The sequence below is a fragment of the Rhizobium tropici CIAT 899 genome, from assembly GCF_000330885.1.
GTDB classification, from domain to species: Bacteria; Pseudomonadota; Alphaproteobacteria; order Rhizobiales; family Rhizobiaceae; genus Rhizobium; species Rhizobium tropici.
Window position 1 is genome coordinate 561,996 of the sequence record NC_020059.1, and the last position, 447,414, is coordinate 1,009,409.

Annotated in this window: 428 protein-coding genes, 5 tRNA genes, 2 pseudogenes and 2 riboswitches (2 of these 437 running past the window's edge); of the genes and pseudogenes, 270 read left to right on the plus strand and 165 right to left on the minus strand. The window is 60.4% G+C overall.

All coding sequences use genetic code 11. From position 1 onward, the window contains the following. On the plus strand, window positions 1–276 hold the 3' portion of the coding sequence (locus tag RTCIAT899_RS02755; RefSeq protein WP_015338699.1) for a YciI family protein. The gene continues 108 nt to the left of window position 1, outside the view; only the last 276 of its 384 coding nucleotides appear in the window; its start codon lies beyond the left edge, outside the window; it ends in the stop codon at window positions 274–276. Window positions 277–295: 19 nt separating this feature from the next. Here the strand turns inward: RTCIAT899_RS02755 and RTCIAT899_RS02760 are convergent, their stop codons facing one another. The 4 genes and pseudogenes from RTCIAT899_RS02760 to osmF all read right to left on the minus strand — a co-directional run. After that, on the minus strand, window positions 296–1,051 hold the full coding sequence (locus RTCIAT899_RS02760) for an ABC transporter permease (protein ID WP_015338700.1): 756 nt from the start codon (window positions 1,049–1,051) through the stop codon (window positions 296–298). Then, window positions 1,048–1,986 (minus strand): ABC transporter ATP-binding protein, encoded by a 939-nt coding sequence (locus RTCIAT899_RS02765; protein WP_244441455.1) that lies wholly within the window; start codon window positions 1,984–1,986, stop codon window positions 1,048–1,050. The genes RTCIAT899_RS02760 and RTCIAT899_RS02765 overlap by 4 nt, the downstream gene beginning before the upstream one ends. 5 nt (window positions 1,987–1,991) lie before the next feature. Further along, on the minus strand, window positions 1,992–3,158 hold the full coding sequence (locus tag RTCIAT899_RS02770; protein WP_041677201.1) for an ABC transporter permease: 1,167 nt from the start codon (window positions 3,156–3,158) through the stop codon (window positions 1,992–1,994). Window positions 3,159–3,391: 233 nt separating this feature from the next. Next, window positions 3,392–4,237, minus strand: a pseudogene (gene osmF, locus RTCIAT899_RS02775) (glycine betaine ABC transporter substrate-binding protein OsmF); the annotation flags it as partial. Window positions 4,238–4,744: 507 nt separating this feature from the next. Between osmF and RTCIAT899_RS02780 the strand changes: the two are divergent. The 3 genes from RTCIAT899_RS02780 to RTCIAT899_RS32960 all read left to right on the plus strand — a co-directional run bounded on the left by RTCIAT899_RS02780 (window position 4,745) and on the right by RTCIAT899_RS32960 (window position 6,954). Continuing rightward, entirely contained in the window at window positions 4,745–5,971 is a 1,227-nt protein-coding gene (locus tag RTCIAT899_RS02780; protein ID WP_015338704.1) for a LysR family transcriptional regulator, read from the plus strand. Window positions 5,972–6,066: 95 nt separating this feature from the next. Next, window positions 6,067–6,279: a hypothetical protein gene (locus RTCIAT899_RS32955; RefSeq protein ID WP_135488137.1), complete on the plus strand. Its 213-nt coding sequence runs from the start codon at window positions 6,067–6,069 to the stop codon at window positions 6,277–6,279. A 276-nt stretch (window positions 6,280–6,555) separates the two neighbouring features. Further along, the gene (locus RTCIAT899_RS32960) at window positions 6,556–6,954 is read left to right on the plus strand and encodes a hypothetical protein (RefSeq protein WP_015338707.1); all 399 of its coding nucleotides are present in this window, start codon (window positions 6,556–6,558) and stop codon (window positions 6,952–6,954) included. Between the two features lie 76 nt (window positions 6,955–7,030). Here RTCIAT899_RS32960 and RTCIAT899_RS02790 read toward each other — a convergent pair whose 3' ends face one another. The 5 genes from RTCIAT899_RS02790 to RTCIAT899_RS02810 form a co-directional block, all read right to left on the minus strand. Continuing rightward, window positions 7,031–7,330, minus strand: a complete 300-nt coding sequence (locus RTCIAT899_RS02790) for a putative quinol monooxygenase (RefSeq protein ID WP_015338708.1) — start codon at window positions 7,328–7,330, stop codon at window positions 7,031–7,033. Window positions 7,331–7,482: 152 nt separating this feature from the next. Continuing rightward, window positions 7,483–8,361, minus strand: a complete 879-nt coding sequence (locus tag RTCIAT899_RS02795) for a glycosyltransferase family 2 protein (RefSeq protein WP_015338709.1) — start codon at window positions 8,359–8,361, stop codon at window positions 7,483–7,485. Between the two features lie 234 nt (window positions 8,362–8,595). Beyond that, on the minus strand, window positions 8,596–9,078 hold the full coding sequence (locus RTCIAT899_RS31625; protein WP_015338710.1) for a hypothetical protein: 483 nt from the start codon (window positions 9,076–9,078) through the stop codon (window positions 8,596–8,598). A gap of 187 nt (window positions 9,079–9,265) precedes the next feature. Beyond that, window positions 9,266–9,341 (minus strand) — tRNA-Thr (locus RTCIAT899_RS02805). A 139-nt stretch (window positions 9,342–9,480) separates the two neighbouring features. Next, complete coding sequence (locus tag RTCIAT899_RS02810) at window positions 9,481–10,440, minus strand: NAD(P)H-dependent flavin oxidoreductase (protein WP_041677799.1); 960 nt, start codon at window positions 10,438–10,440, stop codon at window positions 9,481–9,483. A gap of 361 nt (window positions 10,441–10,801) precedes the next feature. Between RTCIAT899_RS02810 and RTCIAT899_RS02815 the strand changes: the two genes are divergently transcribed. Next, window positions 10,802–12,049, plus strand: a complete 1,248-nt coding sequence (locus RTCIAT899_RS02815; RefSeq protein WP_041677203.1) for a hypothetical protein — start codon at window positions 10,802–10,804, stop codon at window positions 12,047–12,049. 184 nt (window positions 12,050–12,233) lie between these two features. On the opposite strand, the gene ppk2 is transcribed toward RTCIAT899_RS02815, so the two are convergent. Continuing rightward, on the minus strand, window positions 12,234–13,115 hold the full coding sequence (gene ppk2 / locus RTCIAT899_RS02820; protein ID WP_015338713.1) for a polyphosphate kinase 2: 882 nt from the start codon (window positions 13,113–13,115) through the stop codon (window positions 12,234–12,236). Between the two features lie 273 nt (window positions 13,116–13,388). Between ppk2 and phoR the strand changes: the two genes are divergently transcribed. The 7 genes from phoR (at window position 13,389) to phoB (ending at window position 21,019) form a co-directional block, all read left to right on the plus strand. Continuing rightward, window positions 13,389–14,615 carry a phosphate regulon sensor histidine kinase PhoR gene (gene phoR / locus RTCIAT899_RS02825; RefSeq protein ID WP_015338714.1) on the plus strand — a complete coding sequence of 409 codons (1,227 nt, stop codon included), beginning with the start codon at window positions 13,389–13,391 and terminating at the stop codon, window positions 14,613–14,615. 198 nt (window positions 14,616–14,813) lie between these two features. After that, entirely contained in the window at window positions 14,814–15,833 is a 1,020-nt protein-coding gene (locus RTCIAT899_RS02830) for a substrate-binding domain-containing protein (protein WP_376766851.1), read from the plus strand. Between the two features lie 62 nt (window positions 15,834–15,895). Continuing rightward, complete coding sequence (pstC, locus tag RTCIAT899_RS02835) at window positions 15,896–17,377, plus strand: phosphate ABC transporter permease subunit PstC (RefSeq protein ID WP_015338716.1); 1,482 nt, start codon at window positions 15,896–15,898, stop codon at window positions 17,375–17,377. Continuing rightward, window positions 17,374–18,708: a phosphate ABC transporter permease PstA gene (gene pstA, locus RTCIAT899_RS02840; protein ID WP_015338717.1), complete on the plus strand. Its 1,335-nt coding sequence runs from the start codon at window positions 17,374–17,376 to the stop codon at window positions 18,706–18,708. Before pstC ends, pstA begins: the two co-directional genes overlap by 4 nt. A gap of 15 nt (window positions 18,709–18,723) precedes the next feature. Then, window positions 18,724–19,539, plus strand: a complete 816-nt coding sequence (pstB, locus tag RTCIAT899_RS02845; RefSeq protein ID WP_015338718.1) for a phosphate ABC transporter ATP-binding protein PstB — start codon at window positions 18,724–18,726, stop codon at window positions 19,537–19,539. Window positions 19,540–19,590: 51 nt separating this feature from the next. Then, window positions 19,591–20,304 carry a phosphate signaling complex protein PhoU gene (gene phoU, locus RTCIAT899_RS02850; protein ID WP_015338719.1) on the plus strand — a complete coding sequence of 238 codons (714 nt, stop codon included), beginning with the start codon at window positions 19,591–19,593 and terminating at the stop codon, window positions 20,302–20,304. Window positions 20,305–20,335: 31 nt separating this feature from the next. Beyond that, window positions 20,336–21,019, plus strand: coding sequence for a phosphate regulon transcriptional regulator PhoB (gene phoB / locus RTCIAT899_RS02855; protein ID WP_004128368.1), 684 nt, complete (start codon window positions 20,336–20,338; stop codon window positions 21,017–21,019). Window positions 21,020–21,108: 89 nt separating this feature from the next. On the opposite strand, the gene RTCIAT899_RS02860 is transcribed toward phoB, so the two are convergent. Then, window positions 21,109–21,645 (minus strand): GcrA family cell cycle regulator, encoded by a 537-nt coding sequence (locus tag RTCIAT899_RS02860; RefSeq protein WP_015338720.1) that lies wholly within the window; start codon window positions 21,643–21,645, stop codon window positions 21,109–21,111. A 424-nt stretch (window positions 21,646–22,069) separates the two neighbouring features. Between RTCIAT899_RS02860 and RTCIAT899_RS02865 the strand changes: the two genes are divergently transcribed. The 3 genes from RTCIAT899_RS02865 (at window position 22,070) to RTCIAT899_RS02875 (ending at window position 25,409) form a co-directional block, all read left to right on the plus strand. Then, window positions 22,070–23,269 (plus strand): aspartate aminotransferase family protein, encoded by a 1,200-nt coding sequence (locus tag RTCIAT899_RS02865; RefSeq protein WP_015338721.1) that lies wholly within the window; start codon window positions 22,070–22,072, stop codon window positions 23,267–23,269. A gap of 73 nt (window positions 23,270–23,342) precedes the next feature. Continuing rightward, window positions 23,343–24,260, plus strand: a complete 918-nt coding sequence (gene argF / locus RTCIAT899_RS02870) for an ornithine carbamoyltransferase (protein ID WP_015338722.1) — start codon at window positions 23,343–23,345, stop codon at window positions 24,258–24,260. 159 nt (window positions 24,261–24,419) lie between these two features. Next, on the plus strand, window positions 24,420–25,409 hold the full coding sequence (locus RTCIAT899_RS02875; protein WP_015338723.1) for an Hsp33 family molecular chaperone: 990 nt from the start codon (window positions 24,420–24,422) through the stop codon (window positions 25,407–25,409). 6 nt (window positions 25,410–25,415) lie between these two features. Here RTCIAT899_RS02875 and apaG read toward each other — a convergent pair whose 3' ends face one another. Then, window positions 25,416–25,808, minus strand: a complete 393-nt coding sequence (gene apaG / locus RTCIAT899_RS02880; protein WP_015338724.1) for a Co2+/Mg2+ efflux protein ApaG — start codon at window positions 25,806–25,808, stop codon at window positions 25,416–25,418. A gap of 611 nt (window positions 25,809–26,419) precedes the next feature. Here apaG and RTCIAT899_RS02885 point away from each other — a divergent pair. Then, a complete protein-coding gene (locus RTCIAT899_RS02885; RefSeq protein WP_015338725.1) occupies window positions 26,420–27,133 on the plus strand; it encodes a DNA helicase in 714 nt (237 codons plus the stop codon). 64 nt (window positions 27,134–27,197) lie between these two features. Here RTCIAT899_RS02885 and RTCIAT899_RS02890 read toward each other — a convergent pair whose 3' ends face one another. Next, window positions 27,198–28,385: an O-succinylhomoserine sulfhydrylase gene (locus RTCIAT899_RS02890; RefSeq protein WP_015338726.1), complete on the minus strand. Its 1,188-nt coding sequence runs from the start codon at window positions 28,383–28,385 to the stop codon at window positions 27,198–27,200. 43 nt (window positions 28,386–28,428) lie between these two features. Then, window positions 28,429–28,507, minus strand: a riboswitch (SAM riboswitch). Window positions 28,508–28,579: 72 nt separating this feature from the next. On the opposite strand from RTCIAT899_RS02890, the gene RTCIAT899_RS02895 reads away from it, so the two are divergent. Together RTCIAT899_RS02895 and RTCIAT899_RS02900 are read left to right on the plus strand one after the other, a co-directional pair. Next, complete coding sequence (locus tag RTCIAT899_RS02895) at window positions 28,580–29,674, plus strand: 2'-deoxycytidine 5'-triphosphate deaminase (RefSeq protein WP_015338727.1); 1,095 nt, start codon at window positions 28,580–28,582, stop codon at window positions 29,672–29,674. 58 nt (window positions 29,675–29,732) lie between these two features. After that, a tRNA-Gly gene (locus tag RTCIAT899_RS02900) sits at window positions 29,733–29,806 on the plus strand. A gap of 6 nt (window positions 29,807–29,812) precedes the next feature. On the opposite strand, the gene RTCIAT899_RS02905 is transcribed toward RTCIAT899_RS02900, so the two are convergent. Then, on the minus strand, window positions 29,813–30,721 hold the full coding sequence (locus RTCIAT899_RS02905; RefSeq protein WP_015338728.1) for a LysR family transcriptional regulator: 909 nt from the start codon (window positions 30,719–30,721) through the stop codon (window positions 29,813–29,815). 101 nt (window positions 30,722–30,822) lie between these two features. On the opposite strand from RTCIAT899_RS02905, the gene RTCIAT899_RS02910 reads away from it, so the two are divergent. From RTCIAT899_RS02910 to RTCIAT899_RS02920, 3 genes are all read left to right on the plus strand, one after another. Continuing rightward, a complete protein-coding gene (locus RTCIAT899_RS02910) occupies window positions 30,823–32,049 on the plus strand; it encodes an MFS transporter (protein ID WP_015338729.1) in 1,227 nt (408 codons plus the stop codon). 118 nt (window positions 32,050–32,167) lie between these two features. Then, entirely contained in the window at window positions 32,168–32,743 is a 576-nt protein-coding gene (locus tag RTCIAT899_RS02915) for an acyltransferase (protein WP_015338730.1), read from the plus strand. 135 nt (window positions 32,744–32,878) lie between these two features. Then, window positions 32,879–33,754: a transporter substrate-binding domain-containing protein gene (locus RTCIAT899_RS02920; RefSeq protein ID WP_015338731.1), complete on the plus strand. Its 876-nt coding sequence runs from the start codon at window positions 32,879–32,881 to the stop codon at window positions 33,752–33,754. Between the two features lie 54 nt (window positions 33,755–33,808). Here RTCIAT899_RS02920 and RTCIAT899_RS02925 read toward each other — a convergent pair whose 3' ends face one another. The 4 genes from RTCIAT899_RS02925 to RTCIAT899_RS02940 form a co-directional block, all read right to left on the minus strand. Further along, the gene (locus tag RTCIAT899_RS02925; protein ID WP_015338732.1) at window positions 33,809–34,222 is read right to left on the minus strand and encodes a tellurite resistance TerB family protein; all 414 of its coding nucleotides are present in this window, start codon (window positions 34,220–34,222) and stop codon (window positions 33,809–33,811) included. 179 nt (window positions 34,223–34,401) lie between these two features. After that, complete coding sequence (locus tag RTCIAT899_RS02930; protein WP_015338733.1) at window positions 34,402–35,610, minus strand: hypothetical protein; 1,209 nt, start codon at window positions 35,608–35,610, stop codon at window positions 34,402–34,404. A 15-nt stretch (window positions 35,611–35,625) separates the two neighbouring features. After that, window positions 35,626–36,291, minus strand: a complete 666-nt coding sequence (locus RTCIAT899_RS02935) for a LexA family transcriptional regulator (protein WP_015338734.1) — start codon at window positions 36,289–36,291, stop codon at window positions 35,626–35,628. A gap of 137 nt (window positions 36,292–36,428) precedes the next feature. Then, window positions 36,429–36,857 carry a hypothetical protein gene (locus RTCIAT899_RS02940; protein WP_041677205.1) on the minus strand — a complete coding sequence of 143 codons (429 nt, stop codon included), beginning with the start codon at window positions 36,855–36,857 and terminating at the stop codon, window positions 36,429–36,431. 105 nt (window positions 36,858–36,962) lie between these two features. Here RTCIAT899_RS02940 and RTCIAT899_RS02945 point away from each other — a divergent pair, with 105 nt between their 5' ends. Both RTCIAT899_RS02945 and RTCIAT899_RS02950 read left to right on the plus strand, forming a co-directional pair. Further along, window positions 36,963–37,319: a DUF952 domain-containing protein gene (locus RTCIAT899_RS02945; protein WP_015338736.1), complete on the plus strand. Its 357-nt coding sequence runs from the start codon at window positions 36,963–36,965 to the stop codon at window positions 37,317–37,319. Beyond that, on the plus strand, window positions 37,316–38,404 hold the full coding sequence (locus tag RTCIAT899_RS02950; RefSeq protein WP_015338737.1) for a quinone-dependent dihydroorotate dehydrogenase: 1,089 nt from the start codon (window positions 37,316–37,318) through the stop codon (window positions 38,402–38,404). The genes RTCIAT899_RS02945 and RTCIAT899_RS02950 overlap by 4 nt, the downstream gene beginning before the upstream one ends. Here RTCIAT899_RS02950 and RTCIAT899_RS02955 read toward each other — a convergent pair. Genes RTCIAT899_RS02955 through RTCIAT899_RS02965 form a run of 3 tightly spaced genes read right to left on the minus strand, consistent with a single transcriptional unit; the run spans window position 38,380 to window position 40,517 of the window. Further along, window positions 38,380–39,729 (minus strand): MATE family efflux transporter, encoded by a 1,350-nt coding sequence (locus RTCIAT899_RS02955; RefSeq protein WP_015338738.1) that lies wholly within the window; start codon window positions 39,727–39,729, stop codon window positions 38,380–38,382. The genes RTCIAT899_RS02950 and RTCIAT899_RS02955 overlap by 25 nt on opposite strands. A 16-nt stretch (window positions 39,730–39,745) precedes the next feature. Then, window positions 39,746–40,249 carry a CAP domain-containing protein gene (locus RTCIAT899_RS02960; RefSeq protein WP_015338739.1) on the minus strand — a complete coding sequence of 168 codons (504 nt, stop codon included), beginning with the start codon at window positions 40,247–40,249 and terminating at the stop codon, window positions 39,746–39,748. Between the two features lies 1 nt (window position 40,250). After that, entirely contained in the window at window positions 40,251–40,517 is a 267-nt protein-coding gene (locus RTCIAT899_RS02965) for a DUF6460 domain-containing protein (protein ID WP_015338740.1), read from the minus strand. 167 nt (window positions 40,518–40,684) lie between these two features. Here RTCIAT899_RS02965 and RTCIAT899_RS02970 point away from each other — a divergent pair, with 167 nt between their 5' ends. Further along, the gene (locus RTCIAT899_RS02970) at window positions 40,685–41,632 is read left to right on the plus strand and encodes a class I SAM-dependent methyltransferase (RefSeq protein ID WP_015338741.1); all 948 of its coding nucleotides are present in this window, start codon (window positions 40,685–40,687) and stop codon (window positions 41,630–41,632) included. Between the two features lie 104 nt (window positions 41,633–41,736). Continuing rightward, window positions 41,737–42,372 (plus strand): YitT family protein, encoded by a 636-nt coding sequence (locus tag RTCIAT899_RS02975; protein WP_015338742.1) that lies wholly within the window; start codon window positions 41,737–41,739, stop codon window positions 42,370–42,372. Between the two features lie 9 nt (window positions 42,373–42,381). Here RTCIAT899_RS02975 and RTCIAT899_RS02980 read toward each other — a convergent pair whose 3' ends face one another. Continuing rightward, window positions 42,382–42,573, minus strand: a complete 192-nt coding sequence (locus RTCIAT899_RS02980) for a DUF2735 domain-containing protein (RefSeq protein ID WP_015338743.1) — start codon at window positions 42,571–42,573, stop codon at window positions 42,382–42,384. Between the two features lie 444 nt (window positions 42,574–43,017). Here RTCIAT899_RS02980 and RTCIAT899_RS02985 point away from each other — a divergent pair, with 444 nt between their 5' ends. Then, window positions 43,018–44,058, plus strand: a complete 1,041-nt coding sequence (locus tag RTCIAT899_RS02985) for a glutamine synthetase beta-grasp domain-containing protein (protein WP_015338744.1) — start codon at window positions 43,018–43,020, stop codon at window positions 44,056–44,058. A gap of 349 nt (window positions 44,059–44,407) precedes the next feature. On the opposite strand, the gene RTCIAT899_RS02990 is transcribed toward RTCIAT899_RS02985, so the two are convergent. Both RTCIAT899_RS02990 and RTCIAT899_RS02995 read right to left on the minus strand, forming a co-directional pair. Beyond that, window positions 44,408–44,869 carry a carboxymuconolactone decarboxylase family protein gene (locus tag RTCIAT899_RS02990; protein WP_015338745.1) on the minus strand — a complete coding sequence of 154 codons (462 nt, stop codon included), beginning with the start codon at window positions 44,867–44,869 and terminating at the stop codon, window positions 44,408–44,410. 30 nt (window positions 44,870–44,899) lie between these two features. Beyond that, window positions 44,900–45,403: an RrF2 family transcriptional regulator gene (locus tag RTCIAT899_RS02995; protein WP_041677800.1), complete on the minus strand. Its 504-nt coding sequence runs from the start codon at window positions 45,401–45,403 to the stop codon at window positions 44,900–44,902. A gap of 280 nt (window positions 45,404–45,683) precedes the next feature. Here RTCIAT899_RS02995 and RTCIAT899_RS03000 point away from each other — a divergent pair, with 280 nt between their 5' ends. Together RTCIAT899_RS03000 and pdeM are read left to right on the plus strand one after the other, a co-directional pair. Beyond that, complete coding sequence (locus RTCIAT899_RS03000) at window positions 45,684–48,194, plus strand: ligase-associated DNA damage response DEXH box helicase (RefSeq protein ID WP_015338747.1); 2,511 nt, start codon at window positions 45,684–45,686, stop codon at window positions 48,192–48,194. Window positions 48,195–48,235: 41 nt separating this feature from the next. Continuing rightward, on the plus strand, window positions 48,236–48,973 hold the full coding sequence (gene pdeM / locus RTCIAT899_RS03005) for a ligase-associated DNA damage response endonuclease PdeM (protein ID WP_041677207.1): 738 nt from the start codon (window positions 48,236–48,238) through the stop codon (window positions 48,971–48,973). On the opposite strand, the gene RTCIAT899_RS03010 is transcribed toward pdeM, so the two are convergent. Further along, entirely contained in the window at window positions 48,970–49,530 is a 561-nt protein-coding gene (locus tag RTCIAT899_RS03010; RefSeq protein WP_015338749.1) for a dihydrofolate reductase family protein, read from the minus strand. The genes pdeM and RTCIAT899_RS03010 overlap by 4 nt on opposite strands. A 113-nt stretch (window positions 49,531–49,643) precedes the next feature. Here RTCIAT899_RS03010 and RTCIAT899_RS03015 point away from each other — a divergent pair, with 113 nt between their 5' ends. Beyond that, a complete protein-coding gene (locus RTCIAT899_RS03015; protein ID WP_015338750.1) occupies window positions 49,644–50,147 on the plus strand; it encodes a winged helix-turn-helix transcriptional regulator in 504 nt (167 codons plus the stop codon). Here the strand turns inward: RTCIAT899_RS03015 and RTCIAT899_RS03020 are convergent, their stop codons facing one another. From RTCIAT899_RS03020 to RTCIAT899_RS03030, 3 genes are all read right to left on the minus strand, one after another. Then, window positions 50,148–50,957: a TIGR02186 family protein gene (locus RTCIAT899_RS03020; protein ID WP_015338751.1), complete on the minus strand. Its 810-nt coding sequence runs from the start codon at window positions 50,955–50,957 to the stop codon at window positions 50,148–50,150. It abuts the gene before it with no gap. Then, complete coding sequence (locus RTCIAT899_RS03025) at window positions 50,954–51,877, minus strand: sulfite exporter TauE/SafE family protein (protein ID WP_015338752.1); 924 nt, start codon at window positions 51,875–51,877, stop codon at window positions 50,954–50,956. Before RTCIAT899_RS03025 ends, RTCIAT899_RS03020 begins: the two co-directional genes overlap by 4 nt. Window positions 51,878–52,163: 286 nt before the next feature. Then, window positions 52,164–55,850, minus strand: a complete 3,687-nt coding sequence (locus RTCIAT899_RS03030) for a peptidoglycan-binding protein (protein WP_015338753.1) — start codon at window positions 55,848–55,850, stop codon at window positions 52,164–52,166. Between the two features lie 482 nt (window positions 55,851–56,332). Here RTCIAT899_RS03030 and RTCIAT899_RS03035 point away from each other — a divergent pair, with 482 nt between their 5' ends. The 4 genes from RTCIAT899_RS03035 to RTCIAT899_RS03050 all read left to right on the plus strand — a co-directional run bounded on the left by RTCIAT899_RS03035 (window position 56,333) and on the right by RTCIAT899_RS03050 (window position 63,141). After that, on the plus strand, window positions 56,333–58,129 hold the full coding sequence (locus RTCIAT899_RS03035) for an acyl-CoA dehydrogenase C-terminal domain-containing protein (RefSeq protein ID WP_015338754.1): 1,797 nt from the start codon (window positions 56,333–56,335) through the stop codon (window positions 58,127–58,129). Window positions 58,130–58,164: 35 nt separating this feature from the next. Continuing rightward, the gene (locus RTCIAT899_RS03040; protein ID WP_015338755.1) at window positions 58,165–59,373 is read left to right on the plus strand and encodes an acetyl-CoA C-acetyltransferase; all 1,209 of its coding nucleotides are present in this window, start codon (window positions 58,165–58,167) and stop codon (window positions 59,371–59,373) included. A gap of 13 nt (window positions 59,374–59,386) precedes the next feature. Next, a complete protein-coding gene (locus tag RTCIAT899_RS03045) occupies window positions 59,387–61,597 on the plus strand; it encodes a 3-hydroxyacyl-CoA dehydrogenase NAD-binding domain-containing protein (protein WP_015338756.1) in 2,211 nt (736 codons plus the stop codon). A 272-nt stretch (window positions 61,598–61,869) separates the two neighbouring features. After that, window positions 61,870–63,141, plus strand: coding sequence for a hypothetical protein (locus RTCIAT899_RS03050; protein WP_015338757.1), 1,272 nt, complete (start codon window positions 61,870–61,872; stop codon window positions 63,139–63,141). On the opposite strand, the gene RTCIAT899_RS03055 is transcribed toward RTCIAT899_RS03050, so the two are convergent. Further along, window positions 63,117–64,349, minus strand: a complete 1,233-nt coding sequence (locus RTCIAT899_RS03055) for an MFS transporter (protein WP_015338758.1) — start codon at window positions 64,347–64,349, stop codon at window positions 63,117–63,119. The two genes, RTCIAT899_RS03050 and RTCIAT899_RS03055, sit on opposite strands and share 25 nt — an antisense overlap. A 137-nt stretch (window positions 64,350–64,486) precedes the next feature. Here RTCIAT899_RS03055 and RTCIAT899_RS03060 point away from each other — a divergent pair, with 137 nt between their 5' ends. From RTCIAT899_RS03060 to galE, 4 genes are all read left to right on the plus strand, one after another. After that, the gene (locus RTCIAT899_RS03060) at window positions 64,487–65,053 is read left to right on the plus strand and encodes a TetR-like C-terminal domain-containing protein (RefSeq protein WP_041677208.1); all 567 of its coding nucleotides are present in this window, start codon (window positions 64,487–64,489) and stop codon (window positions 65,051–65,053) included. A gap of 251 nt (window positions 65,054–65,304) precedes the next feature. Further along, window positions 65,305–65,730 carry a large conductance mechanosensitive channel protein MscL gene (mscL, locus tag RTCIAT899_RS03065; RefSeq protein WP_015338760.1) on the plus strand — a complete coding sequence of 142 codons (426 nt, stop codon included), beginning with the start codon at window positions 65,305–65,307 and terminating at the stop codon, window positions 65,728–65,730. 145 nt (window positions 65,731–65,875) lie between these two features. Next, window positions 65,876–67,042 (plus strand): pyridoxal phosphate-dependent aminotransferase, encoded by a 1,167-nt coding sequence (locus tag RTCIAT899_RS03070; RefSeq protein WP_015338761.1) that lies wholly within the window; start codon window positions 65,876–65,878, stop codon window positions 67,040–67,042. Between the two features lie 404 nt (window positions 67,043–67,446). Beyond that, window positions 67,447–68,484: a UDP-glucose 4-epimerase GalE gene (galE, locus tag RTCIAT899_RS03075; protein ID WP_041677209.1), complete on the plus strand. Its 1,038-nt coding sequence runs from the start codon at window positions 67,447–67,449 to the stop codon at window positions 68,482–68,484. 14 nt (window positions 68,485–68,498) lie between these two features. On the opposite strand, the gene RTCIAT899_RS03080 is transcribed toward galE, so the two are convergent. Next, window positions 68,499–69,422 (minus strand): LysR family transcriptional regulator, encoded by a 924-nt coding sequence (locus RTCIAT899_RS03080; protein WP_015338763.1) that lies wholly within the window; start codon window positions 69,420–69,422, stop codon window positions 68,499–68,501. A 172-nt stretch (window positions 69,423–69,594) separates the two neighbouring features. On the opposite strand from RTCIAT899_RS03080, the gene RTCIAT899_RS03085 reads away from it, so the two are divergent. The 8 genes from RTCIAT899_RS03085 (at window position 69,595) to mmsB (ending at window position 77,940) form a co-directional block, all read left to right on the plus strand. Then, on the plus strand, window positions 69,595–70,803 hold the full coding sequence (locus tag RTCIAT899_RS03085; protein ID WP_015338764.1) for an ABC transporter substrate-binding protein: 1,209 nt from the start codon (window positions 69,595–69,597) through the stop codon (window positions 70,801–70,803). A 14-nt stretch (window positions 70,804–70,817) separates the two neighbouring features. Next, on the plus strand, window positions 70,818–71,600 hold the full coding sequence (locus tag RTCIAT899_RS03090; protein WP_041677210.1) for an ABC transporter ATP-binding protein: 783 nt from the start codon (window positions 70,818–70,820) through the stop codon (window positions 71,598–71,600). 2 nt (window positions 71,601–71,602) lie between these two features. Beyond that, on the plus strand, window positions 71,603–72,304 hold the full coding sequence (locus tag RTCIAT899_RS03095) for an ABC transporter ATP-binding protein (RefSeq protein WP_015338766.1): 702 nt from the start codon (window positions 71,603–71,605) through the stop codon (window positions 72,302–72,304). Between the two features lie 3 nt (window positions 72,305–72,307). Continuing rightward, on the plus strand, window positions 72,308–73,195 hold the full coding sequence (locus RTCIAT899_RS03100; RefSeq protein ID WP_015338767.1) for a branched-chain amino acid ABC transporter permease: 888 nt from the start codon (window positions 72,308–72,310) through the stop codon (window positions 73,193–73,195). 1 nt (window position 73,196) lies between these two features. Then, window positions 73,197–74,180: a branched-chain amino acid ABC transporter permease gene (locus tag RTCIAT899_RS03105; RefSeq protein WP_015338768.1), complete on the plus strand. Its 984-nt coding sequence runs from the start codon at window positions 73,197–73,199 to the stop codon at window positions 74,178–74,180. Between the two features lie 162 nt (window positions 74,181–74,342). Continuing rightward, a complete protein-coding gene (locus RTCIAT899_RS03110; protein WP_015338769.1) occupies window positions 74,343–75,938 on the plus strand; it encodes a GMC family oxidoreductase in 1,596 nt (531 codons plus the stop codon). Window positions 75,939–75,977: 39 nt separating this feature from the next. After that, window positions 75,978–77,036 carry an enoyl-CoA hydratase/isomerase family protein gene (locus tag RTCIAT899_RS03115; protein ID WP_015338770.1) on the plus strand — a complete coding sequence of 353 codons (1,059 nt, stop codon included), beginning with the start codon at window positions 75,978–75,980 and terminating at the stop codon, window positions 77,034–77,036. 22 nt (window positions 77,037–77,058) lie between these two features. After that, window positions 77,059–77,940 carry a 3-hydroxyisobutyrate dehydrogenase gene (gene mmsB, locus RTCIAT899_RS03120; RefSeq protein WP_015338771.1) on the plus strand — a complete coding sequence of 294 codons (882 nt, stop codon included), beginning with the start codon at window positions 77,059–77,061 and terminating at the stop codon, window positions 77,938–77,940. Between the two features lie 88 nt (window positions 77,941–78,028). Here the strand turns inward: mmsB and RTCIAT899_RS03125 are convergent, their stop codons facing one another. Then, window positions 78,029–80,098, minus strand: a complete 2,070-nt coding sequence (locus tag RTCIAT899_RS03125; protein ID WP_015338772.1) for an ATP-dependent helicase — start codon at window positions 80,096–80,098, stop codon at window positions 78,029–78,031. A 275-nt stretch (window positions 80,099–80,373) separates the two neighbouring features. Between RTCIAT899_RS03125 and RTCIAT899_RS03130 the strand changes: the two genes are divergently transcribed. After that, the gene (locus tag RTCIAT899_RS03130) at window positions 80,374–81,249 is read left to right on the plus strand and encodes an SMP-30/gluconolactonase/LRE family protein (RefSeq protein WP_015338773.1); all 876 of its coding nucleotides are present in this window, start codon (window positions 80,374–80,376) and stop codon (window positions 81,247–81,249) included. A gap of 48 nt (window positions 81,250–81,297) precedes the next feature. On the opposite strand, the gene secD is transcribed toward RTCIAT899_RS03130, so the two are convergent. The 3 genes from secD to RTCIAT899_RS03145 form a co-directional block, all read right to left on the minus strand. Beyond that, window positions 81,298–83,853 (minus strand): protein translocase subunit SecD, encoded by a 2,556-nt coding sequence (gene secD / locus RTCIAT899_RS03135; protein ID WP_015338774.1) that lies wholly within the window; start codon window positions 83,851–83,853, stop codon window positions 81,298–81,300. A gap of 93 nt (window positions 83,854–83,946) precedes the next feature. Further along, window positions 83,947–84,366 (minus strand): hypothetical protein, encoded by a 420-nt coding sequence (locus RTCIAT899_RS03140; RefSeq protein WP_015338775.1) that lies wholly within the window; start codon window positions 84,364–84,366, stop codon window positions 83,947–83,949. A gap of 138 nt (window positions 84,367–84,504) precedes the next feature. Then, window positions 84,505–86,025, minus strand: a complete 1,521-nt coding sequence (locus RTCIAT899_RS03145) for a glycosyltransferase family 39 protein (RefSeq protein WP_015338776.1) — start codon at window positions 86,023–86,025, stop codon at window positions 84,505–84,507. A gap of 680 nt (window positions 86,026–86,705) precedes the next feature. Between RTCIAT899_RS03145 and RTCIAT899_RS03150 the strand changes: the two genes are divergently transcribed. The 13 genes from RTCIAT899_RS03150 (at window position 86,706) to visR (ending at window position 99,045) form a co-directional block, all read left to right on the plus strand. Continuing rightward, the gene (locus tag RTCIAT899_RS03150; protein ID WP_244441436.1) at window positions 86,706–88,379 is read left to right on the plus strand and encodes a globin-coupled sensor protein; all 1,674 of its coding nucleotides are present in this window, start codon (window positions 86,706–86,708) and stop codon (window positions 88,377–88,379) included. Window positions 88,380–88,441: 62 nt separating this feature from the next. Next, a complete protein-coding gene (locus RTCIAT899_RS03155; protein WP_015338779.1) occupies window positions 88,442–88,738 on the plus strand; it encodes an STAS domain-containing protein in 297 nt (98 codons plus the stop codon). After that, window positions 88,735–89,100 (plus strand): chemotaxis response regulator CheY1, encoded by a 366-nt coding sequence (gene cheY1, locus RTCIAT899_RS03160; RefSeq protein WP_004128526.1) that lies wholly within the window; start codon window positions 88,735–88,737, stop codon window positions 89,098–89,100. The genes RTCIAT899_RS03155 and cheY1 overlap by 4 nt, the downstream gene beginning before the upstream one ends. 16 nt (window positions 89,101–89,116) lie before the next feature. Then, window positions 89,117–91,402: a chemotaxis protein CheA gene (locus RTCIAT899_RS03165; protein WP_015338780.1), complete on the plus strand. Its 2,286-nt coding sequence runs from the start codon at window positions 89,117–89,119 to the stop codon at window positions 91,400–91,402. A gap of 4 nt (window positions 91,403–91,406) precedes the next feature. Then, a complete protein-coding gene (locus RTCIAT899_RS03170; RefSeq protein ID WP_015338781.1) occupies window positions 91,407–91,874 on the plus strand; it encodes a chemotaxis protein CheW in 468 nt (155 codons plus the stop codon). Further along, window positions 91,871–92,779: a protein-glutamate O-methyltransferase gene (locus RTCIAT899_RS03175; protein WP_041677212.1), complete on the plus strand. Its 909-nt coding sequence runs from the start codon at window positions 91,871–91,873 to the stop codon at window positions 92,777–92,779. Before RTCIAT899_RS03170 ends, RTCIAT899_RS03175 begins: the two co-directional genes overlap by 4 nt. After that, the gene (gene cheB / locus RTCIAT899_RS03180; RefSeq protein WP_015338783.1) at window positions 92,776–93,819 is read left to right on the plus strand and encodes a protein-glutamate O-methylesterase CheB; all 1,044 of its coding nucleotides are present in this window, start codon (window positions 92,776–92,778) and stop codon (window positions 93,817–93,819) included. Before RTCIAT899_RS03175 ends, cheB begins: the two co-directional genes overlap by 4 nt. After that, window positions 93,819–94,208, plus strand: coding sequence for a response regulator (locus RTCIAT899_RS03185; protein ID WP_007695708.1), 390 nt, complete (start codon window positions 93,819–93,821; stop codon window positions 94,206–94,208). The genes cheB and RTCIAT899_RS03185 overlap by 1 nt, the downstream gene beginning before the upstream one ends. Beyond that, the gene (gene cheD, locus RTCIAT899_RS03190) at window positions 94,205–94,759 is read left to right on the plus strand and encodes a chemoreceptor glutamine deamidase CheD (RefSeq protein ID WP_015338784.1); all 555 of its coding nucleotides are present in this window, start codon (window positions 94,205–94,207) and stop codon (window positions 94,757–94,759) included. Before RTCIAT899_RS03185 ends, cheD begins: the two co-directional genes overlap by 4 nt. A gap of 16 nt (window positions 94,760–94,775) precedes the next feature. Next, window positions 94,776–95,189, plus strand: coding sequence for a hypothetical protein (locus RTCIAT899_RS03195; RefSeq protein ID WP_015338785.1), 414 nt, complete (start codon window positions 94,776–94,778; stop codon window positions 95,187–95,189). Window positions 95,190–95,352: 163 nt separating this feature from the next. After that, on the plus strand, window positions 95,353–97,029 hold the full coding sequence (gene fliF, locus RTCIAT899_RS03200) for a flagellar basal-body MS-ring/collar protein FliF (protein WP_015338786.1): 1,677 nt from the start codon (window positions 95,353–95,355) through the stop codon (window positions 97,027–97,029). A 520-nt stretch (window positions 97,030–97,549) separates the two neighbouring features. Then, window positions 97,550–98,287: a transcriptional regulator VisN gene (gene visN, locus RTCIAT899_RS03205; RefSeq protein ID WP_015338787.1), complete on the plus strand. Its 738-nt coding sequence runs from the start codon at window positions 97,550–97,552 to the stop codon at window positions 98,285–98,287. 11 nt (window positions 98,288–98,298) lie between these two features. Then, entirely contained in the window at window positions 98,299–99,045 is a 747-nt protein-coding gene (gene visR / locus RTCIAT899_RS03210) for a transcriptional regulator VisR (RefSeq protein ID WP_041677213.1), read from the plus strand. A 48-nt stretch (window positions 99,046–99,093) separates the two neighbouring features. Here visR and RTCIAT899_RS03215 read toward each other — a convergent pair whose 3' ends face one another. The 6 genes from RTCIAT899_RS03215 to motA form a co-directional block, all read right to left on the minus strand. Then, window positions 99,094–99,534 (minus strand): hypothetical protein, encoded by a 441-nt coding sequence (locus RTCIAT899_RS03215; protein ID WP_015338789.1) that lies wholly within the window; start codon window positions 99,532–99,534, stop codon window positions 99,094–99,096. A gap of 5 nt (window positions 99,535–99,539) precedes the next feature. After that, complete coding sequence (flhB, locus tag RTCIAT899_RS03220) at window positions 99,540–100,616, minus strand: flagellar biosynthesis protein FlhB (RefSeq protein ID WP_015338790.1); 1,077 nt, start codon at window positions 100,614–100,616, stop codon at window positions 99,540–99,542. Between the two features lie 93 nt (window positions 100,617–100,709). Beyond that, a complete protein-coding gene (gene fliG, locus RTCIAT899_RS03225; RefSeq protein WP_015338791.1) occupies window positions 100,710–101,753 on the minus strand; it encodes a flagellar motor switch protein FliG in 1,044 nt (347 codons plus the stop codon). Window positions 101,754–101,803: 50 nt separating this feature from the next. Next, on the minus strand, window positions 101,804–102,340 hold the full coding sequence (gene fliN / locus RTCIAT899_RS03230) for a flagellar motor switch protein FliN (RefSeq protein ID WP_015338792.1): 537 nt from the start codon (window positions 102,338–102,340) through the stop codon (window positions 101,804–101,806). A gap of 63 nt (window positions 102,341–102,403) precedes the next feature. After that, the gene (locus tag RTCIAT899_RS03235; protein WP_015338793.1) at window positions 102,404–103,351 is read right to left on the minus strand and encodes a FliM/FliN family flagellar motor switch protein; all 948 of its coding nucleotides are present in this window, start codon (window positions 103,349–103,351) and stop codon (window positions 102,404–102,406) included. A 5-nt stretch (window positions 103,352–103,356) separates the two neighbouring features. Next, window positions 103,357–104,229, minus strand: a complete 873-nt coding sequence (gene motA, locus RTCIAT899_RS03240) for a flagellar motor stator protein MotA (RefSeq protein WP_015338794.1) — start codon at window positions 104,227–104,229, stop codon at window positions 103,357–103,359. Window positions 104,230–104,452: 223 nt separating this feature from the next. Here motA and flgF point away from each other — a divergent pair, with 223 nt between their 5' ends. From flgF to fliP, 13 genes are all read left to right on the plus strand, one after another. Beyond that, window positions 104,453–105,187: a flagellar basal-body rod protein FlgF gene (gene flgF, locus RTCIAT899_RS03245; protein WP_015338795.1), complete on the plus strand. Its 735-nt coding sequence runs from the start codon at window positions 104,453–104,455 to the stop codon at window positions 105,185–105,187. A 12-nt stretch (window positions 105,188–105,199) separates the two neighbouring features. Beyond that, complete coding sequence (fliI, locus tag RTCIAT899_RS03250) at window positions 105,200–106,585, plus strand: flagellar protein export ATPase FliI (RefSeq protein ID WP_015338796.1); 1,386 nt, start codon at window positions 105,200–105,202, stop codon at window positions 106,583–106,585. Between the two features lie 64 nt (window positions 106,586–106,649). After that, window positions 106,650–107,216, plus strand: coding sequence for a flagellar protein (locus RTCIAT899_RS03255; protein WP_210304944.1), 567 nt, complete (start codon window positions 106,650–106,652; stop codon window positions 107,214–107,216). A 119-nt stretch (window positions 107,217–107,335) separates the two neighbouring features. After that, a complete protein-coding gene (gene flgB / locus RTCIAT899_RS03260; protein WP_041677214.1) occupies window positions 107,336–107,728 on the plus strand; it encodes a flagellar basal body rod protein FlgB in 393 nt (130 codons plus the stop codon). Between the two features lie 16 nt (window positions 107,729–107,744). Further along, a complete protein-coding gene (gene flgC, locus RTCIAT899_RS03265) occupies window positions 107,745–108,161 on the plus strand; it encodes a flagellar basal body rod protein FlgC (RefSeq protein ID WP_015338799.1) in 417 nt (138 codons plus the stop codon). Next, on the plus strand, window positions 108,158–108,508 hold the full coding sequence (fliE, locus tag RTCIAT899_RS03270) for a flagellar hook-basal body complex protein FliE (RefSeq protein WP_015338800.1): 351 nt from the start codon (window positions 108,158–108,160) through the stop codon (window positions 108,506–108,508). Before flgC ends, fliE begins: the two co-directional genes overlap by 4 nt. A 97-nt stretch (window positions 108,509–108,605) precedes the next feature. Next, window positions 108,606–109,394 carry a flagellar basal-body rod protein FlgG gene (gene flgG / locus RTCIAT899_RS03275; RefSeq protein ID WP_015338801.1) on the plus strand — a complete coding sequence of 263 codons (789 nt, stop codon included), beginning with the start codon at window positions 108,606–108,608 and terminating at the stop codon, window positions 109,392–109,394. Between the two features lie 34 nt (window positions 109,395–109,428). Continuing rightward, window positions 109,429–109,914: a flagellar basal body P-ring formation chaperone FlgA gene (flgA, locus tag RTCIAT899_RS03280; RefSeq protein WP_376766850.1), complete on the plus strand. Its 486-nt coding sequence runs from the start codon at window positions 109,429–109,431 to the stop codon at window positions 109,912–109,914. Beyond that, window positions 109,911–111,029, plus strand: coding sequence for a flagellar basal body P-ring protein FlgI (locus RTCIAT899_RS03285; protein ID WP_015338803.1), 1,119 nt, complete (start codon window positions 109,911–109,913; stop codon window positions 111,027–111,029). Before flgA ends, RTCIAT899_RS03285 begins: the two co-directional genes overlap by 4 nt. Continuing rightward, window positions 111,026–111,568, plus strand: coding sequence for a MotE family protein (locus RTCIAT899_RS03290; protein ID WP_015338804.1), 543 nt, complete (start codon window positions 111,026–111,028; stop codon window positions 111,566–111,568). The genes RTCIAT899_RS03285 and RTCIAT899_RS03290 overlap by 4 nt, the downstream gene beginning before the upstream one ends. Continuing rightward, window positions 111,565–112,278, plus strand: a complete 714-nt coding sequence (flgH, locus tag RTCIAT899_RS03295; RefSeq protein WP_015338805.1) for a flagellar basal body L-ring protein FlgH — start codon at window positions 111,565–111,567, stop codon at window positions 112,276–112,278. Before RTCIAT899_RS03290 ends, flgH begins: the two co-directional genes overlap by 4 nt. A gap of 23 nt (window positions 112,279–112,301) precedes the next feature. Continuing rightward, entirely contained in the window at window positions 112,302–112,796 is a 495-nt protein-coding gene (locus RTCIAT899_RS03300; protein ID WP_015338806.1) for a flagellar basal body-associated FliL family protein, read from the plus strand. Next, the gene (gene fliP / locus RTCIAT899_RS03305; protein WP_041677216.1) at window positions 112,793–113,551 is read left to right on the plus strand and encodes a flagellar type III secretion system pore protein FliP; all 759 of its coding nucleotides are present in this window, start codon (window positions 112,793–112,795) and stop codon (window positions 113,549–113,551) included. Before RTCIAT899_RS03300 ends, fliP begins: the two co-directional genes overlap by 4 nt. A gap of 53 nt (window positions 113,552–113,604) precedes the next feature. Here fliP and RTCIAT899_RS03310 read toward each other — a convergent pair whose 3' ends face one another. Continuing rightward, the gene (locus tag RTCIAT899_RS03310) at window positions 113,605–115,548 is read right to left on the minus strand and encodes an O-linked N-acetylglucosamine transferase, SPINDLY family protein (protein ID WP_015338808.1); all 1,944 of its coding nucleotides are present in this window, start codon (window positions 115,546–115,548) and stop codon (window positions 113,605–113,607) included. Window positions 115,549–115,880: 332 nt separating this feature from the next. Between RTCIAT899_RS03310 and RTCIAT899_RS03315 the strand changes: the two genes are divergently transcribed. Together RTCIAT899_RS03315 and RTCIAT899_RS03320 are read left to right on the plus strand one after the other, a co-directional pair. Further along, window positions 115,881–116,792, plus strand: a complete 912-nt coding sequence (locus RTCIAT899_RS03315; protein ID WP_015338809.1) for a flagellin N-terminal helical domain-containing protein — start codon at window positions 115,881–115,883, stop codon at window positions 116,790–116,792. A gap of 256 nt (window positions 116,793–117,048) precedes the next feature. Next, window positions 117,049–117,960: a flagellin N-terminal helical domain-containing protein gene (locus tag RTCIAT899_RS03320; RefSeq protein ID WP_015338810.1), complete on the plus strand. Its 912-nt coding sequence runs from the start codon at window positions 117,049–117,051 to the stop codon at window positions 117,958–117,960. A 111-nt stretch (window positions 117,961–118,071) separates the two neighbouring features. On the opposite strand, the gene RTCIAT899_RS03325 is transcribed toward RTCIAT899_RS03320, so the two are convergent. Together RTCIAT899_RS03325 and RTCIAT899_RS03330 are read right to left on the minus strand one after the other, a co-directional pair. Further along, window positions 118,072–119,334, minus strand: a complete 1,263-nt coding sequence (locus RTCIAT899_RS03325; RefSeq protein WP_015338811.1) for an ATP-grasp domain-containing protein — start codon at window positions 119,332–119,334, stop codon at window positions 118,072–118,074. After that, window positions 119,328–120,815, minus strand: a complete 1,488-nt coding sequence (locus tag RTCIAT899_RS03330; protein WP_015338812.1) for a pyridoxal phosphate-dependent decarboxylase family protein — start codon at window positions 120,813–120,815, stop codon at window positions 119,328–119,330. The genes RTCIAT899_RS03325 and RTCIAT899_RS03330 overlap by 7 nt, the downstream gene beginning before the upstream one ends. A 439-nt stretch (window positions 120,816–121,254) precedes the next feature. Between RTCIAT899_RS03330 and RTCIAT899_RS03340 the strand changes: the two genes are divergently transcribed. The 23 genes from RTCIAT899_RS03340 (at window position 121,255) to folD (ending at window position 144,106) form a co-directional block, all read left to right on the plus strand. Beyond that, the gene (locus RTCIAT899_RS03340; protein WP_015338813.1) at window positions 121,255–122,172 is read left to right on the plus strand and encodes a flagellin N-terminal helical domain-containing protein; all 918 of its coding nucleotides are present in this window, start codon (window positions 121,255–121,257) and stop codon (window positions 122,170–122,172) included. Window positions 122,173–122,427: 255 nt separating this feature from the next. Continuing rightward, on the plus strand, window positions 122,428–123,408 hold the full coding sequence (locus tag RTCIAT899_RS03345; protein ID WP_041677802.1) for a flagellin N-terminal helical domain-containing protein: 981 nt from the start codon (window positions 122,428–122,430) through the stop codon (window positions 123,406–123,408). Window positions 123,409–123,649: 241 nt separating this feature from the next. Then, entirely contained in the window at window positions 123,650–124,282 is a 633-nt protein-coding gene (locus tag RTCIAT899_RS03350; RefSeq protein WP_015338815.1) for a hypothetical protein, read from the plus strand. Beyond that, entirely contained in the window at window positions 124,279–125,706 is a 1,428-nt protein-coding gene (locus RTCIAT899_RS03355) for a MotB family protein (protein WP_015338816.1), read from the plus strand. The genes RTCIAT899_RS03350 and RTCIAT899_RS03355 overlap by 4 nt, the downstream gene beginning before the upstream one ends. Window positions 125,707–125,709: 3 nt before the next feature. After that, window positions 125,710–127,014, plus strand: coding sequence for a chemotaxis protein MotC (gene motC, locus RTCIAT899_RS03360; protein ID WP_015338817.1), 1,305 nt, complete (start codon window positions 125,710–125,712; stop codon window positions 127,012–127,014). A 1-nt stretch (window position 127,015) separates the two neighbouring features. After that, on the plus strand, window positions 127,016–128,620 hold the full coding sequence (gene fliK, locus RTCIAT899_RS03365; protein WP_015338818.1) for a flagellar hook-length control protein FliK: 1,605 nt from the start codon (window positions 127,016–127,018) through the stop codon (window positions 128,618–128,620). Continuing rightward, on the plus strand, window positions 128,568–129,155 hold the full coding sequence (locus RTCIAT899_RS03370) for a transglycosylase SLT domain-containing protein (protein ID WP_041677218.1): 588 nt from the start codon (window positions 128,568–128,570) through the stop codon (window positions 129,153–129,155). Before fliK ends, RTCIAT899_RS03370 begins: the two co-directional genes overlap by 53 nt. 279 nt (window positions 129,156–129,434) lie before the next feature. Continuing rightward, on the plus strand, window positions 129,435–130,106 hold the full coding sequence (gene rem, locus RTCIAT899_RS03375; protein ID WP_015338820.1) for a transcriptional activator Rem: 672 nt from the start codon (window positions 129,435–129,437) through the stop codon (window positions 130,104–130,106). A 509-nt stretch (window positions 130,107–130,615) separates the two neighbouring features. Then, window positions 130,616–132,106 carry a flagellar hook-associated protein FlgK gene (flgK, locus tag RTCIAT899_RS03380; protein ID WP_015338821.1) on the plus strand — a complete coding sequence of 497 codons (1,491 nt, stop codon included), beginning with the start codon at window positions 130,616–130,618 and terminating at the stop codon, window positions 132,104–132,106. Between the two features lie 3 nt (window positions 132,107–132,109). After that, on the plus strand, window positions 132,110–133,159 hold the full coding sequence (locus RTCIAT899_RS03385; protein WP_015338822.1) for a flagellar hook-associated family protein: 1,050 nt from the start codon (window positions 132,110–132,112) through the stop codon (window positions 133,157–133,159). A gap of 37 nt (window positions 133,160–133,196) precedes the next feature. Next, a complete protein-coding gene (gene flaF / locus RTCIAT899_RS03390) occupies window positions 133,197–133,544 on the plus strand; it encodes a flagellar biosynthesis regulator FlaF (RefSeq protein ID WP_015338823.1) in 348 nt (115 codons plus the stop codon). Further along, window positions 133,541–133,993, plus strand: coding sequence for a flagellar biosynthesis repressor FlbT (gene flbT / locus RTCIAT899_RS03395; RefSeq protein ID WP_015338824.1), 453 nt, complete (start codon window positions 133,541–133,543; stop codon window positions 133,991–133,993). The genes flaF and flbT overlap by 4 nt, the downstream gene beginning before the upstream one ends. Continuing rightward, window positions 133,981–134,487 carry a flagellar hook assembly protein FlgD gene (gene flgD / locus RTCIAT899_RS03400; RefSeq protein WP_015338825.1) on the plus strand — a complete coding sequence of 169 codons (507 nt, stop codon included), beginning with the start codon at window positions 133,981–133,983 and terminating at the stop codon, window positions 134,485–134,487. Before flbT ends, flgD begins: the two co-directional genes overlap by 13 nt. A gap of 29 nt (window positions 134,488–134,516) precedes the next feature. Next, the gene (fliQ, locus tag RTCIAT899_RS03405; protein WP_015338826.1) at window positions 134,517–134,783 is read left to right on the plus strand and encodes a flagellar biosynthesis protein FliQ; all 267 of its coding nucleotides are present in this window, start codon (window positions 134,517–134,519) and stop codon (window positions 134,781–134,783) included. Window positions 134,784–134,931: 148 nt separating this feature from the next. Then, complete coding sequence (gene flhA, locus RTCIAT899_RS03410; RefSeq protein WP_015338827.1) at window positions 134,932–137,019, plus strand: flagellar biosynthesis protein FlhA; 2,088 nt, start codon at window positions 134,932–134,934, stop codon at window positions 137,017–137,019. Next, window positions 137,016–137,768, plus strand: a complete 753-nt coding sequence (gene fliR, locus RTCIAT899_RS03415; protein ID WP_015338828.1) for a flagellar biosynthetic protein FliR — start codon at window positions 137,016–137,018, stop codon at window positions 137,766–137,768. Before flhA ends, fliR begins: the two co-directional genes overlap by 4 nt. 68 nt (window positions 137,769–137,836) lie before the next feature. Further along, on the plus strand, window positions 137,837–138,256 hold the full coding sequence (locus RTCIAT899_RS03420; protein ID WP_015338829.1) for a hypothetical protein: 420 nt from the start codon (window positions 137,837–137,839) through the stop codon (window positions 138,254–138,256). A gap of 131 nt (window positions 138,257–138,387) precedes the next feature. After that, on the plus strand, window positions 138,388–138,984 hold the full coding sequence (locus RTCIAT899_RS03425) for a rod-binding protein (RefSeq protein ID WP_015338830.1): 597 nt from the start codon (window positions 138,388–138,390) through the stop codon (window positions 138,982–138,984). 14 nt (window positions 138,985–138,998) lie between these two features. Then, entirely contained in the window at window positions 138,999–139,367 is a 369-nt protein-coding gene (locus tag RTCIAT899_RS03430) for a hypothetical protein (RefSeq protein WP_015338831.1), read from the plus strand. Further along, complete coding sequence (locus RTCIAT899_RS03435; protein WP_015338832.1) at window positions 139,364–139,891, plus strand: hypothetical protein; 528 nt, start codon at window positions 139,364–139,366, stop codon at window positions 139,889–139,891. Before RTCIAT899_RS03430 ends, RTCIAT899_RS03435 begins: the two co-directional genes overlap by 4 nt. Before the next feature lie 242 nt (window positions 139,892–140,133). Beyond that, on the plus strand, window positions 140,134–140,973 hold the full coding sequence (locus RTCIAT899_RS03440) for a WecB/TagA/CpsF family glycosyltransferase (RefSeq protein ID WP_041677803.1): 840 nt from the start codon (window positions 140,134–140,136) through the stop codon (window positions 140,971–140,973). Between the two features lie 202 nt (window positions 140,974–141,175). Then, entirely contained in the window at window positions 141,176–143,089 is a 1,914-nt protein-coding gene (locus RTCIAT899_RS03445; protein WP_015338834.1) for a GumC family protein, read from the plus strand. A gap of 117 nt (window positions 143,090–143,206) precedes the next feature. Beyond that, window positions 143,207–144,106: a bifunctional methylenetetrahydrofolate dehydrogenase/methenyltetrahydrofolate cyclohydrolase FolD gene (gene folD / locus RTCIAT899_RS03450; protein WP_015338835.1), complete on the plus strand. Its 900-nt coding sequence runs from the start codon at window positions 143,207–143,209 to the stop codon at window positions 144,104–144,106. On the opposite strand, the gene RTCIAT899_RS03455 is transcribed toward folD, so the two are convergent. Further along, on the minus strand, window positions 144,103–145,131 hold the full coding sequence (locus tag RTCIAT899_RS03455) for a substrate-binding domain-containing protein (RefSeq protein WP_015338836.1): 1,029 nt from the start codon (window positions 145,129–145,131) through the stop codon (window positions 144,103–144,105). The genes folD and RTCIAT899_RS03455 overlap by 4 nt on opposite strands. Before the next feature lie 310 nt (window positions 145,132–145,441). Here RTCIAT899_RS03455 and RTCIAT899_RS03460 point away from each other — a divergent pair, with 310 nt between their 5' ends. From RTCIAT899_RS03460 to RTCIAT899_RS03485, 6 genes are all read left to right on the plus strand, one after another. Continuing rightward, complete coding sequence (locus RTCIAT899_RS03460; RefSeq protein WP_015338837.1) at window positions 145,442–146,803, plus strand: ABC transporter substrate-binding protein; 1,362 nt, start codon at window positions 145,442–145,444, stop codon at window positions 146,801–146,803. A gap of 124 nt (window positions 146,804–146,927) precedes the next feature. Further along, complete coding sequence (locus tag RTCIAT899_RS03465; protein WP_015338838.1) at window positions 146,928–147,944, plus strand: carbohydrate ABC transporter permease; 1,017 nt, start codon at window positions 146,928–146,930, stop codon at window positions 147,942–147,944. A gap of 1 nt (window position 147,945) precedes the next feature. Beyond that, window positions 147,946–149,100, plus strand: coding sequence for a carbohydrate ABC transporter permease (locus tag RTCIAT899_RS03470; RefSeq protein WP_015338839.1), 1,155 nt, complete (start codon window positions 147,946–147,948; stop codon window positions 149,098–149,100). Window positions 149,101–149,136: 36 nt separating this feature from the next. Then, window positions 149,137–150,789 (plus strand): beta-galactosidase BglA, encoded by a 1,653-nt coding sequence (gene bglA, locus RTCIAT899_RS03475; RefSeq protein ID WP_015338840.1) that lies wholly within the window; start codon window positions 149,137–149,139, stop codon window positions 150,787–150,789. Window positions 150,790–150,810: 21 nt separating this feature from the next. Next, the gene (locus RTCIAT899_RS03480; protein ID WP_015338841.1) at window positions 150,811–151,899 is read left to right on the plus strand and encodes an ABC transporter ATP-binding protein; all 1,089 of its coding nucleotides are present in this window, start codon (window positions 150,811–150,813) and stop codon (window positions 151,897–151,899) included. Between the two features lie 190 nt (window positions 151,900–152,089). Then, the gene (locus RTCIAT899_RS03485) at window positions 152,090–152,443 is read left to right on the plus strand and encodes a hypothetical protein (RefSeq protein WP_015338842.1); all 354 of its coding nucleotides are present in this window, start codon (window positions 152,090–152,092) and stop codon (window positions 152,441–152,443) included. 46 nt (window positions 152,444–152,489) lie between these two features. Here the strand turns inward: RTCIAT899_RS03485 and RTCIAT899_RS03490 are convergent, their stop codons facing one another. Both RTCIAT899_RS03490 and RTCIAT899_RS33470 read right to left on the minus strand, forming a co-directional pair. Beyond that, complete coding sequence (locus tag RTCIAT899_RS03490; protein WP_244441438.1) at window positions 152,490–153,005, minus strand: TetR/AcrR family transcriptional regulator; 516 nt, start codon at window positions 153,003–153,005, stop codon at window positions 152,490–152,492. 112 nt (window positions 153,006–153,117) lie between these two features. Then, window positions 153,118–153,264, minus strand: a complete 147-nt coding sequence (locus RTCIAT899_RS33470) for a hypothetical protein (protein ID WP_154660793.1) — start codon at window positions 153,262–153,264, stop codon at window positions 153,118–153,120. Between the two features lie 107 nt (window positions 153,265–153,371). Between RTCIAT899_RS33470 and RTCIAT899_RS03495 the strand changes: the two genes are divergently transcribed. Beyond that, entirely contained in the window at window positions 153,372–154,211 is an 840-nt protein-coding gene (locus RTCIAT899_RS03495; RefSeq protein WP_015338844.1) for a DUF3313 domain-containing protein, read from the plus strand. 41 nt (window positions 154,212–154,252) lie between these two features. Here RTCIAT899_RS03495 and edd read toward each other — a convergent pair whose 3' ends face one another. The 5 genes from edd to RTCIAT899_RS03520 all read right to left on the minus strand — a co-directional run bounded on the left by edd (window position 154,253) and on the right by RTCIAT899_RS03520 (window position 161,314). Next, entirely contained in the window at window positions 154,253–156,076 is a 1,824-nt protein-coding gene (edd, locus tag RTCIAT899_RS03500; RefSeq protein WP_015338845.1) for a phosphogluconate dehydratase, read from the minus strand. 168 nt (window positions 156,077–156,244) lie between these two features. Further along, entirely contained in the window at window positions 156,245–156,943 is a 699-nt protein-coding gene (pgl, locus tag RTCIAT899_RS03505) for a 6-phosphogluconolactonase (RefSeq protein WP_015338846.1), read from the minus strand. Window positions 156,944–156,958: 15 nt separating this feature from the next. Further along, window positions 156,959–158,434: a glucose-6-phosphate dehydrogenase gene (gene zwf / locus RTCIAT899_RS03510; RefSeq protein ID WP_015338847.1), complete on the minus strand. Its 1,476-nt coding sequence runs from the start codon at window positions 158,432–158,434 to the stop codon at window positions 156,959–156,961. Window positions 158,435–158,566: 132 nt separating this feature from the next. Further along, window positions 158,567–159,865: an NAD(P)/FAD-dependent oxidoreductase gene (locus RTCIAT899_RS03515; RefSeq protein ID WP_015338848.1), complete on the minus strand. Its 1,299-nt coding sequence runs from the start codon at window positions 159,863–159,865 to the stop codon at window positions 158,567–158,569. Window positions 159,866–159,877: 12 nt separating this feature from the next. Then, a complete protein-coding gene (locus RTCIAT899_RS03520) occupies window positions 159,878–161,314 on the minus strand; it encodes a glutamine synthetase family protein (RefSeq protein ID WP_041677220.1) in 1,437 nt (478 codons plus the stop codon). Between the two features lie 184 nt (window positions 161,315–161,498). Between RTCIAT899_RS03520 and RTCIAT899_RS03525 the strand changes: the two genes are divergently transcribed. From RTCIAT899_RS03525 to RTCIAT899_RS03535, 4 genes are all read left to right on the plus strand, one after another. Then, window positions 161,499–162,632, plus strand: coding sequence for a BaiN/RdsA family NAD(P)/FAD-dependent oxidoreductase (locus RTCIAT899_RS03525; protein WP_051043249.1), 1,134 nt, complete (start codon window positions 161,499–161,501; stop codon window positions 162,630–162,632). A 72-nt stretch (window positions 162,633–162,704) separates the two neighbouring features. After that, window positions 162,705–163,217, plus strand: coding sequence for an ankyrin repeat domain-containing protein (locus RTCIAT899_RS03530; protein WP_015338851.1), 513 nt, complete (start codon window positions 162,705–162,707; stop codon window positions 163,215–163,217). A gap of 165 nt (window positions 163,218–163,382) precedes the next feature. Continuing rightward, window positions 163,383–163,526 (plus strand): hypothetical protein, encoded by a 144-nt coding sequence (locus tag RTCIAT899_RS33735; protein ID WP_015338852.1) that lies wholly within the window; start codon window positions 163,383–163,385, stop codon window positions 163,524–163,526. 319 nt (window positions 163,527–163,845) lie between these two features. Next, window positions 163,846–166,386, plus strand: a complete 2,541-nt coding sequence (locus RTCIAT899_RS03535) for a methyl-accepting chemotaxis protein (RefSeq protein WP_041677221.1) — start codon at window positions 163,846–163,848, stop codon at window positions 166,384–166,386. Here the strand turns inward: RTCIAT899_RS03535 and RTCIAT899_RS03540 are convergent. Next, complete coding sequence (locus tag RTCIAT899_RS03540; RefSeq protein ID WP_041677222.1) at window positions 166,359–166,619, minus strand: hypothetical protein; 261 nt, start codon at window positions 166,617–166,619, stop codon at window positions 166,359–166,361. The genes RTCIAT899_RS03535 and RTCIAT899_RS03540 overlap by 28 nt on opposite strands. 89 nt (window positions 166,620–166,708) lie before the next feature. Between RTCIAT899_RS03540 and RTCIAT899_RS03545 the strand changes: the two genes are divergently transcribed. The 5 genes from RTCIAT899_RS03545 (at window position 166,709) to RTCIAT899_RS03565 (ending at window position 171,979) form a co-directional block, all read left to right on the plus strand. Then, on the plus strand, window positions 166,709–167,581 hold the full coding sequence (locus RTCIAT899_RS03545) for a LysR family transcriptional regulator (protein ID WP_015338854.1): 873 nt from the start codon (window positions 166,709–166,711) through the stop codon (window positions 167,579–167,581). Between the two features lie 303 nt (window positions 167,582–167,884). After that, a complete protein-coding gene (locus RTCIAT899_RS03550) occupies window positions 167,885–168,973 on the plus strand; it encodes a polyamine ABC transporter substrate-binding protein (RefSeq protein ID WP_244441456.1) in 1,089 nt (362 codons plus the stop codon). A 130-nt stretch (window positions 168,974–169,103) separates the two neighbouring features. Then, the gene (locus RTCIAT899_RS03555; RefSeq protein ID WP_015338856.1) at window positions 169,104–170,246 is read left to right on the plus strand and encodes an ABC transporter ATP-binding protein; all 1,143 of its coding nucleotides are present in this window, start codon (window positions 169,104–169,106) and stop codon (window positions 170,244–170,246) included. Between the two features lie 2 nt (window positions 170,247–170,248). After that, window positions 170,249–171,160: an ABC transporter permease subunit gene (locus RTCIAT899_RS03560; RefSeq protein ID WP_015338857.1), complete on the plus strand. Its 912-nt coding sequence runs from the start codon at window positions 170,249–170,251 to the stop codon at window positions 171,158–171,160. Between the two features lie 3 nt (window positions 171,161–171,163). Further along, window positions 171,164–171,979: an ABC transporter permease subunit gene (locus tag RTCIAT899_RS03565; RefSeq protein ID WP_015338858.1), complete on the plus strand. Its 816-nt coding sequence runs from the start codon at window positions 171,164–171,166 to the stop codon at window positions 171,977–171,979. A 27-nt stretch (window positions 171,980–172,006) separates the two neighbouring features. Here the strand turns inward: RTCIAT899_RS03565 and RTCIAT899_RS03570 are convergent, their stop codons facing one another. Continuing rightward, on the minus strand, window positions 172,007–173,902 hold the full coding sequence (locus RTCIAT899_RS03570; protein ID WP_041677224.1) for an AsmA family protein: 1,896 nt from the start codon (window positions 173,900–173,902) through the stop codon (window positions 172,007–172,009). A 164-nt stretch (window positions 173,903–174,066) separates the two neighbouring features. Between RTCIAT899_RS03570 and RTCIAT899_RS03575 the strand changes: the two genes are divergently transcribed. Both RTCIAT899_RS03575 and RTCIAT899_RS03580 read left to right on the plus strand, forming a co-directional pair. Continuing rightward, window positions 174,067–176,019: an acetoacetate--CoA ligase gene (locus tag RTCIAT899_RS03575; protein ID WP_015338860.1), complete on the plus strand. Its 1,953-nt coding sequence runs from the start codon at window positions 174,067–174,069 to the stop codon at window positions 176,017–176,019. A gap of 356 nt (window positions 176,020–176,375) precedes the next feature. Continuing rightward, on the plus strand, window positions 176,376–178,292 hold the full coding sequence (locus RTCIAT899_RS03580) for a DEAD/DEAH box helicase (protein ID WP_041677804.1): 1,917 nt from the start codon (window positions 176,376–176,378) through the stop codon (window positions 178,290–178,292). A gap of 87 nt (window positions 178,293–178,379) precedes the next feature. Here the strand turns inward: RTCIAT899_RS03580 and RTCIAT899_RS03585 are convergent, their stop codons facing one another. After that, window positions 178,380–179,402 carry an SAM-dependent methyltransferase gene (locus RTCIAT899_RS03585; RefSeq protein WP_041677225.1) on the minus strand — a complete coding sequence of 341 codons (1,023 nt, stop codon included), beginning with the start codon at window positions 179,400–179,402 and terminating at the stop codon, window positions 178,380–178,382. A gap of 142 nt (window positions 179,403–179,544) precedes the next feature. On the opposite strand from RTCIAT899_RS03585, the gene RTCIAT899_RS34385 reads away from it, so the two are divergent. From RTCIAT899_RS34385 to RTCIAT899_RS03600, 4 genes are all read left to right on the plus strand, one after another. Then, the gene (locus tag RTCIAT899_RS34385) at window positions 179,545–179,670 is read left to right on the plus strand and encodes a hypothetical protein (RefSeq protein ID WP_280117188.1); all 126 of its coding nucleotides are present in this window, start codon (window positions 179,545–179,547) and stop codon (window positions 179,668–179,670) included. A gap of 106 nt (window positions 179,671–179,776) precedes the next feature. Further along, window positions 179,777–180,589 carry a chromate resistance protein ChrB domain-containing protein gene (locus RTCIAT899_RS03590; RefSeq protein ID WP_015338863.1) on the plus strand — a complete coding sequence of 271 codons (813 nt, stop codon included), beginning with the start codon at window positions 179,777–179,779 and terminating at the stop codon, window positions 180,587–180,589. 6 nt (window positions 180,590–180,595) lie between these two features. Continuing rightward, the gene (gene chrA, locus RTCIAT899_RS03595) at window positions 180,596–181,999 is read left to right on the plus strand and encodes a chromate efflux transporter (protein ID WP_015338864.1); all 1,404 of its coding nucleotides are present in this window, start codon (window positions 180,596–180,598) and stop codon (window positions 181,997–181,999) included. Window positions 182,000–182,123: 124 nt separating this feature from the next. Continuing rightward, complete coding sequence (locus RTCIAT899_RS03600) at window positions 182,124–182,525, plus strand: GFA family protein (protein ID WP_015338865.1); 402 nt, start codon at window positions 182,124–182,126, stop codon at window positions 182,523–182,525. Window positions 182,526–182,543: 18 nt separating this feature from the next. Here the strand turns inward: RTCIAT899_RS03600 and RTCIAT899_RS03605 are convergent, their stop codons facing one another. Beyond that, window positions 182,544–186,209, minus strand: a complete 3,666-nt coding sequence (locus RTCIAT899_RS03605) for an ATP-binding protein (protein ID WP_015338866.1) — start codon at window positions 186,207–186,209, stop codon at window positions 182,544–182,546. 221 nt (window positions 186,210–186,430) lie between these two features. Between RTCIAT899_RS03605 and RTCIAT899_RS03610 the strand changes: the two genes are divergently transcribed. After that, window positions 186,431–186,877 (plus strand): phasin, encoded by a 447-nt coding sequence (locus tag RTCIAT899_RS03610; protein WP_015338867.1) that lies wholly within the window; start codon window positions 186,431–186,433, stop codon window positions 186,875–186,877. A 217-nt stretch (window positions 186,878–187,094) separates the two neighbouring features. Next, window positions 187,095–187,171: transfer RNA gene (locus RTCIAT899_RS03615), tRNA-His, on the plus strand. Between the two features lie 52 nt (window positions 187,172–187,223). On the opposite strand, the gene RTCIAT899_RS33740 is transcribed toward RTCIAT899_RS03615, so the two are convergent. Then, window positions 187,224–187,370, minus strand: a complete 147-nt coding sequence (locus RTCIAT899_RS33740) for a hypothetical protein (protein ID WP_015338868.1) — start codon at window positions 187,368–187,370, stop codon at window positions 187,224–187,226. A 183-nt stretch (window positions 187,371–187,553) separates the two neighbouring features. Between RTCIAT899_RS33740 and RTCIAT899_RS31830 the strand changes: the two genes are divergently transcribed. Then, window positions 187,554–187,760 carry a hypothetical protein gene (locus tag RTCIAT899_RS31830; protein WP_015338869.1) on the plus strand — a complete coding sequence of 69 codons (207 nt, stop codon included), beginning with the start codon at window positions 187,554–187,556 and terminating at the stop codon, window positions 187,758–187,760. Between the two features lie 40 nt (window positions 187,761–187,800). Here the strand turns inward: RTCIAT899_RS31830 and RTCIAT899_RS03620 are convergent, their stop codons facing one another. Continuing rightward, complete coding sequence (locus RTCIAT899_RS03620) at window positions 187,801–188,682, minus strand: LysR family transcriptional regulator (RefSeq protein WP_015338870.1); 882 nt, start codon at window positions 188,680–188,682, stop codon at window positions 187,801–187,803. A gap of 190 nt (window positions 188,683–188,872) precedes the next feature. Here RTCIAT899_RS03620 and RTCIAT899_RS03625 point away from each other — a divergent pair, with 190 nt between their 5' ends. The 9 genes from RTCIAT899_RS03625 (at window position 188,873) to RTCIAT899_RS03665 (ending at window position 198,120) form a co-directional block, all read left to right on the plus strand. Next, complete coding sequence (locus RTCIAT899_RS03625) at window positions 188,873–190,369, plus strand: CoA-acylating methylmalonate-semialdehyde dehydrogenase (RefSeq protein WP_015338871.1); 1,497 nt, start codon at window positions 188,873–188,875, stop codon at window positions 190,367–190,369. 146 nt (window positions 190,370–190,515) lie between these two features. Beyond that, window positions 190,516–190,863 carry a VOC family protein gene (locus RTCIAT899_RS03630; RefSeq protein ID WP_015338872.1) on the plus strand — a complete coding sequence of 116 codons (348 nt, stop codon included), beginning with the start codon at window positions 190,516–190,518 and terminating at the stop codon, window positions 190,861–190,863. 155 nt (window positions 190,864–191,018) lie between these two features. Further along, complete coding sequence (gene rirA / locus RTCIAT899_RS03635; RefSeq protein ID WP_015338873.1) at window positions 191,019–191,507, plus strand: iron-responsive transcriptional regulator RirA; 489 nt, start codon at window positions 191,019–191,021, stop codon at window positions 191,505–191,507. A 341-nt stretch (window positions 191,508–191,848) separates the two neighbouring features. Then, a complete protein-coding gene (locus RTCIAT899_RS03640; protein WP_015338874.1) occupies window positions 191,849–193,444 on the plus strand; it encodes an ABC transporter substrate-binding protein in 1,596 nt (531 codons plus the stop codon). A gap of 89 nt (window positions 193,445–193,533) precedes the next feature. Further along, the gene (locus RTCIAT899_RS03645) at window positions 193,534–194,538 is read left to right on the plus strand and encodes an ABC transporter permease subunit (RefSeq protein ID WP_015338875.1); all 1,005 of its coding nucleotides are present in this window, start codon (window positions 193,534–193,536) and stop codon (window positions 194,536–194,538) included. A 9-nt stretch (window positions 194,539–194,547) separates the two neighbouring features. Further along, window positions 194,548–195,456: an ABC transporter permease subunit gene (locus RTCIAT899_RS03650; protein WP_015338876.1), complete on the plus strand. Its 909-nt coding sequence runs from the start codon at window positions 194,548–194,550 to the stop codon at window positions 195,454–195,456. Next, window positions 195,456–196,472: an ABC transporter ATP-binding protein gene (locus RTCIAT899_RS03655; protein ID WP_015338877.1), complete on the plus strand. Its 1,017-nt coding sequence runs from the start codon at window positions 195,456–195,458 to the stop codon at window positions 196,470–196,472. The genes RTCIAT899_RS03650 and RTCIAT899_RS03655 overlap by 1 nt, the downstream gene beginning before the upstream one ends. Further along, window positions 196,469–197,422 (plus strand): peptide ABC transporter ATP-binding protein, encoded by a 954-nt coding sequence (locus RTCIAT899_RS03660; RefSeq protein ID WP_015338878.1) that lies wholly within the window; start codon window positions 196,469–196,471, stop codon window positions 197,420–197,422. Before RTCIAT899_RS03655 ends, RTCIAT899_RS03660 begins: the two co-directional genes overlap by 4 nt. Before the next feature lie 170 nt (window positions 197,423–197,592). Beyond that, on the plus strand, window positions 197,593–198,120 hold the full coding sequence (locus RTCIAT899_RS03665; protein WP_015338879.1) for a gluconokinase: 528 nt from the start codon (window positions 197,593–197,595) through the stop codon (window positions 198,118–198,120). A gap of 60 nt (window positions 198,121–198,180) precedes the next feature. Here RTCIAT899_RS03665 and RTCIAT899_RS03670 read toward each other — a convergent pair whose 3' ends face one another. The 3 genes from RTCIAT899_RS03670 to RTCIAT899_RS03680 all read right to left on the minus strand — a co-directional run bounded on the left by RTCIAT899_RS03670 (window position 198,181) and on the right by RTCIAT899_RS03680 (window position 201,096). Further along, window positions 198,181–199,428, minus strand: coding sequence for an NAD(P)/FAD-dependent oxidoreductase (locus RTCIAT899_RS03670; RefSeq protein ID WP_015338880.1), 1,248 nt, complete (start codon window positions 199,426–199,428; stop codon window positions 198,181–198,183). A 118-nt stretch (window positions 199,429–199,546) separates the two neighbouring features. Then, window positions 199,547–200,044 (minus strand): isoprenylcysteine carboxyl methyltransferase family protein, encoded by a 498-nt coding sequence (locus RTCIAT899_RS03675; protein ID WP_015338881.1) that lies wholly within the window; start codon window positions 200,042–200,044, stop codon window positions 199,547–199,549. After that, the gene (locus RTCIAT899_RS03680) at window positions 200,044–201,096 is read right to left on the minus strand and encodes a type III polyketide synthase (protein WP_015338882.1); all 1,053 of its coding nucleotides are present in this window, start codon (window positions 201,094–201,096) and stop codon (window positions 200,044–200,046) included. Before RTCIAT899_RS03680 ends, RTCIAT899_RS03675 begins: the two co-directional genes overlap by 1 nt. Window positions 201,097–201,293: 197 nt before the next feature. On the opposite strand from RTCIAT899_RS03680, the gene RTCIAT899_RS03685 reads away from it, so the two are divergent. The 5 genes from RTCIAT899_RS03685 to RTCIAT899_RS03705 all read left to right on the plus strand — a co-directional run bounded on the left by RTCIAT899_RS03685 (window position 201,294) and on the right by RTCIAT899_RS03705 (window position 205,800). After that, the gene (locus RTCIAT899_RS03685) at window positions 201,294–201,836 is read left to right on the plus strand and encodes a tetratricopeptide repeat protein (RefSeq protein ID WP_015338883.1); all 543 of its coding nucleotides are present in this window, start codon (window positions 201,294–201,296) and stop codon (window positions 201,834–201,836) included. A gap of 62 nt (window positions 201,837–201,898) precedes the next feature. Then, entirely contained in the window at window positions 201,899–202,543 is a 645-nt protein-coding gene (locus RTCIAT899_RS03690; protein ID WP_041677226.1) for an RNA polymerase sigma factor, read from the plus strand. After that, window positions 202,536–203,339 carry an anti-sigma factor family protein gene (locus tag RTCIAT899_RS03695; protein WP_184461857.1) on the plus strand — a complete coding sequence of 268 codons (804 nt, stop codon included), beginning with the start codon at window positions 202,536–202,538 and terminating at the stop codon, window positions 203,337–203,339. The genes RTCIAT899_RS03690 and RTCIAT899_RS03695 overlap by 8 nt, the downstream gene beginning before the upstream one ends. A gap of 146 nt (window positions 203,340–203,485) precedes the next feature. Further along, on the plus strand, window positions 203,486–205,066 hold the full coding sequence (locus RTCIAT899_RS03700; protein WP_041677227.1) for a Ppx/GppA phosphatase family protein: 1,581 nt from the start codon (window positions 203,486–203,488) through the stop codon (window positions 205,064–205,066). Then, on the plus strand, window positions 205,063–205,800 hold the full coding sequence (locus tag RTCIAT899_RS03705) for an RlmE family RNA methyltransferase (protein WP_015338887.1): 738 nt from the start codon (window positions 205,063–205,065) through the stop codon (window positions 205,798–205,800). Before RTCIAT899_RS03700 ends, RTCIAT899_RS03705 begins: the two co-directional genes overlap by 4 nt. Window positions 205,801–205,880: 80 nt before the next feature. Here RTCIAT899_RS03705 and RTCIAT899_RS03710 read toward each other — a convergent pair whose 3' ends face one another. Continuing rightward, on the minus strand, window positions 205,881–207,311 hold the full coding sequence (locus RTCIAT899_RS03710; protein WP_015338888.1) for an MFS transporter: 1,431 nt from the start codon (window positions 207,309–207,311) through the stop codon (window positions 205,881–205,883). Window positions 207,312–207,755: 444 nt separating this feature from the next. Here RTCIAT899_RS03710 and RTCIAT899_RS03715 point away from each other — a divergent pair, with 444 nt between their 5' ends. From RTCIAT899_RS03715 to RTCIAT899_RS03740, 6 genes are all read left to right on the plus strand, one after another. After that, the gene (locus tag RTCIAT899_RS03715) at window positions 207,756–208,628 is read left to right on the plus strand and encodes an MBL fold metallo-hydrolase (protein WP_015338889.1); all 873 of its coding nucleotides are present in this window, start codon (window positions 207,756–207,758) and stop codon (window positions 208,626–208,628) included. A 180-nt stretch (window positions 208,629–208,808) separates the two neighbouring features. Further along, window positions 208,809–210,293, plus strand: a complete 1,485-nt coding sequence (gene guaB / locus RTCIAT899_RS03720) for an IMP dehydrogenase (protein WP_015338890.1) — start codon at window positions 208,809–208,811, stop codon at window positions 210,291–210,293. A 125-nt stretch (window positions 210,294–210,418) separates the two neighbouring features. Next, the gene (locus tag RTCIAT899_RS03725; protein ID WP_015338891.1) at window positions 210,419–210,991 is read left to right on the plus strand and encodes a hypothetical protein; all 573 of its coding nucleotides are present in this window, start codon (window positions 210,419–210,421) and stop codon (window positions 210,989–210,991) included. A gap of 42 nt (window positions 210,992–211,033) precedes the next feature. After that, complete coding sequence (locus tag RTCIAT899_RS03730) at window positions 211,034–211,456, plus strand: MAPEG family protein (RefSeq protein ID WP_041677229.1); 423 nt, start codon at window positions 211,034–211,036, stop codon at window positions 211,454–211,456. A gap of 147 nt (window positions 211,457–211,603) precedes the next feature. Beyond that, window positions 211,604–212,485 carry a dienelactone hydrolase family protein gene (locus RTCIAT899_RS03735; RefSeq protein ID WP_015338893.1) on the plus strand — a complete coding sequence of 294 codons (882 nt, stop codon included), beginning with the start codon at window positions 211,604–211,606 and terminating at the stop codon, window positions 212,483–212,485. A 197-nt stretch (window positions 212,486–212,682) separates the two neighbouring features. Beyond that, a complete protein-coding gene (locus RTCIAT899_RS03740; RefSeq protein ID WP_015338894.1) occupies window positions 212,683–213,315 on the plus strand; it encodes a TetR/AcrR family transcriptional regulator in 633 nt (210 codons plus the stop codon). A gap of 36 nt (window positions 213,316–213,351) precedes the next feature. On the opposite strand, the gene RTCIAT899_RS03745 is transcribed toward RTCIAT899_RS03740, so the two are convergent. Then, entirely contained in the window at window positions 213,352–214,305 is a 954-nt protein-coding gene (locus tag RTCIAT899_RS03745) for a LysR substrate-binding domain-containing protein (RefSeq protein ID WP_015338895.1), read from the minus strand. A 200-nt stretch (window positions 214,306–214,505) separates the two neighbouring features. Between RTCIAT899_RS03745 and RTCIAT899_RS03750 the strand changes: the two genes are divergently transcribed. The 3 genes from RTCIAT899_RS03750 to RTCIAT899_RS03760 all read left to right on the plus strand — a co-directional run bounded on the left by RTCIAT899_RS03750 (window position 214,506) and on the right by RTCIAT899_RS03760 (window position 217,327). Further along, the gene (locus RTCIAT899_RS03750; RefSeq protein WP_015338896.1) at window positions 214,506–214,805 is read left to right on the plus strand and encodes a DUF1127 domain-containing protein; all 300 of its coding nucleotides are present in this window, start codon (window positions 214,506–214,508) and stop codon (window positions 214,803–214,805) included. A 192-nt stretch (window positions 214,806–214,997) separates the two neighbouring features. Next, complete coding sequence (locus RTCIAT899_RS03755) at window positions 214,998–215,579, plus strand: dienelactone hydrolase family protein (RefSeq protein WP_015338897.1); 582 nt, start codon at window positions 214,998–215,000, stop codon at window positions 215,577–215,579. A gap of 149 nt (window positions 215,580–215,728) precedes the next feature. Continuing rightward, window positions 215,729–217,327 (plus strand): ABC-F family ATP-binding cassette domain-containing protein, encoded by a 1,599-nt coding sequence (locus RTCIAT899_RS03760; protein WP_015338898.1) that lies wholly within the window; start codon window positions 215,729–215,731, stop codon window positions 217,325–217,327. Between the two features lie 9 nt (window positions 217,328–217,336). Here the strand turns inward: RTCIAT899_RS03760 and RTCIAT899_RS03765 are convergent, their stop codons facing one another. From RTCIAT899_RS03765 to RTCIAT899_RS03775, 3 genes are all read right to left on the minus strand, one after another. Then, window positions 217,337–218,215, minus strand: coding sequence for an aldo/keto reductase family oxidoreductase (locus tag RTCIAT899_RS03765; RefSeq protein ID WP_015338899.1), 879 nt, complete (start codon window positions 218,213–218,215; stop codon window positions 217,337–217,339). Between the two features lie 122 nt (window positions 218,216–218,337). Next, window positions 218,338–219,207, minus strand: a complete 870-nt coding sequence (locus tag RTCIAT899_RS03770; RefSeq protein ID WP_015338900.1) for a DUF937 domain-containing protein — start codon at window positions 219,205–219,207, stop codon at window positions 218,338–218,340. Between the two features lie 248 nt (window positions 219,208–219,455). Continuing rightward, complete coding sequence (locus RTCIAT899_RS03775; RefSeq protein WP_015338901.1) at window positions 219,456–220,829, minus strand: glutamate--cysteine ligase; 1,374 nt, start codon at window positions 220,827–220,829, stop codon at window positions 219,456–219,458. 243 nt (window positions 220,830–221,072) lie between these two features. Between RTCIAT899_RS03775 and RTCIAT899_RS03780 the strand changes: the two genes are divergently transcribed. Further along, a complete protein-coding gene (locus tag RTCIAT899_RS03780) occupies window positions 221,073–221,687 on the plus strand; it encodes a LysE family translocator (RefSeq protein ID WP_015338902.1) in 615 nt (204 codons plus the stop codon). Between the two features lie 4 nt (window positions 221,688–221,691). Here RTCIAT899_RS03780 and RTCIAT899_RS03785 read toward each other — a convergent pair whose 3' ends face one another. From RTCIAT899_RS03785 to RTCIAT899_RS03795, 3 genes are all read right to left on the minus strand, one after another. Then, window positions 221,692–222,429, minus strand: a complete 738-nt coding sequence (locus RTCIAT899_RS03785; protein WP_015338903.1) for a 16S rRNA (uracil(1498)-N(3))-methyltransferase — start codon at window positions 222,427–222,429, stop codon at window positions 221,692–221,694. Between the two features lie 70 nt (window positions 222,430–222,499). Beyond that, window positions 222,500–224,035 carry an inorganic phosphate transporter gene (locus RTCIAT899_RS03790; protein WP_015338904.1) on the minus strand — a complete coding sequence of 512 codons (1,536 nt, stop codon included), beginning with the start codon at window positions 224,033–224,035 and terminating at the stop codon, window positions 222,500–222,502. Window positions 224,036–224,131: 96 nt separating this feature from the next. Next, the gene (locus tag RTCIAT899_RS03795) at window positions 224,132–224,629 is read right to left on the minus strand and encodes an NUDIX hydrolase (protein WP_167540203.1); all 498 of its coding nucleotides are present in this window, start codon (window positions 224,627–224,629) and stop codon (window positions 224,132–224,134) included. A gap of 263 nt (window positions 224,630–224,892) precedes the next feature. Here RTCIAT899_RS03795 and RTCIAT899_RS03800 point away from each other — a divergent pair, with 263 nt between their 5' ends. Then, on the plus strand, window positions 224,893–225,801 hold the full coding sequence (locus RTCIAT899_RS03800; RefSeq protein ID WP_015338906.1) for a LysR substrate-binding domain-containing protein: 909 nt from the start codon (window positions 224,893–224,895) through the stop codon (window positions 225,799–225,801). A gap of 127 nt (window positions 225,802–225,928) precedes the next feature. Next, window positions 225,929–227,092 carry an adenosylhomocysteinase gene (locus RTCIAT899_RS03805; protein WP_015338907.1) on the plus strand — a complete coding sequence of 388 codons (1,164 nt, stop codon included), beginning with the start codon at window positions 225,929–225,931 and terminating at the stop codon, window positions 227,090–227,092. Between the two features lie 3 nt (window positions 227,093–227,095). On the opposite strand, the gene RTCIAT899_RS03810 is transcribed toward RTCIAT899_RS03805, so the two are convergent. Further along, a complete protein-coding gene (locus tag RTCIAT899_RS03810) occupies window positions 227,096–227,659 on the minus strand; it encodes an O-acetyl-ADP-ribose deacetylase (protein ID WP_015338908.1) in 564 nt (187 codons plus the stop codon). 29 nt (window positions 227,660–227,688) lie between these two features. Beyond that, window positions 227,689–228,585: a LysR family transcriptional regulator gene (locus tag RTCIAT899_RS03815; RefSeq protein ID WP_015338909.1), complete on the minus strand. Its 897-nt coding sequence runs from the start codon at window positions 228,583–228,585 to the stop codon at window positions 227,689–227,691. 234 nt (window positions 228,586–228,819) lie between these two features. On the opposite strand from RTCIAT899_RS03815, the gene RTCIAT899_RS03820 reads away from it, so the two are divergent. From RTCIAT899_RS03820 to glcF, 3 genes are all read left to right on the plus strand, one after another. Further along, entirely contained in the window at window positions 228,820–230,259 is a 1,440-nt protein-coding gene (locus tag RTCIAT899_RS03820) for an FAD-linked oxidase C-terminal domain-containing protein (protein ID WP_041677807.1), read from the plus strand. After that, window positions 230,256–231,455, plus strand: coding sequence for an FAD-binding protein (locus tag RTCIAT899_RS03825; RefSeq protein ID WP_015338911.1), 1,200 nt, complete (start codon window positions 230,256–230,258; stop codon window positions 231,453–231,455). The genes RTCIAT899_RS03820 and RTCIAT899_RS03825 overlap by 4 nt, the downstream gene beginning before the upstream one ends. A 215-nt stretch (window positions 231,456–231,670) precedes the next feature. Then, entirely contained in the window at window positions 231,671–232,990 is a 1,320-nt protein-coding gene (gene glcF, locus RTCIAT899_RS03835; RefSeq protein WP_015338912.1) for a glycolate oxidase subunit GlcF, read from the plus strand. Window positions 232,991–233,038: 48 nt separating this feature from the next. Here the strand turns inward: glcF and RTCIAT899_RS03840 are convergent, their stop codons facing one another. From RTCIAT899_RS03840 to RTCIAT899_RS03855, 4 genes are all read right to left on the minus strand, one after another. Further along, entirely contained in the window at window positions 233,039–233,386 is a 348-nt protein-coding gene (locus RTCIAT899_RS03840) for a DUF6881 domain-containing protein (protein ID WP_015338913.1), read from the minus strand. A 76-nt stretch (window positions 233,387–233,462) separates the two neighbouring features. Continuing rightward, window positions 233,463–234,134: an outer membrane protein gene (locus RTCIAT899_RS03845; protein WP_015338914.1), complete on the minus strand. Its 672-nt coding sequence runs from the start codon at window positions 234,132–234,134 to the stop codon at window positions 233,463–233,465. Window positions 234,135–234,436: 302 nt separating this feature from the next. Further along, entirely contained in the window at window positions 234,437–235,135 is a 699-nt protein-coding gene (locus RTCIAT899_RS03850; protein ID WP_081598361.1) for a L,D-transpeptidase, read from the minus strand. A 219-nt stretch (window positions 235,136–235,354) separates the two neighbouring features. Next, window positions 235,355–236,137, minus strand: coding sequence for a L,D-transpeptidase (locus RTCIAT899_RS03855; protein ID WP_015338916.1), 783 nt, complete (start codon window positions 236,135–236,137; stop codon window positions 235,355–235,357). A 302-nt stretch (window positions 236,138–236,439) separates the two neighbouring features. Between RTCIAT899_RS03855 and RTCIAT899_RS03860 the strand changes: the two genes are divergently transcribed. Continuing rightward, on the plus strand, window positions 236,440–237,069 hold the full coding sequence (locus RTCIAT899_RS03860) for a DNA-3-methyladenine glycosylase I (protein WP_015338917.1): 630 nt from the start codon (window positions 236,440–236,442) through the stop codon (window positions 237,067–237,069). 29 nt (window positions 237,070–237,098) lie between these two features. Further along, window positions 237,099–237,593 carry a hypothetical protein gene (locus RTCIAT899_RS03865; protein WP_210304949.1) on the plus strand — a complete coding sequence of 165 codons (495 nt, stop codon included), beginning with the start codon at window positions 237,099–237,101 and terminating at the stop codon, window positions 237,591–237,593. A gap of 3 nt (window positions 237,594–237,596) precedes the next feature. Here RTCIAT899_RS03865 and RTCIAT899_RS03870 read toward each other — a convergent pair whose 3' ends face one another. Then, complete coding sequence (locus RTCIAT899_RS03870; protein WP_015338919.1) at window positions 237,597–238,301, minus strand: HAD family hydrolase; 705 nt, start codon at window positions 238,299–238,301, stop codon at window positions 237,597–237,599. Between the two features lie 304 nt (window positions 238,302–238,605). Between RTCIAT899_RS03870 and RTCIAT899_RS03875 the strand changes: the two genes are divergently transcribed. Next, window positions 238,606–239,655 carry an aldo/keto reductase gene (locus tag RTCIAT899_RS03875; RefSeq protein ID WP_015338920.1) on the plus strand — a complete coding sequence of 350 codons (1,050 nt, stop codon included), beginning with the start codon at window positions 238,606–238,608 and terminating at the stop codon, window positions 239,653–239,655. Between the two features lie 48 nt (window positions 239,656–239,703). Here the strand turns inward: RTCIAT899_RS03875 and RTCIAT899_RS03880 are convergent, their stop codons facing one another. After that, complete coding sequence (locus RTCIAT899_RS03880; RefSeq protein WP_015338921.1) at window positions 239,704–240,729, minus strand: zinc-dependent alcohol dehydrogenase family protein; 1,026 nt, start codon at window positions 240,727–240,729, stop codon at window positions 239,704–239,706. A gap of 110 nt (window positions 240,730–240,839) precedes the next feature. Here RTCIAT899_RS03880 and RTCIAT899_RS03885 point away from each other — a divergent pair, with 110 nt between their 5' ends. Next, window positions 240,840–241,739, plus strand: coding sequence for a LysR family transcriptional regulator (locus RTCIAT899_RS03885; protein WP_015338922.1), 900 nt, complete (start codon window positions 240,840–240,842; stop codon window positions 241,737–241,739). 52 nt (window positions 241,740–241,791) lie between these two features. Here the strand turns inward: RTCIAT899_RS03885 and copM are convergent, their stop codons facing one another. From copM to RTCIAT899_RS03900, 3 genes are all read right to left on the minus strand, one after another. Further along, window positions 241,792–242,160 carry a CopM family metallochaperone gene (gene copM / locus RTCIAT899_RS03890; RefSeq protein ID WP_015338923.1) on the minus strand — a complete coding sequence of 123 codons (369 nt, stop codon included), beginning with the start codon at window positions 242,158–242,160 and terminating at the stop codon, window positions 241,792–241,794. Between the two features lie 74 nt (window positions 242,161–242,234). Continuing rightward, window positions 242,235–242,672, minus strand: a complete 438-nt coding sequence (locus RTCIAT899_RS03895) for a hypothetical protein (protein ID WP_244441439.1) — start codon at window positions 242,670–242,672, stop codon at window positions 242,235–242,237. Window positions 242,673–242,683: 11 nt separating this feature from the next. Next, complete coding sequence (locus RTCIAT899_RS03900) at window positions 242,684–243,211, minus strand: 2'-5' RNA ligase family protein (protein ID WP_015338925.1); 528 nt, start codon at window positions 243,209–243,211, stop codon at window positions 242,684–242,686. A gap of 125 nt (window positions 243,212–243,336) precedes the next feature. Here RTCIAT899_RS03900 and hisS point away from each other — a divergent pair, with 125 nt between their 5' ends. The 3 genes from hisS to hisG all read left to right on the plus strand — a co-directional run bounded on the left by hisS (window position 243,337) and on the right by hisG (window position 246,866). Then, on the plus strand, window positions 243,337–244,860 hold the full coding sequence (hisS, locus tag RTCIAT899_RS03905) for a histidine--tRNA ligase (RefSeq protein ID WP_015338926.1): 1,524 nt from the start codon (window positions 243,337–243,339) through the stop codon (window positions 244,858–244,860). A gap of 192 nt (window positions 244,861–245,052) precedes the next feature. After that, window positions 245,053–246,171, plus strand: coding sequence for an ATP phosphoribosyltransferase regulatory subunit (locus RTCIAT899_RS03910; RefSeq protein WP_015338927.1), 1,119 nt, complete (start codon window positions 245,053–245,055; stop codon window positions 246,169–246,171). Beyond that, window positions 246,171–246,866 carry an ATP phosphoribosyltransferase gene (hisG, locus tag RTCIAT899_RS03915; protein WP_015338928.1) on the plus strand — a complete coding sequence of 232 codons (696 nt, stop codon included), beginning with the start codon at window positions 246,171–246,173 and terminating at the stop codon, window positions 246,864–246,866. The genes RTCIAT899_RS03910 and hisG overlap by 1 nt, the downstream gene beginning before the upstream one ends. A 73-nt stretch (window positions 246,867–246,939) precedes the next feature. Here hisG and RTCIAT899_RS03920 read toward each other — a convergent pair whose 3' ends face one another. Then, on the minus strand, window positions 246,940–247,383 hold the full coding sequence (locus RTCIAT899_RS03920) for a DoxX family protein (protein WP_015338929.1): 444 nt from the start codon (window positions 247,381–247,383) through the stop codon (window positions 246,940–246,942). 210 nt (window positions 247,384–247,593) lie between these two features. On the opposite strand from RTCIAT899_RS03920, the gene RTCIAT899_RS03925 reads away from it, so the two are divergent. Next, window positions 247,594–248,301 (plus strand): glutathione binding-like protein, encoded by a 708-nt coding sequence (locus tag RTCIAT899_RS03925; protein ID WP_015338930.1) that lies wholly within the window; start codon window positions 247,594–247,596, stop codon window positions 248,299–248,301. 57 nt (window positions 248,302–248,358) lie between these two features. Here the strand turns inward: RTCIAT899_RS03925 and RTCIAT899_RS03930 are convergent, their stop codons facing one another. The 3 genes from RTCIAT899_RS03930 to groES all read right to left on the minus strand — a co-directional run bounded on the left by RTCIAT899_RS03930 (window position 248,359) and on the right by groES (window position 251,400). Continuing rightward, window positions 248,359–248,817 (minus strand): hypothetical protein, encoded by a 459-nt coding sequence (locus tag RTCIAT899_RS03930; RefSeq protein ID WP_015338931.1) that lies wholly within the window; start codon window positions 248,815–248,817, stop codon window positions 248,359–248,361. Window positions 248,818–249,389: 572 nt separating this feature from the next. Beyond that, window positions 249,390–251,030: a chaperonin GroEL gene (groL, locus tag RTCIAT899_RS03935; protein ID WP_015338932.1), complete on the minus strand. Its 1,641-nt coding sequence runs from the start codon at window positions 251,028–251,030 to the stop codon at window positions 249,390–249,392. A 73-nt stretch (window positions 251,031–251,103) separates the two neighbouring features. Continuing rightward, entirely contained in the window at window positions 251,104–251,400 is a 297-nt protein-coding gene (gene groES, locus RTCIAT899_RS03940; protein WP_015338933.1) for a co-chaperone GroES, read from the minus strand. A gap of 425 nt (window positions 251,401–251,825) precedes the next feature. On the opposite strand from groES, the gene RTCIAT899_RS03945 reads away from it, so the two are divergent. From RTCIAT899_RS03945 to RTCIAT899_RS03980, 8 genes are all read left to right on the plus strand, one after another. Beyond that, window positions 251,826–252,674, plus strand: coding sequence for a TIGR01459 family HAD-type hydrolase (locus tag RTCIAT899_RS03945; RefSeq protein ID WP_015338935.1), 849 nt, complete (start codon window positions 251,826–251,828; stop codon window positions 252,672–252,674). Window positions 252,675–252,689: 15 nt separating this feature from the next. Beyond that, window positions 252,690–253,673, plus strand: a complete 984-nt coding sequence (locus tag RTCIAT899_RS03950) for a bifunctional riboflavin kinase/FAD synthetase (RefSeq protein ID WP_015338936.1) — start codon at window positions 252,690–252,692, stop codon at window positions 253,671–253,673. A gap of 151 nt (window positions 253,674–253,824) precedes the next feature. Continuing rightward, on the plus strand, window positions 253,825–255,195 hold the full coding sequence (gene mctS, locus RTCIAT899_RS03955) for a two-component system sensor histidine kinase MctS (protein ID WP_015338937.1): 1,371 nt from the start codon (window positions 253,825–253,827) through the stop codon (window positions 255,193–255,195). Further along, window positions 255,192–255,833: a two-component system response regulator MctR gene (mctR, locus tag RTCIAT899_RS03960; RefSeq protein ID WP_015338938.1), complete on the plus strand. Its 642-nt coding sequence runs from the start codon at window positions 255,192–255,194 to the stop codon at window positions 255,831–255,833. Before mctS ends, mctR begins: the two co-directional genes overlap by 4 nt. Window positions 255,834–256,098: 265 nt before the next feature. Beyond that, entirely contained in the window at window positions 256,099–256,296 is a 198-nt protein-coding gene (locus RTCIAT899_RS03965) for a DUF3311 domain-containing protein (protein ID WP_015338939.1), read from the plus strand. Continuing rightward, entirely contained in the window at window positions 256,286–257,761 is a 1,476-nt protein-coding gene (mctP, locus tag RTCIAT899_RS03970; RefSeq protein ID WP_015338940.1) for a monocarboxylate uptake permease MctP, read from the plus strand. Before RTCIAT899_RS03965 ends, mctP begins: the two co-directional genes overlap by 11 nt. A gap of 300 nt (window positions 257,762–258,061) precedes the next feature. After that, entirely contained in the window at window positions 258,062–260,944 is a 2,883-nt protein-coding gene (ileS, locus tag RTCIAT899_RS03975; RefSeq protein WP_015338941.1) for an isoleucine--tRNA ligase, read from the plus strand. Between the two features lie 134 nt (window positions 260,945–261,078). Further along, window positions 261,079–261,705, plus strand: a complete 627-nt coding sequence (locus RTCIAT899_RS03980; protein ID WP_041677235.1) for a hypothetical protein — start codon at window positions 261,079–261,081, stop codon at window positions 261,703–261,705. Window positions 261,706–261,741: 36 nt separating this feature from the next. On the opposite strand, the gene RTCIAT899_RS03985 is transcribed toward RTCIAT899_RS03980, so the two are convergent. Continuing rightward, window positions 261,742–262,200 carry a nucleoside deaminase gene (locus RTCIAT899_RS03985; RefSeq protein WP_015338943.1) on the minus strand — a complete coding sequence of 153 codons (459 nt, stop codon included), beginning with the start codon at window positions 262,198–262,200 and terminating at the stop codon, window positions 261,742–261,744. A gap of 72 nt (window positions 262,201–262,272) precedes the next feature. Here RTCIAT899_RS03985 and RTCIAT899_RS03990 point away from each other — a divergent pair, with 72 nt between their 5' ends. The 3 genes from RTCIAT899_RS03990 to RTCIAT899_RS04000 are packed head-to-tail and all read left to right on the plus strand — an operon-like array spanning window position 262,273 to window position 265,767. Further along, window positions 262,273–264,309 (plus strand): pseudouridine synthase, encoded by a 2,037-nt coding sequence (locus RTCIAT899_RS03990; protein WP_015338944.1) that lies wholly within the window; start codon window positions 262,273–262,275, stop codon window positions 264,307–264,309. Window positions 264,310–264,315: 6 nt separating this feature from the next. Further along, window positions 264,316–264,882: a 16S rRNA (guanine(966)-N(2))-methyltransferase RsmD gene (gene rsmD / locus RTCIAT899_RS03995; protein WP_015338945.1), complete on the plus strand. Its 567-nt coding sequence runs from the start codon at window positions 264,316–264,318 to the stop codon at window positions 264,880–264,882. Between the two features lie 18 nt (window positions 264,883–264,900). Next, a complete protein-coding gene (locus RTCIAT899_RS04000) occupies window positions 264,901–265,767 on the plus strand; it encodes a patatin-like phospholipase family protein (RefSeq protein ID WP_015338946.1) in 867 nt (288 codons plus the stop codon). 27 nt (window positions 265,768–265,794) lie between these two features. Here RTCIAT899_RS04000 and RTCIAT899_RS04005 read toward each other — a convergent pair whose 3' ends face one another. Continuing rightward, the gene (locus RTCIAT899_RS04005; protein WP_015338947.1) at window positions 265,795–267,615 is read right to left on the minus strand and encodes a monovalent cation:proton antiporter-2 (CPA2) family protein; all 1,821 of its coding nucleotides are present in this window, start codon (window positions 267,613–267,615) and stop codon (window positions 265,795–265,797) included. Window positions 267,616–267,765: 150 nt separating this feature from the next. Between RTCIAT899_RS04005 and RTCIAT899_RS04010 the strand changes: the two genes are divergently transcribed. From RTCIAT899_RS04010 to lpxK, 6 genes are all read left to right on the plus strand, one after another. Continuing rightward, a complete protein-coding gene (locus RTCIAT899_RS04010) occupies window positions 267,766–269,118 on the plus strand; it encodes a TldD/PmbA family protein (RefSeq protein WP_015338948.1) in 1,353 nt (450 codons plus the stop codon). A gap of 25 nt (window positions 269,119–269,143) precedes the next feature. Then, a complete protein-coding gene (locus RTCIAT899_RS04015) occupies window positions 269,144–269,950 on the plus strand; it encodes a 3'(2'),5'-bisphosphate nucleotidase CysQ (protein WP_015338949.1) in 807 nt (268 codons plus the stop codon). 61 nt (window positions 269,951–270,011) lie between these two features. Then, window positions 270,012–270,257, plus strand: coding sequence for a DUF4170 domain-containing protein (locus RTCIAT899_RS04020; RefSeq protein WP_015338950.1), 246 nt, complete (start codon window positions 270,012–270,014; stop codon window positions 270,255–270,257). A gap of 180 nt (window positions 270,258–270,437) precedes the next feature. Next, a complete protein-coding gene (gene waaA / locus RTCIAT899_RS04025) occupies window positions 270,438–271,757 on the plus strand; it encodes a lipid IV(A) 3-deoxy-D-manno-octulosonic acid transferase (RefSeq protein ID WP_015338951.1) in 1,320 nt (439 codons plus the stop codon). 12 nt (window positions 271,758–271,769) lie between these two features. Further along, complete coding sequence (locus RTCIAT899_RS04030) at window positions 271,770–272,501, plus strand: HAD family hydrolase (RefSeq protein WP_015338952.1); 732 nt, start codon at window positions 271,770–271,772, stop codon at window positions 272,499–272,501. 84 nt (window positions 272,502–272,585) lie between these two features. Then, entirely contained in the window at window positions 272,586–273,635 is a 1,050-nt protein-coding gene (lpxK, locus tag RTCIAT899_RS04035; protein ID WP_015338953.1) for a tetraacyldisaccharide 4'-kinase, read from the plus strand. A gap of 29 nt (window positions 273,636–273,664) precedes the next feature. Here the strand turns inward: lpxK and RTCIAT899_RS04040 are convergent, their stop codons facing one another. Then, the gene (locus RTCIAT899_RS04040; protein WP_015338954.1) at window positions 273,665–273,895 is read right to left on the minus strand and encodes a DUF2093 domain-containing protein; all 231 of its coding nucleotides are present in this window, start codon (window positions 273,893–273,895) and stop codon (window positions 273,665–273,667) included. Window positions 273,896–274,038: 143 nt separating this feature from the next. After that, complete coding sequence (mutL, locus tag RTCIAT899_RS04045) at window positions 274,039–275,871, minus strand: DNA mismatch repair endonuclease MutL (protein WP_041677236.1); 1,833 nt, start codon at window positions 275,869–275,871, stop codon at window positions 274,039–274,041. A gap of 344 nt (window positions 275,872–276,215) precedes the next feature. Here mutL and RTCIAT899_RS04050 point away from each other — a divergent pair, with 344 nt between their 5' ends. Then, complete coding sequence (locus tag RTCIAT899_RS04050; protein WP_015338956.1) at window positions 276,216–277,949, plus strand: response regulator; 1,734 nt, start codon at window positions 276,216–276,218, stop codon at window positions 277,947–277,949. Between the two features lie 127 nt (window positions 277,950–278,076). Further along, on the plus strand, window positions 278,077–279,432 hold the full coding sequence (locus RTCIAT899_RS04055; RefSeq protein WP_041677238.1) for a putative bifunctional diguanylate cyclase/phosphodiesterase: 1,356 nt from the start codon (window positions 278,077–278,079) through the stop codon (window positions 279,430–279,432). A 74-nt stretch (window positions 279,433–279,506) separates the two neighbouring features. Here RTCIAT899_RS04055 and RTCIAT899_RS04060 read toward each other — a convergent pair whose 3' ends face one another. After that, the gene (locus RTCIAT899_RS04060) at window positions 279,507–280,127 is read right to left on the minus strand and encodes a PRC-barrel domain-containing protein (protein ID WP_015338958.1); all 621 of its coding nucleotides are present in this window, start codon (window positions 280,125–280,127) and stop codon (window positions 279,507–279,509) included. Between RTCIAT899_RS04060 and RTCIAT899_RS33665 the strand changes: the two genes are divergently transcribed. Further along, window positions 280,057–280,470, plus strand: coding sequence for a hypothetical protein (locus RTCIAT899_RS33665; protein ID WP_162531104.1), 414 nt, complete (start codon window positions 280,057–280,059; stop codon window positions 280,468–280,470). The two genes, RTCIAT899_RS04060 and RTCIAT899_RS33665, sit on opposite strands and share 71 nt — an antisense overlap. A 13-nt stretch (window positions 280,471–280,483) precedes the next feature. Here the strand turns inward: RTCIAT899_RS33665 and RTCIAT899_RS04065 are convergent, their stop codons facing one another. Genes RTCIAT899_RS04065 through RTCIAT899_RS04080 form a run of 4 tightly spaced genes read right to left on the minus strand, consistent with a single transcriptional unit; the run spans window position 280,484 to window position 283,750 of the window. Further along, a complete protein-coding gene (locus RTCIAT899_RS04065; protein ID WP_015338959.1) occupies window positions 280,484–281,371 on the minus strand; it encodes an SMP-30/gluconolactonase/LRE family protein in 888 nt (295 codons plus the stop codon). 3 nt (window positions 281,372–281,374) lie between these two features. Further along, on the minus strand, window positions 281,375–282,010 hold the full coding sequence (locus tag RTCIAT899_RS04070; RefSeq protein WP_015338960.1) for a 2-dehydro-3-deoxy-6-phosphogalactonate aldolase: 636 nt from the start codon (window positions 282,008–282,010) through the stop codon (window positions 281,375–281,377). Then, window positions 282,010–282,942 (minus strand): 2-dehydro-3-deoxygalactonokinase, encoded by a 933-nt coding sequence (locus tag RTCIAT899_RS04075; protein WP_015338961.1) that lies wholly within the window; start codon window positions 282,940–282,942, stop codon window positions 282,010–282,012. Before RTCIAT899_RS04075 ends, RTCIAT899_RS04070 begins: the two co-directional genes overlap by 1 nt. A 37-nt stretch (window positions 282,943–282,979) precedes the next feature. Continuing rightward, window positions 282,980–283,750, minus strand: coding sequence for an SDR family NAD(P)-dependent oxidoreductase (locus tag RTCIAT899_RS04080; RefSeq protein WP_015338962.1), 771 nt, complete (start codon window positions 283,748–283,750; stop codon window positions 282,980–282,982). Window positions 283,751–283,877: 127 nt separating this feature from the next. Here RTCIAT899_RS04080 and RTCIAT899_RS04085 point away from each other — a divergent pair, with 127 nt between their 5' ends. The 13 genes from RTCIAT899_RS04085 to RTCIAT899_RS04145 all read left to right on the plus strand — a co-directional run bounded on the left by RTCIAT899_RS04085 (window position 283,878) and on the right by RTCIAT899_RS04145 (window position 296,913). Next, window positions 283,878–284,687, plus strand: coding sequence for an IclR family transcriptional regulator (locus RTCIAT899_RS04085; protein ID WP_015338963.1), 810 nt, complete (start codon window positions 283,878–283,880; stop codon window positions 284,685–284,687). 324 nt (window positions 284,688–285,011) lie between these two features. Next, window positions 285,012–285,752, plus strand: coding sequence for a helix-turn-helix transcriptional regulator (locus tag RTCIAT899_RS04090; protein WP_015338964.1), 741 nt, complete (start codon window positions 285,012–285,014; stop codon window positions 285,750–285,752). Between the two features lie 636 nt (window positions 285,753–286,388). Continuing rightward, window positions 286,389–287,543 carry an iron-sulfur cluster carrier protein ApbC gene (gene apbC / locus RTCIAT899_RS04095; RefSeq protein ID WP_041677239.1) on the plus strand — a complete coding sequence of 385 codons (1,155 nt, stop codon included), beginning with the start codon at window positions 286,389–286,391 and terminating at the stop codon, window positions 287,541–287,543. A 413-nt stretch (window positions 287,544–287,956) separates the two neighbouring features. After that, window positions 287,957–288,934 carry a magnesium transporter CorA family protein gene (locus RTCIAT899_RS04100; RefSeq protein ID WP_015338966.1) on the plus strand — a complete coding sequence of 326 codons (978 nt, stop codon included), beginning with the start codon at window positions 287,957–287,959 and terminating at the stop codon, window positions 288,932–288,934. Window positions 288,935–288,987: 53 nt separating this feature from the next. After that, a complete protein-coding gene (locus RTCIAT899_RS04105) occupies window positions 288,988–290,853 on the plus strand; it encodes a potassium transporter Kup (RefSeq protein ID WP_015338967.1) in 1,866 nt (621 codons plus the stop codon). 132 nt (window positions 290,854–290,985) lie between these two features. Further along, window positions 290,986–291,714: a hypothetical protein gene (locus RTCIAT899_RS04110; protein WP_015338968.1), complete on the plus strand. Its 729-nt coding sequence runs from the start codon at window positions 290,986–290,988 to the stop codon at window positions 291,712–291,714. A 184-nt stretch (window positions 291,715–291,898) separates the two neighbouring features. Further along, the gene (locus tag RTCIAT899_RS04115; RefSeq protein WP_015338969.1) at window positions 291,899–293,077 is read left to right on the plus strand and encodes a cell wall hydrolase; all 1,179 of its coding nucleotides are present in this window, start codon (window positions 291,899–291,901) and stop codon (window positions 293,075–293,077) included. Between the two features lie 313 nt (window positions 293,078–293,390). Continuing rightward, window positions 293,391–293,735, plus strand: a complete 345-nt coding sequence (locus RTCIAT899_RS04120) for an AtpZ/AtpI family protein (RefSeq protein WP_015338970.1) — start codon at window positions 293,391–293,393, stop codon at window positions 293,733–293,735. A 78-nt stretch (window positions 293,736–293,813) separates the two neighbouring features. After that, window positions 293,814–294,566 carry a F0F1 ATP synthase subunit A gene (locus RTCIAT899_RS04125; RefSeq protein WP_015338971.1) on the plus strand — a complete coding sequence of 251 codons (753 nt, stop codon included), beginning with the start codon at window positions 293,814–293,816 and terminating at the stop codon, window positions 294,564–294,566. 66 nt (window positions 294,567–294,632) lie between these two features. Then, complete coding sequence (locus tag RTCIAT899_RS04130) at window positions 294,633–294,860, plus strand: F0F1 ATP synthase subunit C (protein ID WP_015338972.1); 228 nt, start codon at window positions 294,633–294,635, stop codon at window positions 294,858–294,860. A 78-nt stretch (window positions 294,861–294,938) separates the two neighbouring features. After that, window positions 294,939–295,532: a F0F1 ATP synthase subunit B gene (locus RTCIAT899_RS04135; protein ID WP_015338973.1), complete on the plus strand. Its 594-nt coding sequence runs from the start codon at window positions 294,939–294,941 to the stop codon at window positions 295,530–295,532. Between the two features lie 3 nt (window positions 295,533–295,535). Then, the gene (locus tag RTCIAT899_RS04140) at window positions 295,536–296,027 is read left to right on the plus strand and encodes a F0F1 ATP synthase subunit B (RefSeq protein ID WP_015338974.1); all 492 of its coding nucleotides are present in this window, start codon (window positions 295,536–295,538) and stop codon (window positions 296,025–296,027) included. Window positions 296,028–296,148: 121 nt separating this feature from the next. Further along, on the plus strand, window positions 296,149–296,913 hold the full coding sequence (locus RTCIAT899_RS04145; RefSeq protein WP_015338975.1) for a phosphotransferase: 765 nt from the start codon (window positions 296,149–296,151) through the stop codon (window positions 296,911–296,913). 3 nt (window positions 296,914–296,916) lie between these two features. Here RTCIAT899_RS04145 and RTCIAT899_RS04150 read toward each other — a convergent pair whose 3' ends face one another. Together RTCIAT899_RS04150 and RTCIAT899_RS04155 are read right to left on the minus strand one after the other, a co-directional pair. Continuing rightward, window positions 296,917–297,576 (minus strand): ribonuclease HII, encoded by a 660-nt coding sequence (locus RTCIAT899_RS04150; protein ID WP_041677813.1) that lies wholly within the window; start codon window positions 297,574–297,576, stop codon window positions 296,917–296,919. A gap of 106 nt (window positions 297,577–297,682) precedes the next feature. After that, the gene (locus RTCIAT899_RS04155) at window positions 297,683–298,840 is read right to left on the minus strand and encodes a PA0069 family radical SAM protein (RefSeq protein WP_015338977.1); all 1,158 of its coding nucleotides are present in this window, start codon (window positions 298,838–298,840) and stop codon (window positions 297,683–297,685) included. Window positions 298,841–299,081: 241 nt separating this feature from the next. On the opposite strand from RTCIAT899_RS04155, the gene RTCIAT899_RS04160 reads away from it, so the two are divergent. Beyond that, window positions 299,082–299,600, plus strand: coding sequence for a glycosyltransferase family 2 protein (locus RTCIAT899_RS04160; RefSeq protein WP_041677244.1), 519 nt, complete (start codon window positions 299,082–299,084; stop codon window positions 299,598–299,600). Window positions 299,601–299,877: 277 nt separating this feature from the next. Continuing rightward, on the plus strand, window positions 299,878–300,186 hold the full coding sequence (locus RTCIAT899_RS04165) for a hypothetical protein (protein WP_015338979.1): 309 nt from the start codon (window positions 299,878–299,880) through the stop codon (window positions 300,184–300,186). 31 nt (window positions 300,187–300,217) lie between these two features. On the opposite strand, the gene moaB is transcribed toward RTCIAT899_RS04165, so the two are convergent. The 4 genes from moaB to RTCIAT899_RS04185 form a co-directional block, all read right to left on the minus strand. After that, a complete protein-coding gene (moaB, locus tag RTCIAT899_RS04170) occupies window positions 300,218–300,772 on the minus strand; it encodes a molybdenum cofactor biosynthesis protein B (protein WP_015338980.1) in 555 nt (184 codons plus the stop codon). After that, the gene (locus RTCIAT899_RS04175; protein ID WP_041677246.1) at window positions 300,772–301,686 is read right to left on the minus strand and encodes a 4-(cytidine 5'-diphospho)-2-C-methyl-D-erythritol kinase; all 915 of its coding nucleotides are present in this window, start codon (window positions 301,684–301,686) and stop codon (window positions 300,772–300,774) included. Before RTCIAT899_RS04175 ends, moaB begins: the two co-directional genes overlap by 1 nt. A gap of 7 nt (window positions 301,687–301,693) precedes the next feature. Continuing rightward, window positions 301,694–303,550, minus strand: coding sequence for a tetratricopeptide repeat protein (locus RTCIAT899_RS04180; protein ID WP_041677814.1), 1,857 nt, complete (start codon window positions 303,548–303,550; stop codon window positions 301,694–301,696). A gap of 124 nt (window positions 303,551–303,674) precedes the next feature. Next, window positions 303,675–304,691 carry a polyprenyl synthetase family protein gene (locus RTCIAT899_RS04185; RefSeq protein WP_015338983.1) on the minus strand — a complete coding sequence of 339 codons (1,017 nt, stop codon included), beginning with the start codon at window positions 304,689–304,691 and terminating at the stop codon, window positions 303,675–303,677. 108 nt (window positions 304,692–304,799) lie between these two features. On the opposite strand from RTCIAT899_RS04185, the gene RTCIAT899_RS04190 reads away from it, so the two are divergent. The 4 genes from RTCIAT899_RS04190 (at window position 304,800) to RTCIAT899_RS04205 (ending at window position 306,992) form a co-directional block, all read left to right on the plus strand. Further along, the gene (locus RTCIAT899_RS04190; RefSeq protein ID WP_015338984.1) at window positions 304,800–305,030 is read left to right on the plus strand and encodes a putative signal transducing protein; all 231 of its coding nucleotides are present in this window, start codon (window positions 304,800–304,802) and stop codon (window positions 305,028–305,030) included. Between the two features lie 8 nt (window positions 305,031–305,038). Next, on the plus strand, window positions 305,039–305,815 hold the full coding sequence (locus RTCIAT899_RS04195; RefSeq protein ID WP_015338985.1) for a tRNA1(Val) (adenine(37)-N6)-methyltransferase: 777 nt from the start codon (window positions 305,039–305,041) through the stop codon (window positions 305,813–305,815). A 108-nt stretch (window positions 305,816–305,923) separates the two neighbouring features. After that, window positions 305,924–306,784, plus strand: a complete 861-nt coding sequence (locus RTCIAT899_RS04200; protein ID WP_041677247.1) for a S49 family peptidase — start codon at window positions 305,924–305,926, stop codon at window positions 306,782–306,784. A 16-nt stretch (window positions 306,785–306,800) separates the two neighbouring features. After that, a complete protein-coding gene (locus tag RTCIAT899_RS04205; RefSeq protein ID WP_015338987.1) occupies window positions 306,801–306,992 on the plus strand; it encodes a hypothetical protein in 192 nt (63 codons plus the stop codon). Window positions 306,993–307,114: 122 nt separating this feature from the next. Here the strand turns inward: RTCIAT899_RS04205 and RTCIAT899_RS31835 are convergent, their stop codons facing one another. Together RTCIAT899_RS31835 and RTCIAT899_RS04210 are read right to left on the minus strand one after the other, a co-directional pair. After that, window positions 307,115–307,417: a type II toxin-antitoxin system RelE/ParE family toxin gene (locus RTCIAT899_RS31835; RefSeq protein ID WP_081598362.1), complete on the minus strand. Its 303-nt coding sequence runs from the start codon at window positions 307,415–307,417 to the stop codon at window positions 307,115–307,117. Window positions 307,418–307,432: 15 nt separating this feature from the next. Continuing rightward, complete coding sequence (locus RTCIAT899_RS04210) at window positions 307,433–307,717, minus strand: hypothetical protein (protein ID WP_015338988.1); 285 nt, start codon at window positions 307,715–307,717, stop codon at window positions 307,433–307,435. A gap of 119 nt (window positions 307,718–307,836) precedes the next feature. Here RTCIAT899_RS04210 and RTCIAT899_RS04215 point away from each other — a divergent pair, with 119 nt between their 5' ends. The 6 genes from RTCIAT899_RS04215 (at window position 307,837) to RTCIAT899_RS04240 (ending at window position 315,676) form a co-directional block, all read left to right on the plus strand. Then, window positions 307,837–308,796 (plus strand): glycine--tRNA ligase subunit alpha, encoded by a 960-nt coding sequence (locus RTCIAT899_RS04215; protein ID WP_015338989.1) that lies wholly within the window; start codon window positions 307,837–307,839, stop codon window positions 308,794–308,796. A gap of 128 nt (window positions 308,797–308,924) precedes the next feature. Further along, window positions 308,925–309,476: a LemA family protein gene (locus RTCIAT899_RS04220; protein WP_015338990.1), complete on the plus strand. Its 552-nt coding sequence runs from the start codon at window positions 308,925–308,927 to the stop codon at window positions 309,474–309,476. Between the two features lie 87 nt (window positions 309,477–309,563). Beyond that, window positions 309,564–310,820, plus strand: coding sequence for a 3-phosphoshikimate 1-carboxyvinyltransferase (locus tag RTCIAT899_RS04225; RefSeq protein WP_184461869.1), 1,257 nt, complete (start codon window positions 309,564–309,566; stop codon window positions 310,818–310,820). A gap of 92 nt (window positions 310,821–310,912) precedes the next feature. Continuing rightward, on the plus strand, window positions 310,913–312,853 hold the full coding sequence (locus RTCIAT899_RS04230) for a DUF2207 domain-containing protein (RefSeq protein WP_015338992.1): 1,941 nt from the start codon (window positions 310,913–310,915) through the stop codon (window positions 312,851–312,853). 85 nt (window positions 312,854–312,938) lie between these two features. After that, the gene (gene glyS, locus RTCIAT899_RS04235) at window positions 312,939–315,167 is read left to right on the plus strand and encodes a glycine--tRNA ligase subunit beta (RefSeq protein ID WP_015338993.1); all 2,229 of its coding nucleotides are present in this window, start codon (window positions 312,939–312,941) and stop codon (window positions 315,165–315,167) included. A gap of 14 nt (window positions 315,168–315,181) precedes the next feature. Next, window positions 315,182–315,676, plus strand: coding sequence for a 2-thiouracil desulfurase family protein (locus RTCIAT899_RS04240; RefSeq protein ID WP_015338994.1), 495 nt, complete (start codon window positions 315,182–315,184; stop codon window positions 315,674–315,676). A gap of 73 nt (window positions 315,677–315,749) precedes the next feature. Here RTCIAT899_RS04240 and RTCIAT899_RS04245 read toward each other — a convergent pair whose 3' ends face one another. The 3 genes from RTCIAT899_RS04245 to purD form a co-directional block, all read right to left on the minus strand. Further along, the gene (locus RTCIAT899_RS04245) at window positions 315,750–317,567 is read right to left on the minus strand and encodes a methyl-accepting chemotaxis protein (protein WP_015338995.1); all 1,818 of its coding nucleotides are present in this window, start codon (window positions 317,565–317,567) and stop codon (window positions 315,750–315,752) included. Window positions 317,568–317,929: 362 nt separating this feature from the next. After that, window positions 317,930–318,358, minus strand: a complete 429-nt coding sequence (locus tag RTCIAT899_RS04250; RefSeq protein WP_015338996.1) for a plant virulence effector HPE1-like domain-containing protein — start codon at window positions 318,356–318,358, stop codon at window positions 317,930–317,932. A gap of 112 nt (window positions 318,359–318,470) precedes the next feature. Continuing rightward, window positions 318,471–319,739: a phosphoribosylamine--glycine ligase gene (purD, locus tag RTCIAT899_RS04255; protein ID WP_015338997.1), complete on the minus strand. Its 1,269-nt coding sequence runs from the start codon at window positions 319,737–319,739 to the stop codon at window positions 318,471–318,473. A gap of 246 nt (window positions 319,740–319,985) precedes the next feature. Between purD and RTCIAT899_RS04260 the strand changes: the two genes are divergently transcribed. Next, a complete protein-coding gene (locus tag RTCIAT899_RS04260) occupies window positions 319,986–322,295 on the plus strand; it encodes a Tex family protein (protein ID WP_015338998.1) in 2,310 nt (769 codons plus the stop codon). 144 nt (window positions 322,296–322,439) lie between these two features. Continuing rightward, window positions 322,440–323,699, plus strand: coding sequence for a cyclopropane fatty acid synthase (locus tag RTCIAT899_RS04265; RefSeq protein ID WP_015338999.1), 1,260 nt, complete (start codon window positions 322,440–322,442; stop codon window positions 323,697–323,699). A gap of 84 nt (window positions 323,700–323,783) precedes the next feature. Here RTCIAT899_RS04265 and RTCIAT899_RS04270 read toward each other — a convergent pair whose 3' ends face one another. Further along, window positions 323,784–324,218 carry a hypothetical protein gene (locus RTCIAT899_RS04270; RefSeq protein WP_015339000.1) on the minus strand — a complete coding sequence of 145 codons (435 nt, stop codon included), beginning with the start codon at window positions 324,216–324,218 and terminating at the stop codon, window positions 323,784–323,786. 295 nt (window positions 324,219–324,513) lie between these two features. On the opposite strand from RTCIAT899_RS04270, the gene RTCIAT899_RS04275 reads away from it, so the two are divergent. Together RTCIAT899_RS04275 and ubiA are read left to right on the plus strand one after the other, a co-directional pair. Continuing rightward, entirely contained in the window at window positions 324,514–325,296 is a 783-nt protein-coding gene (locus RTCIAT899_RS04275; RefSeq protein ID WP_376766852.1) for a MipA/OmpV family protein, read from the plus strand. A gap of 74 nt (window positions 325,297–325,370) precedes the next feature. Further along, complete coding sequence (gene ubiA, locus RTCIAT899_RS04280; RefSeq protein ID WP_015339002.1) at window positions 325,371–326,333, plus strand: 4-hydroxybenzoate octaprenyltransferase; 963 nt, start codon at window positions 325,371–325,373, stop codon at window positions 326,331–326,333. A 74-nt stretch (window positions 326,334–326,407) separates the two neighbouring features. Here the strand turns inward: ubiA and RTCIAT899_RS04285 are convergent, their stop codons facing one another. Continuing rightward, a complete protein-coding gene (locus tag RTCIAT899_RS04285; protein ID WP_015339003.1) occupies window positions 326,408–326,974 on the minus strand; it encodes a DUF6101 family protein in 567 nt (188 codons plus the stop codon). 318 nt (window positions 326,975–327,292) lie between these two features. Here RTCIAT899_RS04285 and RTCIAT899_RS04290 point away from each other — a divergent pair, with 318 nt between their 5' ends. Both RTCIAT899_RS04290 and RTCIAT899_RS04295 read left to right on the plus strand, forming a co-directional pair. Then, window positions 327,293–329,809, plus strand: coding sequence for a DUF1217 domain-containing protein (locus RTCIAT899_RS04290; protein WP_015339004.1), 2,517 nt, complete (start codon window positions 327,293–327,295; stop codon window positions 329,807–329,809). A 219-nt stretch (window positions 329,810–330,028) separates the two neighbouring features. Next, complete coding sequence (locus tag RTCIAT899_RS04295) at window positions 330,029–332,986, plus strand: DNA translocase FtsK (protein WP_015339005.1); 2,958 nt, start codon at window positions 330,029–330,031, stop codon at window positions 332,984–332,986. 300 nt (window positions 332,987–333,286) lie between these two features. On the opposite strand, the gene RTCIAT899_RS04300 is transcribed toward RTCIAT899_RS04295, so the two are convergent. From RTCIAT899_RS04300 to RTCIAT899_RS04315, 4 genes are all read right to left on the minus strand, one after another. Continuing rightward, window positions 333,287–333,838, minus strand: a complete 552-nt coding sequence (locus tag RTCIAT899_RS04300; RefSeq protein WP_015339006.1) for an MOSC domain-containing protein — start codon at window positions 333,836–333,838, stop codon at window positions 333,287–333,289. A gap of 69 nt (window positions 333,839–333,907) precedes the next feature. Further along, on the minus strand, window positions 333,908–335,338 hold the full coding sequence (locus tag RTCIAT899_RS04305) for an FAD-binding oxidoreductase (protein ID WP_015339007.1): 1,431 nt from the start codon (window positions 335,336–335,338) through the stop codon (window positions 333,908–333,910). Window positions 335,339–335,368: 30 nt separating this feature from the next. Further along, window positions 335,369–336,343 (minus strand): L-threonylcarbamoyladenylate synthase, encoded by a 975-nt coding sequence (locus tag RTCIAT899_RS04310; protein ID WP_015339008.1) that lies wholly within the window; start codon window positions 336,341–336,343, stop codon window positions 335,369–335,371. 58 nt (window positions 336,344–336,401) lie between these two features. Then, window positions 336,402–337,019 (minus strand): DUF6656 family protein, encoded by a 618-nt coding sequence (locus RTCIAT899_RS04315; RefSeq protein WP_015339009.1) that lies wholly within the window; start codon window positions 337,017–337,019, stop codon window positions 336,402–336,404. Between the two features lie 349 nt (window positions 337,020–337,368). Further along, a riboswitch (cobalamin riboswitch) is annotated at window positions 337,369–337,572 on the plus strand. 97 nt (window positions 337,573–337,669) lie between these two features. On the opposite strand from RTCIAT899_RS04315, the gene RTCIAT899_RS04320 reads away from it, so the two are divergent. Both RTCIAT899_RS04320 and RTCIAT899_RS04325 read left to right on the plus strand, forming a co-directional pair. Beyond that, window positions 337,670–338,914 (plus strand): aromatic ring-hydroxylating oxygenase subunit alpha, encoded by a 1,245-nt coding sequence (locus RTCIAT899_RS04320; protein WP_015339010.1) that lies wholly within the window; start codon window positions 337,670–337,672, stop codon window positions 338,912–338,914. 2 nt (window positions 338,915–338,916) lie between these two features. Continuing rightward, window positions 338,917–340,005: an FAD-binding oxidoreductase gene (locus tag RTCIAT899_RS04325; RefSeq protein ID WP_015339011.1), complete on the plus strand. Its 1,089-nt coding sequence runs from the start codon at window positions 338,917–338,919 to the stop codon at window positions 340,003–340,005. Window positions 340,006–340,114: 109 nt separating this feature from the next. On the opposite strand, the gene RTCIAT899_RS04330 is transcribed toward RTCIAT899_RS04325, so the two are convergent. After that, a complete protein-coding gene (locus tag RTCIAT899_RS04330; RefSeq protein ID WP_041677251.1) occupies window positions 340,115–341,125 on the minus strand; it encodes a glycoside hydrolase family 25 protein in 1,011 nt (336 codons plus the stop codon). Between the two features lie 245 nt (window positions 341,126–341,370). Between RTCIAT899_RS04330 and RTCIAT899_RS04335 the strand changes: the two genes are divergently transcribed. Next, the gene (locus RTCIAT899_RS04335) at window positions 341,371–341,841 is read left to right on the plus strand and encodes a BA14K family protein (RefSeq protein ID WP_015339013.1); all 471 of its coding nucleotides are present in this window, start codon (window positions 341,371–341,373) and stop codon (window positions 341,839–341,841) included. Between the two features lie 168 nt (window positions 341,842–342,009). Here the strand turns inward: RTCIAT899_RS04335 and RTCIAT899_RS04340 are convergent, their stop codons facing one another. Next, window positions 342,010–343,011: a transporter gene (locus RTCIAT899_RS04340; protein ID WP_015339014.1), complete on the minus strand. Its 1,002-nt coding sequence runs from the start codon at window positions 343,009–343,011 to the stop codon at window positions 342,010–342,012. A gap of 289 nt (window positions 343,012–343,300) precedes the next feature. Here RTCIAT899_RS04340 and RTCIAT899_RS04345 point away from each other — a divergent pair, with 289 nt between their 5' ends. Continuing rightward, window positions 343,301–345,112, plus strand: coding sequence for an acyl-CoA dehydrogenase family protein (locus RTCIAT899_RS04345; RefSeq protein ID WP_015339015.1), 1,812 nt, complete (start codon window positions 343,301–343,303; stop codon window positions 345,110–345,112). 89 nt (window positions 345,113–345,201) lie between these two features. Beyond that, the gene (locus RTCIAT899_RS04350) at window positions 345,202–345,954 is read left to right on the plus strand and encodes a crotonase/enoyl-CoA hydratase family protein (protein WP_015339016.1); all 753 of its coding nucleotides are present in this window, start codon (window positions 345,202–345,204) and stop codon (window positions 345,952–345,954) included. A gap of 4 nt (window positions 345,955–345,958) precedes the next feature. Here the strand turns inward: RTCIAT899_RS04350 and RTCIAT899_RS04355 are convergent, their stop codons facing one another. After that, entirely contained in the window at window positions 345,959–347,209 is a 1,251-nt protein-coding gene (locus tag RTCIAT899_RS04355; RefSeq protein WP_015339017.1) for a class I SAM-dependent RNA methyltransferase, read from the minus strand. Beyond that, complete coding sequence (locus RTCIAT899_RS04360; RefSeq protein ID WP_015339018.1) at window positions 347,206–347,946, minus strand: TlyA family RNA methyltransferase; 741 nt, start codon at window positions 347,944–347,946, stop codon at window positions 347,206–347,208. Before RTCIAT899_RS04360 ends, RTCIAT899_RS04355 begins: the two co-directional genes overlap by 4 nt. Window positions 347,947–348,057: 111 nt before the next feature. Here RTCIAT899_RS04360 and RTCIAT899_RS04365 point away from each other — a divergent pair, with 111 nt between their 5' ends. The 3 genes from RTCIAT899_RS04365 (at window position 348,058) to RTCIAT899_RS04380 (ending at window position 352,603) form a co-directional block, all read left to right on the plus strand. Then, window positions 348,058–349,065: a DUF4424 domain-containing protein gene (locus RTCIAT899_RS04365; RefSeq protein WP_015339019.1), complete on the plus strand. Its 1,008-nt coding sequence runs from the start codon at window positions 348,058–348,060 to the stop codon at window positions 349,063–349,065. A 225-nt stretch (window positions 349,066–349,290) separates the two neighbouring features. After that, window positions 349,291–351,234 (plus strand): methyl-accepting chemotaxis protein, encoded by a 1,944-nt coding sequence (locus RTCIAT899_RS04370; RefSeq protein ID WP_015339020.1) that lies wholly within the window; start codon window positions 349,291–349,293, stop codon window positions 351,232–351,234. A gap of 331 nt (window positions 351,235–351,565) precedes the next feature. Beyond that, on the plus strand, window positions 351,566–352,603 hold the full coding sequence (locus RTCIAT899_RS04380; RefSeq protein WP_015339022.1) for a sensor domain-containing diguanylate cyclase: 1,038 nt from the start codon (window positions 351,566–351,568) through the stop codon (window positions 352,601–352,603). 157 nt (window positions 352,604–352,760) lie between these two features. On the opposite strand, the gene dxs is transcribed toward RTCIAT899_RS04380, so the two are convergent. The 4 genes from dxs to RTCIAT899_RS04400 form a co-directional block, all read right to left on the minus strand. Next, the gene (gene dxs, locus RTCIAT899_RS04385) at window positions 352,761–354,677 is read right to left on the minus strand and encodes a 1-deoxy-D-xylulose-5-phosphate synthase (RefSeq protein WP_015339023.1); all 1,917 of its coding nucleotides are present in this window, start codon (window positions 354,675–354,677) and stop codon (window positions 352,761–352,763) included. Window positions 354,678–354,802: 125 nt separating this feature from the next. Next, entirely contained in the window at window positions 354,803–355,726 is a 924-nt protein-coding gene (locus RTCIAT899_RS04390) for a pirin family protein (RefSeq protein ID WP_015339024.1), read from the minus strand. 84 nt (window positions 355,727–355,810) lie between these two features. Then, window positions 355,811–356,062: an exodeoxyribonuclease VII small subunit gene (locus RTCIAT899_RS04395; protein ID WP_015339025.1), complete on the minus strand. Its 252-nt coding sequence runs from the start codon at window positions 356,060–356,062 to the stop codon at window positions 355,811–355,813. Between the two features lie 2 nt (window positions 356,063–356,064). After that, window positions 356,065–357,006: a histone deacetylase family protein gene (locus RTCIAT899_RS04400; RefSeq protein ID WP_015339026.1), complete on the minus strand. Its 942-nt coding sequence runs from the start codon at window positions 357,004–357,006 to the stop codon at window positions 356,065–356,067. Between the two features lie 168 nt (window positions 357,007–357,174). On the opposite strand from RTCIAT899_RS04400, the gene RTCIAT899_RS04405 reads away from it, so the two are divergent. Next, the gene (locus tag RTCIAT899_RS04405) at window positions 357,175–357,576 is read left to right on the plus strand and encodes an acyl-CoA thioesterase (RefSeq protein ID WP_041677253.1); all 402 of its coding nucleotides are present in this window, start codon (window positions 357,175–357,177) and stop codon (window positions 357,574–357,576) included. A gap of 8 nt (window positions 357,577–357,584) precedes the next feature. Here RTCIAT899_RS04405 and RTCIAT899_RS04410 read toward each other — a convergent pair whose 3' ends face one another. The 3 genes from RTCIAT899_RS04410 to RTCIAT899_RS04420 are packed head-to-tail and all read right to left on the minus strand — an operon-like array spanning window position 357,585 to window position 359,450. Continuing rightward, a complete protein-coding gene (locus tag RTCIAT899_RS04410; RefSeq protein WP_015339028.1) occupies window positions 357,585–358,142 on the minus strand; it encodes a biotin transporter BioY in 558 nt (185 codons plus the stop codon). 28 nt (window positions 358,143–358,170) lie between these two features. Further along, a complete protein-coding gene (locus RTCIAT899_RS04415; protein ID WP_015339029.1) occupies window positions 358,171–358,773 on the minus strand; it encodes an energy-coupling factor transporter transmembrane component T family protein in 603 nt (200 codons plus the stop codon). Continuing rightward, the gene (locus RTCIAT899_RS04420) at window positions 358,773–359,450 is read right to left on the minus strand and encodes an energy-coupling factor ABC transporter ATP-binding protein (RefSeq protein WP_015339030.1); all 678 of its coding nucleotides are present in this window, start codon (window positions 359,448–359,450) and stop codon (window positions 358,773–358,775) included. The genes RTCIAT899_RS04415 and RTCIAT899_RS04420 overlap by 1 nt, the downstream gene beginning before the upstream one ends. A 107-nt stretch (window positions 359,451–359,557) precedes the next feature. Between RTCIAT899_RS04420 and RTCIAT899_RS04425 the strand changes: the two genes are divergently transcribed. The 3 genes from RTCIAT899_RS04425 (at window position 359,558) to RTCIAT899_RS04435 (ending at window position 362,503) form a co-directional block, all read left to right on the plus strand. Further along, the gene (locus RTCIAT899_RS04425) at window positions 359,558–360,748 is read left to right on the plus strand and encodes a winged helix-turn-helix domain-containing protein (RefSeq protein ID WP_041677817.1); all 1,191 of its coding nucleotides are present in this window, start codon (window positions 359,558–359,560) and stop codon (window positions 360,746–360,748) included. A 73-nt stretch (window positions 360,749–360,821) separates the two neighbouring features. Beyond that, window positions 360,822–361,880, plus strand: a complete 1,059-nt coding sequence (locus tag RTCIAT899_RS04430; RefSeq protein WP_015339032.1) for a dipeptidase — start codon at window positions 360,822–360,824, stop codon at window positions 361,878–361,880. Between the two features lie 77 nt (window positions 361,881–361,957). Next, window positions 361,958–362,503: a GNAT family N-acetyltransferase gene (locus tag RTCIAT899_RS04435; RefSeq protein WP_041677255.1), complete on the plus strand. Its 546-nt coding sequence runs from the start codon at window positions 361,958–361,960 to the stop codon at window positions 362,501–362,503. A 121-nt stretch (window positions 362,504–362,624) separates the two neighbouring features. Here the strand turns inward: RTCIAT899_RS04435 and ribB are convergent, their stop codons facing one another. Together ribB and aroC are read right to left on the minus strand one after the other, a co-directional pair. Further along, a complete protein-coding gene (gene ribB, locus RTCIAT899_RS04440) occupies window positions 362,625–363,728 on the minus strand; it encodes a 3,4-dihydroxy-2-butanone-4-phosphate synthase (protein ID WP_015339034.1) in 1,104 nt (367 codons plus the stop codon). 10 nt (window positions 363,729–363,738) lie between these two features. After that, window positions 363,739–364,836, minus strand: a complete 1,098-nt coding sequence (gene aroC, locus RTCIAT899_RS04445) for a chorismate synthase (protein ID WP_015339035.1) — start codon at window positions 364,834–364,836, stop codon at window positions 363,739–363,741. Between the two features lie 308 nt (window positions 364,837–365,144). Here aroC and RTCIAT899_RS04450 point away from each other — a divergent pair, with 308 nt between their 5' ends. Beyond that, on the plus strand, window positions 365,145–365,405 hold the full coding sequence (locus RTCIAT899_RS04450; RefSeq protein ID WP_015339036.1) for a DUF1344 domain-containing protein: 261 nt from the start codon (window positions 365,145–365,147) through the stop codon (window positions 365,403–365,405). A 135-nt stretch (window positions 365,406–365,540) separates the two neighbouring features. Here RTCIAT899_RS04450 and RTCIAT899_RS04455 read toward each other — a convergent pair whose 3' ends face one another. The 5 genes from RTCIAT899_RS04455 to RTCIAT899_RS04475 all read right to left on the minus strand — a co-directional run bounded on the left by RTCIAT899_RS04455 (window position 365,541) and on the right by RTCIAT899_RS04475 (window position 370,615). Continuing rightward, window positions 365,541–367,079, minus strand: a complete 1,539-nt coding sequence (locus RTCIAT899_RS04455; protein ID WP_015339037.1) for an IS3 family transposase — start codon at window positions 367,077–367,079, stop codon at window positions 365,541–365,543. A gap of 46 nt (window positions 367,080–367,125) precedes the next feature. Beyond that, a complete protein-coding gene (locus tag RTCIAT899_RS04460; RefSeq protein WP_015339038.1) occupies window positions 367,126–367,722 on the minus strand; it encodes a histidine phosphatase family protein in 597 nt (198 codons plus the stop codon). Window positions 367,723–367,739: 17 nt separating this feature from the next. Next, entirely contained in the window at window positions 367,740–368,558 is an 819-nt protein-coding gene (fabI, locus tag RTCIAT899_RS04465; RefSeq protein ID WP_015339039.1) for an enoyl-ACP reductase FabI, read from the minus strand. Window positions 368,559–368,679: 121 nt separating this feature from the next. Next, the gene (locus RTCIAT899_RS04470) at window positions 368,680–369,843 is read right to left on the minus strand and encodes a DnaJ domain-containing protein (protein WP_041677257.1); all 1,164 of its coding nucleotides are present in this window, start codon (window positions 369,841–369,843) and stop codon (window positions 368,680–368,682) included. A 313-nt stretch (window positions 369,844–370,156) separates the two neighbouring features. Further along, window positions 370,157–370,615: an RT0821/Lpp0805 family surface protein gene (locus RTCIAT899_RS04475; RefSeq protein WP_015339041.1), complete on the minus strand. Its 459-nt coding sequence runs from the start codon at window positions 370,613–370,615 to the stop codon at window positions 370,157–370,159. A gap of 64 nt (window positions 370,616–370,679) precedes the next feature. Here RTCIAT899_RS04475 and pdxH point away from each other — a divergent pair, with 64 nt between their 5' ends. Beyond that, window positions 370,680–371,300 carry a pyridoxamine 5'-phosphate oxidase gene (pdxH, locus tag RTCIAT899_RS04480; RefSeq protein WP_015339042.1) on the plus strand — a complete coding sequence of 207 codons (621 nt, stop codon included), beginning with the start codon at window positions 370,680–370,682 and terminating at the stop codon, window positions 371,298–371,300. Window positions 371,301–371,303: 3 nt separating this feature from the next. Here pdxH and RTCIAT899_RS04485 read toward each other — a convergent pair whose 3' ends face one another. Beyond that, complete coding sequence (locus RTCIAT899_RS04485) at window positions 371,304–372,362, minus strand: polysaccharide deacetylase family protein (protein ID WP_015339043.1); 1,059 nt, start codon at window positions 372,360–372,362, stop codon at window positions 371,304–371,306. A 227-nt stretch (window positions 372,363–372,589) separates the two neighbouring features. Here RTCIAT899_RS04485 and RTCIAT899_RS04490 point away from each other — a divergent pair, with 227 nt between their 5' ends. Both RTCIAT899_RS04490 and RTCIAT899_RS04495 read left to right on the plus strand, forming a co-directional pair. Next, window positions 372,590–373,897: a D-alanyl-D-alanine carboxypeptidase family protein gene (locus RTCIAT899_RS04490; RefSeq protein WP_041677258.1), complete on the plus strand. Its 1,308-nt coding sequence runs from the start codon at window positions 372,590–372,592 to the stop codon at window positions 373,895–373,897. A 108-nt stretch (window positions 373,898–374,005) separates the two neighbouring features. Then, complete coding sequence (locus RTCIAT899_RS04495) at window positions 374,006–374,311, plus strand: nucleoside triphosphate pyrophosphohydrolase family protein (RefSeq protein ID WP_015339045.1); 306 nt, start codon at window positions 374,006–374,008, stop codon at window positions 374,309–374,311. Window positions 374,312–374,329: 18 nt separating this feature from the next. Here RTCIAT899_RS04495 and tldD read toward each other — a convergent pair whose 3' ends face one another. Further along, window positions 374,330–375,745 (minus strand): metalloprotease TldD, encoded by a 1,416-nt coding sequence (tldD, locus tag RTCIAT899_RS04500; RefSeq protein WP_015339046.1) that lies wholly within the window; start codon window positions 375,743–375,745, stop codon window positions 374,330–374,332. Between the two features lie 63 nt (window positions 375,746–375,808). After that, a complete protein-coding gene (locus tag RTCIAT899_RS04505; RefSeq protein ID WP_041677818.1) occupies window positions 375,809–376,432 on the minus strand; it encodes an invasion associated locus B family protein in 624 nt (207 codons plus the stop codon). A gap of 340 nt (window positions 376,433–376,772) precedes the next feature. On the opposite strand from RTCIAT899_RS04505, the gene coxB reads away from it, so the two are divergent. The 6 genes from coxB to RTCIAT899_RS04535 all read left to right on the plus strand — a co-directional run bounded on the left by coxB (window position 376,773) and on the right by RTCIAT899_RS04535 (window position 382,086). Then, on the plus strand, window positions 376,773–377,660 hold the full coding sequence (gene coxB / locus RTCIAT899_RS04510; protein WP_041677259.1) for a cytochrome c oxidase subunit II: 888 nt from the start codon (window positions 376,773–376,775) through the stop codon (window positions 377,658–377,660). 13 nt (window positions 377,661–377,673) lie between these two features. Further along, complete coding sequence (ctaD, locus tag RTCIAT899_RS04515; RefSeq protein ID WP_015339049.1) at window positions 377,674–379,368, plus strand: cytochrome c oxidase subunit I; 1,695 nt, start codon at window positions 377,674–377,676, stop codon at window positions 379,366–379,368. A gap of 58 nt (window positions 379,369–379,426) precedes the next feature. After that, the gene (locus tag RTCIAT899_RS04520; RefSeq protein ID WP_015339050.1) at window positions 379,427–380,386 is read left to right on the plus strand and encodes a heme o synthase; all 960 of its coding nucleotides are present in this window, start codon (window positions 379,427–379,429) and stop codon (window positions 380,384–380,386) included. Further along, complete coding sequence (locus RTCIAT899_RS33745; protein ID WP_015339051.1) at window positions 380,383–380,523, plus strand: hypothetical protein; 141 nt, start codon at window positions 380,383–380,385, stop codon at window positions 380,521–380,523. The genes RTCIAT899_RS04520 and RTCIAT899_RS33745 overlap by 4 nt, the downstream gene beginning before the upstream one ends. A 9-nt stretch (window positions 380,524–380,532) precedes the next feature. Beyond that, window positions 380,533–381,144, plus strand: coding sequence for a cytochrome c oxidase assembly protein (locus RTCIAT899_RS04530; protein WP_041677261.1), 612 nt, complete (start codon window positions 380,533–380,535; stop codon window positions 381,142–381,144). 63 nt (window positions 381,145–381,207) lie between these two features. Further along, the gene (locus tag RTCIAT899_RS04535; protein WP_041677819.1) at window positions 381,208–382,086 is read left to right on the plus strand and encodes a cytochrome c oxidase subunit 3; all 879 of its coding nucleotides are present in this window, start codon (window positions 381,208–381,210) and stop codon (window positions 382,084–382,086) included. 171 nt (window positions 382,087–382,257) lie between these two features. On the opposite strand, the gene RTCIAT899_RS04540 is transcribed toward RTCIAT899_RS04535, so the two are convergent. The 3 genes from RTCIAT899_RS04540 to RTCIAT899_RS04550 form a co-directional block, all read right to left on the minus strand. Continuing rightward, window positions 382,258–382,875 carry a LysE family translocator gene (locus RTCIAT899_RS04540; RefSeq protein ID WP_015339054.1) on the minus strand — a complete coding sequence of 206 codons (618 nt, stop codon included), beginning with the start codon at window positions 382,873–382,875 and terminating at the stop codon, window positions 382,258–382,260. Between the two features lie 77 nt (window positions 382,876–382,952). Continuing rightward, window positions 382,953–383,312: a VOC family protein gene (locus RTCIAT899_RS31840; protein ID WP_015339055.1), complete on the minus strand. Its 360-nt coding sequence runs from the start codon at window positions 383,310–383,312 to the stop codon at window positions 382,953–382,955. 258 nt (window positions 383,313–383,570) lie between these two features. Then, the gene (locus RTCIAT899_RS04550; RefSeq protein ID WP_015339056.1) at window positions 383,571–384,221 is read right to left on the minus strand and encodes a chloramphenicol phosphotransferase CPT family protein; all 651 of its coding nucleotides are present in this window, start codon (window positions 384,219–384,221) and stop codon (window positions 383,571–383,573) included. 151 nt (window positions 384,222–384,372) lie between these two features. Between RTCIAT899_RS04550 and RTCIAT899_RS04555 the strand changes: the two genes are divergently transcribed. The 6 genes from RTCIAT899_RS04555 (at window position 384,373) to RTCIAT899_RS04580 (ending at window position 388,734) form a co-directional block, all read left to right on the plus strand. Beyond that, entirely contained in the window at window positions 384,373–384,792 is a 420-nt protein-coding gene (locus tag RTCIAT899_RS04555) for a DUF983 domain-containing protein (RefSeq protein WP_015339057.1), read from the plus strand. Beyond that, on the plus strand, window positions 384,761–385,546 hold the full coding sequence (locus RTCIAT899_RS04560) for an SURF1 family protein (protein WP_081598364.1): 786 nt from the start codon (window positions 384,761–384,763) through the stop codon (window positions 385,544–385,546). Before RTCIAT899_RS04555 ends, RTCIAT899_RS04560 begins: the two co-directional genes overlap by 32 nt. Before the next feature lie 162 nt (window positions 385,547–385,708). After that, entirely contained in the window at window positions 385,709–386,716 is a 1,008-nt protein-coding gene (ispH, locus tag RTCIAT899_RS04565) for a 4-hydroxy-3-methylbut-2-enyl diphosphate reductase (protein ID WP_015339059.1), read from the plus strand. A gap of 33 nt (window positions 386,717–386,749) precedes the next feature. Further along, window positions 386,750–387,715: a homoserine kinase gene (locus RTCIAT899_RS04570; RefSeq protein ID WP_015339060.1), complete on the plus strand. Its 966-nt coding sequence runs from the start codon at window positions 386,750–386,752 to the stop codon at window positions 387,713–387,715. Next, window positions 387,712–388,152: a ribonuclease HI gene (gene rnhA, locus RTCIAT899_RS04575; RefSeq protein ID WP_015339061.1), complete on the plus strand. Its 441-nt coding sequence runs from the start codon at window positions 387,712–387,714 to the stop codon at window positions 388,150–388,152. The genes RTCIAT899_RS04570 and rnhA overlap by 4 nt, the downstream gene beginning before the upstream one ends. A gap of 81 nt (window positions 388,153–388,233) precedes the next feature. Beyond that, entirely contained in the window at window positions 388,234–388,734 is a 501-nt protein-coding gene (locus RTCIAT899_RS04580) for a GNAT family N-acetyltransferase (protein ID WP_015339062.1), read from the plus strand. 50 nt (window positions 388,735–388,784) lie between these two features. Here the strand turns inward: RTCIAT899_RS04580 and RTCIAT899_RS04585 are convergent, their stop codons facing one another. From RTCIAT899_RS04585 to RTCIAT899_RS04595, 3 genes are all read right to left on the minus strand, one after another. Beyond that, window positions 388,785–389,450, minus strand: coding sequence for a YiiX/YebB-like N1pC/P60 family cysteine hydrolase (locus RTCIAT899_RS04585; protein WP_041677821.1), 666 nt, complete (start codon window positions 389,448–389,450; stop codon window positions 388,785–388,787). Window positions 389,451–389,590: 140 nt separating this feature from the next. After that, the gene (locus tag RTCIAT899_RS04590) at window positions 389,591–390,481 is read right to left on the minus strand and encodes a dihydrodipicolinate synthase family protein (RefSeq protein ID WP_015339064.1); all 891 of its coding nucleotides are present in this window, start codon (window positions 390,479–390,481) and stop codon (window positions 389,591–389,593) included. Between the two features lie 111 nt (window positions 390,482–390,592). Then, window positions 390,593–391,201, minus strand: coding sequence for a LysE/ArgO family amino acid transporter (locus RTCIAT899_RS04595; protein ID WP_015339065.1), 609 nt, complete (start codon window positions 391,199–391,201; stop codon window positions 390,593–390,595). A gap of 100 nt (window positions 391,202–391,301) precedes the next feature. On the opposite strand from RTCIAT899_RS04595, the gene RTCIAT899_RS04600 reads away from it, so the two are divergent. Further along, window positions 391,302–392,201, plus strand: a complete 900-nt coding sequence (locus RTCIAT899_RS04600; RefSeq protein ID WP_015339066.1) for a LysR family transcriptional regulator ArgP — start codon at window positions 391,302–391,304, stop codon at window positions 392,199–392,201. Between the two features lie 124 nt (window positions 392,202–392,325). Further along, window positions 392,326–392,634, plus strand: a complete 309-nt coding sequence (locus RTCIAT899_RS04605; protein WP_015339067.1) for a Dabb family protein — start codon at window positions 392,326–392,328, stop codon at window positions 392,632–392,634. A gap of 49 nt (window positions 392,635–392,683) precedes the next feature. Here the strand turns inward: RTCIAT899_RS04605 and RTCIAT899_RS04610 are convergent, their stop codons facing one another. From RTCIAT899_RS04610 to RTCIAT899_RS33670, 4 genes are read right to left on the minus strand one after another with little or no spacing between them, the layout of a single operon-like run. Continuing rightward, on the minus strand, window positions 392,684–393,586 hold the full coding sequence (locus RTCIAT899_RS04610; protein WP_015339068.1) for a metal ABC transporter solute-binding protein, Zn/Mn family: 903 nt from the start codon (window positions 393,584–393,586) through the stop codon (window positions 392,684–392,686). A gap of 19 nt (window positions 393,587–393,605) precedes the next feature. Further along, the gene (locus RTCIAT899_RS04615) at window positions 393,606–394,478 is read right to left on the minus strand and encodes a metal ABC transporter permease (RefSeq protein ID WP_015339069.1); all 873 of its coding nucleotides are present in this window, start codon (window positions 394,476–394,478) and stop codon (window positions 393,606–393,608) included. Next, window positions 394,475–395,257, minus strand: a complete 783-nt coding sequence (locus RTCIAT899_RS04620) for a metal ABC transporter ATP-binding protein (RefSeq protein ID WP_015339070.1) — start codon at window positions 395,255–395,257, stop codon at window positions 394,475–394,477. The genes RTCIAT899_RS04615 and RTCIAT899_RS04620 overlap by 4 nt, the downstream gene beginning before the upstream one ends. Beyond that, window positions 395,254–395,553, minus strand: a complete 300-nt coding sequence (locus RTCIAT899_RS33670; protein ID WP_135488290.1) for a hypothetical protein — start codon at window positions 395,551–395,553, stop codon at window positions 395,254–395,256. The genes RTCIAT899_RS04620 and RTCIAT899_RS33670 overlap by 4 nt, the downstream gene beginning before the upstream one ends. Window positions 395,554–395,599: 46 nt before the next feature. On the opposite strand from RTCIAT899_RS33670, the gene RTCIAT899_RS31845 reads away from it, so the two are divergent. Both RTCIAT899_RS31845 and RTCIAT899_RS32820 read left to right on the plus strand, forming a co-directional pair. Beyond that, window positions 395,600–396,088 carry a VOC family protein gene (locus RTCIAT899_RS31845; protein WP_015339071.1) on the plus strand — a complete coding sequence of 163 codons (489 nt, stop codon included), beginning with the start codon at window positions 395,600–395,602 and terminating at the stop codon, window positions 396,086–396,088. Further along, window positions 396,010–397,379, plus strand: a protein-coding gene (locus RTCIAT899_RS32820; RefSeq protein WP_376766910.1) for an IS3 family transposase whose coding sequence is annotated in 2 segments (ribosomal slippage) — window positions 396,010–396,487 and window positions 396,487–397,379 — 1,371 coding nt in all. Because the reading frame shifts where the segments join, the coding sequence is not laid out codon by codon here. Before RTCIAT899_RS31845 ends, RTCIAT899_RS32820 begins: the two co-directional genes overlap by 79 nt. Window positions 397,380–397,497: 118 nt before the next feature. Here the strand turns inward: RTCIAT899_RS32820 and RTCIAT899_RS04640 are convergent. Further along, window positions 397,498–397,983, minus strand: a complete 486-nt coding sequence (locus RTCIAT899_RS04640) for a peroxiredoxin (RefSeq protein WP_015339074.1) — start codon at window positions 397,981–397,983, stop codon at window positions 397,498–397,500. An 82-nt stretch (window positions 397,984–398,065) separates the two neighbouring features. Next, complete coding sequence (locus RTCIAT899_RS04645; protein WP_015339075.1) at window positions 398,066–398,893, minus strand: protein-disulfide reductase DsbD domain-containing protein; 828 nt, start codon at window positions 398,891–398,893, stop codon at window positions 398,066–398,068. Between the two features lie 140 nt (window positions 398,894–399,033). On the opposite strand from RTCIAT899_RS04645, the gene RTCIAT899_RS04650 reads away from it, so the two are divergent. The 3 genes from RTCIAT899_RS04650 (at window position 399,034) to RTCIAT899_RS04660 (ending at window position 401,116) form a co-directional block, all read left to right on the plus strand. Next, the gene (locus RTCIAT899_RS04650) at window positions 399,034–399,639 is read left to right on the plus strand and encodes a YqgE/AlgH family protein (protein WP_015339076.1); all 606 of its coding nucleotides are present in this window, start codon (window positions 399,034–399,036) and stop codon (window positions 399,637–399,639) included. A gap of 95 nt (window positions 399,640–399,734) precedes the next feature. Beyond that, window positions 399,735–399,926 carry a CsbD family protein gene (locus RTCIAT899_RS04655; protein ID WP_015339077.1) on the plus strand — a complete coding sequence of 64 codons (192 nt, stop codon included), beginning with the start codon at window positions 399,735–399,737 and terminating at the stop codon, window positions 399,924–399,926. Window positions 399,927–400,060: 134 nt separating this feature from the next. After that, on the plus strand, window positions 400,061–401,116 hold the full coding sequence (locus tag RTCIAT899_RS04660) for a zinc-binding metallopeptidase family protein (protein ID WP_041677266.1): 1,056 nt from the start codon (window positions 400,061–400,063) through the stop codon (window positions 401,114–401,116). 7 nt (window positions 401,117–401,123) lie between these two features. On the opposite strand, the gene RTCIAT899_RS04665 is transcribed toward RTCIAT899_RS04660, so the two are convergent. Genes RTCIAT899_RS04665 through thrC form a run of 4 tightly spaced genes read right to left on the minus strand, consistent with a single transcriptional unit; the run spans window position 401,124 to window position 407,414 of the window. Beyond that, complete coding sequence (locus RTCIAT899_RS04665) at window positions 401,124–404,036, minus strand: EAL domain-containing protein (RefSeq protein WP_015339079.1); 2,913 nt, start codon at window positions 404,034–404,036, stop codon at window positions 401,124–401,126. Next, on the minus strand, window positions 404,033–404,647 hold the full coding sequence (locus tag RTCIAT899_RS04670; protein WP_015339080.1) for a GNAT family N-acetyltransferase: 615 nt from the start codon (window positions 404,645–404,647) through the stop codon (window positions 404,033–404,035). Before RTCIAT899_RS04670 ends, RTCIAT899_RS04665 begins: the two co-directional genes overlap by 4 nt. Before the next feature lie 50 nt (window positions 404,648–404,697). Further along, window positions 404,698–405,996 (minus strand): M16 family metallopeptidase, encoded by a 1,299-nt coding sequence (locus RTCIAT899_RS04675; protein WP_015339081.1) that lies wholly within the window; start codon window positions 405,994–405,996, stop codon window positions 404,698–404,700. A gap of 20 nt (window positions 405,997–406,016) precedes the next feature. After that, a complete protein-coding gene (thrC, locus tag RTCIAT899_RS04680) occupies window positions 406,017–407,414 on the minus strand; it encodes a threonine synthase (protein ID WP_015339082.1) in 1,398 nt (465 codons plus the stop codon). A 313-nt stretch (window positions 407,415–407,727) separates the two neighbouring features. Between thrC and RTCIAT899_RS04685 the strand changes: the two genes are divergently transcribed. Continuing rightward, window positions 407,728–408,348: a hypothetical protein gene (locus RTCIAT899_RS04685; protein WP_015339083.1), complete on the plus strand. Its 621-nt coding sequence runs from the start codon at window positions 407,728–407,730 to the stop codon at window positions 408,346–408,348. Window positions 408,349–408,493: 145 nt separating this feature from the next. On the opposite strand, the gene RTCIAT899_RS04690 is transcribed toward RTCIAT899_RS04685, so the two are convergent. Beyond that, entirely contained in the window at window positions 408,494–409,186 is a 693-nt protein-coding gene (locus tag RTCIAT899_RS04690) for an HAD family hydrolase (RefSeq protein WP_015339084.1), read from the minus strand. A gap of 230 nt (window positions 409,187–409,416) precedes the next feature. Here RTCIAT899_RS04690 and RTCIAT899_RS04695 point away from each other — a divergent pair, with 230 nt between their 5' ends. The 3 genes from RTCIAT899_RS04695 (at window position 409,417) to RTCIAT899_RS04705 (ending at window position 411,362) form a co-directional block, all read left to right on the plus strand. After that, window positions 409,417–410,085, plus strand: a complete 669-nt coding sequence (locus tag RTCIAT899_RS04695) for a GntR family transcriptional regulator (protein WP_015339085.1) — start codon at window positions 409,417–409,419, stop codon at window positions 410,083–410,085. A gap of 264 nt (window positions 410,086–410,349) precedes the next feature. Then, a complete protein-coding gene (locus RTCIAT899_RS04700) occupies window positions 410,350–410,940 on the plus strand; it encodes a biotin transporter BioY (protein ID WP_015339086.1) in 591 nt (196 codons plus the stop codon). Next, window positions 410,937–411,362 (plus strand): DUF1284 domain-containing protein, encoded by a 426-nt coding sequence (locus RTCIAT899_RS04705; RefSeq protein WP_015339087.1) that lies wholly within the window; start codon window positions 410,937–410,939, stop codon window positions 411,360–411,362. The genes RTCIAT899_RS04700 and RTCIAT899_RS04705 overlap by 4 nt, the downstream gene beginning before the upstream one ends. Here the strand turns inward: RTCIAT899_RS04705 and RTCIAT899_RS04710 are convergent. Then, a complete protein-coding gene (locus tag RTCIAT899_RS04710) occupies window positions 411,359–412,084 on the minus strand; it encodes an ArsR/SmtB family transcription factor (RefSeq protein WP_015339088.1) in 726 nt (241 codons plus the stop codon). The two genes, RTCIAT899_RS04705 and RTCIAT899_RS04710, sit on opposite strands and share 4 nt — an antisense overlap. A 72-nt stretch (window positions 412,085–412,156) precedes the next feature. Here RTCIAT899_RS04710 and RTCIAT899_RS04715 point away from each other — a divergent pair, with 72 nt between their 5' ends. The 3 genes from RTCIAT899_RS04715 to RTCIAT899_RS04725 all read left to right on the plus strand — a co-directional run bounded on the left by RTCIAT899_RS04715 (window position 412,157) and on the right by RTCIAT899_RS04725 (window position 414,118). Continuing rightward, window positions 412,157–412,486 (plus strand): NIPSNAP family protein, encoded by a 330-nt coding sequence (locus tag RTCIAT899_RS04715; protein ID WP_015339089.1) that lies wholly within the window; start codon window positions 412,157–412,159, stop codon window positions 412,484–412,486. Beyond that, window positions 412,483–412,830, plus strand: a complete 348-nt coding sequence (locus RTCIAT899_RS04720) for an antibiotic biosynthesis monooxygenase family protein (RefSeq protein ID WP_015339090.1) — start codon at window positions 412,483–412,485, stop codon at window positions 412,828–412,830. The genes RTCIAT899_RS04715 and RTCIAT899_RS04720 overlap by 4 nt, the downstream gene beginning before the upstream one ends. A 157-nt stretch (window positions 412,831–412,987) precedes the next feature. Further along, window positions 412,988–414,118 carry a site-specific DNA-methyltransferase gene (locus tag RTCIAT899_RS04725; protein ID WP_015339091.1) on the plus strand — a complete coding sequence of 377 codons (1,131 nt, stop codon included), beginning with the start codon at window positions 412,988–412,990 and terminating at the stop codon, window positions 414,116–414,118. A gap of 174 nt (window positions 414,119–414,292) precedes the next feature. Here the strand turns inward: RTCIAT899_RS04725 and RTCIAT899_RS04730 are convergent, their stop codons facing one another. The 3 genes from RTCIAT899_RS04730 to mutY are packed head-to-tail and all read right to left on the minus strand — an operon-like array spanning window position 414,293 to window position 416,389. After that, window positions 414,293–414,658, minus strand: a complete 366-nt coding sequence (locus RTCIAT899_RS04730) for a nuclear transport factor 2 family protein (RefSeq protein ID WP_015339092.1) — start codon at window positions 414,656–414,658, stop codon at window positions 414,293–414,295. A gap of 4 nt (window positions 414,659–414,662) precedes the next feature. Then, entirely contained in the window at window positions 414,663–415,277 is a 615-nt protein-coding gene (locus RTCIAT899_RS04735) for an HAD family hydrolase (RefSeq protein ID WP_015339093.1), read from the minus strand. Further along, entirely contained in the window at window positions 415,274–416,389 is a 1,116-nt protein-coding gene (gene mutY / locus RTCIAT899_RS04740; RefSeq protein WP_184461974.1) for an A/G-specific adenine glycosylase, read from the minus strand. The genes RTCIAT899_RS04735 and mutY overlap by 4 nt, the downstream gene beginning before the upstream one ends. 95 nt (window positions 416,390–416,484) lie before the next feature. Between mutY and RTCIAT899_RS04745 the strand changes: the two genes are divergently transcribed. From RTCIAT899_RS04745 to ppdK, 7 genes are all read left to right on the plus strand, one after another. Next, window positions 416,485–416,985, plus strand: coding sequence for a DUF721 domain-containing protein (locus tag RTCIAT899_RS04745; protein ID WP_041677823.1), 501 nt, complete (start codon window positions 416,485–416,487; stop codon window positions 416,983–416,985). Window positions 416,986–417,049: 64 nt separating this feature from the next. Beyond that, window positions 417,050–417,325, plus strand: coding sequence for a type II toxin-antitoxin system ParD family antitoxin (locus RTCIAT899_RS04750; RefSeq protein ID WP_041677268.1), 276 nt, complete (start codon window positions 417,050–417,052; stop codon window positions 417,323–417,325). Then, window positions 417,315–417,620 (plus strand): type II toxin-antitoxin system RelE/ParE family toxin, encoded by a 306-nt coding sequence (locus RTCIAT899_RS04755; protein WP_041677270.1) that lies wholly within the window; start codon window positions 417,315–417,317, stop codon window positions 417,618–417,620. The genes RTCIAT899_RS04750 and RTCIAT899_RS04755 overlap by 11 nt, the downstream gene beginning before the upstream one ends. A gap of 161 nt (window positions 417,621–417,781) precedes the next feature. Then, window positions 417,782–418,471 carry a DsbA family protein gene (locus RTCIAT899_RS04760; RefSeq protein WP_015339097.1) on the plus strand — a complete coding sequence of 230 codons (690 nt, stop codon included), beginning with the start codon at window positions 417,782–417,784 and terminating at the stop codon, window positions 418,469–418,471. 186 nt (window positions 418,472–418,657) lie between these two features. Continuing rightward, window positions 418,658–422,119 carry a chromosome segregation SMC family protein gene (locus RTCIAT899_RS04765; RefSeq protein WP_015339098.1) on the plus strand — a complete coding sequence of 1,154 codons (3,462 nt, stop codon included), beginning with the start codon at window positions 418,658–418,660 and terminating at the stop codon, window positions 422,117–422,119. Window positions 422,120–422,258: 139 nt separating this feature from the next. Beyond that, window positions 422,259–423,584, plus strand: a complete 1,326-nt coding sequence (locus RTCIAT899_RS04770) for a hemolysin family protein (protein WP_015339099.1) — start codon at window positions 422,259–422,261, stop codon at window positions 423,582–423,584. Window positions 423,585–423,752: 168 nt separating this feature from the next. Then, window positions 423,753–426,419 carry a pyruvate, phosphate dikinase gene (ppdK, locus tag RTCIAT899_RS04775; protein WP_015339100.1) on the plus strand — a complete coding sequence of 889 codons (2,667 nt, stop codon included), beginning with the start codon at window positions 423,753–423,755 and terminating at the stop codon, window positions 426,417–426,419. 25 nt (window positions 426,420–426,444) lie between these two features. On the opposite strand, the gene RTCIAT899_RS04780 is transcribed toward ppdK, so the two are convergent. Next, a complete protein-coding gene (locus RTCIAT899_RS04780) occupies window positions 426,445–426,726 on the minus strand; it encodes a hypothetical protein (protein WP_015339101.1) in 282 nt (93 codons plus the stop codon). Window positions 426,727–426,817: 91 nt separating this feature from the next. After that, window positions 426,818–427,234, minus strand: coding sequence for a hypothetical protein (locus RTCIAT899_RS04785; RefSeq protein ID WP_015339102.1), 417 nt, complete (start codon window positions 427,232–427,234; stop codon window positions 426,818–426,820). A gap of 241 nt (window positions 427,235–427,475) precedes the next feature. Between RTCIAT899_RS04785 and RTCIAT899_RS04790 the strand changes: the two genes are divergently transcribed. Then, window positions 427,476–428,408: a DUF1499 domain-containing protein gene (locus RTCIAT899_RS04790; protein ID WP_015339103.1), complete on the plus strand. Its 933-nt coding sequence runs from the start codon at window positions 427,476–427,478 to the stop codon at window positions 428,406–428,408. 225 nt (window positions 428,409–428,633) lie between these two features. Here RTCIAT899_RS04790 and RTCIAT899_RS04795 read toward each other — a convergent pair whose 3' ends face one another. Next, complete coding sequence (locus tag RTCIAT899_RS04795; RefSeq protein ID WP_015339104.1) at window positions 428,634–429,542, minus strand: MBL fold metallo-hydrolase; 909 nt, start codon at window positions 429,540–429,542, stop codon at window positions 428,634–428,636. Beyond that, window positions 429,539–429,841: a cupin domain-containing protein gene (locus tag RTCIAT899_RS04800; protein WP_015339105.1), complete on the minus strand. Its 303-nt coding sequence runs from the start codon at window positions 429,839–429,841 to the stop codon at window positions 429,539–429,541. Before RTCIAT899_RS04800 ends, RTCIAT899_RS04795 begins: the two co-directional genes overlap by 4 nt. Before the next feature lie 158 nt (window positions 429,842–429,999). On the opposite strand from RTCIAT899_RS04800, the gene RTCIAT899_RS04805 reads away from it, so the two are divergent. Then, window positions 430,000–430,074: transfer RNA gene (locus RTCIAT899_RS04805), tRNA-Gln, on the plus strand. 25 nt (window positions 430,075–430,099) lie between these two features. Here the strand turns inward: RTCIAT899_RS04805 and RTCIAT899_RS04810 are convergent. Both RTCIAT899_RS04810 and RTCIAT899_RS04815 read right to left on the minus strand, forming a co-directional pair. Next, window positions 430,100–430,480, minus strand: a complete 381-nt coding sequence (locus tag RTCIAT899_RS04810) for a hypothetical protein (RefSeq protein ID WP_015339106.1) — start codon at window positions 430,478–430,480, stop codon at window positions 430,100–430,102. A 180-nt stretch (window positions 430,481–430,660) separates the two neighbouring features. Continuing rightward, window positions 430,661–431,086: a hypothetical protein gene (locus tag RTCIAT899_RS04815; protein WP_041677272.1), complete on the minus strand. Its 426-nt coding sequence runs from the start codon at window positions 431,084–431,086 to the stop codon at window positions 430,661–430,663. Between the two features lie 303 nt (window positions 431,087–431,389). On the opposite strand from RTCIAT899_RS04815, the gene RTCIAT899_RS04820 reads away from it, so the two are divergent. The 6 genes from RTCIAT899_RS04820 to RTCIAT899_RS04845 all read left to right on the plus strand — a co-directional run bounded on the left by RTCIAT899_RS04820 (window position 431,390) and on the right by RTCIAT899_RS04845 (window position 434,708). Beyond that, a tRNA-Pro gene (locus RTCIAT899_RS04820) sits at window positions 431,390–431,466 on the plus strand. A gap of 428 nt (window positions 431,467–431,894) precedes the next feature. Further along, window positions 431,895–432,605 carry a pentapeptide repeat-containing protein gene (locus RTCIAT899_RS04825; protein ID WP_015339108.1) on the plus strand — a complete coding sequence of 237 codons (711 nt, stop codon included), beginning with the start codon at window positions 431,895–431,897 and terminating at the stop codon, window positions 432,603–432,605. 37 nt (window positions 432,606–432,642) lie between these two features. After that, window positions 432,643–433,140 carry a GAF domain-containing protein gene (locus tag RTCIAT899_RS04830; RefSeq protein WP_015339109.1) on the plus strand — a complete coding sequence of 166 codons (498 nt, stop codon included), beginning with the start codon at window positions 432,643–432,645 and terminating at the stop codon, window positions 433,138–433,140. Between the two features lie 181 nt (window positions 433,141–433,321). Next, window positions 433,322–433,771, plus strand: a complete 450-nt coding sequence (gene msrB, locus RTCIAT899_RS04835) for a peptide-methionine (R)-S-oxide reductase MsrB (RefSeq protein ID WP_015339110.1) — start codon at window positions 433,322–433,324, stop codon at window positions 433,769–433,771. Next, window positions 433,768–434,295 carry a peptide-methionine (S)-S-oxide reductase MsrA gene (gene msrA, locus RTCIAT899_RS04840; protein ID WP_015339111.1) on the plus strand — a complete coding sequence of 176 codons (528 nt, stop codon included), beginning with the start codon at window positions 433,768–433,770 and terminating at the stop codon, window positions 434,293–434,295. Before msrB ends, msrA begins: the two co-directional genes overlap by 4 nt. Then, window positions 434,292–434,708, plus strand: a complete 417-nt coding sequence (locus tag RTCIAT899_RS04845) for a DUF6314 family protein (RefSeq protein WP_015339112.1) — start codon at window positions 434,292–434,294, stop codon at window positions 434,706–434,708. Before msrA ends, RTCIAT899_RS04845 begins: the two co-directional genes overlap by 4 nt. A gap of 29 nt (window positions 434,709–434,737) precedes the next feature. Here the strand turns inward: RTCIAT899_RS04845 and RTCIAT899_RS04850 are convergent, their stop codons facing one another. The 4 genes and pseudogenes from RTCIAT899_RS04850 to RTCIAT899_RS04865 all read right to left on the minus strand — a co-directional run bounded on the left by RTCIAT899_RS04850 (window position 434,738) and on the right by RTCIAT899_RS04865 (window position 439,838). Further along, window positions 434,738–435,796 (minus strand): 3-deoxy-7-phosphoheptulonate synthase, encoded by a 1,059-nt coding sequence (locus RTCIAT899_RS04850; protein WP_015339113.1) that lies wholly within the window; start codon window positions 435,794–435,796, stop codon window positions 434,738–434,740. Between the two features lie 441 nt (window positions 435,797–436,237). Next, window positions 436,238–437,299 (minus strand): porin, encoded by a 1,062-nt coding sequence (locus RTCIAT899_RS04855; protein WP_015339114.1) that lies wholly within the window; start codon window positions 437,297–437,299, stop codon window positions 436,238–436,240. A gap of 421 nt (window positions 437,300–437,720) precedes the next feature. Continuing rightward, window positions 437,721–438,062 (minus strand): hypothetical protein, encoded by a 342-nt coding sequence (locus RTCIAT899_RS04860; RefSeq protein ID WP_015339115.1) that lies wholly within the window; start codon window positions 438,060–438,062, stop codon window positions 437,721–437,723. A gap of 226 nt (window positions 438,063–438,288) precedes the next feature. Beyond that, window positions 438,289–439,838: pseudogene (locus RTCIAT899_RS04865) on the minus strand (MFS transporter). A 179-nt stretch (window positions 439,839–440,017) separates the two neighbouring features. Here RTCIAT899_RS04865 and RTCIAT899_RS04870 point away from each other — a divergent pair. Together RTCIAT899_RS04870 and hisC are read left to right on the plus strand one after the other, a co-directional pair. After that, window positions 440,018–440,941, plus strand: coding sequence for a LysR family transcriptional regulator (locus RTCIAT899_RS04870; protein WP_041677824.1), 924 nt, complete (start codon window positions 440,018–440,020; stop codon window positions 440,939–440,941). A gap of 165 nt (window positions 440,942–441,106) precedes the next feature. Next, window positions 441,107–442,165 carry a histidinol-phosphate transaminase gene (hisC, locus tag RTCIAT899_RS04875; RefSeq protein ID WP_015339117.1) on the plus strand — a complete coding sequence of 353 codons (1,059 nt, stop codon included), beginning with the start codon at window positions 441,107–441,109 and terminating at the stop codon, window positions 442,163–442,165. Between the two features lie 108 nt (window positions 442,166–442,273). On the opposite strand, the gene cysN is transcribed toward hisC, so the two are convergent. The 3 genes from cysN to RTCIAT899_RS04890 form a co-directional block, all read right to left on the minus strand. Continuing rightward, window positions 442,274–443,764 carry a sulfate adenylyltransferase subunit CysN gene (gene cysN, locus RTCIAT899_RS04880; RefSeq protein ID WP_015339118.1) on the minus strand — a complete coding sequence of 497 codons (1,491 nt, stop codon included), beginning with the start codon at window positions 443,762–443,764 and terminating at the stop codon, window positions 442,274–442,276. A gap of 1 nt (window position 443,765) precedes the next feature. Beyond that, window positions 443,766–444,719 (minus strand): sulfate adenylyltransferase subunit CysD, encoded by a 954-nt coding sequence (gene cysD, locus RTCIAT899_RS04885; RefSeq protein WP_015339119.1) that lies wholly within the window; start codon window positions 444,717–444,719, stop codon window positions 443,766–443,768. Window positions 444,720–444,845: 126 nt separating this feature from the next. Continuing rightward, window positions 444,846–445,586 carry a phosphoadenylyl-sulfate reductase gene (locus RTCIAT899_RS04890; RefSeq protein ID WP_041677825.1) on the minus strand — a complete coding sequence of 247 codons (741 nt, stop codon included), beginning with the start codon at window positions 445,584–445,586 and terminating at the stop codon, window positions 444,846–444,848. Between the two features lie 490 nt (window positions 445,587–446,076). Here RTCIAT899_RS04890 and RTCIAT899_RS04895 point away from each other — a divergent pair, with 490 nt between their 5' ends. Beyond that, window positions 446,077–446,523 carry an RrF2 family transcriptional regulator gene (locus tag RTCIAT899_RS04895; protein WP_015339121.1) on the plus strand — a complete coding sequence of 149 codons (447 nt, stop codon included), beginning with the start codon at window positions 446,077–446,079 and terminating at the stop codon, window positions 446,521–446,523. Between the two features lie 57 nt (window positions 446,524–446,580). Here the strand turns inward: RTCIAT899_RS04895 and RTCIAT899_RS04900 are convergent, their stop codons facing one another. Then, on the minus strand, window positions 446,581–447,414 hold the 3' portion of the coding sequence (locus tag RTCIAT899_RS04900) for a chloride channel protein (RefSeq protein ID WP_015339122.1). 528 nt of this gene lie beyond the right edge of the window; 834 of the gene's 1,362 nt are visible here — the last part of the coding sequence; its start codon lies off the right edge, out of view; its stop codon occupies window positions 446,581–446,583.

Below are 447,414 nucleotides of genomic sequence, written 5' to 3' on the forward strand. Positions count from 1 at the left end.
GTCGCGCGGAAATCGCTGGGGCCGGCGGCGCGTCTCGGATCGACCCAAAATGCCGTTACCTTGCGGGGCCCAGGCGCGGGAATGGTGACCGATGGACCGTTTGCGGAAACGAAGGAGCAGTTGCTCGGTTTCTACGTCGTCGATTTTCCAACGATAGAGGAGGCAATCGAGGCAGCGCGCGAATTGCGCCGCGTCAATCCGACCGCCGTTTATGAAGTCAGACCGATTTCGCTTTATCTGCCCGGCGCATCCCTGCCGTCAGGCGAAGGCAATTGACGGTAGGCTGTGATCGCCCTCAATCTCCGTGGGATTGGACGCCGATTTTGCTCGTGACCGACCGTTCGATCATCTCCATGCCGTCATAGATCAGCACCGCCATCAGGCCGACGATCAGGCCGCCCTGCAGGATGAAGGCGGTGTTGTCGTTGATGAGACCCGCGATGATAACCTCGCCCAGTCCCTTGGCGGCGACGGTCGAGCCGATCGTCGCCGTGCCGATATTGATGACGGTCGCGATCTTCAACCCCTCGATGATGAGGGGCAGGGCGAGCGGCAGCTCGACGCGGAAGAGGCGCTGCCAGCCGTTCATGCCCATGCCGTCGGCAGCATCGAGAACGGAGGCCGGCACCTGCTGCAGGCCCGCGACGGTGTTCTCGAAAATCGGCAGCAGCGCATAGAGAAACAGCGCGATGAATGTCGGGACGGCGCCGAAGCCGGTGGTCGAGATGGCAAGTGCCAGCACGGCAACGGGCGGGAAGGTCTGGCCGGCATTGGCGATCGCCCGCGACAGCGGCAGGAAATCGGCGCCGATCGGCCGCGTGACGAAGATACCGCCGAGCACCGCCAGAATGCCGCTCGCCGCGATCGAGACAAGGATCAGCTCGAGATGGCTGAGCGCCAGGCTCGGCAGGCTGTTCTGCGTATAGATCGGCGACGCTCCGAATTTGGTCAGCGGCGCAAGCACGGGCATCAGCCATTCCGGATAGAACAGCATGACTAGCAGCAAGGCCAGGGCCAGGACGCGAAAGAGATTGGCGGCGAGAAATCTCATGCTTTGCGGCCCAGCTCGATCAGATGCTGGATCGAGATCGAGCCGACGGGCACCTTGCGCTCGTCTTCGACCGTCGCCTCGTCTGCGCCCTGCCAGATCAATTCCGCCAAGGCATCGCGGAGATTGAGGGTTTGCGGCAGGCTGTAGCCGAGGCCTGCCCGTGGCGGCTGCATGCTTTCCTTCAGCGGCAGCAGCGACATCAGCTTCAAGGCACGGTCGGATGTGCCGGTCAACTGCTGCACGAAGGGATCGGCCGGCTCGGTCAGGATCTTCTCGGGCTCGGAGCATTGCAGCAGCTTGCCTTCGCTCATGACGGCGATCTGGTCACCGAGATGAAAGGCCTCGTCCATATCATGGGTGACAAGGACGACGGTCGTGCCGAACTGCTTCTGGATGGCGAGCAGGTCGTCCTGTGCCTTGCCGCGGATCACCGGGTCGAGCGCGCCGAAGGGCTCGTCCATCAGCAGCAATTCCGGTTCGGCCGCAAGCGCGCGGGCGACGCCGACGCGTTGCTGTTGGCCGCCGGAAAGCTGGCTCGGATATTTGCCTGCAAAGGTGCCGGGGTCGAGATGGAAGAGGTTGAGGAGCTCTTCGACGCGGCTGTCGATGCGCGTCTTCTCCCAGCCGAGCAGCTCGGGGACGGTGGCGATATTCTGCGCGACCGTGCGATGCGGAAAAAGCCCGTGCCCCTGAATGGCATAGCCGATGCGGCGGCGAAGCTCGGTCGCCGGCACATTCATGATATCCTCGCCAGCAACGGAGATGTGGCCGGCCGATATCGGCACCAGCCGGTTGATCATCCGCATCAGCGTCGATTTGCCGGAGCCGGACGTACCGACGATGACGGTGATCGTACCCTTTTCCATGCTCATGCTGACATCGTCGACCACGGTGGCATTGCCATAGCGCTTGGTGACGCCCTTGAGCTCGATCATGTTGGTCATGCGCGTTGTCCCCGGATGCTGTCGATGACCGCATCGAGGATGACGGCCGATGAGAAGGCGAGAAGGACCGTCGGCACGGCGCCGAGCAGAACGAGGTCGTTGGCCGTCTGGCCGATACCCTGGAAGATGAAGAGACCGAAGCCGCCGCCGCCGATGAGGGCTGCGACCGTCACCAGCCCGATCGCCTGCACCAGCACGATCCGGATGCCGGTGAGGATGACTGGAAAGGCAAGCGGCAGGTCGATGCCGGTCAGGATCTGCCGGCGCGTCAGCCCCATGCCGGCAGCGGAATCGCGCACCGAGGGATCGACGCCGGCAAGACCGACGACGGTATTGGCAACGATCGGCAGCAGCGAATAGATGATAAGCGCCACCAACGCCGGCGCCACGCCGATACCCTGAATGCCGATAGCGGCGGCGAAGGGCACGTGGGCGGCGATATAGCCGAGCGGCAGCATAAGAATGCCGAACAGCGCCAGGCTCGGAATGGTCTGCACCAGGCTCAACGCCCGCAGCACCACGGCGCGGAGGCGCGGTTGCCAGTAGCAAAAGATACCGAGCGGCAGCGCAAGCACGATGGCGATGGCGACGGAGCCGAGGGAAAGGAAGACGTGACGCAGCGCTTCATGCCAGAACTTGTCGGCGTTGTTGGCGTATTCCTTCATGATCGAAAGATTGTCGAGCAGGCCGGAACGCAGGACGATAGCGAGCAGAACGGCATAAACAGCGAGCGCCGCCACCCGCAGCCAAGGCGTCAGCCGCAGCTTGACCAGCGCGTCCGAAATCATCAACCCGACGACCCCAAGCAGCACCCAGAAGGACCCGCCGGGCGTAATGCGCGCCACGGTGCTGCCTGCCGGCGTTGCGGCCGTCGAGACTAGTCCGAGCGTGACGATCAGCGCAGTGATCGCAAGCGTGGCTATGCCGAGACGGATCACCTGATTGCGAAGGAAAAGCGCGGCAAGCGCTGCAGCAGCGAGTAGGGCGATCAGCATCAGCGCTGTCGGCTGGGCAATGAGTTGCGTCAGCAGTTGTGGCTTGCCGGCGGCGATGCGGTTTGCCTTGACGATGATGAACGGCATCCAGGCCATTGCCAGCCCACCACCGGCCACCAGTACCACTCCGAGGCGATCCACCCTGCGGACCGCTAGCGCATCTTCCATCAGGCAAGCTCCGTCAGCGCATGAGCCCAGAATTCAAGGCGGGTTCGGACAAGATCATGCCCAATTGAAACCCCGCGGCTCCACTTTATCAAAATGGAGCCGCCGGAGCGGATGATTTTAGGTCTGTCAGACCTAAAATCTGAATCCACTCCGGAACCAGAGGAGTAGAGCATGATGTCGTCCGAAAACCGTTTACACTTTTCGGCATCATGCTCGAGAGCAGCGTCAATGCCTTACTTCAGAAAGCCATTGTCCTTGAGGTAGGATTCGGCAACAGCCTTGGCCGGCTCACCATCGACCTGGATGCGGCCGTTGAGCTTGCGCAGCACGTCGGCAGTCAAGCCCTTGAAGATCGGTGCCAGTACTTCTTCGATCTTCGGATTGGCCTTCAGCACGGCCTCACGGATGATCGGTGTCGGCGCGTAGACCGGCTGCACGCTCTTGTCGTCCTCAAGGACAGTCAGTTCGGCGGCTTCGATGGCGCCGTCTGTACCGTAGACCATCGCGGTGTTGACGCCGTTGGTCTGGTCGGCCGCAGCTTTGATGGTCGCCGCCGTATCGCCGCCAGAAAGCACGACTTCCTGATCCGGCTTCAGCTTGAAGCTGTAGGTGGTTTCGAAGGCAGGCAGGGCCGCCGGCGAATTGACGAACTCCGAAGAGGCCGCGATCTTTATTGGGCCGCCGCCGGCGACCCACTTGCCGAAGTCCGACATGGTCTTCAGCTTGGCTGGGCCGGCGACATCGTTGCGCACGGCGATCGCCCAGGTGTTGTTGGCAGGCGACGGTGTCAACCAGACGACTTTGTTGGCGTCATAATCCAGCTTCTTGGCGAGATCATAGCCCTGCTGCAGGTTCTTCCAGGCGGCATCGTCGGCCTTGTTGAAGAAGAAGCCGGCATTGCCAGTATATTCGGCGTAGATGTCGATTTCGCCAGCTGTGAGCGCCTTGCGTACGACCGGCGTCGTGCCGAGCGCGATGCGATCTTGCGCCTTGATGCCATTGGCATTGAGCGCGGCGAGGATGATGTTGCCGAGCAGCGTACCTTCGGTGTCGATCTTCGAGGAGACGACAACGTCGGCGGCGCTGGCGCCACCGGCAAGGAGGGCCGTCAGCGTGGCGGCAAGTGCAAGCTTCTTGAACATGATGTTTCCCTTTGTACCCCGTTAAATCGTTTTTCTGCTTGCCCACGCCGCCTTGAAGGGCCGCAGTCCGGACGGGCAGGCTTGGCGCGGGCCGGCGGCCCACGAGCGAATTTGTGGCTGCTTCAGGCAGCTAGCGCTCATCGCGAAAAAGTCGATGCGCTTCGATACCCGTTGCAGTCGCGCGATTATGACGAGCGTACTCGACATTCGCGCGAAATTGGATTTCTTTTTTCGGGGGCAAGTGCGTTTGTTTTTGTTCCCCTTACCCGTTTGGCGCTGTTCCGATCTCATTTTGCGGCTGGATCAGTAGGGCGACAAAGAAACGATAGCTGTCGCTTTTCGGCTTAGGGATATCTTTTTTTGAGAACACGTCATATTGTCGGGATATCGTTGATATTGCTGTGGTCGAGCCAGGATGCGCGCCGCGGCTGAGGGGGATCTGATTTGTATCTCGGCGCATTGTTCGTAGCCGACATGGTGTTCTCCGTCGGCTCGGTGAGGGAGACCGCGCGGCGGCTGTCTTTTTCGGCATCGACCGTCTCCGGTGCCCTGCGTCGGCTCGAAACGGAGCTTGCCATGAAGCTTGTCGAGCGTGCCTCCGGTGAGCTTGCGACCCTTCTGGCGAGTTCCAAGGTTCAGAAGGGGCTGCAGCCCATTCTCAGTGGCATGCGCCAGCTTTCGACCCTGATGAAAGAACCGCCGGCTCCAAAGGACTACGACCAATGGGCCGCGCGCCTGCCACTGAAGATCGCCACCATCGAACGCTTCCTTGAGGTTGCCGATCAGGGCAGCATCAATCGCGCTGCCCGCCGCCTTAGACTGGGTCAGCCGCAACTCTCCTTGCAGATTGCCAATCTGGAGGAACTGTTCGGCTGCCGCCTGTTCGCCCGGCAGGCGCAGGGTTCCGTGCTGACGGAGGCCGGCCAGGAGGTTCATGCTATCCTCTCCGCCATAGCGCAGGCCTGGGACCAGATGAAAGCGGCAGCGGACGAGCGCTTCCAACGAACCGCCCGCGCCGTGCGCATCGGCTCGATCATTCCCACAGGCTCGGAAAGCTGGGTGGCGCGCTCGCTGGCGAGCCTGGTATCGCGCTGGAACATCGGCGGGAACAGCAACATGCTGTCGCTGCTGCTGATGACGGCGGATGATCTGCGCGAGGCGCTCCGATCCGGCCGCATCGATGTCGCCATTGTCGATTCCGTCTTCGGCCTCGACGCCTTCGAACATGTGGAACTGGTCGCCACGGACATGGTGGCGATCGCCCCGCCGGATAGCACGGAGCAGACCTTCGCCGCGCTCATGGAAAACCATCCGCTCTGCGTGCCGAGCCCGCGCACCGGCATCGGCAATGCCGCGACGGCCTTCGGTTACGACAGCCGCGACCGCCGCCGGTTTCGCGGCCGCGACATCACCTCGGCCGATTCCCTGCCCGTCATCGTCGATCTCGTCGCCAATCACGGCTACGTCTCGTTCCTCGGCCGGGTCAGCGCGCTTCCGATCGCCGACAAGGTCCGCATCGTCGATCCCGATGAGATCTTGCCGCTGTCCTATCACCTCGCCCATAATGGCCGTAAAGCCTCGGTTGAAGCGTGCCGGCTGATCCAGCAGGCGGTTCGCGAACTGGTTGGAGAGATGGGGACGACACGAAAGCGCTCGTCATCCCGCGGGTAGCGGAACAAATGCGGCATCTTTGCGTTTAGGTCGGTTAGGTTAGTCCGGGCGTACGCAGCCGGGGGGCGCGTTCGGCACCCAAGGAGAGACCATACATGAAAATTCTTGCAACGGCGCTTGTCGCACTAGGCATTATTGTTCTGCCCGCTACCTATGCCGAGGCGCGTGATCATCACCATCACCGCTGGCATCAGCACCATCATCGTGACTATCGCCCTCATCATCATGGCTGGCATCGCCATGAAGGCTGGCGGCATGGCCATGGCTATCACCGCTGGCACAGCAAGCCGCATTTCTCGCATGCCTGACGGCTGCGGACAGGCATGAAAATGGCGCCTTCGGGCGCCGTTTTTTTAGCCGCCGGTCAATTGCGTCCTCCTCCTTATGTCTTGGCGATACCGGTGGAAGCGCGCCGGCGGATGAGCCTGCGATCGTGATCAGGCGGGTCCGATGGCGAGGCCGCGAAAACGCCTGCTCCTCAAGGGATAGCGGAACTTTCGAAGGCGCTATTGCGTTTACTATATCGTCCGGAGGACGCAAGTAATCCGAGTAGCGTTTACGTCCGGCATTCAAGGAGGCTGGAAATGAAAATTCTGGCAACAGCGCTGATTGCGCTAGGTATGGTCGTGCTGCCGGCAACCTATGCCGAGGCGCGTCCTCATCACCATGGACACCACCATCGGGTGATCGTCCATCGGCATTATCATCACCACTATTATTACCGCCATCACTACTATAGGCCACATTACGGCTATTACGCGCCGTATTATGGCTATGACCGACCCTACTACAGCTATGACCAGCCCTACTATCCGTTGGGCGTATTTGGCGTATTTGGGGGCTATGGCGGCTATCGCCACCACCACGGTTGGTATGGTGGGCGCGGGTACCATCACGGCTGGTATGCCGGCGGTCATCGCGGATGGCACGGCGGCGGCGGCCATTGGCGCTATTACAGCGAGCCGCATTTCTCGCATAACTGAGGGCCTGTCCGATGGCAGAACGGCGCCTTTCGGCGCCGTGTCGGGATAAGTTTAGAAGCTGTCCGGCAGTGTTGGTTCATGCCGGATTAAGCACGTGAACGGCGCGACCGGCCATAAGATCCTTCACCTTCTCGCCATAGGCGGCCATATGGGCGGAGGCGGCATGCGCCTTCAGCGCCGCCAGGCTTTCCCATTTCTCGACCACGACGAAAGTGTCAGGCCCAAAGGCAGGATCGGCCCCTTCGACATCCACGACGGCGGTATATTCGATGCAACCGTCTTCGGCGTGAACGGCCGGAACGTTCGCCTGGAAAGCTTCAAGCACCTCGGCGCGTTTGCCAGGATGGGCGATGAGGATGGCGAGTACGTGAATCATGGAGATGTCCTAGAAACGATATTCAATACGGATGGGGAATGGCGGACGCCACCGGATGTGTGGCCGGTTTCAACCATTACCACGGAACACGTCCGTCCGAACGCCAAACTTCAATTTTTATCGCGCATGGGATTCTTGCTGGATCGCGGCGTTCACATCCGATTGATGTATTTCGGATCGAGCGATCCGCTCAGCAGATGGCTGACTGCAAGGAGATTGCCCTGCAGGCGACCGCGCCGGTCGATATAGGGCGGCGGATTGACGGAGCCGACGACATTCGAGGCAATATTGCCGCCCATCAGCTTCAGCGCCCATTTCAGCGATACCGAGCGCTTCTTGACGAGATAGAGCGGATTGGCGACCTGGGAGTACCCAAGGCGCAGGCCCGATGTGCGCCCGGCCTTGACGCCGAGATGGACGCCACGCAGGCGATTGAACCTGACGATCTTGCCGAAAGGACGCAGCCGCCGGCACAGATCGACATCTTCCTGCCAGGCGTAGAGCGGCAGATCCTCGTCGAAATAGATACCATTTGCCAGCATCGCTTTTCGGCGGAAGATCATGTTGCAGCCATAGGCGTTATGCGTGGCCTCGATCGTCGGTGCCGGAAAGGGAGTGGCATCGGCTGCGAGCGCCGCATCCGCTTCGTCCGCCGTCAGGCCTGGGCCAAGGATACCGTCACGAACGACTTCGCCGGTCGCCACGACGATATCTTCATCCGCCTCGAATAGGGCTTCCGTCTCGGCAAGATAGTTCGTTGCCGGGAAGAAATCGTCATCGAAGAAGACGACGACATCTATGCCGACAGCCGCATCGATGATGGCATTGCGCTGCGGGCAGCTTCCCTGCGGCGAGGAGAGGATCGTCACCGGAAACGGCGCTGAGTTCAAGCGCGCCATGTCGATATCGTCATCCTTGGTCGGACACAGGAAGAGGTGATCCGGCTTGCGCGCCTGTGCCGCGAGCCTGTCGATCATCGAGGCGAGGATCGCCTTGCGACCGCATGTCGCCACGCCAACGGCAATTTTCATGATGCACCCCCGACCCTTATCCCAAGGTGCACAAAACCATCGAAATCTGAATCTTTGGTTGTATTAATCGCCTGCATTCAACGCATCGCCATAAAGCTGCTCTATCCGCCGGCGGCGAGACGATCAGGCTTCGGTCGAAGGGGTGTTGTGACGGCCGCCGTCGGGCTGCAGGGCCGTCAATTGCGAAAAGCGCTTCTGGCCGATTGCGGCCGCCGGCGCCTGTTTTAAAACGGCTTACTTGAAATCGCTGGGTGCGTAAGGCTTGCATTTATAGGGTGTTGAGCCTTCCTTATCCCGAACGACGGCATTCCCTTCGGGATCAAGCTTCAAGGTCCAGGACGTTTGCAAGCCGTTCGACCCCATGAAACCGCCGATGAAGGTCACGTCGTCTCCTTGTCGATTGAACCCGGTGACACCGCCAAGGTGGCGTTGATATTCCTGCGGACGCATGACGACGCCGACGAGAGCCGCTGATCCGGTGGCCGCTGAAAGGCCGTATCCGCCGTTTGGCGCGCAAGGCGTCATGTCGGAGACGAATGGGCCGCTGACGCAACTGAGGATATGGCCGAACTGCTTTTTTGAATTCAGGTGCACGTATACATCAGCGTCGCCGTCACCTTTGCAGAGGAGATGCGTTGGCTTCTCTGGAGAAGCTGCCAACGCCATTCCAGCGGCGATCAGATAGGCGGCGACAGCGATTGCATTCGTGAGCTTCATGGAGGTCTCCGGTTCAGGCATCTTCAGCTCACACTTTCGAAACGTCGAGCGCAATCCATTTTGTTCTTGAGGACATCGATCCCCGAATAGGGAGCTTTGGATTGCGACATTGCAGTCATGACCGTAGAGCAAAAGGCGCCCAAGAACGGCAGTACGGACAATTCGATGCTAAGTGTTTGGAAACAAGTGGTGCCGCTTACGTGACTCGAACACGTGACCCCATCATTACGAATGATGTGCTCTACCGACTGAGCTAAAGCGGCATTCTGCGGAGCATTCGGTTCGGCCCCGCGATTTGCATGGCGCTGATACAGTCTATGCGGTCAGATTTCAAGCGCTCAAATTGCCATTTGGCAAAAAAGCGAGGGGACTTGTGAAAATAGCCCCGCTTTTCAGTGCCGGTCAAAGCGCCAGCCGGGCGCGTGCGTGTCGATATTCTCTCTCCAGCCGATCGACGAGAGCGGATACGGGCTGGATGGATTTGACGGCACCGATGCCCTGGCCGGAACCCCAGATGTCCTTCCAGGCCTTCACGCCAGTTGTGGCGGCCTCGAAATCCATTTTGGAAGGGTCGGCCTCCGGCAAGTTGTCGGGGTCGAGGCCGGCGGCGCGGATAGAGGGTTTCAGGTAATTCCCGAGGACACCGGTGAAATAGTTGGAATAGACGATATCGGCAGCTGTGCCCTCGACGATCGCTTGCTTGTAGGCGTCGGCCGCGCGGGCCTCCTCCGTGGCGATGAAGGGCGAGCCGATATAAGCAAGATCGGCGCCGGCCGCCTGGGCGGCCAGGATGGCACCGCCCGTAGCGATGGCGCCGGCCAGGAGCAGCGGCCCGTCGAACCACTCGCGGATTTCCTGCACCAGCGCGAAGGGGGAAAGCTGGCCGGCATGGCCGCCGGCGCCCGCAGCAACGGCAATCAACCCGTCCGCACCCTTGCGGATCGCCGAATTGGCATGGCGGTTGTTGATGATATCGTGCAGCACGATACCGCCATAGGAATGCACGGCCGCGTTCACTTCGGGCACGGCGCCGAGCGAGGAAATGACGATCGGCACCTTGTATTTCACGCAGAGCATCAGATCGTGCTCCAGGCGCTTGTTTGACGTATGGACGATCTGATTGACCGCAAATGGAGCTGCCGGACGGCCCGGATTTGCGGAATTGTGAGCGGCAAGATCCTCGGTGATCATCGCAAGCCATTCGTCGAGCTGGCTTTCCGGGCGCGCGTTCAGCGCCGGAAACGAGCCGACGACGCCGGCCTTGCATTGCGCCAGCGTCAGTGCCGGATGCGAGATGATGAAGAGGGGTGAGGCCACGACCGGCAGCCGCAGGTGCTCGGTGAGGATCGAGGGGAGGGTCATGAACATCATCCCTTTTGACGTTTACGAAAACGTCAAAAGGGATAGCAGATGTCTGCGGAGAGGGGAAGATGGAGGGAGAAACAGGCAGTAGGCAGTGGGCAGCAGGCAGTGGGGATCGGGAATGCGAATTGAGTGATAGCGATTGACCGTCTCCGCAATTGGCGCTTTTGCCTACTGCCTACTGCCACCCCATTTGTGTCGTCTTTGCCATTTATCCCCGCCCGAGTGCCGTTAACCCAAGGGGGAGGCTTGCGTATTGCAGAACGGGGCGTTACCGAATCCGGTTAACGATTGATGAAAATGCGGCTGCCTTGCCAGCGGGCTTTGCAAGTATGGTGCGAGTGAGCGTAAAGGATCGGATGTGAGCGGATTAGAAACGGCCATCAGAAGCGCGTTGGATCGGTCTGATCGCGCCAATCCGGAAATCCGGGCTCGCATCTATCAGTCGGCACGGCAGGCGTTGGAAGCCGGTCTTCGCAAGCAGGACATTACCGATGTCAATGTCGTAGCCGCCCAGCGCCAGCGCCTGGAGGCGACGATCCGCGAGATCGAGGCCGAGGAGCGTGCGCACGCCGCGCAGGCGATGCCGGTTTCGCCGGAGCTCAGTACTCCCAATGTTTCGCCGTCCGCACCCCGGCCCGAAGCCGGGCAGTCTCCGCAGCGGCCGGAGCCGGTCATGAGCGTGCGTGGGGAAACGCGCGACCCGCCGATGTCGGCAAATGCCGCTGCACCGGTCGAACCGATGTCGGTCGAGCCTGGGGGGAGGGGGGATGATTTCGGCGATATGCGCGCCGGTCCCGCCGATCATCTCGGTGCTGACAGCGATGTAAGACCAACCGCCGCCGCCGCGCCGGCCGCACGGTCGATGAATTTCAAGCCCGAGCGCGCCGCCGTGCGCCGCAAGCCCCGCAAGTTCTTTTCGCGCCTGCTGGTCTTCTGCATCCTGCTCGCCTTCCTCGGCGTCGGTGCCTGGTGGATCAAGACCTCGGGCGTGCTGATGTCCGCCTCCCAGAGGGATACGAGCGTGCCCAACCCGCCGGCACATGTCGATTCGCAGGATTTCAGCGGCAACAGCAATGATGAGGACACGTCGGATCAGGATGACAATAGCGGCCCGGTCAATCCGGGCCTTGCCACCATCGATCCGCAGAACAGCTTTTCCGCGGAATGGCTGGAGGTATTGAAGCCCACGGACGCGCCGAAGGTTACCACCAGCCCGCAATCGAAGGCCGAGAACGTATCGGAGAACGAAGGGCCGGCTGTGAGGCTGACCTCGCTCAGCAGCGGCCCGGACGGCAGCGGCTCGATCGAGGTGCCCGTCAATGTACTGCAGCAGATGGCCGGCAAGGCCTCGACGGTGGCGCTGACATTGCAGTCCACCTCGGATGCGCCGACGCAGATCACGGTGGAGTGCGATTTCGGTTCTCTCGGCCGTTGCGGCCGGCATCGTTTCACCGTCAGCCGACAAAAGACGGATTCGCTGTTCCAGGTTAAGTTCGATCGCGCTATGGCGCCGACCAGTTCAGGGCGCCTGATCATCAATAGCGATGTCGATGGCAAGGCCCGCGGCGTCAATATCTACGCCATCCGCGTCCTGCCCGGGCAATAGAGCAGTTCCAGCAAAAGTGCGAAGCGGTTTTGCGTCTGGAACTGCGTAAAAACAAGAAGATAGAGCGTTTCCACTTTTCTTTGAATCGCGAAAACGCTCTATGCTCTTATTTCCCAACGCATTCCTGACGGAAAACCGCTTCGCACTTTTCCTGGAAGTGCTTTAGGCCCGGGCGTCGAACTCGTCAGGCGAGGATATCCGATCCCATCCCGAGGATGTTCTCGTCGACCTTGCCGATGGCTTCCTTGTCCTTGCCGTCATAATCGAGCGTCAGCAGAATGTGACGGATAAGGTTCAGGCGCGCGCGCCGCTTGTCGTTGGCGCGGAGGACGGTCCAGGGAGCGTGGTCCGTATGCGTATCCTTCAGCATGCGGTCGCGCTTTTCGCTGTAATCCTTCCATTTCGGCAGGGCGGCGATATCCATTGAGGAGAGCTTCCAGACGGCGCGTGGATCGTGGCGCCGGTCGTGGAAACGCTTCAGCTGCATCTCCCGGCCGATATCGAGATAGAATTTGAAGAAATGGATACCGTCCTGGACGATGAGCTTTTCCATCCTGGGCGCCTGCTTCAGGAACTGCTCGTATTGCTGCGGCGTGCAGAAGCCCATGACCGGCTCGACGCCGGCGCGGTTGTACCAGGAGCGGTCGAAGAGCACGAATTCGCCCGCCGTCGGAAATTGGGCGACATAGCGCTGGAAATACCATTGGCCGCTTTCGCGGTCGGTCGGCTTCGTCAGCGCCACCACGCGCGCCAGACGAGGGTTCATATGGGCCGAGGTTGCGGCGATCGAGCCTCCCTTGCCGGCGGCATCGCGTCCCTCAAAGAGCGCCATCACCCGCTTGCCGGTCGCCTGCAGCCAGAACTGCACCTTGATGAGTTCGATCTGCAGCGTTTTCAGCTCATCGAGATACTCGTCTTCCTTCAGCTTCTTCTTGTAGGGATAACCGCCCGAGGTCAGCGCCTCGTCATCGATCCAGCTCGGAAGCACGGGGTCATCGACATCGAATATGCGCTTGATGCCGTGGATATCCAGCTCCACTGCCCGGCTCTCTGTCTTCTCCCCCATATGTCGGCTCCTCGGCTGTTTACATGGCGTTAACCCTGCCGCCGGAGGCGGCAAAAAAGCTTCGCAAGGAAACTGGCGCTTTTATTCAATAGTTTCAAGCCCTTTGCCTCAGCCATCTTTTGCCGGCTACATTTATTTTTGCCGGTTACTGGCTTCTGTGGATAGAGCCGAATACTTCTGTCATGAATCGCAGATAAGACGCGGAATCCAGCGTTCCATGATGGCAGGCGAAGGACGGCGCAGTTGGAAGACGAATGGTCATTTGTCAGGAGGTTGGCAGTTCGGCTGCGGCAGGAGAGTGCTATCCTGGTTCTGGCGACGCTGATTGCCGCGCTCGCCCTCGTCGAAGGCATCAACACCGGCGCCGTATTCTGGATCTGGGCGATCGTCATGATCGTCACGCTCATTCGTCCGCCGCTGGTCGAGCGAGTGGAGGTGCCGTCACAAGCCGAAGCTGCGCCTGCCGATGCGCAAATCCTGTTGCGCACCGCCTTCGCGGGAGTGGCGGCACTCGATATGCCGGTACTGATCATCGACCGCGAGGCGTCGGTGCTGGTGCAGAACATGGCCGTCGAAAAAGCCTTCGGTGCCTTTCCGATCGGCGCACATATTTCCTCCAAGCTGCGCTCGCCGGGTCTGCTCGACATGGTGCGCGAGACCATCGCCACCAATACGCCGAACCAGATCGAGCATTCCGAGCGCCTGCCATCGGAGCGGGTCTATGTCGTGCGCATCGCGCCGATCGATCTGCCTGAGATCGACAGGCAGGAAGATGCGCTCTTCCTGCTCTCGTTCCGCGACATATCGGAGTTGCGCCACATCGATCGCATGCGTTCGGACTTCGTCGCCAATGCCAGCCATGAATTGCGCACGCCCCTGGCATCGCTGCGCGGCTTCATCGAGACGATCCAAGGCCCCGCCAAAACCGATCCGAAAGCGCAGCAGCGTTTCCTCGGCATCATGTTCGATCAGACGACCCGCATGAGCAGGCTGGTGGACGATCTTCTGTCGCTGTCGCGCCTGGAGTTGAAGTCGCATATCGCGCCGGATCAGAAGGTGGATCTCGTCCCCTTGCTCGGCCATGTGCGTGACTCCCTCCTGCCGCTTGCGGGGGATCTCGACGTGACCATCAATCTGCATTTGCCGGTGGGCAAGGTGGAGGTATTGGGGGATAGAGACGAGCTGGTGCAGGTCTTCGAGAACCTGATCGAGAACGCCTGCAAATACGGCCAGGAAGGCAAGTCGGTGGAGGTTTCGCTACTCAGCGGTGCCGGCCAGGCCGTTGAAGTGGTCGTCTCGGACAAGGGGCCGGGCATACCCGCAGAACATGTGCCGCGCCTGACCGAGCGCTTCTATCGCGTTAACGTTGAGGACAGCCGGTCCAAGAAGGGGACCGGTCTCGGGCTTGCCATCGTCAAGCATATCCTGACCCGCCACCGTGCCAGGCTGATCGTAAAGTCGGAAGTCGGAAAAGGAACCGATTTTACGGTTCGCTTCTGACAAGTTCCTCGCATCCTCATTCGGATGGCGATTTACACAAACAATATCAGATACATAATCTGTCATAATTGTTTCACTCGCCTGACATAAAAGGGCGGTGTTTTCGCCAGTAAGAATGGACTGCTGAAAAAGTGGATGTGCCTCCACCTCGGCGCTCTTCAAAGCTCATCAGGGGGATTCGTTGTGAATGCTTTGAAAATGTCCGTTCTTGCGCTGGTTGCATCGGTTGCCCTTGGCGGCATTGCAACCGCCCGCGATCAAATTCAGATCGCCGGCTCATCGACCGTATTTCCATATGCCAAGATCGTTGCCGAAACCTTCGGCGAGACCTTTACCGATTTCAAGACTCCTGTGGTCGAGTCCGGCGGCTCCGGAGCTGGCCTGAAGGAATTCTGCAAGGGTGTCGGTACGGATTCCATCGACATCGCCAATTCGTCGCGCCCGATCAAGGACAGCGAAGTCCAAGCCTGCAAGGCCGCCGGCGTCACCGATATCCAGCAGATCAAGATCGGCTATGACGGCATCGTCTTTGCCTTCGACAAGAGCAATCCAGACATCAGGTTCGAGCCCGTCGATCTCTATAAGGCGATTGCCGCCGAAGTGGTCGTCGATGGCAAGCTCGTCACCAACCCCTACAAGAAGTGGTCTGAAATCAATCCATCGCTGCCGGATTTTGAAATCGCTACCTATATTCCGGGTGAGAAGCACGGCACGCGCGAAGTCTTCGAAGAGAAGGTGCTTACCGCCGGCTGCAAGGCTTCAGGCGCAGCGGATGTGATCAAGGCTGCAGTTTCGGATGCCGCTCAGCAGGCGAAAAAATGCGTTGCGGTGCGCAAGGATGGCGCCGCCGTCGATATAGACGGCGACTATCCCGAGACGCTGGCCCGCATCAATGCCAACAAGCACGGCATCGGTGTGTTCGGCTTGTATTTCTTCCAGAACAACGCCGACAAGCTGAAGGTTGCCACCGTCAGCGGCATCGTGCCCTCGGGTCAGACGATTGCCGATGGCACCTATCCGGTATCGCGGCCGCTGTTCTTCTACGTCAAGAAGGCCCATCTGGGTGTCATCCCGGGGCTCAAGGAATATGTCGATTTCTTCACGAGCGATCAGATGATCGGACCGGACGGCCCGCTGGCGGAATATGGCCTCGTGCCGGCGCCGGATGCTGAGCGCGACCAGATCCGTAAGGATGTCGCGGTCGGGAAGATCATGTGAATGCTGAAGGGTCAGGCACCGGTGCGGCTTTCCGCTGTACCGGCGTTCGCCGGGGAATGGGAATGAGTGTATCGCTGCTGCTGCTCTGCTTGTCGGTCTTCGGCGCCTCCGCTTTCGTGCTGGGGCGGGTGAGGGCGGCTGCGCTGTCGGGTGGCAGGTCCTCGTCCATGCATTCCCGGCTCGGCTATCACGGTGCCTATGCCGCTATCTGGGCGGTGCTTCCGCCCTTAGCGCTCGTCTGCGTCTGGCTGATTGCCGGCCCCATCGTCATCGACCGCCTGGTAACGAAATCTTTCCCGGAGGAGGTTCAGTCTCTTCCACCGGCCGAACTCAATCTCAGCTACGGCATGGTGCGCAGCATCGCCCGCGGCATGCGCATGCTCGATAGCCAGGAGCTCGCCGATGTCGATGGAGGCAAGACCGATCTTCAGTTGCTGCTGGCGCAGAAGGGCGTTCCGCTCGCCGTTCGCCCCACGGGCTACATGATCGACGCCGCCAACAAATATAATGGCATGCGCGAAGTGAGCCGCATGGTCATGTCGGCGGCGGCGATCGTCCTATCGCTGCTTTGCGCAGCCCATGGCCTTCGCGCCATCGCCCCACGTTTTCGCGCCCGCAATCGGGTCGAGCAGGTCATTCTCGGAGCGCTGATCGTCGCTTCCTCCATCGCGGTGCTGACGACGGTTGGCATCGTCGTTTCCATGCTTTCCGAAGCGGCGCGTTTCTTCAGCATGGTGCCGGCCGGCGAGTTCTTCTTCGGCACGGTCTGGGACCCGCGCTTCACCGGCGCCGGCACGCAGACTTCAGGCACCTTCGGCTTGATCCCGCTGCTGGCGGGCACGATCTATATCGGGCTCGTCGCCATGCTGTTTGCTGTGCCCATCGGCCTGTTCGCGGCGATCTACATGGCCGAATATGCCTCGGCCCGCGTCCGCTCCGTCGCCAAGCCGATGCTGGAGGTCCTGGCCGGCATTCCAACGATCGTCTACGGCTTCTTCGCGGTCATCACCGTCGGCCCCTTTCTGCGCGATATCTCAGCCGAGATCGATGGCTTGGTGACGGGCAACTATAAAAGCTTTATCGAAGCGCAGAGCGTTCTGACGGCCGGCTTCGTCATGGGCGTGATGCTCATCCCTTACGTTTCCTCGCTGTCGGACGATATCATCATGGCCGTGCCGCGCTCGCTGCGCGACGGCTCGCTTGGCCTCGGCGCCACGCGGTCGGAAACGGTCAAGCGTGTTCTGCTGCCGGCCGCCCTTCCGGGCATCGTCGGCGCGCTTTTGATGACCGCGTCGCGGGCGATCGGCGAAACCATGATCGTGGTGCTGGCCGCCGGCGTGGCCGCGCGCATGCAACTCGATCCGTTCGAGCCGATGACGACGGTCACAGTAAAGATCGTCAACCAGCTGACCGGCGATCTGGAATTCACTTCGCCGCAGACGCTCGTCGCTTTCGCTCTCGGGATCACGTTGTTCTTCCTGACGCTGTGCCTCAACGTCTATGCGCTCTACATCGTCCGTCGATATAGGGAGCAATACGAATGAGCGACGTCGTATCCTCCTCTCAGTTCAACATGCCGCGCGGGTTGACGCCGGGTGCATCCGTGCGCCGCGATATCGGCATCAGGCGACGCTACGCCGCCGAGCGCCGCTTCCGCGCCTATGGGATTACCGCCGTCATCTTCGGTCTCGTCTTCCTTATCATCCTGGTCTCGACCGTGGTCCGCACCGGCTATACCGCCTTCGTTCAGACCTCGATCACCCTGCCGATCGAATTCTCCGAGAAGGTGATCGACCCCGCAGCCAAGCGCGCCACCGATCCGAAGGTTCTGATCGCTGCCAACTACCCGGTACTGGTGCGCGACGCGCTGGTGAAAGCCTTGAGCATCGATCCCGCCAATCGCGCGCTCGTTCGTGCGGCGACGGCGATGGTGTCGGACAGTGCCAGGATCGCGCTGCGCGATAGGGTCATCGCCAATCCCTCGATCATAGGGACGACGCAGAACGTCACCTTCCTTGCCAGTTCCAATATCGATTCAGCCAACAAGGGCCAGATCGATCTGACTGTCGATGAGAAGGATCGTAAGATATCCGACCGCCAGGTCACCTGGATGAAGCAACTCAGCGAAAGCGGTGCGCTCTACAAGGCCTTCAACAGCGGTCTCTTCCTGTCGGGCAACTCGAGCCGGCCCGAAGCCGCCGGGCTCGGCGTCGCTCTGATCGGCTCGTTCTACCTGATGCTGACCGTTCTCGTCCTTGCCTTGCCGGTCGGCGTCGCCGCCTCGATCTATCTGGAGGAGTTCGCACCGAAGAACCGGCTGACGGATTTGATCGAGGTCAACATCAACAATCTCGCGGCTGTCCCATCGATCGTCTACGGCCTGCTGGGTCTCTCGGTCTTCATCAACATGATGGGACTGCCGCGCTCGGCCTCGCTGGTCGGCGGTCTCGTGCTGAGCCTGATGACGCTGCCGATGATCATTATCGCCACACGCTCGGCGCTGCGGGCCGTGCCGCCGTCGATCCGCAGCGCGGCGCTCGGTCTTGGTGCATCGCGCATGCAGATGGTCTTCCATCACGTCCTGCCGCTTGCGATGCCCGGCATTCTGACGGGCACGATCCTCGGGCTTGCGCACGCGCTTGGCGAGACTGCGCCGCTGCTTCTGATCGGCATGGTCGCCTTCGTCGCCAACTATCCGGCATCGCCGCTCGATCCTTCGACGGCGCTGCCGGTGCAGATCTACATGTGGGCGAGCGAAGCCGAGCGGGCCTTTGTCGAAAGGACGTCCGGCGCCATCATCGTGCTTCTCTTCTTCCTCGTCGCGATGAACATCGGCGCCATCCTGCTGCGGCGCCGCTTTGAGCGGCGCTGGTAAGGGAGGGCGCACGAAATGAACATGATGACGGAAGCCGCCAGCGAAAAAGCATTGTCCAGGAAGATGACGACGATCCCCTACAAGATGATCGGCCAGGACGTTTCTGTGTTCTACGGCGACAAGCGGGCGCTCTTCGGCGTCAATCTGAAGATCCGCACCAATACGGTCACGGCTTTGATCGGCCCTTCCGGTTGCGGCAAGTCCACCTTCCTGCGCTGCCTCAACCGCATGAACGATACGATCGAGACCTGCCGGGTCACCGGCAAGATCACGCTCGACGATCAGGATGTCTACGACGACAGCATCGACGTGGTGGAACTGCGCGCCCGCGTCGGCATGGTCTTTCAGAAGCCCAACCCATTTCCGAAGTCCATCTATGAGAACGTCGCCTACGGCCCGCGCATCCATGGCCTGCATCGCTCAAAGGCCGATCTCGAGCATATCGTCGAGACCAGCCTGCAGAAGGCCGGTCTCTGGGGCGAGGTCAAGGATCGGCTCCATGATGCCGGCACGAGCCTGTCCGGCGGCCAGCAGCAGCGTCTGTGCATCGCCCGCGCCGTCGCGGTCAGCCCGGAGGTCATCCTGATGGACGAGCCATGCTCGGCGCTTGATCCGATAGCGACCGCCAAGGTCGAGGATCTCATCCACGAGCTTCGGGAAAACTTCACCATCGTCATCGTGACGCATTCCATGCAGCAGGCAGCCCGCGTCTCGCAGCGTACCGCAATGTTCCATCTCGGCCACCTGGTCGAGGAGAACGACACCGATAAGATGTTCACCAATCCCGACGATTTCCGCACGCAGGATTACATCATGGGCCGTTTTGGTTGATGATGGCAGGCGCGCGGCTCATTTCACACAGTTCACCTTGAGGATAGAAAAATGGTCTCCACTCACATTCTCTCTGCCTACGACGAAGACCTGAAGTTCCTGACGCGCCGCATTGCTGAAATGGGCGGCCTGGCAGAGCAGATGGTTAGCGACAGCGTACGCGCCTTGGTCAACAGCGACGCTGCCCTGGCCCAGAAGGTCATCTCCGACGACGTCGTTCTCGACCATGCCGAGCGCGAAGTCGGAGACAAGGCGATCGTCACCATCGCCCGCCGTCAGCCGATGGCGGCGGACCTGCGTGAAATCATGGGCTCGATCCGCATCGCATCCGATCTCGAGCGCGTCGGCGATCTCGGCAAGAACACTGCAAAGCGCGTCATCGCCGTCCAGGGCACCGGTGTCCCGCGCCGCCTCGCCCGCGGCATCGAGCATCTCTCCGAACTGGCGCTGAGCCAGCTCAAGGAAGTTCTGGATGTCTACGCGACCCGCTCGCCGGACAAAGCCGTATCGATCCGCGAACGCGACGAGGAAATCGACGCCATGTACACCTCGCTCTTTCGCGAGATGCTGACCTACATGATGGAAGATCCGCGCAACATCACCACCTGCACGCATCTTCTTTTCTGCGCCAAGAACATCGAGCGCATCGGCGACCATGCCACCAACATCGCCGAGACGATCTATTACATGGCGACGGGCGCGCAGCCGGAAGGCGAGCGCCCGAAGGACGATACCGCCAATACCGTCGGCGCAGTGACGGAATAATCTGGAAGCGAAGAAAGGAGACCATAGGCGCATGGTTCCGAGAGTTGCTGTTGTAGAAGACGAGGAAGCGCTTAGCGTTCTGCTGCGCTACAATCTTGAGGCCGAAGGCTTCGAGGTGGACACGATCCTCAGAGGCGATGAGGCCGAGCTGCGTCTCCAGGAGCGCATCCCCGATCTCCTGATCCTCGACTGGATGCTCCCCGGCGTATCGGGCATCGAGCTCTGCCGCCGGCTGCGTATGCGGCCGGAGACGGAGCGCCTGCCGATCATCATGCTGACGGCCCGCGGCGAGGAAAGCGAGCGCGTGCGCGGGCTTTCGACCGGCGCGGACGATTATGTCGTCAAGCCGTTCTCGACGCCGGAGCTGATGGCTCGCGTCAAGGCGATGCTGCGGCGCGCCCGCCCGGAGGTTCTCTCCACGGTGCTGCGCTGCGGCGATATCGAGCTGGACCGCGAAACTCATCGCGTCCACCGCAAGAGCCGCGAAGTGCGGCTGGGGCCGACGGAATTCCGCCTGCTTGAGTTCCTGATGTCCTCGCCGGGCCGCGTCTTCTCGCGTTCGCAGCTGCTCGACGGCGTATGGGGTCACGATATCTACGTCGACGAACGCACGGTCGACGTCCATGTCGGCCGCCTGCGCAAGGCGCTCAATTTCTCCAATATGCAGGATGTCATCCGCACCGTTCGCGGCGCGGGCTACTCCATGGAAGCCTGAGCGGGGAGACCCGATCAGGCATCAACATAGCGGCGGAAACAGAAAACGGGCCTCAAGGGCCCGTTTCTTTATCTCAGTCATCAAGCCTCTCAGCCACGCGGCTGGGCCGGTCTACGCCGTTCATGCACCGGCTGGTAGGCCAGGCGCTGATGGTAGGTGCAGTAAGGCGATGAATCTGGGCTCTCGTTGCCGCAGAAATGGAAATCGTCCTTCAGCGGATCGCCGACCGGCCACTTGCAGGTGCGCTCCGTCAGTTCCGTCAGGCCGAGGCGGCGGGAGATCGGAACGACGACGTTCGATGCCGGGCGATATTGGATTTCGTTGACGGAATCGATCTCGATCTCTTCCTTCAGCATGGTTGCGCCCTGCTGGCGGGCAACCACCGTGCGGGTAGCAACGCGCGATCCGTAGGTCGCAGCGCGAGGTGCCGCTGCGCTGCGCTTCGGCGTGCGTGCTGCGGTTGCCGTGCCGCCCGCCTTCGCTCGGCCGGGGAGGTTCAGGCGATGCACCTTGCCGATGACGGCGTTACGGCTCACGCCACCGAGCTGCGCAGCAATCTGGCTGGCGCTCAATCCTTCGGACCATAGCTTTTTCAGCTTCTCGACGCGTTCGTCTGTCCAATTCATGCCCTGTCTCCGCTGTCGCGTTTCCGATGGCAGAATCCCTCACCATTGCCTCGCATGGTATCGAGGCGCGAAACGCTCTAAAATTGTGGTGACTAGTTCCGCCGCATGCAGTCTAGCAATTGGTTTTTAACCTAGTGTGAGGCTGACTCCGTGACAAGAGTCGCGGGAATCTTGAGGAATCGATTTCGAGGTTTTCCCCAACTTGCTGTCCGGGCGTGGCATTTCTGCCATAGGCGCCGCCCGGCGCATCTCTTTTGCCGGCAAGTGTTTTCTCGCACCTGCTAAAACGGCAGTTTTGTTGACATCGCGGTGCAAAACATCAATAGTGCCCGAGCCGCCGCAAGGCGGCATTTTTGATTTTTTCGGACCCGTTTCATCAAATGGAAGCGATCGGTCCTTAAAGTTGTGATCAGGAGATAGGGCCATGGCCGAGACCACGCCGCTTTACGACACCTACTTGCGCGCTCCGCTGCGGTTCGAGCGAGGCGAGGGCGTCTGGCTGGTCACTGAGAATGGCGAACGCTACCTCGATTTCGCAGCCGGCGTCGCGGTCAATTCGCTCGGTCATGCTCATCCCCATCTTGTCGCCGAACTGAAGGCGCAGGCCGACAAGGTCTGGCACCTGTCCAACCTCTATGAGGTGCCCGGTCAGGAGAAGCTGTCGAAGCGGCTGACGGAAGTGACCTTCGCCGACAAGGTGTTCTTCACCAATTCGGGCGCAGAAGCTCTGGAGTGCGCCATCAAGACTGCGCGGCGCTACCAGTTCGCCAAGGGGCATCCCGAGAAGTTCCATATCATCACCTTCGAAGGCGCCTTCCACGGCCGCACCATCGCAACGATTGCCGCCGGTGGCCAGGAAAAATATATCGAAGGCTTCGGTCCGAAGGCCCCGGGCTTCGACCAGGTGCAGTTCGGCGATCTTGACGCCGTGCGTGCCGCCATCACGGATGCGACGGCTGCGATCCTGATCGAGCCGGTTCAGGGCGAGGGCGGCATTCGCCCGGCGACCAACGAATTCCTGCGCGGGCTGCGGGAGATCTGCGATGAGCACGGCCTGCTTTTGATCCTCGACGAAGTACAGTGTGGTGTCGGCCGTACCGGCAAGCTCTTCGCCCATGAATGGTCCGGTATCAAGCCTGACATCATGGCGGTCGCCAAGGGTATCGGCGGCGGTTTCCCGCTCGGTGCGTGCCTTGCGACGGCAGAAGCCGCTTCCGGCATGAAGGCCGGCACGCATGGCTCGACCTATGGCGGCAATCCGCTCGCCATGGCAGTCGGCAATGCGGTTCTCGATATCGTGCTTGCCGAAGGCTTCCTGCAGCATGTGCGCGATGTCTCGCTGGTATTCCGCCAGGGGCTCGCCTCGCTCAAGGATCGTTTTCCTGACATCATCGAGGACGTTCGCGGTGAAGGCCTGATGCTCGGCATCAAGGCGGCCATTCCGCAGGCGGACCTGCTGCAGGCGATCCGCGCCGAGCGTCTGCTCGGTGTTCCGGCCGGCGACAACGTCATCCGTCTGCTGCCGCCGCTGGTCGTCACTGCCGAAGAAGCACGCGAAGGTTTCGCTCGCCTGGAGCGCGCCGCCGAGCGTGCGCGCGCTGCCCGCACCAAGAAATCGGCTTGAACTCAACGCCCGCAATTGGGGCGTTCCTGCCCCACGCGGGCGTTATTGTTTTTTCTGGAGTACAGGTAAGGACATGGCTTCTCCGAAACACTTTCTCGATCTCTCTGCCGTTCCGGCTGCCGATCTGCGCAATATCATCGATGACGCGATCGTCCGAAAGAGCGCGCAGAAGGCCGGCACGGCCGACAAGCCGCTCGCCGGCAAGATGCTGGCGATGATCTTCGAGAAGCCGTCCACCCGAACCCGCGTCTCCTTCGACGTCGGCATGCGGCAGCTGGGCGGCGAGACGCTGTTCCTCTCCGGCACCGAAATGCAGCTCGGCCGCGCCGAGACGATCGGCGACACGGCGAAGGTGCTGTCGCGCTATGTCGACGCGATCATGATCCGCACGACCGATCACTCGCGCCTGTTGGAACTCGCGCAACATGCGACCGTTCCGGTCATCAATGCGCTGACCGACGACACGCATCCCTGCCAGATCATGGCCGATATCATGACCTTCGAAGAGCATCGCGGCCCGATCAAGGGCAAGACGCTTGCCTGGACCGGAGACGGCAACAACGTGCTGCATTCGCTGATCGAAGGGGCCGCCCGTTTCGGTTATCGCATGAATATGGCGGTACCCCTTGGTTCCGAGCCGAAGGATCACTATCTGAACTGGGCCCGCAATGAGGGCGCCGAAATCATGCTCTCGCATGATGCAGACCGTGCGGTCGCCGGCGCCGATTGCGTGGTAACCGATACCTGGGTTTCCATGAATCAGGAACACCGGGCTCGCGGTCACAACGTCTTCCAGCCCTATCAGGTCAACAAGGCTTTGATGGCACAGGCCGGCAAAGACGCGTTGTTCATGCATTGCCTGCCCGCCCATCGCGGGGAGGAAGTGACGGACGAGGTGATCGATGGCCCGCAATCCGTTGTCTTCGATGAGGCGGAAAACCGCCTTCACGCGCAGAAGTCGATTCTTGCTTGGTGCCTGGGCGCGATCTGAAGATATTAAACCGCGTCTCAAAGGCGCAGGCCCTAGAGCCGGATGGTCTTAGGTCGAAGCGACCCAAGACCTGAATCCGGTCTAGAATCAAAGAAATAGAGCATGACGGCGCCCGAAAACCGCTCTCACTTTTCGGCGTCATGCTGCAGGAGTAAGCTAATGGCAGAAAATGCCGCCTCGCTGGGTCAGTTCGATTTCGCCGGTGACGATCACGTGGTTCCCTTCCAGGTGGAAGGTCTCGATGTGCGTGGCCGTGCCGTACAGCTCGGTCCCCTGCTGGACACGATCCTTGCCCGGCACGACTATCCGACGCCGGTCGCGCGGCTGCTTGCCGAAGCCATCGTCCTGACCGTCCTGCTTGGCACGTCGCTGAAATTCGAAGGCAAATTCACCGTGCAGACCAAGGGCGACGGTCCCGTCGACCTTCTGGTCGCCGATTTCTCGACACCGGAAAATGTTCGCGCCTATGCGCGTTTCAATGAAGAAGCGCTGGCAAAGGCAGTTAAGGAAGGCAGAACCGAGCCGGAGCAGCTGCTCGGCAAGGGCGTGCTCGCCTTCACCATCGATCAGGGCCGTTTCAGCCAACCTTATCAGGGTATCGTCGCGCTCGATGGTGCTTCGCTCGAAGAGATCGCCGGCACCTATTTCCGCCAGTCGGAACAGATCCCGACCCGCGTGCGTCTGGGCGCTGCAGAGCTCTTCGATCGTGATGAGAACGGCAAGCCGCGTCACCGCTGGCGTGCCGGTGGCCTGATCGCGCAGTTCTTGCCGGAAGCGCCCGAGCGCATGCGCCAGCCGGACCTGCATGGCGGCGATGGCGATAGCGGCGCGCGTGATCACGCCGAGGACGATGCCTGGGCGGAAGCGCGCAGCCTGGTGGAAACCATCGATGCCGACGAGCTGACGGATCCGCTTGTTGGTACCGAGCGGCTTCTCTACCGCCTCTTCCACGAGCGCGGCGTCCGCGTCTATGAGCCGAAGGCCGTCTATGACCGCTGTTCGTGCTCGCGCGACAAGCTGAAGGGCGTCTTGAAAGGTTTCACAGCCGAGGAGATCGAGGCCAGTCAGGAGAATGGCGAGATCGCCGTCACCTGCGAGTTCTGCTCGACGACCTATCGCTTCGAAGTGTCGGAAATAGAGGTGGCCTGAGGTCGCTCAGTTCAGCGTACGCAGCAGGTTAGGCGTATCCAGTGAAAAGGCGGGGATCTTGACATGGAATTGCTCCCCGCCGTCCGTTTCCATCTGGTAATGACCGAACATCATGCCTGACGGCGTATCCAGTGGGCAGCCCGAGGAATATTCGTAGGTATCGCCGGGCTTCAGGTGCGGCTGCTCGCCGACCACGCCGGGGCCTGTCACCTCATCCACGATGCCGTTCATGTCAGTGATGTGCCAATAGCGCGTTACCAGCTTCACGGCTTCCTTCGAGTGGTTGGAAATGACGATGCGGTATCCCCAGACATAACGGTCATCATCCGGATCGGATTGCTCCTCCAGATAAAACGGCTCTACAACCACCTCGATGTCGCGTGTTAGGGCGCGATACATGCCTGACACCTTGCCACTGCCCTGAAACGTCGAGCGCTCCTTGAAGCCGCATCGCCGTTTCAGCATTTTCAAGTTTGCGGCATATTATCCGCTTTCCACCATTCCCGCAAAGTGCAGGATGTTTAGCGGTATCCTATAACCGATGCTTTCCGTCAAGGAACGGCGTAATGAAATCTTGCGTGAGCGGCCGGGACGGTTTTGATTCCAGCTATTACGGTTCATGTTGAAGGTTAACGAAGTCGTCTCCAAGTATCATAGGTCACCGTGATTTGATCTTATCTGCCGGAGTAGAGGTAGGCGCATCCTCCGTACTCAGGAAACGCTTGCCACGATCGTCCGTGGACTTCTGTGATCGATGGTCAACCTGATCGCCCGGCATCAAAACCTCCGGACCACATAACCCCTGTTCCTTTTATATGTTCCTCTTGCAGGACTTGCATGAGATTCCCCTGCAGGAGGATTTCGGCTATCATCTGATTCTGGCATCGCCCATGCCTCCCCCCTCCATTCGGGAAAGTATATTTCATGCAGGGCCGTCGATATCCAAACCGACTGTTTGAGCGCCTGGCATAAGGAGGGGTTGCGGTCATTGCTCGCAATAGGAGGTTTATATGAGGCTTTCTGCCCCTGTTTATCATTTGAAACGTAAGGCGAGGCTCCTGTCCCGCCAGCAGAACATCCCCTTGCACGCCGCGCTGGATCGCGTCGCGGCCGTCGAGGGTTTCGCAGGCTGGAGTTTGCTTGCAAGCAAAACGAACTCAGCCGTGCCCGTCGGCGAGCTGTATTCGCGTTTAAGCCCGGGCGATCTGGTGCTGATCGGCGCACGGCGCGGTCACGGCAAGACCCTGATGAGCCTGAGGCTCGCCGTCGAAGCCATGAAGGCTGGCAATCGCGGTGTCTTCTTCACGTTGGAGGACACGGAAAAGGTCGTTCTGGACCGTTTTCCGGTCATCGGTGCCGATCATGCGGAATTTGCTGATCTATTCGAGTTCGACAATTCGGACGCCATCAGCGCCGAATATATCGTGGAGAGGCTGGCTCAGGCATCGCCTGGCACGCTGGCCGTGGTCGATTATCTGCAGCTGCTGGATCAGAAGCGGGAGAATCCGGAACTAATGATCCAGGTTCGGATATTGAAGACGTTTGCACGCGCCAGAGGCGTTATCGTCGTCTTCATCTCGCAGATCGACCGTTCCTACGACCCCGCGTTGAAGCCCGTGCCCGATCTTGCGGATGTTCGCCTGCCGAATCCGCTGGATCTCAAATTGTTCGACAAGATGGTCTTCCTGAACAACGGCCTGGTCGAATTCAAGGTCGCCAGCTGACGAGCTGCCAATTGTCTAAAGGCAATCGAGCCGTCCGGAGAAAATCCGGGCGGCTCGACCGATATCAGGCGGAAACCTGCTCGAGAGCGCGGGCGAAATCTTCGACCAGATCTGCGCTGTCCTCGATGCCGGCGGAGAAGCGCACGGTGCCCGGCGAAATGCCGAGTTCGGCGCGGGCTTCGTCGGTGAGGTTCTTGTGCGTCGTGGTGGCCGGATGCGTGATCAGGCTCTTCGAGTCGCCGAGATTGTTGGAGATCTTCACGATCTCAAGCGCGTTCTGCAGCTTGAAGGCCGCTTCCTTGCCACCCTTCAGCTCGAAGGCGACCAGCGTCGAGCCGCCGCTCATCTGCTTGGCGATGATCTCGGCCTGCGGATGGTCCTTGCGGCCGGGATAGATCACGCGGGCGACCTTGTTGGTCTGCTCGGCGAGGAAATCGGCAATCTTGGAGGCATTCGCCGTCTGCTGCGCAACGCGCAGCGGCAACGTCTCGATGCCCTTCAGCAGCGTCCATGCGGTAAACGGCGACATGGCCGGGCCGGTATGGCGGAAATAGTCCTGCAGGTTCTCGTCGATCCACTGCTTGTCGGAGAGGATGACGCCGCCGAGCGAACGGCCCTGGCCGTCGATATGCTTGGTGGCGGAATAGACGACGATGTGGGCGCCGAGTTCGAGCGGCTTCTGGAAGAGCGGCGTCGCAAAGACGTTATCGACCACGACCTTGGCGCCGATCTGGTTGGCGAGCTTGGCGACAGCTGATATATCGACCACTTCCAGCGTCGGATTGGTCGGGCTTTCGAGGAAGAAGACCTTGGTGTTCGGGCGGATGGCCTTTTCCCAGTTCTCGGTGAAACGACCATCGACCAGCGTGCATTCGATGCCGTATTTCGGCGCGAGCGTTTCGACCACCCAGCGGCAGGAGCCGAAGAGCGCACGGGCGGCAACGATATGATCGCCGGCCTTCAACTGGCAGAGGATGGCGGCAGAAACGGCGGCCATGCCCGAAGCTGTGGCGCGGGCGTCTTCAGCGCCTTCCAGAGCGCACATGCGCTTTTCGAACATGTCGTTGGTCGGGCTGCCGTAGCGGGCGTAGATGAAGCCATCCGTTTCGCCCTTGAAGCGGGCTTCCGCCGCTTCCGAGGTGTCATAGACGAAGCCCTGGGTCAGATAGATTGCTTCGGAGGTCTCGCCGAATTGCGAACGGAGTGTTCCGCCGTGAACGAGCTGGGTTGCGGGGCGCCAAGTCTTGCTCATGCCATCACCACTTTCAAAACAAAAAAACCGGTCGCAAAAGCAGACCGGTTCAACCCCGGTCTTTTTAGCCATTTGTTTAACGTGGCTGCAAGCCGACCGGCCAAATCACCACGGGATAAGTTGCAATACTGCCGTTGACGGCTTGCGTCAATTCCCTGAGTTTGGTTTTGTCTGCGGCAAATTATGAGAGAAGCATGATGGCTCGCAATACTGGAATTCTGGCCGACCGGGCCATTGCAGCGCTGTTTGAAGCAGGGCGGCTGACGAGCGAGAGAGAACTCGACGTCGATCAGATCCAGCCGGCAAGCCTTGATCTCAGGCTCGGCTCGCATGCTTTCCGTGTTCGCGCCAGCTTCATGCCCGGCCCCTCGCATCTGGTCGCCGACAAGCTCGACCGGCTAAAGCTGCATGTCGTCGATCTCTCCGAAGGCGCGGTGCTGGAAACCGGCTGCGTCTATATCGTGCCGTTGATGGAGCGCCTCGACCTGCCGGAAGATATGTCGGCATCGGCCAATCCGAAGAGCTCGACCGGACGTCTCGACATCTTCACCCGCGTCATCACCGACCGGGCGCAGGAGTTCGACAAGATCCCGGCCGGCTATTCCGGCCCGCTCTATCTGGAAATCAGCCCTCGCACCTTCCCGATCGTCGTGCGCCGTGGCTCGCGCCTGTCGCAGATCCGCTTCCGCGTCGGTCAGGCCCTGCTCACCGAGCCCGAGCTGCTGGCACTGCACGAGACCGAGACGCTGGTCGCCAGCAAGAAGCCGAACATCACCGGTGGCGGCATCGCCCTGTCGATCGATCTTGCCGGCGACAAGGAAGGCCTGATCGGCTATCGCGGCAAGCACCACACGGCCGTCGTGGACGTCGACAAGAAGGCCCAGCACGATATCTTCGATTTCTGGGAGCCGCTCTATAGCCGCGGCCGCACCGAGCTGATCCTCGATCCCGACGAATTCTACATCCTCGTTTCGCGCGAGGCGGTGCATGTTCCCCCGCATTTCGCCGCCGAGATGACGCCGTTCGATCCGCTGGTCGGCGAATTCCGCGTCCACTATGCCGGCTTCTTCGATCCTGGCTTCGGCCATGCACCGGCCGGCGGCCGCGGCAGCCGCGCCGTGCTCGAAGTGCGCAGCCACGAAGTGCCCTTCATCCTTGAGGACGGCCAGATCGTCGGCCGCCTGATCTACGAACACATGCTGGAGCAGCCGAGCAGCCTTTACGGCTCGGGCCTCGGCTCGAACTATCAGGCACAGGGCCTGAAGCTCTCGAAGCACTTCCGGCTGTGATCCACACTTTGGCGGCCTTGACAGAGGCCGCCAACTATTGGACATCTCAAGGGTACAGGCGGGTGTAGCTCAATGGTAGAGCAGCAGCTTCCCAAGCTGAATACGAGGGTTCGATTCCCTTCACCCGCTCCATAATCTTCACGCCAGAAGCGGTCTCTTCGACTTCAGCGTTTCCTTTAGCGCTTCTCCAAAGATTGCGATCGGCCGCGCCAGCCGCCCGGCCGGTGGTCGATGCACCAGCCAGTTGACGACTTTCGGGCTTAAATCCGGCGCTTCGACAATCTCGATGGCATTGCGCCAGCGGCTGTCCGCCAGTGCCGCCGGCGTCAGGACGCCGATACCGAGACCGCGTGCGACCAGCGACATGCGCAGATCGGCGCTCATCGCCTCGACCCCGACATCGAAGGGCAGGCGCTCGGCTTCGAAGCGATGCTGAATGAAGGCACGGAAGCCGCAGCCGCTCTGGTTCATAATCCAGGGAAAGCGGGAGAGATCTTCCAGTCTCGGTTGCCTGGGAACGCCGAGTGACGGCGCCGCGACGAGAATGACGGCATGGACTCCGAGCATCTCGCCGACGACATTATCCGGCGGCTGCAACCCTTCCGCCAGGCAGACGGTTGCCGCATCGAGCTGGCTATGAGCGACCTGCTCGATCAGTTGCGGCGACCAGCCGGTGGCGATGCGCAGCGTCAATTGCGGAAACTGACTGCGCAATTCATCAAGCGGAGCGGATAAGGCCGCCTCGGAGAGATAGGGCATGATCCCGAGACGGAATTCGCCGCTGATCGCGCCGCCGGGCGAAACACCGGCCTTGAGATCGTCGAGCGAGCGCAGCACCCGGCGGCCATGCTCATAGGCCTCGCGGCCTGCCGCGGTCGGCCGTAGGGGCTTTGACTGTCGGTCGAGCAAGGCGATGCCGAGACTGTCTTCCAGGTTCTGTATGCGCCGGGTGATGCCTGGCTGGGTCAGATTGATGCGCGCGGAGGCGGCAACGATCGAACCCGTCTCTACCACGGCGACGAAGGCTTCCAGATCATGTATGTTCATGCTGAACTCGCATAATCATTATTAGTTCATTTCAATTGCTGCATTATGCGACAAAGCGATAAACATGGCTATCTTTATTATCAAAGATTATTGGAGAGCTCATGTCGCAAGTTCCAGAATGCATGACGAGCGAGCCGGAGGGAGAGGTTTCCACTGCTGCGGCCGCTCCTTCGACCTTGTTGTTCGCCATCGCCACCGGCGTCATCATCCTCAATCTCTTCGCGCCCCAGACGCTGGTCGGCATCATCGGACCGTCGCTCGGCTTTTCCGAAAGCGGTGCCGGCCTGGTGGCCATGGCCTCGCTGCTCGGCTATGCCGCCGGCCTGTTTTTCCTGGTGCCGCTGGCGGATCTCATGGAAAACCGGCAGCTTGTGCTGCGCATGCTTCTCTCGGCTTTGGTCATGGCTATTGCCGCCGCCTTCGCACCGGCAGGCTGGAGCCTGCTGATCTTCCTCTTCCTGCTGGGAGCGGCCTGCTCTGCCATCCAGATCCTCGTGCCGATCGCGGCAGCGATGGCGCCGCCTGAACATCGTGGCCGGGTGATCGGCAATGTCATGAGCGGCGTCATGGTCGGCATTCTTGTCTCGCGCCCTCTGGCGAGCTTGATTGCCGACTTTTGGGGCTGGAGAAGTTTCTATGCCCTGAGCGCCGCAACGCTTGCACTGCTCGCCGCTGTGCTTGCCCTGCGTCTGCCGGAGCGGCGCCCTCTGATCAGCGCGAGTTACAGGGCCTTGATCAGTTCGCTCTTCGGGCTCCTGCGGGAGGAGCCGGTGCTGCGGCTGCGTGCCTTCACGGCAGCCTTGATGATGGCGAGCTTCAGCCTGTTCTGGACATCCGTCGCCCTACGTCTGGCGCAGCCGCCATTCTCGCTCGGCCAGTCCGGCATTGCGCTGTTTGCCCTCGTGGGCGCCGGCGGAGCTGCGGCGACCTCTGTCTTCGGCCGCATGGGCGACAGGGGCTGGACGCGGACGGCGACATTGGCCTCGCATCTGATCGTACTTGCCGCCATGGCGCTGGCTGCCTGGGTGGGCGGAATACGGTCTGGTGACTCTGTGGCGCTATTGATCCTTCTGGGCGTCAGCGCGGTCTTGCTCGATGTCGGCGTCACCGGCGATCAGACCCTGGGTCGTCGCGCCGTCAACCTCCTGAAGCGGGAAGCCCGCGGCCGCATCAACGGTCTCTTTGTCGGCATATTCTTTCTCGGCGGCGCGCTGGGATCGGCTCTTGCCGGAACCGCCTGGGATTTCGGCGGTTGGGTTGCCGTCTGTGCAGGGGCCGCGGGCTTCGGCGTGATTGCGTTGATCACAGGCCTTGCCGCGCGCATCTGAACAGTGCAGGCAACGGGACAGCACTTGTGAATGCACTGCCGCATCGCCATCTGTAGCGCATTCAGGCGGGCGTCAGACAAGCATGTAAGAACGGGCGCTCCTTGTCAGGAGCGTCGAAATGCGTGGCATTGCATGGTTTTACAGGTTGAGAGCACTCTTTCGAAGCGGTGCGCTGAAGATTGCCCGCAGCACCAAAGTACCTCTCGGCACCAAAATCATCTGGAAGCGGGGCGATGTCCGCATCGGGGAAAGAGTGCATTTCCGCAAGGGCGTCATCATCGATGCGCAAGAAGGTAGCATCGAAATCGGCAATCATGTCTCCTTCAACGACTACAGCATTCTGCTCGGCCGCGGCGGGATTGTGATCGGCAATGATGTGCGCATCGCCGCCCATGCAATGATCGTCTCCTTCGATCACAATTTCGATGACATCTCGCAGCCGATCCGCCTTCAGGGCGTGACGAAGAAGCCGATCGTCATTGAGGACGATGTCTGGATAGGGGCAGGCGCCAAGATCCTCGGCGGCTCCCATATCGCCAAGGGATGCGTTATCGGCGCCAACGCCGTCGTCAAGGGCCGGACCAAGCCTTACGGCATCTATGTCGGCGCTCCGGCGAGACTGTTGAAGCGGCGCGGAGAAGCTGAAGGCAGCCCGTCGGGAAAGATTGAACGGCTCGTTCTGCCGAAAAAGTAAAAGGCTCCAACGCCACCCATCCCGGCGCCACTTCGGTCATCATTAACAGCGCGATATTCCCCCCGCGGCCTGTCTCTGCTACATCGGATTCGTGAAGCAGAATGTGCATCCACGACCGGAGGCCGTATCCAGACCATGCGTGTTTGCCTTTCGTCGATCATGTCAGTCGCCCGGCACCTGGCGCTTGCGGCCTTGATCACTCTATCCTGCACCGTGCCGCTTGCCGCTCAGGAGACGAAGCCGCAGAGCCTGCCGATCCTGTTCGATGCGCGTGAGCGCCTGCCGAAGCCGGATCTGTCCTCACTGGTCAGACTGCGCTTCCTGACGTCGATCGACTTTCCGCCTTTCAATTTCCTCGATCAGAACGGCAAGCTCACCGGCTTCCATGTCGAGCTGGCGCGCAAGATCTGCGATGAGCTGGCAATATCGGACAAATGCCAGATCCAGGCTTTGCCCTTCGGTGAATTGCAGGGTGCACTTGCCGCTTCGCAAGGCGATGCCATCATAGCCGGCGTTGCGGTTACGCCCGACCTGCGCAAGACTTTCGCATTTTCACGGCCTTTCCTGATGCTGCCGGCCCGCTTCGTGCGCAATCTCAAGGCATCGATCAGCGGCACGACCGCCCCCTCGCTGTCGGGACATTCGGTCGGCGTCGTCAAGGGAACGGTGCACGCCGCGATGCTGGCGGCCTTCTTCCCGGCGATCAAGCCGGTGCCCTTCGATGACAAGGATGGGCTTCTGGCCGCCGTCAAGGACGGCAAGGTCGATGCGGCGTTTGCCGATGGCCTGCAGCTTTCCTTCTGGGTCTCGTCGCCGGCGGCGGAAAAATGCTGCGCTCTGTTTGACGGCCCCTACCTGTCGCAGCAATTTCTCGGCGAAGGCATGACCATCATGCTGCGCCAGCAGGATGCCGATCTGACGGCGGCGATCAATCATGCGCTTGCCACCCTCTCACGGGATGGCAGGCTCCAGGAAATCTATCTGCGCTATTTTCCTTACGGGCTTTACTGATTCAGCAATTTCAGGAAACCGCGCAGCGGTTTTCCGTCCGGAATGCGTAATGCCTCAGGCCTTGCGATAGCGGGCGATGGCGCTGCGCTCGATGGCCGCACAGGTCAGTTTGTCGAGGCCCAGGCGGTCGCGGAGCAGGCTGAGCAGGCGCAGTTCTTCGGCCTTGACTGACAGGTCGGCGGAAGCGACTTCGACGGCGAGCGCATAGGCCGTGTCGTACAGACGTGCGGGAAGCGTATCGCGCACGGTTTCGAGCACGATGTCCAATCCCTCATTGTTCGAAAGCAGCTTGGCGCAATCGCGGGACACGGAAATCAGCTTCTCGTCGTCGAACCCCTTGAAAACCGGCAGGGCGTGAATGAGCTCTCCGATGCGGCTGAGTTCCCGGTCGTTCATCGTGCGGTCGACGGCCGAGGCCAGTACCATGACGTAGATCAGGGCCTCGTGAGCAGAAAGCGGCTTGTTCATGACAGGCGAAGTCCTTTGAATTTGGCAGACTGAAAAGTCGCGCATCTCATTGCAAAAGCTACTGCATAATTCCTTAAATCGGTACCGATTTAAGGCCAAAATTACACAGCCGATTAAAAGTGCTGCAGCGCCTGCGCGTCATAAATGACGCACAGCACTGTAGTGGCGGAAGCAAGGCGTCAGATAGGGTTCAGCGGGTCTTCCTTGGCCGGAGGCGGTGCAAGCGTCGATTTTCCGCCCTTGCGTGGGTCGTCGCCGTAGATGCCGCGCTTCTTTTCCTTGGCTTCACCGACGAGAGCCGCGAGCGGCGAACCCGGTTCTGGATCGGCCCAGCCGAAGCGGACCAGCCAGGCGCTGAGATCGACCCGGACATAGCGGCAGGCGCCCTTGGCCGTGCCTTTCCAATTGGCATCGGGCACGTCGCAATCGATGGAGCGTCCGCGCAGATACATGCGGAATGCCGTGCGTGCTGCCTGGCCGCAGGGCCAGTCCTTTCCGCTCGGGCCGGTACACATCCGGTCGACATCGGTCGGAATGATACCGGTGAGCTGCAGGCTTCTGCCGCCGATAGTCAATATACCAGCCTGATCAGAGAAGGGACGGACGAGTTCGATCGTCGTCGTCTGCTCCTGCGGCTTGGATGCGGGATCAATCGCCGCCTGTTCGGATTGAGGCTGAGGTTCAGGCTGAGGCATGGGCTGGGCCTGCTGCTGCGGCGACACCGGCGATAGGGTTCGATGTTCGGCCGCCGCCGTTTGCCTGTCGATCTGATCGGCTGGTATCCGGTTGTCCGGAGCGGGATCGGTCTTGGCTTCACCGGAAGATGCTGTGTCCGATGAAATAACAACCGTCTTGTCCGGCTTGGCCTCATTTGGCTGCGGCGCAGAGGCGGCGGTGTCCTTGCCGTTGACGGTATCTGTTGCGGGCGGCGATGCTTGTGCTTCCTCTGGCTTCGTCGACATGTCGTTGGAGCGCGCGGGATCAGTTGGAACCTTGGTGTCCTGTTGCTTCACTGGCTCCGCCGCCGCCGTCTTGGTTTCCTCGACCTTCGCTTCGTCGCCTGCACCCGCCGCGGCAGCCGCCGCCATGACAGTGGCAGACAGCTCGGGGCTGCTGTCGGAGCTGCTTGTCGAAGGGGACGCTGTCGCCAGGATCGTTGCCTTATCCTTCGTGGCTTCGGCAGGCTTGGGCGCCTCGATAGCCTTTGGCAGCGTGGTTTCGGCCTTGGCGGTGTCGCTCTGCGTCGTCGCAGCTGGTTTGTTGTCTGCGGTCGAGTTGCCACGGCCATGCAGATCGAACCCATGTCCCGCAAACTGAACCGCGACCAGGGTCAACCAAGAGCCGACGACCGCGCCTGCCACACTTGCAAGCCAAATATTACGACGCATAACGAGAAAACTTTCCTACTGGCTGGCCCAAATGATCCGGGCAATCCATTCCACGTCCGCAAGATCGAAGCTGCGGTTGGGGTGTTCCGGATTGAGCGACAAAAGCTCGATCGACTTGGCGCTCTGCCGCAACAGAACCTTGGCCATGACTTCGCCCTCTCGGGTCTTCACGACGACGCGGTCATTCTTTCTGATCTGGGCTCCAGGCTCGACGATCAGAATATCCCCGTCGCGATAAAGCGGCAACATGCTTTCGCCCTGCACCTCCAGCGCATAGACGCCGGCCCTTTGTGCCGCGGCAACCGGAAACTCCACCATGTCCCAGCCCTGGCCGGCGGGAAAGCCGCCATCATCGAAGAAGCCGCCGGCCCCCGCCTGGGCGAAGCCGATCAGCGGGATGGAGGTGCCGGAAGGCAGGATTCCGTTCGCGACTGTTGTGGTCAGCGGCTCGGCCGGGCGAATAAAGCTCATGAATTGTTCCAGGCTTGCTCCGGTCGCATCCAAGATCTTGGCGATCGATTCCGTCGATGGCCAGCGGAGACGTCCGTCCTGGCTCAGCCGCTTCGATTTGTTGAAGGAGGTAGCGTCAAGCCCGGCGCGGCGGGCAAGGCCGGAAGGGGTCAAGGCATGCCGCTCCGCAAGCCGGTCGATCGCACCCCATATCTGCTCGTGTGACAGCATCGCCGCTCGGTATCCGCGCCGGCTGGCCCGGCGCTCTGCTCTTTAGAAAAGGTTAACCGAGGCATTTTGGCGAGTAAAGACCGGCATAGGAATAGGATCCTTTATCCCCGTGCTTTCGCCCCGCGGTTTCGGCGGCGTCAGGTCTTCTGCGGCTGCGGCTTGACCTCCGGCTGTTCGTTCTGGAATTCCTTCGCCATGCCCATGAAACCTCGCATGAATTTCTGCATGATGCCGAGCGTGCGGTCGATCTCGGCATCGTCGGGCAGGCTTGAGCCCTTGTTTGCGGCGACGGTCTTTTCCAGCTTCGTCACGCGGTCGGAAAGCCGGTCCAGCTCATCGTCATAGGCTGTGCGCTCGTCGGCGGCCATGCGGCAGACGAGATTGCCGCCCTGATCCTGGCACATCGACATCGCGCCGGTCTGCTTGTCGAGCCGGATGAAATGATCGCCGCTGCGCTCCAGCTGGAAGCGTTCCGCATCCGGTTCGGCCGACAAAACCGGTGTGGAGAGAAGAAAAGCGGCTGGCAGAAGCATGGCCGCAAGGCGGATTTTCAATTCCTTCGTCATGTCATCCTCCGGATTTTCTGCGTTAAACCCTAAATCCATCACGGAAACCGTGGACATCGGCTGATGTTTTCGTGCAAAGCCCTATCAGCACAGCTTTACAGAGGGATGATGATCGCCATGCCAGTGGTTTACAAGATCGTGCCGGATACGCTCTGGCAGCAAGCCAGACAAACCGGCGTTTTTCATGGCGCGGCAATCGATCTGACCGACGGCTACATTCATCTCTCCACCGCGAAGCAGGCAAAGAAAACCGCCGAGCTCTATTTCGCAGGTCAGACCGGACTGTTGCTCGTCGCGGTCGATGGCGATGCGCTTGGCGAGAAGCTGGTTTTCGAACCCTCGCGCGGCGGCGATCTCTTCCCGCATCTTTATGCGTCACTGCCGCTTTCGGCCGTGCTCTGGGAAAAGCCGCTGCCGATTGGCGATGACGGTGCCCACGTATTTCCGGAGATGGCGGAATGATTGGCGCCTTTCGCGATCTCGGCCGGCGCGGCCTGTTCCTGTTCGATCCGGAAACCGCCCACAGCATGTCGATAGCGGCGTTGAAATCGGGGCTGGTTCCGGCCTGCCGTATCAACGCCGATCCTCGCCTGCGCCAGACCGTGGCCGGGCTCGACTTTGCCAACCCCATCGGTATGGCCGCCGGCTATGACAAGAATGCCGAGGTGCCGGAGGCATTGCTGAAGCTCGGTTTCGGCTTTACCGAGATCGGCACGGTGACGCCGAAGGCGCAGTCGGGCAACCCACGTCCGCGCATTTTCCGGCTGGTCGAAGACGAAGGCGTCATCAACCGCCTCGGCTTCAACAACGACGGTCACGAGGCGGCTTTCCAGCGCCTCAAGGCGATCCGCGGCAGCGGCATCATCGGTGTCAACATCGGCGCCAACAAGGATAGCGCCGACCGTGTCGCCGATTATGTCGCCGGTATCCGCCGCTTCTATTCCGTCGCGCGCTATTTCACGGCCAATATCTCCTCGCCGAACACGCCGGGCCTGCGCGATCTACAGGCGCGCGAAAGCCTGTCGGCCCTGCTGTCAGCCGTGCTTTCTGCCCGCGACGAAGAAGCGGCCAAGGCCGGCAAGCGCATTCCCGTCTTTCTCAAGATCGCTCCGGATCTGACCGAGGAGGGCATGGACGATATCGCCGCCGAAGCCTTGTCTCATGCGCTTGATGGCCTGATCGTCTCCAACACCACGCTGTCGCGCGATGGCTTGAAGGATCAGCGCCAGGCCAAGGAGGCTGGCGGACTTTCGGGAAAACCGGTCTTCGAAAAGTCGACCGTGATACTCGCCAAGATGCGCCGCCGCGTGGGTGCCGCACTGCCGATCATCGGCGTCGGCGGCGTGTCGTCGGCAGAGACGGCGCTGGAGAAGATCAAGGCCGGAGCCGATCTCGTGCAGCTCTATTCCTGCATGGTCTACGAAGGCCCCGGCCTGCCGGCACAGATCGTTGCCGGCATGTCGAAGCTGCTCGATCGCGAGCGCGCCGGCTCGATCCGCGACCTGCGCGACGCCAAGCTGGATTACTGGGCGAACCGGAACGTCTGATCCGCCCGCTTCTTCAGGCCCATGGCCAGGAAGATGCCGCGAAACAGCAGGAAGGCATTCATGGCCATCCATAGGCCGTGATTGCCGAGCGTTGGCACGAGAATGGCGAGCGCTATGAGATAGCCGCCGAAGGAGAGCAGCATCTTGTTGCGCATCTCGCGTGACCATGTGGCACCGATGAAGACGCCGTCCATCAGGAAGGCGAGGGCGCCGGTAAGGCCCGTGATCGCTGCCCAAGGCAGATAGGTCTCCGCAGCGAGGCGCACCTCTTCGGAAGTTGTCAGCAAGCGGATCAGCGCCGGCCCGACCGCGAAGAAGAAGATGGCGGCGGCAAGCGCCAGCCCGAAGGACCAGAGTGCGGTCAGCTTTAATCCCCGCTCGAAGGCCGGCCGATAATTGGCGCCGATCGAGCGGCCGGTGATCTGCTCCGCGGCATTGGCGAGCCCATCGAGATAATAGCCGGATAACAAAAAGAAATTCATCAGTACGGCATTGGCGGCGAGCATGACCGCACCAAAACTGTTGCCGATGCGTGTCATCAGCGTGAAGGCGCCGATCAATACGAAGGTGCGGATCAGGATATCGCGGTTGAGCGCGAAGAGCTGCGTGAGCTTGGCGCGCGAGAACAATTCTGCACGCGCCGGCCGCTCCTCGCCGGCAAAGCCGCGCAGCACGATGAAAAGCCCGAGCAGCATGCCGCTCGCCTCGCCGATCAGGGTACCCCAGGCAACGCCGGCCACACCCCAGCCAAGATAGAGCCCGAGCAGGATGGCGAGCACGATGTTGACGCCGTTGATGACGGTCTGCAACAAGAGCCCGATGCGGCCTTGGCCGCGCCCGAGCACAAAGCCGAGTAGGGCGTAATTGGCGAGTGCTGCCGGGCCGGAGAGCATACGGATGGAGAAATAGGTGCGCGTCGCATCCGCGATGCCGCCTTCCGGCCCCATCAGCTTGATACCGATCCAGAGCAGCAGCGGCGAAATAATGACGATCAGGATACCGCAGCCGAGCGCCGATATCAGCGCCCGCCAGAACACAGCCTGCTGTTCGCGCAGATCATGGCGGCCATAGGCCTGAGCTGTCAGGCCCGTCGTCGAGGCACGCAGGAAGTTGAAGCTGGCAAAAAGAAGGTCGAAGAGCACGGCGCCGATCGCAAGCCCCGCCAGCGCGTCCGGCTGGCCCATATGTCCGACGACGGCGGTATCGACAAGGCCGAGGAGTGGCGTGGTCATGAAGCCGAGCGTCATGGGAATCGCGATCGACAGCACCAGCCGATGCGTCACGTCGAAGGGCAGAACCCGCCGGCTCGCTTGCTGGACATCCATTTGACGTTACGCCTCCTCAGTTCGAGGAAAGCACCATGGACCAATAGGGCCTGTCGCCGGAAGAGGGGTTGTAAGCCAGAGCGACGCCAAGCCCATCATATTTGCCGAGCATGTTGTGCAAATGCTTCGGCGAATTGATCCAGGCCGTCACCGCTGCGCTCACGTCGCGCTGGCCCTCGGCAATGTTCTCCGCCGCCGGCAGCTTGACGCCGCTTGTCTTGACCCGCTTGCCGAAATCGTCGCCGAGGCCGATCAGATGCTCCATCTTGCCGGCATCCGCCATCCGCCTGGCCTGATAGACTGCGGCGGCACTGGCGGCCGCGTCGACCTTCAGCGGCGGCAAGCCGTTCTTGGCGCGCAGTGCATTGACGAGCGGCAGGGCGGAGGCGGTCTGGTCGCTGGCGGGGATATTGGAAACGCGGGCGGGCGGTGTGGCGCAGCTCGCAACGGATGCGCTAAGCGCAAGAGCGGCGAGGCGCAACGCATCGCGGCGCGTTAAGGTCAGGGTCTGGAAGGTCATGTCAGCTGCGGTAATTGAACAAACGAAGTATGATGAAGATCGGAATGACGATGGATGCGCCGAGCAGCACATAATCGCCGAACTCGCCGAGCGCGGCAAAGCCGCTGTGCCAGAGATCGAGCAGGAAGCGGCGGACGCCATAGAGGAAATCGAGGGGCCGCCAGCCGAAGAACTTCATCACGAAGCCGACGACGAGCGACACGATGATGAGCTTCACCAGCGTTCTGCCTGGCGAGTCGCCAAGGAATCTGTTCACCTGATCGGACATGCTGACGTCTCCATGATGGCAGTCGGTCGGTGTTGAGATAGGGCCGGCGCTTGCGACTCGCAAGCACTTTTGCCCCAGCTTACACCGTAAACCAGCGTCTGCCTGAAATAGGACTTGAGTTTTTTTATGGCCGCATTCAAAGGCAAGCGTCAAACAGGATGAAACCCATGCTGCCGAGCCAGCTTTCCTCCGGCGATGTCATTGCCGACCGCCGCGCCGACTATGCGAAGATGCTTGCCGAGAGCGGCGAACCCGCGAGTGCTGCCGAGTTGATGGAGCAGGCGCTGGAGCTGGTGCCGCGCTGGGCGGCGGGCTGGTTCTCGCTCGCAACCTATCGCGAAAAGGCCGGCGATGCATCAGGCGCGATCGCAGCGTTGAACGAGGTGTTGGCGCTCGATGCCGGCGATGTCTTCGGCGCCCGCCTGAAGCTTGCGGTGCTTGGCGGTGCCGACGTGCCGGACCGACCGCCGAGCCTCTATGTCGAGCGATTGTTCGACGACTATGCCGACCGCTTCGAAACCTCGCTTGTCGAGAAGCTCGGCTATAGCGTGCCCGGCAAGCTGGCGGCGCTGATCGCTGAAACGACCGACATCCCCAAACATTTCCGCCTTGCCGTCGATCTCGGCTGCGGCACGGGCCTGCTCGGGCCGGAAATCCGCGCCCGTGTCGATCGGCTGGAAGGCTACGACTTGTCGAAGGGCATGCTTGCCAAGGCGGCCGAGAAGAATGTCTATGATCATCTCGGCCAGGCCGATCTCTCGCTGGAGCCGGATCTGTCAGGCGTTTTCGATGGCGAGCTTGCCGCCAGCCGGGCGGATCTGGTCACTGCGGCCGACGTACTGATGTATCTCGGCGATCTGCAAGGTGTGATGGCGATCGTCCGCAAGCTTTCGGTCGGTGGAGCGATCTTCGCCTTTTCCGTCGAGGATGCGCAGCAACCGGATGGTTATGTGCTGCGTGATTCCCTCCGATTTGCGCACTCCGAAGTCTATGTTCGGGAAATATTGGCCGGTCACGGCTTTACGGTGCTGGATCTCACCCGCAGCATCATTCGCATGGATGGCGGAAAACCGGTTCACGGCATTCTGTTCATTACCCGGAAATCGGTTGGATGATTTCGAATCTTGCGAATTTAAAATAGGTCAGTATTGCTTACGTATTTTCACTTGATTGTCGCCTGAGCTTCCAGCAAAAAGCCTGGAAACCCAGGGGAAAGCACATGGCAAACGCAAAGAGCGCATTTGGTGTCTGGAAGACGTCCGCGACCCGGCATTCGTGGATCGAGGATGTTCAGGGTATCGTCTCCGGAAGCCTGATTTCGTCGCTGGGGCTGTTCTGCCTTTCAAGCGCCGGCCTTTTGACCGGCAGCACCGCTGGCATCGCTTTCCTGCTGCATTACGCAATTGGCGTGAATTTCGGCCTGGCCTTCTTTGTGGTCAATCTGCCGTTCTTCTATCTATCGCTGAAACAGCTCGGCCCGGCCTTCACCATCAAGACCTTCATCGCCATCGCGCTGACCTCGCTGCTGACCAACCTTCAGCCGGTGCTGTTCAATGTCGCGCATATCAATGCGCTTTGGTCGGCGATCCTCGGCGGCATTCTGCTCGGCTTCGGGCTGCTCGCGCTCTATCGCCATCGGGCAAGCCTCGGCGGCGTCGGTATTCTGGGGATTTATCTGCAGGAGCGTTTCGGCATCAGGGCAGGGTTGGTGCAGCTTGCAATCGACCTATGCGTGCTCGCGGTCGCTTTTGCCGTGACCACGCCGCCGGTGGTCATCTGCTCCGTCATCGGCGCAATTGTCCTCAACCTTTTCGTTGCGATCAATCATCGCTCCGACCGCTATATAGCGCTGTAAAGCTTATATCTATTGCTTGCGGGTCTCGTCGGATTCGACGATCGCGGCTTCGTGATACCAGCTGTCGAATGCGGCCGTCGCAATGGACGGGCCGATATCCGGGGTGAGGTTCACCTTCGGACGCTGGCTGAGCGCCGTGGGGCGAGCCGTGACGGGAAACTGATAGATCTTTGCGGTTTCGTGACGAGTACCGATTGCCATTCGTTGTCTCTCCCTTTTTGGTGTTCAAGCGGGCGCGCTTCAAGAGACAGCTCATATATAGCAAAGCCCAAGGCAAATATCACCATTCCGCTTAAAAAAAATGCTAAATGATGAAATTATAGGCAATTCGATGATTGTGCGGCGGATGCCGCTTCTTTGATCTGCCGATTTTCCAATCCATTTTAGGGCCGGTGGTGCCTGCGACACTTTGGCAGCTCGATTGGAGCCATGGCGGCGATTTGAAAAGAATCTGATGCTTGGCACCGGGAAATCCGGCCCGAACGCAGCTGAATCATAAAAATCTTGCCTGACGGGTCAGATGTCGATGCGATCTGGCACGGCACATGCATCTCTCTTGCCAGCCGATCGTAGAGAGGATTTCCCGGCGGGCGCGCCGGGCCAAGTTTTTCCTACTTCGCCTGATTAACTGTTATGAGGTGCGTAATGACGAAGTTTAAGCTCGAGTACATCTGGCTCGACGGGTACACCCCGGTACCGAACCTGCGCGGTAAAACGCAGATCAAGGAATTCGACGCATTTCCGACGCTCGAGCAGCTTCCGCTTTGGGGCTTCGATGGTTCGTCGACGATGCAGGCCGAAGGCCGCAGCTCCGATTGCGTGCTGAAGCCCGTCGCCATCTATCCGGACCCGGCCCGTACCAACGGCGCTCTCGTCATGTGCGAAGTCATGATGCCCGACGGCGTCACCCCGCACGAATCCAACAGCCGCGCTACCATCCTCGACGATGAAGACGCATGGTTCGGCTTCGAGCAGGAATACTTCTTCTACCAGGACGGCCGCCCGCTCGGCTTCCCGGAATCCGGCTATCCGGCCCCGCAGGGCCCATACTACACCGGCGTCGGCTACAAGAACGTCGGCGATGTCGCCCGCGAGATCGTTGAAGAGCATCTCGACCTTTGCCTCGAAGCAGGCATCAACCACGAAGGCATCAACGCCGAAGTGGCCAAGGGCCAGTGGGAATTCCAGATTTTCGGCAAGGGCTCCAAGAAGGCTGCCGACCAGATCTGGATGGCACGCTACCTGCTGCTGCGCCTGTGCGAAAAGTACGGCATCGACATCGAGTTCCACTGCAAGCCGCTCGGCGACACCGACTGGAACGGCTCGGGCATGCACTGCAACTTCTCGACCAAGTTCATGCGCGAAGTCGGCGGCAAGGCCTATTTCGAAGCGCTCATGGCTCAGTTCGACAAGAACCTGGATGCCCATATCGCTGTCTACGGCCCGGACAACCATCTGCGCCTGACCGGCAAGCACGAGACGGCTCCGTGGAACAAGTTCTCCTACGGCGTTGCCGATCGTGGCGCTTCGATCCGCGTTCCGCACTCGTTCATCAAGAACGACTACAAGGGCTACCTCGAAGATCGTCGTCCGAACTCGCAAGGCGACCCCTACCAGATCGCTTCGCAGGTTCTTAAGACCATCTCGGAAGTTCCGACAGCTGATTTCGGCTCGGTTGCTGCCTGATAGCTTTCGTGCTTGCCTGCCAAGCATAGGAAGCCAATAAATGACGCGGGGCCTTCGCCCCGCGTTTTTCGTTTTGGAATTTTATCAGGCGCGGCTGTCGCTCAGGCCCTCTTAGGCCCCCGCGACTAACCCTCACGGCCCGTCATCCTCGGGCTTGACCCGAGGATCCACGCCCAAGCTACCGACCATGTGAGAGGGTTTTTGGTGTGTATCGCATCAAGGATGCGCTCTCGCCGGCGGCGTTTTTGCCGAGCCGACCTCCCTTGAACGCCGTCATCCTCGGGTCAAGCCCGAGGATGACGGCGTTCAAGGGAGGGCTCTGGCCATAACACGCTCAGAGAAAGCAGGCTCAAGCAGCCTTGCTTGCCGCATCCACCGGATGCTGCGAGCGGAAGCCGACGGCGAGGCGGTTCCAAATGTTGATCGTGCCGATCGCGACCGTGATCTTCACAATCTCTTCTTCGCTGAAATGCTGCTTCAACGGCTCGAAATCGGCATCTGGAATGCCGGTCTGCGCGATCTTCGTCACGGAATCGACCCAGCGGAGCAGGGCACGCTCGCGATCGTCATAGACGGGCGATTCCCACCAGACGCACATCAGGTTGATCCACTGTTCGCTGAGGCCATCATGGCGGGCTTCCTTCACATGCATGTCGACGCAATAGGCGCAGCCATTGATCTGCGAGGCGCGGAGCTTGATCAGGTGGATGAAGCGCCGTTCGAGGCCGCTGCTCTGGACGAAGTTTTCCAGCGCGACGACAGCCTTGTAGGAATCGGGGGAGGCTTTGGCAAAGTTGAAACGCGGATGCATGGGTCTTCTCCTTGGGTTTTAAATTGAGGTTCAGTTTCTGGTCTTGCGTTCATGCAGCTCGAGAAAGGCGCAGCCTCTCGCGGCGATCCCGCCATCCGTGTCGGTCTGCCGGAGATCGGTCAGCACGTCGGCGATGCTTGTTTTGGCCAGCTCCGCCCGGTAGACGCGCTCGGCCGCCAGCATGGCGGCATTGATGCCGCAAGGCTTGGCGAAGTAGCGCCCTTCGAGCGGGTTCGGGCCGCGCTGGCGGATTTCAGCGCAGCGGAAGGCGGGTGCAGGGCCCTCGGCGGCCAGCACGATATCGAGCAGGGTGATCTCCTCCGGCTTGCGCGCCAGCCGGTATCCGCCCTTCGGTCCCGGCACGGTATCGAGAATGCCGGCACCCGAAAGCGCCTGCAGATGCTTCAGAAGATAGCTGACGGAGACACCGTGAAATTCGGCAAGGGCAGCTGCTGACAGCACGCCGCCATCGGAAAGGCCAGCCAGCATGCCAACGCAATGAATGGATTGTTCGACGCCGTCTCCCAGCTTCATCTTCATGCCTTTCTAATCATGGATAATTTTTATCTATGATTATGATGGGAGTCAAGCAGGGAATGCGGATAGCGTTGCTGTTTCGCGGATGAGTACGAAAATGCTCGCTTAAGAATGCTGACAGCAAGTAGGCTCCGTCATCCTCGGGCTTGACCCGAGGATGACGGTGCGTGTGGAAGCCAATGGGCCTAAGCGGCCTTGGTGAAGGAACGTGCGGCCCATCCTTACTCTTCTCCAGCTCCCCGCTTCCTATCCTCCACATTTCAACTACATTCAGCCCGTGGACCAGATCGACGCCGACCGCCTCCTTGCCTTGCCCGCCCCCTTCACCCGCTGGTTCGCGGACAAGGGCTGGCAGCCGCGTGCCCATCAGCTGGAATTGCTGGCGCGCGCCGAAGCAGGCGAAAGCACGCTGCTGATTGCGCCCACAGGTGCGGGCAAGACGCTAGCCGGCTTCCTGCCGTCGCTGACGGATCTCACCCGGCGCGGGAAAATCCCGTCCGGCTCGGCCTTTACCGGCATCCACACGCTCTATATTTCGCCGCTGAAGGCGCTTGCGGTCGATATCGAGCGCAATCTGATGAAGCCTGTTTCGGAAATGGGCCTGCCCGTCACGGTCGAGAACCGCACGGGGGATACACCTGCTGGCAAGCGCCAGCGGCAAAAGCTCAACCCGCCCGATATTCTGCTGACGACGCCCGAGCAGGTGGCGCTGTTGCTCGCCAATCGCGAGGCCGAACGCTTCTTCAAGGACTTGAAATATCTCGTCTTCGACGAGCTGCATTCGCTCGTCACCTCCAAGCGCGGCCATATGCTGTCGCTTGGCCTTGCCCGTATCCGCAAGCTGGCGCCGCGCGTGCAGACGATCGGTCTGTCAGCGACCGTCGCCGACCCTATGGATCTGCAGAAATGGCTGGCGGCGCAAGAGCCAGGAGAAGTGCGTCACGCCGGCCTCGTCATTGTCGAGGGCGGCGCAAAGCCCGATATCTCGATCCTTGCGACGGAAGAGCGCATCCCCTGGTCCGGCCACTCCGCCAAATATGCGATCCCCGATATCTATCGCGAGCTGAAGGCGCATCGCACGACGCTGCTCTTCGTCAACACGCGCTCGCAGGCCGAAATGCTGTTTCAGGAACTGTGGTCGGCCAATGACGACAATCTGCCGATCGCCCTGCATCACGGCTCGCTCGACGTCGGCCAGCGCCGCAAGGTGGAAGCGGCCATGGCGGAAAACCGGCTACGCGCCGTTGTTGCCACCTCGACGCTCGATCTCGGCATAGACTGGGGCGATGTCGATCTTGTCATCCATGTCGGTGCGCCGAAAGGCGCAAGCCGGCTCGCGCAGCGCATCGGCCGTGCCAATCACCGCATGGATGAACCTTCCAAGGCGATCCTCGTGCCGGCGAACCGCTTCGAGGTCATGGAATGCCAGGGAGCACTTGATGCCAATTATACCGGCGCGCAGGATACGCCGCCCATTGGCGCAGGAGCGCTCGACGTTCTCGCCCAGCATGTGCTCGGCATGGCCTGCGCCGAACCCTTCGACATGCTGGAGCTTTACGACGAGGTGCAGAGCGCCGCTCCTTATGCCGAGCTTTCCTGGGAGACCTTCGAGCGCATCGTCGATTTTGTCGCGACCGGCGGCTATGCGCTCAGAACCTATGAGCGCTATGCCCGCATCCGCAAGATGGCGGATGGCCGCTGGCGCGTCTCCAATCCGCAGGTCGCGCAGCAGTATCGCCTGAATCTCGGCACGATCGTCGAAGAGGCGATGCTGAATATCCGTCTGGTGAAGCGCAACGCGCTGGGCTCGCTTGGAAGAGGCGGCGCGCCGCTGGGCAAGGTCGAGGAATATTTCGTCGAGCAATTGGCACCGGGCGATACCTTCCTCTTTTCCGGCAAGGTGCTGCGCTTCGAAGGCATCCGCGAGAGCGAATGCCTGGCCTCGCAGGCTTTCTCGCTGGATCCGAAAATTCCCTCCTATGCCGGCGGCAAGTTTCCGCTTTCGACCTATCTCGCCGACCAGGTGAGGGCGATGATTGCCGATCCCGACCGGCGGCACCGCCTGCCGGATCAGGTGCGCGATTGGCTGGAAATTCAAAACGAGAAATCGCTGCTGCCGAAGCGCGACGAGTTTCTGATCGAAACTTTCCCGCGCGGCAGCCGCGCCTATATGGTCGCCTATCCTTTCGAGGGGAGATTGGCGCACCAGACGCTCGGCATGCTGCTCACCAGGAGACTGGAGCGCGCCGGCGCCAAGCCCATGGGCTTCGTCGCGACAGATTATTCGCTTGGCATATGGGGGCTGGAGGATATGGGGCTGATGATCGCCAACGGCCATCTCAGCCTCTCCGATCTTTTCGACGAGGATATGCTCGGGGACGATCTCGAAGCTTGGCTCGACGAATCCTTCCTGTTGAAGCGCACCTTCCGCAATTGCGCCGTGATTGCCGGCTTGATCGAGCGCCGGCATCCGGGCAAGGAAAAGACCGGCCGGCAAGTCACCGTATCGGCCGATCTGATCTATGACGTGCTGCGCAGTCACGAGCCCGATCATATCCTGCTGCAGGCAACGAGGCAGGATGCGGCGACCGGACTTTTGGATATTGGCCGTCTTGCGGATATGCTGAAGCGAATCAAGGGCCATATCACCCATCGCGCGCTGGACCATATTTCCCCGCTCGCCGTGCCGGTGATGCTGGAAATCGGCAAGGTGCCGGTGCCGGGCGAGGCGCACGATTCGCTGCTTGCGGAAGCGGCCGACGATCTGATCCGCGAGGCAATGGAATAGGAATGCTGCAAGGCAGACGACGAAGGTAGATTACTAAAGTGATGAACCGCCTGGCGCTAGCGCGAGATATGAATGCTCAAGGCAACGGCACAGCCAGCGCGCTGGGTGTTGAGGCCGTCATTCATGGTGTTGCTGCCGTTTGCGATCCCCTTGGTGCGCTCTATCTGCCGGATGCCGGCATTCTCGTCGTCTCCGACCTGCATCTGGAAAAGGGGGCGGCTTTCGCCCGACGTGGTATGATGCTGCCGCCCTACGATACGCTGGCGACGCTGACTGTTCTTTCCGCCGTCATCTCGCGCTACGATCCGAAACTCGTCGTTTCACTGGGCGACAATTTTCACGATCGCATCGGTTCGCAGCACTTGCCGGACGAGTTTCGCGGCCTGATCGTCAACATGGCCCGCGGCCGCGAATGGATCTGGATCAACGGCAATCATGATCCGGACGGCACGGTCGATCTGCCGGGGCACTCGGTCGACGAGATGCACTACGGTGGTTTGACCTTCCGTCATGAGCCAAAGGCCGGATTGCAGGCCGGCGAGATCGCCGGCCACCTGCATCCCTCCGCCACCGTTCGGCGTCGCGAAAAATCGGTGCGCCGCCCGTGCTTTGCAACGGATGGCGCCCGCCTGCTGATGCCGGCCTTCGGCGTGATGACCGGCGGCCTCGACCTGCGCCACAAGGCCATGACTGGCCTCTTCGCGCGGGAAAGCCTGATTGCTCACCTGCTCGGCCGCGACCGCATCTATTCCGTGCGGTTTGACAATCTTTCGGCCTAGGCCGCATTCGCCGGCTCATAGCGCAGGATCACCGCGCCGGTCTTCAACGGGCGTGAATCGATGAGCTTCATCGGCCGTTGTTCGGCCGCCGGTTTGAAGTGCGGATTGCCGGCGCCAAGCACGACGGGAACGAGGCAGATCCTGAGCTCATCCACCAGCCCCGCCTTGAGCAATACATCGGCCACTTCAGCACTGCCGAAGACGAACATGGTCTTGCCGGGTTCTTCCTTCCGCTTCTTCACTTCAGCAACGATGTCGCCGACGACGCGGGTATTATTCCAGTCCGCTTTGTCGAGCGTCCGCGAGGCGGCGATCTTGGCTATGCCGTTCATATAGGCGGTGATGTCAGACGTTTCCGTCGCGGTCGGCCAGTAGGCGGCCATGCCTTGATAGGTCTTGCGGCCAAAGATCAGCAGATCGCCTTCCTTGCCAAGCTCGGTCGCATAGTGTTCCAGCTCATCGCCCCAGGCCAGCATGTGAAAATCGAGGTCCCAGGGCTTGGTTCCCTCGAAATAGCCGTCGAGCGTCATAAGATTCCAGATAACGAGCTTCCTCATCACTTTTCCTCCGTCGTGATAACTGCATCATAATCGAAACTGGTTGTTAAGTGCAAGTAGTTGCAAGCTAGCTAGACTGATGGCAGAATGCAAGTGGTTTTTTGGAGATCATTATGGACGCGCTGCATCGTTCCGGCTGCCCGATCAATCTGACGCTGGAAATTCTCGGCGACCGCTGGAGCCTGATCGTCATCCGCGACATCATGTTCGGCAATCGCCGGCATTTTCGTGAACTGCTGCAGAAGTCGCAGGAGGGGATTGCTTCCAACATCCTCGCAGACCGGCTGAAGCGGCTGGTGGAGCGCGGCTTGTTGACCCGCGAGGATGATCCGACGCATAAGCAGAAGGCTATCTACAGCCTGACGGAAATGGCGATCGACCTCGTGCCGCTCTTTGCGCATATGGGCGCCTGGGGCCGCAAGCATCTTCCGGTGTCCGAAGAGCTGTCGATCCGGGCAGAGCTGCTGGAAAATGGCGGCCAGAAGCTCTGGGATGATTTCATGGACGAGCTGCGTGCCAGGCATCTCGGCAAGGTGTTGCCTCCGGACACGCCATCGGTGCTTGGTCGGTTGACCGAAGCCTATCTCGAAGTCGTCAATCGGCGGAAAACCGGCTGATCAGTTCTTCCGGAAGATGAAACTTGCGCTCCAGCCGGTGACGAGGGCCAGCAGCACGGAAACAATGCCATAGGTGATCGGCCGCTGATGCGCCGCATCCGTGATCGTCTGCTCTATTCCCGTCTTGATGACCCGCAACGGCAGCGATTTCTCACTCAGGAACTTGCCGCTCTTGAAGAGATAGGCGCGCACCATATGCACCCCGTTCGGCACGTCGGCGGGAACCCTGAGCGTTGCCTTGAAGAGCGAGGAGCTGACGAAGCGCACGCCGGCAGGATCGCTTTCATAGAGCCCACCTGTCCTTTGCAGGCGCCGGAAGGCATTACGGAATTCCGGAACATCGCCGACATTGCCGACAAAGCCGACCGGCGTCAGCGGAATATGATCGACGCCGATACCGCGGTCGCTGAGTTCGAGTGGCGTGGTGATATTGTCGACCGCGCGCGTGCTGGAGAGCGAATAGGCTTCCGGCACATGCTCGAACGTCATCGAGCGGGTGTTGACCCATATGCCGAAGACGCGCTCTTTCCGGCGTACCGTAGCATTCTCGCGCGGGCCCTCCAGCACGACGACGATATCGTATTGGCCGATGGCCAGCAGCAGCTGGTCGGTGTTTGAGAGCGCGCCGAAAATCGTCAGATCGGCGCCGGTGAAGTCCGAGGTAATGGCAATCTCGCTCGTCGACGTGCCGATCTCCATCGTCTCCCGCGCCGTGGTCGAGGTCGTCGGCTGATCGAGCAGCACCTGCGCCTGCGTGGTGAACGGAGCGAGCAGCAATGCGGTAGCAAGAAGCAGTCCGAATCCTCTCATCGGCTCACTCCTTCCATCACGACGGAGTAAACGTCCGCCGGCGTCACCACGAGAGTAACGACGAGGCGAAGGCCGACGGCCAGGACGAGGAGGCCAAGGAGCGCGCGCAGTTGCTCGCCGCGCAATTTCTGGCCGACGCGAACGCCGTATTGCGCGCCGATGACGCCCGCCACCATCAAGAGGAAGGCCAGGATGATATCGACGGAATAGTTCGTCGCGGCCTGGACGATTGTCGTGAAGGCCGTCACGAAAATGACCTGAAACAGCGAGGTGCCGACAACGACGTTTGTCGGCACGCGCAGCAGATAGATCATGGCGGGCACAAGGATGAAGCCGCCGCCGATACCCATCGGCGTCAGCATACCGACGAAGAAGCCGAGGCCGATGACCGGAATGGCGCTGAGATAGAGCTTGGATTTCTTGAAGCGGAGTTTCAACGGCAGCCGTTGCACCCAGTTATGATGGCGCGGTTTGCCGGTTGTTGGGGGCAGCTTGCCGGCCGCGCGACGCATGGCCCGCACGCTTTCCCACAGCATCAGCGAGCCCACCGTGCCGAGGAGAATCACGTAGATCAGCGAGATGATCAGGTCGATCTGGCCGAGCCTGCGCAACAGTACGAATAGCCAGAGGCCGAAGGTCGCCCCCGCCAGACCGCCGGCCAGCAGGATCGAGCCAAGTTTCAGGTCGAGCGAGCCGCGGCGAAAATGGCTGAGTGCGCCCGAGACGGAGGAGGCGACCACCTGATTGGAACCGGTGGCGACGGCAACAACAGGCGGGATATTGTAGAAAATCAGAAGAGGCGTGATGAGAAAACCGCCGCCGACACCGAACATGCCGGAGAGAAACCCTACGGCTGCCCCCATGCCGAGAATAATGAAAATATTCACTGACAATTCTGCGATCGGCAGATAGATCGTCACGCCTTGTTCCCATTTGCAGGCTTTTCGGCGCGGTGACCGAAGCCTATTTCCCCTTAAACGGCGGATTCTAATCCGAAATCATTGCCAGAGCCTTAGGAAAGGCGGCGCTGCCACGGTTTTCGAATGGCCGGATTTCACACTAACCCGGCTTTTTCCACTTTTCTGTGACGCTGTATAGCGGAATGGCGCGCACCGGCAGGGATGCGGCAGCCTTGAGCGTCCTAAACAAGATGCCGGCGTGCTGACGCCGGCATGTCGTTTGATCGCTTTCGCACGAAATCCCGAACTACTTATTGCGGGCGAGCAGTTCCTTGACCACCTGATCGGTGACCCGTCCATCCGCCGGCAGACCGACGGATTTCTGGAAGCTCTTCAGGGCAGCTACCGTCTTGTCACCCATGGCGCCGTCGGGCGAACCGGCATCGAAGCCATTCTTGTTGAGAATGGCCTGAATGTTGCGGATCGCCTTCTTCATATCGATCGAGGCCGTGTTCACACCCTTGCCGGTGGTCCATTCATCAGGAATGTTCGTGCCATTGGCCTTTGGATCGGCCGGCTGCACCTTCCAGAGGTCGACCTTGGCGCGGGCGTTTTCCAGATCGGCCGGCTTCATGGCGTTGGCGACTTCGTCGCGCTTCTGGGCGGCGTCCTTGTCGCCGCTCTTTGCGGCGATAGCAAACCACTTGTAGGATTCCTGCAGGTCCTGTTTCACGCCGTTGCCGCGTGCATAGAGGATCGCGAGGTTGAACTGGCTGTCGGAGACGCCAAGATCGGCGGCACGGATAAACCAGTTCGCCGCGCTGTTATAGTCCTGCGGGCCGGCAGTACCGGAGGCGTAGAGAACAGCGAGATTGTGCATGGCGCTGGCGTTGCCCTGATTGGCGGCCTGCTCATAATATTGCTTGGCCTTGACGAGGTCGCGATCGACGCCATTGCCTTTCTCATACATGCTGGCGAGGCGGTACTGTGCCGGGGCATAACCCTTGTCTGCCGAAAGCTGATACCAGCTCGCAGCCTGCTTCATATCGGCAGCAACGCCGCGGCCATCCGTGTAGCGTGCGCCGATTGAGAAGAGCGCGACGGGATCGGCCGATTTTGCGGCCGCAACGAGCGATGGCGGCTGGATACCGTCTGGCACGGCGATATCAGGCGCTGCCGGCGTGGCGACGGGAGTTGCGGCGGCCGTATTCTCGGTCTGAACGAAGGCGGCGGCTTGCTGTGCCGGTGCGCTGGCGGCAGGCGCCAGCTCTTCGCTTGCCGTCTGGTTGCCGTCGAGCGGGGTCGCTGCCGTCAGGTGATCATTTGCTGACGCGGCGACGGGATCGCTGGCCGTGGGTGCGGGCTGGACTTCCGCCGTCTGCGCCGTGGATACCGAGGGTGCGGCGGCCTGATTTGCGGCAGGCTGCTGATTGCTGGCGGCCGGGTTCGTATTGGCAGCGACGGTATTGGTTATGGCGCTATCGGCGGGCGCGACCGTCGTCGATACTTGAGCCGGTGCCGGCGCTTTCTGGCCGCGTGTCAACGTGTTTGCCAGCGGATAGGCCATGATGGCGAGCATGACGGCGCCCAATGCAAGCAGGATCGGCCGGCGGAAGCGCGAGAACGCGCCGCCCTTTTTGGCGTCTTTCCTGGAAGCAGGGGCAGAGCGTTGCGTCTGGTCGACTTCCATGGCAGCGGCCTGCGCGGCGCGGCGGGCGGCTGCGATGTAATCGGCCCGTTCGTTTTCGGTCGGCTGACGCGTGTTTCCGCTGCGCGACGTATTTTGGCTGGCGCGCACGCGCTCAAGGATCTTCTTGATATCGGGTGCGCCGGAACCCGGCTCCAGCAGTTCGTTGACCTCTTCGCCGGGCATCACGTCGGCGGGATCGATCGACGGCGCCTGTTCGATGACCGGACGGTCCGGCGGAAAGATCGGCTCGGCCTTTTCCGGCGTAAAGAAACGCTTTCCGAGGCTCGCGAACAGGCTGGACTTGCCGCTCTTCTTCACGGCTGCCTTGATTTCGGCCTTCGTATTGGCGTCGATCGCCTGTGCGACGGCGACTTCGCCGGAGACCGAGGATTCTGCTGGCGCAACCGTGCGGATGATAGGACCTGTCTTCTGCTGCGCCGCCATGGGCGGCTTCAGGCCTGGAGCATCCTCCTCGGCGAAAACGTCGCTTTCGAACGCTGCGGCCGGCATTGCGGGCGCAGGCTTGCGCTGTTCCATATGATCGAGACGGTCGGCGATTTGCAGCAGCGTGTCATGCAGAGCCTCAAAGGTGCGATGCGTCCGCTCGTCGGTGGCGCGGCTGAGGTCCTCAAGATGACGAAGATCGTCCGCAAGAGCCGCCAAAGCCGACATGTCGGCTCCTTGCGAACCGTTCACCATTCCGCCTTCGCGGGAATAGGCCTCGATGACGGTTTCCGCCGCATGGCGGGCCGCTTCGATAATGTATTCATCATTGGTCGCCATGTAGTCTTCGATCGCGCTCATCCGGCGGTCGAAATCCGGCGGCAGATGATTGGCGACGGCCCGGGGCTCGTTCGTCAGCAATGTCGAGAGATGGGCGATCTGCTCTTCGAGACTGCGCAGTGCCTGCGTATCCGTCGGCGGTGCGGCGGTGCTTGCTTCCAGCCGGGCTGCGATGTCGGAGAGGCGGCCTTCGAGGCGGCGCGCCATGCTGTCGTCGAGGCTTGCTGCCGGAGCGGGCGGATGGAAATCGATCTCGTCGATGCGGCGAGCGAGATAATCCAGCCGGTCGGCCAGTACGTTGCCGATAGACCCATGTTCCAGCGCATCGATCTTGTGGGAGATGTCGGCGAGATAGGTAACGAGTTCGGGCTGCGGCGCGGCCTTCTGCGAACGTTCCATCAAGTGCGAAAGCTGGTCCAGCCGCTCCTCGAGGCGGGCGACAGCCTTGGCGCTGCCGAGCTCGTCGATGCGCATGGCGAGCGCTTCGAGGCGACCGGAAAGATCGTCGGCAGGCTGACGCCGGCCGGCAGTATCGCGGCTCATCAGGTCGATCTGGTCGGCAAGACCGCTGAGGCGGCCTTCCAGTCGTTGCATGGCCTGGTCCTGCGGCTGCATCATGGAGCCGAGGCTCTCCATCGCGGTCGCGATCGTCAAAAGCTTGTTTTCCAGCGCATGTACGGCCGGGCTGTCGTTCATGCCGCCGAGATGCTGTTTGATGTCATCGAGGCGGTAGGCAAGCGAGACGAGCTCGTCCTGCAGGCCCGACGTGTCGATCGCCTTCACCTGGCGCTCGACGTGATGCAGGGATTCCTCGCGGGCAAGGCCGTCCATCAGCGAGCGCAGCTCATCGAATTCGGCTTTCAGCCCGGCGGTTTCCGGCTGACCGGCGAGCTGGTTGATACTGTCGGCAAGCCTGGCCATGTCCTGGCGGACATCGGCGACAAAATGCTTGTCCTCGGCGTTTTCGCGAATATCGCGGATTTCGGCACGCAAGGCGGCGACTTCGCGGCTCACGCTGTCGGCGATGTCGCGCTTCAGATCCTGGCGGAGGTTGACGAGCGCCTGAGCGATATCGACCGGTGCGTCGGCGGCTGCAGCCCGCATCGGCTGGCGCTGCGCATGACTGTCGATCGGTCGCCGGGCCGGCTGCGGTTCTGCGTGCGAGATTTCCTCGCGCCGTGGCTGCAGACGTTCGCGGTTTGCTTCCAGCGTGCGCTGGCGTTGACGGATCTCGGCAAGCGGATCGGGTCGGAGATCGCTCTCATGGCGTTCGTTGCGCAGCGGGCGCTCGTAAGCGCGGCTGGCATATTGTTCGCGTTCGGGGCGGGGCGGCATCCGCTCCGGGGCGGCTCGTTCGGGGGCCGGCGCATAGCCCGCAGCGACGCGCTGGCGCGTATCGCGCGCGGCGGCGGTTCCCATCAGCCCTTCGATGCGTGCTTCCAGCCCCTCGATCGTGCGGCTCAGAGCATCCAGCGACGTCCAGTCGCCCGTACCGGTAGGATTTGATCGCGATCCGCTCATATCTTTGCTCGCCTTGAACTATGGACCACCCCGGGCCGTCATGCTGACGGAAGAAGACGTTGCTATATCGCCGCGCTGTCTGCATCCGTCTTTCGGAAAGGGATAAATGTATTGGCTTTCCTCAAACAGAGCGGCAAAGACAGCGCGATTTCCAAGCATAAGTTGAAGAAACCCGAAGCACTGCTGCTCAACTCGTACAATTTACGAAACGTGGTAAACAACTCGTTAAGTTTGTCTGATGTCTTAACCTTTTATTTTGGTTCTGCTGTCCCGCGACCTGATATTCTTGCGCGCAGGCAGTGCCCGGTTGCTTAGCGGGAGGGGAGCGTATCGGCGATATGCGGAATGCTCTTCCTCACCGGCTTCACCAAAATTTCACCGCGAGACACGAATTTGACGTTTACGCAAACGTCAATATTTTGTAAGAGTATGACAGTGGCCGGAATCTCAAGGTCCGGCGGCGAATTGGAGGAATTCGAGAAATGCCAGTCTACAAGGCCCCGGTGAACGATACGCTCTTCGTCCTGAACGATGTGCTCGGGCTGGAGCGCTACAACAATCTTCCCGGTTATGCCGATGCCACGCCCGATATGATCGAGGCGATCGTCGGCGAGGCGGCCAAGCTGTCGGAAGAGGTGCTTTTCCCGCTCAACTATTCCGGCGATCAGGAAGGTTGCGTACGTCATGACGATGGCACGGTCTCGACGCCGAAGGGCTTCAAGGAGGCCTATCGCGCCTATCGGGAAGGCGGCTGGCTGGGTCTCGCCGTGCCGGAGGAGTTCGGCGGGCAGGGGCTTCCCTACGTGCTGCACTGCGCCGTCGGCGAATATACCTCGGCCGCCAACATGTCGCTGATGATGTATCCGGGCCTCACCCAGGGCGCGATCGCAGCGATCCTTGTCCATGGCACCGATGCGCAGAAGCAGACTTACTTGCCGAAATTGGTCGAGGGCAGCTGGTCCGGCACCATGAACCTCACCGAACCGCATTGTGGCACCGATCTCGGCCTGCTGCGCACCAAGGCAGTTCCGCAAGGTGACGGCAGCTACAAGATCTCAGGCCAGAAGATCTTCATCTCGGCCGGCGAGCACGATATGACGGACAATATCGTCCATCTCGTTCTTGCTCGCATCGAAGGCGCGCCTGAGGGAACCAAGGGCATTTCGCTGTTCATCGTGCCGAAATTCCTCGTCAAGGAAGACGGTTCTCTCGGCGACCGCAACCCGGTGTCCTGCGGCGCGATCGAGCACAAGATGGGCATCCACGGCAACGCCACCTGCGTCATGAATTATGATGAGGCGACCGGCTTCCTGATTGGTGCAGAGAACAAGGGCCTCAATGCCATGTTCGTCATGATGAACGAGGCGCGCCTCGGCGTTGGCCTGCAGGGCCTTTCCATCGCCGAGATCGCCTATCAGAATGCCGCCAACTATGCCCGCGAGCGCATCCAGGGCCGCTCGCTCTCCGGCCCGAAGGCGCCGGACAAGAAGGCTGACCCGATCATCGTCCATCCGGATATCCGCCGCTCCCTGATGACCATCCGCGCCTTCAACGAGGCGGGCCGTGCTTTCCTGCTCTGGACGGCGCTGAAATCCGATATCGCCCATCGCTCTCCCGACGAGAAGGACCGCCAGGCAGCCGACGATATCCTTGGCCTCGCGACGCCGATCCTCAAGGGCGTCCTGACCGACAAGGGCTTCGAGCATGCCGTCATGGCGCAGCAGGTCTTCGGCGGCCATGGCTACATCGAAGAGCACGGCATGAGCCAGTATGTCCGCGATGCCCGCATCACCATGATCTATGAGGGCGCCAACGGCATTCAGGCGCTCGATCTCGTCGGCCGCAAGCTGGCGCTGAACGGCGGCCGCGCCGTCATGGCGCTGTTCAAGGAAATCGGCGATTTCTGCGAGGAAAACCGCAACGACGAACAGATGGCCTTCTACACCAAGCATCTGAAGAAGGGCTTGAACGACGTGCAGGCCGCGACCATGTGGTTCATGCAGAACGCCATGGCAAAGCCCGACAATGCCGGCGCCGGCTCGACCGACTACATGCACCTCTTCGGCCTCGTCGTCCTCGGCTACATGTGGGCGAAGATGGCCAAGGCGGCTCAAGCAGGCCTTGCGGCTGGCGACAGCGCGCGCGAGGATTATCTGAAGAACAAGCTTGTCACTGCGCGGTTCTACATGGAGCGCATCATGCCGGAAACGGCATTGCGCAAGGCCCGCATCGAAACCGGCGCCGATACGATGATGGAACTGGCGGCGGAAGCCTTTTGAGCAAGGCGGCGTTAGCTGCCGCAGGGAGATGAGATATGACCGAGGTTTTCATTTACGACCACGTGCGCACGCCGCGCGGGCGCGGCAAGAAGGATGGGTCGCTGCATGAAGTGCCGTCCGTGCGCCTTGCTGCCAAGACGCTCGAGGCGCTCCGCGATCGCAACGGTCTCGATACCGCAACGGTTGACGACATCATCATGGGCTGCGTCGATCCGGTCATGGAAGCGGGTGCGGTTATCCCGAGGGGTGCCGCCTTCGAGGCCGGCTATTCCACCAAAGCGCCTGGCATGCAGATTTCCCGCTTCTGCGCCTCCGGCCTCGATGCCGTGAATTTCGGTGCGGCGAAGATCGCTCAAGGGGCTGACGATATCGTCATTGCCGGCGGTGTCGAAAGCATGTCGCGCGTCGGCTTGGGCATGTCCGGCGGTGCCTGGTTCATGGATCCCTCCGTCAATTTCCCGGCCTATTTCATGCCGCAGGGCGTATCGGCCGATCTCATCGCCACCAAATACGGCTTCTCGCGTGATGACGTCGATGCCTATGCCGTCGAAAGCCAGAAGCGCGCCGCCAATGCCTGGGAAAAGGGCTACTTCAAGAATTCGGTCATTCCGGTGAAGGATATCAACGGCCTGACCATTCTCGACCGCGACGAGCACATGCGTCCCGGCACCGACATGCAGGCGCTCGCCTCGCTCAACCCATCCTTCCAGCTCCCGGGCGAAATGGGCGGCTTCGAGGCCGTCGGCATTCAGGCGCATCCCGAGATCGAGCGTATCAACTACGTTCACCATGCCGGCAATTCCTCGGGCATCGTCGATGGTGCCGCTGCCGTGCTGCTCGGCTCCAAGGCGGGCGGTGAGAGCATGGGCCTGAAGCCGCGCGGCCGTATCAAGGCCTTCGCCAATATCGGCTCCGACCCGGCGCTGATGCTGACCGGCCCGGTTGACGTCACCGAAAAGCTGTTGAAGCGCAGCGGCCTGACGCTCGCCGACATCGATCTCTTTGAGCTCAACGAAGCTTTCGCTGCCGTCGTGCTACGCTACATGCAGGCTTTCGATATTCCGCACGACAAGATCAACGTCAACGGCGGCGCGATTGCCATGGGCCATCCGCTCGGCGCAACCGGCGCGATGATCCTTGGCACCGTGCTGGACGAGCTGGAACGCCGCGATCTCAACACAGCGCTCGTAACACTCTGCATCGGCGCCGGCATGGGCACCGCCACGATCGTCGAACGCGTCTGAGGAGGGGAAACCAATGGCTTACACGAATTTCACCGTCGAAACCGACGCAGACGGCATCGCGCTCGTCACCTGGGACATGCCCGGCAAGTCGATGAACGTCTTCACCGCCGAGATCCTGGAAGAGCTGAACGCCATCATCGACGCGACCGTCGCCGATGCGGCCGTCAAGGGCGTGGTCTTCACCTCTGGCAAGTCCTCCTTCTCCGGCGGTGCCGATCTGTCGATGATCAAGTCGATGTTCTCTTTCTATCAGGAGGAAAAGGCGAAAGACCCGGCCGCTGCCACGAAGAAGCTCTTCGATCTTGTGGGACGCATGACTGGCCTCTTCCGCAAGCTCGAGACCTGCGGCAAGCCGTGGGTTTCGGCGATCAACGGCACCTGCATGGGCGGCGCTTTCGAGCTGTCGCTCGCCTGCCATGGCCGTGTCGCTTCCAGCGCCAAGGGCGTCAAGATCGCGCTGCCCGAGGTCAAGGTCGGCATCTTCCCCGGTGCCGGCGGCACGCAGCGCATCGCGCGCCTGACGGATGCTCAGTCCGCACTGCAGATGATGACGACGGGCCAGTCGCTGACGGCAGCACGCGCCAAGGCGATGAACCTCTTGCATCAGGTGGTCGAGCCGGATCAGCTGATCCCGGCCGCCAAGCAGATGATCAAGGATGGCTTGAAGCCTGTGGCACTCTGGGATGAAAAGGGCTTCAAGGCGCCGGGCGGCGGCATCTGGACGCCGGCCGCAGCCCAGCTCTGGCCGGCAGCGCCTGCCATCCTGCGCCGCGAGACCTCGGGCAACTATCCCGCTGCGCTCGCCATTCTCAAATGCGTCTATGAAGGCCTGCAGGTTCCCTTCGATACCGGCCTGAAGATCGAGCAGCGCTATTTCACGCATGTGCTGCAGACCACCGAAGCCTATTCGATGATCCGCTCGCTGTTCATCTCCATGCAGGAACTCGGCAAGGGCGCGCGCCGCCCGACCGGCCAGCCGAAGACGGAGCTCAAGAAGGTCGGTGTCGTCGGCGCCGGCTTCATGGGTGCGTCCATCGCCTATGTCACCGCCGCCGCGGGCATTCCCGTCACGCTCATCGACCGCGACATCGAAGCCGCGACGAAGGGCAAGGGCGTCGGCGAAGGGCTGGTCAAGGATTCGATCGGTAAGGGAAGGCTGACGCAGGATGAGGGCGCGGCTCTGCTCTCCCGCATCACGCCTTCGGCCGATTATTCCGATCTCAAGGATGCCGATCTCGTCATCGAAGCGGTGTTCGAGGATCGCGAAGTCAAGAAGGCCGTCATCGAGGCCGTCGAGGCCGTGCTGCCGGCCGGCGCCGTCTTCGCCTCCAACACCTCGACTCTACCGATCACAGGCCTTGCCAAGAATTCCAAGCGCCCGGCCGATTTCATCGGCGTCCACTTCTTCTCGCCTGTGGAGAAGATGATGCTGACCGAAGTCATCCTCGGCAAGGAGACCGGCGATCATGCGCTGGCCGTCGCGCTCGATTACGTCGCGGCCATCAAGAAGACGCCGATCGTCGTCAACGACACGCGCGGCTTCTTCGTCAATCGCTGTGTCTTCCGCTACATCCACGAAGCCTATGACATGCTGATCGAAGGCGTGCCGGCTGCGATGATCGAGAATGCCGCCAAGATGGCCGGCATGCCCGTCGGGCCTCTGGCGCTGAACGACGAAGTCGCCATCGACCTCTCCTACAAGATCCTGAAGGCGACAGTCGCCGATCTCGGCGAGAAGGCTGTCGATCCGCGTCATATGCAGCTCGTCACCGGTCTCGTGGAGCGTGAGGGACGCCTGGGCCGAAAAAACTCCAAGGGGTTTTACGACTATCCGCCGAAGCCGGCGAAGAAGTCGCTATGGCCGGGCCTCAAGGATCTCTATCCGCAGAAGAAGGCCGACGAGGTCGATGTCAACGTGCTGAAGCAGCGCTTCCTCGTGACCATCGCACTGGAGGCTGCCCGCACCATTGAAGAAGGCATCGTCACCGATCCGCGCGAGGCCGATGTTGGCTCCATCCTCGGCTTCGGCTTTGCGCCCTATACCGGCGGCGCGCTGTCCTACATCGACGGCATGGGCGTGAAGGCTTTCGTGGAACTCTGCGAAAAGCTGACAGCTGCCTACGGCCCGCATTTCCAGCCGACCGCGCTGCTGAAGGACATGGCCGCGAAGGGTGAGACCTTCTACGGGCGCTTCGATCCCTACCGCGCCGCGAAAGCCGCGTAAGACAATAGGTTGTTACTGACGACCAATAACGGGCCGCGCCCCTGTCGGGAGCGGCCTTTTTGTTTGCCATTGCGTGCGGCTGATCGGCTCCAATCAGACGATGTCGCGAACCGTTGGAAATCGAACTGGAAGGTCACCTCTTCCAGAGTGATGCTTGAGGGCGCTGAACCGCTCATGGTTGTGGATATCGGCACTGCCGCTACGCAGAGAGGCTGTATTGTCAAGCTCGGCGGCTGGTAGTCTTCATCATCGCAACAATGATAGGTCGATAGATGTCGCTGAAAGCAGTCTGGATGTTTTTGACTGGGCGGTGGGGCCATGTCGCCCTTGCCATACTGGCATGGCCGGCCTACGGGGCGTTCTTGTCATCGCCGCTCCTGGCTCAGGATGCAGCGATCGCGCCCTCCAAGCCAGCTGAGCTGAGTGCCGGCGCGCGCCTGCAAGCGATCACCGATGGGCTGATGCAGGCGTTGGATATCGGCCCGGATTTGAATCCGCAAACCATCTTCAAGATACTGCCCGGCGATTGGGCCAATATACCGCCGGATTTCTATCCCGACGATGTTCCCGCAGACGCTCCGAAAATGCTGTGCGCGGGTATAAGAACGCATTTCAACCAACCTCGCTCGGGCAATTCGATCTTTGACGGCTGGATCGGCCGGGAGGGCTCAAGTCGGTTTGAGCTGCGTCTGACAGGTGGCGGCAATTTCTATTGGATATCCAACGTTCAAGATGAGATGCAACGGCTCGGTCTCGATAAATCCACGGACGCAGCGATGGCACTCCAGCGCGGACTGCTGATGCAAAGGAGTGTTCAAGAGGGAGGCATCTTGCCGCTCAGTAATGATGTCGTCGTCATTACAAACACGGCAGAACCTTCCAGGATGAGTTTCTGGGTGAGATGCCTCAGCGACCCGGAAGATAGCGCGAGAAACGCGCGAAATATTCAGCTCGTGAATACGATGAAGAAAAGAATGACAGCACAGGCCGCGTTTCTATCCTATGGCGCGGATGGATCGGTACCTTTCATGCAGAAAATGCAAGGTGCTTGGACAATAGTCGACGAACTCTCCCGGTCCGATATCAGGAACAGAACGGTCTCGGATCTCTGCCACATCCGCCGTATCGAAATGAAGGCGGAGCATCAGCCCCTGCCGATCCTGACGGCGCATGTTGCAGATACCTCCTCTTCGGAAGACCGTCCGGTGCCAGCGGCGCAGGATGAGTTTGAACTGCAGCTTGCGGGCGATCGCGAGCTTTTGCGCATACCACTTCACGGTCCGATGCTGGACGTGAAGCAGCATGCAGAACGTTTCCATGTTCCGCCTGTCGGGGGGACAAGCGTCATCGCTGAGCGGCAGCGAAAGGAGGCTATTGCGTGGTATCGTCGGGCGGCTTTGTCGTCAGCGTTGCCGGTTAATCTTGTTCCCGTTGACGAGGATACTTTGGTGGAAAGCGCGACCAGCGCGTGGGGCAAGACGCGTGAGCCGTACGGCACTGGTATCGAAGTCTTCAAGCGCTATTGGCTGCGTTGCCCGGCTTGACCTCGCTCAACCGCTTTCTCATGCCCCGCCCTCAACGCAACGACGCCCCAGCCGATAAGCAGAAGGATCGCCGCCGCGTAGATGTCGGCGGCTTCGGCAAAGCCGAGCGCCTTTGACAGAAAGCCGGCGAGGATAGCTGGGACGCTGAAGGCAAGGTAGCTCTGGATGTAGAAGGCCGACAGCAGCCCGGCGCGTTCATCGGGTTTGGCCAGCGGCATGATGCTTCTTACCGTGCCGAGAAAAGCTGCCCCGAAGCCCGAGCCGGCAATCAGAGTTCCGAGGGCCAGGATCGACACTTCAGCCGCATGCATGCCGGCGATGATGGTCAGTATGCCGAGGCTCATGGTTGGTATGCCGAACTTCATGATCATGGCGGCGGATCGCTTACGCAGCAGGAACACCGCCGCCGCACCGCTGATCGTCAATGCCCCGACCACGGAGCCGCCGACCAGTGGCGCCGTGCTGCCGGTCGTCGCGCTGACCAGCGAGGGCACCAGCGACAGATAGAAGCCGGCAAGCGCCCAGACGGCAATATTGATCGGCGTCAGCGCCAGCAGCGTCCGGCGTGCCTGCCTGGGAACGGCGACTTCCGGCTTCAGCGATGCGAATACGCCGGGCCGTCGGCTCGTTGTTTCCGGCACCATCCATAGCAGCGCGGCTTGTAGCGTCAGCAGGGCAAGTGTCACGACATAGACAAGCACGGTCGGAGCCGGCGCGAACTGGATCAGCAGGCTCGTGCCTATCGCGCCGATCGCCATGCCGGCAAGCGGGGCAAGACTGTTGGTGATCGATCCCCTGATCGGATCGAGATCGACAAGGGCGGCACCGATCGAACTGATGGCAGTGCCCGTCGCAAAGCCCTGCACGATGCGGGCGGCAATCAGCCAATCCGGACCTCGAGCCATTAAAAACAGCGCTGTGGCCACCATATTGAGGAGGATCGATGTGAAGATCACCGGTCGGCGCCCGAGATGGTCCGAAATCGAGCCAACGATGAGCAGTGCGGCGAGAAGGGAGAAGGCGTAGACGGCGAAGATCACCGTGAGCAACACCGGCGAGAAGGCGAAGGCCTGCTGATAAAGGCGGTAGAGAGGCGTCGGTGCGGATGAGGCGGCCAAAAACAAGGCGCTGGTTGCGGCATAATAGAACGGCGCCAGGCGTCTGGCGGGTGAAATCCGAGCGCTGGCGGTGGAATCGAGTTCGGTCATCGACTATATCCTACCTAAAGCTAAAAGATTGCGTTAGGCGGATATAGGGTGCCTGGCGTATAAAAGCAAATAATTTGCGTTAGTGGATGCCTTTGGTCATTCGCGATCCGCAAAACGGGAAAAATTGGCAAGGGCTTATGGGCTATCGAGAAAATCCCCGCCCCGGCGGGCGCAGCGCCAGAGTGCAGGCGGCCGTGCATCAATCCGTCCGCGATATGCTGGCAACCATGGATCGCGCTGATGTAACGATCCCCCTGATCGCGCAGCGTGCCAATGTCACGCCGTCGACGATCTACCGCCGCTGGGGCGACCTTCAAAAGCTTTTGGCGGATGTTGCCGCCTCGCGCCTGCAGCCCGAAGGCGAGCCCGCCAGGATCGGCAGCGCCCGGGAGGACCTGGAGGCCTGGGTCGAGCAATATGCGGATGAAATGGCCTCCGGCGTCGGACGGCAACTGCTGCGCGATGTTCTCGCGGTGCCCGACAGCGTAAGTGCAGTGAAATGCGGCACCTATACGCGCTATCAACTGAGCGTATTTATTGCGCGGGCGGAGGCAACTGGCGAGCCCTTTCCGGCCCTGGTGGAGCTGATGGATCACGTCATCTCACCGATCATCTATCGCATCCTCTTCGACCAGGCGCCCGATCCCGACTATGTTCGAAAACTCGTTGCGAAGGTAATGCCGCAAAGGGCGGTCAGCGCTTGAAGCACAACCGACAATGCCGAATGACTCACCCGAGATCCCCTGAGCTACATCCAGCGGCTTCGGCTTGGTTGCTCGCAACTGACGAACAAGTTGCAGAATTTACGCACCCCTAAGTTGCTTATGTGGCGAAATTATCATGGGATATGCATGCCTGGACAAGCCACCGGGTCAATTTCCTATTGAAAAATAAGGAAAAAGATGGTGCTAATTACCGATAGTGAATTCAACGGCAACGCGAAGGGGACTGCTCAATGCTTAATGAATTCAAGGCATTTATCGCTAAAGGCAACGTCATGGACCTTGCGGTCGGCGTGATCATCGGCGGCGCTTTCGGCGGGATCGTGAAATCGCTGGTTGACGATATCATCATGCCGATCGTCGGCGCGATTTTCGGCGGTTTCGATTTTTCGAACTATTTCATCGGCCTCGCCTCAGGTGTCAACGCACCGACGCTCGCTGCGGCCCGTGCCCAGGGCGCGGTTCTTGCCTACGGCAGTTTCATCACCGTCCTCATCAATTTCCTCATTCTCGCCTGGATCATCTTCCTGATGGTCAAGGGCGTCAACGCGCTGCGCTCGCAAGTCGAGCGTAAGGATGAGAAGGTCGCCGAAGCGGCACCGCCGCCGGCCGATGTCCAGTTGCTGACGGAAATCCGCGACCTTCTCGCCAAGCGCTGACCCGCTTTGCTCGACTTTTTTTGCAAGCCCCGGTCCATGCGAGGACTGGGGCTTTATTCATCACCAAAATCGATTGGTCACTAAGGCAAAGTCATGGGATTTGTCCGCCGCTCTGCTTTATGAAGGCGGAAACCGGAGACTTTGCATGTCGATACTAGATAGCCTCAGCCCGCGCGCGCTTGCAGCACCTGAAAGCGGGATCGTCGAAGTGGTCAATTATGCCCGCGGCCGTGAGGGCCTGCTGCCGCTTTGGGTCGGCGAGGGCGACCTGCCGACGCCGGATTTCATCAATCGCGCCGCCATGGCCTCGCTCAACGCCGGCGAGACCTTCTACACCTGGCAGCGCGGCATTCCGGAACTGCGCCAGGCGCTCGCCGATTATTATGGCCGGCATTTCGGTACCTCGCTGCCGATGGAGAACTTCTATGTCGTCGGCTCCGGCATGCAGGCGATCCAGCTATCCGTGCAGGCCATCACCGCTCCCGGCGACGAGATGGTTTATCTCTCCCCAGCCTGGCCGAACATCGCTGCCGCGCTCGAGATCGCAGGCGCCCGCTCCGTCGCCGTACCCTTACAATTCGAGCACGGTAAATGGTCGCTCGATCTCGATCGGCTGGAAGCGGCGATCACGCCCAAGACCAAGGGCCTGTTCATCAATACCCCGTCCAACCCGACGGGCTGGACGGCGACCCACCAGGATCTCAGCGATATTCTCGCCTTGGCGCGCAAGCACGATCTCTGGATCATGGCCGACGAAATCTATGCGCTCTACTACTATGCCGGCGGCCGCGCGCCGAGCTTCCTCGATGTCAAGGAAGCGGACGACAAGATCCTCTTCGTCAATTCCTTCTCGAAGAACTGGTCGATGACCGGTTGGCGTGTCGGCTGGATCGTCGCACCTGCAGAGCTCGGACAGGTGATCGAAAACCTCGTGCAGTATTCGACCTCCGGCGTCGCGCAATTCATGCAGAAGGGCGCGGTTGCAGCGCTGAACGAGGGCGATGATTTCGTCCGCTCCAATATCGAGAAGGCCACTCGCTCGCGCGATATCCTCTGCGACGCGCTGATTGCTACCAATCGCGTGCAGACGCTGAAGCCGGATGGTGCGCTCTATTCCTTCCTGAAGATCGATGGCGTGACCGACAGCCGCAAGGCCGCCATCGACATCGTCGACAAGACCGGTGTCGGTCTCGCGCCTGGGACGGCTTTCGGGCTAGGCGGCGAGCTGTTCATGCGTGCGTGCTTCCTGCGCGATCCGGTGCAGGTGGCGGATGCTGCGGAGCGGTTGAGCAAGTATATTTTGGGGTTGTAGGAGTGGCCTGTGTGCTGCAGCTGGCAGCTTTCGACTTGGCTAGTCCTGATACCCCCCTCTGTCGCTTTCGCGACATCTCCCCCACAAGGGGGGAGATCGTTTGGAGTTTGCAGCCGCTCCGAGTAATGCGATTCAGCCACTGCGAATACAAAGTTGGTTTGAGGTAGGTCGGTGCTGCGGGTTACCAATCTCCTCCCTTGTGGGGGAGATGTCCCGAAAGGGATAGAGGGGGGTGAACACTCTCCGCAGCGCGCAATTCTCCCAATCCATAAAATGCAATCGATCCGCGAAAGCCCACCCTAACCATCCCCGCAATCTTTCCCGCCGCACCACCCGCTTTTAATCAATTTCGCAGGAGAAGCGGCCTCATATGGTGTCGATAAGACTTGGCGGGGACGCGAGGAATGACTGTCTTGGTGACGGGCGGGGCCGGTTATATCGGCAGCCACATGGTCTGGAGATTGCTGGACGCGGGAGAGGACGTGGTTGTCCTCGATCGTCTCTCTACGGGCTTTCGCTGGGCCGTTCCGCCGGCTGCCCGCTTCTATCTCGGCGATATCGCCGATGAAGCGCTCCTGCATCAGATTTTCGCCGAGAATAATATAGAGGCCATCATTCATTTTGCCGGTTCGGCGGTTGTTCCGGTGTCGATCGAGGATCCACTTGCCTATTATGAGAACAACACCGGCAAGACCCGCATTCTCATGAGCGCCGCCATCAGGGCCGGCATCCGCCATTTCGTCTTTTCGTCCACCGCCGCTGTTTATGGCCAGCAGCCGGCGGACAGGCCGGTCGGCGAAGATGCGCCGCTGCGGCCTGAATCCCCCTATGGTCAATCCAAGCTGATGTCCGAGCTGATGCTGCGCGATGCCGCTGTTGCTTATGATTTCCGCTATGTAGCGCTGCGTTATTTCAACGTGGCCGGCGCCGATCCCGAGGGGCGGGCAGGGCAATCGACCAACGGCGCGACCCACCTCATCAAGGTCGCCTGCGAGGCCGCCCTCGGCCGCCGCGGTCAGGTCGATATCTACGGCACTGATTATGCGACGCATGACGGCACCGGCGTTCGCGACTATATCCACGTCAGTGATCTCGTCGAGGCGCATCTGATGGCATTGCGGCATCTGCGCGAAGACGGCCGCTCACTGGTTGCCAATTGCGGCTACGGCCAGGGATATTCGGTTCTGGACGTGCTCAACATGGTCATGCGCGTCTATGGCCGCGCCTTCCGCATCCACATCGCTCCCCGGCGCGCCGGCGATATGGCCAGTATCGTCGCCGATGCGACGCTTGCTCGTCGCGAATTGGGATGGACGCCGAAATACAACGATCTGGAAATGATCGTGCGCTCGTCGCTGGATTGGGAGCTTCGCCTTGCCGAACGTGCGGGCTTCGATGCGGCGGGCGTCAGCAGGGTCTACGCCGCTCCAAGCACGCTATAACGCGACTGACGATCTCAGCTTTCCCGTCTCCAGGGACCAAGAAAGGCCGGCGCATTCTTGCGCACGGCTTCCGCGAGAAAATCGATGACGGTGCGCACGCGTGGCGATTGGCGCAGGTCGCGATGGCATGTAATCCAGTAGTGGCGCCTGAGATCCACCTCATGCGGCAGGACCACCTGCAGATCGGGGTGCTTGCCGGCAATGAAGAACGGCAGTACGCAGAGCCCCTGGCCATTCTTGGTCGCCGTCAGCTGAGCAAAGATGCTCGAGCTCTGGAATTGCGGCCTGATGCGCGGATGGACGTCATCGAGATAATCCAGGCCCGGCGCAAAAATCATATCCTCGATATAACCGATAAAGGCGAAGTCCGGCAGGTCATCGCGGCTTTCGATCGGCGGATGGCGGGCGAGGTAGTCACGCGATCCGTAGACCTGGAGATGATAGTCGGTGAGCTTCTCGGTGAAGTAGGGGCCGGCCTTCGGCGGGTCGAGCACCACGACGATATCGGCCTCCTTGCGCGAGAGCGACATGATCTGCTGGATGGTGATCAGCTCGAGTGAAATGTTTGGGTGCTTCGCAGTGAATTCCGGCAGGACGCCGGTGAAGAAGAAGTTGGAAAAACCCTCCGGCGCACTGATGCGCACGACACCCCGTTGTGCTGCCGATCCCGCAGACAGATCGGCGCGAAGACGTTCCGTCTCCTGCTCCATATGCTCGGCCGTATCGACGAAGCGCTGTCCCATGCTCGTCAGCATGTAACCGCGTGGATTGCGTTCGAAGAGCTTGACCTTCAAGGCGAATTCCAGCCGGTCGATACGGCGTGAGACCGTGGCATGGCTGCTGCGCAATTGTCGTGCCGCCGTGGAAAGCTGCCCCGTTCGCGCAACGGCAAGGAAGAACTGCAGATCGTCCCAGGTAAAGTGCGGCGTGCGCTTCATGCTTCCTCCTCTGTTCAAAAATGAACAGACCTTGTTTGGAATTAATTGCAATCGCGACTTGCGTCAACGCGCGAATTCCGTGATCTTGGCGCTTGGGAAAAGCCGTTTTGAGGAAAGCGGCTAGCCAATTTTGAACAGATTCGTTTTTGCCAAATCTCTGGGAGGAGAGGATATGCGAAAGAGTCTTATTGCATCCCTTGCATTTCTGCTTGCAGCCAGCACTGCTGCTTTCGCCGCCGGCCCGTCCGATGGTGTCGTCAAGATCGGCATCCTCAACGACCAGTCCGGCGTCTATGCGGATTTCGGCGGGAAATCATCGGTAGCGGCCGCCAAGATGGCCGCCGAGGATTTCGGCGGCAAGGTTCTCGGCGTGCCGATCGAAATCGTCGATGCCGACCACCAGAACAAGCCCGATATCGCCTCCAACATCGCCCGCCAATGGTATGACCAGGACAAGGTCGATGCCATCATGGAGCTGACGACCTCTTCGGTCGCGCTCGCCGTGCAGGCGGTCGGCAAGGAAAAGAAGAAGATCGATATCGTCACGGGTGCTGCGACCACCGATCTCACCGGCAAGCAATGCTCGCCCTATGGCTTCCATTGGGCCTATGACACGCATGCTCTCGCCGTCGGCACCGGCGGCGCGCTCGTCAAGCAGGGCGGCGACACATGGTTCTTCCTGACGGCGGACTATGCTTTTGGCTATTCGCTCGAGCAGCAGACCAGCGATTTCGTCAAGGCAAGCGGCGGTAAGGTGCTCGGCTCCGTCCGCCATCCGCTGTCGACCAATGACTTTTCCTCCTTCCTGCTGCAGGCCCAGTCGTCCGGCGCCAAGGTGATCGGCCTTGCCAATGCCGGCCTCGACACCTCGAATGCCATCAAGCAGGCCTCGGAATTCGGCATCACCCAGGGTGGCCAGCATCTGGCGGCGCTGCTCTTCACGCTCGCCGAAGTTCATGGCCTCGGCCTGCAGGCGGCACAAGGCCTCACGCTGACGGAAGGCTATTACTGGAACCTCGACGACAAGAGCCGCGAGTTCGGCAAGCGCTTCTTCGCCCGTACCGGCAAGATGCCGAACATGATCCATGCCGGCACTTATTCCGCCGTGATGCAGTATCTGAAGGCGGTGCAGAAGGCCGGCACTGACGATACCGACGCCGTTGCCAAGCAGTTGCATGAGATGCCTGTTGATGATTTCTTCGGTCGCGGCGGTACGGTCGGCGCCAACGGCCGCATGATTCACGACATGTATCTGCTTCAGGTGAAGAAGCCTGAGGAGAGCAAGGAGCCGTGGGATTACTTCAACGTGCTGGCGACGATCCCTGGCAAGGAAGCTTATATCGATCCGGCCAAGAGCGGCTGCGACCTCGTCAAGCAATAGGGCTCGACCAGCTTATGGCGATGTCCGCGACACATCCGCATGAAGAGCCCCGGGTGGTTTTGTCCGCCCGGGGACTGCGCCGCGATTTCGGCGGCTTCACTGCTGTCAAGAATGTCGATCTCGACGTACATCATGCCCAGGTCCACGCGCTGATCGGCCCGAACGGCGCGGGCAAGACGACGGTGTTCAACCTGCTCACCAAGTTCCTGCAGCCGACGCATGGGACCATCACGCTGCTCGGCACCGATATTACCAAGACGAGACCTGACAAGGTCGCGCGCATGGGCCTTGTGCGCTCCTTCCAGATTTCCGCCGTCTTCCCGCATCTGACGGTGCTGGACAATGTCCGCGTCGCCTTGCAGCGGCCGAACAATCTCGCCCACCAGTTCTGGCGGCCGCTGTCGGCCCTCGACAGCCTCAATGCCCGAGCCGAACAGCTCATTGCCTCCGTCGGTCTATCGAAGGAACGCGATGCCATCGCCGCCGATCTTTCCTATGGCCGCAAGCGTGTGCTGGAGATCGCGACCACGCTTGCGCTCGACCCGAAAGTGCTGTTGCTCGACGAGCCTATGGCCGGCATGGGGCTCGAAGATGTCAACACGGTCTCCGCCATCATCCGTGATGTCGCGCGCGACAGGGCCGTGCTCATGGTCGAGCACAATCTCTCCGTCGTTGCCGATATCTGCCATCATGTCACGGTGCTGCAGCGCGGCGAGATCCTCGCCCAGGGCGATTACGCGACAGTCAGCCGCGATCCGCGCGTCCGCGAAGCCTATATGGGCACGGAGGAAGCTTGACGATGGCGCCGCTTTTGGACGTTCAGGGCCTCAATGCCTGGTATGGCGAAAGCCATATTCTGCACGGTGTCGATATGCGTGTGGGCGAGGGGGAGACCATCACCATCCTCGGCCGCAACGGCGTCGGCAAGACGACGACGCTGCGCACGATCGTCGGCATCGTCCGCGCCCGCAAGGGCAGAATTACATTCGCCGGCAAGGACATGATGCAGGTGCCGCTGCACAAGACGGCGCATCAGGGCATCGGCTTCGTGCCGGAAGAACGCGGCATCTTCTCGACGCTCAGCGTCTATGAAAACCTGATGCTGCCGCCGGTCGTCGCAGCAGGCGGCATGACGCTCGAAGAGATCTTCGAGCTGTTTCCCAACCTGCATGAGCGGCGCAACAGCGTCGGTACCAGGCTCTCCGGCGGCGAGCAGCAGATGCTCGCCATGGCCCGCATCCTGCGCACCGGCGTCCGCATGCTGCTGCTGGACGAGCCTACCGAGGGGCTTGCTCCGGTCATCGTCCAGCGCATCGGCGAAGTCCTGCAGAAGCTCAAAGGCCGCGGCATGACCATCTTGCTCGTCGAACAGAATTTCCGCTTTGCGAGCCGCATCGCCGATCGCTTCTATGTGATGGATCACGGCCAGATGGTCTCGGAATTCCCGGTCGGCGAACTCTCCGAGCGCATGGATATGCTGCACAAGGTTCTGGGGGTCTGAGCCATGACGACGATATTCGGCATCCCCGCCCAGGCTCTTCTCGGTCAATTGCTGATCGGCCTCATCAACGGCTCCTTCTATGCGCTGCTAAGCCTCGGTCTTGCGATCATCTTCGGTATGTTGCGGGTCATCAACTTCGCCCATGGCGCGCTCTATATGCTTGGCGCCTTCACCGCCTATCTCTTGTTTGCCTATGCCGGCATCGGCTATTGGCCGGCCCTCGTTCTCGCGCCGCTGATCGTCGGCCTGTTCGGTGCACTGGTCGAGCGGCTCTGCCTGCGCCGGCTCTACAGGATCGATCCGCTCTACGGGCTGCTTTTCACCTTCGGCATGGCGCTGACCATCGAAGGAACCTTCCGCTATCTCTACGGTTCCTCCGGCCAGCCCTATGCTGTACCAACGGAGCTGGCGGGCGCGAAGAATATCGGCTTCATGTTCCTGCCGGTCTATCGCGGCTGGGTCGTCATCGCCTCTCTGGTCGTCTGCATCGGCACCTGGCTGTTGATCGAGAAGACCAAGCTCGGCGCCTATCTGCGCGCGGCGACGGAAAATTCCACACTTGTGCAGGTCTTCGGCGTCAACGTGCCGGTGCTTCTGACGCTCACCTACGGTTTCGGCGTGGCGCTTGCCGCCTTTGCCGGGGTGCTGGCCGCGCCCATCTATCAGGTCTCGCCGCTGATGGGATCGAACATGATCATCATCGTCTTCGCCGTTGTGGTCGTCGGCGGCATGGGCTCGATCATGGGCGCGATCGTCACGGGCTATATGCTTGGGATTGCCGAGGGCCTCACCAAGGTTTTCTATCCTGAAGCCTCGAATATCGTCATCTTCGTGATCATGGCAATTGTGCTGCTTCTGAGACCTGCAGGTCTCTTCGGTCGGGAGGCGTGATATGGCTGGATTAATCAGCTTGAGTTCCAAGGAGCGTCCGAAGCTTTCCGTGCAGAAGCTGCTTTTGGTCGTCGGCCTCGTCGGCCTGATCTGGGCGCCGTTCTTTATCTACCCGATCTTCGTCATGAAGGTGCTCTGCTTCGCGCTGTTTGCCTGTGCCTTCAATCTGCTGCTCGGCTATGCCGGCCTGCTCTCCTTCGGCCATGCCACCTTCTTCGGCGGCGCGGCCTATTTCACCGCCCACGCCGTGAAGGAATGGGGCCTGCCGCCTGAGCTCGGCATTTTGATCGGCGTCGCCGGCGCGTCCCTGCTTGGCCTGGTCATGGGCTTCGTCGCCATCCGCCGGCAGGGCATCTATTTCGCCATGATCACGCTGGCGCTCTCCTACATGTTCTATTTCTTCTGCCTGCAGGCGGCATTTACCCATGGCGAGGACGGCATTCAGTCGGTTCCGCGGGGCTACCTCTTCGGCGTCCTTGACCTCAGCAACTCTTTGAACATGTATTATTTCGTCCTCGCCGTGTTTCTGATCGGCGTGCTGATCATCTGGCGTTTCATCAATTCGCCCTTCGGCATGATCCTGAAGTCGATCCGCGAGAACGAACAGCGGGCGATCTCGCTCGGCTATTCCGTCGCGCATTACAAGCTCGGCGCCTTCGTCATGTCGGCGGCGCTCGCCGGGCTTGCAGGGGCGGTTAAGGCGCTGGTCTTCCAGTTTGCGACGCTCACCGATGTCGCCTGGCAGATGTCCGGCGAGGTCATCCTCATGACGCTCCTCGGCGGCATCGGCACGCTGATCGGCCCGCTTTTCGGTGCTGGCTTCGTGGCGACGCTGGAAAACTATCTGGCGACTTCGGAATTCCCCGTCACCATCATCACCGGCATCGTCTTCATGGTTTGCGTCCTGCTCTTCCGCCGTGGGGTCGTCGGCGAATTCTACGCCTCGCGGCTGGGACGGAAGCTGGGGTTCGAGTATCGGCGGTGACTACTTGATTTTCCTTCTCCCCGTAAGCGGGGAGAAGGTGCCCGAAGGGCGGATGAGGGGCTATTTCGAGTTTGATCGGGAAGCCGAGGTTTGCTGTACCTCCTGGCCCCTCACCCTAGCCCTCTCCCCGCAGGCGGGGAGAGGGAACTACTGAGTTTGGACATGGATCGCTTCGACTACATCATTATCGGTGCCGGCAGTGCCGGATGCGTGCTGGCCAACCGGCTTTCGGCCGACCGTAATAACAGGGTGCTGCTGCTGGAAGCCGGCGGCAATGACAATTACCACTGGATCCACATCCCGGTCGGCTACCTTTATTGCATCAACAATCCCCGCACCGATTGGTGCTTCACCACGTCACCGGAAGCGGGGCTGAATGGCCGGTCGCTGAACTATCCGCGCGGAAAGGTGCTCGGCGGCTGCTCCTCGATCAACGGCATGATCTATATGCGCGGCCAGGCCCGCGATTACGATCTCTGGCGCCAGCTCGGCTGCGCCGGTTGGGGCTGGGATGATGTGCTGCCCTATTTCGTCAAGTCCGAGGATCACTATCGCGGCAAGGACGAGATGCATGGCGCCGGCGGCGAATGGCGGGTCGAGAAGGCGCGCGTGCGCTGGGCCGTGCTCGATGCCTTCCAGGCAGCCGCCAAGGAGGCCGGCATCCCCGAAACGGCTGATTTCAATCGCGGCAACAATGAAGGTTCCGGCTATTTCGACGTCAACCAGCGCTCCGGCATTCGCTGGAACACCACGAAAGCCTTTTTGCGCCCGGCCATGAAGCGCGGCAATCTAACCGTCTATACCAAGGCGCAGGTCTGCCGGCTGATCGTCGAGGGGGATGCCGTGACCGGCGTCGAATTCCAGCATGACGGCGTGGCAAAGCGCGCCTATGCCACCAAGGAAACGGTGCTCTCTGCCGGCTCCATCAGCTCGCCGCACATTCTCGAGCTCTCAGGCATCGGCCATGGCGAGGTGTTGAGCAAAGCCGGCATCGACGTCGTGCGCGAGGTTCGGTCCGTCGGCGAGAACCTGCAGGATCATCTGCAGCTTCGCCTTGCCTACAAGGTGACCGGCGTGCCCACGTTGAACGAGAAGGCGACGAAGCTGATCGGCAAAGCGGCGATCGGCCTCGAATATCTGGTTCGCCGGTCAGGCCCTATGGCGATGGCGCCTAGCCAGCTCGGCATCTTCACCCGCTCCGGGCCGGACAAGGAAACACCGGACCTACAATATCATGTGCAGCCGGTCTCGCTCGACAGGTTCGGCGATCCCGTTCATCCCTTTCCCGCTATCACCGCCAGCGTATGCAACCTCCGCCCTGAAAGCCGCGGCTCGGTGCATGTGCGCAGCCCCGATTTCGCCCTCCAACCGGCCATCAGCCCCAACTATCTTTCCGCAGCTCGCGACCGGGAGATCGCCGTGCGCTCCATTCGCCTGACGCGGCGGATCGTGGCACAGCCCTCCTTCGCCCGGTTCTGCCCGGAGGAGTTCAAGCCGGGGCCGGCCTATGAGACCGATGCCGATCTGGAGCGCGCCGCTGGCGATATCGGCACGACGATTTTCCATCCGGTCGGTACGTGCCGTATGGGCGGCGACGGGCAAAGCGTTGTCGACCCCCGCTTGCGGCTCAGAGCATTGGCAAGGCTGCGTATCGCCGACGCCTCCGTCATGCCATCAATCACATCGGGCAACACCAATTCACCAACCATCATGATCGCCGAAAAGGCAGCCGAAATGATCCTTGCCGACAACAGATGAAGCCCTATTCATGGATGGCAGCAAGGGCAGGAGATTTGCATGGATAGCACGGACGAAGTCATCATCGAGCGGCGCGGATCGGCCGGCATTATCAGGCTTAACCGCCCGAAGGCGCTGAACAGCCTGACATTGCCGATGGTGCGGGTCATTGTGCCGGCCCTGGAGGATTTCGCCGCAGATCCCGCGATCGCCAGTGTCATCGTCCTGGGCGAGGGGGAGCGTGGCTTCTGCGCAGGCGGCGATATCCGCCTGCTGCATCGGAGCGGCAAGGAGGGCACCGATGAAGCGGAAACCTTCTGGCGCGAGGAGTTTCTGCTCAACCATGCCATCTCGCGCTATCCCAAACCCTATGTCGCGTTGATGGACGGCATCACCATGGGTGGCGGCGTCGGCCTCTCGGCCCACGGCAGCCATCGCGTCGTCACCGAGCGCACGCGCCTTGCCATGCCCGAAACCGGCATCGGCTATTTCCCGGATGTCGGCGCCACCTGGCTGCTGCCGCGCGCGCCGGGCGAAGCCGGCACATGGATGGGCCTGACCGGCCAGACCGTCGGTGCGGCCGATGTCATTCATGCTGGTTTTGCCGATCACTGTGTCGCGTCTTCCGCATTGCCAGCCCTCATCGATGCGATTGCAGCGCTGCCCGCTGCGGCCTCCGCCGCAGATGTGCACGCTCTCATCCGGACGATGGCCACGGAGGCCGGCGAAAGCCGGCTCGCGACAAACCGAGATGTGATCGACCGGGCGTTTTCAGCAGACACGGTGGAGGAAATTCTGAAGGCCTTGGCCGGAGAACCGGGAAAGTTTGCCGCAGAAGCCGCAAGCGTGATTGCCAGCCGCTCGCCGACCAGCCTTAAGCTTACCTTGCGGCTGCTCAGAGCGGGGCGAACGAGCGCCGATTTGGCCGAATGCCTCGATCGTGAACTCGGCGCTTGCAAGGGCATATTGTATAATCACGATTTCTACGAGGGTGTGCGTGCCGCTGTCATCGACAAGGACCGCAATCCGAAATGGTTTCCGGCGAGCCTCTCCGAAGTGACGGCGGATGCCATCGACCGTTTCTTCATACCGGCGCAGCCGCCGCTTTTCGCAAGATAACCGATCATGGGAGGAAAACATCATGACGCGGATCGCATTCATCGGCCTCGGCAATATGGGAGGCCCGATGGCCGCCAATCTCGTCAAGGCCGGCCACGCCGTCACAGGATTCGACCTCTCGCATGATGTGCTGAAGGCGGCCGAAGCGTCGGGGATAAAGCCTGCCAATGTGCTGACGGAGGCTTTGGCCGATGCAGAGGTGGTCGTGACCATGCTGCCGAAGGGCCAGCATGTCCTGACCGTCTGGACCGACGTGTTGCGCTCCGTGCCGAAGGGAACCTTGCTGATCGACAGCTCCACCATCGATGTCGACAGTGCCCGCAAGGCTCACGCGATGGCGGCTGACGTCGGTTGCCTTTCTCTCGATGCGCCGGTGTCCGGCGGCACCGGGGGTGCTGCGGCCGGAACGTTGACCTTCATGGCTGGCGGGTCGGCAGAAAGCTTTGCCGCCGCCAAACCGCTGCTTGAGGTGATGGGCAAGAAGATCGTCCATTGCGGCGATGCCGGCGCCGGCCAGGCCGCGAAGATCTGCAACAACATGATCCTCGGCATCTCCATGATCGGGGTCTGCGAGGCTTTCGTGCTCGGCGAAAAGCTCGGCCTCTCGCACCAGGCCCTGTTCGACGTCGCCTCGACCTCGTCAGGCCAGTGCTGGTCGATCAATACCTATTGCCCAGTGCCCGGCCCGGTGCCGACATCGCCCGCCAACAACGACTACAAACCCGGTTTTGCCGCCGCCTTGATGCTGAAGGATCTACGCCTGTCGCAGGAAGCGGCGCTCTCCAGCGGCGCGTCGACGCCTCTGGGCGCGGAGGCGGCACAGCTCTATGCTCTCTTCGAAAAGCTCGGCAATGGCGGCCGCGATTTTTCGGCGATCATCGAGATGTTTCGCGAGACGAAGTGAGGATGGCTGGATAGTTGGCCGGTGAGGGGCCAGGTACGAAGCTGCGGCATCAAAGAACAAGCCTGACCTGCCGTTCGAACGCCCAAACTCACCGCCACATGCCCCGCATGCGCGCACCCACATCGACGCGCACCTCGCGCGCCCGAATGGCGGCAGCGCTTTCGGCACGCGCCTGCGGCCAGCCGCAGACCTCGAAAAACTGCAGCAAGGTTGCTGGAATGAAGCGCGTGCGCGATGCGAAGACATGCTTGTCGCCCTGCGCATGCTGGCCGTGCACGAAGAACCGCTGCGGAATGACGAGATCGAGATTGTCCTTCGCCCGCGTCATGGCGACGTAGAGCAACCGTCGTTCCTCCTCGATTTCGGCTGAAGATCCGACGGCGAGATCGGCGGGGATGCAGCCGTCGACGGCGTTGAGGATGAAGACCTTCGTCCATTCCTGCCCCTTGGCGGAATGGATGGTGGAGAGGATCAGATAGTCCTCATCGAGCAGCGGCACACCCGCCTGGTCGCTGGTGGCGTCGGGCGGATCGAGCGTCAGCTCGGTGAGGAAGCGCTCGCGCGAGCCGTAGCCAGCGGCAATCTGTTCGAGCTGGATGAGATCCGCCTGGCGGGTCGATGCATCCTCATGTACGCGTTCCAGATGTGGCTCGTACCATTGGCGAACGAGGCCGATTTCCGCCGGCCAGCCGGCCTTCCCGCTTTTGACCTCCCGCATCGTCTCGACAAAGGCGGTCCAATCGTCTCCCGTGCGCGGTGGCGGCGGGAGTTCGGTGAGCGCCGTGATCGGGCTTGCCTCTTCGCCGATCTGGTCGAGTACGCGCTGGGCTGTCGAGGGGCCGACGCCGGGCAGGAGCTGCATCAGGCGGAACCCCGCCACACGGTCGCGCGGGTTCTGGGCGAAACGCAGCGCCGCCAGCATGTCCTTGACATGAGCACTATCGAGGAATTTCAATCCACCGAACTTGACGAAGGGAATGTTGCGCCGGGTGAGTTCCACTTCCAGCGGGCCGCTATGGCTCGAAGTGCGGAAAAGCACCGCCTGCTGCTTCAGCCTTGCGCCGCCCTCGCGATTTTCCAGTATTTGATCGGCGATGTAGCGCGCCTGATCGGCCTCGTCGCGCACCGTTACCAGCCGCGGGCGCTCCATGCTCTGCCGCTCGGTGCGCAGGTTCTTGGTGAAGCGCTCGGAGGCAAGATCGATCACGGCGTTAGCTGCTGCCAGGATCGGCTGTGTCGAGCGGTAATTGCGGTCGAGTGTCACGATATCGGCAGAGGGCGTGAAGGCCTTGGGGAAATCGAGAATGTTGCGTACGGTGGCGGCGCGGAAGGAATAGATCGATTGCGCGTCGTCGCCGACGACGGTCAATCCGCGGCCATCCGGCTTCAGGGCGAGCAGGATGGAGGACTGCAGCCTGTTGGTGTCCTGATATTCGTCGACAAGCACATGATCGAAGCGGCTGCCGATATCCTCGGCGATCAGAGGCTCCTGCAGCATATGCGCCCAATAGAGCAGCAGGTCGTCGTAATCGAGTACGTTCTGCACCTGCTTTGCCTCGACATAACAGGCGAAAAGATCGCGCAGCTGCTGCTCCCACATGGCGCACCATGGGAAGAAGTCGCGCAGCACGCCGTCCAGCGGCGCTTCCGCGTTGACGGAGCGCGAATAGATGGCAAGGCAGGTCGCCTTGGTCGGGAAGCGGTTCTCTGTTTTCGAGAAGCCGAGATCATGGCGCGCCAGATTCATCAGGTCGGCGCTGTCTTCCCGGTCGTGGATCGTGAAGGCCGGGTCTATGCCGATCTGTTCTGCATAATCCCGCAGCAGGCGCGCGCCGATGCCATGGAACGTGCCGGTCCAGGCAAGTGCATCGGCGGTAATGCCGGAATTCGCACCCAGCACCTCGCGGCAGATACGCTCGACGCGGCGGCCCATTTCGGCGGCGGCGCGGCGCGAAAAGGTCATCAGCAGGATGCGGCGCGGATCGGCACCCCTAACGATCAGATGCGCGACACGATGCGCAAGCGTATTCGTCTTGCCGGAGCCAGCTCCGGCGATGACAAGCAGAGGCCCGGCAATATGACCGTCGCCTGCAGTCGTGCCGTGTTCCACCGCCAGCCGTTGCTCCGGGTTCAGCTTTTCCAGATAGGCGGCGGTCATCAACTCTCCTGACTACCTCCGGCGGCCGGCGCGGAGCGCGATATGCGGCGAATCGCAAACGCGAAAATATAGGAACGTTCTATGGATGTTCCGAATCGCCAAAGCCTGTCAAGATTAACAGGGCCTGCACGCGGATGTGACCTCTGGCGCAAGAATCTTATCGGGATTTGCGTTCGTCCGGCTCGAAAAGGATCTTCTTCGTGCTTATGTATCATTTCGGCGCAGCATTTTGAGTTTTTGGGGCTTCGTAATGCGTAGAATGAAGGTTTCAAAACATGAACGAAACGATTGCCACCGGGCTGCGTCTGCCTAGCGGCCTCGTGGCCTTGCCGGACGGCCGCCTCGCGGTCGTAGAAATGGATGCCAGTCGCCGCTGTCTGAAACTTTTCGACGCAAGCGGCGTACCGCAGGAACTTTGCCGGGTCGGCGGCTGGCCGATGGGGATTGCGGCGGATGGTGACGGATGTTTCTGGGTAGCCAATGGCCCGGAGAATTCCCTTGTCAGATTGTCGGCGCAAGGCCGCGTCCTGCAGGTCATTGAAGGCAGCGCCGATGGTCCGTTTCTCCATCCGAATGCGCTCGCCTTCGGACCTGACGGCCTGCTTTATATGATCGATTCCGGTATCCGCCTTGCCAATCTTCTCGAAGGCGGCCACATCCATCCCGATTTCTTCAAGGCGGCTTATAACGGCTGCGTCTACCAGATCGATCCGGCGGAGGGCCGGGTCATCCGGGTCCTGGCAGCCGGCTTGCTCTTTGCGAGCGGTATTGCCTTCGATGCCGACGGATTGCTCTACTACAGCGAAACGCTGACCGGAAAAATCTATCGGCAGGTCGTGGGCGGCAGGCAGGAAATGTTTGTCCAGTCGATGACATCCCCTGCCGTCAATGCGCTGCGCGGACCGGCAGGCCTCGCTTTTGATCGCAGTGGCATGCTGTATTGTGCCATGTACGGCCTGGGTGAAATTTCTATGGTGGACGCCGAGGGAAAAATGGCCGGCCATATCCGCACGGACGGCGCAAGGCCAGCCAATATCGCCTTTACCGTCGACGGCAAGCATCTGCTCGTCAGTGAGCAGGAAAACGGTGTTGTGGAGAAGATTACGGCGCCGCGTCCGGGCCTGCCCTTGCATATGCCGCCGATTTCGTAAGCGGCTGGTGGGCATGCCCGGAAGCCGGGCATGCCCTCTTTTCATGTGTTAAGCAGCAGGAATCTGCTTGTTGTCCTTACCGGACTTGCCCTCTGCCGATGCCGTGTCATTGGCGACCGGCTTGGCATGGCGGCGACGCCAGTCGCCGAGGAACAGCAGGATCGGCGCCGCGATGAAGACCGATGAGGCGCCGGCGACGAGGATGCCGAACACCATGGGGATCGCGAAGCTGGAGACGGCGCTGCCGCCCCAGATCGCCATCGGCACCAGCGCCAGGAAGGCGGTGGCGTTGGTATAGAGGCTTCGCGCCAGGGTCTCGTTGATCGACTTGTCGATGATGTCGCGCAGCGGCATCGACTTGTAGAGCCGCATGTTTTCACGCATGCGGTCATAGACCACGACCTTGTCGTTCACCGAATAACCGACGAGCGTCAGGATCGCGGCGATGGCCGTCAGGTTGAAATCGAGGCCGGTGATCGCGAAGAAGCCGATCGCCTTGGTCACATCGAGCACCAGCGTGACGATGGCGCCGACCGCGAAAGGCCATTCGAACCGCACCCAGATATAGACGAGCATCGCAAGGCTGGCGATCACGACTGACAGGATACCGGCCCAGGCAAGCTCGCCCGAGACCTTCGGACCGATGACATCGGTGCCTTCGATGGTCGCGCCGGGATCGATCTTGACGATTTCGGCCTTGAGCTTGGTCACTGCCGCCGTCTGCGCCTCTTCGCCGCCGTCCTGGCGCTGAGCACGGACAAGAAGGCTATTGTTGTCGCCGAAGGACTGCAGTGCGATTTCGCCGAGGCCGAGCGTGTTCAGTCCCTCGCGGAACGTCGCCAGATCGGCTGCGTCCTTGGTCTTGACCGACATCTGGATGCCGCCGCGGAAATCGACGCCGTAGTTGAGGCCCGGATGGATGAACAGGACCACCGAGGCGATCGACAGGATCGCCGAGACGGTGACGCCGAAGAAGCGGGCCTTCATGAACTGGATGTGCTTGTCATAGGGGCTGAAAGGGATCAGCGGTCTGATGTTGATCACCTTCAGCTTGCGGCGACGGGTGATGGCGATCATCACGACGCGCACGAAGGCGACGGAGGTGAACATCGAGATAATGAGGCCGAGACCCATGGTCACGGCAAAGCCGCGAACCGGACCGGAGCCGAAGTAGAACAGGATGGCGGCGGCGATGAGCGCCGTCATGTTGCCGTCGATGATCGTCGAGTAGGCCTTCTTGAAGCCATTATCGATGGCGGCGAAGGCGCCGCGGCCCTTGCGGGTTTCTTCGCGGATGCGCTCGTTGATGAGAACGTTGGCATCAACCGCAAGGCCGATGCCAAGGACGATACCGGCGATGCCGGGCAGCGTCAGCGTGGCGCCGACAAGCGTCAGGGCCGAGAAGGTCAGGACCGTGTGGATGAGCAGCGCGACATTGGCGAGAATGCCCCAGGCGCCATAGAGCACGAAGATGAAGGCGGCAACCAGGACGAAGCCGACGAGGCCGCTATAGATGCCCTTCTGGATCGCGTCGCTACCGAGATCGGCGCCGACGGTGCGTTCTTCGATGACGGTGAGCTTGGCGGGCAGAGCGCCGGCGCGCAGCAGGGCTGCAAGCGTGGTGGCGCTGTCTGCGGTGAAGTTGCCGGAGATCTGGCCCGAACCGCCGGTGATCGGCTCGCGGATATTCGGTGCGCTCAGCACCTTGTTGTCGAGAACGATAGCAAAGGGCTTACCGACATTTTCGCGGGTGATTTCGGCAAAGCGGTTGGCGCCGGCGCTGTCGAAGCGGAAGGTGACGAGCGGCTCATGCGTGTTCGGATCGAAGCTGACGCGGGCATCCGTCAGGCGGTCGCCCGACAGTTCGATGCGGTCGAGAACCGGATAGCTGTTGCCCTGCTCGTCCTTCATGATGGTGACGCCTGGGCCGGGATTGTTCGGATCGGCATTGTCGGCGAGCAGGTGGAAGGACATCTTCGCGGTCGAACCGAGAAGCTCGCGCAGATGCGAGGGATCCTGCGCACCCGGAAGCTGAACGAGAACGCGGTTCGGACCGACGCGCTGAATGGTCGGCTCTGCGACGCCCACCTGGTCGACGCGCTTGCGGATGACTTCAAGGCTCTGCTGAACCGCGGAATCGACGTTGGCCGAAATGCCTGCCTGCGAGAAGGACATCGCGATCGTTGCGCCATTCGGCTTGATGGTGAGATCGGACTGGCCGGCCGAGAGGCCCGATGTGATCGTATTGGCCAGCGTCTGCAACTGCGTCACCGCGTCGCCGCTCTGCGAGGCATCGGTGAGCGTCACGACGATCTGATCGCCGTTGCGGATGATCGAGCGCGTCTGGATGTTCTTGTCGCGCAGCACGCGCCGGGCGTCCTGCTGCAGCGATTGCAGCCGGCCGTTCGTTAGGTCCTTCTCGTCGACTTCGAGAACGAGATAGGAACCGCCGCGAAGGTCGAGACCGAGCGAAACCTGGCTATGCGGCAGCCAGGACGGGATCTTGTTGAGAACCGACGGCGGCAGCGTGTTCGGCAGGGCGATCAGAAAGCCAATGACGATGACCACTGTATAAAGTGCCACGAGCCATGGTGAGGTACGCATGGGTATTATCCTTGAAAATAGGCCTATGCCGACGGCTTGGCCGCAGGCGGACTTGATGTCTTGTCGGAAATGCGGCGCAGACGCGCCAAATGCTCAGACGAGCGCGGCTGGAGGCGCGCGAGCGAGATAGGCGCGAAATGCCAGGGATTCGAGCCGTGTCGAATCGTTCGGGCGGTTCGGCTGCCACGAGGCTACTGGATAACCGAACGTGGGGAGGGCGGCAAGCGTTGCAGGTCCTATGTCGTGCCAGGTAGCTTTCGGCGTCGCCAGCCGGTCGGCAACGACGATACCGCGCACCGGATCGCGCAGGGAAAGGTAGAGGGGCTGACTGTCCTTGCCCGAGGAGAGGGCTTCGGCATCGGCGCGCGTGGCGAGATTGATGCCACCGCCGAGCGCAAGTCCGATATAGGCGAAGAACGCGACGAACAGCGAGGCGATTACGCGCGCTCCTGCGCGATGCGTCCTCTCGTCTCTATCTTCGCTGTCGGCGGCGCCGAATTCGAGCGGGCTCAACGTTCCAAAATGCCTTCATTCCTTTGCCGGAGCGAACTCCGACGGTTCGGTCATGATAACAGGACGCCTAGCGTCTTCCTAGTGTGGGCCTGTCATGATGCAGTTGCACGAGCCGGTCAACAGTCCCGGCTCGATTTCTTAATTTTCCGCCGCACCCGTTACTGACGGTTTGGGCGCCAGACAGGATGCCGGCACGCGATAGGCGTAGAGCGTCTTGCCCTTCATTTCGCCATAGGGCGGCGACCAGCTCTTCAGGAGCTCGGCCTGGCCTTCCGGGCATTCGATCGGATCGTTGTCGACGAACAATACTGGACCGGTCACACTGGCCGGCAGGGAAAAATCCTGCTCATAATAGTTATGGGGGAAGCCGCCGAAAGGGCGGGCATAGATACGGAATGGCTTGCCCTTCAGCGTATAATAGATATCGGCAAGGATATCGCGATCCTGCGCGACGATTTCGGTCATCTTCGCCTGCGTGGCGATATCGGCGATTTCCTCACTGATGACGCTGCGGCCGACATAGCGCTTCATGACGAGATTGCCGTTCGGCAGCTTGATGTCATAGGCGAAGACCGTCAGTACCGGGATCACGACGGCGACGACGGCGCCTATGATCAGCGAGGTGCTCAGCCCCTTTTTCGTCAGCCGATAGAGCAGCCAGACGGCAAGAATGGTACCGGCAGCATAGGCCGAAACAGCCCAGTTGGCATAGGCCTTGGCGAGAAGTGCCTGCAGCGTGATCAGCGCCACGACAGGCACCGAGAGCCAGAACAGCAGCTTTTCCCGGTCATCGCTCTGTCCACGGATCAGTCGCCACGTCGCCCACAAAAGCGCGTAGAAGACAACCGGGCCGACCACGCCGAACTGCGCGCCGAAGAAGCTGAGTCCGTTGAGCACGTGCTTCAGCACAGTGTTGCCGCCGCCGCTCTTGCTCCATTGGGCAATATTCTCGGTGTGCTTTATGGTCGCCGCATCATGGGTAAGGTTCCACCAGAGATTGGGGGAAACGACGATGGCGCCGACGATGGCGGCAATCACCATATCCCGCCAGGCGATACGCGCCGAACGCATCGTCAGCATGGCAATGCCGACGCCCGGCAGAAGGAAGAGCACCGAATATTTCGTCAGGAAAGCGCAACCGAGGCTGGCGCCGAGGATGACGGCTTCCAGTACCGAGGAGCGCCTGGTCAGACCGATAAAGGCCCAGATGGCGATCGTCACGAACAGGATCTGGATCGTATCGGTCGATACCAGCACGGCGGAAAGCGAGGCAGCCGGCAGGGTGATGAAGATGACGCCGACCCATGGCGCAATCTCGCGTCCGGTCTCGTCGTCGATCAGCCGCCGCGTGGTGCACATCAGCATCAGGGCAGTGGCAAGATGGAAGAGCGGCGCCGATACGCGGATCCAGAAGGTCGAATCCGAGCCGGAGATCGTGTTGAAGAAGCGGATGACCCAGGCAATCATCGGCGGCTTGGAATAATAGCCGAAATCGAGGTTCTGGCCCCAGAACCAATATTGCGCCTCATCGACGAAGAGGTCCGTCTTGTTGAGGAGCAACATGAGCACGCGCCAGAGCGTCACTCCGAAGATGATCGCGAGGGCGAGCCCCAGCGAAAGTTTCTGGGCGTTTGTTCGGGAATGGGTCGTGTCGAGCATTAAAAGATGGGTCTCGGTGCCTGATCGTGAGGCTTAATACGGAACTATTGAGGCCAAAGCTAGCTCCTGCCGTCCGTAAGAACAGCAGCGCTCGCCGTCTTGGCCACGAGGTGCCATATATCTGATCTTGGATCTGAGACGTCCGTTACTGCTTTATCTAGAGAATGCGGCTGGTGGCTTTGCCGCGCGCCTCTTCGAGACGATATAGAAGCATGAAGGCCGTAAGCGTCAGGCTGGCCATCAGCGAGGCTGTCAAACCAAGAACAATCATTGCTCTCTCCGTAACGACATCGAAACTGTCTATCCCTTGGGTAGTAAGGGATGAAGCTTGCTCGTGACTTACGATCGATGTTCTTTCGCGGCAACAAAGTAGTCGCTAATTTAGTAGGGATAACTACGAGCTGCGTCTCGTCCGTCATTAACCTTCGGGCAAGGAATTAACCATAAATATTGAACTTGAACGTCGGAATGGGAAAATTGTGACTCGTTCTCACCAGGCATGAAGCCGCCCCGTCGTACCGGGTCCGATCCGGTATCCATGTCATCAAACAGGTCCGCAACAGACTTTGATGAACGAGCGAGCTTCGGTGCCTCGATCAGTCGATCGACGGCCACGGCTGCCTTTTCTCGCCTCCTCATTGCGCCTGGCGCGGATCATCAGCGGTTTCGCCGGCGCTTCAATGCGCGGCAGTTCGGCAGGGGCGACTTTGGCGCAGGATACGCCTTCAGATCAGGCAGGCAGGGCGCAGGCTAGCAGCCTTCGCGATCGCTTGCGTTTTGCTGGTCTCGATGCCGGACAATGCGAAACGCTGCGCCGTCACCGGCCGATGCTTGAGGCACATCTGAAAGCCGGCCTGCGCGATCTTTTCCACCGTTTCCAGACCTATCCCGACGCTGCGCGCAATTTTTCGAGCGAAAGCCAGCTCGTACGGCTCCAGGATCTGCACTCCTCGCACTGGGATGTGCTGACGGATGCGCGCTTCGACAGCCTCTATGCCGAGCGTGTCAAGGTTCTGTCCGACAGCGAAAGCAAGATGGGGCTCGATCCGCGCTGGCATGTTGCGGGCCATGGCGTGATGCTGGAGCATCTTCTTTCCGGCCTGCTCGAAGATATGGGCGGCCGGGCCATTCTGCCGGGAGCCAAGCGCCGTGCCCGCGAGCTCAGCGAACTCGTGACATCGGTCGTGCGCCTGGTGCTGGTCGATGCCGAGATTGCCGTATCGTTGCGGTTCAACGAATTGCGGGTCGGTCACCAGCGGGCGCTGAGCGAACAGCGGGCTGCCGACCGCGCCGAGGCAGCGGCCTTGATTGCCGATCTCGCCAACGGCCTTACCGCTCGCGATCTGACGACCCGTATGCCGATGGATTGTCCCGAAGCCTATACCGAAGTCGCGGAAGCCTTGAACGCGGCGCTCACTGACATCCAGCAGCAGTTTTCGGCGCTGTCCGGTGGTGTACAGGCCGCCGAAGCGACGAGCGACGCCATTTCCCGCGCCTCGAAATCCCTGGCGGAAAAATCGTCCGAACAGTCGCGAGGACTTGCGGCCTCTGCAAAGCAGCTAGCGGAACTGGCCGAACAGGTGCGCGGCAATGCAGCCAATACGCGCTCGGCCGAGCGCGTCACGGCATCGACCCGCGTGGCGGCCGAAGACAGCGGCAAGATCGTCGGGCAGGCGATATCGGCCATGGCCGATATCGAAACGTCGGCTGAAAAGATCGGCCAGATCATCGGCGTCATCGATGAGATCGCGTTCCAGACCAATCTTCTTGCGCTGAATGCCGGCATCGAGGCCGCCCGCGCCGGTGATAGCGGCCGCGGCTTTGCCGTCGTTGCGCAGGAAGTCCGCGCGCTTGCCCAGCGTTCCGCCGATGCCGCACGCGAGATCAAGGTTCTGGTGACGGGCACCAAGGCGCAGGTGGATGCCGGTGTGCAGATGGTCGGCCGCACCCAGGAAGCGATCGGCAGCATTGTCCGCCAGGTGACGGATATCAATGAAGCCATTTCCGGAATTGTCGCGGCGAGCGACGAACAGGTCGCCGGCCTCAAGGCACTGATATCAGATATCGGCGGCCACAGCGAGCGTGCGGCCGCTGCCGGCAGCGAGGCCAGCCGCTCCGAGGAAGGTGCCGATCACCTTCATTCCGTCGTCGTCGAACTCGGCCGGACCATCCGCGAATTCCGCATCGAGCGCGAGCGGCGGCATGCGGCCCCTGCCGTTCCGGTCAGGGCCGCGCAGCAACCGCAGCTCCCAGCCCGCGAGGAGTTCGGCATCAGGCAGAACGAAGAGGATATGGCCGATTTCGGCTTCCCGCTTCGCAGGGCCGCAGCGGGAGGCGATCGCAATGCCTATTGATCTTTCAGTTTCATGCACATGCGGGCCGACGGGCCTGATTTCAGACAACGAGGAATGACGCGATGCCGAGCAGGAAAGGCGAAAAGACAATCAGTCTGGCCGCAGTGCTGGATCTCAACGAGGCCTCGAGCCTTCGCGGTACGCTGATGGGGTTGCGCGGCAGCAATGTCGCGATCGATGCGTCCGGTGTCGAAAGGATCGGGACTTTGTGCGTGCAGGTCATCATGGCTGCGGCCAAGACCTGGGATGAGGACAAACTCTCCTTCACCTTCTCCAAGGTGTCGGATGCATTTCAAAAAACGATGCAGGTGATCGGGGTGGATATCTCCCATCTGCTTGCCAAGGAGATCCGGCAATGAAGAAAAAAGTGCTGACGGTGGATGATTCTCGAACCATCCGAAACATGCTTCTCGTGACCCTCAACAATGCGGGCTTCGAGACCATTCAGGCCGAAGACGGTGTCGAGGGCCTGGAAATTCTGGAAGAAGCCAATCCTGACGTTATCGTCACCGATATCAATATGCCGCGTCTTGACGGCTTCGGCTTCATCGAGGGCGTTCGCCGCAACGACAGATACCGCGCCGTTCCGATCCTCGTGCTCACGACGGAAAGCGACGCGGAAAAGAAGAACCGCGCCCGCCAGGCTGGTGCGACCGGCTGGATCGTCAAGCCGTTCGATCCCGCCAAGCTGATCGATGCCATCGAGCGCGTAACCGCCTAGACAGGATCCATCCCTCATGGACATGAACGAAATCAAAGAGATTTTCTTCCAGGAGTGCGAAGAGCAGCTCGCAGAACTGGAATCCGGTCTCCTGAAAATGAATGATGGCGACCGTGACCCGGAAACCGTCAACGCCGTCTTCCGCGCCGTTCATTCCATCAAGGGTGGGGCGGGTGCCTTCGGTCTGGACGATCTTGTCGCCTTCGCTCATGTCTTCGAGACGACGCTCGATTGCGTTCGATCCAACAAGCTGGAGCCGACCCAGGATGTCCTGAAGGTCATGCTCAAGGCCGCCGACGTTCTGGCGGACCTTACCAATGCCGCTCGCGATGGCGGCAGCGTCGATCCGGCGCGCAGCCGTGGCCTTGTCAAGGAACTGGAAGCGCTGGCAAATGGCGATGTTCCCGCGCCGTCGGCAGCGGTGGTTGCCGAAGTTGCTCCGAAGTCCGTCGCGGCCGCGCCTTCGCCGACCGACGAAAGCGGTTTCCAGCCGATCCCCTTCAGCTTCGACGATGATTTCGGCAGCGACGAGCTGGCCGTCGATGCCAGGCCGGAATATGAAGTCAGCTTCAAGCCGCGGTCCGATCTCTACGCCAAGGGCAACGACGCGACGCTGCTGCTGCGCGATCTCTCGCGGCTCGGCGAGATGAACATCTTCTGCGATATGGATGCATTGCCGGGCCTTCCCGACATCGATCCCGAAGGCGCCTATTTCAAGTGGGCAATCTCGATCAAGACGGATAAGGGCGAAGATGCCATTCGTACCGTCTTCGAATTTGCCGAATGGGATTGCGATCTCGATGTCCAGCCGGCCGCAGGCGGCGGGTCTTCGACCAGCGAAGAGTTGCCGATGGTACCGGTGCCCTTCGATCTTTCGATCCTTGACAATGACGGCGCCGCCCCGGCTGCAGAGGCCGGAAAGGAAACACCGGCGCCCAGAAACGATGTCGCTGCCGCCGTTGCGGCTGCGGAAACCGCAAGCAATGTTACGCAGCTCGCCTCGGCCGCTGCACGCGTCGAGAAGAAAGAAGCCGCCCTTGCCGCAGCTGCCGCTTCGAATGCCGCCGCAGCGCAGAACAATGCCGCCGCAGCCGCCGGCCAGACCATCCGTGTCGATCTCGACCGCGTCGATCGCCTGATCAACCTCGTCGGCGAGCTTGTCATCAACCAGGCGATGCTCTCCCAGAGCGTCATCGAGAATGACAATAACGGCGCGTCCTCGATCAATATGGGTCTCGAGGAGCTGCAGCAGCTCACCCGCGAGATCCAGGACAGCGTCATGGCGATCCGCGCACAGCCGGTGAAGCCGGTCTTCCAGCGCATGTCGCGCATCGTCCGCGAAATCGCCGATATGACCGGCAAGTCGATCCGCCTGATCACCGAGGGCGAGAACACCGAGGTCGACAAGACCGTCATCGACAAGCTTGCCGAACCGCTGACGCACATGATCCGCAATGCGGTCGACCACGGCATCGAAACGCCGGAAAAGCGCTCGACGCTCGGCAAGAACCCGGAAGGCACCGTCCGGCTGACTGCAAAGCATCGTTCCGGCCGCATCTTGATCGAGCTTGCCGACGACGGCGCCGGCATCAACCGCGAGAGGGTGCGCCAGAAGGCCATCGACAACGACCTGATCGCGGCAGACGCCAATCTGTCGGATGAGGAAATCGACAACTTGATCTTCCTGCCGGGCTTCTCGACCGCCGACAAGATTTCGGACATTTCCGGCCGCGGCGTCGGCATGGACGTGGTCAAGCGCTCTATCCAGGCGCTCGGTGGCCGCATCAACATCACCTCCAGGCCGGGGCAGGGCTCGGTCTTCACCATGAGCCTGCCGCTGACGCTGGCCGTTCTCGACGGCATGGTGGTCACGGTTGCCGGCCAGACCCTGGTCGTGCCGCTGACGGCGATCGTCGAGACGTTGCAGCCCGAGGCTGCCGCGATCCACTCCTTCGGTGCCAACCACCGCCTGATCTCGATCCGCAACAGCTTCTGCCCGCTGGTCGATGTCGGCCGCATCCTGAACTTCCGCGCCACACAGGCCAATCCGGTCGACGGCGTCGCGCTGCTGGTGGAATCGGAAGGCGGCGGTCAGCGCGCCCTCATGGTCGATGCCATCCAGGGCCAGCGCCAGGTCGTCATCAAGAGCCTCGAAGCCAACTACACGCATGTCCCGGGCATTGCTGCAGCGACCATCCTCGGCGATGGCCGCGTGGCGCTGATCCTGGATGTCGATGCCGTGGTCGGCGCTTCGCGCGGCCAGGCGCTGAAGCCCGAAATGTCTTACGCGGCGGCGGGGTGACTTGATGTCTTATGCCGTCAAGAACCTGAACCAGGGCAATCGTGAACTGATCGCCTTTCGCATCGGCGACCAGGAATTCTGCGTTAACATCATGTCGGTTCGGGAAATCCGCGGCTGGACGCCGGCAACGGCCATGCCGCATGCGCCGGGCTATATGCTGGGGGTCGTCAATCTGCGCGGCGCGGTGCTGCCGATCATCGATCTCTCCGCCCGGCTCGGGATGAAGCGGGCGGAACCGACCGTTCGGCATGTGATCATCGTGGCTCAGGTCAAGCGCAAGGTGGTCGGTCTTCTGGTCGATGCGGTTTCGGATATTCTGACCATTACCGACGACAGCATACAGCCGACGCCGGAGGTTTCCTCCGATCACGAGCGGCAGTTTGCCCGCGGCATCGTGGCGATCGATCGCCGCATGATCTGCCTGATCGAGCTGGAAGCCCTGTTCCCTGAAAGCGAAAGCGAGGCTGCATGAGCATGATGGGAGCAATGGATTTCAAGGCGTCTCCAGACGAGGTGCTGGCGAGCGGCGAATACCCGCTGACGCGCCGCGACCTCATGGAAATCGCCGCCATGATTTATGCGGATGCCGGCATTTCTCTCAATGAGAGCAAGGCGTCTCTCGTCTATTCCAGGCTGTCGAAGCATATCCGCGCGCTGGGCCTCGCCGGCTTCCGCGACTACTGCCAGCTGGTGTCTTCGCCGGTGGGAAGTGCGGCGCGTCGCGAAATGCTGTCGCATCTGACGACGAACTTCACCCGCTTCTTCCGCGAAAACCATCATTTCGATCATTTGCGCGACGAGGTTCTGCCTGGTCTCCTGGCGCGCGCCAAGGCCGGCGGCCGGGTGCGCATCTGGTCTGCCGCCTGCTCCGACGGGCAGGAGCCTTACTCGATCGCGCTGACCGTGCTCGCCTTGATGCCGAATGTCGCCGATTTCGATTTCAGGATCCTGGCGACGGATATCGATCCCAAGATCCTCGGGCTTGCCCGCGCCGGCGCCTATGATGAATCTTCGCTCGAAACGGTTTCTCCTGCCATGCGCAAGCAGTGGTTCCAGGAAGTCAATGTCCAGGGCCGCCGGAAATTCCAGATCGACGATCGCGTCAAGCGGCTCATCACCTTCAACGAACTGAACCTGCTCGGGCAGTGGCCCTTCAAGGGCCTGTTCGACGTCATCTTCTGCCGCAACGTCGTCATCTATTTCGACGAGCCGACGCAGACGAAAATCTGGACGCGCTTTGCCGGCCAGCTGCAGGATGCCGGCCATCTCTATATCGGCCACTCCGAACGCGTAGCCGGGGAAGCCAAGCACGTCTTCGACAATATCGGCATCACGACCTATCGCTATCTCGGCAAGTCCGCGGGGAGGAAGCCATGAACGCTCTCGCTCGTGTTCTTGTCGTCGATGACTCCCCGACCATGCGGGGTCTCATCACCGCCGTCCTGCGTGCCGATCCAGAGGTCGACGTCATCGGCCAGGCCGGTGACGCACTGGAGGCGCGCGCCGCCATCAAGGCGCTCAATCCGGATGTCGTTACCCTCGATATCGAGATGCCGAACATGAACGGCCTCGAATTCCTGGAAAAGATCATGACGCTTAGGCCGATGCCCGTCATCATGGTCTCCACGATGACGCATCGCGGCGCGGATGCGACGCTTGCCGCACTCGAAATCGGTGCCTTCGACTGTGTCGGAAAGCCGTCTCCAGGCGAGCCGCATCCTTTCGGCGATCTGGCGGATAAGGTGAAGGCGGCTGCCCGCTCGCAGCGTCAATACGTGAAGCCTGCCGCCCAGCGCGTGCCGCCGCCGGCCGTCGCGGACTTCCGTGTGGGGCGTAAGATCGTCGCCATCGGTTCTTCCACGGGCGGCGTCGAGGCCCTGATCAATGTACTGCAGAAATTCCCGGCCAATTGTCCGCCCACCGTCATCACGCAGCATATGCCGCCGACCTTTACGCGCAGCTTCGCCGAGCGGCTGAATCGCCTCTGTGCGCCGGTCGTCCAGGAGGCGACCGACGGTGCGCGGCTGGAAATCGGCAAGATCTATCTGGCGCCTGGCGGTGAGAGGCACCTTAGGGTCGCCAATGCGTCCGCGCCTCATTGTCGTCTGGTAGACGGCGGGCCGGTGAACGGCCATCGTCCTTCCGTCGACGTGCTCTTTGACTCGGTTGCCGAACTGGCCGGCCGCAATGCCGTCGGCGTGATCCTGACCGGGATGGGGCGCGACGGCGCCGCCGGTCTCCTCAAGATGCGCCACGCGGGTGCGCGCACCATCGGCCAGAACGAGAAGACCTGCGTGGTCTACGGCATGCCGAGGGTCGCCCACGAGCTTGGTGCAGTCGAACAGCAGTTTCCGCTGAACGCCATTGGCGAGGAAATTTTGAAAGCCACAGCCGCCCGAAAGGAAGGGAGCGAATAATGTCTCTAGCGGAGAAAATCAAAGTTCTGATCGTTGACGATCAGGTCACCAGCCGCCTCCTGCTCAGCGATGCGCTGACGCAGCTCGGATTCAAACAGATCACGGCTGCCGGCGACGGCGAGCAGGGGATGAAGATCATGCAGCAGCAGCCGCATCATCTCGTCATCTCCGATTTCAACATGCCGAAGATGGATGGCCTCGGCCTCCTGCAGGCCGTGCGCACCAACCCGGCGACCAAGAAGGCCGCCTTCATCATTCTGACGGCGCAGGGCGACCGCGCGCTGGTTCAGAAGGCGGCGCAGCTCGGGGCCAACAACGTACTCGCCAAGCCCTTCACCATCGAAAAGATGAAGGCAGCCATCGAGGCTGTGTTCGGAGCATTGAAATGATCGTCGAGGGTGCGGCCCGTCGCGTGCATATCATTCAGGGCGAGTACAAGGTCATCAGCGATCCCGAAGTGGTGCTGACGACCATCCTCGGCTCCTGCGTGGCGGCCTGCCTGCGCGATCCCATCGCCGGCGTCGGCGGCATGAACCATTTCCTCCTTCCGGGAATGGCGAACTCGCCGATGAGCGGTGGCGATGCGACGCGTTACGGCGTGCACCTGATGGAACTTCTGATCAACGGCCTGCTGAAGAAGGGCGCGAGGCGCGACCGGCTGGAGGCGAAAGTCTTCGGTGGCGCCAAGACGATCGCGACCTTCTCCAATGTCGGCGAGCAGAACGCGATCTTTGCCATGCAGTTTCTGAAAGACGAGGGTATCCCGGTCGTCAGTTCCAGCACGGGCGGCGAGCACGGGCGCAAGATCGAATATTGGCCGATTTCCGGAAGAGCCAGGCAATATCCGCTGACCGGCGCCGAGACACAGAAGACCGTAGCGCTGGAGCAGCGTCCGGTCGTCGCTCCCAAGCCAGTCGACAACACGATCGAATTTTTCTGATCAGCGAGGCAAGTGCATGACCCCCTTTCAGCACGTTGAGACGGCTGCCATCGAGGAGACGCTTCCGGCTATCCTTCTGCGCATCGTTTCCGAATTGCATGACATCGCCTATCTGATCGAACGCGTCGAACCTCAGCTGCTTGACATCAGCGATGCCAACATACTGGCCTCGCCGGAGGCCATGAAGGTCGTTCAGGGCATCGATCTTGCGGTGCAGAAGACGCGCGGCATCGCCGAATTCATCGATACCATTGCCGGAGCGATGCCCGAGGCCTGGACGGTGGATCTGGCAACGGCGCTGAGCCTCGTCAAGCTCACAGAAATGCAAAGGGCGCTTGGCGGCAGCAGTTTTCATGCGCATTCCCCGTCCATGGCTCAGCCCCTGGTCCAACCCCTGGCAAAAGCTGCCGGCGATTTCGACTTCTTCTAACCGCCGCCGACGATAGATACTGTTTTTCTTATATAATCTTCCGATTCTTTCCGGTTTTTTCCTGGGCTCTCTGGTCGGACGAAACGCTCGCACAAGTTTCGATTTCTATTTTCGCAGCAGGTTACAAAGCCATCAGGTCTTTGACGAATCGTGCGAGAACAGAATGAATCTGTTAAATCAATTAGTTCCCCTGTTTCGGAATCTGCAGAATCTCGGGAGAACGCGGCTGATGATCATGGGAGGCGTAGGCGCCGCCTCCATGCTGCTGATCCTTTTGGCGGCCCTCTACGTCAATAAGCCCGCTCAGGAGACGCTGTATGTCGGCCTGGATGCGACGGATCTCAACCAGATCAGCATCGCGCTTGCTGAAGCCAAGATCAATTTCCAGGTCGGTACGGACGGTTCCAGCCTGACCGTTCCGGCCGGCATGACCGGCAAGGCCCGCGCGCTTCTCGCCGAGCGCGGCCTGCCGACGAGCGGCAAGGCCGGCTATGAGCTCTTCGACAATGTCGGTTCGCTCGGTCTGACTTCCTTTATGCAGGAAGTTACCCGCGTGCGTGCTCTCGAGGGTGAAATCAGCCGCACCATCACTTCTATCGCCGGTATCAGCGCTGCCCGCGTCCACATCGTCATGCAGGATGTCGGCAACTTCCGGAAGGCGGATCAGAAGCCGACGGCGTCGGTCATGATCCGCGCGAGTGCGGAGGCCGCCCGCAAATCGGCTTCAGCTATCCGCCATCTCGTCGCCTCCGCCGTTCCCGGTCTGGAGGTCGACGACGTCACCATCCTCGATTCCACGGGCCAGCTCCTTGCATCGGGAGATGATCCCGGCAACGGAGCGCTGAGCCGCAATCTCGGCATCGTGCAGAACGTCCAGAACGAAGTCGAATCCAACATCGACAAAGCCTTGGCGCCCTTCCTCGGCATGGACAATTTCCGTTCCAGCGTGACGGCGCAGTTGAATACCGACAGTCAGCAGGTGCAGGAAACCACCTTCGATCCCGACTCGAAGGTCGAGCGCTCCGTCCGCACAGTTAAGGAAGCGCAGAAGTCGCAGCAAAGCCAGCCGGACACCGCAGCCACCGTGGAGCAGAATATCCCGCAGGCGGCTCCGAAATCCGGTGGCAACTCGCCGACGTCGAACGACCAGTCCGACAAGCGCGAGGAGCAGACCAACTACGAAATCAACAGCAAGACGACAGCGACGACCCGCAACAGCTACAAGATCGAAAAGCTCTCCGTTGCCGTAGTGGTCAACAAGGGCCGCATCGCGCAAATGGTCGGCGAAGGTGCCGACCAGGCGAAGGTCGATGCCTATATCGCCGAAATGCAGAAGATCGTCGCAACGGCAGCGGGCGTCGATCCGGCCCGCGGCGACATCGTCACCGTCAATGCCATGAACTTCCTCGACAGTCAGCTGCTTGAAGATACGTCCTCCAGCTTCAGCATCACCGACATGTTGAGCCGCAACATGGCTGGCATCATCAACTCGCTGGCCTTCGTCGCCGTCGCTGTCCTGATCATCTGGATGGGCTTCCGTCCGCTGATCCGCTCGCTTGGGGGTGCAAATGGCGGCGCAGCGCTGCCGGAAGCGGCTGGCCTCGAGCTGCCGGACTTCGCACCGGCAGTGGGTGGCCCCGGTGCGGCTCTCATGGACGGCTTCGGCTCGGACTTCGGTTTCGACAGCACCGACGATCTGCTGACAATGGGCGACGATGCCGGCACCTTCAACCGCCGCGTCAAGGAAGGGCCGGAGCGCCGCCTGTCCCGCATGGTGGAAATCAGCGAAGAGCGCGCTGCAAAGATCCTCAGAAAATGGGCCGTCGACCAGGCAGCCTGATGGAAGGACCGGGAAATCTCCCGGTCTTTTTTGTCTAGGCATGTGGCGCTGGAGCCTGCCGCGCCGTCGATTTGAACCTGTGATTAATTAGTCGCTATAAGCCGAATTGACGTACTCGTAAGATGGAATTCAAAGGACATACAGTTGTTGGGTATGGAGAATCGACTTACAAATACTGTGCTTATTGCGTAATACATGAATAAACGGAACGATTCGGCCCGCTTTTCGGCGTTTCGCATGTCTAAGTTCGTAGAGTTCAAAGCGGAAAGATTTAGTCCATGGTTCGCGGTTTGTGTTTGCGGCGATGTATGCCGACACGATTGCGGATGTCGAATTCAGAGGCGAGCTATGCTCACCTTCCCGAACCCGCCGGGATGTATCTGTGCCGCGGTCGAGAAAGACCCGGCTTCGATGTTTCGTCGAGATAGGTCGCCGGTTCTCTGAGGTGAAGGGATTGGGTTCTGACGAAACAATGCTCTCGTTGACGGCCGATCGTCCAACAGCGGCAGGAAATGCAAGTATGGACATGCAGATATCGCAGGTAAGCAAAGGCGATAGGGATGCGCGATCGAGCGTGCCCGCCAGAGCCATCTCGCGCGAGCAGCTGGTTCTGCAGCTGAGTGCCGTTTCCGGCCCTGCCTATCTGCAAGCCGGCCTTCATGCCTTGGCGAGCTATGCCGGCGCTTCTCATTATCTTCTGGTCCGATCCGATCTCATCCAGGAAAGCGGCCTCGACTTCGTGATTGCCTCCGATTGGCCCTTCGATCTCGTCCGGCGTCTGGCGACGGAACTGACGAGCGGGTATGGCCGTATCGGCGAGCTGGAAAAATGCATGGCGCTGTTTCAGCCGAGCCTGGCGGCCCTGCCGGATGATATCGCGCTGCCTGACGGTATAGGCCGTCAGTATCACGCCTTGACGTTCAATGTTGGCCGAACGCGCTTCTCGTTGCTGCTGCTGGCGAATGAAGCGGCAGTACTGTCGCCCGAGCGGCTGAGGGACGTCGGCCTCCTGGCCGGCTATCTCGCCAGCTCGACGCGTTGCTTCGAGGGTAAGCTGGAGCGCGATTTCGAGCTGACCGAACGCGAACTGGAATGCCTGTTCTGGATCGCCGAAGGCAAGACAAGCGACGAGATCGCCATGATTCTCGGGATCTCGCGCAATACCATCAATAACTACATCACAAGTGTCATGCGCAAGACCGCGACCAAGACCCGTTCGGAAGCGATCGCTTTCGCCGTGCGCAACAATCTCGTTTAAGGGCCGACCGGATGCGCTATCAGCCAGACAGGACAATGGGTATGCCGACCGAATCACGGCTCACCCGTTCCGGGCGGATTTCCGGCCGCTCCGATCTGTTCCCGAAGCTCGTGTCGATGCAGAAGCTGATCGATGCACAGCATTTTGCCGTTTATCGGCTGCACGGTTCAGGCCTCCCGCATAAGCAGCGCCTGGTATGCGAGCTCGATAATTGGGGCTCGGCCAACTCGGTCGTCGGCAAATCCTTCGTTGAGGTCTATGGCGAAGCGCTGATCGAGCATGTCGACAAATCGCTGCTGCCGCTGATGTGGAACGGGCGCGATAGCGACAGCACGGCCGAGACGCCGGATTTTGCCGCCTTCACGCAGCGCCTGAAGCCGCATCTCCTGCCCTTTGCCGGCGTTGCCTTTCCCGTGCGGCTCGGTGCCGTCGGCAATGGCTACACCGTCTTCACGGCCAAGTTCATGGACCTTTCGAGCGATATGATCGTCGAGCTGCACGGCCGCAGCTGCCAGCTCATGATGGAGCTCCTATCACTGGATGAACGCCGGTCACAGGCTGCCGAAGCGCTGAGCGAGCGCGAAATCGCCTGTCTGCAGCTTGCCGGCGATGGACGCATCAGCGAGGAGATTGCCGAGAAACTGGGATTGTCGGTACATACGGTCAATGCCTATCTCGGATCGGCGACGATCAAGCTCGATAGCGTCAACCGCATCCAGGCAATCGCAAAGGCGATCCGCTTCGGCTACATAAGCTGACGCTGACCGAAACGGATCATCTTCGCAAGTCGTGCAACGCTGGATTTTTCAGACTGCGTGTGCCGCTTCGCCGCGGACGAGATAACGTGCGTCCCTCAGGCTGCGTGCGAGCAGCGCCGTATTTTCGTCCGGGTCGGACGAGGCCTTGTCGAAAGCGATGTGGCTGATTTCGATGCCTGCATAATGTTCCGTCAGCGCGAGCTTGGCATAGATGGTGATGCCCCGCGGCTTGATCTCCAGATCGAGCGTCACTTCCGCCGGCCCGCCCCACTCGAGCTTGTAGTCGCCGCCGAGCCCGAAGTTGACCGTGCCGGGAAGAAAATAAAGCTCAGCCGCCGAGGCCACGAGATCACCGAGATTGCCATATCGTTCGAAGCGCAGCAGCGAGATCAGGTCGGCGGCATCGAGAAGGCGCAGTTCGCTTGCGACGGGGCTGATGGCTTCGGCTAATATTTCTTCGCGTTGGGCAGAGTAGGGGCATTTTTTCATTTGGTTTATCGTACCCGTTTTTTCGTCTGCGCCGCATAGACCCGATGGATGAGCTCTGCGACAGCTTTGTAAAATGCTGATGGTATGACGCTATCAACCGAGACTTGCGCAAACATGGAGCGTGCGAGCGGCGGATCTTCGAAAACGGGAATATTGTTGGCCTCAGCTATCTCCCTGATTTTCAAGGCAATGAGATCCTGCCCCTTGGCAACGACGACGGGCGCGTCGTTTTCCTCGCGCACGTAGCGCAGCGCGACGGCAAAGTGCGTCGGGTTGGCGATGACGAGCGTGGCGCGCGGCACCTGTTTCATCATGCGGCGGCGGGCGCGGTCGCGCGCGATCGAGCGCTGGCGCGACTTGACGATCGGGTCACCCTGCGATTGCTTGTGTTCGTCCTTGATCTCCTGTTTCGTCATCTTCAATTGGTCGAACCAGTGGTGACGGCTCCACAGCAGGTCGGCGATGCCAACGACGATGGTCGCCAACAGCACGATGATCAGGATGCGCTGAACGATCGTCGAGAGCCGCACGAAGATGGTCTGCGGGTCGGACACCATCGAATCGATCGCATGGAAATACTGGCTGCGCAGCACAAAAAACATGACGATGCTGACAAGCACGATTTTTGCGAGAGATTTGCCGAATTCCACCAGGCCGGTGGCGCTGAAGATGCGCGTGAACCCTTTCGCCGGCGATATGCGCGAAAACTGTGGCCTGATTCGTTCGAGAACGGGGGTCGGCAGGTTCTGGAAGATCGAGGCGCCGATCCCGAAGACGAAGAAGAGCACCACGGCCGGCAGCACCATGTTGCCGACTTCCCAGCCTATGCGCGTAAACAGCGATATGGCGTCCGGGCCTGTTTCCAGCTGCCATTGGTCCGGCTTTTCGAAGAGGTCGCGCAGAACTTCGCCCATGCGGCCCATGCGCTCTGGCAGAAAGAAGGTGACGTAGATGACCGTCGCGAGCATGGAAGCAAAGAGCGTCGCTTCCCTGGAGTGAGGGACATTGCCCTTCTCGATCGTATCGCGGAGTTTTTTCTCCGTCGGTTTTTCTGTTTTACTGTCCTTGTCTTCGTCAGCCAAAGCAGCCGCCCTTTGCGAAACGGAAAGAGGCCGCGCATGATACGCGGCCCTCAGATCATCAGTTTACGATATTTTGGCTGAGTCGCGCCGCGCTTATGCGGCTTCTTCCACAGGCGTATTTTCCTTTGCCTTGAGCTCGATCTGGCCGGAGTTGGCCAGACGTATGGCTTCCTGGGCGATGGCACGCCGGGCAATTGCGATTTCGCGCGGATTGATGCCGGCATTGCCCATCTGCAGGTCGGATTCGATCATGCGGCGCTGACGCGGGCTGATCGAGGACAGCACGATCTCCCGGATCTCGTTGCCGGATCCCCGCAGCGCCATCGTCAGGATGTCGGCGGCGATGTCGTTGAGCAGCAGGACGCGGCTCGGCTGCGGCATGCGCGTGAGATCGTCGAAGAGGAAGATCTTCGGGCGAACCTTCTCGACCGATTCCTTGTTGATCGATTCCAGCGAGCTCAGCAGGGTATCGACGACCGGCTTGTCGAGTTCGTTCATCAGGTCGGCGACCTTCGTGGAACCGGAGGCGTTGCGCTCCGTGTCGATCTCCGCCATCAGCCCGACCACGCGGTTTTCGATGATCTGGGCAGCCTTCGGGCTGACATCCTTGATGTTGACCGTGCGGTTCATGATGTCGGCGCGCTGTGCCTCGGGAAGCTGCAGCAGGATCTTGGCACCGAAGGCCGAAGGCATCATGGAGAGCACATAGGCGATCGTCTGAGGGTGCTCGCGCAGGAAGAACTTGGCAACGAAGACCGGATCGGCCTCGCCCAGGCGATCCCAGATGGAGGTCTCGTACGCCTGGAAGGCGGTACGGCGGCCGAGCAGGCTGTCGACCTCGTCGGGCGTCAGGCCCTCTTCGAGAATGCTCTCGATGGCCTTGGCGTTGTCCATGAGGCCGGCGCCCTCGGTGAAGAGGTCCTCGAATTCCGCCACCAGCTGCGCCAGCTCGTCCGGCGGAATAACTCGCAGTGATTGCGCCGAGGCGATGATCATCTGCAGCTCGTTCTGGGTGAAGTATTTCAGCAGCCGTCCAGCCACTTGCTTGCCCATGGCGAGAAGGACGGCGGCTGCCTTTTCAGTCTGAGATAACGGTTTCTCGGCGAGCGCGCCGCTGAAATCGTCAAAGTCCATCATGGTCTTCGTCTCCGTCCCGCAAGGGGGAGTGGGCTCGTCATGAGCCGGGTTCAGCTTTTCTTCGCGTTATAAATTTCAGTGAGCTTGATGCCGAATCTGGTCTCGTCATGTTCCAGAACGGTAATCTCGCCCCGGCCGATCTTGCGGCCGTTCACGGTAATCTCGACCGGCTCGCCGATCTTCTTGTCGAGCGCGATGATTGCGCCTTCAGTCAGGTTCATCAGGCCGGAGACCGGCATACGGCTGCTGCCGAGCATGATCTGGACGTCGATCGGGATGTCCATGATCAGGTCCATATTGGCGGTCAGCGCGCTGCCGGGAGCAACCGGTGCGGCCGCCTCGGAAGCGACGCCGAACTCGCCGTCATCGAAGGCCGGAGCGGAATTATCGTCGCCGAAATCGCCGAAGGTGGAAAGGTCCGTGCCCGTTTCGGCGCCGAATGCGTCGGTCTCGAAGTCGGGCAGGCCGCCGTCATTGTCTTTCTTCAGGACGCCCCGCAGACCATCGATGGCCTCGTCCAAGGCGGCATCGCTGTTCGAAATGTCGAGCGATTCCTCGCTGCTTTGCTGTGTCGTCTTCGTAGCCATGAAATCACTATTCCAGTTGAAACTTGCCTCAAGCTGCCGTGAGTGGGCTCACACGCCAGCAGATCAATTCATCAAGTGTCGAAGAAGCTCGTCGTCGGAGTTGACGTTGTCCTTGACGCGCACGGTATAATTTTCGCCAGAGCGGCCGAATTCGCAAATGTAGAGGTCTTTGCTGTTGGCGCTGACCTCGACCCGGACGTCGCCGCCATGATCCATGAAGGGAATGACATCGCCGACCGCGAGCTTGGAAATGGTATCGAGCGTCAGCGATTCGAGCCGAACTCGCGCTTCGAGCGTTACCTGCGAGCGGCGCACCTGCTCGCTGAGCTGCTCCGACCATGTCTGGGAAGCGGCCGTCGGGTTCTTGGCGCGAGGCGTGCTGACGACGGTGCGCAGCAGGTCGCGTTGCGGTGCAATGATAACGATCTGCGAAATCGACTTGCCGAGCGAGATCGTCATCGTGATCGCAGCGGCAAAATCGTTACCGTTGTCACCGATGGCCGCCGGGCGGTCCTCGACATTATAGGGCGGGTCAAGATAGGGCTCGAACCCGCCGGCTGCGTTCACCGCCGAGCGAAGCACTTTGGCGATCTTTTCGAACACCATGATGGAAAGATCGAGTTCGATCACTGAAAGTGGCCGCGCGACCGGCGTTTCCATATCTTCAGCGCGCGCGCCCAGCATATGCTCCATCAGCGTCATGATAAAGCCGGCGCCGCAGCCGAGGATGAAGTTGGGGGCCCAGTTGCGCAGCGAACCGTTGACCAGCGCATGATGGCCACCGAGCCCGGCGATCAGCTCGTTCATCGAGCCGGACTGATGGCCGGCATAGGCGATGTTGATGTCCAGGCCCGTCTCGGTCTTGATGATGTCGGGCAGGAATTCGGCATAGACCTGGGCGAAGGCGGTGCCGAGTTTCGCAAGCGTCGCCTGATCGCCGAGATTGCCTGTAAGCTTGGCAAAAAGGGTGCGGTCCATCGTCTGTGCTCTGTGCGCGGATTGCTGGCTCATATTCGTCAGGCTGCCTTGCTCTCACCGCCGGGGTTCATCATTTCCTGCTCGACGGCATCGATCGATGGACGTTCGTAGGAAGAGATGGTCTTGCGGCCGTATTCGAGGGCGACCTGCGGCACCGATCCGTTCATGTAGGCAAGCAGCGTCTGCTTCACGATGACGTAGAGGCGATGCTGCTTGTTGCGCACGACCTTGATCTGGGAAACCAGCGGTGCGCAGACGGAATAGGACAGGATAATGCCGAGGAAGGTGCCGACGAGCGCCGAACCGATGAGATGGCCGAGCACCTCGGGTGATTCGTTGATGTGGCTCATGGCCTTGATGACGCCGAGAACGGCAGCGACGATACCGATCGCCGGGAAGGAATCGCCCATGATCGTGATCGAATGATAGGGCTTCATCTTGTCGTGCTGCATCGTTTCGAGCTCTTCGTCCATCAGTGCCTCGATCTCGTGCGAGCGGGCATTGCCGATGATGATGAGCCGGACATAGTCGCAGATGAAAGCCGTCAGATCCTTGTTCTTCAATACCGTCGGAGCAGCCTTGAAGATCGCCGATTCATCGGGGTTGTCGATATGGGCTTCGATCTCGTTGCGCGACTTGGTGCGCAGGTCGCGCATCAGGGCATAGAGTACGCCGAGCGTGTCTAGATAGTCGCGCTCCTTGGGAACCGCGTGGCGGAAGGCCTCTCCGAGCGCTTTGCCGGAATCCTTCACCACCTTCATCGGATTGGCCATGATGAAGCCGCCGAGACCGGCGCCTGCGATAATGACGAATTCGAAAGGCTGGAACAGCGCGCCTACATCTCCGCCCATAGCCATGAAGCTGCCTATGATGCAGCCGCAGGTCACTACAAATCCGATAATAATATTCATCGTCGGTCCACACCTGAACGTTGCTTCATATGATGAACTAGGGGACCTGCCTTGCGTGAGGCTGTTCGATGGGTCTCAGAACATCCTTTTTGCCTTGTCAGCTTCGCACAAGCCAAGCCCTGCAGGATTGCGGGTAAGGGCATCCATGCCCCGCTAACGAAATGTAGGAGCGCCTGCGGCGTTTCCTTTCCCGTTATTCTCCAATGTCCGGAGGGCGTTGAAAATGCAGTCTGGTATTTATGTCGCGCTGTCATCCCAGATGGCGCTCGAGCGGCGTCTGACGACCATCGCCGACAATCTGGCGAACGTGAATACGACGGGCTTCCGTGGCACCGAGGTCAAGTTCGATCAGGTCCTCAGCAATACGGAAAACAAGCTCAACGCCAAGGTTGCCTTCGTCTCTCAGGGCAATGATTATCTCTCCACCGACAATGGCGAACTTCAGAACACCGGCAATCTCTTCGATTTTGCCGTCAAGGGCGATGCCTATTTCGGCATGAATACGCCGGCCGGCCTGGTGCTGACGCGCGACGGCCGCTTCACCATGACCGAAAGCGGCGCGCTGGTTTCCACGCGCGGCTTCCCGGTCCTCGATCCGGGCGGTGCGCCGATCCAGCTCGACCCCGCCGGCGGTCCGCCGAGCGTCGCATCGAACGGCACGATCACGCAGAATGGCCGGAGCATGGGTCAGATCGGCCTCTATAGCGCCGATGTCAGCAAGGGTTTCCTGCGCTACGAAAACAGCGGCATCCTGCCGACCGATACGCCGCAGCCGGTGATCGATCGCTCGAGCATCGGGATTGCACAGGGCTACCTCGAAAACTCCAACGTCAACGGCATGCGGGAAATGACCAACCTCATCGAGGTCAGCCGTGCCTTCGACAATATCAGCACGCTTACCAGCAGCAGCGAAGGCACGCTCACCGACGCCATCAAAACCCTAGGCGGCAGCCAGTAAAGAGGGCTTGAGATGGTCGAGGATCGGTTGCCGGAGGGCGCGCTGTCGCCGAAGCTTTCGCATATGGCCGTCCTGGCGGGCCAATATGCGCTGGCGGAGAATGCCGTGGCCCATGGCGGTCATGTGCGTACCATCGCCGCTGGACACTATACGGTTGCCGGTCTTTCCAGGCAGGTGCGCCTCGGCGATTTCGTCGCGCATCGGTCGCCGACAGGCATCCATCTCGGCGAAGTCGTCCGCGTCGAACCGGAACTCACCTATGTCTGTCCGATCGAGCCGGGCGAGCCGATCGGCATCCAGGACACCATCATCCGCAAGGGTGCTTTCCGTATTGCGCCCGACGACAGCTGGTGCGGCCGCACGATCAACTCGCTCGGCGAGCCGATCGATGGCCTTGGTCCCCTGACATCGGGCCTGGAAGCGCGCTCGATCGCAAATACGGCGCCGCCGTCGATGATGCGCAAGCGTGTCGAGACCGGCTTCCGGACCGGCGTCCGCGCCATCGATATCTTCTCTCCGCTTTGTCTTGGCCAGCGCCTCGGCATCTTCGCCGGCTCCGGCGTCGGCAAGTCGACGCTGCTGTCGATGCTGGCGAGGGCCGATGCATTCGACAAGGTGGTAATCGCGCTCGTCGGCGAACGCGGCCGCGAAGTGCGTGAATTCATCGAGGATACGCTGGGTTCCCACATGCAGAAGTCGGTCGCCGTCGTTGCGACCAGCGACGAGAGCCCGATGCTGCGCAAGATGGCGCCGCTGTCGGCCATCACCATCGCTGAACATTTCCGCGACAAGGGCGATAACGTTCTCCTGATCGTCGACAGCGTCACCCGTTTTGCTCATGCCATCCGCGAAGTGGCGACTGCCTCCGGCGAGCCGCCGATCGCACGCGGATATCCGGCTTCCGTCTTTACCGAGTTGCCACGCCTTCTCGAGCGGGCAGGCCCGGGACCGGAGGGGACCGGCACCATCACCGCCATCATCTCCATCCTGGTCGATGGCGACAATCATAACGACCCGATCGCCGATTCCACCCGTGGCATTCTCGATGGTCACATCGTGCTGCAGCGCAGCCTCGCGGAAGAGGGACGCTATCCGCCGATCGACCCGCTGGCATCCGTGTCGCGTCTGGCGCGCAAGGCCTGGACCTCGGATCAGGAAAAGTTGGTTTCGCGCCTGAAGGCGTTGGTGCATCGCTACGAAGAAACGCGCGATTTGCGCCTGATCGGCGGTTATCGCCAGGGCGCCGACGCCGATCTCGATATCGCGGTGCGCCAGGTGCCGATCATCTACGACATACTGAAGCAGACGCCCGGCGAAGAGCCGTCGGCGGATGCTTTCACCGATCTCGCGACGGCCCTCAGGAATGCTTCGGGCGGCGTCCCCGCCAGGGCCAAGTGATGGCCGTCCGTAGCACGATCTCGTTTTTTCCTGTCCGCAAGCCTGTCGAACATTGCCGAATGTCATGCTGAGAAAGAGGCCGCAAGTGAGAGAATCCGAAGCAGACGAACCGGTCGCCCCGCCGAAATCGGCGAGAAGGCGAACTGTTGCGGACAAGGCTCTGGCCTTTACCGGGCTGGCGCTGGCCGGTGCCTCTGCCTTCTTTCCCTGGTATGTCTTTCTGAACCCGGAGAAGTTCGGCATCCAGGTAGCCGAAGGCGATCGCACCCGCGATCTGCCCAACTGGCCTGGCCGCGCCGTTGTCAGCGTGTCGCCGCTTGCCATGGTCAACAAGAATCCCTCGCAACCGAAGGATCTCATCCCCGATCCGCTGACGACGGCAACGGTCAGCAATGCCGGCCGTGAGGATGACAAGGGGTCGCCGGCCGATCAGCAGCCGTTCCCCGGCAAATCTGCCTTCCAGCTGCTGCATGTCGCCAATGGCCGCGCTCTGATTGAGGACGACACCGGCATGTATGTCGTGCGGGTCGGATCGCTTCTGCCCGACAGCAGCCGGCTGGCTTCGATCGAGCAACGGGAAGGAAAATGGGTCATCGTCACCTCGACGGGCGATGTCTACGGCAGCAATTGAGGCAAGCACGGAATCGCCTGGATTTCAGGCACTTCGAAGACTTTACAGGAACGCATTTCCCGCAAGTCCCACGCAAGATTATCCCGCTAGATTCACAGTGTAAGAACGGAGAGAAGCCCATGCAACCCATTCAGCTCCTTGACCTGGCCTCGCGGCAAGCGGAGTGGCTCCAGGTGCGTCAGCAGGTTGTTGCCGGCAATATCGCCAATGCCAATACCCCGAAGTTTCACGCCAAGGATGTCACGCCGTTCCAGGCGGTTCTGGACAACCAGAACGTCAACATGGTCCGGACCAATCCTGCGCATCTTTCGGGCAACGAATTCAGCACGAGCGGCAACGTCAACGTCGAAGAGGCGCCGCTCAACCAGGAAATTGGTGTCCAGGAGTCGGGTAACACCGTCGGCCTGGAGGACGAGCTCGCCAAGGCCGGTGACATCAAGCGCCAGTACAGCTTGAACACCGCCCTCGTCGGCTCCTTTCATCGCATGATGTTGATGGCCGTAAAACAATAGATGAAGTGAAGATGTCATGGACCCCTTATCAGCCGCATTGAAAATTGCAGGCTCCGGCCTGGAGGCTCAATCGACTCGCCTGCGTATCGTCTCCGAAAATATCGCCAATGCCCGCTCGACGGGCGACACGCCGGGTGCCGATCCTTATCGGCGCAAGACCGTGACGTTCGGTGCCGAGATGGATCGCACCAATGGCCTGACCACGGTCGGCGTCAAGAAACTCGGCGAGGACACGGGCAGGTTCGTCGAAGAATACGATCCCAGTAATCCTGCCGCCGACCAGAAGGGCTACGTCAAGATGCCCAACGTCAACGTTCTGGTCGAGATGGCCGACATGCGGGAGGCCAATCGTTCATACGAGGCCAATCTGCAGACGGTCAGACAGGCCCGTGATCTCATCTCCTCCACTATTGATTTGCTGAAGAACCAATGATCGACGCGATTAAGAATGTAGCCTCCCTCTCGGCGACACGCGGCCTTGGCAGCATCGCCACGGATATGACCTCCGCCGCTTCCAGCGCGCTGAACGCCTCGCCGGCCGTTGCCGCGGGCGTGGATGCCGGAATGAGCTTCGCGTCCGTCATGTCGAATGTCGCGAAGGATTCCATCAATTCGCTGAAGGATGCTGAAAACGCCTCCTTTGCCGGTATCAAGGGCACGATGAGCACCCGCGAGGTGGTCGATAAGGTCATGCAGGCCGATCAGACCCTGCAGACCGCGATCGCACTGCGCGACAAGGTGGTCTCGGCGTTTCTCGATATTACGAAGATGCAGATCTAGTGCGGGGTTTTCCGCTCTAATTATTTGATTTGGCGTGAATTGTTCGCAGGCCGCTTCGCGGCTTCGGAGATCCCGCCCTGGCTCGAAGGACGAAAGCATGAGAGCGCTCGCAATTGCCGCGACGGGCATGGACGCCCAGCAGACCAATCTCGAAGTGATCGCGAACAACATCGCGAACATCAACACGACGGGTTACAAGCGCTCGCGCGCCGAGTTTTCCGACCTTCTTTATCAAACGGAACGCGCCAAGGGCATTGCCAACAGGCCGAACCAGGCAGTGGTGCCGGAAGGCGCCAATATTGGCCTCGGCGTGCAGACCGTGGCCGTGCGCAACATCCAGGTCCAGGGCCAGCTTTCGCAGACGCAGAACGATCTCGATATCGCTCTGGTCGGTCGCGGCTGGTTCCAGATCCAGATGCCCGACCGCACGATCGCCTACACCCGCGCCGGCTCCTTCAACAGAAGTGATACCGGCCAGATCGTCACGCCCGATGGCAACACGTTGGCGCCGGGCATCACCGTTCCGAACAATGCCACCAGCCTCACCGTCAGCCAGTCCGGCCAGGTTTCTGCAATCATCGGCACGGCGACGACGCCGACGGTACTCGGCCAGTTGCAGATTGCCAATTTCGTCAACGAAGCCGGCCTGCAGCCGATGGGCAGCAACCTCTTCACGCAGACTCCGGCCTCCGGCGATCCGGTTGTCTCAGATCCCAACCAGAACGGCTTCGGCTACATGAAGCAATTCTATCTCGAATCGTCGAACGTCGATCCGGTCAAGGAAATTACCGATCTGATCACCGCGCAACGCGCCTACGAGATGAATTCGAAGGTCATTACCACGGCCGACGAAATGGCGCAGGTCGTCAGCAAGAACCTGAAGTAACGAGAGGGACGGGCCAAACATGAGGTTTCGCCGGATGAAAAGCTTGGCAATGGCATGGTTCGCCGCAGCGAGCCTCTCCGTCGTGTTTGCGTCGCCTACACCCGCCGGTGCGCAGAGCACCGATGGAGGAAGTTTCGGAACTGCCGTAGTGCCGACCGAGACGATCTATCCAGGCGATATCATCACCAGCGGTCAGCTTGAAGAGGTTGATGTCACCAACCCCAATCTGAGCGGTGACTATGCCAAGCGGCTCCGCGAGGTGACCGGCCTGGTGTCGAAGCGCACGCTGCTTCCCGGCCGCACCATTTCCATTTCCGCGCTGCGTCAGCCATATGCGGTAACGCGCGGCTCCAATGTTCGTCTGGTGATGAGCATGGGCAGCATGACGATCACCGCGGCGGGCACGCCGCTGGATGACGGCGCCGTCGGCGACAATATCCGCGCCCGCAACATGGACTCCGGCATCATCGTCAACGGCACGGTTCTCCAAAACGGCACGATACGCGTGGTCGCGAAATGAAACGGCTTCGTCAATTACTCGCAGTCCTATTCGCATTGCCGAGCCTGATCGCCGCCGATCCGGCGCTCGCGATGCAATCGCGCATCAAGGATATCGCGTCGCTGCAATCCGGCCGGGACAACCAGCTGATCGGCTACGGTCTGATCGTCGGTCTCCAGGGGACCGGCGACGGCCTGCGTTCCTCGCCTTTCACCGAGCAGTCCATGCGCGCGATGCTGCAGAACCTCGGCATCTCGACGCAAGGCGGCCAGTCCGCCGCCAAGAATACGGCAGCCGTCATGGTGACGGCGAATTTGCCGCCCTTTGCAAGCCCGGGCAGCCGCATCGACGTGACGGTCAGCTCGCTCGGCGACGCGACGTCGCTGCGCGGCGGCACGCTGATCATGACCTCGCTGAGCGGCGCCGATGGACAGATCTATGCCGTGGCGCAGGGCTCCGTCATCGTATCAGGCTTCCAGGCACAGGGTGCCGCCGCCACGGTGACCGAGGGTGTTACCACGGCTGGCCGCGTGCCGGGCGGTGCCATCATCGAGCGTGAACTGCCGTCTCGTTTCAAGGATTCCGTCAATCTGGTCCTGCAGCTGCGCAATCCGGATTTCTCGACATCGATCCGCATTTCCGACACGGTCAACACCTGGGCGACTTCGCGGTTTGGCGCGCCGATCGCAGAAGCCAAGGATTCGCAGGAAGTGACGATCGCCAAGCCGAAGATGGCCGACCTGGCGCGGCTGATGGCCGATATCGAAAATCTCAATGTTCAGACCGACACGCCAGCCAAGGTCGTCATCAATGAGCGCACGGGTACGATCGTCATTGGCGCCGACGTCCGCGTCTCGCCGGTCGCCGTCAGCTACGGAACGCTGACCGTGCAGGTCAGCGAGAACCCGCAGGTGATCCAGCCAGAACCGTTCTCCGATGGCCAGACGGCGATCCAGGACCAGACCGATATCACTGCTACCAAGAGCGGCGGCCGTGTGGCGGTGCTGGAAGGGCCTGACCTGAAGACGCTGGTCGCGGGCCTCAACAATATCGGCGTCAAGCCGGACGGTATCATCGCCATCCTGCAAGGCATCAAGTCGGCCGGCGCCCTGCAAGCGGAGCTCGTGCTGCAATGATCCCGAACGCCATTGCCAGAAATATGCTGATCGGCTGCAGCCTCGCAACGGCAGCCCTGCTCTTGTCGCTCGGTGCGGCTCTGGCGCAGGAAGCGCCGAAGCCGGTCGCCGCCGATCCGGCTTCCAGCCAGGATGAGATCCGCCAGTTCTGCACCAATATCGCCGATCCGGCACGGGACCAACGCTATCTGCTGCAGAAGCAGGAACTGGAAAAACTCCAGGCGGACGTCGATCAGCGTATCGCCACCATGGACGAGCGCAAGGCCGAATACGAAGACTGGCTGAAAAAGCGCGATGACTTCCTCAAGACCGCGGATCTAGGCCTGGTCGATATCTACAAGAACATGAAGCCGGATGCGGCCGCGGCCAGCCTCAATGATGTCAGAACCGTCGTGGCGGCTGCAATCATCATGAAGCTGTCCGCGCGCCAGTCGAGCCTCATTCTTGCAGAGATGGATGCGAAAAAGGCGGCGGTCATCACCAATATCATCGCCAGCGCATCCGACCCGAATACATCGAAGTCGAAGGACCCCTCATGAACACGCGTCTTACGGCCGCCTGCGCAATCGTCGTCTTTCTCGCCGGTTGCCAGTCGCAGGCCCTCAGGGAAATCGGCAGGGCGCCTGCCATGAGTCCGATCGGCAGCGGCCTGCAATATGCGCAGACGCCGCAGATGTCGCAATATCCAAAGCGGCCGCACCAGGTCGCGCAGGGCTATTCACTCTGGAACGATTCGCAAGCCGCCTTGTTCAAGGATTCGCGCGCGCTCAACGTCGGCGACATCCTGACGGTCACGATCAAGATCGACGACAAGGCGAACTGGGACAACGAGACCAACCGCAATCGCATCAACAAAAGCGATATGGGCTGGAACGTCACAGCCAAGATCTTTGGCTGGCAGCCGAGCACGAACGCAAATGCGACATCGGGCTCCGACACCAGCACCGACAGCAAGGGCAAGATGCAGCGCTCCGAGCAGATCAATCTTCTGGTCGCTGCCGTCGTGACGGGCATTCTCGAAAACGGCAACCTGATGATCAGCGGCTCGCAAGAAGTGCGGATGAACCAGGAAATCCGTATTCTCAACGTCGCCGGCATCGTTCGGCCGCAGGACGTGACGTCCGATAATACCATTTCCTACGACAAGATTGCCGAGGCCCGCATATCCTATGGCGGTCGTGGCCGCCTGACGGAAATACAGCAGCCGCCGAGAGGGCAGCAGGCGGTCGACCTGCTCTCGCCGCTCTGATTTGATAGCGAACGGATAGGGATATGGCAGCAGTCGCAGACGAATCGGCAAAGGGCAAGGGATCGTCGCTGATCATGATGGTCGCCGGGCTGCTGGTACTCACCGTACTCGGCGGCGGCGGAGGCTGGGTACTGGGAACCACGGTGGCGCCGCGGATCAAGCAGGCCACCGCTGCGGTGCAGGCGACGGCAAAAGCTGGCGGCGACAGCAAGCAGGCTGCAGCCGCCGCCCAGGCAAACGGCATCATCGCGCTGGATCCGATCACCGTCAACCTCGCTTATCCCTCGCAGAACTGGATCAGGCTGGAGCTTGCGCTCGTTTTCAAAGGGCCGCCCGACGCCCAGCTTGCCCAGGCGATCCATCAGGACATCCTCGCCTATATCCGCACGGTCTCCCTGCAGCAGATCGAAGGCGCCCGTGGCCTGCAATATCTTCGGGATGACATCCAGGAGCGTGTTGACCTGCGCGCGGAAGGACGAGTATCGAAAGTTATGTTCAGAACTTTCGTGATCGAATGAGTCGGCCAGCACTTGCTCTATTTATATTCGTGATTGCTGCCTTGTCGCCTGAACTGGCGGCGGCGCAGCAATTGTCGCAGCAGCTTCCCACTGATCTTCTGAACGCACCGGTCAACGGCTCGGTTGCTGCCTGGATCATCCGTACCTTCGGGCTCCTGACGATCCTGTCGATCGCACCGGGCATCCTGATCATGGTGACGAGCTTTCCGCGCTTCATCATCGCCTTTTCGATCCTGCGCACTGGCATGGGTCTCGCAACGACGCCGTCGAACATGATCCTGCTGAGTCTTTCGCTGTTCATGACGTTTTATGTCATGTCGCCGACCTTCGATCAGGCCTGGAAGGATGGCGTGCAGCCGCTGCTTGCCAACCAGGTTTCGGAAGCCGACGCGGTGCAGCGCATTGCCGAGCCTTTCCGCACCTTCATGTCGAACAATACGCGCGACAAGGACCTGAAGCTTTTCGTCGATCTGGCGAAGGAACGCGGCCAGTCGACGGTCGTCGACAACAAGATCGATTACCGCGTTCTGATCCCGGCCTTCATGATCTCGGAGATCCGCCGCGGCTTCGAAATCGGCTTCCTGGTGGTACTGCCGTTTCTCGTCATCGACCTGATCGTGTCGACCATCGTCATGGCGATGGGCATGATGATGCTGCCACCGACCTCGATCTCTCTGCCGTTCAAGATTCTCTTCTTCGTGCTGATCGACGGCTGGAACCTTTTGGTCGGCAGCCTGGTCCGCTCTTTCCACTGATATGAAAAGCGCAAGACGATCATCGGAGCCACAGCCCCGATGATCGCTGAAGCTTATTCGGCCGCGATCGCAGCCGAGTTCCGGTCATCTTCCATGAACGGTTCCGAACGCGCCGGCAGCGCCGGCACATCGATGTGATCGGGTGCCAGTCCCTGCTTGGCTCGGGCTGCCATCATTTCGAAGGCCGTCTCCAGATGGTGCGTGAAGCGTTCGGCATCGAAGAGCGGCTTGATGGAGCGATTGGCGGCCAGAATTTGCTTGAACTCAGCGATACGCTCCGGCTGCTCGGCGAGCTGCACGGCCATGTCCTCGTAGGTCTGAATGTCTGCGGCCACCAATTCGGGCAGGCCGATCGCATTCAGCAGGCTTTCGCTGACGCGTGAGGCGAAGTTGGTACCCTTCACCGTGAGGACCGGCAGACCGCCCCACAGCTGCTCGGACGTGGTCGTATGGCCGTTGACGGGGAAGGTGTCGAGGCCGAGATCGGCAAGCTGCTGACGGTCGATGTGATCCTCGTAGCGAATGCGAGTGGTAAAGACGACCCGCTTGCGGCTGATGCCACGGGCCTCCAGACGTGCCCAGAGATTGGCCTCTGCGCGGGGACCGTTACAGAGCAGCCAAAGGACGCTGTTCTTGCTGCGCTTGAGGATATTGCACCACACATCGACCATTTGTGAGGTGATCTTGCGATTGCCGTTGAAGGAGGCGAAGACGAAGGCGTCTTCGGGAAGCTTGTGCTGCGCGCGGGTCGTCGGTCGCGGCTTCGGACGGTTGAGCGGATCGTTCGGCTGGTAGCATTCAGGTAGGCGGCAGAACTTCTCATGGAAATGTGACTTCGAATGATCCGGAAGCACATAGTGATCGCCGATGATGTAGTCGAGGTCGATGTTGACGACGGAGCCGGGAAAACCGAGCCAGGAAACATGGACCGGAGCTGCCATATGATTGAGGATAATCGCGCGACTTCCTTTGGTGTGCCCCTTGAGATCGACAAGAATATCGATATTCCGAGCTCGGATCTCCTCTGCCGCGCCCTGGTCGGACAGACCGCGAACGTCGATCATCGTGCCCCACTTGTGATCATCGAACTCCTGTTCCTTCTGGGAAGCGAGATCGGAATGGTCGAAGAGGGTGATCTCGAAGCGATCCCTGTCGTGCAACTCCAGGGTCCGCTGCATCAGCTTCATTGTCGCGTGGCCGGGCCAGAAATCGGACGAGAGATAACCGACGCGGATTTTGTTGCTCCACGTGTGTGGCAACTTGCGACGAGTCTCGGCAAGGCCGGCGGGCAAGGGTTTTGTGTCGTGGATAGCATGCTTGTTAATTGCTTCATCGCCACACCAATGCAGGTGGAAGAAGGGGTTGTCCGGGATCACGTAGGCGAGATTGCCATCTGCCAGTGCCGCTGTGATCGGCGGCATGTACCTGTCGACAACCGCGAGATCGGATATCTCTCGGGCGAAGATCAGATGAAGTATGCGGGCGATACTGCTGTCTGGATGTTTTTTGAATAGCGTCGCAACTAAGTGCCGGTTGCTTTCGTCGTAGAGATCGTCGGTGAGGAGTTTCGATGCCATGAGCCGATGCTCGGCTTTCGGTCCCTCGACCAGTACCGTCTTGAAGCCGCTCAGGAGTTCTTTCTGCTCTCGGCTCAGGAAAATGCGGGCGAGAATGAAGGCAAGATCCGGGTCCTTGAACGCCATTGGAAGGATCAGGCTTCCTACAGCAAGAGCTTGCTCGTCATTGCCGCAATCGTTGTGCAGCAACAGGGCTTCCCGAAGATAGTCGTCGCGCTGCGGCTTTTGCCGGCCCGCCAGTTCATAGGCGCTCGCCGCATCCGATCTGAAGCCGAGCTTGAGCAATGTTTTCGCCAGCAACGCATAGGTCTTTGGCGATCTGTCGACGTTCAGCAGCTCGTTCAGTATCTCGAGCGCGCGCGTATACTGTCCCTTCTGATAGAAACCGGACGCTGTCGAAAAGGCATTTTTCGTATTCACGAGCGAGAACTCCAAGCGGAATGTTGAACTGGCTCTCGTTAAGGGCCGAGTGCCGGAATCATGGATTCCGCCTGATTTTCGCGCACGTAGCTTGCCTGAAACCGAAGCAGCGGCCGAAAATGCCTTTACGCATTTTTAGCTACGTTCCCGAGAGCCGCTTACCGGCGGATCGAATTTAAGAAATTGGCAAGCAATGGATGCGACTTTCCTTGCGACATGACGGGTTTGGTCCTCTAGGAAAACGGATCGAGGGGCATGAAGCTGCTCCGTCATCGCCGGTATCTCAGTCCGGTATGTCCTCCTTTTGTATCCAGTTTCCAGGGGACACTCCTATGACCAGCATTATTACCAACAATTCCGCAATGGCCGCTCTCCAGACGCTGCGCGGCATCAGCAGCAACCTGCAGGACACGCAGGCTGCTGTTTCTTCGGGCCTGCGCATCTCCAAGGCTTCCGACAACGCCGCCTACTGGTCGATCGCCACCAGCATGAAGTCCGACAACGGCGCCATCGGCGCGGTTTCCGACGCCCTCGGTCTCGGCGCCGCAAAGGTTGACACCGCTTCGACGGCCGTCAGCAGCGCCATCGACATCGTCGGCCAGATCAAGAACAAGCTTGCGACCGCCATGGAAGGTTCGGTTGACAAGAAGTCTGTTCAGGAAGAAATCGGCCAGCTGCAGCAGCAGCTGCAGAGCGTTGCCCAGTCGGCTTCGTTCAACGGCGAAAACTGGGTCATGGCTTCGAGCGGTGGCTCCGCTTCGGTCGTCTCGTCCTTCATCCGCGGCACCAACGGCACCGTTTCGGTCAGCACGACCTCCTACGCCTTCGACGCCAGCGCAACCGGCAACGTTCTGTTCGGCTCGAGCGGCGGCACGATCGACACGACTTCGGGCATTCTGGGTACGTCGGATGCGTCGGTTGGCGCTTCGGTCTTCAGCCTCGACATCTCCAGCATGACGACCGGCCAGATCTCCAGCGCCCTGAACATGGTTCAGACTGCTCTGAACTCCATGACCAGCCTCGGCTCGAAGCTGGGCTCCGTCTCCAGCCGCATCGATCTGCAGACGAGCTTTGCTTCCTCGCTCTCCGACTCGATCCAGTCGGGTGTGGGCAAGCTGGTTGACGCCAACATGGAACAGGAATCGAGCAAGCTGTCTGCTCTGCAGACGCAGCAGCAGCTGGCTATCCAGTCGCTGTCGATCGCCAACTCCTCGAACCAGTCGATCCTGTCGCTCTTCCGTTAATAGGAAGAGCCAACGCAGCGCGTTGGTCGAAAATCCTAAACAACAAGTTAACCGCGCCTGTCTAAGGCGTCGGTTTTTTTTATATTTTCTGGCTTGAGGCGGTTCAGCTTTTCTTAACTATATTGCTGTTTCTTAGGACCATCGAAGCGGCGAGTTAACCTTAACGATTTTGGTTAACAGGCATGATGCTGAATGCCGTTACCGGTTTTAGGTCCGGAATGTCCCTTATTTAACCACTGCCAAAGGGGCAAATATCATGACGAGCATTCTTACCAACAACGCCGCAATGGCTGCTCTCCAGACGCTGCGCAGCATCGGCTCCAACCTGCAGCAGACGCAGGGCGCCGTTTCTTCGGGCCTGCGCATCTCCAAGGCTTCCGACAACGCCGCCTACTGGTCGATCGCCACCAGCATGAAGTCCGACAACGGCGCCATCGGCGCGGTTTCCGACGCCCTCGGTCTCGGCGCCGCAAAGGTTGACACCGCGACCACCGCTGTCACCAGCGCCATCGACATCGTCGGCCAGATCAAGAACAAGCTTGCGACCGCCATGGAAGGTTCGGTTGACAAGAAGTCTGTTCAGGAAGAAATCGGCCAGCTGCAGCAGCAGCTGCAGAGCGTTGCCCAGTCGGCTTCGTTCAACGGCGAAAACTGGGTCATGGCTTCGAGCGGTGGCTCCGCTTCGGTCGTCTCGTCCTTCATCCGCGGCACCAACGGCACCGTTTCGGTCAGCACGACCTCCTACGCCTTCGACGCCAGCGCAACCGGCAACGTTCTGTTCGGTTCGAGCGGCGGCACGATCGACACGACTTCGGGCATTCTGGGTACGTCGGATGCGTCGGTTGGCGCTTCGGTCTTCAGCCTCGACATCTCCAGCATGACTGGCGGCCAGATCTCCAGCGCCCTGAACATGGTTCAGACTGCTCTGAACTCATTGACCAGCCTCGGCTCGAAGCTGGGCTCCGTCTCCAGCCGCATCGATCTGCAGACGAGCTTTGCTTCCTCGCTCTCCGACTCGATCCAGTCGGGTGTGGGCAAGCTGGTTGACGCCAACATGGAACAGGAATCGAGCAAGCTGTCTGCTCTGCAGACGCAGCAGCAGCTGGCCGTACAGTCGCTGTCGATCGCCAACTCCTCGAGCCAGCAGATCCTGTCGCTCTTCCGTTAATAGGAAGAGCCAACGCAGCGCGTTGGTTGATGGCAAGAGATAAGCCTTCGCCGCGCCTTCTCCGGAAGGCGCGGTTTTCGTTTTTGGCTCGGCGCATCGGCGCCGACCGGCTCAGGACGCCTTTTCCAGGGCGGCTGCAGCCCTTTGCCTGATGGCATCGACGAAGCCATCAAACAGCTTCCGCATTGCCGCTTGCTTGTAGGGATAGACGATCGGATCATCCATGTCATGGACCACCATCGCGACATCGAGCTCGAACACCAGTAGGCGTCCGTCGGGAAGTTCGGCGCAATCGATGCCGAAATAATCGAGCGGGATATGACGGCAAAGGGCAGCGAAGCTCTCTTTATGGCGCAGGGCGAAATCCTGATCGAAATTTTCCATCCATGCCTGTTCGACGGCACGTTTTGCCGCGCTCTGCTCCATGCCGGCGCTTAGATAATGCACGATCCAATGGTCTGAGAGCGCCATGTGGCTCGCGAACGCCTTGCCATTGATGAACACGATGCGCTGCTTGTTATAGTAGCCGTCGGAACCGCGAAAATCGATGAAAGGCGCGACGTAAAGTTCCGGAGCGGGCTGAGCCTTCAGAAAGGTGACGAGCTCGACGGAGTCGGTGATGCGTTCCATGCCGTTGCCGGCATGCGTGCTGATCGGGCGCACGACCAAAGGATAGTTAAGGCCCGGAGCGCAATCGTCCAGTCGCTTCACGCCCATGGCGACGGCCATAAGATCGGCGTGCGATACGCGGTGGGTAAAGGGCGAAAGGATGGAGGGCTCATTCGCCAGCATGGCGCTGACGCCGTCGCGCGTCAGTCTCGCGATCAGTCCCGGATTGCGGTTCATCACCGGACCGTCGAATTTGGCAAGCAGCGTCTGCATATGAGCGAGAAGGGGGGCGTTTTCGGTTGATTCCCCAATCGCCATGAAGGCGACGTCGTGCTTCGGCAGGTCGGTGAGCATGGATGTCTCTAGATCGACATAGTGCAGCCATAGCACGCAGTCGCTGCCGGCCAGCAGAAAATCGAGCGGCGTATTGGCCATGAAATCGCCTTCGGTCACGAAAGCGACTAGCCGCGGGCCAGTCCCGTTGCCATGGACGACGCAATAGTCGCGGCGCATCTGCACGGCGCTCTTCAGGATTTGGCGGGCTTCGTCGCTACGGCCGAGGGTTTGCAGGATGATCGCCATGTCCAACAGCGCGGCCGCGGCTGTCGGATCCACCGTCACGCGTTGCATGAGCTCGTTCCAGAGGGGGTTCACGTCGTGCCCGGCGTAGACGAGGGAGACTATTCTCCGCATGCCGAGAATTCGGGCGCCGGCCGGCATGTTCAATAGTGCCGGATCGGCGATGGGGGCTTTGGTCATCAGCATTGCGGAAGATCCTGTTGGGAGCCGATTGTCAAAACGCTCCGAACGAGCGCGTCCATGTCAGTCTGTCGGGTACGGTGATTTACGATCGCCGCGCGAATTGCCGGCTGACCGTCCAGATGGGTCAGGGACGGAGCAACGCAGCCTTCGGCATGGAGACGCTCGACGATGTGGGAATTAACCGATGCCGGCATCGTTCCGGAGGCTCCGACATAGGCGAAGCAGACGATGTTGAGGGCGACGGGCGCGAGCAGCTTCAGCGCTGGCTCCCGCTCGATCCGCCGTGCCAGCTCGCGCGCCAGCAGGCAGTTGGCGCTCATTGCGTCCCCCAAGGCTTTGACGCCATAGGTTTTCAGCGTGAACCAGGTCTTCAGCGCCCTGAAGCCGCGCGACAGATCCGGGCCGTAGTCGCAGGGCCACCAGTCTCCGCCCGCAAGGCCGCTGGCTGCCCGGCTGAGATAGGCGGCATCCGATGCGAAGGTTTGCCGCTGCCACTCGCTGTCCCGCACGAGGAGGAATCCCGCATCGTAAGGCACCTGGCCCCATTTGTGGAAATCGAAGGCGAGTGAATCGCAGCTGCCGATCCCCGCGAACAGATGTGCGAGGTCGGGGCTGAGGACACCGAGGGCACCCAGCGCGCCATCGACGTGAAAATGAAGATCGTAGCTGTCGGCGATATGCCGCAAACCTGTGAGATCATCAACGGCGCCCGTATTGACCGTTCCCGCACTGCCGATGACGAGGAATGGCACGAGGCCTTCCTGCCTGTCGCGAAGGATCGCTTGTTCCAGCGCATCGATATCGATCTGGCCGAGTTCGTTGACGGCAATGCGCCGGAGCTGGTCGCTGCCGATGCCGGACATTTCGAAGGCGCGGGGAACGCAGCCATGCACTTCGCTCGAGGCATAGGCGACGAGCCGGGATTCGTCGGTCAGACCGGTTGCACGAACATCGCGGCCGAGCTTGCGGCATCTGGCGATCTGCACCGCAACGAAATTGGCCTGCGATGCACCGGTCAGGAATATGCCGCCGGCCGTTTCCGGAAAGGAGAAGATCTCGCGCGTCCAGCGGATGATCTGCCGCTCGACCTCGATCGGCATATGGTCGCGTCCGCCGAGATTGGCATTCAGCCCGCCGGTGAGCATTTCGGCGAGCATGCCGGTAACGGTGCCGCCGCCCTGGACCCAGCCCATGAAGCCCGGGTGAATGTTGCCGCTGCCATAGGGGAGGATGTGGTCCCGAAAAATGGCGTGGACGTCAGCCAGATCGCTGCCTTCTATAGGCAATGGTACATCGAATTTGGCACGAGCAGAGGAGGGAGCGTGCTGCCATACTGGCTTCGTTGCGAGTGTCTGGAGATGATCGAACATGTCGTCGAGCATCCGGTGGCCTTGTTTGCGCAGGGCCTGCCAGTCGTCGGGGTCGAGACTTGTTCGCTCGTGGCGATCGATCGCCGCCCCTCCGGCCTCTTGCAAACTGAACATCTGAACCTCGCATGTGGCCGCCGGTATCGCCACCGCCGCCGGAACGCTACCGAAAAAATGCCGGCCTCTTTGCCCGGCACCGGGCGGGCCTATCTACGACGCTGAAGATGGCGCGAGGCTGACGTGGCTTCTTGCATTCCTTCAGACGGCCGCGCGGATGGAAAATAGCATGTCGGCGCATGCCATGCGGCTCGGCTCCTTTCCTGTCCAAGGAAAGGCAAAGCAAGCGCTGCCTGATGGTCATCGGCAGAATAGCGGCTTCCGTTAACTTTTGCGGGCGGCATTAACCTTTTATTAACTCTATTGCTGTCAGTTGCGGCTAACGCAACGGTTGGTTAACCTCTCCTAAGAGCCGGTTAACAAGCATGAGGCTGATTGCCGTTCCCGGCCGCAGACCGGAATGTCCCTTCCAAAGTCAGCCATAAAGGGGCACTTTTCGATGACCAGCATCCTCACCAACGACGCGGCGATGTCCGCTCTCCAAACCCTGCGCGGCATCAACACGAATCTGCAGGATACGCAGAGCCGCGTTTCCTCGGGCTACAAGGTTGCAAAGGCAGCCGACAACGCCGCTTATTGGTCGATCGCGACAACCATGCGTTCCGACAATGGTGCGCTTTCCGCCGTGTCCGATGCATTGGGCCTGGGTGCGGCCAAGGTCGATACGGCCTATGCCGCAATGGACAGCGCCATCAAGGTCGTTCAGCAGATCAAGGACAAGCTCGTCGCCGCAACCGAAAGCAGTGTCTCGAAGGCTGATATCCAGGAGGAGGTCTCCCAGCTTCAGCAGCAGCTGGAAAGCATAGCACAGTCCGCATCCTTCTCCGGACAGAACTGGATGTATGCGGCGAATGGCGCTTCTGCCTCCGTGGTTTCCTCCTTCGTGCGCAACAATAACGGCACGGTTTCCGTCAACAGCACCAGCTACGCCTTCGACACCGGTTCGCAAGGCAACGTGCTGTTCGGCGCAAGCGGCGGTACGATCGATACCAGCTCCGGTATTCTGGGCACTCAGCAGAGTATCAGCGGCACATCCTATTCGGTCTTCAGTCTCGATATCACCAACATGACGGGCGGCGACATCGGCAAGGCCATGAATCTCGTTCAGGGCGCTCTCGATGCTTTGACGAGCACGGCCTCGCAGCTCGGTTCGCTTTCGACGCGCATCGACCTGCAGACGAGCTTCGTTTCCACCCTGCACGACACCATCGATTCCGGTGTCGGCAAGCTCGTGGATGCGAACATGGAAGAGGAGTCGAGCAAGCTGTCCGCGCTGCAGACCCAGCAGCAACTGGCAATCCAATCGCTGCAGATTGCCAATTCGAGCGCACAGAATGTTCTCGCTCTCTTCAAGTGAGCCTTGACTGGAGCTTGCGTTGCGATCGCGCGGCGGCATTTCCCTCTTGTCGCCGCGTATAAGCTTTTGTTAACGTTGCCGCTAATTGATTTGCAGTCTTTGCGCAGGTCCGGCTTTGGTTCTCCCCCAAGCGGATGCCGGACTGCAGTTTAGCGACGGGCCGTGCTGGGATGTTTCCCGCTGGTGGGCATGAGGCCAATCGTTGCTGCCGGATCGGTCCGGCTTGCCAGTTCCAATGGAATTACGGATTTTCAGATGAGCAATGTGACGACGAATCCTTCCACGTCGGCGGCCCTGACCGTGCTGCGCGGTATCAACAAAGATCTCGATGTCGTGCAGCAGCAGGTCTCGTCCGGTTACCGCATTCAGACGGCGAGCGACGATCCCACCTATTGGTCGATGGCGACCACCATGCGCTCGGACCGAAGCAGCCTTTCCACGATCACGGACGCGCTTGGTCTCGGCGCGTCGAAGGTCGATACCGCATCCACCGCCATGGATACGGTCGTCAGCCTGCTGACCCAGATCCAGTCTAAACTGGTTTCGGCCAAGGAATCGGGCACAAACAAGAATGCGATCAACGCCGATATTCAGCAGCTCAAGAACCAGCTGCAATCCGTTACCCAATCGGCATCCTTCTCCGGCGAGAACTGGCTCTACAACACCGAGCAGCAAGCCAACACGCAGCAATCGGTGATCAGCAACTTCACGCGGGGCACGGGCGGACAGATCAATTTTACGACGATCGACTATGACAGTTCCCAAACCCTGATGATCGATACCGCTCAACCGGCGCGGGGTTTGCTGACGAAGAATGTCGACGCAAGCACGCTCGGCGCTCCGGGAACCAGCGGCGGGACCGCTCGCAACTACTATCTCCTTGCCGCCAGCGGCGGTACGACACCACCAGGTGGAACAGAGATCTCGATCTCCAGCAGTACGACAGACGACGAGTTGACCGACATGATCAACGTCACCAATTCGCTCCTGAAATCGGCAACGTCTGCCGATTCGACCTTGGGTCTGATGTCGTCCAACATCACCGACCAGTCGGATTATATTTCCAAGCTTGGCGACGCCATCAAGAGCAGCGTCGGTGATCTGGTCGACACCAACATGGAAGAGGCCTCGGTGCGGCAGAGTGCCCTGCAGACAGCGCAGCAGATGGGTGTTCAGACATTGTCGATCGCCAACAGCATGGCGAGCAAGATTCTGATCATCCTTCAATCGAAATGACCGTCGGGCGGAACTCGGATCGGCTATGCCGCATCGCATTCATCCTCGCACAAGTTTGACTGCCTACGGTCTTTTGCAATGGCTTGGTTGCGTAAGGTACCGGTGACATTGGTCCCGGACGCTGCTGCCCGAGGACGGAAACCGGAAGCGTGATGATCGACGTTTTGAGAATGGAAATGGATCGGCCGGCTGCCGGCATCGACTTGCAGCGCCTCTGGGGCGCGAATGGGGAGATGCGCGGATGAGCTTGGCACTATCTCGATATCTCAAGGATTTCAGCGCCGAACAGGTTTCTCCGGCGCATGTCGAGGATATGGCCTTTCCGGAGCCGATCGAGTTTGCCGAAATTCCAGGCGAGCCGCCCGTTGATGTTGAGGCCGAGCGTCGCGCTGCCTATGCAGAGGGGCATGAAGCGGCGACGCAGGAACTGACGCAGAAGCATCAGGCCGAACTCGATGCCATGGCCCAGTCGTTCCGCGCAGAAATGGATGCGCTGCGGATACATTACGAAGAGCAGGCGGCGGAAAAGATCGCGGCAGATATGAACCGCGTCGCCATAATGCTCGGGCAGGCGATCAGCACGGAAGCCGCCGCCATCCTTGCGCCGATCATGACTGAGACGCTGACGACCAGGGCGGTCGGCGATCTTGCTGAGCTGGTCAAAGCTTCGATCCTCGACGGCGGTGTCGGGCCGATCTCGGTCACCGGTCCGCGCCATCTCTTCGAGGTTCTCCATAGCCGCCTCGGCGACGAAGGCGCGCTGTTGCGGCATATCGAGGCCAATGATGTCGATCTCACCGTCACCATCGGCGAGAGCGTTCTCGTGACCCGTATGTCCGCCTGGGCCGCCAGTCTGAAAGAGATCCTGAAATGAGCGACGGCGATCAAAATCACGGCAAGCACGAGATCATCATCGTCAAGCGCCGCGGCGGCGATCACGAAGGCGGCCATGGTGGCGCGTGGAAGATCGCCTATGCCGACTTCATGACCGCGATGATGGCCTTCTTCCTCGTCATGTGGCTGGTGAACGCCGCAAACGAGGAGACGAAGGCCTCGGTCGCCTCCTATTTCAATCCCATCAAGCTTGCCGATGAGAAGCCGACGGAAAAGGGCCTCAAGAAGCCCGTCGATCAGGCTCAGGGCGAAAAGAACCAGCAGAAGTCCGACAAGCCGCAGGAAAAACCGAATGACGGCAAATCAGCCAAAACCGGCGAGGACCTGACTTCGACATCGGGCGACCAGACGAATTATTCCGAGGCGGATTTCTTCGAGAATCCCTATTCGGTCCTGGCCGAGATCGCACAGGAAGTCGGTCAGCAGGCGAATGTCAGCGCCAAGGGCGAGGGCGGTGCCGCCCAATCGGGTCCGGCGACAGGTGCGGATGGCGGCCAGGCCTATCGCGATCCGTTCGATCCGGATTTCTGGACGAAGCAGGTGCAGGTTTCCAGTGCTTCGAAGAAGGCGAACGAGGAACAGTCCGCCAAGTCGGATCAATCGCCCAAGGGTGAAGTGATCGCTTTGTCGAAGGCAACGGCTGCGGACATCGGCCAGCCGGCCGATCAGCCGCAAACGCCCGAACAACAGCCGACGGTGAGCGAGCAGCAGGCCGCCGGCAAGGCGCAGGAAAAACAGACGCAGGCTCAGCAGCTTGCCAAGGCCGGCACGCAAGGCGGCGTATCCACCCCTGAAGACAATGCCGCTGTGCCTGCAAACAAGGATGCACAGCCGACAAAAGCGCAGCAGCAGGAAGCCAAGGATCTGCAGCAGGCAATTCAGGCTGAGATCAAGGGCGTTGTCGGCCAGCTGGCCGAAGGGCTGCAGGTGACTGCGGCTGAAGGCGGGGTGTTGGTCACGATTTCCGACCAGACCAACGATCCGATGTTCAATATCGGTTCGGCGGTCCCCCGACGCGAGATGGTGCTGGCGATGGAGAAGATCGGCAAGCTTCTCGCGGAACGCCAGGGGGCGATCCTGATCCGCGGCCACACCGATGGGCGCCCCTATATGGTCGGCGGCCGCAACGACAATTGGCGTCTGTCGCTCGATCGCGCCCAAAGTGCCTATTACATGCTGACCAGCGGCGGGCTGGACGAGAAGCGGGTCGTTCAGGTATCGGGCTTTGCGGACCGGCGTTTGAAGCTGCCCGACGATCCATTCAACGATGCGAACCGCCGTATCGAGATCCTGATTGCGAGTCCCTCTACGCAGGCGGCGACGGACCCCGCAGCCTCGGGAACGCAAGCCCCCGTGAAGCCGGCTTCGGGCAAGGGCAAGTCCGGTCAAGGCAAGCAGGGATAGTTCATGGCGCGCAAACAGCATCGTCATCGCCTTGCGCTCACCCTCACCCTCGGCATGCTGATGCCTGGGGTTGCGAGCGCTGAGGGACAGGACGGCCTGCCGCTCTACAAGATGCTGCGCTCGCTCGAATTCGTACAGGATTCCGTTGTCGCGGGCGACAATTCCGCCGCCGAGATGCAGCGCTATCTACTCGGAACCATAGACGAGCGCCTGCGCAGCGCGGACAAATCCGTCTTCGAGGACAGTCGCAACGTCGATGCGGCTCTCATCTACGCCATGAGCGGCGGCAACCCCGAAACGCTCGAATATCTGATGTCACGCGACGTCAACGGCAATTTCGACAATCGCGTTGCGGATGTGCTCAGGAAATATCTGAACGGCAAGGGTCTGCTTGTCGTCAACACGCTTGTCGACATCTCCAGGGAGTATCGCGGCAAGCCGATCGGCCCATACCTCTCGCTGGTTGCGGGCAATGTCATGTCGGGCAAGAACGCCAAGGCAGCCTTGCCCCTCTACGACTGGGCGCGATTGATGGCACCCGGTACGATCGTCGAGGAATCGGCATTGCGCCGCTCGCTGGCTCTGTGCGCCGACGCGGGCATGGTGCCGCAAGGATTAGATTATGCACGGCGTTATACGCGGCGCTTCCTGCATTCGCCTTACGCCAGCCAGTTTGCCGATCTTTTTGTGCAGCTGGTGGTGGATCACGATTCCGACATCAAGCAGCAGGACATCGTCGATATCCTGTCCTTCATGGACCCGCCGCGACAGCGGGAGATCTATCTGCGCATGGCGCGTCGGGCCGCGATTGCCGGCAAGGCCGATCTTGCCGCGCTGGCGGCCAATCGTGCCCAGGCGATCTCCAATGACGGCGGTGATGCCTTTGGTGCGCTGGCTAACTTCTATGGCGGCGTGGCGGGCATATCCACGCCCGAACTGAAGGCGGCGATTGACGATGTGAACCAGATGCCGGCGGGAGAGTTGAATGCGCGCGACCGCGCATTGCGCGACGCTGCAAAGGCCGTCGCGGCGGAGATATTGCGAACACCCGATGCTGCAAGCCTCGGGCAAGGCAGTTTTCCTAACCTGCCCAACCAACAGAAGACTGAACACGATGCTGCTGTGACGAATCAAGCGGGAGGCCAATCTCCCGGCACGGCGGGTGTTGAGCAGGGAGCCTCGGCAAACGCGGCTCCCGCCCCGGAGGGAGGGCGGCAGGAGGCCGGCTCTTCGTTCAACGCATTCGTCACGACGAGCCGCTCGAAGCTGGATGCCATCGACGGCCTGTTGAAGCAGGAAAGTCATTGATATGAACGACATCGGTGTGTCCGGCGCCCCATCGGGGGCGGATATTCGTGCTGTTGCCAAAGGCGGCCGCTCGGCGAAGCAGGATGACGGCAAGGGTTTTATTGATGCGCTGACGAGCTCGCTCGGCAACGGTGGCAAATCTTCAAGCTCCGATGCCGGTGCCGATACCTCCGCCAATGCGGACACGACTGCCGATAAGGATGCAAGTGCGGCAAAGACGGTCGCGGGAAATTCCTCCGCGGCAGCTCTCTCCTTCGACGACAGCACCACGGCCGGAGTTGGGGTGATCGATACGTCCGGAGCCAACCTTTCCAATCTCGCCGGCCTGGCTAAGGGCGCGAAAGCTTCGCAGCCTGCCGGCGCCGCGTCGCTCTCGCAATCGCTGATCGCGCTGCAGAATGCAGCTGCAGCGGCGGGTGAGGCCGGCGCAACATCCACCGGAGCCGATCGGCCTGCGGCAGCCACAGACCCGGCCATGCCCACGACCGATACGACCAAAGTGCCGGTGCAGTCTGCCGCACTCGACCAGCTTGCCGAGATCGCGCAGCAATTGGCCGATGTCGCGACTGCGAACAGTCAGACCGCACCGGTCAAGGGCGACGGCAAGGCGTCTGGCGCGAAGGATGGAAAGGATGTCCAGGCGGCGGATGACGGTAAGTCTGCGTCGACGCAAAGCAGCCAGCCAGCCAATACGATTTCCGATACCTTGTCGCTGCTGAACATTGCGCAGCCCGTCGTTGCGGCCCAGGTTAGCACGGCACAGGGTAGCGCGATCCAGGCAGGCAAGACAACAGACGATGCCAAGGTCCAGACATTGCCATCAGGCAAAGCTGCCCTCGCGGACGATGCCTCGGAAACGGCCTTGACGCTGCCGGATGACGGCAAGGGAACGGATGGCGCACAGACGTTCCGCCTGGCGCGGGCGGATGGTCGCGGCGGTGCACTCGATCTGTCAATCAGCAAGAGCGGCGATGACGTTGCCGATGTCAAAGTCGGCGCTGCTGCGGGTGGCGATGCGGTGGCAGTGACCGTACTGGATTCGCGTCGTTATCTCGGGCTTGCCACCAACTCGGCATTGGTTGCCGGAAGCCTGGCAAGCGACCGCGAATGGTCGGCTGCGATGCAGCCGGGCTCGGCGCTTTCCAACGCCGCAAACCTGACGAGCACCGGCAAGGTCGTCAACACGCTGAAGATCCAGCTACGTCCGGACAATCTCGGCGACGTTACAGCAACCATGCGGCTTTCCGGAGACCAGCTGAGCGTCGATCTGAAGGTGCAGACCGGCGAAGCCTACAGGCAGCTTCATGGCGATCAGAGCCGCATGGTCGATGCGCTGCGCGCGCAAGGCTATCAGGTCGATAACATCACCGTCACCCTGGCGTCCAATGCCGACCAGCAGTCGGACGGCGGCCGCAACTCCGGATCGAACCAGCAGCAGTCTCTGTTGAACCAGGGGCAGGGGGGCGACGCGCGCTCCAGGGGCCAGAATTATTCAGGGCAGCAGGCAAATGGGAACGATGGCAATCGCAGTTCGGGTGAGCGCAGCGTTGAGGATGGCACTGGTGGTGGCCTGCAGCGTTCTCGCTCTGGTGCGGTTTACCTCTGACGCCCAGGCATCAGGCAATCCGGCGCCGCCGGACAACGGTGCCGCAGGTCTTTGCGAACGCGAAATCCAGTCCGCTGCCGCGAAATACGGAATACCGGAAGGGATCCTTTATTCCGTCGGTCTGACGGAAACCGGTCGCAAGGGGTCGCTTTATCCCTATGCGCTCAATGTCGAGGGACGGCCGATCTTCCCGCCGTCGGAAGGGGCCGCCCTGCAGGTATTTGCCGCTGCACGGCAGAGTGGGGCAAAGCTCATCGATGTCGGCTGCATGCAGATCAATCAGTATTTTCATGGTGAAAACTTTGCTTCCGTCGACGCCATGTTCGATCCGCGCAGCAATGTCGAATATGCCGCAAAGTTTCTCCGCAATCTGCATGACAGGCATGAGACCTGGACCATGGCGGTAGCACGATACCATGCCGGTCCGAACAATGACCCCGCCCAGAAGGTCTATGTCTGCCGCGTGATCGCCAATCTGGTCGCCACCGGTTATGGAAAATGGACGCCAAACGCGGCGACGTTTTGTCGGGATTAGGCACTCATAGGTTGAGTATGGTATCTGGTTAGCCAGTACTAACCCAATCGAAGCGGTTGACTGCCGTGGTTTTGCCTAAAATGGAAGTGTTAATCATACGCTTGCTAACAGGTTTTTTATCGGTGTAAAACGCCAAGCGCATACTACATATAGTGCAAATCGCACCCTTATGGTTAATCAATTATTAATTTCCGTCACTCATTTCCGACAGTTGTTCGTGATTCGCCCGATTCGTACCCATAGGTCATCGAAACACCACACTGATTCGGAGGCGGACGAATGATCGTAGTGGTTGATGAGCGAGAGCTCGTTAAAGACGGATACACATCACTCTTTGGGCGCGAGGGCATCCCTTCGACGGGATTTGATCCGCGTGAGTTTAGCGAATGGGTCTCGACCGCGGCAGAGGGCGACATTGCCGCGGTCGAAGCCTTCCTGATCGGACAGGGGCAGCAGGTGCTCGAGCTTCCGAGGGCGATTCGCGACAGGACGGCGGCGCCTGTCATCGCGGTCAGCGACCAGCCCTCGCTGGAAGCCACGCTTGCACTCTTTGATTGCGGCGTGGACGATGTCGTGCGCAAGCCGGTCCATCCTCGTGAAATCCTGGCCAGGGCGGCGGCGATCCGCCGCCGGTTGAAGGCGATCAACAACTATACCGATATCGGCCCCATCCGCGTCTTCGCAGATGGCCGCGATCCGGAAATCAACGGTTCCGTATTTGCCCTGCCGCGCCGCGAGCGCCGCATCCTCGAATATTTGATCGCCAATCGCGGCCGTCGCGTGACGAAGACCCAGATCTTCAACGCCATTTACGGTATCTTCGACGAGGAAGTCGAAGAGAATGTCGTCGAAAGCCATATTTCGAAGCTGCGCAAGAAGCTGCGCAAGAAGCTCGGTTTCGATCCCGTCGATTCCAAACGCTTCCTCGGTTACTGCATCGACTGGAGCTGATACCGCCAGTCGTGCATTCCAGATGTTAAAGCCTGCTGATAAGCCCGGAAATCCCTTGATTTCCGGGCTTATTCTTTTGCAGTGCGTGCGACAATCACAGCACGGATAGGTGCGCTTTCACTTACCATTCATGGCGTAATAACGAGCGGTGATACCTCTCGCACGAGACTTGCGACGACGCTTTTCGCGATGATCGTTTTTTCGTTTTCTCAGACAGCTTCACGCAAGGCCCGCCACCTACTCTCAGTCGTATGAAGGATAACGAGGATTCCAGATGAGGAATTTCGGCAGCAGAGAGACCGCGTTTGCGGAAGTGAGTGCAGAGGCAGCTGGCCTCAGCGCCGCTTTTGGTCGCCGTCTCAATGTGCGCGGATTCTCTGGAGGAGCCGTCCGTCCGTTGCCAACGACAATCTGGTCTATTTCGCCGGCCTCGCTCCGACAGGCTATTCCGACATTTCCAGCGTCTTCGGCCGATCTGCCGCGCTAACGAATAGGGTATCGAGTCAGTCATGTCGCTTACAACAGCTCTCAACAACGCGCAGGCAATATTCAATAATACCGGCACGCAGAGCAGCGTGGTGTCGAACAACATCGCCAACGCCAACAATACGAATTACTCGCGGCGCCAGGCAATGTTGACCACCGACATGGCCGGCGCACAGGTGGTGCAGATCTCGCGCAGCAGCGAACCTGCACTGCAGAAGGCCTATCTCAGCTCGGCGTCGTCGGATTCGGCGCAGCAACTGCTCCTGAACGCCTACAGCAATCTTCAGTCGGCAACGATTGGCGGCAACGATAATGAAGTTGCGCCGGCGACTTATCTGTCGGCATTTCAGGATGCGATGCAGAATTACGCCGGATCGCCGTCCAATGCCACGGCGGCACAATCCGCGATCAATGCAGCCCAGAGCCTGACCACGTCTCTCAACAATGCCACGACGGCAGTACAGGGCGCGCGCGCCGACGCCGACAAGCAGATCAAGTCCGACGTCGATACGCTGAATAGCCTGCTGAAGCAGTTCCAGACGGCCAACGAGGCGGTAAAATCGGCAACGACCACCGCTGGCCCGACATCGAGCGCCCTTGCCGACGCGATGGATCAGCGCGATTCGATCCTGAACCAGATTTCGAAGATCGTTGGCGTGACGACGGTGACGCGCGGCAACAACGACATGGCGCTCTATACCAGCAGCGGAACGACCCTGTTCGAGACCATTCCGCGCACGGTGACGTTCAAGTCGACGGATACGTACACTGCGGCCACTCCGGTCCCCGGCAACAGCGTCTATATCGACGGCGTCGCTCTGACCCCGGGCCAGAGTGCGAATACGACGGCGCAGGGCACTCTGCAGGCGGCGCTTCAGATCCGCGATGATGTCGCGCCGACCTACCAGAAGCAGCTCGACGAGATCGCCAGAGGGTTGGTTACGGTCTTTGCGGAAACGAACAGCAATCCTTCCAAGCCTACATTGCCGGGTCTGTTTACCTGGAGTGGCGGCACTGTTCCTGCCAGTGGGACCGCGGTCACCGGCTTGGCCGGCTCGATCACCGTTAATTCGAAATTAATCACATCCCAAGGTGGCGACCCCACGTTGCTGCGGGATGGTGGTATCAATAATACCGCGACTGAGACCGGTTATACGAAGAATACCAGCGGCGGCAGCGGCTACTCCACGCAGCTCGATGCCTTCATTACGGCAATGAATGCGAAGATGGCGTTCGATCCTACCGCGGGCTCCAGCACCAATGCCAGCCTGATGGATTATTCAGCCAGCTCCATTGGCTGGCTGGAAGGCCAGCGCAGCACGGCGACGACCGCGGCGGAAAATACGTCCGCCGCCCTTTCGCGCTCCTCGGGCGCCTATTCGAATGCGACCGGCGTCAGCCTCGACGAAGAGCTGACACTGATGATGGATATTGAGCAGTCCTACAAGGCTGGAACAAAGATACTGAACACCGTCAACCAGATGCTTCAAGCTGTACTGGACCTTGCGAGCTAAGCCATGAAACTCTCTTTCATTTCGAGCACAGCCATTCAGAACGCCATGCGGCAGACCGTCCGCCAGGCGCAAAATGAGATGACGAGCGCCTCTACGGAGGCGACCACTGGCGTTTACGCCGATATCGGTGTTTCGCTCGGCGGCAGCACGTCGCTCAATGTGAACCTGACGCGGGAAGTGTCCCGTATCGACTCGATCCTCAGCAGCAATTCCATTGCCAACCAGAGGATGACAACCTCGCAGACTGCCCTGACCAGCATGGGCACGCAGGCGCAGAAGCTGATGGATCAACTGGTGGCGCTGAGCGGTAACACCGACGGCAGCAGCGTCGCCCTGGCGCAGCAGGCGGCGTCATCGACCCTGTCGAACGTCATCGCTTCCGCCAATACCATGGTCAATGGCGAGTATCTGTTTGCCGGGACGAATACCGACGTCCAGCCGATGACGGATAAATCCGCTACAACGAACGCGGCTATTCAATCGGCACTGACGACCTACATGGCCGGCCAATCGCCGGCGGTAACGGTAGCGACCATATCTGCGGCCCAGATAACCGATTTCATCAAGACCAAGGTCGAGCCGATGTTCACATCCGACCCCAGCTGGTCGAGCTGGTCGAGTGCGTCCGATCAGAATATGACCAGTCGTATCAGCAATTCGGAAGTCATAGAAAGCTCGACGAATGCGAATTCGTCCGGCATCCGGTATCTGGCGCTGGCGACCAGCGTGACCAACGCGCTCATGGGCACGCCTCCCGGCCTCAATCAGAGCGCCGTGAACGCCGTCACGCAGCAGGCCATCAGCTATACGCGTCAGTCGGTTGACGGGCTGAACAGCCAGGCAAGCCAGCTCGGCCTGTCGCAGTCGCGCCTTTCGGATGCGAATACGACGCTCAACGCCCAGAAGACCATTCTCACCACGAGCATTGGTGACCTGACCGGGGTCGACCCCTATGAGGCGTCGACGAAGGTCAACAGTCTCCAGACGCAACTCCAAACGGCTTACACTATTGTTTCCAAGATCCAGCAGTTAAGTCTCGTAAATTACCTTTGATGATCAAAGGGATGTAATGACCAGGAAGGATGCATGAATGTATCAGTTCTCATATGCGGAAGTCATGCAGGACGCTGTGGCCGACGCCAAGGAACGAGAACGGCAAGTTCTGGACCGGTCGATAGCTCTTCTCTCCGCGGCCCGCGATGCGGAAAAATACGGTCGTGAAGCGATCGAGGCTCTCTTCTATACGCGTCGTGTATGGGTGAGCTTCGTCGACGACCTTAAAAGCCCGGAGAATCAGCTCAATGTCGAACTGCGTGCCAACCTTATCTCGATCGCAATCTGGATTTTGAAGGAATGCGAGCGAATTCGGCTGCGCCAGTCGGAAAATTATCAAGGCATCATAGATGTCACCACCATCATCAGGGATGGACTTAAATGAAAAGTACGCTTCGCATATCGCTCAAAGCCGGGGAAAAGATCTTTATCAACGGGGCCGTTCTGCGTGTCGATCGCAAGGTTGCCCTGGAATTCCTGAATGATGTGACGTTCCTGCTCGAAAACCACGTGCTTCAGCCCGAGGAGGCGACAACGCCTCTGCGCCAGCTCTATTTCATCGCGCAGATGATCCTTATCAATCCCGAGGGCAAGGAGCAGTCGACGACGATGTTCCGCAAATCGATCGTCATGCTGCTGTCGTGCTTCCACAACGAGGAAGTGCTGGCCGAACTCAAGCGCATCGACGGGCTTGTCTCCACCGGCCGCGCCTTTGACGCGCTGAAGGCGATCCGCAGCCTGTACGCGATCGAGGATCAGATTCTGAACAGCCAGGAAATGCCGGCGGCAACGATCGAGCACATCCGCCGGGAGATCGCTCCATGGCAGCGGTAGACGGCGTCGGCAGCAGCACCAGCACCAATTCTTCGAACACTGCCGGCAATGCTGCCGCCGCATCCTCAAAGGCTACTTTGAACTACAACGATTTCCTGCAGCTCCTCATCGCGCAGATGAAGAACCAGGATCCGACCAGTCCGATGGATGCCAGCCAGCAGATTTCCCAGCTGGCGAGCTTCTCCCAGGTGGAGCAGCAGATCCAGACGAACTCGCATCTGGAAACCGTGCTGCAGAACCAGTGGATCTCGCAGGCCTCGGATTACATCGGCAAGCAGATCATGAGCGCCGACGGCAAGACTACCGGCACGATCAAGCAGGTAAGCGTCTATACGGACGGTATCATTGCCGAAACCAATGCCGGCGACAAGATTCTGATCCAGGCCGGCGTGACGATCGCCCCGGCGGGCACGACCATTGATACCTCGCCCACGTCGAGCGATAGTAGCAACAGTGATTCGTCATCGAATACGGATCAGACCAGCGGCACATGACGTGCCGCTGAACCGGGAGTGGACAGGTTATGAATGAAGCCGATGCATTGGATATTTTCCAGGCGGCAATCTGGACAGTGCTTGTTGCTTCCGGTCCGGCTGTCATCGCCGCCATGGTCGTCGGTCTGGTCATCGCGCTGATTCAGGCGCTCACGCAGGTGCAGGAGGCGACCTTGACCTTCGTGCCGAAGATCGTCGCCGTCATGGTCACGATCGGCATCTCGGCGCCATTCGTCGGTGCACAGATTTCGATCTTCACCAATCTCGTCTTCTCCCGCATTCAATCGGGTTTCTGAAATAGATCCGAAGACGCCTCCGGCGTCCGGATCGCGCTTGTCGACGGCATCGGCCATGCTCGCGCAAGCTTCGGCCTTTAGAGGTCGGTTCCAATAGGGCAGGCGGTTCAGCCGTTTGCCTCCTCTCATGAAGAGACGGAACCGGTCGATGGCACAACCACCCGCAATAGCACTCCCCAAAGCCAATCCCAGCGTCCGCGATATCGGGTTTGCCCTCGGTATCATGGTCATCCTGTGCGTGCTGTTCCTACCGATTCCGCCATTTCTGATCGACCTTGGATTGGCTTTCTCGATCGCCTTTTCCGTGCTGATCCTCATGGTGGCGCTCTGGATCAAGAAGCCGCTGGAATTCTCGTCCTTTCCGACGATCTTGCTGATCGCCACGATGACGCGCCTTGCGCTGAACATCGCCACGACCCGCGTCATCCTTTCGCACGGTTATGAAGGACACGATGCCGCCGGCGGCGTCATCGCCGGTTTTTCCAGCCTTGTCATGTCGGGCGATTTCGTCATCGGCCTGATCGTCTTCCTGATCCTCATCACCATCAACTTCATCGTCATCACCAAGGGTGCGACGCGTATCGCCGAAGTCGGCGCGCGCTTTACCCTGGATGCCATACCCGGCAAGCAGATGGCGATCGATGCCGACCTTTCGGCCGGCCTCATCGACGAGAAGGAAGCGCAGCGTCGCCGCCGCGAACTGGAAGAGGAAAGCTCCTTCTTCGGCGCGATGGACGGTGCATCCAAGTTCGTACGCGGTGACGCGGTTGCCGGTCTTCTGATTACCTGCATTAACGTCTTCGGCGGCATCATCATCGGCTATTTCCGTCATGGCATGCCGATCGGCCAGGCTGCGGACGTTTTCGTGAAGCTTTCCGTCGGCGATGGTCTGGTGTCGCAGATGCCGGCCCTCATCGTCTCGCTCGCTGCCGGCCTTCTCGTTTCGCGCGGCGGTACGTCCGGCTCGACCGACCAGGCCGTCGTCAATCAGCTGAGCGGCTATCCCCGTGCGCTCGCCGTCTCGGCCGTCCTCATGGGCATCCTGGCCATCATGCCCGGCATGCCCTTCCTTCCCTTCGTTTTCCTCGGCGGTCTGATGGCCGCCGGCGCCTGGTTCATTCCGCGCCAGATCGAAGCTGAGAACAAGCTTCGCCGCGACGCTGAAGAGCAGAAGGTGATGCAGACGAAGGAAATGGAAAAGGATTCGGTCAAATCGGTGCTGAAGACCGCAGAGATCGAGCTGGCGCTCGGCAAGATCGTCTCCACCCGCCTGCTCGGCGCCCATCAGGAACTGGCTTTCCGCGTCGGCAAGATGCGTAAGAAGTTCGCGACGCAATACGGCTTCGTCGTGCCGGAGATCAAGGTGATCGACGACATGGCGATCGCCGACAAGTCTTATCAGATCCGCATCCATGGCACGACGATCGCCTCCAACATGCTGCGCGTCGGCGAAGTGCTCGTCGTCACCGGCTCCGGCCGCAAGCCGACCGTCCCGGGCGATGAGATCCGCGAACCCGCTTTCGGCATGCCAGCCTTCTCTGTCCTTGAAACCTTCACCGAGGATCTGAAGCGCGAGGGCTTCCAGCCGATCGACAATGTCTCCGTCGTGCTCACCCATATGAGCGAAGTCATCCGCAATAACCTGCCGGCGCTGCTGTCCTATAAGGACGTGAAGGTCCTGATCGACCGCCTCGATCCGGAATACAAGAAGCTCGCCGACGAAATCTGCTCGTCGCATATGTCCTATTCCGGCCTGCAGGCGGTGTTGAAGCTGCTGCTTGCTGAGCGTGTCTCGATCCGCAACCTGCATCTCATCCTCGAAGCCGTTGCGGAACTGGCGCCGCATGTGCGCAAGACCGAGCAGATCGTCGAGCATGTGCGTGTCCGCATGGCGCAGCAGCTCTGCGGCGATCTGGCCGATAACGGCGTGCTGCGCGTCCTGCGCCTTGGCAGCAAATGGGACCTCATCTTCCATCAGGCGCTGAAGCGCGACCAGAAGGGCGAAGTGGTCGAGTTCGATATCGATCCGCGCAGCCTGGAAGAGTTCAGCGAGCAGGCGGGCAAAGTTATCCGTGAATACATGGACCGCGGCATGCCCTTCGTTCTTGTCACGTCGCCGGAAACGCGCTCCTATGTGCGTATGATCATCGAACGCCTGTTCGCGACGCTTCCGGTCCTGTCGCATGTGGAATTGGCCAAGGGGATCGAGATCAAGATTCTAGGTTCGATTTCATGATATCAGATCCCCAGGGGACCATTCTGGCGCTGTTCGTCGCCTTCTGTCGCATCGGCGGCTGCATGATGGTCCTCCCGGGATTTTCCTCTGGCCGCGTTCCCCCACAGATCAGGCTGTTGCTTTCCGCGGCCCTGACGATGGCGATCCTGCCGTTGCTCTGGAACACGATCTATCCTGAGGTGTCGAAGGGCGATGCGACCTATATCGGCCTCATCTTCACCGAAACCGTCATCGGATTGATGTATGGGATGATGGCTCGCATCTACACGCTGGGCCTGCAGTTTACCGGCACGGTCATATCGATGCTGATCGGCTTCAATGCGCCCGGCGGTGCCGACCTCGTCGAGGAATCGAGTGAGACATCGCTCACCAGCCTCATTAGTTTTTGCGGGCTGATGATCCTCTTCATTCTGGACTTTCACCATTATGTTTTGCAGGCGTTGGTCGATTCCTATTCGGTCATTCCCTTCGGCGGACATATCGAGCCGCGCGCGGCACTGATCTCCATCACCGACACGCTGGCGACGACCTTCTTCATCATGCTGCGGCTGGCAAGCCCTTTCCTGCTTTACGGCCTGATGTTTCAGATTTCGATCGGTTTCATCAACAAGCTGGCGCCGCAGATCCCGATCTATTTCATTTCCACGCCCTATCTGCTGATGGGAGGGCTGTTCATGCTCTATGTCAGTATTGCGGCGTTGGTCAGTCAGTTTTCCAATGCGTTCCTGACTGTCTTCAACGGGCATTAGCCGTAATGACACAAGGCGAACACCGATTCGAGTGCAACCGGAACAAGGCGACCGGCGGGTAGGTAGCGATGGCTGAGAAAAACCGGTCCGAAAAACTGAAGCGCCTCGTCGCGGTGCAGCGCCATCTGGAACGGATGGCGGAAAGCGAGCTGGCCGATACCACCCGACAGCGGTCGGAAGTCACCGAATCGATGAAGCGGGTCATGGTCGCCATCGGCTCCGTTGATCCCGTTCACATGGCATTCTCGATCCATTACGCCGAGCGTTATGGCCGCCTGATGATCCGGGACCAGCAGCTGGAAAGCATCCAGACGCTCATTCAGATGAAGGTCCAGCAGGAGCGCACCAAGGGCGACAGGCTGGAAGAGCACATGAAGGATGCCCGCGAGCAGGAAACGCGGGAGGCGGACGACAATGCCGTCTACGACATCATCGATCAGCGCTTCGCCGGCGCAACGCCAGCCTCCAGCAAGGTTCAAAAACCATAATCATCGCGATCATGGAACAGGATTCGCAGCGTTGGGTTGCCGATCCGTTCTGACCGTTTGATTCGACATGCCCTGACACGAGCGCTGAGCCGCTCGTTTTCAGTGCATGCGAGAGCAGAAGGAGACGTGACATGGCTATTTCGCCTCCGAGTGATTTGGTCCTTGATGTCGTCAAGGCCGCCAATCCCGCCGATGTCGAGGCCGCGCAGGCCAAGCTTGCCGCCAACCGCGCCGCTTTTGCCGCCACCAGCCTTGCCGAAAACGGCAACGGCTTCGGTGCGACGGTGGATGCGATGAACAGCGCCGCCACCCAGGCGGGCCTCGCCAATGCCAATACCCATGTGGCCGGGAGCAAGGTCCCGCAGGCCTATCGCAAGTTCGAGTCCATGGTGCTGCAGAACTTCGTGAAGAACATGTTGCCGAGCAGCGAAACGCTCTACGGCAAAGGTTCTGCCGGCGAGATCTGGAAGGGCATGATGGCCGAGCAGCTGGGCGATACGATCTCCAAGAATGGAGGTGTGGGCATCGCCGAAAAAATGTACAAGGAACAGGTCGACAAGATGCGCAATACCGGCGCTATCCATGCGGCGACCGACGAGAACGACAAGAAAATGGCGCTCAGCGCGATTACCGATTTTCAGCGCAAGACGCTGGCCGCTGCCAGTGCCGATAACGACGGCAACACCAGCATCACCAACCAGAATTCGTTGACGTCCCAGAAAGCATGAGCGAGGTAACAAACATGGAAATGATGTCGCAGGACTATCGGATCAAGTCTGTCCTTGGCCGGCTGGAGATGATTATCGACAATGAGAATAACCGGATCGGCAGCGATCCGGAATTCGATCTCAAGGTATCGAACGCACACAAGAGCCGCTGCCTCTACGAATTGTCCATGCTGTTTCGCGATACCGATCCGGCCGATCTCGCCGCCGCCCACATCGAACAGCTGCATGATCTGAAGAAGAAGCTGGTTCTGAATGCCCGTCGGGTCGAGGCGCATCTCGAGGCTGTGCGTGCCGTCGCCGACATCTTGAAGAATGCCGTGCAGAATGCCGATGGGGACGGCACTTACTCCCAAGAACAATTCCGCGTCCGTGAGGCCGGATGATCAAGCTCGTTTTCACCGGCCTGTGGGTCTGCGCCGTAACATTGGCCTCGGTCTATTTTTCGGTGCAGGTTGCGACGGCGCCCGCGATCAGCCCTGACGATGCCAAGAAGGCGCAGCAGGAGCTCGTCAAGGGCGAATCGATCAACGTTCCCGTTATCGCCAACGGCCAGGTGACCGGCTATTTCCTGACGCGCATCTCCTTCATGATGGAGAAGGGCAAGGCGAATGCTCTGCAGATCCCCCTGCCTGAGTTGACGACGGACGAACTCTTTTCGCTGCTGATCGGCAACAAGACGATCGACATCTCGCATGCGCAGAATTTCGACGTTGCCGGCTTCCGCGCCGATCTGAAAAAGCGGATGAACGAGCGACTTGGTGGCGACTACGTCACCGATGTGCTGATCGAGCAGCTCGACTATCTTTCCAAAGAAGAAACCCACGGCGGGGAAACCGTGGGCAAGAGGACGGTCAAGCCCGTCAAGATCGTGCAGGATGCGGCAAAGGACAAAGTGCCGGTCGAGTGAGATCTCTGGACGGCAAGGCGGTAAACGTAAGTAATTTCTTACATACTGTCGGTATGCCTAACAAACTCCTGATAGCTTCTGACAAATCCAACCTTCCTTCCTAACGGAAAGTTGGATTTGTCTTGCTATAAACTGCTACGAGCCATGCCTCCCAGTCGCCGCACCGATGAACGGTGATGGGCATGCGCTCTATGCGTACTGGCATCATGCGCGTCAGCGATGCCGGGCAGGAGGGTGTTGGATTGAACCAGGTAGCCGATTTTGCCGTCGCCGCGTCACGCCGCATGATCTTCGATCTGCCGGTATGCGATCTCGACTGGGATGACGCGCTGACCTTCGTCAACGAACTCGCTTCCCTGCCGGTCGGACAGACGTCGATCTCCTTCGTCAATGCGCACAACATGCTTATCATGCTGCGCGATGAAACTTACCGTAGTGTTCTCGAGCGCAATCTGGTGCTTCCCGACGGCGTTGGCCTCGACATCGCCTCACGCGTTGCTCATGGCGAACGTTTCCCCGCCAATCTGAACGGCACCGATTTCGTCCCCGCGCTGCTGACATTCATGGAGCGGCCAAAACGGATCGGCCTCTTGGGCGGCAAGCGCTCCGTTGTCGAAAAAGCTGCCGAGAGATTTCGCCGGCATGCTCCCTGGCACCAGTTCGTCGTCGTATCGGACGGCTTCTTCGATCCGGCCCGGAGCAGCGCAGTGACGGCGGAAATCAGCCGCCAGAAGATCGATGTGCTGATCGTCGGCATGGGCACGCCCTTGCAGGAAAAATGGGTCGCCGAGCATGTCGGCCCGCAGCACGCCCGTCTTGTCCTGACCGTTGGCGCCCTGTTCGATTTCATTTCGGAGACTGTGCCGCGGGCGCCAGGCCTTGTGCGCGCGATGCGCAGCGAGTGGCTGTTTCGTCTCGTGCTGGAGCCGGGCAGGCTCTGGCGGCGCTATATGCTGGGCATACCGCTGTTCTTCTATCAGGTTGTCAGGCATCAGTTTGGCCGCAAGGAACGCGTCCTTCGCGCGGAGCCGCATCCATTGCCGCAGCGGCACATTGCGCCGCCGGACAAATTGGCAAGTTAGAGCATTTCCAGGAAAATTGCGTAGCGGTTTTCTGCCCGGAATGCGCAAGGAAACAAGAGCCTAAAGCGTTTTCGCGATTCGAAGAAAAACGGAAATGCTTTGGTATTTGCGGGCTTGGCGTTAACTCTTTCTTTGGTATGAAAGTTTAGAGTGGGTTAACCATTTGCATTGGTCTTAGACCATGTGCGCGAGATAGCCCGCCATGTTTGAAAGCAAAGCCAGGACCGGATTTTATCCCCACGACGCGCAAACCTCTGAAGTTTCGCAGCGCGCTGGAACACGCGCCTCTCCTTATGGTCAAGACGATGATTTGGGTAATGCGGCCGGTCTGCGCGCTGCCAACACCGACGATCCGCGTGATGCGGAACTGCGCGCCATCCTGCGCAGACGGTTGAATGGCGATCCCTATCCGGTGTCGGGCCATAGAAGATCGCAGGAGCGCGAGCCAGCGGCGCAGGCCGAAAATATCTCGGACGTCTACTATGCGGAACGCCGCCGGTTGCCGGAACGGGTATCGGAACCGGCGCCCGATTTACTGGAATTCGTTCCCGATCTGCTTGAGAGCATGCCGGAGCTTCCGCCGCAAACCGGATCCGCTCCCGTTGCCGTTGAACACATGTCGCCGACTGGGCGCTGGTCTCTCAGCCTCCGTGCGCTCTGTTTCGTTGCCGCAACCGCGCTGATGGGGGCGGTCGTTCCCATCCTGCTTGCGCCTCCGCCGCGTTATGTCTCGCAGGCAGTGCTCCATGCGGAAGGCGACGGCCGCGCGCGTCAGGTCCTGCTGGATGTTGCGGCAAAGCGTGTTGTCGCTCCTTCCGTATTGTCCGACGTCGTTGCCAGGATGAAGCTTGACCGCGATCCGGAATTTACCGGCAGCCGGGCGGGTGCCCTCGGCGTTGCCGTCGAGTTGCTTTCCGGCAGCGGCAACGCGTCCGATGCGCCCTCGCGCGCGCAGGCCACGCTGCGCAAGGACGTTGCCGTCGAGATCGATAGTCAGACGGGTCTGCTGCGCCTGATCGTTACCTCGGGCGATCCCGCCAGATCGGCCGATATTGCCAATCGGCTGGTTATCGCAACCCTCTATGATCCGGGTGTTGCGAAGGCGGCCGGTACGTCGCTTGGGGTTGAAACGGCGGTTGATCGCAGCCGCAAGGAACTCGATCGCGCCTCTGCCGCCCTTGCCGAATTCAAGGCGCGCTATGGCGAAGACAGGATTGCCGCGGCCGAGACGCTCCGGCGGCAGCGTCAGCAGCTGGATGTGCAGATAAAGGCAGCCGATCTGGCGGTACGAACCGCCAAGGCCCGTCTCGTAGCTGTCAAATCGGCCACGCCGGCATCGGTGCTGAGCGGCGCATTGTCTGGCGATCTTTCGTCGCCAGGTCTTGATGACCTGCGCAGCCGCTACAACGCCGCAAAGTCACAACTGACACAGCTTTCTGTGCAGCTTGGCCCGCGCCATCCCCGCCTGCTGGCGCAACAGGCAACGGTCGATGATCTCGCGGCCAATATGCGTAGTCAGTTGCAGCGGCTCGCCGTCAGCAGCGAGGCGGACGTGAAAGCGGCTCTGGAAAAGCAAGCCGCTCTCTCGGCGCAAATGACGGCTTCCAGTCAGACGGGGAGTGATATCGATCTCGGTCGCCTCGGGCAGCTGCAGGATGCCGTGACGACAGCGCAGACCCGCTACGAGGCCGATCAGCAGAATGCCGGCATGACGATTTCCGAAGTCAGGCCGCCGCTGACGGTATTGTCCCAGGCCGTCGCGGCCGCCGCCCCGTTGGATAACCGGCTCGTGAGCAATCAGGCTGTCGGTTTCCTCATAGGTCTTGGTCTGGCACTCTGCGCCGTATTCCTGCGCAAATGGCTGGCTGGTGCTGCGCCGACAGAAGATCAGGCAGCTGATGAAAGCACCGTGCCGGAGGCCTACGCTTTTCGCCATGAGGATGATCTGGAGCCTCAGTTATTGCCGGCGATCGCACCTGAACCACCGGCTGCTCTCGTCCATGATGCGGATCGGCTCGATATTGCGGACGAGTGGGGCCTCATCCGGCAAGAGCTTGCATCGCTGCGTGCCAAGGTCGAAACCTACGCTGTACGCAGACATCCGGACCGCGCCTGATCGTCTCACCGTTTTCCCTTGCAATTACCGCTTTCAGACACCATAGGGCGTTTGCAGGCCATTCCATGGAGTGGATGGCTTGTAGATTGCCAGCGAATTCATGATCGGGAGACGAGCGTGACGACAGTGATCGACGGGAAGAAGGCAGCCGCATCGGTGATCGAGGCCGTGAAGGCTGCGGCGGCGGGACTTGAGGTTGAGGCCGGTGTGAAGACCGGACTTGCGGTCGTCATCGTCGGGGACGATCCGGCCAGCCACGCCTATGTGAGCTCCAAGAGCAAGATGGCCAAGGAGTGCGGCTTCAAGTCGGTCCAGCACACGCTGCCGGCGGAAACGACGCAAGATGAGCTGGCAAGGCTCGTCCAGTCGCTGAACGACGATCCCTCCATCCACGGCATCCTCGTCCAGCTGCCGCTGCCGAAGCATCTCGATTCGGATGACATCATCCAATCGATCAAGCCGGAGAAGGATGTCGACGGCCTGCATGTCGTCAATGCCGGCAAGCTTGCAACCGGCGATCTCGAAACCGGACTGATCTCCTGCACGCCGGCCGGCGCCATGCTTTTGGTACGTTCGATCCACGGCGAGGACCTGTCGGGTCTGAATGCGGTCGTCATCGGCCGCTCCAACCTGTTCGGCAAGCCGATGGCGCAATTGCTGCTCAATGCCAATGCGACGGTGACGACAGCACATTCGCGCACGAAGGATCTCGCCTCCGTGGCAAGAGGCGCCGATATTCTGGTGGCGGCTGTGGGACGTCCGGAGATGGTGAAGGCCAACTGGGTGAAGCCTGGTGCCACCGTCATCGATGTCGGCATCAACCGGATCGCGGCACCCGAGCGCGGCGAGGGCAAGAGCCGGCTGGTGGGCGATGTCGCCTATGGTGAAGCCTCCGAAGTCGCCGCCGCCATCACGCCGGTTCCGGGCGGTGTCGGCCCGATGACGATCGCGATGCTGATGGCCAATACCGTCATCGCTGCCCATCGCGCTGCAGGTAAGAAGCCGCCGAAGTTTTAAGCCGGTGCAACGCCGGTCGAGGCGCGCACGATCAATTCGGCTTTCCATAATTCCTGTGCCGGAAATGTCTCCGTATGCTTGATTTCGCCGATCAGTCGTTCGGCGATGCGCACGCCCGCTGCGCGCAGCGATGAGCGCGTGGTCGTCAACGGCACGGTGAAGTTTTCCGGCTTGAGCAAGGTCAGCACGTCGTCGTGGGCGATCATCGATATGTCTTCGCCCAGTTTCAGCTTTGCCTGATTGATGGCGCGAACGGCGCCGAGCGCCAATACGGTACTGGAGCAGAGCACCGCAGTCGGCCGCTTGTCCTTTTCCATTTGCAGGATGCGCTCCATGGCTAAGAGGCCCTGTTCATCCGTCATCGGCGTATGGCTGACGCAGGCTTCGTCGAGCGCCAGGCCACGCTCGGCAAGGGCTGCATCCATGCCGTTCTTCCGGCGAATGGCGAAATCGAAATAGATCGGGCCGTTCAAAAGGGCGAAGCGCCGGTGTCCGAGCTGCAGCAGCAGCTTCGTGGCGTCGTAGAAGGCGGCTTCATTGTCAATGTCGAGGAATGGATAGTCGGGCTCGGAGCCGATGGAACGTCCATGCACCAGGAAGGGCATGGATAGAGACTTCAGCATCTCCAGGCGCGGATCGTGACCACGCATATAATTGACGAAGAGGGCATCGACATTGCCGCTGGCCGCCAATCGCCTGAGGGCGCCGACTTCATCGTTCGGATCCGCAGGCGTCAGGACGAAATGGAAATCGTGCCGCAAAGCCTCTTCTCCCAGCCCCGTCAGGAACTCGCTGAAATGCACGTCCGAAGAGTTGCCGGGCGAGGTTGGCATCACAAGTCCGATCGAGCCGGCCTTGCCCGTCGCAAGTCTTTGGGCTGCCTTGTTGGGCCGATAGCCGGTTTCGCGAACCGCTTTGAGAACGCGTTCGCGAGTTTCGCGATTGACTTCCGGATATCCGTTCAATGCCCGGCTGACTGTCGTCTGCGACAGCCCGAGCATCTGCGATAGCTGTTTCAGATTCACGGTATTCCAGCTCCTCCCACTGCACGCCGCCAAGATGCCGAGACAACCTCCTGAAAAGCCCCAGGCTTCCAAAGCGCTTTCAATTATGTAACAGGAGAAGTGCGTGAGACAAGATAAATAGCAAAAAATCGATCTGTATTCCATGTTGCAGCGCGAGAATTGCTGTGTACATCCGCCAAAATCTGAAAATCGCTTGACTTTAGCCCGCGCTCAATGGATGAGAGAGGTAGCCAAAGCGCTTTGAGGAATGGAGCGCGTAGCACAAGACCGTGTTTGGGCTCATGGGTTTCGTTATTTGGGAGGACAACGCATGAAAAAGATGTTCTTGATGACCGTTGCTGCCGCTGCCTTGGTGGCTGGCACGGCGATGGCGGCCGATCTGAAGTTCCAGCCCGGCCAAGACTCCAAGTTCAACTGGAAAAGCTACGACGAGTTCAAGTCGGCGCATGCCGACCTGAAGGGCGAGACGCTGACTATCTTCGGCCCCTGGCGCGGTGAGGACGAGGCTCTCTTCACCAGCGTCCTCAACTATTTCACCGAAGCGACCGGCGTGAACGCCAAATATTCGTCCTCGGAAAACTACGAGCAGCAGATCGTCATCGACACGCAGGCCGGTTCGCCGCCGAACGTCGCTATCCTGCCGCAGCCGGGTCTTCTCGCAAACCTTGCCAGCAAGGGTTATCTGACGCCGCTCGGCGATGATCTCGCAAGCTGGGTCAAGACCAATTACGGTGCCGGCGACAGCTGGGTCGGCTACGGCACCTATAAGGGCAAGGATGGCAAGGATGCCTTCTATGCCTTCCCCTACAAGGCCGATTTGAAGTCGCTGGTCTGGTACGTTCCGGAAAACTTCGAGGAAGCCGGCTACAAGGTCCCGACGACCATGGAGGACCTGATCAAGCTTTCGGATCAGATCGTCAAGGACGGCGGAACCCCTTGGTGCATCGGTCTCGGTTCGGGCGGCGCGACAGGCTGGCCGGCAACCGACTGGGTCGAAGATCTGATGCTGCGCCTGAATACGCCACAGGATTACGATCACTGGGTCGATAACTCGCTGAAGTTCAACGACCCGAAGGTCGTTGCGGCGATCGAGGAATTCGGCAAGTTCGCGAAGAACCCGAAATATGTTGCCGGCGGCGTTGCAGCTGTCGCCTCGACCGATTTCCGCGACAGCCCGAAGGGCCTCTTCACGGTTCCGCCGAAGTGCTACCTGCACAAGCAGGCATCCTTCATTCCGTCCTTCTTCCCGGAAGGCACCAAGCTTGGCCAGGATGCGGACTTCTTCTACTTCCCGCCCTCCGCCGCGCATCCTGAACTCGGCAAGCCGGTTCTCGGCGCCGGCACGCTCGCTGCCATCACCAAGGATTCGAAGGCTGCACGCGCCTTCGTCCAGTTCCTGCAGACGCCGATAGCCCAGGAGGTCTGGATGGCCCAGTCCGGCTTCCTGACGCCGTACAAGGCCGTCAATACCGCGGCTTATGCCAACGACACACTGCGCAAGGAAGGCGAGACCCTGACCACGGCCACCACGTTCCGCTTCGACGGTTCCGACCTGATGCCGGGCAAGATCGGTGCGGGTTCGTTCTGGACCGGCATGGTGGATTTCGTCGGCGGCAAGTCTGCTCAGGATGTAGCCGATAGTATCCAGAAGTCCTGGGACGCCATCAAGTAAGACATCATAGCCCTATCGCCGCCGGCAACTCGCCGGCGGCGCCATACTGCATATGACGACGCGCCCTTCAGCGCGGCCGATGCCCGACTGATGGACAAAAGCAGATAATTCGGGGAGGGAAGGGATGTTTTCGCAGATCGTATCGGCGATTGGCGCCATGATATTCGGCGTTGCCATTTGCGCCGCTTATTTCTGGTTTTCCAACAAGCTTTTGGACTTGATCTTTCCCGCAAGGGAAGGGGACGACGTTCATCGAGCGGCGGTCAACCTTCGCCGCCGCGGTCTCATCCGCCCCTGGCTGTTCCTGGGGCCGGCACTGTTCCTGCTCGTCGTCTATCTCGTCTATCCCGTCGTCGCGACCTTCATCCTGTCTTTCTATGGCCCGGACGGCAGCAAGTTTGTCGGCGGCGCCAATTATCTCTGGGCGCTCAACGACACCGAATTCCGCCAGTCGATCTTCAACAACATTCTCTGGCTTGCCGTCGTGCCGGCCGCCTGCACCTTCTTCGGTCTCGTTATCGCCGTCATGACCGACCGTATCTGGTGGGGCAATATCGCCAAGGCCGTCATCTTCATGCCGATGGCGATCTCTTTCGTCGGCGCGTCCGTCATCTGGAAGTTCATCTATGAGTATCGCGGCGGCACCGACACGCAGATCGGTCTTTTGAATGCCATCGTCCAGCTTTTCGGCGGAACGCCGGAAGTCTGGATCACCATCCCCCTCTGGAACAACTTCTTCCTGATGGTCATGCTGATCTGGATCCAGACCGGTTTTGCCATGGTCATCCTCTCGGCGGCTCTGCGCGGCATTCCGGAGGAGACAATCGAAGCGGCCGTCATCGACGGCGCCAATGGCTGGCAGATCTTCTGGAAGATCATGGTGCCGCAGGTCTGGGGCACGATTGCCACAGTCTGGACCACCATCACCATCCTCGTCCTCAAGGTGTTCGACATCGTTCTCACCATGACCAATGGTCAATGGAACACGATGGTGCTCGCCAATCTGATGTTCAACTGGATGTTCCGCGGCGGCGGCGACAGCGGCCGAAGCGCCGTTATCGCGCTCGTCATCATGGTCGCGGTCACGCCGATCATGATCTGGAACATTCGCCGTGCAAACGCTGAGACGAAGGGGCGCTGACATGATTGGAAATCTCGGTCGCATCGGCCCCGCTCGCATCTTCGTTCATGCCGCGGTGCTGCTCATCGTCCTTCTCTGGCTATTGCCGACGCTCGGTATCTTCGTCACTGCGTTGCGTGATAAGGACCAGATCGTCGCTTCCGGCTGGTGGACGGCCTTTGCCGGTTCCTCGCGCACGACGGCTGCCCGTCTCGACGGTCCGGACAAGGCAAAGCCGGACGGCGCAAATTTCGTGATATCAGGCACTCTCGCCGTCGAAGGCGGCGGCAAGATCCAGTCCTTCGGCCTGCGCGTGCAGGAGCCGGCAGCCTATAAGGCAGGCTCGCCAGCCGAGTTGGAAAATGGCGAGACGCTGACGATCAACTCTGATGGCAGCTATCGCTATCAGAAGAACGGCGCGTTTGGAGCGGATGCCCGGGCCAAGCGCGTCTATTTGACAGTCGCCACGCCGCCGCAATTCACGCTCGACAACTATCGCAACGTGCTGGGCGGGGAGGGGATCGGCCAGTCCTTCATCAATTCGCTGACGGTGACGATCCCGGCGACCGTCATTCCGATCCTGATCGCCGCCTTTGCGGCCTACGCACTGGCCTGGATGGAATTTCCCGGCCGCGCGATCCTGATTGCGCTTGTCGTCGGCCTGATCGTCGTGCCGCTGCAGATGTCGCTGATCCCGCTTCTGCGCATCTATAACGAAATCGGCCAGTTGTTCGGCGTGTCGTCAAAGACCTATCCCGGCATCTGGTTGGCGCACACGGCCTTCGGCCTGCCGCTCGCCATCTATCTGTTGCGCAACTATATTTCCGGCCTGCCCAAGGAGATCATCGAATCCGCCCGCGTCGACGGCGCCAGCGATTTCGATATCTTCGTCAAGATCATCCTGCCGTTGTCCTTCCCGGCGCTCGCCTCCTTCGCGATCTTCCAGTTCCTCTGGGTATGGAACGACCTCCTGATCGCGATGGTGTTCCTCGGCACCGACAAGGATCACCTCGTCCTGACGGCCGCTCTCAACGCGTTGCTCGGCTCGCGCGGCGGTAATTGGGAAATCCTGACGGCATCGGCCTTCGTCACCATCATTATTCCGCTCCTCGTCTTCTTCGGTCTGCAGCGCTATCTCGTGCGCGGTCTGCTCGCCGGGTCGGTGAAGGGGGGCTGATCCAAAATCATATTATCCAGACGGGACCCATTCAGCATGAGCATTGCCCTTCAATCGGCTTTAGAAGTTGACAAGGACTGGTGGCGCGGCGCGGTGATCTATCAGATCTATCCGCGCTCCTACCAGGACTCCAACGGTGACGGCATTGGCGATCTCAAGGGCATCGCCGTTCGCCTGCCGCATGTCGCGTCGCTCGGCGTCGACGCGATCTGGATTTCGCCGTTCTTCACCTCGCCGATGCGCGATTTCGGCTATGACGTCTCCAATTACGAGGACGTTGATCCGATCTTCGGCTCGCTGGCCGATTTCGATGCGATGGTGACGGAAGCTCATCGCCTCGGCATCAAGGTGATGATCGATCTCGTGTTGTCGCACAGCTCGGACCGTCATCCCTGGTTCGTCGAAAGCCGCTCGAGCAAGGATAACCCTAAGGCCGATTGGTATGTCTGGGCCGATGCCAAGCCGGACGGCACACCGCCCAACAACTGGCTGTCGATCTTTGGCGGCTCTGCCTGGGCGTGGGATCCGACCCGCATGCAGTACTACATGCACAACTTCCTGACCTCGCAGCCGGATATGAACCTGCACAATCCCGAAGTGCAGGATCGCTTGCTTGACGTCGTCCGTTTCTGGCTCGACCGTGGCGTCGATGGCTTCCGTCTCGACACCATCAACTTCTATTTCCACGATAAGGAATTGCGCGACAACCCGGCGCTGGAGCCTTCGCGGCGCAACGCCTCCACAGCGCCGGCCGTCAATCCCTATAACTTCCAGGAGCATCTCTACGACAAGAATCGTCCCGAGAACCTGGAGTTTCTGAAACGCTTCCGCGCCGTGCTCGACGAATATCCGGCGATTGCCGCCGTCGGCGAAGTCGGCGATAGCCAGCGCGGCCTCGAAATCGTCGGCGAGTACACATCCGGCGGCGACAAGATGCACATGTGCTACGCCTTCGAATTCCTCGCGCCGGACGCCCTTTCGCCGGATCGCGTCGAAGAGGTGATGAACGACTTCGACACGGCAGCTCCGCAAGGCTGGGCCTGCTGGGCCTTCTCCAACCACGACGTCGTGCGCCATGTCAGCCGCTGGGGCAATCTGGTGGCCGACCGGGATGCCTTCGCCAAGCTCTATGCGGCGCTGCTGCTCACCCTGCGCGGTTCGGTCTGCCTCTATCAGGGCGAAGAGCTAGCGCTGACGGAAGCCGATCTTGCCTATCAGGATCTGCAGGATCCCTACGGCATCCAGTTCTGGCCGGAGTTCAAGGGCCGCGATGGTTGCCGCACGCCGATGGTCTGGGATAGCCAAGTGGCGCAGGGCGGCTTCTCGACGGTGAAGCCCTGGCTGCCGGTGCCGGTCGAACACATTCTGCGCGCCGTCAGCGTCCAGCAGGGCGATGAAAATTCGGTGCTGGAGCAGTATCGCCGCTTCCTCGCCTTCCGCAAGCAGCACCCGGCTTTCGCCAAGGGCGAAATCGCCTTTTCGGAGCCGCAGGGCGACGTGCTGATCTACACCCGCACTTATGCCGGCGAGACCATTCTCTGCGTCTTCAACATGAGCCCTGTCGAAACGCTGGCAACCTTGCCTGATGGCAATTGGCAGGCGTTGACGGGACATGGATTTACCAGCAACAACTACGGCAACAAGATCGATATTCCGGCCTGGGGCGCCTGTTTCGCGCGTCTTGCCTGACCTTTGGGAGGAGGAAGCATAATGACTGGACTTGTTCTGAAGGATATCAAGAAATCCTACGGCAGCGTGCACGTGCTGCACGGGATCGATCTGGAGATCAACGAAGGCGAATTCATCGTCTTCGTCGGCCCCTCCGGCTGCGGCAAGTCCACCTTGCTCAGGATGATCGCCGGGCTGGAGAGCATCACCGCCGGGGATATGATGATCGCCGGGCAGAAGGTGAACGAAGTGCCGCCGTCACGGCGCGGCATCGCCATGGTCTTCCAGTCCTATGCGCTCTATCCGCATATGACCGTCTACGACAATATGGCCTTCGGCATGCGGATTGCCGGCGAAAGCAAGCAGGAGATCGACCGTCGTGTGCGGGCGGCGGCGGCGAGCCTGCAGCTGACCCAATATCTCGAACGTCTGCCGAAGGCACTCTCGGGCGGTCAGCGGCAGCGCGTTGCCATCGGCCGCGCCATCTGCCGCAACCCCAAGGTCTTCCTGTTCGACGAGCCGCTGTCCAACCTCGATGCCGCCCTGCGTGTGGCGACCCGCATCGAGATCGCCAAACTCAGCGATTCGATGCCCGAGACGACGATGATCTACGTTACCCATGACCAGGTGGAAGCCATGACGCTGGCCGACCGTATTGTCGTGCTGTCGGCCGGCCGGGTCGAACAGGTCGGCGCTCCCCTTGAACTCTACGAGCGCCCGGCCAACCTGTTCGTTGCAAAATTCATCGGCTCGCCGGCCATGAACATCATCCCGGCAACGGTAACCGAAACAGGCGCTGCGACGACGGTGACACTGACCGGCGGCAAATCGGTAACGCTTGATGTGCCGACAGAGGCCTCCGAAAAGGGCAAGACCGCTAGCTTCGGCGTACGTCCGGAAGATCTTCGTCTCGCGACGGGTGATGATTATCTCTTCGAAGGCGAGGTTTCCATCGTCGAGGCGCTCGGCGAAGTGACGCAGCTCTATATCGAAGGCCTCGTCGATGGCGAGCCGATCATCGTCAAGATCCCCGGCATTGCCGATATTCATCGCGGCCAGAAGATGCGTTTTGCCGCCGACCGTCAGAAGCTGCATCTTTTCGACGCCAGCGGCCACTCTTATCGCAAGTAGGCGCTTACCGGATGCCCCGGCCCAAGTAAAAATGAACAACAAAATTCATCTTGGGCCGGCGCACTCAAACCTTCTGTTAAAGACCGGCTGATAGTCTCCTCTTCATAATATACTTCAGGGGTCTACCAAGATGGCCGCGTTCGGCAGAGCTAATTCAGGTCAGCATTTCCTTAACAAGGAAGAATCCTTCATGTATGACCGCGAAGTGCGGTTTCGCATGGAAGACACCATGAATGCCGCCCGCCTCGAATACACTGAAAAGGGCGTGATGAATCTTGCATCGCGCCGCTGCGATATTATCCGTATCTCGCAGAGCAGCGCGGTTCTTGCGATCCTCACCCAGTATAATTTGCCGAAGCAGTTCTATCTGGATATTCCTGATGCCCGTATCAGCAAGGTCGGCTGTGTGCTGATGAAGGTCTTCTCCAACAACACGGTGGAAGTTCGTTTCCTGCGGCTTCTCACGGAGAAGGAAATGAACAAGATCTTCGTCTACAGCACGCATCCGGCCCACAAGAACCGCGTGCTCGACATCAGATCCTGATCAACGACCCACAAGAAGCGGCTTAGCGCTGCGTTCGGCTGACGGATCAGATTTCCGTGCGCCATTTTGCGAGCGCATCCTCAAGATACTTGATCAGCGGCAGCCTGCCATTTTCCTGCAGCCATTTGTTGACCGAGAGGCGAAGCGGGCTCACTCCGATCATCGAAACCAGCTGCAGACCGTCGCGGTCCCTGGTCGGAAACAATTCGCACAGGGCTTGGTAGGCGATTTGCTCAAGCTGCAAAGAGTTGCCCCGCGAACGGGCGCGCAAGGTCTCGCTTTGACGTAAAAGCTTGGCAGTCTCCAGAAGCCGCGGCGCTTCCGCCTCGATGCGGGCCACAAGTCCCAGCGTGGCTTGATGAACGACCTCGAGCGGACGCCCGGCTGAGGCATTCTCCATGATGCCAATCCGCAGTGCGTCCATATATCGGCGCTGATGCGCCAGAAGAATATCGTCCTTGCTTTTAAAGTAATAAAAGAAAGTCCGGCGGGAAATCCCGGCCGCAGCCGCAATCTCGTCGATCGTCGTTTCCTGATAGCCTTTCGCGAGAAAGGATTTCATTCCGACGTCCGCTATGCGTTGAAAGGTCAGGCGGCGCTTCTGTTCGCGCAGCCCTTCCGGCTTTGAGGTTGCATTATGCATCCGGGCATTCTGGCATGAGTCGCAACGCCGCTCAAATCATCGCCATGCGCTGCGGGCCGTTCTCGGTAATCTCAATCTCTGGTGAAATAAATTCTTCGCTTCGCTCTTCGATTGCCGCAAATTGGCCGATATTAATATTACACTCAGTGCGATATTTAATGACGATGCTGATGTTCATAACCCGGTGCAGGAGCACAAACATCCATGCCAGCCAATGCAATCTCAAATCACGATGGAAGTAAGACCTATGGTCCATCTGCCGCTGAAAGCCATCGGAGGGCTGATATGTGGTCGATGGCCCTGCTGATGAGCCTGCTGGGCGGTTGCGCCTCCGCGCCGCTGGATCGGGCGGGATCTTTGCGGTCCTATGAAGGGCTGACCCGATCGGACGGGCTGGTCGCACACTCGCTTCTTAGGGTAAGCAAGGACGATGTTCTTGCGGCCAAGACTGTGAAGATCATTCCCACCGCCTTTTCGATGCGCGCCGAAAGCGCTGCTTTCACACCCAAACAGCGCGATCTCGTCACCAATGCCGTCGATAGAGCGCTTTGTTCCGGATTGAGTGAACGCTTCGCCGTCGTCGGTCTATCTGAGCCGGCGGATTTGACCGTTCGCGCCGTCGTGACGCAGGTGAAGGCAACCAATGCAACTGCCGTCGGGGTCTCGAAAGTTGCCTCCGTGGGCAAGAGCGTGTTGCTGCCGGGTGTACCGGTGCCCGTCCCCCGTATTCCGATCGGCATGGGCAGCCTCTCGCTCGAGGCGGAGGCTTTCAATCCCCAGGGTGTACAGAAGGCTGTCATGATCTGGGGACGTGGTGCAAACGCATTCTTTGATTCGGGCACCATCGCCAAGGAAGGGGATGCCTATAGCCTCGCCGCCAAATTCGGTGGCGATTTCAGTAAGATGCTGGTCAAGGGCAAGACGCCGTTCGGCGCGGCGCCCTCCTTCCCATCCAGGGCGAAATTGGCGTCACTCGTCGGCCGGGCACCGAAATACGACGCCTGCAAGGTATTCGGGAAGTCGCCGGGCGTGACAGGCTTCGTGGGCGGGCGCCTCGGCCTTCCGCCGGCATGGACGGACAAGGCTCCGCCGGAAGCAGGAACTGCAGCATCCAAAGCTCCCTGATCAGCCTTCGATGCGGTCCTGCCGAAATCCGGCGGACAATCTCAGTGGCGGAACAGGACGCTTGCACCCTGATCCGCCGGTCCCGCGGCGTGGCGGAACGGAACGAAGAGCTCCCGGCCCATACCGAATTCATTCTCCGAGAGATCGGCCACGACCGGCTCGCGCTCCGCCATATCGGCGGCATCGACCAAGACCTCCAGCGTACCGGCAATCGCATCGATGCGGATGATGTCGCCTTCCCTGATGCGGGCGATCGGACCGCCCTCGATGGCTTCCGGCGTCACATGGATGGCGGCCGGGACCTTGCCCGAGGCGCCTGACATGCGGCCGTCGGTCAAGAGCGCCACGCGGAAACCGCGATCTTGCAACACGCCGAGCGCCGGCGTGAGCTTGTGCAGCTCGGGCATGCCGTTGGCCTTCGGTCCCTGGAAGCGGACGACGGCCACGAAATCGCGGTTCAGCTTGCCGTCCTTGAAGGCCTGTTGCATTTCCAGCTGATCGTGGAAGATCACGGCCGGCGCTTCGATGATGTGACGTTCCGGCTTGACGGCGGAGATCTTGATGACCGCCTTGCCGATATTACCACGCAGCATCTTCAGGCCGCCATTGCTCTGGAAGGGCGTGTCGATGCTTGCCAGCACCTTCGGGTCGTGGCTTTTTTCCGGAGCGGGTTCGCGCACGACATTGCCGTCGGCGCCGAGCTTGACGTCGATGGAGTAGCTGCCAAGGCCCTGGCCGTAGACGGTGCGCACGTCGTCGTGCAGCAGCCCCTTCTTCAGGAGCTCCTTGATGAGGAAGCCCATGCCGCCGGCGGCGTGGAAATGGTTCACGTCGGCAAGCCCGTTCGGGTAGACGCGGGCAAGCAGTGGGATGATGTCGGAAAGCTCGGAAATATCCTGCCAGGTGAGCACGATGCCGGCCGCGCGCGCCATGGCGACGATGTGCATCGTGTGGTTCGTCGAGCCGCCGGTCGCATGCAGGCCGACGACGCCGTTGACGATCGAGCGTTCGTCGATCATCTCGCCGGCCGGTGTGAACTCATTGCCCATGGCGGTGATGGCGAGCGCGCGCTTGGTCGCCTCGCGCGTCAAGGCTTCGCGCAGCGGCGTGCCGGGATTGACGAAGGAGGCGCCCGGCATGTGGAAGCCCATGATCTCCATCAGCATCTGGTTTGAATTCGCGGTACCGTAAAAGGTGCAGGTGCCGGGACCGTGATAGGACTTCGATTCCGCTTCCAGCAATTCGGCGCGGCCGACCTTGCCTTCTGCATAGAGCTGGCGCACGCGCGATTTCTCGTCGTTCGGCAGGCCCGAGGTCATCGGCCCGGCCGGAATGAAGACTGCGGGCAGATGGCCGAAGGAGAGGGCGGCGATGACGAGGCCGGGGACGATCTTGTCGCAGACGCCGAGGAAGACGGCCGCATCGAACATATTGTGTGACAGGCCGACCGCCGCCGACATGGCAATCAGGTCGCGCGAGAAAAGCGAGAGCTCCATGCCCGGCTGTCCCTGCGTGACGCCGTCGCACATGGCCGGCACGCCGCCGGCAACCTGGGCAATGCCGCCCGCTTCGGCCGCCGCTTCGCGGATGATCGCAGGATAGGTCTCGAAGGGCTGATGCGCCGAGAGCATGTCGTTATAGGAGGTGATGATCCCGAGATTGGGCACCTGGTCTCCCGCCAGTGCGTCCTTCTCGGTGGGGGAACAGATGGCGAAGCCATGCGCAAGGTTGGCACAGCCTAGCACGGAGCGCTGCGCTCCCTTGGTTGCAGCACTGCGCAGGCGGTCCAGATAGCGCTCGCGCGTCGGCTTCGAGCGCTCGACAATACGTGCGGTAATCGCTGATATGCGGGCGTCAGCGGCCATGGTCGATCTGCCTCCGTCTGTTCTGCGCGGTGCCCTTGATATCTGCTTCGCCAGAGGGCATGGCGCGGGGTCTAAAAGTCAATGCTTTGCCGCTGCGCCCGAGGGGCACATGGCGCAGCACAGGTTGCTGTGTCTGTCAGGGTTCGATGACCAGGCCTTCCGGCCGTATCATGGAGCCCAGTAAATCTCGACCGGGGAAGCCGCCCGGCGCAGCATGGCGCGGATCGGCATCTCGGTTTCTTCGCCCGGCGCTTCGGCCTTGGCCAAAACATCCTTCTTTCCTTCTCCCTCGATATGGAGCACCAGCAATCGGGCATCCTGAAGGCTGGAGAAAGTGAACGTCAGCCGCGGCTCGCCGGCACCTTCCGCTTCCATCGTGATGATACCACGCGGGGTATTCGGATCGAGTGCGGTCTTGAGATTGCTGCCGCCCGGAAAAAAGGAAGCTGTGTGGCCGTCATTGCCCATGCCGAGGATGGCGACATCGAAGGGATGGCCGATAGCCTTGGTCTTTTCGGTGGCAATGACCGCGGCCTCCTCGACGGAAGCCGCAGCCTGATAGAGCGGAAGGAATTGGGCAGCCGCCGCCTTGTCCTTCAGCAGGTTTTCCTGGACAAGCAGGTGGTTCGAACGCGGATTGTCCGCCGGCACGAACCGCTCATCGACGAGGGTGACCGTCACCTTGCCCCAGTCGATCGAGTGCGATGACAGCGCTTGGAAAAAGGCCTTCGGCGTCGAGCCGCCGGAGACCGCGATGCTTGCGGAGCCGCGGACGGTAATCGCAGCCGAAAGCGTTTCGGCCACCTTGTCCGCGAGCTTGCCGGCGAGTTCGGCACCATTGGCAAAAGCATGCATGTTGGCTGTCATCGTTGTCGTCCCGGTTTAGATATCGTCGTGCCAGGTGCGGCCGTCACGCTCGATGAGCGCAATGGCCTGGCTCGGACCCCAGGTGCCGGCCGTATAGCCCTGCACCTGCTGGCCGGCGTGTTCCCAACCCTTGAGGATCGGGTCCACCCACTTCCATGCGGCTTCCACTTCGTCGCGGCGCATGAACAGCGTCTGGTTGGAGCGGATGACGTCCATCAGCAGGCGCTCGTAGGCATCCGGATTGCGGACGTTGAAGGCAGAGGCGAAGCTCATGTCGAGCGAGACGTTGCGCAGGCGCATGCCGCCCGGACCCGGGTCTTTGATCATCAGCGACTGCTTGACGCCTTCGTCCGGCTGCAGGCGGATGATGAGCTGGTTGGCGACGATGCGGCCGGCGGCCTGATCGAAGATGGTGTGCGGAATGTGCTTGAAGGTGATGACGATCTCCGACATGCGGCCGGCAAGGCGCTTGCCGGTGCGGATGTAGAAGGGAACGCCCGCCCAGCGCCAGTTGCCGATCTCGGCCTTGATGGCGACGAAGGTTTCGGTGTTGGAAACGCCGCCTTCCAGCTCGTCGAGGTAGCCCTTGACCGGGCCACCTGCCGAAGCGCCGGCGCGATACTGACCACGAACGGTCGCCTGCTCGACGTTCGAAGCGTCGATCGGCTTCAGCGCGCGCAGAACCTTGAGCTTCTCGTCGCGAACGGCTTCCGAATCCATGGAGGAGGGGATTTCCATTGCGGTCAGGCAAAGCAGCTGCAGGATGTGGTTCTGTACCATGTCGCGCAGGGCGCCAGCCGTGTCGTAATAGCCGGCGCGGCCTTCGAGGCCGACCGATTCCGCCACCGTGATCTGCACGTGGTCGATGTGGTTGGCGTTCCACAGCGGCTCGTAGAGGGCGTTGGCAAAGCGCAGCGCCATCAGGTTCTGCACGGTTTCCTTGCCGAGATAATGGTCGATGCGGAAGATCTGCTCTTCCTTGAAGACCTTGCCGATGGTGTCGTTGAGCTGCAGAGCTGAGGCAAGATCGCGGCCGATCGGCTTTTCGACGACGATGCGGGTCTGTTTGGTGATCAGCTTGTGATCGTGGATCTTCTGCGAGATGTCGCCGAAGATGCCCGGAGCGACAGCGAGATAGAAGGCGCGCACGCGCTCCTTGCCTTCGTCCAGGATCTTCTTGAGCTGATCCCAGCCGGCATCGCTGCGAGCGTCGACGGGCACGTAGAACAGGCGAGCCAGGAACTTCTTGACCTCGGCGTCGTCATATTCGCCCTTCTTCAGGTGTTCCTTGAGGGCGGCATCTGCAAATTTGCGGTATTCTTCATTGGAAAGCGCGCTGCGCGAAGCGCCGATGATGCGCGTCGGCTCGGAAAACTGGCCTTCGACCTGACGATGGTAAAGAGCGGGCAGGAGCTTGCGTTCGGCAAGGTCGCCGCTGCCGCCGAAAACGACATAATCAAATGGTTCAACGGGAATGATCTGGCTGCTCATGAGCTATCTCTCAATCGGTCTTGGTTGAGGCCCCTTTTAATCTAATCGATTTAAAAAGGCCAGTGTGCATCGCAAAAATCAGATGCGGCTTTTTAGAGCGGATTGCCGGCGGAAGAAATCATCCTCCGGTTTTTAAAACCTGTCGCGCAACGCAAACCACGAGAGCGCCAGGAACAGCAGAGGCGCCCGCATGCGCGCACCGCCGGGGAAGGGCGGTATGCTCAGCTCTCTGAAGAGATGAAGTTCATCCGCGTTCCCGAGAACCGTTTTCGCATAGAGTTTACCGCAATAATTTGACAGCATCACCCCATGGCCGGAATAGCCGCCGATGGAAGTGACACCCGGCATGACCTCGCGCACGAAGGGCTGCCTCGGCATGGTGATGCCGACCGAGCCGCCCCAGGCATAATCGATGCCGATATCGCCGAGAGCCGGATAGATTTCGGTGATCTGCCGACGGATGTGCTGCGTTATGTCGCGCGGATTGTCCGCCGTATAGGCCTCGCGCCCGCCGAACAGCAGGCGGCCATCCTTGGATTTGCGGAAATAGCGCACGACGAATCGCGAATCGGCGACGGCCTCGTTGCCGGGCAGCACCGCCGGAAAGCGATCGAGCGGTTCGGTCGCACCGATGAAGGAGCGGATCGGCATGACGTGACTTGCCGTCACCGGCTCCAGATTGCCGATATAGCCGTTGCAGGCGATCAGCACCCGGTCGGCTGTGATCTCGCCGCCATCCGTTTCGACGATCGTCTTGCCGCTGGCTTGCCGAAAACCCTTCGCCTTGGTCATTTCAAAGAGCGACGCACCGGCCTCGGCCGCGACGCGGGCAAGGCCGATGAGCAGTTTCAGGGGATGGATATGGCCCGTGCCCGTATCCCGAACACCATAGAGATAGAACGACGACCCCAGCCGCTCCTGGGTTTCGGCCTCATCCATGAACCTCATGTGAGGATAGCCATAGCGGGTCGCTGCGATCTCCGCACTGTCCATATAGTCACGCTTGTAGCTGCGCTTGTGCGTGACATTCATCTGGCCGGGCAAGAAATCGATGTCGATGCCATGCTCGGCGGAGAAATCGAGAAGATGCCGCTTGGCGTCCTCGGCCAGATCGAACAGGGCTTTGGAGCGTTCATAGCCGATCTTCTCTTCCATCTCTTCCGGCCACCAGCGCTGGCCGGTGCCGAGCTGGCCGCCGTTGCGGCCGGAGGCGCCGTCGCCGAAGCGGTTGGCATCGATCAGCACGACCTCCGCGCCACCTTTGGCAAGATTGTAGGCGGCCTGAAGACCGGTATAGCCGCCACCGATAATCGCGACATCCGCGCGGCGCGAGCCGTCGAGCTTCGGATAGCTCGCACGCGGGCCAACGGTCGCCTGATAGAAGGAAAGACCCGGTGCGATCGGGCTCTGCCATGTTTCCTGCAATGTCATGGGCGATCTCCTTCACACGTTGAGCAGAAGGAATTCCCGCTCCCACGGGCTGATCACCTGCATGAAGGTTTCGAATTCGCCACGCTTGACGCCGGCATAGATGTCGATGAAGTCCTTGCCGAGCACCTCCTCGAAGGCCGGCTCGTCCTCAAGCAGCGCAATGGCTTCCAGAAGGCCGCGCGGCAGGTCGATCGAGCCTTCATTGGCCGAATCCTCGGTCGGCGCGGTGGGTTCCACCTTTTTCATGATGCCGAGCAGGCCGGAGGCGAGCGAGGCGGCGAGCGCCAGATAGGGATTGGCGTCGGAGCTCGGCAGCCGGTTCTCGACGCGCCGGGCCTGCGGATCGGAAACGGGAACGCGGAAGGCCGTGGTGCGGTTGTCGTAGCCCCAGGCGTTGTTGACCGGGCACGACATGTTCGGCGCCAGCCGTCGATAGGAATTCACATAGGGCGCGAGCATGGCGAGCGCATTCGGAACGTAGCGCTGCATGCCGCCGATGAAATGAAAGAACTCCTGCGAAGGGCTGCCGTCCGGATTGGTGAAGACGTTCTTGCCGGTCTCGATGTTCACGACCGACTGATGGATATGCATCGCCGAGCCGGCCTGGCTCTGCATCGGCTTGGCCATGAAGGTCGCGTAGATGCCGTGCTTCAGCGCCGCCTCGCGAATGGTGCGCTTGAACATGAACACCTGGTCGGCCAGTTCGATCGGGTCGCCGTGGCGCAGGTTGATCTCGAGCTGCGCCGGACCCTCTTCATGGATCAGCGTATCGATCTCGAGGCCCTGCTTCTCCGAGAAATGGTAGATGTCATCGATCAGTTCGTCGAACTCGTTGATGCCGGCGATCGAATAGCCCTGCCCGCCGAGGATCGAGCGGCCGGAGCGGCCCTTCGGCGGGTGCAGCGGATAGTCCGGATCGTCATTCTTGGCGACGAGATAGAACTCGATTTCCGGCGCCACCACGGGCTTCCACCCGCGCTCGCGATAGAGCCCCATGATCCGCTTCAATAGATTGCGCGGCGTGTAGGACACCGCATGTCCCTCGGAATTGACGATATCGCAGATCACCTGCGCCGTCGGATCGCTCTCCCAGGGCACGACCGAAAGCGTCGAAAGGTCCGGCACCAGCTTCAGATCGCTGTCGCGCGGTTCGTAACGGAAGCTTTCGGTTTCCTCCGGATACTCGCCGGAAATCGTATGGCGATAGATCGCCGAGGGCAGCGCCAGCGACGTGTTGGAGGTGAATTTCGACGTCGGCATCATCTTGCCGCGCGGCACGCCGGCGAGATCAGGCGTGATGCATTCTATGTCCTCAATCCCGCGTGCCCGCAGCCATTGCGCCGCTTCCTTCCAGTTTGCCACGCCGCGTGCCGATCTCAGAGAAGGAGGTACTGTAGGAGCTTTCGAGACGGGTATGGAAGCTTTCAGCGGGGTCTTTCTCGCGGGCATAAAACACCGTATTTGGGTTGATCGACGACTGCATCATAACTGCAGTTTGCCAATTGGCGAGGGGGAAACCGCTCGGACTTTCGCCGTATGATGGAAACATGACGAGAGAGCGCGGCGAAGAATAAAGGGCTAAAGCGTGGCTGGCAGATATGATGTGATCGTCCTCGGTGCGGGTGCGGCAGGCATGATGTGCGCCATCCGCGCCGGCCGGCGCGGGCGGTCCGTCCTCGTGCTTGATCACGCCGCGGCGCCGGGCGAAAAGATCCGCATTTCCGGCGGCGGCCGCTGCAATTTCACTAACATCCATGCCGGCCCGAAGAACTTCCTCTCCGCCAATCCGCACTTCGCCAAATCGGCGCTCGCCCGTTTCACACCGCAGGATTTCATCGCCATGGTCGAACGCCATGGCATCGCCTGGCATGAGAAGACGCTCGGCCAGCTCTTCTGCGACAACAGCGCCAAGGACATCATCCGCATGCTCACAGACGAGATGCGCGAAGCGGGCGCGCAACTGCGATTGCGAACGGAAATCGGTGATATCGAGCAAATTGCCGGCGGTTATCGCGTCAGCACCTCGGAAGGCGCCTTCGAAGCATCCTCGCTGGTCCTCGCTACCGGCGGCAAATCCATTCCCAAGATGGGCGCCACCGGCTTTGCCTATCGCATCGCCGAGCAATTCGGGTTGCCTATAGTCGAAACCCGACCAGGCCTCGTGCCGCTGACACTCGATCCACAATTGCTTCAGCGCCTCGCGCCGCTTTCGGGCATTGCTGCGCCCGCCGAGATCCGCCATGGCAAGACGGCGTTCCGCGAAGCCCTGCTCTTTACCCATCGCGGCCTCAGCGGCCCCGCCATCCTGCAGATTTCCTCCTATTGGCGGGAGGGTGAGGAGATCACGGTCGTGATCGAGCCCGACATCGATGTGTTTGCGCTTCTCAAGAAAGCCAAGCAGATGAATGGCCGACAATCGGCGCAGACCGTTCTTGCGGAAATCCTGCCGAAGCGGCTGGCCCAGCATGTCGTCGAGAACGAAGGCATCTCTGGCAACATGGCCGATCAATCCGACAAGCGCCTGCAGCAGCTCGCGGCAGCCATCCAGTCATGGAGCGTCAAACCCTCGGGCTCCGAAGGCTATCGCACGGCGGAGGTGACGCTGGGCGGCATCGACACGAACTGCCTCGATTCGCGGACGATGCAGGTAAAGACCATTCCCGGCCTCTTCTTCATCGGCGAATGCGTCGATGTGACCGGCTGGCTCGGCGGCTACAATTTCCAATGGGCGTGGGCTTCCGGCCATGTCGCCGGCGAGGCGGCCTGAATTGACCTTGCCAACAGGCCGCGAAACGGGCAAAGAGCACCTCCAGCGCGAAAATACTCAATGGAGACAATCATGACGTTTAAGGCTCTGATATTCCGCGGCACAGTTCTTTCAGGTATCGTTACGGCCATGGCGATGCCACTTGGCACGCTTGCCGTCACGGCGTCCGATGCGAGCGCTGCTTCTGCGCAGTGCAAGAAGCTGGATCCAAACGGTCAGGATGCGGGTGGCGATACGAATTTCGCCATTGCGATCCGCGACAAGAAAGGCGATGTCGTCAAGAAGATGCTGGCATGCGGCGCCAAGCTGGACATGAAGACGACGGAGGGCTGGTATCCGCTCCATACCGCGGCCTATTACGGTCCTCCCGAAATGATTGATTTGCTGGTTTCCAAGGGCGCCAACGTCAACGCGCCCGGCGATTACGATGGCTGGACACCGTTGCACATGGCGAGCCAGCAGGATGATCCGGCCGTCGTCAAGGCATTGTTGAAGAATGGCGCCGACAAGACCATCAAGTCTGCCTCCGGCAAGACGGCTGCGGAAACGGCGACGGATCCTGCAATCGCTGCATTGTTGAAGTAGCGCGCTTCGGCCACAATTCCCGCATCTATTACGGTTAGCCGCGAGGCTTGCGGCTAACCTCTGGTTTTCACGTTTTCTTTTCCTACATTTCTGTTTTGTATATTGCCTGTTGCGAAAACGGCCCTTTGCCGGTTATCGTGTCAGTGCGAAAATGGGAATATACTCATGAACAGAACACATCGTCGCGCCCGCGCCATTGCAATCGCCCAGACCCGTGACAATGCCAAGCTTCTGGCGGCAAGACTGTTGATGTTGGCGACCGGCGTGACAGCCGCTTGCATCGCTTATCTTGCCGTACGCGGCTTCTGAGTACAGCCGCCCCATTGTTCCTGGCTGCCGCCCCGCGGCAGCGTTGGCTCGCGCATATAGATAGGCCTTATCGCCCGCTTTTCAGCGCTTGGTTGTATGCTGTGGGTCGCATTACATCTTTATCTGAAAATTAATTAATCGCCCACACAATCCTACTCAATTTCTTGGGGCGCTCCACCGCAAGCTGGAGCCGAAGCAATGATTGCTTCCTGACTTATACTCAGGAACCCCGCCTGCGGATATTTCAAGAACGATGGTTATACATCCGGTCAGCGCCGAGGCGGCGTCGACGGGGGAGCGGTGTGAGGTCTGGGCCAAAATGTTCATTGACAAGATATTGTCGCGTTTCAACATCAGGACGAAGGTTCTGATATTCGTCCTGCCGTTCGTCATCAGCATTTCTGCCGTGGGCCTTACCGGGCTTTATGCGTCGGGCCTGCTTCAGGGACGTATGGAGATTTCCAACAGCGTCCTGCAGTCCTTGACCGGGTTCAAGAACCTGTATGGTTCCATGGATGATTTCCTGCGCATCACCAACACTCGCCAGCGCGACAAGCTCCTTGAAGACATCAAGTCGCAGCAGAGCGTGCTCAATTCGACGCTGAGTCAGCTCGCTCCGGAGGCGGAGGGCCGCGACAACCTCACCGAAGCGACGACAAAGACCGCCGACATGTCCAATCTCGTCGGCAGGCTGTGGTCGCTGCACGAACAGGAACTGTCCTTGCGCAAGACGATCGACGACGGCCAGCGCGCCCTGATCAGCGCCCGCTTCAACGTCAATTTCAACAGCCAGCAGCTTGAAGACCAGATGCGCAAGGATCAGGCTGATGCGACCTCGACCCTGCGCTCGGCCGATCGGTTGCTGAAGGGCGGCGACCTGCTGGTTGCCGTGGCGCAAGACTTCAATAATGCGGCGACGCCGGCTGACAAGGTCAAGCTTCTCAAAGATCGTCTGCCGGATCTGAACAAGGCGCAGCGGTCGATTGACCTCGCATTGCCGCAGAACCAGAAGAGTGTCGTCCAGTCGCTGACGGGCACAATCAAGGATCTCGCCGCCTTCACCGAGAGCACCGATGCTCCGACCGACGACACGATCACCAATATCGGCCGGCTGCTCTCGCGCTTCCGCCAGACCTCGACCTACACGCAGCTGACGGCGACGCAGATGATGCGCCAGGCGACCACGACCTTCGTGTCCCTCGACGCTCGCGTCGCACAGACCAATTCGGTTCTGCAGGACACGCGCCGCCTGCAGGATTCCATCTATTCCCTGCAGCTCGTACTGGCGGATTTCAACGCCAATACCAACAAGGACAATCTCGTCCGCCTGCGTCAGGAAGTCTCCAAGCTCGGCGGCGATATCGATACGCTGAACCAGAGCGCCAAGAGCATGGATTTTGCTGGCGACATCGACTCGGCCATTCGTCCGGCGATCAAATCGATGGATGACGCCGGCGGCAAGCTGGTCGATACAATCAACCAGCGGATTGCCGAATATGCCGGCGCCCGCCAGCAGCTCGATCAAGTCTGGGGCCAGCTCACCGCCTTCGCCGAGACGCAGAAGCAGAGCGCCGGCAGCGAGCGCAACCAGGCAAATTCCATATCCATCCTGGCAACCGCACTCGGCATCATCCTCTCCGTTGCTGGCGGCATCGCGCTCGTCCTGACCCTGCAGCGACCGATCGGCCAGATCACCGCCGCCATGCGCCGCATCGCTGACGGTTTGCTCGAAACTTCGATCTCCGGCGAGCAGCGCCGCGACGAAATCGGCGATATGGCCCGAGCCCTTGGCATCTTCAAGGAAAACGCCATCTCGAAGATCCGTATCGAGGAACAGAGCGATGAGGAGCGTGCGGCCGCGGAGCACGAACGTCAGCGCAACGACGCCGAAAAGCGTGAGCTCGACCGGCAGATCGACTATGCCGTCAGCGAGCTTGCTGCCGGGCTCGAGCGCCTTGCCCAGGGCGATATTTCGGCAACGATCGAAACGCCGTTCATTGGCCGTCTCGAACAGCTTCGCCAGGATTTCAACAGCTCGCTATCACGTCTGCAGCAGACGCTGAGCCAGGTGCGCGACAATGTCGAGATGATTCAGAGCAACGGTAACCAGATGGCTGCTTCTGCCGAGGCTCTGTCGAAGCGCACCGAGCAGCAGGCGGCGTCTCTCGAGCAGACCGCCGCGGCCGTTGACGAGATCACGGTCACCGTCCGTTCGTCCGCCGAACGTGCCAAGGATGCGGATGCCATCGTGCGCGAAGCCAAGCGCAGCGCCGATGACAGCTCTGTTGTTGTCGGCAACGCCATCGACGCGATGACCCGGATCGAAGATGCATCCCGCAAGATCGAGCAGATCATCGGCGTCATCGACGAGATCGCTTTCCAGACCAATCTCCTGGCGCTCAATGCCGGCATCGAAGCCGCCCGTGCCGGCGATGCCGGTAAAGGTTTCGCCGTGGTCGCCATGGAGGTGCGCGAGCTGGCACAGCGCTCGGCCGCTGCCGCCAAGGAGATCAAGGGTCTCATCAACAAGTCGACCGAGGAGGTCAGTTCCGGTTCGCAGTTCGTGCAGGAGGCCGGCTCGGTACTTGCGCAGATCAGCAGCCAGATCGTGACGATCAGCCAGCATGTGGAAATGATCGCCCGTGCCAGCCACGATCAGGCAAGCGCCCTGCAGGAGGTCAACTCGTCGGTCAATCACATGGACCAGATGACGCAACAGAATGCCGGCATGGTTGAAGAAACTACCGCCGCCAGCCGGGAGCTTGCCGCCGAGGCCGATGCTTTGCTGCACCTCATTCAGCAGTTCAAGATCGAGGCTGGTTACAGCGCGAATTACATGCGCGAGCAGGCGGCAGCCTGACTGCAGCGATTATTGCCACTGCAGGCGGATCGGCCGATTTCCGGCCGGTCCGCCTTTTTCATTGCCTTGCGTCGGATGCCCGAGCCAGCAAATATCCGCTCAATCCATATGAAGAGCCACGGCGGTTCGAGCCCGTAGTCGAGGTAGAATAGATCCTCGTCGCAGCGCCATTGCTCTTCGCGCGCCAGACTTTGGATTTCTATGGCTTTCGCCAGGGCCATGCTGTCCATCATGGGATGTCTCCTTTCCTGTGAGGCATCCCTTCAACTACACATCCGAATTTTCTTTATAAACAGCCGTGATCGTCTTATGTTTTTCAATTATGAAAAACTCGTCATGGGATTCGTATCAGCTTTTTCTCGATGTGGCCCGCGGCGGCGGCTTGACGGGCGCGGCCCCTTCAAGCGGTCTCAGCCCGGCAACGATCGGTCGGCGCATGCTGGAACTTGAAGCGCAGATCGGCCGCCCACTCTTCGAGCGCAGCCAGGCGGGCTACACGCTGACCGGCGACGGTCAGACGCTGTTCGATCAGCTGCTGGAGATGGAGGCGGCCGCTCGCAAGGTCGACAGCTGGCAGCGCGATGCCCAGGGCACGTCCGTGGTCCGCATCGCTGCCGGTACCTGGGTTGGCTGGCTGCTCAGCCAAGACATGCCAACGATCTGTTCGGAGCGGGACGGCTTCCGCATTGATCTGCATCTCGGCGAGCGCCGCGCCAGCCTCGCCCATCGCGAGAGCGATATCGGTATCCGTGCCTTCGAGCCGGAAGAGACCAATCTCGCCGCCGTCAAGATCGGTGATGTCGCCTATGCCGCCTATCAGGCCCGCAATATGCGCTTTGTCGGACCGCAGCGCTGGATCGCGGTGGCGGAGGAGGAAGCGATCTCGGCCTATCTGCGCTGGCCGCATCAGAATAGACGCGAGGAAATCGCCTTCACGGTCAGCCGCCCGCGCTCGTTGCACGATCTGGTGCTCGCCGGATCCGGCATTGCCGTTTTGCCCTGTTTCGTCGGAGATCAGGAGCCGCGGCTGGAGCGGGTCGGCGAGGAAATCCACGAGCTGCGCCACCGGCAATGGATCGTCATGAACAATGTCGACCGCCACCGCCAGGAAATCCGCACGGTAGTCGATCGCATGATCAAGCTGTTGAAAAGCCATGCCGAACTCTTTGCCGGCAAGCGCCCGACCTATCTGTGAAAGAGCCGACTGCAATTGGGGGCGGCGAAACAGGTTTGAAAATGTTCGCGAGCGAGAACGTCGCGATGTTAGCAAAGCCGGGTTCCGTATCGACGCGTGAAGCAGGCGTTGAGTTCACGATCGCGTGCGAGCGACAGCCGTTTGCAGAGCGCTCGATCGTTTTTGGGTAAAAAAGCTAAAGCGCGCGCTGACCTGCCTTTTTCCCTTGTCGCCTTTCGATTTCCTTTCTAGTCTAACGGGAAAAACAGAGGGTTGGGCATCGGCTGGATGCCCTTGAACAAAACAGGAGAGACTATGAAGTCCATGTTCGCACGGCTTGCAGCAACGGCTTTTGCGGTCGTTTCGCTGGCGACGGTCGCTCAGGCAGAAGACAAGGTCGTCAATATCTACAATTGGTCCGATTACATCGACAATTCAATCCTCGCGGATTTCACCAAGGAAACCGGCATCAAGGTCGTCTACGACACCTTCGACCAGAACGAGACGCTGGAAACCAAGCTGCTGGCTGGCAAGACCGGCTACGATATTGTCGTGCCGACGGCCTACTTCCTGCAGCGCCAGATCAAGGCCGGAGTCTTCCAGAAGCTCGACAAGTCCAAGCTGCCGAATATCTCCAACATGTGGGATACGGTGCAGAAGCGCATCGCGACCTACGATCCCGGCAACCAGTACGCCATCGACTACATGTGGGGCACGAGCGGTGTCGGCTATAATGTCGATAAAGTGAAGCAGATCCTCGGCACTGACGATGCGCCCGATATCAACGTGATCTTCGATCCGAAACTCGCCGCCAAGTTCAAGGATTGCGGCATCTACGTGCTGGATTCACCGACCGACGTCATTCCGGCCGCGCTGCGCTATCTGGGCCTCGACCCGAATTCGACCAAGCAGGAAGACTTTAAGAAGGCCGAGGATCTCCTGACCGCGATCCGTCCCTTCGTTCGCAAGTTCCACTCCTCCGAATATATCAATGCGCTTGCCAATGGCGATATCTGCCTGGCGTTTGGCTATTCCGGCGACGTGCTGCAGGCCCGCAATCGTGCCGCCGAGGCGAAGAACGGCGTTAATATCGCCTATTCGATCCCGACAAAGGGCGCGCAGATGTGGTTCGACGTCATGGCGATCCCCGCCGATGCGCCGCATGTCGAGGAGGCGCATATCTTCCTCAACTACATCATGAGGCCTGAGGTCATCGCCAAGGCGAGCAACTTCACTTCCTATGCCAACGGCAACAAGGCATCGCAGCAGTTCTTGAGCAAGGACGTACTGGAAGATCCGTCCGTTTATCCGACCGACGCGGTTCGCGAGAAATTGTACACGCTGACCCCTTGGGACTCTAAAACCCAGCGCGTGGCGACGCGCTTGTGGACAAAGGTCACGACAGGCCAATAAATCGAAGCGGCCCGGACGGCAACGTCCGGGCCTTTCCTTATGAGGATAAGGCAGGAAATCACGAGCGCGCCGGGATGGGGAAGAGCCGGCGCGACGAGCGCCCGTAAGGGCATCCATTTGGGGATAGATAATGAAGTCACTCGGTAATATCCGGCGTTCCTTTGCTCCTTGGACCGACCCTTCGGCCAAGCCCTACATTTCCTTCAAGAACGTGACGAAGAAGTTCGGTGATTTCACCGCCGTCGATAACCTCTCCCTGAATATCTACAATCGTGAATTCTTCGCTCTTCTCGGCGCATCGGGCTGCGGCAAGTCCACGCTTTTGCGCATGCTGGCGGGCTTCGAGCAGCCGACGACGGGAGAGATCGTGCTCGATGGCCAGGATCTTGCCGGCACGCCGCCCTATCGCCGCCCCGTCAATATGATGTTCCAGTCCTACGCGCTGTTTCCCCATATGTCGGTGGAAAAGAACATCGCCTTCGGCCTGCGCCAGGATGGCATGCCGAAGGCCGAGATCGACGATCGCGTCGGGCAGATGCTGAAGCTCGTCAAGCTCGAGCAGTTCGCCAAGCGCAAGCCGAACCAGCTTTCCGGCGGCCAGCGCCAGCGCGTGGCGTTGGCCCGCTCACTTGCGAAACGGCCGAAGGTGCTGCTCCTCGATGAACCCCTTGGCGCGCTCGACAAGAAACTGCGCGAGGAAACCCAGTTCGAACTCATGGATCTGCAGCAGAGCCTGGGGCTTACCTTCGTCGTCGTTACCCACGACCAGGAAGAGGCGATGACCATGGCCGACCGCATCGCAGTCATGAGCCACGGCAAGGTGGTGCAGGTGGCGACGCCGGCCGAGATCTACGAGGCGCCCAACTGCCGCTTCGTTGCCGACTTCATCGGCGATGTGAATATCCTCGACGGTAATGTCAACTCGGCACAATCGGGCATCGTCGAGATCGCGGTCGAATCGGGCTTCACCGTGCGCACGGCTTCTGGCGACATACCATCGGCTGGAAGCCGCGCCAGTCTCGCCATCCGCCCGGAAAAGCTTCGGGTTTCGCCGCGTCCGCCAGCCAATGCCTCGGTCAATGCGGCAGAAGGCGAGATCTGGGACATCGCCTATCTCGGCGACATGACCGTTTTCCACGTCAAGCTGAAGAGCGGGCAAGTGGTCAAGGCCTCGTCGCTGAACGCAGTCCGCGCCGTGGAAGAGCCCTTCGCCTACGACCAGAACGTCTGGATCTCCTTCGATGAAAATGCCGGCGTCTTGCTGAAGGATTGATCATGAAAGCGCTCGGCTCCTCCATCTATCAGCGCCTCGTCATCATCGTTCCCTATGCTTGGTTGCTGCTCTTCTTTCTCGCGCCCTTCCTCATCGTCTTCCGCATCTCGCTGTCGACGAAGGCCCTGTCGGTGCCACCCTATGATCCGTCCTTCGCTTGGACCGACAGTTTCGGCGATTGGTGGGACAAGCTGCAAACCATGTCGTTCGACAATTACATATGGCTTGCCGGCGATCCGCTCTACATGAACGCCTATATCGAGAGCCTGCAGATTGCCGGCATCTCGACGCTCCTGACGCTGATCATCGCCTATCCGATCGCCTATGGCATGGCGCAGGCGCCGCGTACGATTCGGCCGACGCTGCTGATGCTGGTCATCCTGCCCTTCTGGACGAGTTTCCTCATCCGCGTCTATTCCTGGATGTCGATCCTGAGCACGACGGGCCTCCTGAACCAACTGCTGATGGCGCTCGGCATCATTCATGAACCGCTTGTCATCCTGAACACCAATACCGCCGTCTATATCGGCATGGTCTATTCCTACCTGCCCTTCATGGTGCTGCCGCTTTATTCCGCGCTGGAAAAGATGGACGGCACGCTGATCGAGGCAGCGCAGGATCTCGGCTGCACGCCGATCGGCGCCTTCTGGCGCGTCACCTTTCCGCTTTCGCTTCCCGGGGTCATCGCCGGCTGCATGCTGGTCTTCATTCCCGCCGTCGGCGAGTTCGTCATCCCCGATCTGCTCGGCGGCTCGCAAACCCTGATGATCGGCAAGGTGCTCTGGACGGAATTCTACAGCAACACCGACTGGCCGCTGGCATCGGCGGTGGCGACCATCCTGCTTCTGGTGCTCGTGATTCCGATAGTCTTCTTCCAGCATTTTCAGGCAAAAGCCGACGAGAAGGGGAGATAACTTATGATCCGCTGGTCCCGCTTCAACATCGTCTCGGTCACGCTCGGTCTGGCCTTTCTCTACCTGCCGATCCTGCTGCTGGTGATCTACTCCTTCAACAGCTCGCGCCTCGTTACAGTCTGGGGCGGCTTCTCGACGCAATGGTACGTTCATCTTTTCAGCAATGATACGATGCTGAATGCCGCGTGGCTGACGGTCCGCATCGCGCTGCTCTCGGCGACGATTGCAACGGTGCTCGGCACTTTCGCGGCGATTACCCTTGTGCGCTACACGCGTTTCCGCGGCCGCATCCTGTTTTCGGGCATGATCTATGCGCCGCTGGTCATGCCTGACGTCATCACCGGCCTGTCGCTGCTGCTGCTCTTCGTCACGTCGGGCGTCGATCGCGGTTTCTGGACGATCGTCATGGCGCATACGACGCTGACCATGTGTTTCGTCGCCGTCGTCGTGCAGTCCCGCCTGCTCACCTTCGATCGTTCCATCGAGGAGGCGGCGCTGGATCTCGGCGCACCGCCGGTGCGCACCTTCTTCGAGGTGACGCTGCCGATCATCGCGCCGGCCGTCTTCTCCGGCTGGGTGTTGGCGCTGACCTTGTCGCTCGACGATCTGGTGATTGCGACTTTCGCTTCCGGTGCTGGCGCCAAGACGCTGCCGATGCTGATCTACAGCCAGGTAAAGCTTGGCGTGACGCCGGAAATCAACGCGATCTGCACCATCCTGATCGGCGTGGTCGCCGTCGGGGTCATCTGCGCTTCCATCGTGACGAAACGTCGCGAGGTTCAGCGACAAAGGGATGAGCATGCCGCTGCAGCCGCTTGAAGTGCTGCGGGCAAACGGCATGAAGACCTACGGCTGTTGTATCGGCTTCTGCAGAAGCGTTGCGACCGGCGAAATCACCGGGTTCGGCCAACTGCCGCCAATGAAGAAGGGCAGCATCGGCAGTTCGTCGGCATCGGATGGTGAGGTCGCCTCGATCGCACCGGAGAGGGCGAGCCCGTTGGTGCGGAACGGAACCACGCCGTTGAAGGTGATCGTTTCGTTGCGGCCCGTAACGGTTGCGTTCTGTACCTCGGCGGAGCCTTTGGCAAAACTTGCATCCGCGTTGATGCTGTCGAAGTCGAAAGACGAGTCGGCGATGTCGCTCATCCGGAAGAAAGCCTTCTGGGCGGCAAGCGTCCGGAAGGTGGCGAGATTGAATTGGCGAAACGACCCTGCCGACGAAGCGAAGTGCAGCGTGCCGGCGACGTCGCTGAGCGTGGCAACCCAGATCGGCTTCGAAGTGCTGAGCGCAAGATCCAGCGACGCCGATGACGGCATAGGCAGCGGGCCAATCAGCTTCAGGCGGGTGAAGAGCCCACCGAAATCGGCATTTCGGATCGATATCTGCAATTTGCCGCCGCCGTCGAAATCGCCCGGCGCGACCTCAAGATGCGCGGTCAGGGAGCCATTTTCGAAGCCGCTGTCGCCTATGTCGAATTTCGCCTTGCCGCCTAACACCAGCAGGCTGGCGCCGATATCATCGAACTGGAAGGGGCCGAGAGCCGCCTTGTTCGACGACAGCCGCAGGTCGAGGTCGAGCCGCTGCAGCGGGTTGCCATTCAGCAGCGCATCGATGGCGGTTTCAGCCGCAAGGCGCATGGAGAAGGCGGCCAGGAAGGGATTGAGGTTCATCTGGTCGAAAGCCAGCGTGCCGGAAATCTTCGGTTTGCCCGCTTTCGTGTAGTTCAGGTCCATGATGCCGGAGGCAGCGGAATCGTTGACTTTGAAGCTCAGATTGTTGAAGCGCAGGCCGTTTTCGATCGCTGCGATGTTGGCGGTGAGCGAGATATTCTTGAGGGCATCTGCTGCCGGCAGGCGCTGACCGCTCCAGGCGATGAAGGAGGGAACGTTCGGCACGTTCAGATCCAGATTGCCCGAAAGCGCCGAAAAGTCAGCTATGCTGGTGATGCCCGTATAGGTCCAGTTGATCAGCGGCGAGACGAAGCTGGTCGTGGTGTTCACATTCTTGCCAGCGAAGAAGAGCAGGGGCTGCGTCGAATCGAAATTCAGCTTGATGTCCTGACCGTTGAAGCGGGCAAGGATAACGGCGCTCAGCGACTGGGAAAGTCGTGGCCATGCGATGTCGGCGTTGACGGCGTTGAGCTTATAGACATTCCCGCTGCGCTCGTCGGCCATCTCAACGCTGCCGTCCTCGATGGTCAGCATGCCGATGGCCGCATCCTGTTCCTTGCTCATCCGCATGCCGCCGCCGGAGGAGGCCCCCGCCTGCTCGATCGCCTTGGAAAGCCGGCCTTCGTTCGTCCAGTCGATCAGGCCATTCTCGTCGCGGCGGATGTAAAGGGTCGGGCGCAGGAAATGGAATTCGTGAAAATGCGCGTGCCCGCGGATCGCCGACCACAGCGAGAAATCCGCGGAGAGGCTATCGACATGGCCGAGGACCTTGCCGTTCCTCGACGGTTCGCGGATGGTGACCTGGTTGAGCGTCACGCGTGGCGTTGGCCAGAAATCAAGTGTCGGGTCGCCTTCGATCTGGGCGCGATATCCCGTCCATTCCGAAAGCGCCTTCTCGATGCCGGAGCGCACCAGGCCGCTTGAAATCAGGAAAGGTGCGGTCGCTCTGAAGACAGCGAACACGATGAGGATCGTGAGAAGAATGATGCCGGTCGTGCGAGCAAAGGCAGGCAGCCAGCGCGAGGCCGAACGCATCGTCAACCGCCACTTGTTGTTTTTCGAAGCTCTCATGATCCCGAGGAGACTCTTGAACTGATAGGGATAGTCTGCCTGAGTTTGCCGGATATAGGAAATGTTTGTCCGATGCAAACATCACGCACTGGCAATGCCCACAACACCATGTTTTATAATGCGCTGCAACATCGCTATATAGAGCGAAAAGCGGGGAGAGAAATATGCAGGATCAGCAGCCGCTCTGGACGCCGTCGGAGGAATTTCGCAACCAGAGCCCGATGTTTGCCTTCATGCAGGAGTGCAACCGCCGCTTCGGCCTCTCGCTGGCAGATTTTGCCGGCCTCCATGCCTGGTCCATCGCCGATCGCGAAAACTTCTGGTCGGCGGTATGGGATTTCTGCGGCCTGAAGGGCAAGCGCGGTGAGCGGGCGCTGATCCATGGCGATGTCATGCTGGATGCCCGCTTCTTTCCCGATGCCGAGCTGAACTTCGCCGAAAACCTGCTGTCGCGGAGCGGCGAGGGCGATGCGCTGGTATTCTGGGGCGAGGACAAGGTGCGCAATCGCTGGTCATGGGACCGGCTGGCTGCGATGGTATCTCGCCTGCAGCAGGCCTACCGCGCCGAGGGCATCGGCAAGGGAGACCGCGTGGCGGCCATGATGCCGAACATGCCGGAAACCATTGCCTGCATGCTGGCGGCCGCGTCGATCGGCGCGATCTGGTCCTCCTGTTCGCCGGATTTCGGCGAACAGGGCGTTATGGATCGTTTCGGCCAGATCGAACCGAAGCTCTTCATCGCCTGCAGTGGCTATTGGTATGGCGGCAAGCTGCAGGATGTTACTGCAAAGGTCAGCGCCATCGCTCAGCGCCTGAAAGCGCCCACCGTCATCGTGCCCTATGCCGGCAATGCCGAGGCGGTCGTGGCGGCAACGCCGGGCGCGCGAACCCTCAACGATCTGGTCGCCCCCTTCGAGGCGAAAGCGGTCGAGTTCGAGCCCGTCTCTTTCTCCCATCCGCTCTTCATCCTGTTTTCCTCGGGCACGACGGGTGTCCCGAAGTGCATCGTGCATTCGACCGGCGGCGCGCTGCTGCAGCTCCTCAAGGAACATCGCCTGCATTGCGGCGTCGTGCCGGGCGAGAAGGTTTTCTACTTCACCACCTGCGGCTGGATGATGTGGAACTGGCTGGTGACCGGCCTTGCCGCCGGCGCGACGCTCTGCCTCTACGACGGATCGCCCTTCGCACCCGATGGCAACATTTTGTTCGACTATGCGCAGGAAGAGAAATTCGCGCTGTTCGGCACCTCGGCCAAATATATCGACGCCGTCCACAAGAGCGGCCTCACGCCGAAGACCTCTCACGATCTTTCGAGCCTGCGGCTGATGACCTCCACCGGTTCGCCGCTATCGCCCGAGGGCTTCACCTTCGTCTATGAGGGCATCAAGGACGATATCCAGCTCGCCTCCATTTCCGGCGGTACCGATATCGTCTCCTGCTTCGTGCTCGGCAACCCTCTGCAAGCGGTCTGGCGCGGCGAAATCCAGGGGCCGGGCCTTGGCCTCGCCGTCGATGTCTGGAACGACGAAGGCAAGCCGGTGCGTGGCCAGAAGGGCGAGCTCGTCTGCACCAAGGCCTTCCCCTCCATGCCGGTCATGTTCTGGAATGATCCCGAGCGCGCCAAATATCGCGCCGCCTATTTCGAGCGCTTCGACAATATCTGGTGCCACGGCGATTTCGCGGAGTGGACAGAGCATGGCGGCCTCATCATTCACGGCCGCTCCGACGCAACGCTCAATCCCGGCGGCGTGCGCATCGGCACGGCCGAGATTTACAATCAGGTCGAGCAGATTCCCGAGGTTCTGGAGGCGCTCTGCATCGGTCAGGATTGGGACGACGACGTTCGCGTCGTGCTCTTCGTCCGCCTCGCGGCCGGTGTTTCCCTGAGCGAGGATCTGGTGAAGGCGATGAAAACGCGCATCCGCACCGGCGCTTCGCCGCGTCACGTGCCGGCCAAGATCATCGCGGTTACGGATATCCCTCGCACGAAATCCGGCAAGATCGTCGAGCTTGCGGTGCGGGAGGTGGTGCATGGCCGTCCGGTCAAGAACAAGGAAGCGCTCGCCAATCCGGAGGCGCTCGATCTCTTCGCCGGGCTGGAAGAACTCAAAAGTTAAGGTGGGTCTTAAAACTGAGGGGCAAACGATGACCATCGTTTGCTAACCTCGCGTTAAGAAAGCTTGGTCAAAAGTAAAGGCCAACTTGAGACCGTTCGCATGAGCTGGAGCGGATTGGAGCCGCTCTCGGCTCCCGAGACATGAAGTTCCCCGACTCGAGCTGGCTTTTCGACAGCATGAACTTCAAAGGCAGCGCGATTCGCTGCCTTTTTTTCGTTTCGCCCGGCACGAAAACGCGTCTGCTCTGTACATTGCCGCCTTGAGCAAGTATGTGCACGCGTGAAGAAGAGGTTCGCGACGTGCGAGCCACGATGATCGCCGCCTGATGGCGCGCGAAGAATTCCGAAAGACAGATGATGACTGAATTCGAAGGCATCGCTCCTGCGATTGCCCAGGCTTTGGCGAAGCGCGGGTATGAAACGCTGACGCCGGTACAAAAGGCCATGCTCGATCAGGGCCTGGCCGGCAAGGATGCGCTTGTCTCGGCCCAGACCGGCTCGGGCAAGACGGTTGCCTTCGGCCTGGCGTTGGCGCCCGGCCTGCTTGACGGCGCGGAACGTTTCGGCCGCGCCGGTGCGCCGCTGGCGCTGGCGATTGCACCGACCCGCGAACTGGCTCTTCAGGTCCAGCGCGAGCTGGAATGGCTCTATGGGCTGACGGGCGCCACGATCGCCTCCTGCGTCGGCGGCATGGACATGCGCACGGAGCGCCGCACGCTCGAGCGCGGCGCCCACATCGTCGTCGGCACGCCGGGGCGTCTCTGCGATCACATCCGCCGCAATTCGCTCGATATCTCCGAACTCAAGGCCGTCGTGCTCGATGAGGCCGATGAGATGCTCGATCTCGGTTTCCGCGAGGATCTGGAGTTCATTCTGGAATCCGCGCCGTCCGATCGTCGCACCCTGATGTTTTCCGCCACCGTGCCGCGTTCGATCGCCAAGCTCGCCGAAAACTATCAGCGCGATGCCGTCCGCATCGCGACCGCCTCTGAGGCCAAGCAGCATGTCGATATCGATTATCGCGCGCTGACAGTCGTGCCGAGCGACCGGGAAAACGCCATCATCAACGTGCTGCGCTATTATGAGGCGCGCAACGCCATCGTTTTCTGCTCGACGCGCGCTGCCGTCAATCACCTGACGGCTCGCTTCAACAATCGTGGCTTTTCGGTTGTTGCGCTCTCAGGTGAGCTTAGCCAGAACGAGCGCACCCACGCCCTGCAGGCCATGCGCGACGGCCGCGCCCGTGTCTGCATCGCCACCGACGTTGCCGCCCGCGGCATCGACCTGCCGGGTCTGGAGCTGGTCATCCATGCCGATCTGCCGACCAATCCGGACACGCTGCTGCATCGCAGCGGCCGCACCGGCCGCGCCGGCAACAAGGGCGTCAGCGCCCTCATCGTGCCGCTCAGCGCCCGCCGCCGCACCGAACGCCTGCTGGAAGCTGCCCGCATCCGCGCCACCTGGGCAAAGCCGCCGTCAGCCGATGAAGTGAGCCAGCGCGACGACGAGCGCCTTCTCGCCGATCCGGTCTTTGAAGCGCCGCTTGCCGAAGACGAGCAGTCGATCGTCCGGCAGCTGTTGGAGCGCCACGGCGCCGAGCAGGTCGCCGCCGCATTCCTGCGGCAATACCGCGCCGGCCATTCCGCGCCCGAGGAATTGCAGGACGTGCCGGCCGAAGGCGAGCGCCGAAAGCCCCGCCGCGACGATTTCCCGGTCACGCCTCGCGATGAGGGCTCGTCTGCTGGACGCAACGACTTCACCGATGGTCTCTGGGTATCGCTCTCTGTCGGACGCAAGCAGAATGCCGAGCCGCGCTGGCTGATCCCCATGCTCTGCCGCAACGGCAATCTGACCAAGCGCGACATCGGTGCCATCAAGATGCAGCCCGAGGAAACCTTCGTCGAGCTCTCGACCGAGAGTTTTGAGCGCTTCCTTGCGGCCATCGGCCCCGACAAGACGCTGGAGCGCGGCATCAGGGTCAAGCCGATTGCCGGCATGCCGGATTTCCAGGCCAAGCGGGAAGGCGGCTTCGCAAAGAAGAAGCCCTTCGCTGAGAAGGGACCGCGTTCGAACGACGGCCCGAAGCCGAAATGGAAGTCCGACCGCAAGCCGGAGCGGGCGAATGCAGGCGAGGGTGGCGTTTCCGAGCGTTCCGACAAGAAGCCCTGGGCGAAAAAGCCCGGAAAGCCGGGCTTCGCCAAGAACGACGGGCCGCCAGCAGGCAAGCCGAATTCGAGAGCCAAGCGCAAGGCTGAGCGGGCGCAGGGGAATTAATTTCCATCTCCGAGTTCAAGGGGGCGACCGCCCCCTTGGCGCTATCTCCGCATCTCCGGCAAGAGGAGGCTGCTATTCCGAGCACCGTTACTCGAAGAAGATCAAGCTTGCCGGCGATGGTGGTAGGGGCTTTACCCTCACACTATGAAAACCGGCACGCCTAGCCATCTCGGTCAGACCCTTCTGCGTGTAGGCTTCGCCTTTTGGTGTACTGGCCAGCATCTCCCATGAGAAAGCGGCTGGGAAAGGCGGCGAGACGAGATCGTCGTTGGGCACGAAGTCCACCGCAACCACCTTGCCTTCGGCGCTCAAGGTAGCCCGGCTCTTCCTAAGCAATCCGGCGCAGGTTTCCAGGTCGAAGTGATGCAGGAAGTTCGGCAGCAGGATAAGATCATAGTCCGTGCCCCAGTCGACTTCGAATGCGCTGCCGGCAATGACCTTGTAGCGTTCGGCGACGCCAAATTGCTGCGCATTACGTTTGGCCAATTCCAGAACGGAGCCCCAATCGACCGCAACGATCTCGGCCGAAGGAAAAGCCTTCGCCATCTCGATCCCGAAAAGCCCGTGCCCTGCGGCGATATCGAGTATCTTTCTTGGCTGCATTGGCAGGTTGGCCATTTCGGTGGCGAGGCTGATCGCGCTGCCGCCAGTGAACGAGCCCATGCCGCGAGCAAATTTCACCCACACCGGATTGTCTGGAGACATGTTTGCCAATCCAATGGACCCGCCGTTGCGGACATAGGAAGACGGATTGTCCAGGATCTGCTTGAGGATCTCCGGGGCGGCCAGGAATTCGATGGCCCCGCCCATATAGGCTGGTGAATGCCGGTCGAGGAAAACTCGGCTGGATGGGGTCAGAGCGTATTGATTGCCTGTTTTCGTGAGAAAGCCGTTCACAACGAGATAGTCGCACAGAATGCGCACGCCTCTTTCGTCTGCATTTGCTGCGGCCGCCAGGGATGCTGCATTGCTGCCCTCACCAATCAAGGTAAAAAGATCGAGTTCTATGGCGGCTACGATGGCGGCCGTCTTTCGGCACGCAAACATCGCATCGACCACTAGATGGGGCGAAACTTCGCCTACGTCTGCTTCTACTGCCGTCGATGACATTGGATCCCCCTTATGTGCCCAATGACCGACCGGAATAGTCGGTCGCAAGGGTGAATTATCTCACAGAAGGCGCCTGAGTTTAAGTTTGCCATCGATAATACTAAGAAGATACATCAGATATTCTTGGTCGGCGGCGCGGTTGATGTCGTCGGGACCTCGCATCGTCGCGGCAGAACTTCACGACAACCGCGACGTTACGGCCAAGCTGCAAGTGGTTGCGGAAGCCAAGGAATATTTGCCCGGTGCAGCAAGCGGTTATTCGGCTTGACATTTAAAGCGCGTCAGGCAGAAAATTGATCATGGGGCTGCGATCACCCCACGAGGCTACGGCTGAAGAATCGCGTCCGTGAAACCGAGCCAACGGAGGACGCGCTATGCCGTCATTTCTGGAAATTACACCCGATAAGCTCAATCGTATGATCGGCACACCCAATTTGCCTGCGATTATCGACGTCCGTAATGACGAGGATTTCGCTGCCGATCCCCGTCTTGTTCCCAGTTCGATCCGTCGCGACTATCGAAGGGTGGCCGACTGGGCGAACGAACTGGCGGGGCCTGCCATCATTCTCTGTCAGAAAGGACAGAAACTCGCCCACGGAGTTGCTGCCCATCTGCGCGTGGTCGGAAAGGAGGCGGAGGTTCTCGAAGGCGGGTTCGAAGCGTGGCGCAGCGCGAAGTACATGCTGGTCGCCGAGGAAAAGCTGCCTCCCCGCGATGCCAAGGGGCGGACCGTATGGGTAACGAGGGCGCGGCCGAAGATCGATCGTATCGCTTGCCCATGGCTGATCCGGCGCTTCATCGATCCGTCAGCGATCTTCCTGTTTGTTCCCGCCACCGAAGTTTCGGCCGTCGCCGATCGCTTCATGGCGACGCCATTCGATATCGAAGATGTCTTCTGGAGCCATCGCGGCGACCTGTGCACCTTCGATGTCATGGTCGAGGAATTCGGTCTCGGCACAGAACCTCTCCTGCATCTTGCAACCATCGTACGGGGCGCCGATACCGCCCGGCCGGACCTGGCACCTGAAGTGCCGGGGCTGCTTGCGGCCTCGCTTGGGCTTTCGCGGATGTTCAACGACGACCTGCAGCAGTTGGAAGCCGGCATGGCGCTTTACGATGCCTTCTATCGTTGGTGTCGTGATGCGACGGAAGAGACGCACAACTGGCCAAATCCGAGGAAGATGTAAGAGACTATGACCGATCTCGCAAAAAATGCAGCCGAGCGATCAAGCGCGGCTGATCGGGACATCGTTCCCCTCCATGAGGCCATCAAGGTCTGGACCCGCGTTGCCGCCCTGAGTTTCGGCGGACCGGCTGGGCAGATCGCCGTCATGCACCGCATCGTCGTCGACGAGAAGAAATGGGTGGGAGAGCACAGGTTCCTTCATGCCCTGAACTACTGCATGTTGCTGCCGGGTCCGGAAGCGCATCAGCTTGCAATCTATATCGGCTGGCTGCTGAACAGGACCCTGGGTGGGATGATCGCCGGCATTCTGTTCGTCCTGCCCGGCTTCCTGGCAATTCTCGCGCTCAGTTATGTCTACGTCCTGTTCGGGAACCTGACCTTTATCGAAGGGATGTTCTTCGGGCTCAAATGCGCCGTGCTGGCGGTCGTCGTCCAGGCGGTCTTTCGCATCGGGAGCCGAGCCCTCAAGAGCAGGACTATGGTTGCTTTGGCCGCCGCTGCCTTCGTGGCAATCTTCTTCCTGCATGTTCCGTTCCCCATCATCATCGTTGGAGCGGGGATTATCGGTTACCTGGCCTCTCGGGCAGGGGGCGCCGCCTTCAAGATGGGCGGCGGGCACAAGTCGGGCTCCGGGACAATTCTGGAAGACAAGGACTCTGTTCTTGGCGAGGAGATCCCTTTGCACGCTCGACCAAACCTCGCCTGGTCTTTGAAGACCTCGGGTGCGTTGGCGGCCGCATGGCTCATTCCGGTTGCGGCCCTGCTGATGACGCTCGGCCCCGACAACGTCTTTTCCAAAATCGCGATATTCTTCAGCGAGATGGCAATCGTGACCTTTGGGGGCGCCTATGCCGTGCTGGCGTATGTCGCACAGGAGGCCGTGCAGCAATTAGGCTGGCTGCGGCCGGGCGAGATGCTGGACGGTCTGGGAATGGCGGAAACGACCCCCGGACCGCTGATCATGGTCACGCAGTTCGTTGGTTTCCTGGCAGGCTATCGCAATTCCGGCACGCTCAGCCCTCTTGCGGCGGCGACTTTCGCTGCCATGCTGACAACATGGGTCACCTTCCTGCCGAGCTTCCTTTGGATTTTTGCAGGTGCGCCGTTCATCGAGAAGATGCGCGGCAATGTCGCACTGACCGGCGCCATGTCTGCGATAACGGCAGCTGTCGTGGGCGTCATCCTGAACCTTGCTATTTGGTTCGGGCTCCATGTGCTGTTCCGCGAGACCGCGAGTTTCACCTATGGCTCCTGGACGATAGATGTGCCCGTCCTGATCTCGCTTTCATTGCCCTCGCTCATACTGACCCTGTTGGCCGCGATGGCCATCTTTCGCCTGAAGATGTCGGTGATAACGACTTTATTGGCATCCGCCGCCTTGGGCGTTGGCTGGACTGTCTTCGTTTCCTGACGGCAGAGACACTCACTGGGTCAGTGGCCCGGAAGGAGATTCGTGTCCTCCCGTGCATTTGCGGGGATCTCGTGACTGAGGCAGAATGCAGCCGTCAACAGGGAGCGAATGGAGTGGTGTACTCATGCTGATCGGCTCGTGTCATTGCGGCAAGGCGGGCTGGATGCTCGAAGGCGATCCAGGCTCGATTACTGCCTGCAACTGTACGCTCTGCCGGCGCTACGGCACGCTGTGGGCCTATGATTACGAAGGAGAGCGGGTCTCCGTCACGGGCCAGACTGCCTCCTATACCCGCGCCGGCAAGGACAGGCCGTCTCTCGAAATACTATTCTGTCCGTCCTGCGCCTGCGTGGTGAGCTGGCGCGGCCTGAGGCTGCAAAAGGATGGCCGCCGGCGCATGGCGGTCAATGTTCGGCTGGCGCCGCCGGATCTCGTTGCCGACTTGCCGATCGATCACTTCGATGGGCTCGACACGTTTGAAGACCTTCCTTCAGACGGGCGATGCGTGCGCGACCTTTGGTTTTGACGGCACGCCGAGATCATCTCAATTCGCCAATACCCGTGGCGAGGGGAAGGTGATCTCGACCAGCGTGCCCTCGTTAGGGGCCGAGTTGATCGAGAAAGTGGCGCGGTTGGCGTCGACCATCGCCTTGGTCAGAGGCAGTCCCAGGCCCGTGCCATCGCCGCGCTTGCGGGAATTGGTGGACACCTGCCGGAAGGGCTTCATCGCCTGCTCCAGCTCCGAGCGCGTCATGCCGACGCCGGTGTCGCGGATGCGCAGGACGACGCTGCCATTGCCCTCATACGCAGTCGATACGACGATCTGGCCGCCCGATGGCGTGAAGCGGATGGCATTCGAAAGGATGTTCAGCGCGATCTGCTTGATCGAGCGCAGATCGGCGACGACATTCGGCACGGCTTGGGACAGAGCGGTGCGGATGATGACACGCTGGCTGTTGGCCTGCGGCTGCACAAGCGACACCGCTTCGGTAATCGCTTCGTTCAGGCCGACCGAAGCGAAATCCAGATCCATCTCGCCGGCTTCGATCTTCGAGATATCGAGAAGGTCGTTCACGATGTCGAGCACATGGCGGCCGGAGCGGCCGATATCGGTGGCATATTCGACATAGCGCGAATGGCCGATCGGCCCGAAGCGCTCGCCGGCCATCATGTCGGAAAAGCCGATGATGGCGTTGAGCGGCGTGCGGATTTCATGGCTCACTCGGGCAAGGAAATCCGTCTTGTGGGCATTGGCGGTTTCGGCGGCGCGCTTGGCGTTGCGCAGCTCCTCTTCGGTCCGCTTCCATTGCGTGATGTCGCGGATGACGGCGCAGTAGCCGTTCGAGGAGTTGAGGCGCCCCATGGTCATGAACAGTGGCACGAAGCCGCCGGAAGCCTCGCGGCCGATCACTTCGCGGCCATCGTTGAGCACGCTGGCGACGCCATGGCCGGACAATCCGCCGAGATAATCGAGCACCGCCTTCTGGCTTTCATGCGCAAACAGCATGACGAAGGGCTTGCCGCGGGTTTCCTGGTCGTCATAGTTGAAGAGGGCGCTTGCCGAGCGGTTCATCGAGCGGATCTCGCCGTCCTGTCCGATGATGATCACGCCGTCGGTTGCCGTTTCCAGCGTCGAGCGCAGCTCCTCGATCTCCACCTGCAACTTGGCGACCTTTTCGAGGATGCGCTCGGGGCGGGCTTCTTCAGGAATTGGCTGCGGCGGCGGTGCCGGCGGCTCGCTTTTTTCCACCGGCATCAGCGCCAGCATCAGGGCTGTGCCGTCTTCCCACCGGATCGACTGCAGCCGGGCCGTCACCGGCACAAGCGCATCGTCGGCGCGCACGACCATCATCGTGCCGGGCTGCTCGGTCTTGCCCTCCAGGTCGTTGCGCTGCAGCAGCGCATCCAACCCGCCGACCTGTTCGAGTTCATCGAGGCTGTCATAGCCGGTCAGCCGCAGAAACTCCGGATTGCCGTGGATCAGGCGGTCACCGGCGTGGATGAGGATCGCGAGCGGCAGCTGGTCGACGATGTCGGAAGACAGGCCCGTGCGCATCTTCACGCGTGACGGAATGGCGTTGTTCAGGACATCGAGGGGGTCGAAATCCTCCTCCGGCTCGGCTGATGCCGGCGCAACTTCGGTGGTAGCCTCGTCAGCCGTTTTCAGGCTGTCATCATCCGCCGCCTCAATGAACGTCACGACCGGCGGCGATGCTCTTTCTTCTACACCCGGTATAGCCGGCTGCTGGTCGTCGACCTGGCCATTTTCATCGCTCGTTTCGGAGGTCTCGGAAAGGATCTCGTCTGCCGCATTCGGTTGCGGCGGGGTGTCGGCACCGTCCTCATGCCGTTCGTTACCGGGTTGCTCCCCAGACGGTTCCGCGTGTTTGCCCAAAGGTTCAAGCTGTCGGGCTATTTCGCGGAAGGCTGCCTGTTCGCTGAGTGAAAGGCCGGTCTGCGTCAATGTCCGGCGCTCATGCAGGCGAACGACCTTGTCCGACTCGCGGCGGTTCGGCGTCTCGGAAATTCGCAGGGCGGGCGGTTCGTAAGTGGGAGCCGGCTCGGTGTCTGCGCTATCCTGAGCGGAGCTCGCTAGTTCTTCTGTCGCCGGAGAGGTTTCAACTTCGGGGGCGAGGTGCTCGTTCGATACTGCCACTGCTTCCGGGGGCATTTCGGCATCGGTCGCGGCACCGTCAGCCGCCTGCGTGCCGAGAGCCATGCCGCGCTTCATCGGATCTTCGATGGCATCCGCCAGGCGGACGACGCCAAAGCCCCTGAAGCCATCGAATTCGCGGCTGCGTGTATAGGTCGGTAGGGCGGCAAGGTCGACCGGCACGGTCAGGCTCGTCCCTTCCACCGGCCAGTAGATCGTGCGGCCGGACCATGTGTCGCGCCGCGCCAGTAGTTCCGCGATCTTGCCATCCGGATCGAGATTGAAACGGCGGGCGACATCGGTAAAGGCCGTGCCGGCAATCTGGGCGGCATGCGGCCCCACCGCATCGGCAAATTCGCGCGAAACCTCGCTGAAATGGCCGGCGGCATCGATCTTCCAGACGAAACGGGTGGCGCGTCCGTTGCGCTTGAAATTGAAACCTTGTGCGGGCGTATTTTCGGCATCGGCATCGGCATCGGCATCGGCATCCGGCGAAGACGGCTCTTCAGCTGCCGTCGCCTCTGCGGCAGCATTATCTCCGCTGTCCTTCACGGTTTCCGGTTGATGCTCATCGGCGTGAGCTTCGGTTTCGGCCACTGCGTCGATCGCGATATCCTCATCGGCAGCCGCTTCCGTTCCGGCTTCGCTCGAGCTTCCGGCGGCCGGGGCCGCCTCCTGTTGCTCGTCCTCGCGATATTCCGGTGTCTCGTCCAGTTCCTCGATATCAGCCACCGCATCGATGACGTCGCCGAAGGGTGCGGCGGGCGCGAGCTTCGGCTCCTCATCCGGTGCTGCTGCCTCGAGCTCCTTGCGGGTTTCCTCCGCTTGCGGCTCGATGGCTGCAACGGGGCGGGCTTCGTCGGCAAGGCTTTCCGTCGGGTCGAGATGGCCAAGCACCGTTTCGACGACGAACAGCAGGTGTAGGGCCGGGATTTCGGAGAGCTTGCCGATGGCGGCGGGCAGATAACCACGCCCGGTCGGGATCGGTCGCTTGATCAGCCGATCCGGCTGTGCGCCGGCCATGGTCGTCATCATCCGCGCGGTCTGCGGCGTTACGCCAAGCGTCCTGAAACCGGCTGAGGCGGTAACGATTTCGCCATCGCGGCCGATGACGGCCATATGGGTATCGGGATCGTCGAACCCATCGATCATGCGCTTGGCGCATTCGGCTAATGTGAGCGGCTTTGAGGAGACCGGAGAGGAGAACAGCACCGCTTCTTCGCCGGCCTGGATGCGGATGAGTTCGACGGCCGCATTGACGACGGCCCGCTGGAAGCCCGAAGCCATGCGGATCAGAAATGTGCGCTGGTCGCCAACCGCGCCGAGGCCACGCGCCGTCGCCTCGATCTGGCGAAACGAGATGTCGCCGGACTTCGGTCCCTGCTCGATGAAATCGTAAATGATATTATAGCCGAAAAGGTTGGCGCCGGCGGCGTTTGCCCATAGCACGCGATCCATGCCGGTCGAGAACATGACCATGGCTTCACCGCGCGCGAAACGCTCCCGAACGCGGGGATGCACGGCAATGTCAATGAACGGATATTGAATTGCGGGCATTTTCCAACCTGTTTTGCGGGCGTAACCGCCTCTCGTGATTTAACGGTTTATTAATAACGGCACCCCGCTTTTCGGTCCAGCGAACGGTCCATTTTTCGGCCGGAAAGGTTAACGCCTTGTGCGGCGCACAATTATGTTGCATTGCACAATAATTTATATTATATACTCCTCACACAGGTTCACGGCGGGCCTCTCAGGAAGGCCCTTTTAGGAGCATAATCATGGCTACTGTAAAGAAAGACGACGTTTTTTCAACGGCGGCATTCGACCCGTCCAAGTTCTCCGAATCCTTCCGCGACTTCGCGGAAAAGGGCGCTGCCCAGTCCAAGGAAGCCTTTGCAAAGCTGAAGGCCGCCACCGAAGAGGCAGGCAAGACGGTTGAAGCAACCGTTCAGACTGCACAGGCTGGTTCCGTAGAAATCGGCCTCAAGGCTATCGACGTTCTGCGCACCAATGCTGAAAGCTCGCTGGCTCACATGGAAGCCCTGCTTCGCGTCAAGTCAGCGGCGGAACTCTTCGAACTTCAGACCGCTTTCATCCGCAAGCAGGCCGAAGTTACCGTCGAGCAGGCCAAATCCATTCAGGACACCACCAAGAAGGTTGCTGAAAAGCTGGCAAAGCCCGCCAAGGACGCCGCTGAAAAGGCAATGGCCTCCTTCAAGGCCTGATTATTTCCGGCAAGCCTCCCAAGGCACGAATGTCCCGTTCCCAGGTGAAAGCCTGGGGCGGGACTTTTCATTTGCAGCAGAAGCCGGCCTGGCCGGTATCTGGCCGCGCATCATCATTTGGATATCTGCAAAGCTTTTTCATATTGCGGGGAGATAGGACTTGAAATAATTTCAAAGTCCTCGTATGTCACCCCCGTTCGCGGCGACGCGAGCAAGTGCGGTTGTAGCTCAGTTGGTTAGAGCGCAGGTTTGTGGCACCTGAGGTCGGAGGTTCGAGACCCCCCAACCGTACCATTTTCTCCCCGGTTCGTTCGTAGAAGATGCCGACGCCTTTGGCCTTGCTGGCCTACTTCTTGTCTTCAGGCTTCTTCGAAACGTGGCCGGGCGATATCGGATCGCTTGCCGGAAAAGTCTCTTCCAGCGCTTCCTCCAGATAATCGTCCTGTTCCTTGTGTTCTTTCTCGTCCAGTTTCTGCTGCTTTTTGTCGCTCATCGTTCTGGCTCCTGGTCTCTCCGCGAAAATACTAGGCTTCACCCGGCCTTTGTCCAGCAGCAAGGCATGAGGGTGGCGACCGCGCCTCTATCGCAAACGCTGCCCGCATGCCCAAATTAACTTGGAACCGTCGGCATCGCTCATCGTTGTGTCCATATCGGCAAGCAGACGAAAGGAGCGGGCATGTCTGTACCGAACGAGCCTATTCCCGATACGCCTCCGATGCCGGAGCCAGGCTGGGCGCCGAAGCCGCCGATTGGAGAGCCGGAGCCGGACAGGTTGCCGGATGAAGCTCCCGTGCCCAACCCCGACGAGAACGAGGAGCCGCCGAAGCATGCGGAGGCTCAACCGCCGCATGCGCCATCATGGTGGTGCAGCTTGATGCCGTGACCATTGCCTCCGAGCCGGAGGTGCATCGATCAGCATGATTTCACAGGAAGATCCGCCGCTCCTCGCTGACCAACTCCTGCAAAAAGTCCGCAACAGTGCGCACACGCACGAGATCGCGAGCGCTTTCATGATAGGTCGTCCAGTAGGCACGCTTGATGGAGATATCAGGCAGAATGCGAGTCAGCTCCGGAAACTGCCTTGCGATATAATCATGTAGAATGCCGACGCCTGCGCCGGAACGCACTGCTTCCGTCTGGCCGATGGCTGTGGAGATCTCGAAGGAGGCGTCCCAGCTGCGCATGATCTCGCCGGAAAAATTGAGCGATGCCGTAAAGATCAGGTCTTCGACATAGCCGACGCGCGGATGCAGCTTCAGCGCCTCGACGCTGTCGGGCAATCCTGCCTGCTCGAGATAGGCTTTCGAAGCATAGAGCCCGAGCGTGTAATCCGTCAGTTTCGATGAGACCAAGCGTCCTTGCTCCGGCCGTTCCAGTGTGATGGCGATATCGGCCTCGCGCTGCGACAGCGAGAAGGAGCGGGGAACGGGCACGAGCTGAATGCGCAGCTCCGGATAGCGGGCGATCAGCCGCCCGAGCCGTGGCGCGAGGAAGGAGACCCCGAAGCCGTCGGGCGCGCCGATACGAACCGTGCCTGTGATCGCGCTATCGAGGTGACCGACGCTTGCCTGCGCGCGCAGCATCTCCGTTTCCATGCGCTCTGCCGCGTGAAGGAAGATCTCTCCTTCCGCCGTCAGGTCGCAGCCATTGGTGCGGCGCACGAGCAGCCGCGTCTTCAGCCGTTCCTCCAGCGTCGTCACGCGGCGGGAGAGGGTGGCGTGGTTGACGCCCAGCCGTTTCGAGGCGGCCAGGATCTGGCCTGTGCGCGCCACAGCCAGAAACATGCGGACGTCATCCCAATCCATCAGCACACATCCTTTTGCGCGTTCAGCCTTTGGTCTCGCGCATGTCGTTATCGCAAAAACCGCTATACACTTTTGCGCGACATGCTTTCGGACTTTAATTTTTGCACAACGGTTGCTTATAACAGCTCATTGATTTGTGCAAATTGAAGTGCCATCCTGTCAGCATCCAAGAAAACGAGGAGGCACATCCATGCGTGAGATCGGTCATTTCATCGGCGGCAAGCACGTCGCCGGCACGAGCGGACGCACGAGCAACGTCTATAATCCGGCAACCGGCGAAGTGCAGGCAACCGTCGCGCTCGCAAGCGTCGACGAACTGCGCGCAGCCGTCGAAAATGCCAAGGCTGCGCAGCCGAAATGGGCCGCCACCAACCCGCAGCGCCGCGCCCGCGTTTTCTTCAAGTTCGTCGAGCTTCTGAACCAGAACATGGACGAACTGGCGACCCTGCTCTCTTCGGAGCACGGCAAGACGGTCGAGGATTCCAAGGGCGATATCATCCGCGGTCTCGAAGTCTGCGAATTTGTCTGCGGCATTCCGCATCTGCAGAAGGGTGAGTTCACCGAAGGCGCCGGCCCGGCGATCGACATGTACTCCATCCGCCAGCCGGTCGGTGTCGGCGCCGGCATCACGCCGTTCAACTTCCCAGGCATGATCCCGATGTGGATGTTCGCGCCGGCGATCGCGTGCGGCAACGCCTTCATCCTCAAGCCGTCAGAGCGCGATCCGTCCTTGCCGATCCGCCTTGCCGAACTCATGATCGAAGCCGGCCTGCCGGCAGGCATCCTCAACGTGGTCAATGGCGACAAGGCTGCCGTTGATGCCATCCTGACCGATCCGGATATCGCTGCCGTCTCCTTCGTCGGCTCCACGCCGATCGCCCGCTACGTCTATGGCACGGCTGCGATGAACGGCAAGCGCGCCCAGTGCTTCGGCGGCGCCAAGAACCACATGATCATCATGCCCGACGCCGATATGGACCAGGCCGTCAATGCCCTGATGGGCGCCGGCTACGGCTCGGCCGGCGAGCGGTGCATGGCGGTATCGGTCGCGGTTCCGGTCGGCGAGGAGACGGCCAACCGTCTTGTCGAGAAGCTGGTTCCGAAGATCGAATCCCTGCGCATCGGCCCCTATACCGATGAGAAGGCCGACATGGGCCCGCTCGTCACCAAGGATGCCTATAACCGCGTCAACGGCCTGATCGACCGTGGCGTCGAAGAAGGTGCCAAGCTGGTCGTCGATGGCCGCGGTTTCAAGCTGCAGGGTTATGAAGACGGTTACTTCGTCGGCGGGACGCTGTTCGACCACGTCAAGCCGGACATGGACATCTACAAGACCGAGATCTTCGGGCCGGTCCTCTCGGTCGTTCGCGCCAAGAACTACGAGGAAGCCCTCGAACTGCCGATGAAGCATGAATACGGCAACGGTGTCGCCATCTATACGCGCGACGGCGATGCGGCCCGCGATTTCGCCTCGCGCATCAATATCGGCATGATCGGCATCAACGTCCCGATCCCGGTTCCGCTTGCCTACCACTCTTTCGGCGGCTGGAAGGCTTCGAGCTTCGGTGACCTCAACCAGCACGGCACGGACTCCATCAAGTTCTGGACGCGCACGAAGACGATCACCGCCCGCTGGCCGTCCGGTATCAAGGATGGCGCCGAATTCGTCATGCCGACGATGAAATAAGCATCGCAATCATTGGCTTCCATCGGCCGCCGTCCGGAATTTTTTCGGACGGCGGCTTTTTTATTGCGTTTGTTTTCGATGGAGTCATCTTGTCATTGCCGCTGTTTTCATTTAGAACAAAACAAGAACAACGGGAGGGCCGCGCGATGGCCGTGACCTATCAGATCGATTATCTCGAATTTCCGTCGAAAGACGGCCTGAAGACCCGCCGCTTCTTCGAGGAAGCCTTTGACTGGAGTTTTGTCAGCTATGGACCGACTTACCATGTCATCGAGGCGGCCGGAATAGATGCCGGCATAGACGGGGACGCGGGGGAGGCGGCCGGCACGCCTTTGCCCGTCGTGCGCACCACCGATTTGGAAGCTGCTCAGCGTGCCGTCGAATTCGCCGGCGGCGTCATCACCCGCCCGGCTTTCGATTTTCCGGGCGGTCGTCGGTTCCATTTCCGCGAACCGGGCGGCTGCGAAATGGCGGTCTGGATTTCCGTGCCCTAAGTTTCGGACATGGCCGGTTGGAGATCGGCATGGGCTGGATGGCCGGCTTTCTAAATAAGCTGAATATGAATTTCATATTTTGGAATTGTTCAAAACTAAGAAAGCCACTATATACGGGGCCAGCCCCTAAGCAGCCTCGATTCCAGGAGATCGGCATGCGTTTGACCAAGCAGACCAATTACGCAGTGCGCATGCTGATGTATTGCGCCGCTAATGAAGGCCATCTGAGCCGAATTCCGGAAATCGCCAGGGCATACAGCGTATCTGAGCTGTTTCTCTTCAAGATTCTGCAGCCGTTGACCAAGGCTGGCCTTGTCGAAACGGTGCGTGGCCGCAATGGCGGCGTGCGCCTTGGCAAGCCGGCGACCGATATCAGTCTGTTCGATGTCGTCCGTGTTACCGAAGACAGTTTCGCCATGGCGGAATGCTTCGAGGATGGCGTGGTGGAATGCCCGCTGGTCGATAGTTGCGGTCTCAACTCGGCGTTGCGCAAGGCGCTCAATGCTTTCTTCGACGTTCTGACCGAATATTCCATCGACGACCTCGTCAAGGCCCGCCCGCAGATCAACTTCCTCCTCGGCCTTACCGACAAGGATCATAAGGCGATTGCGAAGAAGCCGGTGGTTGCAGCCCCGGCCGCCTGATCAGTCCCCTGAAATTCGAACATGTTTCAGTCCGCAGTTACCGCCGGTAGCTGCGGATTTTCGCTTGTATTGCCTCCTATCCGGGCAATAGGCGGTTCGCGGATTGAAAGAGGAAAACGGCAAATCGTTCTGAATCTGCTAAAAGCGTGCAAATTTTTGCCAGAAAATTACCAATCCAGAGGTTTTTTCGTTCAAAAATTTCCAAACTCTAGAAATTGGAAAAATTTTAGGCGGCGCTTGTTGCTTTCAAACTTAAAATAAAGTTCCATCGGCGCGATCCGGATGGGAACCTCTGGTGGTGTCCACGGCTTCAAAAGAATAACAATCTGGGAAACGATATCATGAAAAAGATTTCTGTCCTGCTGGCAGTGACAGCCTTGGCTTCGGTCATGGCGACGTCCGCCTGGTCAAAAACGCTTGTCTATTGCTCGGAAAGCTCGCCGGAAGGTTTTGACCCGGGTCTCTACACCGGGGGCAATACTTTCGACGCCTCGTCGCGCACGGTCTATAGCCGCCTTGTCGAATTCAAGCATGGCAGCACCGAAATCGAGCCGGGCCTTGCCGAAAGCTGGACCGTGTCTCCGGACGGCAAGGAATACACCTTCAAGCTCCGCAAGGGCGTCAAGTTCCAGACCACCGATTTCTTTACGCCGACGCGCGACCTCAACGCCGATGACGTGATCTTCTCGATCAGCCGCCAGCTCGGCACGGACAGCCCCTGGGCGAAGTATGTCGCCGGCGGTACCTACGAATACGCCGATGGCATGGGCTTCCCGAAGCTCATCAAGTCGATCGACAAGGTTGACGATCTCACCGTCAAGTTCGTCCTTGACCGCCCGGAAGCTCCTTTCCTCGCCGACCTCGCTATGGACTTTGCCTCGATCCTGTCGAAGGAATATGCCGACAAGCTGCAGGCCGACAAGAAGATGGAGCAGCTGAACCAGCAGCCGCTCGGCACTGGCGCATTCACCTTCGTCGCCTATCAGCCGGATGCCGTCATCCGCTACAAGGCGAACGAAACCTACTTCAAGGGCAAGGAAAAGATCGACGATCTCGTCTTCGCGATCACGCCGGACGCCTCCGTTCGCGCACAGAAGCTGAAGTCCGGCGAATGCAACATCATGCCGTATCCGAATGCGGCCGATATCAAGGATCTGAAGGCCGACAAGAACCTCAAGGTTCTCGATCAGGCAGGCCTGAACGTTTCCTACCTTGCATACAACACGCTGGTTGCCCCGTTCGACAAGGTCGAAGTACGCAAGGCCATCAACATGGCCGTCAACAAGCAGGCGATCGTCGACGCCGTTTTCCAGGGCTCGGCCAAGGTTGCGACCAACCCGATCCCGCCGACCATGTGGTCCTACAACAAGGACGTCAAGGACGACGCGTTCAATCCGGAAGAAGCCAAGAAGCTGCTCGAAAAGGCCGGCGTCAAGGATCTCAGCATGAAGATCTGGGCGATGCCGGTGTCGCGCCCGTACATGCTGAACGCCCGCCGCGCTGCCGAACTCATGCAGGCGGACCTTGCGAAGATCGGCGTCAAGGTCGAGATCGTCACCTATGACTGGGCGCAGTACCTGAAGCTCTCCTCCGCTAAGGACCGCGATGGCGCGGCCATCCTCGGCTGGACCGGCGACAACGGCGACCCGGACAACTTCCTTGACACACTGCTCGGCTGCGATGCCGTTGGCGGCAACAACCGCGCGCAGTGGTGCAACAAGGAATTCGACGGTCTGGTGAAGAAGGCCAAGCAGACGGCTGACGTCAAGGAGCGCACCAAGCTCTACGAAGAGGCTCAGGTCGTCTTCAAGCGCGAAGCACCGTGGATGACGATCGATCACTCGGAAGTCTTCATGCCGATGACAAAGAATGTCACGGGCTACTTCCAGGATCCGCTCGGTATTCACCGCTTCGACGGCGTCGATATCGCCGAATAACGAAAAATCTGTGAGAATGCCCGGCTAGGACCGGGCGATCCGGCGGTCAGACACTCTGTCTGACCGCCGGAAAAATTTGGACATCTGCCATGTTGCGATTTCTTTTCAGCCGGCTAGCGGTGCTGATCCCGACATTCCTCGGCGTATCGATCGTCGCCTTCTCTTTCATCCGCCTGCTTCCCGGCGATCCTGTCATGCTGCTGTCGGGCGAACGCGTCATGTCGCCGGAACGTCATGCGCAGATCTCGCACGATCTCGGCTACGACCAGCCGATGGTCGTGCAGTACGGCCGATATATCTGGAATGCCCTTCATGGCGATCTCGGCACCTCGATCACGACAAAGCGTGACGTGCTGACCGACTTTTTGACCTTCTTCCCCGCCACGCTCGAGCTGTCGATCTGTGCCATGATCCTCGCGATCTGTCTTGGCATACCGGCCGGCGTTTTCGCTGCCGTAAAGCGCGGCACATGGTTTGACCAGAGCGTCATGGGCGTCGCCCTCGTCGGCTATTCCATGCCGATCTTCTGGTGGGGCCTGCTGCTGATCATCGTCTTCAACGGTTATTTGCACTGGACGCCGGTTTCGGGCCGCATCGGGCTCATCTATTTCTTCAAGCCGATCACCGGCTTCATGCTGATCGACAGCCTGCTGTCCGGCCAGAAGGGCGCCTTCTGGTCCGCTTTCAATTCGCTGATCCTGCCGACCATCGTGCTTGGCACGATCCCGCTCGCCGTCATCGCCCGCCAGACGCGCTCGGCGATGCTCGAAGTGCTCGGCGAGGATTATGTACGTACGGCCCGCTCCAAGGGCCTCTCGCCGCTGCGCGTCGTTTCCGTGCACGCATTGCGAAATGCGATGATCCCCGTCGTCACCACGATCGGCCTGCAGGTCGGCGTGCTGCTCGGCGGCGCCATCCTGACGGAAAGCATCTTCTCCTGGCCGGGTATCGGCAAATGGATGATCGATGCGGTCTTCAAGCGCGATTATCCGGTGGTGCAGGGCGGTCTGTTGCTGATCGCCGGCATCGTCATGCTCGTCAATCTTGCTGTCGACCTGCTCTACGGCTTCGTCAATCCACGCATTCGTCACTAGGAGCGGCCCATGAGCACGGTTAGCGTCAAAACGGTTAGTGTCAAATCCGACCGTCCTTCCGCTCTTGCGGAGTTCTGGTATTATTTCTCTCGCAACAAGGGCGCCGTCATCGGCCTTGCGATCTTCCTTTTCGTCCTGTTTCTGGCGATTTTCGCCGGTCTCGTAGCGCCGCATAATCCCGATGTGGCCTATGGCAGCGACATGCAGCGCCTGCCGCCCGCCTGGGCGGAGGGCGGCAACAGCAGCTTCCTACTTGGCACCGATGCCAATGGCCGCGATCTCCTGTCGCGCCTCATCTATGGCACACGCTTCTCGCTGTTCATCGGCCTCGTCGTTGCCTCGCTTTCAGCACTCGCCGGCATCCTGATCGGTCTCGTCGCCGGCTATGTGCGTGGCCGTGTCGATACGATCATCATGCGCATCATGGATATCATTCTCGCTGTCCCCTCGTTGCTGCTCGCCCTGGTGCTGGTGGCAATCCTTGGGCCGGGCCTGACCAATGCGATGATCGCGATCTCCATTGTCAACCAACCGCACTTTGTTCGCCTGACGCGCGCCTCCGTCATGGCCGAGCGCGACAAGGAATATGTTATCGCCTCGCGCGTTGCCGGCGCCGGTCCGCTGCGGCTGATGTTCAAGACGATCCTGCCGAATTGTCTCGGTCCGCTGATCGTGCAGGCGACGCTCGCCTTCTCGTCGGCCATTCTCGATGCGGCCGCTCTCGGCTTTCTCGGTCAAGGCGCCCAGCCGCCGACGCCGGAATGGGGCACGATGCTCGCCGACTCCCGCGAATTCTTCCAGAGCAACCCTTGGCTCGTTACTTTCCCCGGTCTCTGCATCCTGATCACGGTGCTCGCCATCAATCTGATGGGCGACGGCCTGCGCGATGCGTTCGACCCGAAGCTAAAGAGGTCGTAATGGCACTTCTCGATATTGAAAACCTCTCCGTTGAATTCCAGACCTCGTCCGGCTTGTTCCGGGCCGTCGATGGCGTCTCGCTGACGTGCGACAAAGGAGAAATCCTCTCGATCGTCGGCGAATCCGGTTCCGGCAAATCCGTATCCATGCTTGCCATGATGGGCCTTCTGCCCTGGACGGCGAAGATCACCGCCGACCGCATGATGTTCGATGGCAAGGATCTTCGCGGTATCTCCTCGCGTCAGCGCCGCAAGATCATCGGCAAGGACATGGCGATGATCTTCCAGGAGCCGATGTCGAGCCTCAACCCGTGCTTCACGGTCGGCTTCCAGCTCGGCGAGACGCTCCGCATCCATATGGGCCTTGACCGCAAGGCTCGCCGCGAACGCTCGATCGAACTCTTGAATCTCGTCGGCATTCCAGCCCCTGCGGATCGCCTGTCGAACTTCCCGCATCAGATGTCCGGTGGCATGAGCCAGCGCGTCATGATCGCCATGGCGCTCGCCTGCAATCCGAAGCTTCTGATTGCCGATGAGCCCACGACCGCACTCGACGTGACGATACAGGCGCAGATCCTCGACCTACTCGTGCGCCTTCAGCGGGAGCAGGGCATGGCGCTCGTGCTCATCACGCATGACATGGGCGTCGTCGCCGAAACGGCAGAGCGCGTACAGGTGCAATATGCCGGCCAGAAGGTCGAGGAGCAGCCGGTCAAGGAACTGTTCCGCGATCCGCACCATCCCTATACGGCAGCCCTTCTTTCGGCTCTGCCGGAGCGCGCCGAAGTCGGCGAGCGTCTGCCGTCGATTGCCGGCGTCGTTCCCGGTCAGCACGATCGACCGACGGGCTGTCTCTTTGCGCCACGCTGCTCCTTTGCAACGCCGGAATGCGACAAGGGCGTGAGGCGCCAGGGGCCTGAGCTGGGCGTAGCCTTATGCAATTATCCGCTGCAACATGGCAAGCCACTCGGCCACCCCGGCATTGTCGCCACGCAAAAAGCAGGAGGTGCCGCATGACCGGCGCTGTTCTCGAAGGGCGCGATCTCGCCCGCTTCTACACCGTCAAGCGCGGCACCTTCAAACCGGAAGCGACGGTCAAGGCGCTGAACGGCGTCAGCTTCAGCCTGCAGTCGGGCCGCACGCTCGCTGTCGTCGGCGAATCCGGCTGCGGTAAGTCGACGCTCGCTCGCCTCGTGACGATGATCGAAAATCCGACGGCCGGCGAATTGCTGATCGACGGCAAGCCCGCCAGGCTCGGCGACCGCAGCCTGCGTAGTGCCGTGCAGATCGTGTTTCAGAACCCTTATGGCTCGCTGAACCCGCGCCAGAAGGTCGGCTCCATCCTGGAAGAGCCGCTGAAGATCAACACGGATGATGATGCCGCCACCCGACGCCGCAAGGTGGAGGAGATGATGGCGCGTGTCGGTCTGCGTCCGGAACACTATGATCGTTACCCGCATATGTTCTCGGGCGGCCAGCGCCAGCGCATCGCCATCGCGCGTGCCCTGATGCTGCGGCCGAAGGTGCTGGTGCTCGATGAGCCGGTGTCCGCACTCGATCTGTCGATCCAGGCGCAGGTCCTGAACTTGCTGATGGATCTGCAGAAGGAGATGGGCCTTGCCTACCTTTTTATCTCGCATGGCCTTTCCGTCGTCCGTCACATCGCAGACGACGTGATGGTTATGTATCTCGGACGTCCGGTGGAAACCGGCACGGCGGACGAGGTCTTCAACCGGCCGCGCCATCCCTATACCGCCGCCCTTCTGTCGGCGACGCCGATCGCCGATCCGGATCGCGAAAAGAACCGCATCCGCCTGCAGGGTGAATTGCCGTCACCGCTCAACCCGCCGAAGGGATGCCATTTCAATCCGCGCTGCTGGCGTGCCCAGGACAAGTGCCGGCAGGTCGAACCGGAACTGGTGGGCGACGGAACGCATAAATTTTCCTGTTTCTTTCCGCTGGATTGATCCAAGTTGTGAGTCGGGCAGATGTCGCTTTGCCGCCGATTGGCTTGCTCCGTCGATCCCTCGCCCCGTTTACGGGGAGAGGGCTAGGGTGAGGGGCCAGGCAATCGGATGCGTCGACGCCAGACCCGCCTGACGATCATTGGCATCCGTCATTCAAGGCAGAAGACAACATGAGTGAAACATCCAAGACACCCCTCGCCATCATCGTCATGGGTGTGAGCGGCAGTGGCAAATCCTCGATCGGTGAGGGTGTAGCGGCCCGGCTCGGCATCCACTTCATCGAAGGCGATGCTCTCCATCCGGCAGCCAATGTCGAGAAGATGAGCAAGGGCATTCCGCTGACGGATGAGGATCGCTGGCCTTGGCTCGAAAAGATCGGCCAGGAAATATCGGCAAGCCTTGCGAAAGGCGAAGGCGTTGCCGTGACCTGCTCGGCGCTGAAGCACGTCTATCGCGAGCGCCTGCGGGCATCCGCCGGCGGTCACCTCTATTTCATCTATCTCGAAGGCTCCAAAGAGCTGCTGACGAAGCGCATGGGCGAGCGCAAGGGGCATTTCATGCCGACCTCGCTGCTCGAAAGCCAATTGCAGACGCTGGAAGTACCGACGGGCGAGCCCGGTGTCGTCACCGTCGACATCGACGCCACGATCGAAGAGATCGTCGATGCGTCTGTCAAAAGCCTCCGGGCAATCCTCTAAAGCAATTCCAGGAAAAGTGCGTAGCGGCTTTCCGTGCGGAATTGCGTGAGATAGAGCGGTTCAGGGCGCAAACCGGCCCGGAGCGTAAGCCGAAATATCGATGAACGGCTTCTCGCCGGTGATGAGTTCGGCAAGCACTCGGCCGGTCACAGGCCCGAGCGTGAGGCCGTGATGGGCATGCCCGAAGGCGAACCATAGGCCGTTATGGCGCGGCGCCTTGCCGATGATCGGCATCATGTCGGGCGTGCAGGGCCGTGCTCCCATCCAGGGTTCCGGATCGAGCCGTTCGCCGAGCGGGAAGGTGGTGCGCGCGACGGCCTCGGCACGGTCGAGCTGGACCGGTGTCTTGGGAGCATCGCGCAGGGCGAATTCGGCGCCGGTCGTCAGCCGGATGCCCCGGCTCATCGGCGCCAGAAGATAGCCGCGCTCGGCATCCAGCGTCCAGTTGTTGAGGATGGCGTCGCCCTCAGTGGCGTAATGCATGTGATAGCCGCGCTTGACGCCGAGCGGGAAGGCATAGCCGAAGCGTTTCGTGACGATATCGGCCCAGGGGCCGAGTGCGACGACGACGTCCTCCGCCTCGATCGACCCTTCCGCCGTCACCATTCTCCAGGCCGAGCCGGCCATTCCGAGCGAGACGGCATCTCCCGTCGTCACACGCCCGCCAATGCTTTCGAAATATCGGCGATAGGCTGATGTCAGCCCGTGCGGGTCAAGCACCGACCAGGGATCACGCCAGCGCAGGGCACCGGAAAAATTGCCTCTGAGATGCGGCTCCATGGTTGTGATCTCCGCACCGCTCAAAGCGTCGTAGCCGATCCCGAATTCGCGGTTGAGACGCACCGCTTCTGCAAACTCGGCGTCGCGCTTCTCGTTCGAACGGAACAGCTCCACCCAGCCGTTTTTACGAATGAGCTCTTCGGCATGCGAGGCTTCGATGAGATCGTTGTGCTCGCTGACGGAATGTTCGATCAGCGGCGCATAGGCACGCGAAATCATCTCGTGGCGCTTGGTATTGGAGTTCCACCAATAGCGGGCGAGAAAGGCGATCTGCGCCGGCAGAGCGCGCAGATGGTAATGCGCGTCGATGCGATTGTTGAAGGCATAGCGCAGCAGCAGGCCGAATTGCTGCGGGAAGCCATAAGGCACCACGCCCTCGCGCTGAATGAGGCCGGCATTGCCGAAGGATGTTCCCTGGCCTGGTGGCTGACGATCGACTAGGACGACTTGCCGTCCTCGCCGCTGCAGATGGATTGCCGTCGAAACGCCGACGATGCCCGCACCGAGAACGATTGCGTCCTTTGTCATCTTATCCTGCTATCCGCATGCTCTTTGCATTCTCGCCCAGTCCTTGCTCATAGCCTGGACCGCGCTCTAAGCATCGAAAATGCCTGCCAAATTTCGTCGGCGCAATTGAAAAATGCGGTCAGGCCGTACTCTGTCTCAGGCAGGCGTTTTCGGCGCGGATGCGGATCGCAAGAATGATGCCGTTGAGCAGCGAAAAGATCGCGGCGTAAAGCGGCATGCCGAAGGCAAGCGGCAAGACAGCGATCTCGCCGACGACGACGGCATAGTTCGGATGGCTGAGGAAGCGATAGGGTCCTTTGGTCACCAGCGCCGCGCGGGGCAATATGATGATGCGCGTCGTCCAACGATCCCTCAGTGTCGCCAGTACCCAGAGGCGCAGTCCCTGCAGTACCATGAAGAGCAGGAACCAGACGAGATCGACAGGCCGGCCGATGGCGAGCAACCACAATCCGATCAGCCAAGCTGCGTGCATCGCCACCATGAAGGGATAGTGCTCCGGCGCATATTCCCGAGCGCCGCGGTCAAGGAGCGCTGCGGTATTGCGCCTGGCATAGATAAGCTCCGCCAGCCGCTGCAGCGTCACGAAGGCCAGAAGCGCGATCGACGGCCACAGCATCAGGCGACTCTCCTCAGGGTAATACAGCTTGCCGAAAATCCTGGCCCCATGGCAAGCAGGGCGGAACGCTCCGGCAAGCCGGCCGCAATGGCGCGCTCCAGCACGAACAGTATCGTGGGCGAGGACATGTTGCCGTAGTCGCGGATCACCTCGCGTTCGATTTCGAGCGAGCCTTCTTCAAGGCCGAGCGCGCTTTCGAGAGCCGCCAATACCTTGGCGCCGCCCGGATGACAGATGAAGCGGTCGATATCGGAGATCAAAAGCCGGGATCGCTCCAGAATGCCGGCAACGGCGCTCTTGAGATGCGTCTCGGCAAAGACCGGCAGTGATTGTTCGAGGATGATGCCGAAGCCGGTGTCATCGATCTTCCAGCCCATGATGCCGAGGCTGTCGGGGAAAAGATGTTCGCCCGTCGATTCGATCTCTGCAATTCCGCCTTCGCCGGCCCGCAGCACGCAGGCCGCTGCTCCATCGCCGAACAGTGCCGTGGCAATGATGTTGGGCCGTGTCAACTCGTCCAGCCGAAAGGCAAGGGAGCAGAGTTCGATCGAGATAAAAAGAACAACGGCGCTTGGCCGGCTTCGTGCCATCTTCGTTGCGACCGCAAGACCGGATACGCCGGCTGCACAGCCGAGCCCGAAGACCGGCACGCGCTCGATATCGCTGCGGAAGCCCATCAAGCCGGCCAGCCGCGCGTCGAGGCTCGGCGTCGCAAGTCCGGTGGAGGAGACTGTAACAACGCAATCCACATGCCGGGCCTCAAGACCGGCGCGTTGCAGCGCTGCAGTCGCCGTCCGGCGGAAAAGCTCCGAGGCCACCTCGGTATAGGCGGCCATGCGGTCCTGCCAGCCATGTGGTTCTTCGAACCAGGAAAGCGGCCGCGCCACATGGCGCTTGCGGATGCCGGTGCTTTCGAACACGCGGGCGAGATATTTGAAATCTTGAAAGCGGCTCGAGAACAGACGGCCCGCGGTCTCGGCTGCGTCGGTCTGAAGGATGATGTTGTCGGGCGTTGCGGTAGCGACGCTTAGAAGTTTGACGGTATCGGTCACGAGTTTCTCCTGCGCCCTTGAGGGGCGTGGGATGAAAACACGTGGTGAGGGTGGTCTATTCGATGCCGTAGCAGTCACGAAAGAGTGACGACGTCCCGGCTTGGGATGCGCCGAAAAAATTTTGCGCATCGTCCGAATAAAAGATGCCGATGGTGTGTTCTCCCCTCGCAACGTTCATTTTGCCAAGGAGACATTCCATGACGACCAAAGCAATTCGCCTGGCTTCCATCGCTCTCGGCGCAAGCCTGACCCTCGGCGCTTTCGCCATCCCGGTCTTTGCTGCCGGCGACGATTCCAGCACGACGCCGACCTGCAAGAAGGGCGAGATCTACGACCAGAAAACGAAGAAGTGCGTCAAGCAGCAGGGCGCCAACGTCACGGACGAAAACCGCGCGGATTATGCCTACTCGCTCGCCAAGAAGGATCATCGCTACGAGGAAGCACTGGCGGTTCTCGACACGATGAAGAATCCGAATACGGCGGAAGCGCTGAACTATCGCGGCTATGTTACCCGCAAGCTCGGCCGCACGGACGAAGGCATTTCCTATTACCAGAAGTCCGTCGCCATGGATCCGAAGTACACGCTAGTTCGTGAATATCTCGGCGAAGCCTACGTCATCAAGGGCCAGATGGACCTCGCCAAGGATCAGCTGAGCACGATCAAGACGCTCTGCGGCAACACGAGCTGTGAGGAATATCGCGATCTCCACGCCGCGATCATGAATCCGTCCAGCTTGTGATCGCAGGTCAGCGCCGGGGATAAAGACGAGAAGCAGGGAGCTTTGCGAGGGATATGGGAGTGATGCCAGTCGCTCGTGGCGCAATTTCCGCTTATAGTCTGACGGCAACGGAGCCGCCAAAAAGATCGGCGGCTCCCGGGCATGCGAAAGTGGCGGAGGATGTCATAGCGAGCGAAGAGGATATCAGGGCGGGACTGTCCCAGCATCTGACGCGGCTGTGGCGCTATGGTGTGGTGCTGTCGCGTCAGCGCGACGTGGCCGACGATCTCGTGCAGGCGACCTGCGTCAGGGCTCTGGAGCGAGCGGCTCAGTTCACATCGGGTACGCGGCTCGATCGCTGGCTCTTTGCCATCCTGCATTCGATCTGGCTGAACGAGGTCCGCTCGCGCCGCGTGCGCATGGGGCAGGGCTTTGTCGATGCCGACGAGACGCTGGTTTTCGACGGTGCTCGGGAAACCGAAACGCACATTTTGGCTGGGCAGGTGTTGCAGCGCGTTCAGGCTCTGCCGGAGGCTCAGCGCACTGCGGTGTTCCTGGCCTATGTCGAAGGGCTTTCCTATCGCGAGGTGGCTGACGTTCTTGATGTGCCGATCGGGACGGTCATGAGCCGGCTGGCGGCGGCGCGGGCGAAACTCGCCGAGGGCATGGGAATGGCGGCTGACGGAAAATCGTCCGGAGGTGAGCGACTGGGGAATGGAAATGAGTGAATTGCATAAAGGACAGATGCCCTCGGACGAGCAGCTCACCGCCTTCATCGATGGTGAGCTGAATGTCTCCGAGCGCGAGCGGATCGAACGATTGATCGCCGACGATGAGCGCGTGGCGGAGCGATTCGATTTTCTGTCGCGCAGCACCTTGCCCTTCGCAGAGGCATTCCAGCCGATACTTGCCGAGGCTCCGGCTGCGAGGCTGGATGCCATGCTTGCCGGCATTCCCTCGAGAGAGGAGAGCAAAGCCAGCACTGCCGGCATCGGCCGTCGCGGTTTCCTTGCGGCTGTCGCCGCAAGTTTCGTCGCTGCCATTGCCGTCGACCGTGCCGTGATCGGCATCGGCCACCGGCTTTCGAAACCGGATGAAGATACGGAATGGCGTGCCGTAGTGGCGGAATATCTCTCGCTCTATACGGCGGATACGCTGAGCGCTCCGGCCGGTGATCATGCGCAACAGGTTGCGCAATTGAATGAAGTCGGTGCCAAATTGAATCTGTCGCTGGCGCCCGAAGCCGTCGCCATGCCGGGTGTCGAGTTCAAGCGTGCTCAGATCCTGAATTATGACAGCAAGCCGCTGGCTCAGATCGCCTATCTCGATCCTGAAAGCGGTCCCATGGCGCTCTGCATCGTCCGATCCGCCAAGGGTGCGGCGGCGCCGGACATGGAAAATCGCAAGGGCATGAATGTCGTCTATTGGTCGAGCGCCACCCACGCCTTCATGCTGATCGGCCATGCGCCGATCGACCGGATGGAGCAACTTGCGGCTGATGTCAGGGCGCATCTGGTCGCCTGAGGGCTGTTTGGCGCGCGACTAAAATGGCGTGATTCAAAAAGAATTTGGCGAAAACCCATCCTGCTGGTATTCTTTGCCCAACGAAAATCGAACGAGCGCCAGCAGCATACCTTCAGGGGCCTTGCGCGGCGCGGTGGAAAAGATACGTGAGTGACCCCGACAGCGGCCTAGCGCCGCAGGCAGACGGGGCGTCGGCAGCAGAGCGCAGGAAGGGTAAATCCTCCCGGCGCGCGAAGCGTAAGCGCGGTCACGGCCGTCCGAACGCTCATTCTGCGGAGGCCGCCCAGGCAGGCAAGTCCAGCCAGGTGGCGCAACGCCCAGCAGAGGATGAGGCCGGCTTACCGGCCAAAAAGCGCAAGCGCCGGCGCCGTGCGCGCGCAGCCCAAGGTGGTGCGCAGCCTGCTTCCCAGACACAGCAGCTTTCGGCACCGGCTGAGCATCGTGCCTCGCCGGATCATGGCCATCCGTCTTCGCATAAAAGCGGCAAGAACCGGCGCAAGCATCGCAGCAAGCGTGGCCTGCAGGGCCGGCCTCTGGTGCATGAGAAAGTGGCGCAGATCGTCGCTCCTGCCAATGCGCCTTCGAACGCGCATGCGCCAGTGGCCCATGACGAGCATCGCCAGATCAGGCAATCGCCGCCGCGCCGTGAAGGGCAGGGCCAACATCACCACTATGCCGACGCCGATTCCCGGCCACTCGACCTCTATGCGGCCCTCGACCTCGGCACCAACAATTGCCGCCTGCTGATCGCGCAGCCGACCCGCCCCGGCCAGTTCCGGGTGGTCGATGCCTTTTCGCGCATCGTGCGCCTCGGTGAGGGGCTCGGTGCCAGCGGACGTCTGTCGAGCGATGCCATGGATCGCGCAGTGGAGGCGCTGCGCATCTGCGCGGCCAAGCTGAAGACGCGCGAAATCCGGCGCATGCGGCTGATCGCGACCGAGGCCTGCCGCGCCGCCGACAACGGCGAGGCATTCCTTGCGCGCGTGACCGAAGAGACCGGATTGCAGCTCGAAATCATTGATCGCGAGACCGAGGCGCGGCTTGCCGTTTCCGGGTGCTCCTCGCTGGTGGGACCGGAGGCGCGCTCCGTCGTGCTGTTCGATATCGGCGGCGGCTCCTCCGAAATTGCCGTCATCCGTATCGGCGAGAATCGATCCAGCCGGCTGGCCAATCACATCACCCATTGGACCTCGCTGCCCGTCGGTGTCGTCACGCTCTCCGAGCGGCATGGCGGTCGCGACGTGACGCCTGAGCTGTTCGAGACGATGGTGTGCGAAGTCCAGCGCATGCTCGAGCGTTTCGATTGCCCGCCGGTACATGGCGCAGCACGCGACAGCGGCGACTTCCACCTGATCGGGACTTCGGGCACGGTAACGACGCTTGCCGGCGTTCACCTCGATCTGCCGCGCTACGATCGGCGCAGGGTCGACGGTGTCTGGCTGTCGGATGACGAGGTGAGCGCGATGCAGGCGAAGCTCTTGTCCTGGGATTTTGCCGGCCGCGCCGCCAATCCCTGCATCGGGCCGGATCGCGCCGATCTGGTGCTGGCAGGCTGCGCCATTCTGGAGGCGATCCGCCGCCGCTGGCCGAGCCCGCGCATGCGCGTTGCCGATCGCGGCCTGCGCGAGGGATTGCTGACCGACATGATGGCAGACGATGGCGTTTGGCGGCGGGGCCGCTTGCGCCGGGGTCATCGACCGAGGGATATGAAGGGGCCGCAGACGTGACCAAGCCAACCATCGCCGGCAACCGCACGGGCCGCAAGCTCGGCCAGCGCGTCAAGAAAAAGAAGCTGAAGGCTTCGTCGCGCCAATGGCTGCAGCGCCATATCAACGATCCCTATGTGCAGCGCGCCCAGCTTGAAGGTTACCGTGCCCGCGCCGCCTTCAAGCTGCTGGAGATCGACGAGAAGCATCAGATACTCAAGGGTGCTCGCCGCATCATCGACCTGGGTGCCGCTCCCGGCAGCTGGTCGCAGATCGCCGCCAAGGTGACCGATTCGACCGAGGAGGATATCCGCGTCGCCGCGATCGACTTCCTCGAAATGGCGCCGATCCCCGGCGTCAGCATCCTGCAGCTCGACTTTCTGGAGCCGGATGCGCCGCAGCGGTTGATCGATGCGGTCGGAGGTACGCCCGATCTGGTGCTGTCGGATATGGCCGCGCCGACGACCGGTCATCACCGGACCGATCACCTGCGCACGATGCACCTCTGCGAAGTGGCAGCCCATTTCGCCGTCGAGGTGCTGGCCGAAGGCGGGCATTTCCTCGCCAAGACCTTCCAGGGCGGCACGGAGCGAGACCTGCTGACCTTCCTCAAGCAGAATTTCCGTCAGGTCGTCCATGTAAAGCCCGGCGCATCCAGAGCCGAGTCGGTGGAAATGTTCCTGCTGGCGAAGGGCTTCAAGGGCCGGAAGCCCGAAGGCCAGACGGAAGAAGAGCAATCTGCCGCCGACCGCTAAATCCGGCGATCCTCGATCGCTAAACTGACGAAACCCTCATTGCGCTGCCGTTTGGCTGAAGCGTAATGAGGGCTGGACCATCACTTTGCGGCTGTCTGCTCCACCTGTGGCTGCAGCGCTGCGACACGCTTGAGGCCGGCCTTGTGGCCGGAAACCATGGCCCCTGCGCTGCGATCCATCCGGATGAATGGGATGGTGGCAACGACGGTCAGGATTGAAATGCAGAAGAACGCGATATGGAAATCGCGAACCTGCAGCTGCGTGCCGCTGAAGAAGGTCGAGGCTTCCAGGATCATGGCGGCGACGGCAACGCCGAGCGCCAGGCTGATTTGCTGCATGACCGAGCTCATCGACGTCGCCTGACTTGCCTGCTTGTCGGTTATATCGGCGAAGGCGAGCGCATTGATGCCGGTGAAGAAGAACGAGCGCGAGAAGCCGCCGATCAGCAGGATGCCGACGATGATGAGGTGCGGCGTCCACGGCTGGAAAAGACCGGTGCAGATCGTTGTGACTGTCGTAACGGCAGCAGCCGAAAGCAGCGCCGTTTTGAAGCCGACGGCGGTGAAGACGCGGCGTGCGATGAACTTGGTAGAGATCGCACCGATCGCGCCGGCAAAGGTGATGAGACCGGACTGGAACGGATTAAGGCCGAAGCCGAGCTGCAGCATCAGCGGCGTCAGGAACGGCATGGCGCCGATGCAGATGCGGAACAGCGTGCCGCCCGTCACCGAGGCGCGGAAGGTGGCGTTCTTCAGCAGCGTGAGATCGAGGATCGGCGCCGGGTGTCGGCGCGCATGGCCGATATAGAGGAAGCCGCAGACAAAGCCAATGATAACAGCCGAGATGCCGATATAGGGCGGCAGCGCCGGCAGGCTGATGACGGACATGCCGAAGACGACCCCGGAGGCGGCAAAGGACGTCAAAAGGAAACCGATGACATCGAGCTTCGGCGGCTTGGTCGCTTCCACCTCAGGCAGGAAGATTGACGCCAAGATCACGCCGAGGATGCCGACGGGAACGTTTATCAGGAAGATCCAGTGCCAGGAGGCATAGGTGGTGATGAAACCGCCGAGCGGAGGACCGGCAAGCGGCCCGACGAGCGCGGGGATGGAAAGCAGCGCCATGGCGGAAACCAGGTCGCTTTTCTGCGTGGTGCGCACCAGCACGAGGCGCCCGACCGGAGTCATCATCGAGCCGCCGACGCCCTGCAGGAAGCGGGCGAAGACGAATTCCAGCAGGCCGCCCGAAAAGGCGCACATGATGGAACCGATGACGAAGACGCAGATGGCAACACGGAAGATGTTCTTCGCGCCGAAGCGATCCGCCATCCAGCCGCTGATCGGGATGAAGACGGCCAGCGACACCATGTAGGAGGTCAGGGCCAGCTTGAGCGTGATCGGGCCGACATGGAGATCGTTGGCGATGGCCGGCAGCGCTGTCGCGATGACGGTGGAATCCATCTGTTCCATGAAGAGTGCGACGGCGAGGATCAATGGAACGATGCGATTCATAGGCATCCGCCTCGATAGGTCTGTCTGCGGTAAGGCTGTCGCCCACTGCATAATTCCTTAAATCGGAATCGATTTAAGGAATTATGCAGCAGATTGAAGGTGCTGCAGCCGCCTTTGCGCGTTACATGCGACGCGCAGCGCTGTAGTGCAATCAGTTGCTCTGTAGTCCTATGCGAGGCCGCTGCCAATCCCGGATCTTGCTCCATGAATGCTTGGGGATCACGTCTTCGTGACGGCCGCCGTCGCTGGCGCTGAACACAGGGTTTGACATATGCTAAGAGCATGTAAATGCTAAACGCATAAAACATCGTTCGGTGTATTAGCGGATTCGGATCGTCTTGTCATGACCAATTTTCGGTCAAGCGGCATGTGTTCCAGGGCCGTTGCTGCCGACGACGTCGATAGGCGCAGCTTACGTCGCGCATCAGCATAAGGAGTAAGATCATGACGGCCGTCCTGCCCCCGGATACGCATCAGTTCAAATTGGGATCCTGCACCATCACCGTCGTCAAGGACGGCGCCAGCATCATGGATAATCCCTGGGAGACCTTTGGCTCGAACCAGGCCCCCGATACCGTTCGCAAGCTGCTGGAGCAGAATTTCCTGCCGACGGAAAAGCTCGTGAACAGCTATGCGCCCGCCATCATTGATACCGGTTCCGACGTGATCGTCGTCGATACCGGCTTTGGTGCAGCCGGACGCGCGCGTGGCCTGGGCCGTTTTCGCGAGGGGCTGAAGGCCGCCGGCTACACGCCGGAGCAGGTCACCGTTGTCGCACTCACGCATCTGCACGGCGATCATATCAACGGATTGATGGAAGAGGATGGTCCGGCCTTTCCGAACGCTCGCTATGTCGCCGGTGAGATCGAATACGGGTTCTGGACCGACAGGGCGCGTGAGGGAACACCGGCGGAAGGCGGCCATAAGGCCGTCCTCGCCAATGTCGTGCCCTTCGCCGAAAAGATGACCTTCCTTGGGGATGGCGACCAGATCGTCAGCGGCATGACCGCCATGCTGGCGCCCGGCCACACCCCTGGCCATCTCGTTTTCCACCTGGAATCCGGCGGCAGGCAGCTCGTCATGACCGGCGACACCGCCAACCATTACGTCCTGTCGCTCGGCCGTCCGGACTGGGAAGTGCGTTTCGATCTGGACAAGCCGCAGGCGGCCAAGACCCGCCGCCGCATCTTCGACATGATCGCCGCCGACCGCATCCCTTTCCTCGGTTTTCACATGCCTTTCCCTGCTGTTGGCTTCGTCGAAAAGCAGCCGGAAGGTTTTCGCTATGTGCCGAAGAGCTACCAGTTCGATGTATGAGGATTGACGGTCTGAGAAGAAGCCTGCGTGCCCGGCATGTCTGCTGGGTACTTTTTGCTATTCCCTTCCTGTCATAGACGTGTTACCAGCCCTCGCCAACTTCCAAGCAACACTTGCAAGATCGCCCGGTAGACGATTCGTTCCGGGCTTTCCTGTTTTTCACAGACGAAGGAATTGGCCATGGCACGCATCATTGAAACGTCAACCGGGTTGGATGCTCTGACATTCGACGACGTGCTCCTGCAGCCGGGACACTCCGAGGTCATGCCGGGACAGACGAATATCGCCACCCGCATCGCCCAGGACATCGAGCTCAATCTCCCGATCCTCTCCGCCGCCATGGACACTGTGACGGAAAGCCGCCTTGCGATCGCCATGGCTCAGGCCGGCGGCATGGGCGTTATCCACCGTAATCTGACACCGGTGCAGCAGGCCGAAGAGGTCCGCCAGGTCAAGAAGTTCGAAAGCGGCATGGTCGTCAATCCGGTCACCATCGGTCCGGACGCAACACTTGCCGAAGCGCTCAGCCTGATGAAGGCCCACGGCATTTCCGGCATCCCGGTCGTCGAAAAGTCGCATCGTCTGGTCGGTATCCTCACCAATCGCGACGTCCGTTTCGCCTCCGATCCCGAGCAGAAGATCTACGAGCTGATGACCCGCGAAAATCTGGTCACGGTCAAGGATGGTGTTCAGCAGCATGAAGCCAAACGCCTGCTGCACACGCACCGCATCGAAAAGCTACTTGTCGTTGACGCTGACAGCCGTCTCGTCGGCCTGATCACCGTCAAGGATATCGAGAAGTCACAGCTGAACCCGCATGCTTCGAAGGATGCCCAGGGCCGCCTTCGTGCCGCAGCCGCCATCAGCGTCGGCGACGATGGCTATGAGCGCGCCGAGCGCCTGATCGACGCCGGCGTCGACCTTCTGGTCGTCGATACCGCACACGGTCACTCGCAGCGCGTTCTCGATGCCGTCACTCGCGTCAAGAAGCTGTCAAACTCCGTCCGAATCATGGCCGGCAACGTCGCCACCTATGACGGCACGCGCGCGCTGATCGATGCCGGTGCGGATGCCGTCAAGGTCGGTATCGGCCCCGGTTCCATCTGCACGACCCGTATCGTCGCCGGCGTCGGCGTGCCGCAGTTGGCCGCCATCATGTCGGCGGTGCAGGCTGCGCAGGATCAGAACATCCCGATTATCGCCGATGGCGGCATCAAGTTCTCCGGCGACTTGGCAAAGGCGATCGCCGCCGGCGCATCCGCCGCCATGATCGGTTCGCTGCTCGCCGGCACGGATGAAAGCCCGGGCGAGGTCTATCTGTATCAGGGCCGCTCCTTCAAGGCCTATCGCGGCATGGGCTCTGTCGGTGCCATGGCACGTGGCTCGGCGGATCGTTACTTCCAGGCCGAGGTCCGCGACACGCTGAAGCTCGTGCCGGAAGGCATCGAAGGCCAGGTTCCCTACAAGGGCCCTGTCTCCGGCGTGCTGCATCAGCTCGCAGGCGGCCTCAAGGCAGCCATGGGCTATGTCGGCGGTGCCGATCTCAAGGATTTCCAGGAGCGCGCCACCTTCGTGCGCATCTCCGGCGCGGGCCTGCGCGAAAGCCATGCCCATGACGTCACGATCACCCGCGAAAGCCCGAATTATCCCGGCGCAGGCGGCTGATCGATGACAGATCGCGCTTTGGACAACGCCAGGTCCTTACTGCATAATTCCTTAAATCGTGATCGATTTAAGGACAAAATTATGCAGCAGATTAAAAGTGCTACAGCGACCTTTGCGTGTCATATATGACACGCGGCGCTGTAGAGGGCCTGGCGGCGATCCTCGCGGCTCTTTCCCTCGCACTTTTTGCCTGGATTCAGGCCGGCTTCGTCAGGGCATTCAGCGATGCCGCAGCCGGCCAGCAGATGCTCGATGCGCGTATCGGCGGCTATGAGAGCGAAGACGTCATCGCCATGTTGCGCTATCTCAGGGATCATCCGGATCCGGCCGCGATCCTGCATTCGATGTATCTCGGGCCTGAGCTGATCTTCCCGCTGGTGCTGGGTGGATTGTTGTTCTGCCTGATGCGGCTGGTCGGCCCCGGCGGCTTTTTCTTCGGCCGGCCGATCCCACCCGGCGCGACCGCAGTCATCTTCTGCCTGCCGATCTTCTACACACTTGTCGATTATGCCGAGAATATCGCCGGCCTGATGCTCTATCCGCCGGCAACGCCCTCCGATGCGACGGTATCGCTGCTGGCGGGCCTGTTGCCCATCATCGTCAGGCTGAAATTCCTGACGCTTGTGGTGACGGTTATTCTGCTGGCCCGCTTTGCGATTTTTCGCTACCTCTCGCCGGACGGCACGCGGCCGTCCTGATTGTTCCTATCAGTTTTCGGAAGTTCCAAAGGAGTTGGCGGCGTGACAGGCTACGAAATATTCTGGCCCATGATGGCGCATGCGGTACTGGTCTTCATCCTCTATGCACTCCTCGGATGGCGCCGCCGCGCGCTGGTGAAGGCCGGCCGCATTCAGCTAGCGCAATTCCGCGAAAACCACACAGCCGACGAACCAGCGGAAAGCCTGGTGGTGCGAAACAGCCTCGCCAATCAGTTCGAGCTTCCCTTGCTCTTCCATGTTGGCTGTATCGTCCTCTACACCGCTCAGGCGGATAATCTGCCGGCCGTAATCCTCGCCTGGATCTTCGTTGCCACGCGCTACGCTCATGCTTTCGTGCATGTGACGAGCAACGATCTGCGCTATCGCAGTCCGCTCTTCGCTCTCGGCTTTGCAGCCCTGGTCTGCATGTGGGGCTGGCTTGGCATTTGGCTCGCCTTCTCCTGAGACTGCCCGGTATTGCCGCAAGCCGCAACCTGCGGTAACGCGTTTGTGTTTTTCCTTTACCGTTACGCCGACATCGGTTGACCTATCTTGTCAGCGGGTGGCCGGTCGTTTGTTGCCTGCTGCCGGGGAAACAGGGAGAAGAGGATCATGAGCACGGAAAAGCCGATCGTGACGCAGGCGATGATCAACGCCTATGACGAATACACGCATCTGACGCTCGACCGTCGGGGCTTCATGGAAAAGCTTACCAAGCTAGCAGGCTCGGCGGGCGCCGCCGCTGCCATCGCGCCGCTGCTCGCCGCCAACAAGGCAAGCGCTGAGATCATTGCCGTCGATGACAGCAGGCTGGACGCAAAAGATGTGGCGTTCGCCGGCAGCAAAGGCGAGATCAAGGGCTATCTCGTCCGCCCGAAGGATGCGGCCGGCAAGCTCGGCGGCGTCATCGTCATCCACGAGAATCGCGGCCTCAACCCGCATATCCGCGATGTCGCCCGCCGCATGGCGCTGGACGGTTTCGTGGTGCTGGCGCCCGATTTCCTCTCCCCGCTTGGCGGCACGCCCGAGGATGAGGACAAGGCGCGCGACATGTTTACCAATCTCGATCTGGCATTGACGGCCGCTAACGCCGAGGCGAGCCTGACCTATCTCGCCAAGACGGATGGCGCCAACGGCAAGGTAGGTGCCGTCGGCTTCTGCTGGGGCGGCGGTCTTGTCAACCGTTTCGCGACCATCTCGTCGGAGCTGAAGGCGGGCGTTGCCTATTATGGCGCGCAGCCGCCCGCAGGCGACGTGCCTGACATCAAGGCTGCCCTCTTGTTGCATTATGCCGGGTTGGACGACCGCATCAACGCCGGCATCGAGGCCTATCGCAAGGAGCTGCAGTCAGCCGGCAAGACCTTCGAGATCTTCGTCTATGAAGGCGTCAATCATGCCTTCAACAACGATACCTCGGCTGCCCGATACGACAAGAAGGCGGCCGATCTCGCCTGGGGCAGGACAGTCGATTTTCTGAGGAGGTACGTGTCCTAGAACGACACGGATTTAGGGTGGGAGGTCACCGATTATTGGGGACGAAACCATGTTTCGGCCCCGGTTCCAGACTGCGAGCCGCCTCCTAAGTAATGATTAAAATTGGACTTTTCCCATTTACGCGCATTGAACACGTCGGATGTCATAGCGTCTGCGCGCTTGAGCGCCGTTCAGCGTGAGAATGAAACGGGAAGAGCATGAATCCGGATAATCCCGACCGTATTAACTTTCGAAAGAGGCCGCAGCAGGAGCGAAGCATCCAGCGTGTCGATGCCATCCTGTCGGTTGCGGCCGCGCTGATCGCCGAGAAGGGGGTGAGCGCGATGAAGATGACCGAGCTGGCTGCGGTTGCCGCAATCCCGATCGGCTCCGTCTATCAGTATTTTCCGGACAAGGCGGCGATCGTCCGCGCCTTGCTCGAGCGGCATTCCAGCCGCATCCGGCAAAAGGTCAGAGAGGCTTTTGCCTTCGTGGCGTCGCTCGATCATGCCATCGAGCTCGTCTGCACCATGATCGACTGGTATTATCGCGAGTTTCGCAGCGATCCCACCTATATCGGTGTCTGGCTCGGCACGGATATCGACAGGGATATCCTCCAGCTCAACATACAGCACAGCAATCGCGTCGCCGAAATTTTCCTGGAGAGCATCCGACCTTTCCTGCCGGCTGAAAGTCGCATCGACCTTGAGGCACGCACGCAGCTGTTCAGCCATCTGATCGGCGCATCCATCCGCTTCGCCATCGTGAGCGAGGACGAGATGGCGCGACGTATGCTGCATGAATGGAAGCAGGTGATCCGCATTACCTTGCTGGCAGAGCCGGCGCAGTAACGATTCCTGAAAGCGATTGGCTGGTGATCCCCGAGCTCACCAGCCCGGCAGAATGTGCCCGGCGCGCAGTCGCGGATAAAAGCGCGTATAGGTTTTCACCTCGCCATCGAGATCGTCATCCACCGCAGCCGGCGTGATGTTGTCGAGGCAGGCCGAGATATGGGCGGTGATGGCGTTCATCAGCGATACGGACAAGCCGGCCCGCTTCATGATGCCGATCTGCACCGGCGGCAGCGGCGGGAAGCCATCGGCCTGGGTCAGCACTTTCATGCCGGTCCTGAGCGCCGATTCCGGCATGACCGAAACCGCCATGCCGGCGAGCACGGCCGCGGCGACGACGGTGCAGGACCAGCTGGTGAACAGGATCTGATAGTCGCGGCCCCCGGCGTCGAGCGCCGAACAGGCAAGCTGGCGCCACTGACAGTCGCGCCGCCCGACCGCGAGCGGAATGGGCGCATCGTCGCGCAGCGGATGATTGGCCGAGCCGACCCAGCAAAGTGGTTCCGTTCGCACGACATCTGACATGCGTTCACGCGGATTGTGGGTGACGAGCGCAATATCGAGTTCGCCGCGATGCATGCGCTCGGCAAGGTCGACCGAGGGTTCGCAGACGATGTAGAGCTCGACATTCGGGTGCGTCTTGGCGAAGCGGCCGATGATTTCGGGCATGTAGCGGTCGGCGTAATCGTCCGGCGTGCCGATGCGCAGCGTACCCTCGAGCCGATTGTCGTCGAAAGCCGCCATCGCCTCATTGTTCAGGCGAATGATGCGGCGGGCATAGTTCAGCAGCTTGTCACCTTCCGCGGTCAGGCGGTTGCCGCGGCCATCCTTGATAAAGAGTTGCTTGCCGACGCGCTCTTCCAGCCGCCGCATCTGCATGGAGACGGCCGATTGCGTCTTGAACACACGGTCGGCTGCCTTGGTGAAGCTTCCGGAATCCACGATTGCGATGAAGGTCTGCAACTGATCGATATCAAGCGGCGCGGACATGGGCTCACCTATAAAGGAGTTTGATAGTTATCATTAGAAACATTCGTTGGACTGATCAATAGGGCTTTGGCATCTTCTGAATGCAATTCAGCATACCAATCGAACAGAAACACCTGTCGAATTCCTCCCGGCCTACGCCCCTTTTCCGGATCATCGGAAAGGGGCTTGGCTCGCGTGTGCCCAAAGAAAGGAACACGGAAATGCGCACGACAGATCGGACCCTTGACCTCGGCCTAGCAACGCCATCGCTGTCGCTGACGGCACGCGTAGTGCTTGCTTTGAGCAATGTCGCATCGATCTGGCGCGCAATCCGAAATCGTAAGGAAATCGAATATCTGAATGAGCTGAACGACACTCAGTTGAGCGACATCGGCCTCACCAGACAGGATTTGAACGCCGCGCTGACCACCTCGACCTTCTTCGGGGATCCGTCCGGCCATCTCACCAATTCCGCGCGTCGCTGCGCGCGCCTCTCCGCCTTCAGCAGCTTTAGAGGCTGATGGCGGACGATAGTTTCCCCGCAGGGTGATAGCCAATAAGCCCTGCCTCTTTCCCGGTGTTCGGCCCAAGGGCCAACACCGGGTTTTTTCTTTCTGAAGACCGGGTTTTCGTCATGGATCACGCGCGGGCAAGTTGCCTCCTGCAGCAACTGTCTTATCTAACGACCTCATCCGAACAGCAGGGAAGCAATGATGGCAACGGTGATCTTCTTCCATTCCGTCTACGGTCTGCGCTCGCTTGAGCATGAGGCTGTCGAACGGGCGCAAGCAGCCGGGCACAAGGCTTTTGCGCCGGATCTCTATGATGGGCTGATCGCCCGATCGATCGACGAGGGCTTCGAATTCAAGGACGAGATCGGCTGGGAATCGATCTGCGAGCGCGCCGAATGGGCGCTGGCCGGGCTGCCGGCCTCGACCGTATTGGCCGGGTTTTCAATGGGAGCCGCCGTCGCTGCCAGCCTCTGGCCTAAGCGAGAAAAGACCGCCGGCATCCTGTTCTTGCATGGCATTGCCTCCATCGCCGACAATGCCCGCAAGGGCCCGCCCTTGCAGCTTCATCTGGCCGATCCCGATCCGTTTGAACCGGAGGAAGACGTTGCCGTCTGGCGGCAGGCCGTCACCAAGTCTGGCGTCGCGGCAGAGATTTTCCGGTATCCGGGCGGTGGCGGCCACCTCTATACCGATGCCAGCCTGCCCGATTATGACGCCAAGGCCGCCGATCTCACCTGGAAACGTGTCATCGACTTCCTTGACGCCATCGATGGCAATGCGTGAAATGCCTGCATCTTCACTCGCAGGACTTGAACTGAAGATACTGCGCGCCTAGTTTAGGAGCATCGTTGATACCAACAGGATGTGTGCAGCAATGGATTCCACCTCGACCGCAATGCCGTTCAGCCTTGCCATCGAGGACATTCTTGTTCATGCCTATATCCATCGTTTTATCCGATCTTTCGTGGTCCACGCCTGACGGCCGGCCGCTTCTTTCAAATCTCGATCTGAGCTTCGGCGCCGAGCGCTCCGGCCTTGTCGGACGCAACGGCGTCGGCAAGACGACGCTGATCAAGCTCATCTCCGGCGAGCTGCAGCCGCAATCCGGCAGCATCTCCTTCAATGGTCGTTTGGGCATTCTGCGCCAGAGCGTGCAAGTGCACGCCGAAGAAACCGTTGCCGATCTCTTCGGCGCGAGCGAAGCCCTTGCGGTGCTGAAGCGGGCGGAAGCCGGCGAGGCGACCAATGACGAACTCGCCTCGGCGGATTGGACACTCGAGGGGCGCATTGCCGCGGCCCTTGATCGTGTCGGGCTCGACGTCGCCCCGGAAACGCCTCTCGTGACGCTATCAGGCGGACAGCGCACGCGTTGCGGACTTGCTGCCCTCATTGTCGACGATCCCGATTTCTTGATCCTCGACGAACCCACCAATAATCTCGATCGCGACGGCCGCGACGCGGTGATCGATCTGCTCGCAGGCTGGAGGGCAGGCGCCATCGTCATCAGCCATGACCGTGAGCTGCTCGACACCATGGATGCGATCGTCGAACTGACATCGCTCGGCGCCTCCCGCTATGGCGGCAACTGGAGCCAATATCGCGAACGGAAGGCGCTGGAGCTTTCCGCGGCCGAACATGATTTCGCCGAGGCGGAGAAGCGTGTCGCCGAAGTGGAACGAAGTGCGCAGGCCGCCGTCGAGCGGCAAGCGAGGCGGGACAAAGCCGGCCGAAAGACGGCGGCAAAGGGCGGTATTCCGCGCATCATGCTCGGCGGTTTGAAGGAGCGGGCCGAAATGACGAGCGCCGAAAAGACGCGGCTTGCCGAACGCCGCCGTGGCCAGGCCCTGCAGGATGCCGCCGCGGCTCGCGAAAAGATCGAGGTCCTGCAGCCCCTAACCGTGAAACTGCCGACATCAGGATTGCCGGCAAACAGGATCGTCCTCGGGATGGAAGGCGTCACCGCTGGCTACGAGCCAGAGCGGCCGATCCTGCGCGACTTCAATTTCATTATGACGGGGCCGGAGCGTGTTGCCGTCACCGGGCCGAACGGCTCGGGCAAAACGACACTGCTGGCATTGGTCTCCGGCGCGCTAAAACCCGGGAGCGGCACGGTGCGGGTCGTCCATTCCGCCCTGCTGGATCAGCGAGTGAGCCTGCTTGATCCATCCCTGTCGATCCGCGATAATTTCCGGCGGATCAACCCGGATGCGGACGAAAATGCTTGCCGAGCCGCCCTGGCCCGCTTCATGTTTCGGGCTGATGCCGCGCTGCAGATCGTCTCCAGCCTGAGCGGCGGCCAGCTTCTGCGAGCCGGACTTGCTTGTGTCCTTGGCGGCGCGGTGCCGCCTTCACTGCTGATCCTCGATGAACCAACCAATCATCTGGATATCGACTCCATCGCCGCGGTTGAAGCTGGGCTTCGGGCCTATGACGGCGCGCTTCTGGTTGTCAGTCACGACGAGGTGTTTCTCAACAATATCGGCATAGAGAGACGGCTCGAATTGCCTGCCCGAGCCGTCTCGGATCGATGAGGAGGCGCCTCAGGCGTGGCTGGTGCTGGCGATGCGATCGAGTTCTGCGATCGCATCCTCCGGCAGCTTGAGTTCAGCGGCCGCAATATTTTGCTTGAGATGCGCAGGCGACGAGGTGCCTGGGATGAGCAGGATATTCGGCGCGCGCTGCAGCAACCAGGCAAGCGCCACCTGCATTGGCGTCGCATTCAACCGGGCAGCGACATCGGAAAGCGCCGAGGATTGCAGCGGTGTGAACCCACCGAGCGGGAAGAAGGGCACATAGGCGATGCCGTCGCGTTCCAGTTCATCGACCAGTGCATCATCCGTGCGCTGCGCCAGATTGTAGAGGTTCTGCACGCAGACGATCTCGGTAATCCTGCGCCCTTCGGCGATCTGGCTTCGCGTGACGTTGCTGAGCCCGATGTGACGCACCAGACCCTGCCGCTTGAGCTCTGCAAGGGCGGTTAGCGGTGCCTCGATCGAACCCTCGGTCGGGTGATGCGGATTGATCATGACACGAAGGTTCACGACATCGAGCACCTCAAGCTGCAGATTGCTTAGATTGTCGTGCACCGCCTGCTTCAGCTCATCGGCGGAAAAGGCCGGCAGCCAGGAGGCATCAGCGCCGCGCCGCGCGCCGATTTTGGTGACGATGACGAGATCGTCTCGATAGGGATGGAGCGCTTCCCGGATCAGCCGGTTGGTCACATGCGGACCGTAGAAATCGCTGGTATCGATATGGTCGACTCCGGAGGCGATGGCTTCGCGCAGAACCGTGAGTGCCGTCTCGTGGTCCTTCGGCGGGCCGAACACGCCGGGGCCTGCAAGCTGCATGGCGCCGTAGCCGAGCCTTTTGACCTTGAGGTTACCGAGAGTGAAGCTGCCGGATTGATCGATGCTGGACATGGCTATCTCCTTTTCAAGATGAAATAAGAAATAGGCTCAGTCTTAGTGTGTGATAATCGGGTGCAATCCGCACGGCCTGTGCGGAATTGCGAACAATAAAACGGAATACGACCAGCCGAGCGTCACTTCCGTTCCGGCGCTGGCTTATCCTCGGTCTTCAAATAGCTGTCGAAGATCGCTTCCATGTTCTTTTGATAATTCTTCTGCACTTCGAGGCCGCTGTCGAACATGGCGTTGAACATCTCGGTATAAGCAGCCATGTCGATGCCGGCGGCAGGCTTGGCCTTCGGCTCTTCCTTCGGCGGCTCTGCCGGCATCGGGAAGTTCTTCATCATGTCCTGGAACGCCTTGGCGAAGGGATTGTCGAAGAAAGGATTGGTCGGCGCCGGCTTCTCGCGCTTGACCGCATCGGCGCCGAACATCAGCTCCATCGCCTGGGTGAAAGGATTGTCGAAGATGCTCGCCTGCGGCGTCGGCTGCTGCTTGGGCGCAAAGCCGATGCTCTGCAGCCAGCCCTGCATCATTTCGCCCATATCGGTGTTGAGAAAGGGATTGGTCATTTGCGGGATTTGGCCGCTTGTTTCCTTGAACAGGCCGCCCATTAGGGTATCAGCCATAGCGGGCAACATGCGCTTGTAGATTTCCTGCCCGATGCCGGTCATCTGCGCTGCCTGCGCCGCGATCGCGCGGGAAACGTCTTTGGAACCGAACAGCCGTCCGAGCACCGCATTGCCGTCGGCAATGCCCTCGGGCGTAAAGGCCTTGGTCATATCCTCGAAATATTTAGCATAGGAGCCCGAGCTGATGTCCTGCATCACGCCCAGGAAATTATAGGGATCGGTGGCGCTGCGCTTGAAGCCGGAGGAAAAGGCCGGCATCAGCGCGGCCATCGCCTTCGCCGCCTGCTCCTGCGCAAGACTGAACTGCTTGGCCATGGCCTCCGTGGCGGCGCCATTCTGTGCCTGCATCATCATGTCGAAGAGTGGCAGCATCGAAGTCCCTTTCCCCGCTAGAGCGTGATGCCGAAAAGTGTAGGCGGTTTTCGGATGACATCACGCTCTACTTCTTTGATTCTAGAGCGGATTCAGATTTTAGGTCGATTCGACCTAAAATCATCCGGCTCTAGGAGGCCGCTTCGGAATCACGCGGCGCTTGCTTAAAGCAGTATAGCGGGAAAAAAGGGTGCGCCTACCGGTTTCTGTTCCGGCTCGACCGGGTAACGACAGCAGGCAATCGCCTATCAATACTGATATTCCTCGAAGATCGGTTCGACAGACTGGTTCCAGCGGCCATTGTAGAGCATCAGCAGATCGTCAGCGAGCGTACCCTTCTTGGCAAGCACCTCGTCGAGCGGCGAAAGGAAGACGGTTTCGTCCTGGCCGTCGCCATTCAAGCGATTGCGGTTCTTCAGGCCAAGGCGCGAAATGCCGACCACTTCGCGTGCAATATCAAGCAGACCGTGGCCCTTGATGGAAGCCTTCAAGCCCTGCGCCGGCACCGCATCACGCAGTGCGTTGACCTCCTGGAAGTTCCAGTCCTTGGTCAGCTCGTCGGCCGCCGTCAGCGCCTCTTCGTCATAGAGCAGGCCGACCCAGAAGGCCGGCAACGCACAGATGCGGCGCCACGGGCCACCATCTGCGCCGCGCATTTCGAGGAAGCGCTTGAGGCGAACGTCCGGGAAGAGCGTCGAGAGATGGTTCGTCCAGTCACCCATCGTCGGTTCCCAGTCGGCGATTTCGCCCTTCAGCGCTCCATCCATGAACTGGCGGAAGGTGACATGCGTACAGTCGTGATAACGGCCGTCGCGAACGACGAAATACATGGGAACGTCGAGCGCCCACTTCACATAGTCTTCGAAGCCGAAATCGTCGCGGAACGTGAAATCGAGCAGGCCGCCGCGGCGGTTGTCAGTATCTTTCCAGATTTCGCCGCGCCAGGAGGAAAGCCCGTTCGGCTTGCCCTCAGTGAAGGGAGAGGAGGCAAAGAGCGCCGTTGCCAGCGACTGCAGTTTCATCGACACGCGCATCTTGCGGCGCATATCCGCTTCCGAGGAAAAGTCGAGATTCACCTGGATGGTGCAGGTGCGATACATCATATCGAGACCCATGGTGCCGACCTTCGGCATGTAGCGGGTCATGATGTCGTAGCGCGATTTCGGCATGCGCGGCGTTTCGGCAAGGGTCCACTTCGGGCTGCCGCCGACACCGAGGAAGCGGATGCCCATCGGTTCGGCGATCTCGCGCACCGTCGCCAGATGATTGTTGGATTCCTTGCAGGTCTGGTGGATGGTTTCGAGCGGCGCGCCGGAAAGCTCGAACTGGCCGCCCGGCTCGATCGAGATCGCGCCCATGCCCGTGGGTTCGCCGAGCCCGATGATGTTGTCGCCATCCATGATCGGATCCCAGCCGCACTTCTTCTGCAGTCCCGTGAGGAGCGCGGAAATGCTGGCTTCGCCGAAATAGGGGACCGGGCTGTTGTCGGCGCGGAAAAACACGAATTTCTCGTGCTCGGTGCCGATGCGGAATTTCTCCTTCGGCTTGTTGCCGGCAGCCAGATAGGCCGTCATTTCCGAGACCGAGGAGAGCGGAGTCTGGTCGGTGGTATCGCGCGCCATGGTATTACCTTAGATCTCGGAGAAGAGCCCGCGCCAGCCGCAGGTCAATTGGAGGGTGATTGACGCGGATTGACGTACGGCGCAAGTGAATTTCTTTCAAGGGTCGTTCAAAAAAATAGGATTTCATGTCTCGCAAGTGCATCACGCCAGTGGCTGACACAAGCATATTTGCACAAGCGTTCAAGACGCTTCTCTATTCACGCCGCTAGTTTTGCTTCCACTGACATCAAGCGGAGCACATCGATGAACGGTCCGAACGCCCTTTACTATTCCATACTGTCACTGCTGCTTGCTTCGGTGATCATCATGGGCAGCCCAGGTCCGTCCACGATCAGCGCGACGGCGATGGGCGCCGCTTACGGTTTCAGGCGGTCGCTCGCTTACGTTTCCGGTCTCATCGCAGGCACCGTAGCGGTCTTGCTGGCCGTCGCCGCCGGCGTCGTTGCGATTCTGCTGTCCGTGCCCCACGGCGCATTGCTGCTGACGGTGGTTTCCGCTGTCTATATCCTCTACCTCGCCTTCAAGATCGCCACGGCGCCGCCGCTGTCTCGCCGCGACGATCACGTTGCGGCGCCTGCCTTTTCTGGCGGTTTCCTGCTCGCCGTCGCCAATCCCAAGGCCTATCTGGCGATTGCAGCCGTCTTTGCCAGCGTCAGCCTGTTTCAGGATCGGCGGCTGCTCGACGCCACCGTCAAGATCGCGCTGCTCACGGCCATGATCGTGGCCATTCACATGGCGTGGCTCTTTGTCGGTGCTTCCCTATCCCGTTTCCTCCGAGATCCGAAGATCTCGCGGATCGTCAACATCTCGCTCGCAATCCTGCTGGTCGTTGCGACCATTGTTGCCCTCTTGGAGTAAAGGGTCAGTTCCAGTCGCCGATTGCGGCCTGGATTACCGCCATGGCGGCAACGGCGGCCGTATCGGCGCGCAGGATGCGCGGGCCGAGCGGAATGGCCGTGACGAAATCGAGGTCGCGCAGCAGCGCACGCTCCTCTTCCGAAAAGCCGCCTTCGGGGCCGACCAGCAGCGCCAGATGTTTTTCCTTTACCTGCGTCAGCAGCGGCAGCGGATTTTGTCCGGCATCGCCTTCGTCGCAATAGATGATGCGGCGCTCGTGCGGCCAGCTTGCTAGCAGATCGGTAAGCTTAACCGGCTCGGCGACGTCGGGAATGCCAAGAATGCCGCATTGCTCGGCAGCCTCGATGACATTGGCCCTGACCTTGTCGAGATTGGTGATCTTCCCTTGCACATGCTGTGTCATGACCGGCTGCAGCAGCCCGGCACCCATCTCCACCGCCTTTTGAACGAGGTAGTCGAGGCGCCCAACCTTCAGCGGCGCGAAGAGATAATGCAAATCGGACGGGGCAGGCTGCGGCCGCGTTTCCTCCAGTGGCGTCAGCAGAATGCGCTTGCGAGAGGGGAAGGAGACGCCGGCTTTCCATTCGCCATCGCGGCCGTTGAAGATCAGGAGCTCGGCGCCATTGTCCATGCGCAGCACGTTGGCGAGATAGTTGAACTGATCATGGTCCGTCTCGATAGCGGCACCTGCCTTGATGTCGGACGTCACATACAGCCTCTGCATGCGGAAATTGGCGCGCATGGATGATCCCCGGAATTGCTTAGAACAATGAGATAGAGCGGTTCGAAGACCCGGTGGGAACCGAACCGCTCTAAATGAAGAGCGCGACCATAACCCAATAAACGACGGCAGCAAGCAGGGCTGCGACCGGCACGGTGATTGCCCAGGCGGCGATGATGGTCATGAAATGCGAGCGGCGCACGAGCCGGCGGCGATGAACCTCATCGGGATTGCGCTCATCGGTGGCTTCCGGCTCACTCCAGGGTATGCCCGCCGCTTCGGCCTTTTTGCGCATATAGTCAAATCGCCGCTTGGAACGGACGGTGGACCACTCGCGAAAGAAGCCGACGCCGAAGACTGCGCCAACGGTAATGTGGGTCGAACTCACCGGGAAGCCGAACCAGGCGGCCACGATGACGGTGAGGGCTGCAGACACGGCGACGCAATAGGCCCGCATCGGATTGAGTTTGGTGATCTGCTCGCCGAGAAGACGAATAAGCCGCGGGCCGTAAAGCAGAACGCCGACGGAGATGCCGCAGCCGCCGATCATGACCACCCAGAAGGGTGCCTTCTGGGTGGTCGTTTCAGCGAAGACGTTCAGCGAGCCGCCAAGCCCGATATCGCGGACGATCGCGGCCAGCGGCCCGATCGCGTTGGCGACGTCGTTGGCGCCATGCGCGAAGGACATCAGGGCTGCCGAACAGATCAACGGCAGGCGAAAAAGCTTGCGCAGCGAGCTATTCTTGTTTTCCAGCCCGACCGATTGCGCTTTTACCAGCGGCCGTGCCCCGAGCCAGACGATGATGCCGACCGCGAGGCCGATCGTCAGATTGAGGATACTGGGTATCGCGCCTTTGGGTTCGAGCTGGACTACGAGATAACCTGAAAAGGCACCGGCCATCAGCCCGATCAGGATGGGAATCCAGTATCTGGCGGCGGCGATCTTGTCGTCGCGATAGATGATGCAGGTCTCGATGAAATAGAGGATGCCGGCGGCGATGGCACCGCCGAGAAAGGGAGTTACAACCCAGCCTGCGGAAATGGCCGCCAGCGTGTTCCAGTTCACGAGCTCCGGGCCGACGGCTGCGGCTCCCGCGCCGACGACGGCTCCGACGATCGTATGCGTGGTCGAAACGGGCGCTTTCCGCCAGGTGGCGAAATTGATCCACAGGGCTGCGGCGAGAAGTGCCGCCATCATCAGCCAGGCAAGCTTGCCGACACTGATGATGCGGTTGGTGTCGACGATATGGGTCGAGATCGTGTTGATGACCGGGCCGCCGGCGATCGTCGCGCCGAGAATCTCGAAAATCGCCGCCATGACGAGCGCCTGCGTCATGGTGATCGCGCGCGCGCCAACCGCCGCACCGACATTGTTGGCGACGTCTTTCGCGCCGATGTTCATGGCCATGTAGCCGGCAAGCGCCACCGCGGCAAAGATCAGCGTGGCCCCCGGTTGATCGAGCACGTAGATACCGGCAAAGACCATGGCGAGGCCGAGAAAGATCAGGCCGATGCCCGGCGCCACCAGGCGCCTCGTGACGTGATGGGTCGCATCCTCGACATAGGTGAATTTGTCGAGGTCCTTGTCGAGCGTCCTTTTTGCAGGCGTGGCCGGTCGGTCGGGCATTCAATTCCCTGGATCAAAACTCTCCTATTGCGCTGACCGATGAGGCGCGCAATATCTGCCAGGGACACTGGCACAGTTTTTTGTGACGAATGTGGCTTATTTCGCCTGGATCGCAGCGGAAGCTGCCGTCATCCGCTGGGCGAAGGCAAGAATGAGATCGTGCAGCTCCGGTTCGCGAACACGTTCGGCGGCTTCCTCGAAGGGGACCCACTCCATGGAGCGCTCGCCCTTTTCCTTGAAGTTCTTGACGAGTTCGCTGACTTCGAGGGCATAGACCTGTACCCGGCACGGCACCTGGATGCCGTCCTTCAGCAGCTTGTCATAGCCGAACGAGCCGAGCGGCTCGGTTTCCACCACGCCGCGCACGCCGGCCTCTTCATAGGCCTCACGGGCGGCGACCTCGTGGGAGAGCTTGCCCGGCATCGGCCATCCCTTGGGGATGACCCAGCGACCGGTGTCGCGGCTGGTCAGCAACAGCATCTCAAATTGACCCGTCTTCTTCTTCACCCGATAGCAGAGCGCAGCATATTGCTGTCGCGGCGGACGCCGAAACATGAGTTGCACATCATTTGCTATACGGCTGAGAAAGGCCAATTGTCGGTTCACCTTTAAGAGTTGGAGTGTCGGCTTGATTCTATATTATCACTTTGGGGAAAAATTTTGCGTTCCACAGAGCGCTATATGGTATTTCCCCACATATTTATTGAGTGCTACGTAGATAAAAATACAAAGTTTTGCCTTCTGATATTCGCCAACGCTTATGCTGAAAGCGACATTCCGCAGCGTTTCCGTGCCGCATATGGCGCAATTGCTTGGATGTGGCTGCTATCGTTTTGGAAAGAGAGAAAAAATTTATTATGTCCGGACGCATCCCGCCTCCACGCTTGCCGCCTTTGAACGCGCTGCGTGCCTTCGATGCGGTGGCGCGCTGCGGCAGCATTTTGAAGGCGGCTGATGAGCTTGGCGTCGTGCGCGGGGCTATCAGGCAGCAGCTGAACCTGCTGGAGGCACATTTTGGCGTACCTCTGTTCGACCGGGAGAATGGCCGGCTGGTGCTGACAGCGAAGGGCCGGGCATTCGCCGATTCCGTTGGCGTCGCCTTTGGCATCCTGACGCGGGCCTCCGCCGAACTTTCCGTTGGCCAACGGCGGTCGATCCGGCTCGGCGTTCCCTCGGCCTTTGCCGTCTGGTGGCTGATGCCGCGTCTCGCGGCGCTTCAGGCGGCACTTCAGGATATCGATATCGACATCGTGCCGATGGCTACGGTCGAGCCGCTTGCCAAGCGCGCCGACCTGGAAGCGGTCATCATGGGCGGTGAATATCGGCCGATGCGCGATATCACGGCCATTCGTTTCATGGAGGATGAGTTCGGTCCCGTCACAACGCCAGATATTGCCGATCGCCTCGGGCTTGCCAATGGGGTTTCGGCACTTGCCGGAGCCGTCGGCCTTGCCAGCCGTTCCGCCCCGAGCCTGTGGGAGGATTGGTTTGCCGAAAGCGGTCGCGCGCCCATCCCCTTTGCCGTCGATCGCGAATTCGAGGATCTGCTGCTTGCGATCGGCGCCGCCCGCTCGGGCCTCGGGGTTGCCATCGCCCCACACACCGCCATTGGCGAGGATATCGATCGCGGTGCTCTGGTTGCCCCCTTCGGCTTCATCCGTAGGCCGGCGGGCTACAGCCTCAGCATTCGCAGCGGCGACGTGAAGGACCCGGCGTTGGTACGATTGGCGGATTGGCTAAGCGAGACAGGGGCCGAACCGGCTTAGCAAAACATCAAAACGAAGCGCATCGACATGGCAGATTTTCTGCCATACAGCGCATTGCAATGTCCATCGACACCTCCTTTACGATCATGCCAGATCGCGGCATCGAACCAACCGGCAGGAGCGCATGATGGATCAGTTTTCTTCTCTTTCGCGTATCGACTGGGTGGCGCGCAGCTGCCGTCTGCTGGCGGCCACAGCAGCCGAATTTCGTAGCACAGAACCCTTTGCCAGCCTCACCATCGGCACCGGCATTCACCTCGAGCCGAAGACGGTTGCGCTGCTGATGACGCTGCGTGCCGGCGGCGCCGATCTCGTCTGCACCGGCAATCTCAACAGCACCCAGCCGGAAACGGTGGACTATCTGCGCGCTCAGGGCATCAAGGTCTTTGCGACGCAGACCCGCGACGCAGAGGAGCATGGTGCAAGCCTCGATGCAATCCTGGCGGAAAAGCCAGACCTGCTGCTCGACAATGGCGGCGATCTCTTCGCCCGCGCGGCCGACAGGCCCTATGCCAACCTGCTTGGCGGCACCGAGGAAACCACATCCGGCCGCACCCGCCTGATGCCGATGCGCGACAAGCTCAACATGCCGATCCTCGTCATCAATGACAGCCCGATCAAGCAGTTCGCCGAAAATCGGCATGCCGTCGGGCAAAGCCTATTCGAGAGCTATCTGCGCTTCACCAACCGTTCCACCAACGGCAAACGTGTGACCGTCTTCGGCTACGGCTCTTGTGGCAAGGGCACGGCGGCGTGCTTCCGCAACGCATTCGCCGCAGTCAGCGTCGTCGATATCGATCCGGTGACCACACTTGAGGCACATCTCGATGGCTTCACAACGCCGCTGCGTGAATCAGCGATCCGCTCTGCCGATGTGTTGATCACCGTGACGGGCTATCCGGACATCATCACGGTTGCCGATCTGCCCTTGATCAAGGACGGCGCGATCCTGATGAATGGCGGCCACTTTCCGCATGAGATCGATGTCAAAGGCTTCCGCAGCAGTCCCGATGTTGTCGGCGTCGATGGTTACGAAGCTGAGCAGATCGAGACTGTTCGCATGCGAGACGGCCGAGCCTTCCACATTCTCGGCGGCGGCTACATGGCCAATCTGGCCGGTCCGCGTCCGCTGGGGAATACCGTCGAATCCATGGATCTCGGCTTCGCGCTGCAGGCGCGATGCCTGGAGCGGGTCGCCAAGGGCGGCCTCGGCAAGGAGGCCTGCGTCATCCCCGTTCCCACGGATATAGATGCCCTGGTCGCCTCCGCCTATCTCGATCTGGCGCGATAGGCATCAGGCTCCGGACAGCATCTGCGGCAGCAATCGGTCGTAGAGTGCCGCCATGTCGTCGCCGAAGCAGCAGAAGATGATCTCCTCGAAAGCACCATCCTTGCTTTCGGCAAGGGTGGTGCGGATCGCAATCCCTGCCGCCGGCTCGGCGGGAAAGCGGTAAATGCCGGTGGAGATGGCCGGGAAGGCAATGGTTTTGAGCGCGCGTTCCCGGGCAAGGCTGAGGCTGTTGCGATAACAGCCGGCAAGCAGTTCTTCCTCGTCATGATCGCCACCGTTCCAGACAGGGCCGACGGTGTGGATCACATGCCGTGCCGGCAGGCGGTATCCCATGGTGATCTTCGCTTGCCCGGTTCTGCAGCCGTTCAGGCTCCGGCATTCGGCAAGGAGATCCGGTCCGGCAGCACGATGGATCGCGCCATCGACGCCCCCGCCGCCGAGCAGGCTGCTGTTGGCCGCATTGACGATGGCATCAACCGGAAGCTTGGTAATGTCGCCGAGAGCCACGGTGAAGCGCGTCCTCGCGACGGAGGCGACATCGGAACGAATGGTCTCAGGCGCGGACATGATGATCTCCTCGATTCTCGAAAGGGTTCTCATCGCTCCCAATAGGGAACAGGCCCGTAAAGTTCCGCCAGAAAATCGATGAAGACGCGCACTTTTGCCGGTAGGAATTGTCGGCTGGGATAAACGGCCGAGAGCGTGACGTTGTGCGAGCCCTCATAGGCCGGCAGAACTTGAACGAGGCGGCCGTCGCGCAATTCCGGCCCGATATCCCAGGTCGAGCGCAGCGCAATGCCGAGGCCGGCAATGACGGCTTCGCGCACGACCTCGCTGGAGTTGGTGATGAGCCGACCCTCGGGGCGGAAGATCAGGCTGCCTTTCGGCCCCTCCAGTCGCCACGGATCGAGATTGTGCGCCGGCAGGCAGATATGCCGGCGCAGATCGTCGATATCCTGCGGAAGGCCATGGGCATGGATGTAGGCGGGCGAGGCGCAGAGCACGCGGCGCACCGGTGCGAGCCTGCGTGCGACGAGACTGGAATCCGTCAGCTCGGCAATGCGGATGGCAAGATCGAAGCCGCCGCCGACAATATCGACGAATTCATCGCTGAGCACGAGGTTGAGCGCCAGTTCGGGATGGGCCTGCATGAAGGATTTCAGATGCGGCGCAATGTGCAGCCGGCCGAAGGACGTCGGGGCGGAGATTTTCAGCGTGCCGTGCATCTGCGAGGAGCGCCCGGCAATATAGGCTTCCGCCTCTTCCAGCCCGGCGAGGATGGCGAGCACGCGGTCGTAGAAGCCTTGGCCAGCCTCCGTCAGCGAAATCTGCCGTGTCGTGCGCTGCAGAAGCCGGGTGCCAAGCCTGTCTTCCAGGCGCTTGATGCGCTTGGAAATGACGGCGGGCGAAAAGCCGAGCGCGCGGCCCGTCAGCGACATGCTGCCGGTTGCAACGACGCTGGCGAAGATTTCGAGATCTCCCAAATTGGTCATGCAGAATTATTTCCTGTTTTGGAATAAGTGCTTATCATTTGCTCCAAACTTGGGAAAGCGCTAAGCCTTTAACGCACCTAGAGCCGGATGATTTTAGGTCTAAGAGACCTAAAATCTGAATCCGCTCTAGTATCAAAAAAGCAGAGCATGATGTCGTCCGAAAACCGATCACACTTTTCGGCATCATGCTCTAAAAGGGGCTGTATCCGAAAGCGGATGCAGGAGGAGGACGGCATGGCCGAGGCCATTTCATTTCTGGAGCCGCGTGCGGATGTTCTGGCGCGCCGGAGCGCGATCGTTGCCGATCTCGCCGATCTCCTGGCTCCGGAATGTTTGATCCACGAGGCGCGAGAGCTCGTGCCCTTCGAAACCGATGCGTTCGTGTCCTATCGCCGCCTGCCGCTCGCCGTCGCCCTGCCGCGCTCGACGGCGGAAGTCGCGGCCGTCATGAAATATTGCCATCGCTACGGCATTCCCGTCGTGCCGCGCGGCGCCGGCACATCGCTTTCCGGTGGCGCGATACCGCAGGAGGATGCCGTCGTCCTCGGCCTCTCCAAGATGAACCGCATCCTCGATATCGATTATGCCAACCGCACCGCGACCGTGCAGGCGGGGGTGACGAACCTCCATGTCTCAGAAAGCGTCTCGGCCGATGGTTTCTTCTATGCGCCCGACCCGAGTTCGCAGCTTGCCTGCACCATCGGCGGCAATATCGGCATGAATTCCGGTGGAGCGCACTGCCTGAAATATGGCGTCACGACCAACAATCTTCTCGGCGTCAAGCTTGTCCTGACCGATGGCACCGTCATCGATCTCGGCGGCAAGGCGTTGGATGCGCCGGGCTATGATCTGCTCGGTCTGGTCTGCGGCTCGGAAGGCCAGCTCGGCATCGTCACCGAGGCAACGGTGCGGCTCATCGCCAAGCCGGAGGGCGCCCGGCCGGTACTCTTCGGTTTCGACAGTTCCGAAGAGGCGGGCGCCTGCGTCGCCGACGTCATCGCTGCCGGCATCGTGCCTGTCGCCATCGAATTCATGGACAAGCCGGCAATCGAGATCTGCGAAGCCTTCGCCAAGGCCGGCTATCCGCTGGATGTCGAGGCTTTGCTGATCGTCGAGGTCGAGGGGTCGGAGGCAGAAATGGACGATATGCTGGCTAGCATCGTTGCCATCGCTCGCACTCACAAGGTCAAAACGGTGCGCGAATGCCAGTCGGCAACGGAAGCGGCCTTGATCTGGAAAGGCCGGAAGTCGGCCTTCGGCGCTACGGGACGCATCGCCGATTACATCTGCATGGACGGCACCGTGCCGCTCAGTCAGCTCTCTTACGTGCTGAAGAAGACAAGCGAGATTGTCGATCGTTATGGTCTGCGCGTCGCCAATGTCTTCCATGCCGGCGATGGCAACATGCACCCGCTGATCCTCTTCAATGCCAATGACCCCGATGAGGCCGCCAAGGCGGAAGCGGCCGGCAACGATATCTTGCGCCTCTGCGTCGATGCCGGCGGTTGTCTCACCGGCGAGCATGGCGTCGGCATCGAGAAGCGCGATCTGATGCGGCACCAATATGCCGATGTCGATCTTGCCCAGATGATGTCGGTTCGATCAGCCTTCGACCCCGGCTGGATACTTAACCCATCCAAGGTCTTCCCGCTCGACGGACGCAATGCGGCATGACCGAATTTCATCCGAGAACCGAGGAAGAGGCGGCCTCCATCATCGGCGATCACGCGGCGCGCGGTGCAGCCCTTGCAATCTTCGGCGGCAATACGCGATCCGGCTTCGGCAATGTGGTCGCGTCCGAAGCGGTGCTCTCGTCACGTGGCCTGACCGGCATCGTCGCCTACAATCCGGGTGAGATGGTGATGACGGCCCGCGCCGGCACGCCGGCCGCCGAGATCGAGGCCGCTCTTGCCGAGGCCGGCCAGATGATGGCCTTCGAGCCGATGGATCACAGGCCGCTGATGGCAACCGAAGGTGAGCCGACGATCGGCGGCATTTTCGCCGCCAATGTCTCCGGCCCGCGCCGCTTCGTCAGTGGTGCGGCGCGCGATAGCCTGCTCGGCGTCCGTTTCGTCAATGGCAAGGGCGAGATCGTCAAGGCTGGCGGCCGGGTGATGAAGAATGTCACCGGTCTTGATCTGGTCAAGCTGATGGTCGGCTCGCACGGAACGCTCGGCCTTCTGACCGAAGTAACGTTCCGTGTGCCGCCGAAGCCAAAGACCGAGGAGACGATTATCCTTTCCGGTCTCAACGATGCGGAAGCCGCCAACGCGATGGCCGCCGCCATGGCCCTGCCGCTCGAGGTATCGGGCGCTGCCCATTTGCCGCTGACCGTCTCCTGGTCTTTTCTCGACGGCAAGCTGCCGCAGGGGGAGGCGACTGTGCTGCGCGTCGAGGGTCTTCCGGGTTCCGTCTCGGTCCGGGGTGAAAAGCTTGCTGCCGCCATGGGCCGGCTCGGCTCGGTGAAGCGCCTTGAGGAGGATGACAGCCGCAGGCTCTGGCGTGAGATCCGCAATGTGAAGCCTTATGCTGATGGTACCTTGCGTCCTGTCTGGCGCGTCTCGGTGGCTCCCGGTACTGGCCACCGGCTTGTTGCCGCCCTTCGCCTGGAGGAGGGCGTGGATGCCTATTACGATTGGCAGGGCGGGCTCGTCTGGATGCGCATGGAAGCGGCGCCGGAAGGTGAGATGCTCAGGCGCTACATTCACGCGCTTGGTGGCGGGCATGCCACCTTGATGCGCGCCACCCCAGCCCACCGCGCAATGACACCGGCCTTCCAGCCGCAACCCGAAGCGGTGGCACTGCTTTCGGCGCGCGTGAAGGGGAAATTCGATCCGGCGGGGATTTTCAATCCGGGGAAGATGGGATGATGCGGATGGTGTCCTGTCTACGATTGCCCCTCACCCTAACCCTCTCCCCGCGGGCGGGGAGAGGGGACGACCTCTTTTACTCGGCAGCATCGGATGTAACAAAGCTGAGGGATGGCGGAGGCCGCGTCTATCCCCTTCTCCCCGTTAAAACGGGGAGAAGGTGGCCGATAGGCCGGATGAGGGGCGCGATCTTGCTCAAGCGGGGACATGTGTAAATGCAAACCAATTTCACGCCCGAACAGCTTGCCGATCCGCATGTGGCCGAATCCGAGGCTATCCTGCGCAAATGCGTGCATTGCGGCTTCTGCACCGCCACCTGTCCGACCTATGTGACGCTTGGCAACGAGCTCGACAGCCCGCGCGGCCGCATCTACCTCATCAAGGACATGCTGGAAAACGGCCGGCCCGCCGATGCCGAGGTGGTGACACATATCGATCGCTGTCTCTCCTGCCTTGCCTGCACGACGACCTGTCCGTCCGGTGTCGACTATATGCACCTGATCGACCATGCGCGCGTCCATGTCGAGAACACCTATAAGCGCCCGCTGATGGATCGGCTGACCCGCAATGTGCTGGCAGCCGTGTTGCCTTATCCCGGCCGTTTCCGGCTGGCCTTGCGGCTTGCAAACCTCGTCCGGCCGTTCAAGGGTCTCTTGAAGCGCATCCCGGCTCTGAAGGCTTTTGCCGCCACGCTCGATCTTGCGCCGCGCAGCATTCCCGCGCTGTCCCCTTTTGCAAAGCCGGGGCTGCATGCAGCGCAGGCCGAGCGCCGCGGTCGCGTGGCGATCCTGACGGGCTGCGCCCAGCCGGTGCTCGATCCCGAAATCAACGCAGCCACCATCCGCCTGCTGACGCGCCTCGGTGTGGAGGTCGTGGTGCCGGAAGGAGAAGTCTGCTGCGGCTCGCTGGTTCATCACATGGGCCGCGAGGAGCAGGCGCTCGCCGCTGCCCGCGCCAATGTCGATGTGTGGCTGCGCGAGATCGACGCCGGAGGGCTGGACGCCATCATCATCACAGCGTCGGGCTGCGGCACGACGATCAAGGACTATGGGCATATGCTGCGCCTCGATCCGGCCTATGCGGAAAAGGCTGCGAGGATTTCAGCTCTCGCCAAGGACATCACGGAATATCTCGCAAGCCTGGATCTCCCGTCGCATATGCCGCGCGGCATCGCGGTCGCCTATCATTCCGCCTGCTCCATGCAGCACGGGCAGAAGATCACCATGGCGCCGAAGCTCTTGCTGAAAGCCGCGGGTTTTACGGTGCGCGACCCGGCGGAAGGGCATCTGTGCTGTGGTTCGGCCGGCACCTACAACATCATGCAGCCGGAAATTTCAGCCGAGCTGAGGGCGCGCAAGGTCAGGAACATCGAGGCGACGAAAGCCGATATCATCGCGACCGGCAATATTGGCTGCATCACGCAGATCGCGACGGGAACGGGCATTCCCATCCTGCATACGGTGGAGCTGCTGGACTGGGCCCATGGCGGCGAAATGCCTATGAAACTGAAGGGCCTGCAGCCGGCCGCCGCTTAGAGCAATTTCAGGAAAAGTGAAGAGCGGTTTTCCGTCCGGAAATGCGTACTAATGCAGCTTGTCCGGCGCGGGCAGGCGATGAGCCTGCCATTCGACTTCGAACCGATCGGCGGCAATGCGCGTCATGCTGATGCGATCCTGCCCTTCCTCGAAGAAAATGCCATCCACCAGGCCGGTAATGCCATCGTAAAACGAGCCTTCGACGAGGCTGGTGATCTCCAGCATGTCACGTCCCTCTGCAGTAAAATCGACAACCGACATGCATTGCCGGCGACCATCGGCAAACACATCGATCAGCCGCGGAACATCGCCGGCGATATCAACCTCATAATAAACGATGACCGGCTCCTCGTTTTCCGGATGGATCCAGTCGCAACGATAATAAGAGAAGCTCATGCGTTGGATTATAGCACAAGACCCCCCATGCCTGAACCGGTTTGAGGGATCGATTGCGACTTCAGCCTGAGGAACGTCAGAAGTTGAACGACACGCCGAAGTTGAGAGCGTGGGTGAAAACCTTGGTCTTCAGCGTGTCGCCGCTGTCGATCGAGACGTTGTTCACGAAGTTGTAGTTGCCCTTGTATTCGACGAAGGTCGACCAGTGCTTGGCGAATTGGTAGCTGACGCCCGCCTGCGCCTGCAGCGAAGCGCCGCCGAACTGGTAGTCGAAAGTCGTGCCCGACGAGCGGGTGACTTCGACGTGCGGCACGTTGATGCCGGCGCCGAGACCGACATAGGGTGTCCAGTTGCGGCTCGAATCCTGGAAGCGGTAGAGCGCATTCAGCGTCAGCATGTTCAGGCCGTCGGTGAATTCGAAATGCGACCAGCCTGGCGTATTGCCGAGATCGCCGTAGACCTTCGCATGGGTATAATCGAGCGACACGCCCCAGTTCGGCTTGTCGAACTGGTCAAGCCACCAGATGCCGCGGAAGCCGAAATAGGGCGGCATCTTGAAGGATTTTCCGGACCAGTTGGGGTCGAAATCAGCGCCGTCCGACGTGGTCACATTGCTGCCTGTCGCGCCCTGTATGCCGCCGTAAGCGGAAAATTGCATCTCCGCCGAGGCAGAGCTTGCTGCAAATATGAATGCGGAAGTCGCAAGCGCGGCGAATGCCGGCTGCTTGATGCGAAATGCACGATGCATATGAAATCCCCGGATGCCAAAGTGCCGCCATCTAAACGCGCTTCCATGACACTTCTATTGCAGTCATGGGTAGGCAAGTACGGCTTAGGCGGGAAAACTGACGGTAAACTGAAGGCGACGAGCCATTTTTCGGCGATGCAGCGTGATAAGTTTCAGGCTGTAACACTGGCGCAACAGTGTCTCCATCCGCGCCTGCACCCAATAAACTATTGCAAGCGATACGGGCGCCTTCCCCGGCGTGAATGATGTCACGCGAGGGAAGAGCGCCCGTTATGCTGGTGCCTGATTCGGGTCGGATTCTATCAGCCGCCGAACAGCGTCCTCAACACATCGACGCCGCGATCCTGATAGCTGACTTCGCCCTGCTTGTTGCCGGGACCAACGACGATGACCTTGGTGCCGACGGGGACGCGATCATAGAGATCCATCACGTCCTTGTTCATCATGCGGATGCAGCCGGAGGACATGTTGAGGCCGATGCTCCAGGGCTGGTTGGTGCCATGGATGCGGAAGGCGGTGTCGTTGCCGTTACGGTAGAGATACATGGCGCGCGCGCCGAGCGGATTGTCCTCGCCACCTTCCTGAAAGGCCGGCAGTTTGTGGCCCTTCTTGGCTTCGCGCACGATCATTTCCGGCGGCGGCGTCCAGCCGGGCCATTCCGCCTTGCGGCCGACCTTGACGACGCCGGACCAGCCGAAACCATCGCGGCCGACGCCGATGCCATAGCGTCTTGCGCGGTTATTGCCTTCGACGAGGTAGAGATACTTGTTGTTGGTGTCGACGATGACGGTGCCCGGCTCCTCGTTCGTCGCCAGCCGCACCATCCGCCGCTGGAACTGCGGCTTCACCTGGCCCTGCGGCTCCATTGCGACCCGGATCACGTCGGTGCGGGCGACCGGCGCCGTAATAGGTGTCGAAGCGGTGAAGGCTGCTGCGTTCGACGCTGTAAGAAGACACGCCGCGACGACACCTGCCGTCACGATCGACAATGCTGCTTTCATAATTGGCATTCCCCTCGTTTAATCCGGTAGGAAATTACCGGAACCAACGAAGGGATCAAGGTCAAAATACCCGATAAGGAGAATGGTCTGGAAGAACCAGCCTCTCTTCTATCGCGGATCAGACTATAGTCTGAACTATAGTGGCGGGCGGTCCGGTGAGCCGAATACTGCTCCCTCAATGGGATAGTATCGCCGCACGGGTCCAGCGGTCATTACAAATTACATGACGGTGACGCGGGTGCCGACCTTTACGCGGTTATAGAGGTCGATGACATCCTCGTTGCGAAGCCGGATGCAGCCGGAGGAGACGGCATTGCCGATCGTCCAGGGGGCGTTGGTGCCATGGATGCGATAGAGGGTGGAGCCGAGATACATGGCGCGGGCGCCGAGCGGATTGCCTTCGCCGCCTTCCATGTGTGCCGGCAGGTAATGGCCCTTGGCGGCTTCGCGCGAGATCATCTCGGCGGGCGGCGTCCAGTCCGGCCATTCCTGCTTGCGGGTTACGGTATGGGCGCCAGCCCATTCGAAGCCGGGTTTGCCGACGCCGACGCCATAGCGCCGCGCCTTGCCGTCATCCATTACCAGATAAAGAAAGCGGTTATTGGTGTCGATGACGATGCTGCCGGGCTTTTCCTTGGTCTGGTAGTCTACGATCTGCGGCAGGAACTGCGGATCGATCTGGCCTCGGACTGCCGGATATTGCGGGCGGGCCATGGCGACCTGCTGCACGGCCGGGCGGGCAAACAGACCGCGCGGCTGCACGATCTGACGCACCTGTGGATTGGCCTGCTGCTCCATTCTGGGATCGGCGGCGCGCCGCGCCATTGGGCGGGGATAGACGACCGGCTGCACATTGCCGCCGCCGAGCTGCATCACCCAGGGGGCGGTCAGATCGGGACTGACGATGACGGGCGGGCGCGACTGATAGCGATCGTCGGCAAAGGCGGTGGAGGCAAGCAGGCTCAGGGCGCCCGCGGCACACAGAACGGCATGTTTCATCATCGGACAAACTCTCTACACATGGGCCGAAGATGGGCGCGAAAGCGCCCGGTCGAAACAATGGTGCCACTTGCACGCGAGCGAATGGTAAACATCTATTCATCAAAATGCCGCGAAGCCGATAAAGCTTTGTCAGGGTTACCGCCTGGTTTGGAAAGATGGTTTGCAAGTGGTAAATCATGAATCGGAATGCGCGGTCGTCGAAGTCAGCCTATGAATTTAAGCATTTGATTGATCTCAATTTATCCGATAGTGGCTTACCGGTTTCCGGTAGTGCGCGCTGAAATAGGGGACGAATCGCGAAAATGGCCGAAACGGGCATCATCACCGGCGAAGATGGTAAGGACCGCTGCTTCTGGCACGGCAATCTGCCGGAATATCAGCGCTATCACGACAAGGAATGGGGCCGCCCGGTCGACGACGACATCAGGCTCTTCGAGAAGATCTGCCTCGAGGGCTTTCAGTCGGGCCTCTCCTGGCTGACGATCCTGCGTAAGCGCGAAAATTTCCGCGCCGCCTTTGCCGGTTTCGATTTCGAGAAGGTCGCCAGATTTGGCGATGCCGACATCGAGCGCTGCCTTGCCGATGCCGGCATCATCCGCCATCGCGGCAAGATCGTCTCCACCATCAACAATGCCAATCGCGCTATCGAGCTGCGCGACGAATTCGGTTCGCTCGCCCGCTATTTCTGGAGCCACGAACCGGGCGCCTCGGAGCGGCCCGAAGTCTTCGATCTGGCCCATCTGCGCGCCAATCCGACGACGGCGGCTTCGGTGCGGATTTCGAAGGATCTGAAGAAGCGCGGCTGGACCTTTGTCGGCCCGACCACAGTTTATGCTTTCATGCAGGCCATGGGCCTCGTCAACGATCACATCGAAGGCTGCTATTGCCGGAAAGAGGTGGAGGCGATGCGTTGCGCGTTGGTGCGGCCGTGAGAGCCGTGCTTCTCGGTCTTTCGCTGACGATGGTTGCGCTGTTGGGCGCCGCAGCCGCCCATGCTCAAAGCGATAGTCAGCAACAGCAGCTGCCGCAGCTCGATCGTGGCGAAAAGCTCGAGAAGATCACCCTGCCGGCAGTCCTTGAGAGGCTGACGGGCTGGACGAAGTTCGGCAAGGGCAAGGTCTACATGCTGCCGCTGAAGAAAGGCCAGCATGTGCGGATCACTTTCAGCTCCAAGAGCAAGTACGCCTATATGGCGATCTTCGATCTCTCGTCGAGCGAGGATGAATCCTTCTTCGGCACGGATGAAGACGGCAACACCGCCGACGTCACCGTCAATGAGGATACGACCTGGCTGATCAAGCCCTATTATTCGCGCGTCACGCGCCGGCGCGGTCTCGGCGCTCCCTACGAGATCCTCATCGACCCCAATCCGCCGGCTGCGCAGCAGGCGCCGGCCGAGCAGCAGAAGGATCAGGGACCGATGCTGTTTCCACCCCGTTCCAAGCAGGGGCAGTAGGGATTACTGCAACGCTTCGATCACGCCATGCAGCTCGCCGAGATGACCGATCTTGCGGAAACGCGGCGCGTCGGTCGGTTCCTCCACATGCTCGAACGACCATGTAAGCTCGTGCGGCACGAAGACACCGTAGCTGCCGGCAGCGAGCGCGGGAACGATATCCGATTTCAGCGAATTGCCGATCATCATAGCCCGTTCCGGTCCATCGCCCACTTTGGAAAAGATGCGGCGATAGGTCGACGCGTTCTTGTCCGAGACGATCTCGACGGCATCGAAGAGATCGCCGAGCCCGGATTGCGCAAGCTTGCGCTCCTGATCGAAAAGATCGCCCTTGGTGATCAGGACAAGCAGATATTTTCCCGAGAGGGCCTCCAGTGTCTGACGCACATGCGGCAGTGTTTCGACTGGATGGGCGAGAAGATCGCGGCCGATATCGAGGATCTGCGCGATGACGGTCGATGGCACTTCGCCTTCGGTGATCTCGATGGCCGTCTCGATCATAGAGAGCGTAAAGCCTTTTATGCCGAAGCCGTAGTGACGAAGATTGCGCTTTTCCGCCTCCAGCAGCCGTGCGGAAATGACGTCGCTTGCGGCGTGATCGGCGAGTAGCTCGGTAAACTGCAGTTCCGTCAGCCGGTAGAACTGTTCGTTCTGCCAGAGCGTGTCGTCGGCATCGAAGCCGATTGTCGTTAGGGGGCGTTGCGTCATCGGTGTGTCCGTTTTGCGCATCAAATAAAAACCGGAGTCTAATCCGCGCCGGCCCGGACGCAAGAGCAAGTGCAGGTAACCGCATCGTGATCGGCCCGGGGTCTCGCGTTGAAAATGGTTTCGGGTGCATTATGTGCTTGTTGTCTCGATTGCCGCGGAGCCAGAGCCCGGCCTCGACGGCCGTCTTATGACCTCCTCAGGGCAGCGCCGACAGCGGCTGCCGTGCCGAGGCCAATTCATAGCGAAAAGATAAGAATTCACCGGCCGGAAGCGTCTTCCGGCTGACCACAAGGGAATTTCTCCTATGCGTTACAACCAACTCGGCAATACCGGCCTTTTCGTCTCCGAACTTTGCCTGGGCACGATGACCTTCGGTGAGGCCAATCCCAACACTCCCTGGGGCTCGATCGCCGATGTCGATCAGGCGCTCGCCGACAAGATCGTCGAAGGCTCGCTTGCCGCCGGTGTCAACTTCATCGACACCGCCGACGTCTATTCCTTCGGCAATTCCGAAAAGCTGCTCGGCCAGGCCCTGAAGAATCTCGGCGTTCCCCGCAAGGATGTCGTCATCGCCACCAAGGTCTATGGCGTCATGGGCGACAACCCGAACGACCGGGGTGCCTCGCGCGGCCATATCATGGACTCGGTGCAGGCCAGCCTGGATCGTCTGCAGACTGATCATATCGATCTCTATCAGATCCATGGGACGGATATCGTGACACCGATCGACGAGACGTTGCGGGCGCTGGACGATCTCGTTTCGCGCGGTCTGGTTCGCTATATCGGCGTTTCCAACTGGCAGGCATGGCGCATCGCCAAGGCGCCCGGCATTTCCGAACGCCGCGGCTTTGCCCGCTTCGAAACGGTGCAGGCCTATTATTCCATCGCAGGCCGCGATCTGGAGCGCGAAATCGTGCCTGTCATGGCTGAGGAAAAGCTGGGGCTGATGGTCTGGTCGCCGCTGGCAGGTGGTCTGCTCTCGGGTAAGTATGGTCCGGGCGCTCCCGGCAATGGCGAGGGACGGCGTGCGAGCTTCGATTTCCCGCCCGTCGACAAGGACCGCGCCTGGGCCTGCGTCGCCGCCATGCGCGACGTGGCGGAGAAGCACGGCTCCAGCGTCGCAACAGTGGCGCTTGCCTGGATCCTGGCGAAGCCTTTTGTCACCAGCATTATCATCGGTGCCAAGCGTCTCGACCAGCTCGACCAGAATCTGGCCGCCGTCAAGCTGAAGCTCGATGCCGAGGATATGACGAAGCTCGCTGAGGTCAGCGCGCTTGCGCCCGAATATCCCGGCTGGATGCTCGCACGCCAGAGCGCCCAGCGCGTGCCACAGCCCTTCGAGCCGAAGGCCTGATATCATGCAAAGCCGGGCCGCAGCTTTTCGCGGCGGCCCGGCTTCACGTTAAAGATCAATGACGATCTTGCCGAAGGGGCCGCGATCGAGATGATCGAAGGCGGCGGATGCCTCGCCGAGTGCATAGCGATGGTCGATGACGGGCTTCAGGCCGATGCTGTCGACCGCGTGCACGAAATCTTCGAGCGAGCGGCGGTGGCCGACGCTGATGCCCTGCACGGTGGGAGACTTCAACAGCAGCGGTGCCACCGGACCGGAGATGTCGAAGCCCTCAAGGACGCCGATGACGGAAATGCGGCCTTGCGGCGCCACCGCCTTCAGCGATTGGGCGAAATTCGGCCCGCCGGCTATTTCGAAAATATGATCAATGCCCTGATCGTTGGTGAGACGATAGACCTCTTCCACCCAATTGCTTTTGTTGCGGTCGATGCCGTGATGAGCGCCCAAAGCCTTGGCCCGTTCGAGCTTTTCCTGTCCGGAGGAGGTCACGAACACCTCGGCGCCTTGGGCCGCGGCGATCTGCAGCCCGAACAGCGCCACGCCGCCCGTTCCTTGCACCAGCACGCTATCGCCAGGCTTGACCTTGCCGCGCTCCACCAGCGCAAACCAGGCCGTCAGGCCAGCGCAGGGCAAGGTGCTTGCCTCGGCATAATCGAGGCTCTGAGGCGCCGAGACGAGCCAGTCCTCCGGCATGGCAACATATTCGGAGAGCACCCCGGGATAAAAACCGCCCAGCGTCTTGTAGGGCGGTGTACGGGCATCGCCGAGCGGCTTGCCGTCGATCCAGTCGGGATGGAAGGTCGAAATGACCCGATCTCCAACGGCAAATCTGGTGACATCGTCTCCCACCGCTTCGATGACGCCTGCCATATCGGAGGCCGGTACGAAGGGAAATTGGATCGGCAGGCCCATGCCGGTTTCGCGGACGAGCTTATCGCGATAGTTCAGCGAAACGGCTTTCACCCGCACGAGCACTTCGCCGCGCGCCGGCGAGGGAATGGCGGTTTCCGTCAGATTCAAGGGAGCGCCGACGGCGATCGTCTCGAGGGTCCAACGCTTCATGGTCTTCGTCATCATGATCTCCTGAGAGGGATTGAAAGCAATGGGCGGAGCATATCGTTGCTTTATGGTCGCCAGTGGCGATATTATTTCCGCTAACTGGTTCCTTGGAGGAAGCAATCATCATGACCGACATGCTCAACGGCATTCCCGAATTCGTGGAGGCGGTCGAGGCCGGCGGCTTTTCGGCCGCGGCGGCGCGCATGAATCTCTCGCGCTCGGCGATCGGCAAGACGATCGCGAAGCTGGAGGGACGCCTGAATGTGCGCCTGTTTCACCGCACCACCCGCATGCAGAGTCTGACGGATGAGGGGCAAGCTTTCTACGAGCGCTGCCGCCGGGCGCTGGACGAGATACAGTCCGGCGAGGCCATGCTGGAATCGGGTAAGCGCGAAGTTACCGGACGTCTGCGCATCTCCATGCCGGTGCTCTTCGGTCGTCGTTGTGCTGCACCGCTGCTGCTTGAACTGGCACGTGTCCATCCCAAGCTTGAACTCGACCTTTCCTTCAGTGATCGCGTGGTCGACCTCTTCGACGAGGGCTTCGATCTCGCCATTCGCAATGGCGTGTTGCGGGACGAAGCCGGTCTTGCTGCCCGCAAGATCGCCCTCCATCGCATGACGCTATGCGCCTCCCCGGATTATCTCGCTGCTAGAGGTACGCCGCAGACCATTGCCGATCTCGATAGCCACGATCTCGTCGTCTATGCGAGATCCGGGGAAGCCAAGAGATGGACCTTTCTGCAGGGCGACGGTGCAGCCGTCGACTATTTTCCGCAGACGCGATTGCGTCTGGATGACCTGGAGGTCATTGCGGATGCGGCCGCCGCCGGGATGGGCATTACGTGGCTACCCTGCTGGCTGGTACGGGGCTATGTGCACGCAGGCAAGCTCATGCCGGTGCTCAATGTCTCCAGCCGGCCCGTCAACGTCTACGCCATCTGGCCGCAGGTGCCGCAGCTTTCGCTAAAGATGCGCGTGGTCATCGACCTGCTCGCAGAGCGCCTGCCCGCAATCATGGGCTGAGAGCGTGGAACAGAGAGACGGCACGAATGCCGCCTCTCATTTGCCGGATGGATTACTTGCCGTGCTTCTTCAGCCAGGCTTTCATTTCCTTGATCTCGGCTTCCTGCGCGGTGATGATGCCCTCCGCCATTTTGCGCAGTTCGGGATCCTTGCCGTATTTCAGCTCGATCTTGGCCATGTCGATCGCGCCTTGATGATGCGGGATCATGCCGCGGACGAAATCTGCGTCCGCATCGCCGCTGTAGTGGATCATCATGTCCTTGTGCATCTTGCCCATGGCGTCGGTGAAAGCCTTGCTGGACGCACCTTGGTCTCCCATCGGCTTGCTCATATCCATGCCCTTCATGTCGTCGGCATAGGCAGGAAGGGCGATGGCAAGGACGAATGCGCCGGCCAGCATCAGCGATTTTGAGGTGGACATAGGTATTTTCTCCGTTTCTGAACGGTATCTGGATTTGAGCGGATGGCCGCTCGTCGATTGAATACAGATGGTCGTCAGGCGAGACGGGGAGGGGGTGCTGTCGGTTGTGGCCGGGAGTCGGCAAGACGCTGTCCGGGCTCCGGCGCCGGATAGGAGAAGGCTTGTTTGCCTTCTTCCGCCATAAGCGTCGATGTCAGTGCGAGGCAAGCGGCGCAGGATGCCATATGCGCCATGCCACCGGCACAAGGGTTTTGCGGCTTCTTTTCCTGATGTTGCGCCATATCGCCATGGCTGGCCATGCCAGGCATATCAGCCATGGTCTCATGCATGCTCATGGATGATGCGGCGGGCATTGCGGCGACGGAATCACAGATCGGACAGCTCGCCAGTACCGGCATGGCACCGTAGAGCAGCCAGGCAATTACCATCGAGAGGATCGCAAGCAAGCGCATGAAGGGGAACCTAGCGGCGGCGGCCGCGAAGGCAAGCGCAAATTCAACCGCGAAGGACACTGGGAAGGCGATCAAGACTGCAGTTTGACTTCCTGCAGGATTTCGACAGGCGGAAAGCGGATGCAATCCACCACATCGAGGACGAGCGTGAACTTCGCAGGCGTCGCCTTTGCCCATGTTAGCGCCTCTTCCCTCGTGACTGTGGGGATCTTCATCGCAATGGTGCAATGCGGCTGCCAGTAATCCGGGCGGGAATGCTCGTGGCAAAGGGCAGGGTCGATCTCGTCGTGAATGGCTCGGTGTATCTGTCTGAGCACATGATCGTCGACAGGGCGTGCCCAGAGCACCAGCATCTCGTTGGGAAAATGGCCGATCCCGGAGAATTCGACCGATATAGGCGGCACACCCGCGAAAGCCTTCTGGGCCGCTGTGAAAAGTGAAGGCAGGGCGATATCCTGATAGACCGCGAAGGTCAGATGCGGCGGATAGTTCAGTGCTTGCATCGATGGCGCGGTTTCGAAGCGGCTCGCCTCCCGCCAAAGATCCAGAACCGGCGTGGCCGTTTCATCCGTGCATTTCAAGACGATCGCGTATGGCATGGTTGCTCTGCCGCCTTCTCCGGCTTTTCTCGGTTTTGTCGGCCGCTAACTTATAACAATCCTTGCCGCATTCGGCCCAATCCGCTAGTTAACCGCGACTGTTCCCATACCGGATTACCCTAGAGATGAGCGACAAACAAAAGAAACCGCAGAAGCTCAAGGCCCGCCTGCCGCGTGGCTTTGTCGATCGTTCGGCCAGCGACATTCGCGCCGTCAACGAGATGACCTCCAAGATCCGGGCCGTTTATGAGCATTATGGTTTCGATCCTGTCGAAACGCCGCTGTTCGAATATACCGATGCGCTCGGCAAGTTCCTGCCCGATAGCGACCGGCCGAATGAAGGCGTTTTCTCGCTTCAGGATGACGACGAGCAGTGGATGTCGCTGCGCTATGACCTGACGGCGCCGCTCGCCCGTCATGTCGCCGAGAATTTCAACGAGATCCAGCTTCCCTACCGCACCTATCGTGCCGGCTACGTCTTCCGCAACGAGAAGCCAGGCCCGGGCCGCTTCCGCCAGTTCATGCAGTTCGACGCCGATACCGTCGGCGCGCCAGGCGTGCAGGCGGATGCCGAGATGTGCATGATGATGGCTGACACGCTGGAGGCCTTGGGCATCAACCGTGGCGACTATGTGATCCGCGTCAACAACCGCAAGGTTCTCGACGGCGTGTTGGAAGCGATCGGCCTCGGCGGCGACGACAAGGTCGCACAGCGCCTCAACGTGTTGCGTGCCATCGACAAGCTCGACAAGTTCGGCCCCGAAGGCGTGGCACTGCTGCTCGGCCCCGGCCGCAAGGACGAGTCCGGTGATTTCACCAAGGGTGCCGGCCTAAACGCCGATCAGATCGAGAAGGTGCTCTTCTTCGTCGGCATCAAGGACTATGCAGAAAGTGCCGCCCAGCTTGCCGAGCTTGTCGCCGGCACGTCCAAAGGCGGCGAAGGCGTCGAAGAGCTGAATTTCATCGGCAGCCTCGTCACTAGCGCCGGCTATCAATCGGATCGTATCAAGATCGATCCGTCCGTCGTGCGTGGGCTCGAATATTACACCGGCCCGGTCTACGAAGCCGAGCTGCTGTTCGACGTCACCAACGAGAAGGGCGAGAAGGTCGTGTTCGGTTCGGTCGGTGGCGGCGGCCGTTATGACGGGCTCGTCTCACGCTTCATGGGCCAGCCGGTGCCGGCCGCCGGTATTTCCATTGGTGTGTCGCGCCTGATGACGGCGCTGAAGAACCTCGGCAAGCTCGGCATGGAAGAGGTGATCGAGCCCGTGCTCGTCACCGTCATGGATGGCGATGTCGACGCCATGGGACGCTACCAGCGTTTCACGCAGCAGCTGCGCGCTGCCGGCATCCGCGCCGAGATGTTCCAGGGCAATTGGAAGAAGTTCGGCAATCAGCTGAAATATGCCGACCGCCGCGGCTGCCCGATCGCCATCATCCAGGGCGGCGACGAGCGTGCACAGGGTGTCGTCCAGATCAAGGATTTGATCGAAGGCAAACGCCTTTCCGGCGAGATCGAGGATAATGCCAGCTGGCGTGAGGCTCGCGTGGCGCAGGAAACGGCGCCGGAGGCCGAACTGGTCGAGAAGGTCAAGGCTATCTTAGCTGCACAGGCGGAAGACCGGAAGAGGGCGCTCGGCAATGTCTGAGTGTGTGGCTTTGCCCCTCACCCTAGCCCTCTCCCCGCTGGCGGGGAGAGGGGACAACCTCTTTCGGTGCAGCCCATCGACTCTCGTGGAGATGAGGGATGACAGAAGGCGCGCCCATCCCCTTCTCCCCGTCCAGACGGGGAGAAGGTGGCCGATAGGCCGGATGAGGGGCTTTAGTGGAGGTATGATCCCATGCCCCTGATCAACCTCCCGAATTTTGCCAGCGATCTGCTGGACGAATTCTCCGTCCGCGGAACGGAGAGGGTGGATACGCCCATCATCCAGCCGGCCGAACCCTTTCTCGATATGGCCGGCGAGGATCTTCGCCGGCGCATTTTCATGACTGAAAGCGACACCGGCGCCAGCCTTTGCCTGCGCCCGGAGTTCACTATTCCGGTCTGTCTGCAGCATATCGAAACCGCCACCGGCACGCCGAAGCGCTATTCCTATCTCGGCGAAATCTTTCGCCAGCGCCGCGAAGGCGGCCATGAGTTCTATCAGGCCGGCATAGAAGATCTGGGCGATGCCGATACGGCCGCCGCCGACGCCCGCGCCATCGGCGATGCCATCGGTATCCTGAGCCAGTTGGTGCCTGGCAAGGCACTTTCGGTGACCTTGGGCGATCAGGCCGTATTCGAGGCCGTGGTGCAGGCGCTCGGCCTGCCGTCGGGCTGGCAGAAGCGGCTGATCCATGCCTTCGGCAACATGGTGCAGCTCGAAACCCTGCTGGCGCGGCTCGCAAGCCCGCAGCCGGTTACCGGGCTCGATACGCACGTACTCGATTTCCTCAATCGCGGCGATGAGCAGGGGCTGATCAAGCATATCGACGCCACCATGCAGGCAACCGGCTATTCCACCAATGCCAGCCGTTCGCCGCAGGAAATCGCCCGGCGCCTTCGCGAGAAGCTGGTACTGTCCGAAACGCGGCTCGACGACGCGGCCTTCCGCGTACTGGAGGAGTTCTTGTCCCTGAGCGTGCCGCTCTCGGATGCTTCCGCGGCGCTGGCAGGTTTTGCCGACGCTGCGGGGCTGAAGCTCGGGAGCGCATTGAAGAGCTTCGATGCCCGCGTTGCGGCACTAGCCAAAGCCGGCGCCGACGTTTCGAAGACTGATTATCGCGCCGCTTTTGGCCGTCCGCTTGATTACTATACCGGCCTCGTCTTCGAAGTGACGGTGGAGGGATCGAGCGCGGTGCTCGCCGGTGGCGGTCGCTTCGATCGGCTGCTGACGCTCCTCGGTGCCAAGGATCGTATCCCGGCTGTCGGCTTCGCGCTCTGGCTCGATCGCATCGAAACTGCGAGGGCGGCCTGATGACCATCACGATAGCACTTCCCTCCAAGGGCCGAATGAAAGACGATTGCTCGGCAATTTTCGACCGCGCTGGAATGCCGATCGTCGCCGTCGGTAACGATCGCTCCTATCGCGGCCGTGTCGACGGTTGGGATGGAGTCGAGATCGCCTTCCTGTCGGCCTCGGAAATCTCCCGTGAGATCGGCAATGGCAGCGTCGATTTCGGTATTACCGGCGAGGATCTTGTCCGAGAGGGCATGGCGGAGGCAGATCGCCGCGTCGAATTCTGCGCAAGGCTCGGTTTCGGTCACGCCGATGTCGTCGTCGCGGTGCCGGAAATCTGGCTCGACGTCGATACCATGGCCGATCTCGGTGATGTCGCCGCCGATTTCCGCGCCCGTCATGGCCACCGGCTGACGGTCGCCACCAAATACTGGCGGCTGACGCAGCAGTTCTTCTCCAGCCAGCACGGCATTCAGCTTTATCGCATCGTCGAAAGCCTCGGAGCGACGGAGGGGGCGCCAGCTGCCGGCTCGGCCGATATCATCGTCGACATCACCTCCACCGGCTCAACGCTGCGGGCAAACCATCTGAAGATCCTGTCGGATGGGATCATCCTGCGCTCGGAAGCCTGCCTGGTGCGCGCCCGCAAGGAAAGCCACGAAGGTGATCCGATGGTTCAGCGCATCATCTCGGCCGTGCGCAGCGCGCTCTGATTTCCCAAACATTTAACGTAGAAAGGCTCGCCGGAATTCCGGCGGGCCTTTTGTCTTGGGAGACAGGCAGCGCTTAGGCGGCTGCGTAGGCACCGCGGCGTGCGTCGAGCGAGTAGACGCCTGCGCCATTGGTGGCAAGCATGATGTACGCGCCGGCGAGCGTGACGTTCTTCAGGAAGTTCACGAAGTTCAAGCCGTTGATCCAACCGTTTGCGGCAGCCGGGAAGTCGGGAACATTGACCGTCGGCAGGTGGAAGACGATGCCGGTGAAGACACAGAAGAGGGCGAGCAGCCAGCCGACGATGCGGACCTGGAAGCCGATGAGGACGCAGACGCCGGTGACGAATTCAAACGCGCCGGCAAGATAGGTGAGCAGCGTTGCGGCCGGCATACCGGCTCCGGCGATCATGCCGGCCGTACCTGCAGGATCGCTCAGCTTGCCGAAGCCGGCAAAGATGAACATGAAGGCGAGCAGGATGCGCGCCACAAGAATGATGATGTTGTTGCTATTGGACATGAGGGGTCTCCAGTAAATAGGATGGGGTGGCAGTTATTTTCTGAAGACGGATATTCGCGATTTTTGATGAGTTGAAAAGATAAACAACTGCGGACAATTAGTTCACAATCATTGAACAATGATCCGCCGAGATAGCTCTTCCCATACAAGCCCCATCGGCTATTGTGGCGGCAAATCAGTTGTCAAATCAGACCCTTCAGGAGCAAGCCCATGGCCGATCTGTCGTCCTTTCCGATCACGAAGCGCTGGCCCGCCAGCAATCCGGATATTATCCAGCTCTATTCGCTGCCAACGCCGAACGGCGTAAAGGTCTCGATTGCGCTGGAGGAGCTTGGCCTGCCCTATGAGCCGCATCTGATTTCCTTCGGCACCAATGATCAGAAATCGCCGGAATTCGTTTCGCTGAACCCGAATGGCCGCATTCCGGCAATCATCGATCCCAATGGCCCTGACGGCAAACCGATCGGCCTGTTCGAATCCGGCGCGATCCTGGTCTATCTGGCGGAAAAGACCGGCAAGCTCATTCCAAGCGATGCTGCCAGGCGCTACGAGACCCTTGAATGGGTCTTCTTCCAGATGGCAGGCGTCGGTCCCATGTTCGGCCAGTTCGGTCATTTCTTCAAATTCGCCGCCGAGAAGGTCGCCAATAACTCCTATCCGGTCGAGCGTTATCGCGATGAGGCCAAGCGCCTCCTCGGCGTGTTGGAGAGCCGCCTGCAGGGACGCGAATGGATCATGGGCGATGAATACACCATCGCCGACATCACCACTTTTCCCTGGGTTCGCGGCGTCGACGTCTTCTATGGCGGCCGCGAGGTGCTGGAGTTCGAAAGCTTCCCCTCCGTCATGGCCTGGCTGGATCGCGCTCTGGCACGTCCGGCAAGCCAGCGCGGCCTCAGCATTCCCAAGCGGGATTGATCAGGTTGAACTCGGTAGCTGGTCGGGCGAACTTGGCCGACCATGGCCGATAGTGATTTACTGCCGGGTAGCGAGCTGGCTGCCCGGCTCCAGTTTGAAGCGCGGAAACAGAAAAACGCCGACCATGCTGCCGGCATGCTGCTTATCCGCGGCAACGGACTCGCCGACACAGAAGACCGGCCGGCGATGGCCACCTGCGCCGAGCGTGGTCGTCGAGTAGCAGAAGCAGGAATTGGCCGTAGCCGCCTGCTCGAAAAGATCGAGAATACGGGCCCGATCCTGCAGGTCATAGCAATGCATGAGGCTCAGCAGGCCGCATTCCGAAGAATTCAGCCCATGCAGCATAGTGCCCCACTGCCCAAGTTTGATGATGCCGCTTGAAAGATCGCCCGTCCATCCCTCGGAAACACAGAACTGAGCCAGAAGATCGGGGTCATGACCCTCGAACTCCAGTGAGCCCGGCGCAAACGGTGCGGAAAAATTGGCCTTGGCAATCTTGAACAAGATGATCCCCATTTGAGCGCCAGGTCCCCCCTTGCGCTTTATTCAAATTCCCTTGCGTCTTCCGGATTGAATGTCTTCCCGCATGCCGCATCCGATGAAAAGCGGATCATTCGGCTCTGCTGCTTCCATTTTCCGTCATGCTTGTTCCGATTTGGGTGATCCAAGCTATGAAGTCATTTCAAGTAAAAATTCCGCGCGCCCTCAATCCTTAAGATCATAGCCATGTGCGGGCGCCGATTAAACGTGCCGAGTATAAGTAAAATTTTTGTGCATTGCAGCTAAACCTCTAGAAACGCTGCGCTGCGATTTATAAGAGCTTTTTTGAAAACGGCAATGGGGCAATTTGCGTAAATTTGCGCTACCAGAAACTTGCCGGTCTGCATCGAAACTATAGGCCACAAACAAAAAGGGCGACCCGAGGGCCGCCCTTTCGTCAATTCCGGATGTCGGATTGAACAGTCGTAACAGGCCGTTGGCCTATCACATCATGTCCATGCCGCCACTTCAGGCCGCTCGGCGGCCTGAAGCACTAAAGTGCATGGGCGAAGCTTTATGGACATTCCTGTGATGAGGCCGTTGGCCTATCACATCATGTCCATGCCGCCCATGCCGCCCATGCCGCCCGGCATGCCAGCAGGGGCATCCTTCTTCGGCAGTTCAGCGATCATGGCTTCGGTGGTGATCAGCAGCGAAGCAACCGAAGCTGCGTTCTGCAGAGCCGTACGAACAACCTTGACCGGGTCGACGATGCCCATGGCGATCATGTCGCCATATTCAGACGTCTGGGCGTTGTAGCCGTAGTTGTCTTCGTTCTTGTCGAGAACCTTGCCGACAACGATCGAAGCTTCGTCACCAGCGTTTTCTGCGATCTGGCGAACCAGCGACTGCAGGGCACGGCGAACGATGTTGACGCCGGCTTCCTGATCCTGGTTTTCACCCTTGGCAGTGATCTTCGTGGAAGAACGCAGGAGGGCGATACCGCCGCCCGGTACGATACCTTCCTGAACAGCAGCGCGCGTCGCGTTGAGAGCGTCGTCGATGCGGTCCTTCTTTTCCTTCACTTCGACTTCCGTCGAGCCGCCAACGCGGATCACGGCAACGCCGCCAGCGAGCTTGGCAAGACGTTCCTGCAGCTTCTCGCGGTCGTAGTCGGAGGTGGTTTCTTCGATCTGAGCCTTGATCTGGGCAACGCGGCCTTCGATGTCGGACTTGGCGCCAGCGCCGTCGACGATCGTGGTGTTTTCCTTGGAGATCGAAACCTTCTTGGAACGGCCGAGCATGTCGAGGGTGACGGACTCAAGCTTGATGCCGAGGTCTTCGGAGATGACAGTGCCGCCCGTCAGGATGGCGATGTCTTCCAGCATGGCCTTGCGGCGATCACCGAAGCCCGGAGCCTTGACGGCAGCGATCTTGAGGCCGCCGCGCAGCTTGTTGACGACGAGGGTCGCAAGAGCTTCGCCTTCGACGTCTTCAGCGATGATGAGGAGCGGCTTGCCGGTCTGAACGACGGCTTCGAGAACCGGGAGCATGGCCTGCAGGTTCGAGAGCTTCTTCTCGTGGAGCAGGATGAACGCGTCTTCGAGGTCGGCGATCATCTTTTCCGGGTTGGTTACGAAGTAGGGGCTGAGGTAGCCGCGGTCGAACTGCATGCCTTCGACGACTTCGAGTTCGGTTTCGGCGGTCTTGGCTTCTTCAACCGTGATGACGCCTTCATTGCCGACCTTCTGCATGGCTTCAGCAATATCGAGACCGATCTGCTTTTCGCCGTTTGCGGAGATCGTGCCGACCTGCGCAACTTCTTCCGAAGTGTTGATCTTCTTGGCCTTAGCCTGGAGATCCTTGACGACTTCTGCAACAGCGAGGTCGATACCGCGCTTCAGGTCCATCGGATTCATGCCGGCTGCAACAGCCTTGGCGCCTTCGCGAACGATCGCCTGGGCGAGAACGGTTGCAGTGGTGGTGCCGTCACCGGCGACGTCGTTGGTCTTCGAAGCAACTTCGCGGACCATCTGGGCGCCCATGTTTTCGAACTTGTCTTCGAGTTCGATTTCCTTGGCGACGGAAACGCCGTCCTTGGTGATGCGCGGAGCGCCGAAGGACTTGTCGATAACGACGTTACGACCCTTCGGGCCGAGGGTGACCTTCACTGCGTCAGCGAGGATATCGACGCCACGAAGCATCTTTTCGCGGGCGCTGCGGCCGAATTTTACTTCTTTAGCTGCCATGTTTGAAACTCCTGAATTCGCGTTTTCGGGGCTTTAAGGCCCGTCAGCTTTATCGGAAAAGGGAACCGGCCAATTAGCCGATGATGCCCATGATGTCGGCTTCCTTCATGATCAGAAGGTCTTCGCCGTTGAGCTTGACTTCAGTGCCCGACCACTTGCCGAACAGAACGCGATCGCCAACCTTGACGTCGAGTGCTACGACCTTGCCGGCCTCATCGCGAGCGCCGGAACCGACGGCGACGATCTCGCCTTCCTGCGGCTTTTCCTTGGCGGTGTCGGGAATGATGATCCCACCCTTGGTCTTTTCTTCCGACTCGACGCGACGAACGACGACGCGGTCATGAAGGGGGCGGAAATTGGTGCTTGCCATTGTCTAATCCCTCGATCAAATGACATTCACGGATCAGCGGGGATCCGTATGGATTTTGTTAGCACTCATCCTCTGAGAGTGCTAGCGACCGTGATTTAGGGGTGGCTTCAGGACGAGTCAAGGACAGCACTGTGAATTTTTTACGGCGCGCCTCGGCTTGTTTTGAGGATGATTAACGCCCAGGGCGCCGCCGCGTAGCATGTCGTTGCAAAGGTTCTCTCATTTTGCCCTCGTGAAGACAGGGCCAGGTCACGCCTTTTCCAGAGCGTCATCCCATTGCTTCCGCTGCGCAATCTTGCCGCTCGCCGACCTTGCCCACGCCTGCTGTTCAGGCCTTGTGCGACGCAAAAACCTTGCATGCCGCTCTTGTAATTTGCCGGCCGGTTTGCGATGTCAGCCCGTGATTTATTTGATGCGAGGACGGCATGGGCAAACGGATCGAGAGCTTTCGCGACATCGGCGGACTTTATGATGTTGCGCTCTGCGATGTCTGGGGCGTGCTCCATAATGGCGTCACCGCCTACAAGGAGGCCTCCATCGCGCTCGAAGCGGCCCGCGGCGAAGGCCTTGTGGTCGTCCTCATCACCAACTCTCCGCGCGTCGCTCCGAAGGTCGTCGAGCAGCTGCGGGCGATCGGTGTTCCCGACAGCGTTTACGATCGCATCATCACCTCGGGCGATGTGACACGCAAGCTGATTGCCGAAGGGCCGAGGAAGGTGTTCCTGCTCGGTCCGGAGCGCGATATCGGCATTCTGGAAGGCTTGGACGTTCAGCGCGTCGAAGCCGGCGAAGCGAAAAGCATCGTCTGCACCGGGTTCTTCGATGACGAGACCGAAACGCCTGACGATTACACCGAGATGCTGACGGCCTGGTCGGCCCGCAAGGTGCCGCTGATCTGCGCCAATCCGGATCTCGTGGTCGAGCGCGGCCATCGTATGATCCCCTGCGCCGGCGCTATGGCCGCCTATTACGAGCGGCTCGGCGGCCAGACGCGCATCGCCGGCAAGCCGCACCAGCCGATCTACGATGCAGCGATCGCCGCGGCCCGCGAGGTCAAGAGCGAATTTCCGCTGTCGCGCGTCGTGGCGATCGGCGACGGTATGCCGACCGACGTGCGCGGCGCACTCGATTACGGCCTCGATCTTCTTTATATCAGCCATGGCATCCACGCCCGCGAATATGTCGTCGAGGGGCATACGGATGAGGCCGCGCTCGGCGCCTTCCTGGCGCGCGAGCAGGCCTCGCCGAAGTGGTGGATGCCGCGCCTTGTCTGAGGAGAGTGGCAGTCGATGACCGTTTTCCATCGCAACGAAACCCGCGAGCCGCTTCCCGATGCCTTGAAGGGCGGCGTAGTCGCCATCGGCAATTTCGACGGCGTGCATCGCGGCCATCAGTCTGTGCTGACGCGCGCGCTGGAGATCGCCAGGGAGCGCGGCGTTCCGGCACTGGTGCTGACGTTCGAGCCGCATCCGCGCACGGTCTTCAAGCCCGATCAGCCCGTGTTCCGCCTGACGCCTGCGCCTTTGCGAGCGCGGCTGCTGGAAGCGCTCGGCTTCAACGCCGTCATCGAATATCCTTTCGATCGCACTTTCTCGCAGCGTTCGGCCGATGAATTCGTGCATTCGATCCTGATCGACTGGCTGCACGCATCGGAAGTCGTCACCGGCTTCGATTTCCATTTCGGCCATGATCGTCAGGGAGGCCCCGCCTTCCTCATGAATGCCGGCAGCCACAACGGCTTCGGCGTGACGTTGATCGATGCCTTCCGCGACGAAAACACGGAGGTCATCTCGTCGAGCCGCATTCGTACGCTGCTCGCGGAAGGCGATGTCGCCCAAGCAGCCGGTCTGCTCGGCTTTCGCTATACCGTTCAGGCGCCCGTCATTGGCGGCGAAAAGCTCGGCCGCACGCTCGGCTTCCCTACGGCAAACATGCAGCTGCCGCCCGAGACATCGCTGAGGGCAGGCATCTATGCTGTTCGCTTCCGGACTGCAGATGGCATCATTCGGGATGGCGTTGCCAGTTACGGCCGGCGTCCGACGGTAACGGACAACGGGGCGCCGCTGCTGGAAACCTTTGTCTTCGATTTCAGCGGCGATCTCTACGGACAGGTCTGTTCGGTCTCCTTCTTCGGTTATCTCCGCCCCGAGCTGAAGTTCGACGGCTTGGACCCGCTGGTCGCGCAAATCCGTAAGGACGAAGATGAGGCGAGGGCGCTGCTCGCCGGTGTCCAGCCGCTCAGCGAGCTCGACCGGGTCATCGCTTTCATCTGATATTTCCCAAGTGGCTGCCGTTCGAATACGGCACCTTGCCGTTTCGAGGGAACTCTCCGACTGCGGGTGTGCATCGACACCCCTGGCAAGCTGTTGAATTCGTGTCCGACAAGGGTCATTGTTCTGCGCCGGTTCTTGGGAGGAACAATCGTTGACATTACGCAATCAGATTATTGCGCTCGCGCCTCTAGTTATCTCGATCCTGGCAATCACGGCCTTCATTACATGGCAGTCGGCCAATCTTACCAAGAACAATATCGAGACCTTCGAACAGAACATGTTGAAGGCAAAGGAAACGGAAATCGTCAACCTGACGGACCTCGCTGTCTCGGCCATTCAGGCGACCTATCGGGACGCGGCGCCGGACGATCAGACCGCGAAGGATAAAGTAGCCGAGATCCTGACCTCCCTTGACTATGGCCCGGATGGATACTTTTTTGTCTACGATTATGATGGGAACAACATCGTTCATCCGCGTGAGGGATTTCGCAACGGCCGGAATTGGCTCGATTTGACCGATCCGGACGGGGACAGGGTCATCGCGGAGCTCATCAAGACGGCAAAAGCCGGCGGGGGCCTGCACCAGTACAAATGGGAAAAGCCCTCTACCGGCCGCATGGCCGACAAGCTCTCATTCGTCGTCGGCCTTGATAAATGGCACTGGGTCGTCGGAACCGGTGTCTATCTGGACGATATTTTCACCCAGACCGCCGCCGCCAACACCGCCATGCGGGCAAACATAAAGGGAACCTTCATCGTCGTCACACTCATTGCCGTTCCTGCCGTTCTGGTCGTCTTCACGACCTGCATGCTGCTGACGTTCCGTGAGCGACGCATGGCTGATGGCCGGCTCAAGGAGCTGACGCAAAGAGTGATCGATACGCAGGAGGAGGAGCGCGCCCGTCTTGCCCGCGAATTGCACGACGGCGTGTCGCAGAATCTCCTTGGCGTGCGCTACGTCATGGATCTCGCCAACCGCAAAGTGCGAAACCAGGTCGACGATGCCGTCACGACGATCGAGAAGGGTATCGATACCCTTAACAGCGCGATCAAGGACATCAGGCGACTTTCGCACGATCTCCGCCCCCGCGTGCTCGATGATCTCGGCTTGACGGCCGCGCTCACCGCACTCGCGAACAATTTCGGTGAGCGGACCGGGATCGCAACCGAGATCGAGGCTTCGGGCTTCACCAGCCTGCTGAAGCCCGAAGCCAATACAGCGCTCTACCGTGTTGCCCAGGAAGCCTTGAACAACGTCGAACGTCATTCCGGTGCGACGCGTCTTACGATCAAACTTTGGAATGATCGGGGGCGGGCGCGCTTGAGAATTTCGGACAATGGTATTGGTTTTGAAGGCGCCGGTGACGGCAAGGGTGGGCTCGGGCTTAGAAACATGCAGGAGCGGATGGCGCATTTCCGTGGCCTGCTTCTCGTTCAAAGCACGGCCGGTGGCACGACGCTTATTGCGATGCTGCCGAAATCGGCCAATGCCTTGCCAAGAGCAAAGGTGGATGCGGCATGAGCAGAGACAGGATCAGCGTTCTGCTGATCGACAATCACCCCGTGGTGCTAGACGGACTGAAAGCCGTGCTGGAAACTTTCGACCACATAGAGGTGGTTGGGACGGCAAGCCTTGCGCAAAGCGGCCTTGAGGTCGGTCGGCGGACACTGCCACAAGTGACCTTGATGGATATCAACATGCCGAAGCTGAGTGGCATCGATGCGATAGAACTCTTTCGCCGGGAGCTTCCGGAGACGCGGATCGTGATGCTTTCCATGCATGACAGCCGCGAATACATCTCCTCGTCGATCATGCGCGGTGCCGTCGGATATATCCTCAAGGACGTTTCGACCGACGAAGTCGTCTGTGCCATTGAGACTGTGGCGGCCGGTGGAACTTATTTCTCGTCAGGCGTTCGCGATATACTGGTGGCGGACGCGCTGCAAAAAGAAGCCGACCGTCTGACGCCGCGCGAGCGTCGCATTCTGGGTTTGATCGTTACAGGCAGGAGCAATCGTGAGATTGCCGAGGAACTTCAGATCACGCCCGCAACGGCGGAAACGCATCGCAAGAATTTGAAGAAGAAGCTAGGCATCGCAACGACGGCCGGCCTGATCCGTTACGCCCTCGACCACGGCATCGCAACCACGGCGTTGTAACGGCCGTCTACCCACTTCTGGGTAGGTTCGACGATTCCGCATCAGCTAATATCTTGTTCGGGCGGCAGACTCGCCGTAGGACTTTAGCAGCGGCTGGCCTCAGGCGGGCCGTCGGGAGGAATTCACATCCGTTAGTCTGGCTCTGCACAGGCAAAGTTCATCGGCTTCAGCCCTTGAGCGCACATTGCAATCGCAGGCTGATACACTCCTTCCGCTCTGACAACTGCAAAGGTGGCGCGCAGGCACCGCGTGAGAGGTATCGGACATGGATAGACGTTTCGGGACGGCGGCCTGCTGGCTGCTCGTTATTCCCTATATTGGTTTGCTTTGGGTCCCCTTCTACAACTGCCACGATCCTGTGCTGTTGGGTTTCCCCTTCTTCTACTGGTATCAGCTGGCGTGGGTGCCAATCACCGCTATTCTGACCTGGATCGCCTATCGGAGCATGCGCCATGATGACTGATATCGATCCGACCGCGCTCTCCGTCTTCATCTTCTTTCTGGCGCTCGTGACCGTCATGGGCTTTGTCGCTGCCCGCTGGCGCAGGCCGAAGACCCTTGCCCATATCGACGAATGGGGCCTTGGCGGCCGCACCTTCGGCACCTGGATTACCTGGTTCCTCGTCGGCGGCGATTTTTATACGGCCTATACGGTCATTGCCGTCCCGGCTCTGGTCTATACCGTCGGTGCCTATGGCTTCTTCGCGCTACCCTATACGATCGTCGTCTATCCGTTCGTCTTCATGGTCATGCCGCTTCTCTGGAGGCGTGCGAAGGATCATGGTTACGTCACGGCCGGCGATATCGTACACGGCCAATATGGCTCGCGGGCGCTGGAACTGGCAGTCGCTCTGACGGGCGTAATCGCGACCATGCCTTATATCGCCCTACAGCTCGTCGGCATGACGGCGGTGTTCAAGGCGCTCGGACTTCATGGTGAACTGCCGCTCGCCGTCGCCTTCATCATCCTGGCGCTTTATACCTATTCGGCCGGCCTTCGCGCTCCGGCGCTGATCGCCTTCGTCAAGGACATCATGATCTATATCGTGGTGATTGCTGCCATCGCCCTGATCCCTGCCAAGCTTGGCGGCTACGCCAATGTCTTTGCGGCGGCCGATGCGGATTTCAAGGCCAAGGGGGCGGGTAGTCTGCTGCTCGGCGGCAACCAGTACGTCGCCTACGCGACCTTGGCGCTCGGCTCGGCGCTGGCGGCCTTCATGTATCCGCATACGCTGACCGGCATCTTCGCCTCCAACAGCGGCAACACCATCCGCAAGAATGCGGTGCTGTTGCCGGCCTACACGCTGCTGCTCGGTCTCTTGGCGCTGCTCGGCTATATGGGCCACGCGGCAAATCTGAAGCTGGACAGCGCCAATGACGTGGTGCCGGCGCTGTTCCAGACATTGTTCTCGAGCTGGTTTGCGGGCTTTGCCTTCGCGGCCATCGCCATCGGCGCGCTCGTTCCCGCGGCCGTGATGAGCATTGGCGCTGCCAATCTCTTCACCCGCAACTTCTGGAAGGCTTACATTGATCCGCAGGTTTCCGATGCCGGCGAGGCGAAGGTCGCCAAGATGACATCGCTTGTCGTCAAGGTCGGCGCGCTTCTCGTCATCATTTTCCTGCCGACGCAGTTCGCGCTCGATCTCCAGCTTTTGGGCGGCATCTGGATCCTGCAGACGCTGCCGGCTCTGGTCTTCGGTCTCTATACTAAGTGGTTCCGTGCACCGGCACTGCTCGCCGGCTGGTTCGTCGGCTTCTTCGGCGGAACCTATCTCGTCTGGGATGCCGGCTGGAAACCGCTGCATATGGTCCCGCTCGGCGAAACCGGCTTCACCGTCTATACGGGGCTGCTGGCGCTTCTTGCCAATATCGTCGTGGCCGTCATCGTCAACGCGGTCGTGCCGGCACGGGCAGCAGCACGCGCCTGATTAGATAGACCCTCAAATTGGCCGCGGACGGAAACGTCCGCGGCCTTTCTGTGCGTTGCCGCGACTGTTTCCTCTTCCTTTCCCTGGAAAAAACGCCTATGAACCGGCGACCATGACCCAATTTCGGCTGAGCCACGCGATACGAATTATTGGCCCGGCCTTCCGCGCGCTTTAAGCTGCCGGAAGGTCCGGGTTTTTGGCGTCTCGTTCACGAGGCGCTTTCCGCCGCCGAAAAATCCCCGTATGGCTGCGCCAGTTGAGGCGCAAGACGCCCGAGACACCGAGGCAATTGTCACGACTATGACCGATACCGCTGAAAAGATGGATTACTCCAAGACCCTTTACCTGCCGGAAACCGATTTTCCGATGCGCGCCGGACTGCCGCAGAAGGAGCCGGAGCTGGTGGCCCGCTGGAACGAGATGGATCTCTACAAGAAGCTGCGCGCCTCTGCCGCCGGCCGTGAAAAGTTCGTGCTGCACGACGGACCGCCCTATGCCAACGGCCACATCCATATCGGCCACGCGCTCAATAAGATCCTCAAGGACGTCATCACCCGCTCGTTCCAGATGCGTGGCTACGACAGCAACTATGTTCCCGGCTGGGATTGCCACGGCCTGCCGATCGAATGGAAGATCGAGGAAAAGTACCGCGAGAAGGGCAAGAACAAGGACGAGGTTCCGGTGAACGAGTTTCGCCAGGAATGCCGCGACTTTGCCGCCGGCTGGATCAAGATCCAGTCCGAGGAGTTCAAGCGCTTGGGCATCACGGGCGATTTCGACAATCCCTATCTCACAATGAACTTCCATGCGGAATCCCGCATCGCCGGCGAGCTTCTGAAGATCGCCCGCACCGGCCAGCTCTACCGCGGCTCCAAGCCGGTCATGTGGTCGGTGGTCGAGCGGACGGCTCTGGCCGAAGCCGAAGTCGAATATGCCGACGTCGAGAGCGACATGATCTGGGTCAAGTTCCCGGTGGCTGAAGGCCCGGCACATCTTGCCGGCGCCTTTGTCGTCATCTGGACGACCACCCCCTGGACGATCCCCGGCAATCGCGCGATCGCATACTCCTCGCGCGTGTCCTACGGACTCTATGAGGTCACGGAAGCGGCCAATGATTTCGGCCCGCGCCCGGGCGAAAAGCTTGTTTTCGCCGACAAGCTGGCAGAGGAATCCTTCGCCAAGGCAAAGCTGCAATATAAGCGCGTGAGCGACGTGACCGCCGCCGATCTGGCCGCACTCACCTGTGCTCATCCGCTCGCCTCTCTCGGTTACGGCTTCAAGGTGCCGCTGCTCGACGGCGATCATGTGACCGATGATGCCGGCACCGGCTTCGTGCACACGGCGCCCAGCCACGGCCGCGAAGACTTTGACGCCTGGACGTCGCATGCCCGCGATCTTGAAAAGCGCGGCATTTCCTCCGCCATCCCGTTCCCGGTCGACGACGCGGGCTTCTACACCGCCGATGCCCCGGGCTTCGAAGGCGGCCGCGTCATGGACGACAACGGCAAGAAGGGCAATGCCAACGACCTCGTCATCAAGGCGCTGATCGAGACGAACACGCTGTTTGCGCGCGGCAGGCTGAAGCATTCCTATCCGCACTCCTGGCGGTCGAAGAAGCCGGTCATCTTCCGCAACACGCCGCAATGGTTCGTCTACATGGACAAGGACCTTGCCGACGGTTCGACGCTGCGGTCTCGCGCCCTGAAGGCGATCGACGATACCCGCTTCGTGCCGGCTGCCGGCCAGAACCGTCTGCGCGCCATGATCGAGCAGCGCCCGGATTGGGTCCTCTCGCGCCAGCGCGCCTGGGGTGTGCCGATCGCGATCTTCGTCGACGAGCAGGGCAACATCCTGCAGGACGATCGTGTGAACGCCCGTATCCTTGAGGCTTTCGAAGAGGAAGGCGCCGACGCCTGGTTCGCGGAAGGTGCGCGCGAGCGTTTCCTCGGCGAAAAGGCCAACGAGCCCTGGACGCAGGTCATGGACATCCTTGACGTGTGGTTCGACTCTGGCTCGACCCACACCTTCACGCTGGAAGACCGCCCGGACCTGAAGTGGCCGGCCGACCTCTATCTCGAAGGCTCCGACCAGCATCGCGGCTGGTTCCATTCGTCACTGCTCGAAAGTGCCGCGACCCGTGGCCGCGCGCCATACGATGCCGTCCTCACCCATGGCTTCACCATGGATGAGAAGGGCGAGAAGATGTCGAAGTCCAAGGGCAACGTCACCTCGCCGCAAGAGGTGATGAAGGATGCCGGCGCCGATATCCTCCGTCTCTGGGTCATGACATCGGACTATTCGGAGGATCTGCGTGTCGGCAAGGCCATCATCCAGACCAATGTCGATGCCTATCGCAAGCTGCGCAATACCATCCGCTGGATGCTCGGCACGCTCGCGCACGACAAGGGCGAAGTCATCGCCTATGCCGACATGCCGGAGCTGGAGCAGCTGATGCTGCATCGTCTCGCCGAACTCGATGAGCTGGTGCGCGAAAGCTACGACGCCTTCGACTTCAAGCGTATCGCCCGTGCCTTGATCGATTTCGCCAATGTCGAGCTTTCGGCCTTCTACTTCGACGTCCGCAAGGATGCGCTCTACTGCGATGCGCCGTCGAGCCTGCGCCGCCGCGCCTCACTCGCCGTCATCCGAACGATCTTCGATTGCATGGTGACATGGCTGGCGCCGATGCTGCCTTTCACCACGGAAGAGGCGTGGCTGTCGCGCAATCCGTCTGCGGTTTCGGTTCACCTCGAACAGTTCGTCACCATTCCCGCCGAATGGAAGAACGAGGCGCTGGCCGAGAAGTGGAAGAAGATCCGCGCTGTGCGCAGCGTCGTTACCGGCGCGCTGGAAATCGAGCGCAAGGACAAGCGGATCGGCTCCTCTCTGGAAGCTGCTCCGGTCGTCTACGTCGCCGACCCCGAGCTGCTGAAGGTGCTCGAGGGCCAGGATTTCTCGGAAATCTGCATCACCTCCGATATCACCATCCTGGGTGAGCAGGGTCCTGCGGATGCCTTCCGCCTCGACGACGATGCCAAGGTCAGTGTCGTGCCGAAGCTCGCGGAGGGCCGAAAGTGCGCCCGTTCCTGGCGCATCACGACGGATGTCGGCTCCGATCCGGAATACCCTGATGTCTCGGCGCGTGACGCCGCGGCACTGCGCGAACTTGCCGCTGTCAACTGAAGAAAATTACCGGATGAATTGCCTTTGCGGCGTTCATCCGGTAAAAGCTGCCTGAAAATGGCCAGAATTTTACGGCAGTTGCCGTTGAATGGGGTCATATTGCGTTTATTCCGGCATGGCTGGGAAGGGTTTTCATGAGAGCGATGCATAAGGTTCGTGTCGGCGTCAGCTTGGCGGCACTTGTGGTTGGCTGCGGCGCCATGTCCGGTTGCCTGAGCAGCCCGACTTACGGCACCGACAAGACGGCCGGCGTCCAGCTCCTGGATGACCTCGGCGACATCGCCTCCGTTTCGGCCGCAACGCCGAAGGACAAGGGTGTGAAGTATCCGAACCGCCCGGGTCTGGTCGTTGCCGGAAGCAAAGACACTCTGACCGCTCCGCAGCAGTCCCTGGCAAGCAAGGACAACCCGGCCTGGCTCGAATCTCCGGAAGACGCCCGCAAGCGCCTTGCTGAGGAAGCCGACGAGAAGAAGAACGACGTCAACTATCGTTCGCCGTTGGCTCAGGCCGACAGCGCCAAGAATCACATGAGCGAAGCACAGCAGACGGCAGCCTATCGTGCCGCGCGCCAGGACCAGGCCGGCACGTATGACCAGCGCCGCTATCTGATCGATCCGCCGCAGGGATATCGTCAGGTTGCCGACCAGGCTGCCCTCAACGATCTCGGTACGCCCGAGTCGAAGAAGGAAAAGAAGCGCAAGAAGGACGCCGAGGCCGCGCAGCAGACCAGCAACAGCAGCTGGTGGAAGCCGTTCCAATAAAAGCCCTCAAGGCGGCGGCATCAAAACCGCCGCTTTTCAGTCTTCGGAGCGTTTCGCTTGGAAGAAACCTCTGAGGATGTCGGCGGATGCGGTCTCGCCGAGGCCGGAATAGACCTCCGGCGCATGATGGCAGGTCGGCTGGCGATAGAAGCGCACGCCATTGTCGACACCGCCGCCTTTGGGATCCTCGGCGCCATAGTAGAGACGTCGGATGCGCGCGAACGAAATGGCCGCCGCGCACATGGTGCAGGGTTCCAGCGTTACATAGAGATCGGCGCCCGCAAGACGTTCCTGGCCCAATTCCTCGCAGGCCAGGCGGATGGCGACGATTTCGGCGTGGGCGGTGATGTCGTTGAGCTCGCGGGTACGGTTGCCGGCTGTGGCGATGACCTTGCCGTCGAGCACGACTGCGGCGCCGATCGGCACTTCGCCGCGCTCTCCGGCACGGCGCGCTTCGGCCAAAGCAAGCTCCATGTATCGATTTGTAGCCGCCATTCAAGTTTTTCCACTTAACCGCAGGGGCGTGACCTGATAGGAACACGCGTTAAAAATTCAGGCAAACAACAAATGACGATGAATGACAAGCCCAAGCGGCCTGGGTCTAAACCCTTTGCTGGCGACAAGAAGACGATAAAGCGAGATGGCGCGAAGCCTGCGAAGGCCGCAACCGTCAAGGCCGCGGATGAAACCGCCGTCGAGGATGGAAAGGCCGAGCGCATTTCCAAGGTGATGGCGCGCGCCGGCGTTGCCTCGCGCCGCGATATCGAGCGCATGATCCTGGATGGTCGCGTCAAGCTGAACGGCGTGTTGCTCGATACGCCCGTGGTCAACGTGACACTCGCCGACAAGATCGAGGTCGACGACGTCCCGATCCGCGGCATCGAGCGCACCCGCCTGTGGCTCTATCACAAGCCGGCAGGCCTGGTGACCACCAATGCCGATCCTGAGGGACGCCCGACCGTTTTCGATAATCTGCCGGAAGAGCTGCCGCGCGTCATGTCGATCGGCCGCCTCGATATCAACACCGAAGGCTTGCTGCTGCTGACCAATGACGGCGGCCTTGCCCGTGTTCTGGAATTGCCGACCACCGGCTGGCTGCGCCGTTATCGCGTGCGCGCTCATGGTGAGATCGATCAGGAAGCGCTCGACAAGCTGAAGGAAGGCATTGCCGTTGACGGCGTGCTCTATGGCTCGATCGACGCGACGCTCGACCGCACGCAAGGGTCCAACGTCTGGATCACCATGGGCCTGCGCGAAGGCAAGAACCGCGAAATCAAGAACGTGCTCGGCGCGCTTGGCCTCGAGGTCAACCGCCTGATCCGCATCTCTTATGGCCCGTTCCAGCTCGGCGAGCTGCCGGAAGGCCATGTGCTCGAGGTGCGCGGCCGCACGCTGCGCGATCAGCTTGGCCCCCGCCTGGTCGATGATGCCAAGGCGAATTTCGACGCGCCGCTCTATAATGCCCCGGCTGTTGCCGAGCCCGAAGAGGCGGATGCCAAGCTGGCGCGGACGGCCCCGGTTCGTGCAGGCAAGGAAGAGCGCCCGCGTCGGGAGCGTCCTGAGGACAAGCGCGAACGTGCGCTCAGCCGTCTCGATACCAAACGCGATGCCAAGCGCGACGATCGTCGCGATGGTGGGCACAAGGACGATGATCGTCAGAAGCGCCAGCCGCTCGGCCCGCGCCGCAGCGCCAATGTCTGGATGGCGCCCGGCGCCCGCCCGCTCGGCGAAAAGGCAGCCGCGAAGGCGGCAAAGACCGCAAAGACCGCCTCCCGGCGCGGCGAGCCCGAACGCCCGCAGCGCAGCGGCTTCGACCGTCCGGACGAAGGCCCGCGCGTCCGCATCAATCGCGTCGACGAGGGCGATGGCGAGTGGATTCGTTCGAGCGAGGAAGCTCCGCGCCGGTCGCGTGGCGAGGATGAAGGTTTTGACCGCAAGCGCTCCGACCGCCCGCGTGGTGATCGCCCATTTGGCGATCGTCCTTCGCGCGGCGACCGACCCTTTGGCGACAAGCCTCGCGGTGAGCGTTCCTATGGTGATAAGCCGCGTGGCGAGCGTGGTTCTCGGTCGGAGGGCGGTGAACGTCCCCGCGCAAAATCCTTTCAGGGTGAGGCTCGCTCGGAGCGTCCGCGCGGTGAACGCCCGTTTGGGGATCGTCCTCCCCGTGGCGATCGTCCGTTTGGCGACAAGCCACGCGGCGCTCGCCCCTACGGGGACAAGCCCCGTGGTGATAGGCCATTCAGCGACCGTCCCCGTGATGATCGTCGAACCCGAGCCGAGGGCGAAGAGCGTCCGCGTGCAAGATCTTTGGATGGCGAGCAGCGTTCCGAACGTCCGCGTGGCGACCGTCCGTTTGGGGATCGTCCTCCGCGCGGGGATCGTCCTTTCGGCGATCGTCCGCAGGGTGATCGCCCGGCCGGCAAGCCCTTTGGCAAGAAGCCGGGCGGCGGCAAATCCTTTGGCGGCAAGCCGGGCGGAAAACCCGGTGGTTCGCGTGGCTTTGGCGGCAAGCCCGGCGGTGCAGGTCGCCCCTCTGGCGGTCCGCGCGGCGGTTCTGGTCGGGGTGGCCCCGGCAGGGGCGGTCCCAAGGGCGGCAGGGGCTGACGCGCGGTGAGGGTCGTCGGCGGTGAGTTTCGTGGTCGCTCGCTTGCAACGCCGAAGTCGAACGATATTCGTCCGACGGCGGATCGCACGCGCGAAAGCCTGTTCAACATTCTGAGCCACGCCTATCCGGAAGCCATCGACGGCACGAGGATGATGGATGTGTTTGCCGGCACCGGCGCCGTCGGACTGGAGGCAGCCTCGCGGGGCTGCCGGCATGTGCTTTTCGTGGAAAGCAGCGTCGAGGGCAGGGGCCTCCTTTGGGAAAACATCGATGCGCTCGGCCTGCATGGCCGCACGCGCATGCTGCGCCGTGACGCGACGGATCTCGGCAGTGTCGGCAATCTCGAACCCTTCGATTTTCTCTTCGCCGACCCGCCATACGGCAAGGGGTTGGGCGAGAAGGCTTTCGCGGCCGCTGCCGCCGGTGGCTGGCTGGTGCCGGGCGCTCTGGCGATCCTCGAGGAGCGCGCCGATGTCACAGTTGCCGCGCCGTCGGATTTCCTGTTTCTGGAGGAGCGAACCTTCGGTGACAGCAAGATGCATTTCTTCCGTTACCAGCCGCTGGCGGCCTGACGGAGGAAGGAGAACAATATGGGCGATTATGCTGATTTCGTCGGCAGCGACTATTCGCTCGCCGCCTCCGGCACGCCGAGCGTCGCAGTCGCCTTCGGCTGCGGCGGTGCGCGCGGTCTCGCCCATATTCACATCATCGAGGCGCTGGACGAGCTTGGCATTCGCCCTGTTGCCATAGCAGGCTCCTCCATCGGCTCGATCATGGGCGCGGCCATGGCAGTCGGCATGAGTGGCGCTGAGATCCGCGACTATACGCTGGCAACCGTCGGCAATCGCCCGGCCGTTCTCAACAAGATCTGGAGCCTGCGGCCGGTCAGCATGCGCAGCATCCGCTTCGGTCAGTTCAATCTCGAACGCATTCTGCGCACCTTCCTGCCGCCCGCCATTCCGGAAAGCTTTTCCGAGCTGCACATTCCGCTGAAGGTGGTCACGACCGATTATTACGACCAGGCGGAGGTCGTCATCGAGAAGGGCGAGCTCTTTCCCGTGCTCGCCGCCTCTGCCGCCATTCCCGCCGTGTTTATGCCGGTGAAGCTGGGAGACCGCGTGATGATCGACGGCGGCATCATGAACCCGGTTCCCTATGAGCATCTGGCCGGGCTTGCCGATATCATCATCGGCATCGACGTCGTCGGCGGGCCGGAAGGCAGCGGCCGACAGGTTCCGAACCGCATCGAGAGCCTGTTCGGTGCCGGCCAGCTGACCATGCAGTCCAATATTGCCCTGAAGCTGCGCCTGCAGGCGCCGCAAATCTTCCTGCGTCCTGCCGTCGGCCGCACCGGCGTCCTCGATTTCCTGAAGGCACGCGATATCCTCGCCATGTCGGCCGGCGTCAAGGACGAACTGAAATTCGCCCTCGACCGGGTGATGACAGCGAAGAACTAGTATTTGGCCAATAGCTGCGGGATGCGACTAAACCCGCTCCGGCTCCTCCTGCGGCAAGGCAACGAGATCGTCTGCATCGCTGTAGGTGTCGACTGCACGCTTCGGCTTGACCAGCGGCTCCGGCTTGACGGGGCGCGAGTAGAGCATGTCGGTGCCGGCCTGCAGCCCCTCGCTGACCTGCAGCACAAGCCGCTGCTCGTCGCGTTTGCGGATATCCTCGCCGATCTCATAGGCTTCCGCCTCGCTGACGCCGAGCGCCTCGAGGGTACGGCGGCCGAAGAGCAGGCCGGATTCCAGCGTCTCGCGCAGCTCATAATCCACGCCCTTGTGACGCAGCTCGATCGAATGAACGCGGTCGTAGGATCGCACGAAGAGACGCGCATGCGGATAATCCGTCTGCACGAGTTCGACGATCTTGTCCGTCACATCGCGCAGATGCGTGCTGACGACGACGATCTTGGCGCGGTCGATGCCGGCGGAGCGCAGCACATCCTTGCGGGTGCCGTCGCCGAAATAGATGCGGAAGCCGAAGCTCGATGCCTGGCGGATGCGGTCGGCGGAGAAATCGATGACAGTGACATCGCGGCCACTGGCGAGCAGGATCTGCGCGGCGATCTGGCCGAAACGCGAGAAGCCGATCATCAATACGTCGGAACCGGCGCCCTCGAAATCCTCGTCCAGCTCTTCCTGCGTGTCGCCCTTGACCAGCCGCTTCGCCAGCGCGGAACTCAGCGGTGTCAGTGCCATTGACAGCGTCACGATGGCGATCAGCGTCGAAGCCGTGTTGGCGGAGAAAAGCCCGCCGCTGGCGCTGGCGGCGCTGAAGAGTACGAAGCCGAATTCGCCGCCCTGCGGCAGGAGGCCGGCAATACGCACGGCATCGTTATGCGGGGAGCCTGTGATGCGGCAGAGCGCATAGATCACGACTGCCTTGATGAACATCATGACCGGAACGGCGAGCACGATCAGCACCCAGTTGTCGAGGATCACGTCAAGTTTCAGCGACAGGCCGACCGCGATGAAGAAAATCGCGAGCAGCACGCCGCGGAAGGGCTCGATATCCGCTTCCAGTTCATGCCGATAGGAAGATTCTGCCAGCATCACGCCGGAGAGAAAGGCACCCATCGCCATGGAGAGGCCGGCAAGCTGCATCAGTGTCGCCGATCCCATGACGACGAAGAGGGCGGCCGCAATCATCGCTTCGCGGGCGCCGGTGCGAGCGATCACCTGGAACAGTGGCGTCAGCAGATAGCGGCCGGCGATAACCATTGCCGCCACCGCACCGACGGCGATTGCCAGGCTCGGCAGGGGATTGGCGGTTTCCTGCGCGCCGTCGAGAACGGTGATGAGCGCCAGCAGCGGCACGATGGCGAGATCCTGCAGCAGCAGCATCGAGAAGGAGCGCTGGCCGTATTTCGTGTTGACGTCGCCTTGCTGTTCGAGGATCTGCATCGCGAAGGCGGTCGACGAAAGTGCCAGGCCGAAGCCGATGATGATGCTGCCCTTCCAGCCCGCAATGCCGCCGAAATAGGCGGCCACCATCAGCGCAAGTCCGCTGAGAACCACCTGTGCCGTGCCGAGGCCGAAAATATCCCGGCGCATCTGCCAGAGGCGGGAGGGCTTCAGTTCCAGCCCGATGATGAAGAGCAGGAAGACGACGCCGAGTTCGGCAACCGCAAGCACGGCCTCGCCGTCGCTGATGCTGTGGAGGATCGGGCCGATCACCACGCCGGCGGCGAGATAGCCGAGCACGGTGCCAAGCCCCAGTTTCTTGAATATAGGCGCCGTAACGACGGCACCGCCGAGCAGCAGCAGGGTTTCAGTGAAAAGCGTATTGGGGGCGGACATCGTCTGTTTCTTTCCGTGGGGCAGGCGGTGTTGCGACGCTTGGTCATGATAAACAACCATGCGTGAAGGGATTAGAACAAGAATCGGCTTTGCCGCACTTGATGCTTTATGTAGTGCACAATAAATGGAACGCGAAGGAAAGGCCAAGTCATGACCTCTGAAATCGATTCCGCCGCTCTGCTTTCCCGCGCCAGCCAGTTGATCGATCTTGCCCGGAAAGCCGGCGCGGATGCGGCCGATGCTGTCGTGGTGCGGTCGAGGGCCCATTCCGTCAGCGTCCGCCTCGGCAAGGTCGAAGGTACGGAATCCTCCGAGAGCGACGACTTTTCGCTGAGGGTCTTCGTCGGCAACCGTGTCGCCAGCGTTTCGGCCAATCCAGGCTTCGATCTGAATGCTCTGGCCGAGCGTGCCGTGGCCATGGCCAAGGTTTCGCCGGAAGATCCCTTCGCCTGCCTTGCCGATGAGGCGGATCTCGCCAAGAGCTATCCCGATCTCGAACTGTTCGATCCGACCCAAGTCTCCACGGAGCAGCTACGCGAAGCGGCGCTTGCGACCGAGGCGGCAGCTCTTGCCGTTTCCGGCGTTACCAATTCTTCCGGGGGCGGCGCCTCGGCCGGCATGGGCGGCCTTGTGCTCGTCACCTCGCATGGTTTTTCCGGCCACTATATGGGCTCGCGCTTCGGGCGTTCCGTCAGCGTCATTGCCGGCGAAGGCACAGGCATGGAGCGCGACTATGATTTCGACAGCCGCCTCTATTTTGCCGATCTCGATGCGGCTGAGGAGATCGGCCGCCGCGCCGGCGAGCGGGTGGTCAAACGCCTCAATCCGCGGCAGGTTCCGACCGGCAAGAATGTCACGGTCGTTTTCGATCCCCGTGTCGCCCGCGGCTTCGTCGGCCATATCGCCGGCGCCATCAATGGCGCGTCCGTCGCCCGCAAGACCAGCTTCCTGCGCGATAAGATGGGCCAGCAGGTGCTGAAGGCAGGCCTTTCGATCACGGACGATCCGCTGATCGTGCGCGGCCCATCCTCGCGGCCCTTCGACGGCGAGGGCGTGTCCGGCAAGCGGCTCGTCATGATCGAGGACGGTGTGCTGAAGTCCTGGTTCCTGTCCACGGCGACGGCGCGGGAAATCGGCGGCGGGCTGAAGACCAACGGTCGCGGTGTGCGCGGCGGCACGTCCGTATCGCCTGCTTCCACCAATCTGGCGCTGGAACCCGGTGATATCTGGCCCGAGGAACTGATCCGCAACGTCGGTACGGGCTTCTATGTCACCGAGCTGATCGGCCAGGGCGTCAATATGATCACCGGCGAATACAGCCGTGGCGCCACCGGCTTCTGGATCGAGAATGGCGAATTGACCTTCCCGGTTTCGGAGGTGACCATCGCCTCCAACCTGAAGGACATGTTCATGCGCGTGACGCCGGCGAACGACATCGACCGCGATTTCGGCATCGCCGCTCCGACGCTTGCCATTGAGGGCATGACGCTGGCGGGCCGCTAAAACGAGCGGAGATTGGAATTCGTCAATGATCGATAGCAAAGCCAGCCAATTGAGCGACGTGGACCTGATCGTGGGTGCCGCGCTCGAGGCAGGCAAGATCGCTCTCGGTTTCTTCCGGCAATCGCCGGAAGTCTGGTGGAAGAACAACGGCCAGTCCCCGGTCAGCGCCGCGGATTTTGCCGCGAACGAAAGCCTGGCCGCCGCGCTTCGCACCGCAAGGCCCGATTATGGCTGGCTTTCCGAGGAAACCGATGATGACGCCGAGCGCCTGAAGCACGCGACCGTCTTCGTCGTCGATCCGATAGACGGCACCAGAGGTTTTCTCTCCGGCCTGGATCTATGGTGCGTCAGCGTTGCCGTCGTCACTGACGGCCGGCCGGTGGCGGGTGTCCTCTATGCGCCGGCGCTGGGCGAGCTCTTCGTGGCGACGGCCGGCGGGCAGGCATTGAAGAACGGCGAGCCGATCAGCGTTTCCCAGAGGGTAGGCGACGATATCAATCGTCTTGCGACCGGCGAGGAGATGCTGAAGGGCTTCGATCCGGATTTTCGCAAGACGGTCGAGCGGGTGAAGCACGTGCCGTCGCTCGCCTACCGCCTTGCCATGGTGGCAGACGGCAGGCTTGAGGGAACAATCGTCAAACGCAACTCCCATGACTGGGATCTCGCCGCCGCCGACCTTATTCTGGAGCGTGCGGGGGGTGCGCTTGTCGATCTTTCCGGCAAGGCATTGCGCTACAACCGCGCCGAAGTATCCCATGACGAACTTTGCGGTGCGTCGGCAGCACAATTACCGGAGTTTCTCCGTCAACTATCGAACCGACGAGACGGTTGACCTTTCCGTCAAAATCCCGCAGATGAAGGAGGGAGGGGGACGACAGTAGAAAGAGACGAAAATGACTGATACCAGCGGCAAAAAGCAGCTCCTGCACCTTGTCTTCGGCGGTGAATTGGAAAACCTCGAAGAGGTCCAGTTCCGCAATCTCAATGAGCTCGATATCGTCGGCATGTATCCCGATTATGCGAGCGCGCTGGTGGCGTGGAAGTCCAAGGCACAGCAGACTGTCGACAATGCCCATATGCGTTATTTCATTGTCCACCTGCATCGCTTGCTGGATCCGCAGGAAAAAGCGGCATCCTGAGGTCGTATTACTCCGAATTTTGCATTTGATATCTCTATCCGGGAAAGCGTTGTCGCTTTAAATCCGGCCATGAAGCAGTATCTTTGACACAATAAGAACGAAAATTCGGCTGCTTATTCGGCCGCGTGGTTATCGGGATTTGGCATAGATGATGATCAGCTGGGATGGGAGGCGGTCGAAATGAGTAGCCTCAGGGCGCGTCTTGCCTTGAGCGCCTATCGTTTCGGCGGAATTGCCGTTTATCCGTTCATCGGGCCTTATCTCGCCGTTCGCGCGGCGAAGGGCAAGGAAGATGGCTCCCGCAGGCTGGAGCGCTCGGGTTATGCCAGCGCCAATCGCCCGCAGGGACCGTTGATCTGGTTCCATGCCGCAAGCGTCGGCGAAACCTCGGCCGTCATTCCGCTGATTCGAGAAATCCGTCGCCGCGATATCCATGTTATCCTGACGACGGGCACGATCACCTCTGCCAAGGTCGCGCATCAGCGCCTTGGCGACGAGGTAATCCATCAATACGTTCCCCTTGATCTCAAGCCTGCCATCAAGCGGTTCCTCGATTATTGGCAGCCCGATTGCGCCATTTTCGCCGAATCCGAGATCTGGCCGACAACGATCATGGAGCTTGGCCGCAAGCGCATTCCGCAGATTCTGGTCAATGCCCGCATGTCGGATCGATCCTTCGCGCGTTGGAGCCGGCATCCCTCGCTTGCCGAGGCGCTGTTCGAAAATCTGGCACTCGTCGTGGCACAGTCCGACCTCGATGCCGAGCGCTTCCGTGATCTCGGCGCCCTGCAGGTTCTCAAATCAGGCAATCTCAAGGTCGATACAGACGCGCCGTCCTATGACGCGCCGACGCTTGCCGCCTACATGAAGCAGGTCGGCGACCGCAAGACCTGGGCAGCTGTCTCCACCTTCGAGGGCGAGGAGGGTGCTGCAGCCACCGTCCATTCGATGCTCAAGGAGCATAACGGTCAGCTCACCATCCTCGTGCCACGCCATCCCGAGCGCTGCGATGCGATCGAGGCGATGCTGGTCGAACAGGGCCTGAAAGTGGCGCGCCGCACCCGCAACGACATCCTTTCGCCCGATGTCGATGTCTTCCTTGGCGATACGATCGGCGAGATGGGGCTTTACCTGCGGATGACGGAAGTCGCCTTCATGGGCAAATCGCTGTTTAACGAAGGTGGTCAGAACCCGCTTGAGCCGGCCATGCTGGGCTGCGCGATCCTGACGGGCGGCCATGTCCAGAATTTCCGTGACTCCTATCAGTTGCTCGCCCGCCGCGGCAGCGCCCGCATGGTGCGCGATACCGAGATGCTGGCGCGCGGCGTGCATTATTTGCTCACTAACGACACGGCACGACGCGGTATGATCGACGCCGGCTTCGCAGCCGTGCATGAAATGCGAGGCGCGCTGGCCGCAACGGTCAAGGGCCTGGAGCCCTATATCAATCCGCTTTCGGTCAAGGCGCGGCTGATGCCGAAGACGATGGCGAACGGATAAGAAGGGAAGGGTATGACAGCGGCGAAGCTGGGAGCGATTGCGGGCATTCTTTTCGACAAGGACGGCACGTTGCTCGACTATGATCAGAGCTGGTTGCCGGTCAATCGCGAGCTTGCCAGGATCGCTGCTCAGGACGATCCCATTCTTGCCGATCATCTTCTCTCCGCCTGCGGCATGGATCCGATCACCGGCCACATCGTGCCGGATAGCCTGCTTGCGGCAGGTAACACCCGGCAGATTTCCGAGGGCCTGGTGGCTGCCGGCTCGAAAGTGGATGTCGCGGAGCTGGTGGAAAAACTCGACGCGCTTTTTGCGCATGCGGCCGATTTCTCCTCGCCTGTCACCGATCTCGCTGCCTTTTTCCAGCGCCTGCATGAGCGTGGCTACAAGCTTGGCGTTGCCTCCAGCGACAATGAGCGCTCCATCCGTCAGACCGCGCGCCGCTTCGGCTTCATCGACTATATCGATTACATCGCCGGCTATGATAGCGGCTTCGGCACGAAGCCGGAGCCGGGCATGGTGCTCGGCTTCTACGCGGCGACCGGTCTTTCGCCGGCACAGGTCGCTGTCGTCGGCGACAACAATCACGACCTCCATATGGGGCGCAATGCTGGTGTCGGCCTGACCGTCGGCGTGCTGACAGGCACCGGCTCGCGCGAAACGCTGACGGCCGCATCGGATTATTGCCTCAACAACATTACCGAGCTTGAAAGCCTGCTCATGCCTGTGGCGCAATCGGCCTGATCCCGGCAATGGCTTGCTTTTTCATGCAATTTGCCCTTTCTTGCCGGTTGGTCGCAGGCACAGGAATAGGGCTGGATTAGACGCATGGTATCGGAAGCCCCACCTTTCTGGTGGCGAAAGCCGGATTGGCGTGCCTGGGGGCTCTCACCCTTTTCCTTCCTGTATGGCCGTATCGCCGGACATCGCATGGTGCATGGCAAACGGGCCTCCGTGCCAGTGCCGGTCATCTGTGTCGGTAATTTCACGGTCGGCGGTGCCGGCAAGACGCCGACGGCGCTTGCGCTCGCCCAGGCTGCCAAAGCCAAGGGGCTGAAGCCAGGGTTCCTCAGCCGCGGCTATGGCGGCTCGCTCGATGTCACGACGGTCGTCGACCCTTCGCATCATCATGCCACGGCCGTCGGCGATGAGCCGCTGCTGCTTGCCCGCGAGGCGCTGACAGTCATTGCCCGTCGCCGCGCCGATGGTGCGGAAAGGCTCGTGCGCGAAGGGGCTGATCTCATTATCATGGATGACGGCTTCCAGAGCGCGCAGATTGCGATCGACTATGCCCTTGTGGTGGTCGATGCCGGCAGGGGCATCGGCAATGGCCACCTGGTTCCAGGCGGTCCGGTGCGTGCGCCGCTGCGCACGCAGCTCCTCTATGCATCTGGCCTGCTGAAAGTCGGTGAAGGCACCGCCGCCGATCGCGTTGTGCGTCTTGCGGCAAGGGCGGGGAAGCCTTTCTTTTCAGCGAGCGTCAGAGTGCGTGGGCATGAGGATTTGCGCGGACGTAAGGTGCTTGCCTTCGCCGGCATCGCCGATCCCGCCAAGTTCTTCCGCACGGTCGAGACGCTGGGGGCTGAGATCGCCGTCCGGCGCAGCTTCGGAGATCACGAACATCCCGGCGAAGACGACGTCTCCGACATGCTCGACATAGCCGCGCGCGAAGGGCTGGAGATCGTCACCACGTCGAAGGACTACGTGCGCCTGATCGGCCATCATGGCCGCGCCGACGAACTGCTGCAGCGCTGTAGGGTGATGGAGATCGATATGGTCTTTGACGATCCCCAGGCCCCAGCCCTGATTATCGACAGGGCCATTGCAGCCGCACGAGAGCGGCGCTTGGGGGAAAAGCGCAATAGCAAAGCGGCCTAGGGCCATGTCTGGTTATTCAGCGAGAGAAATCAGCGCTTCTGGTTGGGTAGCGCGCCGGCGCGCTTTTCGGCTTCGAGCGAAGTGATGACGTCGGCATAGGGCTCCTGCCGGGCAACACTCCAATAGCGCAGCTCATCGAGCGCAATATGCTTGCCGGTCATGGCGCAGACGACATAGGAACCCGGCATCAGGATCTGGAAATCGCCGTCGAGGTAGCGAATTTTCGCCTCGCGATTTCCATGTCCTTCAAAAAGATTCATCTGATGCCCGTCCTTGATCCGTCCTATCCATTTGCCATACCGCACTACAGCGGCGCGCGTCAAATATGACGCGTAAAGATCGCTGCGGCAGGAGCGGCTTCCAGCCTATTTTCCGGAAAAGTTCCTTTTGGAAACGGCTGAGGTCAGCTGCGCCCGAACAGCCGCTCGATGTCTGTGAGCTTCAATTCTATATAGGTCGGCCTGCCGTGATTGCATTGTCCGGAGCCCGGCGTCGCCTCCATTTGTCGCAAAAGTGCATTCATCTCCTCCGGACGCAGGCGCCGGCCGGACCGTACCGAGCCGTGGCAGGCCATGGTCGCGGCCACATATTCCAGCTTGGCGGCAAGGCCTGACGCCGTATCCCATTCGGCGATCTCGTCGGCCAGTTGCCGAACCAGGCCCTGTGCGTCGACCTCGCCGAGCATGGCCGGCGTTTCCCTGACGGCGACTGCGCCCGGCCCGAACCGTTCGATGGCGAGGCCGAGTTCGCCGAGCTCTTCGGCAAACACCATCAGCCGGTCGCAATCCTCTTCTGGCAGGTCGACGATCTCGGGAATGAGCAGCACCTGCGAGGACAGCCGCTTCGAATGCAGGGCCTTGCGCATAGCTTCGAACACCAGCCGCTCGTGGGCGGCGTGCTGATCGACGATGACGAGCCCGTTTTCCGTCTGAGCGACGATGTAGTTCTCGTGCAATTGCGCTCGCGCGGCACCCAGCGGAAAGCGCGCCGGCTCCTGGGCTCGCATTGCTTCCACCGGGGGCGCCACTTCGGCGCGCGCGGTGGGCATGGCAAGGCCCTCGAAGGCGGCCTGCGGTCTTTCGGCAAATCCGTAGCCCGCGGGTGCCGCCGCTCGCTCATAAGGACGAGATGGCGAAGTTTCCGCCGTCCAAGGAGCCGCTGCCGGCGAGGGGCGCCAACCCGATTGGAAGCCGGAGCGGCCAGCGCTAAACGCCCGCAGCATGCCGTCCGCGCCGGTGGTGGCCGCACGATCGCCCTCGCGCGCCAGTGCCTCGCGCACAGCCCCGACGATCAGGCCGCGCACGAGACCGGGATCGCGGAAGCGCACATCGGATTTCGCCGGATGCACGTTGACGTCGACCAGCGCGGGGTCGAGCCTCAAGGAAAGGACGGCGACAGGATAACGTCCGGAGGGAATGGTTTCGGCATAGGCGCCGCGGATCGCCGACAGGATTAGTTTGTCCTGCACCGGCCGTCCGTTGACGAAGGCATACTGATGCGCGGAGTTGCCACGGTTGAAGGTCGGCACGCCGGCAAAACCGCTGAGGCTCACATCCTCGCGCACCGCATCGAGCGCGATGGCATTGTCCTTGAAATCGGCACCCAGTATCTGCGCCATGCGGGCGAGATGATCGTCGCCGGTCGCTGGAAATTCCAGCGTCGAGCGGTCGCTGCCCGATAGCACGAAGCGCACGCGCGGAAAGGCGATCGCCATTCGCTTGACGACCTCGGTGATCGCTGCTGCCTCCGCCTTTTCCGTTTTCAGGAATTTGAGACGCGCGGGCGTCGCGAAGAACAGGTCGCGCACCTCGACGATCGTGCCGGGATTGGCGGCGGCTGGGCGCAGATGCAGAACCTTGCCGCCGGCAACGGCGATCTCGGCGCCGCTGCTTGCTCCCGCTCTGCGGCTTGCAATCGAAAGCTTCGCCACCGAGCCGATGGAGGGCAGGGCCTCGCCGCGAAAGCCGAGGGTTCGAATGTCTTCCAACGTCTCGGAAATCTTCGAGGTACAGTGGCGCCGGACTGCGAGCTCCAGATCCGTCTCTTCCATGCCCGAGCCGTTGTCGGTCACTCTCAACAACGCCTTACCGCCGCCTGCGGTGGCGATCTCGATGCGGGTCGCACCAGCATCGAGCGCATTTTCGATCAGCTCCTTGGCCGCGCTTGCCGGGCGCTCGATGACTTCGCCGGCGGCGATCTGGTTGATCAGGGTCTCGGAAAGTTGCTTGATGGCCATGGCTGCATTCTCGTGGATTCGCGCCGGTGTGGAAAGAGGAAAGGCGATCCGCACGCGCTTACCCACTCGTTTCCCACCCGTGCTTTGTTGAGAAATTTAATCAATGTTTAAGGGAATGATGACAGGTTGCCGAGACAGAACTTGAAATGACCGCAGGTGGCGCGTTTCGTGCATGCTGACGGCTCTCGATGGCAGGTTGGTGGCCATCAGTCAAATGGAGCCAGGTGCCATCTGCTTCAAGTGCCAAGGCCAGCATGCAACTTCCACGAATTTGCCTTGCAGAGCGAATGCCGCTTTGTCGATTTGCCGTGTTGTGAAACTGGTTGAGTGTAGGAATCCGACGAATGACTGCCGACTTTGAAAAGGCAGCTTTGGCAATGACGACGGCTGATGCGCCTTTCGGCGGCAGTCTGCAAACGATGTTCTTCGATGCCCTTTGCGATGGTCTTTCCAGCGCCTTTTTCGCCTATGATAAGAACGACCTTTTATTATTCGCCAGCCGGCAGGTTCTGAACTTTTTCCCGATCGCGCCCAATTTCCTACAACCCTCGACGCGGCTGCGTGATTTTTTAGGCGCCGTTTTCGATAGCGATGTGCGCTATCAGCGCCCCCAGAGCAAAACGCCCGCCAACCGCGACGATTGGATATCGCAGCGCATAGCTTCGCATTGGCGTGAGCGCTTCGAGACCACCGAGCATTTTGCCGACGACCGCTGGGTGCGCGTCCTCAACCGACGGCTATCCTCGGGTATCGGTTTCTGCATCATCTCCGATGTGTCCGAAGCCAGGAAACGGGAAGAGCAATGGCGCGTCGATATAGAGCGCGTGCAGCTGACCGAGGATATTCTCGACAATTTGCCCTTTCCGGTTTTCGTCAAGGACCAGAATCTCGTCTATGTCGCGGTCAACCGGGCATTCTGCGACAAGTACCAGACGGCGGCGGACGAAGTGCGCGGTCGCAAGAGCATCGATATCTTCTCCACCGACCTCGCCAATCGCTTTCATGAGAGCGACCGGCATGTGATCGAGACCGGCGAAATGTCGATCTCCCGGCAGCGCCAGATTGCGCGTGACGGCGTCGAGCGCGATATCGTCACCCGCAAGCAGCGCATCGGCAAGCCCGGCCGCTATTTCCTGGTCAGCACCATGCAGGATCTGCCCAAGGATGGCGGCGACTTCGACGAGTTCGCGCTGGCATCGAGCATCCGGGAAAACAGCGATCGCTCCTATCGCCGTGCCTATGTTCCGATGGTTGCGCTGCAGACCATTTCTCGCCGTCCGGCCGCCATGGAAACCTTCGTTCCGGAGAATTTCAACGGCCGCAAGGTGCTCGTCGTCACGCCGGATTTCGCTGCCGAAACGGCAGCTCTGAAGACGCTCGAGAAATATGGCTTCGAAGCCTGCGTCGTTCACAACGAGAATGAAGAGGCGGCTTTTCTGGACGTGGCGAGCGCGCATGGCGTCAAGATCGACCTGGTCATCGTCGACAACCAGCTCGGCAAGCGCGGGATTGAGCTGGCCGAACGGCAGAACCTTACCGCGCTGTCGCTGAACGGATCGCAGCTTGCAACCGAGCTTGCCTTCCTGATCGCGCGTCATTTCAATCGCAACATCCGTGGCGAACTGGGCGAGATCGTCGAACCCGGGCTTGCATCCGAATGGCGGCGTGCGGCCGGTGAGGAGCGCCGGGCGCAAATCCTGGTCGCTGAAGACAATGACATCAATCAGATCGTCTTCTCGCAGATCCTCGAAGGGTTGGGATACAGCTATGTGATCGCCGCAAGCGGTGACGAGGCGGTGCGCCTGTGGCAGGAGCATCGTCCGGAACTGATCCTGATGGATATTTCGCTGCCGGGACCGAACGGTTTTGAATCCACCCGGCTGATCCGCGGCGCGGAAAAGGGCAGCGGCACCCATACGCCGATTATCGGCGTCCTGACCCAGGCTTTCGAGCGGGACCGCAAGGAATGCGCCGAGGTCGGCATGGACGACGTCATTCTGAAGCCGGTAAGCCCCGACATCATCGAGACCGTCTTCCAGAAATACATGCGCGGTGCCCTGAAGGCGCAAAATAGATAAATGTTACAATGATATCACCACCGACGGCAACTTATCGCCGGTGCCGAATGACCGTCTTCTTGGCATCCTTTGTTAAGACTTCCCCGGCATGCTTTTCCCCCGGGTGGAGAAAAGGTCGGAACCAAATATGAAATCGACTGAGATGCTGCCGGGGCCAGCCAGTCAAGAACCGCAAGCAATTGCCTATACCGATCCGCTCACGGGGCTCGGCAATCGATATCGCATGCGTGAACGCGCGCGCGCGCTTTCGCTCGAACGTGCCGACGATCCCGCACCCTTTACGATCGGAATCGTCAATCTCGATGCCTTCAAGCCGATCAACGACCTGTTCGGCGTCGAAGCGGGTGACGAGATCCTCTGTCAGGTTGCCCATCGCCTAAAGGCCTGCATACCGGATGGCGCGCTGGTGACACGTCATGACGGCGATGAGTTCGCCTTTGTGCTGCCGCTTGTCTTCGAACGCGTCGGTGCCGAGAAATTCGGACAGATGATCCGCGAAGTGCTGTCGGCGCCCTATGATCTCGGCGATCGCAATGTCCGCCTTTCCGCCTCCTTCGGCTTTGCTATCCATCCTTTCGCCGGAGAGGAGTTCGACGATCTCCTAAAAAATGCGGATACGGCGCTTTATCGCTCCAAGCGTCGCGGCCGCGGCCAGATCACCGTCTATTCCAGGGAGATTGCTCAGGAGATGAGGCGTGCGACGCAGCTTGAACAGGCGCTACGCAATGCCATCATTTCCGATTCCATCGACGTGCACTTCCAGCCGATCGTCTCGCTTGCCAATAACATGGTTCTCGGTTTCGAGGCCCTGGCGCGCTGGAACGATCCGGATCTCGGCTTCGTCTCCCCCGCTGTTTTCGTGCCGCTTGCCGAAGAGAGAGGCTTCATCGACGCGCTGTCCGAAACCCTGCTACGAAAGGCGGCGGAGGCAGCACTCTCGTGGCCGCGCGAATTGTTTCTGTCCTTCAATCTCTCCTCGGCACAGCTGATGGATCCCGGCACCAGCAGCAGCATTCTCGCGATCCTGACGCGCGCCGGCCTGGATCCGCATCGTCTCGAACTCGAAATCACCGAAACCGCGGTCATGAGCTCAGCCGAGACGGCCCATCGCATCATCGCCGACCTGCGCGCGGTCGGCGTGCGCATCTCTTTGGACGATTTCGGCACCGGGCAATCCAGCCTTGGGCGCTTGCGGGAGTTCATCTTCGACAAGGTGAAAATTGACCGGGCGTTCGTCTCGCGCATGAATTCGGACAGGGCTTCCGAACATATCATCAAGGCTGTTCTTGCCATGTGCGAAGGACTTGATCTGCGTGTTGTCGCGGAAGGTATCGAGGACCATGCCGAAGCGGCAAAGCTGAAGGCGCTGGGCTGCGCCATGGGGCAGGGCTATTATTTCGGAAAGCCGGTCGACGGCGCTGCGACGCTTCGTTACCTGCAGACCCACTATTTCGATCTCAGCCACGAACGCGAAATTGCCTGAGTTTGAAAAAGGTCAAAGAAAGCGGCGATCCGTAAGGGTCGCCGCTTTTGTATTTCGCCAGACTTCGTCGATAATTACTTGTTGGTGGTCGACGAAGTCGTCGTGTTGTCGGTTGCCGGCATTGTCGACGTTCCGGACGATTGAGCCGCCTTTTCGGAGGCCTGCATCGAGAGGGTCTTGAACTCCGGTGCAGCCTTCAGGGAATCGGCCGTTTCAGTCGTCGTCAGCTTCACCGTTCCGTCCTGAGGGTTCTGGGTGGCGCTGATCTTGTCGAAAGGAACGGCGACGTTTTTCTGGCCCAGGCCAAGGAAACCGCCGACACCGACGATGGCGGCAACGACGCCGCCCTGCTTCTGCAGGATCAGGTCGTTGATGCTGCCGATGCTTTCATTCTGACCGTTATAGACCGACTGGCCCATATAGGTCTTGGCGCTGATCTGATCGGCGGACTGTGCGGTCAGATAGCCAGCTTGGCCGCCCGTTGCGGGGGCAGGAGCCTGAGCACTTTTCTGTGCTGCCGAGCTATCAGGCTTGGTGACGTCAGGCGTTGCCGGTGCGCTTTGCGTTACCGGCGCGTTATTGCCTGCGCCGCCATTCGATGGCTGCTGCGCCTGGGCAAAAGCCATGGGTGAAAGCACGGACGCCGTAGCAAAGATGGCGCCTGCGGCAACGGAAGTGAAGAGTTTCCCAGTCATCGTGAACCTACCTTTCATTCTGATGGGCATGCTTCGTCATACGCGCATGCTTACCAGCGCGAGTGGAACTTTTGCGATGCCGGCCGTTATCGGACCGGTCCTAGAAGCAATGGCTCAGGGAGGTTTTGGTTCCGTCAAAAGTTGCAGAAAATTGCGTCGTGCAGCTCGGAAACAAAAGGAATATGTTGGGAAATCAATAGCTAATGCGGCAAAAGACAACCAGAAAGATTATCAGGATCGCAGAAAACGATCGAGCTCAGATTTCATTTTGCTTGGAGGCCGAACGTGTCTTGCGCCCCGCATGACCCGTCAAAATAAGACCGCCTTCAGCCTGATCGGCTGAAGGCGGTCTTCAATCAAAGCTTGTATGGAGGATCGAAAACGCCCTTCACTGTCAGGCCAAGCTCCAGAAGAGCACCAGCCTGCGGCTGCATGGAGCGCGCCTCCTCATCCAACCCTTCCCAGGCGGTCGTCACGGCCAGCCGGTCCGCATTCTTGCCGATGAAGGCGGGGCAGGATGGTTGCATGGCGGGTACGCGATAGCGCTCGATGCGCAGCCCATCCGGGCTGTATTTGTCGACGAAGCCGGAGCCCCAGCGCGCGTTCCAGATATAGCCGTCGGCATCGCAGATCGAGCCGTCGAGGCCGCCTGGATCTTCCATGCTGTCGACCATGACGATCGGCTCGCCCGCCGGAAGCCCCGTCTCGGGATCCACGAGCACGCGCATGAGCTGGCTGACGCGGGTATCAGTGAAATATCCGATCGTGCCGTCGGGCGAGAAGCAGATGGAGTTCGGAATGCTGATCTGGTCGAAGATCTTGGTCACCTTGCCGCCGGCGACATGATAGATCGCGCCCGCCTGCATCTCGGCGCGCTTACCCATGGTGCCGATCCAGAGCGATCCGGAAATATGCGTGCGTCCGTCATTGGAGCGGTTTTCGGGCTTGTCGGCTTCAATGGCCGCATAGAAGCTCAATTCGCCAGTTGCGATATCGCGCAGGAAGAGACCCTGTTCGGTCGCGATCATCTGCCGTTCCGCATCGACACGTGCCAGCACGCTCGCCATCATCGGCAACTCGTGAACCTGCTTCTTGCCGGTCGGCAGGTGCAATTCGTGCAATTCCTTGCCGAGGATGTTGAACCACCAGACTGTATCCGTATCAGGGTCGTAGGTTGGGCCTTCCCCGAGGACGGAGGAGGTGTTGCAGAGAATATTCCCCTGAAAATCATGAATATCGGTCATAGATCAGGCTCCTACGGCTGCATCATAGGCATAAATGGTCACCTTGGCGCGTTCGGCAACCTCCGCTGCCGTCATTGCCGGCTTGTAGAGGCTGGTGCCGAGACCGAAAGCGAGGATGCCTGCCTTGGTGTAATCGGCAAAATTCTTGTCCGAAACGCCACCCACCGCGGCGATGATGAGTTCTGGCGGCAGCACTGCGCGAATGGCCGTGATGCCGGAGGCGCCGAGCACGCCGGCGGGGAAGAATTTAAGCCCGGTGGCACCGGCGCGCGCAGCCGAGAGCGCTTCCGTGGCGGTGAAGACGCCGGGCATCGTCACCATGCCTTTGTCGCGGGCGCGGCTGATGACCGCAGGCTCTACATTCGGCGTCACCAGGAGCTTGCCGCCGGCGCCATCAAGCCTGTCGACATCTTCGACCGTCAGCACCGTGCCGGCGCCGATCAGGCAATCGGCCGGCGCCATCTTGGCAGCGATTTCGATGGAGCGGAACGGCTCCGGCGAATTCAGCGGGATTTCAATTGCCGTGAAGCCCGTCTCGATCAGCGTGCCGACAATGTCAGCCGTTTCCTCGGGTTTGATGCCGCGAAGAATGGCAATGAGCGGGCGCTTCATGGGCGGAAAGGGGGTGCGAGTTGTCATCAGCTTTTACTTTCTTTCTTGAACCAGATCGCTTCGGCCGCAGCGGAAAGGCCGCGACGGACGGCGGCATCGGCGTCGATCGTCTTAAAGGGGAGGGAGAGGACGCGGAACGCGTCTTCGTAGAGCGCCTGAAGGCGGCCGGAGGCAACGAGCGTGATGGCCGCATTCTGCCCCGCAGAGGCGCGCGCGCCGGCGATTTCCGCGCCGATCAGTGTGCCCGATATGAGCGCCTGCGCGCCGGCTGCCGTCAGCCCGTTCAGAAGCTGGCCGGAGCGAGCCGTAAACAGCAGATTGGTGAGGAGCGCCGGCTTATCCAGGGCCGTCTTGAGGGCGGTCTCGAATGTCTTCGTGTCGGCCGGCATGTCTGCAGCACCGGCAACCGCGTGCGACAGGATGCTGTGCTTGGTAATGATGTCGAAAAGCTCGCCCGTCATGAAGGTGGAAAAGCCTGTCACCTGGCCATCCAGCACGCGCACCCATTTCGAATGGGTTCCTGGCATGCAGACGAGTTGTTCGCCCTTGGCGTCGGCGGCAACCGTGCCGAGCAGCTGCGTTTCCTCGCCGCGCATGACGTCGGGCATCTGCTGGCTGCGTTGCGCCAGGCCTGGCAGGATGCGGATATCGCGGGATTGTCCGGGCACGGAGACAGCCGCGGTGAGGATTGCGGCGAGGGAGGTCGGCGTGTCTATATAGCCGGCTTCCACCCAGCCCTGGCGCGCGCCGGCCATGCCGCAGACGATGACGGGAATGGCGTCCGGCACCGATACGGCGTCGAGATGTGCCTGCAGGACCTTGTCAAAGCCGGTTTGCGCGGCCGTGGTCATGCCTTCGCCGCTGCGGCGCTCCGCGATAATGCTGCCGTCTTCGCCGATCAGCCACAGTCGGAAACTGCTGGTGCCCCAGTCCACCGCGACATATGCCGATTTCGTCATGAGAAATGCTCCAAGTCTTGCGTCAGAAATCTCGAGGTTAGAAAATGCCGCCATCGACGGTGATGGCTTGTCCGGTCATGGCGCCGGAGGAGTCCGAAGCCAGGAAGAGCACTGGACCGACCAGATCCTCTGGGCTCAGCACGCGCTTCAGGCATTGCCGGTCCATCATCTTCGCCATGCCGTCCTCCGTTAGCCAGAGGTCGAGCTGGCGCTGTGTGACGATCATTCCAGGCAGAACGGCGTTGACGCGGATATTCTCCGGCCCGAAGCGTCCGGCAAAGCTCTTGGTCAACCCGATGATGCCGGACTTTGCGGTCGCGTAGGATGATAGAAGTGGCGGGTTCATCTTGAAGACGATCGAGGAGAAATTGATGATCGCGCCGCCGCCGGCTGCACGCATGCCCGGTGCCGCCGCCTGTGAGACGAAGAAGACTTGCTTCAGATTGATCGCCTGATTGTTGTCCCAATATTCTTCGGTCGTGGTGTCGATGTCGTGCCGGTCGTCCCAACCCGCGTTGTTGACGAGGACCCGGATCGCCCCGAGATCGGCCTCGACGGCTGCAACCGTGCTTTTGATCGCGCCGACATCGCGCAGGTCGGCATGGTAGAAGGCAACGGAATGGGCAAATTGACCTGAAAGCTTGACCGCAAGCGCCCTGCTGGGTTCCTCGGCTATATCAATGAAGGCGACTTTCGCCCCCTGACGGGCAAAAGCCTCCACAAGGCTTGCGCCGATGCCGGAGCCTCCGCCGGTGACGAGAACCGTGCGATCTTTCAGATCGGGAAATTGCGCCTGAATATCGGCCAAGATGTCTCCTCCCAAGATCAATGAAAAGTTCCATTATTCGGAACGTAATTTGACTATATGGAATTATCGGACTACCCTTGCACAGTGTCAAGGACAGTGCGGTTTTGCCAGAGATAAATGAACGAGTATGGGTCTGGGTTCAGAGGCGGGAAAAAATAAAAGGCATCGCGATCGGGAAACGGGGACGCTGGGAAAGCTCGTCTCCCTGCTCGATTTCGTCGCACTGGCTGATGGGCCTATGCGCTTTACCGACATTCTCTCGCTTTCCGATCAGCCGCGCGGCTCGCTGCATCGGCAATTGTCGCATCTTGTCGAGGAGGGGCTTCTGGAGGTCGACCGCGACGGGCGCTATCGGATCGGATTGCGGCTCCTGACCCTTGCCTCGCGCAGTTGGGCGCGCAACGAGTTTCGGGCGATTGCCGAGCCGCATCTTCACCGTTTGCAGGAGGTGACGGGTGAAACCGTGCATCTCGGCGTCCTGCGGGGCGCGGAGGTGATCTATCTCGACAAGGTGGAGGGTCAGCAATCCGTGCGGATGTATTCGCAGGTCGGCAATGCTTCTCCCGCCTATTGTACCGGTGTCGGCAAGGCGGCGCTTTCTGCGCTCGACGACGCCGAGCTTGCAGAGAGAATCTCAGGTCTCGAATATCGCCCCTACACGGAGCACACCCTTCGCTCTGCCTCAGAGCTGCTCTCTGATATCTCGCAAATCAGGGCGCGGGGCTACGCCTTCGATCTTGAGGAACACGAAAACGGTATCTGTTGCGTCGCTGCGCCGATCCGCTCCGATGATGGTCATATGCTTGCCGGAGTCTCGGTGACCGGCCCGGCCTATCGCGTCACGCAGCAGAGGCTGCAGACATGGGCACCAGGGGTGGTTGTTGCCGCTGATTCGATCATGATGGACATGCGTAACCGCATGGGCCCCAAACGTTGATCCCAGCAGATCTGGCGCAACGACTGCGGGAACTCCGGGGGATTTAATGCTGCCGGTGCGGGATCTTAGCGCAATTGCTCGTTTATCTTGAATTTTACTGTTGAGATATGGCAAAGAACTGCCATTATCTTCAGGTGATCGCTGAAACCGTAGAGGATTTAGCGAGGTGACGAGGGGGAGATAATAGTAACGGGCGTCGACGCAATCACGATTTTGGAAAACTTATATTTTGCCGAGCGGCCGATAGTGGCGCCGGGACGTTAATCGTGAGGGGCAGCGAGCGGAAGCTTCGTATTTTTGCCCTCTTTTACATAAAGAAGACTGATGATGGCGGCATTGGTACAAGCAGGAATGTCCCCTCGCGACGAGGATCTGATCGAGGAAATCACCAGGCTTAAGACGCAGTTCGATGTGTTCCGTTTCATGAAGGGATTGACGGAGGCCTACCGGTGCCGCGCCTTCATGGTCCTTAATCTTCCGCCGATCACATCCTCCGACCTGCAAAGCAGCTCGGTGATCAACAACTGGCCGGCCGAGCTGCTGTCGATCTACGATCAGGAAAGCCTGCTGTCGACCAGCCCGGTGTTGCAGCGCTTGCGCGCCTCCACGCTGCCTTTTCTTTATGACGTGGTGGCAAATCCCAATCGCGAAGAAAACAAATCGCAGCTTGTCGTGGCTTTGTTTGAGCGTTTCCGCATGACGCGTTTCGCTTATTTCCCAACTCATGATGCCTCAGGTCTTCGCGGCGCTGTTTCTTTGGCTGGCGATCGCGAACACTTTTCGCCGCAGGAGATCAAGGATCTCTTTTATATTGCGGTTCACGTGTTCGACCGGCTTGCCGAAATTCGCAGCCGGGATGTTCGCGTCGTCGATACGCTTACCGACCGCGAAATCGATTGCTTGAATTGGACGGCCGCTGGAAAGACCAGCGCCGAAATCGCCGAAATCCTCTCCCTGTCGGAGCATACGGTCAATCACTACCTCAATCGCGCAACCAAGAAGCTCGACACTGTCAACCGCACGCAGGCCGTCGCCAAGGCCCTGCGTGTCGGGTTGATAAAATAGTGAGGCCTCCCATTGTGCCGATGCCATGAAAAGGCGGTGATGGGAATTTGCGCAGCATGTGAATAATTTTTGTGCGCTGCAAATAAAATATGATGAAGCCTGCAGCGACCATCCGCTCTCCTGTTCCAGGTGCGATTCACATAACGTGCTGAAGACTCGTCGCTTTCCGGATTTTTGGAAACTGGCACGCTTCCTGCTTCCTAGAAATCAGAGGTCCAGAGGGGACTTTGATAACAGCGCCGATGAAAACGTGCGCGGATCAAGCGACCGCCGCCGACACCTTCGCCATAGCTTCTCCCGGCGAAGGGATCGGCGGCGGTTGTTACTTATTTGGCACGCTGATTAGGTTCCGACGCAGTTTCGAAACGATTTTCGCGCCGTTGCCCTATATATTTCAAATGAATGATCTATGTCGGCCCGCGACCATGTCTTCCCGAATTGGGAGAGCGTTGCGGCTGGTAAGGGTTTTTCTTTATGGACCCGGCGGACCTGCCGGCCGCAACGAAGACGTTTTTATCAACGGCGTCCCGAATTTCGTTTGGCGAAGCCACGCCTCTCCACTATCTAAGCCAGAATGATTTCGGAAAGCGCCCGCCTATGCCGCGCTGCCGAAAAAGATTCTGCAGTGAGGATGAAATGGCAGACATCACCAAGGAACAGGTGCTGGAAACGTTGAAGACGGTTCGCGGCCCGGACCTGGAGCACAATATCGTCGAGCTCGGCATGGTCTCCGATGTGTTCATTTCCGACGCCAAGGTCTATTTTTCCATCACCGTTCCCGCCGAGCGTGCCAAGGAGTTGGAGCCGCTGCGGCTTGCGGCCGAGCGTGTCATTAAGGACATGCCCGGCGTCAAGGGCGCCCTGGTCGCGCTGACGGCCGACAAGAAGGCTGGCGCTCCAGCGCCTAGGCCCGCGCCTGCGCAGGCTGCCCCGCACGCCCATTCGCATCCTCATCAACACGCGCCGCAACAGCCGCCGCGCGCCGCCAAGATCGGCGTTCCGGGTGTCAAGGCCATCATCGCCGTTGCCTCGGGCAAAGGGGGCGTCGGCAAATCGACGACAGCGGTCAATCTGGCTCTGGGCCTGCTGGCCAATGGCCTGAGCGTCGGTATTCTGGATGCCGATATCTACGGTCCTTCGATGCCACGCCTCTTGAAGATTTCCGGACGCCCGACCCAGATCGATGGGCGCATCATCAATCCCATGGAGAATTATGGCCTCAAGGTCATGTCGATGGGTTTCCTCGTCGAGGAGGAAACCGCGATGATCTGGCGGGGGCCGATGGTGCAATCGGCGCTGCTGCAGATGCTGCGCGAGGTCGCCTGGGGCGAGCTCGATGTGCTTGTTGTCGATATGCCGCCTGGCACCGGCGACGTGCAGCTCACTATGGCGCAGCAGGTGCCGCTTGCCGGCGCCGTCATCGTCTCCACGCCGCAGGACCTGGCGCTGATCGATGCGCGCAAAGGCTTGAACATGTTCCGCAAGGTCGAGGTTCCGGTCCTCGGCATCGTCGAGAATATGAGCTACTTCATCGCCCCCGATACCGGCGCGCGCTATGATATCTTCGGCCATGGCGGCGCTCGCAAGGAGGCGGAGCGCATCGGCGTGCCTTTCCTGGGTGAAGTGCCACTGACCATGGGCATTCGCGAGACCTCGGATGCGGGAACGCCGCTTGTCGCCGCCGAGCCGAACGGGGTGGTTGCAAATATTTATCGCGAAATCGCGGCCAATGTCTGGAAGCAAGTCGCGGATAGTCCACAGCGCGCGGCACCCGCGATCGTATTTGAATAATTCACCAGGACGGATCTGCTTTCCCTGTGGCGGCGGATTGTCTTGTCGGCATCCTGTGCTATGACTTCGCAGGATTGGCCAAACTGCGGCGAAGCATGCGATGAAGAGGTTGTGACTTGATTCTTTGCGAGCTTTGCTGCATATGCGCCGCCTGCGTGGAACTGGTCGGTCGTTTCCGATGACCAATCTCCGCCAAATGGTGGTTTTATTTCGGCCGCGCAGGCGTCTTCGCCCGGACGGACGAGGGATTGGTACAGCAGCGCAATGGAACATGAACACGGATTCCCGGCCGGACGGGCGGGATATGACCGGGGTTTTATGAGCTTTTTTTGTCGGCCATTGGTGAGATCGCAGAGGATGCGGGCAACGTGTCCTGACGCCGCCTGCATCTGTGCTGCCGCAGGAGCGCGCAGTTGATAACTGCCTATTGCTCAGGTTCGAAGCCGCTCGAGCTTCCCAATCTTTCGGCGATCGATCGGCTGCCCGACGATGCCGTGTGGATCGACATGGTCGATCCGTCGCGCGAAGAGGAAGCCAATATCGAGCGGCTGCTTGGGCTCGAAGTGCCGACGCGTGAGGACATGAAGGATATAGAGCCCTCGAGCCGGCTCTATATCGAGGACGGCTCGGTCTTTTTGACGGCCTCGCTCCTTTGCAAGGCCGATACCAGCCTGCCGATGTTGACCGATGTCGCGTTTATCCTGGCGGGACACCGGTTGATCACTATTCGCTATGCCCAGCCGAAGTCTTTCGCTCTCTTCATTGCGGCCCTTCCGCGTATCCCGCAGGAGCGGCGCACCGGCGTGGTACTCCTGGCGAAGCTGCTCGAAACGATCGCCGATCGGACCGCCGAGGTCCTTGAACAGACCGTCGCCGGTGTCGACATATTGTCGGTGCATGTCTTTGGCGATCGCGTGAAGAAGGTCCGTCGGCCGGGGAACTATCTCGAGGAAAAGCTCAAGGACATAGCGCGCTATCACCGTACGCTCAGCAAGATACGTGACAGTCTGAGTTCGCTGTCGCGCCTGCTGACCTTCCTTCAAGCTATCCCCGCCATGCAGCAGGACCACGAAGCAAAGGATCTCTGCCGCAATGTTTCGAGGGATGTTCAATCTCTTTCCGAGCATGCGTCCTTCGTGGCGGGCAATATCACCTTCCTGCTCGACGCATCGCTGGGGCTGATCAACATTGAGCAGAACGCCATCATCAAGATCTTCTCGATCGCTTCCGTGGTGTTCCTGCCGCCGACGCTTGTCGCCTCCGTCTATGGCATGAATTTCGAACATATGCCCGAATTGCATTTTGCCTTCGGCTACCCTGCATCACTGTTGTTGATGGTGGTTTCCGCCATCGTTCCGTTTTTCTTTTTTCGCTGGAAAGGCTGGCTCTGAGAGTCTAGTGATCCTGAATGTCTAACGAAACCCATCATTCTCCCGACGGGAAAATGGACGCTCGCAAGCTCGCCTACCTCGCCCTCGGTTCGGTCGGCGTTGTTTATGGCGATATCGGTACGAGCCCGCTCTATGCCTTTCGCGAAGCATTGAAGCCGGTGGCCGCGGACGGCCTGACGCGCGGCGAAGTCATCAGCGTCGTCTCGCTGATGTTCTGGACGCTGACGATCATCGTCACGATCAAATATGTCCTTTTTCTGCTCCGCGCGGACAATGACGGCGAAGGCGGCACGCTCTCGCTCCTGGCGCTGTTGATGAAGACGGCGAACGGCCATACCGCCATCCTGATGTTGCTGGGATTGCTGGGTGCTGCGCTTTTCCTTGGCGACGCGATGATTACGCCGGCGCTTTCGGTCCTTTCGGCCGTCGAAGGTCTGAAGCTCGTGACCCCGCAATTGTCGGATTATATCGTGCCGATATCGGTGGCCATTCTGGCATTGCTTTTTGCGATCCAGTCGCATGGTACCGGTGCCGTCGCCCGTTTCTTCGGCCCGATCACCGCGCTGTGGTTCATCGTCATGGGTCTTGTCGGCATCATGCACATTTCTGATGATTACAGCATTCTGGCAGCGCTCAATCCCTGGTATGCGGTGACCTTTCTGATGCGCGAGGGCTTCCTCGGCGTCGTCGTTCTCGGTGCCGTGTTCCTGACGGTGACGGGCGCGGAAGCGCTCTATGCCGACCTCGGCCATTTCGGCCGCCGCCCGATCCAGTGGGCCTGGTTCGTGCTGGTGTTTCCGTCGCTGACGCTGAACTACTTCGGTCAGGGCGCGCTGGTGCTGCGCGATCCCATGGCCATGTCTGACCCGTTCTTCCTGATGTTTCCGCACTGGGCGATCCTGCCGGTGGTCATTCTTGCGACGATGGCGACGATCATCGCCAGCCAGGCCGTCATCACGGGTGCTTTCTCGCTGACCCGCCAGGCGATTCACCTCGGCTTCCTGCCGCGCATGGAAATCCTCTTCACCTCCGAGACCAATACCGGGCAGATATTCCTGCCGTCGGTCAACACGGTCCTGTTCTTCGGCGTCATCTTCCTGGTGCTGGCCTTCAAGACCTCGGATGCGCTGGCGACCGCCTATGGCATCTCAGTGACCGGCGCGATGGTCGTCACCTCGATCATGGCATTTGAATTCGTCCGGGTCCGCTGGAACTGGACGCTGCCGATGGCGGTTGCCGTGCTCACGCCGCTCTTGCTGCTGGAATTCGTCTTCCTGGGCGCGAACCTCCTTAAGATCCACGATGGCGGCTACGTGCCGGTGATGATCGCAACGGCCTTCACTGTCATCATGTGGACCTGGCGCCGCGGCACCGCGATCCTTATGGAAAAGACACGCCATACCGATATCCCGCTTTCGTCCTTCGTCAGCTCGATCGAGCGCAAGAGCGATCACTCGCCGGCGCATGTGCCCGGTACCGCGATCTTCCTCACGAGCGATCCGGAATCCGCGCCCGCCGCGCTGCTGCACAATCTGAAGCACAACCACGTTCTGCACGACAAGAACGTCATCCTGACGATCCGCACCATCAACAAGCCGCGCGTCGCCCAGGAGGATCGTTATACCGTCGAGAAGGTTTCGGACCGTTTCTCACGCGTCGAGCTGCGCTTCGGCTTCATGGAATCGCAGAATGTCTCGCAGGCGCTCGCGACCCTGCGAAAGACCGGCCTGAAGTTCGACATCATGTCGACCTCCTTCTATCTCGGCCGCCGCAAGCTGGTGCCGGATGCGAAATCCGGCATGCCGCACTGGCAGGACCGGCTCTATATCGCTCTCGCCAATGCCGCGACCGATCCCTCTGACTACTTCCGCTTACCTGCCAACCGCGTGGTGGAACTGGGCTCGCACGTCATCATCTGATCCAGGCGCAACTGTCATGCTTTTAAGGTCCGGTGGATATCTACCGGGCCTCTTCAGTTTTTCCTTGCGTCACTAACAACGACTATATTTCAATTTATAGGGGAATTGGCGCTTATCCTTTGAGGATCAAGAATGTTCAAGCAAACCTTTTGGGTCATACGGACCAATTTGGCGCTCTATGCCGTATTCTGCATATGCTGGGTTGGATTGGAATTTCTGGGTGAATCTTCCGGTAAAAATGCGTCGGGTGTGGTTGGCATTACGCTGTTGGCGGCGCTCGGTCTTAACGTGCAGAATTCCGTTCTTAGTAATCTGAATTTTACCGCCGCCGCTAAGCAGAACAAGCTTCATTTTGGCCGCTATATGCTGAAAACTGGCGTTCTGTTTTTATTAGGCATTGCTATCATGGTGGGATCTCTCATTCTTATTTTTCCTAGGAATGGGAAGAGCAGCCCGTATTTTACGCTCTCGTTAATATCCAGTTTCATTGTCTCATTCACCATCGTTCTCTCTTTGCTCGGAACCTGGCTTCCAGCTACGATCCACGGGGTCAACAAGAGCTTGGCCGATGCTTTCCGCAGAGGCTGGCCTCGATTCTTTTCGACCGGTGCGCACGTCCTGGCTGGAATTTGTATTCCCATCATTATCTCGTTGGGTGCCTCGATGGCTGTGTCTATGGTGAGCGGATTGAACTTGCTTGAAAGTGGTGGCTTGAGCGCCCCAGCTATAGTCTTCAGTTCGGCGTCAAGCGTACTGCAGGCTGTCGGGTGGACTTATGTGTCGGTCGCGCTCGCGCGCCGATATATGGAAGCGGAAAACATTGGGTCCCCTTCTCAGGAGTTGCTAACCGTTTTCACGTGAGGAACCAATTTGGTCTCAGGAAGGCAAGGGTTCATAAGTTAAATTTCGACGAATTGTGCAGCGTCACGCCATCATGATGTTGCTCGCGTACGCATAACCATAGAATTGCCCGAATTAACCATCCATCAAGGTTAATGGGAGATTATTCCGGCTCCTGGTTTCGAGTGCCGTTTGGAGTCCGGTGTTGTCTCGCTCGCGTTATGTCAGCCGCAAGTCGCGGTTCCTGCCACAAAATTGGACCTCTCCAGCCGTCTTCGGGCTTTGCGCCTGGCTTATTTTTCCATCGACGGCAGCCTATGGCGATCTTGCCGGCCTGCTTGCCGGGATCGATAGGGAAGGTGCCAACTGGCGCATGGTGATGACAGACTCGCCGGCCGGCTCCACCCATCAGGCGGAGCTGGCCTTTGGCGATGCCATGGCGTCGTCTGCCGTTGGGGACGGCGGTCTGATATTGCCGGATGGACGGCGCGTCGCATTCCAATCCGAAGCCAAGGGCAGCGATCCCCGGCCCGATGAGGACCGCATCAACCGGCAGGACAAGAAGGGCAGAGTTGTGGCCATCACGCCGATGCTGCCGCCGAAGGATTTTTCCGCAGGCTCGGTGCTCCAGCGTCAAAGCCTGCTGCTTCGGCCGGAACCGGCAACCGGCGAGCGCACGGCATTCCTGAAGCCGAAGCTCGGCGGCAAGGAAATCCAGATTGCGACCGCTTTCTACAAGAAGGAGCCGCCGAAGCTGGACGACAGCGTGCCGGCCTATATCGCCAATCTGGTCACCAACCAGAATGCCGATGTTCTGGCCGCCGCCTATGCCTCGCCGGCGCCGGACTATGCCCGTGTCTCGCCCTTCGATTCTATTCTCGCCAAGGATCAGGACGACGAGGGGCGTTTCGTGCCGCAGATCGGCCCGAAGGATCATGCTTGGGCCGCGAATGTCCTGCCGCCATCGGTCTTTTCATCCGACGAGCAGCAATGCCTTGCCACCGGCATCTATTTCGAGGCGCGCGGCGAGTCCGTGAAAGGGCAGGCGGCGGTTGCCCAGGTCATCCTCAACCGTGTCCGCAACCCCGCCTATCCGAAGACCATCTGCGGCGTCGTCTATCAGAATGAGGATTGGACGAACGCCTGCCAGTTCTCCTTCGCCTGTGACAACGTCAAGGAGCGCGTCAATTCGCCAGAACACTGGCGTATTGCCCGCCAGGTCGCCATGGCGGTCACCGCCGGCAAGATCTGGCTGCCGGAAGTCGGCTCCGCTACGCATTATCACGCCGTCTATGTCCGGCCGAAATGGGCAGCCGAAATGGTGAAGGTCGGCCGTATCGGCATGCACATCTTCTATAGGACCTATGGCGGAGGCTGGAGCTGAGGCTGCTGGTTCCAAACCTCGATGGCCCGAGAAGAGCGGCATTCGTGGGCAAAAAAGCCGCAGGAAAGCATGGGCTGAAGAGGATTCTTCCGCTCAGTTTTCGGTCAATATGGCTCTTTCGCTCTAAACTCATGATTTAATTGGGCTAATTTATGGCTGGACAGATGGTGTCTACGCCTTGACTATGCTTTTTCCTAAAACTATGTTGCGCGCGACTTCAAAACGGGCCGAAAGGTGGCGAAACCTGCTGTTCGTTTACGCGTTGACCGGGGTACAGGGATTACGCGCAACGAATAATGGGGAGGATGCCACCATGACGGATGACCGCGACGAGGGTCTGGAACAGCGGCGGGCGCAGCTGGGAGCCGAATTGGCGAACAAGCGCGCTGCGGTGAGAGAGGGTGAACGCGGGGAGGTTCGCGCCGAGGAGAGCCGTAAGGGTTATGCTCAGGCGATGAAGCTTTCCAGTGAGTTCATTGCTGCAATCATCGTTGGAGCCGTTCTGGGCTATGTCCTGGACCGTTTTCTCGGTACGACGCCGTGGGGCATGATTATTTTGCTGCTTCTCGGATTCTGTGCCGGCGTGCTGAATGTGCTGCGCTCTGCAGGCAAGGTGGTGACACCGGAGCCGCAGGGACGTGAGCCCGGTAAGAAATGAGCGGAAGCGACGCAGCGGCGTTGTTTCCAGATAAGAAGCATCCGCTCGGTGGAGCGGAATAATGAAAGAGAACAAGCGGTGGCAAACGATCCTACCCATCAGTTCCTGATCTTTAAGATTATCCCGATCGATGTCGGTGGAATTGATTTTTCGTTCACCAATGCTTCGCTGTTCATGGTTGCCTCGGCAGTGCTGTCCGCGGGCTTTCTGTATTTTGCCAGCGCGCCGCGCGCCGTTGTCCCGACGCGCTCGCAGTCCGTTGCGGAAATGGCCTATGAGTTCATCGCCTCGATGTTGAAAGAGGGGGCGGGGACGAAGGGAATGAAATTCTTCCCGCTGGTCTTCTCTCTCTTCATGTTCGTCCTCACGGCGAACCTGCTCGGCCTCGTTCCTTACTTCTACACCGTCACCAGCCAGATCATCGTCACGCTGGCGCTCGCACTGCTCGTCATCTTCACCGTTATTTTCTACGGCTTGATCAAGCATGGTTTCGGCTTCTTCAAGATTTTCGTTCCTGAGGGTGTTCCCGGAGTTCTCTTGCCGCTGGTGGTGGCGATCGAGATCATCTCGTTCCTCTCCCGTCCGGTTTCACTCTCTGTTCGTCTTTTCGCCAACATGCTGGCCGGTCATATCACGCTCAAGGTGTTCGCAGGCTTTGTCGCCTCGCTCGGAGCCCTCGGCGCGCTTGGTATCGGCGGAGCAGTTCTTCCTCTTATCATGACCGTCGCCCTCACCGGTCTCGAGTTCCTTGTCGCCTTCCTTCAGGCTTACGTCTTTGCGGTGCTGACTTGCATGTACCTCAACGACGCAATCCATCCGGGCGGCCACTAAGGATAAAGACATTGGCGTCTAGTGGCGTCAGTCATTCACCGCACAACCATTTCAAAGGAGTTCAACATGGACGCGGAAGCAGCAAAGTTCATCGGCGCAGGTTTGGCTTGCTTTGGTATGGCCGGCACGGCTCTTGGCCTCGGCAATATCTTCGGCAGCTACCTGTCCGGCGCACTGCGCAACCCGTCGGCTGCTGACAGCCAGTTCGGCCGTCTGGTATTCGGCTTCGCCGTTACGGAAGCTCTGGGCATCTTCTCGCTGCTCGTCGCTCTCCTCCTGCTCTTCGCCGTCTGATATCAGCGGCGTCATAGATCACGGTTCGCGAGCAGCGAGCCGTGATTCTTTGCATTTGCAGACCACCTGGAGGTGAGCATGTTTGTGACCCCGGCATATGCTGAAGAAGCACCGCCGGCCGCCGGAGCGGTGCACACGGAGACGGGTGCGCCGAATGAAGGCCATCACGGCGGCGTATTCCCGCCGTTTGACCATACGACGTATCCATCACAGCTGCTTTGGCTGGTGATCACCTTCGTCATCTTCTACGTGGCCATGCAGAAGATCGTTATTCCGCGCGTCGGCACCATTCTGGAAAGCCGGCACGACCGGATCGCCCAGGATATCGAGGAAGCCTCGCGCCTGAAGGCTGAAGCAGACGCCGCCGTCGCGACCTATGAAAGCGAATTGGCCGCTGCGCGCGCCAAGGCAAATTCCATCGGCGCCACCGCTCGCGATGCCGCCAAGGCTAAGGCCGAAGAGGATCGCAAGGCAATCGAGGCGAGTCTGGCTGAGAAGCTAAAGGCCGCAGAAGGCCGCATTGCTGAAATCAAGGCGAAAGCCTTCGGTGATGTTGGTGCAATTGCCGAAGAGACGGCCGGTGCTGTCGTCGAGCAGTTGGTCGGCAATGTCGCCGGCAAGGCCGATGTCGCCTCTGCGGTTGCAGCCGCTGCCGCAAAGCAGGAGGGCTGATCCATGGAATTTTCTTTCGACAACACCTTCTTCGCGTTTGTCAGCCTTCTCATCTTCCTCGGCCTGATCGTTTACCTCAAGGTTCCGGGCATGATGGCGAAGTCGCTGGACGACCGCGCCGATCAGATCCGCAACGAGCTGGCCGAAGCCAAGCGCCTGCGCGAAGAGGCCCAGCACCTGCTGGCCGAATATCAGCGCAAGCGCAAGGAAGCCGAGGCTGAAGCAGCACATATCGTTGCCGCAGCCGAGCGCGAAGCGGAAATGCTGACGACCGAGGCTCGCAAGAAGACCGAGGAATTCGTCGCCAACCGCACGGCTCTGTCCGAGCAGAAGATCAAGCAGGCCGAAGCCGATGCGATGAAGGCGGTCCGCTCCGCTGCCGTCGATCTGGCAATCGCCGCTGCTGAATCGGTGCTTGCCAAGAAGGCCGATGGCAACGTCCAGTCCGGCCTCTTCAGCGACGCCGTGAAGGAAGTGAAGACGCGGCTGAACTAAGCGCCGCGAACATCGAAACTCGAAAGGGCCCTGCTTCTGCGGGGCTTTTTTTGTTTCATGCTCAGTCATGATTGATCATTGCCGCAACGGGAGGCAAGATCGCTGCATGAGGGGAGAGTGGATGCAGTCAACGACTGGCGGCGGACCGTTTCGTCAAGACGATCTCATCGTGAGACCGGCGGCCAGCTGGACGCCGGGCGTCCACGCCTTGCTGGCTGCGCTACATCGGGATGGTTTTGATGCAGCTCCGCATCCGGCTGGATATGACGAGGTCTGGGAGCGGGTAACCTATCTGCCCGGAGATACCGGCGATCTCGATGGCCACGCCGCTATGCGCGGCGAAAAGGCGCTGCGGTCGGCTGCATCGCTACTGCGTCGCTATCACGATTGCTCCGCCCTGTTCGCAAAAAGCCTCGCGGCCAGCCACGCATGGCAACTGCCGGCCCGCTCGCCTTGCGAGGTCATCTGCCATGGGGATTTTGCCCCTTACAATGTCGTCCTGAATGATGGCGAAGTGAGCGGTATCATCGATTTCGAGGCTGCGCATCCCGGTCCGCGAATGTGGGATCTGGCCTATGCCGTCTATCGCTGGGCGCCGCTGTCCTCTGGCGTCGCTATCAAGGGAATGGACACTCTTGCCGCCCAAGTCGGTCGCACCCGTATCTTTATCGATGCCTATGGCCTGTCCGTTAACGAGCGCAGCTCATTGCCTGACGTCATCGTCGAGCGGCTTGAGGCGCTATTGGCTTTCATGGAACGGGAAGCTGCCCGCGGCATTGAGAGATATCGCCGGAATCTCCAGGAAGGACATGATCGCATCTACAGGGAAGACATCGCCTATATCAGAAAATGCTCGACTGAAATCGTCGCCGGACTGACGGGCTGAGTTTCAAACGGCCTCTTTGCGCAGCGGGCGGAAGCTCATGCGGTGCAGCGGGCAGGGACCATGCTCCTCGATGCCAGCGCGATGCTGAGGAGTGCCATAGCCGGCATGGGCTGCAAAACCATAGGCTGGAAAGACAATGCCCGCGCGCGCCATCATCCGGTCGCGGGTCACTTTGGCGACGATCGATGCGGCAGCGATGGAGAATGAGCGCGCGTCTCCCTTGACGACGGCCTTTCCCGGGCATGCAAGCCCGGCTGGCACATCGAGCCCGTCGGTCAGCACATAGCTTGCCGGCACGGCAAGTCCGCAAATGGCGCGGCGCATCGCATCGAGGCTTGCCTTGCGGATATCGGTCGTGTCGATACGACCGGCACTCGACGAGGCGATAGAGACCGTTGCTGTTGCGAGAATCTCCACGAACAGCTCTTCACGTCTGGCCGCGGTCAGCTGTTTGGAATCGTTGAGCCCAGCGGGAATACGCTCAGCGTCTAGAATGACGGCGGCGGCGACCACCGGTCCGGCAAGCGGGCCTCGGCCTGCCTCATCGGCTCCGGCAACCGGCCAATGGCCGGCCCGGCGCGCAATCAGCTCCAGCTCAAACGTGGGAACGAGCGCGGCTTCCTCGAAAAGCATTGGAGAATCGGGTGATGTGCTGCGTGTCATGCGGCGAAGCTCGCACACCACCCGATCTCCTGCAAGCCCCCGGTGGATCAGGGCGGCGAACCCGGGGGACTTTTCCAGCGGGGTCAGGGAAAACCCGCAAGGAATATCAAAGCAGCGACAGTTGCACGCCGCTGCCGTCTGGCGGCACGAACAGATCGTCGCGCAAAGCGATATTGCGGCGCGTAAGCTCGAGCCGGCGCGTCGCCATTTCGAAGCGGCGGCTGATCTGCCAGGCATAAGGCCCGGCGCCCTTCATGCGCTTGCCGAACTCCGCATCGTAATCCTTGCCGCCGCGCATCGAACGGATCAGTGACATGACGTGGCGATAGCGATCCGGATAATGCTGCAGCAGCCAATCGCGAAAGAGCGGGCTCACCTCCAACGGCAGCCGCAAAATGACATAGCTTGCCTCCTGCGCGCCGGCCGCCTTGCCCGCATCGAGAATGCGCTCGATTTCGTGATCGTTGAGGGCAGGGATAATCGGCGCCACCATGATCGCGGTGCGAATGCCGGCCTCGTTCAAAGCCTGGATCGCCTCCAGCCGCCGTGGCGGCGTCGCCGCCCGGGGCTCCATGGTGCGCGCGAGCTTGCGGTCGAGCGTCGTCACCGATATTCCCACCCGCACTAGGTTCTTGGCGGCCATCTCCTTTAGAATATCGATATCGCGCATGACCAGCGCCGATTTTGTGACGATAGCAACGGGATGGTTCGCCCGGTTCAGGACTTCGAGAATCTGGCGCATGATCCGCCATTCCTTCTCGATCGGCTGGTAGGGATCGGTATTCGTCCCTATGGCGATGACACGCGGCTTGTAGCCCGGCTTTGCCAGTTCGCGTTCCAGCAGCTTGGCCGCATCCGGCTTGGCAAATAGCTTCGATTCGAAATCCAGCCCCGCTGACAGGCCCATATAGGCATGTGTCGGCCGCGCGAAGCAGTAGATGCAGCCGTGCTCGCAGCCGCGATAAGGGTTAATCGATCGATCGAAGGGTATGTCGGGCGATTCGTTACGGGTAATGGCCGTGCGCGGCTTCTCCACTTGCACTTCGGTTTTGAAAGGCGGCAGCTCTTCCCAGCTCTGCCAGCCGTCGTCGAAAGCCTCGCGCCGCTGCGGCTCGAACCGGCCGCTCGGGTTCAATCCGGCGCCGCGTCCGCGCCGACGCTCGACGTCGACCCTGAGACCGGCATCGGCGATCAAAGCATTGGCAACATCTGCCGTATTGGCGGGCGCGAAAGCGGCCTGCCCTGCAAGGGACTGCTCGTTCATCGGTAGCTCCAGGGCGGCTCATGCCATCGCATGCCGCGTCTAAGATGATTAAATTCCTATCCGACAAATGAGAACATTGCAAGAACAAAAATCCGAAATCACCATTTTCCACCTCGTTGAGAGGAGGTATTAGGCGATACCGGCGCCGAAAGTTTCCGGCGGCATATGATGCTTTTCTTAAACGTTTGGAGCCGAAGGTTGGGTGCTGGCAATAAATTGTGCGCCGCTCTATAAATGGGCAATGTTGACGGTCATCATCGAATGCCAGGATCACGAACCCGAGCTGGCGCAGACATTGGCGGCATTGGTGGCAGGCGCGGTCGAGGGGCTGGTCAGCGACGTGGTCGTGCTCGATCACGGTTCGAGTGATGGCACATCGAAAGTGGCGGATGCTGCCGGCTGCCGCTTTTACTCGCAGTGGGATATCAAGGACATATTGCGGGCGGCGCGCGGCGAATGGCTGTTGCTGGTCGAGCCGGGCGCGCGGCCGCAAGCGGGCTGGATCGACGAGGTCGCCGAATATGTCTCCCTGAACAAAGGCCCGGCGCGGTTTACCGCGTCGCGCGGCTATCGGCGCCCCTTTCTGAAGCGGATCGGCCGCCGTTCGCCGCCATTGGAATTGGGCCTGCTGCTTTCGAAGCACCAGGCCATCGCGATCGCCAGGTCGGGCATGCAGCTCGCGGAATTTGCCAAGGGCCAGAAGGGCCGCAGGCTTTCAAGCGAACTTATTCCCTCCTGGGTGGCGCGCGCGGCGCGATAGGGCCTAGAGCATTTCCGCTTTTCTTCGGATCGCGAAAACGCTCTATCTTCTTGTTTTTACGCAGCTCCGGACGCAAAACCGCTTCGCAATTTTGCTGGAACTGCTCTAGCGTTCCGCAGATTCCATTTGTAAACGCGGGAATAGCTGCGATAATTCGTGTGTGGCGGCACCTTACGCGTGTCGCGTTGGTGACCGACCATGAAGATGCCGATATCAGGCGGAATTGGTCAGCGGAATTCTCCTTTTTCGCCGGGATTTCGGCGAAAGGAGGTGCGTTATGAAACGCACGATGCTCTACCGCCTCATGGCAACCCTCTTCGTTGCAAGTGCAATTCTTTTCCCCGGCAATGCCGCCGCTCAGGTAACCTTGGCCTGTGCCAAGCGCGTCGATATCGTCGCGTTTCTTGGCGACCATCTTTCGGAAAAGCTTTCGGCTGTCGGCAAGCTCGATCAGAGCACGATCGTTGAGATCTATGCTGCTGAGGGCGGCAACTGGACACTGCTGATGAGCGACGTATCCGGCCGGAGCTGCATCATACTCAGCGGCGATTCCTGGGAATCAATTCCTGTCCTGCCGAAGGCATGACCGCCACGCCATATCGCAGCGAGTAGAAGACCTATCTCGAGCCGGCGCCGCGCTTCAGATGCTCGTCGAGGCGCGGCATGATCTCCACGAAATTGCAGGGCATGTGGCGATAGTCGAGCTGCGCCTTCAAGATGCCGTCCCAGGCATCCTTGCAGGCACCGGGAGAGCCCGGCAACACGAAGATGAAGGTGGCATTGGCCACACCGCCTGTCGCCCGCGACTGGATGGTCGCCGTGCCGATCTTGTCATAGGAGATGCGATGGAAGACTTCCGAAAACCCATCCATCCGCTTCTCAAACAAAGGCTCCAACGCCTCGGGCGTGACGTCGCGGCCAGTAAAGCCCGTGCCGCCGGTGGTGATGACGACATCGACGGTATCATCCTTGGTCCAGACTTCCACCTGCGCGCGGATGCGCTCCTTGTCATCCGGAACGATGGCGCGGGCAGCAAGCCTGTGGCCCGCCTCCGCAATGCGGGCAACCAGCGTATCGCCGGATTTGTCGTCGGCGAGCGTGCGCGTATCGGAAACGGTCAATACTGCGATGCCGATGGGAATAAAGGATCTTTCGTTGACCGGACCTGCCATCATGCCTCTCCCGCGATCGTCTCCGTTACCTGGAAATACCAGTCCGGTCTCTGCCTGTGAAGCGAGGCGGCGGCTTTCTTCGCCCGTTCGGCATCGGCGAAGATGCCGAAACAGGTGGCGCCCGAGCCGGACATGCGCGTCAGGATTGGGGATTCGCTTTCGATCAGTCCGGAAAGCACGCCAATCTCGCCGCAGATCGAGCGCGCCGGCGGTTCGAGATCGTTGCGCAGGGCCTTGATCGTGTCGATCCATTCGCCTTGACCCTGCGGCATTTGCGACGGAAGCAGCAATGGCGGATTATCCTTGCGCGACAATTGGCGGAACACGTCGGGCGTGGAGACGCCGACGAGCGGATTGCCGAGAACCATCGGAAAAGAAGGAAAGGACGGCAGCAAACCTATCGCCTCGCCAATTCCACGCGCAATCAGCGGTCGGCTCGAAAGACACATCGGCACATCGGCGCCAAGCTTCAGGGCGATCGTTTTGAGGGTGCCTTCAGGCAGGCTGAGGCGCCAGAGCCGCATGAGCCCACGCAATGCCGCCGCCGCATCCGCCGAACCGCCGCCGATGCCCGATGCGATCGGCAGGTTTTTTTCCAGATGAATATGGACGGCGGGAGTATCGAGACCGGATGAATTGGCTGCCTGGCGCAAGAGATCGCGCGCCTTGAGCACGAGATTGTCGCCAGCCTCGGCATCGGCCGAAAGCAACGTGCCGAACCGTCCCGAAAGGCTGAAATCGTCATCCGCACTTGCGCGAAAGAAAAGACGATCGCCGTGGCGGGCAAAGCTGACGAGCATGTCCAGCAGATGATAGCCATCGGCGCGACGGCCGGTGACGTGTAGCGCAAGATTAATCTTTGCGGGCGCTTCTTCCGTAAGGTCGAAATCACCCGCTGCCAAGATCGTGCTCATGGAAGTCTTAGGACTTCTTGTCGACCGGCGCCGGAGCGTTCGTGTCGGGCGAGGGGGCCGGCGCCGGATCGGGCTGCTTGCTCTTGTCGACGGTCTTCGGATCGTTGTCGAGCGGCGGCAAGCCCTTTTCGACCTTCTCCTTGATCTTCGGAATATCGGCCTCTTCCGGCTTCGAGGCGAGCGCTCGGTTCCACTGATAGACGGCTTCGAGCTTGCGGTTGACGCGCCAGTAGGCGTCACCGAGGTGGTCGTTGATCGTCGGATCGCCCGCCTTGAGCTGTGCCGCCCGCTCCAGTTCGCTTACGGCATCGTCGAAGCGGTTGAGGCGGAAATAGGCCCAGCCAAGCGAATCGACGATGTAGCCGTCGTCCGGCCTCAGATCGACGGCCTTCTTGATCATGTCCAGACCCTGGTCGAGATTCATGTTCATGTCGACCCAGGAATAGCCGAGATAGTTCAGCACTTGCGGCTGATCCGGATTGAGCTCAAGGGCCTTCTTGAAGTTCGGCTCGGCATCCGCCCACTTCTTCAGCCGCTCAAAGGCAATGCCGCGCTGGAAGAACACCGCCCAGTCGCTGCGCTTCGGCACGGGGCCGATGATCTGTACTGCCTTGTCGTAATTGTCGGCCATGGCCTGGAAGTCCTTGGCATCCGAAAGGACGCTGCCATAGGCGAGATAGCTGCGGACATCGTTGGGATCGGAATCGATCAGCGCCTTCAGATGCTTGCGTGCATCGTCGACTTTACCTGCCTGGGCGAGTGCGAGGCCTAGCTGCAGCTCGGAGATGCGAGCCATCGGCGAGTTATCGGGCACCTTCTTGTAGAAGCCGATCGCACGATCGGTCTGCTCCTGCTTTTCGGCCAGCCCGCCGAGCAGCACCAGCGTATCGGCCGCTTTGGGGTCGAGAGAATTGGCAATCTGCAGATAGAGCGAGACGACATCCTCGGCCCCGTCGCGGTTCAGCGCGGCACCGATGGTGAAGAGAACGGCGGCCGCACCCTCGCTGGCATTGGTGACCTGCTGGTCCGGCGTATCACCCTTGCTGATGCTGTCGCGCAGCGCATTCAACGGAGCATAATTGCTGACGAGATTGTCGCCGACAGAGATTGCATCCAGAGCCTTCTGCTTATCGCCGGCCTTGGCTTCGAGGCGCGCGAGCGCCATGACGGCGCGCATGAATGTATCGGGAGCCGTCGCTCCGCCGGTCTTGTCGAGGATCGCGTCGTTGAGATGCGAGCGTGCCGATTTCAGGTCGCCCATCGTCAGTGCAATGGCGCCGGCATGATAGTTCTTGAAGATGTTGAACCAATCCGGGCCCTTCATCTTGTCGATCATCGAGATCGCTTCCTTGCCGCGGCCGGATCCGGCGCGAGCCCAGGCGGCGAGCAGATTGGTCATCATCCGGTCGAGATCGTTCGGACCGCTATATTTGAGGATTTCCTGGGCGGTACGGTATTCGTGACGACGGATGGCATCCATGCCGCGCACGATGGTGGTCACGCGTTCGACGGAAGGGTCGCTCTTCAGCTCGTTGGCGTATTTGACGCCTTCTTCCAGATTGCCGTTCAGCAACAGCGAGATCATCAGCCGCTGGCGGATTTCCGGATTGCTCGGGTCGATCATCAGCGCCTTTTTGTAGAGCGCGATGGCAGTATTGTAGTCGTGATCGACATCGGCGGTACGGGCGGCAAGGAACGCGCCTGCGAAGGTATCGACACTATCCGTATCGAAGGCGACCGCGGCGCTGGCCTCCGGCGCTGCCGCCGGCGTATCATCGGCGCGCGCGACATTCAGGGCGGACACCGAAAGGACCGCCGCCAAGGCTACGCCCGAGAGGAAACGGATGGCAAGTCTCTGCCGCATTAGAAAGCCTTTCATCAAGGGACAGCCGGCGAAGACCGCCGGCGGCATAAAGCGTTCGTGTCAACTGATTCACAACAGGATGGCTTTTTTGAAGCGGCCCTGCAACAAATTCAGGCAGCCGCCATCAATTAACGCGTTCGATGCAGAAATCGATCACTTCCAGAAGTGCCGATTTCCAAGGCGTTTCCGGCAGGGGTGCCAGGGCGTCGCGCGCGATGGTGCCGTAATGGACGGCACGGGCAATTGTGTCGGCCAGCGCGCCATATTTCGTGATCAGGCCGAGAGCCTTCTCGAGATTCTCGTCACTGTTGTTGCCGGTTTCGATGGCCTCGCGCCAGAAGGCGCGCTCCTTCTCCGTACCGCGGCGATAGGCGAGAATCACCGGCAGCGTGATCTTGCCTTCGCGGAAATCGTCGCCGACATTCTTGCCGAGATCGGCGGCCTTGCCGCCGTAGTCGAGCGCATCGTCGACGAGCTGGAAGGCGAGGCCGAGATTGGTGCCGTAGGACTTCAGCGCATTGCGTTCAGCCTTGCCAGCATTGGCGACGATCGGACCGACTTCAGCCGCGGCGGCAAAGAGCGCTGCGGTCTTGGCGCGGATGACCGAGAGATAATCGTCTTCCGTCGTCTCCATGTTCTTGGAAACGGAAAGCTGCAGCACCTCGCCTTCAGCGATGACGCAGGCTGCCGAGGAGAGTACGTCGAGCGCTTCGAGCGAGCCGACTTCCACCATCATGCGGAAAGCTTGGCCGAGCAGGAAATCCCCAACCAGCACGCTTGCCTGATTGCCCCAGATCATCCGGGCGGTGGACCTGCCGCGACGCAGATCGCTTTCATCGACCACATCGTCATGCAGCAGCGTCGCCGTATGCAGGAATTCGACCGATGTCGCGAGTTTGATGTGATTGTCGCCCTGATAGCTGTAAAGAGCGGCAGACGCGATGGTCAGCATCGGCCGCAAACGCTTGCCGCCAGAGGAAATGAGGTGCTCTGCAACCTCCGGGATCATCTGCACATCAGAGCCGGCCTTGGACAGGATGAGCTGATTGACGCGTTCCATATCCGCCTTGGTCAGGTCCACCAACGGCTTGATGGATGCCAGTTTATTCTTGCTTTCTTCCAGCGGTATCACGACGCCCAACGATCCGGACTCCTGTTCATTTCCTGCAAACCACAATAAGAAGGGGCGAAACGGGCGGCAAGAGGCGAATTGTCTCGTCGCGTAAATTTGACAGGAATTCTAAGGCCTATGCACGAGTTGATCCGTACCAATGACCCGGTCCTTCTCTCATTCGCAGAGAGCCTGATGAAGGATGCGGGAATTCATTGCTTCATTGCGGACCAGGCCATGAGCATTCTGGAAGGCTCCCTCGGGATGCTGCCGCGCCGCTTTCTGGTGGAGGAAGAGCGTGCCGATCTGGCCCGGCGTATCCTGATCGATGCCGGCCTCGGCGACGAGTTGCGCCCGGCCCGTTCCTGAGGTTCGCCATGACTGAAAGCCCCTCTGAAACCATCGATGCTTTCCACCGCGGCGCCTTCCATGTCGTGCAGCCGAAGGGCAGGGGGCACCGCTCCGGCATGGATGCCATGCTGCTTGCAGCGCTTGTCGCAGATGAGCGTACGATCCGGGTGGCGGATCTCGGTGCGGGCGCCGGAGCAGCCGGAATGGCCGTAGTCTCGAGACTCGACCGGGCGGAGGTCGTGCTGTTCGAGCGCTCGTCCGATATGGCCGAGTTCGCCCGCAAGAGCCTCCTGCTGCCGGAAAATGCGCGTTTTGCCAACCGCGTCTCGGTCATCGAAGCCGATGTGACGCTGACCGGCAAGGATCGCAACGAAGCGGGTCTCGTCGACGACAGCTTCCATCACGTCATCATGAACCCGCCCTTCAACGATGCCAGTGACAGGTTGACACCGGACGCGCTGAAGGCCGAAGCGCATGCCATGACCGACGGGCTGTTCGAACGGTGGATCCGCACGGCAGGCGCGATCATGATACCGGGCGGCCAGCTCTCGCTGATCGCGCGGCCAGAATCGATCGGCGAGATCATCGCCGCCTGCGGCCGCCGCTTCGGCGGCATTGAAATCACGCCGATCCATCCCCGCGAGGGTGAGAGTGCGGTGCGCATTCTGGTGACGGCAATCAAGGGTTCGAGGGCCAGACTGGCGCTTCGGGCGCCTCTGATCATGCATGGCGAGGGAACGCATAAATTCACCGATTTCGTCGATGATATGAACAACGGCCGCACGTCGTATCCGCGCCGCTAGCCATTCGGCGCGCTCAGCATCAGGGCATCAAATACGATCCGCAATATTGCGTTTGTCGTTTCCGTGCATACATCACGGGCAGCAAACATCATGATTCAGGGATGACGAATGGTTGGGTTCTTGAGACGCATGCTTCCGAAGCGCTTCCGCAAGGAGGAGGTGATCGTCCCCGTCGTCCGTCTGAGCGGCGTCATCTCTTCCGGTGGTGGTCCGCTGCGGCAATCGCTTAATCTCGCCGGCGTTTCGCAGGCGCTTGAAAAGGCCTTCAACGTGAAGACGGCGCCGGCTGTCGCCATTATCGTCAATTCGCCGGGCGGCTCTCCGGTGCAGTCCCGAATGATTTACAATCGCATCCGCGATCTGGCCGCTGAGAAAGATAAGAAGGTTCTGGTCTTCGTTGAGGACGTTGCCGCATCCGGTGGCTATATGATCGCCCTGGCGGGGGACGAGATCATTGCCGATGCCACCTCGATCGTCGGTTCGATCGGCGTCGTCTCCGGCGGGTTCGGTTTTCCGGAGTTGTTGAAGAAGATCGGTGTCGAGCGCCGCGTCTACACAGCCGGTGCGAACAAGGTGATCCTCGATCCGTTCCAGCCGGAGAAGGAAAAGGACATCGAATATCTGAAAAGCCTGCAGCTCGAAATCCACAAGGTCTTCATCGACATGGTGCTCGAGCGTCGCACGGGAAAGCTCTCGGCGGACGAAACGGTATTCTCCGGCCTGTTCTGGACCGGCAGCCGCGGGCTGGAGCTTGGCCTGATCGACGGCCTGGGAGACATGCGTCAGGAATTGAGGAAGCGCTTCGGCGACAAGGCCAAGCCAACGCTGATCACCACGCCGCGCAGCCTTTTCGGCCGCAAGGCTCCGGGCATTTCGCTTGGCGGCATGGATGGCCTCGGCGCCGGGATTGCATCCGGGCTTGCGGAAGCGGCAGAGGAAAAGGCATTGTGGGGCCGGTACGGATTGTAGGCGGGAGCGCTGGCTAATGTCCCGGATCATCTTCTTCATCATCGCCGTCGGCGGGATCTGGTTCCTGTATCGGCGTTTCGTCCGCGATGCCCAGCGGCTCGCCGAAAAATCCCGCCGCGCCGAAACGGAACGCCGTACCGGCGCCATGGGAACGCTGGTCAAGGACCCGAAGACCGGCGAGTATTATGTGAAGCGGAAGGATGAATAAGCATGGACGAAGCAGAGCGGCGCCAACTGACTTTGGGGAAAGTGAAGTCGTCGGATTGAAGTTTCCCGCCAATTGGAAATTTGATCGCGATGAAGCCAATATGCGTAGCCATCACTCGGATATCAGCGTCGCTTTTTCGCCCGTGACATCCAATCCGCTCCCGCGTAGCTAATGCAGATAATGTGGACGACATGGGTCGCATCATCCACTGTGAAGCATACGACCGCCTTTTCTGAAGCGGGAATTGCTCTCAGCTTTGGCCCGATATCGGTGCGCACTGTGCCTATATGTGGAAAGTCGGCGAGCCTATCGATGAAATCTGTGATTTCATCAGCCTTGGCCAGGCCGACTTCGACACCCGCATCGTTGGAAATGAAATCGACGATGTCGAAGAGATCGCTTTCGACAAGCGGATGCTCGGTTATCGCACATGGGCTGACTTACTTGGCGTATTTCTGGCGCAGCCGATCTTTCACTCTGGACGCAACTTCCTTGCCGTCCCAAGGGAGCCACTGATCATCAGGCAATTCCATACGCTGGCGAATTTCATCCGCCATGCCGGTCACCACATCATCGGTCGCGGTGTCATGATGTGTGACCTGGTCAATCTGCTCGATGGCCGCTTCAACAAGGCGGGAAATAGACGGAAATGCGCCTTCTTCGACCATCTTTTCCGCGAGACGGAGATGGCGCTCAGACAGTGTGATTTCGGTTTTGACGTTCATTGTCTTCTCCAGGAGCGCGTGGAGACGCATAGCGCTATCTATACGTCATGTCTTGACCCTTGTCTCCTATCGTGGCACCTGTCGCGCCACCCTACACCAAGCAGATAGTAGCTGATCCCATGACTGCCAACGTGCCCGACCACATGAACCCGAAGCGCTCCTTTCAGGCGCTGATTCTGACCCTGCACAATTATTGGGCCGACAAGGGTTGCGCGGTTCTGCAGCCCTACGACATGGAGGTTGGCGCAGGCACGTTCCATCCGGCGACTACGCTGCGTTCGCTCGGACCGAAGCCGTGGCGCGCTGCCTATGTTCAGCCGTCCCGCCGCCCCTCCGACGGTCGCTACGGTGAGAACCCCAACCGTCTGCAGCACTATTATCAGTATCAGGTCATCCTCAAGCCCAATCCGCCGAACCTGCAGGAGCTCTATCTCGGCTCGCTGAAGGCGATCGGCCTCGATCCGCTGCTGCACGATATCCGCTTCGTCGAGGACGATTGGGAAAGCCCGACGCTCGGCGCATGGGGCCTCGGCTGGGAATGCTGGTGCGACGGCATGGAAGTCTCGCAGTTCACCTATTTCCAGCAGGTCTGCGGCATCGAGTGCGCGCCCGTCGCCGGTGAGCTGACCTACGGACTGGAGCGCCTCGCGACCTATGTTCAGGGCGTCGACAGTGTCTATGACCTGAATTTCAACGGCCTCGAAGGCGAAGACAAGATCACCTACGGCGATGTCTTCCTCCAGGCCGAGCAGGAATATTCCCGGCATAATTTCGAATATGCCAATACCGAGATGCTGCACCGCCATTTCATCGATGCCGAGAAGGAATGCCAAGCGTTGCTGGCAGCCGGCGCGCCCGGCGACAGCGAAAACCAGCGTCTGCACAAATGCGTCTTTCCGGCTTACGACCAGTGCATCAAGGCGAGCCACGTCTTCAACCTGCTCGACGCTCGCGGCGTCATCTCGGTCACGGAACGCCAGAGCTACATCCTGCGCGTGCGCACGCTGGCCAAGGCCTGTGGCGAAGCCTTTCTGCTAACGGATGCCGGCGGCATCAACTGGAATCAGCAGGCCGCCTAAGGCAAGCTTCCCCGGGATTGGGCATCGCCACAGCCTATCTTGGCTTTGCGCCGCCATTAAAGCCGGGTGACATTGGCGTGAAATCTGCCTAGTGTCCCTTGGGTTGCAGTCGCCACGGGGGATTTCAGATGCTTGTTCTTCTCGCGATCATAGTGCTGGCCGCGCTCTATGTCGTCTTCATTTACAACGGGCTCGTTCGTGCACGACAAGTCGCGGAAGAGGCATGGTCCGGTATCGACGTGCAGTTGAAGCGCCGCGCCGATCTCATTCCCAATCTGGTCGAGACGGTCAAAGGCTATGCCGGCCATGAAAACAAGACGCTGGTCGAAGTCACCCAGGCGCGTGCCGCAGCGCAGGCCGTGCCCGCTGGCGATGTCGCCGGCCGTGCGGCGGCCGAAGGTGTTCTCAGCCAGGCGCTTGGCCGCCTGATGGTTGTGTCCGAAGCCTATCCCGACCTGAAGGCCAATACGGGCTTCGTCGAGCTGCAGCAATCGCTGGAGACGACGGAAAACGAGATTCAGATGTCCCGCCGCTATTACAATGGTGCCGCGCGCGATCTGAACGTCAAGGTCGAGACCTTCCCGAACAATCTCATCGCCGGCCCCTTCGGCTTTACCAAGAAGGCCTATTTCGAGATATCAAACGAAGCGGACCGTGCCGTTCCAACGGTAAAGTTCTGAGATTTCCGCTATCGGTTTTTCATGTGAGGCGGTAAAGGATGCCGACCGCTGGCCATCGGCCGCTTTCCTGACTGACCAAAGAGAATGATGATGGGTAGAGCCAAACTCACGATTATCCCGCCGGGCAAGCCTTTGACCGGGCGCGCCATGCCGCCGGGATCGAAGTCGATCACCAACCGCGCGCTGCTGCTCGCGGGCCTTGCCAAGGGCACGAGCCGGCTGACCGGCGCGCTGAAGAGCGACGATACCCGCTATATGGCCGAGGCTCTGCGCGCCATGGGCGTCGTCATCGACGAGCCCGACGACACGACCTTCATCGTGACCGGCAGCGGCAAGCTGACGGCGCCGGCTGCACCGCTTTTCCTCGGCAATGCCGGCACGGCGACACGCTTCCTGACGGCAGCTGCAGCGCTGGTCGACGGCAAGGTCATCGTCGATGGCGATGCCCATATGCGCAAGCGGCCGATCGGCCCGCTCGTCGACGCATTGCGCTCGCTCGGCGTCGATGCCTCCACGGAAACCGGCTGCCCGCCCGTCACCATCAACGGCACCGGCCGCTTCGAGGCAAGCCGCGTGCAGATCGATGGCGGCCTGTCCAGTCAGTATGTTTCGGCTCTGTTGATGATGGCGGCCGGCGGTGACCGCGCTGTCGATGTCGAACTGCTTGGCGAGCATATTGGTGCTCTCGGCTATATCGATCTGACGGTTGCTGCCATGCGCGCTTTCGGCGCCAAGGTGGAGCGTGTGAGCCCGGTTGCCTGGCGGGTCGAGCCCACCGGCTATCATGCCGCCGACTTCGTGATCGAGCCCGATGCCTCCGCCGCGACCTATCTCTGGGCGGCCGAAGTACTTGGTGGCGGCAAGATTGATCTCGGCACGCCGGCAGAACAGTTCTCGCAACCGGATGCGAAGGCCTATGACCTGATCTCGAAGTTTCCGCATCTGCCCGCCGTCATTGACGGCTCGCAGATGCAGGATGCTATCCCGACGCTTGCCGTTCTCGCCGCCTTCAATGAAACGCCGGTGCGCTTCGTCGGCATCGAGAACCTGCGCGTCAAGGAATGCGACCGCATCCGCGCCTTGTCGAGCGGCCTGTCCCGCATCGTGCCGAACCTCGGGACTGAAGAGGGCGATGATCTCATCGTCGCATCCGATCCGAGCCTCGCCGGCAAAGTGCTGCCGGCAGAAATCGACAGCTTTGCCGATCACCGCATCGCCATGAGCTTTGCGCTCGCCGGCCTGAAGATCGGCGGCATCACCATTCTCGACCCCGATTGCGTCGCCAAGACCTTCCCCTCCTACTGGAACGTGCTGGCTTCGCTTGGTGTCGCTTACGAAGACTGACGCTCCGCCATCTCAAGGGAGGCTGAGCGCAGGCATGTTCCTGACGTGAAGCGGCGCCGGCAGCGGCGTCGCGGCCATCCTTTGGGGGAGTGATGACACGGCTTTGCGGGTTCTTCCTGGCTTTGTGCCTGCTGCTTTGTGCAACGGCTGTCACGGCAGCCGAGCTCATCACCAACTTCGATCAAGCGATCGGGCTGCATCGTGACGGCTCCATGCGCGTCGTCGAGACGATCTCCGTCAATGCCGAGGGCCAAAGTATCCGCCGCGGCATCTTCCGGGATTTCCCGCTGACGATGACCGATGCCGGTGGCCGCGAGATCGAGGTGGATTTCAAGGTCGTATCCGTCGAGCGCGATGGGCAGCCGGAGGATTGGCACAGCGCGCGCATCAAGGGCGGCGAGCGTATCTATATCGGCAACGCCGATCGTATCCTCAACCCAGGCTCGCACATATTTCGCCTCACCTACGACACCAATCGTCAAATGCGCTATTTCGGCGATCATGACGAGCTTTATTGGAACGTGACGGGCAACGGCTGGCTGTTCCCGATCCTCAATGCGAAGGCAACAGTCACCTTGCCCGACGGCGTGCAGCCGCAGCAGCTTGCTTTTTTTACGGGGCAGCTCGGGGCTACCGACAAGAATGCAAGTGCGAGCCAACAGGGCAATATCGTTACCTTCGCAATGACCAGGCCGCTCGCAGCGGCTGAAGGCCTGACGATCGCCATCAAGCTGGCCAAAGGAGCGATCACACCGCCGAGCGACAGCCAGCAATGGGGCTGGTTCCTTCGGGATCACCTCGATACGATTATTGCCATCGGCGGGCTGATCCTGCTGTTTGCCTACTATATGCGAAGCTGGGTCGTGGTCGGCCGCGATCCCCCGCCTGGTGTCATGGTTCCGCGCTGGGATCCACCCGAGGGCATTTCGCCGGCACTCGTGAACTATATCGACAATAGAGGCTTCGCCAGTTCCGGCTGGACGGCATTCTCGGCAACCGCGATCGACCTTGCCGTGCGCGGCTACGTCATTCTGGACGACCTGAAGGGAAAAGTCGTTATCCGCCCGACCGGCAAGGCCGGCAGTGATCTCAGCGGCGGCGACAAGGTGCTGATGCAGGCCGTCGGGCCATTCTCGCCGCTTGTTATCGACAAGGCGAATGGCGAGGCGGTGCAGCAGCTCGGCTCGAAATTCCGCAGCGCCATCGAACGCGATCATCGCGACGAATATTACAAGGCCAATTCGCTCTACGTCATAACAGGTATTGCGCTATCAGTTCTGGTTCTGGCGGCGATCGTCATCTTCGGTCGCCTGCATGAAAATACCCTGCCGCTGATCATTGTGCCGGGCTTCCTCTCGATTTTCGTGACGATCTTTGCGAGTTCGATCGGCCGCAGGTTTCGCAGGCATAGTGCCAGCCTCGCCCAGCGCATCATTTCGGTGCTGATTTTCGCCTTCTTCGGCTTCGTCTTCGTCTCGATTGCCGTTAGCGGCTTTGCCGCTGCGGTCGTGCCGTTGTGGGAAGCGGGCCTGCTGCCGCTGGTCGCCGCCATCGTCGGCATTTTCGCGCTCAACGTCGTCTTCTATTTTCTGATGGGTGCGCCGACGCCGCTCGGGCGCAAGATGATGGATGGCATCGCCGGCCTCAGGCAATATCTGACGCTTGCCGAACGTGATCGGATGAACATGCAGGGCGCGCCGCAGATGTCGCCGCGGCATTTCGAAAAACTGCTGCCCTATGCCGTCGCGCTCGGTGTCGAAAAGCCCTGGTCGAGCGCCTTCGAAACCTGGCTCGCCACGGCTGCGGGTGCAACTGCGGCCGCAGCCTATGCGCCGGTGTGGTATTCCGGCGATTTCCGCCCGGGCAATATCGGCGGAACGATCGGCGACTTCTCCTCTTCCATGGCATCGACCATAGCCTCGACCATTCCCGCCCCGGTATCCAGCTCATCCTCCGCCTTCGGTGGCGGGGGAGGGGGAGGTGGCGGCTCCTCCGGCGGCGGCGGAGGCGGTGGAGGCGGCGGCGGATGGTAAATTCGCCGTTTGCCTTGGTGACTTTTGTCGCCGGGCTTGCTAAGTCCGCCCGGATCATTTCTGCCTCAACGTAAAGACAGCTCCCATGCCCGATCTCCTTCTCGAACTCCGCTCCGAGGAAATTCCCGCCCGTATGCAGCGCAAGGCTGCCGGCGACCTGAAGAAGCTGGTGACCGATGCCCTGGTCGAAGCGGGTCTTTCCTATGAAGGTGCCAGGGAGTATTGGACGCCGCGGCGCCTGACGCTTGATATTCGCGGCCTCACGGCGCGCTCGGCTGACGTACGCGAGGAGCGCAAGGGTCCGCGCACCGATGCCAACGAGAAGGCAATCGAAGGCTTTCTGCGCGGTGCTGGCCTTTCTTCAATTTCGGAAGCCCAGGTGCAGAGTGACCCGAAGAAGGGCGATTTCTACGTCGCGATCATTTCTAAGCCCGGCCGTGCCGCGGAGGAAATCGTTGCTGCTGTCATGCCTGACATCATCAGAAATTTCCCCTGGCCGAAGTCGATGCGCTGGGGCAAGGCCTCGGCAAAGCCCGGCTCGCTGCGCTGGGTGCGCCCCCTGCAGTCGATCGTCTGCACCTTCGGCACCGAGCATGAAGAAACCACGGTCATCCCCTTCGAGATCGACGGCATCGTCGCCTCGAACGTGACCTACGGCCATCGCTTCCATGCCCCCGGCCCGATTACCGTCAAGCGTTTCGAGGATTATGCCTCGAGCCTGGAAAAGGCCTATGTCGTTCTCGATGCCGAACGCCGCAAGGACATCATCCTGCATGATGCCCGCGATGTCGCTTTCGCCAATGGCCTCGAGCTGGTCGAAGACGAAGGCCTGCTGGAGGAAGTCTCCGGCCTCGTCGAGTGGCCGCAGGTGCTGATGGGCTCCTTCGAGGAGGATTATCTCTCGATCCCCTCCGAAATTATCCGCCTGACCATCAAGACCAATCAGAAGTGTTTCGTCACCCGCCCGCAAGGCGGTCACCTCCCCCTTGAGGGGGGAGGTCGCAGCGAAGCTGCGGGTGGGGGTGATCTCACGTCTCAACAAAATCACCCCACCCCGGCACTGCGTGCCGACCCTCCCCCTCAAGGGGAGGGTGCACTCTCCAACCGCTTCATTCTCATCTCCAACATCCAGGCGATGGATGGCGGCAAGGAGATCATTCACGGCAACGGCAAGGTCGTGCGTGCCCGCCTGTCCGACGCGCTGCACTTCTGGAAGCGCGACCAGGGCGATCTGCCCGATCTCGAAACGCTGGAAGCCTCTGCTGCGAAATTCGGTCTCGATTTGAAGAAGCCGCTCGATCAACGCATGGCCAAGCTCGACGCGCTCAACGTCACCTTCCATGCCAAGCTCGGCAGCCAGGGCGAACGCGTCACCCGCATTCGCGCGCTTGCCGCCGAACTCGCAAAGATCACCGGCGCCGATGCCGCCCTGGTCGACCGCGCCGTCGTGCTCGCCAAGGCTGATCTGCGCACCGAAGCAGTCGGCGAATTCCCCGAGCTGCAGGGCGTCATGGGCCGCAAATATGCGTCGCTGCAGGGCGAGAACGCCTCGGTCGCAACGGCGATCGAAGATCACTACAAGCCGCAAGGCCCGTCAGATCGCGTCCCCGAGGATAAGGTTGCAATCACCGTTGCGCTTGCCGACAAGCTGGATACGCTCGTCGGCTTCTGGGCGATCGGCGAGAAGCCGACTGGCTCGAAGGACCCTTACGCGCTGCGCCGTGCCGCCCTCGGTGTCGTCCGTATTTTGCTGGAGCGAGGCGTGCGCCTGCCGCTGCTCGCCACCACCAAGGATGCCGATCTGCTCGCCTTCTTCCATGATCGCCTCAAGGTCTATCTGCGCGATCTCGGCGCCCGCCATGACCTGATCGATGCCGTGCTGACGCCGGAAGCTGATGATCTGCTGATGGTTGCCCGCCGTGTCGAGGCCCTGACCGCCTTCATTACCTCCGAGGATGGCAAGAACCTGCTCGCCGGCACCAAGCGCGCCACGCAGTTTCTGGCCGCTGAAGAGAAGAAGGGCACCGTCTTTGCCGATGGTGTTTCGGACGCTCTGCTGAAGCTAGACGCGGAAAAGGATCTCTTTGCTGCCGTCAAGGCCGCTTCCGCCGAGGCTTCCGATGCGATCGCCAAGGAAGATTTTCGTTCGGCCATGTCAGCCCTTTCCAAGCTGCGCGCCCCCGTCGATCGCTTCTTCGAAGACGTGCTCGTCAATGACGAAGACGCCGCCATCCGCGCCAATCGTCTGGCGCTGCTGCGGCTGATCCGCGAGGCGACCGGCACTGTCGCCGACTTCTCGAAGATCGCGGGATAAGGCATGGGGGCGCGATGACCGGAAAGATCCTCGTCAGCGCCTGCCTCATGGGCCATGCCGTCCGCTATGACGGCCGCTCCAAGCCGCTTGTCCATCCGGCGATCGATCGCTGGCGTGAGGAGGGGCTGTTGGTGACGATCTGTCCGGAAATGTCTGCAGGGATGGTCGTACCGAGGCCGCCCGCCGAAATCGCAGGCGGCGCCACTGGCGAGGATGTCCTTGCGGGCACCGCAAGGGTGATGGAGATCACCGGCGGTGACGTCACGGCGGAATTTCGCCAGGCGGCGGAAAATGCGCTGGCGCTCGCAACAGAAACCGGCTGTCGCTATGCCCTCCTGATCGACGGCAGCCCGTCTTGCGGCTCCGGCTTCATCTATGACGGCACGTTTTCCGGTGGTCGGCAGAGTGGCCGGGGCGTCACGGCGGCGCTGCTTAAGCAAGCCGGCATCGAGGTCTATTCCGATCGCGAGATCGACAGGTTGGTCGAACGGCTGGCGGCGACCGACTGACACAACCATCATAGCCAAATAAAAAGCCGTCGGACGCATGCCCGGCGGTTTTGTGTTTTCTGCCTTATGTGGCTCAGGCGGCCCGGCGACGATGATCCGCAGCGGGTTGGCCTTCGTTGACACGGAAGCCGCGGATGAGGGCGAGGAGATCTTCCGTGTCGGCGGCGAGTGTCTCGGCCGATGCGGTGGTCTCTTCGGCCATGGCGGCGTTCTGCTGTGTGGCGGCATCGAGCTGGTTCATCGAAGAGGAGATCGAGCGCAGCGTCGTATCCTGCTCGGAGGCGCTGTGGGCGATCTTCGAGACGATCTCGTTGGCTGCCTTGATCTGACCGGAGATGCGCTTCAGCGCTTCGCCTGCCTCACCGACGAGGCGAACGCCCTGATCGACCTGACCGGAGGAGCGAGCGATCTGGTCCTTGATCTCCTTGGCGGCTGCGGCGGAGCGCTGCGCGAGTTCACGTACTTCCTGGGCGACGACGGCAAAACCCTTGCCGGATTCGCCGGCGCGGGCCGCTTCGACGCCGGCATTCAGCGCCAGAAGGTTGGTCTGGAAGGCGATCTCGTCGATGACGCCGATGATCTTGCCGATCTCGGCCGAAGACTTCTCGATGCCGCTCATCGCTTCGATTGCCTGGGCAACCACGGCATCGCTGCGCGATGCTTCGGCGCTGACGGCATGGACGCGCTTGCTGGCTTCATCGGCGCCTTCCGCAGTCTGGCGGACGGCGACGGTGAGTTCGTCGAGCGCGGCGGAAGTCTCTTCCAGACTGGCGGCCTGGCGCTCGGTGCGCTGCGACAGTTCGTTGGAGGCGCGACGGATTTCTTCCTTGCTGAGGCCGATGTCATTGCCCTTGGCGTTGACGCGGCCCATCGCGGCTTCGAGGTGCGACAGCGCCTCGTTGAAGTTGTTGCGAAGGCCGGCATAGCCGGCGCCGAGATCGCCGCACCGTATCGTCAGGTTCCCCTGGGCGAGGTCTTCAAGCGCCCTGCCGATGACCGAGACGACGCGCGCCTGTTCGTGGGCCTCATCCTGCTGCTGGCGCAGGTTCTGTTCGCGCTCATTGCTGATTTCGAGTTCCTGTGCAGCCTGGCGGTCGGCCAGCACGTGGCGCTCGCGGATCTTTTCCTGCAGCGCCTGGGTCGCTTTCGCCATCAGGCCGATTTCGTTGCGCATCTCGGCATGCGGAATGGCCATCGTCACATCTTCGTCGGCCACGGCCTTCAGTGCGGCATGGACGTCGGCGAGCGGCTTTGTGATGCCGCGGATGAAGTAAAGGGCCGCACCGATGCCGATGACGAAGACGATGCCGCAGATGAGCAGGGCGCGCCACATCGTTGCATTGATCTGCGCATCCAGGTCGTCCATGTAGACGCCGCAGCCGAGCACGATCTGCCACGGCGCGAATGCCGCCGAATAGCTGCCCTTCAGGAAGAAGTCGGTGCCGGGATGGCCGGGCTTGTTCCAGTAATAGATCGTGCGACCGCCGCCCTTGATCGCCTTCTCGACCATTTCCTTGCTGAAATGGGTGCCGTTCTTGTCGACTTGGCCGGACATGTCCTTGCCGATATTGACTGGGCTCGGGTGAATGCGCTGTATGACGTTATAGTCGAAGCCGAAGAAATAGCCCGCCGGCGCGAAGCTGACATGCGACAATACCTTGAAGGCCTCGGCTTGAGCCGCCTCATGAGTCATCTCGCCGGATTTTTCGCGCTGATAATACTGGTCCAAAATAGAAATGCCGGATTCGACCTGCGTGCGCAGCATGTCGAAACGGTCGCTATAGATAGAATCGGCCTGCGACCGGATCTGGAAATAGGTCGCCACGGCGAAGGCGGCCATCAGGACGCCAAGCAAGGCAAATAATTGATGCGAAATCTTGAGATTCTTCATGATGCCTCCCACAGGGGTGAATACCGGTGCGGTTTCCTACCGCCTGTGCGATCGCCTGAGAGATACTCAATACGTTTGCCGCCGCTTAATGACATGCTGCTGTCCGGTGGCAGTAAAATCGCTGTTTATGTCTAAGAAAGGTTTAATTGTAGGGATTTGGTTGTATTTAATTTGGAATTAAACCGGAGATATGTGCAGGAATTGTAAGTAATACGAAACTTTACTTGGTTATGCCGTCGAGGAGACCTTGAGATTTCCGGAAGTTATTTAGATTTATCGAATATTATGAGAATATATTTATAAGTTTGAATATAGTCGGCATTCCGCAAGCGGCCAAGCGTTACCAAGATGGCTTGCCGAGCTTACTGGCGAAGCTGGAAGCCGGAGATATCGAGCGGCGCGGGTGCGCGAGTTGTGGATGAGTTCGGCAAGGCCGCCGTCTGAGCCGTGATGTCGATGCCGTCGACGGGCTCACCGGCGGCGGCAAGTGCTTCTGGCGTGGGCTTGCTGACGAAGTTAACAGGCGAGCCACCCATCCAGGCTTCGGTGCGGACGACCTTTTTCTGACCGTCGATATTGCGCACGACGACGGATTGCGTGCCGGGCTCCAGCGTCGGCACGGTGTATTCTCTTTCCGTGACAGGAGGCTTCAGTGGAGGGCATTCGGCGCAGCTTTTGTTGATAATGCTGCCCCTGCCGCCGATCATCGTGCCGTCGATCGGCTGGATCGACGAGGCCATGGCGGAACCGCCGGCCAGTACGCACGCCAAGGTCACAAAGAAGGAACGCATAACCAAGAACTCCGCCTATAGTGACGAAGACATTAGTGCGGCTTTATTTCCATCCCGTCAGGAGATTAGGTAAAGATTTAATGGACTTGCGATTGCAGAGCCGAAGTGATGTTTACTTTTCGCGCTCCACTGCGCGCCATCCGATATCATTGCGATAGAAGCCGTTGTCCCATTTCACTTCGCCGGCAAGGGCATAGGCGCGTTCTTTTGCTTCGCCCACAGTCTTGCCTGTGGCAGTGATGTTGAGGACTCGCCCACCCGTCGCAACGAGTGCGCCATCCTTCAAGGCTGTGCCGGCATGAAACACTTTCTCGCCTTCGCTGTCGGCCGGCAGCGCCGCGATCGGTGTGTTCTTGGCGTAGGAGCCGGGATAGCCCTTCGAGGCCATGACGACCGTTAGCGCCGGATCCCCGCTCCATTCGGCAGTCACCTGATCCAGCGTGCCGTTGGCGCAGGCATAGAGCATTGGCAGCAGGTCGCTCTTCAGGCGCATCATCAGTGCCTGGCATTCCGGATCGCCGAAGCGGACATTGTATTCGATGAGTTCGGGACCCTTGGCGGTGATCATCAGCCCAGCGAAGAAGACGCCGCTGAAAGGATGGCCGCTTTCGGCCATGCCGCGCATCGTCGGCTCGATAATCTCCTTCATGGTGCGCTCAACCAATTCGGGCGTCATCACGGGGGCAGGGGAATAGGCGCCCATGCCGCCGGTGTTCGGGCCGGTGTCGCCGTCGCCGACGCGTTTGTGGTCCTGTGCGGTCGCCAGCGCCAGCGCATGCTTGCCATCGCAAAGGCAGAAGAAGCTTGCCTCTTCACCATCGAGATAGGCTTCGATCACCACTTCTGCGCCGGCCTCACCAAATGCACCCTCAAAGCAATCGTCGATCGCGGCCAGCGCTTCGTCGATCGTCATCGCAACGGTGACGCCCTTGCCAGCCGCAAGACCGTCCGCCTTCACGACGATCGGCGCTCCCTGAGCGCGGACATAGGCTTTCGCCTTCGGTGCATTGTTGAAGCGCTGATAGGCGCCGGTGGGAATATTGTAGCGGGCGCAGATATCCTTGGTGAAACCCTTGGACCCTTCGAGCTGCGCGGCGGCTGCAGAAGGGCCAAAAACGGCAATATCGGCGGCGCGCAGCTTGTCGGCAATGCCGGCGACCAAGGGCGCTTCCGGGCCGACGACGACGAAGTCGATGGCCTTGTCCTTGCAGAAGGCGACAACAGCGTCGTGGTTGTCGATATCGATCGGCGCAAGCGTCGCATGCTCGGCAATGCCGGGATTGCCGGGTGCGGCATAGAATTCCGTCATGAGAGGCGATTGCGCCAGTTTCCAGGCCAATGCGTGCTCGCGTCCGCCCGATCCGATCAACAGAACTCTCATGGCTTGCCCTTTCGTTGCGTCCTTTTGGGCGGTTAAGGGGGCTTGAGCCAAAGGTCAAGCGGCAAATCCTGTGGAGGCAGGGCTGGCAACATTGCCATGCCTTTTTATCCCGTTAAAGCGGAAGCGGCTTCGCCCTCCACGCCATCTCCGCGCCCGGATTGGCGTGTTCCGTGACGAAAACCGCTTCTTATGTCCGCGGGATCATGCTTATGGTCCCCTTTACGATTGTCCAGTTCAGAGAGACACATGTCCGCCGATATCCGTTCCCTTGCTGCTACCATCGCCGCCGAGATCAACTCCCGCCCGGATCAGGCCAAGGCCGCCATCGAGCTCCTGGACGAAGGTGCAACGGTGCCCTTCATCGCCCGCTACCGCAAGGAGGTGACCGGTGGCCTCGATGATACCCAGCTTCGTACTCTGTCGGAACGTCTGGTCTATCTGCGTGAGCTGGAAGCCCGTCGCGCCGCAATCATCGAATCCATCAGCAGCCAGGGCAAGATGACCGACGAGCTGATGAGCAAGGTTGCAACCGTCGGCACCAAGGCTGAGCTGGAAGACCTTTATCTGCCCTACAAGCCGAAGCGCCGCACGCGCGCCGAAATTGCCAGGGAACGCGGCCTCGGCCCATTGGCCGACACGATCCTTGCGGATCGCTCCAAAGAGCCCGCGGTTCTCGCCGAAGGCTTTATCACGGCCGATGTGCCTGACGTGAAAACGGCGCTGGAAGGCGCGCGCGACATCATCGCCGAAGGCATTGCCGAAAATGCCGATCTGCTTGGCAAGCTGCGCAATTACATGAAGACCAATGCCACGCTGAAGGCTGCAGTCGTCGACGGCAAGCAGGAGGCAGGCGCCAAATTCTCGGATTATTTTGCCCATCAGGAGCGCTGGGCTACGGCTCCCGGTCATCGCGCGCTTGCCATGCTGCGCGGCTGGAACGAAGAAGTGCTGACGCTGAATATCGAAGTCGATACCGACGCCGTCTCGCCCAACAAGCCGGTCGAGCGCATGATCACTGCGGCCTATGATATCGGCGCAAACCAGCCCGGCGACCGCTGGCTGACGGAGGTCGCGAGCTGGACCTGGCGTGTGAAGCTTTCGATGTCACTGTCGCTCGACCTGATGCGGGAACTGCGCGAACGTGCGGAAGAAGAAGCGATCCATGTTTTCGCCCGCAATCTGAAGGATCTGCTGCTGGCAGCGCCTGCGGGTTCGCGCGCCACCATGGGCCTCGATCCGGGCATCCGCACCGGCGTCAAGGTCGCCGTGGTCGATGGCACGGGCAAGCTCCTGGAGACGACGACGGTCTATCCTTTCCCGCCGAAGAACGACGTGCGCGGCACGCAGGCCGCACTTGCCTCGCTCATCCGCAAGCACAAGGTCGAGCTGATCGCGATCGGCAACGGCACGGGCAGCCGCGAAACCGAGAAGCTTGTGGCCGACATGCTGGCCGAACTGCCGGCGCCGAAGCCGACGAAGGTTATCGTTTCCGAAGCCGGTGCATCGGTTTACTCTGCCTCGGAAACCGCGGCGCTCGAATTTCCCGGCCTCGACGTCTCGTTGCGCGGCGCCGTCTCCATCGCCCGCCGCCTGCAGGATCCGCTGGCCGAGCTGGTAAAGATCGAGCCGAAGTCGATCGGCGTCGGCCAATACCAGCACGATGTCGACCAGCAGAAGCTGTCGCGCTCGCTGGATGCGGTGGTCGAGGATGCGGTGAACGCCGTTGGCGTCGATCTGAACACGGCGTCTGTGCCGCTGCTTGCCCGCGTCTCCGGTCTCGGGCCTTCTATTGCCGAGGCGATCGTTCGGCATCGTGACGGCGAAGGCGCCTTCGAGACCCGGCGCGATCTCCTGAAGGTCGCCCGTCTCGGCCAGCGTACCTTCGAGCAATGCGCCGGCTTCCTGCGCATCCCCAACGGCAAGGAGCCGCTGGACGCTTCCTCCGTGCATCCCGAAGCCTATGGCGTCGCCAAGAAGATCGTTGCCGCCTGCGGCCGCGACCTGCGAACGCTGATGGGCGACACCGCGACGCTGAAGGCGGTCGATCCCCGTCAGTTCATCGACGACAAATTCGGCCTGCCGACCGTGCGTGACATCATCGCCGAACTGGAAAAGCCGGGCCGAGATCCGCGCCCGAGCTTCAAGACCGCGACCTTTGCGGAGGGTGTCAACGAGATCGGTGACCTCAAGCCGGGAATGCTGCTGGAAGGAACCGTCACCAACGTCGCCGCCTTCGGCGCCTTTGTCGATATTGGTGTGCATCAGGACGGTTTGGTGCATGTCTCGCAGCTGGCGGATCGCTTCATCAAGGACCCGCATGAGGTTGTGAAGGCCGGCGACGTCGTCAAGGTCAGGGTCGTGGAAGTCGATGCGAAGCGTAAGCGAATCGGCCTCTCCATGCGCAAAGATGGCAGCACTGTGGCAGCCCCGTCCGGGCGGGACACACGCGAACAGGGTGGTCCTCGCAGCGCTGGCGTTAAGGGAAATGCCCGTCCGAAGGCCGAACAACAGGGTAGTTTTGGGGCAGCGTTGGCGGACGCACTCAAACGAAAATAAGGACTTAGCGGAACTTCGTGCAAGAATGTCACACTCTGGCAGCGTTGTTGTCAGAGTGCCAATGACTGTGGAAAGGTGCGCTTGCCACAATGCTGTGAGGCGTTAAAGTTGCCTTAATGTCATGTCATAACATTCGGGGCGTCCATGGCGTCGACACTCTTTTCTCTCGTCAAGAAAATCATCCGTAAAGGTTCACTCAGGCTTACGCTCGCATCCGGCGAGACCCATATGGTCGGCGACGGAACCGGCGAGACGGTGGCCGTCCGTTTTGCCGATCAGCAGGCTGAAGATGCGGTTGCCCGCGATCCGACGCTCAAGCTTGGCGAAATGTATATGGAGGGCCGCTTCATCCTCGAGCAGGGGGACATCTACGAGTTCCTGTCGCTGGTGAAGCAGAATACCACTAACGAGATTTTCGATTTCCGGATGGCGGCGCTGCTGCTCGGCCGCATCGCCTGGCAGCAGATCAAGAGCCGCTCGCCGATCAATCGCAACAAATACAATGTTGCCCATCACTACGATCTGTCGGCGAAGCTCTTCGATCTCTTCCTCGATGAGGACTGGCAATATTCCTGCGCCTATTTCAATCCGCCGGGCATCAGCCTCTTCGAAGCGCAGGTCGCCAAGAAGCGTCACATCGCCGCCAAGCTGCTGGTCGAGCCCGGCCAGAAGGTGTTGGAGATCGGCTCGGGCTGGGGCGGCATGGCCATGTATCTTGCCGAAGCCTATCCAGGCCTCGACGTGACAGGCATCACGCTCAGCGAAGAGCAGCTGAAGGTATCGCGCGAGCGGGCAGCCAAGCGCGGCCTCTCCGATCGCGTGCGCTTCGAGCTGCAGGACTATCGCTACCTGACGGGCAAGACGTTCGACCGTATCGTCTCGGTCGGCATGTTCGAACATGTCGGCATCGGCGACTACGGCAAGTTCTTCCGCAAGGTTTCTGAACTGCTTGATGATAACGGTGTCATGCTGCTGCACTCCATTGCCCGCCCGAAGCCGAGCTTTGCCACTAACGCCTTCATCGAAAAGTATATTTTCCCCGGCGGCTACATCCCCTCGATCGGCGAGACCACGCCGCCACTGGAAAAGGCAGGTTTGCTCACCAGGGACGTCGAAACCCTGCCGATGCACTACGCCTATACGCTCAGGCATTGGCGCAACCGCTTCGTGGCGCGTAAGGCCGAAGCAGTCGCGCTCTACGACGAGAAGTTCTTCCGCATGTGGGAGTTCTATCTGGCCGGTTCCGAAATGGGCTTCCGCTGGGACGAGCTGTTCATTATGCAGCTCCAGATCACCAAGAACCAGTTCGCCGTACCGGATAATCGCAATTACATCGCGGAGCGCGAGGCGAAACTGAAGGAATTCGAGGCAGGGCGCCCGCCTTTGGAGAAGGTGACGTTCTGAGCCTCTATAGTGGCGCCATTTGACGGGGCCCGGCCGTGGCTTGCCACGGCCGGGCCTTTTTATGCCCGCACGTCGCTACGATCGCTATCTGCCAACATGGACGGTAAAGGTACCGTCTTGCACCGTGCCATCGGTGTTCAGCCCCGTAAGGCGCAGGGTGAACTGGTCGGTGCCCGCAAAACCAGGGTTCGGCGTGTAGTAGACGATATTGCCTTGGACCGTCTTGCCCGAGCATAGGTAGGCAGTGCTGTCTTTCGAAAACTTCGCTGTGACCGGCCCGTGCTCGACGTCAACCTTGCCGTGGGCAGGCTGCTTGATGACGCCCGTATAGGGAAATCCTGCAAAGGTGCAGTCCTGTTTCACAAGCGAAGCAGTCGTCACCTTCGTCTTTTTGCCAGGCGCCGCTCTTCCCGAAAACTGGCTTTGCTTTGCTCCGCCGATCGGAGTGCCGACGCAGCCGGAAAGCGCCATGCCGGCAGTCAGGATCAGACCTAGGGAGATCAGAGATATGCTCTTCATTCGTTTCTCATCTTTTGAAATTGGGGGCTATGAGATGGCGGGCACTTGGCAATTACAGCCATTACCCACGATTGAACATGTATACAGAAATTAAATCAATGCGATAGGCGGCCGCATGTCGAGCGGCGTCCGAATTGAACCAAGATGAATTTGATGTTCTGATCGAATTCGTCGTCTTGTGGTTAAGGGAGCGGTAACGCGATCCGCATAATTTGCAGCAACTCTCGGGTCGTAAGGCCCTTTGTATTGCGTATCATGGAGTTGCAGTGTGTTTGCAAAGTCGCGTTTTCTTTTCATTTTCGGCCTCTCCGTCACTTGTGCCGGCGCTGCCGAGGCTGGCGATGGCCAGCATTTGTGGTCGGGTGACTGGTACTTAAGCGTCGGTGCGGCCGGTTTCTCGGCACCGAAGTTCGAAGGCGGCAAGCACAACAAGCTGCAATGGTCGCCGCTCGTGTCTATCGGCCGGCAAGGCCCGGGCCCGCGCTTTTCCTCGCGCAACGACAATCCGTCCTTTGCCCTGATCGAAAGCGATGCATTCCGCGTCGGCATCGTCGGCAAATTCGTGCCGAGCCGCGACAGCGGCGATGGGCGCGAGCTCAAGGGGCTGAAGAAGGTCAAGTGGGGTGTGGAAGCCGGCGGTTTTGCCGAAGCCTATCCGACAGACTGGTTGCGTGCTCGCGTCGAAGTTCGCCAGGGTATTCGTGCCCATAGCGGCGTCGTCGCCGATGCCGCGGTCGATGCCTTTACCGACATCACGCCGGAGCTGCGCGCCTCCGCCGGTCCGCGCATGACGCTCGCCAGCAGCGATTATTTCGACACCTATTACGGCGTCAATGCGCGCCAATCGGCTGCTTCCGGCCTCAGCGGCTACAAGCCCGGCGGCGGCGTCAAATCCGTCGGCTTCGGCGGCGCCCTGACCTGGAAGGCCTCTCAGAACTGGACCACCAGCACCTTCCTCGAATATACCCGGCTCACCGGCCCTGCCGCCGACAGCAGCCTCGTGCGTGAGCGTGGCGACCGCAACCAGCTGCTGATCGGCGTTTCCGCCAGCTACAAGTTCAATTTCACGATGAACTGAGCAACGGGCGAGGTCATGTCTCGTCATGGCCTCGCCGCTTGACCTCGGGTGCCGGATGTCACTACTACTCGCCTATGCAAAACACAGGCGACATCAACGGGCGCGTCGCTGACGCGCCATCCGGCAACTGGGTCTACCGCGTTCTGCCCCCGACGCTTTGGCCATACGCCCAGCTTGCACGCTGGGACAGGCCGATCGGCTGGCAGCTGCTGATGTGGCCATGCTTCTGGTCCGTGGCACTTGCGGCCAATGCCTCCGTCGCCTCGGGGCAGGGCTCTCCCGGATTCGTGGTGATCTATCACCTCTTCCTCTATTTCGTCGGCGCCGTCGCAATGCGTGGCGCCGGCTGTGCCTATAATGACCTCGTCGACCACGAGATCGACATGTCCGTGGCGCGCACGCGCTCGCGCCCGCTGCCATCGGGCCGCGTAACGCGCCTGCAGGCCAAGGTATTCATCGCATTGCAGGCTCTGGTCGGCCTGCTGGTGCTGCTGCAGTTCAATTGGTTTGCCGTCGCGCTCGGTGTCCTGTCGCTCGGCATCGTTGCGCTCTACCCCTTTGCCAAGCGCTTTACCGACTGGCCGCAATTCTTCCTTGGCCTTGCCTTTTCCTGGGGTGCGCTGATGGGATGGGCGGGTCTCTTCGGCAGCCTGTCGCTTGCCTCGATCGTGCTCTATCTCGCAGCCATCCTCTGGACCATCGGCTACGATACGATTTACGCGCATCAGGACAAGGAGGATGACGAGCTGATCGGCGTGCGCTCGACCGCCCGTCTTTTCGGCGATCAGACGCGCCTCTGGCTGATCGGACTCTATGGCGCGACGCTGCTGCTGCTGCTGCTATCTTTTGCGCTTGTCGGAACAAGCTGGCTCGCTTATCTCGGCCTGGTGGTCGCCGGCGGCATGTTCGCCTATCAGATCGCAGTGCTCGACATCAACGACGGCGAGCAATGCCTGGCCTTGTTCAAATCGAACAATCGGGTCGGGCTGATTATCTTCGCCGGCCTTTTCCTGTCGTTCCTGTTTCTCGCTCCCTGAGGACGAAACGACATCGGCCGCGAGGTTGTTTCCCGCGGCCGATGTCAAGGGTCTTAGTTTCAGGTCGGATCGGCTCAATGCCTTGCGATGATCTCGCGGCCCTGGATCTTCATCTTGATGCCGAGCTTGCCCGTCGTGCGACGCACGAGGAAGCGGGGGCGGCGGTTTGCGAAGTAGGAATGGCGGCGACGCGGCTGGCTGTCCTGCGAGCGGACGCCGCCGAGATGTTCTTCCAGCGGACGGGCAACGCCGTCGGCTTCGATCATCAGCATGGGAATACGGAAGGCTTCCGACCAGGAGCGCCAGTCGGCGGCGATATCGCTCAAGTCATGAGCGACGAGAAGGGGGATGCAGAGATCCGGATCGGAGTGATGCAGTTCCAGCGTGACGGTGACTTCGCCATCGCCATGGTCGATGGCGCGGGCTGCAACACCCTTGAATGCACGCTTGGGCAAGGCGACGGACAGCGGCAGGCCGCTGGACGGCAGGATCTTGCGCAGCACTGCGCCGCGCTCGTCGATCGTAATGGTGACGTCACCCTCGGCACCTCGCATGGCATAGCTGACCTGTTGCGGGAAGCGCGCCGGATCAAGCCGCAGTGTGGTTCCAGCCCAGTCGGGCTTCAGGACGGTATTAGTCATCGATTTCTCTACCCTTGCTTTACCTGAGAGCCGGTTGTTCCGGTCTTCTCTCGGAGAACTTTTGTCCTCTCGTTGTTGGGCAGATTAGGCACCGTCCCTTCCAGACAGCTTAAAAATCGAGGTTAAGAAAACTTTGCGTCCTCAAATGGTTAGCAAAGTTGAATGCATCAGGGTTTCCATAAGGTGAATACAGGGCAGGGTGGTGCATCGATACGGTGCACGCATTGGGTGAGTGCCTGTAAGTCTCGGGTAAGGTTTATATGAAATAATGTCAGCCAGATTCGCCGCTTTTATTAGAGATCTATTGGGATTCTGCTGATGATTTCCACTTATCTTGGTTATACGATCGCAACCAGAGATATGACGACGTCCCTCAATCAGGTGGCGCAGCAGTCGCAAAACAAGCGCTCGATCGACTATTACAATGCCAATATCGGCAAAGTAAAAGACGTCGACAGCTTCCTGAATGACTATCAGTTATACAGTTATGCGATGGAAGCCTACGGGCTTTCCGACATGACCTATGCCAAGGCCTTTATGAAACAGGTCTTGACCAGCGACCTCAGCGACTCCAGCAGTTTCGCCAATAAGCTCACCGATCCGCGCTATAAGGAATTCGCTGCGGCGTTCAATTTCGGCACGAGCGCGACGGGCTCGACGAATACCGCGCAAACCAGCACGCAGGAAGATGACCTCATCGGGCTTTACCAACAGTCGTTTACGAATGAGGAGACGTCGGCGGCGACCGAAACGAGCTATTACAGCCAGAACATCGCCTCGGTTAAGACGGTTGATGACCTGCTCGGCAATACCCGCCTGCGCAATTACGTGCTGCAGGCCTATGGCATCGATCCGACCTATGTATCGAACTCGGCTCTGAAGCAGATGCTGACCAGCGATCCCAGCGATCCGAACAGCTACGTCAATCAGAACGGCAGCGCCGCCGACAAGGCTCTGGTGGCGGAATTCAATTTCAATGCCGACGGCACGGTCAAGACATCGACGCCGGATGGCGACACGGCCTATTACCAGGCCAATATCGGCAACATCACGTCGGTCGACCAGCTGACGTCCAATCCGCAACTGTTCCAATACGTCAAGACGGCTTTCAATATCCCGTCCTACATCACCGCGGATCAGTTCAATGCATCGGCCAAGGATGCCGCTACCGCGAGTTCAAACGGGCTGACCGCCGTCATGGCCGAGTTCAATTTCCAAAGCGACGGCACCGTCGCATCCGGCTCGCAGGCGCAGACGTCCGGCCAGATAAGCGCCACCACGGCCGGCTATACCGCGAACTATCCGGGTGGGCCGCAGACGCTCAGCCAACAGGCCGATGTGATGAGCGCCTATAATTTCACCGTGCCCTCGTTCGTTACGAGCGTCGGCGCGGCCGATAACGATCTCTATTACAAGAATCATATCGGCTCCATTACGTCGGTCGACCAGCTGACATCGGACACGCGTCTCTTCGATTACATCAAGACGGCCTACGGCATCGATCCGACGACGCCTGCCGCCGTCTTCAAGAACGCCTTCGCCGATCCGACGACCGCCGCCATCTTCGGCCTGACTTACGCCGTCTCCCAGTTCAATTTCCAGTCGGACGGGACGCTTGCTTCCGGCCAGACGGCGCAGTCCCAAAGCGAGATCGATGCGGCCTCCAAGGCCTATATGAGCAACTACCTGTCGTCGCAGTCGAACCTGAATACGGATGCGGTCAACAACTACAAGAACCGCATCGCCGACGTGAAGACCATCAAGGATTTCTTTGCGAGCAACACCTCCGACAGCAGCGCCGCCAATGACAGCGCGCCGGAGCTCTATCAGATGGCGCTGCGCGCCTATGGAATCGGTGAAAACGAAGTCACGAAGTCACAGCTGACCAGGATTCTCGAAAGCGATCCCTATGATGCGAAGAGCTACGTCAACTCGCTCAAGGATTCCCGGTTCACCGCGCTTGCCAAGGCGTTCAATTTCGACAGCAAAGGCAATCTGAAAGCGCCGGTGCAGTCCCTGTCGCAGACGCAGATCAACAGCTATATCTCGCAATATTCCAGCCACAGCACGGCGGGACTGTCGGGCGCCGAACTGACCAAGGCCAACAACGACGCCAAGACAGCCGGCACCTATTTCGCCTCCAACATCGTCAAGGTGACCAGCGTCACGGGTCTGCTGGCCGACAGCAAACTTACGAATTTCATCCTGACGGCTAACGGTATCGATCCGAAGACGGTCGATACGGCGACGCTGAAGAAAGCTTTCGCTTCCGATCCGTCCGATGCGAAGAGCTTCATCAATACGGCTGACGGTGCCAAGTTCAAGAGTATCGTCGAGGCGTTCAATTTCGGCACCGACGGCAACCTGACCGACAGCAAGCTCGGCACGGCGCAAAATCAGGGCGCGCTTTCAGCGACCAATGATCTCTTCCTGCATCAGACGCTGGAAGATCAGCAAGGTGACAGCAATCCCGGCGTACGCCTGGCGCTTTATTTCCAGCGCAAGGCGCCTGATATCAATTCGATCTACGACATCATGGGTGATGCCGCCCTTTATGAGGTCGTTACCACCACCTTCAATCTGCCGAGCTCGATCTCCAACATGGACGTCGATACCCAGGCCAAGATGCTCGGCAATTTCATCAATGTGAGCGACCTGCACGATCCCGACAAGCTCAATCGGCTGCTGCAGCGATTCTCGGCCATGTACGACCTGCAGAACAATACGACCTCCTCAACATCCCCTGCGCTTTCGATTCTGACGAGTTCCTCCCCGGGCGTAGGTATCAGCGCCGATACGCTGCTTTCCATCGCGCAGCTGTCCTCATCGCGCTAACGGGCCTGACAAAAAATTTAACCTGTCTCATTGCCGCACTTCCGTGCGGATGAGCTGCGTCATGCCCTTGTTTCCACAGAGATTTCGAGAATATTCGGACATATTTTCCGGGTGCGGAATGGCTGCTTTCCACAAGCGCAGGAAGGAACTTATTAACCATCCCTGCCCTATTCGATTTGAGAAGCCAACGGCAATATCAATGACTGGGTTGCAGGTCTCATGCGTCTTTCCCGAACGACACTTTCCAATGCCTCGCAAGGCGTCCAGCCGGAGGGCGATCTCGACCCGGAGCAGGCGGCCGAAGGGGCGCGCCGTGCCGAGCAGATCGCGGCTCGCCGCGCGTTCCTGGAAGAGAAGATCCGCAACGCCCGCGAAGCCAAGCGCAAGGCTGAAGAGCAGCGTCACGCCGAGGAAAGGCGCCTTGCCGAAGAGGTGAGGAAGCGCACCGCCGCGGCCCCGCCGCCTGTTGTGGAGGCGCTGCAGGCCGCCGCCGTTACCAGCGAGCAGGAAATGCCGATTCTGCCGCAGGGGATCTCCGCGGAAGATCTCGCATCGCCCGGCTGGCAGAATGCCTTCCTGATGGGGCCGAATGTGCGCTTCACCCGCACCCGCGAAAATGAAATTATCAGCCGCCGCCCGCCTGCCGAGCCGAAGGCTGAGATCCGGCCGCAGGCTTCCGCGCACGCCGCGATGCGGGTCATGGAGCCGCCCGCCGTCGAGGCTCCGGTCGCCGCCGTCATTCAGCAGCCGATGCAATCATCAGAGTTTCATCTGCCGGCACTCGAAGACATGCCGCTGGTGGTGGAAGGCTATATTCCGACAGTGATTCAGAATTCCCCGGCAACCGAGCCGGACGCATTGGAGATGACCGTTATCGCTACCGCATTCTCGAAAGCTCCTGCGATCGCGCTGGATGCTTCCCCTGTTCAGTCAACTGTTCCCGAGTCCCTAGCCGCGCCTGTGGTCGAGTCGCGTCTTGTCCATCTTTCCGATTTTGCCTTCTGGGATGCGATGCCGTTCGATGGCGAATTCGTTTCCGCCCTCAAGGGCGAGTCGAAGCAGCCGGCGACGCCCAAGCCGGAGGTCGATGCCGAATCGATCATCGCCAAGTTCCGCGTCGTCGAGTGCCGCCGCCCGGCAGCTGCGGTCGAGCCGCAGCCCGTTGTGGTGCCGTCTCCAGCAGTCGGGATCGCAGCTCACGTCGAAACTGTTTCCAGATTGTCAGCAGCAGATATCAGCACGCCGGCCATGGACGAGCTTGCCGCGCTTGAGGCTGCCGTTCTGGCCGCCGTCGTCGAGGCGGCCGACGTCATCGTCGAAGCACCTGCTGCCGAGCCGCAGACGGTGGTGGCGCTAGCCGAAACATTCGTGCCGCCCGCTTTCGTAACCGCCGTCTATGGTGCCGAAGCTGAAACCCGGCCCGCGCCTGTCATGGTCGTGGCGCCGATGCCGACGAAGGCCACCGCGCCGGCTGCTGCCCAACCGGTCGCCAAGGCTGCGCCGACGATCCCCGCAGTCGAAGCCGCTGCTCAGCGCCTGATCGACGCACCGCCATCGCGGATCTCGCCGCGCCGGCCCGCATCGCTGACGCCGCCTGAATGGCGGCCGATCGCCCGCACCGCTGACGGCGAATACGAGCTGCCGCCGCGCGAACTGCTACAGGAACCTGCCGTTCGTTCCGGCGTGATCATGACGCAGGAAACGCTGGAGCAGAATGCCGGCCTGCTGGAAAGCGTGCTCGAGGATTTCGGTGTCAAGGGCGAGATCATCCATGTCCGCCCCGGCCCCGTTGTCACGCTCTATGAATTCGAGCCGGCGCCCGGCGTCAAATCCTCGCGCGTCATCAACCTCGCAGACGATATCGCCCGCTCGATGTCGGCTCTCTCGGCGCGCGTCGCCGTCGTTCCGGGCCGCAACGTCATCGGGATCGAACTGCCGAACGTCAACCGCGAGACCGTCTATTTCCGCGAGATGATCGATTCGCCCGATTTCGAGAAGAGCGGGTACAAGCTGGCGCTCGGCCTCGGCAAGACCATCGGCGGCGAGCCCGTCATCGCGGAACTCGCGAAGATGCCGCATCTACTCGTCGCCGGTACCACCGGCTCAGGCAAGTCGGTCGCGATCAACACGATGATCCTGTCGCTGCTCTACCGCATGACGCCGGAACAGTGCCGCCTGATCATGGTCGATCCGAAGATGCTGGAACTCTCTGTCTATGACGGTATCCCGCATCTGCTGACCCCTGTCGTCACCGATCCGAAGAAGGCCGTTATGGCGCTGAAATGGGCGGTGCGCGAGATGGAGGATCGCTACAAGAAGATGTCGCGCCTCGGCGTGCGCAATATCGACGGCTACAACAGCCGCGTCGCCTCCGCCAAGGAAAAGGGTGAGACGATCCACGTCATGGTCCAGACCGGCTTCGACAAGGGCACGGGTGCCCCGATCGAAGAGCAACAGGAAATGGACCTGACGCCGATGCCGTATATCGTCGTCATCGTCGACGAAATGGCCGACCTGATGATGGTCGCCGGCAAGGAGATCGAAGGTGCGATCCAGCGTCTGGCGCAGATGGCGCGCGCCGCCGGCATCCATCTGATCATGGCGACGCAGCGTCCTTCGGTCGATGTCATCACCGGCACGATCAAGGCGAACTTCCCGACCCGCATCTCCTTCCAGGTCACGTCGAAGATCGACAGCCGCACCATCCTCGGCGAGCAGGGTGCCGAACAGCTCCTCGGCCAGGGCGACATGCTGCACATGGCCGGCGGCGGCCGCATCTCCCGTGTTCACGGCCCCTTCGTGTCCGACGAGGAAGTCGAGAAGGTCGTGGCGCACCTGAAGCTGCAGGGCCGTCCGGAATATCTCGACACGGTTACCGCCGACGAGGACGAGGAAGACGAGGAAGAAGATACGGCTGTCTTTGACAAGGGCGCGATTGCCTCGGAAGACGGCGACGATCTCTACGAACAGGCGATCAAGGTGGTCATGCGCGACAAGAAGTGCTCGACTTCCTACATCCAGCGCCGCCTCGGCATCGGCTACAACCGCGCTGCCTCGCTCGTCGAGCGCATGGAAAAGGACGGCCTGGTCGGCCCCGCCAACCATGTCGGCAAACGCGAGATCATCACCGGCAACCGCAATGGCGGCGGCAATTCGGGTCAGGAAGACTTCGATTGATTGGGCAGGGGGATGACGCTGGCTGCGGTCGTCGCGGAGAGTGCGCACCCCCCTCTGTCGCTTTCGCGACATCTCCCCCCCATGGAGGAGATTGGTAATCCGCAGCACCTCGTCGCCTCAAACAAACATCTTGCCCGCAGAAACTGAAGCGCAATGACTTGGCGAAGCGTTGCGACATACTCCCAACAATCTCCTCCATATGGGGGAGATGTCACGTAAGTGACAGAGGGGGGTATCAGAGGCTCAGTACACTGAGAGCCGATTTCTCGTTATGCGGAACGCATCACATTGATTCCGATATCAAACACGCTCAAGCTTCACATGCGGCAGCGGCGGCAACTCGACGTGAATGGCGTCATCTCGCTGCACCCGACCGCCCCTTGAGACAATACCCATGATCCCCGCCTTGCGGACCAGCCCACCATCGGCACCCTTGTCGAGCACCGCATGCAGCAGTCCCTTCTGAAAATCGTCGATCTGCTTGCAGGGATTGCGCAAGCCCGTCACCTCGACGATCGCTTCCGCGCCGATATGCAGGCGTGTGCCTTGCGGCAGCGAAAGCAGGTCTATCCCGCGGGTGGCAATATTCTCGCCCATGTCGCCCGGCGAAACGGAAAAGCCCTTTTCGGTGAGCTCGTCGAACAGCTCTTCCTGGATCAGGTGTACCTGGCGTAGATTGGGCTGGGTCGGATCGACCGCGACGCGCGAGCGATGCTTCACCGTCACCCCCATATGCGCATCGCCTTCGACGCCAAGCCCTGTCAGCAGTTGAATATGATCCTTGGTCTGCTTGCTGAACTCGTGCACGCCGCTGCTGCTGACCGATGTCACATATATGCGCTTGTCGCCCATGCTGAACCCTTCCATGACAACCTAGATTCAGAGCGTGTCTCGCGGGCCGTTAAGGCAGCCGACCAGCTCTCAGACCTTGAGGACCTTGCCCGGATTCATGATGCCTGCCGGGTCGAAGGCCGTCTTGATGCGTCGCATCAGGTCCATCTCGATATCGGAGCGGATGGAAGCCAACTCGTCGCGCTTCAGCTGGCCGATGCCATGCTCGGCGGAGATCGAGCCGCCATGCTGCAGCACAAGCCCGTGCACGATCTTGTTGATCTCGCGCCAACGACCGATGAACTCGGCCTTGTCGGCGCCGACCGGCTGCGAGATGTTGTAGTGGATATTGCCGTCGCCCATGTGGCCGAAGGCGCAGACGCGGGCGCCAGGCATGGCGGCGACAACGGCCGTTTCGGCTTCCGCCATGAATTGCGGAATCTGCGCCACCGGCACGGAAACGTCGTGCTTGATCGAACCGCCTTCCGGCTTCTGCGCGTCCGACATGCTCTCCCGCATATGCCAGATGGCCTTTTGTTGTGCTTCCGAGCTGGCGATGGTCGCATCCTGGATCAGACCGGCCTCATAGCCCTGTTCGAGCAGCGCCGTCATCATCCGCTCGGCTGTCTCGGCCGAATCGGAGGTGGAGATGTCGATCAGAACATACCAGGGATGCACCGTCTCCAGCGGATCGCGCACGCCCGGAATATGCCGCGTGGTGAATTCGACACCGATGCGCGGCATCAGCTCGAAGCCGGTCAGCGCCGTGCCGCAGAGGCTGGATGCATTCTTGAACAGTGTCAGTGCGTCCTCGACCGATCGCAGGCCGGCAAAGGCGACCTGATGGCCGAGCGGTTGCGGAAAGAGCTTCAGTACAGCGCCGGTGATGACACCGAGCGTGCCTTCTGCGCCGATGAAGAGATCGCGCAGGTCGTAGCCGGTATTGTCCTTCTTCAGGCGGCGCAGGCCGTTCCAGATCTCGCCGGTGGGCAGCACGACTTCAAGGCCGAGGCAGAGCTGGCGCATGTTGCCATAGGCAAGAACGGCCGTGCCGCCGGCGTTGGTGGAAAGATTGCCGGCGATACGGCAAGAGCCTTCCGAGCCGAGCGAAAGCGGGAACATGCGGCCATGCTCGGCTGCCGCCTTGTGGACATCAGCCAGGATGCAGCCGCCGTCAACGATCATCGTATTGCCGACGGGATCGATATCGCGCACGCGGTTCATGCGTTCCAGCGACAGGATGATGTCCGAGCCGCCCTCGCGCGGCGTCTGCCCGCCAACAAGCCCGGTATTGCCCGTCTGGGGCACGATGGCCGTTCCGGTCTCGCTGGCAAGCTTGAGGATGGCCGAAACCTCTTCCAGCGAGCCGGGCTTCAGCAGCATGGGCGAAGCGCCATGATAGAGCCCACGGTTTTCCACCAGATGCGGCGCAATTTCCGTCGGGTCGCGCACGGCATGTTTTTCACCGACGATGCCGGCGAAGCGATCGAGAAGGTCGGAAGAGGTGGCGGAGCTGCTCATGGCGTGTCCTTTGCCGAAAGATCAGGCGATTTATTCTCTGGGAGCCGCTGCGCGGCGCAGCCGATCGTTGATGGCCTCGCCGAGGCCCTCGTCGGGAATATGCGAAAAGGCAATCGTTGTCGCGCCTGTGGCATCGGCGCGCTTCATGAAATCAAAGAGGTTTGCGGCGGCTTCCGAGAGATCGCCGCTCGCGCTCAGATCCAGCACGGCAACGGCGTTCTCGCTGCCGGGAATATCTGGCGCGCCGAAGCGAATCAGCGCCTCGCTTGCGGAAACCTCCGTGGCGTCGAGCCGCACCGCTGCTCCCGGCGCATAATGCGAAGCAAGCATGCCTGGCGCCTCGATGGCAGCGGAAGCCTTTTTCTTGCGCTTCAGTGCCTTGCCGGCCACCCGCTCGATCTCGCTTGCCGCGAGACCGCCCGGTCGCAGCAGGCGCATCTCGCCATCCTCGACCTTGACGATCGTCGACTCCACGCCGACGACCGATGATCCGGCGTCGAGAATAAGAGTAATCCGCTCCCCCAGGTCGTCGTTCACGTGATCAGCATTGGTGGCGCTGATCTTTCCCGAGGTATTGGCGCTCGGTGCGGCAAGCGGCCGGTCAAAGACGCGGATCAGCTCGCCGGCAAAGCCCTGCGGCACGCGGATGCCGACCGTGTCGAGGCCGGCGGTTGCCAGCGGATGGATGCCGCTATCAGGCTTGAGCGGCAGAACCAGCGTCAACGGGCCGGGCCAGAAGGCTTCCGCGAGCTTGCGCGAGATCGGGTCGAAGATGGCATAGCGCTCCGCCATGGCAAGATCGCTCATATGGCAGATCAGCGGATTGAAGCGTGGCCGCCCCTTCGTCTCGTAGATCCGGGTAATGGCTGTGGGATTGGTGGCATCGGCGGCAAGGCCGTAGACCGTCTCTGTCGGCAGCCCGATCGGCAGGCCCTGGGCAAGCGTCGCCGTTGCAACCTCTATAGCGGTTTGCGGATGTTCGAGAATGTTTATGTGTCGTGCCATGGCCTGCCTGCTTGCAGTTCAGGCCGTTCTTATGCTCTTCGAGTTTTTGGATCAATCGTCAAAGCTGGCGAATGATGTCGCGAAGCTGCTCGTTGCGGGCGCCGAGCAGGAGAACGTTGCGGATGGCGATCTGCGGATCGTGGGTGTGGAACAGCACGCCGTTGCCTCTGACATCGCGATTGATCGTCAGCTTCTTGTCTTCCGCTTGCCTGTCCGGACGGATGGCCACGGCGAAATACATCCGCGAATATTTGAGGCTGATGTCCTCGAAGAAGTTCTCTTCCTGGCCGATGCGGGCAAAGAAATTGGCGATGTAGAAAGCCCAGTTCACGTCTTCATAATGCGCGAACTGCGTCCGCGCCGCGGTAACGTGGCAATAGCCGAGATGTGGCGTGTCCTTCAGCGTGTGATGAAAGATGAGCTTCGGGAAGCGGATGGACCTATGGAAATTGTTGAGCCGATCGTGGGTCTTCTCGCCGGCGTCCCTGAGCTTCAGCGCCGTGTGTTCGGCCACCTGTTCGTGGGTGAGATATTCCCGCTCTTCCGCCAGCCAATGCGGCCTGTTGCGGTTGATGCGGCCGGTGCGCAGGAATTCGGTGTACCCCGTCGTCGATACCGGCTGCGCCGGTTCGGGCTCGGCGGGCTTCCCAGCGTCGAAATATCTGAGTTTGGCCATGCCGGATCTCGCTATAAAACTCTTTGGGTGACATGATGGATCACGGAGCTTGAGCCGAGCTTGATCGTGCCGGATTGAAGGCGCCCCGATAGCGGCTCCGTTGGCGCTTTCTGCCGCCCATTATTTGCCTGATTGCCGGCCGTTCGCTGACCTGTCGCAATCAGGATAAAGCGTCATTGGTGGAATGGATATGCGATGCTTTGACCATCTCCGATGCAGACGCCCAAGCAATTGAATTACCTGTCAATATTCTCACGCCATGCAACCGTCCTATCGTCCTGTTTCACCTGTCGTCAAATTCGAAGCCGATGTCGCATTGCAGCGCAGCGGCAGACGCGGCCGAGAGCTATGATGATATCAATCTCAAGGTGCCGTCTGCTAGGGAGACGGAGAATTGGGAAGCCGGTCAAAATCCGGCGCTGCCCCCGCAACGGTGGTGGAGTGAGGCATGGCGGATAAAGCCACTGGGCCGATCGGCCTGGGAAGGTGCCATGGGGTCCTGGCAACAGGGCCGCTCCAGAGCCCGGAAACCAGCCTTGGGCACATATGGTTTACTGACCGCGGCGGGCGGTCGGGGCATTGCTTTCGGCCGTCCCCAACGGCCTTGCATGTCCTCTGCTCGTCTTCCGGTATTGCGCAAGGATAGGCAAATGGATATCGGCAGCAAAGTTCTGCGGCAATTGAAGAACCACCGGACGGGTTTGAGCCTGGAGCAACCCTTCTACACCGATCCGGATTACTTCAAGCTCGACATGGAGACGATCTACTATCGCGACTGGCTGTTCATAGGCCATGATTGCGAAGTGCCGCGTGCGGGCAATTACTTCACCGTCCAGATCGGCGATTATCCCGTCGTCATCGTCCGTGGCCGCGATCAGGTCATCCGCGCCTTCCACAATAGCTGCCGCCACCGCGGCTCGCGCGTCTGCACGACCGAGCGCGGATCGTCGGCAAAGCTCGTCTGCCCCTATCACCAATGGACCTACGAACTTGACGGCTCGCTGCTTTTTGCCCGTCAGATGGCCGAGGATTTCGACAAGAGCCAGCATTCGCTGAAGCCGGTTCACTGCGAAAGTGTCGCTGGCTACATCTTCATCTGCCTCGCGCAGAACGCTCCCGATTTCGCACCCGTTCGCGCCACGATCGAGCCCTACATGGCCCCGCACCGTATCAGCGAAGCCAAGGTCGCCTTCCAGAGCACCATTATCGAAAAGGGCAACTGGAAGCTGGTCTGGGAAAACAACCGCGAATGCTACCATTGCGCGGCCAATCACCCCGAACTCTGCCGCACCTTCCCGGAAGCTCCGACGGTGACCGGCGTGCAGGGCGCGATGAGCGATCCCGTCATCACCGAGCACTGGGCACGCTGCGAAGCCGCCGGCCTGCCGAGCGAATTCAAGATCTCTCCTGACGGACAGTTCCGCACCGCCCGCATGCCGCTGATCGAAGGTGCCGAGAGCTACACCATGTCCGGGCAGAATGCCGTCAGGCGGCCGCTCTCGCCCGACGTGACGATCAACGGCATCGGCACCATGCTGCTCTTCCACTATCCGACGACATGGAACCACATGCTCGGTGACCACGCGATCTCCTTCCGCGTCCTGCCGATCAGCGCCGAGGAAACCGCCGTCACCACGAAGTGGCTCGTTCACAAGGATGCGGTCGAAGGTGTCGACTACAATCTGGAAGAGCTGACCCACGTCTGGACCGAAACCAACGATCAGGATCGCCGCATCGTCGAGGAAAATGCCTTCGGCATCCGCTCGCCGGCCTATGAGCCCGGTCCCTATTCGGAAATCCATGAAGGCGGCGTCATGCAGTTCGTCGAATGGTACACGACTTTCATGATCAACCGGCTGCAAGGCGACCAGGCCAAGCTGTCGGCGGTAGCCTGAGTATGAACATGACCGTCTCCCTTCCGCATCGTCACCTCGACCAGATGCAGCCCTGGAACGACAGGCAGCATCTGCTTGAATGTCTCTCGGTTACGCCCGAAGCGCCCGATGTGATGACCTTCACCTTCGGGTCCGACAAGGACAACTGGTTCCGCTATCTGCCGGGGCAGTTCGTGACGCTGGAGCTGCCGACGGCTCCGGAGCCGGTCATGCGCACCTATACTCTGTCGTCCACGCCGTCGCGGCCCTTCTCGGTCGCCGTGACGGTGAAGGCGCAGAAAGACAGCATCGGCACGCGCTGGATGTTCGAGAACCTGAAGCCGGGCATGCGCATCAAGGCTTTCGGCCCGCTTGGCGATTTCAGCCACATCCGTCATCCGGGCGAGAAATATCTCTTCGTCTCGGCCGGCTCCGGCATCACGCCGATGATGTCGATGACGCGGTATATGTCGGACATAGCACCACTGTCTGACATTACTTTCGTCAATTGCTCGCGCAGCCCGACGGACATCATCTTCCGCTCCGAGCTCGAATATCTCGCCCGCTTCATGCCGAACCTCGATCTCGGCTTCATCGTCGAAGGCTGCGGCCGCACCGATCTCTGGTCGGGGCTGAAGGGCCGCATCGACAAGGCGAAGATCGGCCTGCTGGCGCCCGATTTCATGGATCGCACCATCTTCTGCTGCGGCCCGGAAGTCTTCATGGATGCCGTGCGCTCGATGCTCGAAGCGCATGGCTTCGACATGTCGCGCTACCATCAGGAAAGCTTCCAGCCGGCCAATGCGGCGACACCGCTTGCGGAAGTCTCCGACGATGCTTCCGGCGAGGCGGCGACCACGATCCGCTTCACGATGGCGGGCAAGGATGTGGCCTGTGCTGCGGGCCAGACCGTGCTTCAGGCGGCGCGGGGCGCCGGCGTGCGCATCGGTGCGGCCTGCGAATCCGGCCTCTGCGGCACATGCCGGGTCTTGAAGCTTTCGGGCGAAGTCGAGATGAGCCACAATGGCGGCATCCTCGATGACGAGATCGACGAGGGTTACATCCTCGCCTGCTGCTCGCGCCCGAAGACGGATGTGCAGATCGAGGCCTAGAGCCGGATGATTTTAGGTCTATTCGACCTAAAATCTGAATCCGCTCCAGCATCAAAGAAGTAGAGCGTGATGTCGTCCGAAAACCGCCCACACTTTTTGGCATCACGCTCTAGAAATCCTGGTAATTCAGCTCATTGATCTCGACCGGCTTGGTTTGCGGGGTCGAGGCCGTGACGACGGGGTCGACCTCGAGCATGAGGGAAACGAGCATCTGCCGCGGCCCGCTGCACATCTGTGCGAGCGCGATCGTCAGGTCCGGCGCGGGCAGCGGTTTCGCCGGCAGGAGATCGCCCTGCGGCCAGATCCCAGCGAGCTGAACCTTCGTCATCGGCACGACGTTGACATCGATATCGGTAAGCGTGCCCGGGACCCGATAGGGGCAGCTTTTCTCCGAACAATTGTCCGACGAAGCAAACTGCCAGATGGCATAATTGTCCCAGTTGCCGAGTGGGAAAGTGCCTTTGACATCAGGCTTGTAGCGCGCATACCACAAGGGCAGCCGCGACAGCAGCGGATAGATGCCCCGGTGATCGGCGATATAACGCGCCGTGTTGTGATTGACGTAGAGAATGGGATAACGCCCGGTTCTGACCTTGATGTGGGCGACATAGATCTGCGCATCGTCGAGCGACATGAATTGCGTCGCATCCATGCCGTCAATATCGAGCACCATCAGCTCATCGGGTTGCGGATCGGCATAATCGAGAAAATGATTGGCCTGGTCGGTCGGATTGCCGGGCCGTCCCAGATGATAGGCGCCCCATAACAGGCCATTCGTCTTCGCCAGCATGCGGCGTGTTTGAAACAGCTCGCGGCTGACGGCGTATTTGCGCCACATCGTCCTGCAATGGGCCACCGTATCGCCGCCATGGTCGCCGGTGCAACTGAAGCTTTCAGGAAGTCCGTCGGACGCCTTTGAGATGAAGCCGGCAATCCGCTTGTCCTGAAGGAATGCAGTCCAGTCGATGGTGTTCAGCTCGTAAGCATCGACAATCAGGGCGTTTTTCGGGTCGCCCCAGGGCTGGCTTTCACCGGCCGAAGCCTTGGAGACCGGCCCCATCAGGGCCAGGATCGTCAGCAAGCTGTAAATGAGGAGGTTACTCTTTCGGTATCCTTTCATGAAATAATAGTAAGGATTGCTGGTTAATCTCGGGTTAAGAAAGCAATCACTATAAATTCATCGTGGAGCCCCTCGTAACTCCTTAAATCGGTAGGGATTTGAGGAACTAAATAACGCGCTGCCGCGTTTCTTGTCGTCTATTCGGATATACGACGAAAGGCAGCGAAACCTTGCTCGGGAAGCATTCCCGACATGAAACGCCTACAGGCTTGAGCAGCAAGCCGAACCAGGGAATGGAGATGAAAATGCTTGGTTTCCGTGCAAAAATCGCGACTGCCGCCTTGACTGCTGCCGTCGCCCTGACGAGCTTCACACCGTCTTTCGCCATGCAGATGCCCGCCGCACCGGTCGTAAAACAGTCCGCGCCCACCCAGGCCGCGCCTGATAATGTCGAACAGGTACAGTGGCGTCACGGTGGTTACTATCGCCGCGGCTGGTATGGCGGCTACCGCGGTTATCGCGGCGGCTATCGTCATGGCTATCGCTATCATGACGGCTATTGGTTCCCGCTGGCTGCCTTCGGCGCCGGCGCATTGATTGGCGGCGCAATCGCCAGCCAGCCGCGCTATTACGAGCCGGCTCCGGCCCCGAGCGCGGGCATCAATCCGCGTCATGTCGAATGGTGCGAGGGACGCTATCGTTCCTACCGCGCTTACGACAATACGTTCCAGCCGAACTCCGGCCCGCGCCGTCAGTGCTACTCGCCGTATTTCTAAAGCGGTTCAGTTTTTCACGGAATCTCTGAACCGCTCCAGCTCTTTTCACGCAATTCCGGACGGAAAACAGCTGCGCACTTTTCCTGGAATTGCTCTAAGCGGCGCTTTCAGAATTGCCAATGCCAGCCGTCCGGTTTCCCGCCGGGCGGCTTTTTGCATGGTTCGACGTCAGAGAATATTGACCCGTTTGAGCAGCCACCATGCCAGCAGCATGGAGGCGATGATGAACCCAACCGCATATCCAGTACCGCTTGCGCCGCCCGCCAACGGTAACCCCGATGTGTTCATGCCGAAGAAGCCGGTCACCAGCGTCGGCGGCAGCAGAAATGCGGTCATGATCGACAGGATATAGAGATGCCGGTTGATCTCGGAGGCGAGCTTGGAATCGATTTCTTCGTGCAACAGCCTCGCCCGTTCCTGCAGCGCATAGACGTCGTGTTCGACCGCTTCGAGGCGCCCCGTCAGCCGGCCCGCGACATCCTCGAAGCCGAGCGGCATTTCCTCATCGTCCGAGGCGGCGGCATGGCGCATCAGCGAGAGAACGGTGCGCAGATGGCGATGCAGGCGCACGATCGTCCTGCGGATGGGCGGAAGCTTGGCGCGCTCGTCGCGCGACGTATTGCCGTGGACGAAGTCCTCTATGGCATTCAACTCTTCGCTGATCTCGATGACGACGGAGATCAGGGTTCGTTGGAACTCGACGACGATCAGCTCGAAAATATCCACGGGATTGGAAAATCGTGCGGCGTTCTTTTCGATCAGCACCCGGGTTCGGTCCAGGCTGCGAAGCGGCTGCAGCCGGGTGGTTATCAGCACGCGATCGGTCAGCGCGAAATGCAGCCAGCCGATATCGTGGGTGTTGTGGGCAAAGTCGCGCTGGAAATCGACCAACGTGCCGAAAAGCATCTGCTCGTCGACCGTAATCGTGGCATGTGTTTCATGCGTGGTCAGCGCTATGCGGGCGGCTTCGTTCAGTCCGGGCGCATCCTCTAGGAAAGCCGGCACCCGAGCATCCACGAGATTGAGATGCAGCCAGAGAAAGCCGTCGTCGCCGAACAGCCTCGAGCGATCGGTATCGTCGGGCAGGCGCTCCGGCTTGGTTTCATCGGGGCGGAGACGGTATGCCCAGATAAAGCCTGGTATGGTATTGGCTGACGTGAGCGTATTCATGGGGGCATCGTTCGCTTTGTCTGAACAGTCGCCTTAGTCTTCATTCATGACGGTTTTTTATTCAAGTCCGCGCTTTGGCGGAATAATCGCGGATATGGGCGGCGATGTCACAGCCGCTCGACGCGCGTAAGACGCATGTCACGTTCGGGTTCGCGAGGCGGTGGAAATCGATACCTCCTGCCATTTGAAAAAATTGACGTTTACGTAAAAATCAACTAGCTATAGCCACAAATGGTCGATGGTCCGGGTGAGGCGGGTCATTGCCAGTACCGATCCGGAGGAAACCATCATGTACAAGGCGCCTGTCGAAGAAATTGCGTTCACGCTGAAACATGTCGCCGGCATGGAACGTGCCATGGAAGAGGGCATTCTCGGCGATCTCGGCACCGATCTTGTCGACGCTATCCTGTCGGAAGCCGGGCGTTTCGCCGGCGAGGCGGTGGAGCCGCTCGCCGAGAACGGTGACAAGCAAGGCGCAAGGCTGGTGGATGGCAAGGTGGTCCTTCCCGATGGCTGGGAGAAGCTCTATCGCGACTGGATCGCCGGCGGCTGGAATGGCCTGACCGCGCCGGAGGAGTTCGGCGGGCAGGACTTGCCGCACATGCTGAATATCGCCACGCTGGAAATGTGGAATTCCGCCTCGATGGCCTTCGGCCTGGCGCCGACGCTGACCATGGGGGCGGTCGAAGCGTTACGGGCTCACGGCAGCGAAGACCTCAGGAAGACATATCTGGCAAAGCTCGTCTCCGGCGAATGGACGGGGACCATGAATCTGACGGAGCCGCATGCGGGTTCCGATGTCGGCGCTCTGCGCTCCCGCGCCGAACGCCGCGATGACGGCACCTATCGCATCTTCGGTCAGAAGATTTTCATCACCTGGGGCGATCACGAAGCGACCGAGAACATCATCCATCTCGTTCTTGCCCGCCTTCCGGATGCGCCTGCCGGCACGCGCGGCATTTCCCTGTTTCTCGTGCCGAAATTCCTTGTGAATGAGGATGGCTCGCTCGGTGCCCGCAACGATCTTTTCGTGCATTCGCTGGAACATAAGCTCGGCATCCATGGCTCACCGACCTGCACGATGATTTACGGCGACGGCAAATATGGTGCGGAAAAGGGCGCCGTCGGCTGGCTGGTGGGTGAGGAAAACAAAGGCCTCGCCTGCATGTTCACGATGATGAACAATGCCAGATTGGCTGTCGGCATCCAGGGTGTCGCGATTGCTGAAGCCGCGACCCAGAAGGCCATCGCCTATGCCCGGGAGCGCACCCAGGGCCGCGCGCCGGGTACGACATCCTCGGGCATGAGCCCGATCATCGAGCATCCCGATGTCGCGCGCATGCTGCTGACGATGAAAACCTTGACTCAAGGCGCGCGCGCGATCTGCTACGCCTGTGCGCAGGCGATCGACATGTCGCATCGCGATCCCGAGAGAGCAAGATATTGGCAGGAGCGGGCCGCCTTGCTGACGCCGATTGCCAAGTCCTTCTCCACCGACGCCGGCGTCGATGTCGCTTCGCTTGGCATCCAGGTCCACGGCGGCATGGGCTTTATCGAGGAGACAGGCGCCGCGCGCCTGCTGCGGGATGCCCGCATCGCACCGATTTACGAGGGCACCAACGGCATCCAGGCCATCGACCTGGTGACGCGAAAGCTGACGATCGCCAACGGCGACCACATGCGCGGCTTCATTGGTGAACTGCGGGAGATCGCCGATTCCGTCGCCAAGTCCAATCTGGATGGTTTCGGTGAAACGGCGCCGCGGTTGCAGGCGGCCATTGCCGATCTGGAAAAGACGAGCGAATGGCTCCTGTCGAAACAGGCAGAGGGCGCCGTTGCCGAAGCACTGGCGGGTGCCACGCCTTACCAGCGGCTTTTCGGCCTCGTGCTGACAGGCTCTTATCTGGCCAAGGGTGGCCTTGCCGATGCCGGTGACGGCGAGGGGGCCAGGCGCATCGCACTCTGCCGCTTCGTTGCCGAAAACCTCCTAGCCGAAACCGCCGCTCTCTCCGATCGGGTCATCGCCGGCGCATCGAGCCTCGAAGCCGCCCGCGCTGCATTAGAGTCGGATGATTTTAGGTCTATTCGACCTAAAATCTGAATCCGCTCTAGAATCAAAGAAGTAGAGCAGGATGTCGTCCGAAAACCGCTCACACTTTTCGGCATCATGCTCTAGCCTAAGGGAAAGCCATGACCGACCATATCCTTATCGAACGCCCCGAGTCCGCGCCGCATATCCAGATCATCCGGTTCAACCGGCCGGAAAAGAAGAACGCCATCACCCGCGCCATGTATCAGACGATGACCGACGCGCTGAAGGCGGCGGAGGCCGCGCCGGATATCCGCGTCCATGCCTTCCTGGGTACGGAAGGCTGCTTCTCTGCCGGCAATGATCTCGCCGATTTCCTCGCTTTCGCCATGAGCGGCAATATGGGGCGCGAAGTCATTGATTTTCTCGTCGCGCTGGCGAGCACGCGGAAGCCCGTCGTCTCTGGCGTCGATGGCCTGGCGATCGGCATCGGCACCACGATCCATCTGCATTGCGATCTGACTGTTGCCTCCGACCGCAGCCTGTTCAAGACACCCTTCGTCGATCTTGCGCTGGTTCCCGAAGCGGCCTCGAGCCTGCTTGCACCACGCGCCATGGGCCATCAACGCGCCTTCGCGCTGCTTGCGCTTGGCGAAAGCCTTTCCGCTGCTGACGCCAAGGAAGCCGGCCTGATCTGGAAGGTGACGTCACCGGAAGGGGTCGAGGCCGAAACGCTGTCTCTGGCAGCAAAACTCGCCGCCAAGCCGCCTGAGGCCCTTCGGATCGCACGTGATCTCATGCGGGGTCCTCCGGATGCCGTCCTCGACCGCATCCAGAAAGAGGCCGAGCATTTCGCCGCCCAACTGAGAAGCGCCGAAGCCCGCGCGGCTTTCGAGGCCTTCATGAAGCGGTGAAGGCTTATTTCTCCAGCGCCGCAACCACCTCGACATGCGAGGTCCATAGGAACTGGTCGATCGGCGTTACCCGGGTAATGCGGTAGCCGCCCTCGACGAGGATAGCGAGGTCACGGGCGAGGGTCAGCGGGTTGCAGGAGACCGCGACGATCTTCTTGACCTGCGATCGAGCCAGTTCCTTGCTCTGGAATTCCGCGCCGGCGCGCGGCGGGTCGAACACGACGGCGTCGTAGACCTTCAATTCCTGCGTCATCAGCGGTCGGCGAAAGAGATCGCGGCGCTCGACGCTGGCGGGCTTTAGTCCCTGCGTGTTGCGGGCGGCGTGATCCAATGCCGCGAGCGGCTTGTCTTCGCTTTCCACCGCATGCACGCGGCCGATCCGCGCCAGGCGAAGCGAGAAGGTGCCGCTGCCGGCGAAAAGATCGGCAATGCGCTTTGCCTTGCCGACATGGGTTGCAACCAGCTCCGCCATGGCATCCTCGGCCTGCTTGGTCGCCTGCGTGAAGGCACCGGGCGGCGGCGCGACCTGTACGCCGCCGAAATCGATCATCGGCTTTACCGGTTCGACCAGGATCTCGCCGTTCAGCGAGACGCGGGCGATGCCGCGGAGCGACAGCACCGTTTCGATGGTGCTGCGGCGCTGCTTGTCCGAAAGCGACTTGATGCCGTCGACGGCAAGATCGAGGCCGGTCTGCGTCTCCAACACGGAAATGCGGAAGGCTTCGGCATTGACAGCCATTGCAGCGGCGATCGTCTTGATGGCAGGTAAGCGGGCCATGATGCCGGCTGAGGCGATGGGACATTCCGCGATGGCGACGATGTGATGGCTTTCGGCCTGATTGAAGCCGATCAGCATATCCTTTTCAATCTTGCGCGCGGCGAAGACGACCCTGCGCCGCTCGCCCGGATGCGCGGCGACGATATCGTCCACTTCGGGCGTCAGGCCCTTGGAGCGCAACGCATCGACGACCAGCTGGCGCTTGAAGGCGCGGTACGGCGCATCGGCATAATGCTGCAGGCTGCAGCCGCCGCAGGTGCCGTTGACGCCATGTGGGCCGAAGTGCCGACAATGTGGCTCCTGGCGATCCGGCGAGGCGGACGCGACCGACATCAGCGTGCCCTGGCTCTTCACCCGCGCGATGGCGACGCTTTCGCCCGGCAGCGCGAAGGGTACATAGATCGGGCCATCGGCGCCCTGCGCGATGCCGTCGCCCTGGGCGCCGAGCTTCTGGATGGTGACGGTTTCAGTGCTCATGGCTTGATCCCTGCGAGAAGAAATTCCTGGTTGCCGTCGCCGCCTGTAATCGGCGAGGCGATGAGGCCGAGGCTTTGCCAGCCCATGTCTTCCGTGAACCAGCGCTCGAGCTCGGCCGCCACCGCCGGAGCGGAGGAGGGGTCCTTCAAAAGCCCGGCCTTGCCGATCGCATCGCGGCCCGCCTCGAATTGCGGTTTCACCAGCAGTGCCGCCCGCGCGCCGGGTTCGGCAATCGCAAGCGCCGGCGCGAGAGCCAGCTTGAGCGAAATGAACGAGACATCGGAAACGATGAAGGAGAAGGGCTCGCCTATGTCCTCGGCGGTCAGATTGCGCGCATTCAGCCCTTCGATATTGGTCACGCGCGGATCGGCTTCTACGCGCGGATGCATCTGGTCGTGACCGACGTCGATCGCCGTGACATGGGCAGCGCCTCGCTCAAGCAGCACCTCGGTGAAACCGCCGGTCGATGCGCCGACATCGAGACAATGCTGTCCGCGCGGATCGAGGTCGAAATGATCAAGCGCCGCCACCAGCTTCAGCGCCGCGCGGGAAACATAATCCTGCGCTGGATCGTCGATGCTGATCTGTGCGTCTTCGGTGAAGAGTGCCCCGGGCTTCGTCACGATCTTGCCGTTCACGGTGACCGTGCCGCGCTGGATCGCATCGCGAGCGCGCGAGCGGCTGGCGAAGAGTGAAAGGGTGACGAGAAGCTGGTCGAGGCGTTGTGGTTCTGACATGGGCTGTCCATGCCGGGCAATCGGCTGTGTTGCAAGCCTTTTATGCTGATATCGGCGTTGACGCAGGATTGCGACACGCGATAATCGCCGAGATCAACGGTGAGGGGCACCATGCGAAAGATCTGTGGCTATGCAGCGCTGATGGCGATGATCGCCGTTCCGGCTATGGCAAATGATACGATGGCCGAGCTGAAGACGGGTGGTCTTACCTATGTCCGCACCGGCGATATCAGCATGGATCAGGAAAAACTGTTCATTTCGCAGACCGAAGTGCGCGTCGATTACGTGTTCGAAAACACCTCCGACAAGGATGTCGAAAGCGTCGTCGCCTTCCCGATGCCCGATATCAAGGGTGACATAGACAGCATGGTCGATACGGGAAATGTTGATTCCGACAATTTCCTCGGCTTCACTGTGACCCAGGATGGTAAGGCCATTACGCCGACCCTGCAGCAGCGCGTATCGGTGGCCGGCGTCGACATGACGGATGAATTGAAGGCTCATGGTGTGCCGCTGCTGCCGCTTAGCAAGGCGGCGATGGATGCCGTCGCCAAGCTGCCCGTCGATCTACTCGAGGACTGGACTGCCCGCGGTTTGATCGCCGACGACGAATACGACAATGACGGCCAGGGCATGAAGCATCATCCGACGCCGATGTGGACGCTGCATACCACCTATTGGTGGCGTACGAAATTTCCGGCCAAGGCGAAGATTGCGGTCGAGCATCGCTACAAGCCAAGTGTCGGCGGCACGGTCGCCATCACCTTCGCCGGCGACGAAGATTACCAGAAGCAGCAGCTCCAGGCCTATCGTGGCAAATATTGTCTCGACGAGACTTTTCTGAGGACGGCGGTGAAACTTGCCGCGGTGGCCGACAAGGGTGGCCGCGGCTATACGGAGAGCTGGATCTCCTATGTGCTGACGACCGGAGCCAACTGGTCCGGCCCGATCAAGCATTTCGAGTTGACGGTCGATAAGGGCAGTCCTGAAAACTACATCAGCTTTTGCGGTACGAATGTAAAGAAGATCGGCGCGACGACATTCCAGATGACGGCGCAGGATTTTTATCCGGAGCACGACCTGGATATCTTGATTCTGGCTGCGGCCGCCGTGAACTAGCGGCGCACTAACTGTCTCTCAAATTAAATAAATTTAAAGCCGAAGCCTCTATTGATGCCCGTGATTGCGGCGATCCGTTTCAAAGATCGCCGCCTGCCATGAAGGCTTCGCGCGTCAGCGTCCCAATCATGCCCCCTCCCTGAATTCTTCGAGCATGGCCGCGCCTCTTCCTCGCGCGGTCCTTAAACATGCTCGCCAGGACCCGCGCTCCGGAGGCGCCCGCTTATGTCCGCGAAAAAGCTCTCTTTGAATGGCAAGCTTGCCATCACATTTACGGCCCTGATTGCCATTTTCGCCTGCGTTTCCGCATTCGTCTATTCCAAGCAAGAGGTTTCCGCCGGTGCTGCCGTCGAGCAGGAAAGGTCGCAGCAGCTCGTCAGCCTGATCGATGATTCGCTACAGGCCATGCTGGAACAGGCCGTCAATCTGCGGGGCTTTCTGCTTCTGCGCAGCAACAGCACCTATGACGATATCTTCAACAATCGCGAGCGGATGCTGAAGAGCATCGCTGCGGCAAAACAGGCGGCTGCCGATTCGCCGGATCTGCTGCAGGCGATCGACAACATGCAGAAGGCGGCCGATCTCTATTTCCACCAGCTCGCGGAGCCGCAGGCCAAGGCGCGCAAGGAAACCGAGATGCCGCTCGACCAGATCGTCAAGATCGGTCAGAACGAAACCAAGGGCCAGCTTGACGGCTTTCGCGATGCCGCCGCCAAGATCAAGCAGGCTGCCCGCGCTAAGGCAAGCAGTCTCGCAGCCATGCAGGACGATGCCAACGGCGATCTGCGCTTGACCCTCATCATCGGCGGCGTCTTCGCCTCGCTTGCCGCCGCTGTACTTGCCTGGCTGCTTGCGCGCATCATTGTCCGTCCAATCGTCGGCATGACGGCGGCCATGGGCCGTCTGGCAAACGGCGAGCATGACGTCGAAGTCCCGGCTGTTGGCCGCGGCGATGAAATCGGCCGCATGGCGGATGCCGTCCTCGTCTTCAAGCAGGCCGGCATCGAGAAGCTGCGTCTTGCCGGCGAGACCGAGCGTATGCGTGGCGACGCCGAACGTCAGCGCCTGATGAATGACGAGCAGAAGGCACGTGAAGAGGGCGAAATCCGTTTCGCCATGGAAGCGCTCGCCAGCGGCCTCTCGGCCCTATCGGCGGGCAATGTCGCAACTCGTCTCAATGACGGCTTCGCGCCGCAGTTCGACAGCGTCCGCGCCGATTTCAACAATGCGGTCGAAAAGCTCGAAGCGGCCTTGCGGTCCGTTGGCCAAAATGCCTCCGCCATCAATGCGGGTGCTGACGAAATCCGTTCGGCTGCCGACGATCTGGCACACCGTACCGAACAGCAGGCCGCCGCCGTCGAAGAGACTGCCGCAGCCCTGGAAGAGGTCACGATCACGGTTCGCGACTCCGCCAAGCGCGCCGAGGATGTCGGCCATCTCGTCGAACGCGCCCGCCTTGGCGCGGAACGGTCGGGCGAAGTGGTTCGCAAAGCCGTTTCGGCCATGCAGCAGATCGAAAAATCCTCGGTCGAGATCAGCAACATCATCAGCGTCATCGACGACATCGCGTTCCAGACCAATCTTCTGGCGCTGAATGCCGGCGTCGAGGCCGCCCGTGCCGGAGATGCAGGCAAGGGCTTTGCGGTCGTTGCCCAGGAAGTGCGCGAGCTTGCGCAGCGCTCGGCCAATGCCGCCAAGGAAATCAAGTCGCTGATCACGACCTCGAGCGATCAGGTCAATACCGGTGTGTCGCTGGTCGGCGAGACCGGCAAGGCGCTGGAGCTGATCGTATCCGAGGTGCAGGAGATCAACCGCCACGTCGGCGCAATCGTGACTGCGACCCGCGAACAGTCGACTGGCTTGCAGGAGATCAACACCGCCGTCAACAACATGGATCAAGGCACGCAGAAGAATGCCGCCATGGTTGAGGAGCAGACGGCGGCCAGCCATGCGCTCGCCCGCGAAGCTGCAGCACTCAACGAGCTGCTCCAGCAGTTCCGTCTCGGCAATACCGCCAAGGCTGCACCCGCCAGGCCCATTGCTGCGACGGCGCGTTCTAAACCCGCAGCCTCTCCGGCTCGCGCCCTCGGCCGCACCATTGCCCAGGCTTTCGCCGGAAAGACAAGTGCTAACGCTGCCGCCGCACGGGATGATTGGGAGGAATTCTGATCGCTCCACGGCGGCTTCGTGGCGCCCCGCGAGGCCTTCACGGCGAATTACCTTCATAGACCTATCGTCGGCGGCCCGTCCTTTTGCGGCGGGCCGCTTCTTTTTTCACAGCTTTCAGAAGAGTATCATTTTCAGCGACCTGTCCGACTTTGGGGCAGCGCGCTATCGCTGGAGCGCTCTTTTCTTGAGGAAAAGGCTCCTGGCTATCGTCTGCTCCTCGGCGGACCATCCTTTGGTCAAGATTTATTAAATATTTGATCGGCGGCAGGGTTGCCGTGGGCGGCGAACCTCCCTTTTTATAGAACGCATGGTGATGCTGAGGGAGATCTGAATGGGGCAGCTCGTCCGAGTTCCGGCCAATGAGACACAGAGACTTTTGGCCGTGCGCTCCCTGAATGGAGTTCATAGCAGTCCGACGCCGGAGCTTGCGACCCTCGCCGAATTGGCAAGAGGCGTGTTCGAGACGCCCTATGCGGCAATCAACATTATCGACGAGGACTGGCAACGCATAGCAGGCCAGGCGGGGCTGAAGATCGCCGAATGTTCGCGCGATATGTCGATCTGCACGCGGGTGGTTTTCGATGACGAACTGCTGGTCCTTCCGGATCTTATGGAAGAACCGGAGCTGAAGGCTGCCCCCTTTGTTCTCGATGATCCCTATTTCCGCTTTTATGCAGGCGCTCCGGTGCGACTGGAGAACGGTTTGCCGGTAGGAGCCTTCTGCATCCTCGATCAGAGGCCGAGGCAGTTTTCCTCGAGTGAGGAGCAAAGTCTGAGGCGCTTTGCCCAGATCGCAAGCGCGCTGCTGCGTCTGCAGAAAACGAACTTGCTGATGGGAATAGCCGAGAATGATCTGCGCGCAGCGGCCATGACCGATCCGCTGACCCGTTTCTTCAATCGGTCGGCGCTGGAATCTATCGTTGACGGCGCATTGAGCACTGCCATCACGAAAGGCGGCAATTTCGGCGTCCTCTCTCTCGACATGGACGGCTTCAAATCGATCAACGATCGCTTCGGTCATAATGTCGGCGACGAAGTTCTGTGCGAGGCATCGGTGCGTATCCGTTCGGTCCTGCGCGCGGACGACATCGTCGTGCGCATGGGCGGCGACGAGTTTGCGATATTCGTCCCGGATTCGCCAGACAAGCATGCGCTCGTATCCCTGTCAGAACGGCTGCTTGCCGCTTTCAGAACGCCCTTCGCAATCGATGGAGTATCCGTTCTTGCGAGGCTCAGCATCGGCGCAGCCCTCGCGCCGCATGATGGCGCAACGCGCATGACGCTGCTGAAGAATGTTGATTCTGCCCTCTATCGGGCGAAGGCAGAAGGTCGAGACCGCGTAGCGGTCTTCAATGCACTCGATGCCTGATATGCGAAGATATTTGGGATCAGGCAGACTTAAAGCAATTCCGGGAAAAGTGCGTAGTGGTTTTCCGTCTGGAATTGCGTAAAAACAAAGAGATAGAGCATTTTCGCGATTCGAAGAAAAGCGAAACGGCTCTAGGCGCGCTGCCTGATTTCGCGCCTTATCCCGCTGCTCCAACGATGCGGCCGCGGCCGAGCGCACGGAATACCGTTTGCACGATGCCGGCACGGTCAAGGCCAGCCATGGCGTTCATGGCCTCAGGCTTGGCCTGTTCCATCCAGATATCGGGCATGACCAGCGAGCGGATTTTCAGGCCGCTGTCGAGCAGACCTTCATTGGCAAGGAACTGCATGACCTGACTGCCGAAACCGCCGACCGAGCCTTCCTCGATGGTGATCAGGATCTCGTGATGGGCGGCAAGCTGGCGGATGAGATCGTGGTCGAGCGGCTTGGCGAAGCGTGCGTCCGCAACCGTCGTCGAAAGCCCGGCAGCGTCGAGATCTTCGGCGGCGGCAAGGCTATCGGCCAGGCGCGTACCGAAGGAGAGCAGGGCGACCTTCGTGCCCTGCTTGATGACGCGACCCTTGCCGATTTCGAGGATTTGGCCGCGCTCCGGCAGATCGACGCCGACGCCCTCACCACGCGGATAGCGGAAGGAAATGGGGCCGAGATCATAGGCGGCGGCTGTGCGCACCATATGCTTGAGTTCCGCCTCGTCGGCGGCGGCCATGACGACGAAACCGGGCAGGGTGGCGAGGAATGCGGTGTCGAAGGAGCCGGCATGGGTCGGCCCATCGGCGCCGACGAAGCCGGCGCGGTCGATCGGGAAGCGCACCGGCAGGCCCTGGATCGCCACATCATGCACCACCTGGTCATAGGCGCGTTGCAGGAAGGTGGAGTAAAGGGCAGCAAAGGGCTTGTAACCTTCTGCAGCGAGGCCGGCGGCGAAGGTCACGGCGTGTTGTTCGGCGATGCCGACGTCGAAACAGCGCTTGGGAAAGATTTCCTGCAGCTTGTCGAGGCCGGTGCCGTTCGGCATGGCGGCGGTGATGCCGACGATTTTGTCATCGAGGGTCGCCTCCTGCACCAAAGCGTCCGCAAAGACGCTTGTGTAGCTCGGCGCATTCGGCTTCACCTTCGTCTGTGCGCCGGTGATGACGTCGAACTTGTTGACGCCATGATATTTGTCTGCGGCCGCCTCAGCGGGCGCATAGCCCTTTCCCTTCTGCGTCACGACATGGATCAACACCGGGCCCTGTGCATTGTCACGCACATTGCGCAGCACGGGCAGCAGATGCTCGAAGGAATGGCCGTCGATCGGGCCGATATGGTAGAAGCCCATCTCCTCGAACATGGTGCCGCCGGTCACATACCCCCGTGCGTGCTCGACCGCCCGCGTGATGGCGCGGTCGACCTTCTTACCGAGATAGGCGGTCAGCTTCTTTCCAAAGTCCCGGAAGCCCATATAGGTGCGGCCGGAGGCGAGGCGCGCGAGATAGGCGCTCATCGCTCCCGTCGGCGGGGCGATCGACATATCGTTGTCGTTGAGGATGACGATCAGCCGCGCATCGAGCGCGCCGGCATTGTTCAAAGCTTCATAGGCCATGCCGGCCGACATGGCGCCGTCGCCGATGACGGCGATGACGCGGCGGTCGGCATTATCGAGCTCGGCGGCAACCGCCATGCCGAGACCGGCCGAAATGGATGTCGAGGAATGCGCGGCGCCGAAGGGATCGTATTCGCTCTCGGCCCTGCGCGTGAAGCCGGAAAGACCGTTTTCCTGGCGCAGCGTGCGAATGCGGTCGCGGCGCCCGGTCAGGATCTTGTGCGGATAACACTGATGCCCGACATCGAAGATGAGGCGGTCGTTCGGCGTGTTGAAGACGCTGTGGATTGCAATGGTCAGCTCGACCACGCCGAGGCCGGCACCGAGATGTCCGCCGGTGCGCGACACCGCATCGATCATCTCGTCGCGGACTTCGCGGGCGAGCTGCGGCAATTCCCGGTCCTCCAGCTTTCGCAGGTCGGAAGGATATTGGACCCGGTCCAGCAGGGGCGTCTCTGGCATTTGTGTCAAGGCTGAAGCCTCTTTCTTGCTATTCTTGGGCGGTTGTCCGCCGTTACGTCAAAACAGATTGCGGCAAAAGGCGCCGAATTCAAGGTACTCCCGAACAAGAAACATGTGGGAGTGTTATGAACCCGTTAGCCCTCCGGCAGGGGAATGAACTCTTCCTCGTCGCCCGGCACGATATCGAAGCGGCCCGTGCGCCATTCTTCCTTGGCCTTTTCGATACGCTCCTTGGAGGACGAGACGAAATTCCACCAGATATAGCGCTTCGAATTGAGCGCTGCACCGCCAAAAAGCATGAGATGACAGCCTTTTTCAGCGGCTTCCAGTGTTATCGCATCACCGGGGCGGAAGACGAGAAGCTGATCCTGTTCGAAACGGTCGCCGGCGACGACAAGCGAACCGGAGAGAATATAGACCGCGCGCTCCTCATGTGCCGCCCCAAAAGGAAACGCCGTGTTCGGCTGCAGCTGAAGATCGACGTAGAGTGTGTCCGAGAAGGATTTCACCGGCGACTTGAGCCCTTCGAAATTGCCGATCACCACGCGCCCGGACACGCCACCATCGGCGATTACGGGCAGCTCGTCCTTTTCCGTGTGGGCAAAGGACGGGTCGATCTCTTCCTTGTCGTCGGGCAGCGCCAGCCACGTCTGCAGGCCGGACATGGCGAATGGGTGGTCGCGCAGGTTCTCCGGCGTGCGCTCGGAATGCACGATGCCGCGCCCGGCCGTCATCAGGTTGATATCGCCAGGGCGGATCACCTTGGCGGTGCCGAGGCTATCCATATGACGTATTTCGCCGTCGAACAGATACGTGACGGTGGAAAGGCCGATATGCGGATGCGGGCGCACGTCGAGCGCCTGACCCGGCCGCAAGATGGCAGGCCCCATCCGGTCGAAAAAGATAAACGGCCCCACCAGCCGGCGCCGGCTGCTCGGAAGCGCACGCCGCACGGAGAAACCACCGAGGTCGCTGGTGCGCGGAATGATGAGGTTCTCGATCGCGTCACAGGCGAAGGCGTCGCCGGCCTGGGGATCGTTGCCTGGGAAAAAGGACATATCGGCTCTCCTTTCGGTCGGAACGCAACCTACCGGGCCAACCTACCGGCAATGTCACCCAAACTCAAATTTTCTGGCTTTGTCTCAGGCGCCATCAAGAGCTTCAGTGCCCTGCGGCTTGCCGGCTCGGTCGAGCCTGATCTTCTCGATGCGATTTTCCGCAGCCGAAAGCAGCGCCTCGCAATGCTTCTTCAGCGCTTCGCCGCGTTCATAGATCGAAATGGATTCATCGAGCGCCACGTCGCCGCGCTCAAGCCGTGCAACGATGCTTTCAAGCTCCGCCACGGCCTTCTCGAAGGAATAGCCCGAAACATCTGCCTTGGCGTTCTCGCTCATCGTCAACCTCTCATCATGCGTAGAATATGCATCCCCGCCGACTCGGCAAGGCCTTCCAGATCATAGCCGCCTTCGAGCAGGCTGACGACCCGGTTCTTGGCGCTGCGGTCGGCAATCTCGAGCAGCCGCCCTGTGGCCCAGTCGAAATCCTCGCCGGTCAGGTTCAGCTGCGCCAGAGGATCGCGGTGATGGGCGTCGAAGCCGGCCGAGATGATGATGAGATCGGGGCTGAAGTCGGCGAGCGCCGGTAGGATGCGCGACTTGAAGGCTTCGCGGAAATGATCGCCGCCGGTATTCGGCGAAAGCGGTGCATTGACGATGGTATTGTGCGTGCCACTTTCATCCTTCTTGCCCGTGCCGGGATAGAGCGGCATCTGGTGGGTGGAACAGAAGAGCACCGAGGGATCGTCCCAGAAAATGTCCTGCGTGCCGTTGCCGTGATGCACGTCCCAGTCGACGATGGCGACACGCTCTGCGCCATGCGCCTTTTGCGCGTGGCGGGCGGCGATGGCGGCATTGTTGAAGAAGCAGAAGCCCATGGCTTTGGTCTTCTCGGCATGGTGCCCCGGCGGACGGGCCGCGACGAAGACATTGTCGGCCGCACCGGAGAAGACATCGTCGACCGCCGCCATGGCGCCACCGACGCCATGCATGATCGCCTGCAACGTCTTCGGGCTGGCATAGGTATCGGCTTCCAGCTGGTTGATCTCGCTGTCGTCGCCTTTGTCCGGCATCGAGCGCAGCACGAATTCCAGATGCTCCTCGGGGTGGGCAAGCAGGACCGCATCTTCATGCGCGGCAGGCGCCTTTCGCCGGTCCAGCCGCTCGAAATTCGGATGCTCCAGCGCGATGTTCAGCGATCGCAGCCGATCCGGCCGTTCGGGGTGACCTGCCGGAACGATGTGTTCAAGGAAGATCGGATGTTCGTAAAGACGTGTGCTCATGGGACCAATCTATAAATGAGGTGTGACGCCTATTACAGGACATGGACCATGTCACTACAATGTCAACAATCCATCTTAACCACTTTGGAATGGCGCCCGTTTACTTATCGAAGCGTGGTGTTAAGCTTTCATTAAGGTCAGTATGGCGTCGGCCAGGGTTATTGCGTCATGGCAAGAGTAGAACGATCCGATGTCATCGAGGTAAGGGTGCCGCCGCGCGATGTCGACCGGCACGGCCAGATGTTTATCGCATCCTATATCTCACAGGCAGAGACCGCACTCTCGAACTTCTGGCGCACGCGGCCGCTTGTCGACGATGAGCCCGTCTACATCGCCAAGAAGGTATCCTGTTCGCTGCACCGTGCCTTGCACTATGATGAACTCGCCCGCTACTCGATCAGCGTCAACAAGATCGGCGGCAAGTCGATCGGTTTCGTCGTGGCGGTCGAAACAGGCAACGAACTGGCGGCAGAGGTGGAAATCCTCTGGCTTGCCGTACGCGGCGACGAGCACGACCCCGTGCCGCTGCCGGAAGACACGCGCGACTGGCTCTATAAATATCTGGCCTGAGCCGAACTCTAGTTCCGCTGCGGCAGAATTGGATAGCCGGCCATGACGGCACGGCCGACCAGGGCCGCGACCACAGCCTTGATGATATCTCCCGGCACGAAGCCCAACGATCCCAGAAACGCCTTGCTGAAACCGATGTTGACGGCGAGCCAGGCAATGCCGAACGCGTAAAGCACCGCCACGCCGCCGATAACAGCGGCGATAAAGAAGCCAATTCCCTGCGATAGGCCGTTCTGCTCCGGCTTCACCAATCTCTCGGAGAGATAGCCGGTGACGAAGGCTGCGAAGATCCAGCCGACGAAGAAGCCGGCCGTCGGACCTGCAAAGACAGCAAGGCCGCCGCGACCGCCTGACAGCACCGGCAGTCCGATCGTGACCAACACCACCACCAGCAACACCGCGATTGTGCCACGCTTGGCGCCGAGCACGACGCCGGCAAGCATGACGCCGAGCGATTGCGCCGTGATCGGAACCGGAATGATGCCGATCGGGATCGGCGGCAACAGGCCCAGAGCCACGATGATGGCGGCAAACAGCGCCGAAAGCACGAGATCGCGGGTGTTCATGGCGGTTCCTTCCAACAAAGTCCCATGTTCATTGACGCCGAATGCCGCGCGCGTCAATCGCAGCAGCAATATTGTCCGCATCGCGCAGCGTCAGAATGATCAGCGGCGCGAGCGTGGTTGCGAGGCGAACCTTGATCCCCCGCGCCTGATGCGCTTCGCGGATTGCGCGGTAGCGATCGAGAATCTCGGGGACGAAGCGGATCACGAGGCCGATCGCAAGCCCGATATCGGCGGCTTTGAGCAGGCCAAGCGTTTCGAGCGGCATGGCAAGGGCGGTGATCTCGTCGATGAACGCGGCCATCGATGTCGTCGCCGTCACCGTGGCGGCAAACAGCGCCAGCGCGGTCAATCGCAGCGCCGTAACGATGGCTGCGTGCAGCGGGCCGACGATTGCCGCGAATATGGCGAGGACGGCAATCGAGACGAGGATAGGTCGCAGCCGCTTGAGCGCCTCTGCAACTGGCAGGCCGCTGCGAAGATAAAGGGCGGCACCGACAAAGTTTGCGCAGGCAAGCACTTGGATAGACTGGGCCAGGAACAGCAGGAGGCCGAGTGCGGCAAGCGCAAGCAGCTTCGCACGTGGCGAGAGCCGATGCATCCATGTATCCGCATCCACATGCAGCGTCTGCATCAGCCGGCCATCTCCTTGTAGCGGGCGATAGCCTCCATTGCGGGCGCATCGGCAACAAGCCGGCCCTGGTCGAACAGCAGCACACGCTCGAAATCCTCAAGCAGCGGCAGGTCGTGGCTGATGACGATGACATTCTCTGGAAGCGTTGCCATGGTCTTCTGCACGAGTGCCCGATTCTTCAGATCGAGCTGGTTTGTCGGTTCGTCCAGAATGAGGATATCCGGGCCGGTGACCAGTACCGAGCAGAGTGCGGCCATCTGCAACTCACCGCCGGAAAGCTCATGTGCCCGCCGCGCGCCGAGATGGCTAACGCCAAAACGGTCAAGAATGCTGTCGACCGCTGCCTCGATCTGCGCCTTGTCGTATCCGCGCGCCTTGAGCCCAAAGGCGATGTCGTCGCGCACGATGGGCAGGATGATCTGGTTCTGCGGCGACTGGAAGATATAGCCGACCTTGCCGAGCACTTTGGCAGCGTCACCGACCGTATCGAGCCCGTCGACCACGACCCGCCCGCTCGTCGGCTTGACGAGTCCATTAATCAACCGCGCAAAGGTTGTCTTGCCGGAGCCATTGAGGCCGATCACGCCGATGCGGCGCTCCTGAAGCGTCAGGCTCAGCGGAAACAGCGCAGTACGCTTGCCGTACTCGACGCCGGCATTGTCGAAGCGGATATCCAAGCAGCTTCCCTATTCGATAATGTGATCGCGGAGCTATAGCGCATCGCTCGGATTTATCAAATCAGGGCCTCTTTGAAAGCATGGGAATTTATGCCTATGATCCGCATATGACGAATCTGCTCTCGAATCGTGACGCCCGCCGCGTGTTCCTTGCCAAGCAGGGGCTTGCCAATCCGCCGAACCGCGCCTTGACCAAGGCGGGCCTGCTGCAGCTCATCCACGACATCGGCTTCGTGCAGGTCGATAGCATAGGCACCGTCGAGCGTGCCCATCACCAGATCCTGTTTTCGCGCAACCAGACCTATCGGCGCGAGCACCTGACGGAACTTCTGGAAAAGGACGGCACGCTCTTCGAGAACTGGACGCACGACGCCTCCATTCTGCCGAGCGCTTTCTTCGTCTATTGGAAGCACCGTTTTCGCCGCGAGGAAGTGGCGATCATCGAACGCTGGCGGAAATGGCGCGGCGAGGGGTTCGAGGCGGCTTTCGAGGAAACCTATGAACGCGTGCTGAAGAATGGCGCGATCACCGCCCGTGAGGTGAAGGCGGAGGATCATGTCTCCGGCGGCTGGTGGAATTGGCATCCCAACAAGACAGCGCTCGAATATTTCTGGCGCACCGGCAAATTCGCGATCGCCGGCCGCACCAATTTCCAGAAGGTCTATGACCTCGTGGAGCGCGTGCTGCCGGCCCATTTCCATGAGCCGGAAGTGGAGCATGACGAATTCGTCGACTGGGCCTGCCGCAGCGCGCTGCAGCGTCTCGGCTTTGCGACCTCGGGCGAGATCGCCGCCTTCTGGGATCTGGTGACGCCGCAGGAGGCCAAAAGCTGGGTCGAAACGCATCGCGACGAACTGACCGAAGTGTTGATCGAGCCTGCCGGCGGTGGCAAGCCTCGACCTTCGCTTGCTTTCCTCGACTTTCATGACACGCTCGACAGCCATGCCGAAGCGCCGGCGCGCATCCGTGTCCTCAGCCCCTTCGATCCAACGCTGCGCGATCGCAACCGCACCGAACGCCTGTTCGGCTTCTTCTACCGCATCGAGATTTTTGTGCCCGAGCCGAAGCGTGAATACGGCTATTACGTTTTTCCGCTCTTGGAAGGAGACCGTCTGATTGGACGGATCGATATGAAGGCTGACCGCAAGGCGGGAACGCTTGACGTCAAGCGCCTCTGGCTCGAACCGGGCGTCAAGGCATCGGCCGGTCGGCTGGAGAAGCTGGAAGCCGAACTGGAGCGCGTTGCCCGTTTCACCGGCGTCGAGAAGGTCGTGTTTCTCGAAGGCTGGCGGGGATGACCGCTACTTTTCGAGAGATCGGTGGTGAGCGGCATCCGGGGAACGGCCGCTGATTTTTGGGGACAGCGATCGCATGGATAATGTTCGGATCTTCGACGGGCACAATGATGCCGTCCAGTTCATGCTGGATTATAGACCCGACGGCCGTGATTTTCTGGCGCGGTCCGAGGCAGGGCATCTCGATCTTCCGCGGGCGCTCGAAGGTGGCCTGGCTGGCGGATTGTTTGCGATGTACGCCGCGCCGGAACAAGAACCGGTGGATGATCTGACGATCAATCATGAAGGCTACGAAGTTCGCTATGCTGAAGCTTTGCATTCGGACCATGCCCGCCGGCAAATCGACGGACAGCTTTCGGCCATAGAGAAGCTGATTGGACGTTCGGGCGATAAAATCCGTCTGGCAACGAGCGTCGGCGAGATCGAGGCGGCACGACATGCCGGCGTCTTTGCCGTCGTGCTCCATATGGAAGGCGCCGACGCCATCGGCCCCGATCTCGGTTATCTGGATAGCCTGTACAATGCCGGCCTTCGATCCCTGGGCATCGTCTGGAGCCGCCCTAATATCTTTGGTTACGGCGTTCCGTTCGCCTATCCGAGATCGCCAGATACTGGACCCGGCCTCACGGATTTGGGAAAGAATCTGGTCAGAAGGTGCAACGAACTGGGGATCATGGTCGATGTTTCCCATCTGAACGAGCGCGGATTTTGGGATGTCGCCGCATTGAGCACGGCTCCGCTCGTCGCCACCCACGCCTGCGCCCATGCCATATGTCCATCGACCCGAAACCTCAACGATCGGCAATTGGATGCCATCCGCGATACAGGCGGCGTCGTCGGGCTGAATCTTGCCGTCAACGATATCCGCGCGGATGCCAATCTTGACGAGGACACCCCGCTCGACGCCGTTATTCGCCAGATCGATTACCTCATCGCTCGCGTTGGGCCCGAGGGGGTCGCTCTGGGATCGGATTTCGATGGTGCGGTCATGCCCCGCGAGATCAAGGACGCAAGCGGCTTGCCGCGTCTCCTTGACGCCATGCGCCAAAGTGGTTTCGACGAGCTGACCTTGCGAAAATTCGCCTATAACAATTGGCTTCGCGTGTTCAGCCTCACATGGCCGGATCGATCATGAGCTTTGTCACCTCTCCCTTGAGAGGACAGAGCTAACTAAGTCCAATAGGCGGAAGAGCACCCGAGGAGGAGAGTTCATTGTCGTCGCTGATTCTAAAAGGCCGCAATGTCAGGCTCCGCCCGCCATGTGCCGAGGACGCCGATGAGCGCCTCCTCTTGGGCACCAATGCCGATATCGCGGAAATGTATGGCGTCAACAAGGAGGATATCAAGCCCATCACTCGGGAGGCTGCGGTCAGATGGGTTCAGGGTATTGCCGATCACCCCCACGCATGGGTTATCGAGATCAAGGGCGCCTTTGCCGGCGTGATCAGATTGGACAACGTCAATCCCCAGGACAAGCGTGCGACGATGGCGATCGGGATTTATGATCCGGCGTTGCTTGGCAAAGGCTTTGGCACGGAAGCGATCATGCTTCTACTGTGTCATGCTTTCGGCGAGATGGGGCTGCACCGCATCGGAATACGCGTGCTCGCCTACAATCAGCGTGCCATCCGCGCCTATGAGAAATGCGGCTTCGTTGTCGAGGGAAGGGAGCGGGAGACGGCCTATGTCAACGGCAGCTGGCACGATGACATCATGATGGGGCTGCTCGATCGCGAATTTTCGGCACCTTCCCCGTGAAGGGGGGAGGTCGCCGCAAAGCGGCGGGTGGGGGTGACAATTGTTTGGCTACAAACATCGACGCGATCACCCCACCCCGGAGCGCTACTCCGACCCTCCCCATCAAGGGGAGGGTTAAAGATCAGCAGATCTCCGTCTTGGCGATCTTGATCCCGAAACCTTCCAGGCCGACATAGTGCCGCTCGCGGCTGGTGAGCAGCTTGATCGAGCTGACGCCGAGATCCTTCAGGATCTGAGCACCGAGGCCGATTTCCAGCCATTCGCTATCCCGCGTCTGCGCTTCGGCATGCGCCTCGCGGCCGGCCTGGCGCGATTTGCGGCCGTTGTCGAAATGGCCGACGCCGACAGAGCCCTCACGCAGATAGACGATGATGCCGCGGCCCTCTTCGGCGATCTTTTTCATGTAGAAATCGACCGGGCTATTCTTGCCGAAAATATCCTCGGCAACGTTCTCCGGATGCAGGCGGACCGGAATGTCGATACCGTCGCGGATGTCGCCGAAGACGACGGCGAGGTGCTGCATCGGGTCCCAGGGCAGGGAATAGGTATGGGCGCGCGCCTTGCCGAAGGGCGTCTCGACGTCGAAGCTGGCGCCGAGTTCGATCAGCGTTTCCTTGCGCTGGCGATAGGCGATGAGGTCGGCGACGGAGACGAGCTTCAGCCCGTGCTGCTCGGCGAAGCTTATCACCTGCTGACCGCGCGTCACCGTGCCGTCGTCATTGACGAGCTCGCAGATGACGCCGATCGGCGGCAGGCCTGCAAGCTTGCAGAGGTCGACGGCTGCTTCCGTATGGCCGGAACGCATCAGCACGCCACCTTCGCGCGCGACGAGCGGGAAAATGTGGCCGGGGCGGACGAAATCCGTGGGGCCGACATTCGGGTTGGCGAGGTTGCGAACCGTCAGCGTCCGGTCGTCGGCGGAAATACCCGTCGTCGTGCCGTGCTTGAAATCGACGGAGACGGTGAAGGCCGTCGTGTGGGCGGAATCGTTTTCCGCGACCATGGCGTTGAGGTTCAGCCGCTTGGCCTCCTCGCGCGGCATCGGCGTGCAGACGATGCCGGAGGTGTGGCGAACGATGAAGGCCATCTTGTCGGGCGTGCAGTGAACGGCGGCAACGATCAGGTCGCCTTCGTTCTCGCGGTCGTTATCATCCATGACGACGACGATCTCGCCGGCCTCGAAGGCCCTGATGGCATCGACAACACGCTTCTGGTCGTAAGGCATCTCGAAATTCCTATCTCTCTCGGCCCGTCTGGCCGCGATCCCTCAGATAATGGTCGGCAACGGCGCAGGCAACCATGGCTTCGCCGATCGGCACGGCGCGAATGCCGACGCATGGATCGTGGCGGCCCTTGGTGCGCACATCGACATTGCGGCCATCGGCATCGATCGATTGACGCTCCGTCAGGATCGACGAGGTCGGCTTGATGGCGAAGCGCGCGACCACCGGCTCGCCGGTGGATATGCCGCCCAGAATGCCGCCTGCGTGATTGGAGAGGAAGATACGCTTGCCGTCATTGCCCATGCGCATTTCGTCGGCATTTTCTTCGCCGGTCAGTTCTGCGGATGCGAAGCCTTCACCGATTTCGACGCCCTTGACGGCGTTGATCGACATCAGCAGCGAGGCGATGTCCTGATCGAGCTTGCCGTAGATCGGCGCGCCGAGACCGGCGGGCACGCCTTCGGCCACGACCTCGACAACGGCCCCGACCGAGGAGCCGGCCTTGCGGATGCCGTCGAGATACTCTTCCCACACCGGCACGATTTCCGGATCAGGTGCAAAGAAAGGATTTTGGTCGACCTGAGCCCAGTCCCAATTGGCACGGTTGATCTTATGCTTGCCGATCTGCACCAGCGCGCCACGGATGGTCACGCCGGGCACGACGAGACGGGCGATGCCGCCGGCGGCAACACGCGCTGCTGTCTCGCGGGCCGAGGAGCGGCCGCCGCCACGATAGTCGCGAATGCCGTATTTGACGTCATAGGTATAGTCGGCATGGCCGGGACGATAGCGTCGGGCGATTTCGCCATAATCCTTCGAACGCTGGTCGGTATTCTCGATCAGCATCGAGATCGGCGTTCCGGTCGAGATCATCGTCTCGCCGTCCTCATCGAGCATGACGCCCGACAGAACCTTCACGAGATCGTCCTCGCGCCGCTGCGTGACGAAGCGCGATTGCCCCGGCTTGCGCTTGTCGAGCCAGGTCTGAATGTCCTGCAGCTTGAAACGGAGGCCCGGAGGGCAGCCGTCGACGACGCAGCCGAGCGCCGGGCCGTGGCTTTCGCCCCAGGTGGTGACGCGGAAGAGGTGACCGAATGTATTATGCGACATGTAAAACGACCGGATTAGCGCAGCCTGACGGCAGGCCGCGTCTTGTCACTTGCAATTGCGGCCCACTCATAGGCCAAAATGCCGACAAGACAAAATCTTTCTTTCAGTTGCCTCGGAAACGGCGCTGAGCCTTTTTCCTCCTCAAGCATCGGCATGGTAAACAAAGATTAATCCGAATTGTGGATTGTGACGATGCATTCACCAATTGGGCGAGCCAAGCCACTATTGGGGGCAACTTCTGCCATATTCGACGTGTTTTCTGCATCGCATAAGAAATCACAATCAAATTGACCTGAAGGGTAACGACGATGCGCTTTTTTGTAGCGACGCTTTTGGCCACGGCAAGCCTGCTTGCTCCTGTCGCTGGTTTTGCTGAGAGCGCGGATGTCGAGGCCGTCATCAAGAAGGTCGATGCGAAGAACTTCAATATCACGCTGGATGACGGCAAGAGCTATCAGGTGCCGGAGGATTTCGATTTCAGCGGCCTCCAGGCTGGTGTGAAGGTCGTGGTCTTCTATACGGAAGTCGACGGCAAGCGCGTCGTCAACGATCTGGATATCGTCCAATAAACCCAAGCTTCGCCAGGCACTCACCCGGCTCGGGTGAAATCCAGAGCTTTCGATTGATCGATTTTAAGCGTTCTCCGAAATAACGGTCCTCGGCCTAATCCCAAACCGGGGATGCGGATAAAAAGTTGGACTAATTTATACAGTTAGGCCAAGGCTTTCTCGATATTCGACTGGACTGCGTGAGCCCAGTGATAATTTGATGCGCTTTTCATTGTACCATCGGATGTAGGCATCAACCTCGCGGACAAACTGCTCGATTGTGATGCTCTTCCAGTCTCGAGGGTAGAAGAGTTCCGTTTTCAATCGGCCGAAGAAGCCTTCGCACGCTGCATTATCCTGTGAACAGCCCTTGCGGGACATTGAACGAACCAGCTTCGCATCGCTGATCCGAGTGAGCCAGCCGGGCCAGCGATAATGCGCTCCACGATCCGAATGGACGATTGTTCCGCCTTCGGCATCGGTAACTGTGTCAATAGCGGCGTCCAGCATCGTGTTGACTAGCCCAGCATCAGGTTGCGTTCCAATCGACCAACTGATCACCATGCCATCGAAGCAATCTATGATAGGCGAGAGATACACTTTACCGGCTGGGATCTGGAATTCGGTGATGTCCGTGAGCCATTTCTCGTTCGGTGTTTTTGCATGGAAGTCGCGGTTGATCAGGTTCTCAGGTGCAGGACTGATTTCTCCCAAGTACGAGCCAAAACGCCGTCGCCGTGGTCTGGCGGCGACCAGGCACTCCTGTTTCATCAATCGCTGCACAACCTTTTCCGAGATTGTCACACTCTGCCTGGCCAGAGACGCCTGCAGTCTACGATAGCCGTAGCAGCGATGGTTGCTCTCGAAGATTTCCGCCAGGCTGCGACGGATGGTGACGTACTTGTCTTCCAGGTTCGCTCGGGCGCGATGGTAGAAGTAGGAGCTTCGCGCAATTCCCAACTGCACAAGCAGTTCTGGCAATCGATAGATATCTTTGAGGGCGTCAACCAGCTGTGTCTTCTCCCGATTACTCAGGAGTTGCAGATCGACGCCCAGGCCTTTTTTTAGGAGTTCATTGGCCTTCTTCAGCAGATCATGCTCGAGCTGCAATTGGCGGACATCGCGTTGGAGGGCCTCAAGCTGTCGCTCGAGTTCCTCGCGCTCACGTGCCGGTGCAGAGGTTTTGCGGCGTTTCATCGATGAGGCAGCCTCATGACCGAGTAGCTGATTTCTCCAGTTGTACAACGTCGGTCTGCATACGCCTAGCCGGTCGGCTACTTGTTGGCCACTTTCCTCTCCACTGCAAAGCCCGATGACACCAACCTGCTTCAAGGCCTCGGGATAGGCCGGACGCCAGGATCGACCAGTCATCGAAGTCCTCGCCTCCGGAAACGCCTCTCGAACCCATGCCGTCAGAGTCCCCCGACCTGGATAGCCCAACGCTCTCATCGTTGAAGAGATACAGCGATCGTGAGTGCGGTAGTGGTCAAGCGCCGCCTGCTTCTCGGCCTCAGAAAATTTCGGCGCTCGAGCCACGCTGCGAACCCGCACGTCGAGATGCTGCTCGTACTCGCGGTACCAGCTCTTCAGGGCGTTCTTGGTCGGATAACCCAACTGCCGGATAGTCGCCTTAACCCGCTTGCCGAGCTTGAGATAAAGCTCCACTGCGCGAAGTCTGTCTGCGTAGGAATACATGAACTACCTCCTGGTGGTCCAAGTTTTCGTCCGCATCCCCACCGCGTTACATCCAGCCGATAATCTTCATTTCCGGACCGACTTTCAGGATCTGGTCCTGATGGATGGGGATTTCGGCCGCCTCTTCCTTTTCGACATCCCCGATCAGGCGAAACAGCGTGCGTATGACGCCGCCATGGGTGACGCAGACTGTCGGGCGGTCGATGGACGTCAGCCAGGCGCCAACGCGCCAGGAGAGGATTTCGTAGCTTTCGGCATCATCGCCGGGCGGGATGAAATCCCATTTGTTGGCCTTGCGCTCGGCAAGACGGTCAGGCTCGGTCGCCTTCAATTCCTTGAGGGTAAAGCCTTCCCAGGCCCCGAAGGACACCTCGACCAATCGGTCGTCGGTGCTGTAGTCCTTGGGCGGCAGGCCCATGGCCTGACGAACGATTTCCATGGTTTCGCGGGTGCGCCGCAACGGGCTTGCGACGAAATCGAAGGGGATGTTTTCGAAGGCAAGGATTTCCGCAAGATCGATGCCGTTCTGCCGCGCCTGTTCGCGGCCGATGGCATTCAGATCGATATCCTTCTGCCCTTGCAGCCGGCGCTCGGCATTCCAGTCGGTCTGACCGTGGCGTATCACATAGAGGATGGGCGACACGGTCAGATTCCTGTTGGTCAGTCCTTCGCGACGGAAATGTCGGGCGCGTCCACGGCCTTCATGCCGACCGTATGGTAGCCGGAATCGACGTGATGGATTTCGCCGGTCACGGCCGTCGACAGATCCGACAGCAGATAGAGGGCGGAATTGCCGACTTCGTCGATCGTGACGGTCCGCTTCAGCGGCGCGTTGTACTCGTTCCACTTCAGGATGTAGCGGAAATCGCCGATGCCAGAGGCTGCGAGTGTCTTGATCGGGCCTGCCGAGATCGCGTTGACGCGAATGCCGCGGCTGCCGAGATCGACTGCGAGGTAGCGCACGCTTGCTTCGAGAGCGGCCTTGGCAACACCCATGACGTTGTAATGCGGCATGACCTTCTCGGCACCGTAATAGGTGAGGGTGATCATGGAGCCGCCGTCATTCATGATTCGCTCGGCACGCTGCGCAACCGCCGTGAAGGAATAGACGGAGATGTCCATCGTCTTCGTGAAATTGTCACGGCTGGTATCGAGATAACGGCCGGTCAGCTCGTCCTTGTCGGAGAACGCGATGGCGTGCACGACGAAATCGATCTTGCCCCATTTCGCCTCGAGCGTGTCCATGACGGCATCGATCGTTGCCGGCTCGGTCACGTCGCAATGGCCGGCCATGAAGGCGCCGAGCTCCTGAGCGAGCGGCTCGACGCGCTTCTTCAGGGCATCGCCCTGCCACGTCAATGCGATTTCGGCTCCGGCATCCGAGCAGGCCTTGGCAATACCCCACGCTATCGAACGGTTGTTTGCTACGCCGAGGATGACGCCGCGTTTGCCTGCCATGAGGCCAGTGGCTTGAGCCATATTATGCTCCCTTGAACTTTAGATGAACCTGCCTATGGCATAGGCCGACCCCCGGTTCAAGCATCGTAAAGATCATCAACTGTTAGGGATCGTAACAAAGGGTGCTGTTGTCACCAAAATTTCACAGGAAAAGCCCTTCGCGCATACTCCGCATGAGATCCGTGACCTTGTCGTCGGGTTTTTCCCAGAGCATCAGCCGCAATTCGACAATGAGATCGCCTTTTGCGCCATTGCCGTCCGGCAATCCCTCACCGGAAATGCGAATGATCTGATCCGAACCGGACCATGCCGGCACCGTGATCCGGACCGGCCCGTTCAATCCCTCGACGGTTGTCTCGCAGCCAAGGACCGCATTTTCGATGCTGACGGGCAATATGGTGCGCACATCGCTGCCCTCGAGCGTGAAGCGCCCGTCGGTCGACAGATGCACAGTGACGGCGACATCGCCGCGCAGCATGCCATGCAGTTTCAGCCCCTGGCCCTTGAGGTGCAGCACCTGACCGTTGGAGATATCCGTCGTTGCCTGAAAGCGCGCCTCGCGGCCATCGGGCAGCGGCACGATGATCCAACGGCTCTTCAGCATGTCGTCGAGCGTCACCGTGGCTTCGGCAGCGACCTCCGGGGTTTTTTCCGGTGGCTTTTCGGGTACAGTGCCGCCCGTGATGCGCCGCACCAGGGAGCCGAGGATGCCGAAGGCCGAGCGCGAGCCGGCCGACGCGGAGACCGCTGCGTACTGCTCTTCTTCCATCTGCAGCTCTTCCGATGCTGCGGTAGTGGGCTGTTCCCGCGGCTTTTCCGCCTGTTGTGCGCCGACATCAGCCGTGGCTTGTGCCTGCTGCGCCTGGCCGGTCTTCACTCCGAAAATACGCTCGACCATATCTTCCGGCGATTCGGCGGCATTACCATGTTGGCCGGATGCCGCCGAGGCTGCTGCCTTGCGGGCATTGGCCCGGGCGAGCTCTTCCATGATCTTGTCGGCATTGGCACGCGCGGCCTTGGCTCGTTCGGCGGCCTCCCGTGCCGCCTGCCGCTGCTGTATGATCGTCTGTTCCTGGCTCTGGCCCTTCGCCTCGGCCATACGCGCGATCTGATCGTAACGGCTGCGCTTCTGGGGATCCTTCAACGTCTCGTAAGCACGGCCGATTTCGGCAAATCGCTCCGATGCCGTCGGATCGCCAGGATTGTGATCGGGATGAGCAGTCTTTGCCAGATTGCGCCAGGCGGATTTGATTTCGTCCGCCCCTGCATCCTTCCTAACGCCCAGCACCTTATACGGATCCCGCATCTTTCCCGCCATCATTCGTGGGTGTGCCCAGCCCCATCGCGGCACCCCAAGCAAAGAACCAATTGATAGCGCTTCGCCGTCCCGCCTCCTGTCATGGGAGGCAAGGGTGATGCGCCGATGAGCCGATCCTGCGGGAAGAGTTGCTAATCAGGCGTTACGGCGGAGAGGGGCAGCAGATCCCCATTTCGGGGCATGGTTAGCCAATCGCTAACAGGCGGTGCCAAAATCGCAGTCGGACGGAGAGCGCAGATGTCAACATCACGCGTACGGAAGCAAAAATGTTTTGGAGGCGATGGAAACAGGAGAAAGGCGATCAGCCTGCCTGCTGGAAGCTCAGCAACTGCCATTCGCCGAGGCCGACAAGGCAAGTCCTGCCGGAGAAGTTGGCAACGCCCTGATAGGAATGCCGGCTCGTGCGGAATTGGCGGCAGACCACGCCGGATGCATTGCTTTCGACAATCGTGTCGATGACGCCGGCGCTGCCGGTCGAGGTGTTTGCCCAGGGTATAGGCTGTCCGTTGAGCTTATTGAGATCCGCCGAGGTGACGGCATTGCGCACCGTGGTCTCGTCGGAGATGCTGTCCGCTGTCACCGGTGCCGTCGGCACGGTTCCCGTCGATACGCTGCGATCCACTTTGGCCGAGCTCAGGTAGTCCATGCCGCCGCCGACGCAGCCGCCAAGGGTGAAAAGGGAGATGAGGGCGACAGCCATCGTCACGCCTTTTGCAAGCTTGCGCTTTGTATGAACGATCGACTTTGCTATGACTTCCACCCGAACTTCTTGGCCAGCCAGAGAGGCCGGCGGTTATTAGGAATTGCGGAGCTTTTGAATTAATATGTCGGAAAACGAGTTAACAAGCGGTGACTTCACCGAGCAGAATGAACCTTTCAGTCTCTTTGCGTCCTGGCTGCGTGAGGCGGAGACCACCGAACCGAACGATCCGAATGCGGTAGCGCTGGCAACGGTGGATAAGGATGGTTTGCCAAATGTCCGCATGGTTCTTCTGAAAGGTTTCGATAGCGACGGATTCGTATTCTATACAAATTTCGAGAGCCAGAAAGGCCAAGAAATTCTTTCCCAGAAGAAAGCCGCCATGTGTTTCCACTGGAAGTCGCTGCGCCGCCAGGTGCGTTTGCGTGGCCTGGTTGAAGTGGTGAGCGATAAGGAAGCCGACGAGTATTATAAGACAAGGCCTCGCGGCAGCCGCATCGGGGCATGGGCTTCAAAGCAGTCGCGACCGCTGGAGGGCCGCTTCGCGCTGGAAAAGGCCGTCGCCGAATATACCGCCCGTTACGCGATCGGCGATATTCCGCGCCCGCCTTACTGGTCCGGATTCCGCATCCGGCCGCTGTCGATCGAATTTTGGCACGACCGCCAGTTCCGCCTGCACGATCGTATCGAATTTCGTCGCGATATGCCTGAAGGCGCCTGGCAAAAGGTGCGGATGTATCCGTAAACCTTATGCAGGCTCCCGGCGCCCCATCAGCCGCATGGGGATGCCGGATGCAAGTGCCGACGCATAGCGGGGCTTCTGGTAATGGCCGTTCAGCGATAGCCGCGGCAGCAGCAGCGGTGCATTGCCGTTTGTCGTCGTGATCGTGCCGGGGCGCGTGGTGACGCCGACAGAAAAGCCAAGCTCTGCCGCAAGCCGACCTTCGCGCGGCGCGGCGGCTTCGTTCGTGCCATAGGGGTAGGCGATTGTGGTGGGCCGCTTTCCGGTGATGTCGGCGACATAATCGGCGGAGAGTGCTATTTCCGCGGCCGCCTCCGCCTCGGGGAGCCTTGCCAATGCCCGATGGCTCACCGTATGAGCGCCGAGCGAGGCAAGGGGATGGCGTGCCAGCTGCCGCAATTCGTTCCGATCCATGATCGATGCGCGGACGATGTCGAGTGGTTCCAGGCCATTACGCCGGGCAAGCTCATCGATCCGGCCGACGGCTTCGCTTTCTTCGTCGCTGTGGACGAAAGCGGCGAAGCGGGCGAATGCGGCATGCTTCTGGCTGTCTTTGCCGAGCGGCAGAAACTCGTCTCCCGATCCGAAATCGAATGTCACCCGATCCAGCCGGCCAAGCAGTTCAGCCAGCGTCTCCCACCATATGCTATGGGTTCGCTCCGAAAGCCCCTGGGCGACGAAGACGGTGAAAGGCACATTGTGGCGCGCAAAGATCGGCAGGGCATAATCGAGATTGTCCCGGTTGCCGTCGTCGAGCGTGAAGGCGACGAAGGGTAGTCTGCCGGCAGCCTCGTTTGCCCGTGACGGAAGAGCGTCGAGTGCAATGAACTCGTAACCGTCCTGTTTCAGCCGGACGATCGCCTGATCGAGAAAGTCGGGCGAGACCTCCAGATGCGCATTGGGCGCAAAACGGCGGGGGAGGGCAGGGCGGACGTGATGAAGGGTGAAGATAGTGCCGAGGCCGGCAACGTCGCGCATCAGCCCCGCACCCTTCAAGATTGCGGCAGCTTCCAGTCCGCTTGAGATCATCGTGCGCTTGAGGCGGACCTTGATGCCCTGTTCCATGCGGCTCGACCCGGTTGACCAATGTCAACGCTGTAGCGCATCCCCGTTAAACCTTACTGAATCTTTGTCATAATTTCCAATGCGTTAATGCTTATTTTACCAGGAAAGGCAAAATTGGAGAACTATCGAGGCTGTTGCCTCAATATCGCACCGGTATCAGGCTTTTTGTCGCAAAATCATACAGGGATTGATGCGGTGTGTCGGCATTCTTTCGGTTGGGGACAATTATGAAACGACTTCTGATGGCTTTGTCTGCGGCCGTCTTGCTGTTGAGCGCTCCCGTGGCGAGCTTCGCTGGCAGCGCCTATTTCATCATGGATGCAAAGACCGGCAACGTGCTGGCATCCAGCAATGCGGATGACCTCAACCATCCGGCATCGCTGACCAAGATGATGACGCTGTACATGACCTTCGAGGCGATCCATCGCGGCAAGCTGAGCTGGAATACCAGGATCCCGGTTTCGCGTTTCGCCTCTGCCAAGCCGCCCACCAAGTTGGGTCTCAAGCCCGGTGGTACGGTGACCGTCCGCGAAGCCGTCGATGGCATGATCATCAAGTCTGCCAACGATGCCGCCACCGCCATGGCGGAAGCGCTTGGCGGCAGCGAAAGCGGCTTTGCGCGGATGATGACGCAGAAGGCGCGCGAACTCGGCATGCGCCGCACCACCTTCCTGAATGCCTCGGGCCTTCCGAACATGCAGCAGTGGACGACAGCGCGAGATATGTCGACGCTTGCCGTCGCGCTCATCAACAACTATCCCCAGGAATACCGGCTCTTCTCGCAGACGAGCTTTAACTACCGCGGCCATTACGTGCGCGGCCATAACAATCTGATGTATCGCTATGAAGGCATGGACGGTATCAAGACCGGCTATACCAATGCCTCCGGCTTCAACCTCGTCAGCGCCGTGCGCCAGGGCAATCGCCGCGTGATCGGCGTCGTCATGGGCGGCGCTACCGCGCGTGGCCGCGATGCGATGATGGCGTCGCTGCTGGACCGCTATGTGCCCAAGGCAGCCCCCGCCGCGACATCGCGCCTGATGGCGAGCGTCGGCGGTGGCAAGATGGCCAAGCAGGTCGAAGTGGCGTCTGCATCGGACGATGTTGCCGTGGATGTCGATACGCAGACCACCGCAGCCACCCCGCGCAAACGCGCGGAGGTCGTTCCGATGGCATTCGCTGCCGCCTCGAACGTCACCGTGCCCATGGATCGCCCGGCTGCGATGGACGAGATCCTGGTCGATAACAAGCAGACGGCAACCGCCAGCAAGCCGGTCGTATCCGGAAGCTGGCAGGTGCAGATCGCCGCGACGCCGACCGCCCAGGCTGCAAAGGATCTTCTCTCGGAAGCGAAGTCCAAGGCCGGCAATGCGCTCGCCAATGCCTCGCCCTATACCGAGGCCGTCGGCAAGGGTGCCAGCACGGTCTATCGCGCCCGCTTCACCGGCTTTGCAAGCCGTGACGATGCGAGTTCGGCTTGCTCCGCTTTGAAGCGGAAGGACTTCGATTGCATGCTGCTACCAAGCAAGGGCTGAGCATAATCTTGAATTGGATAAACGCGAGCCGGCGGAGCGATCTCCGCCGGCTCGACTTTTTGGCGGGAATCGTTCATTGATATCTAGAACATAAAGGGAACGATTTCGATGCTGAAAGAACTGATGGAGCAATTCGAAATGGCTTCGGCACGCTACGCCGCCGATAACGGCATGGAGCGTGACGACGATTGGTTCGTGCTGAAACTTCAGGAGGAGATGGGCGAGCTGATCCAGATCTGGAACAAGGTCACCGGCCGTGGACGGCGCAAGGGCATGAGCGATGCGGAACTGGCAACCGCACTTGCCGACGAAACGGCCGATGTGCTCGGCCACATTCTCTTATTCGCGCATCGCAACGGCCTGGACTTGACGGCTGCGGTGGAGCGCAAATGGCGTTTTCGTCCCGAGGCGTGATAAGCGCCTCAAGAACGATTAGGTCTTGGTGCCGCCCACCGTGATCTGGTCCATCCTCAGATGCGGCTGGCCGACGCCGACCGGAACCCATTGCCCTGCCTTGCCGCAATTGCCGATGCCGGTATCGAGCTTCATGTCGTTGCCGATCATCGAAACGCGCTTCATCGCATCCGGCCCATTGCCGATCAGCATTGCACCTTTGATCGGCGCGCCGACCTTGCCGTCCTCGATGAGATAGGCTTCGGTGCAGCCGAAGACGAATTTGCCTGAGGTGATATCCACCTGACCGCCGCCGAAGGAGACGGCATAGATGCCCTTCTTCACCGAGGCGATGATTTCTTCCGGCGTCTTGTCGCCGCCGAGCATATAGGTGTTGGTCATGCGCGGCATCGGCGTATGGGCATAGCCCTGGCGGCGGCCGTTGCCGGTCGCCTTCATGCCCATCAGCCGGGCATTCTGCCGGTCCTGCATGTAGCCGACCAGCTTGCCGTTCTCGATGAGGACATTATAGGCCGAAGGCGTGCCTTCGTCGTCGACCGTAATCGAGCCACGGCGGTTCTCGATCGTGCCGTCATCGACGACGGTGACGCCGGGAGCGGCCACCATCTGGCCAAGCAGGCCGGCGAAGGCCGATGTCTTCTTGCGGTTGAAGTCGCCTTCGAGCCCATGCCCGACGGCTTCGTGCAGCATGACGCCCGGCCAGCCGGAGCCGAGCACGACGTCCATCGTACCGGCAGGCGCCTCGCTCGCCTCCAGATTGACAAGCGCCTGACGCAAGGCCTCGTCGGCGCCGTGGTGCCAATTGTCTTCTGTGACGAAATCTCCGAAGCCGATCCGGCCGCCGGTGCCGAAGGAGCCGGATTCCTGCCGGTCGCCGTCACCCACGATCACGGAGATATTGACACGCGTCATCGGCCTCACATCGCGAACGCGATGACCGTCAGCGCGCAGAATGTCGACCACCTGCCAGCTTGCGGCGATGGATGCCGTCACCTGGCGGACCTTGGCGTCCTTGTCGCGCAGATAGCTGTCGATCCGCTGCAGGAGCTTTGCCTTCTCCTCGAAGCTCGGCGTGCCGATCGGGTTCTCGTCGCCATAGAGCACCTTGTTGGTGCGCTGGGGCGCGGCCGCGTAGGAGCCGGCATAGCCCGATGTCACCGCGCGCACCGCATCGGCGGCGCGCTTCAATGCAGCCTCGGAAAGATCACCCGCATGGGCATAGCCCACCGCTTCGCCGGCGACGGCGCGAAGGCCGAAGCCCTGCTCGGTATTGAAGCTGCCACCCTTCATCCGGCCGTTGTCGAATGTGAGCGATTCCGCCTGGACATGCTCGACGAAGAGCTCGCCGTCATCGGCGCCGGAAAGAGCTTCGGCAACGATGCCGCGCAGCTTGGCTTCATCGGCATCGAAAAGTGTAAGGAGATCGGTATTCATGGATCAGGTGCTCCGTTCAGAGCCGATGTAGGCTTCGCACCGCGCAAGAGCAAGCCCATCCGGTCAGGGAAGGGCGTCGTAGCCGTCCGCAAAGCCCTTCAAATCCACAGGGATGCCGATGCCTTCTTCCGGCGACTGGAAGACGATGAAGGTTGCCGTGGCGCCGCTGCGCAGCGTCTTCAGCAACTGGTCCTCCAGCACGACTTCGGCGTAGCAGCCGTCGGAGAAGCAGCGCACGAAATAGGCGCGGCCGATATCCTTGCCGTCGATATTGAGGCCGAGACCGTTTGGCAGCAGCACGCCGAGCGGCGCCAGCACGCGCAGGATCTTGGACTTGCGGTCAGCCGTCTTCAGCACGACGACGGACAGACCGATTTCCGGACGATCCTCGGCGATCACGTTCTGCATCAGCGCACACTGCTCGGTCGCGGCACCTGCCGGCTTGTCGCAAACGACGGACCATGCACCGTGGCTGGACCGGACCGTACCCGGCGGTTGCGGAACCTGGCTGGTCGGAACTTGCTGCGTATGCGGCTGCTGCTGGCCCGGCTGGTCCGGCTGCAACTGTTGGGTCTGCTGCGCCGGCGGCTGAGTCTGCTGGCCCTGCTGCGCCCATGCGGGTGCGGCAACTGCGGCAGCGACGCTGCCGGTAACGAGCAAAAGCCGGGCGAGGGAACGAAAACCCATGGAAACCTCTAGATTCGAATCAGTGCCGCTATTGTTGAAGCCCAGGCCGGCAAATGAAAAGCCCCGGCTGCTGGATTCCAACCGACTACGGCGGAAATACGACGTCTACTCCATTTTGTCCCGGCGGCGCCATGGACCGCGATGCAATTTTTCGTATGATGATGAAATGCTTGTCATGTCCGCGACAAGCATGGGGGGATATTCGCGCAAAAATGCCGCACTAACAAATGTCGTGAGTTGTTGCGGAGCACCCCAAACTGTGGTTTGAAGCGCAATGGATTGTAGGGATACTGCGTTTGAGGAAGATCTGGGATCAAACGCTGGAGGGAGAGACATCGTGATGAAAAGAGCTTACGCGGCTCTGGCGGCTATGATCTGTCTGCTTTTTGCGACGGGTAGCTACGCCGATCAGCCGAGACCTTGGGAAACCGGTATGCAGCAGGCGGCAACCGGCAACATGCATCAAATCCGCTGGTTTGAGGCATACACGCTTTGGTTTATCATTCCGATCACGCTGCTTGTTCTGGTCCTGCTGGTGGTGGTCATGGTCAAGTTCCGGGCGTCCAAGAACCCGGTTCCGTCCAAGACGAGCCACAACACGCTGGTCGAAGTCATCTGGACCATCGGACCGGTCCTCATTCTTCTCTTCCTGGCTATTCCCTCCTTCAATCTTCTGACCGATCAGCTGACCTTCCCGGAAAAGACGGATGTCACCGTCAAGGCGACGGCGACGCAATGGCAGTGGAATTATGAATATGAGGGCAGTGGCGCGGCGCCGCTCGCCTTCGATTCCTTCATGCTGAAGGAGCAGGACCGCGCCGCCGCCGGCAAGGACGACAAGTCGAAATATCCGCGGCTGCTCGCCGTCGATAACGAAATGGTCGTTCCCGTCGGCAAGAACGTGCGCCTTCTCATCACTGCCGCACCGACCGACGTCATCCATTCCTTCGCCTTGCCTGCATTTGGTGTCAGGATTGACGCCATTCCGGGCCGTCTGAACGAAACCTGGTTCAATGCCGACCGCGAAGGCCTGTACTATGGACAGTGTTCCGAGCTCTGCGGCAAGGATCACTCTTTCATGCCGATCGCCATCCGTGTCGTCTCCGACGATCAGTACAAGCAGTGGCTTGCCGCTGCTGCAACCGATGTCGGCAAGGCGAACAAGGCTCTGATGGCCGCCGTCGATCAACCGACGACCGTCAAGGTCGCGGAAAACACGGCGAAGTAAGAGGGTAGGAACAATGGCTGGATCCAAGGCACACGACGATCACTCGCATGATCTTCACGACGCCCACGCGCACGACGATCATCACGCACACAAGCAGACTTTCGCCGAACGTTGGCTGTTTTCGACGAATCACAAGGACATCGGCACGCTCTATCTGATCTTCGCGATCTTTGCGGGCGTGATCGGCTTCCTCCTCTCCGTTGCCATCCGCATGGAGTTGCAGGAGCCCGGCATCCAGATCTTCAGCGGTCTGGCGTCGATGGTCTATGGCTTTTCGGGCGATGCCGCCATCGATGGCGGCAAGCAGATGTACAACGTCTTCGTCACCGCCCACGCGCTGATCATGATCTTCTTCATGGTCATGCCGGCGATGATCGGCGGCTTTGCCAACTGGATGGTGCCGATCATGATCGGCGCGCCGGATATGGCTTTCCCGCGCCTCAACAACATCTCCTTCTGGCTGCTCGTTCCGGCTTTCCTGCTGCTCATCCTCTCGATGTTCGTCGAAGGCCCGGCAGGCGCTTACGGCGCGGGCGGCGGCTGGACGATGTATGTGCCACTGTCAGGCACGGTCGGCCATCCCGGCCCGGCGATTGATCTGGTCATATTCGCGCTGCATATTGCGGGCGCTTCGTCGATCCTCGGTGCGATCAACTTCATCACCACGATCCTGAACATGCGCGCTCCCGGCATGACGCTGCACAAGATGCCGCTGTTTGCCTGGTCGGTTTTGATCACCGCATTCCTGCTGCTTCTGTCACTCCCGGTTCTCGCCGGCGCCATCACCATGCTGTTGACCGACCGCAATTTCGGCACGACCTTCTTTGCGCCGGAAGGCGGCGGTGATCCGCTGCTCTACCAGCACCTCTTCTGGTTCTTCGGCCATCCGGAAGTCTACATTCTGATCCTGCCCGGTTTCGGCATGATCAGCCACATCATCTCGACCTTCTCGCGCAAGCCGATCTTCGGTTATCTCGGCATGGCCTACGCCATGGTCGCGATCGGCGCCGTCGGCTTCGTCGTCTGGGCCCACCACATGTATGTGACCGGCCTGTCGCTCGACACGCAGCGTTACTTCGTCTTCGCGACGATGGTCATCGCGGTTCCGACTGGTGTTAAGGTCTTCTCGTGGATCGCGACGATGTGGGGCGGTTCCATCGAGTTCCGCACGCCGATGATCTGGGCACTCGGCTTCATCTTCCTGTTCACGCTCGGCGGCGTCACCGGCGTCCAGCTTGCCAATGCCGGCCTCGACCGCGAACTGCATGCGACTTACTTCGTTGTGGCACACTTCCACTATGTTCTGTCGCTTGGCGCCGTCTTCGCCATCTTCGCCGCCTGGTACTACTGGTTCCCGAAGATGACCGGCTACATGTACAACGAGCGGATCGGCAACTGGCACTTCTGGATCACCTTCGTCGGTGTGAACATGGTGTTCTTCCCGCAGCACTTCCTGGGTCGTGCGGGCATGCCGCGCCGCTACATCGACTATCCGGATGCCTATGCCGGCTGGAACTTCGTCTCCTCCATCGGCTCCTATGTCGCAGCCGTTGGCCTTTGCTTCTTCTTCTGGGGCGTTATAGATGCCTTCGCAAAGAAGCGCGTCGCAGGCGATAATCCCTGGGGTGAGGGCGCAACCACGCTCGAGTGGCAGCTGTCGTCGCCGCCGCCTCACCACCAGTGGGAAGAGCTGCCGCGCATCAAGTAGCTCATTTCCGGACGCCGTGATAAGCGGCGTCCGGTTCAACGGATAATTGGAAGAAAGAATGACGGTCATCGACAATCACGAAGCGCTCGCGAAGCAAGGCGAAACCGGCCTGTCGGAAGCGGGTGCGCGCGATTATTTCGAGCTCCTGAAGCCGCGCGTGATGTCGCTGGTCGTCTTTACCGCCTTTACCGGCCTCGTATTGGCTCCCGGCCATATCAACCCCGTTCTCGGTTTCATCGCCATCCTCTGCATTGCGGTCGGCGCGGGCGCATCCGGCGCCCTGAACATGTGGTATGACGCCGATATCGATGCTGTCATGACCCGCACCAAGAGCCGGCCCATACCTTCGGGCCGTATCAATCCATCGGAAGCGCTGGCCTTCGGCCTCGTGCTGTCGGGCTTTTCGGTCGCGATCCTCGGTCTTGCGATCAACTGGCTTTCCGCCGGCATTCTCGCCTTCACGATTTTCTTCTATGCCGTCGTCTACACGATGTGGCTGAAGCGTTCGACGCCGCAGAACATCGTTATCGGCGGTGCGGCCGGCGCATTTCCGCCCGTCATCGGCTGGGCTTGCGTGACAGGCACCGTGCCGATGGAAAGCATCGTGCTTTTCCTCATCATCTTTCTCTGGACGCCGGCCCATTTCTGGGCACTGGCACTCTTCAAGATGGGGGACTACGAGGCTGTTGGCGTACCGATGATGCCGAATGCCTCCGGCATCCCGACAACGAAGAATCAGATCGTCGTCTATGCGGTGCTGACCGCCATCTTCGGTGTCGTGCCGGCTTTCATGGGCTTTGCGAGCTTCGGCTATGGCGTCGTTGCAGCGATGCTCGGCGTAATCTTCGTGCACTGTTCCATCGCCGTTTGGCGCATGGCCGATGACGACGTGAAGATGGTGCCGGCAAAGAAGCTCTTCGGCTTTTCCATTTTCTATCTCTTTGCGATCTTTTCCGCGCTGCTGATCGACCGGCTCGTTGCGGTGCTGGTGTCGGGTGGTGCCGGAGGCTGGCTATGATCGAGCTCGTCAAGTTGACCGAGGCGCAGAAGAAATCACGGCGAGGGCGCAACATCGCGCTCGGGCTGGTGCTTGCCGGTCTGGTGGTGCTGTTCTACGCAATCACCATCATCAAGGTCGGTTCCGGACACGTTTGAGGAGGCGTAATGGAGGGGGAGGTCACAAAAAGCACGAGGAACGGCGCCCGTAACAACGGGATGATCGTTGCCATGTGCCTGAGCTTCGTCGTCGGCATGAGCGCCATGTGCGCCGCCGCCGTGCCGCTCTATCGCATGTTCTGTCAGGTGACGGGCTATAACGGCACGACGCAGCGTGTCGAGCAGGTGTCGAACCTCATCCTCGACAAGCAGATCCAGGTTTCCTTCGACGCCAATGTCGCACCGGGCCTGCCATGGGATTTCAAGCCGCTGCAAAAGTCTGTAAGCCCGAAGATCGGTGAGACGGTCGAGGTCAAGTTCCAGATCGAGAACAAGTCGGACAAGATGGAGCGCGGCCAGGCGATCTTCAACGTCACGCCGCTCGAAGCCGGGGTCTATTTCAACAAGGTCCAGTGTTTCTGCTTCAATGAGACGGATCTGGCGCCCGGCGAAAAGCGCGAGATGTCAGTGGTTTTCTATGTCGATCCCGAGATCGCTAAGGCTCCGGAAACCAAGACGATCAACGCGCTGACACTATCCTATACCTATTATCCACGGGAAGGCGCAAAGCCCGTGGCATCCAATGACGGCGGTACGAAGCCGGTGGAAAAGAAACTTTGATGGAGAGTGCTTTTCGGTCTGACCGGAAGCAATATGGGAAAAAGTTATTCGGGGATTGCTGATATGGCCGAAGTGCATCAGAGAAAACACGATTATCACATCATCGAGCCCAGCGCGTGGCCGATTACCGCGGCCCTCGGGGCCTTCGTGATCACCTTCGGCGGTGTCTGCTTCATGCGTTACCTGAATGGTGGCGCGATGCATTTGTTCGGGATCAATTGGGCGCAGCCTTGGCTTTTCTTCATCGGCCTCGCGGTGATCCTCTACGTCATGTACGGCTGGTGGGCCGACACGATCAAGGAAGCGCATGAGGGTGCGCATACCCGAGTCGTCTCGCTGCATCTGCGCTACGGCATGATTATGTTCATCGCTTCCGAAGTGATGTTCTTCGTCGCCTGGTTCTGGGCCTATTTCGATGTCAGCCTGTTCCCGAACGAGGCGATCCAGGCATCGCGCACGGCCTTCCTCGGTGGCCAGTTTCCGCCGAAGGGCGTTGAGGTTCTCGATCCCTGGCACCTGCCGATCTACAACACCATCATCCTGCTGCTGTCGGGTACCACGGTCACCTGGGCTCACCATGCACTTCTGCACGGCGACCGCAAGGGACTGATCCAGGGCCTGACGCTCACCGTGCTGCTCGGCGCGCTGTTCTCCTGCGTCCAGGCCTATGAATATGCCCACGCTCCATTCGCGTTCAAAAACTCGATCTATGGTGCGACCTTCTTCATGGCGACCGGCTTCCACGGTTTCCACGTGTTGGTCGGCACGATCTTCCTGCTGGTCTGCCTGGTCCGCGCAATCCGCGGCGATTTCACCCCGAAGCAGCATTTCGGCTTCGAAGCCGCCGCCTGGTATTGGCATTTTGTCGACGTCGTCTGGCTGTTCCTGTTCTTCTGCATCTACATCTGGGGCAGCTGGGGCGCACCGCTCGCGGCGGGCTGATCGGTATCGATCTTTCGAAAACCAAAGGCGGGCGCTCGGCGTTAGCCTCTAATTGAAATGTGGAATGCTTTCTGTCGCAAAACTCTCACTTTGCGGGCGAGTTTTGCGACAGATTTTCCTCTGAGAATTCAGAGGTTCCGATTTTGTCACAAACTTAGGATTTTCGCGGCACTATCCAGCGCGCTTCACGCTCGCCAGTCCAGCAGCTGCAGCAAGGTAAAACGAGCCGGTAAGCCGATTCCGAATTGATCCGCGTGTTGCGAGAAACCACCGGAGATGATCGGCAAGCAGCGCCCAGCAACAGTCCAGAGCGGACGCGATCACGAGAAACGAAAAAGATAGCGCCAAGAGCTGCGGTCCGACATCGGCAGACGAAGAGATGAACTGCGGGAAAAACGCTCCATAGAACAGCAAGGTCTTTGGATTCGATGACGACACGAGGAAACCGCGAAGAAAGATCGACCTTGCTGATCGGGGCTCCGGCTTGACCTTTGTGAGATCAGCAGCAGGCGCGCGCCATGCTTGAACGCCTAGATATACGAGATAGGCAACGCCGCTCCAGCGAATCCATTCAAAAAGCTCTCCAGCTAACGCCAAGACACCCGTCATTCCAAGGATTGTAAACATCAGCTGTGGAACCATGGCCGTGCTCGTACCGGCGACGGTAATCAAGCCAAACTTTCGCCCATAGGCGATGGAGTTTGCGGTGATGAGCGCTACATTAGGCCCGGGTAGTATAATCAGAGCGACAGTTGCAGCGACAAATGCCACATATGATTCAAATGACATATTTTCTTCCCTCCGATTGTCGCGAAATTCCCGAGTTTTGCTCGATATCTTAGCCGGACTTTTGCGCCGTTCGAAAGTCAGGAGATTTGCGGCCTTTGCACTACACAGAAAAGATTACCGTCAGGGTCTTGCAAAACCACATAGTCAGCATTTTCCGGATACCGCCACGGGTATTGTTTCGCTCCGATTGTCAGCAAACGATTGACTTCCTCCTGCTGGCGATCGGTATAAAGGTCCAGGTGCAGCCAGCTTCTCCGCCAGCCACTTCGATCATGGGCCTGAAAGGAAACATTCGGGCCGTGGCCTTCAGGATCACGAAGCACAACCCAGTTATCGCTCACAGGCTCACGTGGGACGTAGTGCAAGGCTTCCTGCCAGAAGGCGACCATGCGCTCAAACTCACAGCAATGGATCACGATCGAGCCAATTTTGATCATTGTGGCTGCCTTCTTCGCGACATGGCGTGCTCTCGAGCGGAATAAGGTGACAGAGACTGTCACTAAAATCCCCTAAACCTGCGACACATTTTGCGACTGAAACCAGTGGCGTAACAAGTCTCAAGATTCTGCGACGGTATGATTGCCAGATTGCTGCCCCTCTGAAACGCCCATGCCATAGGGGTTCGGCAGCAGTATTTACTTGGATTCCACTTTAAGGCAGGGGCGGTGCTCAGCGCCCGCCTTTGTTTTGGCGCCTCAATCCCCTGAGGCAATCTTCTCGAATGCCGTCGGATGGGGCAAGTCTCTGGCGAGCAACTGCCGGATTCCCTCCGCACAGGCCTCCGGGCTTTTCACCGACGTATCGATTTCCAAATCGTAAATGCCGGGCCGATGGACATGGTCCTGCCAGGCAATGACCGGCGCCGGAACAGGCATGCCTGCCTCAACCTTCACATAAGTACCCTGTCTTTCCGGTCCCTCCGCCTGCCGCCGCCCCATCACGACGTCGAGCGGGCAGCGCACGCCGACGAATAAAACGGGCAGCCCTGCCAGAAGCCGGGCGCAATCGGGGAGAATGCCGAGCGGTTGCGAATAGCTGTCGTGATGACCGAATTCCGCGACCACATTCAATCCCATGCGGCTATGCGCGGCGATCGAGGCATAGAGTGCGGCATAAAGGCGCGCAACCAGCGGTTCGAGATTAGGGCGCTCGCCGCCGGGACGCAAGCCGATGCCCGGGCGATAGCGTGGAGGCGTGATATGCCGCACATAGGCATCGACGCCGAGATTGACCCACACGCCCTCGAAATCAGCCTGTATCACCTCGACGATGCTGCTTTTTCCGGATCGCGGCGCGCCATTGAGAATGATGATCTGACCAAGAGGCAAGCCTTCGCTGGTTGCCATGAATCCAATCCTTTCTGCATGCTTTTCCCGGGCTGCTGGCGCGGCGTATCCGCGCTTTTCGATTGGACGGACGCGCACATCGTGTTTACTGATAGTGACAGGGGCGAGATCGATAGGTTCGCCCGCAATGGCAGCCGATCGAGACAGAACTTTGACCTCAGAGCAAGACAAGACGTCGGACAAGACATCTCATAGTGATAGCGCTCTCTTTGCGCCCGTCGATCCATTCAAGGTCGGCATACAGGGATGTTGTCCGCGTTGCGGTCAAGGCAAGCTCTTCGATGGATTATTGTCGCTGAAGCCGCGCTGTGCCGCCTGCGATCTCGATTACGCCTTCGCCGATGCAGGCGATGGGCCAGCGGTCTTCGTCATCCTGATGGTCGGCTTTATCATCATCGGTTCGGTCTTGTGGATGCAGATCAATTATGCGCCGCCGATCTGGGTCTACATAGTGCTGTTCGCCCCGCTGACGATCATTCTTTCGCTATTGTCCCTGCGCTGGTGCAAGGGCATCCTGATCGCCCTGCAATATCGCAATAATGCAGCCGAGGGGCGCGTCCACCGTGACTGAGTCCACAGTGCCTGTGCGCCGCGCCAATCCCTTGTGGCAGATCGCCAAGGCGCTGCTTCTGCTCGTTGCCTTCGTCATTCTGATCGGGCTCGGTACCTGGCAGGTCGAGCGACTGCAGTGGAAGGAAGGTCTGCTGGCCGACATCGCTGCCCGCAAGGATGCACCCGCCATACCTTTGTCGGCGATCGAGACCGTGGCGGCATCCGGCGGCGATATCGAATATCGCGTCGTCGCGGCGACGGGCCATTACCTCAACGACAAGGAGCGGCATTTCCTCGCCACCCAAGATGGCGATCCCGGCTATCACATCTACACGCCTTTGCAGCTCAACGATGGCCGCTTTATTTTCGTCAACCGAGGCTTCGTTCCCACCGAGGCGAAGGACCCCGAAAAGCGCAAGCAGGGTGAATTGACCGGCGAACAGACGGTTACCGGTCTCGCTCGTGCGAAGCTCGTCGACCGGCCCGACGGCATGCCGGACAATGATCTCGGCAAGAACATCTTCTTCTGGAAGGATCTGGACGCCATGGCCTCCAGCATCGGCTTGCCGAAGGACAAGGTGCTGCCCTTCTTCATCGACGCCGACAAGACGCCCAATCCGGCGGGCCTGCCGATCGGCGGCGTCACCATCGTCGATCTGCCGAACAATCACCTGCAATATGCGGTGACCTGGTATGGGCTGGCAGCGGCGCTGGCAGCGATCGTCGCCATATCCTGGTGGCGCAAGCGCCATCCAGACGCACCCCGACAATAGAGGCATGCAATAGAATAGCTTCATTTCGATGAAATATTCGGCTAGAGCATGATCCCAAAAAGTGCGCAGAGGTTTTTGGATAAGACCATGCGTACTGAATGGAGCAGGCGGCAGGGCAGCCCTATCTATGGCTCAGCCATCGTCGCGCATTTCGGAAGAGATATGAACATAGCTGTTTCCAAACCTGACTTGACCATCCGGCTTTGCGGGCCGCGCGGCTTCTGCGCAGGCGTCGACCGCGCCATTCAGATCGTCGTTCTGGCACTGAAGGCCTATGGCGCGCCTGTTTATGTCCGCCACGAGATCGTCCATAACCGCTATGTCGTCGAAGGGCTGGAGGCCAAGGGCGCCATCTTCGTCGAGGAGCTGGACGAGATCCCGGCCGAGCATCGCGCCCAGCCTGTCGTCTTCTCCGCGCATGGCGTGCCGAAATCCGTGCCGGCCGATGCCGATGCGCGCAATCTCTTCTATCTCGATGCCACCTGTCCGCTGGTCTCGAAGGTGCACAAGCAGGCCATGCGCCACAATCGTCTCGGCCGCCACGTCGTGCTGATCGGCCATGCCGGCCATCCGGAAGTAATCGGCACCATGGGCCAGCTGCCCGAAGGCGCTGTGTCGCTGATCGAAACGGTCGAGGATGCCGACGTCTACGAGCCCGCCGATCCCGACAATCTCGGCTTCGTGACGCAGACGACGCTCTCGGTTGACGATACCGCCGGCGTGATCGCGCGGCTGCAGGAGCGCTTCCCCAATCTGACTGCACCGGCTGCCGATTCGATCTGCTACGCCACCACCAACCGCCAGGAAGTGGTGAAGGAGGCCGCTCCCGGTTGCGATCTCTTCATCGTCGTCGGCGCGCCGAATTCCTCCAATTCCAAGCGTCTCGTCGAAGTGGCGCTCCGGGCGGGGGCGAAGAAATCGGTGCTTGTGCAACGCGCCTCGGAGATCGACTGGGACAGTATCGGCGATATCAGAACCGTCGGCCTCTCGGCTGGTGCATCTGCGCCAGAAGTCATCGTCAACGAGATCATCGAAGCGTTCCGCGCCCGCTATAATGCCGTGGTGGAACTTGCTGAAACTGTGAAGGAAACCGAGAATTTCCTCGTCAATCGCGAGCTTCGCAGTATAGAGCTGACGACAGCAGACATGGCTTTCGTCAACGGCGAATAGCCGACCCAAGGCGCTCAAGTTCAGGACTGTTTCGTGGCCGTTTATACCGATATTACCGAAGACGATTTGAAGTGGTTCCTGACCGAATATGATGTCGGCGAGTTGCTCTCCTACAAGGGCATTGCCGAAGGCGTCGAGAATTCGAATTTCCTGCTGCACACGAGCCGCGATCCGCTGATCCTGACGCTTTACGAAAAGCGCGTCGACAAGGGCGATCTGCCGTTCTTCCTGGGGTTGATGCAGCACCTGGCGAGCCGTGGACTGTCCTGCCCGCTGCCTCTGCCGCGCCGCGACGGCGAATTGCTCGGCCATCTCTCCGGCCGTCCTGCCGCCCTGATCTCTTTCCTTGAGGGCATGTGGCTGCGCAAGCCCGAAGCGCATCATTGCCGCGAAGTCGGCAAGGCACTGGCCGCCATGCATATTGCCGGCGAGGGTTTCGAGATCCGTCGCTCGAATGCATTGTCGCTCGAGGGCTGGCAGGCGCTCTGGGAAAAATCAGAGGCACGCGCCGACGAAGTCGAAGCCGGCCTGCAGAACGAAATCCGCAGCGAACTCGATTTCCTTGGAAAGCATTGGCCGAAGAACCTGCCCGAAGGCGTCATCCATGCCGATCTCTTCCCGGACAATGTCTTCTTCTTGAGCGATACGCTGTCCGGCCTGATCGATTTCTATTTCGCCTGCAACGATCAGCTCGCCTACGATGTCTCGATCTGCCTGAATGCCTGGTGCTTCGAGAAGGATCACGCCTACAACATCACCAAGGGCATGGCGCTGCTCGAGGGCTATCAGAGCGTGCGGCCGCTGAGCACGGCCGAAATCGCCGCATTGCCGACGCTTGCCCGCGGCTCGGCCCTGCGCTTCTTCCTGACGCGCCTCTACGATTGGCTGACGACCCCGGCCGGCGCGATGGTCACTAAGAAAGACCCGATCGAGTATCTGCGCAAGCTGCGCTTCCATCGCCAGATCGCCTCATCAGCCGAATATGGGCTGAAGGCATGAAGCACGTCGATATTTTTACCGATGGCGCCTGCTCCGGCAATCCCGGACCTGGCGGCTGGGGGGCGGTGCTTCGCTATGGCGAGGTGGAGAAGGAGCTTTCCGGCGGCGAGGCGGAGACGACCAACAACCGCATGGAGCTGATGGCGGCGATCTCGGCGCTATCAGCCCTGAAGAGCCCATGCGAGGTCGATCTCTATACCGATAGCGTCTACGTCAAGGACGGCATCACCAAGTGGATTTTCGGCTGGAAGAAGAACGGCTGGAAGACCGCAGACAAGAAGCCGGTGAAGAATGCCGAGCTTTGGCAGGCGCTGGACGAAGCCTATAACAGGCACAAGGTGACGCTGCACTGGGTCAAGGGCCATGCGGGACACCTGGAGAATGAGCGGGCCGACGAGCTGGCGCGCAAGGGCATGGAGCCATTTAAGCGGAAGTAGAACCTTCTATCGTCCGCTCGCGCGATACGCAGCCGCTTTTAGGCCCGCAAGCATTGGACCGCCAACCGACAAGGATGCATAATGGAAATCCGCCCAGAGCAGCCGGGAGACGCCGAAGCGATCCGCCGTACAACGAAGATAGCCTTCGCCTCGATGAAGCACAGCAGTCAAACCGAAGCGCAAATCGTCGATGCTCTTCGCAATGCTGAGGCGCTGACGATTTCTCTCGTGGCGATCGAGGACGGAGACGTCGTCGGACATATCGCTTTCTCGCCGGTTACGATCGATGGAAAAGATTGCGGCTGGTATGGGCTTGGCCCGCTCTCCGTGACGCCTAGTCGCCAGAAACACGGCATTGGCGGTGCGCTTGTTCGCGAAGGTCTTTCTCGTCTGGCGAATATCGATGCCAAAGGCTGCGTCGTTCTTGGTGATCCGGATTACTACAAGCGTTTCGGTTTCGACAATGATCCCGGCCTGGTGCTCGATGGAGTGCCTGCCAGGTATTTCATGAGGCTGGTCCTGAATGGGGGCGCCGTGCTCTCGGGACGCGTCGACTATCATGAGGGCTTCAACGCGACTTGATGCTGGCTGTGACCGGAGCGGACAGCAGGACTTTCCCACGCTCATAGCCATCAAAGCGGATAGTTCGAATAGATCATCTTGAGACTTGGATCATTGGCGATGCTGACCGGAGTGACCAGGCTCTGGTTGAGAATATATCGGTAGCACTGATCGAAATCAAAACCGCGCTCCGTGCATTCGCTGTCGCGCTTCCATCGCGACTGGGCCAGCTTTCTGACAAGCATATTGTCGATGTTCAGCTCCGATATTTTCTGCACCTTGCCGATCTCCATACCTACGGCCTTGTAGGCGAGATAGGGCAATTCGCTGCAGTAGATCGCGTCGTTGTTGAAGGAGAAGAAAAGGTCGTAGGGTTTGCCGTAAAGCGTGCGGGAGTAGGATATGAGCCGCTGCGCCATCTCTGGCGTGAGGCGCTGATCGCGATATATCGCTGCCCGCTTCAGCAAGCCGCGACTGACCCATGCGTTTAGCGGCGTTTCTTTGACCTTCTCTGCGGCCTCAATGACTGTGATGGTACCGTGGTCATTCTTTATGATACCCATATGCGAAAAGGTCGAACCGGTCGCGAATATGATGGCGCTTGATTGATTGCTGGTCGATGTCTGAAAAATCAGATCACCATCCCTAAGCGGCGGATAATCGCCACCAGCAGTGGCATAGAGTGTTCCTGCAATAAGACAGGCGCACAGGATCGCGACGGCTATCAGCTTCTTCATGCCATCCCCGGCACCCATTGAAGTTTTCAATCAATTTGGCTTCTTGACGGAATATCTCTCGCTCAAAGATGGCATCTGAAAGGCCGGCCGCAAAACAGATGAGGATTTGGCGGCATCCCAGCGAGCATCATCGAACTCGATCAAGTCAGGATGTAATCGAGCGCGCTTCTCACTCTCGGCTTTTCGGAGACGGGCAATGGCAAGATCGGGCGCGGGGGATCGACCCTGCAAAGATCCAGCGCTTCGGCAATCGCAAACATGACGCGGAAGCTGCCGAACTCCTTGAACAGGCTCCACAGCGGCTGGAATTTTTGATCGAGCCGTTCGGCTTCAGCGGCGTCACCGGCTTGAGCAGCCCGTGTGAGCGCCAGCGCCTCGGCGGGCAGGAGGCCGGCGACCACGCTGTACCAGGCGTCGGCGCCGGCCAGCAGCCCGGCTGTCGCTCCCCAATCGCCGCTATAGCCGATGGCGAAACCCTTTGGCGTTTCCTGACGCAGACGCCCCATCTCCCCCTCGAAATCGCCTCCTTGCGGTAGAGGCATCTTTACCGCCACGATATTCGTCACCTTTGCCAGGCGGGCAATCAGACCATCGCTGAATGTGAATTTCGTCGTGCCGGGATTGTTGTAGATGCAGAGCGGCAGCTCGCCGGCCTCCCCGACTGCTGCAAAGTGCTGATAGACCTCTTCCTCCGTGAGTGGAGTATAGGATACGGGGGCCAGCAGCAGCCCATCCGCACCAGACGCCTTGGCATCGCGCGCCAATGCCTGTGCTTCGTCGGTTCGCAGCGCTCCAACCCCAACGATGACGGGGATCTTGCCGCCGACGCTGGTTGTTGCGGCCTGTACGGCCCGCCGGCGCTCGTCGCGTGACAGGAAGGCGTAGCCGCCCGTACTACCGAGCAACCCGATGGAATCAGCGCCGGCCAGTTGGATGCGTTCGAGCAGGCGGGCAAACACTACAATATCGACGTGTCCGGAAGCATCGGTCGGGGTAATCGGAAAGGCCGAAAGGCCAGTAAAGAGCGTCACGATTGTTTTCCTTCTCTGTCAGGCTCCGAACCGCGATAGCGCTCGAAAAGCAGAAGCTGAAATCGTCCTACGCTTAGCGGCGTGTGACTGTCCATGAATATGCCGCAGAAATCATACTCCGCGCAGCAGCTTGGTGGCGATCATCCACATCGTTAGGGCAATGAGCGTTTCCAGAATGCGCCAGGACGCGGGTTTCGCAAAGATCGGCCTCAGCCACCTCGCGCCAAAGCCGAGCGAAAAGAAGAACAGGAAGGAGCCCGTCATGGCACCCGTCGCAAATGAAGCCTCGTTCCCCGGAAATCGGGTCGAGATCGTGCCGAGCAATGCGACGGTATCGAGATAGACATGCGGGTTGAGCCAGGTGAGCGCCAGGCACATGACAAGCGTTTGCCGGAAGCTTGATGACTTCGCCTCTCCGGCAGCCAGCACAGCGGACGAACGAAAGGCGGAATAGAGGCTCCTGGCTCCGTACCAGATGAGGAAGGCTGCTCCAGCGTAGCGCATGACGGGATCGAGCCAGGGCAGCAGCGCGGAGATCTGGCGGAAGCTCGTCACCCCGAGCACGATCAGCGCTGCATCGGAAAGCGCGCATGCAAGGCACACGGCGAATACATGCTCGTTGCGAAGGCCCTGACGCAGGACGAAGGCGTTTTGCGCGCCGATCGCGACAATCAGGCTGAGCCCCATCATCAGGCCCGTCATATAAATCGAAAAATTCATCCTCGTCGAAATGCTCCAAAACCAGTGAGCATTTCCGGTATCGGCATATGAAGATTTAGGCTACTTAATGTTGCTAACCCTGATTAAGAAAAACTAATCCATGCTCGATTATTCCGCTCTCCGTGCCGTTTCCATGGTCGTCCAGACCGGCAGCTTCGAAAAAGCGGCAGCCCTTCTCAACGTCACGCCTTCGGCCGTCTCGCAGCGGGTGAAGCAGCTTGAAGAACGCCTGGGCATCGTCCTGATCGTCAGGGGCAATCCCTGCACCGCGACGGAAAAGGGTGATTGGCTCTGCCGCCATATGGAGAATGTCGGCATGCTGGAAGACGAGCTGTTCGGACGTTTGCCGGCACTCGTCGATCCCCACGAGCCCAAACAACGGGTTACGCTTCACATTGCCACGAATGCCGACAGTCTTGGGACGTGGTTCGTGGAAGCCATATCCGGTTTTGCCAAACGCTCTCCCTATCTGCTGAATATCGCCATCGACGACCAGGATCATACCGCCGAATGGCTGCAGCGCGGGCGCGTGATCGCGGCCGTCACCGGCCTGGAAAAGCCGATCCAGGGATGCCGGCGCATCTCCCTCGGCGCACTTCGCTACCATGCGACGGCAAGCCCCGCTTTCATTGCCCGGCATTTTTCAAAAGGTGTTACTCCGGAAGCGATCCAGAACGCGCCCGCCCTGACCTTCAACCAGAAGGACAGGCTTCAAAGCCGCTGGATACGCCAGACATTCGGGGAGGATTTTGCCTATCCGAGCCACTGGCTGCCTTCGACACAAGGCTTCGTCGATGCCAGCCTTGCAGGCATGGGATGGGGCATGAATCCCATCCAGCTTGTGCGGGAGCATCTGGAGGCCGGGCGCTTGGTCGAGCTGATCCCCGACACGCCACTGGACACTCCATTATATTGGCAGGTGAATCGTCTCGCAGCCGACCGGATTGCGGAATTGACACGCGAAATCACTGCCACAGCCAAAGCCCATTTGTCAGCGTGAGCTGTGCTCCGCGCTGAACGCGTTGCCATTCGCTTGGCTGCCGGAATGCAATGTTCGCGAATTGGTGCCTTGCCCGGTTGCCCTTTCCCTCTATGCTGCCGCCGACTTCCAGGGAGATTGCCTTATGATCCTGCATTGCGTTTTTCTTAGACTCAAGTCCGCCCTGACACAGGACGAGAAGGCGGCGCTCTTCGACTCCGTCGTCGCCCTACAGAAGGTCATCCCGGGCATTGTTGACGTGAAATATGGGCCGAACGTCTCGCCTGAGGGCCTGCATGGCGGCTTCGCCGATGGATTTGTCGTCACCTTCGAGAGTGTCGAAGCGCGCGATGCCTATCTGGTGCATCCCGATCATGTCGCCGTCGGCGAGCGGATCGTTTCGTCCACGGACGGCGGTCTGGCCGGCCTGATGGTCTTCGATTTCAACGTTTAAGCGGTGTGGTCGCAGGCAGTGTACGCCTGCGACCTCGATCGTTGAGCGATCAGCTCGACTTAGCCATGGCTGTGGCGAGTTGATCAACGTTATAACGGAACATTTTTTCGTAAGTCGAAGCCGGTCCGCTGGCCTTTGACAGCGATTCGACATAGAGCTCACCACCAGGCTCGGCGCCGGTTGCCTTGGCGACCTGCTTGACGAGGCGCGGATCGTTCGAGTTTTCGAAGAAATAGGTCTTTACATGCTCGGTCTTGATCTGCTCGATCAGCTGGGCGACCTTGGCAGCCGAGGCTTCCGTCTCTGTCGAAAAGCCAATCGGAGCAAGGAAGTTTACCTTATATTCGCGGCCGAAATAGCCGAAGGCGTCATGGCTCGTCAGCACCTTGCGGCGATCGTCGGCGATCTTGTCGAACTTGCTGTGGGCATAGGCATCAAGCTCGGTCAACACCTTGGTATAGCGCTCGGCATTGGCCTTGAAGTCAGCCGCATCTGCCGGATCCGCCGCAGAAAGCGCCTTCTCGATATTGGCGACCCAGACCTTCACATTGACCGGGCTGTTCCAGACATGCGGATCGGTGACCGTCCTGCCGTCATCGACCATCGTGCGGGTGTTGATGCCGTCTGAGGCGACCATAGGCGTTCCCTTGTAGCCGGATGCGCTGATGAGCCGATCCATCCAGCCTTCCAGCCCTTCGCCGCTGACGAAGACGACCTTGGCGGCGTTCAGCGTTTTGGCATCGGCCGGTGAGGGCTCGAATTCATGGGGGTCGCCGTTCGGGCCGACGAGGCTCGACACCTTCACATGATCGCCGCCGACATGCTTGACCACATCGGCAAGCACGGTGAAGGACGCCACCACATTGAGGGTTTCGGCGGAAGCCGGTGCGGCGACGCCGAAGGCAACGAAGGCCGTTGCTGCCGCCGAGAGAAGCAGTCTCTGTTTGTTCATGCGAGTCTCCTTGTTCGGATTAGCCCCGGAGATGGGGACGGGGGAAGAACCGCCGGGCAAGGCCCGAGGGTGCGAAGAGAATGGAGAAGCCGTAGATCAGGCTGGCGGTGATGATGATGGTCGGGCCGGAGGCGAATTCGAGATGGTAGGAGGCGATGAGGCCGACATAACCTGAAGCCATCGCCGTTCCTGTTGCGATCATCATCATGGCGGGCAGGCTGCGCGACCAGAGCTGCGCCACGGCCGCTGGCAGCATCATCAGCCCGACGGCCATCAGCGTGCCGAGCGCCTGGAAGCTGGCGACGAGATTGAGCACGACCAGCAGCAGGAACAGGAAATGATAGAGCGGCCCGCGCCCGCCGACGGCACGCAGGAAACCGGGATCGAAGCATTCCATGACCAGCGGTCGGTAGATGACGGCGAGCGCCAGCAGCGTCACTGTCGTGATCGCACCGATCTGGTAGAGAGCCGGCGCGTCGATTGCGAGGATCGTGCCGAAGAGCACATGCAACAGATCGATATTGGAGCCGCGCAGCGACACGATGAGGACGCCGAGCGCCAGCGAGGTCAGGTAGAAGCTGGCAAAGCTTGCATCCTCCTGCAGCACGGTCACCCGACTGACGAGGCCGGACAGCAGCGCTACCGAAAGGCCGGCCACGAGCCCGCCAAGCCCCATCGCCGTCAGCGACAGCGAGCCGGCGATGAGATAGCCGATGGCGGCACCAGGCAGGACGGCATGGCTCATGGCATCGCCCATCAGGCTCATGCGCCGGAGCATCAGGAAGACGCCGATCGGGCCGGAGCCGAGGCCGAGGCAGACGCAGGCAATCAGGGCGCGCCGCATGAAACCGTAGTCCGCAAAGGGTGCAAGGAAGATGTCGTAGACGGTCATTCGGCTGGCTCCCGCTTCACGAGGCCGCCTTCGTCATGCTCTTCTTCGGGCAGGCATGTCGCGGCCTCCTCATCCCAGCGCTCGGCCATGGCGCGCGCCTTGATGAGGTTCTTTGGGCTCATGACATCCTCCGTCCTGCCCCATCCCACGAGTTCGCGGGCGATCAGCAGTGTCTCGGGAAAATAGCTTCGCACCTGCTCGAAATCGTGCAGGACGGCGATGACCGTACGTCCCTCCCGGTTCCATCGCAGCACAAGGTCGAGAAGATCGCGCGTCGTGCGCTGATCGATCGCCGTGAAGGGTTCGTCCAGGAGAATCACGCGGGCATCCTGCAGCAGTAGCCGTGCAAACAGCACGCGCTGGAACTGCCCCGCCGAAAGCGAGCCGATATGCCTTTTTTCGAAGCCCGAAAGTCCGACGATGCCGAGCGCCTCTTGCGCCCGCTCGGCATCCTTGCGCGAGAACCGGCCAAAGGCGCCAGCATTCTTCCAGGCGCCGAGCATGACGGTATCGGCCACCGAAATCGGAAAGCGTCTGACGATATCGGCCGCCTGCGGCAGATAGCCGAAATCGTTGCGCGTCAGCGCCCCTCGATCGATCGACCCTTCCGCCGGCCGCAATTCGCCGACGATCGCCTTCAGCAGCGTCGATTTGCCGGCCCCGTTCGGCCCGGCAATTGCCGTCAGACTGCCGGCAGCAAAGCCGCCCGAGATGTGGTGAACGGCCGGATGGCGTTCATAGGTGACGGTGAGATTGTTGAGGCGGATGATATCGTTCATGCCAGCGCCACCGCCCAGCCAATCGCCGCCCAAAGCACTGCAATGCCAACCGCCACATAGGCCAGGCGCATCAAGGCCGAGCGTCCCATGAGGGACGATGCAAAGGGATCACGGTCGAAGGGCATTTCGGGGCTTTCGTTTATGTAATAACATAACGTGTAGTAGCCGACGAAATGCGGCAAAAAAGAGGCGGGCGGTGAACTGCCAGGAATTTGCGGTGAACAAGGCTGGAATATTTGCCGGTAATAATGTCCGCGCGTTATCGCCGCGACGCTTATCGTCCGTTGTATTTTCACGCGGTATCGAGCGACAAAGTTTACGACACGGGTAGGAGAGAATGTCATGAAGCTAAGGCTTGAGCTGTTTGTCGCCGATGTGACGGCGTCGATAGAATTCTATCGAGGGGCACTGAACTTCCAGGTGGTTGGCGAGACAAGCGAGCAATACACGATGCTCTCGAATGGCGAGGCTATCATTTCCGTCAACAAGCGGGAGGCTCTTGGGCCTGATCATCCACTTCGGGCTGTCAATGGCGAACGACCAGGTCTCGGTGTCGAAATCGTGTTGAGCGTTGGGGATGTGGAAAGTTTTTATGACGCCGCCAGAACCTGCGGCCATACGGTATCGGAGCTTGCCCTACAGCCATGGGGGTTGCGCGATTTCCGTATCGTGGATCCGGATGGTTATTATATCCGGGTAACAAGCAGTGAACTGACCCCCGAAAGTTGGACCACCAACATCGGGGGTTTTGCATGTCGAAATACAGCACGTCGTTCAAGCAGAGTGTTGTGGCGTTTTATGGCGGCGGCGCGCGCAGCCTGCAGGAGGTGAGTGCGTATTTTGGGATCGAGCATTCGACGGTGCGCACATGGGTTGCGATGCACGCGGCGCATGGAGTTGACGGTCTGGTCAGGAAGTTCGGCCACTACACTGCTGAGTTCAAGCTATCGGTTCTGCGCCGGATGTGGGAGGATGGGCTCTCTTACCGTCGGACGGCGGCGTTGTTCAACCTGCGCAATAAGAGTTGCCTGCCGGATTGGGAGCGCCGCTATAAGGCCGGTGGTATTGACGCCCTGATGCCACGTCGTCGAGGAAGGCCCCGATCGATGCCCGAGCCACCTGTGCTGTCCGACAAGACGGATGCCCCGCAGAGCGATGAGGCCAAGAGCCGCGAGGAACTCCTGGCGGAGCTGGCCTATCTGCGTATGGAGAATGCCTATCTAAAAAAACTGGAAGCCTTAACGCAGGCACGACAAGCGCCGACAAGACGCAAGCCGTCCAGGCGTTAAGGCCGCTCTATCCATTCGACGGTCTGCTGAAGCTTGCGGGCCTGGCCCGCAGCACGTTCTATTATCAGCAGAAGGTCTCGTCCCCGGCCGATCGGCATGTAGCGCTGAAGACCAGGATCAAAGCGATCTTCGAAGCCCATAAGGGGCGCTATGGCTATCGTCGGGTCACGGCTGCGATCCGCACCCTCGGGCAGACGGTCAATCACAAGACCGTCCAGCGTCTGATGATCGAGATGGGATTGAAGTCCCTGGTCCGGCCGAAGAAGTATCGCTCCTACAAGGGGCAGACGGGACGCGTGGCCCCGGACCTCCTTCAGCGGCAGTTCACCGCCGAGCGTATGCATCAGAAATGGGTGACGGACGTCACCGAGTTCAACATCGCCGGCCAAAAACTCTTCCTCTCGCCGGTCATGGACCTCCACAACGGCGAGATCGTTGCCTTCGAGACGGCTAGGCGGCCTGTCTTCTCGTTGGTCAAGAACATGCTGGACAAGGCCCTGGACCAACTCTGCAATGCCGAGAGGCCGATCCTGCATTCCGATCAGGGATGGCAATATCAGATGCCGGCCTGGGGCCAAATGCTTGAAAGCCGCAACATTGCCCAAAGCATGTCACGCAAAGGCAACTGCCTCGACAATGCCGCCATGGAGAGCTTCTTCGCCACCCTCAAATCCGAGTTCTTTTATCCCAACCACTTCGACAGCATCGAAAGCCTGCGTGATGGTGTCGAGGACTATATCCGATATTACAACAACGATCGCATCAGGCTAAAGCTTAAAGGGCTGAGCCCTGTTCAATACAGGACCCAGCCCTTAAATCAGCCAAGCCAATAAACCGTCCAACTTTACGGGGTCAGTTCACAGGTAGAAGAAATGAGGAGGGGCTTACATTTTACCTTTAGTTGGGAAAGGCCGGTTCAGGGCGCCCAGCCTTTCCAAATCCATCAAAATCTCAAAGCTGCTCCATCATCGCAGCGGCGCCCGAAACCGTCGCCTGACCGGGGCTTTCCTCGATGTTCAGCGTCTTCACCACGCCGTCTTCCAGCAGCATGGAATAACGCTTGGAACGAATGCCAAGGCCGCCGGCGGAAAGGTCGGCTTCAAGACCGAGCGCCTTGGTGAAGGAGCCGTCCCAGTCGGCGAGGAAATGGATCTTGCCGAGGCCACCGGACGATTGCGCCCAGGCGCCCATGACGTGCCAGTCATTGATGGAAACGACGGCGATGTCATCGATGCCCTTGGCAAGAATGGCGTCGCGGTTTTCGAGAAAGCCCGGCAGATGATTGAGCGAGCAAGTGGGCGTGAATGCGCCGGGAACGGCGAACAGCACCACGCGCTTGCCGGCAAATAGCTGCTCGGTGCTGATCTCGACCGGGCCGTCGGCGGTCTTTTCCTTGAAGGTGGCGGCAGGCAGCGTGTCGCCGATGGCGATGGTCATGGCTCTCTCCTTGGGTGGTGTTTCGGGGCGCTCGAATGGCCGCCGATGGCTTGAAGACGGTTCAGGGAACTATAGGCCGGGCCTATTCAAGTGCAAGGGTGGTTTCCATCGCCCGATCGCCATCGACGACGAGGATGCTCCAGCTCTTGCCCTTCGGATTATAATCCTTCGGCAGCTTGCCGATCTCGATATCGGCCGAGAAGGCGGTTCCCTCCCGCTTTGCATTCGCCTGCTGAAAGAACACATAGCCTGACGGCCCCGTGATGTAGATTTCAGGTGCCTTTCCACTCGCTTCCGGCAGCGTCAGCTGCAGCGAAAGGGTCTTGGCGTCGGCTGAGATCTGATGGCTCCGAATGGCGAAATCCGCGGAAGGGGCTTGGGGCAGCACCGCTTTCGCCGCATCGAGCAAGGCCAGCTCACGCGAGGTCGGCTGTGCATTGGCCGGCAAGGGCAGGGAGTATTCCGTCTGAAAAGGGATGCAGATATCCTTGCAGAGGCCGATGAAAGCCGTCAGCTCGAGCTTTTCCGGCGCCTTGCCGGCGACGCGAAGATCGAGTGGAAACGTCACCGGCGCGTCGTAGCCGATTTCCTGGATAGGGCCGACGCTGATCGGCTTCGGTACAGGATAGCCCGCCCTTTCCAATGTCACGCCGCTGCCGGGTGCCGGCGTTATTTGCGGCGGAATTCCACCCTGACCTGGCTCACGCCAGTAGGTGATCCAGCCCGGCTCCGGTTCGACCTGCAAGGCGGCGCGGATATGCCCTTCGGCGTCCGGCGCCAGCGCGATCAGACGCATTCTGCCGCCCTCATTGTCTACCCAGTCGCTCGTCGCGGCATGGACTGCCACGGCGCTGAAAAACAAAGCGGAGAGAAGGGCCGTCAGCCGGCCAACGGTACTGAATTCGATCATGCAACAAGGATTTAGCCGATTGAGCTGCCTGGAGCCAGCACGGCCGAAGAAGCAAATGATCATTTTCAGTTGATTGATTTATGACATTGCCCCATCTTGATTACAGGCGGTGCAGTTGCGGACTGCGGTCAGGAGGCACGATGTCCCTATCGACGCTGAAGAATAGACGCGAAAGAGGTTTTCTCGACGGTCAGTTCCTGATCGCCATGCCGGGCATGGAGGATCGGAACTTCCATCGAACGGTGATTTATATCTGCGCCCATTCCGATGCCGGTGCCATGGGCTTCGTCATCAATCGGGCTCAGAAGCTGACATTCACCGATGTCCTGCTGCATCTCGAAATGATCAAGGACGACGATGCCATCGTGCTGCCGCAGAGGGCGCGCGATTTCCCCATCCAGACCGGCGGCCCGGTCGAAAGCGGCCGCGGCTTCGTTCTGCATTCGGACGATTACATCAGCGACAGCAGCATTCCGGTCAGTGATGACATCAGCCTGACGGCGACGCTCGACATCGTGCGGGCGATTTCCAAAGGAAGCGGCCCGAAACGCGCCACCATGTTGCTCGGCTATGCCGGCTGGGGAGCCGGCCAGCTCGAAGCAGAGATCGGCAATAATGGCTGGCTGAACTGCCCGGCAAACGAAGAAATGATCTTCGATCGGAGCCTCGACAACAAATATGATCGTGCGCTGGCTCTGATGGGCATCAATCCTGCGATGCTGTCACTGCAGGCGGGCCATAGCTAAGCCGATTTGCGTTATCTTGGAACGAAATAGCTGAAGTGACGTTTTCCTGATAGAGCGACGGCAATTCCGCCGTCCCAGCCAAGGAGGCGTCAGACATGAGCAGCACGACCGACAAGGTGTCCGGTAAGGCGAACGAAATTGCCGGCAAGGCCAAGCAGATGGCCGGCAAGGCAACCAATGACAAAGAAATGCGCACCAAGGGCGCCGCGCAGGAAGCTAAGGGTAAAGTACAGACCGCCGTTGGCAAAGCCAAGGATAAGGTCAAGGGCGCAGTCGACCGGATGTGACTGCTTGAATTTTTCAAATCCATGGTCGCCGCTCCATCGGAATTGATGTTGTAGCGGCGATGTTGGGAGGAAGGGCCTGTTACGGAAACGTGGCAGGCTCTTTACTATCGGCCAATGATTTTTCGAGGGGAGACATGCGGCTTTTCACTTGTGACCATTGCGGCCAGCCCGTCCACTTCGATAACAGGCAGTGCGTGCGTTGCGGCCATAAGCTTGGTTTTATCCCCGACCGCTTGGCGATATACGCCTTGGAAGCTGAAAATGCTGTCAGCTGGCATCCGGTGTCCGAGCCGGCACAACACGTTCGGTTCTGCGCGAATGCCGAACTCGATATCTGCAATTGGCTGATTGATGCGGACGACCCGCAACCCTATTGCGTCGCCTGCCGGCACAATCGTCTCGTGCCGAACACCGGCACGGAACAGGGCATAGATCGCTGGCGGCGCATCAGTCAGGCGCAGCGGCATTTGTTTTATTCGCTCTTGCGCTGGAACCTGCCGCATCCCGACCGTCAGCAGGACCCCGAAGGTGGGCTCGTCTTCGACTTCCTTGAGGACGAGGTGCAGGGCAATACTGTGGTTCCGGCGATGACGGGTCATGAGGAGGGACTGATCGCCATCCGTGCCGCCGAGGCGGACGATGTCACGCGCGAACAGGCGCGCACCTCTATGAACGAGCCTTATCGCACTTTGCTCGGCCACTTCCGCCACGAGACCGGCCATTTCATCTGGAACAAGCTTGTCCGCGACCGCGGGCAATTCAATGCCTTTCGCGCCGTCTTCGGCGACGAGCGCGCCGATTATGGCGCAGCACTTCAGACTCACTACGAGAACGGGCCACCGGCGAATTGGCAGGAAAGCTTTATCAGCGCCTATGCCAGCTCCCATCCCTGGGAGGATTTTGCCGAATGCTTCGCGCATTATCTGCACATCGTCGATACGCTGGAAACGGCGCGCTCCTTCGGCGTGGTGATCGATCCCCATCGCTATCACGACATGGCGGCCGAGGTAGATTTCAATCCTTACAGGGCGGAAAGCGCCGAGCAGCTCGTCAGCGCCTGGATCCCTTTGAGCGTGGCGATCAATTCCATCCAGCGCAGCATGGGGCAGCCGGATTCCTATCCCTTCATTCTCTCGCCGCCCGTGGTCGCTAAGCTCGACCATATTAGGGAATTGATCGACAGCGCGTGATCGACACTCAGGCGCGCTTCGTCAGCGGAAAGCGTTCCTTCAGCAGGCGTATAACCGAATCCGAACCCATCGGCGGACCGAAGATGAAGCTCTGCCCGTAGCTGCAGCCGATCTTGGCGAGCTCCAGCGCATCCTCCTCCGATTCGATGCCTTCAGCGACCACGCGCATGTTGAGTTCACGCGCCATGGAGATGACCGAACGCAACAGAACCGCCTTCTTGTCGCTATCGTCGCGGACCATCGCCTTGTCGAGCTTGATCGTATCGAAGGGGAAACGGGTTAGGTAGGCGAGCGAGGAATAACCGGTGCCGAAGTCGTCGAGCGCCAGGCCGATGCCGGCATCCCGCAGCTTGTCGAGCACGAGCCGTGCCTGTTCCGGATTTTCCATCACCTGCGATTCCGTCAGCTCCAGCTTGATCCGGTGCGGATCGCAATGGGTTTTGGCGAGCAGTGCACGGATATCGTCGTAAAGCTCGTTGTTGAGCAGCTGAACGCTGGAAAGGTTGATGGAGACGAACAGCGGCAGGTCGCCGGTCTGTCGCTGCCATGCCATCAGGTCATTCGTTGCCTGCTCGAGCGCAAACATGCCAAGCGGGCCTATGATATCGGAAGCCTCGGCGATCGGGATGAATTCCGATGGCGGAATATTGCCGCGCTTTGGATGCTCCCAGCGCATCAGCGCCTCGAAGCCGGCAACCTCCGCATCTTCCAGTCGAACAATCGGCTGATAGACGAGCGAGAGTTCCTTGCGTTCGACGGCGCGACGCAGGTCGGTTTCCAGCTGAAGCCGGTCCGTGCCGAAGCTGCGGAAGGCTGGCTGGAAGGGTTCGACGCGATTGCCGCCGGCGCGCTTGGCGCGGTACATGGCGAGCTCCGCATCGCTCAGCATACCCGTCGCGTTCTCCTGCTGATCGACCCAGGATGTCAGCCCCACAGATGCCGTCAGGATGATCTCGCGGTTGGCGAAATTGATCGGTACCATGATCGCCTTGCTGATCGCATCGGCGAAGTCGGCGACCTTTGCCGGATCGCGTTCGGAAACAAGGATAAGTCCGAACTGGTCGCCCGAAAGGCGGGCGAGCGTATCCTGCGGTTTCATCAGCCGACGAAGACGCCGTGTCAGCGCGATCAGGATATTGTCACCAGCGGCAAAGCCAAGCGTATCGTTGACCAACTTATACCGGTCGATATCGATAACGATGACCGTCGGCCTGAGCTGATTGCCGTCCGAGGCAAGTGTTAGAACCGCCTGCAGGCGATCGAGGAAGACCTGGCGGTTCGGCAGTCCCGTGAGATTGTCGTGCACGGCGTCGTGCAGCAGCCGCTCGATCGAATTCTTCTGCTCGGTAATGTCGACGATCGTACCGACGCAGCGAATGATCTCGCCGTTGGAGCCAAGGACCGGCCGTGCGCGGATCGACAGCCAGTGAAAATGCCCGTCTTCGGCGCGAATGCGGAATTCATGGTTCAGCCGGCCGCGCCGATGTTCCAGAAGCACGTCGAGCGTCGCGCGGAAGCGGTCGCGATCGTCCGGATGCAGCCGCGGCAGCCAGTTGCGCGCAGCGCCATGCATGGTCCCAGGCGAAAGGCCGAGCTTCATCGAGATATCGGGCGTCGTCACCACGCGGTCGCGCGCCACGTCCCAATCCCAAACGGTATCGCCCGAACCTGTGAGCGCCAGGGATTGCCGTTCCAGATCCGAGAACAGGCCCTGCTGGAATGCGCCGCCGGCAAAGGCGTGCTGCATGACGGTGAAGCCGATCAGCAGGACGATGAGAACAAGGCCGCCGCCGAGTGCCGGCTGGATGATGTCGTTGTCGAGCTTGCCCATGACCGTCATCCAGGCCCCGAACAGCCAGACGAGGATCAGTGCCCAGGCGGGCACGAGCAAGATCGCGCGGTCATAACGGCTGAAGCCGAGATAGATGATAAGCAGCAGGCCTGCCGTCGCGGTCAGCGCCAGCGACAGCCGCGCAATGCCGGCCGCAATCGACGGATCGTAGATTGCCACACCGAAGAGCAGGGCAAGGCCGAGCACCCAGGCAAGCGTCACATAACCGAGATGGGCGTGCCAGCGATTGAGATTGAGATAGGTGAACAGGAAGATCACCAGGCTCGACGCGAGCGCCACCTCCGCACAGGCGCGCCATATTCGCTGGTCGCTGGACGTGATGCTGATGAGCTTGCCGAGGAAGCCGAAATCGACGCAGATATAGCCGAGCACCGCCCAGGCAAGCGCCGCCGTCGCCGGCAGCATCGAGGTTCCCTTGACCACGAAAAGAATGGTCAGGAACACTGCCAGCAGGCCGGCAATGCCGAGCACGATGCCGCGATAGAGCGTGAAGGCGTTGACCGTATCCTTGTAAGCGTTCGGCTCCCAAAGATAGAGCTGCGGCAGGTTTGGTGACGAAAGTTCGGCAACGAAAGTCACGACGGCGCCGGGGTTCAACGTGATGCGGAAGACATCGGCTTCGTCGCTCGGCTGACGATCGAGCGCGAACCCTTCGCTCGGCGTGATCGCGACGATGCGCTGCGAGCCGAGATCCGGCCAGAAGACTTTCGAATTCACCAGGCGGAAATGCGGGGCGACGATGACGCGCTCCAGCTGCTCTTCGGACACATTAGCCAGTGCAAATACGGCCCAGTCACCCTGATGGTTCGGCGAGGAGGATCGTACCTCAATGCGGCGTCGGATGCCGTCGGCGCCTGCGGCTGTAGAGACCTGAAAGGCTTCACCCTGATTGGTATAGATCTCCGTCGTCGCCGTCAGGTCGAGAGCGGTATCGTCGCGCGAGATCTTCACAGGCTCGGCTGCGTCGGCCACTCCGGTGAGCAGCAGCAACATCACGGCTGCGAGCGTTGCGATCAGCGCGCATAGCCGCCGGGCCATCGGCCACGTCTGCATCATTCCGGCGATCATCGCTGGTCGAAGCTTCGGTTCGGGTTGGTGTCGGATGCCAACCTTGAAAACATCACATGGTCGCGCCACTGACCGTTGATTTTAAGATAACCGCGCAAATGACCTTCCCGTTGGAAACCGGCTTTTTGCAAAAGCCGCATGCTACGCTCGTTATCCGGAATACAGGCTGCTTCAATTCGGTGCAACTCAAGTCCGGAAAAGATATAGGGTATAACCAACTGAAGTGCGGCGAACATATGGCCCTGACCGGAGTAGCGCTCGCCCATCCAATACCCGATCATGCAGCTCTGCGCGGCACCTCGGCGAATATAGCCGATCGTGATGCCGCCAACCAGCGTCGTGTTTTCCCGGAGAAAAATGAAGAGCGGTATGGCCTGGCCGGAGCTGTATTCCTGCTTGCCCCGAATGATGCGGGCCCGATAGGCAGCTTCGGTCAGCTCGTCATGTCGCCAGGTAGGCTCCCAAGGTTCGAGAAACCGGCGGCTTTCAGCCCGAAGCCTGTGCCATTGGTTGAAATCGGAGTAGCGCGGCAGCCGCAGCAAATAATTGTCGTTTTCGAGTTCAACCGCGTCCGAATGACGTGAGAGAAACCGAAAGACAGATTTTTGCATGCCGCCAAGCACTCCCCCGAGAATTGCACCCATAGGCCTGCGGCGTGCCCTTAGCCGCTTGCGCTTCTGGAAGCAGGGACCGGCGACGACAGCGAAGTGACGATGTCCTCCATCGGCGCGAGCTGCTCCAGCGGCCCGATCGCAGAAAGCGTCGGTACTGTATCGAAGAACAGGCGGCCGGCAAGATCCGTCAGGCGCTCGATCGTGATGCCTTCCAGGCGCTCCAGCATCTCCTGGTTCGGGATGGGGCGGCCATAAAGCATCATCTGCCTTGCGACCTGGCCGGCGCGAGCGGCCGGGCTTTCCTGACCCATCAGCAGCTGTGCGCGGATCTGAGCGCGGGCGCGCTCGATTTCCTGCTGCTGAATGTCATGGGAGGATTTATGCAGCTCGTCGACGATGACGGGCAGCAGTTCCGGCAGGTTCTCGCCGCCGGTCGCGGCATGGATGCCGAAGATGCCCGTGTCGGAGAAGCCCCAATGGAAGGCATAGACCGAATAACAGAGGCCGCGGAATTCGCGCACTTCCTGGAAAAGGCGCGAGGACATGCCGCCGCCGAGGATGTTGGCGAGAATCTGCGAACAGTAGAAATCGCGGGTGTGATAGGCGCGGCCTTCAAAGCCGAGCAGGATCTGCGCATCCATCAGGTCGCGCGTTTCGCGAATGTTGCCTCCTATATAACGCGCTGGCTCGATAACGGGCGGAGCGGACGGTTTGGTCGGAAGGCTGGAGAAGCGCTCCTCGACCTGGCGCACGAAGCTTTCATGGTCGACAGCGCCTGCCGCCACCACGAACATGCGGTCGGTCGTATAGTTGCGGCCGAGATAATGGCGGATCTGTTCCGGCGAGAAGGAGACGACGGTTTCCGGCGTGCCGAGAATGGCCCGTCCGAGCGTCTGACCGCGATAGGCGACCTCGGAAAACTTGTCGAAGACGACATCGTCGGGCGTGTCGTTGGCGGCATTGATTTCCTGCAGGATGACCTGTTTTTCGCGCGCCAGCTCTTCTTCGTCGAAGGCCGACTCGGTCAGGATATCGGCAAGGATATCGACGGCGAGCGGTACATGGTCCTTCAGCACGCGGGCATAATAGGACGTGGTTTCCGTCGAGGTGGCGGCGTTGACTTCGCCGCCGACATTCTCGATTTCCTCGGCGATCTGCCGGGCCGTGCGCCGCGCCGTACCCTTGAACGCCATATGCTCGAGCAGATGCGCGATACCGTGTTCTGCTTCGGTCTCGTTACGCGAACCCGACTTGATCCAAACTCCGAGAGCCACGCTTTCGAGGTGTGGCATCGATTGGGTCGCTACTGTCAGCCCGGACGCTAGCCGGGTGCACTCCACTGTCATCGCCTGTCTTTCCGCGTCTGCTATTCGCCGGTCCGGATATGCTTGCCGATAAAGCTTTCGACGGCTTTAAGTTCCGGATCGAGAATGTCGAAACGCTCCTCCCTGGTCATCAGACCAGCAAGCCACGTCGGAAGCGCCGGGTCAATACCGGATGCGGATTTTACTGCGGCAGGGAATTTTGCCGGGTGGGCGGTCGCCAGTGTCACCATCGGGCTGCTGGGACGCTCGTTCTTGTTCGCAATGAAGACGCCGATCGCCGTGTGCGGATCGAGCAGATAGCCCGTATCGGCAAGGGTTTTGCGGATCGTTTCGGCCACCTGCTTCTCGCTGGCGCGGCCGGCGCGGAAGTCCTTCTTGATGAACTTCAGAGCCTCTTCGCTGACCGAAAATCCGTTCGACTGCTTCAGGCTTTCCATGGCGGCACGCACCTTGGAGGCGTCTCGGCCGTTCGCTTCGAACAGAAGCCGCTCGAAGTTGGAGGAGATCTGGATATCCATCGATGGCGAAGTCGTGGCCTTGACCGAGCGCATCTCATAGCGGCCGGTCTTCAGCATGCGTGCCAGGATATCGTTCTCGTTGGTGGCGATAACAAGCTTTTCGATCGGCAGGCCCATGCGCTTGGCGACATAACCGGCGAAAATATCACCGAAATTGCCTGTTGGTACGGTGAACGAGATTTTCCGGTCCGGACCGCCAAGGGCGACAGCTGTCGTGAAGTAGTAAACCACCTGCGCCATGATTCGCGCCCAGTTGATGGAATTGACGCCGGAAAGCTTGACCCTGTCGCGGAAGGCTGCGTCGTTGAACATGGCTTTGACGAGGTTCTGGCAGTCGTCGAAATTGCCCTTGATGGCCAGCGCATGCACATTTGCCGCGGTCGAGGTGGTCATCTGCCGCTGCTGCACCGGCGAGACTTTCTCATGCGGGAAGAGAATGAAGATATCGGTGCGCTCGCGCCCGGCAAAGGCGTCGATCGCCGCACCGCCGGTATCACCCGAGGTCGCGCCGACGATGGTGGCTCGCTGGCCGCGCTTCTCCAGCGCATAGTCCATCAGCCGCGCCAGCAGCTGCATGGCGACATCCTTGAAGGCGAGCGTCGTGCCATGGAAAAGCTCCATGACGAAGCTGTTCGCTCCCGTCTGGACGAGCGGCGCCACGGCCGGATGCCGGAAGGTGGCATAGGCATCATCGATCATGCCGCGAAAGACATCGGCCGGGATTTCGCCGTTGGTGAAGGGCGAAAGGACGGCGAAGGCGACATCCTGATAGCTCTTGCCGCGGAACGCACGGATTTCCTTCTTCGTCAGGACAGGCCATTCACGGGGAACATAAAGCCCGCCATCACGAGCGAGGCCGGCCAGGAGGGCGTCGCAGAAGCCAAGGGCAGGGGCTTCTCCCCGCGTTGAAATGTAGTCCACGGTCTAGAATTCCTTTGGTCGCAAAATTGCCTGAGTGATCGATTGAGAGGGTAGAGGAACGAAGCGACGGCGGCCGGTCTTTTTGCGTCGGATCAGCCGCGTGGTTTTCGCGTTTGCGCAAGGCGCGTGGGATCTGCGCCGGGCGGAGGCCGTTTGTGGCAATCTGTCGATCTCGAAAAGTGAGCCAAAACGGTGTCTACCCAATCGATTTTTCGCTGCGTCGCTGGTATAGACCATCGCCAAGTGTCATAAAAGGCCCGTTTGACAGGCTGCGGGCCGATAATGTGAAATATATGGAGAGGGTGGAATAATAGTGTTTGGCAAGGTTTCGCGTCGTCTTTTCTCCGCTTCGCTTCTGGCATTGCTGACGGGCTGCAGCACTCTCGGCATCGGCGGCAACAGTGAAAAACAGCCGGCAACGGATGTAACGGTGGCGCCGCAAACGGGAGCCGCGACGGCTGCTCCGACTGGCGGCCAGTCTTACGTCGCGGGCAAGTGCCCGCAGGCCGTTATCCGCGACGAGGATTCCGTCTACCGCACCTACGCCAAAGGCGCCAAGGACGACCCGAACCAGCTGATCTATCAGGCTTCGCTGGCTCAGGCGACCCGCCAGTGCACCACGGACGGCACCAGCCTCGGCATTCACGTCGTGGCGCAGGGACGGCTGGTTGCTGGCCCCATGGGCAGCTCCGGCAAGGTTACCTTGCCGATCCATGTTGCCGTCATGGATAACGACAACGCGCTCTATAGCAAGACTGTTATGTATACGGCGGAAATCCCGCCGGGCGAGACGACGGCGCAGTTCCTCTTCACCGATGACGACATCCAGGTTGCCGGCGGTTCTGGCGGCTTCACCATCGTACAGATCGGCTTCGATCAAGGCCCGCAGAAGCCCGTGAAGGGTGCGAAGCCGGCGCACAAGAAGCGTCACTAAGGTTGGGATCAGGCAGTAGGCAGTAGGCAGTAGGCAGTAGTAAAAGATCGCCTTGTCCTTGCTGCCGACGGCACCATAGCGGCAACATCTATTGCCTATTGCCTATTGCCTATTGCCTATTGCCTATTGCCTATTGCCTGTTGCCTCACAAAACGCCGTCCCATTCGGCGAGCGCCATGACGACGCCCGGCAAGTCGGCCATGCGGCTGACGACGGTTTCGGCACCGGCGTCCGTCAGACGATCGGCATGCGAGGGATAGGTATGCGATGCCCCGGTAAAGCCGATGACGCGCATGCCGGCGGCGCGCGCGGCCTGAACGCCGTGGACCGAATCTTCGACGACGATCGTATTGGCCGGGCTGACATTCATCTGCTTGGCGCCATGCAGGAAGATGTCCGGTTTCGGCTTCACGCGGTCGGCACCGAGGTCCTTGGCGGAAAAGATGTTCGGAGCAAACAGCTTGATGTAGCCGACCTTCGTCAGCATCATCTCGAGACGGGCGGAGCTGGAATTAGAGCAGATGCAGCGCGGCATCGGCAGCCGCGACAACGCCTGCGGCACGCCCGGGATAGCCTGGACATCACTGGCAAGCTTCAGGTCGAGCAGCTTCTCGGATTTGTCGAGCAGCGATGCAGAGAGCGGAATGCTGGCCTCGCGCTCGACTTCGAACAGGATGTTGCGCCAGGTCATGCCGGCGAAGCGCTCGCCCATTTCCTCGGTGCTGATCGGATAGCCCGCATCGGTCAGCAGTTTCGATTCGACCTCGGCCGCGATGATTTCCGAATCGACCAGAACGCCGTCGCAGTCGAAAATGATGAGGTCGAAACCATTGCTCATGAAATTACTGCCTTTGATGTGGCTGGGATCGGCACGCTCCAGGAAACCATCGGTGTTTCGGGAGGTGCTCTGAAAAACGACCGCCGGGCTTTACACGATATGTCGGCAAAGCTCAACCAATTGGCGGGCATGGCTGCGCTGCAGTGAGCGAAAGGGTCGAAATGCGCAAAAGAGGCGACGAGGGTTTCTTGTCGCTCGACATCCGGCAGGCCCGCCTTTAAGGATCGGCCATGGCCAAGGAGCGCGACGACACCATTGCCAGCCGCATCAGCCGGGTGCTTGCCGACCGCATCATCCGCGGCGAGATCGCGCCCGATGCCCGCCTGCGGCAGGATCACATCGCCGAAGAGTTCGGCACGAGCCACGTGCCCGTGCGCGAGGCGTTCCGTCGGCTGGAGGCGCAGGGGCTGGCAATCAGCCTGCCGCGCCGTGGCGTCCGTGTCGCCTCTTTCGATCTCAAGGAGGTCCGCGAGGTTGCGGAAATGCGCGCAGCCCTCGAAGGTCTTGCACTCAAGCATGCAGCCCCGCATCTGACTTCAGCTATTCTGGATGAGGCGGAACAGGCGACGCGCGATGGCGATGCCGCCGGTGACGTCCACGCCTGGGAGGAGGCCAATCGGCGCTTCCATCGCCTGATCCTGGCGCCCTGCGGCATGGTACGTCTGCTCGCGGCGATCGACGATCTGCATGCCGTGAGCGCCCGCTTTCTCTTCTCCGCCTGGCAATCCGGCTGGGAAAGGCGCACGGATCACGACCACCGCGCCATTCTGGCGGCGCTCCGTCAGGGCCGGGCCGAAGAGGCTGCCGCGATCCTGCAGAAGCATGTGCAATGGATCGGCCGCGCGCCTGTGCGCACGCCTTCGGGATCGACACGCGACGCCTTCGCAATCGTCGGCTAAAAATTATAGATAATTTTGAGAGGCATGGTGGAGTACGTCCCTGCGAGCTGTGCTCCGTTAGGAGTTTTGTCGCCTTGCCGCTGCTGTATGTCGGTCAGCATTCAGCGGCAGCTCGCCGCGCTTTCCGGATTTATTGCCATTATTTTTCAATGGAATTTCGTGCTCGGTCAAAATATCCGTCGCTTGCCACTTGCCTGATTTCGCGATCTCTCTCATAAAATAGATGAGACTAAAAAATTATCTATAATTTTAAAAGGAGAGCCAATGTCCCTGTTGCAGCATCATGATGAAGTCGCTTTCGATCCGCTCCGCCTCGGGCAGCGTTCGCTTGTTACCAAGGCTGTGTTCGTCCTCGCCGGAACGCTGATCCTGGCGCTTGCATCGCGAATCTCTGTGCCGATGGTGCCGGTGCCGATCACCATGCAGACATTCGCGATCACCATGATCGGCGCGCTCTATGGCTGGCGTCTTGGTGCGATCACGGTTTTCGCCTGGCTAGGCGAAGCCGCGATCGGCTTTCCGGTGCTCGCCGGCGGAGCAGGCGGCGTTGCGCCCTTCGTGGGGCCGACTGCGGGTTATCTGGTCTCCTTCCCGATTATCGCAGCCCTTGTCGGCTGGCTTGCGGAGCGCGGCTGGAGCGGCAATCGCGTCGTGCGCAGCTTTCTTGCCCATTTCTCGGCCAACATTCTCTGCCTTGCGATCGGCGGCGCATGGCTTGCAGCGCTGATCGGCGCGGAAAAGGGCTGGCTGCTTGGCGTAGCGCCCTTCATTCTCGGCGCCGTGCTCAAGTCGGCGCTTGCAGCTGCCGTGCTGAAGATTATCCAGGTCTATAGCGGCAAGGCGCGCCTGAATTGACCGTCAGGCTTCGCGCCCACCATCTGCTCTGCATGCTGACCTTTGTCGGTGAAGGCTATACTTCAGCCTTCACCGACAATTATCGCAACATCGCCGAGCGGCTGTCGGATGGGGAGGAGATCAAACTGGTCTCCGGCCCCGATGACATCTGCGCGCCGCTGCTCGGCGAGGAAGAGCCGCACTGCCTAAAGGTTTCGGTCATCGAGCGGGATGCGGTAGCTCTCGCCGATATCTCGACATTGCTCGGCGAGGAGATCGGCATAGGTGCGGTGCTGGTGCCTGATGCCAGCTTGCTTGCAAAACTCCGTCGCAATTTCGCCGGCGGTGAAATCCGTCACGCCTGCCTGGGCTGCGAATGGGGTGAGCTCTGCAGCCGCATTGCTGCAACCAATTTCAGCGGTGTCCTGATCAAAGCAGCCTAGGGCTTGTCATCCGGCTCAGGCTGCGAGGCGCCATCGCTCAGCTCAAGCGGAAAAAGCGCCAGAAAGCGGCGCTCGCCTTCGGGCGTGAAGAAGATCGAACGGCTGTTTTCGGTGCGCCGCGCCCATCCCTTGTCTAAGAAATTCGAAAGCAGCGCCTTGCCGAGGCTGCCGGCGAGATGCGCACGCCGCTCGCTCCAGTCCAGACAGGATCGGCAAAGCGGGCGGCGGCTCGAGCGCAACCCGGAGAGGTCAATGCCGATCGATACCAGATGCTTTTCGCCGTTCGCCGTCAGGCTCAGGCCTTCGCCCACGGCGGAGATCGATCCGGCCTCGATCAAGCTGTCGAGCATGCGCACACCATAGTCGCCGGCCAGATGATCGTAACAGATGCGCGCCTTTCGCAGCGCCGGCTCCTTCGGGCCGGGACGATGGCGCAGATGGCCGCGGCTTGCGGCAAAGCCCATGATGCCCTCGAGCAGCTTGCCGACCCGATCGTCGGCCAGCGTGAAATAGCGATGCCGGCCCTGCTTGCGCTGTGCCAGCAGGCCGCCTGCTTCAAGCTTGGAAAGATGGGCGCTCGCAGTCTGCAGCGTCACGCCGGCAGCAGCCGCCAGTTCCGTCGCCGTCAGCGCGCGGCCGCCCATCAGCGCCGTCAAAATGTTCGCTCGCGCGGGGTCGCCGATCAGCGAGCCGATCTGTGCTATGTCTGGACCTTCTTTCATACTTCGATCGTAACCGAACCATCTCCGTCCTGCAACGTGCGAAAACCTCTGCATCAGCAAGGGAGAAAGCCTATGATCACCTGTTTCATCCGCTATCAGATCGACCCATTCAAGCAGGACGCCTTCGCGGAATATGGCAAGGCCTGGGGCCAGGTCATTCCGCGCAACGGCGCCGACCTGATCGGCTATTTCGCACCGCACGAGGGCTCGCTGACAACGGCTTGCGGCATCTACAACATCGACAATCTCGCCGCCTACGAGGCCTATCGCAAGAGCCTCGCTGCTGATCCGCTGGCGCAGGTCAATCTCGATTTTGCCCGGCGCGAGCGTTTCATCTTGCAGGAGGATCGCATCTTCCTAAAAAATATCTCCCTGCCGCACGCTCCAAGGATATCGCCATGATCGCAGTCATTTTCGAAGTCATTCCCCATCCCGACGAACGTCAGCGCTATCTTGACATTGCCGCGAGGCTGCGTTCGGAACTGGAGACAATCGACGGTTTCGTCTCCATCGAACGCTTCGAGAGCCTCACTCAGCCGGGCAAGATCCTCTCGCTGTCCTTCTGGCGCGACGAGGGAGCCGTTCGCGAATGGCGAAACCGCGAGGCGCATCGCGCCGCCCAGAAAGCGGGGCGCAAGACGGTCTTTGCCGACTATCGTTTGCGTGTCGCGCAGGTGCTTCGTGATTACGGGATGACGGAACGCGCAGAGGCGCCCGACGACAGCCACGCAGTGCACGACATCTAGGGCTTTCAACGCGATAGCGCCTTTTGACGAGGCCTGCATTCTCGGCGGCTTCGTCGGGAATGCAGAAAATATGACGCCGCTTTAGTCTTTGGTAACCAAGTTAGGTAACCATAACACTCAATTAAGAGCACCGAGTAAGTGTAACAGCGAGTATCAAATGGCGTCAGTTTTCCCGCTTGCCGACCTCAGGACCTCCGCAATCCCGGGTTCCTGGATCGACACGATCATCAAGGGCGATTGCGTGGCCGCTCTTGAGGCACTGCCCAATCAATCCGTCGACGTCATCTTCGCCGACCCGCCGTACAATCTCCAGCTCGGCGGCACGCTGCACCGTCCGGATCAGTCGCTGGTCGATGCAGTCGATGACGAGTGGGACCAGTTCGCCTCCTTCGAAGCCTATGATGCCTTCACCCGCGCCTGGCTGCTCGCCTGCCGCCGCGTTCTGAAGCCGACGGGCACGATCTGGGTCATCGGCTCCTATCACAATATCTTCCGCGTCGGCGCAACCCTGCAGGATCTGAACTTCTGGATCCTCAACGACATCGTCTGGCGCAAGACCAACCCGATGCCGAATTTCAAGGGGCGCCGTTTCCAGAACGCGCATGAGACGATGATCTGGGCAAGCCCGAATGCCAAGGCGAAGGGCTACACCTTCAACTACGATGCCATGAAGGCCGCCAACGACGACGTGCAGATGCGCTCGGACTGGCTGTTCCCGATCTGCAACGGCAATGAGAGGCTGAAGGGCGACGACGGCAAGAAGGTGCATCCGACGCAGAAGCCGGAAGCGCTGCTGGCTCGTGTCATCATGGCTTCGTCCAAGCCCGGCGACATCATTCTCGATCCCTTTTTCGGATCGGGCACGACCGGTGCGGTTGCCAAGCGTCTCGGCCGCCACTTCGTCGGCATCGAGCGCGAGCAGGATTATATCGACGCGGCAAGCGCCCGCATCGCCGCCGTAGAACCGCTCGGCAAGGCGGAACTGACCGTGATGACCGGCAAGAAGGCCGAAGTACGCGTGGCGTTCAACGTGCTCATCGAAAGCGGCCTCATCAAGCCCGGCCAGGTGCTGACGGATGCCAAGCGCCGCCATAGCGCCATCGTCCGCGCCGACGGCACGGTTGCCTCCGGTGGCGAGGCCGGCTCCATTCATCGCCTTGGCGCGAAAGTCCAGGGCCTTGATGCATGCAATGGGTGGATGTTCTGGCATTTCGACGACGGCCGTTCCCTGCGCCCGATCGACGAACTCAGGGCCATCATCCGCAGCGATCTGGCCAAGGTTGAGTAGTCTCAACCGCTAAACAGGTCCGGTTTCAAAGCCGCCCCACGGCTGCCGGATGCCTTTCAGATCGACATATCCGTCTTCTTCCGTCGTGTACCTCCAGTTGGGAAGAAGACGAAACACCCAGGGCCTTATCGGATATATTGTACGGTAAGGCCCTGGATTTTTCAGCTTCGGATCTCAGAAGTCTTTATAATCCGTGACATCGACGCGCACGACACGGCCGTCTTCGTTAAACGTGATCGTTTCCTCGCCTTCGCGGATCAGCGGCTTGCCCGTCTTGCTGTTGGTGGCCCGGACAGACCAGACGGCGCGGCCGGACAGCGGCGTCAGCGTTTCCACGAGGGAATTCGATGCCGTCTGGTCCGGATAGGTGTCGAAATAGCCGCGGAAGGCTTCCATGATCGCCGCGCGGCCGGCAAGGCTGCCGACGCCGTTGGAGACATAGGTGGCATCCTCTGCGAAGAAGTTCTCGATTGCCTCATAGTCGAGGCGATTGATTGCGTCATGGAACAGATCGATGCGCTGTGCGGGATCGAAGGTCATCGGCTCAAACCTTTATGCCATGGGCGGCGAGATCGCTGCGCAGCTTCTCGGCGCCGGTGAAGTGAACTGCATGCCATCCGGCAGCCCGCGCGCCCTCGACGTTCGGATAGGAATCGTCGATGAAAATCGTCGCGGCCGGATCGAGGTCGAAGCTCCTGGCGTGGGTATCATAAATCGCGACATCCGGCTTGATCAGCCCGATATCACCGGAAACCGTGACGCCGCGTGGCTTCCTGAGGAAGGGATAGCGCTCCTGCGCCTCACGAAACGTATCGGAGGCAAAATTGGTCAGCATGGTGACGTCGCGTCCCTCAGCGATCAGCTGTTCCAGAATGGCGACGCTGTCTTCATAGGCATGTGGAACCATCTCGTGCCAGTATTTGCGGAAGCTGCGGATCTGCTCCTCGCGCTCCGGATGATCGGCGACCAGTAGCGCCTCGGCATCGCTCCAGGTGCGGCCGCGATCCTGCTCAAGGTTCCATTCATGCGTGCAGACATTGGCGAAAAACCATTCGCGCTCGGCATGGTCCGGAATGATCCGGCTGTAGGGAAGGTTTGGATCATAGTGGATGAGAACCTTGCCGATATCGAAAACGATATGCCGTATTTCCGTCGTCATGAATGAATTCCTGATTTTTGCTCTAAAGGCATTTTTGCGAACGCATTGGGAATAGCCCGCGCGATCGCTTTTTTCATGACTGTTGGCAGTGCCTGGTCTTCAAGATTTGTAACCGGCGCCCACCATCCGTCATGGTTGTCATTCTGCGAGACCGACCTGGCACGCCAGATCGACAGCCGCAGTTCGAAATGCGTGAAGACATGCGTCACCGTTCCCGCCGGCTGCCAATCGGCCGGGAAGGGGGCTGCCTCGATGCCGGTCTCGCCATCGATGCGCGCCGTCCAGCCCGTCGTCGGCACTTCCGTCATGCCGCCCAGCAACCCGCTTTCAATGCGACGGCGCAGGAAGATTTCCCCCTCGTCATTGATTGCGACGAAGGCCGCGCCCTGGCGCACCGGCTTTTCCTTCTTTGCTGCCTTGACAGGGAATTGCTCGGGATCATGCCCAGCCAGCGCCTGACAGGCGCCGTTGAAGGGACAGAGCGAGCAGACCGGGCGCTTCGGCGTACAGATCGTCGCGCCGAGATCCATCATCGCCTGGGCGAAATCGCCCGGCCGGTCCGCCGGCGTCAGAAGGGCGACCTTCTGTTTCATCAGCGGCTTGGCGCCGGGCAAAGGCGCCGAAATCGCATAGAGGCGGGAAATGACGCGCTCGACATTGCCGTCCATCACGGCTGCCTGGCGATTGAAGGCGATGGCGGCGACGGCGGCGGATGTATAATCGCCGATGCCGGGCAGCGCGCGCAGGCCTTCTTCAGTATCTGGAAAGTGGCCGCCATGATCGGCTGCGACTGCCTCGGCGCATTTCTTCAGGTTGCGGGCGCGAGCGTAGTAGCCGAGCCCCGCCCAGGCCGCCATGACGTCTTCATTCGCAGCGGCGGCAAGATCATCGACCGTCGGCCAGCGCTCCAGGAATTTGGCGAAATAGGATTTAACCGCCGGCACTGTCGTCTGTTGCAACATCACTTCTGACAGCCACACGCGATAGGGATCGGGCTTGATGCCACGCGCGGCCATCGGCGGCGAGACCCGCCAGGGCAAGTCGCGGTGGTGTCGGTCGTACCAGGCAAGCAGGCGTGCGGCCGTGGGGGATTCTAAAGTCGTGGTCATGATTTGCCGCGTCGAGGGGAAGTGCTCTATACTTGGCCAAGCTGCGTCGGGCGATCAAGGTCCGCGATGCACAAAGCATGCACCGGAAGCCGATTGAGATGAGTTATCCCCGAAAAGGCGAAAAGCAGATTTCCGAGTTGACCAACGGTATCGTCGATCCGGTGCTGGCAAAGCGCGCCGGCATCAATACGACGCTGCTCGGCTGCTGGGATGAGATCGCCGGCGAGGAATTCGCCGATTGCACGCGGCCGGAAAAGATCGCCTGGGCCAGGCGAACCGGCCCTGGCATGGATGACCGCTATCAACCCGGCGTGCTGACGATCGCCTGCGAGGGTGCCCGCGCACTCTTCCTGACCCATGCGCAAGGCGAACTCATCCAGCGTATCAACAGCTTCTTCGGTTTCTATGCCGTCGATCAGATCCGCATCGTGCAGAAGCCAGTCTCGGTCGCCTCCAAACGCTCCCGCACGCCACCGCCTCTGAAGGGCGAGGCGGCGCGGAAGCTGGCTGACATGATGGATGGCATCGAGGATGAGAAGATCAGGGCTGCCGTTCAGCGTTTGGGTACGGCGATGGTGTGGAAGCGGGGTAGGACGTAATCCAGACTTGCCTTTGCTAATGACACTGTCATACTCGGGCGGAGTATTTGTAAGGAAACTGGATATGCGAAGCAGTCGGCCGATAACGGTTACACTGGGTAATCAGCAGCGCGGTGTCGATGCGAGACTGGAATCAGGAGCATACGATTCTGCTAGCGAAGTCCTGCGCGCTGCTTTGAGGGCATTGGACCGCGAAGAAGAAGTCATAAATCAAATCATGCGCGCAAAGATCCAGGAAGCGCTTGATGACCCGCGACCCGGCAGAGATGCCGACGAGGTTTTCGATAGAATTAAAAGAATACATGCCGAGCGAATGAAAGCAGCTGGTCGTGAATTATAGGATTGTTTTCAGCGCTCTTGCCGAAGACGATCTTGTAGGCATTTATGAATTCATTGCGAAAGATAGCCCGAGCCGCGCATTGTCGTTTATCCAACGGCTCCAACAGCAGTGCAAAACACTCGAGACTATGGCCGATCGAGGTCCTCAACGTGAGAATTTAGGGCCGGGTGTTCGCATATTGGTGTTTGAGCGGCGGGTTACCGCCGCTTACCATATCAAGAACGAGCAAGTCATTATTCTACGTCTCTTTTATGCTGGTCAGAATACTCCATCGACCTTGCTCGACGAGCATTGAACTCGCATGCGTTCCTATCAATTCCGACGAAAATTTAACCTCTCCGTCTTTCCCAGGTCACAATTCTTTGAAGAAAGTTGGTCAACCGTGCCTTGTTAGCGGCAAGCTGCCGTTATATCGCATGAAACATTCGAAGACCTCTTTCAACGACGGGTGACTCTATGCCGATGTCCGACATGCTCTTGACCAAACGCCACCTGCTGGGCGGCTCTGCCGTTGCCGCCCTCTCCGTGGCGTTCTCTGCCGTTGCCGGCACCGCATCCGCCGCGACTGCCGAAGATGAAGTGCCGCCGTCCGACGGCAATGTCGACATGAACGAAGTGCTGAAGCCCGGCCCGCTGCCGGAGATTGCGCTCGGCAAGGAAGATGCGCCCGTCAAGATCGTCGAATACATGTCGCTGACCTGCCCGCACTGCGCGCATTTTGCCGTCACGACTTTCGACACGATCAAACAGAAATACATCGATACCGGCAAGGTTCGCTTCATCATCCGCGAGTTCCCGTTCGATCCGCGCGCTGCCGCGGCCTTTATGCTGGCGCGTTGCGCCCCGCAGGAACAGTACATGCCGATGGTCGAAATGCTGTTCAAGCAGCAGATCGCCTGGGCCTCGCCTGACGTCGACGGCCGCGCCGCATTGCTCCAGATGTCGAAACTCGCTGGTTTTACTGAGGATAGCTTCACGAAGTGCTTGACGAACCAGAAGCTTCTGGATGATGTCAACTCTGTACGGGAACGCGCAGCCAAGGATTTCGGAGTCAACGCCACGCCGACCTTCCTGATCAATGGCAAGCGCTATGCAGGGGACATGTCTATTGCTGCCATGTCGAAGCTTATCGACAGCCTGCTCTGATCCGCGCCTTTTTACATCACAGGCGGGCGGCTGGGGCCGCACGCCTGTTTTTTATGATCTCCCCCTCCAGGGAGGAGGTTGCGCGGACCGCGCGAATGAGGATGATTTCCGGGGTGAACGCTTGATCGTTCGACATCCCACCTCCAGTCCGATCCGCCCTCTCAAGGGAAGGGTGGAGATCAGCCTATGAAATTCAACAGGCTGAGACTCGTCGGCTTCAAATCCTTCGTCGAACCGGCGGAATTCGTCATCGAGCGCGGCCTGACCGGCGTCGTTGGGCCGAACGGTTGCGGCAAGTCCAATCTTGTCGAAGCACTGCGTTGGGTGATGGGCGAGAATTCCTACAAGAACATGCGCGCCTCCGGCATGGACGACGTGATCTTCTCGGGATCCGGCAACCGCCCGGCCCGCAACACCGCCGAAGTGGGTCTCTATCTCGACAATAGCGACCGCACCGCGCCAGCCGCCTTCAACGATAGCGACGAAATTCAGGTCACGCGCCGCATCGAACGCGAGCAGGGCTCTATCTATCGTATCAACGGCAAGGAAGCGCGCGCCAAGGATGTCCAGCTGCTGTTCGCCGATGCCTCCACCGGCGCCCGGTCGCCGTCCATGGTGGGGCAGGGGCGTATCGGCGAGCTGATCCAGGCAAAGCCTCAGGCCAGACGCCAGCTTCTGGAAGAGGCAGCAGGCATTTCCGGCCTGCATTCGCGCCGGCATGAAGCCGAGCTGCGCCTGCGCGCCGCCGAAAGCAATCTCGAGCGGCTGGATGATGTGACATCGCAGCTCGAAAGCCAGATCGAAAGCCTGAAGCGCCAGGCGCGGCAGGCCAACCGTTTCAAGACGCTCTCGGCCGAGATTCGGGCCCACGAGGCCATGTTGCTGCATATCCGCTGGGTGCAGGCCAAGGAAGCCGAGGCCGAGGCCGATAGCGCGCTCAACCAGGCGACTGTGCTGGTCGCCGAAAAGGCGCAGATCCAGATGGAAGCGGCAAAGGCGCAGGGCATCGCCAGCTTCAAGCTGCCGGAACTGCGCGAGGATGAGGCAAAGGCCGCCGCCGCCCTGCAGCGTCTGCAGATCGCCCGCTCTCAGCTGGAGGAGGATGTCAACCGTATCCTGCGGCGGCGGGATGAATTGATCCGTCGGCTGGCACAGTTGGCGGAGGACATCAGCCGCGAACAGCGCCTGGTCGCCGATAACGCGTCCATCCTTGCCAAGCTGGACGCCGAAGAGGCTGATCTTGCCGACATCCTCGCCGATTCCGGCCGGCTCGCGGAAGAGACGCGTATCGCCTTCGAGGAAGCCGCTGCCAAGCTCGCCGACAGCGAGCGGGTTTTTACTGTTCTGACCGCAGAACGCGCCGAAGCCGCTGCCGCCCGCAATCAGCTGGAGCGCGCCATCCGCGATCTCGCCGATCGCAAGATGCGGCTCGAGCGGCAGGTCGACGAAGCAAACAACGAGCTTGCCGCCATCGACGAAAAGATGGCCGATCTGCCCGACCCAAGCGAAAAGCGCGACATGGTCGAGGCGGCTGAGAATGTCGTCGCCGATGCGGAGGGCGAAATCCAGCGTATCGAAGCCGTTCTCGCCAGGGCGCGCGAAACCGAGGCGCTGTCCCGTGGTCCGGTCGAGCAGGCGAGGGCGCGCCTGAACGCGCTGGAAACCGAAGCGCGCACCATTTCCAAGATGCTGGCGGCGGGCGATACGTCAGGCGCCTTTTCGTCTGTGGCCGAGGAGTTGCGCGTCGACCGTGGTTTCGAGACGGCACTTGGCGCAGCGCTCGGGGACGATCTGGAGTCCTCGCTCGATTCCAAGGCGCCCGTCTATTGGTCCGACAATGGCAGTGGTGCCGGCGATCCGGCTCTGCCGGAAGGTGCCGCCCCCTTGATCACCCATGTCGGCGCGCCGGCGGCACTGGCGCGGCGCCTGCGTCAGATCGGCATTGTTTCGGTGGAAGATGCGCTGCGACTGATGCCCGAGCTGAAGCCGGGGCAGCGGCTGGTGACCAGGGACGGCGCCGTGTTCCGCTGGGATGGTCATGTAACCGGCGCGGATGCACCGAGTGCGGCTGCCCTGCGGCTTGCTCAGAAGAACCGTCTTTCCGAGTTGGAGGCCGAAGCCGAGCTTGCGCGTGATGTGCTAGCCGAGGCCGAGGAGCGCCTTGCGGCAGCCGCCGATGCGATCCGGGCCGAAGAGGGCCGTCTCGCGACCGCCCGCGACGCCAGCCGCCTTGCCGCCCGGCATCTGGCCGAAGCGCGCGAAGCGCTCGCTGCAGCGGAGCGTGCGTCCGGCGATCTCATCCGCCGCCGCGATGTGATTGTCGAGGCCGTCAGCCGGCTCCAGGAGCAGCTGGAAGATGTGGCCGTGCAGGATGAGAATGCCCGCATCGAACTGGAAGATGCGCCGAATCTCGACGCTATCGATCTGAAGCTGCGCGATCAGCAGGCTGAAGTCGCGACGGATCGCGGCGTCCTGGCCGAAGCCCGGGCGCGACACGAAGGCCTGAACCGCGAAAACGAGGCGCGGCAGCGCCGTCTTCTGGCGATCCGGCAGGAGCGCGATACCTGGCGTCAGCGCGCAGCCAGCGCCGAGGAGCACATTCAGACGCTGCGCGACCGTGAGGAGGAAGCGCGAGACGAAGCGGCCGAACTCGATTTGGCACCCGATGAATTCGATGACAAGCGCCGCGCCTTGATGAATGAGCTTCAGAAGGCGGAGGAGGCTCGACGCCGTGCTGCCGATCGTCTTGCCGAAGCGGAGGTCGTTCAGCGCGAGGCCGATCGTCATGCGACCACGGCTCTCTCCGAACTGGCGGAAAGCCGTGAGAAGCGCGGTCGTGTCGAGGAGCGGCTGGTGTCGGCTCGCGAACGTCGGCAGGAAAGCGAATTGCGCATCCGCCAGTCCCTCAATGTCGAGCCGCATGAGGCCATGCGCCTGACCGGCCTTTCGCCATCGCAGAATGTACCTGATCTCCGCGAGGTCGAACGCGAGCTGGAACGGCTCAAGATCGAACGCGAGCGTCTTGGCGCCGTTAATCTGCGTGCCGAGGAAGAGAGCAAGGAGCTGACGGAGCGGCTGCAGGCGCTGATCAAGGAACGCGATGACGTTATCGACGCCATCCGGAAGCTGCGCGGCGCGATCCAAAGCCTCAATCGCGAGGGGCGTGAACGTCTGATCGCTGCCTTCGACGTCGTCAATGCGCAGTTCCAGCGTCTGTTCACCCATCTCTTCGGCGGCGGCACAGCGGAGCTGCAGCTGATCGAGTCGGACGACCCGCTGGAGGCAGGCCTCGAAATTCTCGCCCGCCCGCCGGGCAAGAAGCCGCAGACAATGACGCTGCTTTCCGGCGGCGAGCAGGCGCTGACGGCCATGGCGCTGATCTTTGCGGTGTTCCTCACCAATCCCGCGCCGATCTGCGTTTTGGACGAAGTGGACGCGCCGCTCGATGACCACAATGTCGAGCGCTACTGTAATCTCATGGACGAAATGGCGGCCTCCACCGAGACCCGCTTCGTGGTCATCACCCACAATCCGATCACCATGGCCCGCATGAACCGGCTCTTCGGCGTGACCATGGCGGAACAAGGCGTCTCGCAACTCGTCTCCGTCGATCTGCAGACCGCCGAACGGCTGCGCGAAATCGCTTGAGCGTCGTTCCACGTCTGGATTGAGAAAACTGTTCCCGTTTCGACAAGAAATTGCTGCATCGGCTGCCGCGCATTATGAAAGCGTGCTAGTTTCGTTTTTCGATCAACAACATGGGCGCTGATCCGCCCGGAAGGGAAGTATGTCTGACTCGACTGGCGGTATTTTCGATATCCTCGGAATACTTGCCGTATTGCTGCTCGTCGCTGCCAACGGCTTTTTCGTTGCGGCGGAGTTCTCTCTGGTGTCCGTTCGCCGCAGCCGCGTTACGGAACTCGTTGCCGAAGGCCGCATGAACGCCAAGGCGCTGCAGAAGGCGGTCGATAATCTCGATGCCAACCTGGCGGCGACACAGCTCGGCATCACCATTTCGTCGCTGGCGCTTGGCTGGGTCGGCGAACCCGCTCTTGCTCATCTGCTCGAGCCGCTGCTCGATTTTCTGCCTGGAACATGGGCCGCGGCCGGATCGCATGCGATCGCCGTCGCCATTTCCTTCATCATCATCACGGCGCTTCATATCGTGCTTGGTGAACTCGCGCCGAAGAGCCTGGCATTGCAGCGCAGCGAAGGCACGGCTCTTGGTGTCGTGCGCCCGCTCGGCCTGTTCCTCTTCCTGCTGCGCCCGGCCATCACCGTGCTGAACGGCCTCGGCAATCTCGTCCTTCGCCTCTTCGGCCTGCGCCCCGGCGCGGGCGAGGGGTCGCTGCATTCGCCGGCCGAGATCAAGCTCTTGATTGCCGAAAGCCAGGAGGCGGGCCTCCTGGAACAGGCGCAGCAGGATCTGGTTGAGCGCGTCTTCAACATCGGCGACCGCGATGTCTCCGACATCATGACGCCGCGGCTCGAGGTCGAATGGATCGATGCCGAAGATCCGCCGGAGGAAATGCAGAAAACCATTCGCGAAAGCCGCTTCGAACAGCTCCTGGTTGGCCGCGGCTCAATCGACGAGCCGATCGGGATGATCCTGAAGAAGGATCTGCTTGACCAGCTTTTGAACGGCGGGCCGCTGAATCCCATGGCCGTCATCCGCCAACCGCTGGTCGTTCACGAATCCACGGCCGTCTTCAAGGTGCTTGAAAATTTCAAGCGCGCGCCGGTCCGCCTCGCCATGGTGATCGACGAATATGGCAGCCTCGAAGGCATCGTGACGCAGACGGACCTGCTGGAAGCGATCGCCGGCGACCTGCCCGATATGGACAACGACACGCCCGATGTCGTCGAGCGGGCCGACGGATCGCTGCTGATGGAAGGCATGATGCCCGTCTATGATGCCTTTGCGCGGCTGGGGCTTCGCTTCAGCGAGGAGGAGGTCAATTTCCATACGCTCGCGGGCTTTGCACTCTATCAGCTCGGTCATCTGCCCGAGGTGGGTGAAAGCTTCTCCTTCGGCGACTGGCATTTCGAGATCGTCGATCTCGACGGCATGCGCATCGACAAGATCCTGGCCCAGCGCGAGCCGCAGGCTTAGCCATCAAGTCGCTCTGGATGGACCCGGAGGCTCCCGATTTCGATCAATCGATTGAAATCGGGAGCCTCCGGGTCATATTTATTGTGCGGTGCAACATTTTGCCGTATTTGTCGATTTTCATTTGTGTTGCAGTGAATTAAGTTCAACCGGAGGAGTTGGACGGAGACAATGACGAATTGGGTCTATACATTCGGCGACGGCAAGGCCGAGGGGGGCGCCGGCGATTTTGAGCGGCTCGGCGGTAAGGGCGCTAATCTTGCGGAAATGTGCAATCTCGGCCTGCCGGTTCCGCCAGGCCTGACGATCGTCAGTGACGTCTGCACCTTCTATTACAAGAACGGCCGCAAGATTCCCGAAGAGCTAAAGCCGCAGGTCATGCGGGGTTTGCAGCGGATGGAGGCCATTACCGGACGCAGGTTCGGCGATACCGCGCGGCCGCTGCTGGTTTCCGTGCGTTCCGGCGGCCGTGCCTCGATGCCGGGCATGATGGATACCGTCCTCAATCTCGGCCTCAATGACGCCACGGTGCAGGCCCTCGGCCACGATGCCGGCGACGCGCGGTTTGCCTGGGACAGTTACCGCCGCTTCATCCAGATGTATGCCGATGTCGTCATGGGCCTCGACAACGAGGTCTTCGAAGAGATTCTCGGGGATGAGAAGGCGCGGTTTGGTCATGAGTTCGATACCGATCTCACCGCCGTCGAATGGCAGCACGTCGTCTCGATCTACAAGAGCGTCATCGAGGAAGAATTGGGCGAGGCCTTTCCGCAGGAGCCGGAGGTTCAGCTCTGGGGCGCTGTCGGTGCCGTTTTTGCCAGCTGGATGAATGCGCGCGCCGTCACCTATCGCCAATTGCACAATATTCCCGAGGCATGGGGAACCGCCGTCAACATTCAGGCGATGGTGTTCGGCAATCTCGGCAATTCGTCCGCGACAGGCGTTGCCTTCACGCGCAATCCATCGACGGGGGAGAAGGAGCTTTACGGCGAATTCCTCGTCAATGCGCAGGGCGAAGATGTCGTTGCCGGCATCCGCACGCCGCAAAGCATCACTGAAGTCGCCCGCATCGCCTCCGGCTATGAAAAGCCGTCGATGGAAAAGCTGATGCCGGAAGCCTTTGTCGAGTTCCGCAGCATCTGCGCGCAGCTGGAAGCGCATTACCGCGACGTGCAGGATCTGGAGTTCACCATCGAGCGCGGCAAGCTCTGGATGCTGCAGACCCGCAATGCCAAGCGTACCACCAAGGCGGCGATGAAGATCGCCGTCGACATGGTCGACGAGGGGCTGATTACCGAGGATGAGGCGGTTTCCCGCATCGATCCGACGTCGCTGGATCAGCTTCTGCATCCCACGATCGATCCGCGCGTCCCCCGCGAGGTCATCGGCTCCGGTCTCCCAGCATCGCCGGGTGCGGCGACGGGCGAAATCGTCTTCACCGCAGAAGAGGCGATCGTTGCCGAGGAAGAGGGCCGCAAGGCTATTCTCGTGCGGATCGAGACGAGCCCTGAAGATATTCATGGCATGCATGCCGCCGAGGCGATCCTGACCACCCGCGGCGGCATGACGAGCCACGCGGCCGTCGTTGCCCGCGGCATGGGCATTCCCTGCGTGGTCGGCACCGGAACCATGCGCATCGACATTCGCAATGAAAAGCTGATCGGCATCGGTGTCACCTTGAAGAAGGGCGACATCGTCACGATAGACGGCTCCACCGGCCAGGTGCTGAAGGGCGAAGTGCCCATGATCCAGCCGGAGCTTTCGGGCGATTTCGGCCGTATCATGGCGTGGGCAGACCGCTCGCGCCGCATGACGGTGCGCACCAATGCCGACACACCTGCCGATGCGCGGGCTGCCCGCTCCTTCGGTGCCGAGGGCATCGGCCTTTGCCGCACCGAACACATGTTCTTCGAAGGCGATCGTATCCACGTGATGCGCGAGATGATCCTTGCGGAGGACGAAGCGGGGCGCCGTGCCGCCCTTGCCAAGCTCATGCCGATGCAGCGGCTCGATTTCACCGGCTTGTTCACCATCATGCATGGCCTGCCGGTGACGATCCGCCTGCTCGATCCGCCGCTGCACGAATTCCTGCCGAAGACGGATGAAGAGATCGCCGAAGTGGCTGGGATCATGGGCATGGAGCCTGCCGCGCTGCGCCAGCGGGTGGATGCGCTGCACGAGTTCAATCCCATGCTCGGCCATCGCGGCTGCCGCCTGGCAATTTCCTATCCGGAGATCGTCGAAATGCAGGCCCGCGCGATTTTCGAGGCCGCGGTTCTCGCCGCGCGCGAAACAGGCGCGGCGGTCGTGCCGGAAATCATGGTGCCGCTGGTCGGTCTGCGCTCGGAGCTTGATTACGTCAAGGCCTGCATCGACGAGGTGGCGCGCGCCGTCATGACCGAAGCGAAGATGAAGATCGACTATCTCGTCGGCACGATGATCGAGCTGCCGCGCGCGGCCTTGCGTGCCCATATCATCGCGGAGGCTGCCGAGTTTTTCTCCTTCGGCACGAACGACCTGACGCAGACGACGTTCGGCATGTCACGCGACGATGCCGCCGCCTTCATTCCGACCTATCAGCGCAAGGGCATCATCGAGCATGACCCCTTTATATCCCTCGATTTCGATGGGGTCGGTGAACTCATCCGTATCGCGTCGGAGCGCGGCCGCCGCACGCGCAACGACATGAAGCTCGGCATCTGCGGCGAGCATGGCGGCGACCCCGCCTCGATTCACTTTTGCGAGGATATCGGGTTGGACTACGTGTCCTGTTCGCCGTTCCGCGTGCCGATAGCGCGGCTCGCGGCGGCGCAGGCGGCGATCAAAGGGCGGGCTTGATTTTCCAAATCTGGATGTTCGTGGATCAGTGGCGCCAGTAGCCGCGATGATAGTAATATCCCGGGCCGCCAACGACGACGGTCGGACCCCAGAAGAAGTCGTCATTGCTTTCCATGAAAGCCCGCTGATCCGCGCGCCGGCTAAGGTCCTGATTCATCAGGCAATTAGCAAAGTTCTGGGTACCTGGTTTAAAGCCATAGCCGCTGCATCTTGACGCGTCGGCCGCCCGGATTTCCTCGGCCGTCTGGCAGGAGGAGAGTGCAAGCATAATGGCGAGAAGAGATAGTGCGGAAGCTGCGATGCGCATGACATGTTATCCCGAATGCGGATTTACAGGCACAGACTATAGCGTCGCGCGTGGTGGCGCGAAAGGCGTATTACCACCGCAGCCATGTTGCTTAGGCCGCTTCCCTCGGTTTTGCCGGCATCCGCTGCAAGAGATCGACGAAGGCATCGGCGAAGCGCAGCAGGTGCTCGGTCTCCCCGTCGGGTTGCAGGAGACGGATTTCCGCGCCATCTTCGTCCAGAGCGGCAAAGAGGGTGCGCATCGTCGCGTCTCCTTCCGGAATTCGCAGCACCGCCAATCTGCGGCAATCCGGTATCAGCCCTTCAGCCGGCAGATCGAACAGGAAATCGCCCTGTACGGCCGAAGCCGCCTTGCGCACGGCTTCGCAGAAGCCGGGCTCGCCACCGGAAAAACCCTCGAGCGAAAGCTCCAGTTCCAGCAGTTCCAGCGGCAGAAACGGGTCGCTCGCTTCGGCTCCGGTAATCGTTGCCCCCGGCAGCGACTGGGCCGCGACGTCTTGAGAAAGCATCGGTTCCATCTCATCAAGTCCTTTCACAGCCTCGATAAAACGCTAAAGCATGGCCTTTTTTAGGAATTTAAGCAAGTGCTCACGTTTTTGGTCTAGGCGTTACTGGTTTGAGCTTCGACAAAACATTGGACGACGATGCCGTGACATTCGATTTATTTTCGGCATTTCTTGATCTAAACATAAGTCGCTTTCCGGGATTCGGTGCATCCGGCTTCCGATCCGACGCGCCGACGAGCCTTTGATGACCATTCGTTTCGACCGTCCTGTTTCACATGCCGCCCGTGCCGCGCGTTTGATCGCTTCATTTGCATCGGTGCTCTGTGGCGTGACGCTGATCGGCCACCGTTTTGCGCCGCTGGAAACGCCTTATTTCGTCCTGCTGCTACTGATTTCTGCCGGCTGCGCGATCCTGGCGGTGCTGCTGGCGCTGGTCGGCCTGGCGCAGCTCTGGCAGAGCGCTGCCATTGGCGGCGTCTCCGCCGTCAAGGCGCTTGTCTATGCCGCTCTGCCGCTCGCCATTCTCGGCCTCGGTGTCGAGCGTTACTGGACGCGCCCGCATATTTATGAGATTTCGACCGACCTCAACGATCCGCCGGACTGGCTGGCGACCCCGGATACACGGCAACTGTGGCTGCCGCCGCGCCATCTGGTCACGCAGCAGGAACGCGAGGCGCAGTTCGAGGCCTATCCCGCCTTGATCAGCCGGCGTTATGAAGGTGCGTCCGACCGCGTGTTGGAAGCGGTGCGCAAGGTCGCGCATGATCGCCACATCACCATCGTCAAGGCTGAAGGCGCCGATGTCGCGGATCCGAACGGCAACGTAAAGCCGAAACGCCGTACACGCCCGCAGACCGTCAATCCGGCGCAGGACGGCAGCGCCGCCGGCGATGTGCCTGCCATCGTTCCGGTGCCGACCCCGCGTCCTTTCCGTGATGGAGTGGCGGAACTCATCCGCCAGAATACCGACGTCATCCTGCAGGGTGAAACACGAACCCGCATCTTCGGCCTGCCATGCGATATATTGATCCGCATTCGCGAGGAGGCGGAAACGACGCTCGTCGATATTCGCGTCGCCTCCCGCTACGGCCAGGATGATCTCGGCGTCAGCGCCGATCTGGCCGATGACTATCTGAAGGCACTGGATGCGGAATTGCTCGGCATCGCCGGAAGCTGAGGCTTGCGTCCTCTCCTTCTCCTCAAGGGGGTCCGAAGGACGGGTTGAGACCCGCGGCTCAACCCCGGCGAGGAGGCCCGAAGGGTCGAATGAGGGGGGTTGCCGCTTTGGATGCGGGAATTTTCGTGCTCTTGATACCCCTCACCCTGCCCTCTCCCCAAGGGGAGAGGGGGAACCGTGCCCGCCATCAAACTTCTGAAATCGCGGATAATCACCCGTCTCAGCTCAAGCCGGGCGATAGGCCCCGAAAAGCGCCGGCGGTCCATCGGTTTCCACCTGACCCTTCTCGACCAGGTCTTCCAGATGTGCCAGCACCGAAAGGGCGGCTGCGCCATGCAGGCGCGGGTCCGTATCGCGATAGATGGCTTTCACCATGTCCGGGATCAGCCGGTCGCCGGCCTTGATGCGCTCCAGCACGGCGCGCTCGCGCATGCGGCGGTGGGTTCTGAGGCCGCGTAGGAAGGAGGCTGGCTCCTTTACCGGACCGCCGTGACCGGGCAGAAACAACCGGTCGTCGCGGGCAAGAAGACGTTCCAGCGAGGTCATATAATCCGCCATGGAGCCATCCGGCGGCGCGACGATCGAGGTCGCCCAGGCCATGACATGATCGGCCGAGAAGACGATGCCTGTGCCGTCGAGCGCGAAGCAGGCGTGGTTGGCCGTATGGCCCGGCGTCAGCAGCGCCGTCAGCTGCCAGCCGTCTCCGGCGACGCTTTGGCCATCGGCAAGCACGATATCCGGCTGGAATTCCATGTCGGAGCTTTCGGCAAAAGGATTGACCTCGCCCTGATGGAGCGGACGCGCCGCGCGGTGCGGCCCTTCGCCGGCGGTCAGTGCCCCAGTTGCTTCTTTCAATCGCTTGGCCAGCGGCGAGTGATCGCGATGGGTGTGGCTGACGAAGATATGCGTGACCTCACGTCCTTTCAGCGCCGCCATCAGGGCAGCGAAATGCTCATCATTCTCCGGACCGGGATCGATGACGGCGACGGAGGAGGTGCCGACGATGTAGCTGTTAGTGCCGTGGAACGTGAAGGCGCTGGGGTTGTTGACCGTCATCCGCTCGATGCCGGGCGCAATGGGAACGGCCCGGCCATAGGCGGGTTCGAAGGCGAGGTCGAAGTCCGGCGTGCTCATGATTGCTTGTATTCGATTTCGATGAATGACATCGGCTCGGTGCCGGCATTGACGACATTGTGCTCGGCGCCTGCCTCACGCCGATAGGCGGCGCCCTTGGCAATATCGACCCGCCTGTCGCCGCCCGGCTCCTCCAGCAGAAACTGGCAATCGGTCATCGGCACCACGACATAGCCGAGGCCATGGACATGATGCCCGGTATCGGCGCCCGGCTCGAAATCCCAGCGCGTGATGCGGCAGACGGCATCGTCGAGAAGTACGGTGGGGACGGCCGGAGGGCGCGCGCGAAACTGGCTCATCAAGCCTCCTCATTTCGAATGCAGTGCAACAAGACCTATCATAGCCGCCTGGAAAGCACACAGAAATATGCGTCCCTGCATCACTTAGTCATTGTAGCGCGATGCGACCTTTGCTAATCAGACGCCGGTTTGGCTGGCATGACAGCCATTTCCCATGTTGGGGCGTCGCCAAGCGGTAAGGCACCGGTTTTTGGTACCGGCATTCCCAGGTTCGAATCCTGGCGCCCCAGCCACACTCCACTATCGACAAAGTAGTGATCAGTTGACCTTCTTCGGCTTGACGACCGTGGGCGCAACAGGTGTTGATCCTACCCATGCGAGCTTGTTCATGAATGCGCTGCAAGTCTGCATGTCGCCAACCAAGATCGACGCGCCTACGAAGTTTCCGTTCACCCGGTCGCGAGCCTTCTTAACGTCCGCGTCCGTCGCGCCGAGTGCTTTCGCCTGGGCAAGGTTCTTTTCCGCATCGGCGCGCATCTGTGCAACCGAACTGTATCCGCCATAAGCCGGACAGTTCGTAGCAATCGTTTCTGCGCCAGCATAGCGATTAAGATAAGTTTCCATCGGCGATCCGGGGGTGGTTGCACAGCTTGCTAATGCAGATACCACAGCTAATGCCGCAAGAGCTTTCAACTTCATATTAGCACCAATAAAAGTAAATTAACGCTGAAGTTGTAACCAACGATATAAATTTTGGGATGTCTATAGTGAAATAACGAAGAGTGAGAGGGAAATCTCTTAGGCGCGTGACTTGCAAACAAAAACGGGCCGCCCTCGCAGGCCGCCCGTTGATATTGTCTCGGGATGAAGCTTTTGGCCTCAGTCCGCTTGTTCAGCTTTTGCAGTCTTTTCCGGTGGAGCCAGAAGCTCGGCGCAATAGGACGAACCGCTGACGCCAGGCTGGTCGCCGAGGATTTTGACGGAGCGGATTTCGTAGCTCTGGTTGGTGACGATGTCGGCCTTGCAGCTGAGGGAGCGCTTGCCGGCTTTCTTGCCTTCCTTGTTGACGATGGTGACGTTCTTGTAGCCGCCGCGCCAGGTGTAGACGCGATTGCCGCCTTCGTCGCGGTCGGAGAGCGGCGGTCCGTAAGCCGCGAAGAAGCGGCCTGCAGACTGGCCCTGCCAGCGATCTTGAACGGGGTTCTTCGCAAGCAGCGGCAGGGCTGCTGTCGTTGTTGTCGTCGTGGTGCTGCAACCGGCCAGCGCCAGCAACAGTCCAGCCGCGGTGATCATGCGGATATTCATCGTGTCGTCCTTGAGCTTCTGTCACGCAAAGGTCGCGGAAAAGCCGCGCTGTCCCACGACATTTCCACCTGTCCCGCTTAGGGCTTTAGCGCCAAAGCCGGCAAAAGAAAATTCCTATCATTGTGTACAAACGGGATTTTACTTGATCTGTTGCGTCTTTTGCACGCCGGCATTTTCGGCCGCTGTTTCCTGCCGATTTTCTAGGCAGATGCGGGTGTAATTTTTTCGTCAAAAATCAAAAGGTTTTTTGAGATTGGTGCTTGTGCATCAAAAATGGCTGGTCTATAGAAGCGCCGCTGGTCACGGAGTGTAGCGCAGTCTGGTAGCGCACCACGTTCGGGACGTGGGGGTCGAGTGTTCGAATCACTCCACTCCGACCAGCTTAAATTACTGATCCTGTTCCCGAAAAATCTCCCGTTTAGGAATGCTGTCTGGCTGGCTTGCGCAAGGCCGGAGTGGTTCCGCCAATATCATCGCGGCATTTCTATCACGCTGTCCCGCTTCCGGCCGCGGGCCGTATGGAGTTTTGCTACAATTCTGCTGGTGCCCTTCGGCCCTTTCCCCACTCCATGGGCTCACATCCAAGCTACGTCTTAGATATGCTTTTGCAAAACCGGCTCTTTTTGTCGCCCGAAGCACCATGTACAAGGAAGAGGGACGTGCATCCGACTCAAGGCGAGAGTTCGGCTGGCAGTAGCGGAGTAACGGAATGGATCTTGTGGACGGGGTGGCCAGATTGGTTGGGGAGACGATCATGGGGTGGCGCCAGCATAACGATGCTTTGCGCGGTAATGCTGTCGGGAAGAGATTGAGAATCGCAACCTTCTTTGGGGTGCTGGCGTTGAGCGCCGCATTTCTTCTGGGTTCCGGCGGTACTGCCCTGCGCGCCGGCGATTGCGGCAATGTCGCCGGGCCGGGACTGGATTGGAGTGGCTGCAGCAAGGCCAATATCATGCTGCAGAGCAGCGACCTGAAAGGCGCCAATCTGGCCGGCGCGCATTTCGACAGCACTGATCTCAGCGACACCAACCTGACCTCGGCCAATCTCGAAAAGGCTACACTCGTGCGTGCCTGGCTGAAGAATGCCAAGGCCGATGGCGCCAACTTCGCCAAGATCGAGGCATACCGCTCCGATTTCAGCAACGCTACTGCCAACGGCGCGTCCTTTGCCAATGCCGAATTGCAGCGGGCCGAATTTGCCGGCGCACAGCTGAAGAACGCTGATTTTCAGAAAGCGGAGCTCGGCCGCGCCGATTTCGACAAGGCCGTACTGACGGGAGCGAATTTCTCCTTCGCCAATCTCTCGCGCGCGACCTTGAACGGTGCGGTGATGGACGGATCGACTTCCTTCAGCGGCGCCTTCATGTATTTGACGCGCATCGAGGGTCTCGATCTGTCGAACGCAAGCGGTTTGCAGCAGGCCCAGGTCAATCTGGCTTGCGGGGACAATACGACCATATTGCCGTCTTGGCTGAAGGCGCCGTCCAGCTGGCCTTGCCCTCCCGACGATAAGGACTGATAGTCTCTCCAGGACGGAACTTCGAAAGACCAAGTCAATGTTTGCAGAAAAAGCGGTCCAGCACGACAGCAAGCCCGAATTCTATCGAGAACTTGCGGATCAGCTGAAGGCCTTGCTTGATGGTGAGCACGATTGGATTGCCAACGCGGCCAACACCTCTGCATTGATCTACCAGATGCTGCCGGACCTCAATTGGGCGGGCTTCTATTTCCTTCAGCGGGAAGAGGGGCTTGTGCTGGGGCCGTTCCAGGGAAAGCCAGCCTGTGTCCGCATTGCCGTCGGTCGCGGCGTCTGCGGGACGGCGGTCGAAAGGGCGCAGTCGATCCTCGTCGAGGACGTGCATGCCTTTCCCGGTCACATTGCCTGCGATGCGGCCTCGCGCTCGGAGCTGGTCGTGCCGCTCCTTCGCAATGGAAAGGTCTTCGGCGTCATCGATCTCGACAGCCCGCTTCTCGGCCGCTTCGATGGTGACGATCAGGCCGGCATCGAGGCGCTTGCCGCCATTTATGCCGCCTCAAGCGAAGCGAATAGGTAAGCGCGGGAAGGGCGAGGCGTCACGCCGTCGTGATCGATATGGCAAATCGTTCATGCGATGCCTATATTGGCTCTGCAACCACTCCCTTAGCGCTGATCGAGCTCATTCCGGCCTTCTCCAGTCCTCATTGAGGGCGTCAGGCCAAGCTCGGAAGACGTGCCAAGGGGCAAGGAGAACAACAATGGGCAAATACAGCAAGACGGCAGAGGCAGTAGCCAAGCTTACCCCTGAGCAGTATCGCGTGACGCAGCAGAGCGGCACGGAACGTCCCGGCTCCGGCGAATATCTCTACAACAAGCAGTCCGGCATCTATGTCGACATCGTCTCCGGCGAGCCGCTTTTTGCCTCGGCCGACAAGTTCGATTCCGGCTGCGGCTGGCCGAGTTTTACCAAACCGATTGAACCCGCCAACGTCAGCGAATTGACCGACAAGTCGCATGGCATGATCCGCGTCGAAGTACGCTCGGCCAATGGCGATAGCCATCTGGGCCATGTTTTCCCGGATGGGCCGATCGATCGCGGCGGCCTGCGCTATTGCATCAATTCCGCCTCGCTCCGCTTCGTGCCGCGTGACCGCATGGAAGCAGAGGGCTATGGTGCCTATATTGATCAAGTGGAGGATGTAAGATGACAACGGAACGTGCAGTTCTCGCCGGCGGTTGCTTCTGGGGTATGCAGGATCTCATCCGCCGTTACAACGGCGTCATCTCGACGCGCGTCGGCTACAGCGGCGGCGATGTCCGCAACGCCACTTATCGCAACCATGGCACCCATGCCGAGGCGATCGAAATCATTTTCGATCCGCAGAAGATCAGCTATCGCGATCTATTGGAATTCTTCTTCCAGATCCATGATCCCTCCACTCGCAATCGTCAGGGCAACGATGTCGGCTTGAGCTACCGCTCGGCGATCTTCTACACCAGCGAAGAGCAGAAACAGGTCGCGCTTGATACGATCGCCGATGTCGACGCTTCCGGCCTATGGCCCGGCAAGGTCGTCACCGAGGTCGCGCCGGTCGGCGACTTCTGGCAGGCAGAACCGGAGCACCAGGATTATCTGGAGCGCTATCCGAACGGCTATACCTGCCATTTTGTCCGGCCCGGCTGGAAACTGCCCCGCCGGCAGGCTGACGCAACGCAGCGTGCGGCCTCATGATGAAAGGATCGGCCGGTACTGACCGGCTGAACCTCTATCTCGGCACATGGGAGGTGAAGCGGCGAATCCTCGATCGCTTCAACCGCTCCCTGCTCACATTCGAAGGGCAGGCGTTTGTCACGCCTGTCCAGTTCGAAGAACACGGCGATACGCGAAGCGACCAGGCGACGCTGAGAAGCAGCCGCACCTATCGGCTTGATGAAGCGGTCGATAATCTCGTCGTGCTCTTCCCCAATCTTTCCGAATTTATTCGCATCGGTGACGGCGCCGCGCAGCGTGTCGCACATCATTGCGGTGACGATCTTTACCGGGGTCGCCTGTTCTTTCGCTCGCCCGACTCCTGGGCGGAGATGTGGCAAGTGCGCGGACCCAGAAAGAACTATCTGAGCCTCGCGCACTACCGACGCATTTGACCCGAACCTCTCTCGAATGAGAGACGGTGTTAGCGCGTCTGGCGCCGTGCCCGGACGGCCTTTGCCAGGTCTTCCAGCGTACGCACGGAGGTCGGCCAGTCGATGCAGCCATCGGTGATGCTCTGGCCATAGACCAGCGGCTTGCCCGGCACGAGATCCTGGCGGCCTGCAACGAGATTGCTCTCCATCATCATGCCCTTGATCCGCCGGTTGCCGGCTGCAACCTGCTCGGCGACTGACGTGACGACGAGCGGCTGATTTTCCGGGTTCTTGCTGCTGTTGGCATGGCTGGCATCGATGATGATGCGTGGCTCAAGACCCACCTTGAGAGACTGTTCTGCCGTCGACTGCACGCTGGCTGCATCATAGTTGGGCTCTTTGCCGCCGCGCAGGATGATGTGACAGTCCTCATTGCCGCGGGTCGAGGCGATCGCAGCAAGACCTTCCTTGGTCACGGCGGGGAAGTGATGCGGCTGTGATGCCGCGACGATCGCGTCGAGCGCGATGCGCACATCGCCATTCGTGCCGTTCTTGAAACCGACAGGGCAGGAGAGGCCGGATGCCAGCTGCCGATGCACCTGGCTTTCGGTTGTCCTCGCGCCGATCGCGCCCCAGCTCACCAGATCGGAAATATATTGCGGCGTGATCGTATCGAGATATTCGCAGCCTGCCGGCAAGCCGATCTCGTTGACATCGAACAGCAGCTTGCGGGCAATGCGCAGACCTTCTTCGATGCGGTAGCTGCCGTCGAGATGCGGGTCGTTGATCAGGCCCTTCCAGCCCACCGTCGTGCGCGGTTTCTCGAAATAGACGCGCATGATGATTTCGAGATCGTCGGCGAAGCGATCCCGCTGTTCTTTCAGTCGCGCCGCGTAATCGAGCGCTGCGGCTGGATCGTGGATGGAGCAGGGGCCGATGACGACGATCAGTCGGTCGTCTTCATCACGCAGAATGTTGTGAACGGCGTTGCGCGCGCCGGTAACGGTCGTCGTCACGGCTTCGTCGCGAGGGATTTCGTCAATGATCCGAGAGGGCGGCGTCAGCGCCGTGATCTCGACAATGCGCAAGTCGTCGGTGGAATTCAACACGGTATCGGTTCCTTTTGGGTCATACCGTGGCGACAAAAAAGCCGCCAGGTAGACTAGCGGCTGGTTCGGGTCTTTTGCTGTCGTGTCTCTTCTAACTACGCACAGGCCCGCCTCCGCTGAGAGCAGCGGTACGAATAAAATCGCGAGGCATATGCGAAGGTCAAAGACATGGGTCGTCTCTACGATAAAAAATGCCTGATGTCGATGAGGGAGAATGAGAATTGAGAGGGTAGCGTCAAGAGGCCTTCATTTAGGGCCAAATGCCAGTGTACTCGGCTCACAGACCCATCTCGCCGGAGCTCCTCGGCAAGTTAATCCCTGGGCCTGCCTGAGAGAAATAACGAACCCCTGGCTCGGAAGGATCGGCCGGACTTCGCTGGAAGTCAGGCCGATCCCCATCCGATCAGGGGTCAAGTCAGATCAGATTTCGTAAACGAGCTATTAGAAGCTGCGCTGGAAGCGGAGAACGCCAGCCCACTGGTCCTGATTGATGGAGTCCCAGTTGGTGTAGGAAACTTCCGGCGTGATCTGGAGGTTCTTGACCGGGTTCCACTTGACGTTCGCCGTAGCGGCGAAGATCTTCGAGTCGGTGTAAGCAACCTGAGCGTTAGCCTGCAGCTTTTCGTTGATCGGAACGGTGACGCCGCCCCAAACAGCCCAATCGCCCCAGCCGATACCCTTGGCAGGGCCGGCGCCGTTGGCGTTTGCGTACTTGTTCAGCTTGTCGCCATCGGTGTTCCAGCCGCCCATCAAGAAGGCCTTGAAGACGCCGAAGTCGGCATCGACGCGAGCCTTGATGGCGCCTTCTTCGACGATCGAGTCGTAACCGCCGACGATCTTGAAGCCGAAGTTGCCAGCCTTGTAACCAGCACCGGCAACAACGTCAGGGATGTAGTGGTTGGTGCTGTCTTCGCCGTTGACGCCCTTAGCGCCCGAACCGGAATTGCTGTCTTCAACCGAGACCACAGCCGTGAAGCCGTTGCCGGCGTCGTAGTTGTAGGTCAACTGGTTGAGTTCGTACGGGCCGTCATTGACCACGTCGTCGTTGATGACGCCGCCAGCGTAACCGATGTACGAGTTGTACTGGGAGTCAGCCTTACCGACGAGGAAACCGCCGAGGCTGATGTTTGCGAACAGCAGCTTCGTGGTGGTCGCGCCGCCATCCTGCCAGTCGAAGCGGATGACCGTGTTGGTCTTCAGCGGACCGTATTCAGTGTCGGTTGCCGTGTCGAGGCTCAGATGAGCACGCGTGTGCCACAGCGTACCGTTATGGCTGTCCGGGTTGTAGGCATCGTACCACTTGCCTTCGGTACGGACATAACCGCCGATCTTGAGGCAGGTTTCCGAGCCCGGGATGAAGAAGTAGCCAGCGCCATATGCGTCGCAGATGCGGACGTATTCGAGCGGTTCCGGCTCGGCAGCAACGATAGCGTCGGCTGCGTGAGCGCCAGAAACTGCTGCCAGGGCAGCAGCGGAGCCGAGAAGAAGGCTCTTGATGTTCATAAAAACTCCAATCCAATATAGATTGGGCATAGGCTATCGCGCCGAAAATCGACGTGCCCTTACCCTATCCCTGTTTAAAACCCCGACTCGGGAGAAACGGGCCCCACCCGCTTCTGGTCCTTATTAGAGACCAATTCCTATAAAGTTATATGATATATTTTTCTCGGAATGACTTTTTCGTGAAATTTAAGTTTCAGTTGCAGGAAAGCAACATCAGCAAATAAAGATGCTAAGTGATCCATAATGTTTGCTGCGCAATAGTCACCTTCGTGTACAATAGGTCGCTTACTCGTTCATTATTGTTTCAAAATATTGTTGCCATCCGGATATCCGAGCACAATTGCCCGCCGACGCAATTGAGGGCCACGGCCAAGAAGGCATGTCCGCGCGGTCGATGTTGCTCTTCCTGTGCGGGTTAATATCAGGCGGGCCGCTTCGAAGCCGGGATGAGGAGCTTGGCCAGCATCGAGCCGATCATAATTCCCCAAAGCCCGCTGGTCATGCCAACGATAATGTCTAGCGTCGAACCAAAATTCCCGTTCGCCAGAAGATGCGAAACGGAAAGCGCCAATACGCTGCCGATCATCAAAAGGCAGGTGAAAGAGGGGGATTGCGGATAAGCGAGGCGCGCCAGCATGCCTGCGACACAGAGTGCGGCGGCGCGAAAAATGTCGAACGGATTGCCGAATGCGGCCTGCCAATTGAGATGTGCGAGCGTCACGCCGACGAGCGCCGCTATATAGGTCCAGGCAATAATCTTCAAAAACCGGTCTGATATCATGCGGATATGATATAGCAGCGGTGGATATAAACGCCAACCGGGCGCTGCCCAGGGGAGCGTTCGCAGATGGATCTGGCGCGCACATTTTATGTGGCCTCGAAACATTCTGTTGCAGCGTGGCAGGTTTTTCGGTCTTCGATCGGCCTTCTTGTTATGCCGGGTCGGGGCGGACTGACCGAGTAATTTTCCGGTCAGCCGCCAACATTGCTTAAGCGTTCGATGCGCGCATCGTATCCTCTTCCTCTCCCGGTTGTTCGGCATCTTCTGCGACGGCGCTTGCTGACGATCGGCCGAGGAAGGAAAAGACAACGGCTGCCGTCAGAACAGTGATGCCGGTCAGTAGCCAGAGCAGTGTGCTGAAGGCGTCGCCATAGCTCTGGATAAGAGCGTCGTGACCGATCGCGGGCACATTCGATGCTGCGGCGGCGAGATTGCCGGTTACGAGCTGCTGTGCAGCCATAGCGGCGTGCTCACCGAGCTTCGACTGGATAAGGGCGGAGAGAACGGCGCTGACGATGGCAAGTGCGACCCCTTCGCCGGCGACGCGGGTGGTGCTGAAAATGCCGGTTGCCATGCCGGCTCGCTCCTTGGGAACAACGCTGACGGCGAGCCCATCCATCAAGCCCCAAGGCAGGCTGATGCCGACGCCGATCGTCAGCAGCGGGCCGATGAGGACAAATGGAGCCGAGCCTGCAGCAAGATGGCTGAGCCAGAAAAGGCCTGCCGCCGAGATGATGAGGCCGGTGCCGCAGATCGTTGCGGGGCTGAACCAGCGGGTGAGAAGTCCTGCAGCGATCGGCAGGACGAGCAGCGGCGCGGATAGCGCAACCATCATCCGCCCGGCACCGATCTCGCTCATGCCTTCGATGCCGACGAAGCGCACGGGCAGCAGGATCAGCAAAACGACGAAGGCATAGGCGGGCGCTGCCGCCAGAAGCTGCACACCGACGAAACGCGGATAGCGAAAGAGGCTGAGATCCAGCATGGGCCGTTTCACGACGCGCTCGACGATGCCGAAAGCAAGGAAGAACAGTGCTGCGCGGCCAGCAGGGCGAGGACGAGCGGATCGCTCCAGCCGGTTTCCGGCGCGCGCAGCACGCCGTAGGTGAAGAGCGTCAAGGCAAGCGTGAAGCTCAGTGCGCCCGGCCAATCCAGCCCCGCCGCGTCGGGATCTTTGGATTCGCGCAGGAAGCAGGCGCCGAGGCCAAGTGCGAGCAACGCCAGGGCGACCACGAGAATGAAGATGGACGGCCAGCCGAAGGCATCGATCATCAGGCCGGACGCGATTGGCCCGAAGGCGAGGCCAACGCCGAAGCTGGAGCCGACGATGCTGAAAGCACGCATCCGCGCCGTGCCGTCGAACTCCTGAGCCAGCGAGGCCATGCCTCCGGAAAAAGCGGCGGCTGCGCCAAGGCCCTGCAGTGCCCGCAATATGTCGAACCAGACGATGTTGCCGGCTAGCGCCAAGCCGGCTGAGAAGAGCGCAAAGCAGCCGACGCCAGCCAGGAAGATACGCCGCCGGCCAAAGCTGTCTGCCAGCGCGCCGGATGCCATCAGGCAGCTGCCGAAGGTCAGCATGAAGGCGTTGGTGACCCAGTTGAGTGCGATCGGGCTGCCGCCGAGCGTGCGGCTGATGGCCGGCAGGGCAACAGCGGGGCCGGTGAATGTCAGCGGCATCGCCGCTGCGGCGCAGCAGACGGCGACGAGGACAAAGAATTTCTCGGTCGGACTTGCGACCTTTGTCTGTGGAGAGGTCATCGGATTACCGTTGGGTTCGAGCAAGGGGAAAGCGGCGGGCAACCTTGGGAGTGGTGCTGGCCATCGGCCGGTGCTCGCGCGCTTCAAATGACTCAAGCAGGATATATTTGCTGTAATCGGATGATAATTGCGCTAGTTTTCCATATATACCGGAATAAAACTCTCGAATGGAATGCACCATGGATCGTTTGAGCGGCCTGACGGCCTTTGTTCGCACCGCGGATCTCGGCAGCTTTGCCGCTGCCGGACGCGTGCTCGGCCTTTCGGCATCCGCCGTCGGCAAGGCGGTCAGCAATCTGGAGCATCAGCTTGGCGTCCGGCTGCTGCAGCGTTCCACGCGCAGCATCCGGTTGACCGAGGAGGGGCGTCTCTTTCATGAACGCTGCCGGCGGGTGCTCGACGATCTCGAGGATGCGCAGGCTTCGCTTGCGCAGGCGGTCGCCGTGCCGCGCGGGCGGTTGCGTGTCAGCGTGCCCATCGTCAGCTATCACTTCCTCTTGCCCGTCGTGCCGGAATTCGTGGTCCGTTATCCCGAGGTCGAACTCGACATCGATTTCAACGACCGCATCGTCGACATGATCGAGGAGGGCGTCGATGTTGCGATCCGCAGCGGCGATCTGCCGGATTCGCGGCTGATATCGCGTACCTTGCGGCCGTTTCAGATGCTGCTCTGCGCTGCGCCCAGCTATCTCGAACGCCTCGGCATTCCCGATTGCCCCCGCGCACTCAACGAGCATCTGGCCGTCAGGTTTCGCTTTCCCAACAGCGGCAAGCTGCAGGATTGGCCACTGACCATGCCGGAAGGTGAGCCGGAGCTGCGGATGCGGACAGCCTTCTCCTGCAACAATATGGAGGCAGTGCGCGGCGCGACCGTTGCCGGCCTCGGCATCGGCTGTATGCCGGATTTCCTCGTGCGCAGTACGCTTGCGGAAGGAACGCTCAGAACCGTTCTCGATGATTTTATCGACGAACCCGGCCATTTCCATCTGCTCTGGCCGTCCAATCGCCATATGTCGCCCAAGGTTCGGGTTTTCGTCGATTTTCTGAGCGAGCGGTTGTTTGCAAAGAGCTGTGATGTTTTGCCGGCGACGACCGCTGCCTGAGACACAGATCATCGTATCGGCTTGAGGTCCGCTTGCCTGCCGAGTGAGATAATTTCAGAATTGCTCGGGAGGCAGTTGTCGCGGGAGCTCGAGTTTGCGACGGTGTTTGCTCATATACAGACTTGCCGCACGATCGGTCTGCAGTCGCTAACTTTGGAAATCACGATGAGCCGCTTCTGGAGCCCTATTGTTCATTCCTTGATCCCCTATGTCGCCGGCGAGCAGCCAGCCACCGGCGACATAATCAAGCTCAACACCAATGAGAGCCCTTACGGTCCTTCGCCGCTTGCCCTGGAGGCGATCTCGAAGGCTACAGCCGACACACTGCGGCTCTATCCGGATCCGACGGCGCGGGAGTTGCGTGTTACAATCGCCGAGAGTTTCGGGCTCGACAAGGACGAGGTCTTCGTCGGCAATGGATCGGACGAGGTTTTGGCTCACACGTTCCAGGCGCTGCTGAACCATGATGAGCCCTTGCTTTTCCCCGACATCAGCTACAGCTTCTATCCGACCTATTGCCGCCTCTTCGGCGTGGCGTACCGGCAAGTTCCGGTCGATGCCGAAATGCGGGTCCGCCTCGAGGATTATCGCCAGCCCTGCGGTGCAATCATCCTGCCCAATCCCAATGCGCCGACAGGCATCGGCCTGCCTCTGGCGGATATTGAAACTCTTCTTAGGGATCATCCTGATCAGGTCGTCGTCATCGACGAGGCCTATGTCGATTTCGGCGGTGAGAGCGCCGTTCCGCTTGTCCGGACATATCCGAACCTCTTGGTGATCCAGACCCTGTCGAAATCGCGCGGGCTTGCCGGCTTGCGCGTCGGTTTCGCTGTCGGGCAACGGCCGCTGATCGAGGCACTGGAAAGGGTCAAGGACAGCTTCAATTCCTATCCTCTTGATCGGCTTGCTCAGGCAGGTGCCGTCGCCGCCTGGAAGGATCGGGACTGGTTCGAACGCCATCGCGCCATGATCATCGCCAGCCGGGAACGGCTGGCCGCCGAACTCGGAGATCTGGGCTTTCACGTTCTGCCGTCATCCGCCAATTTTCTCTTCGCGCGGCATCCGAGCAGGCCGGGTGTGGAACTCGCGGCAGAGCTTCGGAGCAGGAACATTCTGGTAAGACGGTTTTCCGCCGAGCGTATCGACGACTTCCTGCGCATCACGATTGGAACGGATGAGGAGTGCGACCGCCTGGTGGCGGCTTTCGGCGAGATATTGCGGTGATCGCAAGCTTTGGGCGATTGCTCCAGGGCTGATTGGGTGAGTAGCCTTACAAATGAAAAAGGCGGCGGAGCCGAGCCCGCCGCCTTCTGTCATCACATATGATGGCGATCAGATGTCGCTTGCCGCGTTCGCCCAGATTTCTGCGGCCTGTGCGGCGGTGACGCGGCGCACATCCGTTTCATCGCGGCGGCTGGCGAAGAGTTCGCTTGCCATGATCTGCTCGGCGAGATCGGCGGGCAGGGACAGGAGGACGCGCTGGCCATCCTTGTGGATGCCGCCGACATCGGAACGCTTGCCGGTGATCATGCCGCCCGCAACCGTGTTGTTGCTTTCCGGATCGATCAGGATGAAGGAGCCGGTCGAGCGGTTCTGCTCATAGGGATCGAAGATGGCGCTCTCATCGAAGGTCAGGCGGACCTTGCCGATCGCGTTCATCCAGAGCGCCTGCGCCGGAGCCCATGCGCCGGTCTTCAGCTCAAGCTGGGCAATCGGCTGCACCTGTACGCGCTGGCGGCGGCTGCCGCTCTTCAACCAGTAGCGCTTGCCAGGCTCGATGCCCTCAGGCTGCAGGGCGACGATTTGCGCGTCGAAGGAGAGGCCGGTCTGCGGCTGGCTGTCGATGGCGACGATCATGTCACCACGCGATACGTCGACCTGGCGGTCGAGAACGAGCGTGATGGCATCGCCGGCGACCGCCGCGTTGCGCACGAGATCGAATGTGACGATCTTCGAGACATTGGCGACCATGCCCGACGGCAGGATCATGACGCTGTCGCCCGGCTTCACCGAGCCGCCGGCGACCGTGCCCTGATAGCCGCGGAAGCTCTCACCAGGGCGGGAGACGCGCTGCACCGAAAGTCGGAAGCCGACCGTCTGCGCCGAGCGAACGGTCGCCAGTTCCAGCGCCTCGACCAAGGTCGGGCCGTTGTACCAGGGCATGACAGCCTGGCCGGAATAGACGACATTTTCGCCCTTCAGCGCCGACATCGGGATGGCCGTGATCTGCTTGACGCCGAGCGAAAGCGCAAATTCGCGGAAGTCGTTGGAGATCTTCTCGAAGCCGGCGCGGTCGTAATTCGTCAGGTCGATCTTGTTGACGGCGAGCACGAACTGCTTGATGCCGAGCAGCGACGCGATCGTCGCATGGCGGCGGGTCTGCTCGAGGATACCCATGCGCGCATCGACCAACAGCACGGCGAGGTCGGCGGTGGAGGCGCCGGTTGCCATGTTGCGGGTGTACTGCTCGTGGCCGGGCGTGTCGGCAACGATGAAGGAGCGCTTGTCGGTCGAGAAATAGCGATAGGCGACATCGATGGTGATGCCCTGTTCGCGCTCGGCCTGCAGTCCGTCGAGCAGCAGTGCGAAGTCGGGCAGGCCGAGATCGTTCTGCTTGCCGGTGGAATCACGCTGAAGCGTGGCAGCCTGGTCTTCCTTGACCGCCTTGGTATCCCAGAGGAGACGGCCGATCAGCGTCGATTTGCCGTCATCGACGCTGCCGCAGGTAATCAGGCGAAGCGGGCGCGAATCGCGAAGGGCTTTGGCCGTTTCGGCAGCAGGCCCGACAGCGGGAATTGTGACGACGTTTGCGTTGACGGTCATCTCAGAAATATCCTTCGCGCTTCTTCTTTTCCATGGAGCCGGACTGGTCCCGGTCGATGGCGCGGCCCTGTCGCTCGGAAACCGTGGCGATTTCCAGCTCTGCAATGATCTCTTCAAGGGTCGTGGCGGTGGAGCGGATCGCGCCGGTCAGCGGGAAGCAGCCGAGCGTGCGGAAGCGGATGAGCTCCTCGCGCTTGGCTTCGCCGGGCAAGAGTTCCAGCCTTGGATCTGCCGCCATGATCATCATGCCGTCGCGCTCGACGATCGGGCGCTTGGCCGCGAAATAGAGCGGTACGATCGGGATTTCTTCGGCCTGGATGTAGCGCCAGATATCAACCTCGGTCCAGTTGGAGAGCGGGAAGACGCGCACGCTTTCGCCCTTGCGGATCTGGCCGTTATAGACGTTCCAGAGTTCCGGGCGCTGGTTGCGCGGATCCCAGCGATGATCTGGCGTGCGGAAGGAATAGATGCGCTCCTTGGCGCGCGAGGCTTCCTCGTCGCGGCGGGCACCGCCGAAAGCCGCGTCGAACTGGCCAGCATCGAGCGCATGACGCAGCGCTTCCGTCTTCATGATATCGGTATAGCGCGCCGAGCCATAGGTGAAGGGCGTGATGTTCTCCGCCTTGCCACGCGGATTGATGTGCTCGATCAGGTCGAGATCATACTTCTTCACGATCTCGTCGCGGAAGGTGATCATCTCGGCGAATTTCCAGCCGGTATTCACGTGCAGGAGCGGGAAGGGGACGCGGCCGGGATAGAAGGCCTTTCGCGCCAGATGCAGCAGCACCGACGAATCCTTGCCGATCGAATAGAGCATGACGGGACGCTCGAACTCGGCCGCCACTTCACGGAAAATGTGAATGGCTTCGTTTTCCAGCGCCTTCAGATGCGGATCGAGGGGCGGCTTGACGCTTTGCGGATGGGAGATTTCCGTATCCGGACGGCTATCGGGCATTGATGACTCCAGAACTTTCAAATGTCCCGACCGAAACTTGGCCGGAAAGAATGGATGCGTTGGTTCCCTAGATATCGGCGGCGCGGGAGACGCGCTTCGGATCGATGCCGGGAGCCGGCGGGTGCTTTATTGCGCGGGTGCGGCAGCACCTTCTTCGTGGACATGCAGACCGCATTCGCGCTTTTCGTCGTTCTCCCACCACCAGCGGCCGGCTCGCTCCGGCTCGCCGGGCTTGATGGCGCGGGTGCAGGGCTCGCAGCCGATCGAGGGATAGCCGCGCGCATGCAGCGGGTTCACCGGAACGCTGTTGTCGGCGACGTAAGCGCGGATCACATCGATATCCCAATCGGCAAGCGGGTTGATCTTGATCAGGTTGCGCTCGGGATCGAATTCGGCAAAGGGCGTATCGGCGCGGTTGGCGGACTGGCCGCGGCGCAGGCCGGTGATCCAGATGGTAGCGCCGGAGAGTGCGCGCGCAAGAGGCTTCAGCTTGCGCGCGCCACAACAGGCATGCCTGGCTTCGACGCTCTCATAGAAACCGTTCAGACCGTATTTTGCGGCATAGGCGTCGATATCGGTCTGCTCCGGCTCGTAGCGAACGATGTGGATATCGTATTGGGTTTCCGTCTCGTCGATCAGAGCGAGCGTTTCCGGGAAGAGGCGGCCGGTCTGCAGGGTCGCCACCTCGATCGGCAGGCGGTGATTGCCGATCTCCGCGGTGATCACCTGATCCTCGATCCCGAGCGACGTCGTGAACACGGCACGGCCACCGAGGCCGGCCACGAGAGACAGACGGCCGGCAAGGTCGAGCGATGCAAGCTGGCTGTTGAGCGTCGCGGCATCTTCAATAAGGGTAATGGCAGTCATGGGGATCCTGTCCTGATATTGCCGGGAGTATCGCAGTTCGTAACGGCAGCGGACAGAAAAATAGATTTCGAAAGGATGCAGATGGAGAGTAAATATCTCCATGAAGCAGCGCCCATAAGGAAAAGCGACCGCCTCGGCTGTTAACCAAGGCGATTTGCCGCCGGAAGCGGGCCTTCGAAAGCACTTGATATGGCTGACCATGTTTAAGTGCTTGCTTTAATGTCTATAGAAATAGTAGAGTTACACATAGCTTGTCAAATGGAAATCCGAAGTGATGCCCGAAATGATGCGCTGCGGCGGATTTTGTGCTAAACCATGGGCATAGCGACGAAGAATGATAACAAGTCTGGGTTGCTAATGTTTCCTGGCCGTGCGCCAAGGGTGTGAGTGCTTCGAAATTGCCCCTCGGGACGAGGGCTGAGGAGTTCTATAGCGGACCGGCCGAATCGCTCGACCGGACGTATCGCATGTGTGTGTGAAGCGGTTCGAAATGATTACTCAGAAAGCAAAATATGCGCTGCGGGCGCTGTCTGCCTTGGCCCAATCCGAGGCGGGTGAGCCAATGATGATTTCCGACATCGCCGCCCAGCAAAAGATCCCGAAGAAATTCCTCGAACAGATCCTTCTCGACCTGAAGCATCAGGGTATCGTCATCAGCCGCCGCGGCAAGCAGGGCGGCTATCTCCTGCGCAAGCCGGCAAACGAAATCACCTTCGGCGAAATCCTGCGGGTCATCGACGGGCCGCTGGCGCCGCTGCCCTGTCTGTCACTGACAGCCTATCGCCGCTGCGACGATTGCGACGGCGAGCAGACTTGCGAAATCCGCCACGTCTTTGCCCGGGTGGCGGACGCGACCCGCAAGGTGTTGTTCTCGACGACCATCGCCGATGCCATCGCTCAGCCGGAGGACGCAGAAGTTGCCAGGCTGATGGCCTGACGGATCAGGTCAAAGGGAACTCACGGTCTTCCCTGCGGGCTCGCAGCGCTTCGACAATCAGTGGGCGGGGTGTTCCTCGCCGCCTTCCTTTTCCATGGCGCGCCGGGCGCGGATCGCCGCTGCGATGAAGACGCGGGACAGGCCATGATATAAGGGCTCGCGCGACAGCAGCCGCGAGGTCACATAGCCGATCATCGATACAGCCATGATCGGGATGACGGCCTGATGATCGCCGGTCATTTCGAGGATGATGACGAAGGCGGTCATCGGTGCCTGAACCACGCCGGCGAAATAGCCGGCCATGCCTAGGATCGCCGCAAGAGCAATGCTGCCACCGACAAGCGTGCCGACCGTGCTGCCGAAGCCGGCGCCGACGGCAAGCGAAGGCGCGAAAATGCCGCCGGGAATGCCTGATATCATCGACAGGAAGCTTGCCAGTAGCTTCTCGACGAAGAAGAGCAGCGGCGGGGCATGTCCTTCCACGGCGCCGCGGGCTTGCTCGTAACCGGTGCCGAAGGTCTGGCCGCCGGAGAGCACGCCGACAGCGGCAACGACAAGACCGCAGAGGCCGGCAAGGATCAGCATGCGTTTCAGCGGCTGCGGCTGTGCCCAACGGCGGATGCGGATGCCGGCATAGAGCGCCAATCCGCTGAAGGTGGCGCCGAGCGCGCCGCCGCCGACCCCACAGATCAGCATGACGATCCAGTCCCGAAACATTGTCGGGGCGGCATCGGCCGTGCCGAAATAATTGTAGCTGCCGGAAAGTCCGAGCGCGGCAAGGCCGGAAAGGATGACGGCCGTCAGGACCAGGCCGTTGGCACGTGATTCATAGGTGCGGCTCATCTCCTCGATGGCAAAGACGATGCCGGCAAGCGGCGTGTTGAAGGCGGC

What these genes read in the sequence shown, in the direction of transcription:
- RTCIAT899_RS02760 (WP_015338700.1), bottom strand. Translation starts at nt 1,051, where the DNA reads ATGAGATTTCTCGCCGCCAATCTCTTTCGCGTCCTGGCCCTGGCCTTG.
- RTCIAT899_RS02765 (WP_244441455.1), bottom strand. Translation starts at nt 1,986, where the DNA reads ATGATCGAGCTCAAGGGCGTCACCAAGCGCTATGGCAATGCCACCGTG.
- RTCIAT899_RS02770 (WP_041677201.1), bottom strand. Translation starts at nt 3,158, where the DNA reads ATGGAAGATGCGCTAGCGGTCCGCAGGGTGGATCGCCTCGGAGTGGTA.
- RTCIAT899_RS32955 (WP_135488137.1), top strand. Translation starts at nt 6,067, where the DNA reads ATGAAAATTCTTGCAACGGCGCTTGTCGCACTAGGCATTATTGTTCTG.
- RTCIAT899_RS32960 (WP_015338707.1), top strand. Translation starts at nt 6,556, where the DNA reads ATGAAAATTCTGGCAACAGCGCTGATTGCGCTAGGTATGGTCGTGCTG.
- RTCIAT899_RS02790 (WP_015338708.1), bottom strand. Translation starts at nt 7,330, where the DNA reads ATGATTCACGTACTCGCCATCCTCATCGCCCATCCTGGCAAACGCGCC.
- RTCIAT899_RS02795 (WP_015338709.1), bottom strand. Translation starts at nt 8,361, where the DNA reads ATGAAAATTGCCGTTGGCGTGGCGACATGCGGTCGCAAGGCGATCCTC.
- RTCIAT899_RS31625 (WP_015338710.1), bottom strand. Translation starts at nt 9,078, where the DNA reads ATGAAGCTCACGAATGCAATCGCTGTCGCCGCCTATCTGATCGCCGCT.
- RTCIAT899_RS02810 (WP_041677799.1), bottom strand. Translation starts at nt 10,440, where the DNA reads ATGACCCTCCCCTCGATCCTCACCGAGCACCTGCGGCTGCCGGTCGTG.
- ppk2 (WP_015338713.1), bottom strand. Translation starts at nt 13,115, where the DNA reads ATGGGGGAGAAGACAGAGAGCCGGGCAGTGGAGCTGGATATCCACGGC.
- RTCIAT899_RS02830 (WP_376766851.1), top strand. Translation starts at nt 14,814, where the DNA reads ATGTCCGTTCTTGCGCTGGTTGCATCGGTTGCCCTTGGCGGCATTGCA.
- pstC (WP_015338716.1), top strand. Translation starts at nt 15,896, where the DNA reads ATGAGTGTATCGCTGCTGCTGCTCTGCTTGTCGGTCTTCGGCGCCTCC.
- pstA (WP_015338717.1), top strand. Translation starts at nt 17,374, where the DNA reads ATGAGCGACGTCGTATCCTCCTCTCAGTTCAACATGCCGCGCGGGTTG.
- pstB (WP_015338718.1), top strand. Translation starts at nt 18,724, where the DNA reads ATGAACATGATGACGGAAGCCGCCAGCGAAAAAGCATTGTCCAGGAAG.
- phoU (WP_015338719.1), top strand. Translation starts at nt 19,591, where the DNA reads ATGGTCTCCACTCACATTCTCTCTGCCTACGACGAAGACCTGAAGTTC.
- phoB (WP_004128368.1), top strand. Translation starts at nt 20,336, where the DNA reads ATGGTTCCGAGAGTTGCTGTTGTAGAAGACGAGGAAGCGCTTAGCGTT.
- RTCIAT899_RS02860 (WP_015338720.1), bottom strand. Translation starts at nt 21,645, where the DNA reads ATGAATTGGACAGACGAACGCGTCGAGAAGCTGAAAAAGCTATGGTCC.
- RTCIAT899_RS02865 (WP_015338721.1), top strand. Translation starts at nt 22,070, where the DNA reads ATGGCCGAGACCACGCCGCTTTACGACACCTACTTGCGCGCTCCGCTG.
- argF (WP_015338722.1), top strand. Translation starts at nt 23,343, where the DNA reads ATGGCTTCTCCGAAACACTTTCTCGATCTCTCTGCCGTTCCGGCTGCC.
- RTCIAT899_RS02875 (WP_015338723.1), top strand. Translation starts at nt 24,420, where the DNA reads ATGGCAGAAAATGCCGCCTCGCTGGGTCAGTTCGATTTCGCCGGTGAC.
- apaG (WP_015338724.1), bottom strand. Translation starts at nt 25,808, where the DNA reads ATGTATCGCGCCCTAACACGCGACATCGAGGTGGTTGTAGAGCCGTTT.
- RTCIAT899_RS02885 (WP_015338725.1), top strand. Translation starts at nt 26,420, where the DNA reads ATGAGGCTTTCTGCCCCTGTTTATCATTTGAAACGTAAGGCGAGGCTC.
- RTCIAT899_RS02890 (WP_015338726.1), bottom strand. Translation starts at nt 28,385, where the DNA reads ATGAGCAAGACTTGGCGCCCCGCAACCCAGCTCGTTCACGGCGGAACA.
- RTCIAT899_RS02895 (WP_015338727.1), top strand. Translation starts at nt 28,580, where the DNA reads ATGATGGCTCGCAATACTGGAATTCTGGCCGACCGGGCCATTGCAGCG.
- RTCIAT899_RS02905 (WP_015338728.1), bottom strand. Translation starts at nt 30,721, where the DNA reads ATGAACATACATGATCTGGAAGCCTTCGTCGCCGTGGTAGAGACGGGT.
- RTCIAT899_RS02910 (WP_015338729.1), top strand. Translation starts at nt 30,823, where the DNA reads ATGTCGCAAGTTCCAGAATGCATGACGAGCGAGCCGGAGGGAGAGGTT.
- RTCIAT899_RS02915 (WP_015338730.1), top strand. Translation starts at nt 32,168, where the DNA reads ATGCGTGGCATTGCATGGTTTTACAGGTTGAGAGCACTCTTTCGAAGC.
- RTCIAT899_RS02920 (WP_015338731.1), top strand. Translation starts at nt 32,879, where the DNA reads ATGCGTGTTTGCCTTTCGTCGATCATGTCAGTCGCCCGGCACCTGGCG.
- RTCIAT899_RS02925 (WP_015338732.1), bottom strand. Translation starts at nt 34,222, where the DNA reads ATGAACAAGCCGCTTTCTGCTCACGAGGCCCTGATCTACGTCATGGTA.
- RTCIAT899_RS02930 (WP_015338733.1), bottom strand. Translation starts at nt 35,610, where the DNA reads ATGCGTCGTAATATTTGGCTTGCAAGTGTGGCAGGCGCGGTCGTCGGC.
- RTCIAT899_RS02935 (WP_015338734.1), bottom strand. Translation starts at nt 36,291, where the DNA reads ATGCTGTCACACGAGCAGATATGGGGTGCGATCGACCGGCTTGCGGAG.
- RTCIAT899_RS02940 (WP_041677205.1), bottom strand. Translation starts at nt 36,857, where the DNA reads ATGACGAAGGAATTGAAAATCCGCCTTGCGGCCATGCTTCTGCCAGCC.
- RTCIAT899_RS02945 (WP_015338736.1), top strand. Translation starts at nt 36,963, where the DNA reads ATGATGATCGCCATGCCAGTGGTTTACAAGATCGTGCCGGATACGCTC.
- RTCIAT899_RS02950 (WP_015338737.1), top strand. Translation starts at nt 37,316, where the DNA reads ATGATTGGCGCCTTTCGCGATCTCGGCCGGCGCGGCCTGTTCCTGTTC.
- RTCIAT899_RS02955 (WP_015338738.1), bottom strand. Translation starts at nt 39,729, where the DNA reads ATGGATGTCCAGCAAGCGAGCCGGCGGGTTCTGCCCTTCGACGTGACG.
- RTCIAT899_RS02960 (WP_015338739.1), bottom strand. Translation starts at nt 40,249, where the DNA reads ATGACCTTCCAGACCCTGACCTTAACGCGCCGCGATGCGTTGCGCCTC.
- RTCIAT899_RS02965 (WP_015338740.1), bottom strand. Translation starts at nt 40,517, where the DNA reads ATGTCCGATCAGGTGAACAGATTCCTTGGCGACTCGCCAGGCAGAACG.
- RTCIAT899_RS02970 (WP_015338741.1), top strand. Translation starts at nt 40,685, where the DNA reads ATGCTGCCGAGCCAGCTTTCCTCCGGCGATGTCATTGCCGACCGCCGC.
- RTCIAT899_RS02975 (WP_015338742.1), top strand. Translation starts at nt 41,737, where the DNA reads ATGGCAAACGCAAAGAGCGCATTTGGTGTCTGGAAGACGTCCGCGACC.
- RTCIAT899_RS02980 (WP_015338743.1), bottom strand. Translation starts at nt 42,573, where the DNA reads ATGGCAATCGGTACTCGTCACGAAACCGCAAAGATCTATCAGTTTCCC.
- RTCIAT899_RS02985 (WP_015338744.1), top strand. Translation starts at nt 43,018, where the DNA reads ATGACGAAGTTTAAGCTCGAGTACATCTGGCTCGACGGGTACACCCCG.
- RTCIAT899_RS02990 (WP_015338745.1), bottom strand. Translation starts at nt 44,869, where the DNA reads ATGCATCCGCGTTTCAACTTTGCCAAAGCCTCCCCCGATTCCTACAAG.
- RTCIAT899_RS02995 (WP_041677800.1), bottom strand. Translation starts at nt 45,403, where the DNA reads ATGAAGCTGGGAGACGGCGTCGAACAATCCATTCATTGCGTTGGCATG.
- pdeM (WP_041677207.1), top strand. Translation starts at nt 48,236, where the DNA reads ATGAACCGCCTGGCGCTAGCGCGAGATATGAATGCTCAAGGCAACGGC.
- RTCIAT899_RS03010 (WP_015338749.1), bottom strand. Translation starts at nt 49,530, where the DNA reads ATGAGGAAGCTCGTTATCTGGAATCTTATGACGCTCGACGGCTATTTC.
- RTCIAT899_RS03015 (WP_015338750.1), top strand. Translation starts at nt 49,644, where the DNA reads ATGGACGCGCTGCATCGTTCCGGCTGCCCGATCAATCTGACGCTGGAA.
- RTCIAT899_RS03020 (WP_015338751.1), bottom strand. Translation starts at nt 50,957, where the DNA reads ATGAGAGGATTCGGACTGCTTCTTGCTACCGCATTGCTGCTCGCTCCG.
- RTCIAT899_RS03030 (WP_015338753.1), bottom strand. Translation starts at nt 55,850, where the DNA reads ATGAGCGGATCGCGATCAAATCCTACCGGTACGGGCGACTGGACGTCG.
- RTCIAT899_RS03035 (WP_015338754.1), top strand. Translation starts at nt 56,333, where the DNA reads ATGCCAGTCTACAAGGCCCCGGTGAACGATACGCTCTTCGTCCTGAAC.
- RTCIAT899_RS03040 (WP_015338755.1), top strand. Translation starts at nt 58,165, where the DNA reads ATGACCGAGGTTTTCATTTACGACCACGTGCGCACGCCGCGCGGGCGC.
- RTCIAT899_RS03045 (WP_015338756.1), top strand. Translation starts at nt 59,387, where the DNA reads ATGGCTTACACGAATTTCACCGTCGAAACCGACGCAGACGGCATCGCG.
- RTCIAT899_RS03050 (WP_015338757.1), top strand. Translation starts at nt 61,870, where the DNA reads ATGTCGCTGAAAGCAGTCTGGATGTTTTTGACTGGGCGGTGGGGCCAT.
- RTCIAT899_RS03055 (WP_015338758.1), bottom strand. Translation starts at nt 64,349, where the DNA reads ATGACCGAACTCGATTCCACCGCCAGCGCTCGGATTTCACCCGCCAGA.
- RTCIAT899_RS03060 (WP_041677208.1), top strand. Translation starts at nt 64,487, where the DNA reads ATGGGCTATCGAGAAAATCCCCGCCCCGGCGGGCGCAGCGCCAGAGTG.
- mscL (WP_015338760.1), top strand. Translation starts at nt 65,305, where the DNA reads ATGCTTAATGAATTCAAGGCATTTATCGCTAAAGGCAACGTCATGGAC.
- RTCIAT899_RS03070 (WP_015338761.1), top strand. Translation starts at nt 65,876, where the DNA reads ATGTCGATACTAGATAGCCTCAGCCCGCGCGCGCTTGCAGCACCTGAA.
- galE (WP_041677209.1), top strand. Translation starts at nt 67,447, where the DNA reads ATGACTGTCTTGGTGACGGGCGGGGCCGGTTATATCGGCAGCCACATG.
- RTCIAT899_RS03080 (WP_015338763.1), bottom strand. Translation starts at nt 69,422, where the DNA reads ATGAAGCGCACGCCGCACTTTACCTGGGACGATCTGCAGTTCTTCCTT.
- RTCIAT899_RS03085 (WP_015338764.1), top strand. Translation starts at nt 69,595, where the DNA reads ATGCGAAAGAGTCTTATTGCATCCCTTGCATTTCTGCTTGCAGCCAGC.
- RTCIAT899_RS03090 (WP_041677210.1), top strand. Translation starts at nt 70,818, where the DNA reads ATGGCGATGTCCGCGACACATCCGCATGAAGAGCCCCGGGTGGTTTTG.
- RTCIAT899_RS03095 (WP_015338766.1), top strand. Translation starts at nt 71,603, where the DNA reads ATGGCGCCGCTTTTGGACGTTCAGGGCCTCAATGCCTGGTATGGCGAA.
- RTCIAT899_RS03100 (WP_015338767.1), top strand. Translation starts at nt 72,308, where the DNA reads ATGACGACGATATTCGGCATCCCCGCCCAGGCTCTTCTCGGTCAATTG.
- RTCIAT899_RS03105 (WP_015338768.1), top strand. Translation starts at nt 73,197, where the DNA reads ATGGCTGGATTAATCAGCTTGAGTTCCAAGGAGCGTCCGAAGCTTTCC.
- RTCIAT899_RS03110 (WP_015338769.1), top strand. Translation starts at nt 74,343, where the DNA reads ATGGATCGCTTCGACTACATCATTATCGGTGCCGGCAGTGCCGGATGC.
- RTCIAT899_RS03115 (WP_015338770.1), top strand. Translation starts at nt 75,978, where the DNA reads ATGGATAGCACGGACGAAGTCATCATCGAGCGGCGCGGATCGGCCGGC.
- mmsB (WP_015338771.1), top strand. Translation starts at nt 77,059, where the DNA reads ATGACGCGGATCGCATTCATCGGCCTCGGCAATATGGGAGGCCCGATG.
- RTCIAT899_RS03125 (WP_015338772.1), bottom strand. Translation starts at nt 80,098, where the DNA reads ATGACCGCCGCCTATCTGGAAAAGCTGAACCCGGAGCAACGGCTGGCG.
- RTCIAT899_RS03130 (WP_015338773.1), top strand. Translation starts at nt 80,374, where the DNA reads ATGAACGAAACGATTGCCACCGGGCTGCGTCTGCCTAGCGGCCTCGTG.
- secD (WP_015338774.1), bottom strand. Translation starts at nt 83,853, where the DNA reads ATGCGTACCTCACCATGGCTCGTGGCACTTTATACAGTGGTCATCGTC.
- RTCIAT899_RS03145 (WP_015338776.1), bottom strand. Translation starts at nt 86,025, where the DNA reads ATGCTCGACACGACCCATTCCCGAACAAACGCCCAGAAACTTTCGCTG.
- RTCIAT899_RS03150 (WP_244441436.1), top strand. Translation starts at nt 86,706, where the DNA reads ATGCGCGGCAGTTCGGCAGGGGCGACTTTGGCGCAGGATACGCCTTCA.
- RTCIAT899_RS03155 (WP_015338779.1), top strand. Translation starts at nt 88,442, where the DNA reads ATGCCGAGCAGGAAAGGCGAAAAGACAATCAGTCTGGCCGCAGTGCTG.
- cheY1 (WP_004128526.1), top strand. Translation starts at nt 88,735, where the DNA reads ATGAAGAAAAAAGTGCTGACGGTGGATGATTCTCGAACCATCCGAAAC.
- RTCIAT899_RS03165 (WP_015338780.1), top strand. Translation starts at nt 89,117, where the DNA reads ATGGACATGAACGAAATCAAAGAGATTTTCTTCCAGGAGTGCGAAGAG.
- RTCIAT899_RS03170 (WP_015338781.1), top strand. Translation starts at nt 91,407, where the DNA reads ATGTCTTATGCCGTCAAGAACCTGAACCAGGGCAATCGTGAACTGATC.
- RTCIAT899_RS03175 (WP_041677212.1), top strand. Translation starts at nt 91,871, where the DNA reads ATGAGCATGATGGGAGCAATGGATTTCAAGGCGTCTCCAGACGAGGTG.
- cheB (WP_015338783.1), top strand. Translation starts at nt 92,776, where the DNA reads ATGAACGCTCTCGCTCGTGTTCTTGTCGTCGATGACTCCCCGACCATG.
- RTCIAT899_RS03185 (WP_007695708.1), top strand. Translation starts at nt 93,819, where the DNA reads ATGTCTCTAGCGGAGAAAATCAAAGTTCTGATCGTTGACGATCAGGTC.
- cheD (WP_015338784.1), top strand. Translation starts at nt 94,205, where the DNA reads ATGATCGTCGAGGGTGCGGCCCGTCGCGTGCATATCATTCAGGGCGAG.
- RTCIAT899_RS03195 (WP_015338785.1), top strand. Translation starts at nt 94,776, where the DNA reads ATGACCCCCTTTCAGCACGTTGAGACGGCTGCCATCGAGGAGACGCTT.
- fliF (WP_015338786.1), top strand. Translation starts at nt 95,353, where the DNA reads ATGAATCTGTTAAATCAATTAGTTCCCCTGTTTCGGAATCTGCAGAAT.
- visN (WP_015338787.1), top strand. Translation starts at nt 97,550, where the DNA reads ATGGACATGCAGATATCGCAGGTAAGCAAAGGCGATAGGGATGCGCGA.
- visR (WP_041677213.1), top strand. Translation starts at nt 98,299, where the DNA reads ATGCGCTATCAGCCAGACAGGACAATGGGTATGCCGACCGAATCACGG.
- RTCIAT899_RS03215 (WP_015338789.1), bottom strand. Translation starts at nt 99,534, where the DNA reads ATGAAAAAATGCCCCTACTCTGCCCAACGCGAAGAAATATTAGCCGAA.
- fliG (WP_015338791.1), bottom strand. Translation starts at nt 101,753, where the DNA reads ATGATGGACTTTGACGATTTCAGCGGCGCGCTCGCCGAGAAACCGTTA.
- fliN (WP_015338792.1), bottom strand. Translation starts at nt 102,340, where the DNA reads ATGGCTACGAAGACGACACAGCAAAGCAGCGAGGAATCGCTCGACATT.
- RTCIAT899_RS03235 (WP_015338793.1), bottom strand. Translation starts at nt 103,351, where the DNA reads ATGAGCCAGCAATCCGCGCACAGAGCACAGACGATGGACCGCACCCTT.
- motA (WP_015338794.1), bottom strand. Translation starts at nt 104,229, where the DNA reads ATGAATATTATTATCGGATTTGTAGTGACCTGCGGCTGCATCATAGGC.
- flgF (WP_015338795.1), top strand. Translation starts at nt 104,453, where the DNA reads ATGCAGTCTGGTATTTATGTCGCGCTGTCATCCCAGATGGCGCTCGAG.
- fliI (WP_015338796.1), top strand. Translation starts at nt 105,200, where the DNA reads ATGGTCGAGGATCGGTTGCCGGAGGGCGCGCTGTCGCCGAAGCTTTCG.
- RTCIAT899_RS03255 (WP_210304944.1), top strand. Translation starts at nt 106,650, where the DNA reads ATGCTGAGAAAGAGGCCGCAAGTGAGAGAATCCGAAGCAGACGAACCG.
- flgB (WP_041677214.1), top strand. Translation starts at nt 107,336, where the DNA reads ATGCAACCCATTCAGCTCCTTGACCTGGCCTCGCGGCAAGCGGAGTGG.
- flgC (WP_015338799.1), top strand. Translation starts at nt 107,745, where the DNA reads ATGGACCCCTTATCAGCCGCATTGAAAATTGCAGGCTCCGGCCTGGAG.
- fliE (WP_015338800.1), top strand. Translation starts at nt 108,158, where the DNA reads ATGATCGACGCGATTAAGAATGTAGCCTCCCTCTCGGCGACACGCGGC.
- flgG (WP_015338801.1), top strand. Translation starts at nt 108,606, where the DNA reads ATGAGAGCGCTCGCAATTGCCGCGACGGGCATGGACGCCCAGCAGACC.
- flgA (WP_376766850.1), top strand. Translation starts at nt 109,429, where the DNA reads ATGAAAAGCTTGGCAATGGCATGGTTCGCCGCAGCGAGCCTCTCCGTC.
- RTCIAT899_RS03285 (WP_015338803.1), top strand. Translation starts at nt 109,911, where the DNA reads ATGAAACGGCTTCGTCAATTACTCGCAGTCCTATTCGCATTGCCGAGC.
- RTCIAT899_RS03290 (WP_015338804.1), top strand. Translation starts at nt 111,026, where the DNA reads ATGATCCCGAACGCCATTGCCAGAAATATGCTGATCGGCTGCAGCCTC.
- flgH (WP_015338805.1), top strand. Translation starts at nt 111,565, where the DNA reads ATGAACACGCGTCTTACGGCCGCCTGCGCAATCGTCGTCTTTCTCGCC.
- RTCIAT899_RS03300 (WP_015338806.1), top strand. Translation starts at nt 112,302, where the DNA reads ATGGCAGCAGTCGCAGACGAATCGGCAAAGGGCAAGGGATCGTCGCTG.
- fliP (WP_041677216.1), top strand. Translation starts at nt 112,793, where the DNA reads ATGAGTCGGCCAGCACTTGCTCTATTTATATTCGTGATTGCTGCCTTG.
- RTCIAT899_RS03315 (WP_015338809.1), top strand. Translation starts at nt 115,881, where the DNA reads ATGACCAGCATTATTACCAACAATTCCGCAATGGCCGCTCTCCAGACG.
- RTCIAT899_RS03320 (WP_015338810.1), top strand. Translation starts at nt 117,049, where the DNA reads ATGACGAGCATTCTTACCAACAACGCCGCAATGGCTGCTCTCCAGACG.
- RTCIAT899_RS03325 (WP_015338811.1), bottom strand. Translation starts at nt 119,334, where the DNA reads ATGCTGATGACCAAAGCCCCCATCGCCGATCCGGCACTATTGAACATG.
- RTCIAT899_RS03330 (WP_015338812.1), bottom strand. Translation starts at nt 120,815, where the DNA reads ATGTTCAGTTTGCAAGAGGCCGGAGGGGCGGCGATCGATCGCCACGAG.
- RTCIAT899_RS03340 (WP_015338813.1), top strand. Translation starts at nt 121,255, where the DNA reads ATGACCAGCATCCTCACCAACGACGCGGCGATGTCCGCTCTCCAAACC.
- RTCIAT899_RS03345 (WP_041677802.1), top strand. Translation starts at nt 122,428, where the DNA reads ATGAGCAATGTGACGACGAATCCTTCCACGTCGGCGGCCCTGACCGTG.
- RTCIAT899_RS03350 (WP_015338815.1), top strand. Translation starts at nt 123,650, where the DNA reads ATGAGCTTGGCACTATCTCGATATCTCAAGGATTTCAGCGCCGAACAG.
- RTCIAT899_RS03355 (WP_015338816.1), top strand. Translation starts at nt 124,279, where the DNA reads ATGAGCGACGGCGATCAAAATCACGGCAAGCACGAGATCATCATCGTC.
- motC (WP_015338817.1), top strand. Translation starts at nt 125,710, where the DNA reads ATGGCGCGCAAACAGCATCGTCATCGCCTTGCGCTCACCCTCACCCTC.
- fliK (WP_015338818.1), top strand. Translation starts at nt 127,016, where the DNA reads ATGAACGACATCGGTGTGTCCGGCGCCCCATCGGGGGCGGATATTCGT.
- RTCIAT899_RS03370 (WP_041677218.1), top strand. Translation starts at nt 128,568, where the DNA reads ATGGCACTGGTGGTGGCCTGCAGCGTTCTCGCTCTGGTGCGGTTTACC.
- rem (WP_015338820.1), top strand. Translation starts at nt 129,435, where the DNA reads ATGATCGTAGTGGTTGATGAGCGAGAGCTCGTTAAAGACGGATACACA.
- flgK (WP_015338821.1), top strand. Translation starts at nt 130,616, where the DNA reads ATGTCGCTTACAACAGCTCTCAACAACGCGCAGGCAATATTCAATAAT.
- RTCIAT899_RS03385 (WP_015338822.1), top strand. Translation starts at nt 132,110, where the DNA reads ATGAAACTCTCTTTCATTTCGAGCACAGCCATTCAGAACGCCATGCGG.
- flaF (WP_015338823.1), top strand. Translation starts at nt 133,197, where the DNA reads ATGTATCAGTTCTCATATGCGGAAGTCATGCAGGACGCTGTGGCCGAC.
- flbT (WP_015338824.1), top strand. Translation starts at nt 133,541, where the DNA reads ATGAAAAGTACGCTTCGCATATCGCTCAAAGCCGGGGAAAAGATCTTT.
- flgD (WP_015338825.1), top strand. Translation starts at nt 133,981, where the DNA reads ATGGCAGCGGTAGACGGCGTCGGCAGCAGCACCAGCACCAATTCTTCG.
- fliQ (WP_015338826.1), top strand. Translation starts at nt 134,517, where the DNA reads ATGAATGAAGCCGATGCATTGGATATTTTCCAGGCGGCAATCTGGACA.
- flhA (WP_015338827.1), top strand. Translation starts at nt 134,932, where the DNA reads ATGGCACAACCACCCGCAATAGCACTCCCCAAAGCCAATCCCAGCGTC.
- fliR (WP_015338828.1), top strand. Translation starts at nt 137,016, where the DNA reads ATGATATCAGATCCCCAGGGGACCATTCTGGCGCTGTTCGTCGCCTTC.
- RTCIAT899_RS03420 (WP_015338829.1), top strand. Translation starts at nt 137,837, where the DNA reads ATGGCTGAGAAAAACCGGTCCGAAAAACTGAAGCGCCTCGTCGCGGTG.
- RTCIAT899_RS03425 (WP_015338830.1), top strand. Translation starts at nt 138,388, where the DNA reads ATGGCTATTTCGCCTCCGAGTGATTTGGTCCTTGATGTCGTCAAGGCC.
- RTCIAT899_RS03430 (WP_015338831.1), top strand. Translation starts at nt 138,999, where the DNA reads ATGGAAATGATGTCGCAGGACTATCGGATCAAGTCTGTCCTTGGCCGG.
- RTCIAT899_RS03435 (WP_015338832.1), top strand. Translation starts at nt 139,364, where the DNA reads ATGATCAAGCTCGTTTTCACCGGCCTGTGGGTCTGCGCCGTAACATTG.
- RTCIAT899_RS03445 (WP_015338834.1), top strand. Translation starts at nt 141,176, where the DNA reads ATGTTTGAAAGCAAAGCCAGGACCGGATTTTATCCCCACGACGCGCAA.
- RTCIAT899_RS03460 (WP_015338837.1), top strand. Translation starts at nt 145,442, where the DNA reads ATGAAAAAGATGTTCTTGATGACCGTTGCTGCCGCTGCCTTGGTGGCT.
- RTCIAT899_RS03465 (WP_015338838.1), top strand. Translation starts at nt 146,928, where the DNA reads ATGTTTTCGCAGATCGTATCGGCGATTGGCGCCATGATATTCGGCGTT.
- RTCIAT899_RS03470 (WP_015338839.1), top strand. Translation starts at nt 147,946, where the DNA reads ATGATTGGAAATCTCGGTCGCATCGGCCCCGCTCGCATCTTCGTTCAT.
- bglA (WP_015338840.1), top strand. Translation starts at nt 149,137, where the DNA reads ATGAGCATTGCCCTTCAATCGGCTTTAGAAGTTGACAAGGACTGGTGG.
- RTCIAT899_RS03480 (WP_015338841.1), top strand. Translation starts at nt 150,811, where the DNA reads ATGACTGGACTTGTTCTGAAGGATATCAAGAAATCCTACGGCAGCGTG.
- RTCIAT899_RS03485 (WP_015338842.1), top strand. Translation starts at nt 152,090, where the DNA reads ATGTATGACCGCGAAGTGCGGTTTCGCATGGAAGACACCATGAATGCC.
- RTCIAT899_RS03490 (WP_244441438.1), bottom strand. Translation starts at nt 153,005, where the DNA reads ATGAAATCCTTTCTCGCGAAAGGCTATCAGGAAACGACGATCGACGAG.
- RTCIAT899_RS33470 (WP_154660793.1), bottom strand. Translation starts at nt 153,264, where the DNA reads ATGAACATCAGCATCGTCATTAAATATCGCACTGAGTGTAATATTAAT.
- RTCIAT899_RS03495 (WP_015338844.1), top strand. Translation starts at nt 153,372, where the DNA reads ATGTGGTCGATGGCCCTGCTGATGAGCCTGCTGGGCGGTTGCGCCTCC.
- edd (WP_015338845.1), bottom strand. Translation starts at nt 156,076, where the DNA reads ATGGCCGCTGACGCCCGCATATCAGCGATTACCGCACGTATTGTCGAG.
- pgl (WP_015338846.1), bottom strand. Translation starts at nt 156,943, where the DNA reads ATGACAGCCAACATGCATGCTTTTGCCAATGGTGCCGAACTCGCCGGC.
- zwf (WP_015338847.1), bottom strand. Translation starts at nt 158,434, where the DNA reads ATGAGCAGCCAGATCATTCCCGTTGAACCATTTGATTATGTCGTTTTC.
- RTCIAT899_RS03515 (WP_015338848.1), bottom strand. Translation starts at nt 159,865, where the DNA reads ATGACATTGCAGGAAACATGGCAGAGCCCGATCGCACCGGGTCTTTCC.
- RTCIAT899_RS03520 (WP_041677220.1), bottom strand. Translation starts at nt 161,314, where the DNA reads ATGCCCGCGAGAAAGACCCCGCTGAAAGCTTCCATACCCGTCTCGAAA.
- RTCIAT899_RS03525 (WP_051043249.1), top strand. Translation starts at nt 161,499, where the DNA reads ATGATGTGCGCCATCCGCGCCGGCCGGCGCGGGCGGTCCGTCCTCGTG.
- RTCIAT899_RS03530 (WP_015338851.1), top strand. Translation starts at nt 162,705, where the DNA reads ATGACGTTTAAGGCTCTGATATTCCGCGGCACAGTTCTTTCAGGTATC.
- RTCIAT899_RS33735 (WP_015338852.1), top strand. Translation starts at nt 163,383, where the DNA reads ATGAACAGAACACATCGTCGCGCCCGCGCCATTGCAATCGCCCAGACC.
- RTCIAT899_RS03535 (WP_041677221.1), top strand. Translation starts at nt 163,846, where the DNA reads ATGTTCATTGACAAGATATTGTCGCGTTTCAACATCAGGACGAAGGTT.
- RTCIAT899_RS03540 (WP_041677222.1), bottom strand. Translation starts at nt 166,619, where the DNA reads ATGATGGACAGCATGGCCCTGGCGAAAGCCATAGAAATCCAAAGTCTG.
- RTCIAT899_RS03545 (WP_015338854.1), top strand. Translation starts at nt 166,709, where the DNA reads ATGAAAAACTCGTCATGGGATTCGTATCAGCTTTTTCTCGATGTGGCC.
- RTCIAT899_RS03550 (WP_244441456.1), top strand. Translation starts at nt 167,885, where the DNA reads ATGTTCGCACGGCTTGCAGCAACGGCTTTTGCGGTCGTTTCGCTGGCG.
- RTCIAT899_RS03555 (WP_015338856.1), top strand. Translation starts at nt 169,104, where the DNA reads ATGAAGTCACTCGGTAATATCCGGCGTTCCTTTGCTCCTTGGACCGAC.
- RTCIAT899_RS03560 (WP_015338857.1), top strand. Translation starts at nt 170,249, where the DNA reads ATGAAAGCGCTCGGCTCCTCCATCTATCAGCGCCTCGTCATCATCGTT.
- RTCIAT899_RS03565 (WP_015338858.1), top strand. Translation starts at nt 171,164, where the DNA reads ATGATCCGCTGGTCCCGCTTCAACATCGTCTCGGTCACGCTCGGTCTG.
- RTCIAT899_RS03570 (WP_041677224.1), bottom strand. Translation starts at nt 173,902, where the DNA reads ATGAGAGCTTCGAAAAACAACAAGTGGCGGTTGACGATGCGTTCGGCC.
- RTCIAT899_RS03575 (WP_015338860.1), top strand. Translation starts at nt 174,067, where the DNA reads ATGCAGGATCAGCAGCCGCTCTGGACGCCGTCGGAGGAATTTCGCAAC.
- RTCIAT899_RS03580 (WP_041677804.1), top strand. Translation starts at nt 176,376, where the DNA reads ATGACTGAATTCGAAGGCATCGCTCCTGCGATTGCCCAGGCTTTGGCG.
- RTCIAT899_RS03585 (WP_041677225.1), bottom strand. Translation starts at nt 179,402, where the DNA reads ATGTCATCGACGGCAGTAGAAGCAGACGTAGGCGAAGTTTCGCCCCAT.
- RTCIAT899_RS34385 (WP_280117188.1), top strand. Translation starts at nt 179,545, where the DNA reads ATGTCGTCGGGACCTCGCATCGTCGCGGCAGAACTTCACGACAACCGC.
- RTCIAT899_RS03590 (WP_015338863.1), top strand. Translation starts at nt 179,777, where the DNA reads ATGCCGTCATTTCTGGAAATTACACCCGATAAGCTCAATCGTATGATC.
- chrA (WP_015338864.1), top strand. Translation starts at nt 180,596, where the DNA reads ATGACCGATCTCGCAAAAAATGCAGCCGAGCGATCAAGCGCGGCTGAT.
- RTCIAT899_RS03600 (WP_015338865.1), top strand. Translation starts at nt 182,124, where the DNA reads ATGCTGATCGGCTCGTGTCATTGCGGCAAGGCGGGCTGGATGCTCGAA.
- RTCIAT899_RS03605 (WP_015338866.1), bottom strand. Translation starts at nt 186,209, where the DNA reads ATGCCCGCAATTCAATATCCGTTCATTGACATTGCCGTGCATCCCCGC.
- RTCIAT899_RS03610 (WP_015338867.1), top strand. Translation starts at nt 186,431, where the DNA reads ATGGCTACTGTAAAGAAAGACGACGTTTTTTCAACGGCGGCATTCGAC.
- RTCIAT899_RS33740 (WP_015338868.1), bottom strand. Translation starts at nt 187,370, where the DNA reads ATGAGCGACAAAAAGCAGCAGAAACTGGACGAGAAAGAACACAAGGAA.
- RTCIAT899_RS31830 (WP_015338869.1), top strand. Translation starts at nt 187,554, where the DNA reads ATGTCTGTACCGAACGAGCCTATTCCCGATACGCCTCCGATGCCGGAG.
- RTCIAT899_RS03620 (WP_015338870.1), bottom strand. Translation starts at nt 188,682, where the DNA reads ATGGATTGGGATGACGTCCGCATGTTTCTGGCTGTGGCGCGCACAGGC.
- RTCIAT899_RS03625 (WP_015338871.1), top strand. Translation starts at nt 188,873, where the DNA reads ATGCGTGAGATCGGTCATTTCATCGGCGGCAAGCACGTCGCCGGCACG.
- RTCIAT899_RS03630 (WP_015338872.1), top strand. Translation starts at nt 190,516, where the DNA reads ATGGCCGTGACCTATCAGATCGATTATCTCGAATTTCCGTCGAAAGAC.
- rirA (WP_015338873.1), top strand. Translation starts at nt 191,019, where the DNA reads ATGCGTTTGACCAAGCAGACCAATTACGCAGTGCGCATGCTGATGTAT.
- RTCIAT899_RS03640 (WP_015338874.1), top strand. Translation starts at nt 191,849, where the DNA reads ATGAAAAAGATTTCTGTCCTGCTGGCAGTGACAGCCTTGGCTTCGGTC.
- RTCIAT899_RS03645 (WP_015338875.1), top strand. Translation starts at nt 193,534, where the DNA reads ATGTTGCGATTTCTTTTCAGCCGGCTAGCGGTGCTGATCCCGACATTC.
- RTCIAT899_RS03650 (WP_015338876.1), top strand. Translation starts at nt 194,548, where the DNA reads ATGAGCACGGTTAGCGTCAAAACGGTTAGTGTCAAATCCGACCGTCCT.
- RTCIAT899_RS03655 (WP_015338877.1), top strand. Translation starts at nt 195,456, where the DNA reads ATGGCACTTCTCGATATTGAAAACCTCTCCGTTGAATTCCAGACCTCG.
- RTCIAT899_RS03660 (WP_015338878.1), top strand. Translation starts at nt 196,469, where the DNA reads ATGACCGGCGCTGTTCTCGAAGGGCGCGATCTCGCCCGCTTCTACACC.
- RTCIAT899_RS03665 (WP_015338879.1), top strand. Translation starts at nt 197,593, where the DNA reads ATGAGTGAAACATCCAAGACACCCCTCGCCATCATCGTCATGGGTGTG.
- RTCIAT899_RS03670 (WP_015338880.1), bottom strand. Translation starts at nt 199,428, where the DNA reads ATGACAAAGGACGCAATCGTTCTCGGTGCGGGCATCGTCGGCGTTTCG.
- RTCIAT899_RS03675 (WP_015338881.1), bottom strand. Translation starts at nt 200,044, where the DNA reads ATGCTGTGGCCGTCGATCGCGCTTCTGGCCTTCGTGACGCTGCAGCGG.
- RTCIAT899_RS03685 (WP_015338883.1), top strand. Translation starts at nt 201,294, where the DNA reads ATGACGACCAAAGCAATTCGCCTGGCTTCCATCGCTCTCGGCGCAAGC.
- RTCIAT899_RS03690 (WP_041677226.1), top strand. Translation starts at nt 201,899, where the DNA reads ATGCCAGTCGCTCGTGGCGCAATTTCCGCTTATAGTCTGACGGCAACG.
- RTCIAT899_RS03695 (WP_184461857.1), top strand. Translation starts at nt 202,536, where the DNA reads ATGAGTGAATTGCATAAAGGACAGATGCCCTCGGACGAGCAGCTCACC.
- RTCIAT899_RS03710 (WP_015338888.1), bottom strand. Translation starts at nt 207,311, where the DNA reads ATGAATCGCATCGTTCCATTGATCCTCGCCGTCGCACTCTTCATGGAA.
- RTCIAT899_RS03715 (WP_015338889.1), top strand. Translation starts at nt 207,756, where the DNA reads ATGACGGCCGTCCTGCCCCCGGATACGCATCAGTTCAAATTGGGATCC.
- guaB (WP_015338890.1), top strand. Translation starts at nt 208,809, where the DNA reads ATGGCACGCATCATTGAAACGTCAACCGGGTTGGATGCTCTGACATTC.
- RTCIAT899_RS03725 (WP_015338891.1), top strand. Translation starts at nt 210,419, where the DNA reads ATGACACGCGGCGCTGTAGAGGGCCTGGCGGCGATCCTCGCGGCTCTT.
- RTCIAT899_RS03735 (WP_015338893.1), top strand. Translation starts at nt 211,604, where the DNA reads ATGAGCACGGAAAAGCCGATCGTGACGCAGGCGATGATCAACGCCTAT.
- RTCIAT899_RS03740 (WP_015338894.1), top strand. Translation starts at nt 212,683, where the DNA reads ATGAATCCGGATAATCCCGACCGTATTAACTTTCGAAAGAGGCCGCAG.
- RTCIAT899_RS03745 (WP_015338895.1), bottom strand. Translation starts at nt 214,305, where the DNA reads ATGTCCGCGCCGCTTGATATCGATCAGTTGCAGACCTTCATCGCAATC.
- RTCIAT899_RS03750 (WP_015338896.1), top strand. Translation starts at nt 214,506, where the DNA reads ATGCGCACGACAGATCGGACCCTTGACCTCGGCCTAGCAACGCCATCG.
- RTCIAT899_RS03755 (WP_015338897.1), top strand. Translation starts at nt 214,998, where the DNA reads ATGGCAACGGTGATCTTCTTCCATTCCGTCTACGGTCTGCGCTCGCTT.
- RTCIAT899_RS03760 (WP_015338898.1), top strand. Translation starts at nt 215,729, where the DNA reads ATGCCTATATCCATCGTTTTATCCGATCTTTCGTGGTCCACGCCTGAC.
- RTCIAT899_RS03765 (WP_015338899.1), bottom strand. Translation starts at nt 218,215, where the DNA reads ATGTCCAGCATCGATCAATCCGGCAGCTTCACTCTCGGTAACCTCAAG.
- RTCIAT899_RS03770 (WP_015338900.1), bottom strand. Translation starts at nt 219,207, where the DNA reads ATGCTGCCACTCTTCGACATGATGATGCAGGCACAGAATGGCGCCGCC.
- RTCIAT899_RS03775 (WP_015338901.1), bottom strand. Translation starts at nt 220,829, where the DNA reads ATGGCGCGCGATACCACCGACCAGACTCCGCTCTCCTCGGTCTCGGAA.
- RTCIAT899_RS03780 (WP_015338902.1), top strand. Translation starts at nt 221,073, where the DNA reads ATGAACGGTCCGAACGCCCTTTACTATTCCATACTGTCACTGCTGCTT.
- RTCIAT899_RS03785 (WP_015338903.1), bottom strand. Translation starts at nt 222,429, where the DNA reads ATGCGCGCCAATTTCCGCATGCAGAGGCTGTATGTGACGTCCGACATC.
- RTCIAT899_RS03790 (WP_015338904.1), bottom strand. Translation starts at nt 224,035, where the DNA reads ATGCCCGACCGACCGGCCACGCCTGCAAAAAGGACGCTCGACAAGGAC.
- RTCIAT899_RS03800 (WP_015338906.1), top strand. Translation starts at nt 224,893, where the DNA reads ATGTCCGGACGCATCCCGCCTCCACGCTTGCCGCCTTTGAACGCGCTG.
- RTCIAT899_RS03805 (WP_015338907.1), top strand. Translation starts at nt 225,929, where the DNA reads ATGGATCAGTTTTCTTCTCTTTCGCGTATCGACTGGGTGGCGCGCAGC.
- RTCIAT899_RS03810 (WP_015338908.1), bottom strand. Translation starts at nt 227,659, where the DNA reads ATGTCCGCGCCTGAGACCATTCGTTCCGATGTCGCCTCCGTCGCGAGG.
- RTCIAT899_RS03815 (WP_015338909.1), bottom strand. Translation starts at nt 228,585, where the DNA reads ATGACCAATTTGGGAGATCTCGAAATCTTCGCCAGCGTCGTTGCAACC.
- RTCIAT899_RS03820 (WP_041677807.1), top strand. Translation starts at nt 228,820, where the DNA reads ATGGCCGAGGCCATTTCATTTCTGGAGCCGCGTGCGGATGTTCTGGCG.
- RTCIAT899_RS03825 (WP_015338911.1), top strand. Translation starts at nt 230,256, where the DNA reads ATGACCGAATTTCATCCGAGAACCGAGGAAGAGGCGGCCTCCATCATC.
- glcF (WP_015338912.1), top strand. Translation starts at nt 231,671, where the DNA reads ATGCAAACCAATTTCACGCCCGAACAGCTTGCCGATCCGCATGTGGCC.
- RTCIAT899_RS03840 (WP_015338913.1), bottom strand. Translation starts at nt 233,386, where the DNA reads ATGAGCTTCTCTTATTATCGTTGCGACTGGATCCATCCGGAAAACGAG.
- RTCIAT899_RS03845 (WP_015338914.1), bottom strand. Translation starts at nt 234,134, where the DNA reads ATGCATCGTGCATTTCGCATCAAGCAGCCGGCATTCGCCGCGCTTGCG.
- RTCIAT899_RS03850 (WP_081598361.1), bottom strand. Translation starts at nt 235,135, where the DNA reads ATGAAAGCAGCATTGTCGATCGTGACGGCAGGTGTCGTCGCGGCGTGT.
- RTCIAT899_RS03855 (WP_015338916.1), bottom strand. Translation starts at nt 236,137, where the DNA reads ATGATGAAACATGCCGTTCTGTGTGCCGCGGGCGCCCTGAGCCTGCTT.
- RTCIAT899_RS03860 (WP_015338917.1), top strand. Translation starts at nt 236,440, where the DNA reads ATGGCCGAAACGGGCATCATCACCGGCGAAGATGGTAAGGACCGCTGC.
- RTCIAT899_RS03865 (WP_210304949.1), top strand. Translation starts at nt 237,099, where the DNA reads ATGGTTGCGCTGTTGGGCGCCGCAGCCGCCCATGCTCAAAGCGATAGT.
- RTCIAT899_RS03870 (WP_015338919.1), bottom strand. Translation starts at nt 238,301, where the DNA reads ATGACGCAACGCCCCCTAACGACAATCGGCTTCGATGCCGACGACACG.
- RTCIAT899_RS03875 (WP_015338920.1), top strand. Translation starts at nt 238,606, where the DNA reads ATGCGTTACAACCAACTCGGCAATACCGGCCTTTTCGTCTCCGAACTT.
- RTCIAT899_RS03880 (WP_015338921.1), bottom strand. Translation starts at nt 240,729, where the DNA reads ATGACGAAGACCATGAAGCGTTGGACCCTCGAGACGATCGCCGTCGGC.
- RTCIAT899_RS03885 (WP_015338922.1), top strand. Translation starts at nt 240,840, where the DNA reads ATGACCGACATGCTCAACGGCATTCCCGAATTCGTGGAGGCGGTCGAG.
- copM (WP_015338923.1), bottom strand. Translation starts at nt 242,160, where the DNA reads ATGTCCACCTCAAAATCGCTGATGCTGGCCGGCGCATTCGTCCTTGCC.
- RTCIAT899_RS03900 (WP_015338925.1), bottom strand. Translation starts at nt 243,211, where the DNA reads ATGCCATACGCGATCGTCTTGAAATGCACGGATGAAACGGCCACGCCG.
- hisS (WP_015338926.1), top strand. Translation starts at nt 243,337, where the DNA reads ATGAGCGACAAACAAAAGAAACCGCAGAAGCTCAAGGCCCGCCTGCCG.
- RTCIAT899_RS03910 (WP_015338927.1), top strand. Translation starts at nt 245,053, where the DNA reads ATGCCCCTGATCAACCTCCCGAATTTTGCCAGCGATCTGCTGGACGAA.
- hisG (WP_015338928.1), top strand. Translation starts at nt 246,171, where the DNA reads ATGACCATCACGATAGCACTTCCCTCCAAGGGCCGAATGAAAGACGAT.
- RTCIAT899_RS03920 (WP_015338929.1), bottom strand. Translation starts at nt 247,383, where the DNA reads ATGTCCAATAGCAACAACATCATCATTCTTGTGGCGCGCATCCTGCTC.
- RTCIAT899_RS03925 (WP_015338930.1), top strand. Translation starts at nt 247,594, where the DNA reads ATGGCCGATCTGTCGTCCTTTCCGATCACGAAGCGCTGGCCCGCCAGC.
- RTCIAT899_RS03930 (WP_015338931.1), bottom strand. Translation starts at nt 248,817, where the DNA reads ATGGGGATCATCTTGTTCAAGATTGCCAAGGCCAATTTTTCCGCACCG.
- groL (WP_015338932.1), bottom strand. Translation starts at nt 251,030, where the DNA reads ATGGCAGCTAAAGAAGTAAAATTCGGCCGCAGCGCCCGCGAAAAGATG.
- groES (WP_015338933.1), bottom strand. Translation starts at nt 251,400, where the DNA reads ATGGCAAGCACCAATTTCCGCCCCCTTCATGACCGCGTCGTCGTTCGT.
- RTCIAT899_RS03945 (WP_015338935.1), top strand. Translation starts at nt 251,826, where the DNA reads ATGGGCAAACGGATCGAGAGCTTTCGCGACATCGGCGGACTTTATGAT.
- RTCIAT899_RS03950 (WP_015338936.1), top strand. Translation starts at nt 252,690, where the DNA reads ATGACCGTTTTCCATCGCAACGAAACCCGCGAGCCGCTTCCCGATGCC.
- mctR (WP_015338938.1), top strand. Translation starts at nt 255,192, where the DNA reads ATGAGCAGAGACAGGATCAGCGTTCTGCTGATCGACAATCACCCCGTG.
- RTCIAT899_RS03965 (WP_015338939.1), top strand. Translation starts at nt 256,099, where the DNA reads ATGGATAGACGTTTCGGGACGGCGGCCTGCTGGCTGCTCGTTATTCCC.
- mctP (WP_015338940.1), top strand. Translation starts at nt 256,286, where the DNA reads ATGATGACTGATATCGATCCGACCGCGCTCTCCGTCTTCATCTTCTTT.
- ileS (WP_015338941.1), top strand. Translation starts at nt 258,062, where the DNA reads ATGACCGATACCGCTGAAAAGATGGATTACTCCAAGACCCTTTACCTG.
- RTCIAT899_RS03980 (WP_041677235.1), top strand. Translation starts at nt 261,079, where the DNA reads ATGAGAGCGATGCATAAGGTTCGTGTCGGCGTCAGCTTGGCGGCACTT.
- RTCIAT899_RS03985 (WP_015338943.1), bottom strand. Translation starts at nt 262,200, where the DNA reads ATGGCGGCTACAAATCGATACATGGAGCTTGCTTTGGCCGAAGCGCGC.
- RTCIAT899_RS03990 (WP_015338944.1), top strand. Translation starts at nt 262,273, where the DNA reads ATGACGATGAATGACAAGCCCAAGCGGCCTGGGTCTAAACCCTTTGCT.
- RTCIAT899_RS04000 (WP_015338946.1), top strand. Translation starts at nt 264,901, where the DNA reads ATGGGCGATTATGCTGATTTCGTCGGCAGCGACTATTCGCTCGCCGCC.
- RTCIAT899_RS04005 (WP_015338947.1), bottom strand. Translation starts at nt 267,615, where the DNA reads ATGTCCGCCCCCAATACGCTTTTCACTGAAACCCTGCTGCTGCTCGGC.
- RTCIAT899_RS04010 (WP_015338948.1), top strand. Translation starts at nt 267,766, where the DNA reads ATGACCTCTGAAATCGATTCCGCCGCTCTGCTTTCCCGCGCCAGCCAG.
- RTCIAT899_RS04015 (WP_015338949.1), top strand. Translation starts at nt 269,144, where the DNA reads ATGATCGATAGCAAAGCCAGCCAATTGAGCGACGTGGACCTGATCGTG.
- RTCIAT899_RS04020 (WP_015338950.1), top strand. Translation starts at nt 270,012, where the DNA reads ATGACTGATACCAGCGGCAAAAAGCAGCTCCTGCACCTTGTCTTCGGC.
- waaA (WP_015338951.1), top strand. Translation starts at nt 270,438, where the DNA reads ATGAGTAGCCTCAGGGCGCGTCTTGCCTTGAGCGCCTATCGTTTCGGC.
- RTCIAT899_RS04030 (WP_015338952.1), top strand. Translation starts at nt 271,770, where the DNA reads ATGACAGCGGCGAAGCTGGGAGCGATTGCGGGCATTCTTTTCGACAAG.
- lpxK (WP_015338953.1), top strand. Translation starts at nt 272,586, where the DNA reads ATGGTATCGGAAGCCCCACCTTTCTGGTGGCGAAAGCCGGATTGGCGT.
- RTCIAT899_RS04040 (WP_015338954.1), bottom strand. Translation starts at nt 273,895, where the DNA reads ATGAATCTTTTTGAAGGACATGGAAATCGCGAGGCGAAAATTCGCTAC.
- mutL (WP_041677236.1), bottom strand. Translation starts at nt 275,871, where the DNA reads ATGGCCATCAAGCAACTTTCCGAGACCCTGATCAACCAGATCGCCGCC.
- RTCIAT899_RS04050 (WP_015338956.1), top strand. Translation starts at nt 276,216, where the DNA reads ATGACTGCCGACTTTGAAAAGGCAGCTTTGGCAATGACGACGGCTGAT.
- RTCIAT899_RS04055 (WP_041677238.1), top strand. Translation starts at nt 278,077, where the DNA reads ATGAAATCGACTGAGATGCTGCCGGGGCCAGCCAGTCAAGAACCGCAA.
- RTCIAT899_RS33665 (WP_162531104.1), top strand. Translation starts at nt 280,057, where the DNA reads ATGGGTGAAAGCACGGACGCCGTAGCAAAGATGGCGCCTGCGGCAACG.
- RTCIAT899_RS04060 (WP_015338958.1), bottom strand. Translation starts at nt 280,127, where the DNA reads ATGACTGGGAAACTCTTCACTTCCGTTGCCGCAGGCGCCATCTTTGCT.
- RTCIAT899_RS04065 (WP_015338959.1), bottom strand. Translation starts at nt 281,371, where the DNA reads ATGACCGATATTCATGATTTTCAGGGGAATATTCTCTGCAACACCTCC.
- RTCIAT899_RS04070 (WP_015338960.1), bottom strand. Translation starts at nt 282,010, where the DNA reads ATGACAACTCGCACCCCCTTTCCGCCCATGAAGCGCCCGCTCATTGCC.
- RTCIAT899_RS04075 (WP_015338961.1), bottom strand. Translation starts at nt 282,942, where the DNA reads ATGACGAAATCGGCATATGTCGCGGTGGACTGGGGCACCAGCAGTTTC.
- RTCIAT899_RS04085 (WP_015338963.1), top strand. Translation starts at nt 283,878, where the DNA reads ATGGGTCTGGGTTCAGAGGCGGGAAAAAATAAAAGGCATCGCGATCGG.
- RTCIAT899_RS04090 (WP_015338964.1), top strand. Translation starts at nt 285,012, where the DNA reads ATGATGGCGGCATTGGTACAAGCAGGAATGTCCCCTCGCGACGAGGAT.
- apbC (WP_041677239.1), top strand. Translation starts at nt 286,389, where the DNA reads ATGGCAGACATCACCAAGGAACAGGTGCTGGAAACGTTGAAGACGGTT.
- RTCIAT899_RS04105 (WP_015338967.1), top strand. Translation starts at nt 288,988, where the DNA reads ATGGACGCTCGCAAGCTCGCCTACCTCGCCCTCGGTTCGGTCGGCGTT.
- RTCIAT899_RS04110 (WP_015338968.1), top strand. Translation starts at nt 290,986, where the DNA reads ATGTTCAAGCAAACCTTTTGGGTCATACGGACCAATTTGGCGCTCTAT.
- RTCIAT899_RS04120 (WP_015338970.1), top strand. Translation starts at nt 293,391, where the DNA reads ATGACGGATGACCGCGACGAGGGTCTGGAACAGCGGCGGGCGCAGCTG.
- RTCIAT899_RS04130 (WP_015338972.1), top strand. Translation starts at nt 294,633, where the DNA reads ATGGACGCGGAAGCAGCAAAGTTCATCGGCGCAGGTTTGGCTTGCTTT.
- RTCIAT899_RS04135 (WP_015338973.1), top strand. Translation starts at nt 294,939, where the DNA reads ATGTTTGTGACCCCGGCATATGCTGAAGAAGCACCGCCGGCCGCCGGA.
- RTCIAT899_RS04140 (WP_015338974.1), top strand. Translation starts at nt 295,536, where the DNA reads ATGGAATTTTCTTTCGACAACACCTTCTTCGCGTTTGTCAGCCTTCTC.
- RTCIAT899_RS04145 (WP_015338975.1), top strand. Translation starts at nt 296,149, where the DNA reads ATGCAGTCAACGACTGGCGGCGGACCGTTTCGTCAAGACGATCTCATC.
- RTCIAT899_RS04150 (WP_041677813.1), bottom strand. Translation starts at nt 297,576, where the DNA reads ATGACACGCAGCACATCACCCGATTCTCCAATGCTTTTCGAGGAAGCC.
- RTCIAT899_RS04155 (WP_015338977.1), bottom strand. Translation starts at nt 298,840, where the DNA reads ATGAACGAGCAGTCCCTTGCAGGGCAGGCCGCTTTCGCGCCCGCCAAT.
- RTCIAT899_RS04160 (WP_041677244.1), top strand. Translation starts at nt 299,082, where the DNA reads ATGTTGACGGTCATCATCGAATGCCAGGATCACGAACCCGAGCTGGCG.
- RTCIAT899_RS04165 (WP_015338979.1), top strand. Translation starts at nt 299,878, where the DNA reads ATGAAACGCACGATGCTCTACCGCCTCATGGCAACCCTCTTCGTTGCA.
- moaB (WP_015338980.1), bottom strand. Translation starts at nt 300,772, where the DNA reads ATGGCAGGTCCGGTCAACGAAAGATCCTTTATTCCCATCGGCATCGCA.
- RTCIAT899_RS04175 (WP_041677246.1), bottom strand. Translation starts at nt 301,686, where the DNA reads ATGAGCACGATCTTGGCAGCGGGTGATTTCGACCTTACGGAAGAAGCG.
- RTCIAT899_RS04180 (WP_041677814.1), bottom strand. Translation starts at nt 303,550, where the DNA reads ATGCGGCAGAGACTTGCCATCCGTTTCCTCTCGGGCGTAGCCTTGGCG.
- RTCIAT899_RS04190 (WP_015338984.1), top strand. Translation starts at nt 304,800, where the DNA reads ATGCACGAGTTGATCCGTACCAATGACCCGGTCCTTCTCTCATTCGCA.
- RTCIAT899_RS04195 (WP_015338985.1), top strand. Translation starts at nt 305,039, where the DNA reads ATGACTGAAAGCCCCTCTGAAACCATCGATGCTTTCCACCGCGGCGCC.
- RTCIAT899_RS04200 (WP_041677247.1), top strand. Translation starts at nt 305,924, where the DNA reads ATGGTTGGGTTCTTGAGACGCATGCTTCCGAAGCGCTTCCGCAAGGAG.
- RTCIAT899_RS04205 (WP_015338987.1), top strand. Translation starts at nt 306,801, where the DNA reads ATGTCCCGGATCATCTTCTTCATCATCGCCGTCGGCGGGATCTGGTTC.
- RTCIAT899_RS04210 (WP_015338988.1), bottom strand. Translation starts at nt 307,717, where the DNA reads ATGAACGTCAAAACCGAAATCACACTGTCTGAGCGCCATCTCCGTCTC.
- RTCIAT899_RS04215 (WP_015338989.1), top strand. Translation starts at nt 307,837, where the DNA reads ATGACTGCCAACGTGCCCGACCACATGAACCCGAAGCGCTCCTTTCAG.
- RTCIAT899_RS04220 (WP_015338990.1), top strand. Translation starts at nt 308,925, where the DNA reads ATGCTTGTTCTTCTCGCGATCATAGTGCTGGCCGCGCTCTATGTCGTC.
- RTCIAT899_RS04225 (WP_184461869.1), top strand. Translation starts at nt 309,564, where the DNA reads ATGATGGGTAGAGCCAAACTCACGATTATCCCGCCGGGCAAGCCTTTG.
- RTCIAT899_RS04230 (WP_015338992.1), top strand. Translation starts at nt 310,913, where the DNA reads ATGACACGGCTTTGCGGGTTCTTCCTGGCTTTGTGCCTGCTGCTTTGT.
- glyS (WP_015338993.1), top strand. Translation starts at nt 312,939, where the DNA reads ATGCCCGATCTCCTTCTCGAACTCCGCTCCGAGGAAATTCCCGCCCGT.
- RTCIAT899_RS04240 (WP_015338994.1), top strand. Translation starts at nt 315,182, where the DNA reads ATGACCGGAAAGATCCTCGTCAGCGCCTGCCTCATGGGCCATGCCGTC.
- RTCIAT899_RS04245 (WP_015338995.1), bottom strand. Translation starts at nt 317,567, where the DNA reads ATGAAGAATCTCAAGATTTCGCATCAATTATTTGCCTTGCTTGGCGTC.
- RTCIAT899_RS04250 (WP_015338996.1), bottom strand. Translation starts at nt 318,358, where the DNA reads ATGCGTTCCTTCTTTGTGACCTTGGCGTGCGTACTGGCCGGCGGTTCC.
- purD (WP_015338997.1), bottom strand. Translation starts at nt 319,739, where the DNA reads ATGAGAGTTCTGTTGATCGGATCGGGCGGACGCGAGCACGCATTGGCC.
- RTCIAT899_RS04260 (WP_015338998.1), top strand. Translation starts at nt 319,986, where the DNA reads ATGTCCGCCGATATCCGTTCCCTTGCTGCTACCATCGCCGCCGAGATC.
- RTCIAT899_RS04265 (WP_015338999.1), top strand. Translation starts at nt 322,440, where the DNA reads ATGGCGTCGACACTCTTTTCTCTCGTCAAGAAAATCATCCGTAAAGGT.
- RTCIAT899_RS04270 (WP_015339000.1), bottom strand. Translation starts at nt 324,218, where the DNA reads ATGAAGAGCATATCTCTGATCTCCCTAGGTCTGATCCTGACTGCCGGC.
- ubiA (WP_015339002.1), top strand. Translation starts at nt 325,371, where the DNA reads ATGCAAAACACAGGCGACATCAACGGGCGCGTCGCTGACGCGCCATCC.
- RTCIAT899_RS04285 (WP_015339003.1), bottom strand. Translation starts at nt 326,974, where the DNA reads ATGACTAATACCGTCCTGAAGCCCGACTGGGCTGGAACCACACTGCGG.
- RTCIAT899_RS04290 (WP_015339004.1), top strand. Translation starts at nt 327,293, where the DNA reads ATGATTTCCACTTATCTTGGTTATACGATCGCAACCAGAGATATGACG.
- RTCIAT899_RS04295 (WP_015339005.1), top strand. Translation starts at nt 330,029, where the DNA reads ATGCGTCTTTCCCGAACGACACTTTCCAATGCCTCGCAAGGCGTCCAG.
- RTCIAT899_RS04300 (WP_015339006.1), bottom strand. Translation starts at nt 333,838, where the DNA reads ATGGGCGACAAGCGCATATATGTGACATCGGTCAGCAGCAGCGGCGTG.
- RTCIAT899_RS04305 (WP_015339007.1), bottom strand. Translation starts at nt 335,338, where the DNA reads ATGAGCAGCTCCGCCACCTCTTCCGACCTTCTCGATCGCTTCGCCGGC.
- RTCIAT899_RS04310 (WP_015339008.1), bottom strand. Translation starts at nt 336,343, where the DNA reads ATGGCACGACACATAAACATTCTCGAACATCCGCAAACCGCTATAGAG.
- RTCIAT899_RS04315 (WP_015339009.1), bottom strand. Translation starts at nt 337,019, where the DNA reads ATGGCCAAACTCAGATATTTCGACGCTGGGAAGCCCGCCGAGCCCGAA.
- RTCIAT899_RS04320 (WP_015339010.1), top strand. Translation starts at nt 337,670, where the DNA reads ATGGATATCGGCAGCAAAGTTCTGCGGCAATTGAAGAACCACCGGACG.
- RTCIAT899_RS04325 (WP_015339011.1), top strand. Translation starts at nt 338,917, where the DNA reads ATGAACATGACCGTCTCCCTTCCGCATCGTCACCTCGACCAGATGCAG.
- RTCIAT899_RS04330 (WP_041677251.1), bottom strand. Translation starts at nt 341,125, where the DNA reads ATGAAAGGATACCGAAAGAGTAACCTCCTCATTTACAGCTTGCTGACG.
- RTCIAT899_RS04335 (WP_015339013.1), top strand. Translation starts at nt 341,371, where the DNA reads ATGCTTGGTTTCCGTGCAAAAATCGCGACTGCCGCCTTGACTGCTGCC.
- RTCIAT899_RS04340 (WP_015339014.1), bottom strand. Translation starts at nt 343,011, where the DNA reads ATGAATACGCTCACGTCAGCCAATACCATACCAGGCTTTATCTGGGCA.
- RTCIAT899_RS04345 (WP_015339015.1), top strand. Translation starts at nt 343,301, where the DNA reads ATGTACAAGGCGCCTGTCGAAGAAATTGCGTTCACGCTGAAACATGTC.
- RTCIAT899_RS04350 (WP_015339016.1), top strand. Translation starts at nt 345,202, where the DNA reads ATGACCGACCATATCCTTATCGAACGCCCCGAGTCCGCGCCGCATATC.
- RTCIAT899_RS04355 (WP_015339017.1), bottom strand. Translation starts at nt 347,209, where the DNA reads ATGAGCACTGAAACCGTCACCATCCAGAAGCTCGGCGCCCAGGGCGAC.
- RTCIAT899_RS04360 (WP_015339018.1), bottom strand. Translation starts at nt 347,946, where the DNA reads ATGTCAGAACCACAACGCCTCGACCAGCTTCTCGTCACCCTTTCACTC.
- RTCIAT899_RS04365 (WP_015339019.1), top strand. Translation starts at nt 348,058, where the DNA reads ATGCGAAAGATCTGTGGCTATGCAGCGCTGATGGCGATGATCGCCGTT.
- RTCIAT899_RS04370 (WP_015339020.1), top strand. Translation starts at nt 349,291, where the DNA reads ATGTCCGCGAAAAAGCTCTCTTTGAATGGCAAGCTTGCCATCACATTT.
- RTCIAT899_RS04380 (WP_015339022.1), top strand. Translation starts at nt 351,566, where the DNA reads ATGGGGCAGCTCGTCCGAGTTCCGGCCAATGAGACACAGAGACTTTTG.
- RTCIAT899_RS04390 (WP_015339024.1), bottom strand. Translation starts at nt 355,726, where the DNA reads ATGTCCTTTTTCCCAGGCAACGATCCCCAGGCCGGCGACGCCTTCGCC.
- RTCIAT899_RS04395 (WP_015339025.1), bottom strand. Translation starts at nt 356,062, where the DNA reads ATGAGCGAGAACGCCAAGGCAGATGTTTCGGGCTATTCCTTCGAGAAG.
- RTCIAT899_RS04400 (WP_015339026.1), bottom strand. Translation starts at nt 357,006, where the DNA reads ATGAGCACACGTCTTTACGAACATCCGATCTTCCTTGAACACATCGTT.
- RTCIAT899_RS04405 (WP_041677253.1), top strand. Translation starts at nt 357,175, where the DNA reads ATGGCAAGAGTAGAACGATCCGATGTCATCGAGGTAAGGGTGCCGCCG.
- RTCIAT899_RS04410 (WP_015339028.1), bottom strand. Translation starts at nt 358,142, where the DNA reads ATGAACACCCGCGATCTCGTGCTTTCGGCGCTGTTTGCCGCCATCATC.
- RTCIAT899_RS04415 (WP_015339029.1), bottom strand. Translation starts at nt 358,773, where the DNA reads ATGCAGACGCTGCATGTGGATGCGGATACATGGATGCATCGGCTCTCG.
- RTCIAT899_RS04425 (WP_041677817.1), top strand. Translation starts at nt 359,558, where the DNA reads ATGACGAATCTGCTCTCGAATCGTGACGCCCGCCGCGTGTTCCTTGCC.
- RTCIAT899_RS04430 (WP_015339032.1), top strand. Translation starts at nt 360,822, where the DNA reads ATGGATAATGTTCGGATCTTCGACGGGCACAATGATGCCGTCCAGTTC.
- ribB (WP_015339034.1), bottom strand. Translation starts at nt 363,728, where the DNA reads ATGCCTTACGACCAGAAGCGTGTTGTCGATGCCATCAGGGCCTTCGAG.
- aroC (WP_015339035.1), bottom strand. Translation starts at nt 364,836, where the DNA reads ATGTCGCATAATACATTCGGTCACCTCTTCCGCGTCACCACCTGGGGC.
- RTCIAT899_RS04450 (WP_015339036.1), top strand. Translation starts at nt 365,145, where the DNA reads ATGCGCTTTTTTGTAGCGACGCTTTTGGCCACGGCAAGCCTGCTTGCT.
- RTCIAT899_RS04455 (WP_015339037.1), bottom strand. Translation starts at nt 367,079, where the DNA reads ATGTATTCCTACGCAGACAGACTTCGCGCAGTGGAGCTTTATCTCAAG.
- fabI (WP_015339039.1), bottom strand. Translation starts at nt 368,558, where the DNA reads ATGGCTCAAGCCACTGGCCTCATGGCAGGCAAACGCGGCGTCATCCTC.
- RTCIAT899_RS04470 (WP_041677257.1), bottom strand. Translation starts at nt 369,843, where the DNA reads ATGCGGGATCCGTATAAGGTGCTGGGCGTTAGGAAGGATGCAGGGGCG.
- pdxH (WP_015339042.1), top strand. Translation starts at nt 370,680, where the DNA reads ATGTCGGAAAACGAGTTAACAAGCGGTGACTTCACCGAGCAGAATGAA.
- RTCIAT899_RS04485 (WP_015339043.1), bottom strand. Translation starts at nt 372,362, where the DNA reads ATGGAACAGGGCATCAAGGTCCGCCTCAAGCGCACGATGATCTCAAGC.
- RTCIAT899_RS04490 (WP_041677258.1), top strand. Translation starts at nt 372,590, where the DNA reads ATGAAACGACTTCTGATGGCTTTGTCTGCGGCCGTCTTGCTGTTGAGC.
- RTCIAT899_RS04495 (WP_015339045.1), top strand. Translation starts at nt 374,006, where the DNA reads ATGCTGAAAGAACTGATGGAGCAATTCGAAATGGCTTCGGCACGCTAC.
- tldD (WP_015339046.1), bottom strand. Translation starts at nt 375,745, where the DNA reads ATGAATACCGATCTCCTTACACTTTTCGATGCCGATGAAGCCAAGCTG.
- RTCIAT899_RS04505 (WP_041677818.1), bottom strand. Translation starts at nt 376,432, where the DNA reads ATGGGTTTTCGTTCCCTCGCCCGGCTTTTGCTCGTTACCGGCAGCGTC.
- coxB (WP_041677259.1), top strand. Translation starts at nt 376,773, where the DNA reads ATGAAAAGAGCTTACGCGGCTCTGGCGGCTATGATCTGTCTGCTTTTT.
- ctaD (WP_015339049.1), top strand. Translation starts at nt 377,674, where the DNA reads ATGGCTGGATCCAAGGCACACGACGATCACTCGCATGATCTTCACGAC.
- RTCIAT899_RS04520 (WP_015339050.1), top strand. Translation starts at nt 379,427, where the DNA reads ATGACGGTCATCGACAATCACGAAGCGCTCGCGAAGCAAGGCGAAACC.
- RTCIAT899_RS33745 (WP_015339051.1), top strand. Translation starts at nt 380,383, where the DNA reads ATGATCGAGCTCGTCAAGTTGACCGAGGCGCAGAAGAAATCACGGCGA.
- RTCIAT899_RS04530 (WP_041677261.1), top strand. Translation starts at nt 380,533, where the DNA reads ATGGAGGGGGAGGTCACAAAAAGCACGAGGAACGGCGCCCGTAACAAC.
- RTCIAT899_RS04535 (WP_041677819.1), top strand. Translation starts at nt 381,208, where the DNA reads ATGGCCGAAGTGCATCAGAGAAAACACGATTATCACATCATCGAGCCC.
- RTCIAT899_RS04540 (WP_015339054.1), bottom strand. Translation starts at nt 382,875, where the DNA reads ATGTCATTTGAATCATATGTGGCATTTGTCGCTGCAACTGTCGCTCTG.
- RTCIAT899_RS31840 (WP_015339055.1), bottom strand. Translation starts at nt 383,312, where the DNA reads ATGATCAAAATTGGCTCGATCGTGATCCATTGCTGTGAGTTTGAGCGC.
- RTCIAT899_RS04550 (WP_015339056.1), bottom strand. Translation starts at nt 384,221, where the DNA reads ATGGCAACCAGCGAAGGCTTGCCTCTTGGTCAGATCATCATTCTCAAT.
- RTCIAT899_RS04560 (WP_081598364.1), top strand. Translation starts at nt 384,761, where the DNA reads ATGCAGCCGAGGGGCGCGTCCACCGTGACTGAGTCCACAGTGCCTGTG.
- ispH (WP_015339059.1), top strand. Translation starts at nt 385,709, where the DNA reads ATGAACATAGCTGTTTCCAAACCTGACTTGACCATCCGGCTTTGCGGG.
- rnhA (WP_015339061.1), top strand. Translation starts at nt 387,712, where the DNA reads ATGAAGCACGTCGATATTTTTACCGATGGCGCCTGCTCCGGCAATCCC.
- RTCIAT899_RS04580 (WP_015339062.1), top strand. Translation starts at nt 388,234, where the DNA reads ATGGAAATCCGCCCAGAGCAGCCGGGAGACGCCGAAGCGATCCGCCGT.
- RTCIAT899_RS04585 (WP_041677821.1), bottom strand. Translation starts at nt 389,450, where the DNA reads ATGAAGAAGCTGATAGCCGTCGCGATCCTGTGCGCCTGTCTTATTGCA.
- RTCIAT899_RS04595 (WP_015339065.1), bottom strand. Translation starts at nt 391,201, where the DNA reads ATGAATTTTTCGATTTATATGACGGGCCTGATGATGGGGCTCAGCCTG.
- RTCIAT899_RS04600 (WP_015339066.1), top strand. Translation starts at nt 391,302, where the DNA reads ATGCTCGATTATTCCGCTCTCCGTGCCGTTTCCATGGTCGTCCAGACC.
- RTCIAT899_RS04605 (WP_015339067.1), top strand. Translation starts at nt 392,326, where the DNA reads ATGATCCTGCATTGCGTTTTTCTTAGACTCAAGTCCGCCCTGACACAG.
- RTCIAT899_RS04610 (WP_015339068.1), bottom strand. Translation starts at nt 393,586, where the DNA reads ATGAACAAACAGAGACTGCTTCTCTCGGCGGCAGCAACGGCCTTCGTT.
- RTCIAT899_RS04615 (WP_015339069.1), bottom strand. Translation starts at nt 394,478, where the DNA reads ATGACCGTCTACGACATCTTCCTTGCACCCTTTGCGGACTACGGTTTC.
- RTCIAT899_RS04620 (WP_015339070.1), bottom strand. Translation starts at nt 395,257, where the DNA reads ATGAACGATATCATCCGCCTCAACAATCTCACCGTCACCTATGAACGC.
- RTCIAT899_RS31845 (WP_015339071.1), top strand. Translation starts at nt 395,600, where the DNA reads ATGAAGCTAAGGCTTGAGCTGTTTGTCGCCGATGTGACGGCGTCGATA.
- RTCIAT899_RS04640 (WP_015339074.1), bottom strand. Translation starts at nt 397,983, where the DNA reads ATGACCATCGCCATCGGCGACACGCTGCCTGCCGCCACCTTCAAGGAA.
- RTCIAT899_RS04645 (WP_015339075.1), bottom strand. Translation starts at nt 398,893, where the DNA reads ATGATCGAATTCAGTACCGTTGGCCGGCTGACGGCCCTTCTCTCCGCT.
- RTCIAT899_RS04650 (WP_015339076.1), top strand. Translation starts at nt 399,034, where the DNA reads ATGTCCCTATCGACGCTGAAGAATAGACGCGAAAGAGGTTTTCTCGAC.
- RTCIAT899_RS04655 (WP_015339077.1), top strand. Translation starts at nt 399,735, where the DNA reads ATGAGCAGCACGACCGACAAGGTGTCCGGTAAGGCGAACGAAATTGCC.
- RTCIAT899_RS04660 (WP_041677266.1), top strand. Translation starts at nt 400,061, where the DNA reads ATGCGGCTTTTCACTTGTGACCATTGCGGCCAGCCCGTCCACTTCGAT.
- RTCIAT899_RS04665 (WP_015339079.1), bottom strand. Translation starts at nt 404,036, where the DNA reads ATGATCGCCGGAATGATGCAGACGTGGCCGATGGCCCGGCGGCTATGC.
- RTCIAT899_RS04670 (WP_015339080.1), bottom strand. Translation starts at nt 404,647, where the DNA reads ATGCAAAAATCTGTCTTTCGGTTTCTCTCACGTCATTCGGACGCGGTT.
- RTCIAT899_RS04675 (WP_015339081.1), bottom strand. Translation starts at nt 405,996, where the DNA reads ATGACAGTGGAGTGCACCCGGCTAGCGTCCGGGCTGACAGTAGCGACC.
- RTCIAT899_RS04690 (WP_015339084.1), bottom strand. Translation starts at nt 409,186, where the DNA reads ATGAGCAATGGTTTCGACCTCATCATTTTCGACTGCGACGGCGTTCTG.
- RTCIAT899_RS04695 (WP_015339085.1), top strand. Translation starts at nt 409,417, where the DNA reads ATGGCCAAGGAGCGCGACGACACCATTGCCAGCCGCATCAGCCGGGTG.
- RTCIAT899_RS04700 (WP_015339086.1), top strand. Translation starts at nt 410,350, where the DNA reads ATGTCCCTGTTGCAGCATCATGATGAAGTCGCTTTCGATCCGCTCCGC.
- RTCIAT899_RS04710 (WP_015339088.1), bottom strand. Translation starts at nt 412,084, where the DNA reads ATGAAAGAAGGTCCAGACATAGCACAGATCGGCTCGCTGATCGGCGAC.
- RTCIAT899_RS04715 (WP_015339089.1), top strand. Translation starts at nt 412,157, where the DNA reads ATGATCACCTGTTTCATCCGCTATCAGATCGACCCATTCAAGCAGGAC.
- RTCIAT899_RS04720 (WP_015339090.1), top strand. Translation starts at nt 412,483, where the DNA reads ATGATCGCAGTCATTTTCGAAGTCATTCCCCATCCCGACGAACGTCAG.
- RTCIAT899_RS04725 (WP_015339091.1), top strand. Translation starts at nt 412,988, where the DNA reads ATGGCGTCAGTTTTCCCGCTTGCCGACCTCAGGACCTCCGCAATCCCG.
- RTCIAT899_RS04730 (WP_015339092.1), bottom strand. Translation starts at nt 414,658, where the DNA reads ATGACCTTCGATCCCGCACAGCGCATCGATCTGTTCCATGACGCAATC.
- RTCIAT899_RS04735 (WP_015339093.1), bottom strand. Translation starts at nt 415,277, where the DNA reads ATGACGACGGAAATACGGCATATCGTTTTCGATATCGGCAAGGTTCTC.
- RTCIAT899_RS04745 (WP_041677823.1), top strand. Translation starts at nt 416,485, where the DNA reads ATGAGTTATCCCCGAAAAGGCGAAAAGCAGATTTCCGAGTTGACCAAC.
- RTCIAT899_RS04750 (WP_041677268.1), top strand. Translation starts at nt 417,050, where the DNA reads ATGCGAAGCAGTCGGCCGATAACGGTTACACTGGGTAATCAGCAGCGC.
- RTCIAT899_RS04760 (WP_015339097.1), top strand. Translation starts at nt 417,782, where the DNA reads ATGCCGATGTCCGACATGCTCTTGACCAAACGCCACCTGCTGGGCGGC.
- RTCIAT899_RS04765 (WP_015339098.1), top strand. Translation starts at nt 418,658, where the DNA reads ATGAAATTCAACAGGCTGAGACTCGTCGGCTTCAAATCCTTCGTCGAA.
- RTCIAT899_RS04770 (WP_015339099.1), top strand. Translation starts at nt 422,259, where the DNA reads ATGTCTGACTCGACTGGCGGTATTTTCGATATCCTCGGAATACTTGCC.
- ppdK (WP_015339100.1), top strand. Translation starts at nt 423,753, where the DNA reads ATGACGAATTGGGTCTATACATTCGGCGACGGCAAGGCCGAGGGGGGC.
- RTCIAT899_RS04780 (WP_015339101.1), bottom strand. Translation starts at nt 426,726, where the DNA reads ATGCGCATCGCAGCTTCCGCACTATCTCTTCTCGCCATTATGCTTGCA.
- RTCIAT899_RS04785 (WP_015339102.1), bottom strand. Translation starts at nt 427,234, where the DNA reads ATGCTTTCTCAAGACGTCGCGGCCCAGTCGCTGCCGGGGGCAACGATT.
- RTCIAT899_RS04790 (WP_015339103.1), top strand. Translation starts at nt 427,476, where the DNA reads ATGACCATTCGTTTCGACCGTCCTGTTTCACATGCCGCCCGTGCCGCG.
- RTCIAT899_RS04795 (WP_015339104.1), bottom strand. Translation starts at nt 429,542, where the DNA reads ATGAGCACGCCGGACTTCGACCTCGCCTTCGAACCCGCCTATGGCCGG.
- RTCIAT899_RS04800 (WP_015339105.1), bottom strand. Translation starts at nt 429,841, where the DNA reads ATGAGCCAGTTTCGCGCGCGCCCTCCGGCCGTCCCCACCGTACTTCTC.
- RTCIAT899_RS04810 (WP_015339106.1), bottom strand. Translation starts at nt 430,480, where the DNA reads ATGAAGTTGAAAGCTCTTGCGGCATTAGCTGTGGTATCTGCATTAGCA.
- RTCIAT899_RS04815 (WP_041677272.1), bottom strand. Translation starts at nt 431,086, where the DNA reads ATGAATATCCGCATGATCACCGCGGCTGGACTGTTGCTGGCGCTGGCC.
- RTCIAT899_RS04830 (WP_015339109.1), top strand. Translation starts at nt 432,643, where the DNA reads ATGTTTGCAGAAAAAGCGGTCCAGCACGACAGCAAGCCCGAATTCTAT.
- msrB (WP_015339110.1), top strand. Translation starts at nt 433,322, where the DNA reads ATGGGCAAATACAGCAAGACGGCAGAGGCAGTAGCCAAGCTTACCCCT.
- msrA (WP_015339111.1), top strand. Translation starts at nt 433,768, where the DNA reads ATGACAACGGAACGTGCAGTTCTCGCCGGCGGTTGCTTCTGGGGTATG.
- RTCIAT899_RS04845 (WP_015339112.1), top strand. Translation starts at nt 434,292, where the DNA reads ATGATGAAAGGATCGGCCGGTACTGACCGGCTGAACCTCTATCTCGGC.
- RTCIAT899_RS04855 (WP_015339114.1), bottom strand. Translation starts at nt 437,299, where the DNA reads ATGAACATCAAGAGCCTTCTTCTCGGCTCCGCTGCTGCCCTGGCAGCA.
- RTCIAT899_RS04870 (WP_041677824.1), top strand. Translation starts at nt 440,018, where the DNA reads ATGGATCGTTTGAGCGGCCTGACGGCCTTTGTTCGCACCGCGGATCTC.
- hisC (WP_015339117.1), top strand. Translation starts at nt 441,107, where the DNA reads ATGAGCCGCTTCTGGAGCCCTATTGTTCATTCCTTGATCCCCTATGTC.
- cysN (WP_015339118.1), bottom strand. Translation starts at nt 443,764, where the DNA reads ATGACCGTCAACGCAAACGTCGTCACAATTCCCGCTGTCGGGCCTGCT.
- cysD (WP_015339119.1), bottom strand. Translation starts at nt 444,719, where the DNA reads ATGCCCGATAGCCGTCCGGATACGGAAATCTCCCATCCGCAAAGCGTC.
- RTCIAT899_RS04890 (WP_041677825.1), bottom strand. Translation starts at nt 445,586, where the DNA reads ATGACTGCCATTACCCTTATTGAAGATGCCGCGACGCTCAACAGCCAG.
- RTCIAT899_RS04895 (WP_015339121.1), top strand. Translation starts at nt 446,077, where the DNA reads ATGATTACTCAGAAAGCAAAATATGCGCTGCGGGCGCTGTCTGCCTTG.